This window comes from Helicobacter himalayensis (assembly GCF_001602095.1).
Classification (GTDB): domain Bacteria; phylum Campylobacterota; class Campylobacteria; order Campylobacterales; family Helicobacteraceae; genus Helicobacter_F; species Helicobacter_F himalayensis.
Genome location: NZ_CP014991.1, coordinates 516,861 through 978,233 on the forward strand (window position 1 = coordinate 516,861; position 461,373 = coordinate 978,233).

Consider the following 461,373-nt stretch of genomic DNA (forward strand, 5'->3'; position numbering starts at 1 on the left):
GCTGGTGCAAAAGTTGTGCTTGATATTAAAGGCAATGGCGTTCGCTCAATCACTACTTTGCGTGGATTATGGCAACAATATGAAAGTGCGAATCAAACTATCAACCCTACACTTTTATGGGCAGATGAAGAGTTGATATTCTCTGATATTTTCAAAATTGGGGCAGGTTATATCTCCACAAATAAATATAGCGCACAACTCTATGGGCACGATAATAGTAGATTCTATGGCTATCGCGGAGGTTTAGTAGGTTCAAAATATTATGGGACTAATCCACTTCTATACGGTGGCTCAAATGCAAGCACTTGGTATGTATTCACTGGACTTAAGCCAGATTCGCGACTAGAGCTTGATTTGCTTTATTCAGGTGGCGATTATTCAGAAATCTCTGCAGTAGGTCAATTAAGAATTTTTGGAACAAATGAAAGCACAAATGCTAAAATTGGTGGTGGATTTGTAAGCACAAATGACTACAACAGGGAAAAAACCAATAATAACAAGCGCAGAAATAACGCTATTGTTTTCCTTAAGCTCTCTTTCTGATACTACAAACTTAAAAATGGAATATTCCATTTTTAAGGAATTTTCATTCCTCTTATTCGGCGCATTCAGCATTTTTCAACTAACAAAAATTAAATCCTGCTCCGCTGTTTTAGAATCTAAATTCTAAAAGCTAAGATATCAAGATATTTCGCTTGCGCTAGATTCTCCAAACAGCGTTGCAGAATCCACAAATCCAATCAACCAAAACGCGCCGAGTATGTGCGCGAAGCGGAGCTGAAGCGGGATTCACTCCCGCGCAGGCGATACACTCAAAGGAATAGAATTTAGAATCCACTTATGGCGTAATGATAAAACTTTTACTTCCATTTGCTGCGTGTAAAATCACGCTTTCAAATTTGCGCGCATAATATTTTAAAAGCATTTTTTGCAAAGTGGGCTCGATACTTGGATAAAACCACGCATTATTGCTAATCGCCAACACATAACGTGGATAATCATAATAAAGCGCCCTATCTGTGGCTTCATAGCAAATCCCCACACGAAAATCATAGCCCAAAAGTGAAATATCCCCAAACTCCTTCCCACGAGCAAAATCAAACTCTTCTAAAAATGAAAAAGCTTTTTTAATAAATGTAGGCACAGGCATATACTCGCCAAAAGGCGCTAGCACAACCTTATCCACACGAGAAACTTTAGAATCCGCAAACACAAAAAGGCTATTGTAATATTGAGAATCTCGCACTGAAAGCGCGCCTGTGATGATTGTAATCTCTTTTGAAAGCTCTAAAAGCAATTCATAAAAGTTCGGATAATTTTTCAAATCCGCTTCAAGTGAAAACGGGAAGGCATTTTCTGGTAATACGACTACGCGCTTTCCATTATTTTTTGCCTCATAAATGTGCGCGAAATTTTCAATCACAATTTCTTGTAATTTTTGTGCGCTCCATTTGAACTCTTGAGGCACATTTGTGCTGATAAGTGCGATATTTTCAAACTCCTTTGGCACACTAGATTCCATAAAAGTCTTAAAATCAAGTGCAAAAACAAGACAAAACACGCCAACAGCAAGCCTAGCGCGCGTAAAAGTGATAAAACAATACAACGCGCACACAAGCAAGGTAAAATGCAAAAAATCCACGCCAAAATAACTATAAGCTAAAAAACTCTGCGTATTCAGCCAGTCGAAGCCAAAAGGCGCGATAAATCCAAGTAGCAACAAGCCCAAAAGGCGCACCACAAGGCATTCACAAAATGCAATAAACCAAAAAATCACCCCATAAATAAGCGCTACCGCAATGCTAATAACCGGCACAAGCGCGCTTAGCCCGATAAAACGAAAGCTAAGTCCAACCCAATAAAAACAAAAAATCCCCACAAAAAACCCAACGCCAAAGCGTCGCGACTTAGGCATACGCAAATACACATAGATACTAAGCACACCTAAAACACTACCTACAAAAAGCGGAATCTCGCGCCCAAATATACTTTCAAACAAATGCAAACCATACAAAGGCGCACAAAAGGCAAACGCAAGAGCACAATCAACCAAGACGATGTAGATTGCGCGAAAAAGCTTAGAGGTATTTTGCGCGTTTTTTGATTGATGAGATTGGATTCTATCGTGCTGGCTGGAATCTCTAGAATCTAAAGAAGTGTGAAAAAAAATTCTACAAAGTTTTGCAAACAAAGATTCTATATTTTTCTCAAAACTCGGAATCTCTGTGCTTTCTCTAAATTGACGCATCGCTGTGGTAATTTTTTTCATAACAAAATCCCCAAATTTTTTGCATCATTATAAAATAAAATCAAAAAATATATTTGAAAAATCTAAGCCTACATAAAGCGCAAAATGCTACAATCGCAACTTTTGAAAGAAGCAACATAATCTTTAAGGACAAGAAAATGAGCGCGATGACAATGACTCAAAAACTTTTGGCATATGCGGCGGGGATGGATTCTGTAAAAGCGGGTGAGCTTATTATGGCAAAGCTTGATATGGTGCTAGGCAATGATATTACCACGCCTGTGGCAATTAACGCCTTTAAAAGCGCGAAGTTTAACAAGGTGTTTGATAAAAGTAAGGTTTCGCTTGTGATGGATCATTTTGCGCCAAATAAAGACATAAAAGCCGCCACGCAAAGCCAGCAGTGCCGACATTTCGCGCAGGAATTTGATATTAAGCATTACTACGATGTGGGAAATATGGGCGTAGAGCACGCGCTTTTGCCAGAGCAAGGAATTGTTACAATTGGCGATGTGGTGATTGGCGCGGATTCTCACACTTGCACTTATGGCGCGCTTGGAGCATTCTCCACAGGTGTGGGAAGCACAGATATGGCTGTGGGTATGGCAAGTGGCAAGGCGTGGTTTAAAGTCCCTAGCGCGCTCAAATTTAACCTAAGCGGCAAGCTTAAGCCCTATGTGAGCGGTAAAGATGTGATTTTGCATATTATCGGGCTCATTGGCGTTGATGGTGCGTTGTATAAAAGTATGGAATTTAGCGGTAGTGGGCTGAAAAATCTTAGCATCGATGATAGGCTCTGTATCGCAAATATGGCGATTGAAGCGGGTGCGAAAAATGGAATTTTTGAAGTCGATGATGTAACAATTGCTTATGCCAAAGGCAGGAGTAATCGCGAGTTTAGAATCTTTAGCGCAGATGAAAACGCAGAATATGAGCGCGTGTTTGACATTGATTTGGGTGCGATTGAGCACACGGTAGCTTTTCCGCATTTGCCAGAAAACGCGCGTACTAAAGAGCAATGGGGCGAAATCAAAATCGATCAAGTCGTCATTGGCTCTTGCACAAATGGGCGCTTTAGTGATATGGAAGCCGCAGCAAAGATTCTTAACGGCAAAAAAATCGCTAAAAATACGCGCTGTATCGTAATCCCCGCCACGCAAAATATCTATTTAGAATGTATTGCAAAAGGGCATTTAAAAACTTTTATAGAAGCTGGTTGCGTAGTTTCAACGCCAACTTGCGGACCTTGTCTAGGCGGACATATGGGAATCTTGGCTGCGGGGGAAAAATGCGTCTCCACGACAAATCGCAACTTTGTCGGGCGTATGGGACACACCACAAGTGAAGTATATCTTGCCTCACCTGAAGTTGCCGCCGCAAGCGCAATCGCTGGAATCCTCGCCGCGCCTGAAGATGTGATGGGGTGAGAAACTAGCATTTTTTATTACTTTGACAGAGTAAATTTTATTCAAGGAGCAACAATGAAAACACAAGGTTTTGCGCACAAATATAGCGATAATGTCGATACAGATGTGATTATCCCCGCGCGCTATCTCAACACCACCGACAATAAGGAGCTTGCAAGCCATTGTATGGAAGATATTGATAAGGAATTTGTCAAAAAAGTGCAGAATGGCGATATTATGGTTGGTGGCTGGAACTTTGGCTGTGGCTCAAGCAGAGAGCACGCGCCAATCGCTATTAAAGCAAGCGGGATAAGTTGCATTATCGCAAAATCCTTTGCGCGCATTTTCTATCGCAATGCTATCAATATCGGACTTGCCATTATAGAATCCCCCGAAATTGCAGATTCTATCGCAAATGGCGATAAGGTGGAAATTGATTTTCAAAGTGGCATTATCACTAATCTCAACACACGAAAATCCCACGCCACAGAGCCTTTTCCGCCTTTCATACAAGAAATCATCAACGCAAATGGCTATCTTAACTGGATTGCCGCAAACAAGGAGTAGATAATGCAAAAGACAATCGCGCTCATTAGGGGTGATGGCATAGGTCCAGAGGTGGTAAATCAAGCACTTAAGGTATTAAAGCGCGTAGAGGAGAAATTCGGGCATAAGTTTGTTTATAGTGATGTGCTTGCGGGAGGTGTGGCGATTGATGTATGCGGAGAATGCCTACCGCAGGAGAGTATCGAACTTTGCAAAAAAAGTGATAGCGTGCTTTTGGGCGCAGTAGGTGGGGAAAAATGGGACAAAGAACCAAGCCACAACCGACCAGAAAAGGCACTGCTTAGAATCCGCAGTGAGCTTGAAGTCTTTGCAAATATCCGCCCAGCCACACTTTTTGCGCAGTTAAAAGAATCTAGCCCGCTGAAAGCCTCGATTTTGGAGCGCGGGATTGACTTTGTTATCGTGCGTGAGCTCACAGGAGGTGTGTATTTTGGCGAGCATACGACACAAGGAAATGCGCGAAATCGCGTAGCAAGCGACATTATGCGTTATAGTGAATCTGAAATCGAACGTATCGCACGCGTGGGCTTTGAGCTAGCGCGCAAGCGAAGCAAAAGACTAACGAGCGTGGATAAGGCGAATGTGCTAGATTCTAGTAGGCTGTGGCGCGAGGTGGTGGAGCGCGTGCATAGCGAGTTTAGCGATGTGGAGCTAAGCCATATGTATGTGGATAATGCGGCGATGCAGATTGTGCGCGCGCCTAGCCAGTTTGATGTGATTTTGACAGAAAATATGTTTGGGGATATTTTGAGCGATGAGGCAAGCGTGATAACAGGCACGATTGGCGTAATCCCCTCTGCTTCGCTAGGACAAGGCGAAGTGGGGCTATATGAGCCCATACACGGAAGCGCGCCGGACATTGCGGGGCAGGATTTGGCAAACCCACTTGGCACGATTTTAAGCGCAGCGATGATGCTAGAGCTTTCATTTGCGATGAAAGATGAAGCGCAAGTGGTGCAAAAAGCGGTGCAAAAGGTGCTAGATGAAGACTATCGCACCGCGGATATGATGAGTGAAGGCAAACAGCGCGTGGGTTGTGAGAAAATGGGCGATTTGGTAAGCCAAAGAATCTAAAATCCCCAAACCGCGTTGCAGAATCCACAGAATCTTAACAATCAAAACACGCCGAGTATGCACGCGTAGCGGAGCTTGTCAGGGGCTTTGTTCTTGTAAGTGATACATTTTAAGGAATAGAGGCGGAGCTGAAGCGGGATTCATTTCCGCGAGGCGATACAATTTAAAGGAATAGAATCTAAATTCTAAAAACTAAGATATTAAGATATTTCGCTTGCGCTCAATATGACAAAATATATTTCATCCTGAGCCTTTAGGCGAAGAATCTAAGATAGAATCTTAGATTCTCAAACTTCCAAAAAAAGATAAAATACGCACGCAAAGCAAGAAAATAAAAGTGCTTAGTGTCGTCCCACTTTTTGCGGAAGTTATTCGCAGGATTCACCATAGTGAAAGCGTGAATTCTTTGTTTATCTAAATTGTGATTTAAAAAGGATAGTTTATGGATAAAATTCCATCCCCCAAACTCAATCAAAAGCAAGAAAAGAAAGTGGGCGTAGTTATCCCAATCTACAATGTGGAGCAATATTTAAGAGAATGCTTAGATTCTGTAATCAATCAAACCTATAAGAATCTACATATAGTTTTAGTCAATGATGGAAGCACAAAAGCACAGAATCTAGAAATAGCAAAAGAATATGTTTTAAGAGATTCTCGCTTTGTCCTCCTTGATAAAGAAAATGGAGGACAAAGCAGTGCTAGAAATGTAGGGATTGAATATTTCAGTGGGAATATAACACTGCAAAAAAGCAATATTGAGGAATACAAAAGCCAAGACAAACAAAACATAAGCAAAAAAGAAACAGGATTTGCTAAGAGAATCCTAAATGAGCAAATAGGGGGGGGGGATAATACTAGTTTAAAAGCTACAAACCCAATCAACCAACAAAACGCAAAGTATGAACGCGAAGCGGAGCCAAGCGGGATTCACTCCCGCGCAGGCGATAGCATTGAAGGAATAAAAGCTCTACAAACCTATGAAGTTACAAACCCAAATCCCTATAATATTAAGAAAGTCTTTACACAAGCTAGCAAAGCACAAGAAAATACTTTGCAAAATGACACCAAAAACTCTCTAAACTCTCTAAACTCTTTAGAATCCACACATACCATTCATATTTCTCCACATATTGATTACATTATCTTTTTGGATTCTGATGATTATTGGGAAAAGGAATGTGTAGAGGAGTGTGTGAGGGGATTTGCTAGATGCGAGGAGCGGGGCGAAAGTGTGGAGATTGTGTGGTTTTCTTGTGATGTTTTTTTTGATGGCATTGCGCAGTTTGAAACTTATGAGGAGGTATTGTATCCCGCTCAATGCACAATTACCCCAAAGCAATGGCTAGATAATCTCATAAGACTTAATAAACAGGGTTTCACTTCTGCTTGGGATACACTTATTGATTTTTCTTTTTTAAAATCGCACAAACTCTATTTTCCTAATGGCATTATTTACGAAGATGAGGGCTTTGGCGAGATGCTGTTTATGAGTGCGAATCGCATTTGCTTCACGCCTAAAAAATTATACAATTACAGGCTTCGTCCAAATAGCACAACTTTTCAAGACACCACTTCTATCGCGCCGTATTTGATGCCTTTTTACAATGTATTTTTTAAAGATATAATCGCCACTAAGGAATACAATGGGATTTCATCACGCGCACGCCTTTTCTTACAACTTTTAGAGTTTTTCGATACATTCAAAGATAAAGAGCTAGCAGAGCTAGCAAAAAAGACTTTTTTGCCAAGCAACGCGCACGCCTATTTCAAACTCCTTAATTCCGCCAAAGATCCGCTAAATTTGCTCCCAAAGCTAGACTTGACAAAACCCTATATCACAAATTCTAAGCTTAGTTTGTTTGCAAGGTTGTATCTTAATTACCCAAAAGTGCGGGGGTTTTTGCTATTTTTTAAACGCGGTTATGAAGTTCAGCGCATTTTTGAGCGCAAGATTCGCAGAAAGATTTTCAAAAAATACAAGCAACGATAGGCTTTAGGATTTGAAGTGAGATTTACAGATTCTATAAAAAAACTTCTTTTTTGCTCATAAAACAATCCACAAAATCGCAAAAAATTTTAAGAAGAAACAAGAAATCATCATTGTATAATGAACGCCTACAATCCCGCTGAAAATCTCGTGTAAAAGGAATCTGAAATATGAAATCAAATACAAAAAAAGCCTTTATTTTGCTTGCGTTTTTTGTTGTTTCTTTGTTGCCATTAGCACTTATTTATGACAATTTAAGCACGCGCAAATACAACTATAATTCTGTGATAGCGGAGATTAGCCACTCTTATGGCGTGATGAAAAGTCTTTCAGCGCCATTGCTTGTGGTGCCGGGTGTAGAAGATGGCGAGGAAATTTATAGCTTTTTTAATGCGCTAGATTCTGAAGTGCAAATATATCTAAAACCACAAGTAAAATCTCGTGGAATCTACCGCGCTGTGGTATATCAAGGCGACGCGGAATTTAGGCTTAAATTTAAGAGCGATGAAATGAAAGAGGCGCAAAAGAGAGTAAAGCTTGATTGGGAGAGGGCGTCTTTGCGTTTGAAAGTCGATAGTAACGCAAGTTTAAGTGTTTATGACAAAAATGACAAGCCACTAAGCTTTAGTATGAACTACACTTGGATGAATATTCCGCTTGGAGCTTTTTTTGTCGATGAGGACATTTTGATCAATGAGGCTTTTTTGCTAAACAAAGAAATTATATTTCGCCTTTCTTTCAAGGGTTCAGAAAGCTTTTCCTTTGTACCGATGGGGCAAAATGAGCATATTATGATGCATTCTTCTTGGAAAAATCCATCATTTGATGGAATCTTGCCTGATAATATTGAGAAAAAAGATGGTTTTAGCGCGCAATGGAGCGTAAGAAACCCTGAATACATTTTTCAAACAGAGGCGCAAGCTAAAGACACACCAATAAAAAGCCTAGAGGTAAAATTGCTAGATTCTATGACGGAATACCGCTTGATTGAGCGTTCCATAAAATATGGAATCCTCTTTATCGCTCTGACTTTGGCGCTGTTTTTTATCTGTGATGTTGGCTTGCAAAAAAGACTGCATATTTTGCAATATTTCATCATAGGCGCGACACTCGTGGCATTTTATATGTTGCTACTTTCATTGTCTGAACAAATTGGTTTTGTTGGCGCGTATCTTGTTGCGATGCTTTCTGTTGTCGTGCCAACCGCGCTTTATGCCTTTGGGATTATGCGTGATAAGAAATTTGCCTTGCTTGTTGGTGGTGCTTTGTGTGCGCTGTATCTCGCGCTCCTTGGAATCTTAAAAATTGAGAATTACTCACTTTTATTAGGAAGCGTTCTTTTAATGGTTGTGCTGTATTTTGCAATGTTTTTAACAAGGCATTTGCGCACATAGCGTAAATAAGGGAGATAAATGCAAAACCAAAACACCCTTATACAAATTGAAAAGGCGGTGCTTTCGTCAATTATTTTTGCACCTAGCAATTTTGAGGATATTGCAAGCGTGCTAAAAGCGCGCGATTTTTCACTCAAAAGCCACCAATTGCTTTTTGAGCTTATGCAGGAATGCGAAAAGCTTGAGTTGCCGCTAGATTCTGAAATTTTGCTACAACGTTCCGCTGGGAAAATCAATGAAAATGAGCTTATAGAAATTGCGAGTATTAACCCGATTGCAAATATCGAGGCGTATGTAAGAGAGATAAAAGAAGCGTCAATCAAGCGTGATTTGCGCGAGTTGGCAAATATTTTGCGTGAAAAATCTCTTGAAAGTGCGGAAAAATCCCAAGAAATTATGGATTTAATCGAGCGCAGAATGAGCGAAATCTCACTTGAAAATATCACGCGTAGCAATTTTCAATCTTCTCACGAAGTCGTGGTGAAAACACTTGAGCATTTAGAGAATCTTAAAGCGCGCGGAAACCAAGTGCTAACCGGGCTTACAACAGGATTTCACGATTTAAATATGCTGACAACGGGCTTTAATAAAGGTGATCTTATTATCATTGGTGCGCGCCCATCAATGGGAAAAACCGCGCTTGTACTCAATATCGCGCAAAGTATTTTGAACTCTGATAATGGCGTGGCGATTTTTAGCCTTGAAATGCCTTCTGAACAGCTTATGCTAAGAATGCTAAGTGCGCTCACTTCAATTCCCTTGCAGTCCTTGCGTAGAGGGGATTTGAGAGAAAAAGAATGGGAAGATTTAAGTATCTCTGCGGATTCTCTAAGTCAAAAAGATCTTTTTATCGATGATGGCAGTATGCTAAATATCGCGCAGCTACGCTCTAAACTGCGCCGATTGAAACGTCATAATCCAAATATTAGTATTGCGATTGTGGATTATTTGCAACTTATGATAGGCGATAGGAATCAAGGTAGGCAGGTAGAAGTGAGCGATATTTCACGCGGGCTAAAAACACTTGCACGTGAGTTAGAAATCCCAATTATCGCGCTTTCCCAGCTTAGCAGAAGTTTAGATTCTCGCGATGATAAGCGCCCTATACTTTCAGATTTGCGGGATTCTGGTGCGATTGAGCAAGATGCGGATATGATACTTTTCTTGTATCGCGATGATGTGTATCAAAAGCACGATGATAAGCAGCGTCTCGCGCGCTTGAAAAAAGAGGGTAAGGAAAAGGAGTTTAAGCCTGAATACCAAGAAAAAGAAATCGAGCCTGCCGAAATCATTGTGGCAAAAAACCGCAATGGCGAGACAAAGTCCGTGTATGTGCAGTTTAATAAACGCTTCACGCGCTTTGAAGACAAGCATAGAGGTGATGGAGAGAATATAGCGCATACACAGACGCGCTTTGAGCCAGATTCTGAAAATGGCGGCGTAAGGCTGGATGTCAATGAAGTGACAAATTTAGCCAAGCAGTTTGAATAGCTTAGAATCTATGGCGCGCGGATTGTGTTAAGTGGATTATCTTAAGCGGAGCAAATAGCCGTCGTTTTGTGCTTGCAAGTCATAGTCATATTGTCCATCAAGCTCTAAAGTAATGCGGTAAAAATCATCGTGGCTTGTAAGCGCAATGCTTTTAAAATATTTTTTATCCACTGCAAGATTTTCATTTAGCGCCTTGTCTAAATCATCAAAGTCAAGCACTATGCGATAAGGTGCGGGTAAAAGAAAATTGCGGAGAACTTTACGCTTTGTGACGATAAAAAGGGTGTTTTCGTTGAAATTAAACTCAAATACGCCAAGATTAAATCGATTTTCACTTGTATATTGCGCACCTATGGCATTTTGTGAAAGGCGTAAAGGATAATGCCAATCGATGCTTTTTTCAAGTTCGATTTCTTTCACACTCTGCGTCCCATCGATGTTTTGATAAGTAATGCTGACTTTTTTTACAATGCGTGCGGTGGATGGCAACTCAATATCGATATTTTTTAGAATCTCATTCTTTAACTCTTTGTGGCTGTGAATTCCCTCTTTTGGTGTTATCTCTGGCTCGAAAGGATTAGCGCGCGCGTGAAGGAAGTTTGCAAACAGACTTAAGAAGCTAAAAAAAATAAAGCCTGCTTTTAAATAATTTAGACAAACACCAAAAGTCTGAAAAACTCGCAAAGCCTCTCCCTCCTTGTAAATTACTAAAAATTTTAAGGCTCTAATCCTCTAAGTTCAAAAATTTCTTTCTGAATCTTCGCATTTTGCTTTTGCAGAGAATCTATCTCTTCAATGAACGCATTTTGCTGATATTTTAGCTTTAATAAACTTCGCAAGGAAATATCGCCAAAAAGTAGTATCACACCATAGCTAAAAAGTCCAAGTACGATGCAAAATGCCACCAAAAAATAGCGATTAGTTTCAAACCATCGCCGAAGTTTTGAAGGTGTGTCAAAAAGCTGCATAAAAGTTTCTTATTTTTTGAAGAGTTTCGCACCCAAATATTCGCTGTTTGAAATCTCTGTTTCAATTTCAAGCAGGCGGTTGTATTTGGCAATGCGCTCGCTTCTAGCAGTCGAGCCTGTCTTAATCTCGCCTGTATTTAGCGCGATAGCAAAGTCTGCGATGAAAGAATCCTCGCTCTCCCCACTTCTATGACTCATAATGCAACGATACGCATTGCGTTGTGCCAAGCGCACGCAATCCATTGTTTGCGTAATCGTGCCTATTTGGTTTGGCTTGATAAGCACCGCATTTGCGATATTTTGTTCAATGCCTTGCGCGAGAATCTTCTTGTTTGTCACAAACAAATCATCGCCCACAAGCTGAATCTTACCACCTAGCTTTTGTGTGAGGAACTTCCAACCCTCCCAATCATCTTCACTCAAGCCATCTTCGATTGAAACGATAGGATATTTTTCCACCATTTGCACATAATATTCCACAAGCTCTTGACTACTTAGCTTGCGCCCTTCGCCCGCGAGATTATATATTCCAGAATCTTCGACTAGCTCGCTACTTGCCACATCAAGTGCGATGGCAATATCGCTCCCGGGCTTATAACCGGCTTTTTCAATTGCTCGCAAAATGACTTCGATTGGCTCTGTATTGCTTTTTAGATTTGGTGCAAAGCCACCTTCATCGCCGATACTTGTAATATGCTTTTGCTCACTTAGGATTTTTTTCAGATTCTGATACACTTCCGCGCTTGCCCTTAGAGATTCACTAAAGCTCTCAAAGCCAAGTGGCATAATCATATATTCTTGAAAATCCACGGTGTTTTCAGCGTGCGAGCCACCATTGATGATATTTAGCATCGGCACTGGCAATACAATCGCATTTGCCCCGCCCAAATAACGATACAAAGGGATATTTTGACTTTTTGCCGCAGCCCTAGCAATTGCCATTGAAACACCCAAAGTCGCATTTGCACCGAGTTTTGAGTAATTTTCCGTCCCATCTAAATCTCTTAGCGTAATATCAATAAGCCCTTGATCAAAGGGACTAGCACCCACAAGTGCTTCGCTTATGTTTAAGTCGATATTTTCACACGCCTTGAGTACACCTTTGCCCAAAAAGCGATTTTTGTCTCCATCGCGTAGTTCTAGCGCCTCTCTTTTGCCAGTGCTTGCGCCACTTGGGACGATTGCGCTTGCTTTTGTACCATCGCTCAAAAGCACGACTGCCTTTATTGTTGGATTCCCACGAGAATCCATTACTTCTTGTGAATAAATCTTACTAATATGCACCATTTTTAACTCCTTATGTTTTTATTACATTTCATCTTGTGGCTCATCAGGCAGTGGCAGAATCTCATCTTTTGTGCCGATTTGCTCTTTTATTTTTGCTGTGATTTCTTGTGCGATATTTTGATTTTCGCGCAAGAAAATTTTCGCATTTTCCCTACCTTGCCCCAATTTAACATCTTTATAAGAAAGCCACGCACCACTTTTATCAACAATATCAAGTTTGATTCCATAATCGATGATTTCACCCTCTTTGCTTATACCTTCCCCAAACATAATATCAAACTCCGCTTCTCTAAATGGTGGTGCGACCTTGTTTTTGACGACTTTTGCTTTGGCACGATTGCCGATATTTTGGTCGTTTTGCTTCAAAGTTGCTATGCGACGAATATCAATGCGCACACTTGCATAAAACTTCAGCGCATTTCCACCTGTGGTGGTTTCTGGACTGCCATAGCCCATAGTGCCGATTTTCATACGGATTTGGTTGATAAAAATTAGCGTGGCGTTCATTTTATGCAAAATCCCTGTAATCTTACGCAACGCATGGCTCATAAGGCGTGCCTGCAAGCCCACATGCTGATCCCCCATATCACCTTCAATTTCCGCGCGTGGCGTGAGCGCAGCTACGGAATCTATCACGATTAAATCCACTGCACCGCTTCTTGTGAGCGTTTCTAGGATTTCAAGTGCTTGCTCGCCATTGTCTGGCTGAGAGACGAGGAGATTTTCTGTATCCACACCAAGATTTTTTGCGTAATACACATCTAGCGCGTGCTCTGCATCGATAAATGCCGCAATGCCACCATTTTTTTGGCATTCTGCGACAATCTGCAAAGAAAGCGTGGTTTTACCGCTAGATTCTGGTCCATAAATTTCAATAATGCGCCCCTTTGGCACACCACCAATGCCTAGCGCCATATCAAGCCCGAGCGAGCCTGTGGAGATTGCATCGATTTTTTCTACCTGCTTGTCGCCCAAGCGCACAAGCGCACCCTTGCCAAAAGCCTTATCAATTTGCTTGAGCGCAAGGTCAATAGCCTTCTGCCGCCTTTCATCTATTGCCATTATTGTATCCTTAAGATTTGAGATTTTGCGAGTCTATGAAACGGGGGGGGATTCTATCTTAAGTTTCTAAAATGTCAAATATATTTTAGCGCGCAAAGCTTTTGATAAAAGAGTTTCAATAGCCAAAATTGCGCATTTGGCGAGCAAAAATTTTTCACATAGTTGCTAAAATAGGGCTTTATAATTGATAAAATTTGTCGCTTGAGCCCGAAATGTGCCTAAATTCTTGACTTTGTAAAAAAAAGTTATTAAAATGCACGCGCCTTTTAAAAAATTTTCATTCGAGGAGTTTGTTATGAACAAAGCTGATTTCGTAGAATTGGTAAAAACTGCGGGCAAGTTTGAAACCAAAAAAGACGCTGAAAGGGCGGTAAATGCTTTTACTGAAGCTGTAAGCAAAGCACTTTCTAAAAAAGAAAGCGTTGAACTAGTAGGTTTTGGTAAATTTGAAACTGCTGTGCAAAAAGCAAAAACAGGTAAAGTGCCCGGCACAAACAAAACTTACACTACAAAAGAAAAGCGTGTTCCTAAATTCAGACCGGGTAAAGGTCTAAAAGATTTAGTAGGCAAAAAATAAATTTTACTGCAAGCTGGGGTTTAAAGCCCTAGCAACTTCTTAGATTCTCTAACTGCAACTTCGCAAATCCACTTTATAAATCCTTAGATTCTGTCTTTGTTTTATTTTTAAAATTGATTGTATTAATGTGGGTATTACATAAATCTTATCACAGGTGAGAGATTTATTAGAATGGTGTTAAAACGTTGCAAATCCCAAAATGCTTGCGGTGAAAATACACGCGCTTTCGCTTCTTAAGGTGTAGGTGTGCTTGATTTGCGCGCGTGTGGTGTTGGAAGATTGTAAGAGTGCGCGCTCATTTTCACTTAAGCCTCCCTCTGCACCGATAAGCACACTCGGACGCACGCTCATTGTTTTAAGCACATAATCTAGTGTAGGGGCTGGAAAATCAAGCGCGATAATATTTTGATATTTTTGCAACACTGCTTGCAAGCTTGGCAAAAATTCAATCTCTAAAAGCTCATTTCTTCCGCACTGTTCGCAAGAATGGATAAGAATCTTGCGCAGGCGCATCTCATTTAACACAATATTTTTTTGTGAAAAATCCGCGTAAAAAAAGCTAAGTTTCCCCACACCTAATTCATTCAAAAAAGGCAAGGTTTTTTCAATTACTTTAGAATCTACAACTGCCCAAATGATATGCGTGCGCGCATTTGAGCTAGAATCTGCACCATTTGCTAGCTCACACACAAAATCCACAAGCTCTAAACGTGCCTTATTGCGTGAAAGCGTGGTGATTTTGTATTCGTATAGATTCCCATCGGCTAGATTTGAAAGGATAAGATTTTTTTCTTTCTGCCAACGGCGCGATTTGAAAATATGCGTATAAGATTCCCCCTCCAAAGTTAGCTCTTTTTTGCCAGCGCATACATCATACAAAAAGCGCATTACACAAAACACACAAGTAAAATAAGCGCATAAAAAAGCGCTTCCAAAAAATAGAGAATCTTTGCAAATTTGATATATCTTTGCATCGCTTCCAAACTCGTCCTTTTAGCAATCTTTAGTATTTTTATGCGCATAATCTCGCCAACAAGCACAAGAAAGCAAAACATGCTCATCAAAATAGTACCAAAGCCAAAACTCTGCGGACTAAAAAGAATGATATTTAGCCCGCTTAAAAGCGCGACAGAAAAGAGAAAAAAGATTAAAGGCATACAATACCAAATCCTTTTATTAAGTTGAATAAGGTTTTTATGAAAAAAAAGATGATAGAGATTGAGCACAATTGGCACGATGAAAAAAAATGCGAAAATTTTGTGGTAAAACACAAGCCCTTGTAAAGATTCCAAAAGTGCGAGAGATTGCATAGATGTATCTAAATGCGTAAATTGCTCTATTGGTTCCATAGATGTGCGTCCTTGTGGGGTAAGATTAACTTTAAAATTCTATTATTACAAAATTTTTTTAACGAGCAGATTCAGGGAAAGATAAGGGAAAAAGATGTCAAAACAAGCTGTGCTACTTTTTAATATGGGTGGACCAAATAGTTTGTATGAGGTTGAGGGTTTTTTAAAGCAGCTTTTTAACGACCCGCATATTTTGGGGATTCGCAATAATTTCCTTCGTAGAAATCTCGCAAATTTCATCGCAAACAAACGCCTAGAGGAAGCAAAGAGGAATTATCAAGCTATCGGCGGTTGCTCGCCAATTATTACTCACACGCTCAATCTCACAAATATGCTTAACGCGCTAGATTCTGCGCGCTTTTATACCTATTGTATGCGCTATACGCCACCATTTGCAAAAGATGTGCTTGCGGATTTACAGAATCAAAATTTTAGCTCGCTCGTGCTTTTTAGTATGTATCCGCAGTATTCCACCACCACGACTAAATCCTCCCTTGTCTCAATCCAACAAGCACTAAGCGAGTTAAAATTCACCCCAAAAATCAAGGTGATTGAGCGTTACTTTTCACATTATGGATATAATAAGCTTATCATCTCACATATCAAAAAAGCCCTTAATGGCGTAGATTCTAAGGATTTCACGCTTATACTTTCTGCTCACGCCCTGCCTCAGAGCCTTGTAAAAAAAGGCGATACTTATCCGCAAGAATGTGAGCATAATCTCGCAATGCTCAAAGAAATGCTTGATACACGACAACTGCATTTTAAAAATATTTTGCTTACTTATCAATCAAAAATCGGACCTATTAAGTGGATTGGTCCGGCCACGCAAGAAGTGCTTAAGTCCTTGAAAAACGACAAGGTGTTGATTTTCCCGCTGTCTTTTACGATTGATAATTCTGAGACGGACTATGAGCTTGCTATTGAATGCAAGCATCTAGCGCAACAAAATGGTATTAAAGATTTTCGCGTAGCAAGTTGCTTTAATGATAGTAGCGAGTTTGCGCAATTTATCGTAGATATGGTGGAGGAATCTACTCAGAATCTTGTGTGAATTTTGGCGCAGGATTCTAGGTAGGATTCTTAGAGATTTGCAAAAAATAATTTATAAAAATAAAAGGGGGCTTACAAAGTGAAAAAGGCTTTGAGATTTCATAAATTGCGAGTGTTTTATTGCGTATTTTTTGCGCTATTTGGGGTGTTGTTTTTGGGGTGTGAGGATTCTAAAGTCGAGTTTTCAGATTCCAAAGGTACGCCACAATCGCGCATACAAGAGATAGAATCCCTTGATAAAGCAAGCTATGCAGGTTTAGAAGATGTCTTTTTAGATACAAAGCTTATCACACCAGATAGCAAGCCTCTTGTGCTTGTTTTTGGCAAAAATAACTGCACTTATTGCGATAAATTTAAAGATAATCTCAAAGTAGATTCTGAAACAAAAGAGCTTTTGGCACAAGATTTTTCGGCGTATTATATTAATATTGATTACACCAAAACGCACGAGGTGAAGTTTGGCGATGACAAAAATGAGCCACAAAAAAGCGTGTTTATCCAAACGCTTGATTTAGCCAAACAATATCAAGTGCGTCCAACGCCGACTTTTATCTTTACAGATTCTTTGGGAAATGCGTTTTTTGCCTATCCGGGATTTTTGAAGCCAGCGCAGTTTAAGGCACTTTTAGAGCGTATAAAAGACATTAAAATTGTGCAAAAAGATTCCCTCAATGCACTTTCAGATGAACTTTTTAAGCTTGTAGAAAATGCGCAATAGCAAAATGCGCGATAACACCACCTCAACTTTTAAGGAGAGAAAATGAAAAATTCCACGTTTGCACGCACGCTTGTCCTGTTGTTTGCCAATATGCCTTTGGTGCTACTTTTGATTGCGATTTATGCCATAGCTTGTGGTGTCGCGACTTTTATAGAATCCGCACAAGGCTCGCTTGTAGCGCGCGCAAGTGTGTATGGGACTTGGTGGTTTGAGATGCTTCATATTTGGCTACTGCTTAGTCTTGTTGGCTGTTTTCTCACTTCAAAATCGTGGCAACGCAAAAAATACGCCTCACTCGCACTTCACTTTTCATTTATCCTTATTATTTTTGGCGCTGGAGTTACGCGCTATATGGGATTTGAAGGCACAATGCCGATAAAAAATGAACAAAGCTCAAATAGAATCTACTCAAGTGAGCCCTACCTCATTATTCAAGCTTTTGACAAGAGCACACAACAATTTCAAGGCGTGGAAATTGAGATGATTGCTCCAGCGCGCAAATATTACATTCTCAATCTTTTTGACAAAGAGTTTTTGCTAAAATTTGGCGCATTGGAGCACAAAGAAAGCGAGTTTGGTATGCCTTACACAACGTTAGAGCTTGAAATTTTAGAATCTAAAGAAAAACTTACTTTGTCTGATAAACTCTTTGGTGTGGGAAAAGAAGAGTGGGAAAACGCCACAAAGCTTGAAATTATCCAATCCCAACTTGGCGATATTCCAGAGCAGATTCACACAGAAATTGGCGAAAAAGTATTCATCATCGGTTGGGGGAGCAAGATTATCGCGCTTCCTTTTAAAATCTATCTTGATAAATTTGTGCTTGATCGCTATCCGGGTTCGCAAATGCCCTCATCTTACGCATCTTTTGTAAAAGTCGAAGATAGCGCAAATAATACGCAAAAAGAGGCAAAGATTTTTATGAACAATGTGTTGGATTATGGCGGTTATCGCTTTTTTCAAAGCTCGTATTTCCCAGATGAAAGCGGGACGATTCTATCTGTCAATAATGACCCCGGCAAGCTCCCAACCTACATTGGCTATGCACTTTTAATGCTTAGTTGCATTTGGCTACTTTTTGATAAAAATTCGCGTTTTAATGCCTTAGCACGTTTTGTGAAATCAAAATCAAGCCTTGCGTGCGCGAGTGTATTACTTTGCCTTAGTCTTTTACCGCAAACCACCTATGCGCAAAATGCGCTAGATTCTCAAAATACACAAAGAGAGCAAAGCACGCAAAACATACAATCCCAGCAAGCCTCACAAGATTCCAATCATCATTCACAAAAGCCCACACAAGAGGAAGTTGCACAATTTATCGAGCTTATAAAGAAAAATTCCAAAGCCTTTAGCGAGGATTTTGGCAAGGTGTTAATGCAGGATTTTGATGGGCGCATTAAGCCACTAGATACTATTGCAGCGGATTATATCCACAAAATGACAGGCAAGGACCACTTTTTAGGACTTAGCAACACGCAGCTTTTTTTAGCAATCCTTATCGCACCTGAATATTTTAGGGAAGTCAAACTCTTAAAAAGCAAAAGTCCGGAATTGCGCGAACTTCTAGGTAATGATCCTAAAAAGGCGTATATCGCGCCCATTGATGCGTATTTGCCTGATGGTACTTATGTTCTTGCAAACTATGTAGAGCGCGCAAATCAAAAACCCCTCAAAGAACAAAATACCTTTGATAAAGATGTGATCGAATTTAACGAAAAGCTTTATGTTTTTGGGTTGATTTATTCCACAAAAGCCTTGCGCGTGCTACCTGATGTAAAAGAAAATGTGCAAGATTGGTATGATGTTGATAGCGTGATTGTCAAAGCGGTGATGGAAAAAGACAATGCGACCTACGCGCGCGTGTATAAAATCGCAGAATCTCTCTCGCGTGGATTTTTACTCGGTGTGGAGCAAAATAATTGGGAGCTTGGCTACAAAGGTTTAGAACTCTTGCAAGAGTATCAAAAAGAGTATGGTAGTGATTTACTAATTTCACATGGTAGGATAAAAGCAGAGATTTGGCTTAATAAAACGCGTCCATTTGAAAAACTAACTTTTCCTTATTTAATCTTTGGCTTTGGGCTTTTTATCATCACGCTCATCGCAATTTTACGCAATAAAGCAGTAAATAAAAAGTTTAAGCTCACTTTTTACACACTCATCGCACTCTGCTTTATCCTGCATTCTATCGGACTTGTTGTCCGCTGGTATGTGAGTGGGCACGCACCTTGGAGTAATGCGTATGAATCAATGCTTTACATCGCGTGGGCGGCGGCACTCTCTGGCGTGGTGTTTTTTAGAAAGTCCTCTCTTGCACTTTGCTCGGCGTCCTTTTTAGCCGGTATCACGCTTTTTGTGGCAAATCTAGGCGATATGAATCCACAAATTGGCAATCTCGTCCCCGTGCTAAAATCCTATTGGCTCAATATCCATGTCTCCGTTATCACCGCGAGTTATGGCTTTCTGGGGCTTTGCTTTGTGCTTGGGATTATCACGCTTGTTTTATTTACACTCCGATCATCAAAGCGTAAAAATATCGAAGATTCTATCCTCTCACTTAGCGCGATTAATGAAATGAGCATGCTATTTGGACTCTTTTTGCTCACTGCTGGGAATTTCCTTGGTGCGATATGGGCGAATGAATCTTGGGGGCGCTATTGGGGCTGGGACCCAAAGGAGACTTGGGCACTTATTAGCATTGGTGTGTATGTGATTATTTTGCACCTGCGATTTTGCGGGTTTAAAAATATGCCACTTATTTTTGCCTCTGCGAGTGTGCTAGGATTTTTTAGCGTGCTGATGACTTATTTTGGGGTGAATTATTTTTTGGTAGGAATGCACTCTTACGCGCAGGGCGAGGCGGCGAGCATTCCGGGATATATTTATATTATGGTGGCGTGCGTGGCGGCACTCATTGCCCTAGCAGTCTTTAAAAACAAAAACGCACCTTTAGAGATTAAACTCTAAAGAGTGGCTTATTTGTGGGAATCTTGTTTTATTCGAGCAAGATTCTATCTTGTAAAAATAACTTCTCAAAAAACTCACAACCAAAAAAAATAACTCACATATTAACCGCAAATCTATAAGTTTTTTATTTTCATTTATAAAACAATCTTACAAAAAATCACATTTCTTACTATTTACCCCTTGACAAACACTAAGTGTCAAACTTTATAATTGCATTTTCAAACACCAAAATAAAAGAATACAAAATAAAAAAATACACACAACTTGGCGCGTGTGGCGCGGGCGTGCTGCTAGTGGGTAATGTAGCGGAATCTAGCGCATTGCAAAATGTGATAAAACCTCGCAGATGAAAGGCTTTAAGGGGGATTCTAAAAACAAGGAGGTATATTGAAACTTTTAATTGCATTTTTAATGGCATTAGCAATGCTGCAAGGAGAAAGTATGATAAAACTGCGATTTGACGAACAAGAAATTCTTGTCAAAATGGATAATACCGAGAGTGCGAAATCATTCTTGGAGCTTTTGCCCTTGAGAGTAAAAGTGGAGGATTACGCGGGGAAGGAAAAGATATTTTCAATTCCTCGCAGACTTCAAACAGGCGCAAATGATGGGGCAAACTACAATCCACAAATTGGTGATTTATTTTATTTTAGCCCTTGGGGAAATGTCGGAATCTTTTATGACAAACAGCCATCACATAACGGACTTATCCGACTTGGAATCTTGCAAGGCGGAGTGGATTCTATCAATAAACTTAAGGCGCAAAGAGATGATTTTGAGCTAGAAATCTCTGAATAAGACGTTTTACTATTTTGTTGTGTAGCACAAAAATAAGGAGTTTAACAATGGAAAAACAAGGCAATGATCGTAGAAATTTTATTAAGGTTGGCGTTGGAGCTTGCGCGGTGTTAGGCTTGAGCGGGACTTTGTCAGGTTTAGGCGCAAAGGGTGTAGATTCTGCTAAATCATCAGAATCTAGCGTAAATCAAGAATTTATCACATTAAATAATGACGTACAGATGCCACTTATCGGGCTTGGGACTTATGCGCTCACTGGCTCGCTTGGCGTTGGCATAGTCAAAGAAGCTGCAAGGCTTGGTTATCGCCTCTTTGATACCGCGCAAATGTATAATAATGAACGCGAGGTGGCGCAGGGCTTGCGCGAAAGTGGCGTGGCACGCGAAAAACTTTTCATTATGACAAAGATTTCAAATGATATGGGCTACGATGAGACAAAGCGCCATATCGATAGGACTTTGGCGGAGATGAAACTAGAGTATCTCGACTTGCTTTTATTGCATCGGAATTTTTCCTCGACAAGTGCGATGTATAGGGCGATGGAGGATTTTTATACTCAAGGCAAGCTAAAAGCACTCGGAATCTCAAACTTTAGAGAAAAGGCGTATTTGGACTTTATCAAAACCTGCAAAATTGTGCCTGCGGTCAATCAAATGGAGACGCATATTTTCCTACAACACAGCGCATATCAAAAGCTTATGCGCGAAAATGGTGGCTGTGCGTTGCAATCGTGGAGTCCTTTTGATTCTGGACGCAAGGGATTTTTCACAAATGAGACTTTGATGAAAATTGCCAAAAAACACAATAAAAGTGTCGCGCAAGTGGCTTTACGCTGGCTCACACAACGCGATGTAGTGGTGATACCAAAAACCTCTAAAATAGAGCGCTTAAAAGAGAATCTCAATATTTTTGATTTCACACTTGATAGCGATGATTTCGCACAAATTGCTAAACTTGACACGGGCAAAAGCTCTGTTGGCTGGTGGTGAGTGAAAGAAAATCCTTGTGCAAATCGCCAACCTTGAAAATCTTAGAATCTCAAAGGCAGAAGCAAAAAGAAGTCTGCCAAAAACGCGCACGTAGATAATAAGTGCAGTTTCCAAGATAGATTCAACAAACTTTGCCTTAAATTTATTTATAATGCGCGGTTGAAATTGTTGCAAATTTAACAAATCTCACTGCAAGGAGCAAATATGAAAAAGCAAGTAAAAAAGGTGGTTTTAGCTTACAGCGGAGGGCTTGATACGAGCGTGATTTTGAAGTGGCTTGGTGATGCGTATGGGTGCGAAGTGGTGACTTTCACTGCGGATATTGGACAGGGAGAGGAAGTCGAGCCAGCGCGCCAAAAGGCTTTGAAGCTTGGAATCAAAGCAGAAAATATTTTTATTGAGGACTTGAGGGAAGAGTTTGTGCGCGATTTTGTATTTCCTATGTTTCGTGCAAACACCATTTATGAGGGCGAATATTTGCTAGGCACGAGCATTGCGCGCCCACTGATAGCCAAGCGTTTGGTAGAAATCGCCAAAAATGTGGGTGCTGATGCAATTGCGCATGGTGCCACAGGTAAGGGAAATGATCAAGTGCGCTTTGAGCTAGGGGCTTACGCGCTAAACCCAAATATCAAAGTCATTGCCCCGTGGCGTGAATGGGATCTTAATTCGCGTGAAAAATTACTTGCCTATGCGGAATCTGCGGGGATTCCAATCGAGAAAAAGCCTAATCAATCGCCCTACTCAATGGACGCAAACCTTTTGCATATCAGCTATGAAGGGCAGATTCTAGAAGATCCGTCAATCGCGCCAAATGAGGATATGTGGCGCTGGAGTGTAAGTCCCAAAAACGCACCAGATAAGGCGGAAATCATCACGATAGAATTTAAAAATGGCGATGGCGTGGCGATAAATGGCGAAAAGCTAAGTCCGGCGAAATTTTGGGAAAAACTAAATGAACTAGGTGCACGCAATGGCATTGGGCGACTTGATTTGGTGGAAAATCGCTTTGTGGGTATGAAGTCGCGTGGTTGCTATGAAACGCCCGGTGGCACGATATACCTTAAGGCTCACCGCGCGATAGAATCTTTGACGCTTGATAGAGAGGCGGCGCATTTGAAGGATTCCATTATGTCAAAATATGCCGAGCTTATTTATAATGGATTTTGGTTTAGCCCCGAGCGCGAGGCATTGCAAGCACTTATTGACAAGACGCAAGCGCGTGTGGAAGGTAGTGTGCGCCTAGAGCTTTATAAAGGCAATGTAAGCGTGCTAGGCAGGGAATCTAAAAACTCGCTTTTCAACGCGGCGTATAGCACCTTTGAAGAGGATAGTGTGTATAATCAAAAAGACGCCGAGGGCTTTATCAAGCTAAATGCCCTGCGCTTTATCATCGCTGGCAAGCAAAAGCAATAGACGACTTCCAAACAATCACCATTTGCAAGGACTCGCCTTGCAAACACCACTTGCACAATTTAGTCTTTTAATAGCTGGATTTCTCCATAAAATAAATGCTAAGCACGATTTTTTATTGCTTTGCTCGCAACAACGAAGCAATGAAAACTCTTCTCATAGTCCAAACAAGGCTAGTTGGATTCCCAAAATTTCACAAGCAGCAACGTCACTCGAGCATAGAATTATAGAATATAAGAAACTCCTTAAATTGTTTAGTTTAGTAAAAATTTTTTTGTATTTCTGCTTTCTGGGTGCTTTTTGTATGTTTTTTAGCTTATAATTGAGTGGTCTTTATGGCGGTAATATCAACTTAATAAGGGGGGGGCAAGATGAGTGATTACACACAAGAAAAGTTGCTAGAGCGCATAAATAAACATCTTGACGAGCTAGAAAAGCTTCCAAAGATTAGAGAAAATACTTCGATTATGCAGACTTTGCAAGAGCACGGATTTTCACGCAGGGACTTTATGAAATGGGCTGGGGGTATGGCTGCGATGCTGTCTTTACCCTCGATTTTTATCCCAAGTATCGCGCGTGCGGCTGAAATGGCTGATAGAATGCCTGTTATTTGGCTACATATGGCTGAATGCACCGGTTGTAGCGAAAGCCTCTTGCGCACGGATACGCCTACGATTGATAGCCTCATTTTTGATCATATCAACTTAGAATACCACGAAACCATTATGGCTGCTTCTGGCTGGCAGGCTGATGAGAATCTTGAAAACGCGATAGAAAAACACAAGGGCAAATATGTGCTTTTGGTAGAAGGTGGCATACCTGATGGCGATAGCGCATATTTCTTAACCGTTGGCGCGCACGCAAAGACTGGACGCGAAATCGCAATCCACGCGAGTGAAAATGCAAGCGCGATTTTTGCTATCGGCACATGCTCGAGTTTTGGCGGGATACAAGCAGCTAATCCAAATCCAACAAACGCCAAACCACTACATAAAATCACAAATAAGCCCGTGATAAATGTGCCCGGCTGTCCGCCGAGTGAGAAAAATATCGTGGGAAATGTGTTGAATGTCTTGCTTTTTAAAACATTACCAAAACTTGATGTTTATAATCGCCCAAAATGGGCTTATGGATTGAGAATCCACGATTTATGCGAGCGTAGGGGGCATTTTGATGCGGGCGAGTTCGTGCAGGAGTTTGGTGATGATGGCGCGAAAAATGGCTATTGCCTCTACAAAGTGGGTTGTAAGGGTCCATATACTTTTAATAATTGCAGTAGAGAACGCTTTAACTCACATACAAGCTGGCCAATCCAAGCAGGACACGGCTGCATAGGTTGCAGTGAGCCAAATTTTTGGGATACGATGAAAACTTTTGAAGAGCCTTTGGGAGATAGGCTTTTCCAAAGCACCTTTGGCGGTTTGGGTGCAGATGCGATAACAGATAAAATTGGCATAGGCGTGCTAGCACTCACCGGCATAGGCATTGCCGCACACGCCGTGCTCTCCAGCGCAGTGGCAAAAGAGGATACACAAGAGCGCACAGATTCTTAAGAATCTGTGCGATGTGGAATAGATTCTTTAATCATCAAAAAACATTAGAGAATCTTACAATCTTAACAGCTAAAAATGGCAAAATATGCACGCGTAAGCGAAGTGCAACGAAGCTGAAGCGGAGCTTGTCAGGGGCTTTGCTCTTGTAGGTGATATTAAGGAATAGCGAAGCGGAATCTATTTCAGCGCAGACGATACTAATTTGAAAGGAATAAAAGATGAGCGAACAAAGAATCATAGTCGATCCAATCACGCGGATTGAAGGGCATTTGAGGGTTGAAGTTATTGTTGATGAAAATAATGTTGTGAAGCAAGCTTACAGTGGCTCAACTTTGTGGAGGGGGATTGAGACGATTTTGAAAGGGCGTGATCCTAGAGATGCGGGCTTTTTGACACAGAGAATCTGCGGAGTTTGCACTTTCTCGCATTATCGCGCAGGTATTGAAGCGGTGGAAAATGCACTTGGCATCACACCGCCTCTCAACGCCATTTTGACGCGCACATTAATGAACGCCGCGCTTTTCCTTCACGATCACCCGGTGCATTTTTATCAACTTCACGCGCTTGATTTTGTGGATATTTTAAGCGCGCTTAAGGCTGATGTGAGAAAGGCAAGCGACGAGGCATTTAAGTGGAGTTCCACACCTTATGCGTGTGGGGCGGATCATTTGAAGGCTGTGAAAGAAAAAGTTGCAGCTTTCGCGCAAAAAGGCTCGCTTGGCGTGTTCGCAAATGCGTATTGGGGGCACTCTACCTATCATTTGAGCCCAGAGCAAAACCTTATCGCACTTAGCCATTATTTAGAATGTTTGCGCTTGCAACGTGTCATCGCGCAGGCTATGGCAGTTTTTGGTGCGAAAAATCCTCATCCTCAAAGCCTCACCGTTGGTGGCGTTACTTGTGTTATGGATTTGCAAAATCCCGCAAGATTGGGCGAATATATGGTGAAATTTCAAGAAATGGCGGATTTTGTCAATCGCGCGTATTACGCGGATTTGCTAATGGCTGGAAGTGCGTATGCAAAAGAGCCTAGTGTGCTTAATGATGTGGGTGTGCCAAATCTCATCACGCATAGGGATTTCCAAGTGGGTGTAAATGAGTTTCTCTTTGAAAGTGGTTATATCCTTAATGGCGATGTAAGCAAGGTGTATGAGATTGATGAAGAGCTGATTACTGAGGAAGCGACAAGCTCGTGGTATGCGGATTCTGAGCCGTTGCACCCATATGATGGTAAGACAAATCCAAACTACACGGGCTTAAAAGAAATGCAAACGCTTAACGCACAAGGAAAGATGGAAACTAGTAAGGTTTTTGATATTTCTGGCAAATATAGCTGGATTAAATCCCCGCGCTACAACAGCTTACCTATGCAAGTAGGACCACTTGCGAACATCGTGGTAAATTACGCGAAAGGAAATAAAAATGTCGTGCCGGTGGTTGATGAGTTTTTGAAAGCAAGCGGTTTGCCTTTAGGCGCGGTTTTCTCTACGCTTGGTAGAACAGCTACGCGTATGATAGAAGCAAAAATCATCGCAGACAATGCACTAAAAGCCTTCAATGCGTTGGTTGAGAATCTCAAAATCGATGATTCTACCTGCGCGCGCTATGTGATTGATAAAAATAAAAGCTACAAAGGCAGATTTATCGGAAATGTGCCTAGAGGGCTTTTGAGTCATTGGTGTAGGATTGAAAATGGCGTGATTGAAAATTGGCAAGCGGTGGTACCCTCCACGTGGAATGCAAGTCCAAAAGATTCTAAAAATCAAATGGGAAGCTATGAAGCCTGCCTTATTGGGTTAAAAATCGCTGATTTGAAACAGCCGCTAGAAATTATCCGCAAAATCCACTCTTATGATCCTTGTATCGCGTGCGCGGTGCATGTGATGGATACAAAAGGCAATGAGCTAAGTAGCTACAAAGTCAATCCAAACCTCGTATAAAGGAGGCGTAAAATGAGCAAGACTAAAAGTTTAGAATCTAAGAAAAACCTGGAACGTGAGGCGTTTTATGAGTTTTCTATCGGCGTGAGATTGACGCATTGGATTAGAGCCATTGCGATTGCGGTGCTGATAGTGAGCGGATTTTACATAGCGTATGTATTTGTAAGCCCCGTTATTACGTCGGAGCCGACAAACTTTATGAATGCCAAATGGCGCGCAGCACACCAAATCGCTGGATTTGTATTGCTTGGGTGCTTTATCTTTAAGGTGTATCTTTTCTTTTTTGATAAGCAAAGTCACTTAGAGCGCGTAAGTATGCGTGATGCGCTAGATTTTAAGATATTAATCGCGCAACTTAAGTATTATTTGCTTCTAAGCCCTAAGCACCCGCATTTAAAAGGCGTATATAATCCCTTGCAGTTTGGCTCGTATGTGATTTTTTATGTCGCGCTTTTTTTGATTATCTTAACCGGGCTTGTGTTGTATGTGAATGTTTATCACGAGGGACTTGGTGGGCTTTTGTATGCGCCTATGCGCGTGGTTGAGTCGTGGTTTGGCGGATTGGCAAATGTGCGGATAATCCACCATATTGCTATGTGGGTGATTGTGGTGTTTGTGTGCGTGCATGTGTATATGGCGATTTATAACGCTGTGCGTGGGAAAGACGGGGCAGTCGATGCGATTGTGAGTGGGTATAAATACAATAAAAAGCGTTAGATTCCGCAGTTTTTCCAATTTTTAGGATTTTGACTTTTTAGAATCTTTTTTGCAAAGATTCTATATTTTCAAAATCTTTCGCTTAATCCCACTTAGATTCTTAAAATTTATTTTTACAGAGGACAAGGGGGAGGCTCATTTGCGCACTTTTGCTTCAAAGTGCTTTTTGCTTCCCTTTTTTTTGTGTGTGCGTAATCCCCAAACCTAACAACAACATTTTAAAAGGTTGCGCTAGATTCTGATTGAAAGATTGTGCAAGGCAAATTTTAGGGATTTTGCCCTGCATACTCGGTTTGCGCTTACGCGCTATTGTTGTTAGAAAGTGACATAATTGCAAGGAGCAAAATGAAAATCCTAATTTTGGGCATTGGCAATGTCCTTTTTGCCGATGAAGGCGCTGGCGTGCATTTTGTGCGTGCGTTTGAAAAGGCATACAAGATACATTCTAGTGTACATAGCGTGAGTTTCATTGATGGTGGCACGTTGGCAAACCATCTAAGCCCCATAATTGCGGAGTTTGATAAAGCCATTATCGTGGATTGTATAGAATCTGATGATGGTGCGCTTGGTGATGTGTATTTTTTCGACTTTGAGGCGATGCCACATTTTGTGAAGTTTTCAGGGAGTGCGCACGAAGTTGAAATGCTTCAAACCCTGCAAATGATGGATTTACTCGGAGACAGACCACCTACAAAAATCCTTGCTATTGTACCACAGCGCATTGAACCTATGAGCTTTGCGCTTAGCGAGGCACTTTTGCAAGGGGCAAAGGTGATGGAAAAGACGCTTGTAAAATACCTTTCCGAGCTTGATATAAAATGCGAGAAAATCGCAGAGTTTGACATACAAAAGGCAGCCAATGAGTGGAAAAACACACAATTTAATACTTTGCTTTAGTTTTGAGATTTTTGGCAGTGTAGAAATTTTGGAATTTTTCTTAAATTTTTGGGCGCAAAAGTGTCAAATCCCCTATTTTATCCACACACAAGGAGACAAAATAGAGCTTTATGCACAAGGAGACAAAAAGAGTTTAGAGGATTTTAGCGATATTTTGGCTAGCAAGATTCCGCATTTGCTTTTTTTGCGAGATACTCAAGTCGCGCTTGCGAGGCATTTGCCACAAGGCACGCATTTAAATTTTGAAAAAAGAGAATCTAAGGATTTTCCAATCCAATCCCATCTGAAAAATGCCAATCTCACCCCCTTTGGCGTAGAATCTGGCACAAATGAATTTGGCTTTCACGCGTCTGATGAGCTTGTAAAAAACCTCACGCAAACAATTTTGCAAAACAAAAGCGCGGAGTTTGGTGATTACTCGCTTTGCATTTTTAGCGATTTTTCTTGTGATTATATCGTGCCGACACATTTGAGTGCGCTTGCAAAGATGTTTGTTTGTGATGAGGCGAGCCTTATGCGCCTTGCGAGTTTTGAGAAGCCAATTCTTTCACTGCGTTTAAATGCGATTTTTAGAAATGCCACTTTAAGCGCGCCACTTTTTTTTGATGTGCGCGCGTGCTGGGATTTGAGCTTAAAGTGCGTGTGTGAGGTACTTTACAAAGAGGGGATAAATTTTTTAGGCATTAAAAGCCAAGCGCGCTCTTTGCGTATCACGCAATTGGAAAATGGCTTTGTCATCACGCAAGGAATGATGTTTTTAGATTCTAAAACTTCTGCATTTTTGGATTCAAGCAAAGAGAAAAATACCGCACTTTGGGAGCTTATAAAAAATGAGTTTTTGGAATCTAAAGAATCTGCTCCTTATGCGCGCGCATTTTTTAGTATGCAAAAAAGGGATTATATCTTTGCAAATAAGCAAAATAAGGATTATTTGGTTTTCAAAGTCCCGCTTCCTAGTAGTTTTGATGCAATTTATGAGGAATTAAAAAAACGCGAGGGCGGGGAGCGTCTTTTGCAAAATTATCAAAAGGCTTTTGAGCTACCACGCGGGGAGTTTGCAAGGGAGGGGATTATAAAGGTAGATAATCTCTACACGCTTTTTTTTGCGCTTGCAAAAATACTTCAATTTGAAGGCGATTTTTTTGCGCTTGCGCGTGATTATGGTAGCATAAAGGGAAATAAGGGCGTAAGGATTGATTTTAAACTACGTGATACAAATGAGCTTGATTGCGTGCGTGTGATACGTTCTGCACTTAGTTTTCGCCTAGCGGGTGCGAGTGAGGGGAATATCGCGTTTGGTTGCATTGAATCTCTAGCACTTTTCCTAAGCGATTTTAGCGACAAGCTAGAATCTGAATATGACATTACGCACTTAGTGCTTTTTGGCACACTTTTTAGCCACCCAACGCTTACGAATCTTGTGCTCAAGCACACCAAAATTGCGCGCATAAGCCAAAGGTATCCTCTTGAGTTTTAGTTTTGTTTTGCAAGGAAGCGTGCAGGGCGTTGGTATGCGCCCTTTTATCTACACAAGCGCACATAAATTTGGTATAAATGGGCGCGTGCGCAATAGCGCGCGTGGCGTGGAATTGCTCCTGTGTGAAAGCGAGGCGCGCTGTGAGGAATTCCTTAATTTTTTGCAAAACAATCTTCCCCCTTTAGCAAAAATCACGCATATCAAAAAAAGACAAAGCGATGAAACTTGCAATGGCTTTGAGATAATAAATTCTTGTAAAAATGATACCTTGCAAGCGGTGATTCTCCCAGATAGTGGGATTTGTGAGGAATGCAAAGCAGAATTTTATGATGCCAAAAATCGTCGCTATCACCATCTTTTTATCAACTGCACTAATTGCGGGGCGCGCTACTCAATCATTGAAAAACTCCCTTATGATAGGGAAAATACCACGATGAGCGCTTTTAATATGTGCGAATCTTGCAAGGCTGAATACACAAATGCGTTCAATCGTCGCTACCACGCCCAACCTATCGCTTGCAATGAATGCGGACCGCGGGCGTTTTTGTGCTCAAATGACGCGCTAGAAAATGACGTAAATTTAGCGCAGGATTTACAAGCCATTAAGCTTTGTGCTCAAAAGTTAAAAGAGGGCAAGATTATCGCATTTAAGGGTATTGGCGGATTTCACCTTATGTGTAATGCACAAGATACGCACGCTGTAAAAACGTTGCGCGAGCGAAAAATACGTCCGCATAAGCCCTTGGCTATTATGTGCAAAGATATTGCAATGGCAGAGAAGTTTGCGCATATAAACACGCGAGAATCCGCGCTGCTGCACGAGCTTTTTAAACCAATTGTGCTTGTGAAAAAAAGAGCGGATTCTGCCCTTGCGCCAAATATCGCACCAGAGCTAAATGAAGTTGGTATTTTTTTAGCGCCTAGTGCTTTGCATTTGGCGTTATTTTTGTTTGTTGATTTTCCGCTTGTAGCTACAAGTGCGAATATCAGTGCAGAACCTATCATCGCGCGTTTTGAGGATTTAGGCAAATTGCATTATGTGTGGGATTATGCGCTTGATTATGATAGAGAGATTTGCAATCCTAGTGATGAGAGTATTGCGTTTGTAGTGGGTGAAAGAGTGCAGTGGATACGCCAATCGCGTGGAATAAAGCCGGAGGTGTGGCTTTATCCCCAAAATCCACAAAGCCCACAAGCTCCAAAAGGCTGTTTTCTAGCACTTGGTGCGGAGCTGAAAAATACCTTTGTGATGTATAAAGACGGGCTTATGATTCACTCTCTCTATATTGGCGATTTGAAGACGCTTGCTACACAGGAGCGCTTTTTTACCACCTTGGAACGTTTTAAAAAAAGCTACGGCATAGAATCTTTTGATTTTATTGTGGCAGATTTACACCCACATTTTTCACACACGAGGCATTTTGAGCGTTTGAATGAAAAAATTCTAAGACTACAACACCACTACGCGCATATTTTAAGCGTGATGAGCGAATATGAGCTAGAATCTGAGGTGCTTGGCTTTGCCTTTGATGGCACGGGGTATGGGGAAGATTCTCACTCCGATCAGATGGCATTGCAAAATCCACCAGCCTACAACATTTGGGGCGGTGAAGTTTTGCAATGTGATAGGGAGAATTTCACACGCTTGGCACATTTTGAGCCTTTTGCACTTATTGGTGGGGAAAAGAGTTTAAAAAACATTAACCATCTCGCCTTAAGTATTTTAGAGCATTACAAAATCCCAGCACCACAATTTTATGCACGCTTTGAAGCTATATATTTACAAAATTTGCTTAAAGCTCATACGCGCTCTAGGCTCTACACAAGCTCGCTTGGGCGCATTTTTGATGCGTTTGCCTCTCTTGTGTGCGGGCTAGATTCTATAACTTTTGAAGCACAGGCGCCTATGCGTTTAGAATCTTTGTATGATAAGAATTTAGATGTGTGCTATGATTTTAGCCTGTGTAGGCGTGGTAAAGTAGAGATTATCACCTACAAAAATGTGTTTGAAAAGGCGCTTATTGATAAGCCACAAGTTGCTGCGACAGGCTTTATTAATGGTATTGCCAAACTCATTGCCACTTTGAGTGAGCGCTACAAAATGCCAGCTGTGCTAAGTGGCGGCGTGTTCCAGAATAAAGCATTGATTGAGCGCACGATTTCTAATCTAGAATCAAAACATTTGCACTACTATATCCCGCACAAAACTTGCACTAATGATAGCGCAATCGCGCTTGGACAGGCATATTATGGAATCTCAATCTTACAAAATCAACACAAGGGGTAACAATGCAAGAATCTAAAACCACCAAATCCATCAATATCTTTGATAAAATCCTTGCTGCTAACGACAAGGAAGCGCAGCTAAATCGTGAAATGCTTGCAAAACACAAGGTGCTATGTATCAACCTTATGAGCTCACCTGGTGCGGGGAAAACGACACTTTTAGAATCCACGATAAAGTGTGGGCGCGAGTATGGTGGCTTTAGGCTTGGCGTGGTCGAAGGGGATTTGGAGACAAATAAAGACGCACAGAGAATCCAAAATGCTGGTGCAAGCGCGTATCAAATCACCACCGGGCAGACTTGCCACTTAGATGCGCTAGAAGTGCGTAGGGGATTGGAGTATTTGGATTTAGATTCCCTAGATATTGTGTTTGTAGAAAACGTCGGGAATCTCGTGTGTCCGGCGAGCTATGATGTGGGCGCGCACCTTAATGTCGTGCTTTTAAGCGTGCCAGAGGGTGCTGATAAGGTGGCAAAATACCCTGTGATGTTCAGACGTGCAGATTGCGTGGTGGTGACAAAATGCGCGCTTTTAGAGCATTTTGACTTTGATCTGCAAGAAGTCAAAGAGGAGGCAAAAAAGCTCAATCCACAAGTAGAATGTATCGCGCTAGATTCTAAAAGCAAAGAAGGTTTAGAGCAGTGGATTGTGTTTTTAAATAAAAAGTTGCAAGAAGCAGGGCTTAAAAGCGAGATTTACTAGAATCTTACGCGCATTACAAATACTGCAACGCAAACTAAGGAGAAAAAATGTGTCTTAGCATACCTTCTAAGGTGTTAGAAATAGATGAGAATAATTTTGCTATTGTTGAAACGCTTGGTGTTAGGCGTGGGGTGAGCTTGGATTTGATAGCAGAGCCTGTGGAAGTTGGGGATTTTGTGCTGATACATGTGGGCTTTGCGATGGAAAAGATTGACACGCAATACGCGCAAGAAAGCCTCAAGCTGTATCAAAAAATCGCAGATGATATGCAAAGCGGCGTAATCCCGCCAGAGGAATAGTCTATGGATTTAATCAATGATTTTCGCAACAAAGACAAGCTTTTAGCCTTAAGTAGGCTTATCATTGCAGAATCTACGCACAAATTACGCATTATGGAAGTGTGTGGCGGACATACGCATAGCATTATGAAATTTGGCTTACAGCACCTTGTGGGCGAGCATATAGAGTTTTTGCATGGTCCGGGCTGTCCTGTGTGTGTGATGCCACGCGCGCGCATTGATGAGGGATTGGCTCTCGCGCAAAAAGAAGACGTGATTTTTTGCACGCTTGCAGATATGTTACGTGTGAAAGGAAGCAAATATTCTCTCCTAAGCTTACGCGCGCAAGGAAAAGACATACGCGCGCTGTATTCGCCACTAGATGTGCTAAAAATCGCGCAGGAAAATCCACAAAAACAAGTCGTGTTTTTTGCCATTGGTTTTGAGACGACTACGCCTATGAGCGCGCTTTTGGTGGAGAAAGTCTTGCAAATGGATATAAAAAATGTGCTTTTTCATATTAATCACGTGCGCGTGCCAGAGCCGATTTGTGCGCTTTTGACAGATGAGGAGTGCGAGATTGAAGCGCTTTTAGCGCCAAGTCATGTGAGCGTGATTACGGGTAGTGAGATTTATGAGCCTATTGCGCGGGAGTTTGATGTGCCTATTGCGGTGAGTGGATTTGAGCCACTAGATATTTTAGATTCTGTGTTAAATCTCGTGCGTCAGGCAAATAACAACACCGCACTTGTATATAATCAATATGCGCGTGTGGTGAAAAAAGAGGGTAATATCAAGGCGCAAGGTTTAATTGCGCGCTACTTTCAGCAGTGTGATTTTGAGTGGCGCGGACTTGGTGTAATCCCGCAAAGTGCGCTAGAATTGAAAGAGGAATTTAGTTTTTTAGACGCAAGGAAAGTGCTTGATTGCAAGGTAAAATCCACCAAAGAAAACAAAGCCTGTCTTTGTCCGCAGATTCTCAAAGGGCGCGCAAAGCCTTTTGAGTGTAAGCTTTTTGGCAAATCCTGCACACCACAAAATCCGCTAGGAAGTTGTATGGTAAGCAGTGAGGGTGCGTGCGCGGCATACTACAAATACGAAAAAAGGAGACTAGGTTAATGCAAAGGGTTTTGTTGGCGCACGGTGGTGGTGGTGAGGAAATGCACGCACTTATTAATGATTTGATTTTTAGGATTTTTGACAATGAAATTTTGCGCGCACAAAATGATAGCGCGATTTTGATGCTAGATTCTTTGCGCACAAATAAGCTTTGCGCGCAAGGGGTTGAGATAAGCACGCAAGAATCCTTTGCTTTTAGCACTGATAGTTTTGTGGTGAGTCCCATTGAATTTAGCGGGGGAAATATCGGCAAGCTCGCGGTGTGTGGAAGTGTGAATGATTTGGCAATGGTTGGCGCAAACGCGCAGTTTTTGAGTTGTGCGCTCATTTTAGAAGAGGGCTTGGAGCTAGAAGTTTTGGAGCGCATTTTACGCACGATGAAACAAGTTGCCCAAAATGCGGGCGTGGCGATTGTGTGTGGAGATACGAAGGTTTTAGCGCGTGGGAGCGTGGATAAGATTTTTATTAATACTGCGTGCGTTGGCGGATTTTTTAATACTCCACTAAATACGGCTAATCTCAAAGTCGGCGCGAAAATCCTCTTAAGTGGGGATATTGGCAGGCATGGGGGTGTGATTTTGGCGCATAGAGAAGAGTTGGCGTTACAAAGTGCGTTGAAAAGCGATTGCGCGTGTTTAAAGGAAGTCGTGCGTGCGTTGATAGAATCTGGTGTGCGCGTGCAATGTATGCGTGATGCCACGCGCGGAGGCATTGCGAGCGTGCTAAATGAATGGGCGGATTTCAAGGGATACGAACTGCTTGTGCGTGAAAAGGATATTGCAGTGTGCGATGAGGTAGTGGGGATTTGCGAGATTCTGGGATTTGAGCCTTATGAGCTGGCAAATGAGGGGACTTTTTTGCTCGCTGTGGATTGCGATGATGCGCAAAGGGCACTAGAGATTTTGCAACGTTTTAATCCGTTGGCAAGTTGCATTGGTGAGGTGGTGAGTGATAAAGCAAAAGGCGTGATATGCGAAAGCATTTATGGTGCAAGACGTTATTTAGAAACCCCAAAGGGTGAGCTCCTCCCGCGCATTTGCTAGATTGAGAATCTAAGATTCTGTCCCGCGTTTGGTTATTTGAGATTCTAAAAGTCAAAAGCGTAGTTTGCGCGCATTGCTTTCTTTGTAAATATCTTTGAAGCTGTCTAAATACTCAAGGTAGCTAATGAGATACTTGCGACTGAGCGGAAGCTTTTGCTTAAAAAGCGTTATGTCAATGTAGCCGTGAGCCTTGATAATCTCGCGCATAAGGGCATTTAACTCGCTAAGCGCTGTTGAGGTGATAAAAAGATTATGACTTAGGCGCACCATTTTTTGCGCTTTACAAAGGCTTTTTAGCGCCTTATCGCCCATAAATCTATCAATATCTAGCTCCTCATAAAGATTGTAAGGTGCGATGGGCTCGAACTTCTGCGCGCAAAAACGCTCATAAATTTTTTGCTCTAAAAACTCATCAATATCTCTAATTTCATTATTTTTCGCAAGGTAGAGAGAATCTTTTTTGGTAATCAAATGCGCCTCAAACAAAGAATCTAACGCATTTTGCAAAAGTAAAACGCTTGCCCAGCGGAATTTTAACCCCAAACTTTGCGCAGAGACTAGCGCGTTTTTATTTTTCAAAAAAATCTCTAGAATCTCGGTTTTAAGACTTTCGAGCTCGCTTAGCGGATATATCACCAACTCTTTTGGGTCAAAAAAGCTTTGCTCAAGCTCTTGTGCAATCGCGCTTGCCTGCGCGTGTGTGAGGCAAAATCTCTGTGTCGCGCACACCAAGCCAAAACCACGCTTGTGAATCTTGCAAAGCATTGCAAACGCACTTTTAAAATCTCTTTTTTGCAGGGTGTGCAAAAGTGGGATTTTGTCTTTCTTTTTAATCGGGTCGCTCACTGGATTAAGCACCACGCCACCGCCAATAAGCGCATTTCCATCGCGCAAAATAAAGGGCTGAAAAAAGAGTGAAAAAATCTCTTCATCGCTGGAAATGGCGATAAAAGCCTCATTTTCTTGCAAGGATTCTAACATATTGACGCGCACACTCACGCGCTTCGCGCCAAGGTAGAGCTGATAAGTGGCGTTGTTTTTGAGTGCTTTCAAAAGCCTTAGATTTGCGTCAATAAACTTCGAGCCACGCATAAAGCCCTTCTGCGTGATAAGCATACCACGCTTTATCTCGTTTATGCTGATATTGCTAAGGTTGAGTGCGACACGATGAGAAGGCGTAGCAAGCTCAGCAGGCGCGTCGTGGATTTGAATCTGACGCACGGAGACTTCCCTTTCAAGCTCGCAAATAAAGACTTTTTGCTTTAGCGCAATTTGTGAGCTCAGCAATGTGCCTGTGACGATACAGCCAGCACCAGAAAGGCTAAAAGTCCTGTCGATATAATACACAAGCATATGGAAATCATAGCGCGTAGGCTTTTTGACGCGTGAGAGAAAGTCGATAATTAGCGGAACATAGGGATTTAGCGCGCTAGATTCTGTGTTTTTGGAGATGGTGGTTTGTGGATTTTGGAGGTTAGATTCTGTATTTTGAAAATGTGTGTTTTGTGTGTTTTGCGAATTTATAGATGCTAGATTTTGTGAATCTGCACCAAATGCGCTAAACTCAAAAATCCCTTCTAACTTGATATTTAAGCCTTTGAAAATAGATTCAATTTCATTTTTGCGTTTTGCTAAAGTTTGGGAATCTACCTTATCGACCTTGCTTAGCACGCAAAAGCAAGATTGTATCCCCAAAATATCTGCGATATATAAATGTTCAAAACTCTGTGGCATAAGCCCATCATCGCTTGCCACTACAAGACATAGCACATCGATGCCAAACGCGCCGGCTATCATATTTTTGACAAGTTTTTCGTGCCCGGGGACATCGATAAAAGCGACATTGCGATTTGGTAACGCGAGATTTGAAAAGCTCAAATCTAATGTAATCCCACGTCTTTTTTCCTCCTCTAAGCTATCGCCATCAAAGCCATTGAGTGCGCGTATAAGCGAGGTTTTCCCGTGATCGATATGTCCGGCCAAGCCGACAATAATATCATTTTCCACAAAAGCTCCTACAATAAAAATAACAAGAATCCTAAAAAAATCTTAAAAATATTTTCAGTTTCCTACCACAGCTGGAATTCCGCCTTTGTGCTTTTATACAAGCTACGCGTTGCGCCATCGATATTATATTCTACTGCAAAGCCGTATTTCACATTCGCTGCGCCGGATTTTTTGATTTTTGCACCTTCATAGGTTTCTTTTGGAATGCTTAGATTCCCAGCCAATCCGCCTGCTTTTGGCGCGAGCTTTTTGTTCGCACTTGCTTCTGAAATCAAATCGCCATCGATATAAAGCGCAAGGTAGGTGATGGTAATAAATTGATCGGTTTTGTTTGTGATGTTTATCCCCACACTGCCTTTAGCGAGGTTAAATGAGCTAGCCTTTAGCACCACATCATCATTTTCAATGCTCACTGCGGGCATACTTTTTTTAGCTAGCACGACACCAGCTGGCGTATCACCGCGATTGTTTTCTGCATACATATCTGCACCATTTGCTAGCAAAAGCTCAATCATAGGCGTATTTTTCTTTGCCACAGCGTAATGCAGCGGTGTATTTCCTAAATGTTCATCGTGGATATTTACATCAGCACCTTTGCGGATAAGCTCCTTTGCCATTTTGACATTTCCAAGTGCGACAACCTTCAAAAGCGCACTCTCCCCGTGGCAAATCGCATTCACATCAGCCCCACGCTCAATCAACAAGCCCACAATCTCGAGATTTCCTTTCCTTGCGGCATCATAAAGCGGTGTGCTTCCACGCAATCTAGCTTCCACATCAGCACCAAGGGAAATTCCCTTGCGCACCTCAGTATAATTATTACTAAAAAGCATATTATTATAGCGGTCATTTGCTCCAAAGCTCGCACTCACACACAAAAATACTATCGTTAAAATCCATCTCATAGCTTTTGCACCTTTTAAAATTTTTTAATTTTCACGCGTAATTTAGGCAAAATGCTTTTCACAAAGCGCCTTTATTTTCATAAATACACTATCAAAATCTATTCCAAAAGTGCGCGTGTGTGCGATACTTGTGAGGAAATTTGTATCGCCAATGTAGCGCGGGACAAAGTGTAAATGTATGTGTTCAGGTATCCCAGCGCCCCCGGCTTTTTTGATATTCATACCCATATTTATGCCACTTGCGCCATATTCATAGAGTAGCTCAAAGGCTTTTTGACTTAATGTTTGTATATGCAGCCATTCACTAGAATCTAGCAAACTCGGGCAATCGCAATGATTGTGTGGGATAAGCATAAAATGCCCGGGCGTGTAGGGGTAGAGATTCATCACGCCAAAACATACATTATCGCGGTAAATCACGCGGTTTTTTTCATCATCTTGTGGATTTTTTGAAATCTCGCAAAACACGCAAGAACGCGCTTGTGAGCCAAAATACGCCACGCGCCAAGGGGAATAGATTCTATACATTTGTATCCTTTTTGAAAGATATTTGGGAATTTTACTTTTTTATTCTTTCAACTCGTGTAAAAAGCGCGAGACAATCGCAATAAAATCCTCCAAACTTTGCAAATCTAAGCGCTCTTTAATGCTATGTGGAAAGTCAATACTAGGACCAATGGATAGAATAGTAACATTTTTGCCAAGTTGTGAAAGGCGCTTTTGTAAGATACCGCATTCTAAACCAGCGTGAATTTGCGCGATTTTTGGCTCTATGCTTTGTGCGTGAAATTGTTTGATTAAAGCGCGCAAAATAGGATTATCTAGCGCAATCGTGCGCTTCCACGCGCTGTAAAAATCACTCATACTTACTTCAAAATTAAAATTATCAAAAAGCGTTTCTAAGCGCGTAATCATACGCTTAAGCAATATATCATCATTAGCGCGCGCCATAAAGCAAAACTCTAGATTCTCGTTTTTTAACTCTAAAAGAGAGAGGTTAAGAGAATCTATCACATATTCACCATCTAGTTTATATACACCGCTATGCACGCACAACAAAGGCTTTAATAGAGAATCTAAGCTAAAAAGTGGTTTTGAAAGTGTTTGCGAGGATTCTCCCAAAGATTCTTCTTGAGTGGGGGTAGAATCTTGTGTGATTTCAAAGCCAAAATCTTTTTGCGTTTGGATTTGTGTTTGAGCGAGTGTGCATAAATCTTGCGTGCTAAAAAGTGTGGCGTGCAGTGCCACAGGGATAGAATTGCGCTTTTCTCCGCCACTAATGTCGCTTACAAAAAGATGAGTTTTAGCAGTTTCTTGCAAGGAATGCGCGAAGTGGGCGAATTCCATAATCGCATTTGCGCGGTTTTTGTGAATATCAATCCCACTATGCCCGCCCTTAAAGCCAAAAGAGCGCACGCGATAGGCTTTGAGCCTTGTTTGATTGGCTAGATTTTCAGGTGTTAGACGTTTTTTGATATTTATATCCACGCCACCAGCGCAGCCTAGCACGATTTCATTAATATCCTCAGAATCTAAATTTAGTAAAATATTTGCACGGATTGGAAGCTCCAAAGCCTTTGCGCCAAGCATTCCCACTTCCTCATCGTTGGTAAAAAGCAATTCAAAATTTTCTTCATATTTTGCGAGGGCTAAAATTGTGGCAATTGCAATGCCATTATCCGCGCCAAGCGAAGAATCCTTTGCGCGCAAAAATCGTTTTTTGCTTTTTTGGAGATGAGCCTCAACGCTCAGATTCTCATTTTGTAAAGAATCTGCCACTTCCTCTTCATAGATTTCTATTGGCAGATTTTCCCCCGCCACTCCTACGCATACCATATCATAATGCCCTTGCAGACAGCATTTTGGCACGCCCTTAAAAGCATAGATATTGCGCGCGCTATCTGTTTGCACATTCAAATTTAATTTCTCACATTCTTTACATAAAAATGCAAAAAGCTCTTGCGTGTGATAGCTGCTATGCGGGATTTGCGCGATTTGGTGAAAGTAGTGCAAAGTGGTGTTATAAAGTGTTTTTAGAGATTGCATATTTTTCCTTTTAGTTGTTTTTGTTGCTTTTAAATTCTACCAAAATCGTGCGCGCACTCCTTTGGGCTGGTGGAAAGGGCAGGGTTTCTAGGCGTTTGAGCGTAGAATCTAGCGCGCTATCAAAGTGCGTATTCTGCGTGTAACGCTTCACCATAAAGTTCATTTTGCCTTGCATATCAATGGTGATTGCCACCACGCCAACCAAGCCGCTAGGCAGCACATATACGCTATTATCCCACTCTTTTTGCAAAATCTCGCTCACGCTCGCATACCATTCATCAAACGCGCCATCTTGAGAATCTGCAGAATTATTCGCGATGGTGAGTGTATTGATATTTTGTAGTCGTTCTTTTAAATCGCGACTTTGCTGTGCAAGTTCATTGAGTGCCTGTAAATCCCTTGTGTTTTGTGCGTGCTCCAGCCTGTCATCGCTGATTTCTTGGGATTTGCTAGATTTCGTGGAATCTATAAGCGCAAACATATCTTTTAGTCCGCTTCCTTCAAGCGGATTGCTTTTTGGCGTATTTAGAGCTTGATGGGTGTTGGAATCAAGCTCTAAATACGCTTCTATGTCAATAGATTCTATAGAGATGGCGGAGGTTTTGAGCGTGGCGTATTTCGTAGGTTTGTAGTAAAATGCCCAAAATAGGGCTAAAAGCAATAATCCCTGCAAGCAAAAGGCAATAATGCCACTTGAAAGCACAAGAAGAAAGTTTTTGAGCTTTTCTGCCATTGCACCTATCCTAGCCGCCTGTTACCAATGAAACGCGCAAGAATCCAGCTTCTTTGACGGATTTAAGAATGTATATCACATCTTCATAGCGCAAATCCTTGTCCGCGCGGATAAAAACGGGGATTTTTTTATCCAGTGGGGCTGAAAGTAGTACAAAATTATCCGCAAAGCCTTTGAGTTCATACACGCTTTCTTTCACATACACCTTTTTATCAAGGCTCACGCGCACTTCAAGCATAGAATCTTGCTCGAGTTTTTTGCTCTTTGAGCCACGCGGTAAAGTGATGTCTTCTTGATAGGTGATTGTTGGCATACCAATCATTAAGATTGCTAGCAGCACGAGCATAACATCAACTAAGGGCGTGATATTGAGCTCGGGTTTTTCGTCTAGGTCGATTTCATCTTCGTGCATAGTGTTCCTTTATGATTGTATCGCTTCGTTTAGCTAAAGCCAGTCCCTAGCTTTTCTAATCGATAAAAATTAATAGATTCTCTAACGCGTTTTGGTGGCTTGAAATGTAAAAATTGCATTGTTTGCGTGGGAATCTGCTTCAACTTCTGCTTTGAATCTCACGCCTTATGTGCGTTGGTGATGAGATTTATCTGCATTTGGATGCACACGCCTAAATCATACGCTTTGCGCTTTAAAAGCAAATAAAATGAATATGCTGGAATCGCTGTAAGAATCCCGCAAGCCGTAGCCACGAGGGCTTTTGAAATAATAGGGGCGATAATATCAAAAGACACATTGCCACCGCCAAGCTGGGAAAACGCCTCTAAGATCTCAACAACCGTGCCAAAAAGCCCAATAAATGGGGCGGTTGAAGAAATGATGCTTAGTAATACAAGCCATTTTGTCGCCTGCTGAAGCGCGCGCACTTTCCATACTTGCAAAAGTGTGTTATCAAGATTTGAAATATCTTTTTTGTTTAAAATCGTGCTAAGAATAGTGTTGTTTGGGATGCTGATAGAGTTTGCAAGGAGCATATCGAGATTATGTCGCTCGCTATTTAGCCATTCGCCAAGTGAAAAAGTTTTGTAGATATACACCCAAAGCGTTAGGAATAAATACAACCCAAGCCAGCTAATGACAATAAGCGTGATAGGTGTGCTCTGCGCGATAAAGGTAAAAAAAACTTCCATTTATTTCTCCGTTTGTTTAAAGGTAGTCTTTGGGACTTTTTTGAATATCTATGTAGAGATTTTCTTTTAAAAAGTGGCGACAACGCATCGGGACATTACTTTCTCTAAACCACTCTATATCTTTATAATTACAATAGAGCTTGGTGTGGCTAATGTTTAGCTGCTCTTGAAGGGCTTGTTTTGTTGATGGATTTGTAAAAACCTGCATATCCATATCATTAAAATCTAGCATATAAAAGTAAGTAAGTGTATTTTACATACAGCGCACATCAATTAAAAGTGTCATCTCGTCAAGACGTACAGGCGGATTGAACTCATCTTTTGTCTTCTCCGTGACGGAGTGCAAAAGATTGCTCGAGTATAAATCCGCGCTTAGCAATGCGCCAAGAGAGCAAAAAAGCGCAAGGTAGCCGCAAGTTAAAGTCTTGCCTTACAGCTTGCTTTTTGCACCAGATTCTATGCGTGAAACGACTGAGGAGATTGCCACTCTGTCATCGCTTGCTTCTTCGAGTAATTGTCTTGCACTTTCAATTGCAGAGGCAATTTTATCCTGTGAGCCACCGCTGATTGACACTGCACCATCAGCGATTACCTGCACTTTTTTGGAATCAACTTGCGCATAGCCCCAATTGATTGCCACCATTTCAATATCTCCATCTGCCTTAGTAAGCTCAACGACACCCGCCTTGAGCGATGCCAAAAGGTCGCAATGTCCGGCATACACGCCAAACTCACCCTCGCTACCGGGCAAAACTACACTTTGGATTTCATCACTAAAAATCATCCCATAGGGAGTTACGATGTTAAGTTTTAGATTTTCCATATATTCCCTTTGCCTTAGGCTTTAAGTTTCTCTGCTTTCTCCAACGCTTCTTGGATATTACCAACCATATAGAATGCGTTTTCTGGGATATGGTCATATTTGCCCGCTAAAATTCCCTTAAAGCCTTCAAGCGTTTCTTCAAGTGTAACATATTTGCCCGGGCTTCCTGTGAAAACTTCTGCCACAAAGAAAGGTTGAGAGAGGAATTTTTCAATCTTACGCGCTCTATCAACCACTTGCTTATCTTCTTCTGAAAGCTCGTCCATTCCCAAAATCGCGATGATGTCTTGCAAGTCTTTGTATTTTTGCAAGATTTGTTGCACACCCGTAGCAATTTTGTAATGCTCATCACCAACGACTTGTGGGTCGAGGATTCTCGAAGTAGAATCAAGCGGATCCACAGCTGGATAAATCCCTTTTTCTGTGAGCTTACGATTTAGCACTGTAGTCGCATCAAGGTGTGAGAACACAGACGCTGGTGCTGGGTCAGTCAAGTCATCAGCTGGCACATACACTGCTTGCACAGAAGTAATAGAGCCTTTTTTGGTTGAGGTAATGCGCTCTTGAAGCTTGCCCATTTCGCTTGCAAGTGTAGGCTGGTATCCCACTGCTGAAGGAATGCGCCCTAAAAGTGCCGACATTTCCGCACCAGATTGTGCGTAGCGGAAAATGTTATCAATAAACATAAGCACATCTAAGCCTTTTTCATCGCGGAAGTATTCTGCCATTGTAAGACCTGTAAAGGCAATTCTATTTCTTGCTCCCGGTGGCTCATTCATCTGTCCGTAGCAGAGGGCAACTTTATCAAGCACACCGCCTTCTTGCATTTCGTTATAAAGGTCATTTCCTTCCCTTGTGCGCTCACCAACGCCCGCAAATACAGAGTATCCACTATGTTTATATGCTACATTGTGGATAAGCTCCATAATCACAACGGTTTTACCCACGCCAGCACCACCAAAGAGTCCGACTTTTCCACCTTTTGAGTAAGGCGCGAGCAAATCCACGACCTTAATGCCTGTTTCAAACATTTCAGTTTTTGTGCTTTGGTTATCAAAGCTTGGCGCTTCTCTGTGGATTGGCCATTTAAGCTCACTTTGCAACGCCTCACCACCATCGATAATATCACCCGTCACATTAAAGATTCTCCCTAGCACCGCTTCGCCTACAGGCACTTCAATCATCTTGCCACGCGCCTTGACAGCTTGTCCCCTTGTAAGTCCCTCTGTCATGTCCATAGCAATAGTGCGCACGCGATTATCACCTAAATGCGCTGCTACTTCAAGCACAAGATTGTTTTTGCGCCCTTCTACTTGAAATTCCACATCAACCGCTTCATTAATAAAAGGCAGATATGAATCAAATTCAATATCCACCACCGGTCCCATAACCTGTATAATCTTACCTTGCATACACTCTCCTTTTTAGATTTATTTCATTGCTTCAACGCCTGCATTTATCTCTACAAGCTCAGTTGTAATCGCCTCTTGACGCGCTTTGTTGTATGATATGCTCAAGCTTTTCACCAAATCCCCCGCGTTATTTGTCGCAGAATCCATAGCCTGCACGCGCGCGCTATGCTCTGCTGCAAGAGAATCTATAAGCGCGTAATACATATTATATTCAATGTATTTTCGCGCAAGACCATCAAGCAACACATCTTCAGACTCTTCAGATTCAATATTAAGCACCGAGAGATCTTTCAATGCCTTCTGCGTATCAACATTGATCGTCAAAGGCAAGAGCGCGCGAGATTCTAGTTCTTGAGAAATCATATTTCTAAAGCCATTATGTACGATGATAACTTCATCTGTAAGCCCATTTAAAAAATCTTGCACAACATTATCAATAAACGCTGCTGCAGATTCATAAGTAGGCATAGAACTAAGCCCGATTGCTTTGTCAAGCACTTCAATATCATTAAAAGTGAAAAAAGAAATTCCTTTTTTTCCAATGCCCCGCAAGCGCACTTTGATATCTTGCTCTTTATACTGGTTCATAAGGCGTAAGACTTCTTTAATTGTTACCTGATTAAATCCACCACACAAGCCCTTGTCTGCAGTGATAAATATAATATCAATCTTTTTAATCTCCCTTGCTTTTGAACCGACAAAGTATTTACTATTGATATTTTCCACGCCTTTAATGAGAATCTTATGCACGATTTCATCAAACATCCCATTAAGTTCGCGGGCATAAATCTTAGAGCGTCTTGCTAATTCCTCGGTTTTTTTAAGTTTAGAGGTAGAAACAAGCTTCATCGCGCGCGTTGTCTTTTGCGTATTTTTTACGCTGACGATTTGGCGTCGAATTTCTTTGAGATTGCTACCCATATATTCTCCTTTAGGTCTTTGTTTATATCCTTAAGCTTTAGGCAGAAAAAGACGCTTTAAATTCTTTCAACGCGTTATTAAGTTCTGCTTCAATATCCTTGTCGAGTGCTTTTTTCGCGCGGATATCTTCGAAGAGTTTAGGATATTTTGCCTCGACAAAAGGATAAAAATCCGCTTCAAAATCCACAACCCTATTTGTTGGAATATCATCTAAGAATCCTTTCGCACCCGCATAAATCATCACCACTTGCTTTTCAATCGCAAGTGGTGAGTAAGGTGGCTGTTTAAGCACTTCTACCATTCTTTGCCCGCGCTCTAGCTGGTTACGACTAACTTCATCAAGATCTGATGCGAATTGTGAAAACGCCTGCAATTCTCTGTATTGTGCCAAGTCAAGGCGTAGGTTTCCAGCCACTTGCTTTGTAGCTTTGATTTGCGCTGCACCACCCACGCGAGATACGGAAAGTCCCACATTGATAGCCGGGCGGATGCCAGAGTTAAAGAGGTTTGTCTCTAGGAAAATTTGCCCATCTGTAATTGAAATCACATTTGTTGGAATATAAGCCGAAATATCCCCTGCTTGTGTTTCAATGATAGGAAGCGCAGTAAGAGATCCAGCACCTAGCTCATCACTAAGTTTTGCCGCACGCTCAAGCAAGCGAGAATGTAGATAGAACACATCTCCGGGGAATGCTTCACGACCCGGCGGGCGACGCAAAATCAAAGACATTTCACGATATGCCACAGCGTGCTTGCTCAAATCATCATAAATGATAAGCGCATGTCTGCCATTGTCTCTGAAATATTCACCAATTGTAACACCTGTATAAGGTGCTAGGAATTGCATTGCTGCTGATGAAGAAGCTGGTGCATTGACAATCACGGTGTATTCCATCGCGCCATGTTCTTCTAGTTTGCGCACCACTTGTGCGACTGTGGATTCTTTTTGTCCGATAGCAACATAGATACAAATGACATCTTGCCCTTTTTGGTTGATGATAGAATCCACCGCAACGGTTGTTTTTCCAGTTTGCCTATCGCCAATAATAAGCTCTCTTTGTCCGCGTCCAATAGGCACAAGTGCGTCAATTGCCTTGATACCAGTTTGTAGGGGTTCATGCACGGATTTTCTTGCCATAATGCCGGGTGCTTTTTCCTCTACGAAACGAAACTCGCTAGTCTCAATCGCGCCTTTACCATCAATTGCCTCACCTAGTGTGTTTATCACGCGCCCTACGACACCATCGCCCACAGGCACTTTCATAAGCTTTTTAAGACGTTTTACAGAAGTTCCTTCTTTGATGTTTCTGCCATTACCTAGCACCACCACGCCCACGCTTGTTTCTTCAAGGCTTGAAGCGATACCAATATCGCCACTTTCAAATTCAACCATTTCATAATACATGACATTGTTTAGTCCATAGACTTTTGCCACACCATCAGCATAGGTTACAACTTTACCAGTCTCGCTAATATCTACATTGATATTGAAGTTCTCAATGCGTTCTTTGATAATCGCGCTTACTTCTTCAGATTTCAATTTTGCTACCACTTTTTACTCCTTTGTTAAGTTTAAATTGCTTTTAAAATATGTGCGCTTAAGTCCTGCAAGAATCTTTCCTTAGAGAAAGAAATCTCAATACCTAAATCTTCCACACTTAATTTAATACCGTCAATTGAAGCCTGCTCTTGTCGGATACTAAGCTCAGCATTAAGCTTTTTTGACAAGCTCTTTGCGATAAGCTCCTGCGTTTTGGAATCTAGCCCATCTTTTGTGTGCAAGATTGCGACAAACTGCTTTTTTTGTGCCAAAAGTCGCTTTTCTAGCCCTTCAGTAATACTAGGGAGCAACTCGATTCTGTTTTCCAATACAAGTAATTTTAAAAAGTTTTCAAAGCGCTTATCTATCGTATCAAACACGCTTAATAGAAGCCCTTCTTTCTGTGCGCTTTTCATAAATGGCGAGTAGAGTAAATCCGCTACTTTCTTTTCTGCTAACACCTTGCTAAGCTTCGTAAAAAGAGGGATTATCTCTTCAAGCTCTTTTGTTGAAAAGCTTTCACTTAGCGCCTTAATGTATTTTTTTGCAACACTTTCCATTAGGCAATCCTTTTGGTGATGATATTGACATAATCTGCGTTTTCAAGCACAATATCCTTGGAATGCAACACTTCCTCCAACATCTCGCGCACGCTCTCTCTCGTTGCACTTATGCGCTCAAATTCCATATTTGTTTCCGCGCTAGATTCCATAGCTTGTATTTGAAGTTGTGTTTGCTTTGCAAGTTTTTGTGAGGCAATCACAGCTTCTTTTTTAGCTGTTTGGATAATTTCTTCCGCTCTTAGCTTGCTTTCTTCAAGTTTTCTTAACACAGATTCTTTTTCCTGCTTTGCTTTGTTGAGTTTTGTTTGCACCTCTTCGAGCTGGGAAAGGATAGCTTCTCTCCTTGCTACAAAAATTGCTTTGATGCGCGACGCGGTGAAATACCATAAAATCGCCACAAACAAAATGAAGTTAATAAGCCTCTGGATAAAGTCACTTTCAGCAAATCCGCCACTTGCAAAGGCAAAACTCGGGATAAGGCAAAAAAGACTTAGCAAAAAGATTTTTTTCATTTTTACTCCTCGAAAAGTTTTAAACAAGGCTAAATTGATTTGAGTTTTTCAGAAATAGCTTGCTTGTATTCACCCACATTCGCGGAAAGCTCACTCTTTAATTGCGCTTGCTGCTCTTTTAGCTCCGCTTTGAAAGCAAGCATTTGAGAATCTAGTTCTTGTCTTTTAGCATCAATCTTGCTTTCACAAAGTGCCTTTTCTCGCGCAGTGGCTTCCTCGATGATTTCTTTAGCCTTTTTTTGCGCTTGAGAGATGATAGCGTTTATTTCCTCTTGGATTTTTGCGATTTCTTGTGTGTTACTTTGTGTGTCTTGCAAGTCCTTTTTCACACGCTCATCGCGCTTATCCATAAATGAAAGCATAGGCTTGTAAAGCCATTGATTAAGACAAAACAACAATAAAATAAAACAGATAAAAACCAAAAGCATTAAGTGTGGATTGACTGATATTCCCATTTGCGACTCGCTCCTTTTTGATGATATTGCCTATCTCTGAATAAGGCTAGATTTTAACAAGTTAAACTATTTTTTTACTTAAATTCCTCTAGATTTAGTGAAATTTTTCAAGAAAAGCTGTAATTTCTACATCTTTGCTAAACTCTATACAAAGTTGATTGTCCTTAATGCTCGCTTTAAAGTCCTTTTCTAAAAGCATTTTTTGCGCTTTTTGCAAAAGCTCTCTATTAAGAGGATTTTTCTTAGCACTCTTAGATTCTTTAAAATCTCTTTGCGTGCTAAAATCTTTTTCTCCATTTTTAAGATTTTTTATTAATGCTTCACTCTCGCGCACGCTTAGTTTTTGCCCAATGATAGAATCTGTAATGAGCCTTTGCTCCTTTGGGCTAAGTGTGACAAGCAGTTTTGCGTGCCCTTGCGTGATTTTACTCTCAATCAAATATTCCTGCACAAAAAGTTCGAGATTTAGCAAACGCAGGGTGTTTGTAATCTGCGTGCGGGACTTTTTGATTTTAGTGGAAAGCTCCTCGTGCGTGATATTATATTCGTCAATCAGTTCTTTATAAGATTGTGCTAGCTCGATTGGATTAAGCTCCTCACGCTGGATATTTTCAATAAGCGCGAGCTCGCGCATTTTATCAAATTTAATATCTGCCACAATCGCGCGGATAGAATCTAGCCCCGCAAGCTTGCTCGCGCGCAGTCTGCGCTCACCTGCGATTAAGACATATTCATTATTTTCATCTTCACACACTATCACAGGCTGCAGTAATCCGTGCTCTTTGATAGAATCTGCAAGCTCCTGCAACGCGCTTATATCGAAGTTTTTTCGTGGTTGGTAAGGATTTGGCTTGATATTTGCAACGCTAATCTCAAGCACAAGGCTTGAGCCATCGTTATTGAGACTGTTTTCATACGCTTCGCTCACCTCACCGATAATCGCACCAAGCCCCCTGCCTAAGCCTCTATTTTTTTTCTGTGCCATTTACTAACGCCTATATTTTTTCAAATGTATCAATCACGCGCCTTTGAGGATAAATTCCGCAAGATTCTGATATGCCACGCTTCCGCTTGATTTTGCATCATAAAATAAAATAGGCTTTCCAAAGCTCGGTGATTCTGCAAGGCGCACACTTCTAGGGACAATGATATATTCTCCCTTTTTCTTAGAATCTGGAAAGAGTTTGTCCCCAAAATGCTGGCTTAAATCCTCTAATACTTGACGCGAGAGATTGTGCTGACCGACATACATTGTGGGTAAAAAGCCACGAATAACAATATTTGGGTTGCTTGTATCTTTGATAACTTTTACGGTGTTTAGAAGCTGTGCAAGCCCCTCTAGCGCGTAAAACTCACATTGTATCGGCACAATCACAGAGTTTGATGCTACAAGCGCATTTACCGTTAGCGCGCCAAGTGCGGGCGGAGAATCTATGATGATAAAATCATATTCATCTTTTATGTCTTCTATTTTGTTGCGTAAAATTGTTTGCCCATTGCTTTTTTTGTAAAAATCCTTTTCAAACCCAGCCAAGCCGATATTTGAAGGCACGATATGAAGATATTCCAAATCTTTTAGCTGTATGATGGCTTGAGAGATATTTTTTGTCCCACCAAGCACATGGTAAATATCAGCCTGCACTTCATTACGGCGAATTCCAAAAGTGGTGGTTGCATTTGCCTGCGGGTCAAAATCAATCAATAAAACACGTTTTTCTGAAGTCGCCAAAGACGCCGCGAGATTGACTGCTGTCGTTGTCTTGCCAACGCCACCTTTTTGATTTGCGATTGTTATAACTTCACACATTTTTTACTCCATATTATCTAAGACTATAAATGACTTGAGAATCCACCCTAATAGAGCCATCTTCCAAGAGTTCGCAATCTTTAAAAGAAAGCTTTTTGTCTTTAAAGTGAAAACTAAAGGTGAAATTGTTTTGAAATTCTAACTTATAGAATCTGAAAATTTGCTTCCAAGATTGATTTTTTTGTACAACTTTTAGATAATTTTCTAAAAACGCGTTCTTTGCGAGCTTTTGACTTGCGTTAGATTCTAAAGTCGCGTATTTTAGGTGATTTTCTAGGTTTTTACTCCAAAGATTGAGCCCGATTCCACACACTACGCAACCCGCAACAATACTGCTTATAATCCCGCCGATTTTCTGCGCACCCACATATAAGTCATTTGGCCACTTAAGCCACGCATTTGAGCCAAGCTTACAAAGCTTCTCTTTAAAAAGATAGCCAAAATAAATCGAGGCAGATTCTAATTTTAAATCCTGTGGCAAGCTACTTAAGGGCAAGGCAAAGGAAAAATATAGCGCATTTGGCATCTGCTCCCATACATTTCCCCTTGAGCCAATCCCGCCACTTTGAATCTTGCAAGTCACACAAATTGGGGCTTGCAATGCGCCACTTTTTAAGTTTTCAATCAAAAAAGTTTGCGTAGATTCCAAAGTTTCATATTCTAAAATTTGCATTCTTAAAGCCTTTGCATTTTGTGCCTAAAAATCTTTATGAAAACCCCAAGTCTCGCGCGCTTTGAGAATCTCGCTCTTTTGTGTGCTTGCGATAAGTAGCCCTTCATATTCTTGCAAACTATCCTCAATCTGCCCATAGGCATTGACATACAGGCTATCACCATAAAAATTCCAAGTGTTTCCTTCAATAAGCTCATTTCCCACTCGATTAATCCTTAAAAGCGTGCAGGAGTTCAAAAACGCGCGCATTTTGCAAAGTGAGCGCCAACGCGCAAAAGAATCAAAAGTATTGCTGCAAGGTGCGATGAGCATATCGTATTTTTGCTTTTTTAAACTCACAAAAAGCGAGTCAAAATGTAGCTCAAACCCTGATAATACGCCAACTTTAAGCCCATCGCAAAAAAATGTAAGCGGGGAAGAAAATTTCTTGTTTGTGGGATTTGCAAAAAACTTTTTTTCGCTCCAGTGTGGAAAATCAATGAGGCGTTGGGGCAAATACAGCTCAATAGCAGATTCTGAAACAAACGCAATTGTTTTGTAAAGTTTTTGATTTTTTTCCGACCTTGCAGGCGTGCCCCAAAGCTTATGGCGCGACAAAATCTCATTATTTAAAAGCATTGGTGCAATAAATCTTATTTTATATTGCGCGCTTAAATCCTGCAAGCCCTCTAACTTTTGGGCGTTTGCACGAGAAAGCAAGGTGCTTGAATGCAGATTCTCTAACTTTTTGAAAAACGGCTCAAACACATATTCTGGGAAGCACAAAAGACTTACACCTTGCTTTTGGCAGGTTTGCAGATATTGTTGTAAGAAAAGCAGATTCTCAAGTTTAGCAATTTGTAGCAGCGCGAAATTCATTTATGTCCCTTTGGTTGCAAATATTGCGAGGCATTGCAAAATGTTGATAAAGGCACGCATTTTACTGCAAACAAACTTAGAATTAATTTTGTGCGTTTTTTGTGTTTTGCCCTTGACAGACATCAAGTGTCATACTTTATAATTTTATTTTGCTTTCATTTTTAGGGTGTAAAAAACTACATAAAATACTGCATAGGGAGAAAAAATAATGAAAAATGCAAATGAAATGGATATTTTTGCACGTGATTTAGCGGGGTTGCCGATAGATTCTAAAGAAAAAGATTTTGGGAAAATTTTAGAAATTATCCACAATGCCCAAAAGCTCATCGCAAAACTAAACACAGGCTACCATAGCCCAGAATCTGCGCGCGAGATTTTGAGCGAACTTTTTGGTGTGCGTGTAGATGAGAGTTGTTGGATTTTACCGCCATTTTATACAGATTTTGGACGCAATATTCGGCTTGGTAAGAATGTTTTTATCAATCAAAATTGCACCTTTATGGATCGCGGTGGGATAACTATCGGCGATGAGAGCTTTATCGGACCGCGCGTAAATCTTGTTACGATTAATCACGATTTCAATCCACATAAGCGCACAATAACTTACTGCAAGCCCATTAATATCGGCGCGCGCGTATGGATTGGCGTTGCGGCGACTATTTGTGCTGGCGTGAGTGTCGGCGAAGGTAGTATTATAGGTGCTGGTGCGGTGGTGACAAAAGATGTATCAAGTGGTGTGATTGTCGCGGGAAACCCCGCACGCGTGATTAGGGAGATTGAGAAATAAGCGCGCTTTTTTGCAGGCGAGTTTGCAACAGCTTTAAGCGCTATGCTCGTAGCAATGATGAGTGTGAGGAAAAATATTTTATGGCTTGTTAGCGCAAATTGCTTCATCGCAATGATGCCCACAATCTCCAAACAGCCCACCAACAAGAGGAAAAACCAGCCCACTCTATATTCCTTTTTAGAATTTTTGTGAAACTTCATCAAGCCTGAGATTCTCATTCAATTCATTTATGAGCTTAGAATCCTCGCTGACCTGATCTTTGCTAACGATTTTTAAACCGATAATGCCAACTAGTAAAAATGCGATGAGAGCGAGTTTTATCCACGAAAACTCCTCGCCAAAAATAAAGATTTCAAAAAGAACAACGTCCGCTGCGCCAATTCCCACAAAGACCGAATACGCAATGCTGACTTCAACTTTGCGACAAACAACAAGCATCGCACAAAATGAGAATAAAATCCCAGCACCTGTGAGGATATAAAGCGCGAAACTATCGGCATATTTGAGCCCACTAACCCAAAAATATTCAACAATTCTGCCCAAGACAATGAGAATCCACGCCTTATTTGTGCTTAAATTTGCGCGCGTATTCTTAGTCGTATGCAACAGATTCTCCTAAGATTGTGATTTTTAAAGTCGCGAATTTTAGAAAAAATGCAATGAGATTTTTAGCAATACAAAGGAAAATGCGGGTAAAATGCGCGGGAATTTTTTCAGATTTTAAGGGAATTTGATGCCTTCACAAGTTTATAAACTCCTTTTTTTGAAGCGCTTGTATTTGCAAAAAATGTGTTCCCAGTGCTTTTGTGAGCCTTTAAATCCCAGCATTCACGCACCAAATACAACGCAAAAACTTCAAACCATCGGTGGTGGAAGTTTGGAATCTAGCATTGCAACTTGCGCGTTGTGTGCGCGGGCTAAAAACACAAATGCACGCACAAGCGGCTTTGTGGCAAAAGATTGTAAAGTGTGTTTTATCACCACAAATCCACTTCTTGATGGCACAATGCGGAGCGCACAAGCTCAAGGCGCGCAGATTCAAAGTGGCGCTATAAATGTGCCAAAATTTTTACAAAACAAATCCGCAAAAATGCTTCAAAATATGATTGAGCGCGTGTTTTTGCTTCCCTTGCAATCTTGTTCGATACTTTCGCTTTTAAAATGTCCCATCGAGCTTGAACCAACAAGCGAAGAGATAAGCGCGTGTATCCCGTTTTTGCGCGCACAGCTAGATTCTATTAAGCCAGAAGTTATTGTGATTTTTGGCGCGCTTGGGGGAAGGTATTTGCTAGGAGAGGGGGAAAGCGAGCGAGGGAGAATTTTATGGCATAATGCGAGACGTTTTTTGCTGACTTATTCACTTAATGAAATTATGCGTAATCCATCGTTAAAACCACAAGTTATGCAACATTTGCTTGTCGCTAGGGGAGTGCTATGAAAAAACTTTTATTATTGTGTTTGCTTGCAAGTGCAGGCTTTGCAAAGAGCTATATTATCTCACCATTGCCTTTGCCAAAGCAGGAGATTCTCAATCTCGAAACAGAATCTTGCAATAAAAAATGCCTGCTGTCTTTATACGAGCAGGGGCAGTATTTTTCATTTGTAGCGCGCTTTGAAGATGAGGAAGATTCTGACTTGCGCGCAAAGCTCGCACTTTCTTTACAGAATCTTGCGATTTTGGACATTCCAACTTCGCCCAAAAACACCACTGCAAAGGTGAAACTCGGGCTTTTAATGCCAAAAAAGGTGATTAGACATTATTTTTATACAAGCATTGATACGATACTTTCTTACTTAATGGCGCGTGGCTGGGACTTCAGCTTTGAAGTGTTTAACACAGATACGGAAGATACACAAGCCATAGAATCTGCGTATAAGAGGGCGATTGAGGCAAAGAGCGATTTTATCATTGGCGTTTTTACCACAAATGGCGCAAAAGAGCTTGCAAGCAATATCAAAATCACCACGCCGATTTATTTGCCAACGATAAATATTCACCAAATAGGAGATATAAAAGCGCCTAAGAATCTGTATTTTGGCGGGGTGGATTATGAAAGCCAGATTGAGCTTTTGTTGCATTTGAGTGAAAATGAAAAAATCGTTGCCTACAATGACAAATCCCCGACAGGGCAATATTTAGGAGAGCTTTTACGCACGAAAAGCCCAAACGTGGTTTTTGAGCAAGAGATTGAATCTGCCACTGCAAAGCGCTTTATGAATGTGCTTGCCTCGCAAGAGCAGTATTTGCAAGATGGTGTAGTGATTTTTAACACGCAAGCTGCGCGCACAGGGCTTATGATGTCTCAAATCGCTTTAGGCAAGGCAAAACCAAAGAAAATGCTTTCTACGCAAGTGAGTTATGATTCTAAAATCTTTGAGCTTGTTCAGCCAGAGGATAGGAAAGAATTTTATGTGGTGAGTATGATTGGCGCGCTCAATCCAAAAATTGTGGAATACGCCGCGCTTCTTGGGCGGGATTTAAAGTATGACTGGGTGAATTACTCAACAGCTGTGGGCGTGGAGCTTTTGCTTGGTGCTCAGATTGAGGAGAGAGAGCGTTATTTCAAGGAATTTTTCTTAGACAATCAAGTTTCTTACACAAATCGCGTGTATAAAATTTCAGGAAAAAGCTTTTATGAATACCGCTAAGAATCTCGCTCATAGTGGTAATAGCGCCTCAAAAACTACAACTTTCAAAACACTTGATGGTTATTGCTTTGGCTTTGATGGGAGCAAATGCGAGGAATGCGGCGGGAAGTGCTGTGCGGGAGAGAGTGGCTATGTGTTTTTAAGCATTGCCGAAATGCAAGAAATTGCGCGATTTTTAGGCGTAGGATTTGAAGTTTTCACGCAAAAATATGTCCGCAAAGTAGGGTATAAATTTTCTCTGCTAGAAAAGATTCCAAAAATGCAAGCCCAAGATTCTAAAAAACCCAAACAACTAAAAAATGCCGAGTATGGACGCGAATCGGAGGCGAATCGGGATTCATTCCAGCGAGGTGATACATCTATTGGAATAGATTCCAATCAACCAAACAGCGTTGCAGAATCTGCAGATTCTATCAATCAGAAAAACGTCAAGTGTGGGCGCGCAACGCAGTGGAGCGGAGGCGAAGCGGGATTCATTCCCGCGCAGACGATACAATCTAATGGAATAGAGTGCATTTTCTTTGAAAATGGCAAATGTGCCATTTACCCCGTGCGCCCTAAGCAGTGCAGGGATTTTCCATTTTGGGAATCGCATAAAATTTTAGACGCAGATTCTAAAAAAGCCTTAGTGCTTGAGTGCAAAGGGATTATATTTTTTTAGCTAAATTTTCAATTTTTGATAAGAGGGATAAAGAGTGATAAGAAAGATTTTAATATTGTGTTTTTGCGTGAGCTTGGGATTTGGGGCGTTTAGTGAGGAAGATTCTATGTTTGAAGCGCTAGATTTGCAAGAATCTGGAAAATTGCGCGAGGCTCGGGATTTATACCTTGTGCTTTATGAAGAAACAAAAAAGATTCAGTATCTTAAAGAAAGCATTATGCTTTCTAGCGCCTTTGAAAACCCAAGTATCGTGCTTTCTTATATCAAAGACTATCAAAACGCGACAGACAATGCGCCAAACTTGGATATTTCAAAAGTCTTGCTTGATACTTATATAAAGCTTAATGACGTACCAAACGCACTCAAAGTCGCCAAGGAAATTCAGGAGCAAGAGGATAGCCCGCAGATTCACAATGTGCTAGGGGTAATTTATATCACAATGGGTGAGAAAAAAAAGGCAATTGAGGAATTTAGCTGGGTGTATGAAAATCTCGGCACGCAAGAAGCGCTTGCAAGACTTTTGGGGCTTTTGGAGGAGGATAATCAATACCAGCGCGCGTTGGAACTTTTAGATTCTTTTCTTGCCAAAAATCCTTGTGAGCCGCAATTTTGCCAGCAAGCACTCGGCTTTTACATCAAAGGTATGCAAACTGAAAAGATAGAATCTCTGCTTAAAAAACGTTATGACGATGAGCCAAATATCGCTAACGCGCAAAGCCTTATTGCCATTTATGCGTTTAGGAAAAAATATTCTCAAGCACTAGAGATTGCTAATAGCTATCCTTTTGACCCAAAATTTCTCATCGGGCTTTATGTCGGCGCAAAAGACTATAAAATGGCAACCTCAAGCGCCCTGCAAGCGTATAAAAACACCAACAATGCGCTGTATCTTTGTTATAGTTATTTGTATGAATTTGAGAGCCTTGAAAATGCCGATAAAAATGCTGTCAAAAAGCTAGCAAACAAAATGCAAGACGCAATCGAGCTACTCAAAAAAGATTCTATTCCAGATTCTTTGCAAGCGCAGGATTTTGCGATTTTTTACAATTTCATCGGCTACACATTGATTGATTATGAAATCGACATAAACAAGGGCATTGAGTTTGTTAATCTCGCGCTAGAGATTGACCCAGATTCTGTGGCGTATTTAGATTCTCTAGCGTGGGGGTATTACAAGCAAAAGCAATGCGGGAAAGCAAAAGAAATTTTTGCAAAGATTCCCAAAAATGAAATACAAGAAGATGATGAGCTAATAAAACATTCTAGCGCGCTAGATTTATGTAATTAATTGCATATTTCTTGCAATTTTGTGCTAAAATCCTAGAAAATTCTTTAGCTTTAAGATTTGTTAAAAAAGAGAGGGTGAGCGATGAGTGCGAGTATGTCAAAAATCGATCAAGTAACCAGCCTGCACAAAAATAACGAATTGCAGCTTTTGTGCTTTCGTTTGGAGAAGGGCAGGGATTTGTATGCGGTGAATGTCTTTAAAATCCGCGAAGTTATCAAATATAGTGGTTCTTTAACGATTGTAAGCCACGAGGCAAATTCCCTTGTAGAGGGGCTTATCACCATCAGAGAGATGACAATTCCGCTCATTGATATGCGTAAATGGTTTTTTTATGACCCAAAGCAAAAGAGTAAAGACTTGCGCGGATGTTCTATCAAGCGCGAAAAGGGCGAAGATGATATTGTGATGATTTGTGAATTTTCGCGTTGGACCATTGGGGTGAGAATCTATGAAGCTGATAGAATCTTAAACAAAAAATGGACAGAAATAGAGCAGAGCGCAGGTGTAGGCGGTAGCGGGCAAAATGGCAAGCTCGTATCGCGCACGCGCTATTTTGATGGATCGCTCGTGCAAGTGGTGGATATTGAAAAAATGCTCACAGACGTGTTTCCGTGGATTGAAAAAGAAAAAGAAGAGGAAATGCAAAAAGTCTCTCAAGTCCAAGCGACAAAATGTATCCTCCTCGCAGATGATAGCCCAAGCGTGCTTAGGACAATGCAAGTTATCCTTAATCGCATAGGCGTGGTGCATTATGACTTTGTAAATGGCAGAAAGCTCCTTGATTATGTGTCTTCTCCAACGACAGATATTAGCACGATTGGTATGGTTATCACAGACTTAGAAATGCCAGAGGCTAGCGGATTTGAAGTGATAAAGCAAATGAAGTCAAATCCACAAACCGCACATATTCCAATTGTGGTAAATTCCTCAATGAGTGGCAGTAGCAATGAGGATATGGCGCGCAGTCTCAACGCAGATGAATTCATCTCAAAATCAAATCCTGTGGATATTGAAAACGCTATTAAAAAGCTAATGCTCCACTAAGGCGCGGGCTTTGAATGAGAGAATCGAGCTTAACACGCTCACCCCAAGCCCCCAAATTTTAGAATCTATCCCCACGCCTTGCTATGTTTTAGAGCAGGACAAACTGAATTATAATTTAGAAATCCTTTCACGCGTTCAGAATCTTAGCGGTGCGAAAATCCTCCTAGCGCTCAAAGGTTATGCGTTTTGGCGTCGTTTTGAAAAGTTGCGTGAGATTCTTAGCGGAAGCACAGCTAGCGGTCTGTATGAGGCAAGATTGGGATTTGAAGAAATCGGCGGATTTAAGCAAGGCAAGGAAGTGTGCGTCTTTAGCCCAGCGTATAAAGAGGTGGATTCTCTTTTGCCTTTTGCCACGCATATTATTTTTAATTCTTTTCATCAGCTTGCGCGCTTTGCCCCACTTGTGAAAGAGCATAATAAAAACGCGGAATTTTCCATTAGTATAGGCTTGCGGATAAATCCGCTGTATAGCGAGGTGGAGACTGAGCTTTATAATCCTTGCGCGCGTTTTTCACGTCTTGGTATCACGCCAGATTCGTTTGAAAAGGGTTTGCAAAAATATGGAAGTGAGATTTTACAAAATATCGAGGGCTTGCATTTTCATACGCATTGTGAGCAGGACTCAACTGCGCTTGCCCATACTTTGCCATATGTAGAAAAGCACTTTGGCGCGTATTTCAAGGGGTTAAAGTGGCTTAATTTTGGTGGCGGACATCATATCACAAGATATGATTATGATGAGAATCTGCTAATTAAACTCATACAAGATTTTAAAGCGCACCATCATTTAGAGGTGTTTTTAGAGCCCGGTGAAGCGGTGGGTTGGCAAGTTGGCTTTCTTATCGCAAGTGTGGTTGATATTGTGGAAAATGAAAAGCAAATTGCGATTTTAGATGTGAGTGCGAGCGCGCATATGCCTGATTGCCTTGAAATGCCATACCGCCCGAGCGTGTATAAGGTAAGCAAAGGTGCTATTGAAGCTGATAAAGGCGAGCAGAGCGCGCGTTATTGTTATCGCTTTGGCGCACATACTTGTTTGGCTGGCGATGTTATAGGGGATTTTAGCTTTGATTCAAAGCTTGAGATTGGCGATAGGGTGGTGTTTTGTGATATGTTGCATTATACAATCGTAAAAAACACAACTTTTAATGGCGTGGAACTGCCCTCACTTGGCGTGATTGAACGCGATGAAAATGGAATGGAAAATTTTAAGATTCTCAAAACCTTTGACTTTAGCGACTACAAAGAGCGCAATTAAATGATTAATTTTGACAATCTTCTTATGCTTGCACCGATGGCGGGCTACACGGATTTGCCATTTCGTGCGATGGTAAAAAATTTTGGTGTGGATATTAGTGTGAGTGAGATGATAAGCTCGCACGCGCTTGTGTTTAATAATCAAAAAACGCTCAAAATGATTGAAAAAGACTGCATAGAATCCCCCTTTTCCGTGCAAATTTCTGGCTCAAAACAAGAGATTTTACAACGCGCGGTGGAGATTCTCAACCAAAAAGATGGGATTGATATTATTGATTTAAATTGTGGCTGTCCCGCGCCAAAGGTGGCAAATCACGGCAACGGAAGCGGGCTTTTGAAGGATTTAAATCTCCTTGTAAAATGCGCTAATCTCATCAAGCAAACAAGCACGAAACCCTATACCAGCCTAAAACTGCGACTTGGCTTTGATAAAAAAATCCCACTTGAGCTTGCAAGCGCGATTAATGATACAAATGTGGATTTTGTCGTGGTGCATGGACGCACGCGCGCTGATGGATATAAAAAAGAGCGGATTGATTATGATTCTATCGCGCTTATAAAAAAGCATATCAAAATCCCGCTTATTGCCAATGGTGAGATTACAAGCGCGCAAGTTGCGCGCAGTGTGTGTGAGAGGACAGGTGCAAATGGCGTGATGATAGGCAGGACTGCGATTAAGGCGCCGTGGGTGTTTTGGCAGATTAAAAACAACACAGATTCCATGCCCTCACTCGTGCTTAAAAACCTCGTGTTAGAGCATTTTGACAAGATGATTAGTTTTTATGGTGAGCGGGGCGTGGTGATGTTTCGCAAGAATCTGCACGCGTATAGCAAGGGCTTAAATGGTGCGCACGAGTTTAGAAATGTCGTTAATTCTATGACCCAAAGCTCACAAGCTCGCGCAAAAATCGAGGAGTTTTTCACGCAAGAGTCCAAATTAAGCGAATTTCCGCAACTTGTAACGCTCAATAAACGCACAAGCTAAGGATTTACACTAATCACAATGTGTTTAGATTCTTCTATCCTCTTTTGCTCTAAAATCACAGCCTGGTAGCATTTCCGCATTTTGTGCTATGTTGTTATGTATCGATTCAAGGTAGGATTCTATATTCTCCTTATCAAGCCACACGCCAAAGCTTGATGGCAACTTCACGCTTTTGTCATCAAAAATGCGTGCCATAATGAGATTGCCAATCTTTGGCTTAAAATGCCAGCCATAGTCATCAAAATTATCCTTTTCCAAAGTGATTTCATTAACTCCATAAAAACTAATTACGCGCGCTTTGGTTGTTTTTACAAGCAGGGACAAAGCTTGAAAATATTGCTGTTCGATGGAGTTGTGTGGGTCATTATATTTTTGAAAAAGCGCATAAAATGGGGCGTATTTTGGAAAGATGATAAAAATATCTTTAGAATCTGCGAGTTTTGCTAGGGTAAGCACATCGTCATAATTTATTTCGTAGTCGTAGTATATTTCTGATTTGTCATCAAAGTTTTTATCAAAATATCTAGATTCTATAAATTTTGGACTATTTTTTTGAGGGATTTGAGAATCATCATCTAGAATTTTTTGATTGTATGGCAAGCGCGTAAGAAGATCTTTAATAAAAGTTGCAGTATCTAGCAAGTCAGTCCAAAAAACAGGAGTTGCATTTTCAAATGCGGGTTTAAGGCGCTTTTTTAAACTATACTCCTTTCGATTGATGTTGAGCGAAAATGTATCAAAGCCAAGCAAGAAATTTTTCCCATTTTCTTTTACTTTCTGTGTTAAAAATAAAAGCTCTTTTAAGCTCGCACCACCCATACCAAGCCTAATGCTATGCTTGTTTAAATATTTACTTAATAAGACATAATCAATATATTCTGTGCGTGAAGTGCCAATCATATAATATGGTGCTTTTGCCTCAACACGCGGTTTGTAGAGAGCTATTTTTGAGCTTGTTAAGTGTTTTGCATGTTTATTTTGCGTGCTTTTTAATCCATAAATATCAGCAAAATAATTGATTGCAAAGCATATGGGCACACCGATAAAAAACACAACACACACAATCTTTGCAAAAGCATTATAGCTTAGAGATTTATTAAAAAACTTCCACATAAAACAACCTTAAAAATTAAAATAAATAAACTCGCTAGAGTTGTGAATCCCAAGCACTATCAAAGAGCCAAAAAGCGCATAGAGGGTAAAGAAAAGCGTGAAAAGAGTAGGGCGGAATTTTTGCAAATATTCAAATGAATTTCTGCAGACAATCACAAGCATAAACACCCCAAACAGCGCACCAAAAACTATAAATGAGCTTTCATCAATCGCGCTTGCCCAAGCCTCAAACCCCACCCCAAATGCCTTTAAAAATCCAAGTTTAGATTCTAAAAAACTAGGCAGGATTATTGCCCCGCTAAACATTCCTTTAATAAGATTTAACGCCCCGCTAATATTTTCTGCCCTAAAGAAAATCCAAGAGAGATTGATAAAATTAAAGGTAAGAAACCAATAAAAAAACATTAAGAATTTTTGTTTGAATGGGAGATTAAGTGTTTTTTGATTGTTTGGAGTGGCATTTTTTAGTTGTTTGGAATCTAAGATTCTATCAAGTTGTTTGGTGGTTTTGGATTCTGCAATGTTGTTTTGTTTGTAAGAATCTGTTGTGTCATCACAAATGTTGCCAAGAGACAAATCTTTATAGATTCTATGAACTACCATTGCCACCCCGTGCATCACACCCCACACCACAAATCCCCACCCAGCGCCGTGCCACACACCGCTTAAAAACGCCACAATAAAAAGATTTCTTAGAGTGAGAATCTTATTGATTAGCACATAATGCAGAGTGCTTTTATATTTTTCATTACGATTGCCACCAAGTGGGATATAAACATACTCTTTAAGAAAGCGTCCAAGACTCATATGCCACCTACGCCAAAAGTCTGCAATATTACGCGCTTTGTAAGGAGAGTTGAAATTAAGCGGTAAGGTAATACCAAAGAATAACCCAAGCCCAATAGCCATATCACAATAACCACTAAAATCAAAATATAATTGAAATGTGTAGCTAAGACTTGTCGCCCAAGATTCAAAGAAATTAAGCACAGCACCATTTTCCACTGCACTAAAGCCAGCATTTGCCCATTTAGCAAAAGAATCTGCAATAACTATCTTTTTAAACAATCCAATAGAAAAGATGAAAAGTCCCTTAGCAATATATTCCTTTCTTGCTTGCTTTGAATAAAGAGAATCTTGCAATGTTTTAAATTGTGGCATCATCTCTTTATGATGGACTATTGGTCCTGCAATTAATTGTGGAAAAAATGTCACAAACAAACAATAATCTAAAAACTCTGAAGCACTTACACAATACTGCCTAGGAGATTTGTAGCAATCTACAAGATAAGCAATTTGTTGGAATGTAAAAAATGAAATTGCCAAAGGCAATACAATATGTGGCAGTGGTATGGTGAAATCTAGGTGCAAAAGCTGACTAAAGAGGTTAAAGTTTTCTAATAAAAAATCTGTGTATTTAAAAAATCCTAGTAAGGCGAGGTTGAAAATAATGCCAAGGATTAGGAAAAACTTGCAAAAATTCTTTCTACTGCCCCCCCCCCTCTTTGGCTAAAAAAGAAGTGTTTATGCAGGGTTTTGTATGGAGTGTGGATTGAAGAGTTTGTGGAAATAACTTAGAATCTCCTCGCCACGATAAAGTGATGGCAAGAGAAATCAGGAAATTTATAACAATTGAACCAAGCAAAATAGGCAGGTATTCTACCTTCCAAAAGGCATAGAAAAAAAGCGAGGCAAATACTAAAAAGATTTTACTTGCATTATATGCACTAAAATAACGCAATGCATAATAGCCAATCCATACAAAAGGTAAAAACACAAAGATAAAGACATAAGAGGAAAATATCATTGTTAGCCTTATTTGGTGATGTTGTGAAAGGTTGTGAGTGTGGGATTGTAGCAAAATAAGGTGGAAAAAGCTATAATTTGCGCGTAGTTTTAAAGGTTTAAAAGGAGGTGACTATGGCACTTATAGGGCATTTGTCGCAGTTTGAAGGGTTTTTTGCACGTTATCCGACGCTTGAGAATGTGGTTGCGTATTTGCAAGAATGTATGAAATCAAGTCCTGTGCGTTCGAGGATTTTGGCACTTGGCACGCAAGGCGATACAATTAATGAAATAGCTTTTAATCAAAATTTCCGCATAGAAATGCGCTATGATTTAGGAAATGGCATTAGCGCCATCGAGCAGACTTATGCGCTCAAAAGTCCCAAAGAAGCGTTTTTTGAGACACATAGGAAGTATGTGGATTTGCAGTTTTGTGTAGATGGGGGCGAATATATGCTCATAGGGCATAGAGGGGATTTTGAGGTTTTGGAGACTTATGATGAGGGCAAGGATTTGATTGTGTATAAAAATCCGTTAGCAAACTGCGCGTTTGAGCCTTATAGCGCGGATTTTCCAATACATAGAATCTCGCTTCACGCTGGGATTCTAGCTATATTTTTCCCCGATGATGTGCATGCCGGAGGGTTAGATTCTGTAAATTCTAAATTGAATAATCCCAAAAAAAGCGTGCTTAAAGTGCCGGTGGAATTGTTTCATTAATAAAACACAATCAAAATTTACCTACAACCTTACAAGCTTTGCGCCAAAGCCACCCATATTTGGTGGCGCATCGCTAAAGCTTAGCACCTTTGGGTGTTTTTTGAGAAACTCTACCACCGCTACACTTAGCTTTCCGCTACCAATCCCGTGCATTATTAGCACTTCATCAAATCCCGCGATGAGCGCATTTGACAAAAATTCCTCCATCATCTCTTGTGCCTCTTCTACGCGTTTTCCGTGCAAATCAAGACTAGGGCTTGTGCCTTTTTGCATTGCATTGCACTCAAGCGAAAGTTTGATATTTTGGCTAGGTTTTGATGTTTTATGCAGATTTTTTGCCTGCACTTTTACGCGCTTGCCATCTTCTGTCTCAAGGAGCAAATACTTGCTTTCAACCGCGTAAATCTGCCCCCTTGTATTGCTAAATTTCACAAAATCACCAACTTTGAGTGGCTCGCTTTTTTGGTGTAGATTCTGTATTTTATGAGAATCTTTTGTCATCTTTTGCTTAGAATCTTGCAAACTCCTATGCGCGCTATTTAGCGCCTTGTGGATTATCTTATTATCATTTTCTTTCATAACGCTTTTGAGCTCATTAAGCGCGTTTAGGTAGGTTTTTTGCAACGCACGCTCTTGGGTTTTTAGCGCAGATTCTCGCTCTTGCTCTTGGGCTTTTAGCATTTCAAGTTTTGAATCTAGCTTTGTTAGCTTTTTGTCATATTCCGCGATTTTTGCTTGCAGCGTGAGCTCGAGTGTGCTTGAACGCTCGATTAAATCATTTAATCGTTCCCTGTCCGCGCCATAAAATTCCTTTGCCTGTGCGATAATATTGCTGGGAATCCCATAGCGCAGGGCAGTTTCAAACGCATAGCTTTTGCCAATGCTTCCTTGTAAAAAAGCAAATTGTGGGCGAGAATTTTTTTCATCATAAAGTGCCGCGATAAGTCCCACATCGCTTCTGTGTGCCATTATCGCGCTTAGACGTTTGTGGTGCGTGGTGAGAATAATTCTACAATCTTTGGTGCTTAAAAATTCTAGCAAGCTTTTATACAAGCTCGCCGCCTCATCAGAATCCGTGCCTAGCTCGATTTCATCAATGCCGAGCAAAAAATGGTTTTGCTCCAAAATTTTTGAAAACTTTAGCATTCTGCCTGCAAATGTGGAAATATCATTTTTGCTATTTTGTGGGTCAGAGATGATGGCAGAAATGTTCTTAAACGCCACTAGTCGTGATTTGTGCGCGTTAATCTTGCAGGGAAGAAGATACTTTGCCAGCAAACACGCGCTTAAAAGCGATTTTAAAAGCATTGTTTTTCCGCCGGCATTTACGCCGGTTATGAGCGTGATTTTTTTCTCAAAACTTATGTTAAGGGGTTTTGGATTTTTAAGCATAGGGTGACAAAACTCGCTCAAAGTAAGCACTCCAGAGGATTCTAGTTTATAAACAAACTCCAAATCATATGTCCTAGCAAAGTTTAGGCGTGCTTGTAGATGGTCAAATTTATCAAATTCCTTGTTAATAAAGCGCAAAAATAGAAAATGCTTGTTTAAGCGCGCACTTAAGCAAGTGCAAATCTCATAGGTAAGCATTTGCACCCTGTCATTAAGCGCGCTTTGCTTTGCCTTTAGCTCGCTCACACTTTGGGGTAGAACATAAAAAAACCCCGCACTTGAGCGCGCGATAATACTCCCAGAAAGCGCGTGTTGGAATCCAGCCTTAAGCAGCAAGCATTCATTTTGATTAAAAAGATGGATTTGAGAATCCACAAGATAAGGGGCGAGTTTTTGGCTTGATTTTAAGCGCGCAAAGGCGGAATTTATCTCTGTTTTAATGTTTGCAAGTGCGTGCTTTAGGCTATCAAGTTGTGGATAGATTCCCTCTTTTAATTCCGCTTTTTCGTCAAAAATTTCACTTAGCTCAAGCAAATTTGGCGGGATTTTAAGAGAATCTATCCACCTAAAAAGCGCCTTAGATTCTGGCAAAATAGCCTTTTTGAGATAAGAGAAATAGCGCAAAATTTTTACAAATTCAAAAATCTCTTCTAAATGCAAAGTGCCAAATTTTTGGATATGTTTAAGCGCATTTTCGAGATTCTCTAAAGGTGGAGGGGATTTTAATTGCAAGGATTCTAGCTCTTGAAGAAAACAAGAGAAAGTTTCCCTATCGCCTTCAAAAGTAAAGTTTTTTTGACGCGCAAAAAAGGTGCTAAATCGCGCGATAAAATCCTCCAAATCCAGCTCTGCTAAAAGTTGCATTGTGTTCCTTGTGTTTTAAGGAGGCATTGTAACATTTTTCTTAACAAGAAATTTGATTTTTTAAAATAATACAATCAGTCTAAAATCTCTAGCCCTTCTAGCATTTTTATAAAATTTATTGTGCGAAGTTTTGCCCCCTCACTATTAAGATGCAAGTTTGTATCGTAAAAATAGAGCTTTTCAAAGTGAAAATCTTTAAAATCCCCATAAAGCTGTATATGATGTTTGGCAAGCTGCATTTTTAGATTCTCTACTTTTTTGAAAGTCTTAGAATCTTGCAAGCTAAATTGTGGATTTTCTGCAGTTACGGGGTAGGTGAGAAATATTTTCATATCATTTTGCTTAGCAAAAGCCTCTAAGCGCCTGTATTGAGTTAAGAAAAAATCCGAAATCTCTACAAAATCTGGCAAATACTCTGATTGTATGTTGTGCATTGTGCCTTTTTGATAGACAAAATCTCCATAAGCATTTAGTGATTTAAAATCATATCCATAGTGTTTTTCTTCCCCGCTTTTTATGATGTTTTCCCATTGTGGTATGGGGCTAATATGCGCGTTAAGTCTCCCTTGTATTTGGCGTTTAAGCGTAAGGAGTGCTTTATAAAGATTTAAAGGCGCAAATGCGTTGAAGTATGTCTGCAAAATATCTTTTTTAGAAATGTATTCCGCATACCCCTCACCCCATAACAACATATTGTGAATATACCATTGATTAGCTTTTGGCTCGTGTTTTGTGTAGTAGTCAAATTCTAATGGCAAGAAAATATAATCCCTATTTTTTGCGTTTGCAATAATTTTATCCACATAGAAATTAAATGGCAAACCCGCGTGAGCGGCAAGATTGATTGGCTGAAGTTGTGTGTTTTCTTTGATTATCGCGCTATTAAAGCCAAAAAGAGAATTTGAGCCAGAAACAATTAAAAGTCGAGGTTTTTTGGTGGTTTGAGCGTTGATATATTCTTTTATCTTAAAAGTGTTCCTTAGCCATTCCTCGCCAAACATCAAAAAAGGCGGTATTTTCAGAGCATAAAGAACATAAAGCAATCCTCCAACAAACAACATATAGCCAAAAAATCCTCCAAAAAAACAGAGTATTTTTTTCAAAATTTCTCCTTAAAAATTAAAATACAAAAATTCAGGCGTGTAGCCCAAAACACCTAGTTGCCAAACACTCATTGCGCACAACAAACCTGCAAAAATCATTTTTTTATTATTGAGCTTTGTGGCGAGCTGGTGCGTGTTTTTCAACAAAAGTGTTATGCAAAGCCCAAGAATAATAAAGCTAGGAATTAGCAACGGCTTTTCACCAAAAACAGCCATAAAAGCCTCAAACCCCACCCCAAATGCCTTTAAAAATCCAAGTTTAGATTCTAAAAAACTAGGCAGGATTATTGCCCCGCTAAACATTCCTTTAATAAGATTTAACGCCCCGCTAATATTTTCTGCCCTAAAGAAAATCCAAGAGAGATTGATAAAATTAAAGGTAAGAAACCAATAAAAAAACATTAAGAATTTTTGTTTGAATGGGAGATTAAGTGTTTTTTGATTGTTTGGAGTGGCATTTTTTAGTTGTTTGGAATCTAAGATTCTATCAAGTTGTTTGGTGGTTTTGGATTCTGCAATGTTGTTTTGTTTGTAAGAATCTGTTGTGTCATCACAAATGTTGCCAAGAGACAAATCTTTATAGATTCTATGAACTACCATTGCCACCCCGTGCATCACACCCCACACCACAAATCCCCACCCAGCGCCGTGCCACACACCGCTTAAAAACGCCACAATAAAAAGATTTCTTAGAGTGAGAATCTTATTGATTAGCACATAATGCAGAGTGCTTTTATATTTTTCATTACGATTGCCACCAAGTGGGATATAAACATACTCTTTAAGAAAGCGTCCAAGACTCATATGCCACCTACGCCAAAAGTCTGCAATATTACGCGCTTTGTAAGGAGAGTTGAAATTAAGCGGTAAGGTAATACCAAAGAATAACCCAAGCCCAATAGCCATATCACAATAACCACTAAAATCAAAATATAATTGAAATGTGTAGCTAAGACTTGTCGCCCAAGATTCAAAGAAATTAAGCACAGCACCATTTTCCACTGCACTAAAGCCAGCATTTGCCCATTTAGCAAAAGAATCTGCAATAACTATCTTTTTAAACAATCCAATAGAAAAGATGAAAAGTCCCTTAGCAATATATTCCTTTCTTGCTTGCTTTGAATAAAGAGAATCTTGCAATGTTTTAAATTGTGGCATCATCTCTTTATGATGGACTATTGGTCCTGCAATTAATTGTGGAAAAAATGTCACAAACAAACAATAATCTAAAAACTCTGAAGCACTTACACAATACTGCCTAGGAGATTTGTAGCAATCTACAAGATAAGCAATTTGTTGGAATGTAAAAAATGAAATTGCCAAAGGCAATACAATATGTGGCAGTGGTATGGTGAAATCTAGGTGCAAAAGCTGACTAAAGAGGTTAAAGTTTTCTAATAAAAAATCTGTGTATTTAAAAAATCCTAGTAAGGCGAGGTTGAAAATAATGCCAAGGATTAGGAAAAACTTGCAAAAATTCTTTCTACTGCCCCCCCCCTCTTTGGCTAAAAAAGAAGTGTTTATGCAGGGTTTTGTATGGAGTGTGGATTGAAGAGTTTGTGGAAATAACTTAGAATCTCCTCGCCACGATAAAGTGATGGCAAGAGAAATCAGGAAATTTATAACAATTGAACCAAGCAAAATAGGCAGGTATTCTACCTTCCAAAAGGCATAGAAAAAAAGCGAGGCAAATACTAAAAAGATTTTACTTGCATTATATGCACTAAAATAACGCAATGCATAATAGCCAATCCATACAAAAGGTAAAAACACAAAGATAAAGACATAAGAGGAAAATATCATTGTTAGCCTTATTTGGTGATGTTGTGAAAGGTTGTGAGTGTGGGATTGTAGCAAAATAAGGTGGAAAAAGCTAGTTGTTGATTGTGCGCAAGAAATGCTCATATAGCGTTTTTAGTTCTTCTAGCTCTTTGGCGCAAGGCGCATTTTGCAAGTTTGGGGAGTTGTTTTCAAGAATCTGTATGCGCTTAAGAATGTATTCAAAGAGCACTCTGTCAATATCTGGGAGCTTGTTAAGCGCGCTTGCTTCTTTGGTGCGCCCTTTTGTGATGACGCGAGCAGGGATACCAACTGCGGTGCATTCTTGTGGCACATCTTTTATCACAACAGAATTTGCGCCAATCTTTGCATTTTGTCCAATCACAATATCTCCTAGCACTTTCGCGCCCGCACCTATAACCACGCCATTTTCAATCGTTGGGTGGCGCTTTTTTTTCTCTAAACTCACACCACCTAAACTCACACCTTGATAAATCGTTACATCATCGCCCACAATGGCAGTTTGCCCTATCACTACGCCCGTGGCGTGGTCAATAAAGACGCGCCTACCGATTTGTGCCTCCGGGTGAATATCAACATTTGTCAAAAAAATACTTAAGCCCGAAATAAAGCGTCCAAGGCGTTTAAAGCCCCTCACATAAAACCAATGCGCGATTCTATAATGCACTAGCGCGATAAGCCCCGGATAATTAAAAAACAGCTCAAAACTGCTCTGCAATGCAGGATCGCGCGTTTTGATAATCGCAAAATCCTCTCTTATCAAGCCAAAAAGCGAAAGTTTTTGTGAATCCATACCCTGCCTTTATGTTGTCAAAATACAGCCTACTTATTCCCCTTTTTTGCTAATGGTGCGTAAATAGCCATTTTCACTTAGCATAACATACAAGCGCCCAAGCACCTCTTTTTTCTCTTCGGATTCTAAATCCTGATTTTCCTCGATATACTGCTTCAAACGACGCTCAATCTCTTTTGTATCATAATCCAAATCATCAAGCACATCTAAAATCGTCTGCGCCTCTAAGGGCTTGCTAAGCTCATAGCCCTTGTTTAAATCATCATCAAATTCCACGCTAAATTCTGTGGGGTGCGTGAAAAGATTATGTCGCATACCAAGCACCTCTTGATACGCGCCTACTAAAAAAAAGCCCAAAAAATACTCCTCTTGCGTCACATCGACATCGTGCAAAAAAAGTGGTTTTTTCGCATCAAAAGCAATCTCTCCATCAGAATCACAAGTAATATCCCACAAGCTAGCACTTCTTGTTGGGCGGCGATTGAGCCTATCTAGTGGCATTACGGGGAAATTTTGCGCTAATCCCCAATAATCTGGCAAACTCTGAAAAAAGCTGCAATTTAGCAAATAACGTTCTTGGACTTGCTCTTGGATTCTGATGATTTCATTGTGATTTTTGTGCTTTAAAAGCTTAATGACTTTTTTGATGATGAGATGCACGAGCACTTCGGTATTTGAGCGGTCTTGCAAGTCGATATAGCCCAAATCAAAAAGCGTGAGCAGGGATTCCATATGATCAAAGCTATCGTGCAGATATTCAATCGCGCTTTTTTCACTCACGCTGTTATAAAGGTCATAAAGTTCCTCAACAAGCGGAGGATTTTTCTCTTTTAATTTCAGTGCTTTCTCGTCATATTCTTGGGAAAACAGCTCCAAAACAGGCGCCACCAAAACCGCGTGATTTGCGGCAATAAAGCGTCCAGATTCTATAAAAATATCTGGTTCTGGCTCTTTTTTATTTTTTGCAATTTCACGCAGGGAAAACACCACATCACCGCTAAATTCCCCAAGTGTGTAATTGCAATTATTCGCGCCTTCGTGCTGTGTGTATTCCACCGCAAGCCCACCGCCGATATTGACACTTTTTAGATTTTTCGCACCCTTTTTTCTTAGCTCCGCATAGATGTTTCCAGCCTCGCGCAGAGCTTTTTTGAGTGGCGAAATATCACTCATTTGGCTTCCGATATGAAAGTGAATCATCGTAAATTTGTGCAACAGATTCTCTTTTTTTAGCATCTCGATTGCTTGTAAAAGCTCTGTGCTTGTAAGCCCAAACTTTGAGTTTATCCCGCCACTTTTTGCCCACATACCAATGCCCGTGCTATGTAGGCGGATTCTAAGCCCGATATTTGGGTAAGGTTCGCCCATTTCTTTTGCTACCTCGATGATAGTTTCAAGCTCGTTGAGCCCTTCAATTGTAAGCGTGATATTATGTTTCATATTTGCCGCGATAAAGCCTAGACTTATCATTTCCTTGTCTTTGAAGCCATTTACGGTGATGGGCGTATTTTTGTTTGTATAAGCCATAGCTAAAATAAGCTCTGGCTTGCTCCCAGCCTCTAACCCATAATATAAATCCTTGCTTTGCTCCACAAGAGAAAGCACAAAGTTTGGCATTTGATTGACTTTAAGCGGGAAAACTGCCTTAAAATCCCCGTGATAGGAATATTCCTTGATAGCTTTTTGAAAGGCACAAAATAGTGTGTCAATTTGCTTTTTGATTAAATGTGGGAATCTTAGTAGTAGCGGACCTCGATAGCCATTATCGCGAATTTCTTGCACAATATCAATGAGTGCTGGCTTGGTTTTGTGGTTGATTTTTACACAACCATCATCGATGATAAAATTCCCATTACTCCAAAAATTGATGCCATAATCCACCATAATCACGCCTTTTGTTGGTTTTGCTTCGCCAAAAACAAAGAGCGGTAATTATACATTGAGAATCTTAAAGTTTTAAGGCTTCCTAGTTTGTTTCTTGTGGTTTGTTTCTTGTGAGTAGTTTTTGTGGATATCTTTAAATAAAGTGGTCGGAGTAGCGGGATTCGAACCCACGACCTCACCCACCCCAAGGGTGTGCGCTAGCCAGACTGCGCTATACTCCGATTTCTGAAAGCCTGATTATAGCAAGAGAAAACAAAGAAAATCCTAAAGCAAGCGCGATAAGATTCTATTCCTTTAATATAGTATCACCTTCGCGGGAGTGAATCCCGCTTCGGCTCCGCTTCGCGTTCATACTCGACATTTTTTAGTTGTTTGGAATCTAAGATTCTATCAAGTTGTTTGGTGGTTTTGGATTCTATTCCTTATAAATGTATCACCTTCGCGGGAGTGAATCCCGCTTCGCACAGAAATTTGAAATCTCCTAATATTTCTTCGTTGAAACATCTTCAAAGATTTTTCGCGAGATTTTTGCCATACTATTGCTAATCTCTTGGGAATGCTCCGCTACAGAAACATTATCTTTTGTCACATTTTCTAGCTCACTAATGGCTTGATTAATCTGTGTCATTCCCTCTGTTTGCTCTTTGATAGATTCTGCCATATCGTTGATACTTTGGACGAGGACATTTGTATTTGCTTCAATCTCGCTCAAAGACTTTTGCGTGCGCTCTGCCAGCTTCCTCACCTCATCAGCCACGACCGCAAAGCCTCTGCCGTGCTCACCTGCGCGTGCTGCCTCAATGGCTGCGTTTAAAGCAAGTAAGTTTGTTTGGTCTGCAATATCGCGGATAATGCCAATCACCATTTTAATATCCTCGCTTTGCTGCGTAACCTCGCTTGTGCGTTCATTCACATTTCCCATTGATGAGGCTATTTCCTCAATCGCGCTTGCACTTTGATTGATACTAGAAGCTTGCGTATTCACGCCATCTGTGATTTTATTTACAGATTCTGCTAAATCTTGCGAGATTTTATTGAGATGTTCGCTCACCGCAAGACGCGCTTTGAGAATAGTTACCATACTAGAGTGCAGGGTGTTGATACTTTGATAAAATTTCAGCATTTCACCTTCCATATTTTCCTCGCTCACACCCTCTCTAAAGTCCTCTTGCGTATATTTTTGCAAGGCGTGCATTCCAATACCAATATTATTTGCGGTTTGCTCTAGCGCCTCATTGATAAGTTTTTGAAGCTCTTTTAGGCTTGGATTATGCGGCTCTTTGCTCGCGCGGTGGCTCAAATGCCCGCGCTTGATGCTTTCAATCACTTCTAAAACATCCTGCAACGCCTGCCTATCTTGCTCAAAGCCTTTTTGAATCTTCACCATAGCTTCATTAACACCTTTTCCTATGTCGCCTAGCTCATCATTGCCGCGCGTTCTAATTGGTGCAGGCGCTTCGCCATCGTGATTGACATAAGAGAAAAATGCGAGAAGGGTTTTTGATAAACGTTTTATACGTTTTACAATAAATTTTCTAATCGCAAAAATACTCACTAGCAAAATCCCTAGAAGTAGTCCCAGTACGCCCAATAAAATCACACGTTCAATGAAAATATTATCCTCTGTAAAATCTGTCAAAAGTGCTTGCGTGATGATGTGCAAATTTATGTTTTTTAGATAAGCGCTGTAAAACATATAAGGTTTTTTATCGATTTTTAGTGTGTATAAGCCATCTTTGCGCTCTGTGATGAAGGTATTTTCATTGGGCTTGTTGCTCGCACCAAAGATAAATTTATTATTTCTTAAATCTGCAAGCACAATTTTGCCATTCTTGCCAATCTTTAGATTCTGTAAGTTTTTGATGAGATTTTCATATGTGTCTGTCAAACTATGCGCGACAAAGAAAATCCCAACAACTTCATTCTGTGCGTCTTTGACAGGCTCATACACAGCCATATAATCTGTGCCAAACAAACTCACGCGCCCATAGTAAGGCTTACCCTCACTTACATTTTTAAACGCCATAGAGTTGTGATCAAGGCTTGTGCCAAGCACACGATTTTTGTTTGCATCTTGAATAGATGTCGCAATGCGCACAAAATCATCCCTAGAATCTTTAACAAAAATAGTAGCCACATCTCCTGTAACACGTGAGAAATAATCCACAATTTCCAAAGAGTTTGCTAAAAGCACATTGTTGTAGCTTAAATTTGGCACTTGAATGCTTTGCTGGTCTGTCCGCCTAATCACCGTGACTTCACCCTCGCGCTTAAAGCTAGAGGTTGTTTTTGCACCGTGTAGCCTTGTAAGTATTGCTTCTAGAATATTGAATGATTTTTTGGACTCTAAAAGTATTTCATCAGAGAATATTTCAAGACTGCTGGCTAAAGCCTCATTTAGCTGCTCTAGCTCTTGCGTGACTTGATGGTGCGTGTGAGCGCTCATCACGCGATCCATAAAGACCCAAAACGGCACAAGCAGTACTAAAAAAACTAGAGTCTGCAAGACCATAAACTTATTATTAAGTGATAAATTTTTCCACAATGAATTCATTACAACTCCTAAGTAATTTTTATAAAGGCTCGATTATAGCAAAGCTTGATATTAAAACCACACAATAAAATTATTTTTTTTTTTTTTCTTACAAAAAGTATCAAATTTGCGAATCTATACAAAATACGCGCATTTAAACAATATTTAAAAGAAGTTTTGCTTAAATCTAGCCTTTGAGATTTCACAAAATTGAAGGAGTAGCGATGGCATTAAAAGTATATTACGACAAAGATTGCGATTTAGGGCTTATCAAAAAGAAAAAAGTAGCCATCATCGGCTTTGGTAGTCAGGGGCACGCACACGCGGAGAACTTGCGAGATTCTGGAGTTGAGGTGGCTATCGGGCTTTATAAAGGTGGGAGAAGCTGGGCTAAAGCGGAGGCTAAGGGCTTCAAAGTCCAAGAAGTGAGCGAGGCTACAAAATGGGCTGATTTGATAATGATACTAATCCCAGATGAGTTGCAGGCTGATGTTTTTGAGCGCGACATCGCCCCACATTTGCAAGAAGATAAAATCATCGCTTTTGGACACGGATTCAATGTGCATTTTGGACAGATTAAAGCACCAAAAGGCGTGGGCGTGATAATGGTAGCCCCAAAAGCACCCGGACACACGGTAAGAAGCGAGTTTTTAAAAGGTGGTGGGATTCCGGATTTAATCGCAGTGGAGCAAGATACTAGCAAGAGAGATGCAAGGGCAGTCGCGCTAAGCTATGCAAGTGCCATTGGCGGTGGGCGCAGTGGGATTATTGAGACGACTTTCAAAGATGAGACCGAAACAGATTTATTTGGCGAACAAGCAGTGCTTTGCGGTGGCGTTACAAGTCTTGTAAAAGCGGGATTTGAGACGCTAGTAGAAGCTGGCTATCCCGAAGAAATGGCGTATTTTGAGTGCTTGCACGAGTTGAAACTTATCGTTGATTTGATTTATGAGGGTGGGCTTGCAAATATGCGCTACTCGATTTCTAACACCGCAGAATACGGCGATATGGTAAGCGGGAAACGTGTAATCAATGAGGAATCTAAAAAGGCTATGAAAGAGATTTTGCGCGATATACAAGAAGGGCGCTTTGCAAAAGACTTCATTTTAGAGCGCAAGGCTGGATATGCGAGAATGAATGCAGAGCGTAAGAATCTAGCAAATCACGGCATTGAAAAAGTAGGCGAAAGACTGCGTGCTATGATGCCTTGGATTGGCGCGAATAAATTAGTAGATAAGAACAAAAACTAAATTAGATTCTCTCAAATCCTAGATACCCTTAAAAAAAGGGGTATCTAAATGACTATCTGTAATCAAATTGATATTGTTTTAATAATCTGCTAATTTTATCCTTGCAAATGTTGTTGTTTGTTCTAAAGATTCCAAGCATCTTCACTCTATCTATACATTCCAAAAAGTCTAACACGATATGATAATGCTCTCTCTCCCAAAAATCGTGGATTATTATCAAAACATCACTTTTATAATGCAATTTTCAGAGAATTTGGCTCATTACTTTTGCTTGCTCTAAAAAGCAATTCGTTCCTTAAAAGATATTTTATAAAATTTTTATCAGATTCTATTGAGGTTGCATTAGTCAAGGTCGCGTATATCATCAAAAAAGTGCTACCACTACAGCCAAATTCGAGGTGATTTTTAGGTTTAAGTGTATATTTTAAAAAAGATTGATTTCTTTCTTAGAAGCCCACATAGGCAAAAAGTTGGTAATGTGTGAATCTCCACTATTAAAAATTGTTGCTTAGAGTAGGTTTATTGCCCCCCCCCTTACAACCTTTTTAAGAAACTAATTATTTTTTCATTGCTACTCCCTTATTTTTTGTGTGTTTTCATGCGAAGTTATAACAAAATCACCACCAAAACAAAAACCCAAATCCGACTTCTTAGATTCTCACTGCAAATTTGTCCAAACTGCCTGCACATCATCATCATCTTGGATTCTATCAAGGAGTTTTTCAAGCTCTAAGAATTGCTCTTCGCTAAGGCTTATCGGGTTTATGGGGAAACGTTGCAGGCTCGCTTTTTTAAGCTCGATTTGCAAATTTTCAAAGCCCTCATTTAGGCGTCCAAAATCTTTGTAATCCCCATACACGAGCACCACCGCGCCTTCTTCCTCATCTTCTATAACCTCAAGCCCTTCTAATCCATAATCAATAAGCTCTAATTCTATATCCTCCAAATCCCTACCTTCTGGGCGCACAAACTCAAAAACACTTTTGCGTGCAAAGTGAAATTCCAAGCTTCCACTTGGCACGATTTGCGCGCCTGCGGTTTTATTGAAATAGCTTTTGATGTTAGCGATAGTGCGTGTAGGATTATCAGTCGTGCATTCAATAAAGATAAGCACGCCATTTGGGGCTTTACCCTCATAACTGATTTCAAAAAACTGCCCATCTTTGCCGCTTGCGCGCTTGATTGCCGCATCGATGTTGTCTTTTGGCATATTTTGCGCTTTTGCGTTGGCAATGGCTGTGCGTAGGCGCGCATTCATCGCCGGGTCGCCCCCGCCCTCTTTAGTTGCCATAGTGATAGCTTTTGCGAGTTTTGGGAATACCTTACTCATCTTATCCCATCGCTTTTCCTTAGCTGCTCTGCGGTATTCAAACGCTCTTCCCATAATTATTCCTTTCCTTATTAAAGATATTTTTCACAAAAAGAGATTTTTTTAAAAAGATAATCTCTGCGCCTATTAAAAATGGACGCAATTATATAATTTTTTAATTTTTTTTAAAAGGAGAAAGTTTCAAAAATCCCCCCACAAAAGACGATGGGATTTTAAAAATGGAATCTATATTCTATTTCGGCAATCTATCAGTTAAAACAAGGTAGAATTGCACGTTGAGAGCTAATTTCTTAAAAGCGTTGCAATATTTCAAAAAACATTGGGGGCAGATATGCAAAAACCACCGCATAATGATGTAGAAGCAAGCATAGAGGGTTTGGAAGGTGCGCAGATTCTCTACCCGACAAAATGGGAATACGCCGTGATTGGCAAAAGTGAGGCGCTTATCAAGGAGGCGATTTTTGAAGTTTTGGATATTCCTTATGAAATCACCAAAAAACGCCTTTCAGGCAAAGGCAATTTCTTAAGTGTGCATATCGCTCTGGAGGTGGATTCTAAAGAGCAGCGCGATAGCATTTTTAACGCACTCAAAAATCACAAAGACATCGCAATGGTGCTTTAAAATGCGCTTTGGCAAAATCGCGTATCTCAATCTCCTGCCTTTTGATGTGTTTATCAAGGCATATCCACTACCTAGCTTTATGAAGCGGTATATCACACTTAAAAAATCCTATCCGAGCAAGCTAAATGAGGACTTTTTATTTGGGCGCATTGATGCGGGTTTTATCTCTTCAATTGCTGGTATGCGTGCGCATTTGAAAAACCACGCGACAAAAAGCGGCATTATCTCAAAAGGCGCGGTGTGGAGTGTGCTAGCACTGCAAGGAAGCGGGCTTGATTATCAGTCAGCCACTTCAAACGCGCTTTTGCAGGTGCTAAACTTGCAAGGAAAGGTGCTTATTGGCGATAGGGCGCTGCTTGTGAAGTTTGGAGATTCCAAATGTGCGCGCAATGCACTTGATTTGGGCGCGGTGTGGTGGGAGAAAGAGGGCGTGCCATTTGTGTTTGGACGGCTTTGCTTTCATAGATTTGGCGCGCGTTTGCAGCATTTAAGCACGGAGTTTAACCGCACTTTTGATACAAAATACAAGAAAATCCCTTATTTTATTCTGCAAGATGCGAGCAAAAAAAGCGGGATTAAGGCGGATTTTATCAAGCAGTATTTGCAGAGAATCTTTTATAAAATCAGCCCAAAAGAGCGCGTGGGATTGGAGCGATTTTATCGTGCTGTGCGCTTAAAGCAAATCAAGCAACCCCAAAGATTCTATAACAAAAAAGGCGTATAATGCTTTGCTGCACGACTTTAGATAATAAAAAACAAGCGCGAAAAATCATAAAAAAGCTTTTGGGAAAAAATCTCATTGCCTGTGCGCAGATTCAAAAGATTTCTAGCCTTTATCGCTGGGAGGGGAGGCTTTGTGATGATAAGGAGTTTTTACTCACGCTCAAAACCCACCCAAAAAAGCGCAAAAAGCTTTGCAAGATCTTAACCAAACTGCACCCCTACAAAGTCCCAGAAATTGCGTGTGTGCGAGTGGATTCTTGGGGGGAGACGTATGAAAAATGGCTTTTAAAACAATGCAGGCTCTAATGCAATTTTGTGTTATTTAAGGAGAGAATTTGGAAAATGAAATAATCGATCGCTTTACGCGTTCAAGGCTTCTTTTTGGGGAATTTTTTGAGCAGATTCAAAAAACGAGCGTGTTGATACTTGGCGTTGGAGGCGTGGGGAGTTTTGCGCTGGATTGTTTGTATCGTAGCGGGATTGGGAAGCTTAGCATTGTTGATGATGATAGTTTTGAGGTGACAAATCAAAACCGCCAAATTGGCTCGCAGTTTGTAAATGAACCAAAAGTAAAGGCTTTAGCGCGCTTGTATCCGGGCATTGAGGCATTTGAAGAATCTGTAAGCGCGGAGTTTTTACAAAGACATAATATTTTGCAATATGATTATGTTATCGATGCGATTGATGATATTCCTATGAAAGTGGAAGTGGCAAAAATAGCTACTCAAAAGCCCTATGGTATGTATATTGCTTCCACAGGGAGTGCAAAAAAGATTGATCCACTGAAAATTGAGGTTGGATCGATTTGGAAAAGCAGGGGCGATAAATTTGCGCGAAAATTCCGCGATAATCTCAAAAAAGCACGAGTAAAGGCGAAATTTAAGGTTGTCTTTAGTCAAGAGATTCCAAAATGCAAGGGTTTGGGAAGTTTTAGCGCGGTTACGGGCGGATTTGGGCTAGTGATTGCGAGTCAAGTTATTGATGATATTATCACAAGGAGTAAAAAATGAGAATCTACGCAAAACCTTATGATGATGGGTTTGACTACACAGATGATGAACAAGATGAAATTTATGAGGATTTTGATGATGAGGACGGCGGAAGTGGCTTTGTCGGGTATGATGACGACGACTATGAGAATCCAGATTCTGAATACGAGGACGAGTAGCAATGCTTAAAGTAGCTTTAATCCAGCAACGTTATTTAGACTCAAAATCCGCGACTATTGCTTACACAAAGGGCGAGATTCTAAACGCTGCTAGAAATGGCGCAAAGCTTGTGTGTTTGCAGGAGTTGCACACGAGGGAATATTTTTGCCAAAGTGAGAATCCGCAGTTTTTTGACTACGCGCTTGAGTTTGAAGAGGACATTGCTACTTTTGGGAAAATCGCCAAAGAAGCAGGCGTGGTGCTTGTAAGCTCATTATTTGAAAAGCGCGCAAACGGACTGTATCATAATACCGCAATTGTGTTTGAAAATGATGGATCGGTGGCTGGGAAATACCGCAAGATGCACATTCCAGACGACCCGCAATTCTATGAAAAGTTTTATTTCACGCCCGGGGATTTGGGTTTTGAGCCAATTGCGACAAGCATTGGGAAGCTTGGTGTGCTTATTTGTTGGGACCAGTGGTATCCGGAGGCTGCACGCATTATGGCTTTAAAGGGCGCAGAGATTCTCATTTATCCAACCGCTATTGGGTGGTTTGATGAAGATAGCGCCGAAGAGAAGGCGCGTCAGTTAGATTCTTGGGTGGCTGTGCAGCGTGGGCATAGTGTGGCAAATGGTTTGCCGTTGCTTTGCATTAATCGCGTGGGGTTTGAAGAGGACGCTTCAGGCGTGGCAAAGGGTATTCGATTTTGGGGGAATAGCTTTGCCTTTGGCGCGCAGGGGGAGCTTTTAGCACAAGCTAGCAGAGAGGAAGCGCAAACGCTATTTGTGGATATTGATTTTTCATGCAGTGAGGAAGTGCGCCGTATGTGGCCCTTTTTGCGCGATAGGCGGATAGAATCTTACAAGGCACTTTTGAAACGTTTTTGTGATTAGGCTTTTAACCAAGGAAACAAAATGCAACAGAGCAAAGAGGTGTGGGAGCTAAAGGCAAAAACTTTTCGCCGTTTTAAGAAAAACGAAGAAGATACGCTTGAAATTCTAAATTTTTTTAGACAAAATGGCGCGGATTTTAGAGGCAAAGAAATCATTGATATTGGTTGCGGGAATGGGCGCTTTAGCCTTGAACTCGCACAAGAGGCAAAGCATATTCTTGCGCTCGATATTTCAGATACGATGTTGGAGAATGTCGCAAATGATGCGCGCGCATTTGGGCTTGGTAATGTCAGCGCATTTTGCGGTGATTGGGAAGGCTTTAAGGTTGAAAAAAAGTTTGATATTGCATTTGCTTCAATGACGCCAGCACTCAATAATAAGGCTGGATTCTTAAAAGCTCTTGAAATTTGCGTGGAGGGTTTGGCGTATGTGGGCTGGGGGCGCAAGAGGGAAGCGGAGTTTATTGACACGCTTTTAAAAGAGCATAGTATGCGTTTGGAACTACCCGTGGGCTTGCCAAATATGCTTGAGTGGCTCAAAGAGCTTGGTTACAAAGAGCCAAAATTTGCCTATCAATGCGCGGATTTTACTTATGAAAGCGATGTGGCGCAAGCGATAAATGATATGATATTCAATGTCAAGGTGCATGGGGGCGAGCCAAATCACGCGCTTATTGCAGATTATGTCAATGCACGCGCAAAAGATGGCAAAATCCGCTACACGCACACGCGCGAGGTGGGTTATACCTTTATCAAAAAGCCTTAAGGCTTAGATTCTGTTTTTTTGGATTAAAATGGCGCGGATTTATTTTAAGCACAAACTTCCCTTTTTGCGTCTATCTAGCTTGCAAAGCGCTTTTTCAAGCACGCAGGATAATGATTTTTTAGAGCTTAAAGAATACGAGTTTAACGATGATGCGCGCTTTATCGCACCTCTAGCTTCGCTTAAATATAATCGCTTGATGAGCAAAACTTTTGGTGCGGGGAAATTATCGTTTTTGCATCTTTTTATTTGTGAATCTAACAGCCTCAATCTGGGTGTGCCCGCGCGCAAGAGTGAGACAATCAGTGCGATTTGTGAGATTTTATTACAAAGCGCGCAGATTTATAACCTTAAGCCACTTTTGCATATTCTTAATTCCCGCCACACGCGCACGATTAGTCAAATTAAGCTTATGAAAGTGTATTTGCAAGCTTTATGTGAAAAAAAAGCGCAAAATCCGCAAAATACACCAGAATCACAAAATCTACGACTTGATTTTCACAAGGTAATGCATTTTGTCTCTACCCAAAAGCGCAAAAATGGCTTAGGTGTGATTTTGGGAGATTTTTTTGACATAGATTTAGCGCGCGTGAGCATTTTTAGCGTGTCGCAAAATGAGTTTTTGCTTTATGCGCTTTGTGTGCGTGATAGTGAGGAGCTAAGCGCGGATTTTTTGGAGAGTGTAAATTGTGTGCGCGATATAGAAAGCGGGGAAATTTTTCAAAATATTTTAAGTAAAAAGTCTTATTTGCTTAGGCTTCACGCGCAAGATTTTCGCATCCAAGCATATTTTAAAAAGCTCAATGCGCGCTTTTATGTGCTTAATCCTAAAGTTTCTTTGCTGGAAAATTTGCAAAGGATTTTTTGAAGTTTTTAGCTTTGCGGGGCTCAGAATCTATTCCGCGAGATTCTTTGTTATAATTCCCCCTTATTTTTGTGTTTTGGAGTCGCTATGAGTGCAGAAAATACCCACACAATCCCGCAGTTTAGAGACTTTGGCGATATGCAGAAATTTTTAGATTTTTTGCAATCGCAAGGCGAGTTAAAAATCATCGATACGCCCCTTGATATTTACCTTGAAATTCCGCATTTAGCGTATTTGGAAGTTAAAAAGAAAGATTCTAAAGCGCTACTTTTTACAAAACCCATTGATAAAAAAAACAACAAAACTTTTGATATGCCGGTTTTAATGAATCTCTTTGGCTCGCACACCCGCCTTAATCTTATCGCCCAAAAGCAAAGCGAGCAAATCGCGCGCTCTATTCAATCCTTGCTAGATTTTGCGCCAAAAAAGGGCTTATTGCAAAAACTTTCACAAATAAAAGAGTTTTTTGCCTTGCGCAAGGTTTTTCCAAAGCATTTTAGCGGGAAAGCCCCTTGCCAAGAAATATGCAAGGACGCGCGAGAAGAAAAGCTAAGCCTCTACGACTTGCCAATTCTCACAACTTGGGAATGCGACGCTGCGCCTTTTATCACAATGGGGCAGGTTTATACCCAAAGCCTTGATGGGAAGCAAAAAAATCTCGGAATGTATCGCTTACAGGTATTTGATGAAACACATTTGGGTTTGCATTGGCAGGTGCATAAGGATTCTAATCACTTTTTTCATCAATATAAGAAAGCGGGCAAAAAAATGCCCGTTACAATCGCGCTAGGCGGTGACCCGCTGTATATTTGGTGTGCGCAGGCGCCACTTCCGCTAGGGATTTATGAACTTTTGCTTTATGGCTTCATACGCGAGCAAAACGCGCGCTTAGTGCAATGTCTGACAAATGAACTCAAAGTGCCTTATGATGTAGATATTGTGATTGAAGGCTTTGTGGATACGAACCTTATGCGTATGGAAGGACCTTTTGGCGACCATACGGGTTTTTATACGCCAACAGAGCCTTATCCTGTGCTTGAGGTAAGTGCTATAACGATGAAAAAAAATGCCATTTTCCCCGCAAGTGTCGTAGGCAAACCACCGCTGGAAGACAAATATATGGGCTATTTGACTGAGCGCGTGTTTTTGCCACTTTTACAACGCACGACGCACGGACTGCTTGATTATCATATGCCAGAAAATGGCGTGTTTCACAATCTCATCTTTGCCAAAATCGCACCAGAATACCCAGCGCACGCCCTGCAACTTATGCACGCATTTTGGGGCGTGGGGCAGATGAGCTTTGTCAAACACGTCATTTTTGTGGGGAATGACGCGCCTGCGCTAGATGATTACGAGAATCTTGCAAACTATATTTTAAATCGCTTTAGCGTGGAAAATATGCTAATAAGTCAGGGAATCTGCGATGCACTTGATCACGCAAGCCCGAGCTTTGGCGTTGGTGGGAAGCTGGGTGTAAATGTTGCGCAAGGAAGCACGCCTTGCACAAAAAACCTTTTATTGCGCGCAGATTCTGAACTAAAAGAGATTTTAAGTGCGGAGTTTGGCTTTGTTAAAGAGCTCAAGCAATATTGCACTAATAGTGCTAATCCGCTTTGTATGCTTGGCTGTCAAAAGGGTGAAACAAGCCTGCAGCAAGCAATCCGCGCGAAAGATTTAAGCAGGGTAAAGGATTCCTTGCGGATTGTATTACTGCTAGATTTCGCAAAAAATGACCTGCAAAATCCTTATATGCTGACTTGGCGCATTGTCAATAATATCGATGCAAAGCGTGATATTTGGGTACAGGAGGGCATTGTCTTTGTCGATGCGAGCGATAAGGGAGAGATGGATAACCACCACCGCGAGTGGCCCAAAGAGACCGATTGCACGCCTGAAGTGATAGATTTTTTGCGTCAAAAAGGCTTGCTTGAAAATATCGATGATGAATTTTTGAAGTTTTATCAAATTTGTGGAAGTAGGGCTTAAAAGCGTGCGTGGCTTCATTCCCACGCTCACCAGCTAAAGCGCGCGACATTAAGAGAATTTTAACAACTCTAAGCTACAATTTCGGATTTTAAAAACTTTTTGGAGAACACAATGCAGGAATCCTTGCTAAAATCCTGTGCTGCGGAGTTTGGCACGCCTTTGTATGTGTATGATTTTGATAAAATTAGCGCGCAGTTTGAGGCATTTAAAAATGCTTTCAAAGCGCGAAAATCTCTTATTTGCTACGCACTAAAGGCAAATCCAAATTTAAGCGTAATCCAGCATTTAAGCGCGCAAGGTGCAGGTGCAGACTGCGTGTCTATTGGCGAAGTGAGACGCGCACTTTTAAGCGGAGTGCCAAAATATAAGGTTATTTTTAGTGGTGTTGGCAAGCGCGATGATGAGATTTTAGAAGCGTTGCAAAGCGATATTTTGTTTTTAAATATCGAGAGTGAAGCCGAGCTTTTACGCATTGAATCTATCGCGCAAAGCATTCGAAAAGTCGCAAGAATCTCCGTGCGCGTCAATCCAAATATTGACGCAAAAACCCACCCCTACATTTCCACAGGCTTGCACGAAAATAAGTTTGGCGTGGATATGGAAAGCGCCAAAAAGCTCTATATTTATGCCAAAAAATCGCAATCTCTTGATCCTGTGGGGATACATTTTCATATAGGCTCTCAACTCATCGAGCTTTCACCCATCATTCAAGGCGCGCAAAAGGTCGCACAACTCGCACATAGCTTGTTAGCACTTAAGATTGAACTGAAGTTTTTTGATGTTGGTGGTGGCATTGGGATTTGCTATGAGAATGAAAAAACAATCAATCTCTATGACTATGCGCAAGGGATTTTGGGTGCATTAAAGGGACTTGATGTAACGATAATTTGCGAGCCGGGCAGGTTTTTGGTGGCAGAATCTGGCGTGTTGCTTACAAAAGTGCTGTATGAAAAATATAATGAAAAAAAGCGCTTTATCATCATTGATGCCGCGATGAATGATCTTATGCGCCCGACATTGTATGATGCTGTGCATAAGGTGCGCGTGCTAGATTCCAAACAACCAAACAGCGTTGCAGAATCTACAGATTTTAAACAACCAAAAAACGTCAAGTATGGACGCGAAGCGGAGCCGAGCGGAATTCACTTCCGCGAAGGCGATACCATTAATGGAATAGATTCCAAACAACCAAACAGCGTTGCAGAATCTACAGATTCTGTCAATCAGAAAAACGTCAAGTGTGGGCGCGCAACGCAGTGGAGCGGAGGTGAAGCGGGATTCATTCCCGCGCAGACGATACAATCTAATGGAATAGAGGCGGAGGTGAAGCGGGATTCACTCCCACAAGGTGATACATCTAATGGAGCAGCCATCGTGCAAAGGACAAATCAAAGCAAGGCGGATATTGTTGGTGCGATTTGTGAAAGCAGTGATTTTTTGGCTAAAGGTGTGGAAATGCCATCGCTAGCAAATGGTGATTTGCTTTGCTTTGCTAATGCTGGGGCGTATGGCTTTAGTATGGCACATAGTTATAACACACGCCAACGTGCAGCTGAAGTCGGTGTGAGAAATGGCAAGGCATTTCTTATACGCGAGCGTGAGAAATTTGAGGATTTAATCGCGCCGGAATTGAAGTTTTTATCCTTGCAAGATTCAGACAAAAACACAGAGGGTAAATAAATGGCAGATTCTAACTTTTTAGATTCCAAGCGTGCGCAAATTGATAGAATCGATGAAAATATTTTGCAATTGCTAGAAGAGCGTATGGGGCTTGTGCGCGAGATTGGCAAGTACAAGCAACAAACAAAAAGCGCGATTTATCGCCCAGAACGTGAAAAAGCGATAATCGAGCGTCTAAGTAGCTTGCAAACTGAAAAAAGCTACCTTAAAAAAAGCGCGATCGCAGCTATTTATGAGGAGATTTTCGCCCTTTCACGCAACCTTGAGCTGCCTGAAAAAGTGGGCTTCTTAGGACCTATTGGTAGTTACACACATCAGGCTGCGGAGGAGCGATTTGGCGCGATGAGTGAGTATATCGCGCTTAGTAATATCTCATCAGTTTTCAAAGCCCTAGAGCAGGGCAGTGTGAAATATGGCGTGGTGCCGATTGAAAACAACACAAATGGCATCGTTGGCGCGACAATTGACCATCTCAACAATAGCGAGCTAAAAATTATCGCAGAAATTATCCTGCCAATCCACCACAGCTTCGCAACAAACTGCGAGCATATCACCCAAATCCGCAGAATCTACTCAAAAGACATTGCTTTTGGTCAGTGCGATTGGTTTTTGAAAGCGCATAGCTTAGATGATTTAGAGCTTGTGCCTGTGGATTCTACTGCAAAAGCCGCGCAACTTGCTATGAGTGAAAAAAACAGCGCGGCAATTTGCTCAAAAATCGCCGCAAAGCTAAATAATCTGCCAATAATGTTTGAAAATATCGAAGATTCTGCAACCAACAAAACGCGCTTTGTGATTATTAGTGATTTTACAAACGCACCAAGTGGGGCGGATAAAACCTCAGTGTTTGCGACTTTAAGCGACTATAAAGAAGGTGGTGCGTTGTTTTCGCTTTTAAAAGATTTCAAGGAATTTGGAATCAATCTCACCAAAATCGACTCCCGCCCAATCAAGGCAAGGCAGGATTTTTCCTTTGGGTTTTTTATCGATTTTAAGGGGCATTATGAGGATTCTAATATCAAAGCACTTTTTGCCAAAAGAGGCAAAGACTTAAAATGGCTAGGAAGCTATGTCGCAGGTTTTGATTTTGAAGGATAAAATTTGTATGTGATAAGTTTAGAAGGGATAGGTTATGGATTTTTGTAAAATTGAACTTAAAGATAAGGAAATCTTTGATAAATACCTAACACAGGATAATCTCGCGCTTTCAGACATAAATTTTACCAATTGCTATATGTGGCGGTATGCGCGTGAGATTAGCTTTGCGGAGGTGGCGGGAAATCTCATCATTAAAACGCAATATCCCAATCAAGCGCCCTACATCTTTTATCCCATAGGTGATGGCGACAAAAGGGCGAGTTTGGATTCTGTGTTGCAGGAATTTAAGGCACAAAATTTGAACCTACAAATCCGCGCACTAAATAAAGAGCAAGCAAGTGAGCTAGGGCAATTCTACCCACACGCAAAGCCTGTGGCTAATCGCGATAAGTTTGATTATATCTACAATGTAAGCGAGCTTATTGCGCTTAGTGGTCGCAAATACCATAAGAAAAAAAATCACCTTAACTATTTTTTGCAAGAATACGCGCACTTTGCCTACGAAGCGATAGATTCAAGCAATATTACGCAGCTGCTAGCTGTCAATAACGCGTGGTTTGAGGCAAATCCAAACAAAAGCGAGGGGCTAAAATTTGAAAATCTCGGCATTAATGACGCGCTAAATTCCTTTGAAGCGCTTGGTCTAAAAGGCGGGCTTATCCGCGTAGATTCTCAAATCATAGCTTTTAGCTTTGGTGAGGTAATCCCCTGCACACTTTCATATGAGGGTGTGAGTGGTGATATGGCGGTGATGCATATCGAAAAGGCAGATTCTCAATTTAGAGGGATTTTTCAGGCGATAAATCAGCAGGTTTTAGAGCATTGTTTCGCGCAATGTGCGTGGGTGAATAGAGAAGAAGATTTGGGGATTGAGGGTTTAAGAAAGGCAAAGTTAAGCTATCAACCAACATTGTTGCTTGAAAAATTTGAGGTTGTTTTGTAGATTCTATGATTTCACAGAATCTCAATCATTGCAAGGATTTCCAAAAATCCAACTTTTTCTATTTTTTGTAAAGTGATACAGAGACGAGGAGCAAGTATTATGCAGCAGTTTTTAGCACTCAAGGCAAGCGCAGGAAGTGGCAAGACTTTTGCGCTTTCGCTTCGTTATATTTATTTACTTTGCGCTGGGGCGAAGCCTTGGGAGATTCTCACGCTCACTTTTACCAAAAAAGCCGCAAATGAGATGAAAAGACGTATTACAAATAATCTCAAAGACTTATTAAATGCATGTAAAAATGGGCGTTTGCAGGATAATGATATTTTTAAAGAATTGCAAAAAGAGGGCATAAGCGCGGAATTTTTAGAGCAAAATTTGGGCGCGATTTATGAGGAATTTTTACAGGCAAATGTGCGTATCACAACAATTGATGCATTTTTTTACAACATTTTGCAGAAGTTTTGTTGGTATGTGGGCGTTGGGAATGGCTTTGCAATCGGTAATTATAGCAATAGTGAAATTGACGCGCTGTTTTTAGAATCTCTTTCTGAAACGCAAAGACAGGAAATTTTATCCTTTTTGCTCGAGCAGGATTTGCGGCTTAGCACATTTTTACATCTTTTATCCCAAAGTAATGATGTGCCAAAGCACGAGACAAGCGGTGATTTTAGGGCAATTGCAAAAGAGATTGAAGAAATTTTTAAATTTTTGCAAAAGGAGATTCTTAAATTCCCAGAATTAAGCTCGCCCGCAATGGCTCGTATGACCGAAAAATTTAACATAAGCCAAATAATGTCTCAAAAGTGGGTGTATCAGTTTGAAGATTATCACTATCTAAAAAAATTTAAAACTCAACTTGCGCCACTAATCCCGCACAATAGGAGGCTACAAGAGCTTTTATCGCAGTATGCTTTGCTCAAAGAAGCGCGTATTTTTTCTTTTCTTGCTAAATATATAGGCGCGTATAAAAGGGCGAAAAACCGCTTTTTGCGCGTAAATAACACGCTTTGCTTTGATGATGTGAGTGAAAAAACCTTCGAGTTGCTGCGTCAAAATATTGACTGGGAGTTTTTTTACTTCCGCCTTGATGACAAGATTACGCATATTTTGCTTGATGAGTTTCAAGATACGAGCATTTTGCAATATGAGATTTTGCGCCCTTTGATTGATGAGATTCTCTCTGGCAATGGGCGTATAAATGAGCGCAGTGTGTTTGTAGTGGGGGATAAGAAGCAGAGTATTTATGGCTTTCGTGGGGGTTTTTCAGGTGTGTTTGATAGCGCGTCAAAAAATCTAAAGGTTGAGAAATTGCATTTTAATTACCGCTCAAGCGCGCGCGTGGTAGAGTTTGTCAATAGCGTTTTTGCGCCATTGTATGAAGACTATATCCCTCAAAAGATTCCTAGTGGCACAAATGCGGGTGGTGGCTATGTCAGCGTGCGCGAGGTGGCGTATGATGATGCGTATGAGCGCATTTATGAGTGCTTGTGCGAGCTTCTAGATTCTGGGATAGCCCAAGATGATATTGCGATTTTAGTGGCTAAAAATGACGAGGCGCAAAACCTAAGCGATACAATAAGAGCGCATAATCCGCAAATTGCCGTGCTGACAGAAAGCAGCAGTGAATTTTTCGCGCGATTTCCTTGCAATGCGTTGCTAGAGATTTTGCGCTTCACACAGAACAAAAATGAGCTTAATTTGCTAAATGCTAAAAAACTTTTGGGTTTGAATATTAATGACGCGCTAGAGTTGCCAAAGTTTGAGTCGCAGGCTCATTTTGGGCGCTATGTGTTTGAGATTATAGAATCTCTTAGGCTTGGGGGCGTGATGAGTGCGAAGTTTTTAGAGTGCGCGTGTGAGTTTGAGAGCTTGGAGGAATTTTTAGAGAATTACCAAAGCTACGCAATCTCAACACCAAAGCAAAGCCTAAGAGGTGTTAAAATTATGACAATCCACAAGTCTAAGGGCTTAGAGTTTGAGCATTTAATCGTGTGCGATAGGATTGGCAGGAAATCGAGTGATAAGGGCAAATTTTTGTATGAATATGAGGATATCGCGCTAAAAAATATTTATTACAAACAAGCTGGGCGCGAGAATTTTGAAGCCTCTTACAAAAGGGCGCAACAAAAAGCCAAAGATTTAGAATCCACCGAAGAGCTAAACCGCCTCTATGTTGCACTCACAAGGGCGAAGCAAAGTCTTATTATTCTAAAAAAACGCAAGAAGGAGAAGAGTGCCGCCACCTCGCGTTTTGATATGCTAAATCTCGCACCTTTAGAATCCGGCGCGCTAGCGACAAATACAATGCAAAAAACGCAGGAAATACAGCCAACATTGCAATGCGTGCGCTTACCAAAGCTGGGTGTGCAAAGTGAGTTCGTGCAAGATAAAAGTGCGCAAGTTGCGACGATGCAGGATTTTTCACTTCAAGCAATCACCTATGGAAAGGCGTTGCATAGTTGTTTTGAATATTTTTTAAGCGCGCGTGGATTTGTAGATTTACCCCTCAATAGCGTTACAGAATCTACAAGCCTCAATAACCAAACAACACCGAGTATGTGCGCGCAAGCGGAGCCGAAGCGGAATTTACTCCCACGAGGCGATACGATTGATAATGAAATTCACCACATCATCAAAAATCTCTACGGCTTTATTTTGCCCAAAAGTAGCCTAGATTCTATTTTTGCGCGCTTTTTACAGGCAAGAGAGGAAAGTGAGTTTGCGCATTTGTTATCTTTGGGAAATGCGTATGCGGAGGTATCTTTTATCGCAAATGGGCGTTTTTGGCGCATTGATACGCTTATAATGGGTGAAGATTCTCAATATGTGCTTGATTATAAAAGTGCGCATTTGCCAAAAGAGGAGCATTATGCGCAAGTTAGGGGTTATATGGAGTTTCTAAGCGCGCTATTTGGGCGCAAAAGCGTAGGCTATCTCATCTACCCAAGCCACACGCCAATGTGCATAGAGGTGCAGGCGTGAGTTTAAGGGGTAGATTAATCAATTTGCTATAAAATCCGCAATTTATCACAAAAGCTAAGGTGCAAGCGTGAAAAAACAACAAAAAACACAACAACACAAAGCACAATACGCGTGCCAAAAGCCCCTGCAAGAATCGCAAGGTGCATTAAAAGAATGGCAAAAAGAATGGCAAAAAGAATGGCAAAAAGAATGGAATGAGGAATGCGCAGTAGTAGGAATCTACAATGTCAAGCGTTCGGCACTTTTAAGCTACTACGCGCTTTTTGCAATGCAACACAGAGGGCAAGAGGCAAGCGGGATTAGCACCGCAAATGGTGCGCAAATCACCACCATTAAGGGAAATGGGTTGGTTACCAAAGTTTTTGATGAGGCAAAGTTTAATAAATTACAAGGAAATTCAAGCATTGGGCATAATCGCTACGCGACTGCGGGTGCAGATTCTGCTAATGATTCTCAACCTGTTTTTGCGCGCTATTCACTCGGTGAAATCGCCATCGCACACAATGGGAATCTTACCAACGCCAAAAGCGTGCGCGAGGAGCTTATTAAAAAGGGCGCGATTTTTCAAAGCCATTTAGATACAGAAAATCTTATCCACCTCATCGCCCATTCGCAAAAAGCGCATTTGGTGGATAGAATCATTGATGCATTGAGCTTTGTTGATGGAGCGTATTGCTTTTTGTTTCTTTCACGTTCTAAAATGTTTGTGGTGCGCGATAGGTATGGTTTGCGCCCGCTAAGTTTGGGCAAAATTACAAATGACGATGGAAGTATCGGCTATATCGTGGCGAGTGAAACTTGCGCGTTTGATTTGATAGGGGCGGAGTATGTGCGCGATGTGAGGGCGGGGGAAATGCTGATTTTTGAGGGTGCTTATACGCCACTAAGCGTATGTGAGCCAAAAAGCATTCAGGTTTATGAGCCACAAAGTGCGCCTTGCGTGTTTGAGTATGTGTATTTCGCGCGTCCTGATAGTCAAGTGTATGGAAAAAATGTCTATACAATCCGCAAAAATATGGGCACGCAACTTGCCAAAGAGCATAAATTGCAAGCGGATATGGTGATTCCCGTGCCAGATTCTGGCGTGGCGGCGGCAATTGGGTATTCTAAAGAAAGCGGGATTGATTTTGAGCTAGGCATTATCCGCAATCATTATGTTGGCAGGACTTTCATCGAGCCAACACAGCAGAGCAGGGAGCTCAAAGTACGCCTAAAGCTTAATCCTATAAGCAGTCTCATTGCAGGAAAAGACATTATTGTGATAGATGATTCTATCGTGCGCGGGACGACAAGTAGGCAAATCGTGCAGATTCTGCGCAAGGCAGGTGCGCGAAAGGTGTATATGCTGATTTCCGCACCGCCCACGATTAACCCTTGTTTCTATGGTGTGGATACACCGGATAAAAAACAACTTATTTGCGCCAATAAGAGTATTGAAGAGGTGCGTGAATATATTGGCGCTGATTATTTGGGCTTTTTGTCTTTGAGCGCGCTTGATTGCGCGGTGGGTGGAAGTGGATTTTGCAAGGCGTGCTTTGATGGGAAGTACATTGATTCTTATCTTTTATCGCAAAAGTCTTGAAATATGGAAAGATTTATGCCTATTTGTTTGAGTGAAAATCAATTGAAATACGCAAATGGTGGGGTAATGAGAGAAAATAAAAACAATAAGTTTGATGAATATTTTACAAAACCTGAAGTTGCAAAAACCCTTTTTAATAAAACGCAAGAGATTATCTCAAAGTATGAAAATATAGACAAATACACTTGGTTAGAACCTAGTGTGGGGGATGGCTGTTTTTATACACTTTTGCCTAAAAATAAGATTGGTATTGATATAAATGAAAGTAAATTTGATATTTTAAAGACTGATTTTTTGACTTATGAATTACCTCAAAAACCTTTAATAGTTATTGGCAATCCACCCTTTGGACATCGGGGTGTTTTGGCTTTGGAGTTTATTAAACATTGTGCGGGAGCTGATTTTGTGTGTTTTATACTACCTATGTTTTTTCAGAGTTTGGGTAAGGGTTCTGTGCGTTATCGCGTTAAAGATTTGCATCTTTTGCACGAGGAGGTTTTGCCTACCAACTCTTTTTATCTAAAAAATGGCAAAGAAAAGGATGTTAAAGCCTGTTTTCAAATTTGGAGTAAAAATTACAAAAGCAATAAAAGTGAATTTAGTTGGTATAAACAAAAAGAAAAAGAAGAGCCATATAGCAAAATTTTACGCGTTGTAACTGTGTCTTTGGCTAAAAATAGAGAGTGTGGCAAGGAGTGGATATTTAATAAAAAGGCAAATTTTTATCTTTCAAGCACATTTTTTAAGCAAAATATGGTGGTAAGCGAGTTTAAAAACGTGAAATATAAAAGCGGTATCGCAATAATTTATAATGAAAATGCTCCTAAAAAGAAATTAGATGAGTTATTTTTGAGGGCTGATTGGCTTAAATATAGCTCACTTGCTACAAATGGTTGTCGTCATATTGGTAAATCGCATATCTTTAAGCTATTGGAAGATGAGGGATTTTGATGAGATTAGAAAATATTTTCCTAGAGCTTATAGAACAGAAATATGACGAAATTAAGGCAAAGCAAAAAAATGGAATTTTTGAAAAAATCTTACATTTTGAGGGTAATGCAATAGGACAAATTGGTGAAAAATTTATAAAAGAGGTTTTTAAGGGACTAAATTTACCACTTGACGGAGTGGGAAGCGAAACAATTCACGATGAATTTGACTTGCTTTCAAATGGCAAAAAAATTGAGGTTAAGACCGCACGAAAAGGATTAAACAATAACACTTTTCAATTTAATGGTATCAATCCAAAATACAACTATGATTTTATTATCTTATTAGGTCTTACTACTCAAAGTTTGCATTATTATATTATTGATAAAAGGCGAGATTATCGTTATGACCATAAAGCACGGCGTGAGTTTATAAGTATAAACAATAAAGAAAAGCAGCTAGTGCAAATGAATCCGGGTAATGCGGTTAATTTAAAGCTTACTTTGGCTCTAAAAGATTTAAAAGATATAAGTGGGCTTGAGATGGAACTTATAAATTATTTCAAGGAATAGGCTGTGCGTGTGGTTTTAACTATCGGAAGGTATTTTAAGAGACGTTTTGGCACAAGGGTTAGGAAAATCCCAATTTCTCTGCCCGGCTTTACTTGTCCTAATATCGATGGGAGCGTGGCAAAAGGTGGGTGTATTTATTGTGATAATGAATCTTTTTCCCCAAGTTTGGTGAAGCTCAATGAGCGCGCGAATGTGAAGATGAATTTTTCGCTTACTCAAAATCCACTTTTGCCAAAACAGCTCGAGCAGCTCAAAGGGCAATACAAGTGGCACGCGGATTTTCATAATGAAAAATTTGGGATTGCAAAATACATAATTTATTTTCAATCCTACACCAACACCTACGCGCCATTTGCTACGCTCAAGACGTTGTATGACTGCGCGCTAAGCCTATCAAATGTGGTGGGACTAAGTATCGGGACGCGTATTGATTGTGTGAGCGATGAGGTTTTAGAGCTTTTGAGTGGCTATGTCAGGGAGGGCAAAGAAATTTGGCTTGAATATGGAATCCAATCAGTGTATAACGAGACTTTAGAGCTCACTAACCGCGGGCACGGGATTGAGGGTGCGCAGGAGCTGTTTAAAAAGACGCGTGCGAAGGGGATTAAGCTTTGTGCGCATATCATTTATGGATTGCCAAATGAGAGTGAAGAGATGATGTTGCACACGCTAGATTCTGTGATTTCGTGGGGGATTGATGGGATTAAAATCCACCCAATGTATGTGGTGAATGGCACTAAGCTCGCGCAAATGTATAAAAGCGGGGCATATACGCCAATCAAGCTTGAAACTTTTGCAAATCTCATCGTAGAATCCATAAAACGCCTTCCGCCAAATGTCGTGGTGCAGCGCATAAGCGCGGGCGCACATGATGAAAGTTTGCTCGCACCAAAATGGTGCTTTGATAAAAATATCCAAATGCGCTATATCCGCGACAAGCTGCGAGAATCTGGAATGGAGTATTGAGAAATTTCTTTTTTTTGTTACAATGGTAATCTATTTCAAATAAAGGCTAAAAATGTTTCATATAGTGCTTAACTCTGATGAAAACTATATTAAATACGCAGCGGTGTTGTTGTATAGTATTGTAAAATCTAGCGCAGATGCTTGCGCCAAAGAAGCTAATCATATAGGGGGGGGGATAATAGGAAATATATTTTTCATATCTTAACAGATTCTCTCTCTATCAAAACCAAACAAAAACTCCAAAGATTCCAAATAGAATTAAACACCATTTATCCTTGCGAAATTTCCCTGCACTATGTAGAACAGAATGTGTTTGAGGGCTTAAACAAATGGGGGTTTGAGAAAAAGCAAAATTATCTTACTTACTATCGTTTGTTGTTGGAACGTTTTTTGCCAAAAGATTTAAAAATATGTCTTTATCTTGATGTGGATATGCTTGTGGTTGGAGATTTAAGAGAACTTTTCGCGATTGATTTGGGGGATAATTTTGCGGGTGTTGTGTTAGATTCTGTGCATATTAAACGTCATATTATTCCTTCCAAAAAACCACAATTTAAAGATATTGTCCTTAATCCTAATTGGCAATTTAATGGCGGTTTTATATTGATTAATTTGCAAGCGTGGCGTAGTGGAAAAATCGAGCAAAAAGCATTGGAGTTTTTACAAAATTATAATCCGGTATTTTTAGATCAAGACACACTCAATGTGCTTTTTGGGGAGGATACGCTAAAGCTGGGATTAGAGTGGAATTTTGTGGCATTTTCTACTTTTGAAGATGCAATTTTTAAAGGTGAAAACAAAGAATACACAATCAGATACACAAGAAATGAGCATAAAAATGCTTTGAAAAATCTAAAAATTATACATTACAACACGGGCTTAAAACCTTGGAAAGGCTTGATAAAAAAGAAAAAATGCAGGCAGAATTTGTCTAATGAGCGCATTTGTAAATGGTGGGAATGCGCACTTCAAACGCCTATTTTTGGGCTTGATATTAAAACATTACGACTTAAATTAATGCTAGCAAAGCACCCTTCGCGCTTAAAAAGAGGAGTAAAACGCGCGCTTAAAAAAGTTAAGAATCTTATGCGACATCAGGCTTAAGATTCTTATTTGCTTCTAATTCCTTATAAGTATCTTTCCTTCAAAGCCAGGGGTGTTTTTCATAAAATCCCTCGCCTCCTCTTCGCTTTGAAATCCCTCCAAAAACACGCGATAGATCGGTTGGTTGTCAGTATCGAGCATTTCTTTAATGATGGTTTTATAAGGCGGATACTTGTCAAACCCCTCTTTTGTGCTTTGTGCGCCTTCTTTTCTTCTAAACGCCCCAAGTTGCAGCGCGAAACTCCCTCCTGCCACACTTTGTGGCGTGTAGCCAACTTTAAACTCCTCCTGCAAACTCTCATCATTTTTTAGCTCATCTTTAGATTCTGTGTTTATCACGCCTTTAAAGCCAATCACTTCGATTTTGACTTTTGCCGTGCCAGAGCCAATCATATCAATATCCTTTGCTGCAGCATTACTCAAATCAATAATGCGCCCCTCCACAAACGGACCTCTGTCGTTGATACGTACAATTGTGGTTTTGCCATTTTCGACATTATAGACTTTCACTACCGTATTCATCGGAAATGTCTTGTGTGCGGCGGTGTGAGCATACATATTGTAAGTTTCCCCATTAGAAGTTTTTTTCGCGTGAAAATCCGGTCCATACCAGCTTGCTAGCCCTTCAAAAGTATCGTGCAAGCTTACTTCTTGTGGGTGATACCACTTGCCAGCGATTTGGTAGGGCTTCATTGTGGCGCGTTGGATTTCAGGCGATTCTCGCATTTGTTCTCCGCCAAGGTTAGAATCTATGCCTTGTTGAAACGCGTCTAAATCATCGTAATCCTCTGAAAAGCCCCTATATGTGTTTTTATTGCCGTGCTCGAAACTGCGCTTATTACGCTTCTCATAATTTCCCCAATCCTCATACTCGTTAAATGAGCCTTTTCCGCCGTTATACACGCTTGTGTTTGAGCAGCCAGCAAGTATTAATGCGCTAAAAAGAAAAGCATTTGTTTTGCTAAGAATTTTTTTTAAAAACATGTGTTTGTTTTGCATACCTTGCCCCTTTTTTAAGAATCTCCAAGCTCGATAAATCCATCTAATTCAATCCCACTGATAAAATCCGTATTTTGCTTATACAGCACATTTAAGCCGTGCAAATCCGTCCCGCCTTCATCAAAAAAGAATTTTCCCTCACCTTGAAAAATGTGCTTGTGATAGTCATACACACCCTTTTCGCTCCACAGCGACAAACCATCTTCGCGCACATAGCGGACATTTTGCGGGAAAAAATAAATATCTTTTTGTGCTTTGACAAAGGGTGCATACACTTCGCCCCTGCGTTGCATAGAATCCATCTGATAGGCAAAAAGCTCATATGCCTCATCATAGTCACTATAACGCAACAGCGTTTTGCCATTAGCAATAAGTGCGAGATTCTCTAAATCAAGCAAATAAAAATTAAAATCTTCAATCGTTACATTTGGGATATTCGTGCCCACATCTTTTGTCCTGCTTTCATCTTGTTTGAAAAACGCAATGCTTGCGAGGCTAAAAATAAGCAAGCCAAAAAAGAAAATATAAACACTAGTTGAAATATTTTTTAAGCTCACTATTTTTGCCCTCTTTGCGTAAAATATCCTCTATCATCTCGCGCACCGCCCCTTTCCCGCCATTTTTACTAAGGAGCGTTTTTACCTCGCTTTTTATCCCAGAAGCGCAATCTTTTGGCGCGTAGGAGTTTTTAAGGATTCTAAACATTGACAAATCATTCAAATCATCGCCAATGCACGCCGCTTGACTTGGCTTGAGATTAAGATTTGCTAAAACTTCATTGATGATTTTGCCTTTATCGCTAATGCCAAGATAAGTCGCAAAAATCCCAAGCTCACCCGCGCGCCTTTTGACTAGCTCACATTCGCGCCCGCTGATGATAACAGACTTGCGCCCTAGATTCTTATTCCACACGCTAAGTCCTAATCCATCTTTAATATTAAAAGTTTTTATTTCCTCGCCACCTTGTGTGTAGGTAATATCGCCTTGCGTGAGTGTGCCATCGACATCTAAGAAAAGTATTTCAATTTTTTTCATAATACGCCCTTTGTGCTTGGTGTGTGAATGCGCACATTTGGTGTGAGTGCGCGTCTAAGCGCGAGCGCAAAAGCTTTGAAACTTGCCTCGAGTATGTGATGTAAGTTTTTTCCACGTTTTAGCACAATATGTGCGCTTATATTGGCATTAAAGCACAATGCTTTGAAAAATTCCTCCACAAGTTCAATATCAAAACTCCCGATTTTCCCCTTAAACGCGCCATCATACGCGCTCATATCAAAAACCAAATACGCGCGATTGCAAAGATCAATATCGCATTCCACATTTGCCTCGTCCATCACCGCGCTTGCATTTCCAAAGCGCTCAACCCCGCTCAAAGGATAGAGCATATTTTTTAGCGCTTCGCCAAGCGCGATACCACAATCCTCTACGCTGTGATGATCATCGATATGTGTATCGCCTTCGCAGAGAATTTTCAAATCAATCAAACTATGTTTGCTCAATGCTTCAAGCATATGGTTAAAAAATCCAACTCCGCTTTGAATCTCGCTTTTTCCTTCGCCATAAAGTGTGAGAGTGAGGGTGATGTTAGTTTCTTTTGTTTTGCGCGTGTGGCTTTGTGGCTGTGTTTGCATAGATTTTCCTTAATTTTTTGTATTTCGCGGCGCTATTTTATCAAAATATGCGTTTAATTGCTGCGCACAAAATGCATAAAACGCAAGTCTTTGTAATCGCCCACCAAAACTAAATGGAGATTCAAGCATGTAGAAACAAAGTAAAATTAAGTGATATTTTTTTTGATATAGATTCTTAAATCGCTGTGAAATATGATAATATTTTGCACTCTTAACAAAACAGGCAAAACACAACAAAAAAACGCAGAATTAAGCAACACCAAAATGGTGATATTTCCGCAAAGCAGGCATTTAAAGTAGGTTTTGGTGAGTATTTTGACTGCGTGAGGAGGGGGATATGTCTTTAATGCATAATTTTTCACTTAGTAACTTTAAAGTGCGCACAAAAATGCTTATGCTTATGCTTATTCCGCTTGGGACGCTGATTTTTTTCTCGTTCGTCATTCTTACTGATAGATATAAGGCACTCACAGACGCTTCGCGTTTAAATGATGGCATCGTGCTTGCAAGCAAGGTTTCGCAGCTTATCCACGAATTGCAAAAAGAGCGCGGGGCGAGTGCGGGCTATCTTGGCGCGCGTAATGATGTGTTTAAGCAAAAACTAGAGCAACAGCGGACTTTGAGTGATTCTGAAATCAAGAATCTTAAAGACTATTTGCAAAGTTTTGATTTAGGCGCTTATCCGCTGGATTTGAGTAAAAGCATAAACACCTTTACCCAAAAGCTTGGTGAAATCTCCCAAACACGCGCAGGTGTAGATAACGCAAGTATGAAAGTTGGTGATGTGATAGCATATTATACGCAGAGCATTGAATTTGGATTTGTGATATTTGATGATGTGGCAAATACAAACTCAAATAAAATTGCAAAGTCCTTGCGTGCGTATATTGATTTCCTAAATATGAAAGAAAACGCCGGGCGGGAGCGTGCGATACTTTCAAATACCTTTGGTGCGGATAAATTTGCGCAGGGCAATTATGAAAAATTTATTTTGATTATGGGCGCACAAGAGATTTATTTGAGAGATTTTAAAGTCTATGCTTCGCAAAAAGCACTTGAACTTTATGAAAAAACCTCCAAAGATTCCAGCTTTGCAGAAGTGGATAGAATGCATGAAGTTGCGATTATAAAATCGCGCGATGGCGGGTTTGGCGTTGATAGCGGATATTGGTTTAATACGATTACAAGGAAAATTGATTTATTTAAAGAAATCGAAGATAACTTAAAACAAGATTTAATCGCACAGGTAGAATCTGAAGAATCTACCAACGCCTTTTCGTTTTGGTTTATGCTAGGCGTTACAATTTTTGTGGTGATACTCACTTTTTTCGTGGGTTCATTTGTGATTAGAAATCTTGTATCGCGCGTAGGCGATATGCAGGGTTATTTATTTAACTTGGAGAAAAATAAAGATATGAGCGTAATGCCAAAGCTTGCAAAAAGTGATAAAGATGAGGTTGGGAGCATTTTTAGCGTAATTATTAGCTTTCTTGGTTCTATTGCGCAGATTTTCCGCACGCTTGGCGCACAAAGCAAGCAAAATGTGCAGATTTCAAAAGATTTGCTTCATACTTCAAGTGGGGTGCTTTCCCACACGCAAGAGGGCTTTAGACTTTCTGAAGAGACAAATAAGATTGGCGCACGCGTGGAAGATTCTCTGCGTAAAAATGTCGAAAAAATCTCTGAAGCAATGAGTGATATAGCGCAGGCAAGGGAGCAGCTGGGCGTAACTTCTAATGTGATACAAAATTTCTCGCAGACTATCACAAATGACGCACAAAATCAGCAAGACCTCGTGCAGACAATGCACACGCTCACGCAGGAAGCACAAAATGTCAAAGGTGTGCTAGGTATCATTAACGATATTGCTAATCAAACAAACTTACTCGCTTTAAACGCAGCCATTGAGGCAGCGCGCGCAGGTGAGCACGGCAGAGGCTTTGCAGTCGTGGCTGATGAGGTGAGAAAATTGGCTGAACGCACACAAAAATCTTTGAGTGAAATTGATGTAACATTAAATACTATCGCGCAGAGCATTAATGAAGTGCATGCGGAGATAGAGCATAACGCACAAAATTTCCAAACTTTTATGGAGGATTCTCAAAAAATTGAAGAATCTATCCAAAGTGTGGTGGAAAAAATCGAGATTGTAAATTCGCTCGCTACGGATATAATTTCCAGCTCAAAAGCCCTTGATGAGGACACAAGCCTACTTTTGGAGAATAACAAAACGTTAAGTGTTAATCTGCAAAAAATTGCTCAAGAAATGGATAAAATCTCAAATGTCGCAAACGAGCTAGATTCTAAAACTATCGAGGTTGAAAGCAAGATTAATGAGTTTAAATTTTAAAAAAGATATAGAGCGTGTTTTTGTCCTGTGGCAAGAGGCGCAAGAGGAGCTTTTTGAGTTTTACAAAGTGCTAGAAATTTGTGAAGATACGGAATCTAAGCATAAGCCAGCACTGCAAGAAAAGCACGAGATTTTGAAAAATCTTTGCGCGGAGTTAGAAATCGCGCCAGAAAAGAAGCATTTTGTTGCGTTGGTTGAACGAATCGTGATGTTGCGCGAAGATTCTATTTTAGAAGTGCTAAAAGCTTGCGGCAAAGATGAAAGCATAATCGCGGAAAAAAGGGAATTCCTCATTGCTTTTGTGGCTAGATTCTACGAAAAACTTCAAGCACATTTGCTTGAACACATTACAAAAGAAAATCTTTTAACGCCATTTTTTAGGGAGATTTTGCGCGGTGTGTATGAAGTGGGGCAGTGTATGAATACCTTTTTCATCGCGTGGGATAGGCGCTTGATACAAGGCATTAATAAAATTTTGGCGCAAAACTTTAGCTTACAAGAGGCAGTGGCATTTTTAGAGCCGACAATGGAGCGTGATAAATTTAACCAAAACGCGCAAAGGTGTTATTCCCTGCCGTATGAAAGCACACTGCATTTAAATGAAATTGTAGATTCTAAGCCAAAAAGCGTGCCTTATGCGCGTGCTTTTCCAAAAGAGATTGGCGCGATTGCAGGGGCTTTGAAAAAACTTTTGCAAAATTTGCAGGCATTGGAAGAGGATAATTTTTTTGCAAAAGATTCTTATATCGCGTATTTTAATGCGCTTAAAAATGCCTTTGCGTGCGAAGATTCTGCGAAATTAATAGAGCGTTGGCAGGAAGTGGATTGTGCGTGGATGCAAATAAGCGAGCCTTTACAGGTGGGACATCCGCTTGAGTATTATGAGGATATTTATCGTCACGCAGTGGCGCCGGAGTGGGATTTACGTCTTGTGGTGGAGCAAAACCTAAGCGCGCCATATTCTTTTGATATCAAGCAGGGTGTGCGCTCTTGTTTTGAATTTTTGAGCACGTATTTGGGCGGAGATTCCAAAATGTACGCGTTTGTGAAGCATAGTATTGAAAAAAGTATGTATTTTCCCTCTATTCCTCTTTTGTTTTTTGGCGCGGAGAATAATGGACAATTTAGCGCGCAGGTGGTGCCAAACGATGAATTTGTCAGCAAAAAAGAAGGTAAAAAAATCTTTGCTTTTCCACAAAAAATTATCGCTCACGCGCGCGCAAAGCCAAAAATGCGCTTGAGCTATGAATTTTTTGCAAAAAGTTTTTTAGAATCTGCGCGCAAAATTTTGTTCCAAAATCCCGCGCTTTGGCATAGTGTGTATGAGCTTAGCACGAATGGACACGAGTTTGGGCACATTTTGTGGATTGATGAAAATACGGAATCTACGATGAATGCAAGCGGGGAGTTTAAAAATATCGAGGAGTTTAAGGCTACAAGTGGCGGGATTATGGCATATTTGCTGTGCCATTCCCCGATACAAGAGGAACTTAAGGGGTTTTTAGCAGAATCTACAAACCTTAATAACCAAAAAACATCAAATATGCACGCGAGCGCAAGCGAAGTGGAGCCGAAGCGGGATTTATTCCCGCAAGGCGATACATTTGAAGGAATAGAATCTTTCATTGCAAATACACTTAAAAAAACAAACAAAAAGAGTTTGCAAGTTTGGGAGGCGTTTTTTAGTGATTGTGTAAGGCGCGCGGTGGGGCTTATGGCATGGAGGGAAAATCTTGAAGTGCGCCCATACTACTGCGAGGGGCTTATCCATTTGTGTGGAATGTTTGAATCTGGCGTGCTTAGGTTTGACAAAACACGCGAGTTTGGCAAATTGCGTGTGTATAAGTCAAAATATGGTGCGCTTAGCCTTTGGTATGTACGCACATATTTGAGCCTCGCGCGTCATTATCAAACAAAGGGCGATGCAAAAGTGTGGCTAGAACGTTATTGTGAGGAATATATCCCCAAAAAGCGTGAGGTAAGAGAGTTTGTGGAGCATTATTGGGAACGTTATTTGGTTGTTGGCAGGGAAATTTATAGGGAGTGCGATTGATGAGATGACAAGTTCTTTGCGAATTGCATAGAATAAAATTAAAGGAGAAAGTATGCCTACAATGTGTGTTACGGGGGCGAGTTCTGGGTTTGGGCGTGAGATTGCGCGTGTATTTTTGGCAAAGGGCTATAAGGTTATTGCCATAGCGCGCAGGAAAGAGCGTTTGGAGGAATTACGCAAGGAGTTTGGCGTGCGCGTTTTTGTGCTAAGTCTTGATGTGCGCGATAAAAAGAGCGTTTTTAGCGCGATAGATTCTCTGCCTAGCGAGTTTAGAGACATTAATATTTTGGTAAATAACGCAGGGCTAGCACTAGGGCAGGTGGAGTTTGACAAGTTAAGCGTTGAAGATATTGATACGATGGTGGATACAAATATCAAGGGCTTTTTGTATATCGCGCGTGCGGTTATTCCGCTACTTAGGGTGCAAAAAGGTGCGCATATTTTTAATATCGGCTCGGTCGCGGCGCGTAACCCTTACTTTGGTGGGAATGTGTATTGTGGGACTAAGGCGTTTGTGGCGCAGTTTTCCATTGCGCTTAGAAATGACTTGCGTGGAAGCAATATAAAGGTGACAAATATCGCGCCGGGCTTGTGCAAGACAGAGTTTAGCGAAGTGCGCTTTAAGGGCGATAAGGCGCGCGCGGATTCTTTGTATGAGGGGACGAAGTTTATTAGCGCGCAGGATTTGAGCGAGGTGCTTTGCGCACTTGTGAGCTTGCCAGAGCATATCAATATCAATGAAATCGAACTAATGCCTGTAACGCAGACTTGGGCAGGATTTCATATAGAAAAATTATCAGAATCTTAAAAGTGCAAAAATTGTTCTCTTGGCATAATTATTTTTTATCGCGCCGCTCTTTTTTACATTGTCATCATCATTCACTCTAACACCGCGCCACTTTGGAGAATCTCCATATATTGCGCTTGCAAGGCTTTGTAATTGGGCAAAATATTTTCATTTAAGAGCGAAAAGGGATAAAGCACAAACTCGCGCCAATTGTCTGATTTGGTATAAATAAGCTCGGCGTGGATATCGCTAAAAGTGATTTTTTGCTTAGAATCCTTATGGGCTTTCAAGCTTACTAGTGCGCCAATTTTGGTGCTTATGTCCTTTTGCCCGGAGAGAAAATTCCCTAGAGAGTAAATCACAAGCGTGTCATCGATTTTTTCAATTGTTTGTAGGACATGCGGATGCGTGCCAATGATGAGATTTACGCCCTGTTTGCTTAAAAAGCGCGCAAGCTCGCGTTGTTCTTTGTTTGGCACAAACTCATATTCCACACCCCAATGCATTGAGACAATCAGCAAATCCACTTTTTTCCGCACCTGTGCAATGTCGCGCTTTAACATCTCTTTGGTATAGACATTTACAAGATATTCTTTGCCTTGTGGTAGGGGGATTCCATTCGTGCCATAGGTGTAGGCAAGGAGTGCATATTTGATACCATTTTTTTCACGCACCTCTATTTTTGCACGAGAATCTGCACTTTCAAAGCTTCCTGCTGTGAGCAAATCTTTATTTTCTGCGCGTTTTTTATTCCAATATTCTAGCATTGCGCGGACGCCTTTTTCACCCCTATCAAGCGTGTGATTATTTGCTAAACTCACAAGATTAAATCCAAGATTAAGCATACAATCCCCAAATTCCTGCGGGGAATTAAAAGTTGGATAGCTACTTAGCCCAAGATTTTCACCCCCCAAAATCGTTTCTTGATTATAAAAACGTAAGTCATAGTCTTCCACCAAAGGCGCGATATGTTGTAGCATTGGCGCAAAATCAAAATTTTTAGAATCTGTGCTCTTTTGCGCCACCGCGCGCGCGTCCTCATACACGCTTTTATGCAAAAGCGCATCGCCAACCATCACAATACTTATTTCGCTAGATTCTCTCTCTTGCGCCCGCGTTACGCCAAAAGCTATAATACATACTAAAAACACTCTAAAAAGTTTCATTGTTTCTCCTTGAAATTTTAAAAAGTATAGTTAAAAATTCTTTAACCTTTTATTTATGAAATTATGCAACACTTTAAGCAGTCTTAAAATTAAGGAGGGTAAAGATGGGAACTATCACTTTGACAAATAACCAAACCAATGAGAGTTTTGAGTTTGAGCTTATCGAATGTAATCGCGGACCTCAGGCGGTGGATTTTTCAAAGCTTTTTGAACGTACAAATATTTTTAGCTACGATCCGGGCTATGGAAGCACAGCGGGCTGTAAAAGCACGATTAGCTATATTGATGGGAAAAATGGCGTGCTTTTGTATAAGGGGATTCCTATTGAAGAGCTGGTGGAAAAACACTGCTTTACCGATGTTTGCAAGTTGCTTATTGCGGATTCTCTGCCAAAAAATGAAACAGAATCTAAAGAATTTGATTTAGAATTGCGCCATCGTAGCTTTTTGCACGAAGGGCTTATAAATATCTTTAGCGCATTTCCTGATAATGCTCACCCAATGGCTAATCTAAGTTCTGCTGTGGCGGCACTTTCAACCTTCTATGTGAATTACAAAGATAGCGAGGATAGCGAAGATTATCAAGTGATGGCAAATAGAATCATCGCTAAGATTCCCACACTTGTGGCATTTTCTTATCGTAATTCTGTGGGCGCGCCTTTTATTTACCCTGATATTGAGCGCTCTTATGTGGAAAATTTTCTTTATATGTTGCGCGCCTATCCGCATAATCGCTTGAAAAATAGCCTAAGCGGCGAACAAGAGATTACCCCGCTTGAAGTGGAAGCGATGGATAAGATTTTCACACTTCACGCAGATCACGGGCAAAATGCCTCTACAACCACCGTGCGCAATGTCGCATCCACGGGTGCGCACCCTTATGCAGCGATTTCTGCTGGGATTAACGCATTGTGGGGTGCTGCACATGGTGGGGCGAATGAAAAAGTGCTTGTACAACTTAATGAAATTGGCGATGTAAAAAATGTCGCAAAATTTGTCGAGCGTGCAAAAGATAAGAGCGATCCATTTAGGCTTATGGGTTTTGGGCATCGCGTGTATAAGAGCTACGATCCACGCGCAAAGACTATCAAGGCGCTGAAAAATGAGCTTGACAAAAAAGGCATAAGAATGGATCATCGCCTAAGCGATATCGCTGAAAGACTTGAAGAAGTGGCTTTGAGTGATGATTATTTCAAAGAGCGCGGATTGTATCCAAATGTGGATTTTTACAGCGGAATTATTTTGAGTGCGCTTAAAATCCCTGTCTCGCTTTTTACGCCGATTTTTGTTATCGGTAGAATGCCGGGCTGGTGCGCGCAACTCATCGAGCATATCAAAGATCCAACCACGAGAATCACCCGTCCAAGGCAAGTGTATATCGGTGAATAATCCTTGCAAATAATTTTTGTTAAAAGTTAGAATCTTGCTTGAAGGTGAGTGTTTTTAGAGCAAGATTCTAGCCCTTTTTAGTGTGCTAGATTTTCTTTTAAAAGTATGGGAGAAAAAGCTTTTTTGCGATGATTGTTTGCACGGGATTTTAATTGCTCGTGCGGTAGCGGAATTGTCCTTTGCGTAAAACCATGCTTAAGCCACCAATACTTAAAAGCCAGCGGTTTTCAATGGTATTTTTCATAAATGCCGCGATCTCTCCGCGCAAATGCTTGCCAAACACTACGCCCACGCCATCTGTATGCCCGATACTGCAAATTGTCCCACGATGGATAAAATTAAAATCCTCTTTTATCTCCCTGCCTTTAACAATGCTAGCCAAAATCTTTGCCACATAATCGCCCATTTGCGCGGATAGCTGCGCGGTTGGTGCGTGTATCACATCTTTTGAGCTAGCCTTAGCACAATCGCCCACGACAAAAATCTCTGGATACTCAAAACAGCGCAATTTAGAATCCACCTCAATGCGCCCACGCGTATTTTTGAGTGCGGAATTTTGCACAATATCGCTACCGCGCACACCTGCGCCCCATAAAATTGTGTTTCCTCTAATCTCTTGTTGCGCACCATCTTTTTCAATCACCACGCCGTTAGCCTTGCATTCCACAACTTCCGCGCCTGTTATAAACTCTACGCCAAGCTTTGTGAGCTTTTTTACAGCCGCTTCGGATAAGCTTTTGTCAAAAATGGGTAGAATCTGCCCGCTACGCCCGATACACACAACTTTTGGAATCTTAGGATTGATACCACAAATTTCGCATAAATCCCCTAGTTGTGTCGCTAGCTCTGCGGCAAATTCAATACTTGTAAATCCCGTGCCACACACAATTACACGCAAATCATTTTGATCTTGAGTGAGCGCGTAGTCTTTAAATTTGTTTTCGATATTTTTTGTGAGTTTGAGCGCGGCATTGAGCGAAGAGAGTTTATAGGCGTATTTATCCACGCCTTTGATACCAAAAGTTTCGGGCTTAAAGCCTAGCGCTATCACCAAATAATCATACTGATACCCGCTACGTCTGCAAATGACTTGCTTTTTGTCAGGGTGGATTTCTAGCACTTTATCTTTGATAAAGGTGACTTTTGAAAGATTAAGAATCTTGCGGTAGTAGATTCTGGCTTTGCGCGCGCTAAGCGTGCCGATAGCGACTTTGTGTAAAAGTGTGGTTTGATAGTGGTAGTCGTGTTTGCTTATAAGAGTGATTTCTGCTTGATTTTCTTCTAATATGCTTTGCAAGCCAAGTGCTACCTTTAGCCCACCATAGCCACCGCCCAAGATAAGGATTTTTGGGATTCTGTGTTGTGATTTTTGCTCCTCCATAAAGTTCCTCCTTGTGTTGTAAAAAAAGCAATTAATCGCGTAGATAATAAAGCATTTTTACCAACAAATAGAACAAAAAAGTTAAATTATTTTTTACCTAAGCAGAAATGTAAAGCCAAGAGCCTTTAAGTGCAAAATACGCGCTTTCAATGTAAAATGCGATTTTTAAAAAATTCCAAAGGAGTGAAAATGCAGTTGCAGGGGCATAAAGATGTTGTGTATTTAGCGAGTTTAGATTCTTTTCGTGGGATTGGTGCATTTTGCGTTGTGGTATATCATCTTTTTGTGGTGGGTGGTTTTAGTGAATGGGCTTTTTTCCGCAATAGTCATTTGTTTGTTCCGCTCTTTTTTGTGCTAAGTGGCTTTATAATCCCCTATGTGTATGATAGAAATAATTTTAGTTTTGCTAAATTTATGCGCACGCGATTTTTCCGCATTATACCGCTGCATTGGCTTATGCTACTTACTTTTATTTTGCTAGAGTTTGGGAATCTTTTTGTATTTCATTTTTTACACATACAACTAAAAAATGAGCCTTTTACGGATACCAAAGCATTAAGTGAGTTGGTCCCAAATTTTTTACTTTTGCAGTCGTGGTTGCCTTTCACAGAATCTTTATCTTTCAATGGTCCAAGCTGGAGTTTAAGCGTGGAGTGGTATGCGTATGTCTTTTTTGGGTTTTGTATGTTTTTGCCAAAGGTATTGCGTTATGGGATTTTTTGTGCGATTGTAGTGGGTTATTATGCAGGTGCATTGGAGTTTTTGCGTTATGAGGCAAGGGAAGGGTTGCTGTATTTTGCAGGCGGAGTGTTGAGTTATTTTATTTTTACCCAGATTCTAAAAATGCGTATTTTTCTGCAAAAATGGTGCAAAAGTGCGTGTGTGGGATTTGGCATATTAGAGATTGCTGTTGTGGTATTTGCTGGTATTATAGTTGGCTTTGGCATGCGTAATTTAGCGCTTTTAAGTTTTTCATTACTCATTCTTACTTTTGCGCTTTCAAATTATAGAAATGCTCTAGCTTGTGGGGGGGGGGCAATAGATAGATTTTTATGCTTAAAGCCCTTTAGATATTTAGGTAAAATTTCTTACACAATCTACATAACACATTTTTTTCTCATAAGCGTTATGAAAGCTCTTAGCGCGCTTTTATCTAAAAAACTCAATTTTTATCAAATGATACCTATGGCTTCCGGAGACGGTGATACGAAGCTTTATATTGATTTTGGAAGTAGCCTTTTGGCGAATATTTATCTTGCGCTTAATATTATTTTGGTGTTGCTTTTGGCGGATTTTTTGTATCGCGTGGTTGAAAAGCCATGTATCAATTTTGGCAAGCGTAAAACCTAATTTAAAGTTTAGTGCGTTACAATGAAAGTCAAAAATATATAATCTTTTATAGAAATATCTTGTATAAAAAAACTCAAGGTTGAGACATAATGATTGTGAGATTACAAGGTGGATTGGGAAATCAACTCTTTCAATATGCTTTTGCACTAAGATTAACTGAGTTTGGTTATGATGTGGCTTTGGACGCGATTGAATATAATTGTAGTTTATTTGCCCCCCCCCCCCTTATTAAGCCAAACAAAAGATGCAAGAGAGCTAGAGTTAAGATTTTTTAATATCTCGTTGCCTATTTTAAATTTTTCACCACAACCTTTAAATGCGCGTAATTTTTTATTTTATAAAGTGTTTTCTCATAGACTTATAGATAAATTGCATTTGCGCCGTTACTATGATAAGTTTTTTTGCATCAATGAATCTCGCAGTATAAAACAAAAGATTCTAAATAATCACCATTTTTCCAATCAAGCTTATTTTGTTGGGTTTTTTGCCGATCCTGATTTTTTTCATACATTTCGCAGTAGTCTTTTAAACGAATTTACTTTAAAAATCGCGCCAAGCAGAGAAAACAAAGCTATCAAAGAACATATTTTAAATGCACACAATGCAACTTTTTTGCACATAAGGCGTGGAGATTTTTTGCAAGATAAGCATTGGAAATATGTAAAACTTGGTAAGGCGTATTATGAGGGAGCTTTAAAGGCACTAAAAGCGCGCCTTAAGAGAGCTACAATTTTTGTTTTTAGCAATGATATTGTGTGGTGCAAGAAATATTTTTTGGGATTTTTGTCCTCAGAGGTTAAAAAAGATTTGGAATTTGTTTTTGTAGATAACAACACCGAAGCACACGCATGCTTTGAATTAGACCTTATGCGCAGCGCACAGCACGCTATTATGGCAAATTCTACTTTTAGCTGGTGGGCGGCTTATTTGATAGAAAATATTCAAAAGGTGGTTATTATGCCGAGTGCTTTTAACTATAATCCACAATTGCAGTCAAAGAGATTGCAGCTCAAGAATTATGTAAAGATTGATTATATTTGGGGTGGTGATATAAGGCAAGTACTTTATTGAAACCTAAATTTAAATTTTAGTATGTTACAATGCGCGCCTTTTAGTTGTATTTTTATTTAAAAAAGGCGGAAGTGTTGGAAAAATTAGAGCAAATAAAAGGAAAGATTGCTAAAGGCTTTGAGGAAATCAAGAATCTTGAGGCGTTAGAAAATCTGCGTATTGAGATTATGGGGAAAAAGGGTGAGCTTACTGCGCTTTTTAGTAGCCTTAAGGCTTTAGGTGAAGAGGAAAAAAAGGCTTTTGCAAAAGAGCTAAATTCTGTGCGTTCAGAGTTTGAATCTAAGCTAGATTCTCTTAAGGCTAAACTTTCACAAGAGGAGCTTGGCAGAAAATTACGGAAAGAATATCTTGACACCTCGCTTTTTACTGCCTTGAAGCCAAAAAGTCTCGGACACCCGGTAAATCAGGTAATGGAGCGTATTATCGAGTATTTTACTTGTATTAATTTTTCTATCCAAAGCGGACCTTTAGTAGAAGATGATTTTCATAATTTTGAAGCGCTCAATCTGCCTAAATTCCACCCCGCACGCGATATGCAAGATACATTTTATTTCAAAGATCTTGCGCTTTTACGCACGCACACTTCCCCCGTGCAAATCCGCACTATGCAAAAATCTTCAATCCCAATCCGCATCATCGCACCGGGTGCTGTGTTTAGGCGCGATTATGACTTGACGCATTCACCGATGTTCCATCAAGTAGAAGGGCTTGTCGTGGATCAAGCGGGCAAGGTGAGCTTTGCAAACCTTAAATACATTTTAGAGGATTTTTTGCGCGCAATGTTTGGTGATGTGAAAGTGCGCTTCCGCTCAAGCTTTTTTCCATTCACAGAGCCAAGTGCGGAGGTGGATATAAGCTGTGTGTTTTGTGGAGGTGTAGGCTGTCGCGTTTGCTCGCATACAGGCTGGCTTGAGGTGCTGGGCTGTGGAGTTGTAGATGAGAATGTCTTTAAAGCCGTGGGGTATGAAAATGTGAGCGGTTATGCCTTTGGGCTTGGGGTTGAGCGTTTTGCGATGCTTATACACAGGGTGAATGATTTGCGGAGCTTTTTTGAGACTGATTTGCGTGTATTGGAGCAATTTTAGATGATTATTACAAAAAAATTATTATCTCGTTTTGTGGATATGAGTGGGGTTTCGTGTGAGTGCTTATGTGAGCGTTTGAATAGCATCGGACTAGAGGTTGAAAGCGTTAAGATTCTCAATATTCCCAAAAAAGTCGTGGTTGGTAAAGTCTTGTCAAAAAGACCACATCCTGATGCGGATAAACTTAGCGTGTGCGAGGTAAATGTCGGCTCTGGAGTTTTGCAGATTGTATGTGGGGCAAAAAATGTAGCAAAGGATCAATTTGTCGCAGTTGCGCTTATTGGCGCACTTTTGCCAAAGGCAAATGGCGAGATTCTTGAGAAAAGTATTTTGCGCGGTGTGGAAAGTCAAGGAATGCTATGCTCTAGCACTGAGCTTGGCTTACCTGCGGTGAATGAAGGTATCATGGTGCTTGATAAAAGCGCAGGCAAACTTGTGCTAGGAAGCGAAGTAGCGGATTTGGCGCTTTTTGATGATTATGTTATTGAACTCTCCATCACGCCAAACCGCGGGGATTGCTTGAGTGTGTTAGGCGTTGCGCGCGATATTTCTGCGTGCTTTGATTTACGCTTAAAGCCAATTAATGACATCGATAATATCTTAGCCTTAGGGCTTGGGCGCGTGCTAGGTGTGAGTGTGGAAAACAAGCTTTATTCCTGCCTTTTGTATCGCATTGCCGAGGTTAAGGAAATGAGCCTCCCGCTTAATATCGCGCTTACTCTCGCGCTCAATGGGACGCTAAAAGCTGATGTTGTGCAAAATTTCTTAGAATATGGCACTTATATGACGGGTGTAATTTTAAATGCTTATCGTTTAGAAGAAATGCGCACATATAGAAAAAGAGATGAAGATTCTAATTCTTTGGAAGTGCGGCTCAGTATTAAAAAAGATGCTCAAGGTGTGGAAGTTGTGAGTGTGCAAGAAAAGATTCTCTCTTTCATTGGCATTAAGCATTTGGATACAAAATTCCAAACAAAATCAGAAGTTATCATTATAGAAGCAAGCTTTGTCTCGCCGAAGGTAATTTCAGAGATTGTGTTTGACAAAAAGCTTGAAGTGTGTGAAGAGGTGTTTTACCGCTCAAGTCGTGGGAGCAATCCAAACCTAGAGCAGGGAATGAACTTTTTATGCCAAAGTATGTTGGAATCTAGCGATGTGCTTATTTACTCTGGCACGCATAATGTCGAGCAATACACCCAAGAAACAAAGATTAAGACGACTTTTGCGGCTATTAGCGAGATTATCGGTAATGTGCTAAGCAAGGAAGAGATGACAGAGATTTTGAAGCGTTTGAAGTTTGAAATCGATGTGACCTGCGATGAAAATTTTTTTATGGTGACTGTGCCAAACTATCGCCACGATGTTAGCAATATCGGGGATTTGACGGAGGAGATTTTACGCATTAGAGGTATAGATTCTGTTGTTTCAAAACCGCTTGAATTTAGCGAATGTGTGCAACGTAGCACACATTACTTGCAGTATAAAAAAAGGCGTGAAATTGCGCACGCGCTTTTGGCTAATGGGCTTAATGAGTGCATACACTATGTGTTTGCAAGCTCAAATGAGCTTGCGCGTTTAGGCTTTGTGGAGGTGGATTTTGAACTTGGGCTTTTAAATCCTATTGCCTCTGAACTTGATACCTTGCGCACAAGCCTAATCCCTGCAATGCTTGCAAGTAGCGAGCGTAACACAAACTTTGGCTACAAAGCCATAGGGCTTTTTGAAATTGGCAGTGTGTATGACGCAAAAAGGACAGAATCCACGCGCTTATGCGTGTTTGTAAGCGAAATGGCAAAGGCTGAGTGCTTCCCACACACAAAGGGCGTGAAATGGGATTTTTACAGCTTTGCAAGCCTCATAAGCAATGCTATTGGTGCATTTAGCTTGCAAAATGCCTCACAGCATAATGCAAAAGAATTTGCGTCTTTTGGCTTTAAGATAGAATCTAGCACGCAGCAAGCAGATACTCAAAAAAATGACGCGTTTTTAGCATTCCCAGAGCTTTTGCACCCATATCAATGTGGCTTTGTGTATCAAAATGGCGTGTGCGTGGGCTTTATCGCAAAGCTTAATCCGCACTTTGGGAATGGCTTTGTATGTGAAATCGCGCTTGAAAGCTTGCAAAATACACTTCCACAAATGCAGGAATTTTCAAGATTCCAGAAATCCCAGCGTGATTTAACACTTTTGCTAGATTCTAAAGTGGAGTTTTACAAAATCCGTCAAGTGCTTGAAAACGCGCAGATTCCAAACCTTGAAAGTGTGTATCCAATGGATATTTTTGCAGAATCTACCGATAAAATCGCGCTTTCCTTGCGTCTTGTTTTACGCTCCTTGCACACCACGCTTGAGGATAAGGACTTGCAAGAGGCTAGCAAGCGTGTTTTAGAGGTGCTTGAGCAGAACTTCAATGCTAAGCTAAAAATGTGATATTAAAAGGATTGGTATGCGTGTAACAAGTATTGCGCCGGCTCAAAAATTTTCCCTAGAAATTGCAGATATTGCTAGTGATAAATCACTTTCTCATCGTTGTGCGATTTTTGCGCTTTTAAGCAAAGGCGCTTGTGAGGTGAAAAACTATCTTTTAGCTGAGGATACATTAGATTCCCTTAATATTGCTAAAAATTTAGGCTTGCAAGTGGAACAAAAGGATATTGGGCATTTTGTATTCACGCCCCCAAGCGCAATAGTTGAGCCAAGCGATGTGCTAAATTGTGGCAATGCAGGCACGGCGATGCGCCTTTATACCGGGCTTTTGGCGGGTGTTGAAGGGTATTTTGTGTTAAGTGGAGATAAGTATTTAAACGCACGCCCAATGAAGCGCGTCATTGCTCCACTTAGTGCTATTGGCGCACAAATTTATGCGCGAGCGCAAAATACTTTAGCACCGCTAAGCATTGTTGGTAGGCAGCTAGAGGGTTTTTGCTATGAAAGCTTAATTTCTAGTGCGCAGGTAAAAAGCGCGATGATTCTTGCAGGGCTTAGTGCGAATGCGCCGTGTCATTTTAGTGAGCCACTTTTGAGCCGCGATCACACGGAGAGAATGTTAGGGGCTATGGGTGTTAAATTTGATACAAAAACCGCACAAGATGGAAAAGTGATGATTGATTTCAATCCTTTAGCAAAAGGGCAGAGATTAGAATCTTTTAATTTTGAAGTGCCAAGTGACCCTTCAAGTGCATTTTATTTCGCTCTGGCGGCGTGTGTGATGGATTGTGAAGTGGTGTTAAAAAATGTCCTTCTCAATCCTACACGAATTCAAGCTTTTGAAGTCCTGCGTGAGATGGGCGCGCAAATCACCTATCGCAAAAAACAAAGCAGCTTAGAAGATGTGGGTGATATTGAAGTTAAGGCTGCTAGTTTGCGTGCAGTGCGTGTAAGCGAGCATATTTCTTGGCTTATTGACGAGATTCCAGCGCTTAGTATTGCTTTTGCCTTAGCGCAGGGGAAAAGCGAGGTGCGCAATGCAAAAGAATTGCGCGTTAAAGAATCTGATAGAATCTCGTGCGTAGTGCAGGGCTTGCGTGCGATGGGGATAGAGTGCGAAGAGTTTGAAGATGGCTTTAGTGTGCAGGGTGGGAGTTTAAAGCCAGCGCGTATAAATTCTTTTGGTGACCATCGCATTGCGATGAGCTTTGCGATTGCCTGTCTTGTGTGCGGTGGGGAGATTGAAGATAGCGCGTGCATTGATGTGTCGTTTCCTAATTTTTTAGAGCTTTTAGGCAGGATTGCTCGCGTAGATTCTCATAATATTTAAGAGCTAGAAACAAGCTGATAAGGAAACAGAGAAAACAAGGAGAATATGTATGCAAGTCAAACTCGCGCAAAATTATGGCTTTTGCTTTGGTGTGAAGCGCGCGATAAAAATCGCCCAAGACCATAAAGATTCTATAACCTTAGGACCGCTTATTCACAACGCTAAGGAGATTAGCAGGCTCAAGCGAGATTTTAATGTCGATACAAGTGAGACTTTAGAGAATCTGCAAAAAGGCAGACAGCTCATCGTCCGCACGCATGGGATTCCCAAAAATGATTTAAAAAAGTTGCAAAACCAGCAATTTGATATTATTGACGCCACGTGCCCTTATGTGCGTAAGCCACAAATGATAGTTGAGGAGATGAGCAAGGAGGGCTATGATATTATCGTTTTTGGTGATAAAGAGCACCCCGAAGTCAAGGGTGTGGTGAGCTATGCGGAAAATGGCGCGAATGTAGTTGCGAACTTTGAGGAATTACAGAATCTGTGTTTGGGAAAGAAAATCACGCTTATTTCTCAAACAACAAAACAACCTGAAGTGTTTGCAAAGATTGCTGGGTATTTGAGCGTGCATTGTGCTGAAGTGCGGGTGTTTAATACTATTTGTAATGCGACCTTTGATAACCAGAGTGCGGCAGATACTCTAAGCAAGGAAGTTGATATTATGATAATTGTTGGCGGAAAAAACTCTTCAAACACAAAGCAGCTTTTTATGATTTGCAAAAATAACTGCGCACATAGCTATTTGGTCGAAGATGAAAGTGAGCTAGAGTGCGCGTGGTTTGAGGGTAAAAAAATATGTGGCATCACAGCGGGTGCGAGCACACCAGACTGGATTATCCAAAAAGTGCAAGAAAAGGTGCTTGCGTATTGAAAATATTTTAAATAAGGTGCAAAACCTACAAAAAATCAAGCAACTTAATAATTTTTTTTCTTAATAAGCTATTTTTTTATGGGTAGTTTTGTTTTCCAGTATCTTGGATTATTGTTATTTTTACGTGGTATGGGGAAACCTAATGATTTCAACGAGTGGCCGGGAGAGAGGGATTCGAACCCCCGGAAGCTTGCACTTCAACGGTTTTCAAGACCGCCGCTTTCGACCACTCAGCCATCTCCCGACTTTGTATTTTGCAGATTGTGTAAATTGATATTTTGGAGGCGACACCCAGATTCGAACTGGGGATCAAGGCTTTGCAGGCCCGTGCCTTACCACTTGGCTATGTCGCCATTTTTCTAAAATCCACCTGTAAAATCCGCAATTACTGCAAGTTTAGAATCACGGGTGGTGCCCGAGGCCGGACTTGAACCGGCACAGACGCAATGTCCGAGGGATTTTAAGTCCCTTGTGTCTACCAATTTCACCACCCGGGCTAAATATCATAATCTTACAAAGTAGCTTTGGAATCTAAAAAAATGGAGCGGGAAACGGGGATCGAACCCGCGGCCCCAACCTTGGCAAGGTTGTGCTCTACCACTGAGCTATTCCCGCAATTACCTAGAATCTACATTTTCAAATACAAGATTTTAAAAGTGCAACCACAAGAAACTAGAAAGTCGAAATTCTAGCAATGTTTTGCTGAAAAATCAAGCCCAAAAACGCAAAATTACTAAAAAGCCTTATTTTTTTGGTTATAATTCACCGCTTAAAAACCCAAAACATCAAGCTTTAACCAAAAATCAAAAATATCAAACTTTTAAGGAATCTGCGATGCTGACGCAATTTCAAAGCTACCCATTCCAAAAGCTTAGTGCCCTGCTTGAGGGTTTAGATGCGCCACAAGGAAAACTCTATCTTAGCATAGGCGAGCCGCAATTCCCCACACCGCAAAACATTCTAGATTCTCTCACGCAAAATGCCAGCCTTCTTAATAAATACCCAAAATCCAACGGCGAGGACTTTTTGCGCACCGCACAGCTAGGATTTATCAAAGAGCGTTTTGCGCTTGAGTTAGAATCTACGCAGATTCTCCCCACTTTTGGCACGCGCGAGGTGCTTTTTAATTTCCCGCAATTTTATCTTTTTGGCAAATCTATGCCTACCATCGCTTATCCTAACCCTTTTTATCAAATCTATGAGGGTGCGGCGATTGCTTCAAATGCGCGCATTGTGCTAATGGAGCTGCGCAAGCAAAATGCCTTTAAGCCCACACTTACAAAAGCGCAGTTGCAAGAAGTTGATTTGGTGATTCTCAATTCGCCAAATAACCCAACAGGCGCGACTTTAAGCCTTGATGAGTTGGCGGAATGGGTGCGCTTAGCGCAAGAATATAATTTCGTGATTCTAAGCGATGAGTGTTATAGTGAAATTTATGCCAAAGAGCCACCAGCAAGCATTTTGCAAGCGTGCATAAAAGCGGGCAATCATAGCTTTAGCCAAATTTTAGCACTCAATTCTATCTCGAAGCGCTCAAACGCGCCGGGTTTGCGTAGCGGATTTATTGCGGGTGATGCGCAGATTCTCAAAGCTTACAGCCTGTATCGCACTTATGTGGGTTGCGCGAACCCGCTTCCTTTGCAAAAAGCCGCAGCCATAGCGTGGCAGGATTTTTCCGCGCCCGAGCATTCTCGCGCCATTTACGCGCAGAATCTTTCCCTTGCCCAAGAGTTTTTCCCGCAGGCTCAAATTGCACCTTATAGTTTTTATCTGTGGCTTGAAGTTGGCGAGGATACGGAGTTTTGCAAATATCTTTACACGCAAGAAGGCGTCGTTGTTTTGCCCGGAAGTTTTCTAGGGCGCAATGACGCAGGAAAGGGCTTTGTGCGTATCGCGCTTGTGTATGAAAGTGCAATTATCAAAGACGCGCTCAAACGCATAAAATCCGCACTTGCAAGATTTGAAGGCACGCAATAAGCACACGCAGCAATATAAAAACACACAAAAACATAGCGCGTGAAGCGCAATTTTCATAAAGGAAGGAAAAGTTGAGAATCCATTTTATCGGTATTGGTGGCATTGGCATTTCAGGTTTGGCACGCTTTTTATTAGCGCAAGGCGCGGAGATTAGCGGTAGCGATATTGCAGAATCTAGCAGTGTAAAAATGCTTAAAAAGCTCGGTGTCCCTATTACAATCCCGCACAGCAGGGAATGTATCACCAACCAAGATTTAGTCATTCACTCTGCTATCATCAAGCCCGATAATATCGAGATTCTGCGCGCGCGCGAGCTTGGGATTGAGGTGTTTTCCCGCGCGCAAGCCTTAGAGTTTATTCTCAAGGACAAGCGCGTTTTTAGCGTGTGTGGCGCACATGGCAAAAGCACCACAAGTGCTATGCTTGCAAGCATTTTCCCCGATTTTGGTGCAATCATCGGCGCAGATTCTAAAGAATTTGGCTCAAATGTCCGCGCATTAGCGTGTGAAAGTCTCATTTTTGAAGCTGATGAATCTGACAAGAGCTTTTTAAACTCAAATCCCTACTACGCGATAATCCCAAATGCCGAACCCGAGCATATGGAGACTTATAACAATGACTTGGAAGAATTTTACTCTGCTTACCGCGCATTTTTACACAAGGCAAAAAAGCGCGTGGTGAGCAATTCTGATGCATTTTTGGCAAATTGTAATTTGCCTTGCGTGCGTTTAGACCCAGCCAAAGATATTACAGACATTAGCTATTTTTTGAGAGACAACGAGCCCTGCACGCGCTTTAAACTCCGTGATTTTGGCGAGTTTGAGGTCTATGGTTTTGGTGAGCATATCGCGTTAAATGCTTCTTTGGCGATTCTCTGCGCGCTTGATTTTGGGAAAGGTGCAGAGGAGATACGGCACAATTTAGCGCAGTTTAGAGGCATTAAAAAGCGCTTTGATATTCTCACGCACGGGGATTGTGTCATCATTGATGACTACGCTCATCATCCAACTGAAATCACCGCCACGCTCAAAAGCGTGCAAATTTACAAGAATCTAAGCGGGCAAAACTATGTGAGCGTGATTTTCCAACCGCACAAATACTCACGCCTTTTGCATAATTTAGAATCTTTCAAACGTTGTTTTGATGGGCTTTGCGATGAGTTGGTGATTTTACCCATTTGGCGCGCTGGAGAAGAGCCACTTGATATTGACTTGCGCAAGGAGTTCGCGCATTTAAACCCACTTTTTGCAAGCCATATCAAACGCGATGGAGATTCTTTATTGCTTTTTGATAAGGAATGCGTGCTAAAGCGCCTAGATTCTGGCATTATCATCGGACTTGGTGCAGGCGACATCACCTACCAACTTCGCACACAATAAATAAATCCCCAGCGAAACTTAAATTAAGTAAAAACCTGCTACAATCACCCCCACGCGAGCTAAAAACAAAAATAAGGGAATCTTATGCTTACAAAAATTCTGATTGCTAATCGTGGCGAAATCGCAGTGCGCATAATTCGCGCGTGTAGGGACTTACACATACAAAGTGTGGCGATTTACTCACGCGCGGATAAAGATTCTATGCATGTCAAAATGGCTGATGAATCTTATGAGATAAGCGATGATCCACTGCGTGGCTATTTAGATTCTGATTTAATCGTGGAGGCGGCGTTAAAACTTGGCGTAGATGCGATACATCCGGGTTATGGATTTTTAAGCGAGAATGCCACATTTGCTAAAAAAGTGCAAGATGCCGGGATTATTTGGATAGGACCTAATAGCGAAGTTATCGCCAAAATGGGTGATAAAAACCAAGCACGCGCAATTATGCAAAAACACGGAATCCCAGTCGTGCCCGGCACCGAGCCACTTAACGAACTGAGTATCGAGGAAATCTCTAAAATTGCACAAAAAATCGGCTATCCTGTGATTTTAAAAGCAAGTGCTGGTGGCGGAGGCAGAGGCATACGCGTGGTGGAGAAAGAAAGTGAGCTTGCAGAATCTTTTAATGCGTGCAAGCGCGAGGCAATGGCGTTTTTCAAAAATGATGATGTTTTTATGGAAAAATACATTACAAACCCCCGCCACATTGAGTTTCAGATACTTGCAGATAATTATGGCAATACAATCCACCTTTTGGAACGTGATTGCTCTATTCAGCGTCGCCATCAAAAACTCATAGAAATCGCGCCAAGCCCGCTTATAAGCGAGGATTTGCGTCGCAGAATGGGCGCTACTGCTGTGGCTGCTGCAAAAGCTGTGGGCTACACAAATGCCGGAACCGTGGAATTTTTACTCGATGATTTCAATCGCTTTTATTTTATGGAGATGAATACGCGCATACAGGTTGAGCACGGCGTGACAGAGGAGATTACAGGGCTTGATTTGGTAGGAAGGCAGATTCGCGTGGCAGGCGGGGAGATTTTGGATTTAAACCAAAGCGATATTCACGCGCAGGGCTACGCGATTGAAGCGCGCATTAATGCTGAAGATGTCTCAAATGACTTCGTGCCAAATCCGGGCAAAATAACGACTTATTACCCTGCACTTGGTCCTTTCGTGCGTGTGGATAGTTGTATTTACAAGGATTATGTAATTCCGCCTTTTTATGACTCTATGATTGCAAAGCTCATCGTGCGCGCTTCAAGCTACGACCTTGCGGTAAATAAGCTCGCGCGTGCATTGCAGGAATTTACCATTCGCGGGGTGAAAACAACAATCCCGTTTTTGAAAAATATTTGCCACGACAAAGATTTCCGTCGAGGGGATTTTGACACTTCATTTTTGGAACAAAAAATCACTTCTCTAATCCCAGAATCTAGCGAAAACTCCGATGATTTAGTCGCCGCCATAGCTACGGCAATCGCTGTGAGATGTGGCGCGTAGGCAAATAGACAGAACAAAGAAAAGGAATCTTTTTTTTGGTTAATATATTTTTATTATACATTAGGAGTATTGATGCAGAATGTCTATGAGAGCGTGAGTGCGCTTGATAGGCGCGTATGTGAGAAGTTTGAGCTAAGCGCGCAGATTTTGGTAGAAAATGCTGCAAACGCGATACTGGAGCTTATTAAGCAAAAAGCACATAAAAAAAGTGTGGTAACTATTATTTGCGGGAGTGGTGATAATGGTGCAGATGGCTACGCGCTCGCAAGGAAGCTAAGCGGAAGCTATCGCGTGAGAATCTATCAGGCAAAAGAGCCAAAGACGCCACTTTGCGTGGAAATGCACCAAAAAGCGCGCTTGGTTGAAGAAATACGATTTATTAGCAAACTTACGCCTTGTGATGTTGTGGTAGATTGTCTTTTTGGGAGCGGACTTAAGGGGCGTGTGGATTCTAGTTTAAATGAGATTATTGTGCAAAGTAATCTCATCGCAAGGCTCAATATCGCGTGTGATGTTCCCAGCGGGCTTTTGGGTGAAGGCGAAATCACGCCAAAAGAAGCACAACTCTTTGAAACTACGGATTCTGTTAATGACACGCAAGCCATTTTCAAAGCACATTACACAATGTGTATGGGTGCGCTTAAAAGCACGCTTCTAAGCGATGAGGCAAAAGACTATGTGGGGGAAATCATCGTAGCAGAGCTTGGGGTTTCAAGGCAAAATTACGAAATTGCCTCATCTCTCAAGCTCCTTGAAACAAGCGATATGTGCCTACCAACGCGGGAAAATCAAAACGCGCATAAGGGGAGTTTTGGGCATTTGTGCGTTTTTATGGGAAATAAAAGCGGTGCGGGTGCGCTAAGTGCGCAGGCAGGGTTTGCCTTTGGTGCGGGATTAGTAAGCGTGGTGGATAAGCGCTCGCTTGATAGGGGTGAATTGCCTTTAGAGCTTATGAAAGTGCGCGCAATCCCACAAAATGTCAGCGCATACGCGCTTGGTATGGGGCTAGGCGAGTTTAGCCCAAAGGTGCTAAATGAGTTGGCGCAACGGAGTGAACCTTGCGTAATTGATGCGGACGCATTGCATTGTAAAGAAATACTTGAAGTTTTAGAGTATAAAAGTTTGCTAGATTCCACGCCGCGTGAAATCGTGCTAACACCGCACCCAAAGGAATTTAGCGCGCTTTTAGAAATTTGTGGCTTTGGGCGCGTGGGTGCGCTTAAATGGCAGGATAAAATGCGCCTTGCTATGGAATTTAGCGCGAAATTTCCACATACTACACTTTTGCTCAAAGGCGCAACCACCATCATTGCGAAAAATCAAAAGCTATTTTTTAACACATTGGGAAGTGTCGCATTGGCAAAAGGCGGAAGTGGCGATGTGCTAGCAGGTATGATTGGTGCGCTTTTAGCACAGGGCTATGATGGACTAAAAGCCACAATTAGTGCGAGCTTAGCTCACGCACTTGCTGGAGGCTTAGAATCCTGCACCTATGCGCTCACACCACAAAAAATCATCGCAAATCTTGCGAAACTAGAAACACTACATTTATAAAAGGTTACTTATGCAAAAATCACAAAAAGACTTGGAAAATCTCTTAAATGCGCTTGATGTGCCATTAGTCATTGGCAATAAAACCTTGCAATCGCGCCTTATTGTCGGAAGCGGGAAATATAAGGATTTCAAAACCACGAGAGAAGCCACGCTTGTCTCTGGCGCAGATGTCATCACCATAGCTGTGCGAAGGGTGAATATTTTAGATTCCACGCAGGAAAATTTGCTGGATTATTTTAAGGACACGCAAATTTCATTCTTGCCAAACTCTGCTGGGTGCGTGAATGCAAATGAGGCAATTACGCTTTTTAGACTTGTGAGGGAGGCTTGTGGGATTGATTTTATTAAGCTTGAAATTATTGGCGATACGCAAAAAACGCTCTATCCTGATGTGATTGAGACGCTGAAGGCGTGCGAGATTCTCGCAAAAGAGGGTTTTTGCGTGTTGGCTTACACAAATGATGATCCTATTATGGCAAAGAATTTAGAATCTGCGGGTGCAAGTGCGGTAATGCCCCTAGCTGCACCCATTGGTAGCGGACTTGGGATACAAAATCGCTATAATGTTTTATTTATCAAAGAAGCAGTACGCGTGCCTGTGATTGTTGATGCGGGCATTGGGTGCGCATCTGATGCGGCGGTGGCAATGGAGCTTGGCGCTGATGGGGTGCTGACAAATACCGCAATCGCTACCGCGCGAAACCCCTTGCTTATGGCATATGCGATGAAACACGCAGTAATCGCTGGACGTGCGAGCTTCCTAGCTGGTAGGATGGAGAAAAAGCCCTACGCAAGCGCGAGCTCACCAACACAAGGTATGCCAAAACTTTAAGAGACATTTTTTGTTTTGCAAATGCAATAGCAAATTTTTATAAGTCCTATAGATTTAAGCTTCCAAAAAGCGTTGAATATGAACGCGCAAGCGAAGTGTAACGAATCTAGAGCGGAGGTAAAGCAGAGGCGAAGCGGAATTCGCTTCCGCGCAAGTGATACAATTAAGGGAATAGAATTGGGCGGGATTTTTTCCCGTCAAAGGATTAAAAAGCTAGAGTTCTATACATTCTTTGTAAGTTTGTTTGTCGCTTGGATAGAGAATCCTTCCGCAATGCGGGCAAGTAACGATTTCGGCATTTGAAAGCACTTCAGCATAGGTTTTGTCATTGATACGGATAAAGCACCCGCCACACGCCTGTTTAAACACCGGCACAACACTTGTATTTTTCGCCCAACGGCGGATTTTTTCATAAAATGAAATACTCTTAGAATCTGCCTTACCTACAATATCTCTGCGCTTTTCAAAAAGCTTTTCTTGCTCTTTTAGAATCGCATCAACTTCACTTTGCACGCTAGATTCTAATTCTTTGATTTGCACTTCAAGTGCATCTGTTTGTGTTTTTAATTCTTGCATATCCTCTTGCTTTGCGCGTAGTTTTAGTTGATGAGAGTGGATTTCTTCATTTGCCACGCTTAGATTTTCCTTTGCGATGTCTTCTTCGACATTAAGCGCGCGGAGCTCTTTTTCGCTGCGGATTTCTTGCTGTTTTTTGGTAATGCCTTCGATACGTGCGATACTTTCGCCAACCATACGCTCGCTCTCATTGATTTGGAATTGCAAACTATCGATTTGCTCTTGAAGATTCTCAATATTTTGCAAAATTTTTGCTTTTTGTGCAATGTGAGAATCCAGCTCTTTACGCACAAGCGCGATTTTTGGGCTAAAGTCATCAACTTGCTTATCAAGTTTTGCAAGCTCAAGGAGAATTTGAAGATGCTTATTCATACGCGTCCTTTATAGATAAGTGATTGGATTTTTACAATCCGTAATTATAGCTTGATAACCTGCATTTTTCAAAATAGAATCTAAAATTTCTACAAAATATTTTTCGCTTTCATAATGCGGGATTTCTAAAAGGCTAAGTCCGAGCGATTTTGCAATCATCGCATCGTGGTATTTCAAATCCCCGCTAATAAGCAAGCCCTCCTTTGGTGCAAGCTTAGCAATGGTGTTAATCTCACTAAATCCACTTCCGCAAATCACAAACACGCGCGAGATAAGCTCATTTGCCTTGAGCGCGCGGATATGAGGTAGTTTAAGCTTTTGCTTGATATTTTGCACGAGATTTTCAAAGCCCATTGGCTCAATCTCGCTCGTGCAGTAAAGTCCAACTTGCTGCGATTGCATAAAACCTAAAACCTCTTGTGTGAAAAATTCATTTAAATGGCTTTTGTCAAAATTTGTGTGCAGTGCGATAAGCGCGCAGTTTTTGGCGATGAGAATCTTTGCGAGATTTGACGGATAGGTGGTGAAATCAAAGTTTTTTAGACTTTTAAAAAACAGCGGGTGATGTGTCAAAATCACGCTATTTGGGCGCATAGCAAGCGCGATTTCTTCAGTTAATTCCAAAGAAAGATAAATTTGCTCAAATTCTTGGCTAAACGCGCCGAGATTAAGTCCGCTATTATCCCACGATTCTTGCGTGTTAAAAGGCGCGTTAAAATCACAAAGTTTGTAGAGATAATCGATTGTGTAATGCTCTTTCATTGTGCCTAATCCTTATTAAATTATATTATCTCGCGGGGAGAAAACCCGCTCATTGCTTGCGTGCATACGGCGTTTTTGGCTATAAACTTGCAGGATTCTATCGCTCTAGTTGGGATTTTTGGAATCTGTTGGATTCTTAGAATCTGTAGAATTTATAGAATCTGCGTTTTGGGATTCTGTATTTTGTGCGCTTTCTTTATGAGATGCTCTATGGGATTCTCGCGTGCGCAGACTTTCTTCAACACCCTCAAAAACATCTTGCTCTTTTTCGCTTAAAGTGATTTGGTAGATTTTGCTTGCGGCTTTGATGATTTCTTTACCCATATTGCTTGCAAAGGCGATGTCATTGAGCAGTGAAGTTGCGTTTGTCGCGCTCAAATTTTCCTCGCGCAAGATTTTTTCAACCCTTAAAAGCGCATTTTTGTCAAACTTTTTTAGTGCCTTGCGTTCTTGCTTAAGGACAGATTCTATTTCCTCATAGCTTGGATCTTCAAGCAAGGTGAGCGATTGGATAGTGTTGAGTAAAGTTGCGATTTGGATTCTAATCGCATTGTATTCGCGCGCCATATTGGCATTTGTGCTTTTTGCATATTTTTTGATATTTTTTTCAAGCAAAATCATATTTTTGGTAGCTTCGGAGAGATTGCGTGCAGCGATGCTTGCTTCATTGCTAAGGCGGATAAACTTGGGGTCATCGATGTGGCTTTGTGTTTTTGTGGCAAAGTCGATTATCGCATCAAAAAGCACCTTGACTTTATGATGATACGCCTCACTTACATTCACTTCACCAGAATACCACTTTTTAGCAAGCAGTTCTTTTGGTGTGAGATTAGCACAAATATCAGAACGCGAGAATCCTAACGAGTGCGCGATAACGCTAAAGACATTGTCATAAAGATGTTTGATTTCATTGTTAAGGGCTTCAATGGCTGTGGTGGGGTAGGAGACGATATTATCATTAAGATAAAGCGGTGCGTCCATATCCGTGGGTTTTTTGCTTTTGATGAAAGTTGTGGCAAATTTCACAAAAACACTAATATAAGGTGTCATAAGCACGACCGCAACGACATTATAAAAGGTGTGAAATACCGCAATTTTAAGCGCGTAATCTGTCTCTTTTATTCCGGTAAATTCGCTAATCACCTCTACAATCATCCTAAAATAATCCAAAAAGATAAGTGCAATGGCGGCAATAATTAGGTTAAAGATGGTATTAACAATCGCTAAACGCTTACCCTCAATGTTTGAGCCAAAGGACGCCACAAGCGCAGTTACCACGCCACCGATATTTGTGCCAATAACAAGTCCGAGTGCGTTATCATAAGTGATAGTATTTGACACAAGCGCGGAAATAATAATAGTAAGCGTAGCAAAGCTTGACTGCACGATGGAAGTAATGAGAATCCCAGCCATCACAAAAATAAATAAATCCTTCCCTCCACCGCTTGCGTATGCGCTCAAATCTAGCGCGCTTTTGTAGCCTTCAAAACCGGTTTTAATTTCCGCGATTCCTAAAAAGAAAAAACCAATCCCAGCGCAAATACTCCCCAAACTCTTAATATTTTTGTTTTTTTGAAAAGTGAGTAAAACGGCGATTACAATTAAAGGCATTGCGATTTTTGCAATATCCATTTTCATACCAATACCCGCGATAATCCAGCCCCCAGTAGTCGTGCCAAGATTTGCACCAAAGACAATGCCAATGGCTTGAGCTAGGCTAATAAGCCCGGCGGAGAGGAAAGAGATTGAGATGATTGTTACAAGTGTTGAGCTTTGCATCAAAATTGTCGTAACAATCCCAAAGAGTAGGGCTTTGAGTTTGCTATTTGTCCATTTAGCGAGAATCTTTTCCAAAAGCCCGCCACTAAAGCCCTTAAAGCCATTTTCTAAAAAAATCATACCAAACAAAAATATCCCCACACCCGCTAAAATCTCTGTCAAAGATGTGTTTGTGCTCATCAAATAAATCGCCACCGCACAAACCAACGGCAACCAGCTGTGTCGCGCTAGATTTCTTAGATTCTCTTTCAAAACCACTCCTTTAGATTCCTAAGTTTTTTTTCAAATCGTGCCAAAAAATTTTGTATAATATTTAAAAAATACTTAAAAGACAAGCAAGGAAAAGTAAATGTATCATCTCACTCATACTCCGATTTCTTTTGTGTTTTCCTCAAACGCGCGGGATTTTGTCGTGCGTGAAAACGCCTTGTATGAGCCAAGCGGAAGGGGAGAGCATCTCTATATTTTTGTGCGTAAAAAAAACTTAAGCACTTTTGCGTTGGTGAATATTTTTTCACAGATTCTTGGTGTAAAGGCGCAAAATATCGGCTACGCTGGGCTTAAAGACAAGTATGCTACAACCTATCAATTTCTTTCAATCCCGCGCAACAAAGAGCGTGCATTGAGTGAGAATCTAGTGCGTTTGGAGGAGCAAAATATCAAGATTCTAAGCGTAAATGCGCACGAAAACAAGCTAAGAACTGGGCACTTAAAAAGTAATACTTTTTTTATGCGCCTAAAAAAAGTCACACCCTTGCACGCCCAAAAGCTTTGCAATGTTTTAAGTACGCTTACAAAAGAAGGGATTCCCAATTATTTTGGCGCGCAGAGATTTGGGAAAAATGGGGATAATCACAAAGAGGGTGAGCAGATTCTGGAGAATTTGCTACATTTTCGTAATAAAAAAATTGAGAAGTTTTTGCGCTCGAGTTTTCAAAGCTATTTATTTAACCTCTGGCTACAAAAGCGCGTGCGTCTAAGCAAATATATAGAATCTTTTAGCGTGAAGGAACTGCTAGAGATTGAGGAGCTTCGCGCGCTTGGGTTAGGGAAAAATGCGCTAGATTCTCTAAAAACTCAAACGCAGTTTTTTAAGCTTTTTAGCGGTGATGTGGCGATGCATTATCCATATGGCAAGGTGTTTGTTTGTGGGGATTTAAGGGCAGAGTGTGAGCGCTTTGTTAATCGCTTAATATCTCCAGCAGGCGCGCTAAGTGGCAAAAAGCTTTTTAAGAGCAAAGATGTGGCGCATATGATTGAAGAGCCGTTTTTAGATTCTCGCTTTAGTGATTGTGGCTCAAGGCGCTATGCGTGGGTGTGGGCGGAAGGAATCGAGTTTAATTACAAAAAAGAGGAGGCGCAGTTTGACTTGCATTTTACACTTCCTAAAGGCTCATACGCGACAACTTTCCTCGAAGCGGTGAAAAATGAGAAGCTAGAATCTTGTTTAGAGGTCTGAGGTTTTGAAAATAATTTAGCATTTTTATAAAGAGGGGTGAAAGAGAGTAGTGAAAATAAAAAAAATTATTTATGTGTGCGGGGTACTTTTTGGCGTATATTTTTTGAGCTTTTTTGGTATGCGATTAGCGATGCAAAATGCGTTTTTGCCGCCATTATCCGAACTTAGGATAGATGAAGTTTTTGCGCTGTATAAAATGGGTGCGTTGCTTGATATGCGTGCGATTTGCCCTATTTTGCTTGTGCTTTTGGTGCTTTTTTATGTTGGGGAGATTCTTAAGATTGCAACGCAAGCTACACAAAAGCTTTTCCCTAAAATAAAATCCCATATATATATACATAATAGGTTGTTCTTGCTGTGTGTGGGCGCTTGTAGCTTTCTTGTCATTTTTAGCGCACTAGGGAATTTTTATTACTTCAAAACCTACCATACAAAAATCGATATTTTTATTTTTGGATTTAAAGATGACGACGCAACCGCGATTTTAAAGATTATTTGGCAGGAGTATCCTGTGCTTGTGATTTTGCTTGCGTGTATGATTTATGCGCTGTTGTGTGTGAGAATAACGCATAAGATTTTGCTTGCACGCGATAAATTTTGCAAAACAAGAGAATCTGCTAAGCCCTGCAAGAATTTTAAGACTATTTTTGTGCTTGTTTTAGCACATCTCCTCACCATCGCACTTTTAATCATCGGTGCAAGGGGTAGCGTGGGGACATTTCCTTTGCGTGAAGATTCGCATCAAATTTTCCAACTTCCAGCATTAAACCATATTGCCACAAATCCTATACTCGCCTTTAGTTGGGCTTTGGGACATTATATAAAGCAAGAAAAGCTTCAGGTTATAAATGATACAAAAAGCGCGCAATTACAAAAAGAGCTTTTTCCTGTTTTTTCGCATAATGTTTCATCTTTGAGTCCCAAGATTCCGCCAAATGTGGTGTTTGTGCTGATGGAGAGTTTTGGAACGAATATGCTTTCTTTGGATTCTCAAAAAGATTTTGATTTGCTAGGTGCGTTTCGATTCTATTTTGAATCTGGCAAAAAGCACCAACAAGCACAGCAGGATTTTACTTTCACAAAGTTTTTGTCCCATCACAATGGCACTGCGTCAAGCTTTGCCTCGATATTTTTTAACGCGCCTCTAAGCACGATTTCACTTTCTCGCTACAAAAATAAAATGCTCGCCCTTACGCCAATGCAAGTATATAAAAATGCTGGCTACAAGGTAATTTTCATCACGTCTGGCAATCGTGCGTGGCATAATTTGGGCGATTATCTTTTGACGCAGGGCGTGGATTCTGTCTTTGATAGTGGTTTTTTGCTTTCTCACTATCCAGCAAGTAGGCAGAGCCAAAACACCTATGGCGTGAGTGATGAGTTTGCGTATAAGTTGGCATTCGAGCTTTTAGATGAAGCGCAGGAGCCACTTTTTATTTTTATTCTAACCACCACAAACCACCCGCCTTTTTCCTTGCCGGCGCATTTTATAGCGCCACAATACAATTTGGAAAGCAAAAAAGAGTTTTTTAAGACCACTGATGAAGCCAAAATGCGCCTTATTAGCAGTGTTTTTACTTACTCAAGCAACGCGTTTGGTGAGTTTATCGCGCAGGTGCGTCATTCTGCTTTGCAGGAAAATACCATAATCGCTGCAAGCGGGGATCATATGTGTAGGGACATCGCTACGCCAGATAATCTCGCACTTGCCTATGGTGTGCCTTTGTATCTCTCAATCCCGCACACAATTGCTAAGAATCTTGATTTCAACCCAAATGCGCTTGGCTCGCATAAGGATATTTTCCCAACACTTTATGCGTTAAGCCTTAAGGAATACGACTATATCTCACTTGGTGGGCGCAATCTCTTTGAAGATTCTAAAAATTTAGAAATCTCGCAATTTTCCAACTTTGCTTACAATGACGCCTTATTAATCACACCTGATTTTATCTTGCCAAATGGCGCAATGGAGGGAATCGCGTATGAAATAAAGGGGGATTTTATTATCCCAACTTCGCAAAAAGTAGCCTTGCCACAAGAATTTACGGACTTCTTCACGCGTAGCAAAGAGCTTGATTGGTGGCAGTTGGGGTATCGACTGCTAAAATAGAGTTTAGACATTAAACCTAAAATGCATCACATCACCATCTTGCACGACATATTCCTTGCCTTCGCTTCGCATTGCTCCCGCCTCTTTTGCCTTTACCTCTCCGCCATATTTGATAAAATCGCTGTAACTAATCGTCTCTGCGCGGATAAAGCCTTTCTCAAAGTCCTTGTGTATCACGCCTGCAGCTTGTGGGGCTTTAGCGCCATTTTTGATAGTCCAAGCGCGCACCTCTTTCACGCCCGCGGTGAAATAGCTAATAAGCCCTAATGTATGGAATCCAGTGCGAATGATTTGTTCTAAGCCAGATTCTGCACTTTTGCTTCCTGTAAGCTCGCGCAAAAATTCCGCGCGCTCCTCATCGCTTAGTCCCACCATTTCTTCTTCGATTTTTGCACAAAGTTTGATAACCTCACAGCCACGTTTTGTGCCATATTCTCGCACTTGTTTGATAAAGTCATTATCCTCTGCAAGCGCGCTTTCATCGATATTTGCACCATAAATCACGCGCTTATTGCTTAAGAATCTTAGCTCTTTGTCAAGTGTGAGAAATTCCTCATTGTCGCGGTTTTCAAAGCTACTTGCTGGTGCGCTAGATTCTAAATGCGCTAAAAGTGCTTGCGCGATTTCTAGGGATTTGAGTGCGCCTTTTTGGGCTTTGGATTCTCGAGTGAGCTTTTCGATGCGTTTATTTAGGCTTGCAATATCAGCTAAAATCAGTTCTAGCTCGATAATCTCAATATCTGCGATTGGATTAATGCGATTTTCTACATGCGTAATGTCAGAATCTTCAAAACAGCGCACAATATGCAAAATCGCATCTGCCTCTTTGATGTTTGCCAAAAACTGATTTCCTAGCCCTTCGCCCTTGCTAGCCCCTCGCACAAGTCCGGCAATATCGACAAATTCAACTTGTGAATGCAACACGCGCTCTGGCTTTACGATTTTGCTTAGCTTATTGAGCCTTGAATCTGGCACTTCGACAATGGCTTTATTTGGCTCGATTGTGCAGAAAGGATAGTTTGCCGCCTGCGCACTTTGGGTTTTGGTTAGCGCATTGAAAGTGGTGGATTTGCCGACATTTGGAAGCCCTACGATACCGATGGAAAGCGCCATTTTAAGCCTTCTTTTTTTGAGAATTTTTATTTTTGGAGTTTTTAGAATCTTGCTTAGGTGCGTGATTTTCTAAAGTTTTTTTAGATTCCAAACTTTCTAAAAACTCTACGCACGCGCGAATCCCCGCACCACTTGCGCCATAAGGGTTTATATCCCATTCTCTCTCTACAAAAGCAGGTCCGGCAATATCAATATGCAGCCATTTTTGCTTGTATTCCTCGCGGATAAATTCTCCCAAAAACATTCCCGCGCTTATCGCGCCACCATAACGACTTGAGCTAATATTACAAATATCTGCGATTTTAGATTCTATGAGTTTTTTTAGATGGCGATTAAATGGTAGGCGCGCCATTAGCTCGCCACTTTTGCGCGCGCTTGTTTCAAAATGCGTCTTTAGCTCCTCATTATAGCCCATAATACCACTTGTATATTCCCCAAGTCCCACGACACACGCTCCTGTAAGCGTTGCAAAATCCACCAAGAAATCAGGCTTCAAATCCTGCGCGTAGCTTAGGCAGTCGCATAGCAACAAGCGCCCTTCAGCGTCAGTATTGCGCACCTCGATACTCTTGCCCTCTCGTGAGAAAAGCACATCATCAGGCTTGTAGGCATCGCCGCCAATCATATTTTCTGCTAAGCCCAAGATTCCATGTACTTCTATGTCTAGTTTTAAATTAGCAATTGCGTTGATTATGCCAAGCACTGCGCACGCGCCGCTTTTATCGGCTTTCATCGTTACCATATAATCCGCTGGCTTTAGGCTTAGTCCCCCGCTATCATAAGTGAGCCCTTTTCCGACAAGCACGACTTTTGCACGTGCATTTTTGCTTTTATAGCGCAAATGCACAAGATAGGGCTTGTGTGCGGAAGCACGATTTACCGCAAGATACGCACCCATACGCTCTTTTTCTAGCTCTTTATGTCCGAGTATTTCGCAGGTTATACCAAGCTCTTTTGCTCTCTCTTCGCAAACATTTGCAATGTATTTTGGCGTGGCAACTTGTGGCATTGTATTGATAAGATCGCGCGCGATATTAAGGCTTTGGGTGAGAATCTGTGCTTTTTTGCAAAGTTTTGGCAATTCTTTACAATCCCCGAGAATCTCCACCACGCGCAAAGCTGACTTTTTTTGCTCACTTTTATAAATCGCGCTTTCATACGCCCCTGAAGCAATCCCAAGCAACAGCGCATAAGTAAGCTCATTGTCCGCAGGTGCTTTAAGGCTTAGAGATTTGAAAGGGAGGTTTTTCGCATATCTTGTGATATTCGCACCTGCTTCGCGCACGCAGTCTGCGCTCCACTCATCAATACCAACTAAAAGCAGTTTTTTTGCTTGTAAGAAAAAAATTCCATTGCCTTCAAAACCTAGCTCTTTGGCGCTTATGATTTCCGCAGAATCTGCGCCTTTTTTAAGATTCTCAAAAATCTCTATGCGCAAAGGTGCGCTTGCACTTTGGACTGCTTTAAGCTCTAGATTCATTTTAGCTCCTTTAATTTTTATTTTGCATAGTTTTTTGTATGCGTTTTATGCTTTTATCCACGCGCTTTGTTTGACTTTTGAAATACCACAGCACGCCACCGCCAAAAAGTAGGGCAAGTGGGATAAGCAAATAGGGGTGATTTTTAAACCAATCAAGCGCGATGAAAATCTCCTCCCCAAAAAACCAAGTCAGCACAATTGTAATCGCTGCCCACACTTGCGCGCTAAGGAAATTTATAAGCGCAAATTTACCCGCGTTGTAGCGCGTAGTGCCTATGCTCATAGGGATAATCGTGCGCATACCATACATATAGCGTTGGATAAAAATAATGCCCCAGCCATATTTTTGCAAAAGAAGGTGAGCGAGGGCAAATTGTCGGCGTTGGGCTTTGAAGCTTTTTTGGATTCCATTACGATTAAGACGTCCAATGTAAAAATAGATTTGATCGCCAATAAATCCACCAAATCCCGCAACAAAGATTGCTAAAGGCATAAGCATTTTTCCATCATGCACAGCAAGCCCAGCAAAGATAAGCCCAAGCTCACCCTCCAAAATTCCCCAAAAAAATAAAATCACATAGCCCCAACGTTCCACATGCTCTTCCCAAAGTGTGGTGATAAACTGCTCAAGTGAGAATCCTGTGCTTTGGTAATACGCCACAAGCGCGGTGAAAAGCACAAAGAATCCACTCCACATAATGGCTTTCTTGGGATTTTGTTTGATGAAGTTTGAGAGTTTTTTCATAATGCCAAATTTCCTTAAATAGAGTTCCTTGAAAATAGTTTTAAAATAGCACTTTACACATCTGTGACACAAAAAACTTCAACAGATTTTTTGAGCTTTTCCACACCATCAAAATTGCTTAGATTCACTATGAAAGCCGCTTCTATACATTGTGCGCCAGCACTTTTAATGAGATTTAGCCCAGCTTGAGCCGAGCCACCAGTGACGATTAAATCATCAATAAGCACCACGCGCGCATTTGGCACATTTTCAAAGGCATCAATGTGAATTTCTAATTCATCAAAGCCATATTCAAGGCTGTATTTTTCGCTGATTGTGGTGAAGGGAAGTTTGCCTTTTTTGCGGATTGGGATAAAGCCGATATTGAGCGCATAGGCTAATGCTGCACCAAAGATAAATCCACGAGATTCAATGCCGGCGATAAAATCAATCTTTTGCCCCTCATAGCGTTTTTTCAAAAAATCAATAACTTCGCCAAAGACTTCTTTATTCCTCACAAGCGTGGTCACATCATAAAACAAAATGCCCGGCTTTGGGTAATCTGGCACCGTGCGTATAGAATCTATTACTTTTTGCTTGTTCATTGTTTCTCCTTAAATTTTAGATTTAAAGCAGAGCCTCGATTTTTTGCTCGAGTTCTTTAATGCGCGCTTTGTATTTATCAGTTTCGATTCTGTATTGAGAATTACGCGCTTTGAGAAGTTTGACTTCGTTTTTAAGCGCATTCATTTCTGTTTGCATATTATCAATATTTCCCAATGCGCGTTGTAATTGCAGCTGGTGTTTGCGCACGAGAATCTCCGCTTCATTTAGTGTGAGCTTCATTGAGGCAGAGCTTTTCTCTTCTTTGCGCGCGACACTTTTATAAAAAAACGTCCGCACAATCATATACAGCACAAAAAGTATAAAACTTACAAGGAAAAACCATTTCGCAAAAAAACTCCCCACCATTATTTGTCCTTTGCTTTATAAAATTTGTGAATCTAGCTTTTTAACACGCTCACTATGGCGCTCGCCCTCAAACTCTGCGTTTAAGAATGCTTCCACAATCTCTTGTGCCATTGTCTCACCAATCAAGCGCCCGCCAAGGCAGAGCACATTTGCATCATTATGCGCGCGCGCGAGTTTAGCAGAAAGAGATTCTGAACAAAGTGCCGCGCGAATGCCTTCAACACGATTTGCAGCAATACTCATACCAATTCCGCTTCCACAAACAAGAATCCCGCAAGCGCGCGAGGTTTCTTTTACTTTTTGTGCGAGTGCAAAGGCATAGTCTGGGTAATCCACGCGTTGCGCGCTATTTGCGCCTAAATCCTGTGTGTTCATACTATTTGCTTGTAAAAATTTCACAAGAGAATTTTTCAACTCAAAGCCGGCGTGGTCGCTTGCAAGGAAAATTGTGCTAAAAGTTTTAGATTCTAAAGACATGGTTAATCCTTATTGTGCATTTTGTTTTAAGAGTTTGTCTAAATGTGGTGGTAGCGGGATTTGACTTTGTGAATAATCCACCATTGGCTGGTAGGATTTAGCCTCAAAAGGTTGCGTGATAAAGTCCTTATTAAGAGGAGAGCTTGTCTTATTATGGCGCTTGTCTTTAGCAAGCTCATTTAGAGAATCCACACTTTTAAACATTCTCTCCCAGCGTACCACATAGCGTTTGCTCGTATCCACATCAGCGTTTGCTTCTTCACTATTTGCCTTTGTGAAACTTAGGTAGATAAACCACGGCGTGCCGATTACATTGCTATAAGGCACGCTTCCCCAAAAGCGCGAGTCAAAGCTATTGTTGCGATTATCCCCCGCCATAAAAAAAGAATCTTCTGGTACTTTGTGATAAAAAATCACTTCATCATTGCTTGTGAGTCTATCCATTCTCGTGCCGATTCCATAGGGTGAAAGCATTTCTAAAAAAGTCATATTTTCTACTTTCACAAAAGAATCTAATGGCGCATTTACAAAAGATTTTTTAAACAAATCACAGTCTTTGCGCCCATCGGCTATTGATTCTCTTTTTTCGCCATCGCATATTTTTTCAAAAAACTTCTTGTTTTGGGCGTCATAGTAGTATTTTTCCAAATCCAATGGGCGCGAGATTTGCAGTTTTGGTAAATCTGCAGTTTTCCAAAAGGTAGGAATATACTCAATCCCGCCATATTGTTTGATAAAAGGATCTTGAATATAGAGTTTGCCAAAAAATTCCTTTGTTCCGCTATTTATCACACCATCTTTAGATAGTTTTGCTTCCATTTGCTTAATCTCTTCATCACCACCTTTTGGACGCAAGAAATAACCATCTTTGTTGAAAATCACTTCATCGCCACCTGTGGCAAATACGCGCTTGACATAGTAGGTATCTTGCTCTAATGGTGGGATAAAGACGACAACTTCCCCGCGTTTAGGACGCGAACCCTCAATCAAATGCCCATTACCAAAAATATCAGGCACAATTGCTTTATCAATGATTGGCATTCTAGGAAGCGGGATTCCATAACTAAACTTTTTTGCTAGCAACAAATCGCCCTCAAAAAAGCTACCAACCATCGAGCGCGTAGGGATAATAAAAGGTTGCACGACAAAAAATATCAAAAGCAATACAATGACAATCGTGCCAACCCAGCTTGAGCAAAAATTCTTAAATTTTGTAAAAAAATTCATTTGTTTCCTTTATTTGTGAAAATTTTTCGCGGCTTTGAGCGTGTTTTGCAAAAGTGTAGCGATTGTCATCGGACCTACACCGCCGGGCACTGGCGTGATGAAACTGCATTTTTTACTGACAGGTTCAAAATCCACATCACCCACTAAGCGTCCATTTTCCAAGCGATTGATGCCAATATCTATAACTATCGTGCCTTGCTTTATCATCTCTGCATTGAGTAGATTTGGCTTGCCAACGCCCACACACACAATATCTGCTTCGCGTGTGTAGCTACTAATATCGCGTGTTAGAATATGGCAAAGGCTAGGCGTTGCGCCAGCGTTTAGCATAAGTGCTGCAAGTGGTTTGCCTACGATATTACTAGCGCCGATGATGGCGACATTTTTCCCGCGCACCTCGATTTTATAATGTGCTAAAAGATTCATAACTCCAAGTGGCGTGGCAGGGCAAAAGCACTCTAGCCCCAAACGCAAACGTCCGACATTGTAGGGGTGGAAGCCATCGACATCTTTTTGTGGTGCGATAGATTCTAGGATTTTAGAAGTATCAATATGCTTTGGCAGGGGAAGTTGCACCAAGATTCCATGCACGCTTGCATCATTATTGAGCTTTTGAGTAAGAGAGAGAATCTCCTCCTGCGTGCAAGTTGTGGGTAATTCAAACTTCAAAGACACAAAGCCAACTCTTTCACACGCCTTTTGTTTCATATTCACATACGCCCTGCTCGCGGGATCATCGCCTACCAAAATCACTGCCAAAGAGGGTTTTAAATCTTGTTTTTTCAGCTCGGCGATGATTTGAGATTCTATATTTTGCGCTAGATCTTTGCCATTTAAGAGTTCCACTTTGCCCCTTTTTTGCTTTGGAATAAAATTTGTATTATACTATGATTACATTTCAAAAATACTTTTTGGCGGTGTGTATGTGCAAAATTATGTATAAATTTTTATTTTGCGCGGTTCTTTTTTGCACGCAGATTCTAGCACAAAATGCAGAATCTAGCGAGCAAAATGCGCAAAGTGACGATGTGGAGGCGATAGATTCTCAAAGCGTAGAATCTGGGGATTTTGTGGATTCTGCGCTAGATATTTTAAGTAGCAAGGAAGAAGAGTTTGAGGGCTTTATAAGCTTTAAGGATTATGGAAAAAATCTCTACAAAAATCCGCGTGGCATAGGCTGTGATAAATGCCATGGTGCAAATGGCGAGGGCGGGATCATCGCAAGCTACATATATAAAGGAAAGGCAAAATCGTTGAGTGCGCCTTCAATTAAGAATTTGGAATTTAGTATTTTTCGTAAAGCGCTAGATTCTCAAAAAATAGGTGTAATGCCAAATTATTATCTGACAGACAAAGAAATCGAGGCGATTTATTTTTATTTGTATGAGTGACTTGTGTTTGAGCGCTTGTTGAAGATTCTATGTGATTTGCGTATTTGTTTTGCAAAGGGCATTTTATTGGAGGAGGGGGGTGTTTTTGGAATTTTAAAATCTACTCTGTTGATTTGTGTTATCTTTGCGGGAGTTAAATTCTGCTTTGCGTGTATATTTTATAGTTTTTTTGAATTTATGAGATTGCAAGATTCTGTCGTATTTGGCGGAATTTTAGAATCCGGTTTGTGAAAGGTGAAACCCCCTTACAGATTGCTACGGCACACAAAAAGACGAGGTGCTCTGCTGTGTTCCCACCCTGAAGCGTTGCCTAGAATTTCCATTGCATAGGTCTATAAAGAGGCGGGCGCAATTATACACGCCTTAGCCTTAAAGAAAAATTACAAACTTCTTAGTTTTCTGTTGGAGCTTTTGGATAGCAGAATCTATACCCTCTACGACGCACGGTTTCAATTGTAGCGATACCTAGAGGTTTGTCCATTTTTTGGCGGATTTGATTAATCGCAACTTCAATCACATTTGGCGTTACAAGCTCCGGTTCTTCCCAAATCGCATCAAGCAACTGCTCTTTTGAAACGATTTGGTCCCTGTGGCGCGCTAAATGCGTAAGCACTTCAAATGGCTTGCCTTTTACCTCGATTTCCTGTCCTTTGTAGGTGATTTTTTCCTCATCAGGATTGATAGTAAGCTCTTCAATTTCAATCACACTTGAACCCCAAAATTTCAAGCGTGCCTCCATACGCACAAGCAAAACCTTAAGATTGAGCGGTTTTGCCACAAAGTCATCAGCACCATATTTAAACGCTTGAATTTCGCGTTCGGGATCGTTTTTTGATGAAATGATGACTACAGGTGTGCGCGGAGATTTTTCCTTGATTTGTGTGATGATGTCAAGTCCAGAGCCATCGCTCAAAGACCATTCGCTCAAAACCAAGTCATAATTTCGGATACTAATATAGTATTCCCCGTCTTTGAGATTTTCAGCCACATCGGTCTGATAACCATTTGTGTTTAACACTTCGCTTAATGATTTGTTAAGCGCAGAGTCGTCTTCTATAATTAAAATACGCATAGACTTTCCTTTTTTTTGTTTGTGTTATTTGTAAAATGATTTCAGCGCATATTATAGCGCAAAGATTGCAATATTTTCAGAAAAATTTAATTTTTTAAAGCGCAAAAATATTGCAATCCTCTAACCCTTAATTTAAGGCTATTGAGGAATTATTTGGGATTTGGGTTGGAGGAGGGAATCTTAAAGAGATATTTTGCAATTTAAGAATCTGGTGTGGAGTTGATAAATTTCGCACATTCATAAGGTTCAAAAGGGCTATTTTCCGGGAAAAGTAGCACATCATAGTAATAGATGTTTTTATCGCTGTATAAAGTGTAGTCTAAAAGTAACTTAAGATTTTGGATATCAGAGAGTTTTGCCACGCAAAGTGGTGTGCCAAAATTATCAAAAATTAGTGCTTTATGGTAGCCTAAGGATTCTAAGTAGCTAAAAATACTTAAAGGATCTTCATTTTGAGCTTGTAGGTGAAACATATCCCATTCAAACAAAACAAGGCTTTGAGATTCTTTAAGTGTTTGTTGTGCGCTACGAAGCACCTTAAAATCAAAGCCATCGGTATCGATTTTGATAAAATTTGGTTCAAAGTGATGTTTCAACACAATGCAATCAAGCGTTTTGAAAGTAAGAGGATTGCTGTTGTTTTTGGTATTTGAGAAATCTTCGTGGTGTGTAGATTCTGAATTTGTAGGGGTGATTTTTTCTAAGCGTCCGCTACCTTGAGCAAGGTTGATATTGTATGCGCCTTCCAAATCAGTTATAAAACAATTTTCTATCCTTATCCCCCCCCCCTTGTTGCTCTTTAAGGATTTTTGCATAATGCCTAGAGATATTTTCTCTCAATAGATTAAAATAGCTTTTTTCTCCCTCAATTAACAAAAAATCTGCATATGTGGTATTTGTCAAAACAGCAGTATCCCCAATATTTGCACCGATGTCAATCATTTTAAGCTTGCCTGTTTTGCTTTGAATGTATAAAGCGATTTTGTGGAGTTGCGTATCGTAATTTGGATAAAGCTTTTGATTAATGAAAAGTGTGTGTGAAAGAGGCATGCTAAGTGTGAATCCGCGAAACTCTAATGTAATGACAGGGTCATTAAATCGCAAGAATACTGCACGAAGTTTGGAAAATATTCTAAAGCCAAATCGTGTCTTGGAGGAAAGAATTTGCTTGTAAATAAATGTCGCGAGTGATTTTGCTAACATTAAAAACTCCTTTAATTTTGTTTTGTGATGTTCTTGTCTTAATTATTAAAAACAAGAAGTTTTGCGATTATACAGGAAATCCCGCTGAGAATTACAGAATTTTTATAGAAAAATATCCTTATTAAAAGGAAATAAATTTTTAATAAAAACGCGAAAATGTGGGAAAAGTATTGCTAAAAAAATCATTTTTTACTATAATTGCGCGCTTTGAAAATACATTGCATCGCAATGGGTTCTTTAATGAAAAGGATAGATTATATGGAAAAGATTAGACTAAAACTCAAAGCCTATGATCATAGGGTTTTGGATCGTTCTGTGGCTGCAATAGTAGAGGCTGTAAAGCGCACTGGTAGTGAGATTAGAGGACCGATTCCTCTTCCGACTAAAAAGCGACGCTACACGGTGCTTAAGTCTCCGCATATCAACAAGGATTCTCGCGAGCAGTTTGAGATTAGGGTGCATCACCGCATCATAGATATTATGTCTGCTACGCCTGATACCGTTGATAGCCTTATGAAGCTTGATTTGGCTCCTGAAGTTGATGTAGAAGTCACTTCTATGAGCAAATAAGCAATTTTAGTTAAGTTTAAGGACTGAGTTATGGAATTTATCGTTGAAAAAATCGGTATGAGTCGCACGATAGGCGTGAAAAGCGAAGCGGTAACTTTGTTGCGTGTGCTAAATGCCAAAGTGTGCGAGGTGTATGAGAATGGAAAAGCGCTTGTTGCTTATTCTAAGGGAAAAACACTTAATAAGCCAATTGCTGGGATTCAGAAAAAATATAACCTAAGCAAAGAATTTAATACATTCGTAACACTTGAGGTTGCCAATAAAGAGCAAGGCGATTTGAGCCTAGAAGCGCTTAGTGAGGCAAAAAGCGTAAAGAGCATTTTTAATACAAAAGGGCGCGGTTTTAGTGGCGCGATGAAAAGATGGAATTTTCAAGGTGGTCCTGCTGCGCATGGTAGTAGATTTCATAGAAGATTGGGTTCTATCGGCAACCGCGAATGGCCGGGTCGTGTACAGCCGGGCAAAAAAATGGCTGGACATTATGGCAATGAGCAAGTGAATCTAAAAAACGATGTGCTTTCTTTTGATAAAGAAAGTAATGTTTTGGTGCTTAAAGGTTCTGTGGCGGGCTACAATGGTGCGTATGGCAAAATCAAAATTACCAAATAGTTAAGAAAACGAGGGGTTAAAGTCAATGAGCAAAGCAATTGTATTAGATGCAAATCTAAAAAAGAGCAGTGAAATCGAGCTTCCTAAAGAATATGCAGAGGTAAATGAGCATAATCTCTACCTTTATATAAAGTCATATTTGGCGTCATTGCGCTCAAATACTGCGCAAGCAAAAAAGCGTGGAGAGGTAAGCGGTGGCGGTAAAAAACCATGGGCACAAAAAGGTGGCGGACGCGCAAGAGCGGGAAGTATCACTTCGCCTGTATTCGTAGGTGGTGGTGTGGCACATGGTCCTAGCAAAAGGAACTATGAGCTTAAAATCAATAAAAAGCAAAAACGCCTAGCTCTAGAGTGTGCGCTCGCACAAAAAGCAGAAACTGGAAAGCTTTTTGTTGTGGATTCTGTGGCTGTGGCCAGCGGAAAGACAAAAGACGCATATACGAAGTTTAAAGCTTTTAATGAAAAAAATGTGCTTTTTGTTTCGCATTTTAGCGATGAGCCAACTTTCCTAGCGTATCGCAATTTAAGAGAGTGTGGGCTTGTAGATTCTAATGAATTGAATGCGTATTTGGTAGCAGTATTCCGCTGTGTGGTAATAGAAAAGGCTGTTTTTGATGAGATAACTCAAAAAGCGCCTAAGCAAGCATAAGGAGGCGTTATGGCAGACATTACAGATATCAAAGCAATCCTTTACACAGAGAAATCTCTTTCTTTACAGGAAAATGGGGTGATTGTTGTGCAAACCGCAAGTGGGGTAAGCAAAAACCAGCTTAAGGCGGTATTTAAAGAGTATTTTGGCTTTGTGCCTTTGAAAATTAATTCTCTTAGGCAAGATGGTAAAACAAAGCGTTTTAGAGGCAAGGAAGGCAAAAGGGCTTCGTTTAAAAAATTCTATGTAAAAGTTCCTGAGGGCGCAAAAATTGATGCGCTATCAGTGTGAGAAGGAGTGAAAAATGGCAATTAAAACTTACAAGCCCTATACGCCTAGCAGACGCTTTATGAGCGTTTTAAGCTCAAAAGACATCACTGCAAAAGCGAGCGTGCGTGGTTTGCTAACCAAAATTGCAGTAAGTTCTGGGCGCAATAATAATGGACGCATTACAAGTCGCCACAAAGAAGGTGGAGCAAAAAAGCTTTATAGAATCATTGACTTTAAGCGCAATAAATTTGGCATACAAGGCAAGGTAGCAGCAATTGAGTATGATCCGTATAGAAATTGCAGGATAGCCCTTATCCATTATCCTGATGGTGAAAAGCGCTATATTATCCAGCCTTCTGGCTTGAAAGTGGGTGATGTGGTGCTTGCAGCAGAATCTGGACTAGATATTAAAGTTGGCTTTGCAATGAAGCTCAAAGCAATTCCTATTGGAACAATTGTGCATAATATCGAAATGCACCCCGGCGCGGGCGGACAGCTTGCTAGAAGTGCAGGTGCGAGTGCGCAGATTATGGGGCGCGAGGGCAAATATATTATCCTAAGAGTGCCAAGTGGTGAGATGCGCTATATTTTAGAAGAGTGTATGGCGACAATCGGCGTTGTGGGAAATGAAGATTTTATCAATATCTCTATTGGTAAAGCTGGGCGCAATCGTCATCGTGGTATCCGCCCACAAACACGCGGAAGTGCGATGAACCCCGTAGATCATCCACATGGTGGTGGTGAAGGTAAAACCGGTTCAAGCGGACACCCTGTATCACCTTGGGGCATTCCAGCTAAGGGCTTTAAAACTCGCAAGAAAAAAGCAAGCGATAAGCTCATTATTTCAAGAAAGAAAAAGTAAGGAAAAGCAATGTCAAGATCAATCAAAAAAGGTCCATTTATTGACGCGTGTTTGTTAAAAAAGGTGCTGAAAGCCAAAGATTCTAAAGATAATAAGCCTATTAAAACTTGGTCAAGAAGAAGCACGATTCTCCCTGATATGATAGGTTTTACTTTCAATGTGCATAATGGGCGTGCGTTTGTGCCAGTGTATGTTACAGAGAATCATGTCGGCTATAAGCTTGGGGAATTTGCTCCTACAAGAACTTTTAAAGGACACAAAGGCAGTGTCCAAAAGAAAATCGGTAAGTAAGGGATAAAAAAATGAGTAAGGCATTATTACGACATATTAGGCTTTCTCCGACTAAGGCACGCCTGATAGCTAGGGAAGTGCAGGGTATGAATGCCGAGCTTGCGTTGGCAAGCTTGGAATTTACACCAAATAAGGCGGCAAGAGTGATTGCAAAGGTCATCGCTTCAGCTGTAGCAAATGGAAGTTATGATGCGCAAGAAGTTGTTGTGCTTTCATGCCGTGTTGATGCGGGTCCTGTGTTACGCAGATTCACGCCGCGTGCAAAAGGTCGTGCTACGCCTATCCACAAACCCACTTCGCATATTTTTGTCGAAGTGGGTAGCAAGAAGCAAGAGCAAAAGACGCAAAAAGTAGATTCCAAAAAGCAAGCGACTAAAAAGATAGAGAGCAAAGTAGATTCTAAAGTTGCTTCAAAAGATTCTATAGAATCCAAGCCAAAAGCTCCAAAGGCTACCAAAAGCACAAAAACGGTAGGTGTGGTAAAGCCAAAAAGCACAAAAGCACAGGCAAGCAAAAAATCAGAAGGTGAGGGTAAATAGTTATGGGTCAAAAAGTTAATCCAATAGGTCTAAGATTAGGAATAAACAAAAATTGGTCTTCGCGTTGGTTTCCTTCCACGCAGGTAACACCTTCTAATATTTTGGAAGATTACAAGATTCGCAAATTCTTAAAAAGTGAGATGTATTATGCAGGTGTGAGTGATATTATCATTGAGCGTGCAGCTCACAAAGTGCGTGTAACCGTGATTGCATCAAAACCCGGACTTATCATTGGTAAAAAGGGTGTGGATATTGATAAACACAAGGAATCTCTTAGGAAACTCGTGCAAAAAGATGTTTCAATCAATATCAAAGAAGCAAAGCGTCCGCAAACAAATGCACAGCTTGCAGCAGAAAATGTTGCTACACAGCTTGAAAAGCGTGTGGCTTTTCGCCGTGCGATGAAAAAAGTTATGCAAACAGCGCTTAAAAATGGCGCAAAAGGTATTAAAGTGAAAGTTTCTGGACGCTTGGCTGGTGCTGAAATGGCAAGAACAGAATGGTATATGGAAGGGCGCGTGCCGCTTCATACGTTGCGCGCGAAAATCGACTATGGTTTTGCAGAGGCAATGACAACTTATGGAATCATTGGCGTGAAAGTGTGGATTTTCAAAGGTGAGGTTTTGCAAAAAGGTATCGCACAGGAGCGTGAAGCTAGAGATATTAGAGAGAGAGGCGAGCGCGAGAGCAGAGAAAATAAAAGCGAAGAAAGAAGTGAGCGCACTAGATCAAGAAGAGGGAGGCAATAAATCATGTTGATGCCAAAAAAGACAAAATACAGAAAACAAATGAAAGGGCGCAATCGCGGGAAGTCTTTCCGCGGTGCGAGTTTGGCTTTTGGTGATATTGGGATTAAAGCCTTAGAACACGGACGCATAGATTCTCGACAAATAGAATCTGCGCGTATCGCGATGACTCGCCATATCAAAAGGGCAGGTAAAGTGTGGATTCGTGTATTCCCCGACAAGCCTTTGACGGCGAAGCCTTTGGAAGTGAGAATGGGTAAGGGTAAAGGTGGCGTTGAAAAATGGGTGATGAATATTAAGCCCGGTCGTGTAATTTATGAAATGATAGGGATTGAGGAGAATCTAGCGCGTGAGGCGTTGGCTTTGGCGCAGAGCAAACTCCCATTTAAAACAAAAATCATAATGAGCGAGAGTGAAAATGAAATTTACTGAGTTAAAAGATAAGGACATTGCCGAGTTGCAAAAGTTGCTCAAAGAGAAAAAGTCGTTGCTATTTGAAACTAGGCTTAAGCTTAAGACAATGCAACTAACGAATTCTAGCGAATTGCGTGTAGTGCGTAAAGACATCGCTAGAATTAATACTGCCTTAAATGCTAAAAAGGATACAAAATGAGTGAAAAACAAGCACATAAAAGAGTAATTCAAGGTCGTATCGTAAGCAAGGCTGGGGATAAGAGCGTTGTGATGTTGGTTGAGCGTAAGGTGGTGCATCCAAAATACCACAAGATTGTAAAGCGCTTTAAAAAATACACGATCCACGATGAGCAAAATACCACAAAAGTGGGAGATGTGATAAGTGCTATCGAGTGCAAGCCAATATCAAAACGCAAAGCTTTTACCCTGAAAGAAATTATTACTAAAGGAGTGGAGCTATGATACAGAGTTTTACAAGATTGAGCGTAGCTGATAATAGTGGTGCTAAAGAACTTATGTGTATTAAGGTACTTGGCGGTAGCCACAGACGCTATGCGCGCGTGGGCGATGTGATTGTAGCATCTGTCAAAAAGGCTATCCCAAATGGAAAAGTAAAAAAAGGTCAGGTTGTAAAGGCTGTCATCGTGCGCACGAAAAAAGAGATTCATAGAGAAAATGGCTCGCTTGTGCGCTTTGATGAAAATGCAGCTGTTATACTTGACGCGAAGAGAGAGCCGATAGGCACGAGGATTTTTGGTCCTGTAAGTAGAGAAGTGCGATACGCGAACTTTATGAAAATTGTATCGTTAGCTCCGGAGGTGTTATAGTGATAAAGTATAAAATCAAAAAAGGCGATATGGTTAAGGTTATTGCCGGTGATGATAAAGGCAAGAGTGGCAAGGTGTTGCAAGTGCTTCCTAAAAAAGGGCAAGTAGTTGTGGAAGGCTTAAAGCTTGCAAAAAAAGCAATCAAGCCAAGTGATAAAGATCCCAAAGGTGGCTTTATTACAAAAGAAATGCCGATGAGTATTTCTAATGTAGCAAAAGTAGAGGGAGATAAGTAATGTTTGCGCTAAGAAAAAAATACAAAGAGGAAATTTTTGAGAATCTCAAAAAAGATTTGGGTGTTAGTAACGCAATGCTTGTGCCAAAATTAGAAAAAATCGTTATTAGTGTGGGTGCTGGCGATTATGCAAAAGACGCAAAGGTTATGCAAAATATCGCTGATACTATTTCGCTTATTGCAGGGCAAAGAGCTATCATCACAAAGGCAAAAAAATCTGTCGCGGGATTCAAAATGCGCGAGGGAATGCCTATGGGTGTGAAAGTTACACTTCGTGGAAATATGATGTATAACTTTTTGGAAAAACTCATTGTTATTGCTTTGCCTAGGGTGAAAGACTTCCGCGGGATTAAGCGCAATGGCTTTGATGGGCGCGGTAATTATAGCTTTGGACTAAATGAACAGCTTATGTTCCCAGAAGTCGTATATGATGACATTATGGTAACTCATGGTATGAATATTACGATTGTAACTTCAACTAATAGCGACAAAGAGGCATTCAGATTGCTTGAGCTTTTTGGTATGCCTTTTGCAAAAGGAAGATAATATGGCAAAAAAATCAATGATAGCAAAGGCTAAAAGAAAAGCGAAATTTAGCGCAAGGGCATACACAAGATGTCAAGTGTGTGGCAGACCACATTCTGTATATAGAGATTTTGGACTTTGTCGCGTATGCCTTAGAAAAATGGGCAATGAAGGGCTAATCCCCGGACTTAGAAAAGCAAGCTGGTAAGGAGTAGGGTATGGTGAATGATATTATCGCAGATTCTCTAACTAGAATCCGCAATGCTTCAATGAGACGCTTAGATTCCACAACTTTGTATTATGCAAAAATCGTGGTTTCAATCTTAGAAGTCTTTAAGGCTAAAGGTTTTGTAAAAGATTATCAAGTGATTGATAAAGACGGCAAGCAGTCTATTAATGTGCAGCTTGAGTATGATGAGCAAGGAAAGAGTGTTATTAGCGAGATTAAGCGTATTAGCACACCCGGAAGGCGCGTGTATAAGGGGCATAACGAGCTAAAACGCTTTAAGAATGGCTACGGCACAATCGTAGTTAGCACAAGCAAAGGTGTGATTGCAAACGATGAGGCATACAAGGCTAATGTCGGTGGCGAAGCACTTTGCAGTATTTGGTAGGAGGATTGTATGTCAAGAGTTGGAAAAAGACCTATTGCTATTCCAAAAGGCGTAGAAGTAAGCTTGCAAGGAGGCAAACTCACTTTCAAAGGTGCAAAATCTCAACAAGAGCTAGAAACTTTTGGGCGTGTGGGTATTGAGATAAAAGACAATAGTATTTGCTTTGCAAAAAGCGATGATACACCACAATCTCGCGCATATTGGGGTACATATCGTGCGCTGGCAAACAACATTGTTGTCGGCTTAAGCGAAGGATTTGTAAAAAATCTCGAGATTAATGGCGTGGGTTACAAAGCAAATATAAATGGTAAGAATCTCGAGCTTTCGCTTGGATTTTCTCACCCTGTAGTGTATCCAATCCCTCAAGGCATTGAAATGAGCGTAGAAAAAAATATCATCACTATCAAGGGAAGCAATAAGCAACAAGTGGGGCAAATCGCTGCTGAAATTAGAAAATTTAGACCACCAGAGCCATACAAAGGCAAGGGTATCAAATACAGCGATGAAGTCATTATCCGCAAAGCCGGAAAAACTTCTAAAAAATAAGGTGTGAATGATGAGAGAAAACATACAAGAGAGAAAAAAACTTTTGCGCGCAAAGCGCAAGCTACGAACGCGTGGTAAAGTGTATGGAAGCAGAATCTATGGCAGCGCGGAAATGCCTAGAGTGAGTGTATTTCGCTCAAATCGCTATTTTTACGCACAAGCTATCAACGATACAGAATCTAATACTCTTGCCGCAAGTGATGGCAAGCAATTAGGCGTTGGAAACAACAAGGAAGATGTGAAAAAAATCGCCAAAGATTTTGCGCTCAAATTGCAAAAGCTCGGCATTTCTAAAGCAGTGTTTGACAGAAATGGCTATTTGTATCATGGTGTTGTTGCGACATTTGCAGAAACTTTACGAGAAAACGGCATTGTGCTGTAATTTAAAGGAAAGCTATGGAAATTAATAGAGAAGAATTTAGCGAAGTTGTTGTAAATATTGGTAGGGTTACAAAGGTTGTCAAAGGCGGGCGCCGTTTTAGGTTTAATGCCCTTGTGGTAGTTGGAAATAAAAATGGGCTTATTGGTTTTGGCTTGGGCAAGGCAAAAGAAGTGCCAGATGCGATTAAAAAAGCAATTGATGATGCATTTAAAAACATTATCAAAGTTAATGTAAAAGGCACGACAATCGCACATGATATTGAATGCAAATATAATGCAAGCAAAATCTTGTTAAAACCAGCAAGCGAGGGGACAGGAGTTATCGCTGGTGGTTCAGCAAGATCAGTTGTCGAGCTTGCAGGGATTAAGGATATTTTGACAAAATCTCTTGGCTCAAACAATCCTTATAATATCGTGCGCGCGACCGTTGATGCCCTTTCAAAGATTAAAGCGTAAAGTTGAATAGAGGAGTAAATTATGGCGTTAGAGAAAATTAAGCCAGCACAAGGTAGCGTAAAAGACATCAAAAGAGTAGGGCGCGGTCAAGGTAGTGGTATGGGTAAAACCTCTACTCGCGGTGGTAAGGGGCAAACAGCGCGCACAGGCTATAAAGCAAAAAGAGGATTTGAAGGCGGACAGCAGCCATTACAGCGCCGTTTGCCAAAAGTGGGTTTTACTTCTAAGGTTGCAAAGCCTTATGTTATCAATACAGATAAAGCTAAGGTATTAGATTCTCTACAAGAAATCACTATGGAATCTTTACGAGAACATTTCAGTATTCCTTTGTATATTGGCAAGGTGAAACTTATTGGCACAAAAGCAAAAAGCTTAACCTCTAGGATTAAAGATGAAGCAATCAAAACTAGTGGAAGCGCTCAATGAATAGAGCTATTGTAAGTAAGATTCTTATCACTCTTGCTTTTTTATTTGCATATAGAATCTTAGCTCATATCACCACGCCTGGTGTTGATGTTGAGGTTATTAAAAGCATCGTCAATCAATATTCCGATGGCGTGCTTGGCTTGTTTAATATGTTTAGTGGAAGCGCAGTTGAGCGTTTTAGTATTATTTCACTTGGCATTATGCCCTATATTACAGCTTCTATTATTATGGAATTACTCTCTGCGACTTTTCCCGGACTTGCAAAGATGAAAAAAGAGCGCGATGGTATGCAAAAATATATGCAAATTATCCGCTATGCAACTATTGTTATTACGATTATTCAAGCAGTCAGCGTGAGTATCGGACTTGGTAGCGTGCAAGATGGTGGAAAAGGCGCGGTGGTGATTGATTTGCCTACTTTTGTGTGTGTGGCGGTTGTTTCGATGCTTGCAGGCACAATGTTGCTTATGTGGATAGGTGAGCAAATCACGCAAAGAGGCGTAGGAAATGGCATCAGTCTTATTATTTTTGCGGGTATTGTTTCTGGGATTCCATCAGTGATTGGTAATGTATTTGATTTGGTAAGTACAGATCAAATTAGCATTCTTGTGTTCCTTGGACTTTTTGTGGTGGTAATTCTCACCGTGCTAGCTATTATTATTGTCGAGCTTAGCGAGCGCCGTGTGCAGATTTCTTATGCGCGTAAGGTGATTATGCAAAATCAAAATAAACGCATTATGAATTACATTCCGATTAAAATCAACCTTAGCGGGGTGATTCCACCCATTTTTGCTTCCGCGATTTTGGTGTTTCCTTCTACGCTTTTGCAAGCCTCTTCAAATGAAGTGGTGCGCGCGATTGCAGATGTGCTAAGCCCGCATGGATATGTGTTTAATGCACTTATGTTTTTACTTGTGATTTTCTTTGCATATTTTTACTCATCAATTGCTTTTAATGCAAAAGACATTGCGGATAATCTCAAGCGACAAGGTGGCTTTATCCCCGGAATGCGTCCGGGCGAAAATACCGCAAGTTTTCTTAATGGCGTAGCGAGCAATCTTACTTTTTGGGGTTCGCTATATCTTGCGCTTGTGACGACTTTGCCTTGGATTATCATCAAACTCACAGGCTTGCAACAATTTGCTTTTGGTGGGACAGCCGCGCTTATCGTGGTGCAAGTGGCGATTGATACAATGCGTAAAATTGAGGCGCAAGTTTATATGAATAAATACAAAACGCTTAGCGCGGTGGGATTATAGAGAGTCTATGGCGATTAGTATTAGAAACCCCAAAGAAATACAAGCTTTGCGCTTGCCAAATAAAATAGTCGCGCAGACTTTAGCTTTAGCACAAAAAAGCGCAAAAGAGGGTATGAGCCTTTTGGAGCTAGATTCTCTTATTGAAGATTCTATCCGTTCGCTTGGCGCGCGCCCTGCATTTAAGGGGTTGTATGGATTCCCAAATGCGGCGTGCATTTCAGTAAATGAGGTTATAATCCACGGAATCCCAACGGACTACAAGCTTAAAAGCGGGGATATTGTAGGCGTAGATATTGGCACAGAGTACAATGGCTGGTATGGCGATGGTGCGGTGACTTTTGGTATAGGGGCGATTGGTAAGCAAGATGAAAAGCTTATTGCTTGCTCTAAAAATGCGCTTGAAACAGCCATTAGCACCATAAAAAGCAATATGCATTTCAAAGAGCTTAGTAAGGTGCTTGAAGATTCGATTTTGCAAGCGGGATTTGTCCCTTTAAGAGGCTTTTGCGGACACGGCATAGGGCGCGCACCGCACGAGGAGCCAGAGATTCCTAATTATTTAGAATCTTCAAATCCCAAGCAGGGTTCTAAAATCCGCGATGGTATGGTGTTTTGCATTGAGCCTATGATTTGCCAAAAAAGTGGCGAACCTAAGATTCTCAATGATAAATGGTCAGTGGTTTCAGTAGATGGGCTTAATGGAAGTCATTATGAGCACACTATCGCAGTGATTAATGGGCGAGCAGAGATACTAACGGAGGTGTAAATGGCAAAAGATGATGTGATAGAAGTTGATGGGAAGGTGATTGAGACATTGCCGAATGCGACTTTTCGCGTGCAGCTTGAAAATGGGCATATTGTGCTTTGCAGGATTGCAGGGAAAATGCGTATGAATTATATTAAAATCTTGCTCGGCGATAAGGTAAGAATTGAGCTCACACCTTATAGCCTTGATAAAGGACGCATTATTTATCGCAACAAATAGTGTGCACATTGCGACAACAAAGCTAAATAAGCGAGAATGTAGCCGTAAGAATTTTCGTAAAAAGAATTTTTACTGCTGGATTCTTAAAATTTACGGAATCTAAGTAGCTTTTAATGATTGATTGCGTAGAATTCGCACTTTTATTTCAAGATTCTAGCAACAATCAAAGCAAAGGAGTAGGTATGAAAGTGAGACCTTCGGTCAAGAAAATGTGCGATAAATGTAAAATCATTAAACGCAAAGGCGTGGTGAGAGTGATTTGCTCAACCCCAAAACACAAACAAAGACAAGGATAGAAAATGGCGAGAATTGCTGGTGTAGATTTGCCAAAAAAGAAAAGAGTAGAGTATGCGCTCACCTATATTTATGGGATTGGGCTTAAGAGTTCAAGAGACATACTTAAATCTGTAAATATCTCTTTTGATAAGCGAGTTAATGATCTCAGCGAGGATGAAGTTTCTTCAATTGCAAAGAAGATCCAAGAAAGTTATATGGTCGAGGGAGACTTGCGCAAGAAAGTAACGATGGATATTAAGGCGTTGATGGATTTAGGAAGTTATCGTGGTTTGCGCCATAGGAAGGGCTTACCCGTCCGCGGTCAGACGACTAAGAATAACGCCCGCACGCGCAAGGGCAAGAAAAAAACGGTCGGAAGTAAGTAAGGAGTAACTTATGGCAAAACGCAATGTAACAAAAAAACGAGTTGTAAAAAAGAATATTGCTAGAGGCATCGTGTGTATTTCTGCTTCGTTCAACAACACAAATGTAACGGTAACTGATGAAGCTGGAAATGTAATCTGCTGGGCGACAGCGGGCGGATTAGGATTTAAAGGAAGTAAAAAATCCACTCCTTATGCAGCACAGCAAGCTGTTGAATCTGCTTTGATGAAAGCAAAAGAGCACGGTGTCAAGGAAGTTGGAATCAAGGTTCAGGGTCCAGGCAGTGGGCGTGAAACAGCGGTTAAAAGCGTTGGTGCGATTGAGGGAATCAAGGTTTTATGGTTAAAAGATACAACACCATTACCTCATAATGGTTGCAGACCACCAAAAAGAAGAAGAGTGTAAGGGAGGAAATCAATGGCAAGATATAGAGGACCTGTTGAAAAATTAGAAAGACGCTTTGGCGTATCCTTGGCATTAAAAGGTGAGCGCCGATTAGTTGGTAAAAGCGCACTTGATAAGCGCCCCTATGGACCCGGACAACACGGACAAAGACGCGGAAAAGTTTCAGAATATGGCTTGCAGCTTGCAGAAAAGCAAAAAGCAAAAGCAATGTATGGCACAAGCGAAAAGCAATTCCGCACGCTTTTTAAAGAGGCAAACAGACTAGAAGGCAACACAGGAGAAAACCTTATCCGCCTTATAGAATCTCGCCTTGATAATGTCGTTTATCGTATGGGATTTGCAAGCACAAGACGCTTTGCACGCCAGCTTGTGACACATGGGCATATTTTAGTCGATGGCAAGAGGGTGGATATTCCTTCGTATTCTGTGCGTGCAGGGCAAAAAATCGAAGTGCGTGAAAAAAGCAAAAAGAATCCGCAAATTTTACGCGCGCTTGAGCTTACAGCGCAAACCGGAATTGTGCCTTGGGTAGATATTGATAAGGACAAGATATTTGGAATTTTCACGAGATTTCCACAAAGAGAAGAGGTGGTTATTCCGATTGAAGAAAGGCTCATTGTTGAGTTGTATTCTAAATAATAATTAAAAGGTGGTAAGAGATGAAAGTAATTAAAACAGAGCCTTATATTCCCGAGAATATCGATGTGCTCGAGGTAGGTCCTAATCGTATTACAATTGCAGTTTCACCTTTTGAATCTGGATATGCAATCACTTTTGCGCATCCTTTGCGTCGCTTATTGCTTTCAAGCTCTGTGGGCTATGCGGCTGTTGCATTGAAAATTGATGGTGTGAGTCATGAGTTTGATTCTATTCGCGGTATCATTGAAGATGTGGCGCAGTTTATTACAAACCTTAAAAACATTCGCTTCAATATAAAAGACAAGGCAAATGATTCAAGCGTGGAGCTTAGCTATTCTTTCAAAGGTCCTATGGTGCTTAGTGGCAAGGATTTGACAAATGAGACAAGCGATATCGTGAATCCTGATATATATCTTGCAACGATTAATGAGAACTTTAGCCTTGATTTTTCACTTATTGTGAAAAAAGGTATCGGCTATGTGCCAAGCGAGACAATTAGAGGTGAAACAGCGGAAGGTTATATTCCACTAGATGCGTATTTCACACCTGTAAAAAAAGTGGTGTATGAGATTAGCAATGTGCTTTTGGAAGATAATCCAAACTTTGAAAAGCTCGTATTTGATATTGAAACTGATGGGCAAATTAAGCCAATTGACGCGTTTAGAGATGCGATTGCAGTAATGTATAAGCAAATGAGTGTTTTTGGCGTGGATTTGAATGAGGTTTCCGCGCCAAATCATAGCAATGATGATAGTGGCGAGCTTAAAGTGCTTTTCACACCGCTAGATTCTCTAAATTTGAGTGCGCGTTGCTTTAATTGTCTTGATAGAGCGGGACTAAAATTTATCGGTGAGTTGGTAGCGCCTGCTATGCAGGAAAATGATATTAAAAACATTAAGAATATGGGTAAAAAATCTTATGATGAGATTGCCGAAAAACTCCAAGAGTTAGGCTACCCTATTGGCAGTGAGCTAAGCGATGAAGTGAGCGCACTTTTTAATCGCAGACTGGCTAAACTTAAAGCATAAGGGAGAAAAAATGAGACATAATCACGGGTATAGGAAGTTAGGCAGGACTTCTTCACACAGAAAGGCATTGCTTAAGAATCTAAGTATTGCACTCATTACATATGAAAAAATCGAAACAAGTGTTTTTAAAGCCAAGGAGCTTCAAAGCTATATTGAAAAGCTTGTGAGTAGCGCGCGTGTGGAGGATTTAAACACACATCGCTTTGTATTTGCACATTTGCAAGACAAAGCAGCGACCAAAAAGCTTATTGCTGAGATCGCGCCAAAATATAAAGAGCGCAAAGGTGGCTATACGAGAATCCAGCGCACAAGATTACGCCGTGGCGATGCTTCTCAAATGGCAATTATTGAGTTTGTGTAAGATTTTATGCAAATGATAAAAGACATAGATATAAATAAAAGAATGAAGGAGAGGGTAATATTCACATATATTTCAAAGCATTAAAAACCTTTCTTAATGAGACCTAGATTCTTAAATGTTCGGCAGAAATTGATGTCCGTGCTTTAGGGGTCTTATGCATGACAATTTTACACTAAGGGATAGCAACATGCAGGACATTGATTCGATAGAGCTAGATGAGAATGCGCTTATTACTTCAAAAACCGACCTCAAAGGTTTCATTACTTACTGCAATCAAGACTTCTACAAATATAGTGGTTATTGCGAAGATGAACTTCTTTATAAACCTCACAATATAGTGCGTCATAAGGATATGCCTAAGGCAGCATTTAAACTTTTATGGGACTATATTCAGGCAGGTAAGGAATTTTTTGGCTTTGTGAAAAATCGCGCTAAAGATGGCAGGTGTTATTGGGTGTTTGCAAATGTGACACCCTCCATTGACGCGCAGGGCAATATTATAGGTTATTATTCTGTGCGCAGGAAGCCAAATCCCAAGGCACTTGGTATTATCGAGCCACTCTATCAGCAAATGCTCGCCATTGAGCACTCCCAATCCGTGCAAGCAGGTATGCTTTTCCTTGATAAAGTCTGTCAGGATTCCCAAAAAACCTATAACCAACTTGTTTTCGAACTACAAAGGAATAGTTAAATGCGAAATGTATTGTTTGATATTGTGCTTGTAGGCATTGGTGTAATCGGGGGTATTGTAAGTGCTGTTTTAGGCTTGTGGTGGGCGTGCGCGCTTTTTGGCGCGGTGGCTCTTATCATATTTGTGCGTTTTGTGCTAGCACGCAAAGATTTGTATTTGCTGGATTCTCTAAAAAATGTCAGTGTGCAATACGCGCAAGGAAAGTTTGAAGGCAGGATTCTGCATATCAAAGGCACAGGCGTGCTTGTAGATATTTGTAAGAATCTAAATAGCTTTATCGACCATCTCGAAGCCTTTTTGCGCGAGACGCAAACTGCTATTGAATGTTCGCAAAGGGGTGAGTATTTCCGCTACGCACTAAAGCGTGGGCTTGAGGGGACATTTGCACAAAATATTATAAATCTCAATCACGCCCTTGAAAAAATCGAGCAAAACGCCAAGCAAAGCGTTACAAACGCACTTTCAAAAAATCTTATGAATTTAAACCTTAACCATCAAACGCATAATCTTAGCGAGATTGCCGGCGAGCTTAATGAAGATATTTCATTTATGAAGAAAGTAAATCTAAATATCCACGAAATCCGCAATTCCTCTAAAGAAAGCAAGGAGACCGCAAGCATTCTTGTGGGCTCTATCCAGCGCCTTTCGGAATTGATAGAAAACAACAACGCTCTTGTTGAAGGCTTTGTGCAAAAGTCAAAGGATATTGATAATGTGGTGAGTATGATTAGCGACATTGCCACACAGACAAATTTACTCGCGCTCAATGCCGCGATTGAAGCAGCGCGTGCAGGCGAGCACGGCAGGGGTTTTGCGGTGGTGGCTGATGAAGTGAGAAAGCTAGCAGAAAAAACACAGCAAGCCACAAACCAAATTTCTGTTTCTATGCAAATTATGCAAGACGAGATACAAGCTATCCAAGATGGTAGCCAGCAGGTAAGCCAAATCGCCCAAGATTCAGAATCTAAGATTACAGCATTTAACGAAGTCTTTGGTCGCGTGGATACAAATAGCACTTCGCTTGAAAGTATTTTTTCACAGCTTGCTGAGGGGCTTGTGCTTTCTATTACAAAACTTGATCATATTTCTTTTAAATCTAAAATTTATGAGAGTCTAAACACACAGCGCGCGATACAGGCAGACACGCTTGCGCCAATTTCCTTGCTTGTAGATGATGCGAGTATGGCAAATATTTTTGACAAACGTATTTCACGCAATGAGGTTGCGCGCTTTAAAGAGGATTTGTTGCGCCCTTGCAGTGAGGCACTAGAAGATATTACACGACCAATTACACAGGAGAATTCAGAGCATATTGTTAATTGCGTGAAAACGCTTGAAAACACTTCCGCCACACTTCTAAAAGCGCTTAAAAGCTAGCTCGGAAGCAATGAAAAAATAAATTCTAAAAATTATCGTGCAATTTTTAGGCATTTGCTTATAAAAAGCACGATAAGGCTTACAAAGAGAATCTTAAAGCAAAGCTCGCTTTGGAAGTGGATTGACTGAAATTCTGGTGCGTTAAAGTTTCTCGCCCCAAGAATTGCTGGCGTGTAATAAAGCACAAAAAGTAAAATCATAATCACGCTAATGCCACCACTCAAACCTGTAAGGAGCGTTGAAGTGCGGAAAATACGCATACCGAGTAATTCAAAAACTATAATAGCCACAGCAATAATCAAGAAGACATAATTTATTTTCGCAAAAATACCTCCCATAAGCTTGCCGCTTTCAGCATTTGTCAAAGATGGCATATTCAAAATATCCCCAGCGTGGAACACCACAGACGCGCTAAATACACAGGTGATAATCGCACCTATGCCCACACCAACTAGCAAAAGATAGACAGATTCAAAGAATCTTAGAAACTTGAAATTTCCCATTGTTTTCTCCTTCAAATAAACGCAATCTTAGCTTTTAAATGCTTAAGGGAATATGTGAGCGTGTGCATTTGCGCTTTTAGAGAATCTCAAGAGTAAGTTTTGTGCTGCGATAAAGCAAGGAGAGCGCAAAGACAAAAAACAGCACGCTACATATTTTGTCTATCAGCGCGAAAGTTTTGTCATTAAGATATCTCTTGCAAAAGATAGAAGCAAAAATCACCACCAAAAATGCGCTAAGAAGGCTTATAAAAAGCACGATAAGACTTAGGCGCAAATTTGTATCCATAAATGGCGTTATGATAACGCCAAAAAAGAGTATAGCCTTTGGATTGCTTAAATTGATAAGTAAAGCTTTGAAAAAGCCTGCAGCTTGGTGGGAATCTGTTTGCGTGTCAGAAGGTGGCTTTTTATAAAGCATAAAGGCGATATAAAGCAGATACAGCCCCCCAGCAAAACCAATGAGAATTTGTGCGAGTGCGCCTTTAAACACATTTGCAAAGCCAAAATAAATAATGCCTAAAAATAGCATCCATCCAGTAGCGATACCACACAGCGCGCGGATTCCAGCTAGCCCACCAAAGCGCAAGGAATTATGCATAACAAGCAAAATATCAGGTCCGGGCGTAATCGCCCCGACAAACCCCACGGCAAAAAGCATAACAAAATCCATCTTTTTCCTTTTGTGTGTTTTGTTTTTTGGTATTTTAGCGTATTTTTAAAGGTTGGGATAAGCTAGCAGATTCTGCAAAATCAGTGGTGCAAGTCAAAATTGCAAGCCAAAGTATGGTAATAAAATTTAAAAACAAAGATTTTAGAAAACCTGCAAGAGCTTATTGATTTAAAAATGCGGAAGTATGTGTCTTAAGTAAATTAGCACAATTGGTGGAGTTGTGGGGAATCAAACCCCAGTCCAAAAATCAAATCCCCTAAGAATCTACATGTTTAGACAAGATTTTTTTAATCTTTTTATCTAGCAAGTAAATCTCCAAACTCCGCTCTAGATAAGCAACCCCATTTGTCTTTTTGTCTGTGCGAGGTGATACAGCCAAGCACCTAGCCGCGTTACGACTAATGATAAAACGCTAGGAATTCTATCTTAGTCGGCTCCTAAAGAGTAGTTAAACTTATGCTACCTTTGCATAAGCTGGAGCGTAATTTGTATTGTTTGCGTTTAATTTTAAAAAATGGCAGTTTTAGAGCGTGCCAGCTCACATGCACTTAGCTTTTTTGACTCCTGTCGAAATTCTTTTCAACCCCATAAGCCCTGAAATCCCTCTTTTGGTAATTTCTCAAGGAGGCGCGGATTGTAGCCAAAAAGGGAATCTAAGTCAAGCGCGCGTAAGAATCTAAATTGAGGCTTTATTATTTTTCATACATACCCTCTAGAGCCTTCCACACGACTTCTAGATTCTTACTTTTAAAGCCTCTTTGCACATAGTAAGCGTGCATTTTACGCAAGGTTTCTTTTTCAAAATACGAGCCAATGCGCAAACCTTCCGTCCCTTTCACTACGACATAAAAACCCAAATCGCGATTATTTGCGTATTGCTTTAAATGTCCGAGATTAGCATAAGTCACCAAATCATTTAAGCGTATGCATTCTTTTTCAAAAAACTCCAAAAGTTCAGGTGTGGATTCTGTAATCTTTTTAGCGTGTTTGTAATGTTTGAATTTTTCTTTCATCGTATTCTCCTTAAAAACGCAAAATCTTAAATATTCGCCCCCAAAATACTTATTCATTGTATAATAAGTTTTTCTACTTTTTGAAGCTTTTTTGGAAAAAAATCTCTTAGGTTTTCATTGGAAAAGTTACGGAAATACAAACTCTTAAATAAAGTTAATAAAAGAAAACTTGTAATACAATCGCACGCACAAATCCAAAAATTCATTACGGAGTAGGCAATGAAAAAGAAGGTGTATGCCTCTAGAGTGGAACTTTTAAGTGAGTCTGCGACTATCGCGATAAGTTCTTTGGCGCGTGAGCTAAAGGCGCAGGGGAAAGACATTTTGAGCTTCTCTGCTGGGGAGCCAGATTTTGACACACCTCAAGCCGTGCGCGATGAAGCCGTGCGCGCGCTTAATAGCGGTTTTACGCATTATACTGCGGTTGCTGGGATTCCGGAATTGCTCAAAGCAATAAGCGGGAAGTTGGAGCGCGAAAATGGCTTGTCCTATGCACCAAATGAGATTCTTGTGAGCAATGGCGCGAAGCATTCACTTTTTAATATTTTCCAAGCATTGCTAAATAACGGCGATGAAGTTATTATCCCTGCGCCATTTTGGGTGAGTTACCCAGAGCTTGCTACTTACTGCGGGGCAAAAAGTGTGATTTTGCAAACTGATGAGAGCACAAATTTTAAAATCACGCCAAAGCAGTTGAAAGATTCTCTCACGTCAAAAACTAAGATTCTCGTGCTAAACTCGCCTTCAAATCCCACGGGAATGGTGTATTCAAAGGAAGAATTAGAAGAGATTGCAACGATTCTCAAAGGAAGTGATGTGTGGGTTGTGAGCGATGAGATTTATGAAAAGCTTGTGTATGACGCACAGATGTGTTCCATTGGCTCGCTTAGCGCGGATATGCTAGAGCGTAGCATCGTGGTAAATGGGCTTAGCAAGGCTGTGGCGATGACTGGCTGGCGCGTTGGGTATCTTGCGTGCAAGGATAAGCAGTTGTTGAAATATATGAATAATTTGCAAAGTCAATGCACTTCAAATGTCAATTCTATCGCGCAAAAAGCAAGTATTGTTGCGCTTAATGGTGAGTGTGATGCGGATATTGAGGAAATGCGCCTAGCGTTTAAAGACAGAATGGAATCTGCGTTTAAGCTTTTTAACACACTTCCGGGATTTAGCGTGTTAAAGCCACAGGGTGCGTTTTATTTGTTTGTTAATATTTCAGGCTTACCGCGTTTTGGCGGGGATTCTATGCAATTTTGCAAGGAACTGCTTGAGAATGAGGGCGTGGCACTTGTGCCCGGCTGTGCGTTTGGCAAAGATGGTTATGTGCGTTTTTCATTTGCGTGTTCTATTGATGAGATAACACACGGAATCGAGCGTATTGCGAAGTTTGCGAAGTTTTAAGATTACAAGGTTTTTGGGCGAATGAAGCAAAAGATTGTTTTATTTGTTTTATGTGTGTTCTTTGTGGGCGTTGGGAGCTATTTGCGCTTGCGTGAAAGTGGCTTTGAAGTGAATAATGCACCCTTTGTTACTATGTATTCCCCGCTAGATTCTGCACTTTTAGAATCAGATTTTCAATCCAAATATAATCTCACGCGACAAATCGACGTTCCCACAGGTAGCGATATTTCCCAGCTTAATTTTTTTGAATCTAACACTTACTCGCTTATCCCAAACTTTGAAAAATCCGCGCACGCAAGCACTTTGGTTGATTTGGATTCTCGTCTTATGGTGTTGTTTTTTGCCGGGAGCAGGGAAGGTGCGCGTGATGTGAAAATTTACCAAAGCTTTTTGCCTAAAGGAAGCATACATTGGAGCGAGCCTAGGGTGATTTTAGATGCGCTTACGCTCTCGCGCCTAAGCGGGAAATTTATCAAAAAACTAGGCAATCCTATTGCGTTTAGGGATTCTCTTAATCGTGTGCATATGTTTGTCGTTGGCGTTAGTCTCGGTGGCTGGGCAACAAGTAAGGTGTATCAATTCCTCTTTGATGAGGGTTTAGAGGAGTTGCAATACAAGGGCGAGCTCCATTTGGGTATGTTTTTGAACTTTTCTCATCTTGTGCGCACACCTCCGATTGCGCTAGAAAATGGCGGCTTTATGCTTCCGCTCTATCACGAGTTAGCAAATAAATATCCGCTTGTAGCGTTTTTTGACGCAGATTCTAAACTGCTTTTTACAAAACGTCTTAATTCTTTAAAATCCCAGCTTCAGCCAAGTATTATTGCGCTTAATGAAAGCGAGTGCCTTGCAATGTTTAGAATCCACCGAGGATATGAGAATAAAGCCTTTTTGCAAAAATGCAAAGATTTTGGCAATACTTGGGAAGCGCCGAGCAAGAGCAATATTCAAAACTTTGATAGCTCAAGTGTGTTGCTTGCATTGCCACAGAATCCACCAAAGACCTCGCCGAAGAATCCAAAAAAAGCACAAAAAGATTCTAAAAAATCACAACCTCAAAATAAGCAATCACAAGAATCACAGCAGACACAAGAGCCAAAAAGTGAGGTGCTCTTAATTCACAATGATGGGCTTAGTAATCCATTGCTTTCAATGTATGACCTCTTTTATGAAAAAGTGAGAATCCATCCGCGCGCGAGCATTAGCCTTTTTTACTTGCGCGATGCTGAGAAGGGGATTTTTGAGCGATTGATGACAATTGATGCACTCAAAGATGGCGAGGTGAGCTATCCGTCTGCAAGTTTAGATTCTCAAAATCTTTACATTACCTACACCTATGATAGAACGCAGATAAAATATTCTGTAATCCCGCTAGATAGCATTTTTGAGCTTATCCGACAAAGTCGAGAATCTCTACAAGAAATAGAATCCGCGCACGATTTTTCGTTTATCAAGTCCCAAAATGTGCAGCAAGATTCCCAAAATTTTGTGGATTCCCAAAATCCACAATCCCAGCAAGATATGCTAGATGATGATTTGCTACAAAAGGAGGATTTTATGCAAATCATAGAATACCACTATATGAGTGATGTAGGATAAGTGATGTTTGGCGTTGGTGTGTTGAATTTAGGGGTTTTGGTGTTTTTGTCGCAAGTGCTTTTTAGGCATAAGTTAGCGCGCCTTGCGTTTGTGGTGCTATTTTTTGCGCTAAGTTTTGTGCCATTGGTTGAGGGCTTTAGCACAAATGCTTTGATTTATTCATTTTTTGGTGCGCCGAGCGTGTTTTGCACACTTTTATTGATAGTGTTTCTTTTGAAAAGCTTTGGACTTACATTCTCTTTTTTGAACTATTCGCTTAAGCCTCAAACGCTTTTTTTATTCGCACTTTTTGGCGCGTTGCTCTATCTTGGTGCGCTTAATCTCTTGTCTTTTGATTTGGCGCATTTATCGATTTTAGCTCAAGGCGTGGTTGTATTAATTGTTATTTTCTGTGTTGCGTGCATTGATAGGTTTGCGCTCAAACTCCTTTGCCTAAGTCTTGGGCTATATACACTTGCATTTTGTTTAGAATCTTTTCAACTTTTGCCCCCTCTTTTGGAGGCAGATTTTGCAAATATTTATCTTTTTAGTCTCTATGAGGTTATTATTTGCCCGTATTTGTGGCTATATGCGCTTGGATTCTCAATTTTTGCGTTGCTTAAACGCGCATTGCGCGCTTTGAAGCAAGATTTTTAATTGATTTTCACACAAGGATAGATGATGAAATATAGTTATTTTTTTGGAAAACTTTTATGGAAAAGCTTGATTTTCTTTATATTTTTGTATGTTGTGTGTTTTGGATTTCGTGCGTTTTTTATTTTGTATCTTGGCGTGTGGGGTGGCGCGATAGGGGAGAGTAGCGGAGAATATTTGCAGACTTTTATTAATGGTGCGCGCTATGATGGGCAGATTGTTGGCGCTTTGGCGGTGGTGTATTTTATCCTCGCGCTTTTTCTTGGGACAAGCAGGATTGCTGAATATATAAGGAAGCTATTTGTGAATCTTGTTATTTTTATTTTATGCTTTGTAAATATTGCAAATATCGGCTTTTATCAAATCTATGGCGATGTGTTTAATACGAATCTTTTGGGGCTTATGTTTGATGATAGAATGGCGATTTTTGAAACCGCACTTAGCGGGCAGTATCATTTGGGCGTGAAAATCTTTGCTTGCATTGTGGCAAGTATCGTGCTTATGTGGGTTTTGCGCGCAACTTTTGGTTTGATTGATTTTGTGTATCGCACAAATGAGCCCATAGGCTTGCGTATGCGTCAGAGGCAAGAAAATCATTTGTGGAAAAATTTGGTGCTTTTTTGTGTGTTTGTGTTTGGTGCGCTTTTTGCGATTAATGGGCATTTTGGCTTGCAAGGGATTTCGCTTGGTAAAGAGATTAAACCGGTGGGAAATGTCTTTTTGCGCAAGGCTACAAGTGGCGCGCTACGCGATTTGCACCTTGTGTATAGAGCGTATAGCAAGATTTCGCGTTCTTCTTTTGATGATTATGTGGAGGAAAACCCGATTGTTGCGACGCAAAAATATTTTAATCTTCCAAGCGCGTCAGAAAATATACAATCTCCGCATTCTTATAATCTCCTAGAATTGTTACAAAAAACCTCAAGCAATACAAGCGATGTGCAAATTGAGCATATTTTTTATATTGTTGCTGAAAGTATGAGTGAGTGGCATTTTGATAAGGAGTTTGATGAGCTTAATCTCACAAGCGAGCTTAAAAAGCTCATCACACAAAAGGGCGCATATAAGGCAGATGTGTTTTTGCAAAGTGCTGGGAATACGATTGGGAGCTTAGATTCTCAAATTAGCGGACTTTTGCATACAGAAATCCCGCTAAGCCTTATGGTTGGGCGTATGGAAGAGTTTAAGAGTGCGCCAGCAGTGATTTTTAGGGATTTGGGCTTTAAAACGCATTTTTATTATGGTGGCTCAGGCACTTGGCAAAAGCTTGATAGCTATATCACCGCGCAGGGCTTTGATGATATTTTATACTCTACGCATATTGTTCAAAATGCGAAAAATCTTAACTACCCCAAGCCCTATGAAAACTCGTGGGGTGCGTATGATCATCTTTTATTTTTGTTTGTGCGCGATAGAATCTTGCTTAGTAACGAGCCAAAAACTTTTAATATGATTATGACAACTTCAAATCACCCACCCTATGATGTTCCATTGCAAAGCTTTGGCGCGCCGATGGAGGAGATTGAAGCATTCTTAAAAGCGCATCCAGAAATCATACAAAAATCCACAACAAAACAGATTCTGGGGCATATTTGGTATCAAGATAAGATAATTGCGGGATTTGTCGAAGAGATGAGCGCGCGATTCCCAAATAGTATTTTTGTGATAACAGGCGATCATTATGATAGGGAATACCCCTTTGCTGGGGCAAATGTGCGTATAAATAATAGTGTGCCACTCATCATTTACGCACCAAAGCTTAATCCTGTGCTTATTTCTAGCGTTGGTTCGCATATTGATATTACACCGACTTTGGTTGAGCTCACCGCACCAAATGGCTATAAATACGCAAGTTTTGGTGCGCCACTTTTAAGCAATAAAATGATGGTGTATGAGGACAAAAATGAGGCACTTGGACTTCAGGCGGTTGCTACGGATAGATTTGTTTATGATGGATACAAGATTGAATATTTCGGCGATGGGTTACAGCGTGCTAAGGATACGCAACACGCACAGGAGCTTTTTTCTGATTTGCAACGAGCAAGGGCGCTAAGTTGGTGGATTCTCAAAAATGGCTATAAAATAGAACAAAATTAAGGAGAATATATGAAACTACTTTCTTTGGAATTAATTACGCAAGCACATAAACGCTTGGAGGGCATCATCACCTATAATGCGCTCTCCTACGCACCGCGTCTAAGTAAAATGGCAAATGCACAAGTTTTTTTAAAAAAGGAGAATCTTCAGCTCACAGGCGCATTTAAAATACGTGGGGCGTTTAATAAGCTTGCAAGTCTTAAGGAAGTGGATATTGTCAATAAAACGCAGATTCTTGAACAAGGCGTGATTTGTGCGAGTGCTGGGAATCACGCGCAAGGTGTGGCGTATGCAGCGCAACACTTCAAAACGCGCGCAGTGATTGTGATGCCTGAAGCCACACCTTTGCTAAAGGTTACCGGCACAAAGGCGATGGGCGCGGAAGTTGTGCTCGCGGGAAATAATTATGACGAAGCTTATGCTTACGCACTCAATCTTGCAAAAGAGCGTAACCTCACCTTTATCCACCCCTTTGCAGATAGCGAAGTCATTGCAGGGCAGGGCAGTATCGCGCTTGAAATGGTAGAGGAAGAAAAGCTTGATATTGTAGTCGTGCCAATAGGTGGCGGTGGGCTCATTAGTGGGATTGCAAGCGCGTATAAGGCGCTAAGTCCTAGCACGAAGATTGTCGGCGTGAATGCTAAGGGCGCAAATGCGATGAAAAATAGCTTTTATCAAAAAAAGATTCTCAACTCTCAGGCTGTGCGTACCATCGCTGATGGTATCGCTGTGCGCGATGTGAATGAGGGTGTGTTTGAGTGTATTTTGCAGGGCGTTGATGAGATTGTTGAGGTTGATGATGAGGAAATCGCAAGCGCTATTCTCTTTTTGCTAGAATCTCAAAAGCTTGTCGTTGAGGGTGCTGGAGCAGCTGGTGTGGCGGCACTTTTGCATCATAAGCTTGATTTAGAGCCGCGTCAAAAGGTTGGTGTTGTGCTAAGTGGTGGAAATATCGATGTAACAATGCTAAATATCATCATCGAAAAGGCGTTGTTAAAAAGCGACAGAAAGATGAAGTTTCAAGTTATTTTGGTTGATAAACCCGGAAGCTTGCAAAAGCTCACAGAATTGCTTACACAAGAGGGGGCAAATATTGTGTTTATCAACTATTCTCGCGTAAGCACGAAGCTTGAATATGGTGATGCGATTGTAGAGCTCGCACTTGAAATCAAGGGCAAGGAGCATAAAGAATCTATCCAGCGCGTGCTTTTAGAGCACGGATACAAATTTAGTGAAATGTTTTGAATCTAGTGAAACTTTATTGAAAATATTTATGATAAGTGATTTTCAAATTCGGCACTTGTGCGACAAGCTCGCGCAGCTTTATTGCAAGGTAGCGTTTGCGGATTTCAGCTTCATCAATGTTCTTAGGCGCGTGAAAGCATTTTAAAGCCAAATTTTGATAGAATCCGCGCCTTTTTTGGAAATCCCACACATCATTTTGCGATATATTTTACAAATAAGGAATACAAATGAAAGCGCGCATTTTTGGGCTTTTTAGGAAGTTTGGCAATATGGATTCTTCAGCTAAGACAATTCTTATTTTAGCGCTTAGCTCCTTTTGTATGGGCGTTACGGAGTTTATTATTTCAGGCGTGCTTTTGGAGGTGCAGGAGTATTTTCACATTGACGCGCATAAGGCTGGTTATCTCACAACTGCATACGCTGTGGGCGTGGTGATTGGCGCACCGATACTCACAATCCCACTAAGCTCGTTTAATCGCAAGATTCAGCTTTTGCTCAATCTTTTTGTTTTTGCGATGGCAAATCTCGTGATTTATCTAAGTGATAATTTTACGCTTAATGTTTTTGCGCGTTTTGTGGCTGGCACACAACACGGCGTGTTTTTTGTGATTGCGACGCTCACAGCTTTGCAAGTAAGTCCTAAGGGCAAAGAATCTAGTAATCTTGCGCTTATGGTTTCAGGGCTCACTATCGCGCTTGTTAGCGGTGTGCCACTAGGCACTTTCATAGGCGAGGCATTTGGATTCAAGGCGATTTTTTTGCTTATTTTTATTTTCACAAGTATCGCTGGCACAAGCGCGCTTATCTTTATGTCAAGCGATATTAAGGGCGCACAGACGCGCATTATTTATGTGTTTAAAGCGCTTTTAATCCCAAAACTGCTTAAGGTGTATTTGATTACGATTTGCACCTGTGGCGGGGCGTTTGTGCTTTATACTTATTTGAGTGAGTTGCTTGTCAAAAAGGTTGGATTCTCTCAAAGCGCAATGGGCTTTATTTTGTTAGCGTATGGCGGGTTTGCGATTTTGGGGAATCTCTATGGTGGGCGACTTGCAGATTCTAAAGGAAGCATTGCTTCGCTCAAGATTATCCTTATCGCGCAGGTGCTAATTTTTGCGCTTGTGAGTGTGAGCTATCATTGGGAGTGGCTTTTAGTGGCAAATATCTGTCTTATGGGATTTATTGGGTTTGCAGGGATTTCACCACTTAAGCTCAATGCGATGAATAATGCCAAAAAATACACACCGGATTTTATGGACAGCTCGGTGAGTGTAAATGAAGCGGCTTTCAATGTGGGGATTGCACTTGCTAATCAAATCGGCGGGCTTGTTGTCATCGCACCAACGCTTGGTATTACTTTTAATCCGATTTTTGCCGCACTTTTTGTCCTTCCTGCACTTGTTGCGTTGTTTATTGGGGAAAAGTGAGTTTAAACTCTTAAACGCATTTTTAGTCTAATTTGTTATGATTACGAAAAATTTTTGGAGAAAAAAATGTCAAAAGAACCAATGACGGAATATGGTTATCAAAAGCTCTGCGCGGAGTTAAAGGATTTGCAAGATGTGCAACGTCCGCAAAATGTGAAAGAAATCGATATTGCACGCTCGCACGGAGACTTGAAAGAAAACGCTGAATACCACGCCGCAAGGGAAAAGCAGGCTTTTATAGAATCGCGCATAGCTGAGCTAGGAAACATACTCGCAAATGCGCAAATAATCGACCCCAGCACACTAGAGCATAAAAAGGTGAGTTTTGGCTCGAGTGTAAAAATCCTCAATCTCGACTCCGAGCAGGAGTCTAGCTATATCATCGTAGGAAGTTTAGAATCTGACCCACAAAGAGGCTTTATCTCTATCACTTCACCTATCGCGCGCAATCTCCTTGGCAAGGAAGTAGGCGAGGAAGTAACTATCAAGCTTCCAAGCGGGGAGAGTGATTTTGAAATTCTTGAAGTGGGTTATAAACCTTTTAGTTTAGAATCTTAGGTGTTTTACGTGTTTATAAAGATCAAAAAACTTCACAAAAATGCTATAATCCCGCAGTATCAAACCGCGCAATCTGCGGGTTTTGACTTGCATGCGTTGGAATCTAGTGTGCTGAAAGCAGGAAATCACGCGCTTGTGGCGACGGGGCTTGCTTTTGAGATAGAGGATGGCTATGAAGTGCAAGTGCGTCCGCGCAGTGGCTTAGCACTCAAAAATGGCATAAGCGTGTTAAACACGCCCGGCACAATTGATAGCGACTATCGCGGGGAGATTAAAATCATTTTGATGAATTTTTCAAACGAGGATTTTATTATCAATGCAGGCGATAGAATCGCGCAAGCTGTGGTGTCAAAAGTCTATCAAGCGGAATTTGAGATTGTGGAGTTTCTAAGTGATACAAGGCGTGGGAGCGGGGGCTTTGGCTCAAGTGGCGTGACAAAAGAGGGAAACTATCAACAATAAATCTTACAAACTAAGGAAATTGCAATGAGCGTAAAATCGGATTTATCGCAGTTTAAAAATGCACTTGATACGGACGGGCAGATTTTAGAATCTGCTTTTAGATTTGAAATTTTTGCGCGCCGTCATCGTAAAAAACTCATCGCTCTTGGCGTGATTGTCGCGCTTGGTATCGTGTGTGGGGTGGCGTATAGTTTTGTTTCAGAATCTAAAATACAGAAAGCAAATATCGCGTATGAGGCACTTTTGGCGTTACCAAATGAACTGGATGCGCGCACGAGTGCGAAGGAATTGCTAGAGACTTTGAAGCAAAATAATAAGGCGTTATATGAATTTTACCTTTTCACACATATCAAAAATGATGACGCGGTGCTAAAGGAGTTAGCGGATTCTAAGAATGAATTTATCGCTACAATGTCGCGGTATTACTTGGGGCAAATGGAGCTTGCAAATGCGCTGGAGAGTAAAGATTCTAATCCACGCACGGAGGAGTCTGCGAATAAAGATTTAAGCGCGATTTTTGCTTCGTTAGAATCTCTGAAAAATAAGGATTTAAAAGAATGGCTTTTATTACAAGAAGCAGCGCTACTTTTAGAGCAGGGGCGCGTGCAGGAGGCAAAGAGTAAAACAGCGTTTATCGATATGCAATCTAGCCTTAGCGTGCTTGCAAATCTTATCAAGCATTACAAGTAAGGGCGCGCGATGAGAAAAAGGGCTGTTTATTGCGGAATCTGCGCGCTGTGCGTGCTTGTGTTTTTGAGTGCGTGTTCGCAAAAGAAATATTTTGAGCCAAAAGATGTGAGTTTGAGCGCGCAGTTTGAGGGCAAGCTTCCCGATTCAATTCAAAGTGTATCGCGCTATGGTGCGATTTTAGAAAACCTAGAACTTTTGGAATCTCATGGCGAGATTAATCTTAAATTACAAAAAAATCAACGCTTTTTAGCACGCGATGGCGGGCTGTATCTTTTGCAAAATGAGTGTAAAAATCTCGCGTTGTTGGAGAGTGAAAGCAAGAATCTAAGCGAGATTAGTTTTGAAAGTTGCGTGGTGAGCGCGAGTATGAGTGTTTCACAGAATCTGTTGGCGTTTGTGAGCTCGGAAAATACGTTGTTTTTGTATGATTTAAGAGAAAAAAAAGAAATTTTTAATCAAAAGCTAAGTCCGGCTATTGCGATAAATTCCCTCGCAAGTGCGCCTATTATCACGCAAACGCAGGTAATTTTCCCAAGCCTTGATGGGAAGATTCTTATCTTTGATTTGCGCTCAAAAATCATTACGCGTGATATTCTTATTCAAAGCGATAAATTTTTTAACAATATTATTTATTTGTATGCGAAAAATGATCTCATTATCGCCGCGACTCAAAGGCGCATAAGTATGATTTTAAGCAACGCAAGGAGCTTCAACTACGATGGGGATTTCATCGATATGCTTGTGAGTGAGAACAAAATTTATGTACTGACAAATGACGGCAAGATTTTAGAGCTTGATAACACACTCAAACTTTTGCGCGAATTAAAGCTTGATTACGCGCATTTTAGGGGCATTGTGATAAAGGATAAAAAGCTTTATACTTTAGAATCTGCAAAATATCTCATCGAGCTTGATTTGCAAAGTTTCTTGCCTGTGATTTATAAGGTCAAATTGCCGAGCAAAAAAAATCTTTTCTACACGCAAGATAGTCTTTATTATGACGGACGCTTTAAGAGGTTTTGATGGTTTTTTGCGACATTGGTAATAGCTGCTTACATTTTTTTTACAAAGGGAGAATCTGGCGAGAATCCCCGCAAAAAATCGCTCCAAAGCGTCAAGATGTGCCAATATTTTATATTAGTGTCAATCCAAAATCCGAGCAAAAACTTCTAAGCTCTCACAAAAAATGTATTAATTTAGCACCGTATTTTGCGCTCAATACCGCTTATCGTGGTATAGGTATTGATAGAGTGGCGGCGTGCGTGGGTATAGAAAATGGGCTTATAGTCGATGCAGGAAGCGCGATAACTATTGATATAATGCAAGCAGGTGTGCATTTGGGCGGATTCATACTGCCCGGGCTCCGCGCGTATAGGAATCTTTATAAAAGTATTTCATCGGCACTTGCACAGGATTTCGACTTAGCTATTGATTTGGACGCATTGCCTCAAAGCACGCGTACGGCTATCAGCTTTGGGAGTATTAAAAGTATCGTATTGATGATAAAAGACAGTGCGAAAGAGAAAAAAATCATTTTCACCGGTGGCGATGGGAAGTTTTTTAGTCGTTTTTTTGAAGATAGTATGTTTGATGATACGATTATTTTTAAAGGAATGCAAAAGGCGTATGAAAATTATTTGGCACAAAAAGGAGAGGGCGTATGATAACGATTGCATTGCCAAAGGGGCGCATTGCAAAGGAAAGCTTGGAGCTTTTTTCTAGGATTTTTGGTGGAGATTTTGTTTTTGAAGATAGGAAGTTGGTGTTACAAAAAGAGAACTTTACTTTTTTGCTTGTGCGTAGTCAAGATGTGCTTACTTATGTGCATTATAGGGCGGCAGATATTGGTGTCGTGGGCTTAGATGTGATTGAAGAATCTCAACACAATGTATTAAAACTGCTTGATTTGCAAATTGGCAAGTGTAAGGTTGTCATCGGCTCTGAAGTGGGCAAAAGTATCGATTATCAAAAACCACAGATTAAAATTGCTACAAAAATGCCCCACATCACGCATAAATATTTTTCTAAAAAGGCAATTCCTATTGAAATTATAAAACTCTATGGGAGTATTGAGCTAGCGCCTCTTGTGGGGTTGAGTGATGGGATTGTGGATATTGTGGAGACTGGAAACACGATGAGGCAAAATAATCTCAAAATTGATGAAGTGATTATGGAATCTTCAGCATATCTTATCGCAAATCAAAATAGCTTTTATCAAAAGCAAGAGGAGATTCTCTCTTTGAGCGGGCGTTTGGGTGCGCTTGTATGAGGGTTTTTCAACTTTGTCTTTGTACGCTACTAGCGCACAGCGTGGCGTTTTGTGAGTGGATAATGTTTAGCGATTCAAAGGATACTTATATTTATAATAACCAAAGCGGGGAGATTTTTATCCGTCACAAAATGGGTGGGGAAAATTATGAGGATTTGTTTGTGCGTATGCCACGAGGCGCGTATCCAAACGAAGTAAGGAAAGATTCTAAAACATTGAGTGTGCAATCGCCAAAAAATCCGCAAGTTGATAAAGATGATAAAGACCTAGAACAGCGCAAGCTTGATGCGTTGAAAAAATCCCAAGAAGCATTAAATAATGCGTTTGAGTTTTAAACTTTTTGTGCTATTGCAAATGGGCTTGATATGCGTTTGTGGCATAGATAAGGTGATTTTAGAAGGGCAGAGCGAGAGCTTTAGCGGGGATTATAGTAATGATAGTGCTTCAAGTTTGACTTTGGGTGAGCGCGCGAGCTTTGCTATAAGTGGTGCGTTTAGTAATCAAGGGAATCTAAGATTAGATTCTGGTGCGCACATTGTTGTTGATGGCGCATTCACGCATACTGGGAATCTTAGCTTTTCACTCACGCAAAACAACAGCTTTGGCTCTATAAGTGCGCAGAGTGTGAGTTTTAGTACAAATGCTAAAATCACACTTGTCCCAAATGCTGTGCTTTTTGGCGTGAGCCCTTATGTGTTGATAACTTCCACCGAGCCTGTGGCACAAGCACCCCAAAATCTCATAAAATTTGAATCTACTTCGCCTTACGCGCAGTATATTACTCTAGTACAGGTGCAGGAGGCAAACTCTTTGGGCGCGAGCTTTGCGCTTAATACTCAAGCAAAGACTCAAAGCACGCAGGTAATTTTAAATACACTCAATAAGCAAGAAATCGTGCAAAGTCTGCAAACTTACGAGCCAAATGCGCTTAGGTTGTTTGACTTTTTGAAAGATACTAATGAAATTTATGGTGTGGGTATGCTAAGCGCATTGCTTGCAGACAACGCACTTGAAAATGGCAAAATCATTATGGATTCTCTCAAAACAAGTGCGCGGGATTTGCGCACCCTTAGTCAGTATGACGTGCTTATGTTGCATTGGAATGTGCCGGATATGGGTATGCAGCTACGCTCAAGAATGGGGGAAAATCAAAAGAGCGCGAGCTTTGCCTCGCTTGTGATGGGAAGCGCGAGCTTTGGTAAGAGAGAGCAGAGTCTCTTTGGATTTAATGCCGGAGTTGATAGGAAATTTTTAGATTCTCTTTTGCTTGGGGCGTTTGTGGGCTATGTCAGCGGGGGTGATGATTATAGAATCCTTAATCGCACGAGCAGTCAAAACTTCTCTGTTGGCGCGTATGGGAGGCTTTATAGCGCGCATAATGAGCTGGATTTTTTGTTGTATGGGGGTGCTGGGCTCAATCAATCCTTGCGAAATTTTGTGCTTTTTAATCGCGCAGATTCTCAAAGTAGCACTTCTGCGCCTTTCATCGCGGGCGCGAAACTGCGCTATGGCTATGTATTTGATTTTGCTCTTCCGCGCGTGAAACATATTCTTAAGCCCTTGCTTGGAATCCACGCGTATTATTATGAGCGCGATTCTTTTGATGAAAATGGAAATCTGCCTTTTTATGTGGGTGCTGAGTGTCTCTTTTTTCAAACGCTAGAAGCTGGCTTTGAATACAAAATTTCACTTCTCAAAAATACGCAAGAATTGACGCGAAATTTGACGCAGGATAGAAATGATGCGCCTTTAGAATCTACCAAAATGCAAACTCCGCAAAGCTTTTTGTTTTTTGCTTCAAGTATTGAATGGCTTTTAGATTCTAAGCAAAATACTTTCAGCGTGCAACTCGCAGGCTCAAATATTACGTTAAATGTTGAGAATCTAGCTCCACCAAAAGGTTTTGTAAATGTTCTTATAGGTGGGGAGTTAGCCTACAAAAAGCGCTTAAGCTTCCGCGTAAATGCTCGCTACAAAACCGCGCTATATTCCCAAGAATCCTTGCTTGCAAATATGCTCAATTTTGAAGCAAGCGTAAAATTTGGCTTTAGTTCTTACTAATGGAATTTTTGGGCTTAGATTTCACCTTTTGAATATTTTTCGCTACACTTGCAGATCTTTAATTTAAATTTAAAAGGAAAATAAATGACTTTTAGCGGTAAAAATGTCCTTGTTACAGGAGCAGGTAAGAGCATAGGTGCTGAAATCGCGCGTGTGCTGGCTAAACTTGGATTGAAAGTGTGGATCAATTATAGAAGTAAGCCAGAGCTTGCTGATGCCTTGCAAAAAGAAATTGAGCAAAATGGGGGGCAAGCAGCAGTTATCGCCTTTGACGCGACAGATGAAGAGGCATTTGTGGGTGCGATTAAGGCGATTGTGGAGAGTGATGGGGGATTAAGCTATCTTGTGAATAACGCTGGAATCACAAACGATAAGCTTGCTATTAGAATGAGCACGGAGGATTTTATGAGCGTGGTTGATGCGAATTTGAAGTCTGCCTTTATCGGCTCTAGAGAATCTCTTAAAGTTATGAGCAAGCAGCGCTTTGGCTCTGTGGTGAATATCGCTTCAATCATCGGTGAGCGCGGAAATGCAGGGCAGAGTAACTATGCAGCGAGCAAAGGCGGAATGATAGCGATGACAAAAAGTTTTGCCTATGAGGGTGCGCCACGCAATGTGCGCTTTAATTGCATTACACCGGGCTTTATACGCACTGATATGACAGAATCGCTCAAGGATGAGGTTAAAGAAAATTATGTCAAAAACATTCCACTTGCGCGCTTTGGCGAGACAAGGGAAGTGGCAAGTGTCGTGGCATTCCTTTTAAGTGATGAATCAAGCTACATCACGGGCGAAATAATCAAGGTCAATGGTGGGCTTTATATGTAGGCTTTTTGCAAGTTTTATGCAAACTTTAAGCTTATTTTTGTTTTTCTTTATTATAATTACGCCTTGTCAAAAATAAACCTAAACAAAAAGGAGAGATTATGGCGCTGTTTGATGATGTCAAAGCGGTAATTGTAGAGCAACTTAGCGTAAGTGCTGATGAGGTAAAATTGGAATCTAACTTTATTGATGATTTAAATGCGGATTCTCTTGATGTAGTTGAGATGATTATGGCGTTAGAAGAAAAGTTTGGTATTGAAATACCAGACCAAGATGCGGAAGGCATTAAAACCGTTAAAGATGTTGTTGATTACATCGAAAAACACAAAAAATAACCTCACAGATTCCCAATTTTGGGGATCTTTATAAAAATCTTTCAAGGAGAATATGTGCGTCGAGTAGTAGTAACAGGATTAGGAATGATTAATTCGTTGGGACTTAATAGAGGCGATTCTTTTAAAGCTATAATTGATGGTAAGTGTGGGATTAAAAGAATCTCTTTATTCGATGCGGAGAATTTCCCCGTAAAGATTGCAGGCGAGATTGAAGGATTTAATCCCGAAGAGGTGATGGATCCAAAAGAGGTGAAAAAAGCTGAGCGTTTCATACAACTGGGCTTAAAAGCATCTAGGGAAGCGTTGCTTGATTGTGGATTATTGCAAAGTGATGGTAAGGTGAGCGAGGCGCTTGCTGATAATTTTGGCGTGAGCTGTGGTTCGGGCATTGGCGGACTTGGGAATATTGAGCGCAATTCAATTGCTTGCTTTGAAAAAGGTCCGCGCAGAATAAGCCCATTTTTCATCCCTTCAGCGCTTGTCAATATGCTAGGAGGCTTTACTTCTATCGAGTTTGGGATTAAGGGAGCAAATCTCGCGAGCGTTACAGCTTGCGCGGCTGGCACACACGCGATTATCGAAGCAGCAAAAAGCATTATGGTAAATGAAGTAGACAAAATGCTTGTGGTTGCCTCAGAATCTGCTATTTGCCCTGTTGGGATTGGTGGTTTTGCCGCGATGAAAGCGCTTTGCGATAGAAATGATGAGCCACAAGTCGCGTCACGACCATTTGATAAAGACAGGAGCGGTTTTGTGATGGGCGAAGGCGCAGGCGCGCTTGTTTTGGAAGAGTATGAGAGTGCAAAAGCGCGTGGTGCGAAAATCTATGCGGAATTGGTCGGCTTTGGTGAAAGTGGCGATGCAAACCACATCACCACACCAGCACCCGGTGGGGAGGGTGCGTTACGCGCAATGAAAGCAGCACTCAAAATGGCAAATACAAAAATCGACTATGTCAATGCGCACGGCACGAGTACAGCGTATAACGATCTTTTTGAAACAATGGCGCTTAAAGCAGTCTTTGGTTCAAAAGATTCTGTTCCGCCGGTAAGCTCTACAAAAGGGCAAATTGGGCATTGTCTCGGTGCCGCGGGTGGCTTAGAAGCCGTTATTTCTATTATGGCGATACAAGAAGGCGTCTTGCCTCCTACGATTAATTATCAAACACCTGACCCTGAATGCGATTTGGATTATATCCCAAATGTCGCTAGAGAGGCTAAAGTAGATGTTGTGATGAGCAACTCTTTTGGCTTTGGCGGGACAAATGGCGTTGTAATTTTTAAAAGGTTGTAAGTAAAGACTATGGCAACTTACTTAGATTTCGAGCAAAAACTTAAGGCTATTCAGGATGATATAGAATCTGCCATAATCAGAGGTGATACTCATGCTCAAGAGATTCTTCAAAAAGCCTTGCAAAAAGAGATTGCTCAAGTTTATAGCGGTATGAGTGATTATCAAAAGCTTCAGCTCGCGCGTCACCCAGATCGCCCGTATGCGATGGATTATATCGAGCTTATTTTGAAAGATAAATATGAAATTTGTGGCGATAGGCATTTTCACGATGATAAAGCGATTGTGTGTTTTATCGGTAAGATTGGCGAGCAGAGCACGGTGGTTATCGGCGAGGAAAAGGGACGCGGGACAAAAAACAAGCTTATGCGAAATTTTGGTATGCCTCACCCTGAAGGCTACAGAAAGGCTTTGCGCGTTGCGAAGTTGGCTGAGAAATTTAAACTTCCATTACTTATGCTTGTGGATACTTCTGGTGCATATCCGGGTATTGGCGCGGAAGAGCGTGGGCAGAGTGAGGCGATTGCCAAGAATCTGCAAGAGTTTGCCGCGCTTAAAACACCCACGATATCTATCGTCATTGGCGAAGGTGGGAGCGGAGGTGCGCTGGCTATAGGTGTGGCTGATAGATTAGCGATGATGCAGTATTCTATTTTTAGCGTTATCTCGCCGGAGGGCTGTGCAGCGATTTTGTGGAATGACCCAAGCAAGCTAGAAACTGCGACAAAGGCGCTCAAAATCACACCCGATGAGCTAAAAAAGCTCAATCTCATAGATTCTGTTGTCCAAGAACCGAGTATTGGCGCACACCGCGATAAACACAATGCCGCAAAGGCGATTGAAGAATATTTCCTTAATGAACTTGAAGAAATAAAGCAAGATGAATCCTATCTTGACAAACGTTACGAGAAGCTTATGCGCTATGGCGTCTTTGGCGGATAGGACTTAGAATTAAGGCTTTTGATGAATCAAGAATCTCAAAATTCCCCCCAACCCAATCAAAAGCAAGAAAAGAAAGTAGGCGTAGTTATCCCAATCTACAATGTGGAGCAATATTTAAGAGAATGCTTAGATTCTGTAATCAATCAAACCTATAAGAATCTACATATAGTTTTAGTCAATGATGGAAGCACAAAAGCACAGAATCTAGAAATAGCAAAAGAATATGTTTTAAGAGATTCTCGCTTTGTCCTCCTTGATAAAGAAAATGGAGGACTAAGCAGTGCTAGAAATGTAGGGATTGAATATTTCAGTGGGAATATAACACTGCAAAAAAGCAATATTGAGGAATACAAAAGCCAAGACAAACAAAACATAAGCAAAAAAGAAACAGGATTTGCTAAGAGAATCCTAAATGAGCAAATAGGGGGGGGGATAATACTAGTTTAAAAGCTACAAACCCAATCAACCAACAAAATACAAAGTATGAACGCGAAGCGGAGCCAAGCGGGATTCACTCCCGCGCAGGCGATAGCATTGAAGGAATAAAAGCTCTACAAACCTATGAAGTTACAAACCCAAATCCCTATAATATTAAGAAAGTCTTTACACAAGCTAGCAAAGCACAAGAAAATACTTTGCAAAATGACACCAAAAACTCTCTAAACTCTCTAAACTCTTTAGAATCCACACATACCATTCATATTTCTCCACATATTGATTACATTATCTTTTTGGATTCTGATGATTATTGGGAAAAGGAATGTGTAGAGGAGTGTGTGAGGGGATTTGCTAGATGCGAGGAGCGGGGCGAAAGTGTGGAGATTGTGTGGTTTGAATTTTCTTGTTTGCGTAATGGCAGGGTTAGCACTGATAGCGATTGGATGCGGTTATATGGCACAGAGGAAAAAATTTTAATACCACAAGAGTGGATACAAAAAACCCGTTACTTTTGGCTTTCTTGGAGTGCGCTTATTGACTTTAAATTTCTTAAGTCTATTGGACTTAGGTTTTTAAATGGTGTTTTGCATGAAGATGGAAATTTTGGAATTATGCTTTTTATGCAGGCACAAAGAATCTTGCGATTCCCAAAAACGCTTTATTATTACAGAATCCGCGAGCAAAGCATTATGAATCCAACACCAACACAAATACCACCTGCTTACTTACAGGAACTTTATTTTAGCTTTAAAAAGGGTGGTGAGGATTTTAATGCATACAATAGGGCTCGTAGCTTTTTTTATTTGACATTACAAATAACAGAATTTTTTGATTCTTTACCTCAAAATGACCTCACAAAAATGGCTAAGCAAAACTTTTTGCCTACTTATATAGAACAATGCTTTTCTGTTTTTAATTTTTATAATGACCCATTGAATCTGCGAGGAGAGTTCTATAAACTTTTGCCATATATGAAGCGTATAGAGTTCGCTCATATAGAACTCTCTTTTTTGCAAAAGACTTATGTTCATCCTTTTTTGGGTACGTTTTCAACAAAACTTAGAGTGGCTTATCTTTGGCAAAGGGACTTGGAAAGAAGGTTTCGGCGATGGCGGAAGGGGAGGAAAAATCTCAAATGCGACAAAGCTCGATAATTTTGACATTGCTTTATTGCTTTATATCTTTGCAAGAATTAATGTGTTTTTAATGTAGAATTTGCAGGAATATTTTTTTAAAAAACATAACCAATGGGAAATTTACCATTTGAAGGTAAGCTTGGGTTGTTGCTTTTGTTCCAACAAATTTTGCTTTTTTTAAGGAGTTTTTTTATGAAGTGTATATTATGTCGAAGCGCACATACACAAGAAATTGAGCATATCTCAAAAGATGTTCTTGCTAATCTTTATCAAAAAAGCTTTTCTATTGATATAGAAAATATTTTGCAAACAAATTTGATTTATTGGCATTGTGAAAATTGCGATTTAAGGTTTTTTAGCAGAGAGGAAGGTAGTATTCCAACAGGTGATAATGACTTTTATAATGCGCTTAATCAGCTTGCTTGGTATTATATGTCTGAAAAACATGAGTATCATTATGCTAGAGATTTTATTACTTCACATTCTAATGTCCTAGAAGTTGGGTGTGGTAAAGCTGCATTTGCAAGTTTTTTGCCAGAGGGTGCGCGCTATGTAGGATTGGAATTTAGCACACAAGCTAAGGATATGGCACAAAAAGCAGGTATTGAAATTCAAAATATCTCTATTGAAGAATTTTCCAAAACACATATTGGAGAGTTTGATGTGAGTTGTAGCTTTCAAGTTCTTGAACATGTGGGTAATCCTTATAAGTTTTTAAACGCACAAATTGCGTGCTTAAGAAATTCTCAGGTAACGGGGGGGGGGCATAAGAAGTATTTAATAATTGCCGTTCCAAGCGAAGAATCTTTTCTCACTGATTGTGTGAATGGGATTTTAAATATGCCCCCTCACCATGTTTCGCGCTTTAGCGATAAAACGCTTCAAACTATCGCTCAAATTTTTTCCTTACGGCTTGTTAATATCTATCACGAACAAGTGCAATCAGAACATAAAATTTTTTACAAAAACGTAGTCTGGGCAAAATTTTTTCTCAAACCTACACTTATTGACACAAGTTTAAAGCGTAAAGTTCTCAATCAAATTGGGCGGCTTGGCAAATATTTAATCAAAATCCCAAATAATGTATATGGACATACGGCAGTTGCTGTGTATGAGGTTTAACAACTTTTGCTAAGAATCTCAAAATTTTACTTGGTTGGTATTTGAATAGTCTTTGAAAAATCCTACCTTCCGCAAAGCATCTTGTAATCGCAATAATTGCACGCTTTGTCTCTTTGGGTAAATTCCCCATATATGGCATTTTGCATATTTTGGGAATCTTTGGCGATATTTACACCCTTATTTCCTAGCGTATTTATTTGCTCTAAATTCAAGGTAAAATCCTCGCGGATTTCTTGCAAAATATTTTTAAGTGTCTGCGTTTTTGAAAGTCCTTTATCTGCCACGCAGTCCCAGCACAACGCACCAGCTTTAATATCATAAAACGCGCAGAGAATCTCCGTATCCGCCCCGCCATACATTTGCTTGTAAAGCTCAAGGCTAAAATCATCTTTTGTTGCCTCGACTTTATCCTTATATTTATAGTCTAAAATCAGCACTTTGCCATTTTGTAGGCGTTGGATTCTATCAGCCTTACCATAAAAATGAAAGCCTTCAATCTCTGCATTTAGCACAATCTCTAAACCTAGAATTTCAAATGCACCATATTCTGTAATGAACTGCTCCTCGCGCGCAAAAAATCGTGCCAAGTGGTATTCCATAAGCTCAAACTCCATAATTTGAAAGGAAAGCAATTCCTGCTTTTGTTTATGCAAAATTGCAAACGCAGAATCTTTAATTGTTTTAAGCGCGTTTGAATCCACAATTTTGCCAACATAGGGCTGATAGCAACACTCCAAAATGCTATGTAACATCGTGCCAAGTGCGGCTGCTGACGATACATCTTCTTGTGCGCGGAGATTTTGCAGGTAATAAAAATAAAATTTTTGCTTGCAAAATAAAAATGTCGTAAAACTTGTGGGGGAAAAGTGTGCAGGTAAAGCGCCAAAATAGCGCTCTGGCTTGTATTCTTGCGCGTTTGTGAGATGATGGGTGAAAATACTGCTTTCATTTGGGGATATTTCTATTCCTAGCTCATCTACAAAGCCCGCGCGCGCATTATCTTCGTCCTCTACAAACAGCACGAGTGCTTCTTTTGCGCTTTGCAATAAATGCTTGTAGTAGCTAATTTGCAAGAGCTTTTTGTCCTTAATCGTTGGGATTCCAAGCTGTTGGCGCAAGGAAGTATTTAAAAATAAATCGCTTTCTTTAAGGCTTGGGATAAACGCCTCATTACAATCAGGGATAATCACATATTCAAGCTTCAACGCGCGTGATTCCAACACTTCTATCACATTAATGCGTCCCCCGCTCACATCATCGATATTCCAAGATTGCACTTCTTGCAAGAAATATTTTGCCAGCTCTTCTAAATTTACATCGCCCAAAAACTCCTCCATACACGCATATTCACTGAGGATCTCAAGCATTTTCTGATATAAATTTGCAAGATTTTTTTTAGTAGGCTCAAAGCTTTGGATGACTTTAGCCTTAAGCCATTCTAACTTTTTACTAAAAGGCTCTTGTGCTAGCTCCTGCGCGCTAGATTCTAAAGTCTCATCTAAAATTTGGACAAGATTTGCGTAAAAATCACTTTGCGTAAAAGGCTTGCCAAAGGCGTAATTAAAATTATGCTCCAAATCAAGCGTCTGCAAATAGCGCATAAAATTGCTTTTTGGTAGCACTAGCGTGATTTGCTCGGGTGCAACTCCATCTTTGAGCCATTGAAAGATTTGAGAATTTATCGCGCCTACTTGCTCAATCCTAGAATTGAGGCTTTTGGCGTGCAAATACGCTTTTTTGGTAATAGTATGAGAATCTAGCACCTTTCCACTTGGAAAAAATACCTCATAATGTGTATTTTCTTGCAATGTAGGTTGCGTGTCAAAAATATTCCAAAATTTTTGCTTTTGCAATTCAAAGCACAAAAGCACCTCACATTTTTCACTCACTGCGCGTAAAATCTCTAACTCAAAAGGATTAAGCACGCCAGAGACAAAAAGCTTAATGCGCTTAAATCGCCCTAAAAAGTTCAAAGAAAGGCTAAAATTGCGACTTTTATACACAAAATCATGTGCTTGCAAAATGGCATCATAGCGCACCTTGATTGCTTGCAAAATCTTTAGATGGTCCTCATATTCGCCATGAGTATCGTGCAGTGGGATTTTGTCGATTGGAATATTATGCAAAAAAAGCTCATCAAAAAATTCCAAAAAAAACTCACTGCTTTGTAAATATGCTAAAAAACTTTTTTCAAAAATAAGCCCTTTTTTGCGCAATTCCTCAAATTCATAGCTACGCAGGACAGAGCTTAGGATAAATTTACGCGCGATATTTGGCAAGAGAATCCTATTTTCGTAAAAAATTGCTTTGCTAAAAAATTCAGAAATAAGCACGCTTGGCTCGCAAATGCGCCCATCTTGCAAATGTGTGAGCATCGAGCGTTTGGAGGAATATACATAAAGCGTGCTTGAAGTGAGCGCACGCAGAGAATCTTCGCTAGCAGGTGTTTGTGCGATATTTTTTATTGTAATATTTTGCATAATACTTTTTTGTAACTTAGGTTTATAGGAGCTCTTTTGCTTTGTTTGCGATATTTTGTGCTTCAAAGCCAAAGCGCGCAAAGAGTGCATCGCCCCTCCCACTTGCCCCAAAGCCTTCAATCCCAAAAACGCAATGCGCAAATTTATACCACTCTAGCCCCCTTGCCGCCTCAATCGCAAGCACTTTGCTAGAATCAAACAAAGAATCAATATAATCCTTGTCTTGTTTAACCAACAAATCATAGCTTGGTGCGCTCACCACGCGCGTTGCGATGTTTTGAGATTCTAAAATCTCTTGAGTTTTCAACGCAAGCTCCACCTCGCTACCACTTGCAATAAGCGTAATTTGTGGCTTTCCACCCTTGCACTCACGCAGGATATACGCGCCTTTTGCCACCTGCGCGACATTTGGATTGCTAATCACTGCGAGATTCTGTCGACTCAAAATAAACGCGCTTGGGACTTTGTATTTTAACGCTACTTCCCAGCACACAGCATTTTCATTTGCATCGCTTGGGCGGAAAACAAGTAAATTTGGCATTGCGCGTAAATGCGAGAGTTGCTCGATTGGCTGATGGGTTGCGCCATCTTCTCCAACACCTATACTATCGTGAGTGAAGACATAAAACACCCGTGCGCGCATAAGGCTCGCGATTCGAATGCTTGGCGTGAGGTAATCACTAAAGACAAAAAAAGTCGCGCAAAATGGCGCAAACAATCCATAATTTGCAATGCCATTGCAAATCGCGCCCATAGCGTGCTCGCGTATGCCAAAGTGAAAATTACGCCCATTTGGGAAGTCAGATTCTCCTTTTAATTCGGTATTGTTGCTCGGGGCTAAATCCGCACTTCCACCTAAAAATCCCGGCACTGCCTTTGCAATGGCATTTAAAATCTCGCCATTGCTCACACGCGTGGCAATCGCCCTTCCAAGCTCGAAGCGTGGAAATTCTACTTTGTCAAAATCAAGCATTTGCGTGATTCTCTCTCTCATTACAGAATCTAGCGCATTTTCCCACTGCAAGTTCGCTAGTGCGCCAACTTCAGCGACATTCCTAAAGCGCAATAAACAATCGTTTGGAATTTCAAAAGTCTTATTTGGGTCAAATCCTACGCTTTGCTTTGCTTGCGCGATAATCTCTTCGCCTAAAGGCGCACCATGGGATTTGTGGCTACCTTCTAAACTCAAAGCGCCCTTAGCGATGGTCGTATGCGCGATGATAATGCTAGGAAGTTTAGAATCTAGCGCATCTTTAAGCGCGTTATTGATACTTACAAAATTATGTCCATCGCATTCAAACACTTCAAAGCCTTGCGCCTTAAATCTTTGCGGGATATTTTCATCAAATGCCTCGCTCACCGCGCCTTCAATGCTAATATTATTACTATCATAAATTAAAATGAAATTCTCCAGCTTGTGTTTTCCTGCAAGCGAACAGGCTTCATAGCTTATGCCCTCCTGCAAATCTCCATCACCGCAGAAACAAAACACATTGTGATTGATAACTTCTTGCCCACTTGTATTTTTGCCAAGTGTGTTTTTAGCGTATTTTGACGCCATTGCCATACCTACGGCGTTTGCGATACCTTGCCCCAGCGGTCCTGTGGTAACTTCAACACCGGGCGTATGTGAAAACTCCGGGTGTCCGGGCGTTTTGGAATCTAACTTTCTAAAATTTTGCAAATCTTCCAAACTCACCTCAAAGCCCCACAAGTGTAACAAACTATACACAAGCGCGCTTGCGTGCCCACCACTGAAAATAATCCTATCGCGATTAAGCCAAGTGAGGTTGCTCGGATTTAGGCGGATATAAAGGCTTAAAACCACCGCAATATCCGCAAGTCCTAGTGGGGCGCCGGGGTGTCCGCTGTTTGCCCTTTGCACCATATCTGCACATAAAAAACGCAAGGTATTAGCCATTTTTGCAAGTTGTGGAATGTCTGAGGGTGCTATTTCGTGTGTTTTCATCGATTTCCTTTTGAATGCGTCGAGTTTTGTTTTGAATGGGGGCAATTCTAGCAAACAAGTGTTTTTACAAACCTTAACTTCTGCTACAATACAATTTTTAACTTTCACCACAAAGGAAAGGCGCAAAGCGTGGATTCTAAACTTGTTGCAACCATTTTATTGCGTATGCCAAATTGGCTAGGAGATAACGTTATGTGTGCTTCTAGCGTGCAGAAGCTAAAAGATTCTTTCCCAAATGCGCGCTTTATAATCGTAGGAAGCGAGGCGTGTAGGGTGTTTGCGCGGGATAAAAGGGTGGAAAAAGTCATTGTTGATACAAGCAAAATCTACGCAAAAATACAAAAAAATGCTCACAAGCAAGCTTTGCAAGCTCTTGCACAAAGTCCTGCACGCGGTAGATTCTTACAAGGGCTAAGGCTTAGAATCTTGTACCTTGCGAAGTTTTGGCAAAGAAATAGAATCTACGCGACCTTTATTCTGGCGCAAAATGCCTGTGGTGCGCAAATTAGCATTAGCTTTAATAATAGTTTTTTTGGTGCGCTTTTTTTATTTTTTGCGCGTTCAAAAATCCGTATCGGCTATGGGAAAAATTTACGCGGACTGCTTCTTACACATTGCTATAAAATCCCGTGTTTTACGCCATTGCATCAAGTGCAGAAGTATGAATTTTTGCTTCACGAAATTATAGATTCTCAAATTTTAAACGCACTCTATCCTTTGTGCCTCCCCCGTGGTGGCGAAAATGGCTTTAAGGATAAAAATATTTTGCAAGAATTTGGGGAATTTAAAGAGGCAAATCTTAACACGCCGAAATATATCGGTATCAATCCCGGCGCTGCCTTTGGCAGCGCGAAGTGCTGGGAAGAATCGTATTTTATTGAAGTGATAAAGTTTTTTTTAGCACAGGGACATTTTGTCGTGCTTTTTGGTTCTGATGCGATGTTGAGTGCGCGCATAAATGCAGGGCTTGAAGGGTTTGAAAATGAGGAGTATGGGCTTAAAAATTTCATTGATTTAACCAACAAAACCACGCTTTATGAGTTGGTGGATTCTCTAGGCGCGCTTGATTTGTTTATCACCAACGATAGCGGTCCTATGCACATTGCTAGCGCGCTTGACACGCCTTTTGTTAGTATTTTTGGTCCCACGGATATGAGTGATACTTGCGGTTGGAATCTTGAAATTGCAAAAAAATATTTTTATGAAAATGCGCTGGCTTTTGGGGTGGATTCTCAAAAAAAAGCCAAAAAACCTGCGATTGAGCGCGAAAATCTTGTGCTTACAAAAAATGCCACCATTCTCTGTAAGCACCTGCCTTGTGCGCCGTGCAAGAAGCGCGTTTGTCCTTTAAAACATCATCAATGTATGAAAGACATCACACCCGAGCTTGTGATTTCTACTGCAAGGCAAATGCAGGTGGTGTGAGAATGAGAAACTTATCAAGCAAAAATGCTAAAATTATATGCACACACGGATTGGGCGGAGTTTTATGGGCGAGATTAGCGATTTAAAAATACAGGAGTTTGAATGATTTTTCCACTTTCCTTAAAAACACCTTTGCAGAATTTTAAACTCTTAAGCCATTGCCTTGTCCCGCGTCCTATTGCGTGGGTTTCAAGCCTCAATAATAATGGCAGTATCAACCTTGCGCCTTTTAGCTTTTTTAGCGTGGTGAGCTTAGAGCCAGTGATTTTAAGTCTTTGTCTGATGAAAAAAAGCGATGGATTGCCAAAAGACACCTTGCAAAATGCGCGCGCACATCAAAAACTCTCTATCAGTATTCCAAGCCCTGCACAAGAAAGGCTTGTGCAGGAATGCTCTAGGGAGCTGGATTTTGGCGTAAGTGAGGCAGCAGAGTTTGGCATTGATTTAGAAGTTTTGCACAGCACCTATCCGCCTGTGCCAAAGGGTATCAAAGTCGCGTTTTTCTGCGAATTTCATAGTGTGCTAGATTTTGCTAGCGCGACAGACACTTTACTTGTAGAGTTAAAAGAAATTTATGTAAATGACGTGCTTTGTAATGAGGGCTTAGATTTTGAATTTGATGCGCTTGCAAGAAGTGGGCGAGGCTTTAAGAATCTAGCCCCTTAAAGCGCGCATACTTCAATTTCACGCGCTTCGCTATTGCGCAATGCCACCTGCACGCCACCTACAAGCACGGAGAGCGTGGATTTTTTAAGCGTGTGGTTGTAGAGCTTTATTTGTGCGTTTTTGTAGATTCCCATTGAGATGAGGCGGTATTTTATCGCGGTGTCTGTGGTTTTTAGCGCGATTATTTTATAGCTATTTCCTTTTTTTCCTTCATATAAAGTCATTGATTTCCGCTCCTTTAAGCCCTGCGAATTTTTAAGGCGCGCATTATAACCAAACTCTCTTTGAATTTGCGCAATTTGCCTAACTTGTAGGAATGTTTTGCTATAATGGGTGTTTTTTTAAGAAACTTCAATTTTTTTAAGGCAAGCAATGAAAAATCTTACGCCAATTTTACACACGCAAGATAGTGGCTTTGAGTGCGCGTTTAAGGAGATTCTCGCGCGCGGTAAGATGGATATTAAAGAAGTGAGTGTGAAAGTGCAAGCACTTTTAGATGAGATTAAAGATGAGGGCGTAAATGCGCTTTTGCGCCATGTGAGTGCATTTGATGGGTGGAATCCAAAGAATTTAGAGGATTTGCTAATTCCTAGTGAGCTTTGCAAAAAAGCCTATGATGTACTTGATAAGGATACTAAAACTGCCCTGCATAGCGCGTTTGATAGAATCTACGCTTTTCACGAAAAGCAAAAAGAAAAAACTTGGATTGATATTGAGCAAAATGGCAATATTTTGGGGCAAAAACTAACCCCAATGCAGCGCGCAGGGTTGTATATCCCCGGAGGCAAGGCGGCTTATCCTAGTTCGCTTTTGATGAATGCGATTCCTGCGATTGTGGCGGGTGTTGAAGAAATTGTCGTTTGCACACCAACACCGCATAATCAGCCAAATGAGTTGCTTTTATGCGCACTGCATCTTTGCGGGATTAAAAAAGTGTATAAAGTCGGTGGGGCAAGCGCTGTGGGATTTATGGCGTATGGGGATTTGGCACATAATATAAAAGGTGTTGATGTCATCACCGGTCCGGGAAATATCTATGTGGCTACGGCTAAAAAGCTTGTGTTTGGCGATGTAAACATTGATATGATTGCGGGTCCAAGCGAAATAGGTGTCATTGCACAAAAGGGTGCAAACGCGCGCTATATCGCGTGGGATTTGCTTTCCCAAGCTGAGCACGATGAGCTGGCAAGCGCGATTTTACTAAGCGATGATTTGGCGTTGATAGAATCTGTACGCGCAGAAATCACGCAGATTTTACCAACGCTTTCACGCAAGGAAATCACGCAAAAAAGTATGCAAAATCGTAGCGTCTTTATCCATACAAAAGATTTGGAACAAAGCATTGAGTTAATGAATGAAATCGCGCCCGAGCATTTGGAGATTCTCACCCCTGAGCCATTTTCGCTTTTGCCAAAGATAAAAAATGCCGGGGCTATTTTTTTGGGAGAATATGCAAGCGAGCCCATAGGCGATTATCTCGCAGGACCCAATCACACATTGCCCACAGGTGGCAGTGCGCGCTTTTTTTCCCCGTTAGGAGTGGAGCATTTTATGAAAAAAAGTTCCATCATCTCTTTTAGCAAGCAAGCAATGCTAGAGCTTGGAGAATCTTGCGCGAATCTAGCGCATATCGAGGGTTTGCAATCTCACCAAATGGCAGTGCTTGAGCGTCTAAAAAACCTCAAGCAATTGTAAAAATTTTAAGATGAGGATAAAAAATGGATTTAGAGGATTTAGAGCTTTTTGGTAAGCCCCCGCTTGAAAAATGGAAAGAAGTTATTTTGAATGCTTCGCCAACGCTTGTAGGTGCGGAGCTTGAGCGCATTATTGAGCTTTTAAGTATTATTGAGCTTTTTTTGGAGCAAAAGGGTATGGATTCTAAGGAATTAGAGTATTTTATTTGTTCTTTGAATGAGGAGCAAAAAGAGCACTTGCACGCGATGAAAGAGAGTCTTGCTATTGAATCTATGGGAAAAATTTTAGGGAATTATGAATAGATCCTATGCGAGATTTGGAATATTTGGGAGAAACGTGTAAAAAATGGCAAAAATGGCAGATTTTCAAGTGGATTTTTTTTGTGCTTTGCGCGCAAGAATTACTTTTAGCTAGCGCGCCACAATTTACTTGGAGCAAGGATTTGTATTTGCAAAAAGAGCAAAATTATCGCGCGCAAATTGCGCTAGATTCCATCCGTAAGTCCTTAGTCTTGCGCTGGACGCTGTATAAAAACTATGGGCTTGTGATACATGTGCATTATGACGGCTTTAATTATCAAACAATCCTTTACACCGACTATCAGCGTGCGGATTTCACCCTCCCACTTGGGGATAATCCAAAACCTATGCTTCATATCTTTTTTAAAGATTTTAGCGAGCAAAAGGCACATTTGCGACTTTTGATTGAGGGCGTGGGCGCGAATGTGGAACAAGAAAATCTTTAAAGAATGGCAAACTCTAAAAATCTCACAATAAGGGCGGGTTGAATGGACTTTATGCAAGCAAAAGAGAAAATCACACAAACAATGCAAGCGATGATAGGCGCGTGTGAAAATGACATTATAAACGAGCTTTTTTCGCATTTGCAAAGTGGTAAAATGTTGCGCTCAAAGCTTGTATTTGCGATTTTAGAAAAGTTAGATTCTGCGCGCGTGGGACAAAGCTATGGCTATGAATCTAGCAAATCTAGCAAGCAAATCTTAGAATCTGCTATCACACTTTGTGCGATTATCGAGCTTATACAAAGTGCTTCGCTTCTGCACGATGATGTGATTGATAATGCCACCACAAGGCGCGCAAAGCTTTCACTCAACGCGCGTTTTGGTAATAAAAATGCCATTATGCTTGGCGATGTGCTGTATGCGAAGGCTTTTTATGAGCTTAGTAAATTTCAGCCCCAAATTGCGCAAAGCCTTTCAGAATCTGTCGTGAGACTTTCTATTGGTGAGATTGAAGATGTTTTTATGGCGCAGAATTTTAATGAGAATCTTGCGCGTTATTTGCAAATGTGTGAGTATAAAACTGCGTGGCTCATTGCTGCGAGTGCGGAGTGTGCGGCACTTTTGGCAGGATTGACGCAAAAAGAATGCACGCAATTTAAGGAATATGGACGCAATCTAGGCATTGCGTTTCAAATCATTGATGATGTTTTAGATGCGACACAAAGCGCGGAAGTTTTGGGAAAGCCCTCTATGAGTGATTTTAGCGAAGGCAAAAGCACACTGCCTTTTATTTATCTTTTTTCTCGCGCGCCAGATTCTGTCAAAAAAGAACTTTTGGGGCTTTTTAGAAAAGAGCTAGATTCTGCGCAAATTGCGTGGCTTAAGGAAAATTTCGCGCGCTATGAGTGCATAAAAGACAGTATTGCGCTAGCAAAATCCTACGCCCAAAAAGCGCTAGATTCTATCAAGGATAAAAATAATCCAACTTTAGAATCGCTTGCTAAAAGTATGATTGAGAGGGAATTTTAATGCAAGAATATATGGCAATTAGCTTTTCACATAAGGTGATGGATCTCTCCTTGCGTGAAAAGCTGGCATTTGAGAATGATGAGATTATTGCGTTTTTGCACAAAGTGTGCGCGGGCGAATCCATAAAAGAAGCGTTGTTGCTTTCAACTTGCAATAGAATTGATTTTTATGCAAGTGTGAGTGATGGCAAAAAGGCGCAGGAGGAATTTTACACGATTTTAGAATCTTATAAAAAAGTCCCACTCGCGCTTTTGAAAAAGCATTCTTTCGTGCGATTTAATCAATACGCGGTGTATCATATTTTTAGCGTGGCTTCTAGTCTTGATAGCCTTGTGATTGGCGAGACACAAATCACAGGACAGCTCAAAGACGCCTATCGCCTCGCATATGAGCATATGTTTTGCGCTAAGGATATGATGCGCATTATGCACCACGCCTTTAAATGCGCGGCGAAGGTGCGCAATAGTATTGATATTTCTTCTAGTCATACTTCAGTCGCAGGTGCAGCAGTGGCGATGCTACAAGAGCGATTATTAGAGCAAGGAGAGAGTTTAGATTCTAAGCAAGTGGCGATTTTAGGCGCGGGAGAAATGGGAATCTTAGCGCTAAAGCACCTTTGCAAATACCGCTTGCGCGTGATTTTGCTTAATCGCAATATGCAAAAAGCAACCCAAACACTGCAAGAACTTCAAGCCACATTAAAAACGCAATCTAGCCTAGAAGTAAGGCCCTTTAGCTACCTAAAAGACGCGCTTAATGAATGCGATATTTTCCTGTCTGCCACAGGCGCGCCGCATATCGTGGTAGATAGGGAGATGATACAAAAAAGCGACAAAAAGCGCATTTGGTTTGACCTCGCCGTGCCACGGGACATTGAAAGCGTGGAATGTGAGAATCTGCAGATTTATTGCGTTGATGATTTGCAAGAAATCATCTCAAAAAATAAAGTCCAGAGGGAATCACGCGCAAAAGAGGGGCAGAAAATCGTTGAAGAGTTTGTGCAGGAGTTTTTTAAATGGCTTCAAAGTCTAGGCGCAGAGCCAATAATCAAGCATATTCGCGCACTGGCTAAAGATTCTAGCTTGAAGGAATTAGAGCGCGCAGTCAAAAAAGGCTTTTTACCTAAAGAATATAGGCAAAGCGTTGAAAAAATCCTACATGGTGCGTTTAATACCTTTTTGCATAAGCCTACAATGCGCCTTAAGGAAGCAGGGGAGAGTATTAATGCCGACCCCATTTTAGAAGCAGCGAAAAATATTTTTGACATTGCAGATGATATTGTTTTGCTTAATAAATATAAATGCGAGGAGTATTTTGTGGATTCTAAACGCAAGAATCCACAAGAAAGCGCGCAAGAAAAATACATAAAAGAGAAATAAAGGAGAAAAAATGCTATTTTCAAAGATGTTTGTAGTGAGTCTTAAAGAAAGCCCAAAAGACGCACAGCTAAAAAGCCATATTTATTTATTGCGCGCGGGCTATATCCAGCAGGTAGGAAGCGGAATCTATAACTTTTTGCCATTAGGGAAAAAGGTGCTAGATTCTGTGCGCGCGATTATTAAAGAGGAGATGGATAAAGCCGGCGCACAAGAAGTGCTTTTGGGCTTTGTCACGCCTGCGGAGCTTTGGCGCACGAGTGGGAGATTTGAGCAATATGGCAAGGAATTGCTGCGCTTTAAGGATAGGAAGGAAAATGACTTTGTGCTAGGACCTACGCACGAAGAGATGATAACTTCCCTTGCCAAAGCCTTTGTAAAAAGCTACAAGCAACTTCCGCTCAATCTCTATCAGATTCATACAAAATTCCGCGATGAGGCGCGTCCGCGCTTTGGGCTTTTGCGTGCGAGGGAATTTATTATGAAAGACGCGTATAGCTTTCATGCGAATTTTGAGGATTTGGATAGAGAGTTTGCAAATATGGAACGCGCGTATAGGGCGATTTTGGAGCGTTTGGGGCTGGAGTATAAAGTCGTGGAGGCGGATTCTGGTGCGATTGGTGGAAGTGGCAGTAAGGAATTTATGGTGCTAAGTCCTAGCGGTGAAGATACGCTTGTGGTTTGCAAAGAATGTCAATATGCCGCAAATATCGAGGCTGCAACGCGCAAGCCAAAAAGCACACCGCGCCAAAAAGAAGCGCTTGAAAATTTAGAAACACAAAGCACGCTTGATGAGTTGTTAAACGCTCAAAAATCCTTGCGTGCTTTAGAATCTAGATTCCCAATAGATGCCCCACAAGCTGGATTTAGCGAGTTTTTCACACCAGATGTAAAAAGTATAGAATCTCTTTGTGAGTTTTTTAAAATCCACCCTTTCTACACGATGAAATGCGTTGCTAAAAAGGTGCGCTATGAAGAAATTGGTGAAAATAATAAAGTGCAAAATGAGGGGCAAAGCGATGAAATCGTGCTGTATTTTATGCGAGGTGATGATTTTTTAGAGGAGACAAAAGCACTTAATGCGCTTAATAAAATGATGCCAACAAGACGTTATCTTGATTTTTTGGAGCTAGATTCTGCAAGTTTAAGCGCGCTTGGCTTGGTTGAGGGTTTTATCGGTGCGCTTGGGCTTACTGCGCGTTTTAAGTGTGTTTTTGATGAGAGTCTTAAGGGAGCGAAAAATCTTATTTGTGGTGCGAATAAAAAAGACTATCATTTGGTGGGTGTGGATTTAGGCGAGTTTGAGGAATTAAAAGAGGCGGAATTTGTAGATATTGTAAGCGTGCAAAGTGGTGATTTATGCCCGCATTGCGGAAATGTGCTAGCTTATACAAAAGGCATTGAAGTGGGGCATATTTTTAAGCTTGGGCGTAAATATTCCCAAAGTTTGGAAGCGACCTTTTTAAATCCACAAGGTAAGACAGAGGCGTTTATTATGGGCTGCTATGGCATTGGCGTGACGCGTTTATTGCCAGCGATTTTGGAGCAGAAAAGCGATGAGTTTGGTTGCGTGTGGGGTGAGGGTGTGAAGGTGTTTGAAGTGGTGATTATTATTTCAAACATAAAAGATTCCGAGCAGGTGGCATTTGCACAAACGCTGTATAACGCGCTTTTAGCAAATGGTGTAGATGTGCTTTTAGATGACAGAAACGAGCGCTTTGGCTTTAAGATGAGAGATTTTGAATTGCTTGGAATCTATCAAGCAATAGTCGTGGGCAAGGAATTAGCACAGGGTAAGGTTGAGCATATTTTACGCGAAGGGCTGAAAAGAGAGCTTCTTGCGTGTGAAAAATGCGAGCAAGTAATTTTGGATTCTCTGCAAAAAGCCTAAAGGAAAGAATATGGCAAAAAAAATTATTATTGGCACGCGCGGAAGTAAGCTTGCCCTTTGGCAAGCAGAGCATATAAAAGCGCGTTTAGAGCAGGAATGTGGGCTTGCAAGTGAGCTAAAAATCGTCAAAACGCAAGGCGATAAGATTCTTGATACACCACTTGCAAAAATCGGTGGCAAGGGACTTTTCACAAAGGAGCTTGAGGAATTGCTTTTAAGTGGGGGGATTGATTTAGCTGTGCATAGCTTAAAAGATGTGCCTGTGGAGTTTCCTAATAATCTTGGCTTAGTGGCGATTACAAAGCGCGAGGATTGGCGTGATTGCTTTGTGAGCGAGAAATATCCTAATCTTGAAAGTCTCCCCTTTCATGCAAAAATTGGCACAACTTCCCTGCGCCGCTCAATGCAGCTCAAACTCTATCGCGCGGATTTTGACACGCTTTCTTTGCGCGGAAATGTGCAAACGCGCTTAGACAAGCTTAAAAATGGCGATTTTGATGCCATTATCCTTGCAAATGCCGCGCTCAAGCGTCTAGAGATTCAATCTGAACTACCATTTTGCGAGCCTTTGGAATCTATGCTTCCAGCGATGGGGCAGGGCGCGCTTGGCATTGAATGCGCGCTTGATAATGTAGAGTTGATTACGCACCTTAAGTCTTTGGAGGATTTGCCCACAAGTATTTGCTGTGTTGCAGAGCGTGAGTTTATCAAGGTGTTAGAAGGTGGCTGTCAGGTGCCAATTGGCGTTTTTGCGCGTTTAGAATCTAGAAATCTTATAGAATCTGATCAATCAAAAGATGTGCAACTCCTGCATTTAGATGCGATCATCGGCTTGCCTGATGGAAGTGCGAGTATGCGCTCACAACTTGCAAAAACGTTAGATTCTGTAAATCCAAAGCAAAGTGCAAAAGAGCTGGGAATAAAACTAGCACAGCATTTTTTAGATAATGGTGCGCGGGATATGCTAGAGCGCGCTTACAAGATGATATAAGCGTTCTTTAGGTTTTTGTTTGATAAAATACGCGTCTATCGGAATTTGCAAGCGATTTACTACCAAAAGGAACTAAATGGAAAATCTACTAGAACACGGAAATATCACGGATGTGCGCATTGATGATAGCATTAAGGAGAGCTACCTTGATTACTCGATGAGTGTGATTGTCGGACGTGCGCTTCCTGATGCTAAAGATGGCTTAAAGCCTGTGCATCGTAGGATTCTCTATGCGATGCACGAGTTAGGTGTGACTTCGCGCAAGCCTTATAAAAAAAGTGCGAGAATCGTAGGTGATGTTATCGGTAAATACCACCCACACGGCGATACAGCCGTATATGATGCGCTTGTGAGAATGGCGCAGGATTTTTCTATGCGTTTAGAGCTAGTCGATGGGCAGGGGAATTTTGGCTCAATTGATGGTGATGGTGCGGCGGCTATGCGTTACACTGAGGCGCGTATGACGCAAGCAAGTGAAGAAATGCTCCGCGATATTGAAAAAGAAACGGTTGAATTTGTCCCAAACTATGATGATACGCTAAGTGAGCCAGCTATTTTGCCTACGAGAATCCCAAATTTGCTTGTAAATGGCTCAAGCGGGATTGCCGTAGGTATGGCGACTTCTATTCCGCCACATAGGATAGATGAAATTATTGATGCGTTATTTGTATTGCTAGATTCTCCAGAAGCGGGGATTGATGAGATTTTACCTATTGTTAAAGGACCAGATTTCCCAACAGGCGGGATAATCTATGGCAAACAAGGCATTATAGAGGCTTATCGCACAGGGCGCGGGCGTGTGAAAGTGCGTGCAAAAACGCATATTGAGCATATGAAAACAAAAGAGGTCATCGTCATTGATGAGGTGCCGTATATGGTGAATAAGGCAAAGCTTGTCGAGCAAATCAGCGAGCTTGCGAAGGAAAAGGTGATTGAGGGTATTTCAGAAGTGCGTGATGAATCTGATAGAGAGGGAATCCGCGTTGTGATAGAGCTTAAGCGCGAGGCGATGAGCGAGATTGTGCTAAATCACCTTTTTAAATCTACTACAATGGAAAGCACCTTTGGCATTATTTTGCTAGCGATTAATAATAAAGAGCCAAAGGTTTTTAATCTCTTAGAATTGTTGAATATTTTTATCGCACATCGCAAAAGTATTATTATCCGCCGTTGTATTTTCGAGCTAGAAAAGGCTAAGGCGCGCGCGCATATTTTGGAGGGTTTGACAATTGCGCTTGATAATATCGATGCTGTGATTGCCACTATCCGCGCGAGTGCAGATTCTGAGAGTGCCAAAAATGCGCTTGTGGAGAAATTTAAGCTCTCAGAATTGCAAGCAAAAGCAATCCTTGAAATGCGACTACAACGCTTAACAGGGCTAGAGCGTGATAAAATCGCTAATGAATATGCCGAGCTTTTAACTGAAATCGCGCGTTTAGAATCTATCCTTAGAAGTGAGGAAAAGCTCAAAGAAATTATTAAAGAGGAGCTAAGTGAGATTAAGGATAAGTTTAGCTCACCGCGTAAAACGCAGATTGAAGAGGATTATGATGCTATTGATGTGGAGGATTTAATCCCAAATGATAAAGTCGTGGTAACAATGAGCCATCGTGGCTATGTCAAACGTGTGCAACTCAAAGTCTATGAAAAGCAAAACCGCGGAGGCAAGGGCAAAATCAGTGGCAATACACACGATGATGATTTTATAGAATCTTTCTTTGTTGCTAATGCGCACGATACGATTATGTTTGTGACAAATCGCGGGCAACTCTACTGGCTCAAAGTTTATAAAATCCCAGAGGCAGGCAGGACGGCTATTGGCAAAGCGGTGGTAAATCTCATCAATCTGCAAACTGATGAAAAAATTATGGCGACAATCACCACCACAGATTTTAACAGCGACAAGTCCCTTGTATTCTTCACTAAAAATGGTATCGTCAAGCGCACCAACCTAAGCGAGTATAGCAATGTCCGCAGTGTGGGAATCCGCGCGATAAACCTTGATGAAAACGATGAATTGGTCAGCGCAAATATTGTGTATGCGGATACTAGGGAGCTCTTTATCGCAACCTATCAAGGTATGTGTATTCGCTTTGCTATCGATGATGTGCGTGAGATTGGGCGCGCTGGCAGAGGTGTGACGGGTATTAGATTCAAAGCAAATCAGGACTTTGTCATTGGCGGGACAACCATAAGCGCGGATACAGATAAGCTCCTAAGCGTGAGCGAGCAAGGTATTGGCAAGCAAACAAGCGCGGGAGAGTATCGCTTGCAATCACGTGGTGGCAAAGGTGTCATCGCAATGAAGCTCACGCCAAAAACCGGCAAACTCGTAAGTGTCGTAAGTCTTAACGACGAGGATATGGATTTGATGGTGCTAACAAGCTCGGGCAAAATGATACGCGTGGATACAGAGGCTATCCGCGAGGCTGGACGCAATACAAGTGGCGTGAAAATTGTAAATGTCGGCGATGACAAAGTCGCGTATGCAAACAAATGCCCCAAACAAAGCAAAGAGAATGAGATTGAAGGCGAAATACAAGAATAGTGCTACACGAGAAAATTTTGCTAATGCTTGCGATGGTAAAATCCAATTGTGAGCATTAGCCTCCTAGATTACCTAAGCTAAATTTTTGAAGATTCCCTATTGATGATACGATTTTAAGGAATAGATTCTAATCAATCAAACAGCGTTGTAGAATCTATGGATTCTATCAATCAAAAAACGTGGAATATGCACGCGAAGCAAAGCGAAGCCGAATTTACTTCCGCAAAGGCGATACAATCTAAGGAATAGAAAGCTCTAGCATTCTATCTAATGCGATTTTCGCCCATTTTTGCGTATCAGAATCTAGCTTCACCTCATTAATTGGCATACCATCTTCATATGCGCGCAGGCAGTCAAGCAAATCTTGCAGACTCGTTTCATTCATCGTGGGGCATTCAGGCTTTGAGCTAGAAAGCACAAAAGTCGTATTGACACCATTGAGTTTAGGGCGCAAGCGATTAACGAGGTTAAACTCCGTGCCAACAGCCACGCGCTGTTCCAATGGCAGGCTTTGCACATATTTGATAATCTGGCTTGTCGAGCCCACAAAATCCGCGAGTTTCACCACACTAGGATCGCATTCTGGATGCACGACAATCTTAATATCCTCAAACTTTTGGCGGTAAAATTCAATATCACTCACGCTAAAAAGCTGATGCACCGAGCAAAAACCATCATAGCAAATCACATCGCTTTTTCTCACTTCTTCTGCACTCGCACTTCCAAGCACGCACGAGCTTTTATTATCCATCATTGCGAGATTTTGTCCCAAACACCTATCTGGGAGAAAAAAGATTTGCTTGCCCTGTTTTTTTGCAAAATCAAAGATATTTTTTGCATTTGCACTTGTGCAGACAAGCCCGCCCATTTTGGCGACTTTTGCTTTCACATCGGCATTTGAGTTGATGTAAGTGATGGGAAAAATATTCCCTATACCATAGCTTTTTAGAAGCTCGATGCTTTTGTTAAAGTAGTCGCAATCTATCATTCTAGCCATTGAGCAGCACGACATTTTTGGCATTATAACTCTTTTTTGAGGTGCGAGGATCTTCACGCTTTGCCCCATAAAAGCCACGCCACAAAAGACAATTAGAGGTTTTTCGCTCATCGATGCCACGCGTGAAAGTTCCAAGCTATCACCGCAAAAGTGCGCGAGATTTACGACTTCGTCTTTTTGGTAGAAATGCGCTACAAGCAGAGCTTCAAGGTTTTTGAGGAGGTTTTTAATCTCTTTTGTTAGATTTTTAGAATCTGGGGCGGTTTGTATGGGTTTTGTCATTGTAGATTCCTTAAGGTTGTGGTTTTTGGGCGCATCAAAAGTCAAAAATTACAGAATCTAGCTAAATGCGCCTATGTTTTGAGCGAATTTTATATGAGTATGTTCAACGCAAGGTATAAAATCCTCAATAAAAAGCACAATCGTGCTTCCCATTTCAAACATTCCCAACTCCTCGCCCTTACGTACCTTTATAGGCGTGATGTAGGTATAGCTTTCATTTGCTCTTTTTGCGTTTGTCTTGATTTTTGGCTCGCAGTGAAAAACAATCGAGCCCACATTGAGAGCACCCACTGCGACAAAATACAACCTTTTGCCATTGCTCATTTTTGCGCGCACCACCACACGTTCATTTTTGACAAAAAGGCTCTGCACGCGATTGAGTGCAGGCATATTCACAGGATACAGTGCCCCGCCAAAATAGCGCAATTCCTCGATTTCCATATCACAAGGTGCGTGGTAGCGGTGATAATCGCGCGGAGAGAGGTAAAAATTTATATAATACAATTCTTTATCTAACTTTTCACCTAAAAGCTCATCGATAGAATAACTCATTCCTTTAATCTGCAAAGCCATTCCTTGCGTGCTTAGCGCAGATTCTGTGATGAGAGAATCTGCTGGGGCGATGAGGGTGTTTGGGCTAGATTCTATCGCGCGGGGATTTTTAAGACGACGGGTAAAAAGTGCGTTGAGATTTTCAAACTCGCGATCTTCAAATTGACTCAAATCAATTTTAAAAATTTTCACATACACGCGATTGATGAAGCCCTGGATTGGACGGGGGAATTGCGCGCGCGCAAATGCGCCAAAGAGGCGCGAGAGAATATTACTTATAGGCATTTTGTTCCTTTTGATGGGATTGTGGGGTAAGGAGATTTTTCCCTCTGATGGCAAGTGCGTAGAAAAATGGCGTGTTGCAAAGTGCGAGAATCACTTTCATAGAATAATCCGCTAGTATCATAAACACAATATCTACTTCAGGCTTTATGAAAAAAAAGGCAATATGAAAAAAAATCATCGTATCAATAAGCTGGGAAAGCATAGTCGCGCCGTTGTTGCGCAGATACCAAATGCGTGGAAACTTTTGTTTTAAATAGAAAAATACATACACATCAAGCACTTGAGAGACGCAAAATGCACAAACGCTTGCAAGCGCGATTCTAAACTCACTTGCAAAAATGCTAGGCACAAATGCTAGCACGAGTCCTAGCCGCAAAGTGCGCAATACTTGAGGCTTGGAGTATTTTTCACTCAAAACATTCATAAGTAAAAAGCTAAGCGGATAAGTGAGCGCACCAAAAGTTAGATGTGTGCCAAAGATAGGATATTGCACGCTGAAGTTTGCCAAAACCACAATACAGGCAAACCCAATCCCACAAAGCCAAAAGATGCGTTCGCTCATTGGTCGGGGGGTTTGTGCGGGAATCTGCGTGTTTGTAGGAATATGGACGTTTGTGAAAGTTTGTGTCTTTGCGGGAATCTGTGTGTTTTTGTTTGCAGATTCTGATGTTTGGTTAGGAAGCTTGCGTGCCATTTATTGTCCTTGCATAGAAGATTCCAGTTTTTTGTATAAAATCACGCCAGTGCGTTGGGAGAGTTTATCCATATTTGGTGAAGGGATATTTGCAGAGATTTGCAAAACAAGCGTCGTATCGCCTTTGCAGTTTGTGATTTTAAGCGTGGCTTCAAGCGCGGTGGGGCTTAAAAGCTCAAAGCTAAAAAGCGCCTTTTGGCTTGAGCTAGAATCAAGACGATAAAATTTTACTAGCTCTTTTTGCAATGCGTTTTGCATTTCTTTTGCGCCATAGGCATTCGGATTTTCAAGCACAAGTGCGAGCTTCGGTTTTGGCGCGTTTGCCTGCCACAAGGAAACATAATGCGCCAAAGACAAATTATCCTCGCTTCCAAGCGCATATAGGTAATTTTGCGTTTGCTGTGCCTCTTCAAGCTTCGCATTAAGCGCGCCAAATTCAGGGAGATTCAAATCCTCGCAAATAAGATTAAGCGCGCTAAGCTCTTTTGCAAGGGTTTTTTGCTCCTCTTTAAGCTGTTTGATAAAAGTCGCTTTTGAAATCTGCGCGCGCGCATAGTAGGTTTTGCCCGCAAGTTCGGTTTTGTAGGCGACATTGCTTAACGTGGTTTTGGCAATGTGCTTTTCAATTTGCAAGGACATATTGCTAGATTCTATGCCATTGTTGAAAGTTTGATTAAGACTTGTTTGGGAATCTAGCTCTACTTGCAAGGTGGAAAGCATATCATTAAGCGCACTATCTTTTGCACTTTGTAGGTTTGCCCCACTTCCCACACCATAGAGATTTTCTTTATCGCTTTGTGCGCTAAAATACCAACTAGGTGGTGCATCTTTGCACGCGCAAAGCGCACAAAGACAAAGCACATAAATTGCACTTGCAAACCCAAGTCGTGCGTGAAAAAAGAATCTATTTTTCAAAACATATCCTTAAAAACTTCAGAATCTGCAAGAGGTAGAATCTACCAACTTACCGAGGAATTGCTGCCGAGCTTGATGATATTTACTTCATCGTCCCACACAACCTCACCTGTGGCTAAATCAAGCAAGGTGAGAAGGAAAAAATAATCCGTGCGCTGTTTGCCACCAACCTTGACATTTTTTTGCCAAATTTTCCCAGAAAGTGAAAGTTGCGCACCTTTGAGTTGCCCTTTTTCAATGGTGCTGTATTGATCGTATTCATCATTGTTGCGTGTGGCACTGCGCACTTTATCGACCATTTTATCTTGTTGCGCGCCTGTGCCTGCAAGTGCTAAAGAAAGCTTAAACTTCCCGCTATTACGCATATCTCGAGTTACTTTTCGGCTTAATTGTTCGACATCAATTGTCTGCATTGTGTCATTGACAATATCAGAAATTACGAGCACTTTTGGCTGCTTGATACTGCGCACATATGTGCTTTCAAGCAAGCTTGAGACGGATTTTTCCACCACAGATTCAATATCATGATAATCAAGCCCCATGCTTGCATAAGATTTAGAATCCGCTGTGTCTATATATTCAGGTTGGTCTCCACAACCGCTAAAAAACCCCACGGATAAGCCTAAAACCATAGCTCCAAAAAGTAGCGATTTTTTCATTTTTTCTCCTTTTGTTTTTAGATTAAATCTCAAGGTGTGTTTTCACGCAGAATCTGCACACTCAAGCTCGTTGCGCGCAATCTCACATACAAAATATTATCATTTTTCTGACACAAAGCCAAATTTTCTCCCCCGCATTCCTCGCCTATTTCAAAACGCAAAAGCGTGGTGAAGCCATTTTTTAGCTCATAAACTCCCTTTGCATTTTTTACTTGTAAAGCATAGATTCTGTAAGGTAAAACACTTGAAATGCGTACATCTGCGCTTGTCGTGGCAGCAGAATACACAAGTCCTGCTAATGAACCAAGATAGCCAAAGTAATCGCGTAAAGTCGCTTGTGTTACAGCTTTTAACACAGCTGAACTCACTGCTCTTGTGGTGATGAAAGGCAATTGCTCGTTAAACTCATTGCTAATAACCCCTTCAAAATCCGCTACAAGAGAGGCTTTCATAAGATTTTTTGAATCTTTGCTTATATTAAGATCATTGTAAAAACTTCGACCGGGTGTTAATTTTGGCAATGCTAGCCCCACGTGCAAGACATCTGAGCTCACTAAATATGCCGGAAAGTTAAGCTCTAATTCCTCTTTCGTAGGGCTTTGTCCTTCTTCAATGATCACCCAAGTGTGTGGCTTGAAGACGCGCCTTTGACGCTCTTGTAATAGCGCGATATCTTGATTTATCACTTCTGCCTTACTTATACCATAGGCTTGCTTATACAAGTCGAGTGCTTTTGCATTATCAGATTCTAAAAGAAAGAAAAGTGCGGAAACATAACTTACAGCGGGATTTATAAAGTTTTTATACGCGCTAAAAGTTTTTATGCTTTGATAATTGTTCTCCAAATATGATTGTGCGCTACTTGCGGTGTGTGCGCTATCAACCTGCTTTAAATGAGAATCTTGACTATTTTCCTCGCGCTGGGAATCTAGCGCTTTTTGAATATCTTTTTGAAAATAATCTTTTGCACGACGTTGTCTGTCGTTTGCGCGGTTAAATTCCACGCGTGCTAAGGCATTTTCGCCATTTCGCATACTAATAAGCGCCTTGTAGTAATTTAGTAAAACACCCTCATACATATTCCCGCGATAGGTTTTGATATTTTCATTCAAAATCACCGCGCCTACATTATCAAACACGCCAGAAAGCAAGCCCTGTGCTTCATATTGACTAAAAACCTGCTCGCTTTTATCAAGCAACTCATAGCTTTCTTTTTTCTCGAGTTGTGCGCCAACAATGCCTGCCTGCATACCCCATAGCACTATATCATCGCCATCTGCATTTTCTTTTGCAAGCTTATAGGCTTTTTGCAAATCTCCGTTGTAGTAGCTATTTGTGAAATTATCCATCGCATCTTTATGTGAGCAAGCACTGAATAAAAGCACAAGAGCGCAGGCAAAAAACGTGAGTTTTTGAAAAGGCAAGTTTTATCCTTAATTTGAAGTTTGTGAATAATTTTTTAAATTTTAAAAATCCGTGCAATTTTCGCATTTTGTTTTTTAAATTCTATTGAAATTCGCGCACAAAAGATTCAAAAAACACAATCCTTAAGTATAATGCACGAAAGTTTTTTGTTTTTAAGGGTTTTGTATGTATGCACAGCGCGTGAAAGAAGCATTGCAAGCGATTAAAGCGGGCGAGATGATTATTGTGATGGACGATGAGGACAGGGAGAATGAGGGCGATTTGGTGATGGCTGGGATTTTCAGCACACCAGAGAAAATCAATTTTATGGCAAAAGAGGCGCGAGGGCTAATTTGCGTATCACTCACGCAAGAGATTGCCTCAAAGCTTGAGCTTTCCCCGATGGTGGAGCACAATAGCTCAAATCACGAAACTGCTTTTACTATCTCAATTGACGCTGCAGAGGCAAAAACAGGCATTTCTGCGTATGAAAGGGATTTGACAATCAATCTTTTATGCTCCGAGCATAGCACGTCAAGGGATTTTGTGCGTCCGGGGCATATTTTTCCGCTTATTGCAAAAGAAGGTGGTGTGCTTGTGCGCACTGGACACACAGAAGCAAGTGTGGATATTTGCAGGCTTGCGGGATTAAAGCCTGTGAGTGTGATTTGTGAGATTATGAAAAATGATGGCACAATGGCGCGCAGTGGGGATTTAAATGAATTTGCAAAAGAGCATAATTTGAAGATTCTCTATGTTTCAGATTTAATCGCTTACCGCTTGCAGTTTGAAAAGCTCATTACTTTAGAAAAAAGAGAGCAGGCACAATTCCTTGATAAAGTATGCGAAAAATTGCATTTTGTGGATTCTTTTGCGCGTAAGCATATTGTTTATGCCTTTGGCAATGGGCTAGAAAATCCGCTTATAAAATTTCATATCATAAAGCAAGATTATGAGTTTTATGAAAGTTCAAAACAAACGCGTGATGGTTTTTTGCAAGGAATAGAAATGTTGCAAAAAGAGGGTGGGTGTCTTATATGCCTTGATAATATGCAGCAAGAGGATATTAAAACGCTTGGCATTGGCGCGCAGATTCTACGTGAGATGGGGATTGAACAATTTAGATTGCTAAACTCATCGCAAAGCTCACAAGGCGCGCGCAGTGACTTTAGTACGCTAAGTGGATTTAATCTTAACCTCACGCAAAAAGTCCTTCCAACTCATCTCAAAGACACACATTAATGCGAAAAAGTGTTGCGAGTTTTTTGCTAAGTGGCGCATTTGTAGGTGCATTTGCGGATTCTACAAAAGAGAATCTGTATAAAAATACAAGCAAAGAGGAACTTTTGCAAGAGATTGAAGAGCTGAAATCTCAAGTGCAAGAGCTTAAGAAATACAAGCAGATAACTTCTCAAATTGATAACAAAGGGTTACAAGATTCACAAAAAGAAGAGGCTAAGTCAATCGAGCTTAGCAAGAGCGGAATTTTCCTAGGTGCAGGTCTCGGCGGTATAGGCGTTAGAAGTAGCGTAGGTGGGGAAAAGGTATATTATGGCATTGTGCCTATCATATTCCGCGCGGGCTATCAGAAGTATTTTGGCAATTTTTTTGGATTGCGCCTTTATGGTGAGAGTGCAAATGGTGGCGAAGCAAAAGAACAAGATGAAAATAATGAGAAGCAAGGAATGCTTGGTTTGCATTCAGTCAATTTGGATTTGTTGTTTGACATGAAAATCCCTAAAACAGCAATGTATTTTGGCTTGCACGGAGGCATTTCAAGACATTGGCTGTATCATAAAAATACCATTGAAGTGCGTAATATTGGAGATTCTCACAAATATGAAATAAATAAGAAATATTACGATGCAAATTTTTCTATCAATGCCGGTGCTTCGCTTAATGTGCGGAATTTTCACCGCTTTGAAGCGTCATATCGAATCTTCCCTGCAAAATTTAAAGGCTTTAGCGTGAGCAACTCACTTTCAATTTTATATCATTATGTTTTTTAATTTTTGTCGCTTAAAATCTTAGCAAGGGCTTATTGAAACAGCCTTGAGCCGATACGCACCATATTTGCCCCGCATAAAATAGCCAGCTCAAAATCCCCACTCATACCCATAGAAAGTGTGCGCGCACCGAGATTCTGTAAGCTATCAAATACTTCTTTTGCAAACACAAAACTTTTTTCAATTTTCTTGCGTTCATTGCTGTGTGCGCCAATTGTCATAATGCCTTCCATTGCGATATTTGGGCATTGTTCTGTGATTTTATGATAAAGCTCTTTTGCTTCATTTGGTGCGATACCGCTTTTGCTAGATTCAAAAGAAGTGTTGAGTTGCAATAATGCACGCATTTTTTTGCCCTTAGATTCTAGACGTTTTTGCAATGCAAGCGCAAGTTTGAGAGAATCTAGCGAATGCAAAAGAGTAGGGGAGAGCTCAATAAGCGCATTTATCTTGTTCTCTTGTAAAGTGCCTATCATATGCCATTGCAGAGGCAAGGACTGCAAGCTTTCAGATTTTGCTTTCAAATCTTGGACTTTATTTTCACCAAAGGCGCGTTGTCCGCATTCATAAAGCATATTTATTTCCTGTGCGCTTGCATATTTGCTTACAGCTATAAGCGTGACAATGTGATGCGCGCTAAAAGCAAGGCGTGCGCGCTCGATTTTGCGTATAACAAGATCAAGGTTTTTTAAATATTTCTCCTGCATAAGTTTTCCTTAAGTTTCTTTGATTGTTTGCTTCTGCGACATTGCGCCTGATTGTTGCGCAGAAATGTGATTGTATAGCATTGTGGCTAATGTATCACTTTAAGCTATAATGGTGCGAAAAATTAGTTTAGAGGAAAATATGTTAAGAATTGTCCTTATGTGTTTGGTTTTGGTGCAAATGCTCTTTGCAGCGCGTCCGATGAACACTGATGATTCGCGTGTGGTGGCGCGAAAATCCTGCCAGATAGAATCTTGGAGTAAATTTAGCGAGTTTGGCAGAGGTGCGGAGTTTTGGGCATTACCTGCGTGTAATTTATTTTTTGATACAGAAATTACCATTGGTGCGAATATGCTATGGCAGGATTCTTTAGATTTTATGGAATCTAGTCGCAAAGATGGTATGCAGTTTTCCTTAAAAAAAGTTTTTATGGATTTAGACACGGAGGGCTTTAGCTACGGTGTGGCATTGGGGAATTTACGCACTAAAAATTTTTTGAGAGATTCTAACGCGCTCTATGGCTATGGGCTTATAAGTAAGGCGTGGCTTGATAACCGCTTGTTTTTGCATACAAATATAGGCGCGAAGTTTTTGCACTTAGATTCTGCGTCTTTTGTGGATACAAGTGCTTTTACAAACTTACAGCAAAAAAGCGCGCAACTCTATAATCTAGGCGTTGGTATGGAATATGATGCAAATGAGCATTTGTGGTTTATGGGCGAGGTTTTTTATGAGGATTATATGGGGAGGGCGCGAGGGCTTTCAAGGACGCCGATGCTCTATCAGCTGGGTGTGCGTATTTGGCTTGCGCGTGATAGATTGCAGATAGATTGCACTTATGGTAATGACTTTTACACGCCTTTTAATCGCAACAATGCGTTTGTATCCGTTGGTGTGAGAATCTTAAGCGAAGAGTTGTTTTAAAGATATTGCAAAAGATGAAGATTTAAAAGAGAAGCGTTTTGGTAAAAGCGCGTGATTTTTAATCTCTTTTGAAATTTTTTTTGTTATTGTGGGTTTTATTAAAGTTATCAAAATGAGATAAAATACGCGTGCATTAGCAAAGTGTGGGCAAAGTGAAATTCACTTCCACACAAACAATACCAATTAAAGGACAAATAAGATAATGGCACGGATTTTTATCACGCACGGTTATGACGCGCACCCACAAAAGCATTGGTTTGTGTGGCTGAAGTCTCAACTAGAGGGCGCAAACACGCAAAGCAAGCTTTTGCAAGAATCTTTAAAAGAGTCTGTAAGCGTGGAGATTCTAAAACTACCAAATCCAAGCGCGCCGAACTTAGACTTATGGCTTGCGTGTTTGCAAGAGGTTATCGGCGTAGCGAATGAGCGCACTTTCCTTGTCGGGCATAGTTTGGGCTGTATTACGACATTGCGCTATATTAACGAATTTCTTTTAAATACTCAAAGTCAAAACATCGGTGGTGTGGTGCTTGTGAGTGGATTTTATGAAAATTTAGAAACTCTGCCAGAATTAAATACTTTTATAAATCCTCCAAATCGCGCCTCACTTCAGTGGGAATCCTTGCAAAAAGCCATAAAGTCGCGTGTGGTGCTGTGTGCTAAAGATGATGTTGTCGTGCCAAGCGTATTGAGTGCAAATCTCGCAAAAAAGCTTAATGCAGAACTCATAATACTAGAAAAAGGCGGGCATTTTATGGAATCTGATGGTTTTAAAGAACTGCCAATAATACTTGAAATTTTACTCTCTCAGTTAAGCACCTCACACGAAAATAAAGCAAAATAGAGCTTAAAAAATAATCGTCCTGTTTTGAAAAACAAAGATTCTGTCTTCTAGTGCGAGTTTAAGGGCGCGCGCAAGCACACTTTTTTCCACATCACCGCCAGCGCGTTGCATTTCGCGCCATGTGTAGCTGTGGTCTATCGCAATTGTATCTTGCGTGATGATTGGACCTTCATCAAGGTTTTCAGTTACAAAATGCGCGCTTGCACCAATGATTTTCACACCGCGCTCATACGCCTGCTTGTAGGGATTTGCACCGATAAATGCAGGCAAAAAAGAATGGTGAATATTAAGAATACGATTTGGAAAATGCTTGATAAATTCTGGCGTTAAGATTCTCATATATTTTGCCAACACAAGAAAATCAATCTCGCCAAGCCCTTGCAATGCCTCTAAAATGTGGATTTCATTCTCGCGTTTATCTTTCAAACTCAAGCCACTTGGCTCAATATGCAGAAAACGCACATCAAATTTACGCGCCAAAGGCTCTAGCACAGAGTGATTGCTAATAATCGCCTTAATCTTGGCATTAAGCTCGCCACTATCATAGCGAAGTAAAATATCACCTAAGCAATGATTTTCCTTCGTGCAAAAAAGCACAAGCGATTTTTTGCGCTGTGCGGGGATAATCTTAACCTCCACACCAGAATCTTGCGCGCCAAAATCTTTTATAACAGAATCCGTGATGGAATCTTGCGCACAGGGTGCATTTGCACAAAGTATATTTTCTAAGGAAGTGCGCAGTTTCTCCTCCGCTTTAGAATCTGCGCTAGATTCCCTTGCTTGGATATGTGTGCGAAGAAAAAATTGCTTATTTTGTAAATCCACAAATTCATCTTGACGCGCGATATTAAAGCCTAGCTCAAAAAAGCACCGTGCAATCTCAAACACCAGCCCCTGCCTATCTGGCGCGCTAATAAGTATGTGAAAATCCTGCATTTACAGCTCGATAGATTGACTTTCTTGCTCATAAGGAATCTTAGATTTATCCCATTCGTGTGAGTTTTGCCTATTAGTAGAAGTTGGCTTAGGGCGCGTGGTGGTGGTTGGTAAAAGTGTCGCATCTTTTGCTCGCAATGCAGAATCTGCGCTCTTTTTAGAATCTTTAGAATTTGTTGAGATTTTTGCATTATTTTGCGCGGGTTGTAGGGCGGGATTAGTATCTCTTTGTGCTTGCTCAGATTCTATTTGCGCGGATTGCGTAGGCTTAGAGATTTGGGGAGTTTTTACTTGTGCGGGGTTTTTTGGTGAATGCAAGGAATCTTCATTGTTTGGAAAATCCTTATTTTTTTCATAAGTTGTCATTGAGCTTTGCCCGATATTTGTGGTGGTGGTGTCATAATCGCTATAAGTTTTTAGCCTAAAAACAGCCTGTATATCTTCAGAATCCCACTCTTTTGGGATTGGCAATTTCTTAAAACTCCCATTTGGCAGTGCTTCTAAAATACCTAAAAACTTCTTGTTTTTGTAATCAATCATCAATGTTTGGTTTGGCTTTAAGCGCAACTCAAATTCTTTAACTTTTTGCGTGTCGATGATAAAATTATCCGCCAAAAGCGCACTTTGTGTTAAAAACACACCGCAAAATCCGCACAATAGCCACACACACAAACGCGCCTTTTTGCTCTCTTCCATTGCCACCTCGCTTGCAATTTTTCTTAAAAATCTCGGCATTATAGGCTAATTTTGCCACAAAAGCAAAAGGCTTTTGCTACAATACAAGGCTAAAATTTATCATTACTTAGGAGCAGGAAATGAATATTATTCAAACCCCAAATGCCCCGCAAGCCATAGGTCCATACTCTCAAGCTGTGGTGCATAATGGACTTATTTTTACCTCCGGGCAAATCGCGCTAGATTCCCAAAACACAATGAATAATGGCGATATTCGCGCGCAAAGCACACAGGTGTTAGAAAATCTCAAAGCGATTTTGGAATCTAGCGGTAGCAGTCTGCAAAAAGTGCTAAAAACGACTATTTTTTTGACAGATATAAGCAATTTTGATGTGTTTAATGAAGTGTATGCGAGCTTTTTTGGCACACATAAGCCTGCTAGAAGTACCATCGCAGTAAAGGCTTTGCCTAAAAATGCGCTAGTAGAAATCGAGTGCATTGCGATGCTTTGAGATAAGGGTTTTAAGCACAATCAACAAAAAAAAGTGCAAAAAGCAAGCTTTGACGAGTTGCACGCAACAAAGTGATATATTTAAATAATCTTAAGGAGTAGACCAATTGAAAGTTCTTGCAAGTATAGGTTGGGTGATTTTTTCACTCCTGCTTATTGTGGCGGGCGTGAGTGGCTGTGTAATGCCACAAAGTATGTTTGAAAGTCTTGTGGTGGCGTTGCCATTTTTGCTTATTTTTGGCGGGATTTTTACTATTGTGTATTACATTTCATTTAGGGAGTTTGAAGGTTCGGGCGTGTTTTTGCTCGATGGGATTTTTAATCTTTTATTTGCTTTCCTCTTTTTGTGTGGTGGGGCAGGATTTACAGCTTTAAGTGTGGTGTATTTCGTGGCGTTTTTATGTATGTTTCGTGGGGTGCTTGGCATTAGCTATGTGTTTTGGTTCAAAAAAGCGGGCTTTGGAAGTTGGCTTTGGGTGCTTGTTTTTGCGATTTTGAACATTATTCTTGCGGTGATTTTCATCATTTACCCAGATGTTGGTGGGCTCACCATAGGTTTTATGTTGGGGTTTTTGGTGCTAAGTTTTGGAATCTTAAATCTTTTGAGCTGGTGGGGCGTGAAGAAACTTTTAGGAAATTAGCCCTTGAGTCGCGCAAAAGGTGAAAAGGCAGAATCAAGGGCGTGTGAGTTTTTGCGCTCGCGCGGTTTTGAAGTGCTAGAGCGTAATTTTTACACACGTTATGGGGAGATTGACATTATCGCGTGCAAAAATGATGTGCTACATTTCATCGAAGTAAAAAGTGGCAGTGGCTTTGAACCTATTTTTAATATCACACCTCAAAAGATTGTCAAGCTTACAAAAACGCTCAAAATCTACCTTGCAAAAAGTAAAATATCCTTACCTTACTGCCTTGATGCGCTCATTATCCGCGATGGAGAATCTATTGAGCTTATAGAAAATATCACGCTATAAAAGTTTGCAAATTCGACTCACGCTAGATTTTAAACACGTATTTAATTTTGAAAATTTGTAACACAGGGATATTTTGGATTCGCAAATTTAATGTGCGTTTTTTATTGTATTTTTGCTTCGCGCTAGAATCTAGGTGCTTAAAATTTTAAAAACAGAGAGCTTCTTAAATGAAAACAAAAATTATTTTATTTGCATTTTTTTGTGCAGTTTTTCTCATTAGTGGTTGTGTCAAATTCAATGTCCGCGCGGTAGAGTCGCCCTCACTCAAGCAATCTTTTTTTAATGGTGTAGAAGTTTTGGAATCTAGAAAAAGCACCTCTTATGTGCGCTTTGAAGTCGCGCAAAAAACCATCGGAGGCGCAAGTGATGAACCTTTGGTGATTTTTATCACTGCAAGTGTGCTAGATTCTAAAAACACAAGCCAAAGTGATAAAAACCCAAAATCTCATCAACCAAAAAATGCCGAGTATGAACGCGAGGGTGATACATTCAAAGGAATAGAATCTCAAAGCGTGATTTTTGACCTAAGTAGCATTACCGCAAGTCAAAATGGTAAGTCGGTGGAGATTCTAAGCTACGAAGATGCGAAAAATTCAAATCTCAATTTTTCCCAAGCCATAGAATCTTTTGGTATTTTCACACCGCAAAATCCCTACGCTTTTGGCATTGCACCGAGTATGCCACCATATCCTATGCTTATTTATCGTGGGTATCCGGGATTTTTCATCTACGACCCGTGGTTTTTTAGCGCGCGAGATAGGATTGAGCAAAGTATGCGCCTTGAGGAAAGTCGGCGCGTGAAGTCAATTATCCTTTCAAGCTATTTGTCTAAAAGCACACTTGAAAAGGGGCAAAATCCACGCGGTGGGTTTATTGCTATCAATCAGCATAAGCTTAAAAAAGGCGCGCTTACCCTGCAAGTGAGAATCCTTAAAGACATTCACACTTTAGAAATTGAACTAAGCAAATAGTGCGTGATTGTCACATACAAGGCTTATTTGTCATCTATATAAAAAGAAATATTAAACTCCCACACTAACAAACATAGGGAGTTTTTAAAAATATGAAACAAGCAAGTTTTTATATCGATGGTATGAGTTGTTCGGCGTGTAGCTCTGGGATTGAGCGCGCACTTTCACGCAAGCCATATTGTCAAAAAATACAAGTCAATCTCCTCACGCAACAAGCGCAGATTCTCTACGATGAAAAGCAAATTAGTTTGGAAGAAATTTTTACTTTTATCACAAAGCTAGGCTATACCCCAAGTCTGCAAAATCCCGCTCACAACACGCAAGATGATGTGCAAAATGTGGGGCAAAATGGCGCGATAGATTTTTCATCGCAAAATGTATTTTTACGCGCGATTGCACGCTTTAATGCGCTAGATTCTAAGCTTTTGCCACCAAAATTGCGCCTTATCTTAAGCATTATTTTTACGCTTTTTGTGTTGGTGCTTTCCTTTAATGCAATGTTTGCTGGGCATATTTTTTCGCCAAAAATTGATTGCGCTTTAATGCTTATTGCAAGCTTATGTGTGATGCACTTTGGGCGTGCGTTTTATTTTAAAGGTTTCAAAGCGCTGTTCAAAGGCATTCCGACAATGGATTCTCTTGTTGCACTTGGCACAAGTGCGGCATTTCTTTATAGCCTCAAAGGTAGTTGGGAGATTTTTGCTCATAATGCGCATATACATTTATATTTTGAAAGTGTGTGCGTGATTTTGTGTTTTATAATGATTGGAAAGTTTATAGAATCTAACGCTAAAAATTCTGCAAAGCAAAGCGCTTCAGCTCTTTTGGAGTTGTATCAAAAAAAAGTGCAAGTGCGAAAAAGTAGCACGCAATGGGAGGAAATGTCGCTTGAATACGTAAAAGTTGGCGATGAGATACGCATTTTGCCCGGTGATGTGGTGATGCTTGATGGTGTGGTGGTTGATGGGCAGAGTAGCATTGATACTTCAAGCATTAATGGCGAGAGTTTGCCTGTGGTGGTGAAGAGTGGGGATTTGATAGAATCTGGAAGTATTAATATTGAGGGTAGCTTTGTCTTGCGCGCACAAAAAGTTGGCAGAGATACCTTGCTAAGCCAAATTATTAGCCTTATCCAGCAAGCAAACGAAGTCAAAGCCCCACTTGGAATCTTAGCCGATAAAGTTGCTGGAATCTTTGTGCCTATTGTCATTTGTATTGCTTTTGTGGCGGGGATTTTTTGGTATTTTATGCAGGATTTTGAGCTTGCACTTGATGTGTTTGTCTCTGTCCTCGTCATCTCTTGTCCTTGCGCACTTGGACTTGCCACGCCGATGGCATTTTTGCACGCAAGGGCTGTGGCAAATAAAATGGGCGTGTTTTTTAAGACTTCAGCTTCTTTGCAGGCGTTGTCCCAGATTACACATTTAATTTTTGACAAAACCGGCACGCTCACAAGCGGGTTAAGTGTGGAGAAAATCGTGCTAAATCCCGCACAATCTAAGCTTTCAGAACAAGAATTTCTCTCTTTAATTTTCACACTAGAGCAGCACAGCGCGCATATTATCGCAAAAACAATCACTGCGTATATTCAATCCACCCTCCCGCAAAGCGCGCTTGCAGAGATTCCAAAAGTAATGGATTTTCAAAGTATCACAGGCTTTGGCATTAAAGGCGTGATTAATGGGAAAGATTATATGTTGGGAAGTTTAGAATCCTTAGGCACACTCGCAGAATCGCCCTTTGTGAAAGACACCTTAAAAGAAGGCGCACACAACTCTAAGCTAATAATTTATCTTGCAGATTCTCAAAAAGTCTTAGGTGCGCTGTATTTGGAGGATTTGTTGCGTCAAGATTGCGCATTTATGTTGCAGGAATTTAGCAAAAAAGGCATTAAGCAAACTATGCTTACAGGCGATAGGGAGGCGAGTGCGCAATATATCGCGCAAAAAAGTGGCATTAGCGAAGTGATTTTTCAAGCAAAGCCACAGGATAAGCTTAAGGTTGTGAATGACTACAAAAAAAATGCGTTTGTAGCGTTTGTGGGTGATGGCGTGAATGACGCTGCCGCGCTGAAAAGCGCAAATGTGAGCCTTGCGTATGCGAGCGGAAATGATATTGCCCAAAATTGTGCGGATATTTTGCTATACAATCAAAATGCAAAGGCGATTTTAAATGCCTATAATCTCGCGCGCGCTACAATTACCAACATTAAGCAAAATCTTTTTTGGGCGTTTGGCTACAATGCGCTTTTTATCCCCATCGCATGTGGTGTGTTGTCCCCTTTTGGGATTTTTCTGAATCCTATGTTTTGCGCGTTTGCGATGAGTTTGAGCTCTATTAGCGTGGTGACAAATGCCGCGAGATTGCGTAGATTTAAGGCGGTGTAAGTGCGCGAACTCAAGGGCGCATTTTAATTTATTTTTTGTTAGAATCTGCGCATATTTTTAAACCAACGACTTTAATTTTAAAAGGATTCTTATGCGCTTTCCGCTTGGTTATTATCTTGCGTGCCTTTTTGTGTATATTCTTTGTTTGCCGCTCTTAGCGCTTTTCACCCTGCGCGCAAAGCATAAAGCATCATTGCCACATCGCTTTTTTGGTCTAAATCTTGGGCTTAGATTTAAGCCACATTTTTGGTTTCACGCCTGCTCTTTTGGTGAAATCAAATCTTTAGAACCCATCATCAACGCACTTTTAGCAAGCTCGCCTAACTCAAAGTTTCTTATTTCCACTATCACACACACCGGATTTAACGAGGCTATAAGGCTTTTTGGTTCTTTGCATTCAAAGCGCGTGGAGGTGAAATTTTTGCCTTTTGAGATTTTTTTGCCCCTTTGGAACAAATATCTTAGCGAGCTTAAAAGCCTTGTGGTGACGGAAGCCGAGCTTTGGCGTATGCTTTTTTTTATCGTTAAAAAAAATGGCGCAAAAACCTTTCTCTTAAATGCGCGCATTTCTGATAAATCTTTTGCGAGCTACACGCGCTTTAAGCACTTTTATGGGCAGATTTTTAGACTCATTGATGTGATTTTGGCTCAAAGTCAAAAAGACAAAAAACGCCTAGAATCTCTTGGTGCGCGTAATGTCAGCGTTTTTGGGAATCTAAAAATGCTAAATCCCCCAAAGGTAAGTGTCGCGTATAAAAAGCCAAATAAACTTGTAGTGCTTGGCGCAAGCACGCACAGGGGTGAAGAAGAGCTTATTTTACGCGCTTTTTTACAATTCCAAAAACTTAAGCCAGATTCTTTGCTTTTGCTTGCTCCGCGTCATCCCGAGCGTTTTGTTGAAGTGTGCCAAATCCTGCAAAAAAATAACCTTACCTTTGAGCGCTTAAGCGACCTCTTGCGTCACGCAAATGCGCATGGTGAGGAGCAAAGCGCGATTGCTTTTAGTAAAAATATTATCGTGCTTGATAAATTAGGCGAGCTTATAAACGCGTATGCGATTAGTGATATTGTGATTTTAGGCGGTGCATTTGCAAAAGTTGGTGGGCATAATCCGCTTGAGCCGGCGTTTTTCCAAACAAAGCTTATTTCAGGCAAGCATATTTTCAATCAGCAAGCACTATTTTCTTGCGTGCAAAATGCCGTTATTATAGAATCTAGCGAACTTGCCCACACGCTTTTAAACGCAGATTCTCTACTTCCTTCAAAAGTCGCTTTTCGCCCAAATGCGCTTAGGGAACTTATCGTGCTCATTAGCTAAAACTTATTTTTAGAAAAATAAAAAATATGTGTTTTAAGATTTTATGAATACAAAAAGTGTAGAATTGCGCGGTTAAGTTTAAAGGCAAGAAGGTATTTTAGCGATGAAAGAAGCTGTTGATTACGGTGTGTTAGGCTTTTTACTCTTTTTGAGCATTGTGGCTGTGGGCGTGGCGATTGAGCGATTTTGGTTTTTTAAAAAAGTGCGCGTGGAGGATTACAAAGATAAAAGGCTGCTTGAGCTAGATTTACACAAGCGCCTTACACTCATTGCGACCATTGGTTCAAATGCACCTTATATCGGGCTTCTTGGGACGGTTTTTGGCATTATGGTGACTTTTGTGGAAATTGGCAATAACACGCTTATTGACACGCAAAGCATTATGTTAGGGCTTTCTTTAGCGCTTAAAGCTACCGCTAGTGGGCTTATTGTGGCGATTCCCTCTATCGTGTGTTACAATCATCTTTTGCGAAAAACAGAGATTTTGCTCACACAATGGGATATTGCCCATATTCCGCCATCTGCGCCAAATACACGCGCAAAATACGACATTTGAAAGGGTTGTATGAAAAAAATAGATTCTCTAAATCTTATTCCATTTATTGATATTATGCTTGTGTTGCTTGTCATCGTGCTTGTGAGCGCGAGCTTTGTGCAGCATTCTAAGATTCAAGTGGAAATCCCGACATTAGAGGAGCAAAAGCAGGGTGCGACTTCAGGTGAGAGCAAAGAAAAAATTATCACCATCGACAAAGAGGGCAATTACTATTTTGAAGATTCTCAAATCAGCCTAGAATCTCTTAAAAATGAGCTTTCACGCCTTCCAAAAGACACGCAAATCATCATTCAAGGCGATAAAGCAAGCGAGCTAGAATTTTTCTTAGAGCTTTCCACGACTTTACAAGCCTTTGGGTTAAGTGATATTTATGTGATTATGCAAAAAGCCCACGAGTAGGACATTTTATGCAAATATCAATTCTTGTCATAAACGCGCTTTTTACTATCTTTATGTTCGCACTTTTCGTGTGGGATTACAAAAGCTTTGACACGCCAACACACAAAGATTTCAAGTCTATTATTATGAGTTCTGGCGTGCTGGGGACATTTGTGGGGATTTTTGTAGGGCTTTTTTCTTTTGATACTCTGCATTTAGAATCTTCCGTGCCGCTGCTCTTAGATGGCTTAAAAACCGCATTTTACACCTCGATTTTAGGAATGGGCGAGGCGATTGTGCTTTCAGTCTTGCAAAAAAGAAAGCATATAAAAAGTGATGAGGAAAGCAATCTTAGTTATATCGCGCAACAAGTGAGTTTTTTAGAAAATTTGCGTTTTTTGCCAACGTTAGAAAAGCTCCCCACTTCAGAATCTTTGCACGCGCTTTTTGAGCGCAACCACGCGATGATAGAATCGCGCTTCCAAGAAATCGCGCATTCATTGCAAAAAGCCACTTCCGAGCTTGCTAAAGGCGCGTCGAAAGAGCTTATTTCCGCACTTGAAAATGTTATAAAAGATTTTAATGCAAATTTGCAAAATCAGTTTGGTGAAAATTTCAAAGAGCTAAATAGCGCTGTAGGCAAGCTTCTTGTGTGGCAGGAGGAGTATAAAGAATTTATTTATGATACGCAAAGCCTTTTAAAAGACACGCAAAAAGCCTTGCAAAAAAGTCAGTTAGCTGTGCAAAATACGCAAAAATCCCTGCATATCATCACCGAGCAAAATGCGCAAGTGCAGGAATTTTATGCAAATAATCTCAAACTTTTAGAATCTTTTGAAATACAAAATCAAAAGCTTCACGCGCATTTAGAGCAAATAGCAGGGTTGAAAGAAAGCTCATTTGTATGTCTTAACACCTTGCAGGATTTTTTCATTAATGCAAAAAACGAGGGTGCGCAATTAAGCCAAAATATCACAAGGTTTAATCAAAGTTTAAGCGCGCAGATTCTGCAAATCAGGCAGACTTTAGAGGAAAACTTCAAGCTAAGTGCGCAAAATGTTGCCCAAAGCGCGGAGATTCACTTTGCTAAGATTGATAAGAATATGCAAGGACACACAGATGCGCTTTTAAATCTAGCAAAAGAAAGTATGCACAATTTTAAGAGCTTTAGCAAAGATATGCTTGCGACAAATATGCAGTACTTGCAACAAACTAACGCGGATTCTTTACAGAGCTTAAAAGAGGGCTTTAATGCGCTAAGTGCAGAATCTACAAAGAGCTTCAAGATTTTAGCAGACAATGCAAAGCAGAGTTTAGATTCTCTTTTTTCTCAAATCCAGACGCTCCTTCTCAAGCAAGATGAAGCTAGCAATAAGGCACATACTATTCATTTGCAAAATCTTGATGAAATGCGCGTGCTAAATGCGTATTTTAAAAATAATCACGAGCAAATAACCAAAATTCTTTCGCAAAGCTTTGATACACTCGCACAAAATCTCACAGCTCAAACAAGTAAGCTCTTAAGCTCGCAAAGTAGCGTGTTTGAAACTCTCGCCACAGATTCTAAAAACGCCTTGCAAAAAGAACAAGAAAAACTTAGCAAATACATCAAAGCCCTAGCGCTAGAATATCTCAAGGTCTTGCAAAAGCTTACCAAAGAATCCTTAAGCGCGCCAAAAAGCACAAGCGAGCAGATTCTCTTAGAATTTAAGGAATTTCAAGAACATATGCTTTCCCAAATGCTTAGCACACAAACCTACCTTACACAAAATGCTAAGCAAACCCAAGAACTATTTTTAAATATGCAAGATTCTTTAAAAAACAGCATTGAGGGGAGCGCCACACTTTCAAGCCAGCTTGAAAATTCTCTAAAAAATCTCGATGAGGCGATGAGTGTAAGTGTGGATAATTTTTGGAAAAATTATGAGTGGTTTTTGGAGCGCATAAAAGACCTTATCGGCGCAAGGCGCTAGAATCTTGTGATTTTTTCAAATAAAAGGCAGTAGGTTGAAAGAGCAAAAGCAGGGGAATTATTGGATAAGTATCGCGGATATGATGGCGGGCATTATGATGATTTTTTTGCTTATTATGATTTCATTTATGCTTATTTCAAACAAGGCAAAAGAGAATCTTGAAATACAAAATCGCCGATACAGCGAGATAAACGCCAAAATGAGCGCGATTGCGCAGGATTATTCAGATTTGCAAGCCGAACTTTATTTGGAGTTACAAAAAGAATTTTCTAAGGATTTAGTGCGCTGGGACGCACAAATTGATACTGACAATACCATTAGATTCCGCGAGCCAGAGGTGCTTTTTGATGCGGGAGCTAAGGAAGTTAAGCAGAGGTTTAAGGATATTTTAGATGATTTTTTTCCGCGCTATGTACGGATTCTCTCTTTGCCAAAATACAAAGACAATATCGAGGAAATCCGCATTGAAGGGCATACTTCAAGCAATTGGGCGAGTGCCACCACGTTAGAATCTCGCTATTTGGGAAACGCTGAACTTTCCCAAGCACGCGCTTTTGAAGTGCTAAAATATTGTTTTAATCAATCAAGCATTAACGCACAAAAAGAATGGCTTATTAAGGTTTTGCGTGCAAATGGGCTAAGCTTTGCGCGTCCGCTAGAAGATGACACAAAATCGCGGCGCGTGGAATTTCGCGTTTTGACAAAAGCAGATAAGAATCTCCAACAGATTTTAGAATTAAGCCAAGAATTTAGCCAACACTAACCTTTTTTTAAGTAATTTTATGGAAAAATCGCGGACTTTAATTTTGTAAAAAAGGCTATTTTATGAAACGAACATACCAACCACACAACACTCCACGCAAGCGCACACATGGTTTTCGCGCTAGAATGAAAACAAAAAATGGTCGCAGAGTGCTTAACGCACGTAGAGCAAAAGGCAGGAAGAGACTAAGCGTATAACTACTCGCCAACTCTCTTTAGTGAGGCTTTTGCAAGCTTTGAAAATAGATTCTCTTAAAAATACGCGAGAATTTAACCTTGTGTATAAGAATGCGCGGCGCTTTAGCACGCCGTATTTTTTACTCTATCTCTGCAATATTGACACGCTTACTCAAAAACTTAAAACCCCAAATAAAAAGTCCTTGTGGCAACTTAATGCTATCCTTTCGCGTGGCGCGCAGGCGTATTTGGGGCTAAGTGTGGCGCGCAAAGTCGGCAACGCTCCAAAGCGCAATCGCTACAAACGCCAAATGCGCGCGATATTCCGTGATGAGGCGTTTAGGGATTATATCGCAGTGTTTGTGCCAAAGGCAGAAATGGCGCAGTTAGAATTTAGCGAATTTCGTGCGCTGTGCTTAAAAGCACTCAATTAAATGCGCGCTTTTAGAATCTTTTTTAAAATCTATTTGGATGCATGCGCAAACCTTACGCTGCTTTGTAAGATTTTTTCACACGCGTTAAAAATCCTTGTTATTTTGTATCAAAAAACTTTTTCGCTGATTTTAGGCAGGAAGTGCAAATTCTATCCGAGCTGTTCAAATTATGCGCTATGGATGTTAGATTTTAATGCCCCATTTCAGGCGCTTCCACGCATTGTTTTTAGAATCTTTTCTTGCAATCCGCTTCATTGTGGTGGGATTGATTATCCAATTTTAAAGCTGCATATAAATGTAAAATTTCCGCAATATTTCCCGCAAAAAACGCCAAAATATTGGCTTCTCCCCTATCAAAATCCCCCATTTTTGGCTACAATTTTGCGCTTAAACCAAACACAAAAAAGTTTGTTTTACATTATTAAATCACTCTAAAGAGGTTTTATTTCGATGCACTATCCTAATCCTAACCAACATAACAACGACAATACCGGACTTGGGCGCATTTTGCTTATCATTGCTATAAGCATTGCATTTTTTGCGCTTTATAGTTATCTTTTCCCGCAAAAACCTCAAACGCAAGCTCCAGCAAACACAAGCACGCAAAAAGACCTAGTATTAAATGCGCTAAGCGATCCTCAAACGCCAAATGCAAGCGCGCTTGATGCAAATCAAAACATACTAGATTCTGCTCAAAACACACCGTTAAGAAGCTCGCTTATTGCAACTTTTGGGAATGAGAGCTTTGAGGTAGAAATTGACGCGCTAGGACGAATCGCGCAAGTGTATCTCAAGGATAAAAAATTCACCCACGATGAGCAAGAGAGCCTTTTTAGTATTCTTGGCAAATTCATCGGACTGAAAAGCTCGCAAAAAGCACATATTGATAAGCTTGCGCTTTTTGGTGATATTGAGCTAAAACCGCTGGAATTGCGTTTTAGCGATCAAGAGCTTGATAAAAAGACGCGCAACACACCTTATATTTTGCAATCAAATACAACGTTGGAAGATGGCTCGCAAGCGCTTGTTTTTACGCAAAATTTAGGCGAAGTGCAGGTTGCAAAAAAGCTCACTTTTCACCCAAATCTTACCTATGATATTGAGATAAATTTAAGCAATCCAAATCTTAGCTACTTTTTAAGCAATGGTATGCGCCCAAGCGGAGATAATGATACATACGCATTTAGAGGTGTGCTACTAAAAACAAGTGAAGGCACGATTGAAAAAATCGAAGATAAGGATAGCAAGAAACGATTAGACTTCGCGCAAAGCCTCTTTGTAGCAAGCGTGGATAGATATTACACAAGCTTGCTTTTTCCAAAAGAGGAAAGCTTTTATGTGCGTTTGAATGGCGATTACGCGGGCAATCCGCAGCCTTTTGTGTATGTCAAAGGTGGAAGTGTGCAGTTTGAGGGCTATATCGGACCAAAGGATCATAAGACTTTAAATGCTATTAATCCCGTGCTAACTGATGTGGTTGAATATGGCATTATCACTTTCTTTGCGCGCCCTGTATTTTGGCTACTAAGCTATTTGCATGATTTTTGCGGGAATTGGGGCTGGGCGATTGTTTTGCTTACTTTGGTAGTGAGAATCTTACTTTTCCCACTAACTTTCAAAGGTATGGTGTCAATGCAAAAGCTCAAAGATATTGCGCCTAAGATGAAAGAGATACAAACGCGCTACAAAGGCGACCCGCAAAAAATGCAGATACATATGATGGAGCTTTATAAAAAACACGGCGCAAATCCGCTCGGTGGCTGTCTGCCGCTGCTTTTGCAGATTCCGGTGTTTTTTGCGATTTATCGCGTGCTTTATAATGCTATTGAATTGAAAAATTCCGAGTGGATTTTGTGGATTGATGACCTTTCAGCCATTGATCCTTATTTTGTGTTGCCTGTGCTTATGGGGCTTAGTATGTATGTTTCCCAACGTCTCACTCCTTCAAATTTTAATGATCCAATGCAGGAAAAAATATTCAAAATGTTGCCGTGGTTTTTTATGGTGTTTTTTATTGTTTTCCCATTCCCGGCGGGGCTTGTGTTGTATTGGACAATAAATAATCTCTTCTCAATCCTTCAGCAACTTTTTATCAATTTCCTCCTAAAGCGCAAAAAAGAGCAAGAAATCATTGCACACGAAAGGCAAAAAGTTGCAAAACACGAGAAAAAATAAAGGATTTTTATGAAGAAAATTGCTGCAAGAACTATTCAAGAAGCCTTGCTTAAGGCATCAGAAGAATTTAGGTGTTCGGTTGTGGATTTAGAATATGAGGTCGCTCAAAATCCCAGTGCTGGCTTTCTAGGAATCGGGCGCAAGGACGCGATTATTATTGTAGATTCCAAAAAAGATATTGTAGATTTTAAACAAGATAATAAAAAACCTCAAAATTTACATACCAACATAGAATCTAAGCCATTTGAACGACAGGCAAAAAAAGAATTTTCACACAAAGACTTTGCAAAACAAGAGCCACAAGAATCTTTTGAAGCAAATGGAGTATCTTGCCAAGATTTCGATTCCAATCAAGATTCAAATGATGAATGGATTTGGGGTTCAAAAAGCCTTGAATTTACAAGCTTCAACAAAGAATCTAAAAGGACCTACAAATCCGTCCCTTATACCACAGAATATAGCACAACAGAATCTAATCCCAAAACACCAAAGCCTTACAGCTCAAAACCCCATACACAGAGTTTTAATCCACAAGCCAAAGAGCAGATTCTCAAGGAGATAGAATCTGATTTAAGGGAGCTTTTAGCCTGCTTGCCTTTTGATTTAGACTTTTTGGAAGTGAAGCTTTTAGAAAATAACCTTCTTTTTATCAAAATCGATGGTGCGGACTGCGCGCTTCTTATCGGGGAAAAGGGATATCGCTACAAGGCACTTTTGTATCTGCTGTTTAATTGGATTAATCCAAAATATGATTTTACTATTCGCCTTGAAGTCGCGGAATTTCTCGCAAATCAAGAGCAAATGATGAACTCCTACTTGCAAGGCGTGATTAAAATGGTTAATGAAAATGCAAAAGCTCAAACAAAGCCTCTTGATGGAATCCTCGCCTACATCGCGCTAAGCAAACTCCGAGAAACTTTTCCACAAAAATATGTCTCTTTTCGCTTGAATGAAAATGGCGAAAAATACATCATCATTAATGACTTTAGACGCTTCTAAATCCACCCCCACACCACTCCCAACAATTGTTGGGATTTCCACGCCTCTTGGTGTTGGAGCGATTTGTATCGTGCGCTTAAGCGGGGAAAAAGCCCTAGATTTTACCCTTACTCTTAGCAGGCGTAAATCCCTCACTCCACGTCGTGCCACATTAAGTGTGATATATGATAATAAGGGCACAATGCTTGATGAAGCGATTTTGTTGTATTTCAAAGCTCCGCATAGTTATAGCGGGGAGGATATTTGCGAGATTCACTGCCACGGCGGGGCGGTGATTGCGCGCGCAGTGGTGGATTCTTTACTCGCACTTGGTGCTAAGGGCGCAACTGCTGGGGAATTTAGCAAAAGGGCATTTTTAAATGGACGCCTTGATTTAGCGCAAGTGCAGGCTGTGGCAGGATTGATTAACTCTCAATCTGTTGGCGTAAATGCAATTTTGCTACGACAATTAAAAGGCGAGCTTAGTAATTTCGTGTATGAGTGCAGGGATAAGCTCATCGAACTTCTAGCTTATAGCGAGGCAAATATCGATTACAGCGAGGAAATGGATTCTGACACAAACAACATAATGCATCAAAAGCTAGAGAATCTCGCGTATAAATTACGCGTTTTGTATGAAGATTCTCTACATAGACAAGGTATGATTGAGGGTTTTAGAATCTGCATTGTTGGGAAGCCAAATGTCGGTAAAAGCTCGCTGCTTAACGCGCTTTTAGCGTATGAGCGCGCTATCACTTCGCCTATTGCTGGCACTACGCGCGATAGCATTGAAGAAGGCTTGCATATAGCGGGCAATATCGTGCGTTTGATTGACACAGCGGGCATTCGCGATTGTGATGATTTGGTTGAGCGTATTGGCATTGAGCGTGCGAAAAAATCTCTTAAGCAGGCAAATCTTATTCTTGCGCTTTTTGATAGTGCGCGTGCGCTAGATTCTGAAGATTTCGCGCTTTTTGATTTGTTAAGGGATAATCCAAATAACGCGCATATTTTGCTTGTATTAAACAAAGCCGATATGCCCTGCGCGCTAGATTCTAAGGATTTTTTATTTATTGAGGATTTTTTGCTCACTCCTTATGCGCTTTGTAAAAAGCCACTTTCTATTTCCACCACACGCGGCAAAATGCAGGAATTTAGCGAGCTTAATCCGCAGCAAATCTTTAAGGTTTTGGAGAATTTTTTTGCTACGCAAGAATATCATGGCGATTTTTTGCTCACTTCAAAATTTCAGCTTGAATGCGTGCAAAATGCACTTAATGCGCTAGAGCTCGCACGTCAAAAGTTAGAATCTAGCGAGCTAGAGCTTTTTTCTTTTCATATTAATGAATGTATTGCACATTTAAGTGCGATTACGCATCCATTTGAACATTCTGAATTACTTGACAAGCTTTTTAGCACCTTTTGCTTAGGAAAATAATATGCGCTCCACACCCACGCAGGAGCTAAACTTTTTTGGCAAAAAGCTTTGGGTGAAGCGCGATGATTTGGCGCGCATTGAGGGTGTGAGCGAGCATTTTAATGGTAACAAAGCGCGCAAATTCTACGCCCTTTTGCATAATCCAAATAAAATTTTTCTTAGCTATGGCGGGAATCAATCAAATGCTATGCTTGCCCTAAGCGCGCTCACGCACGCTCAAAGAAAGCGCTTTATTTATCTCACGCCTGCGCCATCACGATTTTTGCGCGAAAATCCAAGCGGGAATTTTGCCCTTGCGAACGCCTTTGGCGCGGAATTTATCTTTGCAGATTCTGGCATAAATGCGCTAGAGCTTAAAAATGAAGCATTAGCACATTTTAAAACCTTGCCTTTTAAGGAGAAGCGTTTTATCCCACAAGGCGGGGATTTAGAGCTAGCAAAAGAAGGCGTAGTGGCACAATGCAGGGAAATTTGGGAATTTATCCAAAAACAATTTGCCACAAAAGAAGCACTTGTATTTTGCGCCACAGGAAGCGGTATAAGCGCGCTAGCACTAGCACAAGCAACAAATGAGCTACAATGCAATATACAAATTGTGCCAATTTTATGCGCCAAGCTTGAGGGTTTTGAAAAAAAATTTACAAAAACTCTTAATACAAATTTTGCTTTTGGCGCGCTTAAAAAAGAGGTGTGGGAAATGTATCACACCTTGCTTAGGAAAGGGATTGGGTTTGATTTGCTTTATGATTGCCCCGCACTTTGCGCGCTCAAAAATGCGCTAGATTCTCAATTTTTCACACAAAATGAGCTAGAAAAAGAATGGATTTTTATCCATAGTGGGGGACTTTTGGGGAATCTTAGCCAAATTCCGCGCTTTATGCGGAAGTTTAGAATCTTATAAGTGTGGCTTGAGAAAGAAGCTTGTGTAAAAATTGATTTGGCTGACTTTGCCAAAAGCGCAAATCACACACGATAAAAAGATTTTTTTTAATCCGACTAATAGCGACATTAAGCCCATAGAGTGCATTTGTCTGCTTAGAATCTGTAAGATAGTAGTGCAAACTCACCGGCGAAAAAATCACATTATCCCATTCCCTGCCTTGCGAACCATGGATTGTAAGCACTTCTAAGCCCCCTAAATGTCGTTGCAATTCCTTGCGTTGCTTGACAAATGGCGTGATAACCGCAAGAGTGTCTTGCAAAGGTGTTTGTGTGCTTTTTGGATTCTTTGTGCGCCGCAATAAATGCTGATAGAGAATCTGCGTGGCACGCACCTCATTAGCGCTAAAATTACTATCCGCTTCACTCTTGCGCCCGCTATCAACGCAGTAAATCCCCATAACACGCTCTTGTCCGCGCAAGCCATTGTGATAAATGTAAGAATCTAGCAAGCGCGCGAGATTGTCGCCATAGCGATGAGTGAAGTTCAAACTTGCAATGTGGGAGAGTTGGGGATTTTGCGTTGATTGCTTTAAGTTTAAGGTTTCAAAATGGCTAAATGGCGCGCTAGATTCAGTAAAATTTTCGTCTCCTACGTTATTTTGTGCGCTCGATTCTTGCAAAGGTGTTTGTGTGTTCGATTTGCATTCGCGCGTGCTATCTTGCAAATCCTTTGCGTTGAAAAATTCCTCCATAAAAAGCGCGGACAGATTCCATAAATTCACTTCCGGGCGCACTCTTAGCTCGTTTGCAGGCATTTCACAAATTGGCATTAACTGCTTATGGTCGCCAAAAAGCGTGATTGGCACATTTCCCACGCACAGCGCGCAAGCTTTAGCTAGTGGGGCAAAGGCGCATTCATCTAAAAAATAATGCGCAAACTCTATCTCTAGATTTTCCGCGCGCTTAATGAATCCATCAAGTGTTAGCCCGATAATAAGTGCATTCTTTAAACGCGTTTTAAGATTTGTTGGCTGATTAAAAAGTGAGGTTTGAGCTTTTTTAATCGCATTGCTATCGCAACATTCTGGATATAAGCTCAAAAAGCGTTGTGTTGGCAGTCCTAGGCGCAAGAGATTGTGTAGTTCAAAATCCATTTTTTTAAAATGCTCTAAAAGTGTGGTGAAAATCTGCTCTAGCGCGGAATTTGTCGGGGCTAGCACACAGGTTTTCACGCCTTTTTTTGCATAAAAATACAGCGCTTCAAAAAGCACGACTTGCGTTTTGCCACTGCCCGGAGGTCCCCACACATAGCTTAGCGGGTGTTTGAAAATCATCTCTACTGCGCGCTTTTGCTCATTGTTGAGATAATTTGGAATCTGCTCGTCATATTTTAGTGGCACTCTTGTAGGAAGTTGCAGAGAATCTTTGTTTTTTTCATAATAATTTGCAACATTTTTTACAAGAAATTTTAAATCGCTATAAAGGCTAAGGCTCGCGCCCTTTTGCTTTAGGTGCTTTTGTAGGGCACTTAGGAGTTCAAAATTTGGCGCAATTTTTAAAAGTGAAGTATCTTCATTGTATTCTAAATCCGCGCTTGTGCTTAGCTCGAAAACTTCCTTTGGCGCAAGCTCGAGCATTAAGCCATCTTGCGAGAAAAGACGTTTGCCAAGTTGCAGGTTTAAAGTCTCATCTTTAAACTCATAGCGTACAATCCGCACAGAATCTAAACCCAAATTATGTGCGCTCAAATATTCATAGTAGCTAAGCGCAGAGTGGGTTAAGGCGCGCGCGTGCATTCAAGCAGAGATTACCAGCTAAACTGCCCACCGACTTTGAATGCCATATAATTTGAGACATTAAAGCCATAAAGTGTAACATTTTCACCAAGTCCATATTGAAACGCAATGTCTAGGAATCCAAACGCATTCACACCGCCTGTAAGGATTGCGCCCTCGCCAGCCTTGCTTTTCATATCTTTCATTGCGCCAAGTCGGAAATCTACATATTTAAAATCCGCGATAATCCCCCCACCTAGCATTTGACTTTGTTTATTTACAACACTTAATGTGTTGTTTGGCAAAACATCATAATCTGCCGCGATTGTAAGGAAGTCCAAAAGTTCATAGCTTACACCTGTGCGGATTTGACGATTAAGGATAATGTCAGAGCCTGTATTCATCTTAATGTGTGGGGCGTTAAGATTCTTTATCACAAGCCCAAGATTAAGCTTTTTAGCAAAAAATGGGGTGTAGAGAGCTCCTAAATCTAGCGCGAAAGTTTGCTGAGAAATCATATCACCAGTTTTAGGCGTGTTAATTTTAGGCTTATCAAAGTTAAGAGTTTGGTCAAGGCGATAACCAAAAGCTTGCATAAACTTCACTGCACCGCCTATATGTATATCTCCGATACGACTGAACAATGTGTGTCCATAGCCTACCGGTACTTCAATGAGTGCGAGCGAAGTAGCATTAATTTGGTGCTTTGCGTTAGGACTTAAGATTGAAGAGTTCTCAAATTGTTGTTTTGCGGTATTGTTGTTTGCGTCCATCAAAATACTTAAATCAACACCACCTCCCGTAATGGTGGCTTCAATGTATTTCCCTCCAGCTTCGACAATAAGTTTGCTATGTGTAGGGTCGATATTTGCTGATGCGCCTACAAAGACTTGGGGTAAAATCGCTATGGCTACCGCACCGCGCCCAGAATCTATCTCTTGCACGCTTAGCTCACCTATTCCATCAGATTCAATCTTTTTTGTGCGTGCTTTGCCACCTATTTGGAGGACTATGCCATTTTGTGAGTTTAGGATAAGCTCATTGCTTTGCAAAGTGTTGTTTAAAACATTAAAGGAATCAACAAGTCTATCAACATCAGAATCTGCGCCACGAGGTAAGGTGATTTTCCCAACTCGAGAAAGTATATCTTCCATCTTTGGCGATTTTCCATCTAACGCACCAGAGACTAAGCCCGCGATATCTTTTGGGTCAATACTTTTGATCATCTCTGTTAAAAGTGGCGGTGCACCATTCTTGTCGGCAGCATCTATGAGTTTATCTTTAAGATTCTTTCCTATCATACCGGTATTTTGTTTTGCTTCTTTTTCTAATTCTTTGGCTACTTCCTCTACACTTGATTTAGAACTACAAGAGGTGCAACCTAAATCTTTTGCAAATTTTTCTATCGTTTGCTTATCTAATGTTCCATTATGTCCTATGCCTAACATATCTCCTAGCACATTTCCTAAAATCCCATCAACGCTAACTGATGTTCCAGTGCTTGGTTTGTAGGAAATCGCACCATTTGCAATAGCACCCTTTGCACTTGTTTTCCCCAAAAGCTTTTCATCAAGTGTGCTTGCAATCCTTGAGAGTTCCTTGTAGTCAATTGTAAGTGCCTCTAAAAGATTCTGCTCTCTAAACTGCGCGCCAAAACTATAACCCACTTTTGAGCGTCTATCAGCCGCCAAAAGCGCAGGGTTGTAATACACGCCCCACGCTGATTGCTTAAGTGCCACACCCGCACCTCCGATGCTCGTAGATACCTGCCCCATAGAGCCAAACTCAAGCGCATTAATCGAACTCAAGCCAGCACATAGCATAAGAATTAAGGCGTTTTTTGTGGTATTTTTTTTCATTTAAACAAACCCCTTTTCCTTTAGGTTTCAAGTTTTGTAAGCTTGGGATTTTACCTAAAAATTTTAGAAAATCCCATATAAGTGTAGATTCTGAAAAATTTAATTAGATTTTTAGTCGCTTCGTCCAAACTTTGAAAAACTTTTAAACAAACTTAAAATATTTTTAGCTACAATGCGCGCCTGATTTTTGCAAAATAAAAGATCGCGTAGCTCAGTTGGTAGAGCACTACCTTGACATGGTAGTGGTCGCTGGTTCAAGTCCAGTCGTGATCACCATTCTTTCAAAGCTTCAAAATTTCCACTCCGTATTAATTTTTGAGCAAGAATTTTGACTTAAGCCCTAAAAAACTGGTTTGCTTCAAAGCACCCTATACCTGCTTTTTTGTCCGCCAAAAAGGACATTTATCGAGTCATCTTCGCAGGACACGTTTTTTGGGATTTCATATCCGCTAGATTCTAAACGCACGATTTTTGCGCTCATTGCCTCTTTTTGTAAAATGTTTTGTAAAAACGCACTTAAATCATAGTTTCTCACAGCATTATCACTCACAAAGGCTTGTAGGTTTTCTAATCTTTTGTGATAGGCAAACACACTTGCTAACACAGGCAAAATACAAGGTGCGGAAAATATCCCGCTTGGCGCATTTGGCGCGTATTTTTTACTTTGCAAATGCGGGGCAGAATCTGAGCCAAAACTCACTTTTTTATGCGCGTTTAATGCAAGATGTAAGAGTGCGTCGCTATCTTGCGGACGTTTTAACATTGGTTTGCAAACCAAATCTGCATACAAGCCCCCACCAAGCACATCATCTAAGCTTAGTAAAATATGGTGCAAACTTAGCGTTGCATAGAGATTCTCATATTTTTCAAGTGTGGGGATTGAGCGCGAGTCGCTCATATGCTCGATAATGATTTTTAAGCGCGGAAAAGTGCGTGCTAAAGTTGCAAATACTTCTAAAAATTCAAATTCCCGCTCAAGACAGAATCCCGCGCTTTCACCGTGAATTGACAATATGAAACCAAGCTCTTGCGCGTTTTGCAAAATTTCTAAAATATGAGAATCCAAAACCTCGCTCACGCCATTTTGGCTATTTGTAGTCGCACCTTTTGGGTAAAGTTTGAGAATCTTAATGCCTTGTGCCTTTGCTTCTTGCAATTCCTTTTTGGTGAGCGTGTTTGTGAGATAGAGTGTCATTAATGGTTCGTAGGCTGTGAGATTATTTTTTTTGGCTAAAGTGAGAATCTGCTCTTTATACGCTAGGGCTTGTTTAGTGGTGGTGATTGGCGTGCTTAGATTTGGCATTACCACGTTTGAAAGAAAATCGCGCGCGCTAAAAGGTAAGATAGATTCTAGCATCGTCCCTTCGCGTAAATGCAGGTGCATATCAAGCGGATTGCTCAAGCTAAGCGTGCGAAACTCATCAGAAATCACAAAATCCCCAAAATACTTTGCTATACTTTTCATCACGCCCTCCTTAAAGCTTTCTTTAAATACTTACTTGCAGGATTGCAATAAATCCAAAAGCTTTTGCTTGTATTCCATTGCACAATTTTCAGAATCCGCCTCAAAGCGCGTCACAAGCACGGGTGTAGTATTGCTCGCGCGCACAAGTCCCCAGCCATTTTCAAACACCACACGCAAGCCGTCAATACTAATGATTTCTTTAATATGTGGAAAATCTTTTGGTGGATTCTGTAATTTTGTCTTAAGAGATTCTATGAGTGCGAATTTTTGCTCTTCAGTGGTGTTGATTTTTTCCTCCGGTGTGGAATAGGCTTTTGGCAGTGCGAGAATCTCTTGCTCTATTTGTGTTGGCGTGCGCTTTAAAAATAGCTCTAGCGCCCTAAATGTTGAATAAATCGCATCATCATAGCCAAAATAGCGCTCTTTAAAAAAAATATGTCCGCTCATTTCAGCTGCTAGGTGCGCGCCAAGCTCTTTTAGCTTGACTTTCAAATTAGAATGCCCGGTTTTATACATATGGGCCTTGCCGATTTTGTTGATTTCATCATACATAATCTGCGAGCATTTCACCTCGCCAATGACTTGTGGGGTAATCCCGCGTGAGTGCATTTCGCGCGCAAAAAGAATGGCTAGCTCATCGCCTTTGTAGCTGTAATTTGTGCTTAAAAGCGCTAGCCTGTCCGCATCGCCATCAAAAGCGATTCCAATAGGGATATTTTTCTCTTTCATAACGCGTTTTAAATCCTCTAAATTATGCTCCTCGCTTGGGTCTGGGTGGTGGTTTGGGAAGTTTCCATCAGGCTCAAAATACAGCGCTTCATAAGAAATATGTAGATTCTGTAATACTTTGTCAATCGCCACGCCAGCCACGCCATTACCGCAATCGATGGCAATTGTGTAGGGGAGATTTGCCAAATGCTTAAACTGCGTGCTTAAAAATGAAATATAAGAATCTAGCGCGCTTAGCTTTTTGGCTTCTTTTTTAGATTCTACAAAGTCGTTAAACTCCGCGATTAAATCCTTGCCAAGCGCGGTAATGTCTTTGCCATAAAAAGGCGTGTTTTGCAAGGTGATTTTAAAGCCATTGTATTGTGGCGGATTATGCGAGCCTGTGATCATTACAGAGTTTTTACATTGCACATCATCAATTTTTTCATAAGTCGCAAAATACGCTACGGGTGTGGGAATAAGCCCTAAATCATAAACTTCTATACTTTCGCTTTCAAACCCACTTTTTAACCACGAAAAGAGCACAGGCGAATGTGCGCGCGCATCATAGCCCACGCACACGCTTTTTTCATTGAGATTTTTTAATCTCTTGCCAAGCTGTGCGCCGATATTAAACACCACTTCTTTATTTAAATCCTCTTCAAAAATCCCGCGAATGTCGTATTCTCTAAAGATTTTTTGGATAGAACTGCTAACTTTACTCATATTCAATACTCCTGCAAAATTTAAGATTTTAAGCGAGCGAATTTTACAAAAATCTTAGCAGAAATTGGATACAATCCCCCCATTTATTTTTTCCAAAACAAAAAATCATTTTTCATCACACCACACACAATAAAGGCAGGCTATGCGTTTTAATCCACATTTACAACATATCGCGCCTTATGAAGCAGGTAAGCCAATAGAGCTTGTGATGCGTGAATATGGCATTGCGCGTGAAAGTATCATCAAGCTTGCGAGTAATGAAAATCCTTATGGCACTTCACCAAAGGTGCTAGAAGCGCTTAAAAATAATATTCATACTGCGAGTTTGTATCCTGATGATTCTTATTGTGAGCTCAAAGAGGCGTTAGCGCGTAAATTTAGCGTGGATTCTCGAAATCTCATTATTGGTTCTGGGAGCGATCAGGTGATTGAATTTTGCCTGCACGCACGCGCTGGGACAAGCAAGGAGTTTAAGATTCTGCAAGCAGGCGTGACTTTTGCAATGTATGAAATTTATGCAAAGCTTTTTGGCGCACAGATTCTCAAAACAAAAAGCTTAGCGCACGATTTGGACGAGATTTTAGAATTACAAAGGCAAGAAAATGCGGATATTATTTTTATTTGTGCGCCAAATAATCCGCTTGGGGAATGTGTGGATACGCGTGCGCTGTATGCGTTTTTAGAGCAAATTTCAGAATCTTGTCTTGTGGTGATTGATGGTGCATATCAGGAATATGCGCGCTTTAAAGACGCGCAAAAAGGCATAGAACCTTTGGGATTGATAAAAAAATTTTCAAATGTGATTTATCTAGGCACATTTTCTAAGGCTTATGGCTTAGGCGGTATGCGCGTGGGCTATGGGATTGGGAGTATGGAGATGATTAAGGCACTGCATAAAGTGCGCCCGCCTTTTAATATTACGACTTTAAGCTTGCTAGCAGCTATTACTGCATTACAAGATGAGGAATTTATCGCGCATTCTTTGAGTGAAAATTTCAAGCAAATGCGCGTGTATGAGGACTTTGCAAAGGCGTACAATATAGCTTTTATCCCTTCTTGGACGAATTTTATTACTTTTGTTGGGGATTTTTATGAGAATCTAGACGTAACAGATGAAACTAACATAAAGTTTGATAGCACCAAATTTTGTGATTTTTGTTTGCAAAAAGGCGTGATTTTACGCAATCTTAAAAGCTATAATCTCAACGCCTTTCGCGTGAGTATTGGCACACAAGCACAAAACAAAAGAGTTTTAGAGCTTCTTGGTGAGTTTTTGGGGCTTAATAAATAAATTTTAAGTAAGGGATATGATGAATATACAGCTGATTTTAGAGCAAATCGCAAAAATTTTAAAACGTATTAATAAGCGTCAGCGTATCATTATCCTTGCTACGCTTATTGTGATTATTTCTTTTTTGACCTATCTTGTGCTTTTTCATGTTGATGAGAAAAGCGAGTATGAGGGCTATTCTGTTCTTTTTAATGGTATTGAGCCACAAGATAGCGCGCTGATTTTGCAAAATTTACAGCAAAATAAGATTCCCTATAAAATCCCTGCTGATAATACAATCCTTGTGCCAAGTGATAAAGTCTATGAGCAGCGCATCGCACTTGCTTCGCTTGGGATTCCAAGACAGGGAAAAAAGATTAGTTTTAGTGATTTTATTGAGAATCAGAATCTCGGCGATACGGATTTTAGAGAGCAGACAAAATTCCAGCTTGCGGTTGAGGGCGAGCTAACAAAAACTATTGAAAGTATCACTGCTATTGAATCCGCAAGTGTGCTTATCGCGCCTGCGGAAAAATCCGTCTTTAGTAGGCAAAATATTCCGCCAACTGCATCAGTGAAAATCCAATTGCGACAAGGAATGGATCTCACGCAGGCTCAAATTGTGGGGATTAAGAATCTTGTCGCTGCGTCAGTAACAAATCTCACGCCAGATAGGGTAAAAATCATCAATCAAGATGGGGATTTGCTTGGTGAAACGACAGAATTTAGCACAGCCTCTGGGCTTATTAAACTTGCTGAACAGCAAAGAAAATACCAAATTGCGCAGGAAAAAACTTATGAAAATAAGATTATCGAAGCACTCAAAGGGATTGTGGGTGATGAAACACGCGTGCGTGCGCAGGTGAGTTTAGAATATGATTTTTCACAAGTGCGCCAAACGCAAGAAATTTTTGGAAATAATGTCGTGGAAGCCGAGCGTAATATCGAAGAGCGCGAAAAAGGTGTGCGCGAAACGCCAATAGGTGGTGTGCCCGGCGTGGTGAGTAATATCGGACCGGTGCAGGGTTTAGATGATGCGAATGTATTGAGTGAAAAAAGTAAAACTGACGAGACAAAAAATTACCGCGTAGATAGAACCGTGAGCGAGATAAAAGGACCTATCGGCAAGCTTGTGAGAATTAGTGCGGGCGTGGTGGTAGATGGGACTTATAGAGAGGTGACTGACGAAAATGGTGAAAAAAAATTAGAATATGTTCCGCGCAGTGAGCGTGATTTAAAAGAGATTGAAGATATTGTCAAGGGCGTTGTGGCGTATAAAGAGGAGCGCGGTGATTTTGTGAAGATTACGAATTTCGAGCTTAATGCTGCTACTGCAAACTACAAGCCAAAAGATTCATGGGAAAGCTTTTCAGACAATGTCGAAAAATACCTCGGACCATTTATGCCGCTTATTAAATATCTTCTTGTGGGATTGGTGCTTTTCATTTTTTACAAAAAGGTTGTTGCGCCATTTACCGAGCGTATGCTTGAAGTGCAGGAGGACGAAGAAGAAGAAGTGGAATCTTTACTGCAACTTGATGAGGACGATGAGGATTTGAATAAATTTAGCGATTTGAGAAAACGCGTAGAGGATCAACTCGGACTTGGTGGCGGATTTAATGAAGATGAAGTAAAATACGAAGTGATTTTGGAACGTATGCGTAATGTCGTCTCTGAACGCCCAGAAGAAGTAGCTGCGCTTTTCCAATCGCTTATCAAAGATGAGCTAGAAATTGGCTCAAATCCATAAGGAGGCACTATGGCAATCAATCTCTCACCGCGCCAGCGCGCGCAATATGATGAACTCTCAATGTCAGAGAAAATCGCTATTTTGCTTATCCAGCTTGGCGATGACATTACGAGTGAGATTTTTCACTTTTTGGATATTGATGCGATTACAGAAATTTCTAAGCAAATCGCACAGCTTGGTAGCACGGATAAAAGTATAGGTGCGGCGATATTAGAGGAATTTTGGGTTATTTTTCAATCTAATCAATACATTAATACCGGCGGTTTGGACTATGCGCGCGATTTGCTTATTAAAGCACTTGGACCAGAAGCGGCAAAAGCGATTTTGGATAAGCTTGCAAAAACAATGCAATCAGCCAAAAACTTTGCCTACCTTTCAAAAATCCGTCCTCAACAGCTCGCGGACTTTATTATCAACGAGCACCCACAAACCATCGCACTAATCCTAGCGCATATGGACGCAGGCAGTGCGGCGGAGACTTTAGGGTATTTTTCTGATGATTTGCGCGCGGAAGTGGCGATTAGAATGGCAAATTTAGGTGATATTTCCCCAAGTGTGGTGAAGCGCGTTTCCGCAGTGCTAGAAAACAAATTAGAATCTCTCACAAGCTATAAAGTTGAAGTTGGTGGCACAAGAAGCGTGGCGGAGATGTTTAACCGCTTAGGACAAAAAGCCGCCAAAGCCACAATCGCACATATTGAGCAAATCGATGAACAGCTAGCCACAGAGATTAAGGAGATGATGTTTACTTTTGAAGACATTAATAAACTTGATAATAACGCAATTAGGGAGATTCTCAAAATTGCAGATAAAAAAGATCTCACTCTTGCGCTTAAATCTGCAGGTGATGATTTGAAGCAAAAATTTATGGCAAATATGAGCCAACGTGCCAGCGAGCAGTTTATTGAGGAAATGCAATTCTTAGGCGCGGTAAAAGTGCGCGATGTGGAAAATGCACAAAGAAAGATTGTCGAAGTTGTGCAAACACTATCAGAGCAAGGTCTAATTCAATTAGGCGAACAGGACGATGTCATTGTTTAATCAAGAAAATATCATAAACAGCCACAGCACGCAAACTCATAACATTAGCAAGTATGAGTTTAAGTCTATAACAGTCAAGGAAAAAGAGGCGCAAGGTACAGAATCTGCGCAAGATTCTCAAAACGCGCTAAGTATGCCAATGCCTGCAAGCGAGCAGAAGAGCATACTTTTGGAGCCAGATTGGCATAGAGAGATTGTCGAAAAACTACTAGCAAAAAGCGACAATCTTTCAGATTCTCTAGCCAAACTTGAAATGCAGTTTGAAAAGCTTGAAGCTCAAAGCAAGGAGCAGGTTACAAATGCTAAAGATGAGGGTTATAAAGATGGCTACAATCAAGCCAAAGAGGATATAAAAAAGGAATTAGAGGATGAGATAAACACGCAAAAAAAGACACTTACAGATTCTATTATCACGCTTGAAAACACGTTAAAAGGCTCGCAAAAGCACCTCGAGGCGTTAGAAAAAGAGCTAAGTGCAATTGCGGTGGATATTGCAAAAGAGGTTATCATCAAGGAAGTGGAGGAAAACAGCCAGAAGGTGGCTTTAGCGCTTTCACATGAACTTTTGCATTCCATAATGGACGCGACAAATATCAAGCTCAAAGTTAATCCGCAGGATTATTTGTATTTAAAAGAGCAATTAAAGGATTTGCAAAAAGTGGAGATTCTCGCGGATAATGCAGTCGCGCTCGGTGGCGTGGTGGTGCTAAGTAGTGATGGCAATATCGATGGCAACATCCTTAATCGCTACAAAAATATGAAACAATCCATTTTGGAAAATATCAAAGAGTAGTTATGCAAGAAAAAAATGCCCCATTGCCACACTTTGTGCAAAATCACTCGCAGGAGCTTAGTTTGCAAATAGATAAAGCACAGATGCTTGCAAAGAGTCTGCTTGGTCAAAAAAAAGTAAGCGAGATGGATTCGGAAGAATTGCAAGCACTCTCACAGGGCGTGCGCGCGAGAATCTTAAACGTAGTGAGTAAAAATGGTGGGCATTTAAGTTCCACGCTTGGCGCAGTCGAGCTTATCATCGCGATGCACGCGGTGTTTGATTGCAGGCAAAATCCCTTTATTTTTGATGTTAGTCATCAAGCCTACACACACAAGCTTCTTACTGATAGATGGGATTCTTTTGAGAGTCTTAGGCAGTTTGGCGGTATAAGCGGATTTTGTAATCCTAGAGAATCTGCAAGTGATTATTTCATCGCTGGGCACAGCTCAACTTCAATTTCACTTGCTGTGGGCGTGGCAAAAAGCTTTGCACTTGAAAATAAAAAAAATATCCCAATTGTGCTCATTGGTGATGGCTCAATGAGTGCAGGGCTCGTGTATGAAGCACTCAATGAACTAGGCGCGCGCAAATATCCTGTTATTATCATTTTAAATGACAATGAAATGAGTATTTCAAAGCCAATAGGCGCGATTAGCAATTATCTCTCCCAAATCCTCGCCACGCCTACTTATCAATCTTTGCGTGCGCGTGTGAAAAATATCCTTGCTAAAATGCCAGAATCTGCCTCTTATCTTGCTAAACGCTTTGAAGAATCTTTTAAGCTCATTACGCCGGGTTTGCTGTTTGAAGAGTTGGGGCTTGATTATATCGGACCAATTGATGGGCATAATATCGAGCTTTTGATTTCTACTTTGCAAAAGGCAAAGGAGCTTAAAAATCCCGTTATTATCCACGCGCAAACCACTAAGGGCAAGGGTTATGAGATAGCTGAAGGGCGCTTTGAAAAATGGCACGGCGTAAGCCCTTTTGATTTGCAAACAGGCAAGTCTATCAAAAGTAGCGCGAGTGTGTTCGCACCTACACAGATTTTTAGCCAAACTCTTTTGGCGCTTGCAAAAGAAAATCCAAAAATTGTCGGCGTTACTGCGGCAATGCCAAGTGGCACGGGGCTAGATTCTCTTATGGAATATGATGAAACGCGCTTTTGGGACGTGGCAATCGCCGAGCCTCACGCAGTTACCTCAATGGCGACAATGGCAAAAGAGGGTTTTATCCCATTTGTGGCGATTTACTCGACATTTTTACAGCGCGCTTTTGATGCGATAATCCACGATGTAAGCATTATGTGCTTGCCTGTGCGTTTTGCCATTGATAGGGCGGGCATTGTTGGTGAAGATGGCGAGACGCATCAGGGGTTGCTTGACATTGCGTATCTGCGTATTATCCCAAATATAGTGCTTTTCGCCCCGCGCGATAGCGAATCTTTGAAACGAGCCATTAGCTTTGCGGCAAGCTACAATGAAAGCCCTTGTGCGTTTCGCTACCCACGCGGAAAGTTTGTGCTAGATTCTTTGGTGTATTTGCAAAGTGTGCAAGCTCTCACACAAGAGGATTTTATCTTAGGTAAGGCGCAGATTCTGCAAGAAGGTGTGTGCGTATTGCTCATAGGCTATGGGAATGGCGTGGGGCGTGCATTTGAAGTGGGTGAGATTCTAAAAACTCAAGGCATAGAGGCCGGAATCCTAGATTTGCGCTTTGTAAAGCCACTAGATGAGGAATGTCTAAAAGCGCAGTTTGCGCGCTATGAATATGCTTTTGTGTTAAGTGATAGCTATGTTTGCGGTGGCGTGGGAAGTGCGATTTTAGAATCTCATGCATTTAGGGAAAGTAACATTAAGCTTTATAGCCTTGAAGTTGAAGACAAATTTATCCCACATGGTAAAACTGAAGCCATAGAGCGCGCCATCGGACTAGATTCTCACTCCTTGGCAGAAAAAATAAGGGTAAATATAAAAAATTAAACAGGAAGGAATGATGATAATTGGTTTGAGGGGCGTTGTGGAGGATTTGCAAGCGACATTTTTGGAGCTTAATGTTGGCGGTGTGATTTATGGACTTGGTGTGTCGATAAATACTAGTGCGAAGCTTTCAGAGCAGCGAAATAGCGGGACTGAGGCACTTGTGTATTGCACGCAGATTGTTAGAGAGGATTCTCATTTGCTTTTTGGCTTTGCAGATAGGATTGAGCGATTGAGTTTTGAGCGATTGATAAAAATTAATGGTGTGGGGCCAAAAGTTGCGCTTGCGATTTTAAGCACTTACACGCCGCAGGAATTTGCAGAGATTTTGCAAAATAAAGATGTAGCTGCTTTGCAGAGAGTTCCGGGCATTGGTGCGAAGGGTGCGGGGAAAATTATGGTTGATTTGGCAGGTTTTTTTGATGGGCTGATTGCACAAAAAGATTCTCCAAATATAGCACACAATGAAACAAAAGAGGCGGTAAATGCTTTAGAATCTCTAGGCTTTAAAAGCGCGGATATTGCAAGTGTGCTAAAAGCTATGGATACGAAAGATATGCAGGTGGCACAAATCGTCAAGGAGGCGCTTAAACTTTTGGGTAAAAATAAAATTAGCTAAAATTCCTTGACAAAGTGGGATTTGTATTATATAATTGCGCTTCGCTTTTTTCTTTATATATGCTGGTTTAGCTCAGTTGGTAGAGCATCTGCCTTGTAAGCAGAGGGTCGGGGGTTCAAGTCCCTTAACCAGCTCCATATTTTCAAACTCTAGCAGTTTTCTGTTTTCAGTGTTTGACCAGTTTTTTAACTATTTTTGGTGAGTTACTCAAGTGGCCAACGAGGGCAGACTGTAAATCTGCTGACTTTGTCTTCCGTGGTTCGAATCCACGACTCACCACCACCTAGATTCCTTAATAAGTCAAAAAGGGATGGTTGAGAGTTTCTTTGTAAAGGCTTCTTTCAAACTTAGGATTTGGTAGTCGAGATAGTTTTGTTGTTTTCGAAAAATAAAGATGCGGGAATAGCTCAGTTGGCTAGAGCATCAGCCTTCCAAGCTGAGGGTCGCGGGTTCGAGCCCCGTTTCCCGCTCCACTAACTGGGAGCTGATTCTTCAATTTGAAAAGTCTGAAGTGAGGACGTGTGTTTAGCAGATTATCACAAGGCTTTAATCATAGAATCTACCCATTTTCAAAATATAAGCCCATATAGCTCAGTGGCAGAGCACTTCCTTGGTAAGGAAGAGGTCGGCGGTTCAATCCCGCTTATGGGCTCCAGTTTTTCTAAGAGCATAGAATCTTAGGCTTTAATTTTAAGATTTTGTGCAAATAAACCAAACAAGAGGAGAAAATTATGGCAAAAGAGAAATTTAACAGAAGCAAGCCACATGTGAATGTGGGAACTATTGGGCACGTCGATCATGGTAAAACGACTTTGAGTGCCGCGATTTCTGCTGTATTGGCTACAAAAGGTCTTGCAGAGCTCAAAGATTACGACAATATCGATAATGCACCAGAAGAGAAAGAAAGAGGTATTACAATCGCGACTTCTCACATTGAGTATGAGACAGAAAATCGCCACTATGCACATGTGGATTGCCCCGGACACGCTGACTATGTAAAAAATATGATTACAGGTGCGGCTCAAATGGACGGCGCAATTCTTGTTGTTTCCGCAGCTGATGGTCCTATGCCACAAACTCGCGAGCATATCTTGCTTTCGCGTCAAGTAGGTGTGCCTTATATCGTGGTATTTTTAAATAAACAAGATATGGTTGATGATGCAGAATTATTAGAGCTTGTAGAAATGGAAGTGCGCGATATGTTAAGTCAATATGAATTCCCCGGCGATACTACACCAATTGTGGCTGGTTCTGCGCTAAAAGCACTTGAAGAAGCTAAAGCTGGTAATGTTGGCGAGTGGGGTGAGAAGATTCTTAAACTTATGGAAGAAGTAGATAGATATATTCCAACACCACAGCGCGATACTGAAAAAACTTTCCTTATGCCGGTTGAGGATGTGTTCTCAATTGCAGGACGCGGAACTGTGGTAACAGGAAGAATTGAGCGCGGTGTAGTAAAAGTAGGTGATGAAGTGGAAATCGTGGGAATCCGCGACACACAAAAAACAACAGTCACAGGCGTTGAAATGTTCAGAAAAGAGCTTGATAAAGGTGAGGCTGGTGATAATGTTGGTATTCTTTTGCGCGGAACAAAGAAAGAAGAAGTAGAGCGCGGTATGGTGCTTTGCAAACCCGGCTCAATTACACCACACAAAAAGTTTGAAGGTGAGATCTATGTGCTTTCAAAAGATGAAGGCGGACGCCATACACCATTCTTTAATGGATATCGCCCACAATTCTATGTACGCACAACAGATGTCACAGGTTCAATCGAGCTTCCAAGCGGTGTAGAAATGGTTATGCCCGGCGATAACATTAAAATCACAGTTACACTTATCAATCCAATTGCGCTTGAAGAAGGCACACGCTTTGCGATCCGCGAGGGTGGCAGAACAGTTGGTGCTGGCGTGGTAACAAAAATCATCGAGTAGGTAACCTATGGCTAAGGGAAATGTAGTAAAAATAGGACTTAAATGTTCAGAATGTGGAGATATTAACTACTCCACAACAAAGAATGCCAAAACAAATACGGAAAAACTGGAGCTCAAGAAGTTTTCTCCTAGATTGAATAAACACACGATTCATAAGGAAGTAAAGCTTAAAAGCTAGGGAATCCCCTAGCTTTATAGGTCAGTAGCTCTAATGGTAGAGCGTCGGTCTCCAAAACCGAATGTTGGGGGTTCGAGTCCCTCCTGGCCTGCCAGTGCTTTAAGCAAAATAAAATAAAAGAGACAAAGATGAAAAAGTTGATAACTTATTATAGAAGTGCCAGAGAGGAATTAAGTAAGGTTATATACCCTACAAAGGAGCAGGTTATCAGCGCTTCTATTTCTGTGGTTAGCGTTGTTGTAGTTGTTGCTCTTTTTCTAGCGTTGGTTGATCTTATTTTATCTGCTTCTATGTCGCGTATTTTATCGTAGGTAGTAAATAAAAAGGGAGTAGAGTTTTGGAATGGTATGCTATACAGACTTATTCTGGCAGTGAGCAATCAGTCAAAAGGGCTATTGAGAATCTTATTATCGAAAACAAGATTCAAGATAGATGCGAGCAGATTGTCGTCCCTACGGAAGCTATTTTTGAAGACAAAAAAAAGAATATCACACAAAAAAGCTTATATCCGGGTTATGTCTTTATCAAGGTAGATTTGGACACGAAACTTTGGCATATGATTCAGTCTTTGCCACGAGTTGGGCGTTTTATTGGTGAAAGTAAGAAACCTACACCGCTTGGTGAGGCAGATATTGAAAAGATTCTTGAAAAAATTAAGAATCCAGCAGAGCCAAGACCTAAGGTATTTTTTGAAAATGGCGAGGTTGTGCGCATTATTGATGGTCCATTCGCAAATTTCACAGGAACGGTTGAAGAATATGACATAGAACATCGTAAATTAAAGCTCAATGTCTCGATTTTCAGCAGAAATACAATTGTTGAGATACTCTATTCACAAGTAGAAAAAATAATTTAAGGAAGGTGCATTATGGGTAAAAAAGTTGTTGGTGAGTTAAAATTACAAATCCCTGCGGGAAAGGCAAATCCTTCACCGCCTGTAGGTCCAGCTCTTGGGCAAAGGGGGGTTAATATTATGGAATTTTGTAAGGCTTTTAATGAAAAAACAAAAGATATGGGGAATTTCAATATCCCTGTTATCATTACGGTGTATCAAGATAAAAGCTTTACATTTGTTACAAAAAAGCCTCCTGTAACAGACCTTATTAAAAAGGCTACTAATCTACAAAAAGGTTCGGACAATCCTTTGAAAAACAAGGTTGCTAAATTGACCCAAAAGCAATTGCAAGAGATTGCGGAAGCTAAGATGGAAGATCTCAATGCTGTGGATATAGAAGTGGCTAAAAAGATTATCGCAGGAAGCGCTCGTAGTATGGGCGTAGAAATTGTGGATTAAAACAAGTAGATTCTAAGAATGGAGCGCATAAATGGGAAAAAGATTAACAAAACGACTAAAGAATTTACAGGATAAAGTTGACAGTACAAAGATTTATGACATTAATAGCGGTGTAGAGGTAGTGAAATCTCTTGCTTCTGCAAAGTTTGATGAAACCGTGGAAGTGGCTTTGCGTTTAGGCGTAGATCCACGTCATGCAGATCAAATGATACGCGGTGCGGTGGTGCTTCCTCATGGTACAGGTAAAAAAGTGCGTGTTGCGGTTTTTGCAAAAGGTGTGAAAGCTGATGAGGCAAAGGCGGCTGGTGCGGATATTGTCGGGGCTGATGATTTAGCTGAAGAGATTAAAAATGGTAATACAAACTTTGATATGGTGATTGCTACGCCAGATATGATGGCACTTGTTGGTAAGGTTGGTAGAATCTTAGGACCAAAAGGACTTATGCCAAACCCAAAAACAGGCACGGTGACTGCTGATGTAAGTAAAGCCGTAAGCAATGCCAAAAGCGGACAAGTAAATTTCCGCGTTGATAAAAAGGGTATTATTCACGCACCTATTGGAAAAGTAAGCTTTCAGGGTGAAAAAATCCGTGAAAATATGCTTGAGCTTGTGCGTGCGATTAATCGCTTGAAACCAAATTCCGCAAAAGGTAAATATATCAAAAGTGGGACACTATCACTTACGATGAGTCCGGGTGTGAAGTTGGATTCTCAAGAGCTTATGGATACAAAATAAGCTATTTTTTCTTAGCATTTATCTTAGATCGAAGATCATCGGGGCTTTTTGTCGTTAGGATATAAGGGCTTAAAAATTACCCTATGTGAGATTTGGTCTGAAAGGAGAGAAAATGACCAAGCAAGAAAAGATTCAGACTATTGAATGCCTAACTTCTGAGTTTAAAAATGCTTCTTCTATGATTGTGTGCGATTATAGGGGCTTAAGCGTTGCGAAGTTGGAATCTTTACGCGCAAATGCAAGAAAGAGCAGTATTAAAGTTCAAGTGATTAAAAATACTTTGGCGAATATTGCGATGCAAAACGCAAAGTATCCGCAAGCTGAACTCAAAGGCACAAATATCTTTATTTGGGGCGAAGAACAAATTGCTTTAGCAAAAGTAGTTTGCAAATTCGCAGAAAGCAATGAAGCGAACTTTTCTTTGAAATTTGGGTATTTTGATGGCAATATTGTACAAAAAGATTATATTGTTTCTGTATCAAAACTCCCAAGCAGAGAAGAGCTTATCGGTATGTTGCTATCTGTTTGGAGCGCACCGGCTAGATACTTTGTCACAGGGCTTGATAATTTGCGTAAGCAAAAAGAAGAACAGGTATAAGAATATTTTTGTTGTTTAGGGGCATAAGTTTGGCTTTTTAGATTCTTTTAAGGAAGTTTCTTGAGCCTAGTGAAGAATTTTAGAGTCTATATGGATCTAAGTGAAATATATTACAAGGAGCTTACAATGGCAATTTCAAAAGAAGAAGTGTTGGAATATATCGGGAATCTTTCTGTGTTGGAGCTTTCAGAGCTTGTAAAAGCGTTTGAAGAAAAATTTGGCGTAAGCGCAGCACCTACAATCGTAGCAGGTGCTGGCGGTGGCGCAGCAACAGCTGGTGGCGCAGAAGAAAAAACAGAATTCAATGTGATTCTTGTAGATGCAGGCGCAAACAAGATTAATGTAATTAAAGCTGTGCGTGAAATCACAGGACTTGGGCTTAAAGAAGCAAAAGATGCAACTGAAAATACACCAAGCACGCTTAAAGAGGGCGTAAATAAAGAAGATGCTGAAAACTTTAAGAAAAAACTTGAAGAAGCAGGCGCAAAAGTAGAAGTAAAATAACCTCGTTTTTAGACCAACCCCTTTTGGGGTGGCTATCTTAAAAGTGATAAAGTCCTAAGTTATAAAATTTAGAATACACTTTGCAGAAGTCTTTGTTAAGAAAAAAAAGAGATTTCTTTAGAGTGTTTGCTCTTAAAATCTACTACACAAGGTTGGATAAATGTCAAAACAAACAAAGCTAAAAAATAGACTCCGAATCGATTTTACTAAGAATCCACAACTTCTTGATGTCCCTGATTTACTTTCACTTCAAAGAGAAAGTTACAATGATTTTTTATCCGCAGATTCTACAAAAGAGAGCGGAATTGAAAAAGTTTTTAAATCAATTTTTCCTATCCAAGACGCACAAGGGCGCATTACTCTAGAATACGCAGGATGTGAGTTTGGCAAGCCCAGATATACAACTACGGAAGCTATGGTGCGTGGCATTACTTATGCTATTCCTTTAAAGATGAAAATCCGCCTTATTTTTTGGGAAAAAGACGAAAAAAGTGGCGAAAGACTTGGTGTAAAAGATGTAAAAGAACAAAATATTTATGTGCGTGAAATTCCACTTATGACGGATCGCACAAGCTTTATCATCAATGGCGTAGAGCGTGTGGTGGTAAATCAGCTCCATAGAAGTCCGGGCGTGATTTTCAAAGAAGAAGAGTCAAACACTTCTTCAAATAAGCTCATTTATACCGGGCAAATTATCCCTGATAGAGGCGCGTGGCTGTATTTTGAGTATGATTCAAAAGATATTTTATACGCACGCATTAATAAGCGCAGAAAAGTGCCTGTGACAATTATCTTGCGTGCGCTTGGCTACACGAAGCGGGATATTATCAATATTTTTTATCCAACACTTAAGGTGCGCGCGGAAAAAGATAAATACCTTGTGCCTTTTAGCGTAGAAAATATCGGTGTGCGCGCGGAATTTGACATTAAAGATTCTAAAGGAAATCTCCTTGTGGCTTCTGGCAAAAAACTCTCAAGCAAAAAGGCAAAAGAACTTAAAGAGCGCGAAAAAGAAATCGGGTGGATGGAATATCCGAGTGAAAATCTTACGCATAAATATTTGAGTGAGGCGATTTTCGATAAAAAAGGCGAACTTTTGTTTGATGTCTTAACCCAGATTGATGAAAACAAACTTGCAAAACTTAGCGAGCTTGGTATTAGGGAATTTAGCATCGCAAATGACAGCGCGCAAGGATTAGACAACTCAATTATTAATTCTTTTGCAAGTGATGCCGAAGCATTGCGCCTCTTAAAGCAAAGCGAAAAAATCGACGATGAAAATGAGCTATCAGCGATTAGAATCTACAAAGTTATGCGTCCCGGCGAGCCTGTGACAAAAGAAGTGGCAAAGAATTTTGTGAATCAACTTTTCTTTGACCCAGAGCGCTACGACCTTACACGTGTTGGGCGTATGAAAATGAATCACAAGCTCGGACTTAGCGTGCCTGATTATATTACTGTGCTTACGCATAATGACATTATCGCAACCGTGAAATATCTAATGAATGTGCGTAATGGTGAAGGGCATATCGATGATAGAGATCACTTAGGAAATAGACGTATTCGTTCTATTGGTGAGCTTTTGGCAAATGAGCTTCACACGGGTTTGGCAAAAATGCAAAAGGCTATCCGTGATAAATTAAGTTCGCTTAATGGCTCATTTGAGAATCTTATGCCACACGATTTGATAAATTCTAAGATGATCACAAGCACGATTATGGAGTTTTTCACCGGCGGGCAACTTTCACAATTTATGGATCAAACAAATCCACTTTCAGAAATCACGCATAAGCGCCGTTTGTCTGCGCTTGGTGAGGGTGGGCTCGTGAAAGAGCGTGTGGGTTTTGAAGCGCGCGATGTGCATCCTACACATTATGGTAGAATCTGCCCAATTGAAACACCAGAAGGGCAAAATATTGGTTTGATAAACACTCTTTCTACTTTTACACGCGTAAATAATCTAGGTTTTGTCGAAGCACCCTATCGCAAGGTAAAAGATGGCAGGGTGACAGATGAAGTCGTGCATTTAACAGCAACACAAGAAGAGGGTATTATCATCGCACCTGCTTCAACGAAGCTTGATAAAAACGGCAATATCATTGAGGATTTAATCGAAGCGCGCAAAGATGGTGAAATTATCCTTGTAGAGCGCTCAAAAGTCGAGCTTATCGACTTGAGCGCGCGTATGCTTGTGGGTGTAGCGGCATCACTCATTCCATTCTTAGAGCATGATGATGCAAACCGCGCGCTTATGGGTTCGAATATGCAACGACAAGCAGTGCCCTTGCTTTCTCCTGGCGCGCCAGTGGTTGGCACAGGGATTGAGCAAGTTATCGCGCGCGATGCGTGGGAAGCTATCAAGGCAAAACGTGGTGGCGTGGTGGAAAAAGTAGATTCTAAAAGTATTTATATTCTAGGTGAAGATGAAAATGGTGCGTATATCGATCATTACTCACTTTGCAAGAATCTGCGCACGAATCAAAATACTTCTTTCTATCAAAAGCCAATTGTGAAAAAAGGCGATAGCATAGAAGCGGGGCAAGTTATAGCTGATGGTCCAAGTATGGATAATGGCGAATTAGCGCTAGGGAAAAATATCCGCGTAGCCTTTATGCCGTGGAATGGCTATAACTTCGAGGACGCTATCATCGTAAGTGAGCGCTTAATTAAAGAGGATACTTTTACTTCCGTGCATATTTATGAAAAAGAAATTGAAGCAAGAGAGCTAAAGCACGGCACTGAGGAGATTACATCTGAAATCCCGGGTGTGAAAGAAAGCGAAGTAACACACCTTGATGAAAGTGGGATTGTGCGCATAGGTACTTATGTTTCACAAGGTATGATTTTGGTTGGGAAGGTTTCACCAAAAGGCGAAGTGAAGCCAACGCCTGAAGAGCGATTGTTGCGCGCGATTTTTGGCGAGAAAGCCGGTCACGTGGTGAATAAATCACTCTACTGCCCGCCATCATTAGAGGGTGTGGTTGTTGATGTAAAAATATTCACTAAAAAAGGTTATGACAAAGATGCGCGTGCGATAAGTGCATATGAGCAGGAAAAATCAGTGCTTGATATTGAGCATCACGATAGACTAACAATGCTCAATCAAGAGGAAATGATGAGAATCACCTCAATGCTTGCAAAAGAAAAGCTAAGCGCAGATGCAACAATTGGAGACAAGAAATTTAAAAAAGGCGAAAAGGTTGCAAAAGAAGATATTGCGAATATTAACCGCTTTGCACTCAATACGCTTATTAAAAGCTATTCTAAAGAAGTGCAGGCAAAATATGAAGTGCTTAAAACGAATTTCTTAGAGCAGAAAAAAGCACTTGGCGAAGAGCACGAGGAAAAACTCTCGATTTTAGAAAAAGATGATATTTTACCAAGTGGTGTGGTGAAGCTTGTAAAAATTTACATTGCCACAAAACGCAAGCTCAAAGTCGGCGATAAAATGGCTGGGCGTCACGGAAATAAAGGTATCGTTTCAAATATTGTGCCTATGGTGGATATGCCCTACACAAAAGATGGTGAGCCGATAGATATTATTCTCAATCCTTTGGGTGTGCCAAGCCGTATGAATATCGGGCAGATTCTCGAAGTGCATTTAGGGCTTGTAGGGGTAAATCTCGGGCGTCAGATTGAAGAACTTTTCCACTCACAGCAAAAAGATTGGGTGAAGGCTTTGCGCACAAAAATGCTAGAGATTTCAGAAGTTGTCAATAGCGATGTTCCTAGCACTACGGAGTTTTTGAAAAAAATCTCAGATTCTGAACTCATTGCCTATGCGCGCGATTGGAGCAATGGCGTGAAGTTTGCAATTCCTGTGTTTGAGGGAATCGAGCAAGAGCGCTTTGATAAACTTTTCAAGCTTGCAAAAATTGATATGGATGGGAAAAGTGAGCTTTACGATGGTAAAACCGGCGAGAAAATGCTCGAGCGCGTAAATGTGGGTTATATGTATATGCTAAAACTTCATCACCTAGTCGATGAGAAAGTACATGCACGTTCAACCGGACCTTATAGTCTCGTTACGCAACAGCCTGTGGGTGGAAAGGCACTTTTTGGTGGGCAGAGATTTGGGGAAATGGAAGTATGGGCGCTTGAAGCCTATGGTGCGGCACATACTTTGAAAGAAATGCTTACAATCAAATCAGATGACACAGAAGGGCGCAAAGAAGCCTATAAGGCAATTACAAGAGGCGAGCCTGTGGGAGAATCTAAGATTCCAGAAACTTTCTTTGTGCTTACAAAGGAATTGCAATCACTTGTGCTTGATGTAAAGGTTTATAGCGATGAGCTTGACGAAAATGGCGCACCAAAGCAACTTATGATTAAAGAGGACAATCGCCCTAAAGATTTTAGCTCATTCCAGCTTGTGCTTGCAAGTCCGGAGAGCATTCTTTCGTGGAGTAAAGGTGAGGTTAAAAAGCCTGAAACAATCAATTATCGCACGCTTAAGCCTGAGCGTGATGGATTGTTCTGCGCAAAAATCTTTGGACCTGTGCGCAATTATGAATGCCTTTGCGGTAAATACAAAAAAATGCGTTATCGTGGCGTGGTGTGCGAAAAATGCGGTGTGGAAGTCACAGAAGCAAAAGTGCGTCGCTATCGTATGGGGCACATCGAACTAGTTGCGCCTGTGGCACATATTTGGTATGTAAGCTCATTGCCTAGCCGTATAGGCACATTGCTTGGTGTGAAAATGAAAGATTTGGAGCGTGTGCTTTATTATGAAGCCTATATTGTTAAAGAGCCCGGCGAGGCATCTTATGACAATGAAGGCGCAAAGCCAATCCTTAAATACGATATTTTAAATGAGGAGCAGTTCCAAAATATCAACCAACGTTTTGCGGACAAAGGCTTTGTTGCGCAAATGGGTGGCGAGGCTGTGAGAGATTTGTTAGAACAGCTTGATTTAACAGAGCTTTTGCAAAGCTTGCGTCAAGAAGCCAAAGCTACAAGTTCGGAGGCAAAGAAAAAGACCATTGTAAAGCGCTTAAAAGTAGTAGAAAGCTTTATAAACTCTGGCAATCGTCCGGAGTGGATGATTCTTACTATTTTGCCAGTGTTGCCACCAGATTTGCGCCCGCTTGTAGCGCTTGATGGCGGAAAATTCGCGGTAAGTGATGTGAATGATCTTTATCGTCGCGTGATTAATAGAAATCAGCGCCTAAAACGTCTTATTGAGCTAGATTCGCCAGAGATTATTATTCGCAATGAAAAGCGTATGCTTCAAGAGGCAGTCGATGCGCTTTTTGATAATGGTAGAAATGCAAATGCAGTGAAAGGTGCAAACAAACGCCCACTTAAATCTTTGTCTGAAATTATCAAAGGCAAGCAAGGAAGATTTAGACAGAATCTTCTCGGTAAGCGCGTGGATTTCTCAGGAAGAAGCGTTATTGTTGTGGGACCAAATTTACGCATGGACCAGTGCGGATTACCAAAAAATATGGCGCTTGAGCTTTTCAAACCGCATCTTTTTGCAAAACTTGAGGAAAAGGGCTATGCAACAAACCTTAAGCAGGCTACAAAGATGATTGCACAGAAAAATAATGAAGTATGGGAATGCTTGCAAGAAATCGTGCAGGATTATCCAGTGCTTCTAAACCGCGCACCGACATTGCATAAGCAGTCAATCCAAGCCTTCCACCCAACTCTTATCGATGGCAAGGCAATTCAGCTGCACCCGCTTGTGTGCTCAGCGTTTAACGCAGACTTTGATGGCGACCAAATGGCGGTGCATGTGCCACTTAGCCAAGAAGCGATCGCAGAGTGCAAGGTGCTTATGCTTAGCTCGATGAATATTTTGTTGCCAGCTAGTGGCAAGGCAGTTGCTGTGCCTAGTCAAGATATGGTTTTGGGACTTTATTATCTTTCGTTAGAGAAAAAGGGCGCAAAAGGCGAGCACAAGCTTTTTGCAACAAGTGAAGAAGTGATGATTGCGATTGATTTAAAAGAGCTTGATATTAACGCGAGAATCCGCACGATTGAAGATAAGAGAATCATTGAAACCACTGCAGGTAGAATGATTATCAAATCAATCCTGCCAAAATTTGTGCCAATCGCACTTTGGAATAGAATCTTAAAGAAAAAAGATATTGGTGCTTTGGTGGATTATGTGCATAAAAATGGCGGGCTGGGCGTTACAGCGAGCTTCCTAGATAATCTTAAGAATCTCGGCTTTAAATACGCGACAAAAGCAGGAATCTCAATTTCTGCGGCTGATATTATTATTCCAAAAGACAAGCAAAAGCGTATTGATGAAGCAAAGGTTGAGATTAAAAAAGCTCAAACACAATACGATCAGGGCTCGCTAGCTGACCAAGAGCGCTACAACAAGAGTATTGATATTTGGACAGAGACAAGTGAGGCTATGGGGAAAGAGATGATGAAAATCATCGCAGAGGATAAAGGCGGCTTTAACTCTATTTATATGATGGCAGATTCTGGAGCGCGTGGTAGTGCAGCGCAGATTCGTCAGCTTTCGGCTATGCGCGGACTTATGACAAAGCCTGATGGCACAATTATTGAAACACCTATTACCTCAAACTTTAAAGAGGGCTTGAATGTATTAGAGTATTTTAACTCTACGCATGGCGCGAGAAAAGGGCTTGCAGATACTGCGCTTAAAACTGCGAATGCTGGATACCTCACAAGGAAACTTATTGATGTGAGTCAAAATGTGAAAGTGGCGATTGAAGATTGTGGCACACATGAGGGCGTAGAAATTGCAGGTATTACTATCGGTAATGATTTGATAGAATCTCTAAGAGAAAGCGTGCAGGGCAGAGTGCTTGCAAAAGATGTTATTGATCCAATTACAAATGAGATTCTTTGTAGCGAGGGGACTTTGATTGATGAGGAAAAAGCAATAAAAATTGAGGAAGCAGGAGTGAAAAGCGTAACAATTCGCACACCTGTAACCTGTAAAGCACCAAAAGGTGTGTGTGCAAAATGTTATGGGCTTAACCTCGGAGAATCTGCTATGGCAAAACCCGGTGATGCTGTGGGCGTGCTAGCAGCGCAAAGTATCGGTGAGCCCGGAACGCAGCTTACGCTTAGAACTTTCCACGTTGGTGGGACAGCGAGCAGAAGTGCAGAAGAGCGCCAAATCGAAGCAACCAAGGAAGGCTTTATCCGTTATTACAATATTAAAACCTTCACTGGAGAAGATGGCAAAAAAATCGTTGCAAACCGTAGAAATGCCGCAATATTGCTTGTTGAGCCAAAATACAAAGCTCCATTTGATGGCGTGGTGCAGGTAGAAAATGTGCATAATGAAGTGGTGGTGAGTGTTATCGGTGAAGAGCAAAAAGTGCAGTTTAATCTCAATAAAGATTCTGTGGCAAAATCCGGCGAGCTGGCAGGTGTAGGCAATAGAGTAGATGGCAAGTTACTTATTCCGCATTCAAGTGGTTACAAGGTTGCAGCTGGCGGGAGTGTGGTTGATACCATTAAAGATGGCTGGAATGTCCCACATAGAATCCCTTATGGAAGTGAGCTTAAAGTCGCAGACAACGAGCCAATCGCTTGCACTATCAAAGCAAAAGAAGAGGGTATTGTGAAATTTTACTTCCTCAATGGCGCGGTGCTTGAGCGTTACAGAGAAGTGAAAAAAGGTATGATTGTAGAGGAAAAAGGGATTTTTGCTGTAATTGCTGATGAAAACGACAGAGAAGCCACAAGGCATTATATCGCGAGAAATTCTAAGATTCTCATCAATGATAATACGAAGGTGGATTCTGAAAGCATCATTTCTGGACCAATCTCACAAGAAAGCGTCATTATCGCAGAGTGGGATCCTTACAGCAACCCGGTTATTGCTGAAACAGCAGGCAGAGTGGAATACAGAGACATTATTTCTGGGCTTACCGTGAGTGAGCAAGAGGACGAAGTCACAGGAAGCAAGAGCCTTGTTGTGAGTGAATATATCCCTGCGAACTTTAAGCCCGCCTTGGTGCTTATTGACGCACAGAATAAGGAGCATTTCTATCCTTTAGAAGCTAAAACAGCTATTTTGGTGCAAGATGGTAGCAATGTGAAGGAAGCGGAGATTCTTGCTAAGACACCTAAGGCACTTGCAAAATCAAAAGATATTACGGGCGGTTTGCCTCGCGTATCTGAACTTTTTGAAGCAAGGAAGCCAAAAGATTCTGCCGTGCTAGCTGAAATTGATGGGCTTGTGAGCTTTGGTAAAGCGGTACGCGGAAAAGAGCGCATCGTGATTACTGCCGAAGATGGGCGCGTGGCGGAGTATGCTGTAGATAAAAATAAGAGAATCCTTGTGCGCACAGGTGACTTTGTCCATGCGAGTGAGGCGATGACTGATGGCGTGGTTTCAAGCCATGATATTTTGCGCATTGCGGGTGAAAAGGCGTTGCATAAATATATCGTAAGTGAAGTACAGCAAGTCTATCGCCGACAGGGCGTGAATATCGCGGACAAACATATTGAAATCATCGTTTCTCAAATGTTGCGTCAAGTCAAAATTGTAGATAGTGGCGATACGAAGTTTATTGAAGGTGATTTGGTAAGCAAGCGTCATTTCAAAGAAGAGAATGAGCGCATACTAAGGCTTTCAGGAGAGCCAGCAATCGCTGAACCGGTGCTTTTGGGTATCACAAGAGCGGCTATCGGTAGCGATTCTGTGATTTCTGCGGCGTCCTTCCAAGAAACAACAAAAGTCCTCACAGAAGCAAGTATCGCAGCAAAAACTGATACGCTTGATGATTTGAAAGAAAATGTCGTGCTTGGTCGTATGATACCGGTGGGAACAGGGCTTTATCGCCACAAAAAGTTTAAGTATCGAAAAAATGTAGGAGAATAAGGCGAGTTTCTAACCTCTCTAAGATTTATAAAAGCTTTTACGAGGTATAATCGCGCCATTTTTTACTGCAAAAAACAAAATCTAAAATCTAAAGGAAAGGATTGACCAGTGCCAACTATTAACCAGCTTATTAGAAAAGAAAGGAAGAAGGCAATTAGAAAGACAAAATCTCCTGCATTGCTAGAATGCCCACAAAGAAGGGGTGTTTGTACACGTGTTTATACTACAACACCTAAGAAGCCGAACTCAGCACTTAGAAAAGTTGCAAAAGTGAAGCTCACTTCAAAATTTGAAGTGATTAGCTATATTCCGGGTGAGGGGCATAACCTCCAAGAGCACTCAATCGTGCTTGTGCGTGGTGGGCGTGTAAAAGACTTACCGGGTGTGAAGTATCACATTATTCGTGGTGCACTCGATACTGCGGGTGTGGCGAAGCGAACTGTTTCGCGCAGTAAATATGGTACGAAAAAAGCCAAAGCCGGCACAGATAAAAAATAAATAAGGAAATAATATGAGAAGAAGAAAAGCTCCTGTCCGAGAAGTGTTGGGTGATCCAATTTATGGTAACAAGGTAGTTACAAAATTTATCAATAAAATGATGCTTGATGGTAAAAAAAGCGTAAGCGAAAAAATCATCTACGCTGCGTTTGATAAAATCGAAGAAAAGAGCGGCGAAAAGGGTATTGAAATATTCCAAAAAGCTCTTGATAAAGTGCGCCCACTCGTAGAGGTGCGTTCTCGCAGAGTTGGTGGCGCAACTTATCAAGTGCCCGTAGAAGTGCGCGTAGCACGCCAACAATCGCTTTCTATTCGTTGGATTCTTGAAGCTACAAGAAAACGCAATGAGCGCACAATGGTAGAGCGTTTGGCAAATGAGTTGATGGACGCTGTAAATGATAGAGGTGCAGCATTTAAGAAAAAGGAAGATGTGCATAAAATGGCAGAAGCAAACAAAGCTTTTGCACATTATCGCTGGTAAGCTTAGGCTTATTGTAGAATCCGCGGGTCTTGTTGTTTGAGATTCTAAAACGGCAGGCTTGCAAGCTCCCAAAAACTATATAACAAGGAATTCCTATGGCAAGAACTACCCCACTTCAGCGTATTAGAAATATCGGTATTGCAGCCCACATTGACGCGGGTAAAACGACGACTTCAGAGCGCATTTTGTTTTATACAGGCGTTAGTCATAAAATTGGCGAGGTGCATGATGGCGCGGCGACAATGGACTGGATGGAGCAAGAAAAAGAGCGCGGAATTACGATTACTTCTGCGGCGACAACTTGCTTTTGGAAAGATTATCAAATAAACCTTATTGACACACCCGGACATGTGGATTTTACTATTGAGGTTGAGCGCTCTATGCGTGTGCTTGATGGTGCTGTGGCGGTATTTTGTTCCGTTGGTGGTGTGCAGCCACAGAGCGAAACCGTTTGGCGACAAGCAAATAAATATGGCGTGCCAAGAATGGTATTTGTCAATAAAATGGATAGAATCGGAGCAAATTTCTACAATGTAGAATCTCAAATCAAACAACGTCTCAAAGCCAATCCAGTGCCAATTAACATTCCTATTGGTGCGGAAGAGAATTTCAAGGGCGTAGTTGATTTGGTGCAAATGAAAGCTATTGTATGGAATGATGAATCTATGGGTGCAAAATACGACATAGAGGAGATTCCAGCAGAGCTTGCAGACAAAGCAGCGGAATATAGAGAGAAACTTTTAGAATCTGTTGCTGAGCAAGATGAAGCGTTAATGGAAAAATATCTCGGTGGCGAGGAATTAAGCATTGAAGAAATTAAAAAGGGCATCAAATTAGGTTGCCTCAATATGAGCCTCATTCCAATGCTTTGTGGTTCAAGCTTTAAAAACAAGGGTGTGCAGACTTTGCTTGATGCGGTAGTGGATTTTCTTCCTGCGCCAACTGAAGTTGCAGAGATTAAGGGAATCAATCCAAAAGATGAAAGTGAGCTAAGTGTAGAATCTAGCGATAATGGCGCATTTGCAGGACTTGCATTTAAAATTATGACCGATCCATTTGTCGGACAGCTCACTTTCGTGCGTGCTTACCGCGGAAAGCTAGAATCTGGAAGCTATGTGCTAAATTCTACAAAGGGTAAAAAGGAGCGCGTGGGACGCTTGCTTAAAATGCACTCTAACAAAAGAGAGGATATTAAGGAGATTTATGCGGGTGAAATTTGCGCGTTTGTGGGATTGAAAGAAACGCTCACAGGTGATACACTTTGCGATGAAAAAGCACCGGTGGTTTTGGAACGTATGGAATTTCCAGAGCCTGTAATCCATATTGCGGTTGAGCCAAAAACAAAGGCTGACCAAGAAAAAATGTCAATCGCACTCGGTAAGCTCGCAGAAGAGGATCCAAGCTTTAGGGTAAGCACGCAAGAAGAGACGGGACAAACACTTATTGGTGGTATGGGTGAATTACACCTTGAAATCATCGTAGATAGATTAAAGCGCGAATTTAAAGTGGAAGCAGAAGTCGGACAGCCACAAGTGGCATTCCGCGAAACTATCCGCAGCAGTGTCGAGCAAGAATGCAAATATGCTAAGCAATCCGGTGGGCGCGGACAATATGGGCATGTGTTTATTAAGCTTGAGCCAAAAGAGCCGGGCACTGGATATGAATTTGTGAATGATATTAGCGGTGGTGTGATTCCAAAAGAATACATTCCTGCGGTGGATAAAGGTATCCAAGAGGCAATGCAAAGCGGTGTGCTAGCGGGTTATCCGGTGGTGGATTTCAAGGTTACGCTTTATGATGGAAGCTATCACGATGTGGATTCTAGTGAAATGGCGTTTAAAATCGCCGGCTCAATGGCATTTAAAGATGCGTGTCGCAAAGCAAATGCGGTGTTGCTTGAACCACTTATGAAAGTTGAAGTTGAAGTGCCAGAAGAATATATGGGCGATGTGATAGGTGACCTTAACCGCAGACGCGGACAGATTAACTCAATGGACGACAGAATGGGGCTTAAAATCGTCAATGCGTTTGTACCTTTGGCTGAGATGTTTGGCTATTCTACGGATTTGCGCTCTGCTACACAAGGGCGCGGGACTTACACGATGGAATTTGACCATTATGGCGAAGTGCCAAATAACATTGCTAAGGAGATTATGGAAAAACGTAGTAGCTAGTTAAGTTGTATTTTTAGAAAATATTGCTATGAATCAGCCGAAAATTAGCGTTGTAACCATTGTTTATAATGATATTGCACATATCAAAGAAACAATGGATTCTGTAATCAATCAAAACTACCCACATATTGAATACATTCTCATCGATGGTGCGAGCACTGATGGCACGCGCGAGTGTATAGAATCTGCCCTGCGAGAAATCGCGCTAGATTCCAGCCTTTTGGTGTGTGAATATCCACTAGAAGCAAGCATTGCAACGATTGGTAGTTTTAGTAAAGAGGAGTTAGAGAATCTTGCTACTTTAGATTCTGCGATTTTAAGCAAGGAAGCATCTTTTAGCATCAAATATGACACCCCTAGCTTTTATCTGCAAGGCACACGCAAAGACAATCCATATTTTACTTTTAAATTCTTAAGTCAAAAAGATAGTGGAATCTATGATGCTATGAACAAAGGTATTGATCTTGCCAGCGGGCAGTGGTGTAATTTTATGAATTGTGGCGATAGATTTTATGCAAATACCAGCATAAGAGAGCTTTTTGAAGCCTTCTTCTTAGAGTATGGGGGGGGGGATAGAATTGGAGTTATTTATGGTGATGCTTGTATCATGTATAGCCCCATAGAATCTAAAATTTTGTATTCTAAAACTACCAATCACAAATATCATCATCATTTTATTCATCAGAGTGCTTTTATCGACACCGCTCTTATTAAATACACAAAATATAATCAAAACTTTAGGATTGCAGGCGATACGGATTTTTTTACTAAGGCTTATAATGCAGGTGCAAAATTTCTACATTTTGATGTTGTGATAGCTAGGTTTAATGTTGAGGGTGTGAGTTCTAGTCTTTCGTGGCAGATGTTTAAAGAAGATTGTCAAATAGGTTATAAGTATAATAAATTTTATCCTATTTGGTATGGCTTGCGTTACGCATTCTATATTGTTCCGCGTGTATGTGTGCGCAATGCAATACCGCAAAAATGGCGCAACAAAGCGCGTGTGACATTTGGTAAAAAACATACATAAGAGATTTTTTAAATAAGTTTAAGGGCAGGGTTATGAAGCAAATCCGTATTCATTTTTGCGATTTTGGCGATATGCAAGGTATTGCGAACTATTTTATTGATTTTTTGGGCAATCATTTTGAAGTGGTGCTTGATGACAAGACGCCACAATATGTGTTTTATTCAGTTTTTGGTAGCAGTGAAATCTTAAAATACAAAGACTCTATACGGATTTTTTACACAGGAGAGAATCTTTGTGCAGATTTTGATTTATGTGATTATGCGATTGATTTTAATCATTTAGAATTTTTTGACAGGCATTTACGCTATCCACTTTATTTATTTTACAAGGAAGATTTTTTGCGTGCGAGCAAAAAACATCAGAATATTACACCACAAATTTTGCAAGAAAAAACGCGATTCTGTAACTTTGTTGCAAGTAACAATATTTTTGCTGAGAGTTTTAGAGAAGAGGCTTTTTATGCTCTAAATTCATATAAGCGTGTAGATTCTGGAGGGAGATTTTTAAATAACATTGGCGGTAGAGTGAAAGATAAATTTGCATTTCAAAGTGAGTGTAAATTTTCTCTTTGTTTTGAAAACTCTTCAACACCCGGATATATTACCGAAAAGCTCATTCAAGCAGCTGCTGCTAAGAGTGTTCCTATTTATTGGGGTGATGAGCGTGCGTGCTTGGCATTGAGTGAGCGGGGGGGGGGCATAAATAAAAAAAGCATTATCTTTGTGCAGGATTTGGAGCAAATGAAAAAAGAAGTGGAGAGGCTCGATAATGATGATGAGGCATTTTTGGCAAAACTGCGCGAGCCACTTTTTTTGGATAAAAATCACAGCGAGTTTTTTGACGCACAAATGGAGGGATTTTTATTGCATATTTTTACTCAAGATTTTACTAAGGCTTTTAGGCGTGGAAAGGGAATGCGTTTGAAAAAAGAGGCAGAATATCAAATTTATGTACGTATTCGAAATTTTATCAAGAGCGTATGTAGTGTGAGACATTTGGGATTATTTAAGGCTTTGCGTGCAAGAAAAAGCACTATAAGGAAAGGGCAATGAGTGCAACTAGATTATAAGATTTATTTAAGTAGGGTTTGATACAATCACACCCCAAAAATCATAGTAAGGAATGCAATGCGGGAAAGGCAAGTCCATAATATAAGTGTGGTTTATGGAGATACAATGCTTCTCTTAAGTCAAAATCACAATAAAATTCCACACATAAAAAGCAACCCTGCATATCGTATGCCATTTTGTCATCAAAGTGCCTTTGTTAAGACTTCGTTGCTTAAACAATATCGCTTTGATACAAGTTTTAAGATTTGTGCTGACAATGCTTTTTTTACAACGATTTATAACAAAGGGGAACGATTTTGTTATGTTGATATGGTTGTAAGTATGTATGATGTTTATGGGATTTCATCTAAGCCAAGTTGGCAGTATTTTAAAGAAGAAGCCCGCATTATTGCTAGGTATAATGTCTTATATCTTGTGCTTTTTTGTTTTAAATATTTCTTTATGGTTGCAAAATTTGGTATAAAATCCGTCCTGCCAAAAAAATTGAGTTTAAGGATTCAGAGTGTCTATAATGCAAAGTGATAGGTCAAAAAATGTCCTTATAGCCTCATTAACACGCAAAGGCGGAGGCTTTGAACATTACACTACTTCTATATTGCAACACTTTAGTCTGCCTTATACCATATATCAAAGCAAGTATGTGAATCCTGAAAGTAAAATTGCTCACGCTAAAACAATGATAACCTACACAAACAAGCTCACATTTGTGCTAAACTCCCTCTTTGTTTTGCCTTTCATATTTATCAAGCTTTGCTTCATCGCAAAGCGATACGATGTGCTTTATCTGCCACATTTTCATTTTTGGAATATTGTTTTCATTTTTGCTTTTAGGCTTCATAATAAGCCTGTTGTGCTAACAGAACACGATGGAATCGTGCATTTAGGTGATGAATTGCCCTTGCAACAAGCCCTCATTAATGCTTGTATTAAGCACTCCACACATATTATTTTTCTTACACATTATGTCAAATCCCTTGTATCCCCAAAACTACTAAAAGGCAAACAAATATCAATCATACCTCATGGCATTTTTGCGTTTGAAGGTCTGCATACTAAGCAAAAAACCTACAAGAATAAACCTACCTTACTATTTTTTGGACGCGTGAGTAAATATAAGGGTATAGAATTACTACTAGAAGCTATAAGCACGATACCTGAGACCTCCTTTGATAAGCTCATTATTGCAGGAAAAAGTAGCTATACATACAATATAGGCAACCTCAAAGAATTTGTTGTGAAAAAAATAGAGATTATTGATGCTTTCTTACCACAACAAAAAATTGTTGAGCTTTTTAATCAGGCTCATATTCTCATTATGCCATACCTTGAAGCAAGCCAAAGTGGTGTAGCTGCTGTTGGAATTGCTAATGCTATGCCTACAATATGCACTGATGTTGGTGGCTTAAAAGAGCAATTTATTTTAGCAAATAGCAATGGGGGGGGGGCAATAGTAAGCTCTGCGCTATCATTTGCCAACCGAATGCAAATGATATTGCTTCTTCCATTTTGCATTTGGCGAAGGATAGAACGCTTTATAATGCCCTTAGCCACGACCTCACCCTTTTGGCGGAAAGCTTAAAATGGCGCAACATTTCCGCACGCATTCAAAAGGTTATTCAGACAGCCTAACCCCATTTTTCTCTATCATTATCCCCACTTACAATGTCGAGCACTACATTGCAAGGTGTTTAGAATCTTGCATAAATCAAACCTTTAGTGATATTGAGATTCTCATTGTTGATGACTGCGGGAGTGATGATTCTATAAAAATCGCGCAGAGTTTTGCAGACAAAGATTCCAGAATCCGCATAATCCATAATCCTCGCAATCTCGGACTCTTTGGCGCACGACTAAGCGGAGAGAAAGAAGCAAGGGGGGAATATATCCTTCCGCTAGATTCTGATGATTATATCGAGCTATGTACCTGCAAAGTCCTCTACCGCGCGATTACACACACCAAAAAAGCACTCAATAATGTAAATTTTATCCCTAATCCTAACCTTGAAAATGTAATTGGGGGGGGGGGCAATATGAGTAAAATCTCTATTGTTATCCCCACTTACAATGTCGAGCGCTACATTGCAAGGTGTTTAGAATCTTGCATAAATCAAACCTTTAGTGATATTGAGATTCTCATTGTTGATGATTGTGGGAGTGATGATTCTATAAAAATCGCGCAGAGTTTTGCAGACAAAGATTCCAGAATCCGCATAATCCACAACGCGCAAAATCTAGGAACATTCAACGCTAGATTGGAGGGCATAAAGCACGCTTTAGGGGAATATCTACTATTTTTAGATGCTGATGATTATTTAGAGTTAAACGCGTGCGAGATGGCGTGGGGGAAAGTGGCTGGTCTTGCGAGAAATATGTCTGATGTTGGTTTAGTTCCAGTTGATGAGGATTTGCGACCAGATATTGTGTTTTTTGGTATGCGTTATGAGCCACCTACTTGGCAACGAGTAAGTCCCAAAGTCATTACAAACCCATTACGCAATGAGGAGGTTTTGTATGAAGTTTTCGCCCATTGTGCCACCCCGCCGTGGCACATATGGGCGAAGCTTTATAAAGCTTCGCGCATTGCGCTAGCACGCGATTTAATCGTGGCACATATGGGCGAAGATTCGCGCCTTACAATGGCAGAAGATGTATTGAAAAGTTTTTATATTTGTGCGCTTGCTACATCAAGTGTTGGTATAAAGGACAAGCTGTATGTATATTGTAGCTCTGATACTTCGATTACGCGTAAGATTGACACACAGACGCGCGATAAGAAAATCAGCGATATTACACGCGTGATAAATGAAATTAAGGGTTTAGATTCTGTTCCGCAAATTGCCAATAATCCCGCTTTTAAGCCCGCACAAGCAAAAACTATTAAAATCTTGCAAAGTGTTATAGAGCTAGAGCATCGCTATGATAGCCCAGAAATAGCTAGTGGGGGGGGGGCATTAAGTAGATGCTTGTCTCCATATCTAAGGGCTTGTCTTGCTTCGCTAAAATACTATCGCAAGTGGCAAACCTATGTGCGCATACTCGCTTATCTACTGAGCTTTGGGAAGAAGAAAATCTAGAGGCTGAGGGGCAATATAAACTTTTACACATCGCTTCAGATTCTGTGCGTGGTGGAGCCGAAAGTGTTTTTAGAAATACAATTCAGCAAACCTTGGAAAGCAACCTTTATAGTATTTATATTGCAAGCTGTGATGACCTTAAAAATTTACCTCAAAATATACAAGACACGCATTTTTGTAAGCTTGATGATTGGGGAAACTACCCAAAGCCTCTTGGAGCAATCAAATATATTTTTAATTTCAAAAACTATCGCTTGCTTAAATCTTTTCTTTTAAAAACCAAGCCAGATATTATTCATGTGCAAAATTATCTTTCGCGCTTGAGTCCAAGCATTCTTTTTGCTATACGGCATTATAAGCGTCATTTTCCAAATATACGCGTTGTTTATACAGAGCATGGTTTTGGACCTTGTCCTAATGGGGGGTTTTATAATTATGCACAAAAAAGTATTTGCACGCGCTGTATAGGAAAATCAAAATTTCAAATCGCTTTGAGAAATTGTGATAGGCGAGGGAGAATTTATTCTGTTCTGAAAGCATTGCGCGTGCCGTTTTATCTTGGGGTTTTCGATATGCGCAAGCTTTTTGACAGAATTATTTTTGTTAGTAGCTTCCAAATGCAAAAGCACATAGAGGATTCTTGGGAAAAATCAAAACTTGCTATTGTGCCAAACCCCATTGAAATGCGCTTTTTAAATAAACAAGTGAGTTTAAGTGATAAGTGTGATTTTGTAGTGTTTTTTGGGCGTTTAAGTCCAGAGAAAAATGTAGGTTTGTTGATTGAGGCGTTTGCCAAGGTGAGAGAAAACCCAAAATTTAGCAATTATAGACTTTTAATCATTGGTGATGGAGATGATAGAAAATCTTGTGAGAATCTCGCGCGCACTTTATTTTCTAAATCCGCACGCATAAATAATGCACACTCTTGCAGGAATACACTTTTGCCTTACACTTTTTTGGGGCAAAAGTCCCCGCAGGAGATTAGAGAGATTTTAAAAACCGCTAAATTAAGTGTTTTACCTTCATTGTGGTATGAAACCTTTGGGCTTGTGTTGGTAGAATCTATTTTGGCTGGTGTCATACCTATTACATCTAAACTTGGGGCTATGGAAGAAACGATAGAAAAATATTATGGCTTTAGTTTTGAGTTTAGCGAGCCTGCAAGGAATGCAAATAATGTAGAGAATTTGCAAGTTTTGTTGTGTAATGTATTGGAAAATTATGAGGATATTTTTAATGATTTCAAAACCAAGCGCGGGCAAATACTTCAGAATCTGCACAATGCAGAATTCCTAAAAAATCTCATAAAAGTTTATGAAACTCCTAGCGGGGGGGGGGCAATAGAGTAGTATGTATCGATATTGTCTTTGTTTGCCTTTATTTATCGGCTTTTGATAATAGAGAACATTCTGCAACATTTTCGTTTTTTTCGCATATGACGCCATTGCAATTGCGCCCTTTGTTGCGTGAAGCTAAAATTTGTGTAATGCCCACAAAATGTTTTGAAACCTTTGGTCTTAGTATTGTAGAGGCTACTCTTGCAGGTTGTATTCCTCTTGTGCGAGATATTGGCGCGCTTAATGAAACAGCCCAAAAATATGCTGGATTAGTATTTCCAGATAGCAAAGATTCTTGTTTTCTTGCTTCTAAACTGCAAGAAGTGCTGGAAGATTATCCGCAAAAATGGGAGGAATTTAGCAAAAGACGCGAGGCTGTTATTCAAACCTTGCAAACAAAAAACTATCGCGATGATTTACGCGCCCTCTATTTTTGATTTATTCTCTTTTGATTTAGTGTCCTCAACTCATTCTCCAAAAATTTCCCCGTGTAGCTACCGGTTTTTACGTGGTTTTTGGCAAGCATTGTTGGAGTGCCACAATCTACGATTTTACCGCCTTTATCGCCCCCTTCTGGTCCTATATCGATGATAAAATCTGCGTTTTTTATCAAATCCAAATTATGCTCAATCACAATCATACTATTGCCAAGCTCGACTAAGTGATGCAATACCTTTATGAGCTTATCGACATCGGCAAAATGCAGTCCTGTGGTCGGCTCATCAAGGATATAGAGCGTCTTTCCTGTGTCCTTGCGACTTAGTTCTTTAGCGAGTTTGACACGCTGTGCTTCCCCACCACTAAGCGTTAGCGCATTTTGTCCTAAATGGATATACCCAAGCCCAACCGCGCACAATGTGCTAAGCTGGCTTGCGATTTTTGGCACTTTGGCAAAAAACCCCAGTGCCTCTTCCACGCTCATTGCTAGCACATCAGCGATATTTTTGCCATTATAGTGGATTTCTAGCGTTTGTGGATTGTATTTTTTACCCCCGCACGCATCGCATTTTACCATCACATCGGGTAAAAAGTGCATTTCAATCTTTATCTCACCCTCGCCTTGACATTTTTCGCATCGCCCACCTTTGACATTGAAACTAAAGCGCCCCGCGCTATACCCGCGCAGTTTAGATTCTTTGACTTGGCTAAAAAGCGTGCGGATATGATCCATTACACCTGTATAAGTTGCAGGATTACTACGTGGCGTGCGTCCGATGGGGCTTTGATCAAGATAAATCACTTTATCTAATTGCTCTAGCCCCACGATTTCTACGCCATCGCATTTGTGGATTTTTTTAGCATTATTGAGAATCTCTTGCGCCGTTGGGAGTAGCGTTTGCAAAATTAGCGAGCTTTTCCCGCTTCCACTCACGCCCGTAACACAAACAAAGTTGCTAAGCGGGATTTTTAAGCTAAGGTTTTTAATGTTATTGATTGTTATATGCTTGATTTCAAGCCACTTTTCCTGCGCGCGATTGTGACGATGATCGATGAGATTCTCATTGTTCAAATAGCTTGCGGTGAGTGTTTTAGCCTTAAGTAATTGCTCCTTTGTCCCACTGAATACGACTTCTCCACCATTGACACCAGCGCCCGGTCCAATATCCACGATGAAATCCGCGTGTAAAATCGTTTCTCTATCGTGCTCTACGACAATCACACTATTGCCCTTTTCCTGTAATGAGCGCAAAGTCTTAATAAGCCGCAATGTGTCGCGCTCGTGCAAGCCGATACTAGGCTCATCAAGCACATACATCACGCCTGTAAGCCCACTTCCAATTTGACTTGCAATGCGGATTCTCTGACTTTCCCCACCGCTAATGCTCCGTGCATCGCGCCCAAGGCTAAGGTAGCCCAGCCCCACATCGTCAAGGAAAAAGAGGCGCTCTCTAATTTCTTTCAAAATCGGCGCAGCAATCATTGCTTGCTGTGGATTCAAATCTTTAAAATGCACGTCATCTTTGAAAAACGCAAAAACCTGTTCGATTGGCAAATCGATAATCTCGCCAATTCCAAGCCCACCGACTTTTACGCTTAGAGATGAGAGGTTTAGACGATGCCCTTTACAGGTGGGACAGGTTTTTTCAGTCGTGTAATCGCCTAAGTCCTTGTCATCTTTAAACATATCATACGCAATTTGGATAATGCCCTTCCACGGGCGCTCTAGTGTGCTTTTATTCCACTTAAAGCTCACTAGATTTGGCGCACCATATAAAAGGAGATTCTGCTTTTGAGAATCTAGCTCTTCAAAGCTTTTTTCCATATCTATGTCATACGCCTTGCAAAAGCCTGCAAACAGCTCGGCATAGTAGTTTTTGTTGTAACCAAAAATGACTTTTATCCCACCTTTTTTTAAAGGTTGCGATTTATCAAGGATTTTTTTTACATCAAGTGTGTATTTTACCCCAAGCCCTAGACAATCCACACAAGCGCCTTTTGGCGAGTTAAAGCTAAAGCTAAGTGGCTCTAGCTCTTCAAAACTCACCTTACAATTAAAACACGCAAAATGTTCGCTGTAATGGATATGGCGCGTTTCTTTTTGTGGTGTTTGGGGCAAAGTTTGCTCGATTTCAACCTCGCCATAAGATTCTTTAAGTGCTTTTTCAATGGCTTGAGCGATACGTGTGCTATTGTCGCTGTTTAGCACCACTCTATCAATCACCACCTTAATCGTGTGTTTTTTGTGTTTTGCAAGCTCGATTTCTTCATCTAGGCGCGTCATTACGCCATCAATTTGCGCACGCACGAAACCCTTTTGACGCAAAGATTCTATCTTGTCAGCAAATGAGCCTTTTTTCTCTTTCACAATTGGCGCGAGGATTATAAGGGTGGAATCTTGCTCTAGCTCTAGCACCTGCGCGATAATATCAGTTTGACTCATATGCGAGATTTTCTCCCCGCAAATGTGGCAGTGCTGTACCCCTATGCGCGCAAATAGTAGTCGCAAATAATCATAAATTTCAGTAATTGTCCCAACTGTTGAGCGTGGATTCTTAGAAGTCGTCTTTTGATCGATAGCAATCGCAGGCGTGAGCCCCTCGATTTTATCAACATTTGGCTTACCGACTTTATCGAGGAATTGACGCACATAGCTTGAAAGCGATTCGATATACCTGCGCTGCCCTTCTGCATACAGCGTATCAAAAGCTAGCGTGCTTTTTCCGCTCCCACTTAAGCCTGTAAAAACTACGAGTTGATTTTTGGGAATCTCTAAATTGATATTTTTGAGGTTGTTTTCTTTTGCGCCTTGTATTTGGATAAGCTGCAGGTTTTTGGTGTTCATTGTTTGCGCGCCCCCATCGCTTTTGTTGGAAAAAATAGTTTGAAAAACAAAGGCGCAATTATAGCATTTATTGCAAAAACTTAAGAACAGATTCTGTGTTCTTAAGTTTTGAAGTGATTCCTCTATCGCTTTTTAGCGTTTGTGTAGTAATCACGCTAAGAATCAAAAATAAGCTTTAAGGTTTGAGATTTTCTTTCATTGCGACATAATTTGTTGTAACAAATTGCTCGTAAAGCTCCTTGTATTCTGATATTTTGTAGAGTTTGTTATTTGGCAAGATTCTATAAATTGACATATTTATATCCTTGAAAAAATACCAAAAATCTTGGAAATAGGTTTTTGTGTCAATGTTGCACCCGCCAAATTCAAATGTTACAATGTCAATGGCATTTTTTGCAAATAATTCTAATGCGCCATTTAGGACATCTAACTCGTGCCCCTCGACATCAAGTTTGAGCAAATGGATATGCTCTATGTTGTGTTTTTTGCAATAAGCATTAAGTGTGCTTATATGCACCTTTTCACTTTGTTCGAAATTAATATTAAAATGATCCAATCGCCTTTTGGTGAGTGAAGCTAAGCCCGAGCCTTGTTCATTATAATAAAGCGTGGCGTCTTGCTCTTGCACGCCTAGCGCAAAATTATTGAGAATTATATTTTCATCGGTTTTTTTAAATCGTTGCGAAAGAAGTTTAAAAGTAGATGCAGAAGGCTCAAAGCAATGCAAGCTTGCTATTTGCCCCCCCCCCCCATTTAAGGCTTGAATACATAAGGTTGCATAATCGCCCTTATTTGCACCTACATCAAAAATGCAGTAAGGGGATTTGAGATTCTTTCTTAATATTTCAAAGACATAAGCCTCGCCACTAGAATTTACACCAGAACCTGAGCCAATGCCTGCGTGCAAAAGCATTTTTCTTGCGATTTGCTCTAGCTTATGCGTGTTAAATATTTTTGTTAGCATAAAAACTCCTTAATTTTATGATTAAGGGTAGCATTATAACGCAAAAGGCAATAGAATCTGGCATCAAAAACAACCAAAGAGTAAGACAATTTATTGTAGTATGGTTTCGTGTGTTTTGTAATGAATTTGGAGGGGATGAAATGGTAGAAAATGAAGCAATAAAAGGCGCAGTGAGCGATGAAGCGGGATTGAAGGAAGCCATTGCGAGTAACCAAAGCTCGATAGAAATCGAAGGGAATCTCGCACAAAAAGTAGTGCGGATAAAAGCCACAGGTGCGGTAGCATGGGTGATAGCAGTGGGGGCTGTGGTGGCTATTATCGCGCTTGTTGTAAGGACTTATTTTATATCACCTGCTACTTCAGGCGTGCTTGTAGCAATTCCTGTGGATTCTAGCGCGCAGGTAGATTCTGGTGTGCTAATCACGCTTGGGATTTTAGCGCTTGTGGCGGTTAGTGCGATAGTCATCGCAGCATTTAATAAGCTGCGAAAATATAGAGTAGAAAAACTTTCAAATTCTCGCGTGAGACTTAAGAAGAAGTAGGATTGTGTGTGCATTGTAAAGCAAAAATTGATAAAACTTGTTAATTTGCTACATAGTCTCTAAGTTTCGCCTAGAAAAGTGCTGGTTTTATATTCTTTTGCGCTGGCTTGTGATAGAGTGAAAGCTTCTTTAACTTGTAAGAAAATCAAACAAAAGGAGAGGCTATGAAAAAAAACATCGTGTTTTTTGAAGCGCGCGGAGGAAGTGATAAGGGGGCTGATGGGCATAGAAAAGATACTATGCCGATGGTAAATGCACTTAAAGTTAAGGGGTGGAATGCGGAAGTGGTGTTTTTCACCGATGAAATTTTGCGTGATGAAAAAGAGCGCAATAAAATCTATGAGTATGTGAAAAATACCGCTGATGGTTATGTTTCTCGTGTGAATCCGGGCAATTTGAAAGAAGAGCGCCTTTATTTTGATGTGTTGCGTAAGCTCTGTGCTGATGGACTAGTGGGTATGCCTCATCCTGATGCGATGATAGGCTATGGCGCAAAGGACGCTCTGACGAAGCTTGCTAGCACCGATCTTGTGCCTGATGATACCTATGCCTACTATGATCCAGCGGAAGCAAAGAGAATCGGCGTGGTTTTTGGCGAAAAACACGATTTTAAAAAGACTTTTCCAAAAACCTTAGCAAAAGGTGAGCGCGTATTGAAACAAAATCGCGGAAGCACAGGGGAGGGTATTTGGCGTGTGAGGCTTGAAAATGCGAGTGATTACAATAAGGTAGATTCTCTGCCACTTGATACCAAAATCATCTGCACCGAGGCGAAAGATAATCACACGGAAGAGCGCAAACTAGGTGAATTTATGGATTTCTGCGAGCATTATTTGGTGGGTGATAATGGTATGCTTGTAGATATGACTTTCTTACCGCGTATCAAAGAGGGTGAGATTAGAATCTTAATGCTTTATAAAACACCGGTTTATGTCGTGCATAAAAAGCCAGCAGAAGGTGGAGATGCATTCTCTGCGACGCTCTTTAGCGGGGCGAAATATCGTTACGATGAGCCAAAAGATTGGCAAGGTCTTATTGATTGGTTTTTGGTGCAGCTACCCGGAATCCGCGAAAAGCTAGGAAATTATGATTTGCCACTTATTTGGACGGCGGATTTTATCCTTGATACTGACAAAGATGGCAAGGATAAATATGTGCTAGGTGAAATCAACTGCTCTTGCGTAGGTTTCACAAGTCCCGCAGAATATATGGAAAAAATCGCTGTAATGGTGGGTGATAATATCGTAGATATTGTAAGCGAGAAACTCAAATAGCACCACTTCTTTAAATCTCATTTTTGGGCTTTTTGTGTTTGCGCAAAAGTCCAAAATGCAGGGATACCTATTAATTTAAAATCTCACAACAAGCCGAGATTTTGCTTTTGTAAAATCGCAATACATTGGTGGCGTGAAGCTAGGGCGTGAATTATTTACTTGGGTAAAGCTATACGAAAAATTCTTGTCGTGTCGCGTGTAAAGCTGAAAGTATGGTTGAAAGATATTTGAAGTTTGAAAAAAGCCCTAGATTCCAAAAGCAATGTTTGAATCTAGGTGAAATTGCAAGGAAGCCAAGTAGCCAAAACTAGCTAAGTTGTGCTTTTAGCATCCAAATTGCTTTTTGCAAATGTGCAACCTTGTCGTCTGCGTATGCTGCGCTTACTTTATCGTCTTGTGCGTCTGCATCGCTTGAAAGCTGTAAAAATGCTTTTAAAAAGTATTCATAATCGCTTAAAATCGCCTTTGCAATTGCTTGAGAATCAAAGCTTGTCGCGCTTTCCTCTTTAATCTTAGCAACTTTAATCATATCTGCAAGCGTCACATAAGGCACACCGCCTAGTTGCAATACACGCTCTGCGGCATCATCAAAGACATCTGCAAACTCCTCATAGATCTCTTGTGTCGCCTTGTGTGTGGGGTGGAAATCCATACCGCGCACATTCCAATGAAAATTATGCACCTTGACATAAAACACTTGCGCGTCTGCCTGAATCTGTTTTAATTGTTCGATAACTTTACTCATCGCTTCTCCTTTAATGTAAAATATTTCTTAGTAAGCTAAGAACTGGGCAAAATTCTAAACTAACTTTGTAAATGTTTTTTACTCATAAAATAATAATTTTTATCAATTATATTTTATTTTTGTGCTGGCTTTTGGTGCAAACTTTCAATTTATTTTTGAAATTTTAAGCTATAATCAGCACTTTATTTTACAAATCACTAAAAGGAGTGAATGATGAAAAAACTTGCAATGCTTGTATTTAGCGTGGCTGTGGTGTTTGGATTCTTGGCTTGTTCAAGTAAAAATGAGCTTGGAAATACGGCAGATTTTGATCTTAGCGGTGCGCCATCTTGGGTGCTTGGAAGCTCTGATAGCGATAAAACTTTTGGTGTGGGAAGTGCGCAGATTAGCAATAATCGCACAGATTGGGCTATCAAAGAAGCTACAATTAAGGGTAGAGCAGACTTAGCAGCGACCATTGAGACAAAAGTCGAGGAAAAAGTCAAAGCACTTGATAGCGCGGAAGGTAGCGAAATGATTGTGGCTATCCGCTCAAGTGTGGAGCAAACACTTTCAGGCGCGCAAAGAACTGACACTTGGATAAGCAAGGGCGGGGTTTTGTATGTGAAAATTGAGATTAAAACAATCGACAGAAAGACGCTCGATAAGAATCTTGCTAACCTAAGCAGAGTGAATAAAGAAGCTGCGAAGGCACTTTCAGAAACTGTCGATGAAATCATCGATGGCAAAAAATAATTTTACTTTTGGTCCGATTCTCTCACGGCGCTTTGGCTATTCTCTGGGGATTGATTTATCTCCTAGTCTTAAGCAGTGTAATTTTGACTGCCTTTACTGCGAGCTAAAGCCTGCCCGCGCGCAAGATTCTATGCAAGAGGTGGCGCAAGTCTCACTTGTGATAGAGCAAATCGCGCAAACCCTCCATTCTCTCCAAAAATCGCAAGCAAAGGTTGATGTGCTCACATTTACCGCAAATGGCGAGCCTACACTTTATCCGCATTTGTATGAATTGATTATGGAATCTAAGAAACTCCTAGCCACCTTTAAAAACACGTCTTTTGAGAACATTAAGACGCTTATTTTAAGCAATGGTTCGCTTTTTTGGAAAAAAGAAGTGCAAAAGGCATTACTTGAATTTGATATGGTGAAGTTTTCGCTAGATTCTCTCAATGAGCGGATTTTTAAGCGTGTGGATAGAGCGCATAAAAGTTTGGATATTACGCAGATAAAAGAAGGAATCGCGGAGTTTTCACACATTTTTAAAGGCGCGCTTATTGGCGAGATTTTGCTTGTGAAGGATGTGAATGATGATATGGATTCCGCTAGAGAATTAGCGCAATTTTTGCAAAGCATAGCAATAAGTCGCCTTGATATTGGCACGATTGATCGCCCTAGCGCGCATATTGCCACGCCCCTAACGCAGGAAGAAATCGAGCATTTTGCAAGTGTGTTTGAAAATATTTGTGTATGCCTGCCACAGCGTAATTTTGCCAAACAAGGCTCAGCGCAAGGGCAAAGCGTGCTACAAGAACCAAAGCAGGAATTAAGCAAGGATGATATCATCACACAAATTGCCCTTCGTCCGCTAAGCAAAGAGGATTTGCAGATTCTTTATTCTCCTTTGAGTCAGCAACGCGTGCAAGAGCTTGTGGATTCTCAAATACTTGCGTGGGTGAAAGTGGGGAGTGTGAGTTTTCTTAAATACATAAAATAGGACGTGCGGAAATTTATCGCAACATTTAAGGATTCAAGTTAGAGAATCTTAGCAAACTTTCTAAATTCCTCCTCATTTAAGACTTTCACGCCTAAAGTGTGTGCTTTAGCAAGCTTGCTACCGGCATTTTCCCCACAAAGCACAAAGTCAGTTTTTGCGCTCACTGATGAACTTACACGCGCACCAAGGGATTCTAAGATTTCCACAAAATATTCGCGTGGCTGGGAAAGTGTGCCTGTAATCACAACACTTGTATTAGTAAATGCGCTGTTTGTGGCATTTATATCAGGTTGCGGGATAGTAGGTTTTAAAAGTGTGAAAATCTGCGCGATAAGTGCTTTGTTTGCGTGGCTAAATTCACAAAGCGATTTTGCCATCTCTTCGCCAAAGCCATCAATTTGCGTGATTTGCTCCACACTCAAATCAAACACATCAAACCCAAACTGCCTTGCTAGCTTTTTACTCGCGCCCTCGCCTATATGTTCTATCCCAAGTGCGTTGATAAGTCGCCACAGATCCACGCCTATGGTGTTTTGAATGCTTTGTAAGAGATTATTTGCGCGCTTTTCTTTCCAGCCTTCCAATGCCAAAAGCCCCTCTTTTTTTAAGCTATAAAGATCCAAAATCCCGCTAATTAGCCCCTTATCAAAGAGTTCATATACGATTTTTTCGCCCAAGCCATCGATATTAAGCGCCTTTTTTGAAGCAAAATGAATAATAGATTCTTTGACGCGCGCAGGGCAGTTGAGATTCTGACATTTTATGAGAATCTCCTCGATTAGTAGCTCCTCGCTACACACAGGGCAGAGTGTTGGAGTGATTATTTTACGCTCGCTACCATCGCGCAAGGTATTTAGAGGTTTTATGATTTTTGGGATTACATCGCCACTGCGGATTACGACTACTTTATCATTGATGCGAATATCCTTGCGCTTAATCTCGCTAAAATTATGCAAAGTCGCGCGTGTAATTGTCGCGCCCTCAATCTCAATGGGTTCAAGCTCGGCTACTGGGGTAATCGCGCCACTCCTGCCAACTTGAAAAGTCACATCTATAAGCCTTGAGACCTTTTCCACCGCAGGGAATTTATACGCACACGCAAAGCGCGGGGATTTAATCGTCCAACCAAGAGCGTCTTGCATTTGCAAAGAATCCACCATCACCACCATACCATCAAGCATAATATGATAGCTCTCCCGCACGCTCTTTAGCTCCTCATACACTTGCGAAATTTGATTTTGTAGGGAATCTAGTGTGGATTCTAAGCTAGATTCTGTATTTGTGTTATCAAACAATGAGTATGCATTTTTTGCACTATTTTCCTGAATCTTAGAATCCACCACACAAAGGTGCAAAAATGGCAAGGTGCTAAAGCCAAAGGATTCTATATTTTTTAAAATTTCATAAAAACTCGAGGTTTTAAGCGTGCATTCTCCCACGCCCCAAGGCATAAAGCGCAAAGGACGCTTTGCAGTAATCTTGGAATCTAGCTGGCGTAAGCTCCCAGCTGCGGCATTTCTAGGATTTGCAAAAAGACTTAGGTTTTCGTTTGCGCGCGTGTTATTAAGCGCGTCAAAATCATCCTTGCTAATCACCACTTCCCCGCGTATTTCGATTTTTTCAGGGTAGGGAATTTGCAAAGGGATTGAGCGGATTGTGCGCGCATTTTGCAATACTTGCTCGCCTTGTGCGCCATTCCCCCGCGTGAGCGCACTTACTAGTATGCCATTTTCATAAAGCAGATTGAGCGAGGCGCCATCAAACTTTGGCGAGCACACAAAGCGCACATTTGGAAAGACTTTTAAGATTCTTTTCAACCACTCGCGCAATTCTTGCGTATTAAAAACATCATCTAAGCTCCACATACGCTTTATATGCTCGCCTTTTTCAAACTCTTCAAGTGGAGTATCGCCTATGCGCTGCGTGGGAGAAGTGTAGTCAATCTCGCTTGGATGCGTGCTTTCATATTCTTTGAGCGCGTGATAAAGTATGTCGTATTGCTCATCGCTTGCAATGGGCTCATCAAGCACATAATATGCACGCGCCATTTTTTTTAGCTTTTCTACGCCGTCTTTGTAACTTTGGGAATCTAAAATCTGCAAGTTTATCCTCGAAATGTTGTGGATTTTTAGAAAAAATAAGGTAGAATTATAGCCAATTTTTTTGTTATCCACTCGCTAAAATCTTACCAAAAATACGCCTTAGGAGATTGCTTTGATAGATAATATTGACACCACACTGCATTTAAAAAACGAAGCACAATTCCTTTGTTTCACACTTGAAAAAGAAGGGGACAAGGAAAGCCAGCTGTATGCGATGAATGTTTTTAAGGTAAAGGAAATTATTTACTATACTGATGTGCTGACAAAGACCGAAGGACAGCAAGAAGGCGTATTGCTCGGGTTTCTAACCGTGCGCGGGACGACAATACCGCTTGTGGATATGCGCAGATGGTTGCATTACAATCCAAGCGAGCCTAACCGCGATTTGCGTCCATTTTCTATTGAGAGCCCAGATGATAAATCCCTCGTGGTAATTTGTAACTTTTCAAATTACACTGTTGGGCTAAAGATTCTAGGCGTTAGGCGTATTATCCAAAAAAATTGGAACGAGGTTAATGTCGGCAGTGAGTTTGGGATTGATGGAAATTCAAAAGTGACTGCTACCACCAAATATGACGATAGTACGGTTATCCAAATCCTTGATGTGGAACGTATGGTGGCTGATGTTTTCCCAATGCAAGATGCCTCGCACCAGTTGGAATTAGAGAGTATTAGCGCGATACATAGTAACAGAATTGTGCTTTTGGCTGAAGATTCTAAAACAGCGGCAAAGTCCTTGCAACACATCATTGAAAGGCTTGAGTTGCAGTATTTTACCTTCCCAAATGGCAAGGCACTTTTAGATTATCTTAATAATGCGGGTGTGGCACAGATGGTTGGCGCGATTATCACAGACCTTGAAATGCCAATGATTTCGGGCTTTGAGGTGCTTAAAAGGGTGAAGGATAATCCAGAAACAGCGCATATTCCTGTGATTATAAACTCATCTATGAGTTCAGATTCCAATAAGCAAATGGCAGAAGCGCTCAAAGCTGATGCGTTTATCACAAAATCTAATCCAATTGAAGTGGAGCAGGCACTCAAACGCTTGCTAAAAAATTAGAATCTAGGCTTTTGCGAATTAAATTTGCTTAATGTGTAAAAAATAAAATTTTCTGAAAAAAGGGCAGTAATGTATAGAACTCATCTTTGCGCAGATGTGAGCGAAAAACTCATAGGAGAATCTGTGCGTGTGTGCGGGTGGTGTAATAGCTATCGTGATCACGGTGGCGTAGTGTTTTTAGACTTGCGAGATAAAAGCGGTATCGTGCAGCTTGTGTGTGATCCAAACTCTAGTGCGCATAAAATTGCTTCAAGCGTGCGCGATGAATTTGTCCTTATTGCTAGTGGGAAGGTGCGCGCGCGTGGCGAGGGGCTAGAAAATCCAAAATTAAAAAGTGGCAAGGTGGAAATTGCGCTAGATTCTCTAATTATCGAAAATAAATCACTCACACCGCCAATTGACATTAACGCTACAACCTCTACAAATGAGGAATTACGCTTAAAATACCGCTATTTAGACTTGCGTGCGAGCAAGAATTTTGAAATTTTTAAATTGCGCTCAGATGTGGCAATTGCAGCGCGTAATTCCTTGCAAAAAATGGGTTTTTTAGAGGTGGAGACACCCATACTTACAGCTAGCACGCCGGAGGGTGCGCGCGATTATCTCGTGCCTTCACGCGTGCATGATGGGCAGTTTTTCGCTCTGCCACAAAGTCCGCAACTTTTTAAGCAATTGCTTATGGTGGGTGGATTTGATAGATATTTTCAGATTGCAAAGTGCTTCCGCGATGAGGATTTGCGCGCGGACAGACAGCCGGAATTTACCCAAATCGATGTAGAAATGAGCTTTTGTGATGAAAATGATGTGATGGAAGTATGTGAGAATCTGCTAAAAGATATTTTTAGTGCTAGCGGTGTGGAGATACACACGCCTTTTGCGCGTATGCCCTATAGTGAAGCGATGGAGACTTATGGGAGCGATAAGCCGGATTTGCGCTTTGGACTACCTTTGGTGGAAGTGGGTGATTTGTTTTTGAATTCTAGCAATGAAATTTTCGCAAATATCGCAAAAGATAGCAAAAACAATCGCATAAAAGCACTATGTGTCAAAGGTGGAGATTCTCTTTTTACGCGCAAGACTTTGGGCGAGGCAGAGGAGTTTGTGCGTAAATTTGGCGCAAAGGGCTTGGCGTATATCCAAGTCAAGGAGGATGGGCTTAAAGGTCCGCTTGTGAAGTTTTTAGATTCTAGCCTTCAGACTTTGATAGAGCGCGTGGGTGCGGAAAAGGGTGATATTATTTTCTTTGGTGCGGGGAATAAAAAAGTCGTATGGGATTATATGGGGCGCTTGCGTCTTAAAATCGCGCAGGATTTTGGCTTGATAGATTCTAAGAAATTGGAGTTTGTGTGGGTGGTTGATTTCCCAATGTTTGAGCGCAATGATGATGGCTCACTTTCAGCCTTGCATCACCCTTTCACAATGCCTAAAAATTTAGAATCTAAAGACGCAGAATTTATCCAATCAGTCGCGTATGACATCGTGCTAAATGGCGTGGAACTGGGCGGTGGTAGCATCAGAATCCACAAAAATGAGATTCAGCAAAAAGTCTTTAAGCTTCTTAATATTTCACAAGAGCAAGCAAAAGAGCGTTTTGGTTTTTTGCTTGAGGCGTTAAGCTATGGTGCGCCCCCGCACGGGGGCTTTGCGATTGGCTTTGATAGGCTTATTATGCTTTTGAGCAAAAGTGAGTCGTTGCGCGATGTTATCGCATTTCCTAAAACACAAAAGGCTGCATGTCTGCTTGTGGGTGCGCCAAACGAAGTTGATGAAGCACAGTTGCGAGAATTGCATATACGATTGCGCAACCCAAAGAACTAGACATATTTTAAACTTCAAGGAGGCAAATTTATGAAACAGATTTTTTTAATCATCGGAGCGCCCGGTAGTGGGAAAACCACGGACGCACAAATCATTGCAAAAAACAATACTGATAAAATTGTGCATTATTCCACAGGTGATTTATTACGCGAGGAAGTGGCAAGCGGAAGTGAGAGGGGCAAGCTTATTGATAGCTTTGTGGGTAAAGGCAATCTCGTGCCACTTGAAATTGTGGTGAGCACGATTGTCGGGGCGATTAAAAATGCACCAAAAGATGTGATTTTGATTGATGGCTATCCGCGCAGTGTGGAGCAAATGGAAGCGCTAGATTCTGAGCTTAAAGCGCATAGTGATGTAAAGCTAAAAAGTGTTATTGAAGTGGTTGTCAGTGAGCAGGTGGCGCGTGATAGAGTGCTAGGGCGCGCGCGTGGGGCTGATGACAATGAGCAGGTTTTCAATAATCGTATCAGTGTGTATCTCGCGCCACTTCAGGCGATAGAGGGGTTTTATAGCAAAGAGGGCTTGTTGCACAAAATCAATGGTGAGCGCACGATAGAAGAGATTGTGAGCGATATGAACGCGCATATACTCTCTAAATTATAGAATCTTAGAGTAGATTGGTTCAAATTTTGTGAGGCTTAGCAATGATGTGTTGTGCCATTGCGCGCAAAGCGAAGTGTGATTTGACTGCACGAGATGATACAATTTTAAAGAAATAATAAGGAGAAACAATGAACTTAGACAAAATCAAAGTAGGCTCAAACCCTGACGCTATTAATGCGGTAATCGAAATCCCCTATGGCTCAAATATTAAATACGAAGTCGATAAAGAATCTGGTGCAGTGGTGGTTGATCGCGTAATGTATAGCGCGATGTTTTACCCAGCAAACTATGGCTTTGTGCCGAATACGCTCGCAGATGATGGCGATCCTGTGGATATACTTGTGTTAAATGAGTATCCATTACAGGCTGGAAGTGTGATTAAATGCCGACTTATCGGCGTGCTCATAATGGAAGATGAAAGCGGAATGGACGAAAAACTCCTAAGTGTGCCGGTTTCAAAGATAGATCCTCGTTATGAAAAAATCCAAACCTACCAAGATTTACCACAAATCACGCTTGATAGGATTAAAAATTTCTTTGAGACTTACAAAATCCTAGAGCCAAACAAATGGGTGAAAGTAAAGGATTTTAAAGGAATAGATGAGGCAAAGCAGATTCTAGAATCTAGCATTCAAAACGCCAAAAAGTAAGATTTTAATTAACCTCTTTGTCTTATAATTAAGCTCTTTAGCAATAGCTTTAAGCAATAAGTCAAGGAGGAGAGTATGAGTAAAGAGCAATTCACGCAGTTCATCGCGCAATACAACGAGCAAAAATCACAACGAGAAAGTCAAGGTGTCCCCCCACTTCCACTTACAGAGGAGCAGACGCGCCTAGCGATTGCAATTTGCAAAAGTGCAGAATCTAGTAATGAGCAGAGGGCATTTGCGAAAGAGCTTCTAATCCACCGCGTAAATCCGGGCGTAGATGATGGCGCAAAACTTAAGGCGGAGTTTTTAAGCGAGATTCTTAAAAATACAGATTCTAAACAGAGTGGTTCTCAGGTTTTTACACCACAAGAAGCCGTTACTTATCTCGGCACAATGCTTGGTGGCTACAATGTCGCGCCACTTATTGAGGGGTTGAAGCTAGCAGATTCCGAGCTTGCAAAGCTTTGCGCGGAGACACTCAAACATACATTGTTGCTTTATAATAGCTTTGATACCATTGCCGAGCTTAGTAGGACAAATGCCCTTGCAAAGGAGGTTTTGCAGTCTTACGCAGAGGCAGAGTGGTTTTTGGCAAAGCCCGAGCTAGAGAAAGTCATCAAAGCCTGTGTTTTCAAAATTGATGGCGAGACAAACACTGATGATTTAAGCCCTGCAAGCGATGCATTCACAAGGAGCGACATTCCTTTACATGCAAAAGCGATGCTAAAAGCACGCGTTGAAAACTATGAACAACGCATTAGTGCCATTAAAGAGCTAGCCAAAAAGCACAACGCGCAAGTTGCCTACACAGGCGATGTGGTCGGTACAGGTAGTAGCCGAAAGTCTGCGTGCAATTCCATTATGTGGCATTTTGGCAAGGATATTCCCTATATCCCAAACAAGCGAGGTGGTGGGCTGGTGCTAGGCTCTGTGATAGCGCCTATTTTCTTTAATACCTGCGAAGATTCTGGTGCGTTGCCGATTGTCGTCGATGTCAAGGATTTGAATGAAGGCGATATTATAGAAATCCACACGCAAGAGGGCGTCATCAAAAAAGATGACAAGCAAATTGCAACATTTAGCCTTACGCCTGTTACGCTAAGTGATGAAATCCGCGCAGGTGGGAGAATTTCTCTCATCATCGGGCGTAATCTCACCGCAAAAGCACGCGAGTTTCTTAAGCTTTCACCAAGCGAAGTGTTTAAAAAACCACAAGAGCCTGCGCAGAAAAGTTGCGGATTTACCCAAGCGCAAAAAATTGTTGGACGTGCTTGTGGTGTTGAGGGCGTGCGTCCGGGCACATATTGCGAGCCAAAAACCACCACTGTTGGTAGTCAAGATACCACAGGTGCAATGACGCGAGATGAGATTAAAGAGCTTGCGGCAATTAGCTTTGGCGCGGATTTTGTGATGCAGAGTTTTTGCCACACAGCCGCGTATCCAAAGCCCGCTGATGTGAGCTTACAGGCGACTTTGCCAAGCTTTATCTCATCAAAAGGCGGTGTGGCATTGCGTCCAAAAGATGGCGTGATACACTCGTGGCTTAATAGATTCTGTCTGCCTGATACACTCGGCACGGGTGGGGATTCTCATACGCGCTTTCCTATCGGTATTTCATTCCCCGCAGGAAGCGGGCTTGTGGCATTTGCGGCGGTGACTGGCACTATGCCACTTGATATGCCAGAATCCGTGCTTGTACGCTTTAAAGGTAGGCTTAATCCGGGCATTACTTTGCGCGATTTGGTCAATGCTATCCCCTACTATGCGATAAAACAAGGGCTTTTGACCGTGGAGAAAAAGGGCAAGAAAAATATTTTTAGCGGGAGAATCTTAGAGATTGAGGGCTTGGGCGATTTGAAAGTCGAGCAAGCTTTTGAGCTAAGCGATGCAAGTGCGGAGCGCAGTGCTGCTGCGTGTAGCGTGCGTTTAAACAAAGAGCCAATTATTGAGTATCTTAAATCAAATATTACGCTTATTGAATCTATGATTGCAGATGGCTATAAGGATGCTGTGACCCTGCAACGTCGTGCGGATAAGATGAAAGAGTGGATTAAAAATCCGGTGCTTTTAGAGGCAGATTCTGATGCGGAGTATGCGGCGGTGATTGAGATTGATTTGAGTGATATTAAAGAACCAATTTTGGCGTGTCCAAATGACCCTGATGATGTGGCGACGTTGAGTGAGATTCTAAGTAATCCTAAGCGCCCAAAAAATATCGATGAGGTGTTTATCGGAAGCTGTATGACAAATATTGGGCATTTTCGCGCTTTTGGGGAGATAGTCAAAAATGAGGGGCAGAGCAAGACGCAAATTTGGATAGCACCACCAACAAAAATGGACGAAAAAGAGCTCACAAAAGAGGGCTATCTTTCGCTTTTTGGCGCGGCTGGTGCGCGGCTGGAGGCACCGGGTTGTAGCCTATGTATGGGAAATCAAGCACGTGTGAGGGATAATGCGGTAGTGTTTTCTACTTCAACGCGTAATTTTGATAATCGTATGGGCAAAGGTGCGCAGGTGTATTTAGGAAGTGCGGAACTTGGTGGAGTTTGTGCGATTTTGGGGCGTTTGCCGAGTGTGGAGGAATACCTACAAATCGTCCCTAAGAAAATCCACGGACAGGAATCAAGTGTTTATACTTATCTCAACTTTGACAAAATCCCGGATTTCACACTTTAAAATTATCAACAGAATAGATTTATATTTTAAATCTATTCTGTTTTTAGAATCTGAAGCTACATTAATCTCGCATACGCAAACCAAACAATCTAAGAAATAAAACTAGCTTTTTTTATTCAAATATATTACACATCAAAAATATTTTTGCGCTTGTTGTAAGTCTTCTGCTGTGTCAATGCCTATGCTTTGGGTTTGCACGATTTTAAGTGCGATTGTTTTTGCGTGGTAGATTGCGCGGAGTTGCTCGAGTTTTTCAATATATTCAAGTGGGCTTTTTGGAAGCTTGCAAAAACTTTCCAAATTTTCTTTTCTGAATCCATAAAGCCCCAAATGTCCAAGGTATGGATTTTGCTTAATAAACACAGAATCTAGCCCATCGCGACTATAAGGAATCCCAAGCCGAGAAAAATAAATCGCCTCACCTTTAGCATTAAGCAAAACTTTCACAAGGTTTGTATCAGCGATTTGTGATGGCTCAATGACTTTTGCAAGAGTATTGAGAAATGCGCTAGATTCTGTGCTTAGCTTTTGGAGCATTTCTAGCACATTAGTTTCGATGAAAGGCTCATCTGCTTGCAGATTGATAATAATCGCATCACTTTTAAGCCCTAGTTTTTGCGCCGCTTCAGCACATCTATCTGTGCCACTCGTATGTGCTTTTGAAGTCAGCACACAAGGGATTTTGTAGCTTTTGCATACTTGCAAGATTGCTTCATCATCGCACGCCACGACTACTTCATCGACCTCATTTGCTTTTTGTGCTGTGCGCACGACCATAGGCACACCACCTATTTCGCAAAGCACCTTGCGCGGGAGGCGTGTAGATTCCAAACGAGCTGGGATTATAATCATTGCACATTCCCCATAGCTTCGCTTTGTGCGGCGGTGATAAGCGGATTTATGACTAAGTCCAAATTGCCCGCGAGCATAATCTCCTCTAGGCTATAAAGCGTGAGGTTGATTCTATGGTCGCTAAGGCGATTTTGCGGATAATTGTAGGTGCGGATTCTCTCACTTCTATCGCCACTGCCGACTTGATTTTTGCGTGCTTGGGCGTTTTGGGAGATTTGCTCTTCAAGCTGTGCTTCATAAATGCGCGCTTGAAGGATTTTCATCGCCTTGTCTTTGTTTTTGTGTTGGGACTTTTCATCTTGCATTGACACGCTAATGCCCGTCGGAATGTGTGTGATACGCACTGCAGAATCTGTCGTATTTACCGACTGCCCGCCATGTCCGCCTGCACGGAAAACATCAATTTTGAGGTCGCTTGGGTTGATATTCACTTCGACCGCATCAACCTCTGGCATAATCGCCACGGTAATTGCAGAAGTGTGAATGCGTCCTTGAGATTCTGTCTCTGGCACGCGCTGGACGCGATGTGTCCCACCTTCAAACTTAAGGCGTGAATACGCGCCCTTGCCTTTAATTAGCGCGATTATTTCTTTATAGCCACCGACACTATTTTCGCTCGAGCTGATAATTTCCACCTTCCATTTTTGCAAATCTGCGTAGCGACAATATGCTTTAAACAAATCGCCCACAAAGATTCCCGCTTCATCACCACCAGTGCCCGCGCGCAACTCCAAATAAATACTTTTATCATCATTAGGATCTTTGGGGATAAGTAGGATTTTAATTTGCTCTTCAAGCTGTGATTTTTGAGAATCCAACGTTTTAAGCTCTTCTTTTGCAAGCTCGCCTAGCTCTTTGTCCTCGAGCAAAACCTTATTTTGTGCGATTTGCTCTAGTGTGTGGAGATACTCTTTTGCACTTTTAGCAACTTCTTCAATATCGCTTTGCTCTTTGCTTAGTGTGGTGAGCTTTTCTACATCAGCGAGTATTTCAGGCTTTTGCAAAAGCTCGGTGATTTCATCATAGCGAGCAATGATTGGATTAAGTTTTTCTGTTAGCATTGCGCGCTAGATTCTTTAAATTTAAGGTAGAGGAGATTTATGCGCTAAGTGCGACTTTTTTCACACTCGCATTGAGACGAGAAACTTTGCGTGAAGCGGTATTTTTCTTTAAAATTCCCTTGCTTACAAGTTTGTGAATCTCTTTGTTTGCGACCTTCAAACACTCTTGCGCTTTTGTAATGTCTTTTGCCTCGAGAGCTTCGCGTAATGCACGCACCATATTTTTAAGCTTTGTTTTGTAGTAGCGGTTGCGCTCTGTTCTTACTTTTGTTTGTCTGATACGCTTTTGTGCGGATTTATGATTTGCCATAAGACTTAATCCTTTTCTAAAAAAATTTAAGGCAGAATTCTGCCAAAACTTTAATTAAATAGAGTTTAAAAATACACAAAGGGCAAAAAAATGAGTAAAAAATCCGCTCAAAAAATTTTTGGCACAGATGGTGTGCGCGGAAAAGCTGGGCAGTTTTTGACGCCAAATTCCGTCATCAAACTTGGCTCAAGTGCTGGAATCTTTTTTCAAAAAAATCGACAAGAGAATAAGCAAGAGGCTTATACAAAGAAGATTTTAGTAGGCAAAGACACACGCCGTAGTGGCTATATGATAGAAAATGCGCTTGTTTCAAGTCTCACTTCAGTAGGCTATGATGTGATACAAGTAGGACCTATGCCAACACCCGCGATTGCCTTTTTGACGGAAGATATGCGCTGTGATGCTGGTATTATGATAAGTGCGAGCCACAATCCCTATGATGATAATGGGATAAAATTTTTCGACCATAGCGGTTATAAGCTTGATGAGGATAGTGAGCGCAAGATTGAGGCGATTTATGCTGATGAAGAGTTGCAAAATTCTCATCTTAAAGTCGGGCTTGAGATTGGCAATTCAAAACGAATCGATGATGTCGTGGGGCGCTACATCGTGCATATCAAAAATTCTTTTCCTAAGAATCTGACTTTACAAGGAATGCGGATAGTGTGTGACTGCGCTAATGGTGCAGCGTATAAAGTCGCACCTACGATATTTAGGGAGCTTGGGGCAGATGTGATTGTGATAAATAACGAGCCAAACGGGCATAATATCAACGAGCAATGCGGTGCGATGTATCCGCAGATTCTAGCTTCTGAAGTTAAGCGTTATAGGGCAGATATTGGCTTTGCGCTCGATGGTGATGCAGATAGGCTCGTGGTGGCTGATGATGAAGGCGAGGTGGTGGATGGCGATAAACTTCTTGGGGCATTAGCGTTGTATCAAAAGCAAAATGGTATGCTTAAAGGTGACAAAATTGTGGCAACTTTGATGAGTAATCTCGCACTTGAAGAATTTCTAATATCCCACAATATAGGGCTTGTGCGTTGCAATGTCGGCGATAAATATGTCATAGAATCACTTAAAAAACACAAGCTAAATTTTGGCGGGGAAAATAGCGGGCATATTATTTTTAGCGATTATGCAAAAACTGGCGATGGGCTTGCTAGCGCGTTGCAGGTGCTTGCGTATCTGCGACAAAGCAAGCTAAAACCTTCAATCGCACTCAATCCATTCAAGCTCTATCCTAGTCAGTCGCTCAATCTCAATGTATCACAAAAAATCCCACTAGAGCAGATTGAAGGCTTGCAAGAAATTTTAGATTCTATCACGCGTGCGCATCATCGCCATTTGGTGCGCTACTCTGGCACGGAAAATAAGCTTAGAATCCTCATTGAAGGCAAAGATGAAAATCTCTTGCAATCCCAAATACAAGAGCTAAAAAGCTTTCTTTTGAAAAAACTTGCCTAGATTCTGTCTTGGGAGCAAGGATTATGATGTATGCATTTTTGGCAAAGTTTTTAGCACAAAGTAAGAATCTTGGCGCAAAAAGAATGCTTTTTTTTCTTTGTATCGCGCTTCTTACTTTTGGGATAGATCAAGGACTAAAACAACTTTTCTTAAATGGCTTTAGTATGGAATCTAGTGTTATCACGTTTGGTGGGCGCGCGCTTGTGTTTAATGATGGCGTGGCGTTTTCAATGTTTAAATCTTTGGGTGAGAGTTTGAAATACTTGCAGATTCTCTTGCTTATTGTGCTTTTTTGTTTTACTTTTTTTAGCGGACTTTTGGCGCAAAATCTTGTGGCATTTGGGCTGGTTTTTGGCGCGGGGGCAGGGAATATCATTGATAGATTTATTCATGGTGGCGTGGTGGATTATATATATTGGCATTATGGGTTTGAGTTTGCAATTTTTAATTTTGCAGATGTGATGATTGATATTGGTGTGGGGCTAGTGCTTTTGGGACTTTTGCTTGAGCGCAAAAAGCCCTGTGATAACAAACAATGCTAATTAAAGGAGTTTTGAAAGGTTATAAATCCCAAAGGCGCTCATACTTACACCACAAAGGATATGAAAAATACGTTTTTTTTGACTTAAAAATCCTATAAGGCTTGAAGCAAAAAGGCTAAAAGGTAGCATTACACACATCGTCGCAAGCCCAAAGACGCCCATTATCGCAATCCCTCCAAGCGCGCTCTGTGTGCTAAGGGCAGTAAGCAAAAAATAATACACAATCCCGCAAGGCAAGATTCCATTAAGCATACCAAGTGTGAAAAAAGAAAACGCACAATGCGTGCGTAAAAGCTTTGAAAACAGCGCAGAAAATCTAGGAGAAGCGTGAATCTGCGGCTCAAAAAATCGCAAAATGCGAGGTGAAAAAATAAAACAAAGCCCAAAAATCACAAGAAGGCTATTTAGCGCAAATAATAGCACACTTTTATACTGCAAAATTGCGCCAAAGCCCATACCAAGCACACCAGCCAGCGCGCCCAAAATCATATAGCTACAAATGCGCCCAAAAATATAAAGACAATGCGCACGCAGTTGGCAAAAAAGCGTGGGTTGTGTGGGTTTGGTGGGTTGTGTGGGAATCTTTGTAGAATATGGTGCGTGAAGTTCTGTTGATGCACTTGTGTCAGAAAAATTTGTGATAGAAGTGGTTGTCGTGGTGTGATTTGTGGGGGAGAGCTTCATACTTGTGTAGGCAAGCACAAGCCCGCCACACATTCCCACGCAATGCCCTAGCGCGCCTAAAAATGCGATACTAAAAACGCTCAAAAGCTCGATATATGCCATTTTTCACTCTTTTGTTTTAAGGTAAAATCTGCGCAGATTTAGAGTCTAACGCGTCTTCTAAGTTTATCACATCGCCACTTTTAAGCGCGTTTAATGTTGTGTTTTTACCATCTTTGCGTAACTGCACAAAGCCCTGCGTGATGAGATTGTGTGGATTTTTGGAATCAAGGGCGTATTGCAAAGACTGCAAAAGCGCAAGTTTTTGTGTGTGGATTTTTGGAATCTGTGCCTGCAATTGTGCTTGCAAGGATTCCAAAACGTGCGATTTTTCTTGCAGTAGCGCGTTTATTTGAGAATCAAGCATTGTTTTTAGATTCTTAAGATTCTCATTTTGCAGAGTATTTTTAGATTCAAAACTTTGTGCGTACAAAAGGGCTTGCATATTTTGCAAACTAGAATCTTTTTGTCTCAATGTCCGCAAAAAACTTGCGTGCAGAGAATCTAGCATTTCATCAATACGCAAAAGCCACTCTTGTTTGTCCGGCAAAAGTAGCTCCATCGCTCCGCTTGGTGTGGGTGCGCGCATATCCGCGACAAAATCAGAAATCACTACATCGCTTTCGTGCCCCACCGCGCTAATAATCGGCGTGCGCGCGTTGAAAATCGCCTCCGCCACACATTCAGTATTAAACGCCCATAAATCCTCGATGCTTCCCCCACCACGTCCTATAATTATCACATCAAAGGCGTTTTTCGTGTTAAAAAAACTATCGATATATGCAATGTTGCGCGCGATGGATTCTGGCGCACTTTCGCCCTGCACGAGCGTATCAAGGAGAAAGATTTGAGAGAGATTCCAACGCTTTGAAGCAATTTTTAGCATATCATGGACTGCCGCACCGCTTAGAGAAGTGAGAATGGCAATTTTGCGCGGGAATTTTGGCAGTGGCGTAGCTTTGTCAAAATAGCCCTTTTCTTTTAGCCGCGCCTTTAGCTGCTCATATGCAAGGATAAGTTCGCCCAAACCCTCAATGCTTAAATTCACGCATTGGATTTGGTATTCCCCACGCGGGATATAGAGGCTTAGACTTCCATACGCGATGACTTTTAAGCCATTTTCAAGTTTAAACTTCACATTTCTTGCGCTACCTTTAAACAGCACACAGCGGATTTGAGAATCTTTATCTTTGAGGCTAAAATATATATGTCCGCTGGAATGGATTGTGAGATTGCTTATCTCGCCTCTTATGCTTACTTGTAAAAAGTTGCTTTCAACCAGCGCCTTAATTTGGGTATTTAGCTCGCTCACGCTTAGTGTCATTGGCTCGTCTCACTTTTTGATATTAAGCTTTTTTTTGTATTCATTCATTACAGATTCAAATTTGCTTAAAAAGAAAGGGTTTTGTCCGCTCATATAATCCACAAGCATTGTAAGTTGTTTGTTGCTTAGGTGCGTTACTGCGCGTGAGCATACCTCGTTAAATATCTCATCATCATTGCTATAAATACTCTCCTGTAAGGCAGAGGAATACTTAAGAAACATTTTTCTATCTTCTTCTTCTTGTCGGTTGTATTCAAGGATTTCTTCATACATTTCTTGGAGTTTTGGCAAGGGTGTTTCTTTCAAATATTCTTTTGTGTAAAGCCCTGTTAGTGCCATAAGCTTTGAGACAAGCTCTAGCTTTTCTGGCGTGTTGTTGTAGTAGTCTTTGTAGGTATCATTGAGGAGTTCAGGCATAAATTCTTTCACCACAAAAAGCTTTGTGCGTGCCATACTGAGAATCTGCTCTTTTGTCAGTGGGTCAGCGAGTTTTTCTATCGTTGTGCGAAGTGCGTTTAAATCCTCTCTTTGACGCTCATAATGCTCTTTTAGCATTTTAAATTCTTGCTTTGGCAATTCTTTGAGGTAGTTTTCAATTTGTGAAAGCAATTTTTCCTGCAAGAGATGATAGGCAATATGTGAGATTCTCTGCATTTTGTGCATAGACTGATTTTTTGCCACGATTGCTAGCATATCATTGACTTCGACAATATCAAACTTTTCATAGCCTTCCATAAGTGCCTGCAACAGCGCGACAATGTCTTTCACACAGGATTTAAGCTTTTGTTTGTATGTATTAATTTCATCAGAATCTAAAAATGATGAGGAAATTTTGCTCGTTTTGTTTTCGCTATTGTTTTGCAAAAATGCGCTTAAAAATTGCCGTGTGATTTTCTCATACGCTTTTTTTATCTCGTTTGTAGGTAAGGCTTGCAATTGCTCTGCGGTGTAGCCGTGTGATTGCAAGAGAAGTTCCATCGTTTTGCGAGTAATATCAAGCATTAGATGAGTCCTTGTAGGTGGTTGTTTTTGAGCGCATAATGCACGCACAGCGCGTCAATATGCTCCATCTCATCATGCACGCGCAGGATTTCTGCGCCATTTTGCATTCCTAGCAAATGCAATGCCAAAGTCGCGCTTAGGCGATTTTGTGCGTCTTTATTAGTTAGCTCGCCTAGAGTGCTTTTGCGACTAGCGCCAAGCAAGAGTGGATAACCAAAATGTTTAAAATGGTTTAAATGGCTTACAAGTGCGAGATTTTGTTCTTTTGTCTTTGCAAAGCCAAAGCCAATGTCTAAAATGATTTTTTTTCCGCCCACACTTAGGATTTCCTCGATTTTTTGCGTGAAAAAGGCATCAATTTCGCTAAAAAGATTTTCATACCGCGTTTTTTGTTGCATATTTTTTGGTGTGCCTTTTGAGTGCATAAGAAGCGCTATTGCACCAAATGAAGCGTTAATCCTTGCCATATCTTTGTGTTTAAATCCGCTCACATCATTAATGATTGAAAAGTGAGAATCTAGCGCAAATGCTGCAGTTTGGGGATTATAAGTATCGATACTAAAAAGCGCGTGTTTGTAGAGATTCTGTGATTTTATTTCAGTGCAAATTTCTTTAAGGCGCGTAATTTCTGTGCTAGATTCTATTGTTTCAGAGCCCGGACGCGAGCTAGCCGCGCCAATATCAATAAACTTCACGCCAAGTTCAAGCAATTCATACACGCGCTCAATCGCTTGTTGCGAGTTCTTGCGACTTCCTTCATAAAAGCTATCAGGCGTAACATTGAGGATTGCCATAATATTTTGACACGCTTGCTTTTTGAGATTTTCATATGTGGTTAAATCTTGCGCGAGGTCTTGCGTGTGTGAAAGAATATCTTTCAGTGTGCAAAATACCTTTGGCTTGAGATGAGATTGCAGGACTTGAGCGAGTTCTTTTAAACCAAAGCTTTGCTTTGTGAGCTTTTGACTTAAGCGCGCTAAATTTGTCTTTGAGCCAAAAAGCAATCCGATTTTTTCTCCTTTGTAGAGAATCTGTTCCCTTGGGCTGGCGTATTCTGCACCCACGCTTAGGGCTTCTTGCTTTAAAATCGCGCTTGCAATGTGGCTTAAATCGCGCACCTCAAAATACAGCATTTCTATTTTTTTTGACATAATTTTTTCGCCCATTTTTTCAGCACCTATGCGTTTGAGCGCATTTTGTGCGTGAGTGGGGCAGAGGCTTAGCACATTCATAGTTTTTTTCTCGCGCTGGTGAGTGCGCGCACTCTTAAAAGAAGCGGAAGAAAAATGTAGCTTTCTTTTACAAAGCTATCTGCTTGCTTTATGGCGTTATCAAAGGCTTTTAAATCGCGTTCTTTAAGTCTTATACGCGCAGTGTGGAGAGCAAAAAGGAGGGATTGTATGTGTTCTTTGACTTCATACACGCTTTTATTTTGTTTATCACATTGTTGTAAAAACTCATAAATCGCAACAAGGCTTAGGTTATTGACATTGAGTTCAAAGTCTGGGAGTTTTTTAGAATCTTTATGGATTGTTGTCCTAAGGCGTGAAATGATGGTTGGTAAAATAGCATTTTTGCTCGGCGCGATAAGGATAAATTTTGTCTTAATTGGCGGTTCCTCCAGAATCTTAAGCAACGCATTTTGAGCCTCTATGCGATATTTTGGCGCACAAAGTATGAGTGTTTTTGTCTGCGCACTTGCCATATGGCTTTGTGCGATAACTTCGCGCGCATCATCGATTTTAAATTCTAATTCCTTGCCATTGTCATCTTTTGGGTGAAAGATTTTGAGATATTCTTTGCTGATATTTTGGGTGAGCGTGGCGATGAGATTTTCAGATTCTGCACTTATATGAAGCTCGCCAATGAAAAAATCCTGTGCGGCACTTTTAGAATCTATTTGCGTGGAATCTGCCATTTTAGGACCTTTTTACGCTTCTAGCGTGAGCTGTCCTAGCATTGCCGCACACAGAGTTTTTTCAAAAAGTTTGTAGAGTTGCAAAAGTTTGTAATCAAGTAATTCATCAACCGAGCTTAAAGAAAAGCAATGCGGCATTTGTTCGTCCAAAAGCCATATAAAAGAGTTTTCTTGTGCGAGTGCAAATTCCCCCCGCGCGGTTTTTTTGCCAATATACCAAAGCGCGTAATTCTTGCAAAAAGAATGCTCTAGCATTTTAGAAATCGCTAGAAATCCTCTATCTTCCGTATCTCTATGCACAGAATCTATCATAAATCCAAGGGAATTGACCTCAAAAATAGGAAAAAATGGACGCGTCTTATTTGGCATATTGATATTTTGTGCGATATAGCGCGTGAGCCACTCAAACTTTAAATCGCTTAGTAAAATAAAGCTTCCGCGCGCAAAAAGATGGCGCAACGCTTGACGAAAAAGCGGCACAAGATTAAGTCTATGTTCTTCTAGCCAGCCACTCATAATGCCTTTATCATCTTCTTGTCTAATCGCCTCAATAAGCCAAGTATCGAGAATCTCCATAGTTTTGCAATCCTTTATTTATCTAAATGATACACATCGTGTAGCGTGCGCACCGCAAGTTCAGCATATTTGATATTTACGATCATTGAGATTTTTATCTCACTTGTGCCAATCATCATAATATTAATATTATCCTTTGCAAGTGCGTTAAATGCGGCACTTGCCACGCCTGTATGGGATTTCATACCAACACCCACGATTGACACCTTTGCAATATCGCAATCATACTCGATGCTTTCCACATCGTTTTTGAAACGTTCCAACACCTTTTTTGCAAGCTCGACTTCAGTTTGCGGAATTGTGAAATCAATATCTGTTTTGCCATCGCGCCCTATGGTTTGGACAATCATATCAACATTAATGTTGCTTTGAGCCAAGATACCAAAGATTTCTGCTGCGATACCCGGGCGATCAAGTACATCAGCGATACTCACCCTCGCTTGATTTTTATCTAATGCCACACCGCTAACGATAGGCTTTTCCATTATGTCCTCCTCATTTGTGATTAGTGTGCCTTCATTTTGACTAAACGAGCTTTTTGATACCAATTTAACATTCAGCTTTTTTGCAAGCTCCACAGAGCGATTTAGCAAGACTTTTGCACCCATAGAAGCGAGCTCGAGCATTTCATCGTAGCTAATTTTTTCTATCTTTTTGGCTTTAGATTCTATGCGCGGATCGGTGGTGTAGATACCATCGACATCAGAGTAAATCTCGCATTTATCCGCCTTCAACGCACCAGCTAGTGCCACCGCACTTAAATCACTTCCACCGCGCCCAAGTGTGGTAACCTCTCCATTTTCATCAACACCTTGAAATCCCGCCACCACCACAACATAACCTTTCTTTATTAGCTCTTCAATGTGCTGTGTCTGAATGTATTTAATGCGTGCTTTTGTGTGTGTAGATTCTGTGATGATACCAGCTCCGCGCCCGCTTAGGCTTATGGCTTTGATACCTTTGGCATTAAGCGCAATAGCTAAAAGCGCGCTTGTGATACGCTCCCCAGCACTTAGTGCCATATCAAGCTCCCTACTTTCGGGCAATGTGCTAAAAAAATGCGCGTATTCCAAAAGCCTATCGGTTTCCCCACTCATCGCAGAGACGACTACTACAAGCGCGCAATTTTTTTGCTCCTTAGTTTGTATAATGCGTTCAGCGACATTTTGAATCCTTTGGCAATCGCCCATACTTGTGCCACCATATTTTTGCACGATTAGCATAGATTGTGTTCCTTGGGTTGCAATTTTGATAAAACAAAAACGCTAATAATAGACAAAAAATGCTTAAATTTTCACCAACAAAAAAGAATCCGCAATTTTAAAGAAAGAGGCTAAGGATTCCCAAAAGCAAATTTTTATACAATTGTTAGATTTTTTGGAATTTTACAACGCCCTAAAACTTCACGCACAAGGATTCTCAAATGACAAAGCTCCAAGCAAATAAAGCGCGCCATCTTATCCGCACGAGTGATTTTAGCACGCAAGAGATTTTGGAAATTTTCCAAAAAGCCTTGCATTACAAATCGCTTATCCCAACGCAGACGCCCACGCATTTTCCGTTGAAAAATAAAAAAGTCATTACGATTTTTTTTGAAAACTCCACGCGCACGCTAAGTAGCTTTGAGCTGGCGGTGAAAAATTTGGGAGGTGAGATTTTACGCCTTGATGTTTCGCGTAGCTCGACAGCTAAAGGCGAGACGATTTCTGATACAGCTGCAAATCTCAACGCGATGAATCCAAATGCGATTATTATTCGCCACAAAAACGCTGGAGCAGGGTATTATCTAAGCTCTAAGGTGAATTGCCCTATTTTAAATGGCGGCGATGGCGCGCATTCTCACCCGACACAGGCACTGCTTGATTTGCTGACAATTATCGAGCATTTTTGCTTTGATTCTAAGAAACTATGTATTCAAAGCACACGCACAGATTCTGCGGATTTTCAAACTAGATTAAACAACTGCCTAGAAATTTTAAAGGGCAAAAAAATTGCCATTGTGGGAGACATCATCAATTCTCGCGTGGCAAATAGTAATATCGAGCTTTTAAGTCGCTTTGGTATGGAAGTGATTTTGGTAGCGCCACCGCATTTTTTGCCTAGCACTTCGTTGCGCGTGAGCGATGATTTGAGGGCAATTGCCAAAGAAGTTGATGTGATAATGAGCCTACGGACACAAACCGAGCGCCATAATCAAGTGATTTATGGCTCTTTGAAAGATTATGCACATAAATTTTGCGTGAGCAAGGAGATTTTAGGCGATAATAAATGTATCGTCCTACACCCGGGACCTGTGCATAGGAATATCGATATTGATGATGAAGTCCTCAAAGACCCGCGCTCTAAGGTCTTAGAGCAGGTAACAAATGGCGTTTGTGTGCGTATGGCGGTGCTTGATTTTTTGATTCGCTAGATTTCGGATTGAATCTAGTTTAAATCCCAGCGCGATTTTTAATCTTATTTAGAATCTAAACCTTTAAGTAATTTCTTATGCAAAGCGCGCGCGCAGAGGATTCCATCTTTTATTGCCCATACGACTAGACTTTGCCCACTGCGCGCATCTCCGCACGCATAGATTTTGGGATTACTCGTAGCGTAGGCGTGTGTTTGTATGTTTGTGTATTTATCAAGTGCTATGCCAAAGTTTTTTGCCAAATTATCTTCCGCACCGCTAAAACCCATCGCTAAAAGCACCAAATCCGCCTTGTATTCCTTCTGGCTGTCTTTCACCTCGCTACTTACGGGCTTTCCAGATTCTGTGCTCCAGTGTAAATCGCACGCCACCACGCCGCTTACCTTGCCATTTTTGCCGACAAATTTTTTGGTGAGTTTTTGGTATTGGCGTGGGTCGTTGCCAAAATGCGCGATGGCTTCTTTGAGTCCATAATCCGTGCTAAATGTCTGCTTTTTCAAAGGCCACGGATTTGAGCTTGGGCGAGAATCTGGACGTTTGGGGCTTCGCTCAAAGCGCGTGATGGATTTTGCCCTTTGTCTAAGCGCCACCGCCACGCAATCCACGCTTGTATCGCCACTTCCGATGATTAGCACATTTTTATCCTTTGCTAATTCCGCACCTTTATGAGAATCTAGTAAGCTTTTGGTGTTGAGGGTGAGAAAATCTAGCGCAAACATTACGCCTTCTAGCTCCCTGCCTTCAATCTGTAAATCAATGGGCTTGCTTGCACCTGTAGCTAGCACTACTGCATCGTATTTTTGCTCCAACTCTTGGGCTTTTTGGGGTGTATCGATATTTTGATTTAGCTTAAATTCTATCTCGCTTTGGCGCAAAATCTCGATTCTGCGCTCCACAAAGCTTTTTTCAAGCTTCATATCCGGGATACCATACATTAAAAGCCCACCTGCGCGATCACTGCGCTCATACACCACCACATTATGCCCCTGCGCGTTCAGCTCCCACGCGCACGCCAATCCCGCAGGTCCGCTACCGATGATTGCCACCTTTTTACCACTGCGCTTTTTGGGGGTATATGGCTTCACAAGTCCAGCAGAAAAGGCATTTTCAATGATTGCCAGCTCGTTATTTTTGATAGTCACACTATGGGTGTTTATCGCGCACACGCAAGAATCTTCGCACGGCGCAGGGCAGATTTTACCCGTAAAATCAGGGAATGGATTAGTAAGACTTAGTCTATCATACGCCTCGCTCCACAGCCCGCGATAAATGAGATCATTCCACTCGGGGATAAGGTTTTGCAGCGGACAGCCCACCTCGCCACCGCTAATACGCTCGGCTTTCTCCTCCGTACAACCAATCGCACTATGATTTACAGAGTGCGATTCTTGCGCATTTCGCGCGTTGTGCGTGGTTTGAAATGCTGTTTGTATGGGGTTTTGCTCGATTTTTTGCCCTTGTGCGATAATGCCTGTTTGACAAAACGCCACACCGCAATTCATACAGCGTCCGCCTTGTATCTCTTGCGCGCTTTTTGTCAGTGGCTTGTAAAATTCCTTATAGTTTTCAATGCGCTTTTGTGGCGCGATTGTCTCTAAATCCTCTCTTTTGTAGTCCAAAAATCCGCGTGGGTTACCCATTTTTCTCTCCTTTTAAACATTATGTAATGTATTATTGACAAGTTCCAAATTCATCTATTTGCTACCCTTTGTTATCACCTCAAATGCCGCGAGATCTGGGTTGGATTCATTTTTGCAAGATTCTAGTGCTTTGAGTGCGCGCTCATAATCGCGTGGCATTACTTTGAAAAAGTCGTTTTTATTAAAGCGCTCTAACACCTCGCACGCCTTTTTAGACTGCGTGTAGGCGATATGCGTCTCAAGCCACTTGCGCACCTCTTTTTCATCATCTTTGTTTAACGCGCGAATATCCACTAGCTCAGTGTTTATGCGTGGAACATTGTGCTGTCCGAGAATGTATGCGTAGCCCCCACTCATACCCGCTGCGAAGTTTTCCCCCACATCACCAAGTATTAGCACGCGCCCGCCAGTCATATACTCACACCCATGCACGCCCATTCCTAGCACCACAGCACTAACACCAGAATTTCTCACGCAAAAGCGTTCCCCTGCGATGCCATCAAGATACACTTCTCCGGCACTCGCGCCATAGAGGCAGGCATTTCCCACGATGATATTTTCTTCTGAACTGAAAGTAGATTCTGGCGCGCTTTTGGCGATGATTTTCCCACCACTTAAGCCCTTGCCTAGATAGTCATTTGCATCGCCGATGATTTCTAGGCGGATTCCATAATTTAAAAACGCGCCAAAACTATTGCCCGCATTGCCTATGGCAGTAATTTGTATGCTGTCTTCCTCCAAGCCTTTTGCGCCATAGGTTTTGGTAACTTCGCTTGAAAGTGTCGTAGCAAAGGTGCGACTTAGGTTGCTTACTTCAAGGGCGAGCTTGATTTTTTTGCCTTGACTTAGCGCGCGTGTGCATAGTGGAAGCAACACGCGAGAATCTAGCGTTTTTTCTAGCTTGTTGTCTTTGAAGCCCTTAAAATGCACAGCGCTTTTGTTGTAAGTACTTAGATCTTGTATCATACGATCCAAATTGATATTGCTAGCTTTGCCGGTGAGTGGTTTTTGGCGGAGCTTATCCACACGCCCCACCATTTCATTGACACTTCTAAAGCCAAGTTTTGCCATATATTCACGCAATTCCTGCGCGATAAAGCGCATAAAATTCATCACATATTCAGGCTTGCCCTTAAATCTATCGCGCAATTCTTTATCTTGTGTAGCGATGCCAAAAGGGCAGGTATTAAGATGACATACGCGCATCATCGTGCAGCCCACTACCATAAGCGGTGCGGTGGCAAAACCAAATTCTTCCGCGCCAAGCAATGCTGCTACTGCCAAATCGCGCCCGCTTAGAAGCTTGCCATCTGTTTCGATTCTCACCCTATCGCGCAATCCATTTAAAATAAGCGTTTGATGTGTTTCTGCAAGTCCTAATTCCCAAGGAATCCCAGCATTGGCGATACTTGTGCGCGGACTTGCACCCGTGCCTCCATCATATCCAGAGACTAGGATAATATTCGCTCCAGCCTTTGCCACGCCCGCAGCCACGGTGCCGATACCAGATTCTGCTACGAGCTTGACAGAGATTTGCGCGCTTGTGTTGGCGTTTTTGAGGTCATAGATGAGCTGTGCTAAATCCTCGATAGAGTAAATATCGTGGTGTGGAGGAGGGGAGATAAGCGTAACACCGGGCGTGCTGTGGCGCGCGCGTGCAATCCATGGATATACTTTAAAGCCCGGCAATTGTCCTCCTTCGCCCGGTTTCGCACCTTGTGCGACTTTGATTTGCAATTCTTTTGCATTGACAAGATATTCAATATCCACACCAAAGCGCCCACTTGCGACTTGCTTTATCGCGCTTGATTTAGAATCTCCATTTGCCATAGGTGCGTAGCGTTCGGGGTTTTCACCACCTTCGCCTGAGTTACTTTTGCCACCTAGGCGATTCATCGCAATTGCTAGACATTCATGCACTTCTTTTGAAATAGAGCCATAGCTCATCGCGCCTGTTTTGAAACGTTTCACAATAGAATCCACACTTTCAACCTCCTCTATCCCAATGGCTTGTGTGGTATCAAACTCCAAGCAATCACGCAAACTCACAAGCTTAGAATCCACAAGGCTCGTATATTCCTTAAATAGCGCATAATCCCCGCGCCTGCAAGCTTCTTGCAGTTTGAAAATCACAAGCGGATCGAGTAAATGCTCCTCTTTTCCTGCGCGCCAATTATGCAAGCCTTTGGAATCAAGGGCGCGTGTGGTGGATTCAAACGCACTCTTATGCACGCGCGCATAATCACTTGCTATTTCTTCTAATCCAATGCCTTCAATCTTGCTAGGCGTGGAGGTGAAGTATTTTTCTATCACATTAGATTTTATACCCACACATTCAAAGATTTGCGCGCCATTGTAGCTTTGCATAGTGGAGATTCCCATTTTTGAGGCAATCTTGACGATACCGCCCATACTCGCGTGTATGTAGTTTTCCACCGCTTGTTTGTAGCTTATTTCTAAGCCATTGCGCACAATGAGTGCGTTTATGCTTTCATACACAAGATATGGGCAAACTGCAGTCGCACCATAGCCCAGCAAGCAGGCTAGATGGTGGATTTCGCGTGGTTCGGCAGATTCTATTACGAGGCTTGCGTGTGTGCGGCGATTGCAACGTACAAGGTAATTATGAAGCCCAGAAACAGCTAGCAGTGAGGGAATCGCGCTTTGCTCTTCATTCACACCCCTATCGCTTAGGATTAGGATTGACACACCTTTTTCAATTTCTTTTAATGCTTTTTCAAAAAGCACTTCAAGCGCGGTTTCTAAGTTTTGCTTTTTGTGTGAAAATGTAAGATTTAATCGCGCGACTTTGAAATCCTTGAGATTTTCGATTTTATAAAGTTCCTCGTTGCTAATGATTGGCTGGGTGAGTTTCACGCGCTTGCAATTATTCTCATTTGGCTGCAAGAGATTGCCCTCGCGTCCGAGGTAGATTCGTTGGCTTGTGACGATTTCCTCGCGCAAAGCATCAAGTGGTGGGTTGGTGACTTGCGCGAAAAGCTGTTTGAAATAATTAAAAAGATTCTGTGGTTTTGGGTCTAATATCGCTAAGGGCGTATCTATCCCCATAGCAGCGAGACTTTCCTTGCCATTTTGCGCCATTGGCAGAATACTTTGAGAGACCTCATCATAGCTCCAGCCAAAAGCTTTTTGCAAGCGCAAAAGGCTTTCAGAATCCAAAAATTCCTCTTTAAAGCCCTTAGATTCTAGCTTTTCTAGTTTGATGAGATTTTCTAGCCATTTGCTGTAAGGCTTTGCGTTGGCGTATTGACTTTTGAGTTCCTCATCAGAGACAAGCCTCCCGCGTGCAGTATCTACAAGCAGAATTTTGCCCGGCTCCAAGCGTTTTTTGGCTAGGATATTGCTTTCATCAATCTTTAGCGCGCCGGTTTCACTAGCAAGGATTAGGAAATTATCTTTGGTGATATAGTAGCGCGAAGGGCGGAATCCATTCCTATCGAGGCTAGCACCCATCATCACACCATCAGTAAAAATAATCGCCGCAGGTCCGTCCCATGGCTCCATTAGCGTAGAGTGGTATTCATAAAAGGCACGCTTTTTGGAGTCGATATTTTCATTTTTGCTCCACGGCTCTGGTATCATCATCATAAAGGCTTCCTCAAGACTGCGCCCATTGAGACTCAAAAACTCCAATGTATTATCAAACATCGCAGAATCTGAGCTCGGCTTTGCAATGATAGGAAATACCTCATTCAAATCGCTAAAGTATTCGCTCTTGCAGAGTCCTTGTCGTGCTGTGATTGCATCAACATTGCCCTTAATCGTGTTTATTTCACCATTATGTGCCATATAGCGATTAGGGTGTGCGCGCTCCCAGCTAGGAAAAGTATTTGTTGAGAATCTGGAATGCACTAACGCAATAGCGCTCTTAAGATTAACATCTTTAAAATCAAGATAAAAGTCGCTAAGTTGCGTAGAAAGCAACATTCCTTTATAGACAATCGTGCGTGAAGAAAATGAACAGATATAAAATTTTGGCACATTTTGCGCGCGTTTCTCTATTGTGCGTCTTGCAAGATAAAGCCTGCGCTCAAATTCTAAACCCCTTGCGCTATCTGTTGGACGCGCGACAAAGGCTTGAAGGAAATAAGGCATTGCATTGCGTGCGCTTTGCCCAATATCGCTTGGATTATAAGGCACAGCGCGGAATCCTAAAAATTGCAGATTTTGTTCTTGTAGCACTTCTAAGAAAATTTTCTTGCCTTCTTCCTTAGCTTCATAGTTTGATGAGAGAAAAATCTGCGCCACTGCATAATCGCCCTCTTTTGGCAAGGTAAATCCTAGCTCTTGCGTGGAGAAAAACTCGTGTGGAATCTGTATCAAAATCCCTGCGCCATCGCCACTATTTTCCTCCGCGCCTGCACCGCCACGATGCTCTAGTTGCATAAGGATATTTAGCGCATCATCAATGACTTTGTAAGATTTTATCCCCTTGATATTCACCACCGCGCCAATTCCGCAAGAATCGTGTTCAAAGCGTGGCTCATAAAGTCCGATGTACTTAGATTCTAGTGGATTTGTGTTTGTGTTTTGTGTGTTTTTATCAATATTATGCTGGCTCATTTTCTCTCCTTAAGGTTGTGTTGATTTGGTAGGAATTTGCTCATCGCGTTATAAAGACTTTTTTATGTTTGATAGCTCTGCGTATTTGCCTGTGTTGGATTTGTAAAGGTTTCTCTTAATGGAGCTTATTTTGTGATAGAAGGCGTGTATATTGGTTTTTGTTGTGTGGGTTATTGTGCTAGTTACAATGCCTTGCAGGCAAAACAAACAAAATGCACTAAAAAATTTCCTTCGTGTTGTTGTCATTTGTTGCAAAATCCTTCTTTTATGGGATTCCTATGAGAATCCCAGTGCGCGATTATTTTACTTTTTCTAAATATTCCCCAGTTTCGGTATTAACGCGGATTGTCTCGCCTTCTAATACATGGAAAGGGATTTGCACCACTGCACCAGTTTCAAGTGTAGCTGGTTTTTTACCAGCTGATGAAGTGTCGCCTTTGAAGTTTGGCGCAGTTTCAATGATTTTTAGTTCGACAACTTGTGGTGCATCCACAGAAATCGCCTTATCATTGTGGAAAAGCACCTGCACGCTCACGCCATCGATGATCCATTTTCCTGCATCTCCTACTTGTGCCTCGCTAAGTGCGACTTGCTCATAAGTTTCATTGTCCATAAATTGATAGGTTTCGCCGTCGTGGTAGAGGTATTGCATTGTTTTTTCTTGCAAGTTTGGCTCATCGCACTTATCGCCTGCGTGGAAAGTTTTCTCAATCACCTTGCCATCTAAAAATGACTTGATTTTCGCGCGCACGAAAGCCGCTCCCTTGCCGGGTTTTACATGTTGATACTCTACGATTCTATAAGGAATCTTGTCAATTTCTATTTTTAAGCCTTTTTTTAATTCACTCATACCGATAGCCATATTCGCTCCTTAAGGGATTTGTTTGGATTTTAAGGCGCGCATTATAGCAAAATCCTTTTTTAATGCAAAGATTTAGGGGAGAAATTTATCAGAGTTGGTGTTTTTGGTGAGATTTGGTTGCGGGGGACGGATTTGAACCGCCGACCTTTGGGTTATGAGCCCAACGAGCTACCGGACTGCTCTACCCCGCGTTAGGAAAATTAAGGATGCTTAATTTTGGAGAATTAAAAAGCCTTTAGAATGGCTGGGGTAAAAGGATTCGAACCTCTGAATGCCTGGACCAAAACCAGGTGCCTTACCGCTTGGCGATACCCCAATCTTTAGTTAAAAAAAGCGTGATTATAATGGTTTCAAACTCAAAAGTCAAGCCTTGTGAGATGATTTTAGTGAAATTTAAGCATTGAAATTATTAAAACTTGTCAGCTATTTATTTGTATTCATTAGACATTCTCTTTTAGATTCTGAATCAAGCCTTGCGATTGTTAGAATAGCTTGTGTTAAAAGCGAGATTATCGCTCATCGCGCAAGCTGAAAGTTCTCAGAATTCGCGATAAAATCGTGCTTTTAGATTTGTGTAAAGTTTATAATTTTTTGATTTTGCGTTTGATTGTGCGTGCAAGTGGGCGCAGTGGCTCAAGCAACCCAATTAGCACAAAGAGTAGTTTGCTTGCCCCCCCCCCCAATTACGATTTTAAAGCTTTTAGAATCTGCTTTTTGCATTTTGATGTATGCTTCCACATAGCCTGTGTTTTCTATCATTCCATCAAATCTCACGCCCATCGCGCGCGCAAAATATTTGAAAGTATAGCGATAGTGAAAATTTTTGGGCAAATGGCATTTAATCACGGGGTAAAAGCAATTGCCAATAAGCGCTTCACCACCAATTTTTACAGAATCTAGCATACCTTCAAAGCACTCCAGCACATTATCCACGTGCTCTAGCACATCAGTTGAAACAAGGCAGTCATAAGTATCTGTCTTAAGCTCGCTTACAAAATGGATATTTGAAAATTGCGCTATGCAATGCTTGCCGTATTCACTAGGAAATGGCTCATAAATATCAATTTGTGAATCTGGGCAGGCTAGGGCAATTTCTTTTGCAAGTGTGCCAAACCCACCACCATAATCACAAATGCGTTTAAAACCCTTTTGCGCGATATAGCGTGCGATGGCTTTTCTAACGGATATTGACAGCTTATGAGATTCTACAAAAAGCCCATTGAGTAGCCATATCGGGTGCTTATAATACAGCGCGATTTTATCCCAATCTAGGTTTTTATTGTCGCAACCCATCTCGTCCCAAACTTTATCCATCAAATACCAAATTTGCTCCAAATCATCGCTTATTGCAGGATTTTGAGAATCTAGCAGGGCTTGCACGCCCACGCGCTCATCGGGCGTTAGTGGTTTGTCTTGTAGGTTGATTGTCATTGCTTTTGTATTCCTTACAATAGAAATTTATTTGTGCACAATTGTAGCAAATTTTCCCTCTATTAGCATAAAAAGCGACAAAGTCTGTTTTCGTCAAGGCACTTTGAAAATATAGATTGCATTTGGCGCACCAAAGATATTGTTTGAGATTCTGTCATTGATATTTTGATATTTTTTATAAGACTCTGTTTGGAGGGTTAGGAACTTTATTAATGCTTTCACATTGAAATTATAGAATCCAAAATATTGCGACTCATAAATGAGGGTGTAGCACTTTTTGAGATTTGCTATAAATGTATCATCAACATATTCTCTGGTGTTAAAATCCAAATAGAGCAAATCCCCATTTTTTGGTGTATGAACCTCAAGGGAGTTGAAAATAGTATAGCTAGAAGTAGAATCTGCTATGCTAGATACTGATTGAGGATTGTCTTTGTTTGTCAAAAGGTCAAAATCTCTTGCACCAAAATGCAATAAAAATTTTTTCATAAAGTCATAAAACATCATTCCATCAGGATTGCGATTTTGTCCTAAGAGATAAATATTTGTGTGTGTTTGCTCTTTTGTATAATTTGCTAAAAATTTCATAGCGTTTGCATAATGCGGTGGGAAAAGCTTGGTATGTGTGTAAGTGCTAAGGCTTAGCGGGAGATTGATACATAAATGCAAGATTAACGCCAAAATAAAAGATATCTTTAAGCCTTTGCCTTGAAAGTTTTTCAAAAAATACAAAGCGCCTAAGAATCCCAAGCAATAGCAAGGCATAAAATAATACACACTAAAAAGCCCTAGCACAAAATAGCTTGCTCCTAAGCCAAGTGCGCTTAACACACAGGCATCATAGAGCGGGTAGAAAGTTTTTGTTTTCAAAAAATCCTTTATCCTCCACAGCAAGAGCAATGGTAAGAAAACAAAAATAAAAGGGTGATTTAAAAAGACATTTACAAACTCTTTTATGTAGGTGATGCCAGAGACTTTATGATTTGTCGTGTAGCTTTGGGTTATCTGTGGAAGTATGTAGAGGAGATAAAACAACACAAAGCCAAGAGAGGCAAGAATAAGCATTATGAGTAAAGCGGTTTGTCTTTTTGAGAGTTTTTGTTTTTGCAAAAGAGCAAGGAGCAAAAAAAGCCCACTAAAAGTAAAAATGGCTATAAAGTCTGTTTCTTTAAAAAAAAGGCTAAGAAATGCAAAGAGAAAGCAAAGCATATAAGTAGAATGTCTAGATTCTGTGCCGTTGCCAAATATATGCCAAATACACACCATAAAAAGAATCAAAAACAACATTTGATTGCGTTCAGGGAAGCAAATCCCGCTTATAATTGTGATAAATCCAACATTCGCAAACACAATAAGGCACGCACCCAAGCTACCAAGCGGGCTAAAAAATCTGCTTGCAAGGTAATAAAGCGCACAAGCCATAATGCAAAACTCTAGCGCATTGAAAGCAAAATAGACAAGAGGTGATGAAGAAAATTGCATAAGGAGATTTAAATCCATAAATGCAAGAGGATAGAATCTCCCAGCCAAAGGATTGTAACCAGCAAAAATAGGCTTTTGTTGTAGGATATTAAAAAACATCCAAACATCATCTATTTGTAAGGGGTGAGATGGTTTAAGGGTTATTAATATCCCCCCCCCCTATTAGAAGCAAAAGTAATGCTAAGGGCATTTTTTGAGATAGTTTCATTGTTTCTCCTTTTTTAAAGTTATTTTTAAGAATCTAGCGTGTTTTCAATAACCTCAATCACTCTTTGTGATGTGATTTGGTTAATGTCAAGGCGACTTGGATTTTGCATATAGTTTGAGAGAAACGCATACGCGCATAGATTTTTGTCGATAATTGGGTGATAGATTCCATAGTATTTACCCCTTACCCTACAAGGGTAGGGGGTAAATCTATAGAGATGATTGCCGTTAGACACGACATAAATACTTATGTCGTGTCTAAGCGTTGCGGCAAGATGCGCACATGAAGTCTCATTGCTCACTAGATGATTGCCGTTATACACGACTCGCGCTAACGCGCAAAGAGTTGTTTTTCCGCAGAGATTAAAGGCGCGAAAACCTTTAGTTTGCTTTGTAGCGTCGCTTTGTGTGTTTAGCATATTTGCTAGATTCTCACCATTTTGAGAATCCTCCTTTCCTCCGCAAATCACCACATGAAAACCTTTTGACAAGTGCCACAAACCAACTTCGTAAAATTTTTTTATATCCCATTTGCGCCAAGAAGCACTTGCTCCGATGAAAAGCACTACATAAGGCTTTGGAAGATTGAAGCACTCAAATTCTTGCAACGCGTAATCTCCAAGCTCCAGCGTGAGCGGTGGGAATATAGTTTTGCCTAAAAGCGCAGTTGCAAATTCGGCATTGCGCTCAAACTCAAACATAACACCTTCTTTGCACGATGTCAGCAAAGTGTAGTTTTTGGCAAAACGCGCATAATCCTTTGCGTTGAGGTTGTTTAAATCACCTTTTGGGGCGTATTTTTGGCGCGCGCGTATTATTTTCGTAATCTTTTCACTTGTTTTATCGCGGCTAAAAATCGGATTAATCGCAGTTTCAAACTCTAAGTGCGCAATTTTATAGACGCTTTGAAAGCGATAGAGTGGATTGCGTGAAAAGCGCCTTATATCAAGTGGGATAAATTCCTCCAAATATTGCTTATCAAAACTTAGTGCAAGTTCGCTGTAAGCGGTATTCCCAATAAGCGTGATTTTGCCAAAACGCCCATAAAAGTAGGGCAAAAAATTACGAAATAGCAAATAATCCCCAATTGCGTCAGTGCGGAGAATAGCAAGCTTACGCTTTTGGTTTTTGGACTTTTTAAAAATTACTGAAAGCTTTGTGAGAATCTTAGCCAAGCAAAGCGCGGTAAAATCTAACATATCTTCACAGAGATTTTTAATCGCCTTTAGAATCTGCTTTATGGGATTTGGGCTTTTAATATCGCTAAAGTAGGGGATTTGCACTTTTATGGCGGATTCTATCTGCGCGCTATCTGGCAAGTAGAGAAAATCAATATGTTCTATTTGTGCTTGCGTGGAATCTTGCAAGATTATATGAGCGTGCGGGGGTTTTGTGATTGTGTTTAAAAGATTTTTTGGAGCAAAAATTATGAAATCTTGCGTGCGATTTGCCTGCAAGGAGGTGAAAAGATTTTCTAAATCTTTCTTTTCACATATTTTTCCACATAGGATTCTAAGCGACATAGGATTTATCCGAGTATCTCCCTAATACGGGGAAATATGAGTGTGAATAATGTGAAAAATTTTGCGTAAAAATATGTGAAAAGTTGGCGACTTCTTGCTTTTTAGGGTTAGAAATAGAATTGGTAGTTTGAAATTTTAAAAGAAGTATAGAGTGTAAAAAATTATCAATACAGCAGGAAGTAAGGCAAAGAATTACATCATATTGCCCCCCCCCCTCAATGGCTTCAAGGCCTAGAATCTGCGCGTATTGATTTATATATTTTTGCGCGATATTTGCTGCATTGAAATTATCTAGCACCTTTTTTCGTGCGTTTTGGGAGAGTTTAGAATAATGTTTAGATTCTAAAACCCAAGAAATGCCTTGCGCTAAACCCTCTATATTGCTTGCTAGATAGCCATTTTGCTTGTGGCTTATCATATCGCCATTTCCGCCTATATCAAACGCCACCACAGGCGTGCCACAAGCAAGAGATTCCATAATGGCGTTGCTTAGATTTTCAGCTAAACTCGGTGTTACAAAGACACTTGCGGCGTTGTAGATGAGCCTTAGGCTTTCATCATCATATTTCATTCCTAGGAAATGCGTTTTGATACCAGCGATTTGCTCCCCAGAGCTTGAGCCAAAGACGAGAAGTTCGAAAGTTTGCTTAGGGTTTTTCTCACGCAAAATTTTTAAGGCTTGTATAAGTTCACTGTAACCTTTGCGACTAATATTTGTCCCAGAAATCGCACCAAAGGCAATGTAGTGTGTAGAATCTGCGGAGAGAAAATCAAAAAGATGAGATTTTGAAAGTTGTTTGGTTAGTGTAAGAGAATCTGCAGAATCTTGGGTGAAAATGCGGACAAAGGATTCTAAGAATCTATGCTGCCATTGCCCCCCCCCCTCATTGGCTTCAAAGCCTTGCGCTAGATTCTGGTATGCACGCAAATACTGCTTCGCAACGAGCTTAGAATCAAAACTTTGCGTAGCTTTCGCGCGTGCATTTGGACTTAGAGTTTTGGCATTTTCTAGCACATAGAGTATGCCTCGTGCCAAATCAGTCTCATCATAAGGCTTAGCGAGGTAGCCATTTATCTTGTGGTCGATAATATCTTTCAAGCCGCTTGTATCAAAGGCAACCGCTGGCGTGCCACAAGCAAGAGATTCTAGTGCCACTTGTCCAAAAGATTCCACTAGGCTTGGCATCACAACAACATCTGAAAGACTATACACTATCCTTAGTGCAATATCATCACTCAAATGCCCTAGATAAAGCGTTTCTATCCCCTCGATACTTTCCCCATTGCTTGCGCCAAAGACGATTAGGCGCATATTGATTTTATTTTTGAGAATCTTTAGCGCGCCTTTTAGTTGTGGATAGCCTTTTCTGTCTATACTTGTGGCTTGTATCGCGCCAAAAGTGATGATTTTTTTCTCGCTATCTAATCCGAGCAAATCTCTTGCGATTGTTTTTGAGATAGGTTTGTAAATATTTGTGTCGATGGGATTTGGAAGGTTGATAATTGGTTTATTCCCTAAAAGCAAGGATTCTTTAGCGCAATTAGCTATCCAGCGACTAAGTCCATTAATGGTGAGATTAAGTTTTGGGTAGGTTTTTTCTTTTACCCTAAAAGTCCAAAAGCTAAGATCAAAAATATGCCTAGAATTTAAGAGTGGGCATTTTTTACAATGAACGCCAACCCCTATACAGGCGGCTGCCACGTAGTGGCAGCCGCCTGTATAGGGGTTGGCGTCATGTAGGCTCCAAAGCATTGGCATATCAAGTGCTTCTAGGTCCTTAAAATTTAAAAATCCCCCTGCAATCCAATGTAAATGCAAGATGTCAGGTTTTAGCTCTTTAATAGCTTTTATAAGGGCTTTATTAGACAATCCATTAGGGGAGAATACATCTTTTTGCCTTTGAGGATAAAAAGCTAAGGGAAGCTGTGAGAGCGCAGGGCGAATCTTTTCCATTAGCTTTTGTGGTTTTGTCTTTGCAAGACGCAAGACACTTGGCAAGTCAGAAGTTTTTTCTTGCGTCAGCACAAGAGAATCTACATTTTGATTTAGCAATGCTTTGTGTAAGCGTAGCATTGCTCTGCCAGCCCCACCAGAATCCGAAGTACAAAGATGCAAGATTCTCAAAAAATCCCCCTAAAAAATTGTGATTTCACACCCATAAACCTAAAAATAAGCGCACAAAAAACGAGGTGGCATTCTAGCTTAAGCTTTTTGGCTTTTAGCTTAAAGCTGGCTTTTTAAAGCGTCATTTTATACATAACACTAAAGATTGTCAGTAAGCCCGTGATAAGCAAAAATATATCCACCCATACATTGCGATAGCATTTCAGCGCATTCACGCTATACAAGCCAACAAGTGGCATTATAAAAAGAATTGTCGCGATAATAGGACCGCCTAAGCTCTCTATGAAATCCAAAATGCTTGGATTAAGATACGCGACAACAATAAGCGTGCTATACATAAAAATTGTCGTAAAAATATGTGTGGTTTTTGTGTTTGGTGCTTGTTTGCCTCTTAGTTCAAAGCTTTTGCGCACGATACCATTTAACCCTTCACTCGCGCCAAAATAATGTCCAAAAAATGACGAAGTAATCGCTAAAAACGCAACCAAAGGCGCACCATAGCCCACCAAAGGCGCATCGACTTGAAACTTATTTGCAAAATAAGAAAGTATAGGGAGATTTGCCTCTCTTGCAAGCACGAAATCTTGAGAATCTAGGCATAAAATACACGAAAATACAAAAAACATTACAAATACTAGCAGCATAAGAGAAGTATTAAAAAGAATCTGATTGCTTTTAAATTCCGCGTGGCTTTTGTATCTGCGCTTAAGACTTAGGGTGAAAGTTGAGATTGCCGGTGAGTGGTTGAATGAAAAAACAAGCACAGGCAAAGTCAGCCACACAACGCTAACAAACTCGCTTAGTGGTGGGACTTGCTTGAGGCTTTCAAAATTCCAATAGGGAATAAGGTAAATTGAAAAAGCAAAAAGCACAAAACAAAGCGGATACACAAGAATCGTGCAAATTTTTGTGATGGTTTCTTCTTTGAGCAACATAATAGCCATAAGCGCGCTAACTAACACAAAGGCTAAGAATGCGCGTGCTATTGGCAAAAGTTGGCGCACTTCCTCGCCTTGCGAGTTTTTTACCACTTCAAAAAAGCCTTCAATTCCCAATTGATTGACAAAAAAGCTCCCAAAAGTGTTGGTAATCCCAACGCCATACACCAAGCAAATGGGATAAATTGCAAAAAAGTAGAGCAGAGTGATAAAAAAGCCCGCCTTACACCCCCAATATTCCTCAACTGCGTGCGTGATGTCTTTGTCGCTTCCGCTTGCTTTTAAGACAAAGAATGAAAGTCCGCGATGAGAAAGCCACACCATAGGGAATATCAAAAGCATCATCACAATGACAGGATAAAAGCCCCCAGTGCCCGCGCGAATGGGTAACATAAGGATTCCAGCACCTACGGCTGTGCCAAAAAGTGAAAGCGCCCAACGCAAATCAAAGGCGCTAAACTTTTGAAAATCTCTAGATTCTTTCATAGTGTTTTCCTTAAAGGTTGCTTATTTGAAACATCACATTTTAGCACAAGAGAGGCATTTAACTGCTAAACTCTAGCATTTGGTTAGACAAAATATTGTAGAATTCCCGCCCTTGAAAAACCTAAGAAAATCTAAGAACTTGCAAGCGAGGGATTGTGTTTTTAAAAATAAATCCCGCCAAGCTTAGAATCTTGAATATAACTTTAATTTTTTTTGCTTTTTGGAGAAATGTTTTGCCTAAATTGTTTGTAAAAATTTTAATATTTTGCGTATGTGTGTGCGTATTGCAAGCAAATCAGGCGGAAAAGCTAGATTATTCAAAGCTTAAAATTGCGGAATCTAAGCCGAGTTTTGATTATGTGTTTTTAAGCGGTGGAGTTATCTTGGCTGGGAGCATTGGTGGCGCGTTGGTGCTTTATATGCTTCCAGAGAATGTTACAAATTGGGAAAAAAGCGAGATTATCAATCTTGGCTCAAACTGGGTACATAAAGTTTCGCGTTCGCCTGTGGCGGATAGAGATGATTGGGTGCTTAATTGGGTAACACACCCTTATTGGGGTGCAGTGTATTATATGCAACCACGCAGGGTGGGCTTTGGCTGGTTTGAATCTGCGCTTTTTTCTTTCGCTGCAAGTGCGATTTTTTGGGAATATGGAATCGAGGCTTTCGCAGAAAAGCCTAGTTGGCAGGATTTGGTCGTCACGCCTGCATTTGGTTCGTTTTTGGGTGAGACGTTTTATCAAGCAAGCAAAGCAATAGAATCTAACAATCGAGAGCTTTTTGGCTCGCGTTCAGTTGGGGAATTTGTGCTTATCGTGCTTGATCCTGTGGGTGCGCTCATTGAGCTAACAAAGCTTGATAAGCGTTTTGGTATCACAAAAAGTAATACCTACATAAATCTTGCGCCTACCTCTAGTCGCTTTGGCGGAAGTGGCGTAATGCTAAGTTTTTATCATCATTGGTAAGGAGATTTTTAAGATGAAGTTTGAAGTTTCAGCGCAGGCGCATTTGCCTACAAAATATGGGAGTTTTTATATTCAGAGTTTTAAAGAGTTTGTTGATGACGCGTGTCCTAGGGAGCATTTAGTTGTTTGGACGAAGAATCTAGGCAAGATTCCGCTTGTGAGATTGCATTCAGAATGCTTAACGGGCGATGTTTTTGGCTCTTTGAAATGCGATTGTGGCAACGAGCTAGAATACGCGATGAAAGAAATCGCAAAATCAGAATCTGGCGGTATGCTTATCTATCTAAGACAGGAGGGCAGAGGCATAGGGCTTTTTAATAAAGTCAATGCGTATGCTTTGCAGGATAAAGGGCTTGATACGGTGGATGCAAATATCGAGCTTGGATTCCCAAGTGATTTGCGCGATTATGAGATTGTGGGTGCGATTTTCAAGCATTTTGGGATTAGGGAGATTATTCTATTGACAAATAATCCTCTAAAGATTGAATCTATACAAAAATATGTCAAAGTGAGCAGAACCAGCATAATTGTGGGCTGCAATCAGCACAATAAAGAATATTTACAAATCAAAAAAGATAAAATGGGGCATTTGCTTTAAAAAAATAGCGCGTTGCGTGGGCGCTTAGATATGAAAGGTGAAAATATGGATTCTCAAACAAGACAGATGATAAGTTATGATGAGGCTTTGGAGATTTTAAACACGATAGAAATCAAAGCATTGCCTACGGAAAAAATTGTATTCAATCAATCTTTGGGTCGCATTTTAGCGCGCGATATTAAGGCAAAGCGCAATGTCCCACCCGTACCAACTTCTGCGATGGACGGCTTTGCGGTGCGTTTTGATGAAATTGTGAGCCTGCAAAAGGCGCAACAAAAGGGAGAAAATGCAGAGCAAAGAAATGGGTTTAGAGTCCAAGCGCGCAATCAAGCAGGGAGCGAGGAACTCTACACTCTAGAAGCCCAAAGTGCCATTCGCACTTACACAGGCTCGCGTATGCCACTAGATTCTGATACATTACTTTTGGTGGAGGATATTGAGGAGTTTGAAAAAGATGGAGCGCGCTATATTAGGCTAAAAAATGTAGAGCAGATTCTAAAACGCGCGCAGTGGGTGCGTCAAGTGGGCGATAACTACAAAAAAGATGAGATTCTAATCCGCAAGGGAACGCGCATAAGTCCTTTTGAAATCGGAATCTTCGCAGATAATAACGAGGTTTTCGTCGAAGTGTTTGCGCGTGCGCGCGTTGGGATTTTGAGCATTGGCGATGAGATTATTGAAGTGGGCGAGGAGAGCAATCGCACAAATGCCCTACGTAGCGTGAATAATCATTTGTTAGGCGCGCTAGTGGAGGCGTTAGGACACACAAGCGTGCTGTTTCCAAAAGTGGGCGATGATAAGGAGGCGATTAGGACGCTTTATAAAAGCGCACTAGAGCAGTGCGATGTGCTTGTAACAACTGGTGGTATGAGCGTTGGGGATTTTGACTTTACAAAAGAGATTATGAAGCAGGAATGCAAAGTGGTGTTTAAAGGCGTGCGCTTAAAGCCCGGAAAGCCTGTCGCGTATGGAATCTACCAAAATGCGCAAAAGCAGACGCATATTTTTGGCTTGCCCGGCTATCCAAACTCGTGCGCGGCGACATTTTTGCTTTTTGCGCGCGTGATTTTAGCGCGCCTTTGTGAGACGCGGGCACTACAGCTTATTTTAAATGGCACGCTTTTGGAGGATTTGAAACGCACAGATTCTAGAATGGAGTTTCGCGCGTGTGAAGTAAGGGTGGAATCTGGTGCATTGCAGGTGAGCTGTGCGTCTAAAAAAAGTTTGCAAAGCTCGATGATTAATAATCTAGGCACACATACTGCGTTTATTGTTTTAGAGGAAAATGGTGGTGATTTGCCAAAAGGTGCGAGTGTGAAAGTGTTGCTTTTTAGGGATATTTTAGGGTAGATTCTGAAAAAATGTAACTTTAAGCAAGCAAAAAAGGTAAAATACGCACGCAAAATAACCAAACAAATCAAAAAAGGAACGATAATGATACGCGTAGAATTTTTAGGTCCTTTAAGTAATGAAGGCGCACTGGATTTAGAGGTGGCTACTATGGAGGAGTTGAAAGAAAAACTCTCACAAAACCCAAATCTTACTAAATGGCTTGAAATCTGCGCTGTGGCGGTCAATGACGCGATTGTCAAAGACTCTAAGTATGCGTTTCAAGATGGTGATAAAGTGGTGATTTTGCCTCCTGTGTGTGGTGGGTAAATCACTCGTGGCGCAGGGCATCGATTGGATTTAGCTTTGAAGCTCTGCGTGCTGGGAGATAACCAAACAAGATTCCGATAAATGCGGAAAACAAAAACGCAATAAGTGCTGTTGGTATATCAAAGACAAATGGAAGCTCCATTTGCACGCTTAATCCCCACGAGGCAAAAAATGCCCACAAGATTCCCAAAAGTCCGCCAAGCGAGCTAAGTGTAACAGATTCTATCAAAAACTGCCCCAAAACCTCGCTTTGTAATGCGCCAATCGCCATACGCGTGCCGATTTCTCGCGTGCGTTCAGTTACTGAAACTAGCATAATGTTCATAATCCCAATACCACCAACAACGAGGCTAACACCCGCTATAAGCCCCAAAAGCGCGGTGAGTCTTTGCGTTGTGGAAGTGAGTGCTTCAGCGATTTGTTTTGTATCCATAATTTCAAAGGAGTCTCTTTCCCCACTACGGACATTGCGCACTTTGCGTAAAATCTGCGTAAGTGCATTTACTGCTTGTGTGGAATCTACCCCATCTTGCAGGCGTATCATAAAGCGATTGACAAAATATAATGTGTTGCTAGGGTTGATTGATCGTGTAAAAGCTTTCATAGGGAGTAAAATAACATCATCTTGGTCATTCCCCATACCGCCTTGCCCCTTAGATTCTAGCACACCCACGCATTCACAGACGATATTATTAAGGCGGATTTTTTTTCCTAAAGGATTTTCATTCTCAAAAAGATTTTTACGCACACTCGCGCCGATAAGGCAAGAAGTGCTTCCCACACGATATTCAGAATCTTTAAAAAACCTGCCTTCTTGGGTATCCCACTGCGTTACATCAAAAAAGTTAGAATCCACGCCTTGCACGCTTGTCGTGGTGTTTTTGGCAAGATATTGCGCCATAACAGAAGTGTGAGAAATGGGTGCGAGCGCCACGATATGTTCTCCCATCATTTGGCGCACTTCTTTGACTTCATCTAAGCTAAAATTGCGCTTAGGTTTTGCGCCGCTTGGATTCATCGCACGCGCAGGGAAAACAAGCAAGAGATTGCTTCCAAGCGATGAGATTCTATCGCCTATCATTTGTGTAGTGCCTTTGCCTAAATTTATCATTACTACCACCGCGCCAACGCCGATAATCACACCAAGCATTGTAAGAAACGCACGCAAAAAATTGCGCCGAATCTGACGCAAAGCAAGTAAAAAAGCATTGAATATCATAAGTTTCCTTGTGAGTTGGATTCTTGCGGGCTTTCTCGTGGGTCAAGGTTTTGTGGTGTGGGCAAATTTGATGAATCACTCAAAAGCCTACCATCTAAGAAATGTAACTCTCTGCTTGCATACTGCGCCATATCTGGCTCGTGCGTCACCATTAGGATTGTGATTCCAAGATTGGTGTTTAGCTCTTGCAAAATTTCCATAATCTCCACGCTACGTTTTGTATCAAGATTCCCCGTTGGCTCATCAGCAAGCAAAAAAAGCGGTCTTGAAGCAATCGCACGCGCGATAGCCACACGTTGTTGTTGTCCGCCACTAAGCTTAGAACTTGTGTGGCTTGCCCATTCTTTCAGCCCCACGCGCTCTAGCGCTTCAAGTGCTAAAGATTCTCTTTGGGCTTTTTTCATACCGCGATACATTAAAGGCAACTCGACATTTTCAAGTGCTGTCGTGCGTGCAAGAAGATTAAAGCCTTGAAAAATAAAGCCAATATAATTGCGACGCAAAAGTGCGCGCTGATTTTGACTAAGCTTAAAAACATTAACACCACAAAAGAGATACTCACCCTTTGTGCCTACATCAAGTGTGCCAAGGATATTTGCTAGGCTTGATTTGCCACTTCCGCTAGGTCCCATAAGTGCGACAAATTCCCCTTTATCAATCCGCAAGCTCACGCCTTTGAGTGCTTCAAATGCGCTTTCACCTTTGCCATAAGTCTTATGAATATTGTGCAATGCGATGAAGTCCTGCTCCATAGTTTGCCCCATTTTTTGCCTATCCATTTATTTATTTATTTATTTCCCATTTTTTAGCGCAGTGATGATTTGCACGCGTTCATCAATACCGCTTATAATCTCTGTGTATCGTCCATCTGAGATTCCCACTTCCACGCTCACAACCTCTGGGACGCCATTTTTTAGAATCCACAGCGTCCCATTTTTGCTGGCATTATTTTCTTTTGCGTTAAATTGCGCCTTAGGGCGCGGTGGTGGTCCAAATATTGTGCCTACAGAAGCATTTTTGCTCGCTTTTGGCTGGAGTTTTTGCATAGCTTTGTTTAAATCAAAATAAAGAGCAGAGCTAGGCACAAGCAAGGCATTTTGCGATTTAGCGATGATAATATCAGCTGTGGCACTCATATCCGGGCGCAAAAGGAGGGATTTATTATCCACTTCAATGCGTGCAATGTAGCTTACAATTGTGTTGGAGTTGGCAGAGCTTGTTGATGAAGTGTTTTTGCTTCCATCGCCAGAGCCAAAATTTACCTTATTTACTTCTGCAAAAAAAGTCCTCTCCGGGTAAGAATCCACACTAAAATGTACTTCTTGACCCTCTTTTACCTTGCCAATATCTGCTTCGGAAATATAGGCTTTAAGGAGCATTTCCTCGAGATTCTCGGCGACTTTGAAAAGCACAGGCGCTTGAAAGCTTGCCGCCACACTTTGCCCAACTTCCACGCTTTTTGTTAGCACTACGCCATCAATTGGTGAGATGATTTGCGAATTTTTAAGATTAATGCTTGCGGTTTGTATGCTTGTTTCAATCTCTGCGATTGAGGCTTTTTTGATATCCACATCAGAACGCGCAGAAGTGTAGCTTGTCTTAGCATTTTGCAATTCCAAAAGGGAGGGCGATTTACCCCCGGTTTTATCATACAAATCCTGCAAGCGCTCATAATTCCACTTTTTATCTATCAAGGTTTGCTCGCTTGCTTTGAGTTGGGCTTTTGCGGAGTTTAGTTGGGCTTTATAGCGTGCAAGTTCTTGATTAATACTTTCAGGATTGATACGCGCGAGAATTTGCCCCTTTTTCACGCGATCATTTTCCTCGACAAGCACTTCTAGCACGATACCTGAAATCACACTGCCAATTTCTACTTCATTTGTGGGCGAAAGTGAGCCAGAAGCCGAAATACTCGCCTTTATGTCCCCGCGCGTAGGCTGGAGTGTCTCATATGAAAATGAAGGCGTGTGAAACTTCCAAAAATACACCACCACCGCGCTAAGAACAAATACAAGCGCGATAAAAACAAAAAGCCATTTTTTTTGCAAATGCGTTTTTTTGGGGTTGAGCGTGTCATAAATATTCATAGTTAATCCTTTGTCTCTAAAGAGGGCGAGTTAGATTCTATCTCTTGTGTGCGTTGCGCGTTTTTTGGCATAGAATCTTGTGTTTGAAAATCCACGATCCACAACGCCCCGCCAAATGCTTTAAATAACATCACCATTGAAATTGCCTCATTGATTTGCGAAGTGTGGAATTGAGAGCGCATTGAAAGATATGTGTTTTCATTAGTTAGAAACTCACTTCTGTCAATCATTCCATTTGCCTGCCTTTGGGTATCAATTTGCCACGCCTCTTGGCTTAGATCAAGTGCTAGGGAGAGATTTTGCGCCTGCTTTTTTTTGGAAGCTTTATCAAAAAGTGCGTTTTCCATTTCACCAAGCGCGGTGTTTATCGCCTTTTGCAAGGTGTAGTAAGCCTCTTTGCTTAGCTCTTGCTGGATTATGTAGTTTTGCTTTAAGCCTGTGCGATTAAATAAAGGCGTGGTGATAGAATTTGCGATTTGAAATACAAGAGAATTCCCCGTGGTGTTACTATAAAGCAACTCTCCAATTGAGCCATTAAGCGAAATGCTAGGTAGTCTTGCGGCATTTGCGTTTGTCTCTTTGTAGAGTTGGGAATACAGCGCGTAAATGCTAGATTCCACATCGGGACGTTGTAAAATCACTTCGCTTGGAAGTGCGTCAATGTCAAATTCTGCTATTTCAATAGTGCGTGGCAGGGAAAAATCCATATAAGAATCTAGCTCTTGCGCGTTCATATCAAGTAATACAAGCAACGCGTTTTTGTTTTGCTCGAAAGTATAAAGCGCATTTTCTAAGCTATTTTTTTGCGTGGTGGTATTTACTATCGCACTTTTGTGGGTGTTTATATCAATAAGTCCGGATTCATACTTTTGCTTGCTGATACTCTGTATTTCCTCGAGATTTTTTAGTAAGTCCTTGTTTTGTGCGATACTAAAGGCATTATCAAGCAAACTAAAATAATATGTCGCCACATCGCCAATGAGCGTGAGTTGTGTATTTGCGAGGTTGCTTTGGGCTTGTTTGTGAGCTTGCTTGCTTGATTTGCGTAGCGCATTGAGCTTACCAAACAAATCAAGTTCCCAGCTCATACTAAGGCTTGCATTTACGGAGTTTGTGCCCGGGCGCACGGCGAGATTCTGACTTTGCGTGCGTCTATCGGTGTAGTTGGTGTTAAGTCCAGTGTTGATTGTAGGCAAAAGGCTTGCGGTATTGATTTTTGCCTGCGCTTTTGCTTGCTCGATTCGTGAAATCATTATAAGCACATCGCTATTGCGCTCCAGCGCGATTGTTAGGAGTTTTTCTAAATCTTTGTCATTAAAAAGCAGGCTAAATTGTTTGAGATGAGAATCTGCCTTAAACTTTTTGCTAGTTTGCGCGCTATTTTGTGGGGTTTTGGAATCTTTACTTTGTGGATTCTGTGCGTCTTGTAGATTTTGCGCATTTTGCGGGGAATCTGTTTTTGTGTGATTCCTAAAAGTCTGCGGGATATGATTTTTGCTTTCTATCTCTTGTAGTGTGGGGATTTTTGTCGTGCAAGCCGAGAATATAACAATAAAGATAAGCAAAAAGATTCTAAAATGCAATGTAAAATCCTCATTTTGAAAGTGTGCTTGGCATTCTACAACGGGTAAATTTTATGATTTTGGGCAAATAAATTTATGTTGAGATTGTAGGTGGAAAAAGTGAATTAAATATGAAATGTTTATATGTTTAACTTTTTTTAATGTTTAACAACTTAGAATCCGCACGAGATTCTAACAAAAGGCTAAATATATGCAGCTTTCACGCACACAGATTAAGAATTTTTTCTTGCTTTTTCTTATGCTTTTTACACCTTTATTTATTCTAAATATTTTATTTCCCTCCCAAAGTGATGACTTAGGGGCATTTGGGGGGGGGGATAAAGGATTCTTCAATTCTTATTTTACTTGGAATGGACGTTTTGGTGAGAATCTTTACACGGGATTTCTTGCGCAGTTTAATCAAAGCATAATTTTTGATGTAATCAATGCAATTGTGGGCGCGCTCTTTTTTATTATCACTTTTATTTTGTATTTTGGGAGATTGCCGCAAAATAGGCTTGATTCTTACTCATTTATGTTGCTTTGTCTTTTGTGTATGCTTTTTTCTGTTTTTGGCGCGACTTTTTTGTGGGGAGCTGGGAGTTTAAATTATTTATGGGGAATTTCTTTCATTGTCTTGTTTTTGCTTCCCTTTAGATTCTTTTGGGCGGATTTTATGCGAGAAAATTCACTAGGTTATTGTTCTTTTAATTTTACGCAGTGCTTTTATGCAATTTGCTTGCTTCCGCTTGCTGTGGTTGCTGGAATGTCAAGCGAAGTGGCGGGTTTGATACTTTCAGGGATACTTTTTCTTAGCCTTGTGTTTGCTGTGTATAAAAAAATCAAACTGCCTCTTTGGTATATCTTTGGCGCGTTTGGTTTTTGGTGTGGGTATATTATCCTTTATCTTTCTCCGGGTTCAAGGGCTAGAGCTCAAGGATTGGAGGGATTTTTAAGTGTTGGGGATTTTCTAAATCTTTCATTTTTCGAGCAGATTATTCGTATAAATTCCGCTTTTAGGCATTTTTATAGTGATGCGTTCGTGGCATTTTTACTGATATTTTGCATAACTTATCTTGTTTTGAAGGGTAAATTTAACAAATATAGCTTTTTGTATTTGCCTGTTTTTGTGTTGGTGCTTGCCGTGATTAAAAATGTGAGTGCGCTTCCATTTTATATTTTAACTTTGTATTTGATTTATTCACTTAGGGAAAGAGATGAGAGATTTTTAGTGATTTTTTGGCTGTTTTTTGTTTGGGTGATGAGTGCGTGTATTCTTACTTTTACTGAAAATCTTGCACATAGAGCGCGCTTTGCTGATAATCTTTTGTTGTTTTTATCCATTATTTTAATATTTAGAATATTTTATCAAAAAAGCCTTAAGCCCTATATTTATGAAAGGACATTAGGCGCGTTGTTTTCTGTGTGTTTGGTCGTAGTTTTTGCTAATTTCTCACTTATGGCATACAATTGGAATCTACTAAAGCAAGATATTGCAAGGCAAAAATCACAAGGCATTGAAGATGTTGTTGTGAGTGAAAAATATTTTGTATGTCTTAAAAAATTTAAAGGTTGGGACAATCCGCAAGAAAATCCAGAATATTGGGTAAATCCAGCCTATGCAAAGCATTTTGGTGCGAAAAGCTTTTCTGTGCGCCCAGAAAAATAAAATCCATAGAAATAAAACAATAGAAAAGCTTTATAACTCCCAGCAAGATTCTTGCTTATAATCGCTTAAAACTTTTATGCCTTCACCGCTACATACGCGACAATGCGGATTCTTGGCGATTGTGATTTTGCGGAAGTTCATATCCAGCGCATCAAAGCTTAAGATTTTGTCAAAAAGCGGATTCCCTATGCCTATGATGATTTTTAGTGCTTCGGCAGCTTGGATAGTTCCTAGCATTCCAGCAATTGCCCCTAGCACACCGGCACTCGCACAGCTTGGGACAGAATCTGCAGGCGGCGGGGAATCAAACACGCACGCATAGCACGCGCTTTGAAATGGCTTGATACTCATACATTGTCCGCTAAAGCGCAAAATTCCGCCAAACACCAAAGGTTTTTTAGCCAGCACACACGCATCATTGACAAGAAACTTTGTTCCAAAGTTATCGCTTCCTTCAAGCACAAGGTCATAAGGCGCGATAATATCTAAGATGTTTTCCGCGCAGATTCTAGTATGATAGGTCTGCACGCACACTTCAGGATTGAGCGCATTAAGACGTTCTTTGGCACTTTGCACTTTTGGTGTGTCAAGAGAGGCGGTTGTGTGGATAATCTGACGCTGTAAATTGCTTAGCTCGACTTTATCATCATCTACAATTCCTATCTCTCCTACGCCAGCTGCCGCCAAATACAGCGCGCTAGGCGAGCCGAGCCCACCAGCACCGACAATTAGCACCTTTGCGTTTGCTAGCTTTTTTTGCCCCGTAACGCCCACGCCTTGCAAAATCAAATGCCGTGAATAGCGCTTCATTTGCGAATCATTAAACTCAAGCATACAATTCTCCTAATACAAAGTGTGAGGATTGTAGCATATTTATGCGTTATTGTTCCTGTGAGCTTACCTTTATCCACGATTGACAAATGATATTGTCGCTTCCTTGTATGCTGTGTATCCAAGGGCTTGGGGCGATGATGACTTTATGAGGATTAGATATGAGATAGGCAGCCCACCAACTATAAGTGCTATTAGCAAGTATGCCGTGCTTGCAATGTGCCATAAGTATCATATCTTCATAATGCAAAGAGTAATCACTTTGCACAATCGTAATAGGGTAGCCTATATCAAAGTTTTGTGCAAAATCCTTATCCACACAAAATACAAAAATGCTTGGATTTTCTACTCTTTTCAGTAGCTCTTTGAGCGCTCGCTTATAATAATCTATCCCAAGCTCCCAATTGATTCCTAAATAATCACCTCTGCGGATATGCAAAAAAGTGCTTTCTTTGGAATTAAGAATCTCTGCGAGTATGGCTTTGTTTATCGGGCTTGTAATGGGGGGGGGGGTAAATGCATTCTTAATGGCTAAAGAGATGTCTGAAAAATAGAGAGGATTCTGAAAAAAGCCCGTATAGTAAGAGTATGACTTTTTTTGTAGAAGCTTTGGATTATAGTCAAAAACACAATATGGTGCTAAAAGTGGCAAACCACATTTTTTCAGAACCTTACGCGCAAGCCAAGACTTCTTTGCTTTAAGCTTTTGCTCTTGTGTAGCATAGGGCAGAGTAATGGGAAATATATCAAGGCTTAAGGGCGGGTGCTCTTTGTGTTCTGGATTGTCATAAAGACTTCTATCAAGTAATATGGGCATATTAAAATGGTGTTTTAAACTCAAGGCAAAAGCATACTGAAACATTTGATTGCCTAATCCACAGCTCAATTCGACAATTTTCATTATTTCTCCTTAAATCAAAAGTTTAATCAATCTTTAGCACTGCTAAAAAAGCTTCTTGTGGTAATTCCACCTTGCCTATGGCTTTCATACGCTTTTTGCCCTCTTTTTGCTTTTCAAGCAGTTTGCGCTTGCGCGTAATATCCCCGCCATAGCATTTTGCAGTTACATTTTTCCCCATAGATTTCACGGTTTCGCGCGCGATGACTTTGTTTCCTACGCTTGCTTGAATCGCCACTTCAAACAGCTGGCGCGGGATAAGCTCTTTCATTGCCTCCACAAGTGCGCGCCCTTTTTCATACGCTTTGCTTTGCTCGACAATAGTTGAAAGTGCATCGACTATTTCACCCGCCACGCGCACATCAAGTTTAATCAAATCGCCCTCCCTATACTCGATAGGCTCATAATCAAAGCTCGCATAGCCTTTTGTGCAGGATTTCAATTTGTCATAAAAATCCATTACTATTTCATTGCTAGGGATTGCATATTGCAAACTCACGCGCTGTGGGTTGATATACTCCATTTTTTCTTGCACACCTCGTTTGTTGTTTAGAAGCGTGATGATATTACCCAAAAACTCGCTAGGTGTGATAATATGCGCACGGACAAATGGTTCTTTGATTTTTTCTATTTTCTGCACTTCTGGAAGCTGGCTGGGATTTTGCACAAGCGTGAGTGAGCCATCAGTGCCATAGACTTCATAGATGACGGTGGGCGCGGTTGCAATGAGACTTAGCCCAAACTCACGCTCTAGGCGCTCTTTCACCACTTCCATATGTAAAAGTCCTAAGAATCCAACGCGAAACCCAAATCCAAGCGCCACGGAAGTTTCAGGTTCAAAGCTAAGCGCAGAATCATTTAATTTTAGTTTTTTTAGTGCCTCGCGGAGTTCCTCAAATTTATCTGTCTCAATCGGATAAAGTCCCGCAAAGACAAAAGGCTTAGCTGGTTTAAAGCCTTCAATCGCTTCAGTCGTCGGATTCTCAGCATTTGTGAGTGTATCGCCCACAGCGAGTTCATCAAGGCTTTTTAACCCAAGGCACACGATGCCTATCTCGCCGCACTCGATACTTTTTGTAGGGATTTTCTGCACGGGGTGAGGATAGTAAAGCCCTAGAATCTCGTGCTTTTTGCCACTACTCATAATAAGCGTGTTTTGCCCCACTTTGAGTGCGCCATCTTTTAAGCGTACAAGCGCTAGCGCACCTAAATAATTATCAAACCACGAATCATAAATTAACGCTTTTGCTGGTGCGTTTGGTTCGCCATTTGGCGCAGGGATTTTCTCCACGATAGATTCTAAAAGCGCGCCAATGCCAATCCCACTTTTTGCGCTTACTTCTAGCGCGTTTGAGCAATCAAGTCCAATGCTAGATTCTATCTCGTCTTTGACACGCTCACTATCAGCAGCTGGTAAGTCGATTTTATTTATCACGGGTAAAATCTCAAGATTATTTTCAAGTGCGATATACACATTTGCAATCGTTTGCGCTTCCACGCCTTGCGAGGCATCAACGACAAGCAACGCGCCCTCACACGAGCTAAGCGAGCGCGAGACTTCATAGCTAAAATCCACATGCCCGGGTGTGTCGATGAGATTTAGGATATAAGTTTTGCCATTGTGCGGATATTCTAGGCGCACGGATTGCGCTTTTATGGTGATTCCACGTTCTTTTTCTATATCCATCGTATCCATAATTTGGCTTGTCATCTCGCGTTGGCTAACCGCGCCACATTCTTGTATGAGTCTATCAGCAAGGGTTGATTTGCCGTGATCGATATGCGCGATGATAGAAAAGTTACGAATGAGTTCTTGCATACAAAAACCTTTTGTGAGAATCTTTAAGAAAATATAAAAACTTTTAAGTTGCGAATTCTAGCAAACTAACGCTAAAAAGCAGATTTTTTTACAAAGTTTTTGGAGATTTTATGCGTATTTTTCACATTCCTTGCTATAATTCCGCGTTACTCAGCAATACTTGGTAACACGATTTTAACCTTGGGAGAATTGTATGCAAAAAGAAGATAGACAACAAGCAGTAAAGAAGTTTTTTGAGTTTTGCAAAGCAAATGAAGTGGAGTTTATCGACTTTCGCTTTACGGATATTAAAGGCGTGTGGCATCATTTGGCATTTTCAGCAAATGCAGTTGATGAAGGTAGTTTTGATGGAATCCCTTTTGATGGTAGTTCGCTCCCAGCGTGGCAACCGGTAAATAAATCAGATATGGTGCTAATCCCCGACCCGGTGCGTTATTTTATCGATCCATTTACTGCAGATACCACAGCGGTGGTGTTTTGTGATATTTGGGATATTTATAAAAACGAGCCTTATGAGAAATGCCCGCGTTCTATTGCCAAACGAGCTAGCAAATTTTTACAAGAAAGTGGCTTGGGCGATGTGGCGTATTTTGGACCAGAGAATGAATTTTTTGTCTTTGATTCTATAAAGATTAAAGATTCTGTAAATTGCCAGTATTATGAGATTGACACAGAAGAAGGCGAGTGGAATCGCGACAAAGAATTTGAAGGCGTGAATATCGGACATCGCCCCGGCACTAAGGGCGGGTATTTCCCAGTGCCACCGGTAGATTCTATGATGGATTTACGCGCTGAAATGGTAAAAGTGCTCAAGCAAGTAGGCTTAGAAACTTTTGTCGTGCATCACGAGGTGGCACAAGGGCAGGGTGAAATCGGCGTGAAATTTGGTGATATGCTAGAGGCAGCAGATAATGTGCAAAAGCTAAAATATGTCGTCAAGATGGTAGCCCATCTCAATGGCAAGAGCGCGACATTTATGCCAAAGCCGCTGTATTCTGACAATGGAAGCGGAATGCATGTGCATACAAGTATTTGGAAAGATGGCAAGAATCTTTTTGCCGGTAATGCGTATGAAGGCTTAAGTGAGATGGCGTTGCATTATCTAGGCGGTGTGTTAAAGCACGCACGCGCGCTAGCAGCATTTACAAATCCTAGCACCAACTCTTATAAGCGTCTAATTCCGGGATTTGAAGCGCCTAGCATTCTTACATATTCCGCGCAAAACAGAAGTGCAAGTATCAGAATCCCATACAATAGCGGTGAGAAAGCTAAAAGAATGGAATTTAGATTCCCAGATAGTTCAAGTAATCCTTACTTAGCGTTTGCCTCAATGCTAATGGCAGGAATTGATGGAATCCAAAACAAAATCGATCCGGGCAAGCCAATGGAGGTAAATCTTTTCGAGCTTACCCTTGATGAAATCCGTGAAAAAGGCATCAAACAGCTTCCACATACTTTGCGCCACGCGATAGAAGAAATGCTCGTGGATAAAGATTATTTAAAGCGAGGCAATGTCTTTAGCGAAGAATTTATCCAAACCTACAAGCAATATAAGTTTGAAACAGAAATTTGGCCGTGGGAAGGACGCCCACATCCATTTGAGTTTATCACGACTTATAGTTGCTAGAATTTGTTAGCTCTTAAGTTTTCTTAAGAGCTAACTTGATTTTTAAGAGTAGTAAATAATATGTCTATAGATTTCAAAACGACAAAAATTAAGGCAAAGAAAGGGGGGGGGTAGCTTTAACCTCACACTCTAAAAGCACCTCACAATCTCCATCATTTTCAAAAACTTTCCAATCCTCTAAAATTCCTAAAAAGCCATATCATAATGTTAGAAAAAATATTTGATATTTTGCGTGTTTTCCCTGAATCAATAAAATTGATGTTAAGGCTTCCTTATCGTGTTGTAAAATATTTTTTACATCTTTTAAAATTTTTCTTATTGGATTTTAAGATTAAGCATTATTTATATTTAGATTTGCAACAAAAAAAATAATAGAGTATCAATATTAAATACGCCATTAATTATTTCTCTAACTTCTTAATCCTGCGAGGTTTCATCAGCTTCACTATACCTTTATTCGGTTATGATACCCCAATGCTACTATCATAACACTTGATGATAATATTTATTATGCAGATTTTGTAATACAAGGCTTTGGTAGAAAGCTACAAGAAATATCCAAAAGATATACATTGCCATGTTGCAAAGCGCGCATATTTAAAGACTCTAAAAATATTGCTCCTTACTGCAAATGGGAAGTTATCGCCAACAAATGCAATATCTACACAAAGTCTTTTACTCATGGGTAATTCCTCGCTTTATAATTTGCAATTTGGTTTTGCTGGAGTAAAATCTCGCCCCGTAGTATTTAGCTTTTTTACCATAAGAATACGCTATGATAACGCGAATATTTTAAGGCTACATTATTAAGAATCTAAAGGGGAGTGAATGATTTTTGCAAATGCGCGTTGTTGCGACTATCAAGGCGAAAAAACACAATGTATCCAAGTGAAAAATGGGTGTATCCAAAGCATCGCACCAAATTTAGAATCCCTCACACTGGAGGAAAATGAAGAGGTTATCGATATAGATTCCAAGCTTTTGATGCCCGCATTTATCGATCTTAATATTTATCCAAAGGCGCGCACGCTTTCACGCAAGAGCCTTAGCACGCTTTCACTTAAAGCACTTAAAGGCGGATTTAGCACACTTTTGCTTTTGCCACAGACAAGCCCAACTATCGATAGCGAGGCGATTATCGAACTTGTTAAAAGCATAGATTCCACGCTTGAAGCCCATATTTTGCCCTCTATTAAGCCAACTTTTATAGATTCTGAACGCGTGAAACTTACCGACATAAGCAAGCTCTACACTGCAGGCGCACAAGCAATCGCGTTTGAAAGCGACATTGAAGGCAATCTTTTGCTAAGAATCTCACAATATGCCAAAATGCTAAAAATCCCCCTCATTTGCTTCGCGCAAAATGCTTCGCTTGCGCAAGGTGTGGTGAGCGAAGGGGAGTTTGCAAGTAGGCTTGGACTTCCTAGCATTAGTGAAAAAGCGCAAAATATCGAAGTTGTCAAAATATGTGAAATGCTTTTAGGAAGCGAGATTGAAGTGGTTTTTAGCGCACTTAGCGAGCCACGAAGCCTTGAAATTGTCAATCAATACAAAGCGCAGGGCTTGCGAGCACATACTGAAGTAAGCCTGCATCATTTGATATTGAATGAAAGCGTGTGTGAGGATTACAACACTGCGGGCAAGATTAACCCCCCGTTGCTTTGCGAATCTAAGCGTTTGGAGCTTTTGGACGCTTTGCAAAACGATAAAATAGATGTGCTGACAAGCTTGCAGTGCGCGGATTTCAACTCGCAAAAAGATCAAGTTTTTGAACTTGCAAGCTTTGGGATTGATAGCATTGCGTATGGCTTTAGTTTGGCGTATTCTAAGCTAATAAAGCCAAATATTTTAAGCCTAAGTGCGCTTTCAAGGCTTTTTAGCCACAATCCAGCAAAAATTTTGGGACTAGAAAATGGAAGCTTGGAAGTGGGTAAAAAGGCGGATTTTATGATTGTTGATACAGAATCTAGCGTGCGCGTAGATGATATTTTTTCGCCGTATAATGGTGAGATTTTAAGCGGAAAAATTAGCGCGTTGTATGCGGATTCTAAGCTTCACACATTGGAATAAGGAGCGTGTATGCAAGAGGGTTTGAATAATCTTAAAACAACTATTTTGAATATCCTGCCAAGTATTGAGTATATTAGTTTGATTTTGTTGAAAGTCGCGTTGTTGCTTGTGGTGGGGTATTATCTTTCGCGCTTTGTGGCTAAGAAAATCAAAAAAACTTTAGAATCTAAAGATATTGTTTTAGCAAATTTCCTTTCACAAGTGGCGTTTATCGGCTTGAATGTCGCCATCATCATCGCTGCACTTGGCACATTAGGTGTGCAGACAAACTCTATCATCGCCGTGCTTGGCACAGCTGGCGTGGCAGTTGCGCTGGGGCTTAAAGATTCTCTTTCATCGGTGGCTAGCGGGATAATCCTCATCATCTTGCGCCCTTTTGCAAATAACGATACTATCGAGCTTGGCGCACTCACTGGAAAAGTCGAGGCGATAAATCTTTTCAATACCACCATACGCCTGCCTGATGGCAAGCTAGCGATTATCCCAAACTCTAATATTTCAAAGGCGAATGTCATTAACTCTACGGATATTTCAAAAAGGCGCTTAGATGTCGTCTTTGGTGTGGGGTATGGAAGCCATGTAGATTCTATCAAGCTCATCGCTATAAATGTGCTTGAAAATAGCCCGTGCGTGGATTTAGAGCGTGGATATTTTATCGGATTGCAGGATTTGGGAGAAAGCTCGCTTAATTTTATCTTGCGCTTTTGGGTGGATATTAAATTTGGACTACTAGAGGCTAAGGCAAGCATTTTGGAGCTGCTTTTGGCAAATTTAGAGGCGAATAATATTGAGATTCCTTTCAATAAGCTTGATGTAAATCTCAAGACACAAGAGGCGGATTCTGAAAAACTTGCGATTGAAAGTGGGCTAAAAGGGATAATTTTTGTTGATTCAAAAGGTGAAAAGATAGACAATATTTCAGAATCTAAAAAGCCAAAAAACACGCAAAGTAGGGCAGAGCAAGGCATTGAGAGTGAAAACAATAGCATTTTAGATAAAATCACTCAAAAGATAAAATTTAGTATGAAAAATAATGGAGAGTAGGTTTTGAGCAAGCTACTTGGCGCACCTTTGGTATTTGTGTGTGATGAGAATTTTAGTATTAGGCGCAATTTTGGCGTGTTTGTAGAAAATGGCAAGATTATGGAGAATGGCGATTTTAACGCGCTTTGTGAAAAATATCAAAATGCGAAACGCATATTTTTTGAAGATTGCGTGATGTTGCCAGCGTTTATCAACGCCCACATTCATTTTGAATTTAGCAGTAATGTCGCAAGCTTTGTGTATGGAGATTTTGGTGCGTGGTTAGATTCTGTCATTGCTAAAAGAGATAATGTGCTAGGTGAAGAATCTGCTATGCAAAATGCGATAAACGAGCAATTACAAAGTGGCGTGGGGATTGTCGGGGCTATTAGCAGTTATGGCTATGATTTGCCAATTTTAGCCCAAAGCCCCTTAAGGGTAGTGTTTTTTAATGAAGCAATGGGGAGCAATCCAAGTGCGATTGATGTACTGCAAAAGAATTTCAAAATGCGTTTGCAAGAATCTAAGTATGCACAAAATGCGCTTTTCACACCAGCGGTGGCGTTACATTCGCCTTATTCTCTGCATAGTGTGTTTGCAAAGCATATCTTAAATGAGGCGATGAAGCTTAGCGCACCCTTAAGCGCGCATTTTTTAGAATCCACATACGAGAGGCAATGGCTAGATTCTGGCAGTGGATATTTTTATGATTTTTTCCATAAAGGTTTTGGCGTGCCAAATCCTAAGCCATTTTTTTCTACGCAAGGATTTTTGGAGCAGTTTAGAGAGTTTAAGGGGCGTGCAGTTTTGACGCATTGTTTAGAGGCAAGAGAAAGGGAGCTGGAGTTTATGCAGGAGTGTGATTTGAGCATTGCATCTTGCCCGCGTTCAAATCGCCTTTTGTGTGGGAAATACCTAGATTTAGAGCGCGCAAAGCCGCTAAATATTGCGTTTGGGAGCGATGGAAAAAGCTCAAATGCAAACTTAAATATGCTAGAAGAGCTTCGCACAGCACTTTTTGCCTATCCTAAACGCGAGATTAATGCACTTGCAAAAGAGCTTCTTTTAATGCTTACAAAAAATGGTGCAAAAGCGTTAGGTGTGGAATCTGGAAGTTTAGAATCTGGCAAAAATGCTGATATTGCGTTTTTTAAACTTAAGGAAGTTGTGGAAATGGGTGCAGATTCACAAAAAACAAGCACGCAAGCCATACAAGAAGCCTTGCAATTTATCCTACACGCAAAAAGCGCGCATAAAATCTACATTGACGCCAAAGAGGTGTTTTAAGAAAGGGTTCATTGATGATACAGCCTAAAGCGCGCTTGCAAAAGGCGCGAGATATGCAAAAAAATCGTGCAAATCAAAAATCACAGCAAAGCGCACTTCAAACATTTGTGGGAAAGATTTGCGAGCTTGAAGTTGCGCGCTTAAGCCCTTATGGTGCATTTTTATCACTTCCGCAAGATACACAAAAGCAGAGTGAAGAAAGCGTTTTGTTACCCAAAAAGTTTGTGTTAGATACATTGACGGTGGGCGATAAGGTGCGCGTGTTTCTTTATACAGATTCTGAAGATAGGCTTGTCGCTAGCACGCAGACGCCACTTTTATGCGTTGGTGAGGTTGGCATGTTGAGGGTTGTGGATATTACCTCAAATGGCTATTTCGTGGATTTGGGCGTGGATAAGGAGCTTTTTGTCCCTTCAAAAATGCCAAAAAATAAGAATCTAGGAAAATTGCTCACTATATTTTTGAGTATCGATAAACAAGGTAGGCTCATTGGGAGACTTGGGATAAAGGAGCGATTGCAAGCTTGCACGGATAAAAGGCTGATAGGCGCGAATGCAAGTGCTTTTGTATTTGAAAAAACGCCACTTGGATTTGGTTGTGTGGTTGCGGGGCGGCATTATGGTTTGCTGTATCACAATGAACTGGCTTTCGTTCCTAAACTAGGTGAGATTTTGCGGGTGAAAGTTAAGCGATTGCGAAGTGATGGAAAGCTTGATTTGAGCCCTGTTCGCGCGATTTCTGGCAATTGCTTGCTAGATTTGCTAAAAATGCACAATGGACGCATAGAGCTTGATTTCAAAACTTCTCCTGAAGAAATTGTGCGGATTCTCAAAATGAGCAAAAAGAATTTCAAGCTTCTTGCAAATAAGCTTGTTCGCGAGAATCTAGCGGAGTTTATAGACGCTGGAGATGCGCGCAAAGCCCTTGTGTTAAAAAATGTTTGAAAGAATCTATATTGAGCTAAGCGATAATTGCGCGCTTGAATGTAGCTTCTGTCCGCACTCTCATAACAAAACAACGCGCGGTGTGATGAAGTTGGCATTTTTTGAAAATCTCATCGCACAAATCGCGCGTGATAAGCTAGGGAGGCTCATATATTTGCATATTTTGGGCGACCCGCTTTTATTGAAAGATTTGGACGCGTATTTGGAAATTTTGCGTATTTATAAAATCTCTGCAAACATCGTAACAAGCGGGAGATTCTTAGAAAACAAAAATTTTAGTCTGCTATGTGGTGCGCCAATAAATCAAATTGCATTTTCGCTAAGTGCATTTGTGGATTCCCCGCAGAGCTTTAAAGTTGGGCATTTGGATAGGATTTTAAAATTTTGTGAGTTTGTGCACAAAGAAAAAAGCGAAGTGTTTATTCATCTGCGCTTGCAGGATTTGCACTATGAAAATCCCTTAGCGCGCGAGATGAGAGAGCAAATAAAGACGTTTTTTTGCTTGAAAGATTTTGCTTTTCAAGTCTTTAGTGATAGGAAAAGTGCGCGCCTTGCATATAAAACCTTTTTAAGCATTACGCCACATTATGAATGGAACGCGAGACAGGAGGCTTTAGCGCAGAGTGAGCAAAAAAGCGTGGCAGGTCGTTTTAAAGGAGAAAACAGGGCTTTTTGCTATGGGCTGATTAAGCAATTTGGAGTTTTGAGTAATGGTATTGTGGTGCCTTGCTGTATTGACTGCTTTGGGGAAATTGCGCTAGGTGATGCGAAGCGAGATTGCTTAAAAGCAATTCTTTCTAGCTCGCTTGCAATGCAAATAGCACAAAGCTTCAGGCAAGGCAAGGCGTTGTTGCCAAAATGTCAAAATTGCGATTATGCAAAGACACTTTTTCATAGTTGATTTATTGCGTTAATAAGGAATCTTAGCGGTGTTAAATGCTTGCAGCATAGTGCTTATGCTTGCGTGGTGCAATATTTTATCACTCTTGATCTTTAAGTGTAAATTATCAAGCATAATCTCGCTATCAGCGGCATTACAATGATTCCACGCGTGCCCAAAATAGGTGCAAATATTTGAATACTTCAAATGAGAAAGCTTATCCCCAATATAGATGTTGCACCAATGCTGAATGCTTCGTGGCTTTTGGCGTAATTTCCAATAACCCACAGGATCAAGTGTAACAAGAAGCTTTATCGAATCTTTTGGAAGTAGATTTCGCGTAGAATCTAGCTTGTGAAGCACCTTGCAAATATTAGCCCCACCCCAACTATGCGCAAAAATATAAGACTCATAACCTTGTGCTACAAGTGCGGGTAGTAGGGAAGAAAAAAGCATTTTGCTATTAAAAGTTGCATATATTTTGGCGCAAAAATTTGGCAAATGTGCAAAATCCCTCTGCGCAAAAAAAGCAAACTGCCTAAACACTACTAAATGCACACTATCCATAAAACCACCAATGAAAATAAGCAAGGCTTTGGGGTTTGGAGATTTTATTTCACTGCCCGCATCGCCTTGTGAGAGAAAATTGCGCTTTGTCTTCGCTTCGCACACATATTCTGTATTTTTTGGCTGATGAAATTGTGAGATTCTGTGATGTTGATTGGAATCTGTAGAATCTCTTGGTGCAAGCGGCTGAATAAGACCTAGTTCTTTGCTTGTAAGAAAAATATTGGTGTTAGCAAATTTTATTTTTGCACGCGATAGGGCGGAATTAAGTGCGCAAGAATCTACTGGTGAAATGTTTAAAACTGGTGTAAAAAATATTTGGAAATTTCATAAGCGCCATTTTTGCAGAATAATCTGAGCGTTCAAAAGTGGATTTTTATCCCATAAATCACTGATAAGCGCGCACATATCAGCGATTTTTAGCAGATTAATATTTTCTTTGCTAATTCCACCTATGGCGCATATTGGGATTTTGAGAATATCCTTTGCTTGGGAAAGTATCTCAACACCTATGCAAGGTGCTTTGGGTTTTGTGATTGAAGGGAATATTGCACCAAATGCCACATAATCCGCGCCGAGATTCTCTAACTTTTTTGCAAGAGAAATATCACCATACGCCGATGCACCCAAAATCCCGCTAAATTGCTTGCGTGCTTTGCTGAAATATTTTAAATATTGCATATCATCTAAGGTCTGTGTATGGGTATTTCTACCGATATGCAATGCTTGAATTTTAAGACGTGAAGCTAGATCTATGTGGTCATTTAGCACAAATAAAACATTCTTTTTAGCACATAGCTCACTTAAGCGATAGATTTTCTCTATAAGTGCGTTCCTATCGCTAGTTTTATCTCTTAATTGAAAGATTTTTAAGCCACCTTTGATAGCATCTTTAAGTTGTGATTCTAGACTTTCATAAGGTGTAAGAATTGTGTCGCTTATCCCATAAAGCCCTTGCAAAATATCATTCCTCATATATTCTCCAATCAGTGGCTTCAAAAATATCTGGTGCGTTATGAAGGTATTCAAAAGGCTTAAAACGCTCTTTATAGCCCATACAAAAATGTTGCTTTATCCAATAGCCGGGGTAGAAGTAGCGAAGATTCTTTTGTTGTGCGATTTTTAGTTGGGTAAGAATATTAAAAGTTCCAAGGCTTAAATGCTCAAAATTATGGTTGTAGAAAAAATACACCGCGCTGATACTTTGCTCGATAATATCCACAAGCCCCACGCCCACAAGTTGAGAATCTACAAAATACAAAAACTCATAGCCATAGTGTTGCGCGCCATCGACAAACATCTCCATATAAGATTTTTGCGTAATGGGTATGTATTCCCAACCCTTTTTTTGTTGCATATGACGATGGTATTTGTCATAAAGCATTAAATGTTCTTCGCTAATAGTGGGTCTTTGTATGTATATTTGGGTATTCTGGTTATTTTTTAGCACTCGTTTATGATTTTTGCTAAATTTAAATTCCTGTACAAGTGTGCGTATGGAAATACATTTTTTGCAATCCTCACACACCGGGACAAAAAAATGATTCCCAAAGCGTCTCCATCCACGCTCTAATAATCCCAAATAAAAAATACTCGAGCAATCCTGTATGTAAAAATAGCGCATAGTGCTTCGCTCGCTGGGAATGTAACTACAAACTTTAGATTCTGAGGTGAATTCAAAAAGTCTCATTATATGCCTACATATTGCTTTTTGAAATTTGTGACTTTTTGCACATAGCGCTTACCTTCATCATTTAAGCGTGTAGTGAGGCGATGATACACCTGCTTTGGAGTGAGTGAGTTTATCACATTTATCGCCTGCTTCCTATCTTTATGAAAGGCACGCAGGACATTTCCACTTCCTGTATTATACGCTGCAATCACGCAATATTCGTGAGAAAGCGGATTTGTAATACCCTTTAAATAGCGCTCAAAAAGTATATGTAAATACGCGCTTCCATAGTGGATATTTGTCTCTGGCGTGAAAAGCATATCTTTGTTCGGCATACCTTTTTTACCATTGATAAGCTCATAAGAATCCGCTCCAGCCGTGCTTGGGACAATCTGCATAAGCCCATAAGCTGGTACATGGCTCATCGCATAAGGGTTGAAGTTAGATTCTGTGTGGATTATCGCCATCACAAGCGCACCTTCTAGGTTGTATTGCTTGGCATATTTTTGCGCGTATGCTTGATAGCTGTTGCCCGCAAGCGATTGGTAATTTTCACTCATTTTCACATCTACAAAATATACCTTATTGCCTTTGGCGTCTGTGCGTGTTTTGAGTTGGTTTTGCAAAAGGAAATCCGCATACTTTTTCGCCCGCCATTCATATAAAATATCCTGCCCTTCGTTATCTTTGACAAGCCCGGCTAAAAACGGCTTGCCATTAAGCTTCACTTCAGAATCTGTATATAAATCCACACCGCTTGGATCTTGAGGTGTTAGCAAAGTCATTATAATGGCATTTTTGAGGGCTTGCTCGGGATTACTTTTATCAATGGTTTCTACGCGGATTACTCCATTTTGGAAGTCGATACTTGACTTTGAAAGATAATGATCGCTGTATTTGACCATTTTATTGGTGCTAGAAACTTCAAATTCATCATTCGCCCAATTTTTAGTAATGTTTCCACTAAGGTTTGTAATCTCCTGTTTATAGGTATTATGCGCTTTTTTTAGCACTTCTTTTGTTTGTTTGCTAAAGTCGGCATTATCCAAAGAACTTTCAAGTGCTAAATCTGATTGCTCCAAAATGCTATCGCGCGCAAAAAATGATGTATTTGCACCACGTGTGGGCTTTTTTCGCTTTTTAGATATCGCTTCATTTTCGTCATCATTATGCGCCCACATTTTAGAATCTGAACCCTTAAGCAAGGGTTGTTGAAACGAGCCATTATAGCTGCTTCCAGCTTTGCAAGCGTGAAATAAGGACACAAAAGAAGCCATAAAAAGCGCAAAAATTATAAAAGACAAACACCTCAAAGCAAACCTTTCTAGAATCTAGGCAAAATCTAAGGAATATAAAGCAAAAAAGATTCCAAGAAACTTTAGAATTTTGCAAACCTATTAATCAAAAAACCTTAATGTCGTGAGTGTAGGGGATAATTAAAAATGTTGCAGAATTTACAGAATCTTATCAAGCCAAAAAATACCAAGTGTGCGTGCAAGCATAGTGAAGCGAGATTGAACTAGAATTCCCCCGCGAGAGAATACGCTTTAGCGGATATTTGCAAGCTTGAGGATAAGCTCAACCTCGCCCTTGCTTAGCCGCATTTCTCTTGCGATAGAATCCATACTCCAACCTTCTTTAAAAAGCGTTGTTATACGCTTTTCATCAATTGGATTTCCATTTGAAGGTGTGAAGTTGATTTCACGCATTTTTTCTTCCAAAAGAAGCATTTTTTCCTCTGTGTAGTCATTTTGCTTTTGCATATCCGCTTCAAGTAGCTCAATCTGCCTATACACCTTAATCAGCCCATTGTCCAGCGCATCGCGCACTTCTGATTTTACTTTCGCACCAAGGGCGGTGTTATTGTATTGATTTTCTAGCTCGTTATCCTTAATCCACTTGCGGATTTTATACAACTCTTTATTAACTTCCTCAATCCCACGCTCAAAATGCGCGATGCGTTTATGCACATCGTTAGAGCGGAGCGAGTTTGCCAAAATAAGCAAAATTACAATACTCAAACAAGAAAGACTGCAAATAATACTTATTGTGGTAAGGGGGATTCCAAACATAATATTCCTTCTGTGGTGTTATTGTAGGCTTTTTTTATCTAAAATCATTGTGCGCTCACATTCCACGACAAAGCTATCATACGCCTGCCTCTCGCGGATATGTATTCTTTCAATTTGCGCTATTTGCGGATTTAGTGCTTTAGCAAATATACCAATATGATGCTGTGGCAAAGTTGGTAAAAACAAGCGCACATACAGCGCGTCAAAGTGCAAGAAAGATTCATTCTCCAAACAAAGCGCATCGTGTCCAATGAAGGCAAGTTTAGTATTATAAGGTAAAGGCGGCAGTTCAGAATATTCTCGCTTCAAAAAGCGCTCTAAGTTATCAAGTTTCTTATATATTTCACTTAAAAGCTCAAAAATCGCTTCGCCACTTTCTTCAGCGCGATTTTTAGCACGCAAAACATTGATATAGCGTGACATTGGGGAATCGCTCATATTTGCTAGCTCTATAAACTCCGCTTCATAGCGCGCTTGATTAGATTCGTTAAGATAGTCATAAGCGATACTTAGATGGCACGCCCCAAGGCGCGTTTCAATCCCAAAGTTTTTTAGCAATTCTTTAAATTCCATAATGCCAAACACCATCAGCTAGTACAAATGCTAGGAAAATAAACCCAAGATAACCATTAGTGGCAAAAAATGCCTTTGGAATGTTTTTGAAATCCTTATGCACGAGGTATTGCTCATAGAATAGCATAAGTGCGCAGACAAAAAGTCCTAGATAACTCACAGCACCAAGCACTCTAGATTCACAGATAAAAGCCCCCCAAAAAAACAGAGTGCAGATATGGAATATTCTTGAAAGATAGAGCGTGCTTTTTGCGCCAAAACGCGAAGGGACAGAATAAAGCTTATGCTCCAAATCAAACTCCATATCTTGCAAAGAATACAGCAAGTCAAATCCTGCCACCCAAAACATCACGCCGATAGAGAGCATTAAACACCACATTTCTAAACTTCCCAAAACCGCAATACAGCCGGCAATCGGCGCTAAACTCAAAGAGATTCCAAGCACCAAATGGGCGAAGTAGGAAAATCGCTTCATCAAAGAGTATCCGCCAAGCACAAATAAAAATGGGAGAGAAAGTCCGAAGGCTAAGGAATTGATAAAATACGAAGTAATGATAAAAATAATCGCATTAAGCGCGCAAAACACACTCATTGCTATAAAGCTAATGCGCCCATCAACGCTAGGACGGCTCTTTGTGCGGATATTTAGCACATCATAGCGTCTATCTGCTAATCTGTTAAAAGTCATAGCGAAATTTCGCGCGCTAATAAGTGCTAATGCGCATAAAAGAAAGGTTTTTGTCCCCACCCATACACCAAAATTGACTTTCAAGCTTGCTACAACCATCGCCACAAGGATAAATGTCGCAGAAAAAGCGGTGTGCTGAAACATCACAAGCTCATTGAAATTTTTAAACTTTTGAAAAAGATTTGCTAAAAGCCCATTTTTCACGCTTTTGCCTTTTTGGTAATGTCTTCAAACAAGCGCTTTTTTCCAAACTCCACACCGGGCTGGTCGTAAGTGTTAATCTTAAGCAAGCAACCAACCGCAGAAGTCAAAAGCTCATAATACATTATAAGCGCGCCGATGCTTGGTTCAGCTAGAGAATCTAGCCTGATAAAATCCGTTGGGATATTTTGGGTTTGAAGTGTTTGCATCGTGGCTTGTTGCTGTTTGTAGAGCAGTTGGGCAAAGCTCATTGTATTGACAAAATTTGTAGATTCTAAAAATTCAAGTTTAAAATTTGGGATTGTGGGTTTTGCAAAAAGCTTAGGGTTAAGCGCGAGGAAAGTCACACTTTTATCTTTCACACCTTGCACGATAAGCTGCAAAAATGAGTGTTGGTCGATACTACCAACCAACCCAACAGGCGTAAGCCCGATAGAAACGCCATTTTGCGCGATTTTTCCTAGACTTTCACCCCATAGTTGGACATACCACGCGTTGAAATCCTTAAAAACGCTTGCATACGAAAATAGCACATTAATTGAGTAGTGTTTGTGATTTTGCGCCAAAAAAAGCGCTTTTTGCAATAAATGCTCCTCTTTGCGCGCAAAAAATCCTTCCGCAAACTCCCTCGCACCCTTAAGAAGCGCTTTTGTATCATAACCAAGAATTTTTAGAGGCAATATGCCAATTGCGCTAAGGACCGAAAAGCGCCCGCCGACATTTTTGTCAATGCATACTGTGGCGATATGCTCCTTGTGCGCCCATTGTTGCAGGGGTGAGTTTTCATCAGTTATGATTAACAAATGCTTTTTAGATTCTTTATTTTCGAGAATCTTGAAGCGCTCCAGCACATACTTCATTAATGAAGAGGTTTCAATTGTCGTGCCGGATTTTGAAATGGCTACAAAAAGCGTGTTTTTAAGCTTGATTTTTTTTAGGGTGGCGTTGGTGGGGATAGAATCTGTATGTTCTAAAAAATGAAGCGCGATATTTTTACGATTTTTGGTGTGTGAAAGCAGAGAATCTATCGCCCTAAGCCCAAGCGAACTACCGCCAATGCCGATGATGACAAGATTCTTAAGATTTTTTAAAAGCTCTTTGTGCGTGCTTAAATATTCCTTAGAATCCTGCAATGCGCGCTTTTGGAACGGAAGTTCATAATATCCGCTTGCCTTATATTCTCTTTCTTTGAGAATCTGTGAAAAAAGCACGTCTCTTTGTGCTTTCTTGTCTTGTGTAGCGAAGTTTTGGCTAAAAGTTAGCATTGTTATTCCTTGATTGCTAATGTGTGATTGCATACACGCTCATATCCACAAGGCGCGTAGAGTAGCCCATTTCATTATCATACCACGCCAGCACCTTTGCGCTATTGCCGATAGCTAGCGTTTTATCCGGCACAAAAATCGCGCTATAAGGTGAGCCGATGAAATCACTTGAAACGCATTTTTCATTATCTACATAGATAATTCCCCTCATCGTGGTATTTTGCACACTTTCAAAAAGAGCGTTGATTTCCTCTTTGTTCGCTTGTTTTTTGAGATTCACACTCAAATCTACAAGGCTCACATCCGGCGTAGGCACACGCACTGCAAAGCCGTTAAACTTCCCGCTAAGCTCAGGGATTACTAACCCCACCGCTTTTGCCGCGCCAGAGCTTGTGGGGATAATATTAATCGCCGCAGCGCGCGCACGGCGAATATCTTTGTGTTTTACATCAAGCACATTTTGGTCATTTGTGTAGCTGTGGATTGTCGTCATAAGCGCGGATTCTATCCCGTAGGCGTCGTTGAGGACTTTTGCAATTGGAGCAAGGCAGTTCGTGGTGCAAGAAGCGTTGGAAATCACAGGCTCACCTGCGTAGCTTGTGTGATTGACACCATAGACAAAAGTCGGCGCTTCATCAGCGGGTGCAGAGATAATCACTCTTTTTACATTACCCTTAAGATGTGTGCCTGAGGCGGTTTTTGAGTTAAATTTCCCCGTGCATTCAATCACAGCCTGCGCGTCTCCAAAATCAAGATTACTTGGATCTCTATTGCTTAGGATTTTTACACATTTATTGTTCCCTATACGCAAGGTGTGGGAATCCAGCTTTTCCACATCATAGTGCCCATGCACAGAATCATAACGCAATAAATGCACCAAAGTATCGACATCTGCAGTGCTATTAAACGCCACAAGCTCGACATCATCACGCTTCCCTATGATACGCGCGCTACATAAGCCAATGCGCCCACTTCCATTGATTGCTACTTTTACTGCCATAGAAACCCCTTTTTTTTATCGAAAATAGTCGCATATTTTACAAAAAAAACGCTAAAAAAATGAGAATTTTATTGATTTGTGTAGAAAATCTAAGTAGAATCTGCGCCTTTTAAGGCGTTCTCTCAACAATTGCATTGATCACATTGCTAAAGTCCTCGTAGCTCAGCTGGATAGAGCACTCGATTCCTAATCGAGAGGTCATGCGTTCAAATCGCATCGAGGACACCACTTCTATATAATTTTTTAGGAGACCAAATGCTCCTTATCCTAGCAACTTCCAATTTACATAAAGTCAAAGAGATTCGGGAAATTTTTGCAGAATCTTTAAACGGAGTGCAAGTTTTGCAAAATACTTCTTGCGAGAGAGTCAAAAATCCCAAAAATAAGGGCAGAGTAGAGCAAAACTATCACTTAAATAATCCAATTGTCAAAAATCCATTACAAAGCCTTAAAATACGAAGTTTTAAGGATTTTTTAACGCCTTTTGAGATTGTAGAAAATGGTAGCAGTTTTGCAGAAAATGCAAGGATAAAAGCAGAGGCGATTTATAAGGCTTTGCGAGAATCTTTAGAGCAAGAATCCTTGCAAAATAAGACTTTCTTGCATAAAGTTTCAGCGGAGGAGTTGCAGGACTTACAAAATAGAGATTTTTTTATTTTAAGTGAGGATAGCGGGCTTTGTATTGATGTTTTTGAGGGAAGTCCGGGTATTTATAGTGCGCGATTTTTAGAGCAAGAAACTTTGCGCTTTGACGCGTGGAATGCTTACAAAAAGGGCTTATCAAAGGATTTTGACATCGATAGGCTTAATGTCAAGCGCGTGCTTTTTGAGCTAAAAATGTGTAATCTTAAAGAATCAAATGCGCGTTTTGTGGCAAATCTTTGTTTGCTAGATTCTCAAAAAAATACTAAGCATTTTGAAGGAATCTGCGAGGGTAGGGTGATTGGTGAGATTTTAGGAAATAGTGGGTTTGGCTATGATCCGATTTTTGTGCCAAATGGTTATACACAAACGCTCGCACAGATAGAAGAAAAAAATGCAATTTCACACCGCAAAAAAGCGCTTGATAAGTGTATAGGATATTTGCAAGCAATATTAGCTCAACCACAATAAAACAACCCGTATTTTTATTCACTTCTTTGCAAAATCCCAAAAAAAATCCATTTTGTCCGCAGTAGAATTCTGCGCTAGATGCCTCTTTTCCTGCTTTTCAAAGGCAAGGCGAGGATAGGGTATTTCTAAATATAAAAAGTTGAAAAGTGCAGTTTTCATAAATTAAATTTTGTTTAGTTTGTGGAGACGACAAGCCTTTTATGCGGGGTTTCTATAAATTAAAGAGTTTTTATTCTGAAATCATTCAAAACTTTTCACTCAAATCACTCAAATTTTTTCAGAATCTCGCACGCTTTTTCGTTGTTTTGTAAAAAGCATTTATCCTGCAATGTCGCAAAATCTCGCAATGCTTTCTCGCGCACTTCTTGCTCTTTTATCTTTTTTTCGCGATACCGCTTCATTTCAAAATGATTTGCCACATACATCGCCGCACACACAAAAATGATAAGCAAAATATTTGTCGCACTGAGCTTCAAGCGCCCACAAATCCCACACCACCTTTTTTTTGGCGTTTCAAACTCGCCAAACTCCCTAAGCCTTTTTCTGCGCATACTCTACTCTTTTAATTTAAGTTCTTTTCGTAGTTCCTGCATAATGCAACCTAGCACATCGTCCCAGTTTTTGCTCACGCTTTGGAAAGATTTTTTTTCATTATTTTCATAAATGAAGCTAATATTTTGCCCAAAATGCGTGATTTGCTTGAGTTTAAGCTTGTTTGCCAGCACGCGGATTCTGATTTGCTCCAAGAAACTTAGGCTTAGTTCATCGATTTTGCCAAAGCGATTTTCTATCTCGCCTTCTATCTCATACACTTCGCTAAGCTCCTCACACATGCAAAGTCGCCTATATAACTCTAAGCGCAGCTTGTCGCTTGCAATAAGCTCGGGGTTAAGATACGCGCTTAGGTTGATTTTCAAATCCACTTGAGATTTTTTCTCTTCACCTTGCCCACTGAGCTTATTTATACACTCTTCAAGCATATTGAGATAGAGCCCATAGCCGATTTTTTTGATATGTCCGCTTTGAGCAGCTCCTAGCAGATTCCCACCACCGCGTATTTCTAAGTCGTGGTAAGCGAGATTTTCTCCGCTTCCAAGGTAAGAATTTTTCTCCAACGCGCTTAGGCGCTTTTTGGCTTCATCGCCTAGAGAATATTCATCTTTCACAAGCAAATAGCAAAAGCCCTCTCTATCGCCCCTACCTACTCTTCCGCGCAATTGGTGCAAGTCCGCGATACCAAAGCGATTTGCTTCTTCGATGATGATTGTATTTGCATTTGGCAGATGTAAGCCAGATTCCACAATGCTGGTGCAAAGAAGTACTTGACTTTTGCCCTGCAAAAATCCTTGCATAATATCTTCAGAATCCACGCTGTCGATTTGGGAATGCAACACCGCTATGCGAAGATTTTGCAAAAGTGCGAGCAACTCTTTTTTCTTAGATTCAATACTTGCGATGTTATTATGGATGTAAAATACCTGCCCGCCACGGCGCAACTCACGCATAATAACTTCGCGCACAAGGTTATTATTGTGCTGTTTAAGAAATGTGCGCACGCCCTTGCGCATAAGCGGTGGCGTGCGGAGCGTGCTAAAACCCTTAATCTTTGAAAGTGCCATATTGAGCGTGCGCGGGATTGGCGTAGCACTCATAGAAAGTAAATGTGTGTCCGCGCAAAGTGATTTTATTTTCTCTTTTTGCTTCACGCCAAATTTATGCTCTTCATCAATGACAACAAGTCCTAGATTGTGAAATTCTAATCCCAAAAGTGCGTGCGTTCCGATGACAATATCAATTTTTCCGCTTTTTAGCTCCTGTGCGATACGCACCTTTTCTTTCGCACTCACAAATCTATCTACTTTTGCTATTCTTACGGGATTTCCATCATTTTTTAGCATAGAATCAAAGCGAGTGCTAAGTGAGCTAAAATGTTGCGAACTTAAAAGTGTGGTTGGTGCTAAAAATGCACATTGATAGCCTTGTAAGATAATCGCACACATCGCACACATCGCAACTTCTGTCTTGCCAAATCCCACATCGCCGCTCAAAAGCCTATCCATCACGTGCCCAGATTCTAAATCATTGAAAATCTCACTGATACTGCGCTCTTGGTCCTCTGTCAGCTCAAAAGGTGCGCTTTGCAAAAATTTCTGCAAAAGCACATTTTGACAATCCACTTTAATACCTCTTGTAAGTTCGCGCCTTGCAGCCAGCTCGATAATCCCACTTGCGATTTCTAGCAGTTTTTTACGCACGCTTTCTTTGAGCTTAGCAAAACTGCCCTTGCCTAGCCTATCAATCACAGGCACACTGCCAGAATCCGCCACAAAGCGCTCAATGAGCTCTAGCCTATCCACAGGTAGCAGCAGTTTATCCTCACCTTGATAGGCAATCTCGATAAAATCGCGCACCACGCCAAGCACACTCACGCTCTTAAGTCCCTTAAAAATCCCCACACCATAATCACTATGCACGACATATTCGCCGATATTAAGCTCATTTAGTAGAAGTTTGGAGGACCTTTTGCGTGCTTTTTTGGTGGATTCAAATGTATTGAAAGAAAGAAAAAGTGTTGTTGGTGTGAGGAGATTAAGCACATACGGGCAAATGACGGCTTGAATGTTTTTTATCCATAATTTTTGGAATCTTGGCTCAAGCTTTGGTGGGATTTGTGAAAAGTCTAAACCATAGGATTTCAAAAGTGCTGCATTTGGCGCGAGCAAAATAATATCTTTTTGAGAATGCAAGGTCAGTAGGGATTCTAACATTTTGGGTGAAAAGGTGATTTCTGCACTCTCATTATTTTTGCTTTGAGAATCTAAAAGTGTGAAATCTGTAAGATAATCAAGTGCGCAATGGGGTTTGGCGCTAGATTCTGTGTTTTGAGAATCTGGCTCATGTATAAAATCCTCTTGTGTTTCATTAATGCTTTTTTGTAGGCTTGCAATTTCCCTAGCTTCGCTAAGTGCGCTAGGTGTGATAAAGCTGGGGAAATTTATATGCAAAAGCGCGCCATTTTCGCCGAGATTCCATAAACTTTGCGCGCTATTTTGAAAGTCTGCGCAATCCATACTAGAATCTGCGCCTAAAGACGTGGTGTTAAAAAAACTTGGTGGGATTTGTAGCGAGTCAAACTCATCTTTTTGGCTAATTTGCGTGCTTGGTTCAAACACACGGATACTCTCGATATCATCACCAAAAAAGCAGATTCTATAAGGCAGCTCAAAGCTTGGCATAAAAATATCTATAATCTCCCCGCGCATACTTACTTCACCGCTTAGCTCCACGACTTCTACACTTTCATAGCCAAACTCTAAGAGTTTTTCAAAAAGTGTTTGGGGTGAGAGTGTGCTTTGCTTTGAAATATGAAACGAGCTTAAGAGCGCGGGCTTTGGCAATGGGTAAAGAATGCTAGAAATTGGCGTGCAGAGAATCTTTTTATCCGAAAAATCATAAAACTCACGCAAGGTTTGAAAAAGTGAAAGCAAATCTTCTCTATAAGGGCTCAAATCCTCGCCAAAATGCGCGCGCACTTCTGGAAGCAAAAAAGGCTTTGGGGGTTTGAGTGCTGATTTTGACGCAGATTCTGAAGTTTTAGGATTTTTTGACGCTGGATTTGGGGCAAGTTGTGGGTTATTGTAAAAAAAGTCAAAAAAATTCCACGCGCCTATTGCCTCTTTATAATCCGCTAATGCTAGCACACAAGCGGTGCTATTTGTGCCATTAGAGGCAAAATTGCAAGTAAATTCATCAAAAGAATTGTAAAGTAACTCTTGCAAATTTACTTATTCCTTACCTTCCTTTGGCTTAGCTTGAGGTTGAGATAGGGTTTTAGAATCTTTAACTTTGCTCTCCCCTATAAACACACCTTTGCGCTCGATTACCAACTCACTTGCAGTAACAACACCTTCAATGCGCCCTTGTGCCTTAAGCTCCAAAAGATTAGAGATAGAATTTCCGATAAATTTTCCTGCCACCACAAGCGCATTTGTGTGGATTTCGCCTCTTACAACGCCACTTTTGCCCACCATAACAGTATCTTTAGAGTTAATCACGCCTTCAAAATCACCATCAATATGCAAGCGACAATCAATGTTTATTTCACCCTTTATTCTTGTTCCCTGTGCGATGATTGTTGCTCCTCCAGAGGTGCTTCCTCCATCAAATTGTTTATTGTCGTTAGTAAAGATTGCCATGATACATTCCTTTCATTTTCAAAGATTAAAGAGAAATCGCTCATTCTCCATTCAATAAAATTCTTAGGATCAAGCACACTTCCTAAGAATCTTATCTCATAGTGCAAATGAGGTCCCGTGCTGATGCCACTATTCCCAGAATAGGCTATTACCTGCCCTTTTTTGACAAAACTGCCACGCGTTACGACAATTTTATTCAAATGGGCGTAATAAGTCCTAAATCCATAAGAGTGGTCGAGTTTGACTAGATTTCCATAACCGCCATTATGTCCCATCTGGGCAAACTCCACCACTCCATCAGCTGTTGCATAAATTGGTGTGCCAACATCTGTGGCAAAATCTATGCCTGTATGCAAATGCTTAGTAAAAAACAGCGGATGGATACGATAGCCAAAGTCTGCTGAAACGCGCTTGTAATAATCAAGCGGATAGCCATTTGGGATAAACTTCATCACAAAGGCTTTTTGCGAGCCTGTGAGTGAGGCAATATCGATACGCTCACGCAAATCCTCCTTTGCATTATTTAGCACACCTTCATCAATGCCTATGACACTTTCTAAATCCTCTACTCTATCTCCAACAAGCATAATTTCTTCGGAGCGTTGCTGTATTTGCGAGTTTAAGTAAGTGTTTTTTCCTTGCATTTTTTCATACTGCTGAATGATAATTTCATTAAGCGAGGAAATGCTAACAATCTCTTCTTTAAACGCCTTGATTGAAACTATACCATAAATGATAAGCACGAGGAGTAAAATCAGCGCATAAAGCCCAATCTGGCGGAAAATCGAGTGAATATTGATAGAGCGCGTCCCATCTTGGTCGGTTATCATTAAAATAAGACGCTTGTTACTCATAAGTCTAGATTCTGTAAGTTTTATTGCTGTATTTCGCTTTGATTAGTTTCAACTTTTGCGGTGCGGTAGCTTTGCAATTGTGCTAAATCATCAAGCGCCCATACAAGGCTTTTCCAGTCAATTTGATCTTTATTTTGCGTTATCGCATTGAAGTTACTTAAATCCCAGCGCGCATATTCGCTTGTGGAAAGTGGCGCACCCAAAAAGCGCAATTCATAGAGCAAATCCTCTTTTTTGCTCGCTCCACTCTGCCCGCTGTAACCTATAAGTTGTCCTTTGACTACAAATTCTCCCTTTTGCACGAGTAGTTTTTGCAAATGCGCATACACTGAAGTAAATCCAAAAGAATGCGCGAGCTTTACATAGGTACCATAAGTTCCGCCTTTTGCGTTGCTTATAGTATCCACAATGCCATTTGCAGTGGCATAAATTGGCGTGCCTTGTGGAATCTCATAAAAAAACGCTTCTGCTTTTTTAGAGTGCAAAGGGGCGTGCTTATCCCAATCATAGTTTCTTATCGGATCGCCATTTGGGATAATTTTTAGCACAATTTGCTTTTGCATGTCGCTTAAATCCTCTAAGTCAATCTTGTAGTTTTGTTCATCAACAAGAGAATCTGAATTTTTATAAATATTAACAATCTTTTCTAGCTCATTAATCCTGCTGCTTGCCTTAAGAAGTTCATTTGTTTTGTATTCCACATTGCGCGCGAGCTCGTTGTTTTTTTCATAAATTTCTTGGAATTTATTACGCACCTCGTTTTTTTCTGCGATAAGCGAATCAAGTTCGCTAATAAGGAGCTTTACCATTAGCAAATACGATACAAGTAACACCACAATGCCGACGCCTAAATAAAAAAGCACCTTTTTAATCACGCGATGAATGCTAAACTGCTTTGAACCCCCATCATCAACGATAGAAATCATAAGTTTATTTTGCATCAGTCACTCCTTAGAAAAGTCTTAAAACCCTCAGATTCTGAAGTTTGCTTAGAAACTCTTTGTTTTAAAAATCCTTCCACCACGCTAAAAGAGCCAAATATCACATAGCATTGCTCCTCGCGCAAATCTGCAAAATCAAAATACCTAAAGCTTACCTCCAGCTTATTTAATATCTTTTCTAAATCCCCTAAGGGCATTATGCGTGGATTCCCTTCAATCCTAAAAATCGCAACCTCGCTAATAAGGGGCTTTAGCAGCTTGATGATAGTGGAGGCATCTTTGTCGAGGTAGGTATTATACACTAATATTGGCTTTTTTTCCTTAAAAAAATTCTCTATCGCCATTTTTAGCGCCTTAGCACATTCCACATTATGCCCAACATCAAGCAAGATATTTGGTGCAATTTTCTCGCATCTTGCGCGCAAATCAAGCTTTTTGAGCGTGCTAAAATTAAAATCCATTCCAAAAAATCTTAAAGCAAAAAGTGCGCCAAAAAGATTCTGTTCCAAAAAGGGCGCGTATTCATTGCGTGCGCAATAAGCTTTAAGACTTTCAAAAACTTGTGCGGGCGTGTGCGTGGGTGTGCAAATAGACTCACTCAAAGAATCTTGCTTTTTAAAAAGCTCATCAAAAGTGTGCAGATTCTCTATAAATTCTTTTGCATCGCGCATCACGCTAAGGCAAAAAAGCCTCGCGCTAGATTCTGTGGCGATTGTTTTTGCAATTTTTACGCTTTGGGGAAATTCTTGCTTTGCTAAAATGACATTTTGTCTCATAGCGCGCAGTTTACTTCCGGCTACGGATTCTATATTTTCGCCCAAAAACTCTTTATGATCTAGCCCAATGGGCGTAAAAAAGCTTAGCTCAGAATCTAGCGCACTTGTGGAGTCAAACTCCCCACCAAGCCCAGCTTCTAGCACTAAAAATTCGCAATCTTGCGCTAAGGCGAGTGCTAAAAAAGTAGTATATTCAAAATAGCTCGCCTCATTGATAAAATCAAATCTCTGCAAAAACTTATGCGCGCGCTCTAGCATAGAATAATCCACATTTGCACCATTGCGATAAAAGCGCTCATTAAAGCAAAATAAATGTGGCGAGGTGAAATGCAAAACACTTTTTTGATTCTGTAATAAACCAAATGTGATAAAGCGCCCCGTGCTCCCTTTGCCATTTGTGCCTAAAATGTGGATTATGTGTGTAGGCAGGTGCAAATGTGGCTTTAGTCTCGCATAGATTCTCTTTGCGCGCAATGGCTCAAAAGGTGCGACTTCTGCGCCCTTGCTTTGCAAATAATTTTCTAGATTCATTATTGCTCGCTTGCCTTTGTCAGCTCACTTTGCGTGCTTGCAGCACCTCTGATAAAATCTTGCAATTCCTGCAAGCCCTCTAAGTCATTTTTTTCAAAAATGCGCCCTTCAAATTTAAGTACTTCTTTTTGTTCCCTAAAGTTAAAAACCTGCGTGCTAAGGGAATGCAAAAACACATCAAATGTCCTTGTAATCTCTTTCATATCGCCATTTACAAGGAGGTAAAACACGCCTTCGCAAGGCTCAAAAACATCTTTTTGTGTGATAAAAGCCTGCATTTTTTCCGCAAACATAAGACGTAGCATATTTTTTACGCGCACATAGCCACTTTGCCCAAAAGAGTGAAAAATATTTTGATGATTTTTTAGCCGTATCACGCATAGTGGGCTTACTTCAAGTGCATTAAATGCTTCAAGCATAGGGATTGTGAGCGGGAGTAAATCTTTTTCCTCTTCTTGCACCGGCTCAAAATGTTCTTTTTCCTGTGCTTGATTTGTGTTGATTAGAGCTTGATTGAGAGTAAAAGTTTTTGGTTTTTTGAGCGGTTTTATGGAGGTTATCGTAGGAGAAAGCGCAGTTGGCTTTATCTGGGGATATTTAGCTAAATATCTATCTAAATTTAAGTTTTGACATTCCTTGCGCCACAGCTCACAAAGCTCATACACCCCTGCTCTGTGTTTTTGCTCGCTGAAAGGATTTTTAGGCGCGCTCATATTTTCTTCATTAATCTTTGTGTTTAAAAGCTGCATAAAAAAGATATGGCTAAGCTCAACAACACGTTCTAACTCTTTGATTTCTAGCTCTTTCTTGCTTTGCAGTGCCTCATTAATGCGCTCCAAAAAATCCAAATCGCTGAGATTTTCAGGATGTGCAGTCAATGCGGCGATAAGCTCTTGTAGTTTGGCGGGATTTTGCGAAATACCTAGATTGAAGGCTTTTAGCAAAGAGTTTGTAAGCGTTTGCTGGATTTTTGCGTAATTTTTGTTTTTATAAAATTCATTCCAATGTTCTTGTAGTTCTTTTAGTCCTTGCGTAGAGTTTAGCGCGCCAATGCGGAAAAGCTGCTCGTATTTACCTTTATTGCGTAGAGAAAAAATATCGCGTATGATTTTTATCAAAACGACATTAAGGCTGTTTGAAAGGTTTTTGAGATTTTTTGCCTGCTCTAAGTCGCTGCTTTCTTGCTTGTGTTGTTGGTAGAGTTGCTGGGTGATAAGCAAGGCAGTATCCCTAGAATCTAGATTGCGATTTTTAGCAATTTTTAATGCCTCAAACACAAGGGAGTAAGTATCTTTCAATTAAAATCCTTTTTTCTCTTGTGTTGTTTTAGATTCTACTTCTTTTGGGGGTTGTTGGATTTGCGTTTTGCTTCCTATTTTATTGCCATAGAAAGCTACTTGCGAGATAAATTTATCAAGCGCTTGAGTTGTGGCGTTTGTAACAGCATTAAGCTTAGAATCTTCAATTACGACAGCTGAAGTTGAGTTTACCGCATAGTCATAATAACCCGTATTGCTAACTTTTAAGCTACTTTTCCCGTCATTTTTCACCTCAAAACTAAGGCTTACCGTAACGCGATAAAAGCTCACAAAGCCATTTGCATCATACGCAATGGGAGAGTTGCTCACAGAATTCACGCGCATATCGATAATTGTATGCGCACGCTGTTTTGGTGCAAGCGTATTTTTAAAGCGCGTTAAAACCGCAAGATTGATTGCATCTTTCGCGCCCACAGAGGCTTCAGGCATAAGTGGATTCATCGTGAGCTCCACATATACACCCTGCGCAAACACAGAATCTGCATATCTACTCACAGGCATATATCCGCACGCCAGCAACAGCGCGCTTAAGCACAGCGTATAAAGGTAGTTTCTAAACTTTTTGTCTATTTTCATTTTTACTAAGGCTTCACCACAAAATTCACAAGTTTATTTGGCACAACAATTTCTTTGAGAACTTCACCTTCCAGCCATTTACCTACACTTTCTTTTGCAAGGCGCAAAACTTCTTTATTTTCTAAATTATTTGGCACTTCTATTTGTGCGCGTTTTTTGCCATTTATCGTAACGGCGATTATCACATCATCGCTTTTGAGTGCATTCGTATCAATATCTAGCTTTGTGAAATTTGCCCGCCCAAAATACCGCTCGCTTAATTCCCAACAAATATGAGGCACGATAGGCTCTAAAATATGCAAAAGGATAAAATAACCCTCGCTCAACACCTCTTTTGCAAGTTTTTGAGAATCCGCGTCATTAAGTTGTTCGCTTAGGACATTAAAAGCTTCCATACACGCAGCAATAAGCGTATTAAACGCATAACCCGCTTGCTTTTTGCTAAAAATATCACAGGATTTTTGCAGGGCTTCATACACCTTTTTGCGTGCGAGCTTTTGAGACTTATTAAGCGCGCTAGATTCTATTTTTGGCAAAGTGTTGCTTGGGATAATATCCTTGCCTCTATCCCACAAGCGCTTTAAGAATCTAAACGCGCCTTCCACCGCAGAATCATTCCATTCTAAATCTTTGGTTGGAGGTGCGGCAAAAAGCACAAAAAGCCGCGCAGAATCTGCACCAAAACGTGCAATAATATCATTAGGATTCACAATATTTCCCTTGCTTTTACTCATTTTTGCACCATTTTTAAGCACCATTCCCTGTGTGAGTAAATTTGCAAAAGGTTCATCTATCTGCACATAGCCTAAATCTCGCAACACCTTTGTAAAAAACCGCGCATACAGCAGGTGTAAAATCGCGTGTTCAATCCCGCCTATGTATTCATCCACATTAAGCCAATATTTCAAGCATCCTGTATTAAAAGGTTTCTCGTTCCATTCGCTAGGAGACGTAGCATAACGCAAAAAATACCAGCTTGATTGCACAAAAGTATCCATTGTATCACTTTCACGCAATGCTTCACTCCCGCATTTAGGACAAATACAGTGTTTCCAACTAGGGTGCTTATCAAGCGGATTCCCCTCGCCATCAATCACTACATCTTCTGGCAGGGTGATAGGCAAATGCGCTGTATTCTCTGGCACAATTCCGCAAGATTCACAATGCACCATAGGTATAGGCGCACCCCAATAGCGCTGCCTACTCACGCCCCAATCGCGCAAGCGGTAGTTTATAATGCCTTTTCCTAAGTTATTTTTTTCAAAATAACTAATGATAGAATCCCGTGCTTGTGTGCCTTGCAAACCGCTAAACTCTTGAGAATCCACTAACTCGCCATCATCACAAAATGGCAGGGTTTTAAACCCCGGTTTTAGCACGATTTTTATCGGTAGATGAAACTTTTTAGCAAACTCATAATCCCTTTCATCGTGCGCTGGCACGCTCATCACCGCGCCATTAGCATATTCTACCAACACAAAATTTGCCACCCAAATGGGAATCTCCTCTTTTGTTAATGGGTGGATTGCTCTAATGCCTAAATCAAAGCCGTCTTTTTCCTGTATAGCGCGTTCTTTTGAGGCGACTTTACGCATAGATTCAATATGTGCTTTTTGTGCGGGCGTGAGTAAATTTTTTGCAAGCAAGGTATCTATGATGGCATGTTCTGGAGCAATCGCGCAGTAAGTAACGCCAAAAATTGTATCTGGACGCGTAGTAAAAACGCTAAAGCCCTCACTTTCGCATTTTGCTTGAGAATCTGTGGTGAGTTTGAATCTAAAATCAAGCCCGCGCGATTTCCCAATCCAATTTCTTTGCATTGTAAGCACTTGAGAGGGCCAATGATTTTCTAGCTTTTCTAAATCCGTTAAAAGCTCTTCTGCATAGCTTGTGATTTTTATATAATACTGATACATACGCTTTTGCACCACAGGCGTATCGCACCGCCAACATTTCCCTTCAATCACCTGCTCATTTGCAAGCACGGTTTTATCATTAGGACACCAATTTAAAAATGCCTCCTTGCGATAAATCAGCCCCTTCTCCCACATTTTGATAAAAAACTCTTGCTCAAAGCGCGTATAAAGAGGGTCGCTTGTGGCAAACTCTCGCTCTTTTGAAAAGCTAAGTCCAAGACTTGCAAGCTCTTTTCGCATTGCTTCAATGTTTGCATAAGTCCAAGTTTTTGGGTGGATTCTACGTTTGATAGCGGCATTTTCAGCAGGCATACCAAAGGCATCCCAACCGATAGGGTGCAAGACATTGTAGCCATTCTGTCGGTAATGCCTCGCTAGCGCATCTCCTATGCAATAATTCCTCACATGCCCCATGTGGATCGCCCCACTCGGGTAAGGAAACATTGAAAGAATGTATTTTTTTGTCTTGCTTTGAGAATCTTCAGGCTCAAAACTTTTGTGTTTTTGCCAAAAGTCCTGCCATTTTTGCTCGATTGATTTTGGATTATATTCTTGCATAATTTACTATCCTTAAGAAATAAAAAATTGCGCAATTATAGCAAAATCTACTTAGATTCCCGCAAGAGCATTGAGTTTGTCGCCTAAAATTAAAAGCCCAATGAGGATTAAAAGCACGCCGCACAAGATTTCAATAGCGCGCATAAAGCTTTTAATCTTGCCTAAAAACTCTAGTGCGCGCTCCACCAAAAGCGCGGTGAGTAAAAACGACATTCCAAGTCCTGCTGAAAAACTAAGCGCAAAAGAAAGTGCAGAATCTGCCCTGCTTGCTCCAAGTGCTAACACAGAACCCAAAATCGGACCAGCGCACGGACTCCAGCACGCCCCAAAACTGATACCTAAAAAAAACGGCGCAAATATCGCGACAAATTTATTTTGTTCGATTTTAGAGAGATTTAAGCGGACATTGAAGCGATTTAAGAATCTAAGTCTAAAAATACCCACAAAATGCACGCCAAAAATAATCACCACAAATCCCGCAATGTAGCGAAATATATCGCTTTTAAGCCATTGCCCTAAAAAACTGCCAAAAAAAAGTGCAAAAAGCACAAATACCCCGCAAAATCCCGCCACAAAAAGAAGTGATTTGAGAAAAACGCGGATTCTATGGCGCGCGGGATTTTCTTTAATATCCTGTAAGGAAACACCGCTAATGTAGGAGATATACGCAGGGATAAGTGGGAGAATACAAGGGCTTAGAAAAGTCAAGATTCCAGCTAAAAAGCAGGTTGCCAAAGGGGTATTTTGAAAAAGTGTGTCATAAAGCAATTCTTCCATTAAATTAACTGCGCCTTAAACTAAAGATTTTGCGCATTATACAACTAAATTTTTGTTTTCCATTTTATTTTGCTACAATGCCAGCCCTATATCAAAATTTTAAGGTTACCCAACGATGAGTACAAACACACAAGAGGCATATTCAAAACAAAATGCAAACTCTCACACACAAAAGAATGAAATCACAGAAAGCACAGATTCTCAAACGCAAAATAAATCACAAACAACCTTTGCTTCCTTTGGCTTGCGTGAATATTTACTTAAGGGCATTAATGAGTTAGGCTTTAGCACGCCTTCGCCCATACAAGAGCAAAGTATTCCTATTGTGCTTGCAGGTGATGATTTAATCGCACAGGCACAAACCGGCACGGGTAAAACAGCCGCTTTTGCGATTCCTATTCTTAATAAAATCACGCGTAACAATGACATTGAAGCACTCATCATCACGCCCACAAGGGAACTTGCAATGCAAATAAGTGATGAATTTTTGAAACTTGGGCGCTTTGCGCGCATTAAAACTATCTGTATGTATGGCGGGCAAAGCATTAAGCGACAATGCGATTTATTAAAGAATAAGCCAAAAATTATGATTGCCACACCGGGTAGATTGCTAGATCACCTTATGAATGGGCGTTTAAGCGACTTTGCCCCGCGCGTGGTGGTGCTTGATGAATCTGATGAAATGCTTGATATGGGCTTTTTGGACGATATCGAGCAGATTTTTACTTATCTGCCAAGCGATAAGCAAACGCTCCTTTTTTCCGCCACAATGCCAGAGGCAATCAAAAAGCTTGCGCTAAAGATTCTCAATAATCCAAAGTTTGTGAAAATCTCGCCTGTGGATATTACAAACAAAGATATTGAGCAAAAATACTACATTATCAATGAAAACGAGCGCGATGAGGCGATTGTAAGACTATTAGAGATTTATAATCCAAGCAAAAGCATCATTTTTACCCGCACAAAAAAAGAAGCTGATTTGCTTGCTCAAAAGCTTCAAAGCGCGAATTTCAACGTCGCTGCATTGCATGGAGATATGGAGCAATGGGACAGAAAAAACACCATTACAAGTTTCCGCCAAAATAAGATTGAGATTCTCGTCGCCACTGATGTAGCTTCACGCGGGCTTGATATTAGCGAGGTAAGCCACGTTTTTAATTATCATATTCCGCTAAATCCTGAAAGCTATGTGCATAGAATTGGGCGCACCGGGCGTGCGGGTAAAAAGGGCATTGCTATCACACTTGCTAGCCCGCTGGAGTTTAAAGAGATCAATAAAATCAAGCAAAGCACAAAAGCGCAAATCGAGCTTTGTGAAATTGCCGGTGGGGAGATTTTAGATTCTAATGAATTACTAGTAAAAATCGCTTCACTTGAAATCACCCAAAGTGCGCTAGAAACATTTGAAACGCTCAAGGTTGAAATTGACCCAACACAGCTTTGTCTTAAGCTTCTAAGCCATTATATTAGCACACAATGCACCAAAACTATCGGACTTAATAAGGAAGAAATCGCGCGCTTAGAGCGTATGGATAATGCCACGGAATCTAAATCGCGCAGTAGCAATAATGGGCGTAGGGGACGAGATTCCAACTCTAATAAAGAACGCGATTTTAAAAGTGGCAGAGGTGCAAAAGATTCAAAATTTAGTAAAAAATCACAAAACAAAGACAAAGGCAAATGGTATAGTAACACAAACATAGGCGGAAGTATTTGGGGATAAGATTTAATTTTTAACTCAATAAAATTTTTGGCAAGCTTTTTGCTTAAAGATTCCATAAAAAACGCACGAGGCGTAAAGAATCTAGCAGGACGCGTAAATGAAAAATCTCTTAATAGCCGCCTACAAGCCACCATTTATTACTTCAAATGCTTTTTTAAATATTCTCAAAAAGCGCATAGGTGAGCAAAAAGCCGGCTTTAGTGGCATACTTGACCCTTTTGCAAGCGGTTTGTTACTCGTGGCTTTTGGTGCTTACACAAAGCTTTTGCCATTTTTACCAAAATCTCCAAAAACCTATTGCGCGACACTTTGGCTAGGTGCAGATTCCCAAACACTTGATATTGAAGGGGTGGAAAATGTGGAAAATATCGCGCCTTTTAACAACGCGCAAATTGCACGCGCGCTAGATTCCCTTAAAGGTGAGATTACCTACATACCGCCGAGTTTTAGCGCAAAGCGCATTAATGGTGTGCGCGCCTACAAGCTTGCAAGGGATGGCAAGGAAGTGAAGCTAAAAAAGCAAAGTATGCAAGTGTATGCGCTCAAACTTTTGCACTACAATCACCCATTCATAAGCTTTGAAGTTTCATTAAGCGAGGGTGGTTATGTGCGCTCGCTTGGCGCGCTGTTGTGTGAGAGTTTGGGTGTGAAAGGTGCGTTAAGTGCTTTGCAACGCGTCGGGGAAGGAAAGCTAAGATTAGAGCAAAATGAGCGCGGAGAATTCCTTTCGTTATGCGCTGAAAGTGCGGATTCTCATAAAAAAATAGAGTTGCAAGATTTTTTCGCAGAATCTCAAAGCTACAACAAACACGATAGAATCTTGCAAACTTATTACCCGCTTTTTAATCTCAATCCACTCACCATTCTTCCCTACCCCACGATGTGTGCGCCTTGCACGCAGGAGGACGCTTATAATGGCAAAAAACTACTAGCAACAAACGCAGAATCTGGCATCTACAAATGGCTTTTTAAGGATTTTTTCTCGCTGGTGCAAGTGCGCGAGGGCGGGGAAATCTCATATCTCTATAATAGGATTGCATATGCTGATACTTTCTAGAAAACAAGATGAGGGTGTGATGATAGGCGATGAGATTGAAATAAAAATCATCTCAATTGATAAAGGCAGCGTGAGGCTGGGATTTAGAGCGCCAAACAATATGCTGATTTTGCGCTCTGAACTTAAAAGTGCGATTGTCTTGCAAAACAAACAGGCTTCAACGTCACAAGAGGACTTCCAAATTCCTGAAGTGCGAAAACTACTCAAAAAATAGCGAGGGGGAATTATGCAGTATATCGAACTTCCTTGCTATCCAAAGCTAAATGTTTTTTTGAAGATTACCCAAAGGCGCATTGATGGCTTTCATCTCTTAAGTTCGCGCTTTGTGTTAGCACAAGGTGCGCTTTTTGATGTGTTAAGCATAGAATCAAGCGAGTGTTTTCAAATTGAAGGTGCATTTTCGTGTGCTATGGAGGAAAACACGATTTTCAAAGCAAAGTGCGCCTTGCAAGAGATTTTAGCCCTGCGCGCAGAATCTAGCCTTTTAGATTCTCTTAAAGTCTGTGTGCAAAAAGCAATCCCAACAGGTGCTGGACTTGGTGGTGGAAGTGCGAATGCAGCGGGCTTTGTGCTTGGTGTCAATAAGGCGTTTGCGCTCAATCTTACAAATGCGGACTTTGCTTATATCGCACAAAAAAGCGGGGCAGATGTGGCATTTTTCTTAAGTAATTTCACAAGTGCAAATATTAGCGGGATTGGCGAGGTTGTTGAGGAATTTAAAGAGCCACAAAATACATTTGAGATTTTCACGCCAAAGGTGTTTTGTGCCACGCCAAAAGTGTATAAAAATTTTGCATCGCGTATGGAAAAAAATGCGCAATATGCGGAAAAAAGTGAGATTGCAAGGCTGGAATCTATGCAAAGCGTAGGGATTCTAAAAGAGCATAAAGAGGGTGAAAGCAAGAACGCCAAGCGCGCGCGTTTGAATGATTTGTTTTTAAGTGCGCTTGAAATTACCCCAAAGCTTGAAAATATCGCAAATGAACTTGGAAGGGAATGGGTATTTAGCGGGAGCGGGAGCAGTTTTTTTCGAGTTAAGGATTCTTAAAAAAGAGGAAAAATGACAAAAAAATATACTTTTGCGCCAAAAATCTTGCTTTTATTAAGCACACTTTTTTCAGATTCTCTAGCCTATCCAAATGAAGACAGCGCGCTTTCACTCTATCCAGCAAAGATTCATAAAGAGTATGATTTTGGCGCGGGTGATGAGCGGGGGCGTAATTTCAAAGCGCCTTTCAAACAAGAAAAGGATGCGCTTTATTTTCTTTCACATCACAAAGAAAAACTTGCGCTTTTTTATAATGCGCTTGAAAAAAACTCTGAAAAAAAACAATACGCGCGCTTTCGAGGCAGAATCCTAATAACGCATAACGCCTACAATGTCCTGGATTCACAAGAGAAAAAAGCCTTGCAAGGTGCGCTTGTGATGAGTAAATTTACCGTTGTAAGTTTTATGAAATATAGCGAGTTTGGCGGTATTGGCGTAGGTGGGAAAATTGACGTGGAGAGTGAGAAATTTTTTAGCTTTGATTCACGCTATTTGAGTGATTTGCAAGCTTTAGGCACAGAATCCAAAATCTATGCACTATGCGTTTTACCACGCTTTGATAAGTGCATTTTGCTTGGCATTGGTGAGTTTGGGATTTAAAAAACTTTAAAGGGGGCATTGTAAGATTTTACCGACTTGAAGCGTTAAAATTTAAGAGTTGTCAAGTTAGAATTTTGTAAAATTGCGCTTTCATTTTCAAAAAGGAGCAGATAAAAATGGATAAATTTTTAGAAGGTGCGCTAATGCGCCATGCGTGCAAGGTGTTTGATACAAAGAGACAGATTCCAGATGATGTGTTTGAAAATATTTTAAAGGTTGGGTATGTCGCGCCAAGCTCGTTTGGGCTAGAGCCTACGCGCGTGATGGTTGTGAAAAGTAAAAAAGTGCGCGAGGAGATAAAGCCACTTTGCTGGAATCAAGAGCAAATCACTACTGCATCGGAATTGCTAATTTTTAAAACACTCAAAAGCGATTTATTGGCGCATACAAATTATGTCAATGATGCTTTCAAACGCAAGGAAAAAAGTGGTGATGAATTAAAAGCGTATATTGAGCGTTTTGGCGCGTTTTTAAATACACGTGGGCTTGATGATTACACAATCGGCTATTGGAGCGCGTTGCAGAGCTATATTATCGCTACTTCGATGATGGATTATGCTTCATATTGTGGGGTTGATTCGTGTATGTTGGAGGGATTTGAAAGAAATGCATTGGAAAAATACTTCGGCATTGATTCTCAAAAAGAGCAAATCACTCTTCTTTTGGCGCTTGGCTATCGTGTGAAACCACAAACTAAACGTTACAGAATCGATTTCCACGAATTTGTAAAATTTATTTAAGAAGGATTAAGGATTATGCTGGATACAATCACCGTTATAAAGCGCAGTGGGCGCACAGAACCATTAGATATTTCTAAGATTCAAAAATATACTTCAAGCGCGGTAGCAGGATTAGAAGGTGTGAGCCAAAGCGAGCTAGAAGTTGATGCGAAAATCCACTTTAAAAATGGAATCTCCACTGAAAAAATCCAAGAAACTCTCATCAAAACCGCTGTGGATAAAATCGATGTTGATACGCCAAATTGGACTTTTGTCGCTGCGAGGCTGTTTTTGTATGATTTGTATCATAAAGTTTCTGGTTATACAGGTTATAAGAAGCTTGCAGATTACTTTGAGCACGGGGAAAATGAAGGCAAGCTTATTAAGGGTTTAAGGCAAAAGTTTGACTTAGAATTGTTAGATTCTAAAATTGACCCATCGCGTGATTTGCAGTTCAATTATCTAGGCGTTAAAACGTTGTACGATAGGTATTTGCTCAAAAATAAAGACAATAAGCCAATCGAGTTGCCTCAGCATATGTTTATGGCGATTGCTATGTTTTTGGCGCAAAATGAGAAAGAGCCTAATGTGTGGGCGATTAAATTTTACGATATGATTTCGAAATTTGAGGTGATTTGTGCCACACCGACACTTGCAAATGCACGCACTACGCGCCATCAACTGAGTTCGTGTTATGTGGGAAGCACACCGGATAATATCGAGGGTATTTTTGATGCGTATAAAGAAATGGCGCTTTTAAGCAAATATGGCGGTGGTATCGGTTGGGATTTTAGCCGTGTGCGCGGGCTTGGAAGCTTTATTGACGGGCATAAAAATGCTGCGGGTGGTGTTGTTCCGTTTTTAAAAATCGCAAACGATGTCGCAATCGCTGTGGATCAGCTAGGCACGCGCAAAGGTGCGATTGCTGCTTATTTAGAAGTGTGGCATAGCGATGTGAATGACTTTATAGATTTGCGTAAAAATAGTGGTGAAGAGCGCAGACGCGCGCACGATCTTTTTCCTGCGCTTTGGATTTGCGATCTTTTTATGAAGCGCGTTGAGGCGAATGAATACTGGACACTGCTTGACCCTTATCAATGCAATGACTTGACAGAGCTTTATGGCGAGGCGTTTGAAAAGCGCTATGAGGAATACGAGAAAGATCCAAATATTATCAAAGAGCAAATTAATGCAAAAGAGCTTTGGAAAAAGATTTTAACAAACTATTTTGAAGCAGGCTTGCCATTTTTGTGCTTCAAAGATTCTGCAAATAGGGCAAATCCTAATGCACACATCGGGATTATTAGAAGCTCAAATCTTTGCACAGAGATTTTCCAAAATACAAGCCCAAACCACTACAAAGTGCAAGTGGAGTTTGAAGATGGGAGTTTTAGCGAGTTTGGCGAGCATGAGGAGGTGCGCACAGATTGCGGCATTACAAAGAAAGCAAATAAACTCACAAGCATAGATTCTGTAAATGGTAAAAAAATCTTTATCACAACTAGAATCTCGCACGATGGGCAAACTGCAGTTTGCAACCTCGCAAGTGTGAATCTTAGCAAAATCAACACAAAAGAAAATATCGAGCGCGTGTTGCCTATCGCTATAAGAATGCTTGATAATGTGATTGACCTCAATTTCTACCCAAATAGAAAAGTCAAAGTTACAAATAGCTTTAATCGCGCCATTGGACTAGGTGTGATGGGCGAGGCAGAAATGCTTGCAAGCAAACAGATTCAATGGGGTAGCGAAGCGCATTTGATGAAAATTGATGAGATTATGGAGATGATTAGCTTTAATGCTATCAATGCAAGCAGCGATCTTGCGGTAGAAAAAGGCAAATATCCACAATTTGAAGGCTCAAATTGGAGCAAGGGTATTTTCCCCATTGATTTAGCAAATAAGGAGGCACTAAAGCTTGTAAATAGGGATTTGTTTAACGCACCTTGTGATTGGAGCACTTTGCGTGAAAAAGTCAAAGCACAAGGCTTAAGAAATGGCTATCTTATGGCGATTGCGCCTACAAGCTCAATTAGCATTCTTGTAGGCACTACGCAGACAATTGAGCCTGTATATAAACGCAAATGGTTTGAAGAGAATCTAAGCGGTTTAATCCCCGTAGTCGTGCCAAATCTCAACCTTGATACATGGAATTACTATATTTCAGCCTATGAACTCGACCAAACAAAGATTATTCAGGCAGCAGCCGTGCGTCAAAAATGGATTGATCAAGGACAAAGCACAAATATTTTTATGCGTCTTGATAGAGTAAGTGGAAAGGTGTTAAATGACATCTATATGCTCGCGTGGAAACTCGGACTAAAATCCACCTATTATCTACGCTCACAAAGCCCCGAGTTAGCAAGCGAAAGCGATACAATGGATAGAAGCGTTGAATGTTACAACTGCCAATAATGCGCTATTAATTCTTGCGCAGAGCGACACGACAGCAGGATTTTTATGCGAAAATCCTATCACGCTTAATGGCGCCAAAAAACGTGATGAAAACAAGCCGTCTTTGCGTGAGGTGGGAAGTTTTCAAGCACTTAAAGGTTTTGTAAGGATTCCCAAAAATCATAGAATCTTCGTGCGGCGCGCAAAAAAAACAACCTTTATCTATCCAAATACTTGCGCCTTTCGCGTGATTAGCCAAACACACCCACACCACGAGCTTTTAGAGCTATTCTCTACCCCGCTTTATTCTTCTTCAGCAAATTTACACAAACAAAATTTTGATAAATCAAAAGCCCTGCAGTGCGTGGATTTGCTTATGTTAGATTCTAGAGATTTAAGACAGAGAGAATCTTCGCATATTTTCAAGCTTGGCAAGCTCAAAAAATACAAAATTCGCTAAAAAGCCCAACAACATAACTCAAAAACTACCCAAATACTACTTCAGCTTTAAGCAGGGCGTTATTTTTGCGTCTCTTTCTTTTTCTCTAAAAGCGCATCTGAAATCATATCAAATGGCGTGAAAACGCGTCGCAGGATTTTAAAAGGTGCAGTCACCACATCTTCTAGTAGGCTCACTTCTGTTTTAGGATCGCTTAAACTTCCACTCACAACGATATTTGTTGTTATTTTCCCGTCATCACCCAAGATGAGATAACCAATAATTGGAATGCTTGAGAGAATATCCGAAAATGTCTTAATCGTGCTCGCACTCAAAAGCAAGTCAAGGCTCTTATGCTCCAAATCCACCAGCCCATTTCCTGTTACATCAATAGCCGTACCAATGAGATTAATCTTATCGAGTCCCAAATATTCATTATTGAGCCAAAACATTAGCGAGCCTTCTTTGATTTCATAGCCTTCATTAGTAAGCCCGGGCTTTTTAAACACGATAAGTGAAGGGATTGTGTCAATGAGTGCTAAAATATTTTGCACCAACACAAAATCTTTAAAAAAAGTATTTTGCATATGCACTTCGCCCTGCAAGATTCCATCGCGCAAGATTCCAGATAGGTCAAACAGCCCGCCCTCAAAAAGCTTTTTTTGCATCACTTCATTGATAAAATTTGCGCTAAAGTTATTAAGCGTGATTTGCGCCTCGCCATTGGCAATATCCACATTTGCGATACCATTGCCATATGAAGCATTTGTATTGATTCTGCCATCGCGCATTGTGATTGTCGCAGAATCTGTGGGCACGATATAGTTCCCAAAAAAGATTTGCATATTATTAGATTCTAAATACAAAATATGCGGCTCAATATTATGTTCGCGCTCATACCTACGCTTTTGTCTAATGAAGGCATTTTCCTGCTCAATTTGCTCTTGCGTTAAAGTTTTTTTCTTTTTATGAGAATCCTTAAAGCTCTCGCTCAAAATCGGAATCGCACTATCAAGCAATTCATCGACATTCACATCATAATCATTCACCATAAAAAACACGGAATTTCCGCGCTTTTGCATACTAAACGACTTGTCCTTAGTGTTTAAAGAAACTTCGGCAATCGGCTTAGAAATATCAATGTTCCCAAACACACTCAACGCGGATAAAAGCTTTTTGTTCTTGTCATAAATAGGGTATTTAAGGTTACTAAGTTTTGCGTTAATGCCAAATTCTAGCGGCGTAGCGGGGTTTTGGGTGAGCTCCACACTCCCAGCACTTATCCCATAATACTGCAAAAGTGGCGAGTGTGCATACAGCGCGCTTATATCTTTGATACCTACACTCAATGCGCCAGAAACGTCTTGTTTCAAAGAAAATGAAAGCTTAGGGATTGTGATTTCTAGATTCCCATCTTTGAAACTACCTTGCAATGTGAGCGCGCTTAGCGTTGATTTTGTGTTTTGGGTGGAGCTTTCGTGGATGGTATCTTTAGATTCTGTTTTACTTACCGTATCACCTTGTGGAAGTGAATTCTGCTTTGCCTCCGCCAAGTTTTGCTCGTGCGCATACTCGACGTTGTTTGGTTGGTTAGAATCTTGGGGGTGCAAATCTTTAGAGTCTGTAATTTCTTGCGCTTCTTGCAAATCCATAAAATCTTTTTGCGCATCCTGTGTATCTTCTTGTAAAGTTTCTGACAAAGATTCTTGTGCTGTCTCTTGCGTGGATTCTATGGGTTTTGTGGCTTCCGCAAAATCTGTGACTTTAGAATCTACAACTTTTTGAGAATCTTGCGCTACCACATTTTGCGCTATTTTGGGTGAGTTTATTTGCAAAATACTAGGAATCGTGCTTGTGTTTTCCTCTAAAATTGCCTTTATAATGTTTTTTGTCATCAAATCTTGCGCGCTGTTAATATCCAAATATGACGGCAATGCTTGCGTATTTTGCGAGAAAATCTTTTGAGGTGCAATATCAAGCATATTTATATCAATATTTGCCTGCAAATTTTTTGTCAAAATATCAATATCAAGTTCGGTTTTCAAATCCGCAATATCCGCGTATTTCAGGCTTTTTGCATTCACCTTGACATTTTGGGCTTTTGAAGTGATAGAGAGATTTGCAAGCACTTGCCTTGCATCAATCTTTTGCCCCAAAAACACGAGCGTGCTTTCCTGCGCGCTTATTTCACCTGTAACATTTGGGATAATATCCCCTTTTTTATTCATCTTTAAGTGGAAATCAAGCATAGCCTTTAGTGCGCCACCTTGCGTTCTTAGTGGCAAATCAATATTAAAAAAATACAATAAATCTAATAATGGCTTATCAAGCGCGATTTTTTGCGAACGCAGGGCAATAAAAATTTCTATCGGTTTAGAAAATGGTAATTGCAGGCGCACTGAAGAATCTGCTAAGTTGTGATTTGCAAAAGTTGGCTTATTAAAATTTATTTGCAGATTCTCATCGCGCAAGGTCAAAATCGCATCTTCAGCCACAATTGGCGTAAGGCTAGAATCTAAATAAATTTTTGGATCATCAACGAGTGCATTTGCCTTGATTGAGCGTTGCAGATTTGAGATAATGTCCTTATCAAGAGAAATTTGCAAATCAAGCGATTGCAAAGTGAAACTAGAAAAGGAGATTTTTTTAAACAGCCACTCCTCTAAATCCTTGTTTTGCAACATTCTTATGTAAGGTTGCAAAAACTTTATATCTTTTAACTTTGAACTAGAGGCAAGGAGAGTTAGGTGCTTAAAATTCGTGCTTCCGCGAAGCGAGATTGTAGGATTAGATTCTGTCATTATTTCGGAATCTTGTGCGCTTTCATAGTCTGGAAGCTTGTGGAGCAAACGATCTAGATTTTTGTTATATAAAAGAGTGAGATTAAATTCTAAATTTTTCTTTCCGGTGTAGTATTCCAAATACCCTTCGCTTTCTAAGAAAAATGGATAAAAACGCAAGGTTTGGATAGTAAGTAAAATTTTACTTTGCAGGTTTTCAACCTTTAAAAGCATTTCAAAATTTGGACCATACACAGCATAGCTTAATCCGTCATAAAGCAACTTTCTCTCGTGTCCATCGGGTAAAATCACACTATGAATATTAAGTTTTTCAAAATACGAAAGCACAAAAAGCACATTTTGGATACTATCTACGACAAAATCAATAGAAAGCCGGCTAAAATCCGCAGAAAGTGTGCTGTCTTTTTCATTCGTAGATTTTGCAAAAAAGCTCGCATTTGTAAGGTCAATCTTTTGAATATCTAAAATAAATTTATTTTCCAACTTAAGATAGAATCCCTCCACTTCAATCCCAGCGATGGAAAACTGCTTATAATAAATCCCTTCGTTGAGAATCTTATACCCAAGAAAGGCTAAAACAATGAGAATCCCGCAAAAAACAAAAAGACTCCTTGCTCTTTTTTGCTTTGGTATTTTGGTTTTGGTAGGTTGTGTAGGTTTTTTTCTCATATTTTATATTCGCGCTCCAGTGCAGATGCCCCAAGTCCTCAATGTCCCAAAAGGCTCAATAAAGTCAATTATAACATATCTTAATGCCATAGATGAGACACAGGATAAACAATTTGGCAAACTTGATGAATGGCTTATGCGCCTTTTTTGGCGACCTCAAAGCGGCGTAATCGCGCTAGATTCTATCACGACAACAGCACAGGGGGCAACAGCCACACAAGATGGAAACCTCACAAAAGGCGCATTTTTGCGCTATCTAAGTACTGCAAAAAGTGCAACAAAAGAAATTACACTTATCCCGGGTGAGACACTACACTTTTTTATCCAAGATTTAGCGCAGAAGTTTGAGCTAGATTCCCAAAAACTTCAAGATTCGTATGAGAAATATTTTGACTTGCCCGATGGTGTGATTGTCGCAGAGACTTACAAACTTCCGCTAGGGCTTGATGAAGATTCTTTGATGAAACTTCTAGCACGGCTCTCTTATGATTGGCATAAAAAGCAGGCTATCGCATTGCTTGGAAAATACAACAAAGAGGAATGGTTTTATCTCGTGCGCAAGGCATCTATTGTGCAAAAAGAAGCCGCAAATAAAGAGGAAATGCCCATTGTCGCGGCAGTGATTGAAAATCGCTTAAAGCTTAATATGCCATTGCAAATGGACGGCTCGCTGAATTATGGTGCGTTTTCGCATACAAAAGTAACGCCAGAGCGTATAAGAAACGACACAAGTGCATACAACACCTACAAGCACAAGGGCATTCCATTATATCCCAGCGGAAGCGTGAGCATAGATTCTCTCAAAGCCGTGATTGCGCCAGCGGAAGTGGATTATCTCTATTTTGTGCGTAATCCAAATGGCACGCACACTTTTACCAAAACCTACCAAGAGCATAAAAGTCATTTTTAGTGCAAAAGAATCTTTAAATTATTAGGAGTTTAAAAAATGAAAAAATGGCTTATTTTTCTTCTCTTGCTTGCGCTTCTTGTGATTTTGGGTGCGTATTTTTTTACACACACGCAAATCAAGCAAGCGCCGCAAATAAATGCACAAGATTCCCAAACTCTCTTAAGTCTTGATGATATTGCTTTGCTTGATTTTCAATCCCAACCTACGAAGTTAAGCACACTTGCAAATGGCAAAAAAATCTATCTTATCGCGTGGGCGTCGTGGTGTCCATATTGTCTAGCGAGTTTGGAAGAGCTAGATTTTCTAGCCAAAAAGCAAAATGATGATTTTATCGTGCTAAGTGTAGTTTCACCAAATCAACGCGGTGAAAAAGAAATGAGCAATTTTAAAGAATGGTTTGAGGGTTTAGAATATAAAAATCTCATCGTGCTTTTTGATACGCAAGGTGCGATTTTAAAGCGCGCACAAATCTTTGGCTACCCCACGCATTTATTTTTGGATTCTCAAGCTAATGTGCGCCATATATCTCCGGGCGCGATGAATAGCGAGCACGCAAAAGAAATTTTGCGTGAGATTTAGGATTTTCAGCTAAATTCTTTGCGCGAAATTTTAAGGATAATATTTTTTAAATCCTCACAGCCAATAATTAGCACAAGGATCCACCTTGCCCTTTATAAATCGTGCTTTCAGGGCGCACAAAACCTTTAATGTGTAGGATTTCTCGCCAACTGACAATAAAGTTAATCAACCTATCCATTGGGGACGTTTCGTATCTGGTTCGCACGCGTGGAATGAACCCGTGGAAATTCTAAACAAGCGCGCGCAAAAAGAAAATATCCCCTACAATACCCCACAAATTGGAGAAATCTATCTCTTAAACACCAAAGCACAAAAACACAAGGTGGTATGATTTTTAAAGTGCCTTATTTTTTCAATGCGTCTTTGAATTTTTCCTTAAGTGCATACAATTGTGAAAACTTTGCAATCAAAAATGGATACTTCAAAATAAACTTTTTGAGCGCGGTTGCTTTGCCGAGTTTCACACCTTTAAGATATGGCAATAACTCTTTAAAGCGCACAAGCATATGCCACACATCTTGCTTTGTGCTTGTGGGGGCAAGGCTTATTGCCCAGACAACAACGCCTGCCAAAAAATGGCTTTTTAGCAACTCTATATCTTGTGGGCTAAATTCCCTATAAAAATGTTTAGTGGGGTTGTATGCGTTGTTTTCGTGTTGGGCGATAAATTCAGCAAAAAGTAACGCGCCCTTTAAAACCCCTTGGAATTTATAATATTCGCGTGCTTTGTAAGCACTGCCTAGCACTTCATAGATTTCGCGCATATTTGGGCTAAGGGAGTTAATTGTCGTTTGATTCGTGTAGCGAGAAATGCTGTTTTGCCTGATTCTATAAGCATAAAGTTTTTTATTCAAAAACCCTATTTTCTTTGCACTTGCAAAAAGCATAAAACCAAAAAACACATCTTCCCACAACACGCCTTCTAAAAATCGCACACCACTTGCGCGTAAAAAAGCAAAGTTTATTATACCTTGATGGGCGAAAGCAAAGATAAGTTTTCTCTTGCTTGTGATAGTTAAAAACTCGCTACTACTCATTTCCTCACGTCCCAAAGATTCTATATAGGGCAAAAATCTCGGAGGCGATTCCTCCATTTCTTTGGTATCATCATAAAACCTCGTCCAATCAAACCACACGATTTCACAATCCGCAGAATCCTGCATAAAGCCAACGCAAGACTTAAGACAACTTTTCTCCCAATAATCATCAGAATCTATAAAAATTATATAGTCTATTTCCTCTATTATATTGTCTGCGTGGAAGTAAATTCCGCAAGTCTGCATCGAGCTTTTCTCGCGCTCATACTCAACATTGTTTGGTTTTTTGGGATCTTGGATTCTGTGACGTTGGCTAGAATTTTGAAAATCTCGTGGATTACGGAAATAAAGAGATTTGATTTGTTTGACGTTTTTTGTAGGCGGAGTATATTTGAAGCAATTGCTAGAAAAGCTCTCTATTGCCCCCCCCCCTAATTTCTGGCATAATCTCATTGCAAAACCACGCAATTCCTACATTACGTGCAGCACTAAGCCCACGATTAGCTGTATCAATGAGAACAAAACGGGAATCTTTTTTTGCATATTCTAAGGCAATCTGGAGGCTTTCATCTGTGCTTCCATCATTGACAAGCACCGCTTGAAAATTTTCAAAGCTTTGATTCTGGATAGAATCTAAGCATTCCCTTAAATATGGCGCAACATTAAAAATCGGCACAACAACACCAACTTTTGGATTTTGAGCTGTCATTTTAAATCCTTTTATTTTTGATAGAAAACGCGCGATTGTAGCATATTATCAAAGTCATTTATACTTCGCGTTTTCAAAATACAGCCCATTGGGGCTTACAGGCACGCGATAAATTGGAATCTTAGAATCTAAAATCTTTACATCAATTTGCGCACGTAAAGCTTCTAAACTCATCTCCCTGCGTCCATAGGCAAACACCGCACCTAGCATAAGACGCACTTGCGCGCGTAAAAAGCTCTGCGCACAAATACGCACGATAAGCAGTTGATTTGATTGAAAGCCTGCACGCTTTGCAAGATTCCCGCTAATTTCTTTGCAATGCACCTTAAAAATCTCCCTCACACTGCTTTTTCCATCCAAATTACCCTTGCAAAAAAGCTTAAAATCGTGTGTGCCTTTAAAATACCCCAACGCTTCTTTCACGCGTGCAATCTCACCATAATCCTCCCACGCCACAAAGCGCGCGAAAAATGGATTTGGTGCAGTTTTGCTTGCGATGTAGCAGTAGGTGCGTGAGAGTGCTAAAAAACGCGGGTGAAAGTCCTGTGCCACAAAACGCAAGCTTTTACAAAAAATATGCGGATAAAGTTTAGCATTAAGAATCTCGCGTAATCTCACCAAATCGCGCCTTTGTGGAAGATAAAAGCAAATAGGCATATTACGCGAATGCACACCTTTATCGGTGCGTCCGGCGCTAAGAAGTGAAATCTGACCTTTTATGGGTTGCTTTGATTTTATAAATCCTAGCTGCGTGGCATTTGTGTCAATACAAAACTCCGATTTATGCGTAGATTCCGCATTTTTATTAGAATCCACACTCTCACGCACTGCGCCGATACTTTGCAATACAAGTGCGATTTTATCACTCACGCCAAGTGCGCTCATATCCTTGCGTGCGAAGTTCCGCGTCTGTGGGGCAAAACCTGCAAACGCACTTCCATCATAGGCGATGATCGCCAACACCTTAAACATTAATAATAACGCTTGATTGTCTTGTAATACAGCACATAGCCCGCCACAAACCACAAAGTCGGAATACATAAAATTCCCAAAAATGGGAAATTCTCGCTCGCCACATACACCATAATGAAATACGTAGCCACCGCGCCAATGACATAAAAATATGACATATTTGACTTAAAGCGCGGGTTTGCCACACCAAAAACCAAAATAAAAAAAATCGAAGCCAGTGGAAAAAACGACACCAAAATCGCTTGTGAAAACTTGCGCTCCTTTGACTTTGACTTCCCGCCAAAGGCTTCCTGCCAATAATGAAACAAATCATACCCACTAAGCTGTGGCTCACCCACGACCTGACGCACATTCATCTCTTGATAGTGAATCTTGCGGATTTCTTTTTCGTGCGCAAAATACGCATCGCCCTTTTCAAGCAAAAGCTCAAAAAGCCCATTGGCATTTTGTGTACGCCCAGATTCTGCTACGATGAAAGATTCAGAATCCTTTTGTTCTTGGGAATATAAAATGAGATTTTTATACTGCCGATTTTTAGCTTCATCAACATACACGAGCCAATCGCCGAGCTTTTGCCCCAGCTCGCCAGCTTTGAGATTAACATCAATATCTGCGCGTTTTTGGGCGATGAAGTTTTTTGAAGCACTTGTGGAGAGTGGCACCATCACAAGGGAAAAAACAAGTAAAATCGCAGTGGCTAGCAAGATAATAGGAAAAAAAGCTTTTAAAATCGCCGTGGGCTTAACACCTAGCGCAAAAAACACCATCAGCTCATAATCATATGCAAGACGCGAAATCCCAAGCACCAAAGAAGCAAAAAAAGTGATGGGGATAATAAAAAACACACTGCCCGGAAGCGAGTAGGAAAATAGCGCAAAAAGGTCTAAAAAGCCCATTTTCACCACATAAGTCTTTGCCGCAATACTAATGAGAAGCACCACAGAGGCAATAAAAAGTAGCACGAGGAAAAATGGGAAGAAAAGCTGTGAAAAAGAAAGGAACAAATACCGCTTAAACATTAAAATCTCCCCAGCCAAATGCCCCAGGTGGCACGCAAATCATAGAAAAAATTGTCGCGGTAAAAATATAACTCACAAAAGGAAATTTTACGCTTAAAGGTTTTTGCTTTTTTGAAACAAAATAAAGTATCGCGCTTAGTCCAAAGCGCGCAAATGCAAGAAGGCTTGCAAGAAAAATAATGCTAAATGTGATTTCAACCCCAAAAATCATACCTTCCCCACCAAGCACCAAAATATCTGCCTCTCCTAACATAGGCTTTTTACGCATAGATTCTAAAATAAATTTTAAGAGATACATTCCACCTATAATGCAAAAGCCCTGCATGAGTGAGAAAATCGTAAGCTCGAGATTGTGGCTTTCTTGCAAAATTGAAATAGGCTTGCCCACCACACAAAGCAGAATGAATATAAGCAAAAGCGCATTAGGCAAGGCAAAATAAAAGAAATCAATCACCGCCATAACAAAAAGTAGCGCAAGCACAAAGCTTGCAAAAAGTGCGCTGTAAGTAATAGTTTCAGATTCAATAAAAGCGATATGCTCAAAATAAAAAACACTTAGAAATGGCAAAAAGACACTAAAAAGGCTTAAATAGCGCGCACGATGACAATAACATCTAAGGAACAAGAAACTCACACAAACACACAGAAGTGCATAGAGGCAAATAGAGAGAATCTCATACATAGGGCGTAGCTCCTTTGTTGTTTTTACAGATTCTTTTGCGTTGCTTGGTGTTTTTTAGAATCTGCTTCTATATGGATTACCAAAGAATTGCACTTTTGGCGCTCTTGTCTTAGATTTTTTTAAACTCTTGCAATGACAAGGCGATACCAAACCCATAAGCGCGCCTTATTTCGCCCTCACCTCGACTTTTTGACTTTCGCTCGCTGCTTCATAGGAATTATCATACATTGCTTCAGCATAGGCTGGCGGAAGCGTGTAGATTCCCGGTGTTATGGCATTAATCTTCACAAACACGCTCTTTGCGCGCTCTAAATCAAAAAACCACATTATCTTATCATCGCGTATATCCACATAGCGCGTTGGGTCTGCATTTTTGGTAACAAACTCGGGCAGTTTATCATCATTTAGGCGCGTATTTTCTATCTCCCAGCCACTTGGCAGATTTTGAGTAAGCGCGACATTTTCCACCAAAGCATTTCCATCGCTTATCAAATCAAGTCGTATCCAGAAGCTCTCCGCAGAGGCAATTTTGCTAATATCCACACTCACGCCATTTTCGTCTAAGAAACTGCGCTTTATGCGCATTTTTTTGCTTATTGGCTTAATGATAGAGTCTGTGGGAATCCCTTCCCACGCATAAATCACATAAAGCGGAGAATCTTTAGATTCTATCTTTGCATTGCCAGAATCTAGCTCAAAATTTAACATACGCGTAGATTCTGAAAATTTCTGTTTCTTGCCATTAAGCTCGATTGTGCCCTCTATCTCTTTCGTCTCCGCGTCGTCCTTGTTATTTACCATACTTAAAAGCGCATAGCCACTTGTTTGTGTGCTAAGCCACTCATCAGATTCTAAATGCGCCTTAATGCTATTAAAAAGTGTCTCTTGTGGCTTGCCGTAAATGGTTTTATACGCCTCTAAAATCATCGCTTCATCACGCAAATTTGAGCCAAAGCTATAAGATTTATACCACTCATCAGAATCTGGCTTAATACTAAGCGTATTTGCGATAGCCTTTGCGTTTTCTTCAAAGCCTGCGAGTTTATAGGCTGCGGCAAGCTGCCACTGCGCAGTGGTGTTGAGATTACGCAAAGATTTTTCATTGAGACTATTCATCACTGCGATTTCTGGTTCGTTAGCTAAAGCTAAAAGATAAAGCGCATAAGCCTTGATATTTGCGTCCTCGTCAGAGCGCACGAGGTTTTTTTCATACGCAATCCAACCGCTATAAAGAGAATCTGGCACATAATAGCCTAGCTTTTTAGCTAATACGAGGAAATGTCCCGCATAGTTTGAACCCCATACATTTGGCACACTCTCTCCTTGCCAATACGCTAATCCTCCGCTTGGTGTTACAAAGCTGCTTAAGCGCGTAATGCCTGCGTTGATATTTTCCACCACTTCTTTTTTGTCAATTTTAAAGCTTCCTAATCTGTCCAAATAAAGCTGTGGCAAGATGCTTGAAGTCGTTTGCTCTACACAACCATAAGGATAATGTATAAGCCATTTCACCCTATGAGAGATATTTAAAAGCGGATTGGTGCTAATGCTGATAAGCCCACTATTTGTGCCTTTAACAAAGCTTTTTGGCGCGTGAAGTGTGAGCGTGTCTTTTGGTTTAAGCGTGTGATTTTCAAAGGTGCTAATAAAAGGATTTATTGCTTTTATGTCAATTTCAACAACTTCTTTGTTCTTGTATTCTTTAGAATCTACATTTATAGTAATCTCCTCTACTCCCACTTCCTGCCCCACGACACCTTCAAAAATGAGTGTTTGAGAATCCCCTTGATTTTTAATGCTCGCGTTTTGGCTTACTTGCTTGAAATTCACAATATTTTTTGTCGTAGAAATGCTTACTTTAGCGTCTATGGCGCTTTTTGTGGCAAAAAGTTCAATTGGCATTTGGAAAGTATCGCCGACTTTAAGCGCGCGTGGAATTGTAGGCATTACTACCACAGGCGCACTTACTTGGATATTTTTGCTCGCAAAGCCATAGCGATTTTCCTTTGCGCCTACCACCATCACGCGCACACTGCCAAAGTAGCCGGGCATTTTGAGCTTTACGCGTGCATTGCCTTTCTCATCGGTGTTTATCGGGGCTTGATACAGCACCACAGGTTTAAAACGTTGGGCTTTTTCATCAGTCTTTTGACGCGCTGCCCTAGATTCTGAATCTAGCATCGCTTCGCCACCAACTTTTAGCACCTTTTGTACTTTGCCAAAGCTTTTTGTAATGATTAAATCATAGGTATCATAGAGTTTTAAGCCCAGTGCGATTTTTGAGTAAAAATACTTCCACGGATTTGGCGTTTGAAAATCAGTCAATCCCAATAAGCCCTCATCAACAACCGCTAGGCTATAAGTTGATGGCAAGCCCTCTTTTGTGGAGATTTTCACTTCAAACTCGCTATTTGGCAAAATAGATTCTGGTGCATTAATCTCATAAGTAAGCTTGCTGTCCTTATTCTCTATATTGAGCGACACGACACCATAAAGGCGCAAAGAGCGGTCATTTGGCGTGTTTGTGTAATTTTGCAAAAACACCACGCTTACATAGATATTAGGACTCATCTCACTTGTGATAGGAATGGTTAAGTTTGTGTTATTTGCCTTTGTGTCCACCCAAAAGCGTTTAAGCACCTTATTTTCCTTTGTAATGATGACAAGGGCTTTAGAATTTGGTGTAGATTCAAAGCTTACCTGTGCTTCCTCTCCGATAGCGTATTGCCCTTTGTTGGCTTTTATTTTGAGAGAATTTATTTTTTGCGCGTTCAAAGGCTCACCATAGCCTGACACATACAATGTATTGCCTGCCATTGCGCCACTTTCTTCATCGATAAATTCAATATAAAGCTCGCCATTTTGCGTGGGTGTGTATTCAAACAATACAGGCTCTTTTTTTGTGCTTAAGTTTCCTTGCGCGAGAATCTTTGTGTTTCTATCACTTTTAAAAGAGCGAATATATTCTGAATAGCTGTCATAGTCCCACCACCAGCGGTATTGGTTGCTATAAATTGTGTAGCTTACATTTTTACCTGCAAGCGCGCTTTTACTATCATTTGCCACCACGACCACAGGCATAGAGATTTTAGAATCTGCTTGCACATAACGTTGCTCTGGGAATTTCACCCCAACAAAGCTTTTGTAATACACCAAATCCACGCTTTTGCGCGCAGTAACGCTCCTGCCGTTATTTTCATCTACGCGCGTGATGATACTTGCCACAAGGTTTGAGTTTGGCTTTTCAATATCCACTAAACTTAGGGAATCTTTTGCCTGTCCTTGCGTGTCTAGCTTCCCTTCTGTGTGGCTTGAGTAGCTGTAATTAAGTGAGCTAGGCGTGTTGAAGGTGTAGCCTTTAAAATTGCTTGGACTAAACTTCAAGGGCACAATGCTAGCCCGCACGCTGTAATCCAAGTCCTTTGCCACCGCGCCAAAAAGATAATTTGCTTTTAGTTCAAAAGGAATGTTTTCAGCCGGTAGTTCAAGTGTAGAATCTGTCAAAATATTCACCGCGATTCTATTTGCCACCACAGATTCTATGCTCAATTCCTTTCTAAATGTAAAATCCCCAACCCTTAGCAATGCTTCCCAAACGCCTGTATCGGCACTTTTTGGCGTTTTTATCTCATAATGAAAGAATCCATTGCCTTTAGCTTCTAAGCGGACTTTGTCTAAAAACACCTTACCACTTGGAGTTTTCAGACTCAAAAACACAGGATGTGTAGAATCTAGTGCTTTGTCAAAATTGCGCACAATTGCGTCAAAATAAATCGTATCGCCCGGTCTATGTACGCCCCTATCAGTATAAATAAACGCACGCATTCCGCCCTCACTCATCACGCCCTCAACATCGAAACCATCAACGGACACAAGCGAAGAGCTAAGTTTTAGCACCGCCATACCGCTAGCATTATTTGCCATAAAATACAATGTGTTTTTTGCATTTACTTTTGTGAAAATCGCATCGCCATTGGCGTTGGTGTTTTGAGATTCAATAACTTGATTTTTCTTATCCACCGCTATAATTGGCATTCCAGCAATAGGGGTATTTTTTGAAATATCCATCGCTGTGAGGATAAACTGCGAGCCAATACTTTGAGCCAAAAGCGCGGTATTTGAAAAAACAAGATGTTTTGAGATGACACCCTGTCTTGACAAAAACTCTCTCTTGCGCCAGTCACTCCATTCATTTGGGAATTCATAATCTACCTTTTCTATGTTTAACTTCACAAAGAAAATCCCTTTCAAATCCCCCAACTCGCTAAAATCTAGCTCACTTTGAATCCACTGGTTTTTCGCAGTATCAATACTAAAAGTTTTCTCTAGTACCTTATCACCGATACGACTTAAATTTATTCCATAATCGCAATCATACTCGTCGTATTCGTCTTCATCAGACTCCACGCATTCTCGCACTTTTACGTTGTTACCCTGCGTTTGCCCGATAAGATTCTCATCATAAAGAAACTGCGTAAGGTTATTTGCATAGACTTTATGAAGGGTGAGCTTTACTTCCGTCACATTGCGACTTTTAAAGGCAAGCTTCTTGTTTGCGCCATTTGGGAGAAACACGCCACCTGATGAAAAGCTAATCGCAGGTGGAAGCGCGTTTATAGTAATTTCTGCGTTAATATTTTCCTTTAGTGCGGTGTTATTTGTGGAAATAAGCCCTTTTGTAATAGCAATCTTATAAGACGTTTGGAAGTTAAAATTCCCTGTGAGCGTGATTTCGTTGCTTGCTTGGGAGACATTGAAATTTATATTTGGCTGAATCTGAATATAGCTTTTAAGGTTTGACATCTTTGCGAGTTCTTGGGAGAATCTTAGCACTATGCTTGTTTTATCGCCACTCTCTCTAGGTATCGCTTCAAGGAAAGTGATATTTGAAATTTTTGGGATACGCACATCAAGCTTTTTCTTTTCAGTCTTTGCGCCGATTTTTGCGCCATCAAGCGTGATTGTATAAAGCAGATCTTCATCAACGTGTGGCGTGATACTCTCTGAAGTAATCTCAAAGCGGTGTGAAAATTCCTCATCGCCCAAAGCGGCATTAAACCAAAAATCAACATTGTTGCCTTGTGAATCTTGCAAGGAAATAAGGCTTTTTGCCTTTTCTAAAGAAATCTTTTGAGAAGTGAGGACGATAGCAGAAATGGCATTTTTACTGCCATTTTGCAAAACCCACGACCTCTCAAGCTCAAATTCAATAGGCTTTGTGCTAAATTTTAACGTGGCTTTTTTTATCGGGGATTTAAGAGAATCGCCAAGTTGCTTTTCAAGTGCCTTAAAATCAATCTCAAGCGTATAATCCTTGCTAGATTCTAAATACAAGCCTTTTGTATCTGGATAAATATTTAGGGTTGTAGAATCTCTAAAGGCAAATGCTACATTTTCAATAGCGTTGCCATTAAGCTTAAAAGCCTCTTTGTTCGTGCTAAGCTCGCGTTTTTGCACCGCACCGCTCCACATCGGCTCTTTTAACTCAATGCTAATGATAGAATCCGTATCGATAATGCCTTGCGTTTTTTTAAAGATTTTATCCTCATCGCCACACGCGCTAAAAAACAGCAACAAAGCACCTAGAAATGGTTTAAATCCTTTTCCCCACATCTCACACTTCCTTAAGAAAGCAAATGGAATTTAAAAAAAGCTTGGATTTTAACACTTTCTTTCAAAAAAGATTCTTAACAGAATCTAAATAATAAATTTTTCCCAAATCTTATATCTAAACATAAGTCCAAAAAGCACAGCACGTAAATAAGTCTCGGCAAAAATGATGATAAAAAGGAATGTTACACTAAGTCCAAAGTACACGCACAAATACATTGGGAGGATTCTCACAAGCCAAATACTCGCGGAGTTTAGCAAAAGTGAAAGCTTTGTCGCGCCACCACCACGCAACGCACCATCAAGGCAAAACACCCAGATAAGTGGCACTTGAGAAAGCCCAACTGCAAGAATATAATAAAAGCTGTATTCCAATACCTTAGATTCTGCGCTAAAAATCCCTGAAAGCTCAAAACCAAAAACACAAATAAGAATCCCCAAAATCCCCATAACAATACTTGCGACAACAAGTAGAGTTTTCAAAAAATCATATGCCAGACCTAAGCGTTTGCGTCCTAAACTCTGCCCAACTAGCGCCATTGCTGCTACTTGAAATCCAAAACCCGGCATTAAAATAAACCCCTCAACTTTCGTGCCTATCTGAAATCCCGCAAGCGTATCACCACCATAGGAGCTTACAAACTTTTGAATAAGAATAAGCGAAAAAAGAGTTAGAAATCGCTCAATCCCCGCTGGAATCCCAACAGCTAGCATTCTTTTAAGATACAAGGCGCGAAAAACTAGCGCGATTTTAAGCTTAATATCACTCAAAACAATAGCAAACAAAAGCAATACAAACTCTACAATCGTAACAATAAGATTACTCAAGCCCGCCCCAACAATGCCAAGTGCGGGAATATGGAAATTTCCAAAATCATAACCCACAATCAAAACGACATTTAAGACAACATTAAGCGTGGTGGTAAAAATTTTCACATACATAATGCGCTTTGTATCACCAAGCGCGGAAAGTCCAGCCACGCAAATTGTCTTTGCCATAAGCGCAGGAACACCTAACAACACAAGATTCAAATACTCTCGCCCAAGTGCTCTAGATTCCAAATCTACACCCTTGCCCATCCAATCAAAATACATATCAATGCAAAGGAAAAACACCACACACACGGGAATTGAAAGAAAAAGTGAGCTTAAGAGGTTTGTCCCCATTACTTCTTTAATTGATTTAAAATTATGTGCGCCAAAATAGCGCGCCACTTGCGCACTTGTGCCGATGAAAAATACCGCTGTAATGGCAAATAGAATCATAATATAATTTAAACTCACGCCAAGTGCGATAAGATGTTGCTTAGAAATTTGGGAGATGAAATACCAGCCAACAAGTAGATTAAGCGTGTCTAAAAGTGAGTTTGCCCCGCTAGGCAGGGCGATAGAAAAGATTTTTTTACATTTTTGGGAAAATGTGTATTGCATTTCAAAACTCTTTGTATGTTTTTACAAATTTTTAAGAATCAAGTATTTTCTGCGTGACAAACATCTGCACACAATGGGGCAAACCCTCTCTAAATACACATTTATAGTCATTAAGCAGTATTTTAAAGCCTTCAAATTCCTTTGTTAATTCGCTAGATTCTAAACTGCGATTAGAGCCTAAAAGCTTTGCTTCTTGCAAGAAAAAATCTTTTGGTGCTTGAGAAAAGCTTTCGAATATAAATATTCCGCCGACATTTAGTGCGCGCCTAATCTGCGGGAAAAACCGCCTATCAAGGAAATAAAAATCGCAAATCACATCATAGCCAAAATCTATGCTAAAAGTATCTAAATCCGTGAGAATAGTGTTTGTATGTGGATAGTTTGCAAGTGCGCTTAAGCCAACCTCTGAAATATCCACACAATCCACTTCAAAGCCTAGCAAGGAAAGAAACTTACTATTGCGCCCATTGCCACAGGCAATATCTAGGGCTTTGTTTTGACTTTTTTGCAAAAGTTCGCGTAAAAATGGCTCGCATTCAAGTAGCAAGGCACTAGGAATGGTAGGCATAGCGCCGTTTTTGTAGCGCATATTCCAACGCAACGCGTCTTCCTTCACCCCTGCCTCCTTATTCCTTGTATCCTCCGCGGGAGTGAATTCCGTTTTTCGCCTCCGCTTACGCGCACATATTTAGCACATTTTGGTTTTTAGAATCCCAGATTCTCAAAATCCCAAAAGTATTCCCCTAAAACCTCTTCTTATTCACATCTTCTAATATCTCTTCTGCTATGCCATTTACTCTTTGAGTAATGGTGTTTGTAGTGTTAGCTACTTCTACATTTTCTTGTGTGAGTGTTTCTAGTTGTGCTATGGCTTCATTGATTTGTCCTAAGCCTTCTGTTTGCTCTTTTATAGATTCACTCATTTCATTAACTGATTGCACCAAGACATTTACATTTGCCTCTATTTCTCCTAGTGATTTAGAAGTCCTCTCTGCTAGTTTTCTCACTTCATCAGCCACAACAGCAAAGCCTCTGCCGTGCTCTCCTGCTCTTGCTGCTTCAATAGCCGCATTTAAAGCGAGCAAGTTTGTTTGGTCTGCTATATCTTTGATAACACCTACAATGTTTTTAATATCTTCTGCTTGCTTGGTTGCATCGATTGTCTTATCACTTACATTTTGCATAGATGAGCTTATTTCTTCTACTGCTGCGGCTGATTGCTCTAAACTGCTAGCTTGTGCTTGAGAACCATCTGCTAGTCTTTGCATAGAGGATTTAAGCTCATTGCTTTGGGCATTGATGTCGCGTGCATGCAACGCAGAGTCCTTAAGCATATTCACAATAGAATCTCCGAGCGCATTTAAACCTTTTTCTAGTCCTTGTGGATTTTCTATACGCACAGTAAAGTCATTAGCCTCAAAAGCTTGAAATACCTTAGCGGCAATGGACAAATCACCACCCACAAGAGTATGCAATGTATTTGACATCTCATTTAGAGAATCTTTCAGCTTGTTTATTTGCGGGTTATTACTGCTTTGACTTATCGTTTTTCCAAACTTCCCGCTTTTTGCTTCCTCGACTACTTTCACTACTTCATCAACGATGATAGAATCTTGATTGAGACTCTCCTGTGTGCGTTTAATATTTTCATTAATAGCCTCTGCCATCGCGCCAAATTCATCACGGCTTTTTACATCAATAGCATCTGGCAGGTGCTTGCTCTCGTGATTAAGGAAATTAAAAAACGAACTTAAAGCAGACTTAATGCGTTCAATGGGGCTAATCAACTTCCTAATAAACAAATATAAAATAACCGCACTTAAAACAATTAGCACAATCGCCATAACAACAGTATATGTGAAATGCTCATTGAGCGCGGAAGTGTAGTCATCTTGCGTTACAGCAGCGACAATCGTCCAACCAAAATCAAACTTTTTGTAAAATGCAAATCTATCATTTCCTAAAGCGTCAAAATAATCAATCGTCCCACTAGAAGTGCCTTCTTTCAAAGCTTGATTAATAGCTTTTTCAGTAGCGGTAAGCTCGCCACCTTTGCTAATAACATTCGGATTCTTATGAGAAAAAATCCTGCCCTCAGAATCTGTAATGTAAATATCCATACTTGGCAACTCTGGGCGTTCAAAATTCACAAATCTCTTTTGAAAGTCTCCCGTAACAACATCTGCGCCCACAACACCTAAAAATTCTCCCTTCTCGTCAAAAAGTGGCGCTGTGACGGTTGAGATGAGTTGTCCCTTATTCTTACCGACAGTGCTTGTGTAAGTGGGTGTTACCATACCTTTAGGATTTTTTGTCGAAAGATATTTTTTCTTCGTGTCTTGATACCACGCTTGTGCGCGCAAGTCTCTATCAAGATTTTCGTAGGTATCGCGTCCTGTGTATTGCTCCCCATCGTATTCGATAAGCGTTTTACCATCTTTTTCATACACAACAACTACAGCTGGATATTTGATTAAGTTAGCAGTTTCTGAAAGTAATGAGCGTTTTTCTTGCACCTTTCTTGATTCATCAGAAATTTTATCAAGCTCATTGAGACGTTCGCGTAACATACCTAAATGTTGCTGGGCTTCAATATCCATTGTAATATTGATAGTGGTAAAAGAAGCCTTAAGCGCGCCCTCTTGAATACTTTGGAAAAGCTCAATGGTGTTTTGTGAGGTATTTTTGTAATTATAAAATGTCACGATAACAATGACAGCAACAAAAATACTCAAAATGCTAACAACTAGCTTATTTGTAAGAGAAAATTTCATCTTAACTCCTTAATAAAATTAATTATTGCTGTGGATTCCGAAAGGACGCATTGTACTAGTAAAGAGCTAACTCTTTGTCAAAATAAGCAAAATTTAAAAACTAAACTTTTGGGCGAAAGATGTTTATGTTTTGCGTATTTGCTTCAATATACGCCCCGCCGATTAAATCAACACAATATGGGATCGCCGGAAACACTGCTTCTAAGCACTCCCTAATGCTTTTTGGCTTGCCCGGAAGGTTGAGAATGAGCGTCTTTCCTCTTGTGCCTGCACTTTGACGCGAAAGGATAGCAGTTGGGACATATTTAAGGCTCACTTGACGCATAAGCTCGCCAAATCCCGGAAGCATTTTCTCACACAAACTCTCCGTAACCTCTGGGATAATATCGCGCGGTGCAGGTCCCGTGCCACCTGTGGTAACAAGCAAATCGCAATGCAATTCATCACACATTCGCTTCATAGATTCTTGCAATGGCGTGAAATCATCACTCACCACCTCATAGATAAACTCGCAAGGATTCAAAATAAATTCTCCCAAAACTTCTTGTATCGCCTTGCCTGAAATGTCCTCATACTCGCCCCTTGAAGCTCTATCTGATGAAACCAAAATCCCAATTTTTATATTTTGCATATTTCTCCTTTTTTAAGAATCTAAGGTGTTGATGAAGTCCAAAATCTCCTGTGGATTGTTTAAATCTAACGTTTTTAAAGCTCCTAAAATTGCACGCCTATCACTCTTAGCAAGAGAATCTGGCAGAGCAAATGCGCTCGCATAAGGGATATAAGCCTCATCAATCTCCTCTCGTGCCACCACTATGCGCTTATAGGGTAGTTCCTTAAGTCCCTCCACAAAGATATAATCACAATCGCTAAAAAATTCTAGCACCTTTGCAAAAGATTGCTTTTCATACACGCTTAATGGCGTGAAAGTGTCGCTTTTAGATACATACTCGGTGTTTTTTGCTTGATTGGATTGTGGATTCTTGCAATGGGTTAAAATCGTGCTTTTAAAAGGTGAGATTACTGCCACACCGCTACTTGCATTAAAAAATTTAAAACTATCTTTGTTTTTTTCTTTGCCTAAAGTGTCAAATTCTGCCTTGTCTTTTGGGTCGTGTTTGATAACGCCTACACGTTTGCCTTGCGCCTCACACAGCACACAAAGCTTGCAAATAAGCGTTGTTTTTCCACTATTGCTTTTCCCGCTGAAGCAAATAACTTTTGGCATTATTTTAGCACTCCACTGCCTTGTATCGGCGTGCTACGCGAAAGCGCAAAGATTCTTTTTCCGTTTATCACATCATATTTCCAAATAGGCGCATTTGCCTTAAAATCCTCGATAAAGTCCTCATATAGGCTTAGTGCGGCTCTGCGCTTTGGTGAAATCACCGCACACATATAAGAGCTTGCGCCTTTTGGCACATCGCCTAGAGAATGCGCCATAAGAATCTGCGCGCCAACTGCACGCGCGCGCTCCTGCCAAGATTCAAACCATTTTTGCAAAAGCGGGGTGTAAATATCAAAGCTTAGTGCTTCTATGTTTTGTGGTTTTGTATCTTTAGATTCTGTGCTTATTGCTTCTTCTCTCACAATCCCCACAAATACGCACAGCGCGCCATTATTTTCCGCTCTTGCTCTTTCTTCCCAACGCGAATAAATTTCCTTTGTTGGCAAAGCACCATTAAAAATCTCTAAATTTCTCCGCATAATAAATCCTATCAACTAAAATACGCGCTTTCAAAATATATGCTCAAGCTGTGTACCACGCACCACGCCATTATGGATATTGACAAATGAGCATTGCGTCACCACTACCGGCGCACTTAAAGAATCCCCAACTTTCACAAAGCGACAAATTGCCTGTGCGTTTGTCTTTTCATCTTGCAACATCGGCGCGAGCAACACGCCACCTTCTTTAAGTTGATTTATCAAGCTTTGTGGGATTTCCCTCGCGCACGCGCTGAAAAGTATCGCATCAAAGGGTGCAAACTCGCTCCAACCCTCTTGCCCATCGCCAAGCTTTGCGAAAACATTGTGTGCGCTTAATTTATGGAATCTGCGCTTTGCATCCACAAGGAGCTTTTCTATCCGTTCGATGCTAAAAACACGATCAAAAAGCCTTGAAAGAACCATTGCTTGATAGCCACTGCCACAACCTATTTCAAGCACGCTTTCTCCGCCTTCGGACAAAAGCGCCTCCGTCATAATCGCAACCGTTAGCGGTGAGCTAATCCATTGGGAATTGCTCATTGGCAATGCGTCCAAACTATAAGCATTGAGCTTCCAACTGCTCGGGACAAATTCCGCTCTATCCACGCTAGCAAGCGCGGATTCCACCTTTGGGGAAAGGAGGATGTACTTTTTGATTTCAGCTATCATTTTGCCAAGCAAATAAGACATTGCCTGCCCTCACGCCTTTAAATCAGTTTGGATATATTTTCTCATTTTTGTAATTTCACTCAAATCCACCTGCGCGGAGATGATTTCTTTCTTGTCATTTTTATACACCACGCCATAAGGGGTGATAATCGCGCTTCCCTTTGCCATCGTGTCATTTGCGCCATCGCTTGCTACGACAAAGGCTTGATTAATGATAGCTAGAGCCTTACAAAGCGATTCAAATTGCTCTTTTCGCGCCTTGCCCCAAATGGCTGGCACAAAGATAATATCCGCGCCCTGCGCGCGCTTCCATAAATCAATAAAACGCAATTCAAAGCAGTTTATCGCGGCACATTTTAGAGAATCTATATAGAAAGGCACAATATCTTCTAATCTTCCCGCGCCAAAATGCAAATGCTCTTCACCCAACATAAAAAGCTTATGTTTGGCTTGGCTGTGGATTACCTCGCCTTTATGAAAGACCTTGAGATTATTAAAATACTGATTGCGCTTTTGCTCTATCATCGTGGTAATAATCGTGCGAGACTTACTAAACTCGAGTAAAGATTCTGTGGCAATTTTTGAAAACTCTACTGCTTCTGCCATTTTTTGATACGCAAATCCACTAAAAACCACTTCCGGCGTGCAAACAATAGAATCCTCTTGGCACTGCTCTAAAAGTGCGCAAACTTTTTTGAGATTTGCTTCAAAATCTAGCCCTATTTTGACTTGCAAAGAATACAATTTTTTAGAAATCATCGAAATTCACACTCCCTTTTGCGTAGTTTGTTACCTTTGCTTCAAAAAAATTTGTTTTTTGGTCATTAAAGCTTGCAAAAGAATCCACCCATTTAATCGGGTGGCTTACATTATAAAGCTTTGACAGGCGCACTTTTGAAAGGCGTTCATCGGCGAGATATTGGATATATTGCGTGATAATTTCGCTTGTAAGCCCTAGAATCTGCCCTTGCGTGATGTACTCTCCCCACGCAGATTCTATCTGCACAGCTTTTCTAAACATTTCAATCACTTCCTCTTCAAGTGCTGGGGTAAATAAATCCGCTCTGTCCTTACGCACAGAATTTATCATACTTTGAAACAAATATAAATGCGTCACTTCATCTCTTTGGATAAAACGTATCATCTGCGCACTTCCTAGCATTTTCCCACTGCGCGCCAAAGTATAGAAAAAGCAAAATCCACTATAAAAGTAAATTCCTTCTAGAATCTGATTGGCAAACATTGCTTTGACGAGGTTATGCTCGGTTGGGTTTTTTGCTAGCTCTTCATAGACATTTGCAATATAGTCATTTTTATGACGCAGCTGCATATCCACGCGCCACATATTATAGATTTCATCAGTATTTGCAGAGATAGATTCTACCATCACCGCATAGCTTTGAGAATGCAACGCCTCTTCATAGGCTTGACGCACAAGCACGAGGTTAATTTCTGGGCTTGTCATATAGGGATTGACATTATCGATGAGATTATTTGTCTGCAAAGAATCCATAAAAATAAGCTGCGCAAGCGCGCGGTCATAGCCTAGCTTTTCTTGTGGTGTCAGTCCGCCGTTATAGTCGCGAGTATCGGCATTCATATTGACTTCCTCTGGAAACCAAGTGTTTGCAAGCATTGTTTTCCATAAATCATACGCCCACTGATATTTAATTTTATTCAAATCAAACATACTTGTGGGGTTTCCGCCAAAGATTTTGCGCTCATTCACGCTTTCCAAACTCTCTGGGTTATAAATTTTCTTGCGATGAATTTCTGGCATAACTCTCCCTTTTAAATCAAATCTTCTTGAGAATCTTTAATGCTTTCAATCACCAAAAGCACCAAACCAAAAGCATTTGCCACCACAGCACCAAGTGTGAGCGCGTAAGAAAGATGCAAGTCATCAAAAACTTGTAAAACAACAAATGCCGCTATAAGCTGCAAAATCGCTACCAATAAAGTAGCTAAGATTTCTTCTGAAAGCGCGCTTTTCACACCAATACGCAAAGTCGCGCATAAAAAATTCACAGAAGTGCTTAAAAACAAAATAATCACGCTCATTTCATACAAAAATGCTACACTCAAAGTAAGACTAAGCACGCTAAAAAAAACAAAAAATACTCTACTCCAATTCATAGCTTCCCTTTCTCTTGTGCGCCCTACACGCGCCCATTTTCATACATTGCCCTTAATCGCTTTTTCTCCTCTATCTTTTTGCGTTTTTTCTGCTCTTTTTTGTAATATTCTTCTAAACTAAAACCAAACACAATCGCCAAGCGAGGTGCGACAAACATCGAACTATACGCTGCAATCACAACACCTACAAGCATAGGAAGTGAGAATCCTTTGATAATCTCTCCACCAAATATAAACAATGTCAAAAGCACCAAAAACACGGTAAGCGAGGTTAAAAGCGTGCGTGAAAGTGTGGCAGAGACTGCTTCATTAATCACATAGCGCATATCCTTCATTCTGCGTGAGAGCATCTGCTCTCTAATTCTGTCGAAAATAATAATCGTGCCATTAATCGAATAGCCAATGAGCGTAAGAAGTGCAGCTAGCACCTCTAGGCTAAAGTCTAAATCCGTGATAATCACAAGTGCTGAAACCATCACCACATCGTGCGTAAGTCCCATAATCCCAGCGAGTGAAAAGCGCCACTCATAGCGGAATGAAATATAAACCATCATCGCGCAAAGCGCTAGCACGATAGAGATAATGCCTTTTTTCTTAAACTCATCGCCCACTTTTGAGCCAATAGAATTGCTCCTGCGGATTTCAAACTCCCCGCTAGGTGCTAAAACCTCATTTACAACTTTATCGACATTATTTTGACTTGCTTCATCAAGCACAGGTAATTTTAAAAGGGCTTCATTTGGTGCGCCAAACTCACTTACTTGAAACCCGCTAAAACGAGAATCTTGCGAAAGTATCTCTCTAATCTGGGCTAAAGGGGCTTTTTCCGCGTTAGTGTATTGAATCTGCACAATATTGCCACCCGCAAAATCAATCCCCAGCTTAAAGTCCTTCACCACAATAAGCACGATTCCCGCCACGCATAAAATTGTAGAGACAATAAGCCCATAAGTGCTGTATTTGACAAAATCATATATTTTTGTTTGCTTAAAAAGTTCCATTATTTAGCTCCATTTTGCTCGCTTTGTGTGTTTGTGGGCGTGTGAGAATCTGCTTTAATTCCAAACCAAAACCACAAATGACGCGTTTTGCCAATTTTTGGTAAAAGTGCTTGATAGATTCCCTGTGTACCAATGATTGCAGTTAAGACAGAGGCTAAGATTCCAAGACTCATCGTAATTGCAAAACCTTTGATTGCGCCCGTGCCATTTGCATAGAGCAACACAGCGACTAAAAGTGTCGTGGCATTAGAATCAAATATCGCGCGTGAAGCGTTTGCGTAGCCCAGCTCAATGGCTTTTGCAATACTATTGCCTGCGCGCAAAAACTCCCTAATACGCTCATTAATAATAATGTTTGCATCGACTGCCATACCCACGGTTAGGACGATTCCAGCCATTCCGGGCAAGGTGAGTGTCGCGCCAAAAAGCGCCATAACTGCGACAATTAGCACGATATTAACCAAAAGTGCGCCAACAGCGATAATGCCAGCAAAATTGTAATACAACACCATAAAAACTACAACAAGTAAAAACCCGCTCATCAGCGCGACTAAAGACGCACGAATGCTATCCTCTCCCAAACTCGGTCCCACGCTACGCTTTTCCAAAATCTCCATAGAAGCCGGCAACGCACCGCTTTTTAGGATAGTTGCCAAATCCGCCGCAGAATTTTTATCAAAATCCCCGGTTATTTGCCCGCTATCAGTCAAACGCGCTTGAATCGTAGGCGCGGAATACACCTTCTCATCAAGCACAATTGCGAGGTGATTGCCGATATTTGCGCCCGTGAAGTTCCCAAACTTGCGCGCCCCATCAGAATCTAGGTTAAAACTCACAACATAGCGATTGTTTTGGTCCTTGTTTGGCAGAGCGTTTGTCACAGACGCACCATCAAGCACAGGGACTTTTTTAAGCAAAATCTTACGTACGGGGAGATTTAAGCGCATTTCTTGCTCACTTTGCGCGAAAGGCAAAATCACATCGCCGTAGCTTTCTGCCTCTGCATCACTCATTAGCTCTACGCGCGCATTGCGCTCCTCATCTACCGCCATAAACTGCAAATGTGCGGGCTTTGAAATAAGATTTCTTAAACGCTCCTCTTCCTCTGGCGTGCTTTTCCCTGGCACCTCTACGAGGATATTTTGCCTACCTTGCCTCGTTACGCTTGTCTCACTTAGTCCGAAAATATTTAGACGATTGCGGATTGTATTAATTGCTTGATTAATCGCGTCCTCTTGAATCTGCGTGATTTCCTCAGGTGTAAATCTAAGCGTGTAAAAATTACCATTTTCTATAATTTCTAATCCGCTAAACTTCGCAAGCATCGCATTTAGCTCACCTTTTTGCTTGGGGTCAAAAAGCTCAAATTTTAGGCTTTTGTCTTCGATTTTCACAGAATCTATTAGCAATTTTTTGTCATTTGCTTCATAAGTGATAGTTGAAGCAAGTGAGGAAGTCCGCGCCTTTAGCGCTTCATCAGTGCGCACACCAAGCAAGAGATTAAGCCCACCTTGCAAATCAAGCCCAAGTGTTACTTTAGGACCAGATTCTGTTTGAAAAAATGATGGGATACTTAAGCTAACGCCAAGAAGCGCTGCGATAACCAGCAACCATAAACGATAAGTTAAACCTTGTTTCATCAGATTTAAACCATTATTTTTGTTCGTTTTCCTCATCAAGCTTGTATGCCACAAACTCTTTTGACAAGCGCACGATTGTGTCATCATTCAATTTCACGCTAAAGAAATTTTCCTCTGGCTTCACCACTTCGACTATCAATCCACCGGTAGTGATGATTTTATCGCCTTTTTTGAGGTTTGTAATCATCTCCTGATGTTTCTTGCGGCGCGAGTTTTGCGGACGCACGATGAGCAAATAAATAAGCGCAATAAAAAAGAGTATCGGAGCAAGCCCCAGAAGCATTTCTTGCACACCACCCTGCGCGACTACTTGTTGTGTTGTTTCCATTGTTTTATCCTTTTTGCGATTTTTTTAAGAAAAAAATAAGGCGAGATTCTAACTAAAGAATACTTAAAAAAGAATTTGCTTAGATTTTTAAGCCAACTCTACATCACCTATTTAGTGCCTTGTTGTAAATAAAGCATTAACTTTGCATTTTTATAATTCGAAGCTTTCAAAAACCAAACAACAAAGGAATTAAATGAGTGCGTATTCACAAAAGGGCAAAGTTTTAGGGCGCGCGATTTGTGCAGCAATTTTGAGTATGGGGCTCTCGCAAGTGGCGTTAGCAGATTCTCAACAAAAATACGATGCAGAGGCGATTGCTGATGTTTTTTATAAACTTAATGGCGACCCAAAGGATCCACATAAAAAAATCAATCACACCAAAGGCTTTTGTGCAATAGGGAAATTTATCCCGCAAAAAGGCATAGATTCCAAGCTTCAAATCCCACTTTTAGCAGAATCTAGCATTCCCACACAAGTGCGCTATTCTCTAGGCGGTGGCAATCCTCACGCAAGTGATAAAAGCAAATTACGCGGTATGGCACTGAAAATGGAGGGCAAAAAAGATTCTTGGGAATTGGTGATGTTTAACGCTGAAATCAACTTCGCTAAAAATCCGCAAGAGTTTTGGCAATACTTCGCTATGCGCGTGCCTGGCAAAGATGGCAAGCCAGACAATGAAAGAATTAAAAAGCTCACAAACGAGGTAGATTCTTATCGTAATTTTGACTCTTATATGAATACAATAGGTGTCACGCCAAGCCTTGCAAATACGAACTTTAATAGTGTGCATACATTTTGGTTTAGAGATACTAGGAAGAATTCCAAACAAAAAGAGCGCGCTGCGAGGTGGAAATTTGTCCCTAAAAATGGTGTGAAATACGCTTCACAAGAGGAGCTTGCGAAGTTAGGGGATAATTTTTTGAAGGCTGACTTTGAGCGTGAGAGCAAAATTGCGCCAATCGCGTATGATATGTATCTTGTCTTTGCCAACAAGGGCGATGTAACAGATAATACCACAGCACTTTGGAAAGGCAAGCACGAGGAATTACTCGTTGGGACTTTAGAAGTGGAAAAATATGAGGGTGAAGAGTGCAATGGCGATGTTTTTATGCCTTCTACCTTGCCAGAGGGAGTTAATCCGCCAAAAGATCCACTTTTTGAAATCCGCAATGAAGTCTATGGTTTAACCTTTGGACGCAGACAATAAAGACGCATAATTTTTGGGGATTTGAGTGAGAATCCCCTTGCCTCATCTTAGCTTTTTGATTTTCTAGCTTCACAAATACTTGCGACAAGCCCAAATAATCCCAAACTACTCAAAAGCGCGAGCGGTGACATATATCTAGAATGCACAACTATCGCCATAGCAGCGATAATAAACGCGCTTGCAAATGCACTCATACTCGCACCAAAAGTAAAAACAAGCAATGCTTTAAGTGTAGAATCTGCAAATTTTTTACGCACTACAAAAAGCCATATAGATGATATCGCAAGAATCAACGCACAAATTATCACAAAAACCAAATGATTAAAAACAGGCAGATTCTCATACAAAAAGCTATAAATTTTTTCTTGCACTGGAGTGAAAGTAATCGCGCGCTCATTTTCGCTAAATTGTGAAAGCGCGGCTTTATGCCAAGGGTGAGAAGCTCTTGCTTGCAAGGTTTTAGAGGATTTAATCACGGATCTTACCCAGCCATCAATATCATCATTTCGTGGATTCTGATTCCACATTGCATTAAAGAATCTTGTTTTGTGATTTAGGAAATTTTTAGGATATGAGACAATCGAGCTAAGCCAAGTGCGCTTTAAACCCTCCATTTCACCACCTTTAAAAATCACATATCCTACAAATGTAGAATACAAATCGCCATTGAGAGGATTACTAGCATATGCTTTTTTAACATCTTCAAAATTGCGATTTGGCGCATACCATTCTTTTCTAAAACAACTAGAATCATTAGCAGGCACACAAGAGCCGGCAATTTGTAGCAACAACAAATGATTTGCAGGATTTGACCTTCCTATGCTCAAAACTTTTGGCACTACTATCACAACACCCAAACACAAAAACGCACTTACAAGAAGCAAAGCAATATAATTTCGCATAAAACCTATGCACGTAAATACAGGACTAACGCCTGCCTTAAATCCATGCTTTGCTTGCAAATTCCTATTTCTTAACAATAAATAACAAATCACAAAAAACGCTGGATATACGCTAAAAATCGCATTATGACGCCAAAGAATCCCCAAAAATAGCGCGACACAAATCACGCAAATAAGCGCAACAAAAGACTTTCTCCCCAAAAAATCCCTTGCCAAAATCAAACATAAAATCCCGCAGAATCCAAGAAATATCAAGCTCGCCATACCTAAATAATTCATGCTTATAAAGCTTCCTAGATAAATATTCCCAACTCCTAGTATCAAAAGCACTAATAGTGCAAAATACGAGCCATAACGCAAATAAAATCCACTCACCACAAGCCACAGCCCAAGATACAAAGGAATAAGATTAATAAGGAATAAATACCACACGTGCTTGCCAAAAAGCGTGTAGCACAATTCTAAAACATAAGACGTAATGACGGGGTGAAAATTGCTTTTGCCAAGAGATAATGCGCCTAAAACATCTGCATCAAGCACATACCCCGGAAATCCAAGCCAAAATTGAAACGCAAACAGCGCACCCAAAAGCACCAAGCTAAAAGCTAAAAAGCCTTTGTCTTTTTTAGTAAGTGATGCTTGCGCACAAGAGCCAGATTCTCTATCTTTCTTAAAAAACTCCTTCACCCTCACACCAATTCCCTTTAAAACATTCATCTTAGTGGTTGCATTCATTTATTTACTCCTTTGTTTAGTTCCATTTCTTTTCATCATTCTTTACTCCCTATACACAAATCTCTTTCTTGCAAAGAATCCAAAGAATGCCACGAAAAATGACGCAATGACTTTTGCACCCAAAGCTTGCATAGAAAAAAACTCAACAAGAATCCATAAAAGCGCGGTATTGAGACAAAGCCCTATGGTGTTGATTATGTAAGTAGCAAGGATTTCATTTTTTGAGCATAAGCAATTTGCCCCAAAGACATACTTTCTATACACCACCATACCTTGCATAGAAAGCAGCACAAACATCACAATTGAGCTTACAACATAATGCACGCCTAAAAAATAAGTCAGCACATAAAAGCCGCCCCATTCACAAAGGCTTAGAATCCCACCTAAGAGAAAAAAGCGCACAAGCTTATTTGAGATGATTTTGCTTAGCATATTCTTACCCATCTTTAGCTTCTCTCTTTGCTTAGTCTATTTTCTTGTGATGAAGATATGCTATTCTGCGAGATTCTCTAATGCCTTTAACAATCAAATGCGCGAGCATTCCAGCCACGCCTAGCACGACACCAATAACCCCCACTCCAACGCACACAAAGAGCGTAGGATACCTAGCCACTGCGCTTGTCTCTAAAAACTCCAAATAAATATCAACACCAACAAAAAATGAAAGCACAAAGCACAACGCACTTAAAGTTCCAAACACAAACAAAGGACGTTCAGTAAAAAGAAGTTGGAAAATCATAAAAAGGATTTTAAAGCCATCTCTGAAAGTGTGAAGTTTAGAAAAGCTCCCTTCTGGACGTGGCTTATACGAGGTTTCTATCTCATCTACGCGCAAATTCTGCTGCAAGGCAAAGACACTTAGCTCTGTTTCTATTTCAAAGCCCTTACTTTGGGCTGGGAAGCTTTTAACAAAAGCGCGAGAAAAGATTCTGTATCCGCTAAGCATATCATCAAACTGCTTACCAAAAAAGAGGGCTGCTGTGGCACTTAGAAGTTTATTGCCAAAGCTGTGACCGATTCTATGCACGCTATCGTGTTTGCTGCGGGCGATATTTAGCATATCGAGTTGGTTTGAATGAAGTTGTGCTATTGCGCGAGGCAAGATGCTTGTGTTGTGCTGTGTGTCCCCATCTATCATCACATAAATATCAGAATCTAGCAAGGCAAACGCATCAGCTATCACCGCACCTTTGCCCTGTGTGGTGGTGGTAAAAAGGGAGAGTTTGGGGGAAGTAGCGTGAGAGTGGGTGGATTCTTGGAAATGATGAGATTCTAGGGATTGGGTGGATTCTTGGGGTTGATTGGATGAGGATTGAGATTGGGTGGAATTGGATTGGTTAGATTCTGCCTTTAAGCTGTTTGCCCCCCCCCCTCATAGCAAAATCAATAGTGCTAGCTTGGAAGTATGTTTGGGAATCTATCCCATTAATTGTATCGCCTTGTGGGAGTGAATCCCACTTCGGCTCCGCCTCTATTCCCTTAATGCTATCACCTTCGCGGAAGTGAATTCCGCTAGTCTCCGCCTCGCGTGCATACTCGGCGTTTTTTGGTTGTTCTGGGGCCGATTCTATGCTTAAGGACTTGATTTTTTCTAGCACGAGATTTTTTGAATTGTCTGTTGAGTTGTTATCAAAAACTGCGATATGCGCTTGAGGCAGGATTGTTAAGATTTCATCAATCACTTGCAAAATCGTGCGCTCTTCATTAAACACAGGGATAATCACGCTAATTTTAGGAGGCATTGCAATTCCTTTTTTAAGATGTTAGATTGCTTAAAATCTCTAGATTCTAAAAAACTTCAGAATCTAGCAAAGTGCAAAGATTGAAACGCAAAAACAAAAGGTTGGGATTCTATCCAAAAAGAGAGGGATTGACAAGGGGGGGGGGATATTTAATAACAATTCTTAAAAATATTAATCTTGCTTGGCTACAATACGCGCTAACGAAGTTTGATTTATATTTAGGATAGGCTTATGCAAGATTCACATAAAACCATCACAATAGTACTTGTCGGACAACCAAATGTCGGCAAAAGCTCGCTTATAAACACTATCTCTGGGGCAAATCTCAAAGTCGGAAATTTCAGCGGTGTAACGATAGAAAAAACCCAAACCACGCTTTTTTACAAGGACTACAAACTTGATTTTATCGATTTGCCCGGGCTTTATATGCTTAATGAATATTCGCAAGAAGAGCGCATAAGCTCGCAATTCCTGCAAAATGGCGCGTATGATATGATTGTGAATGTTATAGATTCTACTAATCTTGCGCGCAATCTCTGCCTAAGCCTGCAACTTAAAAATTTTGACAAAAAAATGCTACTTACTCTCAATATGTCCGATGAAGCTAAAAAAGAGCATTTAGAGATATCCCTAAAGCTTTTGGCACAGAATCTAGGCGTGCCGTGCGTAAGTGTGAGCGCAAAGAATAATGAAAATATTACTGCTTTGCTTGAGCAAATTGTCACACTTTATGAGGAGAGGAATACTGGGGTTTTGCAAAATACACATTGGATAGAATCTAAAATCTCCAAACAACTTGATAGAATCTTAGATTTTAATCAACCAAACAGCGTTGCAGAATCTACAGATTCTATCAATCAAAAAAATGCCGAATATAGGCGCGGAGTGGAGCCGAGCGGAATTCACTTCCGCGAAGGTGATAGCATTAATGGGATAGAATCTAAAGCCTTTGCCTACTTTTCGCCAATCACACAGACACATTTAAAAGAAATGTATGAGTTTTTGCGCGTGCAAGATTCTGCGCTTTTAGGGGAAATTTTGCCTTTTAGTGCAGAATATACGCAAAATACGCAAGATTCCCAAAAAAGCATTCAAAAAGGCGCGAGGTATCAAAAATATTTGCAATTTCTTTCGATAGCACTTTTATCAAAAGAGCAAAGCACGCAGGCAACACTTTTAAAATTAATAGATTCTAAGCAGGGTTTTAGCCAACAAGCACGCGCAATTTTAGCAAAACAAGAATTCATCATAGCCGCACTTTTAGAGCAAAAAAACGAGGATTCTATTCAAGAGCTTTTCGCGCAAGAATACATCATCAAAGCCCACGAAATCGCCACAAAATGCACGATTAAAAAGGGTATGAGCAACAATCTCACGCAAGAGTTTGATAAAATCTTTTTGAATAAATATCTAGGAATTGTGTTTTTTCTTTTCTTTATGTGGGGGATTTTTGAGATTACCTTTGTTTTTGGCGAGTATCCCAAAGAGTGGATTGAGAAAGGTATGGCAAACGTTGGTGAGGTTTTAAAAGAGCATATTCCTATCGCGTGGCTTGGCTCGCTTGTGAGCGATGGGATTTTAGCGGGTGTGAGTGCGGTGCTTAGCTTTTTGCCACATATTTTGTTGCTATTTCTAGGTATTATTTTTTTAGAAACCACCGGTTATATGGCGCGCGTGGCATATTTGCTTGATGGCTTTTTACATAAGTTTGGCTTACACGGAAAAAGTTTTATCCCTCTGGTTACAGGCTTTGGCTGTTCTGTGCCGGCGTTTATGGCAACACGCACTTTGAAAAACAAGACAGATAAGCTTTTGACGCTTTTTATTATTAACTTTATGAGTTGTAGCGCGCGACTACCGATATACACGCTTTTTGTGGGGATATTTTTCCCTTCAAATATCGCTGGGAGTGTGCTTTTTGGAATCTACATTTTTGGCGCGCTTGTAGGACTTTGTATAGCGAAATTTTTAAAGCTTAGCATTTTCCGCGGGGCTTATGAACCTTTTATTATGGAAATCCCAAAATACCGCTTGCCGAGCCTGCGACTTATCACAATAAGCGTGTATCAAAAGGCAGCAATGTATATCAAAAAGGCTGGGGGCTTTATTTTGCTCGCGTCAATGCTTATTTGGTTTGCCACAAGTTACCCCAAAAATAGTGCGCTAGAAAGCGAATATGAGAAAAAGATCAGTGCCTTGCAAATGCAAGACAACACAGAATCTCACGCACAAGATTCCCAAACTTTGGCGCAAAACACAGAATCTGCGCACAAAATAAAAGAAACAAACACAGAAAATCTTAAGCAAGAAAACGCGGAGATTCTCGCACTTAAAAACGAACTACAATCAAAGCTTTTAGAGCAAAGCTTTTTGGGGCGCATTGGGGAATTTATCGCGCCGGCATTTGCGCCTATGAAGTTTGATTGGCGTTTATGTGTAAGCTTGCTTAATGGTTTGGCGGCAAAAGAGGTGGTGATTTCATCAATGGGCGTTTTGTATGTGTTGGGTGAGGGGCTAGATGAGGAAAGTCAAAGCCTGCAAGAAATCATTGCAAAAAACGTGAGTTTCCCAACAGCAGTGGCTTTTATCCTGTTTGTAATGTTTTATAGTCCCTGCCTTGCTGCAAGCGTGGTGTTTGCCAAAGAGGCCGGCTCGTGGAAGTATCTCGTAGGGCTTTTTATTTTTACAAGCGTTGTAGCGTATGTCTTTTCATTTTTGGGCTACAAAACAGTGAATATATTTGTATAGATTCTATAATTTTGGCTGTTTCTATAATTTTAGCTGTTTCTTTGGTGTAAAGATTGAAATTATAAGAATCTAGGCTTGCCTAAGTGGTACGCCCAAGAGGATTCGAACCTCTGACCTACGGCTTAGAAGGCCGTTGCTCTATCCAACTGAGCTATGAGCGCATAGGTGGCACGCTCGGAGGGAGTTGAACCCCCAACCCTCAGATCCGAAGTCTGATGCTCTATCCAATTGAGCTACGAACGCAGATATTTTAGGATTTAAAATTTGGTTGCTTAAATTATGGGGTGGGTGATGGGGCTCGAACCCACGACCCTCAGTGCCACAAACTGATGCTCTAACCAACTGAGCTACACCCACCAAAATTTAAAAAAATGAAAAATGGTCGGGGCGAAAGGATTCGAACCTTCGACCCCTTGGTCCCAAACCAAGTGCGCTAACCAGACTGCGCCACGCCCCGACTAGTGAAACAAAGCGCGCATTATAATTTTTTAGAGTTTAAAAAAGGCTTATAAAAACCTTGATTGCAAAGAAAAAATTAAGAGAAATTTTGCAAAAATTTGCCCTTACACCCGCAAACACCACAAGCGCATTTTTACACAAGAAAATGGAGAATCAAAATGGATAAAAATACACAAAAAAACACCCTTGTTCCAAACACGCAAAAAGCCTTCCCTGCTCTCACTATCGCTGGAAGCGACTGCAGTGGTGGGGCTGGGATACAGGCGGATTTGAAAACCTTTGGCGCACACAATGTCTTTGGTATGAGTGTGGTGCTAAGCATCGTGGCAGAAAACACCGCGCGCGTGATTTCAAGCTATGATATTCCGCGAGATTCTATCAATGCGCAGTTTGAAGCCATTTTTGAAGACATTCCCCCGCTTGCGTGTAAGGTCGGAATGCTCGGCTCAAGCGAGATTATCGAGTGTGTGGCACAAAATCTTGCACATTATAAGCCTAAAAATGTCGTGATTGATCCCGTGATGTTTGCAAAAAATGGCTTCGCACTTATGCCAGAATCCATTCGCGAACATTTTAAAAATACGATACTTGGCTTTGCTGATGTGCTAACACCAAATATCCCAGAAGCTCAAGCGCTGTGTGGTGTGGAAATCCACGATACAGAATCTATGAAAGTCGCAGCACACAAGCTTTTTGATATGGGCGCAAAGTCGGTGTTACTTAAAGGTGGGCATAAAGAGGAAAATTGTGATGATGTTTTTTATGATGGGAGAGAATTTCACACCTTGCGCGCACAAAAGATACAGACCAAAAACACGCACGGCACAGGCTGCACGCTAAGTTCAGCTATCGCGGCAAACCTCGCACTTGGCAAGGGAATGCTAGATTCTATCACACTCGCAAAGGAATATGTGTTTAAGGCAATTTTGTATTCTTTTGCACTTGGCAAAGGCAATGGACCAACAAATCACTTTTGGAGAAACACACTCACCTAAGACTTATATAATCCTTGCAGGAGCAATCCACCTCCACTCTATTTGCCATGCTTTAAGATATTGCATTGCAAAAATCCTATGAAATTTTTACGCTAATTTCCTCATTTTTTATTCCAAACTCGACTTTTGAGCCTTCTTTGATTTCATCTTTTAAGATTAAATCCGCGAGTCTGTCCTCTATTTCTTCATACAGTGCGCGTTTGAGCGGTCTTGCGCCATAGATTGGGTCAAATCCAGCTTTGGCAATAAACTCTTTTGCAGGCTTTGTGAGCGTGATTTCGATACCTTTTTCAGCCACGATTCTTGCAATATGTGAAAACATAATATCCACAATCCCCACAATCGCGCCCATATCAAGTGGGTTGAAAATCACAATATCATCAAGGCGATTTAAAAATTCTGGCTTAAAATAGTGTTTCAAAAGTTCTTTGACGCGAGATTCTCGCTCAAGTTTGTCGGTAGTCTCTAAAATCTTATCGCTTCCGATATTGCTCGTCAAAATAATAATGGTGTTTGAAAAATCCACCACAACACCCTTATTGTCCGTCAAGCGCCCATCATCAAGCACCTGCAAAAGGATATTAAACACATCAGGGTGTGCCTTTTCAATCTCATCAAAAAGCACGACAGAATAAGGCTTACGTCTAACTGCCTCTGTGAGCTGTCCGCCCTCCTCATAGCCCACATAGCCCGGTGCTGCGCCAACCAAACGACTAACGGAATGCTTTTCCATATATTCGCTCATATCGATTCGGATAAGGTTTTTTGTGCTATCAAATAAAAAATTTGCGAGGCTTTTTGCACTTTGCGTTTTTCCCACACCTGTGGGTCCAAGGAAGAGAAAGCTTCCGATTGGGCGTGAAGATTCATTTAATCCGGCTTTATTGCGTTTGATTGTGCGAGAGATAGCGTGCAAAGCCTCATCTTGCCCCACCACGCTTTTTGCAAGCTCAGATTCAATACCCAAAATGCGCTCTTTTTGACTCTGCAACATTTTGCTTACAGGGATTTGCGTCCATCGGCTGACAATCCCCGCGATAATCTCCTCTGTCACAGCATTTTTAAGCAATGTGCCATCTTTTTGCATAGTTTCCCATTTCTCTTGCAGTTTTCGCTCTTTTTCCTGTGCTTCTGGGATTTTGCCATAATCAATTTCTGCAGCTTTATTAAAATCGCCCGCTCTCTTTGCCAGCTCGGATTGACTTTGTAGAGAATCTACCTCGCTTTTTAGCTCGGCGATTTGGCGGAAAATATTTTTTTCATTTTCAAACTGCCCCTCCAGACGTGCTTTTTCCTCATTATAATCTCCTAGCTCTTTTTGTATTTCCTCTAATCGCGCAGTGTTAGCCTTTTCGCCCTCCATATTAAGTGCCTGCTTTTCGACTTCAAGGCTTTGGATTTGACGCTTAATCTTGCTAAGTTCATAAGGCTCGGATTCTATTTGCATTTTAAGCTCCGCTGCGCCCTCATCAATCAAATCAATTGCCTTATCAGGCAAAAATCTATCCGGAATATAACGTTGAGAAAGCTTCACAGCAGCCACAAGCGCGGTGTCTGTGATATTGACATTATGATGTGCTTCTAGCTTTTGTTTAATCCCGCGCAGGATTTGCAACGCCTCATTTGTATTGGGCTCATTGAGTGTTATTGGCTGGAATCGCCTTGTGAGCGCGGCATCTTTTTCAAAATATTTGCGATATTCCTTAAGCGTAGTTGCGCCAATTGTATGCAACTCACCGCGCGCTAATGCAGGCTTTAGGATATTTGCCGCGTCCATACTGCCTTCACTTGCGCCCGCACCCACGATTGTATGAATCTCATCGATGAATAAAATCACATTCCCACTTTTTTTAACTTCATTAATAACAGCCTTTAAACGCTCTTCAAACTCGCCTCTATACTTCGCGCCTGCGATAAGTGCGCTCATATCAAGGGCAATAACGCGTTTGTTTTGTAAGCTTAGAGGCACATTTTTTGCCACGATTTTTTGTGCTAATCCTTCCACCGCAGCAGTTTTCCCCACGCCGGGCTCACCGAGTAAGATTGGATTATTTTTTGTCTTGCGGATAAGAATCTGCATCATTGCCGTGATTTCCTCATCGCGCCCGATAACTGGATCAATCTTATTTTCAAGCGCCTTTTTGGTTAGGTCGATTCCATATTTTTCTAAGGATTCAAAGTTATCATCATCATTTTGGTCTTGGATTTTCGCGCCTGCACGGATAGCCTGCAAAGTTTTTTTTAGCTCGCTTATATCCATATATTTGTCAAAAATCTCCCTAAACGCGCAATCCTGCACATTTGCGATTAAAAAAGTATCCACCGCCACATAGCTATCGCCATTTTTCGTAGCCTCACCGAGCGCGAGATTGAGCGCATCACTAAGGGATTTTGAGATACTAAGATTTTCCTTTGATACACTTGAAGCCTTAGGAAGCTTATCTACCACACTGCGCGCTTCTAGCTCGATTGGGGTTTTGTCAATATTACATTTATTAAGCGCTTGATTAAGCAGTGATTGAGAATCGCTCAAAAGCGCCCAATACATATGCGCAGGGGTGATTTCCGCGTTTTTGCTATGCAACGCCAAAGCCGCGGCACTATCGAGTGTTTGTTTGAGTTGATTGGTGAGTTTTTCAAAAATATTCATACTATTCTCCTAAAAATAAAATATGCTTGCTTAAACAAATTTTCTCAAAGTTTAAGTGTGGTCGCATTATATAAGTTTAGTCATTTAATGTCAAGTTTATTTATACAAATACTTATAGTTTTACGCAAGATTTGAAGCGTTAAGGAATAGCAGATTCTGCATTGTAACGCCACTATGTGCGCAAAAGTTACGCGTTTTTGGCTTTTTGTGCGATTGCATCAATTGTCTGCAAGCTAGATTCTAGCTTTTGGCTTACAGCGCTAAAAGCACCCAACACACCCTGTATCTGCTCGGCAGTATTGATGGTGTTTGCACTTTGAGAATTTATCCCATTCGTAACCTGATTGACGCATTCTTGGATTATCTGCAAGCTTCGCTTTGAGTCTTGGCTTTCGCTTTCTAATTGTTCAAAAATCTCGGATTGTTCCTTTGCTGCGAGTGTGATTTCATCGATATTGCCCGTCAAAAGATTGATACTTGCTTCAATTTCTTGCAGGCTTTTTTGTGTGGATTCTGCAAGCTTGCGCACTTCATCAGCCACGACTGCAAAGCCTCTGCCGTGCTCGCCCGCACGCGCTGCCTCAATGGCAGCATTAAGCGCTAGTAAATTTGTCTGACTCGCAATCCCATCGATAAAAGTAAGCACATTTTTAATCTGTTCAATACTTGAGCCCAAATCCTGAAGTTTCGCGCTTAGCTCATTTTGAGTTTGAATGCTAGAATCTAGGCGCACAAGCAAATCCTCTAAATTTTTCCCTGCACTCTCAAACTGCCCCTGCTCTTGCAAAATCGTATTTTGAGAATCTTTCGCGCTTGCAACGCTAGATTCTAAGATGCTTGCGAGATTTTCGCCGGATTGAATGCTTGATTTTGCCTGCACACTTATGCTTTGGAGCTGTGATTGCAGTTCTGTAACCTGCACTCTTATGGTATGCAAGCCCTCTGCGCGCTTGCTTTCCTCGTGCTGTTGGTTTTGGATTTTGCTTTCAAGCTGTTTTGTTAAATTGCTAATTGCCGCAGAATCTAGATATTGCGCTTGCGCGCTTGGTTGAGCGCAAGCGCTGTCTTTACTCGCAGATTCTGTGTTTTTGTGGGAAAGCGTAGTGAAGGCCTGTAAAAGTTGTGCAGAATCTTGCCTAAGCGCGCTTAAATCCCTAAATGCGCCAAAGCTTATAACAACAAGTAGCAACACCAAAACGCCAAGAGCGCAAAGCAAAATAATGCTTAACAAGCCCAACCCCTTAAATGCACCAAAAAATGAAGTCGCGCCCTGCTCTTTAGTAAGGGATTGTGAAAAAGGATTTGCTTTTTGAGAATCCACTTTTTGGGAATCCAGTGTGTGTTGAGAATCTTTCAAAAAACTTGTATTACTCGCATAGACCTTATTAAGCAACAAAGTGTAGATTTTTTCGAAAATTTGTTGCAGTTCCTGCGCCATTTTTTGAGAATCTTCAACTTCTAGCGCGCTTGAAATCTGTGTGTAGTAGGACTTTGCCTCATTGTCGTTTTTGACAAAACTCTCATTCCAGCTTTTCACCATCGCAACGATAAGCGCGTGATTTTGTCTATCTTGCGGATTTACAAAAAGATTTGTAAGTCTTGTATGCACCTGTCCTAGGAAATCAAACTGCTCGAGTATATCTTGATTTTGCAACAAAAAATCCGCAATTTCAGAATCCTTTGCAAGTTGCGCAGAAATATCCTCCTTTGCCTGCAAAATGCTTACTATACGCGCGCTTTCAAATCCTTTGCGCTCAAAACCTACAAGGACAAAAAACACCACACAAGCCAATAAAAAAATCACAAGCAAAATAAGAAGCTTGTTTTTCAGTCTAAGCGCGGGATTTGTGGAGTTTGTAACCGATAAATCTTGAATGGCTTGCATTGTATATCCTTACAAAAATAAAGTGATTTTAAGCGATTTTCCAGCAAGTTTTATTCCACTTAATGTATCTCCGCAGTCAAAACCACAACTTGTGTCTCCACGCACACACTCGGCGTTTTTTTTGATTAATAAGAATTTTAGTTTCTCGCGTTGTTAAGACTTAGAATTCTGTATTTTTACGCTTGAAATTTAGAGTTTAAAAAAAATTAGATATAATAAAAGCTTTGAAAATATCCAAAGGCATAGCAATGGAAAATCTCTCGCCACAGGCATTTTTTATATTAGTGAGTTTTTTTTCTACGATTCTTATTGTGCTCATTGTGCTACTTTATCTTTTTGGTCCTTCACCCAAAAAACGCACGCAAGTGGCGGAGGAGGAAAATAGCACGCATACGATTGATACTATTATGGCGATTTTGGACAATCAAAAAAGCACGCCTCAACAATTGCAAAAGGCTGTTAATATATTTTTTGATGAGTATGATTCTATGGATTTGAGCGACTACAAGAAAAAAGCTTTTTTCTTCGCGCTGGTGATACATAAAAATGTCTCCACAGAATTGATTTTGCAAGTTGATGAGGATTTGAAAAAGCTTAATCCCAACATGGAGCGCGAACTAACCAAAACGCTCAATCGCGCACTTGATGCAAGAGGGGCGTAATCATAAGTTTTTTTTAAGATTTAATCCCAACGGAAAGCATCTTAAGCCTTATCAACAAGATATGGCACATTCTTTTATATCTTTTTGTTAATTTTATTTTCAAAATCTTTTCGTAGGCGTTCTTCTTGTTCGTGCGCGGTTTGTTTAGCGCGCTTTTTCTCTTCTAGGCGCTCTTTTTCTATCATAAGCTTGCGCTCCCTGCTCTCGCGGATTTTCTGCATATATTGTTCGCGCCTTTGTGGATCTTGGTATTGGATTGGCTTCATAAACATCACACCTAGCACAATCATAAAAAGCACAAGCGCCATCGATGGATCGCTTCCGCCAAAATGAAACCACAGAGCACCCACAAGCGCTGCGCAAAAAAACTTCAAAAATAATTTCATTTTAAGCTCGCTCCTTTAGGGTTTTGGATTTAGTGTGCTGGAATAGAGATCAAGATGGCTTATGATGGGAATCTTCGCATAATCTCGCGGCAGGCTTTTTTGTGCATCTTTCAAGCCATTAAGCCAACTAAGCGATGAAGTGGCAATGTAATCAACGCCGAGATTTTCTAAGTCAAGTAATTGTTTGCTAAAGCATTTTTGCGCTAAGTTTTTATCCTGCATTGTGGCAAAATTTGCTGGTGCTGACATATTTGCGCGCTTTATCAATAAAAAAGAATTAGCAGGATTATTACTTAGAAACGCACCTTTTTGAGTATTTAGGTTCAAAGTGGAATTTTTAAGCAAAGAATCTAAAAGCGCGATTTTAGATTCTTGTATTTTGTTTTGGTGAAATTCCACACCTTGCTTTGTAAATAGTGCAAAGTTTTTAGATTCTCTTAATTCCGCTTCCACGCTCTGCGCCCACAAATACGCGTCCTCCTCGATAAACACAAGCAGCGCATTGTGCTTTTGAGCAAGCGCAAGATTATACGCCATATCAAAAAATGCGCACTCTAAATCGTGCAGATTCTGTCTTGCGCCTTTATAAGCGCGCAGTTTTGGTGGATTAGCAAGAAGGTTAAAATCTTTTAAAAAAAATTGCGCTCTTTTTTGCAATGCTTTAAATTGAGGTGTTTTAAGCCCACGCGCATACGCGCTAAAAAGAAGTATTTGAGAATCCACACTTGCATCTGCGGGATTTGTGTCTCGTGTATTATTTAACAAGCGAGATTCATTAAGTGATAGCTGAAAGGGTTTTTTAAAAAAGCAGCATTTTTTAGATTTAAAATACTGCACCATAAGGCTAAAAATCGCCTCGCTAATGGGCGCATTATCCGCAGTTTTGACAAAGTTTAGCAAGCCATTTTTATGCGTGGCAATATACTCTATCAGCGCGTGGCTTTGCACCTTGTAGAGTTTGCATAAATGCCACACATAATAGAGAAATCCATCGCCCAAATATTCACCACTTACACCATCTTCGATATTTTCTTGCGCGCTGGTAAAGTTATATTTCAAAAATGGTAAAAGTGCTTGTGTGGCGTGCTTTTCCTCAATAAAAGAAAATTTCTGAAAAAACTCTTTGTATTTAGGAAGTAATGTGTCATAACTAAGCGAAAAATCTTTCAACGCGTATTTTGTGCTCAATGGCTCGCATATTAGCTCTGCTCCAAACTTTGCCACAACGCTAGAAAGCGCGCAATCTTTAAAAAACGCCTTGCCATTAATGCGAAAAGCTGGAATTTCTATATTGAGAGTATCGCTAGCCATTTTTAGAGAATCGCTTTCCAAACAAGCATTTTTTTGCACAAGATTCTCTTGTGTGCTTGTAAGTGCGGGCGCAAAGTTTTGCTCCAAAGCAAAGCCTGCCATATTTGTTTGAAAAAATTTCAACAAATCACTAAGGCAAAAAAACGAAGATTGCGTCATTTCTAACTTTTGATAATATGGCAAATAATCCCTGTCTGCTTCAAAGCGAAAGACTTCAACATAAATTTTATTCATCGCTATCTTTCAAAAGGTGGAAATTTGCTGGATTTGAAGCAAGTGCTAAAAAAGAATGCTCTAAGCCCTCCTCTATCTCCTCTTCGCTACTTTCTAGCTTATTGTAAAGTTTAGAATTGCCCACATTAACAAAAAGCGAGACTTCTTGCAAAAGCTGTGGGTCTTGCAAGAGAATCTGCACAACTCCTTCATATTCAATACTCACCACACTGCCAAAATTTTGCGAACCAAAGCCCGCCTCAAAACTAATGCAATGCGTCTCAAACTCGATACTTTCAAAAGTGTAGCCCGCAAGCACAAAAAGACTAAGCTCATCAATGTCTTTTGCAATATCCTCTGGTAAGCTCGGGTCAAAATGCGTCTTTGAAATATCACACAAAATGCTAAAAGAAATACCCTCCTGCACCAAAAGCGCGAGAATCTCCTTTGCGTGCTTTACAAGAAGTTTTTGAAGCTGTGGATTTTTTAATACCATTTACACACCTTTAGAGTAATTCCTCAAATTCGTTAAACAGCTTATATACCTCGTTCATACCAAGCGCCCAAAATTCAGAATCTTCGATATTAAGCCCAAACTTTTTAATCAAATCTTTTGGACTTTTGCTCCCGCCAAGAGAAAGAAACTCGATATAGGTTTTGATAAATTTTTCCCTCTCCTGCTTGCTTTGCGCCTTTTTATATAAGCCAAAAAGCGCTAGCACAAGCAATTGCCCATAAGAATACGCATAGCAGTAAAATGGCGAGTGAATAAAATGCGGGATATAACTCCACCACGAAGCGTAGTTTTTGGTAAGCTTAAGAGAATCTCCAAACATTTTTTCATTCTCTTCAAGCCAGATTCTGTCAAATTCCTGTGAGCTCAACTCGCCTTGCGTGCTATGAATCTTGCGCTCAAAGTTTGTCATCACGATTTGACGAAAAAGCGTTGAAAACACATCTTCTAGCTTGCCGGTATAAAGTGGCAGCAATTCCTCTTTACTAAGCGTTTTTTTCAGCCTATCAAAAAGAAGCATTTCAGCAAACACAGACGCGGTTTCTGCGGTGGTGAGTGGCGTATCCATATTGAGATAGCCGACTTTTTTACTAAGCTCTTGATGCACCATATGTCCGAACTCGTGTGCGATTGTGAAAGCATCACGCCTTGAATTTGTGTAATTTAAAAGCACAAATGGATGCGCACTAGGCACGCAACCATGGCTAAATGCCCCACCTCGCTTATTTGGTTTAGGGTGAGAATCCACCCAACCGGCCTTAATCGCCTCTCTTGCGATTTTGCCAAAAATCGGACTGAATTCATCAAATGCCTCCAGCACGAAATTCAATGCTTCATCATAGGGCAGATTTCCGACGTTTTTTTGCTTTTTAAACTCTAGCGGTGCATATCTATCATAATCTTTAAGCTCTTTAATCCCAAGCAAACGCGCTTTGTGTGTGTAATATTTTTGCACCACATCAAAATTTGTATTCACCACTTCGATGAGCTTATCCACGCTTTTTTGTGGGATAGAGTTTGAGAGGTGGCGCGCGCTCTCACTCTTTGGATACCCGCGCAGTTCTTTTTCAAGCGCGACATCTTTACGCACGACATTAAGGATATAAGTAAGCAAATGGCGCGATTTGTTTAAGCCCTTTGTAAAGCTTTTTTGCGCACTCTTGCGGGTTTTGCGCTCACTACTATGCAACAAAGAGAGTATTTCTTCCTCGCTTATTTGCTTTTTGTCAAATTTAAAGCGCATTTGCGCCAAATGCTCATCAAACAAGCGCGCAAAGCCTTCGCACGCAATGGGCGAAGTTTTTAGCAGAATTTGCTCTTCTTTGAGTGTGAGTGTATGCTTTGCGTGCGCGCCTAGTTTTTGCAAATAGAAAGTGTAATGTGGTGCATTTTTAGCAATTTCTTCACGCAAAGAATCGCTAAACCTCGCAAGCTCTAATTCAAAAAAAAGCAAGTCGTTATGCGCCTTTTGTGCACGTTCCTCAAAGTCAGCATACAGCGCGCCCTTGCTTGTATCTTGTGCAAAAATCAAAAATGCATAAGCAAGAATGCGCCCTGTCTGCTCGCAAAGATTCTCATATTGTTTGATAATGGCTTCAAACTGCGCTGGTGGAATAGAATCTAGCTTGTCGTAAAATTTTTCATTGAAAGCTTTGCAGTCATTTTGAAGTTTGACGCACGCGCTTTGGGCACGCTTTTGAGAAGGAAAAAGGGCTTTTAGATTCCATTTATTTTGTGTTGGAATGGAAATTTTACGCGCGGGGTTAATTGTCGCGTTAGTTTTTGTGGCTATTTCTTTTGTTCGTGCTTTTGGCGTGTTTTTAGAATCTGTGTTCATCGTTAATCCTTTTTAGGGTTTAAGCTAGGATTCTACCCCTTGCATTTTAACTTCTTGCTTAATCCTCTTTAAGCAATTCTAATGCCTTCAAAAAACTAATATCCTCCATTTGCATACCACTTGTCATATTTTTGAGCGTGACGCTTTTTGCTTTAAATTCACTCTCCCCAATCACCAGCACAAACTCGTGTCCAAGCGTATCTGCATAACCAAAAGGCTTTTTAAGCTTCACAATATCGGGGTAAATTTCAATCGCAATGCCAGAGCGACGGAAAGATTCTGCCAAAGCATGCACATAGCCTAGATATTCCTTATTCATACATACGAGCAACGCGCGTGCGGAGGTAGATTTCCCACCAATAAGATTAAGCTCTTTCATTGCAGCAAGCAATCTATCCACACCAATAGACGCACCCACACCGCTCATTTTTTGCTTTGAAAAAGTTTTTGTGAGATTATCATACCGCCCACCAGAACACACACTTCCGATGCTAGGCAACGTATTTAGCACCGTTTCATACACAATGCCTGTATAATATCCAAGCCCACGCGCGATAGAGAAATTCACACGATAGCAGTCTTTATCCATTTGCAAAGGCGCGAGAATCCTATATAGCATTTCCAAATCTTCAATGCCCTCTCTTAGCTCCTCATTCCATTTTTTCAGATACGCAATGCTTTTGAAAAATTCTTCCCCAGCACCATTTTGCTTAATGCTTGTATATTGTAAAATTTCTTGCACCTTTTCTTTTGCAATGCCAACTTCAGAATCTAGCTCATTTATCACGCCTTCAGCCCCGATTTTATCAAGCTTATCAATAGCTCGCAGGACGGCATTTATCGTCTTAGATTCGCAGATTCCGAAATGCTTGCAAATGCCATTTAAAATCTTGCGATGATTAAGCCAAATACTAAATTCATCAACGCCAAGATTAACAAGCGTAGCATAAATCACCTGCAAAATCTCCGCATCACAAGAAAGCGACTCGCTTCCGATAAAGTCAAAATCACATTGCGTAAATTCCCTATAACGCCCCTTTTGCGCGCGCTCCCCTCGAAAAACATTGCCGATTGCATAACGCTTGAAAGGAAGCTCTAGCTCATTTTGGTATTGTGAAATAAAGCGCGCTAGTGGCACGGTCAAATCAAAACGCAACGCAATATCACGCCCACCGCGATCATTAAAGCGATATAGCTCTTTTTGTATCTCCTCGCTTCCCTGTTTTACCAAAATATCCGCATATTCGATATGTGGCGTCTCAATTGGCACAAAACCAAATTTTAAAAACACCTCGCTCACTCGATTAAGCAAGGTATTTTTCGCCATAGCCTCCTGTGGTAACCTATCTTTAAAACCACTTAGCGTGCGCGGGGTAACTAACATCACATTCTCCTAACTTTTGGCAAAATCAAAGCGCCCATTATACAAAAAATCTTTTAATACGCCTTTTTTGGAAGTTTTTAATTAGCCTTTTTTGATAGATTCTCTTATGCGCTCAAAAATCGCGCTTAGCTCAGAATCTTTACAATGATTGATAAAATCACCTTGTGCGCGTTCTTTGAAAGTAGCTTGTAAGGGCTTTTTTGATGCAAAATCTTGCCTAAAAGAAGTCGGGGGATTTTTGTATTTGCGCGAAACAAAGGCTTTGGCGTCTTTAAGCTTGCTAAGTGTGGGAAATTTATCCGGATAGCTTTGCAAGGTATTTATTATTCCTTTGGAGGTATAATTAAACTCTTGACAAAAAGCTGGGTGCTTGGCGACAAAAAATAAAATCTCATCTTTGTAGTAAATAAAATCTAGTACATTTTTTAAATGTGGCGTGAGATAAGCGGCTTTAAAAAGCATTATTTCATCATAAATAGCAAGCGCAGAAAACTCCGATTTGCGCTTTAGTATGGAGATAATATGACTCGATTTTTTTATGTTTTTCATAGCGTAATGATAGCATATTTACTTGCCCTTGTGGTGTGCGTGAGCGCGTGCGGATATAAAAACAGGCCCTATTATAGTGAGGAATCAAATGATGCGCCTGTAAATTCCTCGCAGATTCAGAGTATTCAACCAGAGGTGGTGCAAGAAAATGAGGATACATTTTAGGGATATTAATTTTTAAGGATTTAAGTTATGGTATTACATTATGATGTGATAATTATCGGTGCAGGCGTGGCAGGGTTGTATTGCGCGAAGCATTTGCCTAAGAATCTAAAGGTGTTGATTTTATGCAAAAGCGAGCCGTGGGAATGCAATACTTTCTACGCACAAGGTGGCATTAGCATAGCGCGGGATACTAGCGATATCGCTTCACATATGAGAGATACGATTTTAGCCGGAAGCGAGCTTAATGATACTCAAAGCGTGCAGAAGCTAAGCGAAGAGAGTTTAGATATCTTACAAGAGCTTGTAGATTCTGGATTGACACTTGATAGAGAGGCAAATGGTGCGCTTGCCTACACGCAGGAGGGCGGACATAGTCTGCCTAGGATTGTACATGCTGGTGGCGATGGCACAGGCAGGGTATTGCATACATTTTTGATACATTCCTTGCAGCACACACTTTGGAAAAGCGCGTGTGTGGTGGATTTACTCCTAGAAGATGATGTGTGCTATGGTGTAAATGTCGAAACAAAAAAAGGTATGGTGCAAATTTATAGCAATCATATCGTTATCGCAAGTGGTGGCGTTGGCGGGCTTTTCAAATATCATACAAATGCTTACACGATAAGTAGCGACCTACAAGGCATTATTTTAGAGCATAACTTAGAGCTAGCAAATATGGAAATGTTGCAATTTCACCCAACCGTCTATGTCGAAGCAAAAAGCGCGCGCAAACTCCTTATTAGTGAGGCTGTGAGGGGTGAAGGCGGGAAAGTAATAGATTCTCAAGGCAAACGCTTTTTATTTGAATACGACAAAAGAGGCGAGCTTGCTCCACGTGATATTGTGGCGCGTGCGATTGTGGATTATTGCGCAAAAAACAAGCAAAAAGCATTTTTAGATTTAAGTGCTTTTAAAGGTGAGGACTTTAAGAAAAGATTCCCAAATATTTATAGGGAGCTAAACGCGTGCAGGCTTGATATACCGCGCGAGCTTGTGCCTATTTCGCCGGCGTTTCACTACTGCATGGGCGGGATTTTGACAGATATGAGCGCACGCGTAAAGGGAGTGAAAAATCTCTATGCGATTGGTGAATGTGCCTATAATGGTGTGCATGGGGCTAATCGCCTCGCATCAAATTCTTTGCTAGAAGGACTTGTATTTGGCAAAAGCGCCGCACTTGAAATCCTTAACTCCACACGCGCCAACCCAACACGCCATTTTCCGCTTTTAGACCAAGCGCTGGAAAAAGAAGGCGATATGCGACTAAGGGATTTGCTACGCGAGATTATGTGGCAGAAAGTTGGCATTATACGAAGTAAAGATAGCCTAAATAGTGCGCTTGGCGGGATTGAAGTTATGCTAGAATCAAACATTGGACGTATGCTAAAACTTCGCCTGCTTGTAGCACGCAACATCGTGCAATCCGCCCTAAAGCGCCAAAAAAGCAAAGGAGCACATTATCGAGTGGATTAAAATCTTAACCATTGCGCGTAACTACAATTTCTTTTAAACTTGGAGCGGATTTTGCTTAAGCAAACATAAAATCCACAAGGCATAATTTTATGGAATTAATCGATTTTTCACATAATGATTTGGAGCACAAGAAACAGCTTTGCGCCCAAAGTCTCGAAGCTGGCAAATATGGCACGTGCGTGGAGCTGTGCGTGGAGATTTTAAGTCAGTATCCTGAGGACACACAGAGCTGGAATCTCGCTGGACTTGTGATGTTGCAACTCAAAGACTTTGGGCGGGCGCAAGAGTATTTCGAGCAGGGGCTTAACCTTGCGCGCACGCGTTTGCAAGATTCTCAAAAGCTAATGCAAAACTTAAGCGCACAGGAGCTAAACAATAATAATGAATTACTTCAAGAATTCCAGCTAGCGTGGGGATTGTGCGAGGCTTTGTGGCTAAATTTAGCAGAATCTTTCCGCAGAAATAACGCACCTTTAGAATCTGTGAAAATCCTGCACCTCGCATTAGAGGAAATGCCCCTGTTACGCGAAAATGCGACTTTGCATTTTAATCTTGCAAAATCCTACATTGACGCGTCAATGCCCATAGAATCTGTGTCGCACTATACCACCGCCTTGCGCCTTAGCCCAAATGATTTGGGAGTGATGTTTAATCTTGCGAATGCGCAGGTGCGTTTGGAGCATTTTTCTGAAGCAATCGAGCTTTATGAGGAGGCATACAAGCGAGGATTTGTTAAGGCAGGGCTTAATTTGGCTAGCATTTACACAAAACTTGGTTACTTTTCACAAGCGCTTGAAATTTTTAAAAAAATACAACCGCATTTTAACAATGACGCGGATTTCTTCTTTAACTATGCGAATGTGTTAGGCTACACAAACGCGGATTTTGCACACGTGAAGCAATATTTTGAACGCGCCACAGAGCTAGATTCTCAAAGGGTGGATTTTTTTATCAATTACGCGCATTTTTTGCTAAAAAATCACCATTTTAGCGAAGGCTTTACATTGTATGAAATGCGAAAAAAGTTTAAAAATATGTTGCCTTTGAGTCTGCCAAATCTATGGAATCTGGGCAAAGAGGATAGACAAAGCTTTGAAAACAAAGTCGTATGTGTGCATTATGAACAGGGCTTTGGGGATTGCATTATGTTTGCGCGGTTTTTGAAAATTTTGCAAGCTTATGCTAAGGAAATAATTTTCCTCGTGCAAGAGCCGCTAAAAAGGCTCTTTGCTGATATTTTTAGCACGCAAGATTTGAGCGCACAAGATTCTTGCAATATGCCAGAGCGTGTAAATCTCGCGCCCATTAAGGTTTGCGCGAGTTTTATAGAATCTGAAAGCATTTTTGAACGCATTGATGTGAGTATTTCTCTATTGTCTCTGCCTTTGGCGCTTGGGATAAAAACACAAAGGCAAATTAGCGCAAATGCAAATTATCTAGCATATCAAACAATGCTTAGACGTGCGCTTGCACGGGGGAGCGATGAGGAGATTTATGGGCGTAAGCCTGATGTGCTAAAAATTGGGGTTTGCTGCGAAAGCAATTCTGAGTTTAGCGAAGTGAGGCTAAAAAATATTGAGCCAAAGGCACTTTTTGCGACTTTGCGAATGTGCTTTGGGAATCAAAAAAAGGTTGCGCTTTTTTCACTTTCAAAAGTTAGCGTAGAAAAAGAAGTGTGCGAGGAGTTTGCGCTTACTGATTGTTGTGAGCAAATGGGCGATTTTTTGGACACGAGGCAGATTTTGGAGCGTATGGATTTGGTGATAAGCATCGACACAGCTTTAGCGCATTTAAGTGCGAGTATGGGGAAAAGCACGCTTGTATTGCTACACAAACGTTATGATTGGCGCTATGAAAATGGTGTAAATACCTCGTGGTATGAGAATCTGCTAGGATTCACACAAAGCGAAATGGGAAAATGGGACGATGTGCTAACACATCTCTCTAGTTATCTTGCTGGCGTGTATGGGGAATATGTGTGAGATTCTCTAAAGCGATCAATTAGCGCACGATTTCAAAGCTTACAGAATCTTCGCTGCCATCTTCCCCCACGACATAGATAGTATGCACGCCCGCCTCTAGTGTGCTCTCAATTGTCGTGGTTTCCGCAGACTGGGGGAAAAATTGAGAATCTATATAGAGAAAAAGCTTTTGCTTTTTGAGATTTACAAGGCGAATGATGAGCTTTTGTTTGCCTTCAAAGTCGATTGGCTCGATAATTTTAAGCCCATTACTAGGATAGAGAATCCTAAGCGTGCGCGTAGGTTTAGAGCGCAGATGCGCCTGCAAATTGATATTTTGCAAATTATAGTAATTTAACACATTTATTGGAAGATTGAGCCGTGCAATTTTGCGTGCCTGCAAGAATCTCGAATCTAGTGAATTTACCTCATTACCCTCCATATCTACCCACACGCTTTGCAAAAACGGCGAAACACGCAAAGGCGCAGAATCTATCGGATACAGCGCGCTTAAAGATTCCACGCCTAGCTCTTTTAGCTCATCACTTAACGCATAACCCGTTGGAGAATCTAGCGCGATAGGCTTTAGCCCCTTTGGCACAAAGTCAGAATCTAGCCCTTCTAACTCACCTAAAAGCTCAAAAAGCAAGCCTCCGGCGGATTTCGCACCAAAGAGATTGCTATTTGACTCTCCCGTGAAATTTCCCACCCACACTACAAGCGTATATTTTGGCGAAGTCCCAGCCGCCCACGCGTCTTTCCTGCCGTAGCTCGTGCCACTTTTCCATGCAAAGATTTTTTTATCTTTATGAAAATTTTCTAATCCCACGCGCTCTACACGTTCCAACCCCATAAGCGTAAGATACGCAGCGCCTTCACTTAAAAAGCGCCTTGCGGGATTGCTTGTGTTTTGCGATACTTGAATATTTTGCGCTGTTTGTGAATTTGGTGGATTCTCTAAATGACGCGGAAAATAAGAAATCTTTTCAAACAGCCCATAATTCCCCAATCCTAAATAAATTGTGGCAATATCTTCCACGCTAAGCTCCTTTGTCCCAAGGATTAAAGACAGCCCATAGCGCGCATAGTCTTCATCGCTAAAGCCCAAAATATCTTTAAGTGTGAAAAAAAACTTCTCATAACCATACTCTTGCAACAAATGCACGAAAGGGATATTGAGCGATTGAGTGAGCGCATTTTGCGCGCTGATAAGCCCGTGATAACGCTTTGAAGCATTTTGCGGGGCAAATGCACCAAAAGAAAGTGGAATATCTATAAGTTTTGAGTAAGGGTGCAAAAGCCCTTCATCAATACTTAACGCATACAGCAGAGGTTTGAGCGTTGAACCCGGACTGCGATAGGCTTGGATTCCATCGATTTGCCCATAATTTTCCATATCAAAAAAATCCTGCGATCCTACATACGCAAGCACTTCCTTGCTTTGTGTGTCAATAAGAAGCGCACTAAGATTTGCAATGCCCTCATTTTGCAGACGTTTGGCATATTGTTTTGCACGTGATTCGAAGCGATTTTGGATTTGCTTATCAACGCTACTTGTAAGCGCATGATTTTGAGAATCCTTAAAAAGTCGCAAGGCGAGGTGTGGGGCTAAATTTTTACGCGGAACAAACCTTGAGGGGATAGGCTCATTTTTCGCAAGGCGAAGAATCTGCGCATCAAAATGCCCTTTTTTATGCAAACGCTCTAACAAAAAATTGCGCTTTGCTTTAAGCGCATTTGGGTTTTTTTCAAGGTTAATGAGTCCCGGCACATTTGGTAAAACCGCCAGAAGCGCAGCTTGCGCCCATGTGAGATTTTCTATCTGGTGTGGTTGCAAGCCAAAGTAAAAAAGCAACGCGCTAGAAAATCCAAGCAAATTACGCCCATAAGAGGCGTTATTAAGATACAACTCCAAAATCTCATCTTTGCTATACAACCATTCAAGGCGCGTGGCGTAGATGATTTCATCGATTTTGTTTTTGTAGGTGCGGGGTTTGTTGTTAAGAAACTTTGCCACCTGCATAGTAATAGTGCTTGCTCCCGCGCGCTTAGTGTGCGAAAAATTTTTCTTTAATGTGCGCGCAATTGCCAAAAAATCCACCCCAATATGCGAAAAAAAGCGCTTGTCTTCATATTCTAACACCGCGACCTTGAGCTTATGCGGGATTGGCGCGCTAGCTTTTAGATGCCATTGCTCATTTTGGTTTAAAAACACACTTAGAAGTTCATTGTTTCTATCTAGCAAAATTTTGCTGTAATCGTGTGCAAAAGGATCGCGCGAAGTGCGAAAGTCACCAAGCAAAGAATCTGTATAAAAAAATTTATAGAAAAAATACCCTACACAAAACGCAAAGATTCCAAACGTTGCAAGTTTGAGGGAAGTTTTTACACCAACGCGCAAAGGCATTCCTTGCAGGATTTTAAAAATTTGCAGATTCAAAAAAGTGTAAAATCTACACTTTGCAAAGGCGTAAGAGATTTTGTATCATTTTTTCACCCATAGGCGTGAGGATAGATTCTGGGTGAAACTGCACACCAAAGATAGGATAACTCTCGTGCTCTAGCGCCATAATTTCACCATCACTCGTGCTAGCGGTAACCTTGAGGCATTGTGGGAGTGGAGGAATGGCGCAAAGTGAATGATAACGCGCCACCTGCATAGAATCTGGAAATCCTGCAAAAAGGCGCGAAGTCCCCTCAAGGCTTGCAAGCGAAGTTTTGCCGTGCATAATGCTTTTTGCATAGCTGACTTTTCCACCAAAGGCACACACGATAGCCTGATGCCCCAAACACACGCCAAAAATGGGAATCTGTGCGCCAAGCTCTTTGACTGCCTCAATGCAAATGCCCGCATCTTCTGGCTTACCGGGTCCGGGTGAAAGCACAATAAGAGAGGGTTTGAGCGCGAGTATTTCTTGCACATTTAGCGCGTCATTGCGCACAACTTTAATCTCCACGCCAAAAGAACCCAAAAGCTGGTAGAGATTGTAAGAAAAGCTGTCGTAATTATCGATTAAAAGTATCATTTAGGCTTCCTTTTTGTGGATTCTGTGCTCGGATTTTCGCGCTAGATTCTGAACTAGACTCAGATAGATTGTAAAAATGCACACCTTTGGCCAAAAGAAATCTTAGCCTATCCCCTCTTGCGCCATCTTGGCGGCATTGAGCACGGCTCTTGCTTTGTTTTGGCACTCTTCAAATTCTTTCTCTGCTTGACTTTCTATCACAATGCCCGCACCTGAACGGATACAGAGATTTTCACCTTTTTTATACATAAGCCTAATGGCAATGCAAGTGTCCATATTCCCCGAAAAGTCAAGATACCCAATCGCCCCGCCATAAATCCCGCGCTCACTTCCTTCCAACTCGTGGATAATCTCGCACGCGCGGATTTTTGGCGCACCGCTAAGCGTGCCAGCAGGTAAAATCGCCGCGATTGCATCAAGGGCATTTTTACCCTCTGCGATTTGCGCACTAATAGTCGAGCCAATATGCATAATGTGAGAATTGCGTTGGATTCCCATATATTTTTCAACCTTCACGCTCCCAATTTGCGCTATTTTCCCAAGGTCATTGCGCCCTAAATCAACAAGCATATTATGCTCTGCAAGCTCTTTTTCATCGCTTAGCAATTCTTCTTCAAGGCGTTTATCTTCCGCTTCATCACTCCCACGCGGACGCGAGCCAGCCAGCGGGTAAGTATAAAGCTTAGTATTTTCTAGCTTCACAAGCGTCTCAGGCGAGGCTCCGGCAAGCTCAATATCATCACTGCAAAAATAAAACATATAAGGCGAAGGGCTAGAAACGCGCAAGATTCTATACACATCAAAAAGGCTGCCTTGCGCCTTTGCGCGCAGTGGATTTGAAAGCACAACCTGAAAAATATCGCCCTCCTTTATGTATTCCTTTGCTGTTTCTATCATTTGAGAGAATTGTGCTTTGTTAAAATCCGCCTTTGGCTCTTCAAAAAGCTCTAAAGGCGCAATCTCGCATTTTTTACCACTATGCAAAAGCGCACGTAGAGAAGCTAGCTTTTCCACACCTTGTGCGTAGCTAGATTCTAAATTTTCAAGCTCAATATTTGTGATGAGCACAATTTTTTGCTTAAAATTATCAAACGCAAGAAGCGTATCAAAAAGCATCAAATCCACATCGTTAAACTCGCTATTTTGCGCGCTAAAATCAAGGCGCGATTCCACATAGCGGATATATTCATAAGAAAAATATCCCACAAGCCCACCACTTAAAGGTGGCAAACACTCTATTTTGGGGCTTTTATAACGCGCCAAAATCTCTTCAATTGCCTTTTTTGGCTCGCCGCTAAACTGCTTAGTTCCTTGAGAATCCTTAATGCAAATGTCCCAATTTTTACACACAATCTCTAAACTAGGCTCAAATCCTAAAAAGCTCCAACGACCCCAACGTTCTCTATCTTCGACACTTTCTAGTAAAAACACATGCTTTGAGTGCGCTTTTAAGATTCTAAGTGCTTCAATGGGCGTCAAAAAGTCAGAAAAAAGCTCTCTTACGATAGGCACACGCTTATAGGTGCTAAGATTTGGGATTTGCAAGATTTGTTCCAAACTCGGATAAATAACATTATGTGTGTTTTGCATCGATTACTCCAAACTTTTATACATTTCGCAGCCTTCTTGCAAGCCCATATCACAGCTTTGCCCAAAGAAGCTTTTTGCAGTGAGCCTGTTTTTTTCAACTCCCCTACCCTTGTGATACATTCTACCCAGATTCACACACGCTGTGGCACTTCCACCAATGCAGGCTTTTTCATACAAACTTGCTGCATAAGCGACATCTTTGCTTACAAGTATGCCCCGCTCTACCATACGCGCGAGATTATTACAAGAATCTGCCTCGCCTTTAGAACACGCTGCTTGATAGAATCTAAACGCAACTTGATAGCTTTGTCTCACGCCCAAGCCCTCTTCATATAGCCCGCCAAGATTCGTGCAAGAAAGCAAATGTCCCTGCTCACAAGCGACTTTGTAATAATATGAGGCTTTGGAATACCAATGCTCGCCACGCTCGCCCTTTGCATACAACACACCAATTTTGTAGCAGTCCTCGATATTCCCGCTCGCGCAAGTCTCTTTAAGTGCTTTAATGGCTTGTGTGAGCTGTGGAGATTCGTAATGTTTAGAGCTACCATCTGCAAGTTGCGAAGTTTTTTGCAATTTTTTATTACACGCACCTAGAAAGACGATTAATACGCCTAAAATTAGGATTTTTGCTATTTTCATACCTTTCCTCGCGCTAGATTATTTGAGATTGAGCTGTTTGTATTTATCACAACCGAGTTGATAGCCAAAGTCGCAAGAAAGCCCAAAATATTCTTTCCCCATATTTTTGTCTTTTTTCACGCCTTTGCCCTCCATCGCTAAAACTGCGAGATTGTAGCAACCTTTGGGACTTTTGCCAATGCAAGCATCAGTATAATAAAGCCCTGCTTGCACGGGGTCTTTTTTCTCTATTCCATAGCCATTTTCAAACATCACACCTAAATTATTGCACGCATCCGCATTGCCCCTCTGGCAAGACATATCATACAGTTCTAAACTTCTTTGGTAATCCTGCCTCACGCCAAAACCTTGAAAAAATAAAACACCCAAATTATTGCACGCTGGCAAATACCCCGCATTGCACGCACTTTCATAATAACTCACACTTTTATGATAATCCTGCTTAATATTTTCACCATCGCTATACAAAATTCCAAGCTCATAGCACGAGGACACATCGCCATTATCACAGCTTTGCGCAAAAAGTTGCAATGCACGTTTTACATTTCCCTTATTAAGCTCATTGCGCGCTTCTTTATCGCTAGCCGTTAGCACATTTGCAAAGACGCATAAAAGCACTGCATAAATACAATGTTTCATTCTTACTTCTCCTTTAGCCCAAAGCTCTCCTAAGGCAAATCAGCGCGACATTCTAGCAAAATAAAGCTACAAAAAGGCAATTTAAATATATTTTGTGTGCAAAATTTTATTTTTAAAGATTCTCATTAATCACAGCATTATAAAATCTAGCACACCATATTTTACACAAGGAAGGAAGCTCATGCAAGAACAAAAAAAAGTGTATTTTTTCTCCACCTGTATTGGTGCTGCGACGTGTTCGAATACCTGCATAAATGCTATTAAGCTTTTGCAAAAGGAAGGTGTTGAAGTCATTTTCAAAAAAGACCAAACCTGTTGCGGACAACCCACTTTCAACTCTGGCTATTATGAGGAAACCAAAAAAATCGCCCTGCATACTATGGAACTTTTCAAACAAGATATTCCTATTGTTCTGCCAAGTGGTTCATGCACCGGAATGCTAAGGATTGATTATCTTGAGCTTTTTAAGAACACGGAATACGAGGAGCGCGCGCGCAAGTTTTGCTCTCGAATCTATGAGTTAAGCGAATATCTCATCAAAATCGGCGCAAGCTACGAAGACAAGGGCGCACCTGTTTCTATCACTTGGCATAGCAATTGCCACGCACTGCGCGTTGCAAAATGTGTAGATTCTGCAAAAACACTTTTAAGAAGTTTGAAAAATGTGGAGCTTATCGAGTTAGAGCGTGAAGAGGAATGTTGCGGTTTTGGTGGGACATTTAGTGTCAAAGAACCTGAAATTTCAAACATAATGGTAAGTCGCAAAATCGAAGACATAAAAGCGCGCAACGTGGAATATATAATCGCCGGCGATGCAGGTTGTGGGCTTAATATCAGCGGTGCGATGAAAAAACAAGGTGTAGGTGTAAAATATATGCACCTATACGACTTCCTTGCCACGCGCATTGGTATTGCGGATTCTAAGTAGATTTTATAAGGAGGGAAAATGAGTGCTACACATAATCAGTCCAGAGGCAAAGAGCTTAAGCAAAAATACCACGAAGCCATTAATGAGGGGCTAAACAACAAGCAACTACGCACCAATTTGCTAAACGCAATGGATACTCTGCGCGGGAATCGCAAGAAGCTTATTAACGCGTGCTTTACCGACTGGGAGGGACTGCGCGATAAGGGCAAGGAGCTAAAACAAAAGAATCTACGCCATTTAGATGAAATCCTAGAAGCCTTTGAGAAAAACGCCACGCGCAATGGTATGAAAGTGCATTGGGCGTGCAATGCAGAGCAGGCAAATGAGATTATTTTCAACCTTATGCAAGAGCGCGGAATCACAAAGATTCTAAAAGGCAAATCAATGGCAAGCGAGGAGATTCACTTTAATAAATTTTTAGAATCTAAAGGCTTACAAGCGATTGAAACGGATTTAGGCGAGGTGATTTTACAGCTACTAGGCGAAACGCCCGTGCATATCGTTGCCCCAGCGATTCACAAAAACCGCTATGAAATCGGCGAACTTTTTCATAAAAAAATCCCAAATGCACCTTTAGAATCTGAACCTGAAAAGCTCAATGACATTGCGCGAACCTATATGCGCAAGGAGTTTGAGGGCTTTAAAATGGGGCTTAGTGGTGTAAATTTTGGAATCGCAAATGAGGGTGCAATATGGCTTATTGAAAATGAAGGAAATGGGCGTATGAGCACTACTGCACCGGATATCCATGTTGCAATTTGCGGGATTGAAAAGGTGGTGGAGAGCTTTGAAGATGCAGCGATTTTAGATACCTTGCTAGCACCTTCCGCAGTTGGCACGCCCATTACTTGCTACAATAATATCATTACTTCCCCGCGCAAAGAGGGCGAGCTTGATGGACCAAAAGAAGTGCATATCGTGCTACTTGACAATAATCGCTCAAATATGTTGCAAGATTCACACTATTATCGCGCGATGAGCTGTATCCGCTGTGGGAGCTGTCTCAATCACTGCCCGGTGTATGATAAAATTGGCGGACACGCGTATCTTAGCACCTATCCCGGACCTATTGGCGAGGTGATTAGCCCGCAACTTTTTGGAATCAATACCTGCTCGCCCATGCTTGATTTATGCTCGCTTTGTGGGCGTTGCTCGGAGGTTTGCCCGGTTAAAATTCCACTAGCAGATTTGATCCGCGATTTACGCAGTGAGCGCGTAGGACAAGGACGCAAAAATATCATAGGGAATGATGGCAGCACGCAAAATCCTACTGAAATTAGCCAGATGAGGCAATTTGCAGTCATAGCGACAAGTCCCAGTAAATGGCGCTTTGCGATGCGTGTAGTTGGAACTTTTGGATTCTTGGGTAAATTTGTCGCGCCGTATTTACCGCTTATCAAAAATTGGGTGAAATACCGCGAATTTCCACAAATTAGCGGTGGGCTACACGCAAAAGTTTCAAAAATGCAAGGGGTGATTTATGAATAACACAGCAAATACCGCAAGAGACGAGATTCTAAGTAGGTTAAGAACTTCTATTAGTAAAAATACGCATATCCCAAACCACGCGCCGTGCTTTGAGGGCGCGATAAAAATGGGGGGTGCATTGCTTGAGACTTTTAAGACAAATCACAGCAACAATAAGGGCATTATCGTAGAATCTACAAAAGAAAATCTGCCCGCCACGATTGCAGAGATTTTGCGCGAAAATGAGGCAAAAGAAGTGCTTTATAATGTTGATATTGATGTGGATTCAAGCACGCTTAGCGCGAGTGTGAGTGCTACAAGTGGCACAAATCTCGTGCCTTACACAAAAAGCGTTGATGAAATCCGCTCGCAACTTTTTTCCATCGATACTTCCATCGTGCAAGCGCGTTGTGGGGTTGCGGATTTGGGGATTTTATGCCTTAGCGCAAACAAGGACGCTCCACGCCTAAGCTCGCTTATTACTAACACTTGCATTTATTTGCTTCCAAAAGAAAATATCGTTCATCATATTTTTGCTGGAATTGAATTTGCAAAAAGCTATGAGCGTGCGCGTAGCGGAGATTCTAATTATCTGCCGACAAATATTATTTTTGTCGCTGGACCTTCGCGCACAGCGGATATTGAGCTTATCACCGTTTTTGGTGTGCATGGACCGCGCAAAACTTATGTTGTGTTGTATTAGGCGTGATTTGTGGGATTGATGAGGCTGGGCGCGGATGTTTGTGCGCGAGCCTTTTTGTATGCGGGGTGCTAGGCGAGGAAAATACGTTAAAAAATCTTGGCATTAAGGATTCTAAAAAGCTCACGCAAAGCGCGCGTTTTGCTAAAGCACAAGCCTTGAAGGAACTCGCACAAGTTGGCGCAATTGCTTATAAACTCATAGAAATAAGCGCGGAAGAAATCGACACACTTGCCTTAGGTGTGTGTATGCAAAAGGCGCTAAAAGAGATTATAAGCCATTTTGCAAGTTTTGATTTTAAGACAGAATCCAAGCTCTTTCTTTTTGATGGAAACACGACTTTTGGGCTTCCTAGAGAGTTTGTAGATTCTCACGCAAGCGCGTGTATTTCACTGCAAACACTCATCAAAGGCGATGATAAAAATCTCCTTATCGCCGCTGCTTCAATCCTCGCAAAAAGCGCAAAAGATTCTCAAATGATTGAACTTGATAAAATTTATCCGCAATATGGCTTTGCCAAACACAAAGGCTATGGCACAAAAGCGCATATTGGCGCGATTGAGATATTTGGACTTACACCATTACATCGTAAAAATTTTTGTAAAAATCTTTTCACTCCAACGCTTCTATAATCAACTTCAAATCAATCCCAAAAAGCAAAAATTACCACTTACAAAGCAAGATACAGCGAACAATCCTAACCTTAATACATACTTAAGCAAAGTAAGTATAGACTACAAGCGCAATACAAAATAAGGGGGGGGGGAAAACAATGAAAGAGGTGCAATGCCAAGACATTACGCAAGCAGTCGCAAAACTCGCGATTGAAGCCTGTTGTGTGCAAACAGATGATATAAAAAGAGCATTTAAAAAAGCTAGAGATTCTGAAACTTCACCTTTGGGGAAAAATATCCTTGACACGCTTATCGAAAATGGCAAAATCGCACAGGAAAATATGATGCCAATCTGCCAAGATACGGGTATGCTGGTGGTTTTTGTCGATGTGGGACAAGATGTGCATATTGTGGGCGGTTACCTAGAAGATGCAATTAATGAAGGTGTGAAAAAAGGCTACACAGAGGGCTATTTGCGAAAATCTGTCGTAAGCGAGCCACTTTTTGAGCGCAAAAACACTACAAATAACGCACCCGCAGTAATTCACACAAGAATAATCCCGGGGGATAAAATCCATATCCAAGTTGCGCCAAAAGGCTTTGGTAGCGAGAACAAAAGCATTTTGAAAATGCTCGTGCCAGCTGATGGTATTGAAGGGGTAAAAAAGGTGTTTTTAGAAGCTGTCAAATTAGCCGGACCAAACGCCTGTCCGCCGATGGTTATAGGCGTAGGCATAGGCGGAACAATGGAAAAAGCCGCGCTTTTAGCCAAAAAGGCAGCTGTACGTGAGACAGATTCTAAAAATCCAGACCCACGCTATGCAAAACTAGAAGATGAATTGCTAGAAATGGCAAATGCCACAGGCGTGGGACCGCAGGGCTTAGGCGGGATTACCACAGCATTTAAGGTAAATGTAGAATGGTATCCAACACATATCGCAGGACTTCCCGTAGCAATCAATATCAACTGCCACGCAGCGCGTCACTGCGACATAGAACTATAAGCTTTCAAGGAGGCAACAATGAGCAACACACAAATAAGGAAAATTACCGCACCTTTTGATAAAAAAGTCGCCAAAAGCTTAAAAGCTGGAGAATCTGTGCTGATTTCTGGCACGATTCTAGTCGCAAGAGATGCCGCACACAAAGCCCTGACAGAAGCCTTACAAAGAGGTGAAAAACTGCCGGTGGATTTACGCGGAGAGACAATCTATTACTTAGGACCAAGCCCTGCAAAGCCGGGCAACCCCATCGGCTCAGCTGGACCAACCACAAGCGGGAGAATGGATAAATACACGCCAACTATCATAAAACAGGGCATTAGCGGTATGATAGGCAAGGGCTACCGCTCGCAAGAAGTGGTGGATTCTATGGTGGAAAATGGCGTGGTGTATATGGTGGCTGTGGGCGGTGCGGCGGCACTTATCTCTAAAACGATTAAAAAATACGAAGTGCTAGCCTACCCAGAGCTCGGACCTGAAGCGGTGGCGCGCATTACGATTGAAAATTTCCCAGCAATTGTGGCGATTGACACGCAGGGGAATAACTTTTATGAGGCTGGGCAAAAACCTTATAGAAAAACTTAAGGAATGAAACATTATAATGCTAATTTTATTTAATTTTAAGAATTTGCTGATTCTAGATGCCTAAAAGTAAAAGAATTAGTAATTCTATTAAACAAAAACAAGGAACTTTGTAGAATGGATATGCCCACGTGGAGTGATGAATACTCTGTCCATAATGACACTATTGATAGCGAGCACAAGAGACTTTTTGAGCTTGCTGAAAAAGTCTATCAATTAGCGCATAAATCAACAAATCGAAATGAAGTCAAAGGTGTATTAAGCGAATTTTTTGACTATATGCGCGAGCATTTCTCACACGAGGAAAAATATATGCAATCTATTGGCTATCCGCATTTAAACGAACACAGCAAGATTCATAAAACCATTATGGTGGATATGGCGCATTTGGTGAAAAACGCGCATTCCCTACGCGAGCTCAAAGAAAAACTGCTTGTCATTACGCGTGATTGGCTTATTGGACATATTATGCAAGAGGATATGAATATTGAGCGGTGGCGCGCCCTGCAAGTAGCGGATAACAACATCAAGCAAATTTTTGGCGATAACGAAGTAAGTGGGGATTTTTGCAACATCGCAGATAAACCAAAAAGTTATATTTATCAATGCCATTGCAAAATCCACAGATTCCAAAAAGAAGCCCATCAAAAACTACAAAAACTAGAATCTAATGTGCTATGCAAGGAGTGCAAATATCCGCTAGAATTTCTCCGTGAGGAATAAACTACACTCTAAAAGATACAACTGCGCTAGATTCTCGCCAAATACGCTTAAAACCTAAACACGCTTTTTGCTTTTTTAATCTCTGCAAATGAAACAAAGATTTTTTCTTTTGTAGGCGCGGCGGTGTTTTTACTCGTTCGCGATTTGTTAGAATCTACTATTTCTAGCAAGAGTGCGCCTGCAAATTCCGTGTTTTCTGTGTTTTCATTTAGTCCGACAAGTAGCCCGCTCACCTCACTTTTATCCGCGCGCTTAATACTAATCTCTTCAAGCAAGCTATAAAGAAAATGCTCCTCTTTTTTTAGCACGCGCTCCAACCCCGGCGAACTCACTTCCAAAAAATACGCGTTTGTGTGCGTCAGCTCCACATCAAGCATAGGAGAGAGCGCCTCGCTAAAACGCGCGCATTCCTCAAGCGTAATCCCCTCTCGCTTTGGCAGAAATTCCAACTCGCTAGATTCTATAAAACCCCGCGATTGCAGACTTTTTAGCACTTTCAAAGATTCGGAATCTAACTCTTTGCTTAAAAACACGCGTAAAATGCTATGCTCATTTTCTTTCGCCCACATCACATCATAAAGTACAAACCCCATAGATTCCGCAAGTGCGCGGATTTTTTGCTCCAAATCCACCTGCATTTAATTTCCTTTTAAAATTTCTTACTCTTCTTTTTGTCGCTCTTTAGCAATTCGCGCAAAAATCGCGTCCAAATTCTCGCCATCACGCATAGAATCATCAAAATAAAAGCTAAGCTCCGGACATTTAAACCACGAAGTAGCACTCAATGTGTATTCTCTAAGCATTGGGCTTGCTTTTTTAAGCGCGCTCAAAATACCTGCGCGCTCACTTTGGGCAATATCGCTAGATTCAATAAACACCTTCGCGTGATACTTGCCAGATGAGCACAGCACGCGCGTGATCGAAAGCGTATTAAGCTTAGGATTAGCAAGCTCACTTAGCGCGAGATTTAGCACCTCTTGCAAAAGCGCTTGTGTTTTTTGCAGTTTGATTTCATTCATTATCGCGCACCTTGCATTTTATATGTTTTCGCATTTTGATAGCCTGCATTTTCACACATCTTGCGTTTTTGCTCTATTTCATTGGATTTTTTGCAAGTAAAGATTCAATGCGCACGCAAGATTCTCTATTTCCTAACACAAAAAGTGCGCAGGGCACACCTATACCCCCGCCCTTGCCCAAAAGCGCCAAACGCACAAGGGGCATACATTGCCCAAGTTTCAAATGTTTGCCCTCACAAAATGTATGCAAAAATTCCTCGCATTCCTGCTCGCTTTGAAACTTCGCATTTTTAAGTGCCTCGCTCAATGCGTGCAAAAACTCGACACCTTGAGAATCTAGCTTATTTAAAAGCTTAGAATCGTATTCCTTAGGCGCATTTAGCACTTCGTTAAAATTCTTTGCAAACTCTATAAGCGTTTTGCTCCGCTCTTTTAGTGCGTTAAAAAGTGCTTCACGCACAGATTCCCTCTTTTCCTCATCGCATTCGCTCATACACGCAAAACTTTGCAAAGGTTGCGCGCCAAAATCAATCAGCAAAGATTCTAGCTTATGCGCTGGCGTTTGTTTGATATAGTGATGATTGAGCCACAAGAGTTTTTCTTCGTTGTAGCTCGAAGGCGAGGAATTAAGCTTGTAAGGGTCAAAAACCTCCAAAAGCCGCTCCATACTAAAAATTTCCTCATCGCCATAACTCCACCCAAGACGCACCAAAAAATTAAGCAAAGCCTCTGGCAAATAGCCTAGCTTCTTGTATTCCATCACGCCCATCGCGCCATCGCGCTTGCTTAGCTTTTTGCCTTGAGGGTTGAGAATCATAGGCACATGAAAAAACTTCGGCACTTCAAAGCCTAGCGCTTGATACACCACGATTTGTTTAGGCGTATTGCTTAGGTGATCATCTCCGCGTATCACATCACTCACACCCATCAGCGCATCATCGATTGCCACGACAAAATTATAAGTCGGACTACCATCGCTACGTGCGATGACAAAGTCATCAATTTCGTTCGCATCTACGCTAATGCACCCTTTCACGCCATCTTCAAAGCTAATCACTCCTTGCAATGGTGCTTTTATCCTCACCACCGGCGCAATCCCCTCTGGTGGCGTACCTGTAAAATCACGATAGCGATTGTCGTATTTCCACTTTTTGCCCTGCGCCTCCGCTTGCGCGCGCAAAACCTCTAGCTCCTCTTTACTCATATAGCAATAATACGCCTTGCCCTCTTCTAGCAACTGCTTGACATAGCGCGCATAGAGCGCAAAACGCTCGCTTTGATATATAATTTCTCCATTATGCTCTAAATCCACCCATTGAAAGGATTCTATAATCGCCTTTGCCGCATTGTGGGAATTGCGCGCTAAGTCAGTATCCTCAATACGCAGCAAAAATCTACCATTATTTTTACGCGCATAGAGGTAGTTAAAAAGTGCTGTGCGTAAGCCTCCAATGTGAAGGTAGCCCGTAGGTGAAGGAGCAAATCGTGTTGTCATCGCGCGTCCCTCCTAGAATCCATTAATAACTTTACTTAATATCGCATCGCTTTCTTTAAGCTTCTCAGAGCGCTCAACTACGCTTTTAATAACCTCCGAAGACTTATGCAAAAGCCCATCGATTTCATTGAGTTCATTAATAATCCCGCGCGTTTGCTGTGTGATAGCAGCAGAACCCTTAGATTGTTCATCTGTATTTTGCACCACTTCAAGCATAAAGTCTTGAATCGTCTGAATGCTTTGCTTTGAAGTGTCCGCCTCGCGTGAAAGGTCATTAAATGTTTCGGAATTTTGCGTAATTGAGGCACTAATTTCATCAAGTGAGTGCATTACGATATTTATACGCACTTCAATTTCTTGCAGGCTTTTTTGCGTGGATTCTGCAAGCTTGCGCACTTCATCAGCCACGACTGCAAAGCCTCTGCCGTGCTCGCCTGCGCGCGCCGCCTCAATAGCAGCATTGAGTGCGAGTAAATTTGTCTGGTCTGCCACATCATAGATGAGTGAAGAAACATCTTTAATCTGCGTTACACTTTCACTCAAATGTTGAAGTTTAGAGTTTAGCTCATTTTGGCTCTGCACCGCTTGCTCTAGCTCTTGCAAAAGTGAATTTACATGCGAGCTTGTATCATCAAGGCAGTTTTTGCTTTGTGAGATTCTTTGCTGTGAGGCGTTTGAAAGCTCAATGTTAGAATCTAGTGCTTCCACAATGCTATTTCCTGATTGCGTATTTTTGCTTGTGCGCGCGACAATGTCTTTAATGTTTTTCTCCAAATCCGCAATGTATTGATTTAAGCGCATAATCTCCTCTGTCGTATGTCCAGCAACTTCGATAGTTTGCTTCATCTTATCAACAAAGGAATTGATGAAAAGCCCTACAATATGAAGCTCATCTTTTTCGCCTCTTCCAAGTCGCAAAGTCCCTCCTGCGCGTAGTTTTTCCCCACCTTTGCTAACATCTTGCAGATAGGAAACCACACTTTGAGAATCCGCCCCAAAGCGTCTTAAGATTTTAAAGATAATAAGCATACTTGTCGCTGTGATAAGCAAAATCACCAACAACATAAAGAATATAAAATTTGACTGATTTTTTGCAAAATCTCGCATAGAATCTAGCGTTCCTAGATTTTCTAATACCGCAGAGAGAGAGACAGAGTTTTGACTTAAACTCTCCCCAATTTCTTGTATGTTTTTTGTCGAGCTATCAAGCTTTTTGCTCACATCACTTGTCATATCATAAATGCGTTCAATCAAAATTGAATGAATTTCTTGAAAATATTTCTCCAAATTTAAGCATAAATCCTTAACATTTTGAGAGTTAAGCGCGCTTGTGATTTTAGGGTAAAAGCCCTGCAAATCCGCGTCATTCTTAATAAAACTATCATTCCAGCTTGCTGTCATTTGAAGAATAATATTTTTATTTTTTGCGTCATTTGGGTTGATAAGGAGCGAGATAAGCTTCGCATTAATCTGCCCGATAAACTCAAACTGCTCGATAAGCTCCTCATAAGAATCCATCGTTTGGTTTGTCTGGACTATATGCCCTTTCATTATATTGATTTGCTCTGTGGCGTGAGTAGAAAGCTCGTTTAGCGCCTTGAAATTTTCCTCCACACTTTGCAAGCTTTTTGCGTCATAGCTCACAAAGTCTGAAAAAGTGGATTTAAACAAAAAAAAGGAAAGTGCCAAAAGTATGATTAATGCTGATAAAGTCGAAAGCCCGATATTAAGCTTACTTGAAAGGCTAAGATTCTTTAATCTACTTAGTATGCTCTCTTTCTTAGCATTCGCATTCAATTGACACTCCTTTTTTATATAAGTTTAAAATTTATTTACCAGCGACTTGCTCTTTGTTTGGATTATCCGCAGCTTGGGCTATCATACATTTTTCCAAAGTCTTAGCATCTGCGCTATCTGTTACCTTTTTTGACACCCAACGTTGAATCTGACTCATTGTTTTTGAGGCAGGGTCTGGTGCATCATACTTTTGCATTAAAGACGCACAATTAGCTAGGGCAAAACTTGGAATTATCGCTATTAGAGCGATTAAAAGATATTTTTTCATAAGTTTCTCCTTTCTTTAATTTAGAATCGTAGCAAATATGACACCGCAAGATTTTGATTTTTCAAGTATTGATTATCTGTTGCTGCAAAAAGTTGAGGTGTCGTGTATCTATTGTATTGATTTGTGTAGCTTAGGCGGAAAAATTGATTAATATCAATTTGGAAAATCGCATACACATCATGCACTTCACCGCGCGTATTGCGGAAGTTGAATGGGTCATTCACACTGACACGAGAGAAAGCATACCAATACTGGCTTCCGTGGAAGTACTCATAGCCAAGCTTGAAATACGAGCTAAAGTCATAGCGAAAACCTGCATGCACCGCATAGCCGGATTCTTCAGCAAATAAACTGGGGGCGTTCACACCTAAAGAATTTAGGTGTGAATTCACACCCTGTGAGTAAGTGTAAGATACAAACCAATTTAACCCACTGCCTAGCAATCTGTCATTTTCAAAATGCACATTAAGATAGCGAATATCACCAAGATTTGTCGCATTTTTTCCACCTCCAAGCCCATCAGCAATGCTATTTGGCAAACTTTCTTTCGGTGCCGCATAATTGCTAAGGTTAATAAAAGTTAGCATTGCCAAGCTTGTCCCAAAGCTTTTTGGTAAAAATGGCGTTTCAATTGCCCCAAATACGAGATTTGCATCTGCTGTGCTTGATTTTTCAGGGGAGAAAATACTTCCACCACCTGCAAATTCTGTCGGATAGAGAGGCTGATACACTTTTGAGAATCCCGTGCGAATTGCCACATCTTTATTATCTCTAAAAGGATAGTAAGTAAGCACCCCCCCATCACCAAGCGCATTTACTGCTAAGGCTGGATAGGTGCTCATTCTAGCAGAGCCATTGCGGAGATTTGAGCCCGGACCATCAGTGCCGGGCAAACGACCAACCGTCAAAGCAAAGTGATTGCCTAAAAATAAATCCACATAAGCGCGCTCTACATAAATCGCCGAGCTTCCGCCTACACCGCGCCCCGCGTCAAGTGAACCGATAGTAGGAGTTGTAAAAACCAAGTCGCCAAATGCCTTTGTCATTGAAAGACGACCTGTAAATTTTGTATAGTCGTTAATATCTGCTTTCATATTGAGATATAAGCCCATAGCCCATTTATTTGCCTGTGTTGTATTTGGAAAGTCAACTTCTCCTCTGCCACCGTCTCTTGTGAAAACATTATTCATTGTAGCGTTAAAGTCAAGTCCAAAGCGGATTTTATTTAACTCTGCTTTTGTCTCTACTTCTTCAATGAACTTTTCTAGCTCATCGATTTGCTTTTGCAACGCCCTCTCATCTGCTAATCCCGCTGACGCAAAAAGTGAAACACTTAACGCGCCTGCAAGGAAGTTTGAAGTTAGCTTTTTCATTCCTTTTCCTTGTTAATGTAAGATTTAAAACAAAGTTCGGATTATATAAATACAAACACTAAAAAAAACTTAAAATATAAACAAATTTTAACTTTATTCAAAATTTTTTGCTACAAAAACTAAACTTTTTAAGCATTTATTAAGCAAAATTTTTCATAGCAAAAAGTTGAGAAGCTTTAAGATTCTATTCCTTTGAATGTATCACCTTCGCGGAAGTAAATTCCGCTTCGCCTCCGCTACGCGCTCATACTCGGCGTTTTTTAGTTGTTTAGAATCTAAGATTCTAAGATATTTCGCTAACGCTCAAGATGACAAATTGACTTATCATTCTGAGACTTTAGCCGAAGAATCTTAGATTCTGCCTTCTATGGTATAAAGCTCCACTTATAATAATTTGACATAAAAAGTCTGATGTCATTTATTGCCTTTTTTATATCGCCAAGCGATGATTCTAAAGAGCAGAAATTGAATCAATAGACTTATTTACTCGTTTTAGCTCCTCTATTTTAAACTCGATAATTTCTGCATCGTCAGCAGATTCTCATCGCTTTCTAAAGTTTTCAAATCCTTGCTAAGCTCTTGAACTTCTGTTTTGATGGATTTCTTGGCATTTTTCAGCACTTCTTTAAAATATCGTAAAATCTAACCCTAAAGTCTCTAGAACTTTTAAGGTTTATGTCAATCTAATGGGCACCACCTTGTATGCCATAACGCCTCTTTTGATTTTTCTCGTATTGTCTTTCAGACAATTTTACACTTGTTTCTTTGAAACTTCAAACATTGCTTTAAGCAAATTCCTTTGCCCTTTGCCAAACTCTAGGAAGTTTTTGAAAACTCCCTAACATCGCTTGAGTTTTAGCTCATCGATACAAATATTGCATTGCTCCTCGTTTTCTAGGCTCATCATATCTCTGCCTTGTGGGAAAAGGTACTCATAAAAGACATCATTATGCCTGTGCCATTTGCCAAAGTTTAGAATCCTTGCACCTTTTAGCGTCTCATCAAGAGCTTTTAGCTCTAAATCGCAGGTTTTTGCGCTTGTTTGTATGGTGTGTATGCGCTCTTTTAAAAACTGCGCGTGGCGGACAATGACGATATATTCTGCCACAGCTTTTGTGATACGCTTATCAATTGGCTCATTGAGGCGCTTTTTTTCTGTCATTATCGCTTTAAGCTGCGTGATGATAGGCTTTGCGCGCTTGATTGTGGCATTATCTTTGCTCAAAAGCTCAAGCAGTCTGTTTATCTTATCTACACAATCTTGCATAAATTTCGTGTTTGCCTCGATTTTTTCCCTATCTTTAAAATACGCGCGTGGTGAAATGTAAAGCTCATTTTCCCCGCCATCAAGAAGTTTAATTTCAAGCAAGTGCGAAAAATACAGCTTTGCATTTGAATGCAGTTTTTCAATCTTAATCTCCTTTGCCCTCACACTTCCACCGCTAAGCTCGCCAATCTCCACACTGCCCGCATCAATGCTACCTAGTTGAGATTGCTTAATCTTAAGAGAATCCGCCCTCACACTTCCTTTGTGAAACTCAATCTCGCAAGTTCGCGCCTCCAAATACGAGCTTTGGTGCGTTTGCCCATGCACTTTTAAATCATTTGCAAAAATCCGACTTTTCTCACCAATGCAACCTATAATATCCACTTCCGCCGCTTCTAAAATCGTGCCTTTACCAAGTGCGTCATCATTTGGGTTTGGTGAGGTGATACTAAGCGCGATACCCTTTTCCCTACCACCGAGCAGATTCCCGGTGCTACGCAAACTCACTTCTTTGAAGTCCTTTTCATCAAGCAGTTTTAACTCATCTTGCAAAAAAGACACATAGCCCAAAACCTGCGCGTGATAAAGCACACTCCCATTTTCGCCATCACTTTTATTAAACGCACCTTGTGGGTATTTGATTTCTGGCATTTTCGCTTCCTGTCCATCGTTGTCGGTTGTGCGTTCTGCTTGTTTGTAATCCCCTAGCAAATCTCGCCCACTTACGCCATTTTGTGGAGGAGTGAGCCTTAGCACTAAGTCATTTGGCGCAACGGCAAAAGAAGCAAATTCCATTGTGGTGTCATTTGCCTTTTCCCATTCTATTTTGGGGTAAAACTCCGCTTGCAAAGGGAGTGAAGGCACATACTCGCTTGCAAAAAGCTCAAAGCTAAATTCCTTGCTAAGTTTAGAATCTTCATTAAGAATATTTTCTTGCTTGAGTGTTTGGATTCCTTTTTTTAGAATCTCCATAATCCGTGCTTTTTTAGCTTTAGATTCTAACTCAATGATGATTTTTTGTAATGCTTGTTGGCGCGCCACCTCCGCATAGAGATTCTCAAAAAATGCTTCATCTTCGTGTATTTCAAGCCCCGCTTTTAGCACGAGATTTGCCCTTGCGTTATGCGCGTGCAATGTGAGCGCAACAAATTGCATTAAATCCTCATTTTTCGCGCCTCGAACGCTAATATCAAAGCTTTGTCGCAAGGAGCATTTACTTTGCAAAACAGAATCCAACTCGCTAGATTCTATTTTTGTAAGCTTTTGTTTAGAATCTGTCCCGTTTATCTCCGCGCGAAAGGTTCTTACTTCCAAAATATCAAAGCTAAGCGCACCAAAAGGCAATACATAGAGATTTGAAATCCTTTCTAAATTTTGCGCTACATCAAAGCATTCCCGTATAATGACGGGGTGAAATTCTTGCATTTGCCCACTCCTTTGCTATAATTACGCGCTAAATTCTAGCTTTTTTACACTTATAAAACTTTAAGGCACTATTTTGATATTTAAAGCATTTTTAACAAACTCTATGGGAATTTTATGCTCGCGCATTTTTGGTTTTATGCGTGATTTGTGTATGGCGTCATTTTTGGGCGCGGGCGTGGCGAGCGATATATTTTTTGTCGCGTTTAAGTTACCAAATCTTTTTCGGCGCATTTTTGCTGAAGGTGCGTTTGTGCAGAGCTTTTTACCGAGCTTTATTGACACGCGCAAAAAGGGCGCATTTAGCGTGATTATTTTTTGCGTGTTTTTTGCGTTTATTTTCTTACTAAGCCTTTGTGTGTGGCAGTTTAGCGGGATTTTTACAAAGGCGCTGGCAAATGGATTTTCAGATTCTCAAATCGAGCTTGCAAAGCCCATTGTGGCAATAAATTTTTGGTATTTAGAGCTTATTTTTTGTGCGACATTTTTTGGCTCGCTGTTGCAGTATAAAAACTGCTTTTGGGTGAGCGCGTATAACACGGCGCTTTTAAATATCTGTATGATTATTGCGCTGTTTGTCGCGCGTGATAGCGAGGATTTACAAGCGGTGTATGTGCTAAGTTATGGCGTTTTGTGCGGTGGCGCAGCGCAGGTGGTGTTGCATTTTTATCCTTTGGTGCAGTTTGGATTTTTTAGGGTGTTTTATGTCGGTGTGCGTGAAATAATGCAAAGCTTTAAGATGCGCAGAAACAATCCAAGCAAGCTAGATTCTATCTTGTGCGATGTGAATAGCTTTTTTAAGCAGTTTTTCCCCGCACTTTTGGGAAGCTCCACCGCACAAATTGCGTCATTTTTAGACACGCTCATCGCCTCGTTTTTAAGCTCTGGGGCAATTAGCTACCTCTATTATGCAAACAGAATCTTTCAGCTCCCACTCGCCATTTTTGCCATTGCGGCTTCTAGCGCCCTTTTTCCCACTATTGCAAAAGCTGTCAAAAATGCGCAAACTTCCCAAGCTCTAAGGCTTATGAAACGCGCTTTTTGGTTACTTTTTATTGTTTTGTTAGTGTGCGTGATTGGCGGGATAATGCTAAGAAATGAGATTATTTGGCTACTTTTTGAGCGCGGAAAGTTTGTGCGCGAGGATACTTTGGAAGTCGCACTTGTATTTGCTGGCTATATGATTGGCTTGCTGCCTTTTGGACTTGCGAGAATCTTTTCACTCTGGCTTTATGCACACAAAATGCAGGGCAAAGCCGCAAAGATTTCCGCCATTTCGCTTTTATGCGGGGTGGGATTTTCACTCCTTTTAATGCGTCCATTTGGCGCAAGTGGGCTAGCGCTCGCATCTTCGCTTGGTGGGGTGCTGTATTTTGCACTTACAATTAGAATCTTTGGGGCAAAAGAGTTTTTAAATATGCTTAAAAATCTTAAAGCTTGGATTTTGCTTGTTATAATTGCGCTTTGTGAAATTGCACTTTTGGGTATTTTTCAAAAATATGAATATGTATTTGGGATTTCTTTGTAGGAGGAAAATGTGTCAGGGATTAAACTTTATAATAGCGCGAAAAAAGAAAAATGCGAGTTTCAAAGTATCAAACCAAAAAAGCTGAGAATGTATGTGTGCGGTCCTACGGCGTATGATTACGCGCATTTGGGACACGCGAGAAGCTCGATTGTGTTTGATTTGTGGCGGAGAGTGTTTTTGGTAAATGGCTATGAAGTGGTGTTTGCAAAAAATTTTACAGATATTGATGATAAGATTATTAAAAAGCTTTTAGATTCTAAGCGCACAGATACGCCATTTAGCTCAATGCAGGAATTGAGCGAGTTTTACATTCAGTCATATTTAGAAGAGATGGATTTACTCAATGTCCTGCGTGCAGATATTGAGCCACGCGCTATGGAAAATCTCGTGCCTATTATCGAAATGATAGAAAAGCTCTTAGCAAGCGGATATGCGTATGAGGGTGCAAATGGCGATGTGTATTTAAGTATCCAAAAAGACCCGCTGTATGGCTCGCTTTCATCGCGTGCAAAAGAGGATTCTCAAAGTTTGCAAAGTCGCATTGAAAACAAAAGCGACAAGATAGAATCAAGGGATTTCGCGCTGTGGAAAGGCTATAAAGGCGAGGAAGATTTGGGCTTTACAAGCAATTTTGGCAAAGGGCGTCCGGGCTGGCATATCGAGTGTAGTGCGATGATTGAAAAGCATTTAGCATATAAAGACGAGATATTTTGCATTGATATTCACGCAGGGGGCGCGGATTTGCTCTTCCCTCATCACGAAAATGAGGCAAGTCAAACGCGTTGCGCGACACAAAAAGAGTTGGCGAAATATTGGCTTCACAATGGCTTTGTAACCATCAATGGCGAAAAAATGAGTAAATCACTTGGTAATAGTTTCTTTCTCAAAGACGCATTGAAAGCTTATCACGGCGAGATTGTGCGGAATTACTTGCTTGGCGTGCATTATCGTTTGAGCTTGAGCTTCAACGAGCTAGATTTGCTAAACTCAAAAAAGCGCCTTGATAAAATCTATCGGCTAAAAAAGCGCCTAAATAGCGAGGAAGCAAGCACACCAAAGGAGGCAAAAGCATTGCAGGAATTTTATCAACAGAATCTGCAAGGTGCGGATTCTGAATTTGTGGGAAGCTTGCTAGAAGCGCTCAATGAGGACTTAAACATTTCAAAAGCTCTAAGCGTGATTGAAGAAATGCTAAATCACACAAACGAACTGCTTGATAAAAATCCAAAGGACAAAGGGCTAAAGGCGCGCACAATGTGCAATCTTAATATTATAAGCGCGCTTTTAGGGGTAGGGGCTTTGCACGCGCAGGAATATTTCCAGCTAGGTGTGAGCGAGGAGAAAAAAGCAACAATAGAAAATCTCATCAACAAACGCGCGCAGGCAAAGGCGCAGAAAGACTATGTGAGCGCGGATTCTCTGCGTGAAGAGCTCAAAAATATGGGCGTTGAGATTATGGATACACCACAAGGCACAAATTGGGAGTATGTGGGATAGAGTGGGGATTCATCCGCGAAGGTGATACAATTTGAGGGCGCAGATTCTTAAATCTAAGATATTTTACTAATGCTTAATATGACAATTTACCTTGTCATTACTTAAGCGCAGGCAAAGAATCTAAAATTGCCAAACCGCATTGTAGAATCTTAGATTCTAATTCCTCTTCTAACTCCTCGTATTCAAGCTCTCCTACGCTTTTTTTCGCATAATTTTTACTTTACTTTTTTTAAGTTGTTGTAAGCTAATATCCTGCTAGATTCAAGGAGGGTGCGGGGTGCTTGATAGGCATTATTATCATTCAGTGCTTGGGAAACTCACGCTTGCAAGCAACGGTGTGGCGCTTGTGGGATTGTGGTTTGAGAGGCAAAAATATTTTGGCGATGTGTTTAAGATTGAGTCGCAGGATTTCAAAACATTGCGCCCTAGCACAGATTTAGAATCTAGCGCAAATCTTGCATTTAACGCGCATAACACGCGCGCAAGCGATACGCATAAGGTACGCAAAAATCGCAGCGCAGAAGTTTTCGCCCAAACTTGCAAATGGCTTGATGAGTATTTTAACGCTAAGATTCCAGACTTTACCCCACCGCTAGCAATCTGCACGACAACATTTCGCCAAAGTGTGTGGGAGATTTTGCTAAATATTCCTTATGGCAAAACAATGACTTATGGGGAAATCGCGCAGATTCTTGCGCACCAAAGGGGTGTGGTAAAAATGTCCGCACGCGCGGTTGGCACGGCTGTGGGGCATAACCCGATTGCGCTTATTATCCCTTGCCATAGGGTAATTGGGAGTAACAACGCGCTTACAGGTTTCACTGCTGGCGTGGATAAAAAAGAGTATCTGCTAAGACTAGAGGGAATTTATTGCTAAATTTTGCTAAAACACCTTTTTAGCTTGTCATAAAGCTTCTTTGCCCTCCTTAGAATCTTAGGGGTGGTAAGATTGCGGACAATAGCGTATTGTGTGAGTTGAGACAAAAAAGTTTCTTGCACCCAAGATTCTAATCCGCAAATTTCATAAGATCTTGCATACCACTTAAGCTGGGCTTTGCTAAGAGTAGCGCCTATAATTTCTTTTGCGAATCTATCGTATTTGCGCTTTTTGAAAACATAGCTTTGCGGATAGGTTAGCGCGATGAAGTTTCCATAGGTTTCAAACTCGCTAAACCCAGAAGCGCCTAAATTTTTATCATCAATGCAATCTAAAATCGCACTCCAAAAAGGCTTGCTGTGTCTTTTTTCTATCATTTCGATAAGCTCGCACATTTTTTGAGAATCTATCATCATATATTCTGCGATAAAGCTCACATTTACGCATTTACGCAAATGCGGTAAAAGGCGAGAAAGAGTCTGAAAATAGGGTTTGTGATATTCGCCCCCAAATCCAAAAAGCACTTTTTCATTTTCAAAAAATTGAAGTTCTCTTAAAGGGATAATATCTGCGTCCCAAATGAGATATGCCCCCCCCCCCGCTAGCTATTTTTGCGCGTGCATAGCCCATTTTAAGAAATTGCTGCAAATACCAGCCTGCCCTTTTGATGTAGGCTTTGTTTCTTGTGTTAATTTTATTTTGAATGCTTTGCAAATTCAAACCCTCGATTAATTTATCCTCATCTAAAAAGGTGATTTTATTACCAAAAGATTTGGAAAGTGTGGGATTAAAATTCTGGTGATTTGTGATAATTACAATGCGCTTGGGATTTATAAAACGGACAATATATTCTAGTGTTAATTTCAGATTCACACTATCAAGCGTTTTTAGCGGCATCACAAGCTCAAACATTCCCACACCTCAATTAAAAATATAAATGTTGATTATATCAAAAACTGCAATGCGCGCGCTTCTGAAAAATTAAAGCCAAATGTAAAAGCCGAGCCTATGTGAGAATCCACGCGCGAACAAATAGAGCCTATTTATTTTATATTAAGAATATATACCGACTCTAAAGCCAATCTGCCCAAGTTTCTATAAATATCCAAGATTCTGTAAGTGAAATTTTGGCTGTCGGTAATGCGAGCCATTTGTTTTTTTTATGAAAGGCACTTTGTTGCTGACGTCTTGCGAGAATCTATCATCACAAAGCGTGAATTGGCATTTAGTAATATTGTGAAAAAAAAGCAAAAATGCAACACTTCTAGCTTAGCAGCCAAACAGTGAAAGACAATCCTAAACGCTTTACTTCTTTTTACTTCCTACTATGGAATCTAACCCCCAGAATCCAAACCCTATTACATTCTATTTTTTTGTTATTCTGTTCTATTTGAAAGATTCTGTTTGTGGTATTCTATTTTCTTGTGTATTGATAGTATATTGTAGAATTTCCCCTATCCCTGCATCGACCTACATTCCCACACTTGCAAAGTGCAGTATCATCAGCGAAGAGAAGCTTAACTGCCAGGTTCGGAATGGAGCTGGGTGTGTCCTCCTCTCTATAAACACAAGGAAAAGGGAAATAAAGATAAATAATAAGTTCGCTTTATGTTTTGCTCTAAAAGAGAAGTGTATTTTGCCTCTATCTATATCTAAACATTCAGGCTAAATATTCGCAACATTTACTTTCCAATCAGATTGATTCTCGCTAGTTTCTGCTAAATCTTTATAAAGCTGCTCATACACTCAAACAATCTCTCTTTAAGATTTAAAGCCTTAGCTACTTCTTTTAGAATCTTAGCAAAGCAAATACAGCACATTTACCCTTATTTCCATTTTCCATTGGGTTTTGTTCTACTTAGTTTCAAGCTAATAGCCTTAAGTTATTAAAAACTCCATACACTCAATAAGGCAGTCTTTTAGGATTTCACTTATTAAAGATTTGACAAATAAGCCAAACGGTCTATTAGTAGTAGTCAGCTGAACATATTACTATGCTTACACATCTACCCTATCAAGCAGCTAGTCTTGCTGCGACCTTCAGGGAGAGTTTATCTTGGAGTTGGCTTCCCGCTTAGATGCTTTCAGCGGTTATCACATCCATGCGTAGCTACAGAGCGATGCTCTTGGCAGAACAACTCTTACACCAGTGGCATGTCCATCCCGGTCCTCTCGTACTAGGGACAGCTCTCCTCAACTCTCCTGCGCCCACGGCAGATAGGGACCGAACTGTCTCACGACGTTCTGAACCCAGCTCGCGTACCGCTTTAAATGGCGAACAGCCATACCCTTGGGACCTGCTCCAGCCCCAGGATGCGATGAGCCGACATCGAGGTGCCAAACCTCCCCGTCGATGTGAGCTCTTGGGGGAGATCAGCCTGTTATCCCCGGGGTACCTTTTATCCTTTGAGCGATGACCCTTCCACACAGAATCACCGGATCACTATGACCGACTTTCGTCTCTGCTCGACTTGTTTGTCTTACAGTCAGGCTGGCTTATGCCATTACACTCTACTTGCGATTTCCAACCGCAATGAGCCAACCTTTGCAAGCCTCCGTTACTTTTTAGGAGGCGACCGCCCCAGTCAAACTACCCACCAGGCATTGTCCTACTTGAGGATAACTCAAGCTAGTTAGCAGACAGAAACATTAAGGGTGGTATCTCAACGATGGCTCCATCTCTACCAGAGTAAAGATTTCAAAGCCTCCCACCTATCCTGCGCATAATGCTCCCATCGGCAGTGCCAAGCTGTAGTAAAGGTCCACGGGGTCTTTCCGTCTTGCCGCGGGTAGGAGGAATTTTCACCTCCACTACAATTTCACTGAATCCCTGGTTGAGACAGCTCCCATCTCGTTACGCCATTCATGCAGGTCGGTATTTAACCGACAAGGAATTTCGCTACCTTAGGACCGTTATAGTTACGGCCGCCGTTTACTCGGGCTTCAATTCAAAGCTTCACCTTGCGGCTGACTAATCCTCTTAACCTTCGAGCACCGGGCAGGCGTCACACCTTATACTTCCTCTTACGAGTTTGCAAAGTGCTGTGTTTTTGGTAAACAGTCGGGAGGGACTCTTTGCTGAGACCACATTGCTGTGGCACACCTTATCGCGAACTTACGGTGCTAGTTTGCAGAGTTCCTTAACCAGAGTTCTTTCACGCGCCTTAGAATACTCATCTCATCTACCTGTGTCGGTTTGCGGTACGGGCAATAGTAGCTAAACTTAGAAACTTTTCTTGGCACGACGGTATCAGTGATTCTCCTTTCCATCCGAAGACTTCAAAGAGCCTTTCAAGTTTCGAATACAGGGGTGGATTTGCCTCTCCCCCAATCTACGCTCTTAGACCAACACTTCCATCAGTTGGCTCACCTAACCCTATGCGTCCTTCCATCGCACACTACTATTGGTATAGGAATATTAACCTATTTTCCATCGCCTACCCCTTTCGGACTCGGCTTAGGACCCGACTAACCCTACGATGACGAGCATCGCGTAGGAAACCTTAGACTTTCGGCGAAGCGGATTCTCACCACTTTTATCGCTACTCATTCCTGCATGCTCACTTCGCATCGCTCCAGCACTTCTTACCGATATACCTTCAACGCAATACGAACGCTCTTCTACCACTGTGCATCAGCACAATCTACAACTTCGGTGTCTATCTTAGCCCCGTTATATTTTCTGCGCAAAATCACTAGACCAGTGAGCTGTTACGCTTTCTTTAAAGGATGGCTGCTTCTAAGCCAACCTCCTGGTTGTCTGAGTAACTTCACATCATTTTCCACTTAGAATAGAACTTTGGGACCTTAGTTGGTAGTCTGGGTTGTTCCCCTTTAGACGATTGATTTTATCACCCACCGCCTGACTCCCAAGATACGGCAATAGGTATTTGAAGTTTGACAGGGGTTGGTACCGCGGTGAGCAGCCCTAGCCCAATCAGAGCTCTACCCCCTATTACTATCACTTGAGGCTATACCTAAATATATTTCGAAGAGAACCAGCTATCACGAAGTTTGTTTGGCCTTTCACCCCTATCCACAGCTCATCCCAACCCGTTTCAATGGGTACGAGTTCAGTCCTCCATAAGCTATTACACTTACTTCAACTTGGCCATGGATAGATCACTTCGCTTCGGGTCTGCAGCATCTGACTAAACGCCCTTTCAGACTCGCTTTCGCTACGGCTTCGCGTTTGCTTAACCTTGCCAGATACCACAACTCGCAGGATCATTATGCAAAAGGCAGTCCATCACCCTGATAAATCATAGGGCTCTGAATGATTGTAGGCAAATGGTTTCAGGTTCTATTTCACTCCGCTCACTGCGGTTCTTTTCACCTTTCCCTCACGGTACTGGTTCGCTATCGGTGTGATAGTAGTATTTAGGGTTGGAGAGTGGTCTCCCCTGCTTCAGCCCGGATTTCACGTGTCCTGGCTTACTCTGGATACTGCTACCTATAAAGAATCTTTCGCATACGGGATTATCACCCTCTATGATATGTCTTTCCAAACACTTCTGCTAGATTCTCTAAGTGGATATTGCAGTCCACAACCCCGAATGCAAGCATTCGGTTTGCCCTATTCCCCGTTCGCTCGCCACTACTAAGAGAATCTCTGTTGATTTCTTTTCCTCTAGCTACTGAGATGTTTCACTTCGCTAGGTTCGCTCCATTAAAGGTAACATATATTACTATATGTTGGGTTGCCCCATTCGGAAATCTACGGATCAAAGCTTCTTGACAGCTCCCCGTAGCTTATCGCAGTCTAGTACGTCCTTCATCGCCTCTATCACCCAAGGCATCCACCATTTGCCCTTAAAAGCTTACTTACCTTTTAGATAAATGAATGTATCCTAAAAGAACTACCTTATTGAATGTATGTTGCACACATAAAATAAGGAGTATATTGTAGTCTTTATTACTTAGGCTATTAACAATAAATTTTCAAATAACACTAGACTTAAAGTCTAATGAGAAGCTTATATTCAAGTTAAGTCTCTCATTAAACTTTAAAAACCAAACAACTTCATATTTAAAGAGTGCAACCTTACATAAAACCTAAGTCTTTGCATAAAGACCTTTTTGTAAAGTATTCAAAACTTTAGCAATAAAAGATTATTAAAGCAAGGTTTGATACAAAGTAAAATAAAAACCTATGGTGGAGAATAGCGGGATCGAACCGCTGACCTCCTGCGTGCAAAGCAGGCGCTCTACCAGCTGAGCTAATTCCCCAAATTTAAGATAAGAAATAAAATTAGTTATTTTTGAATGACATTTGTAGTTGTTATTAGAAATTTTTGAAAGGAGTTGCCTAATAGGCAATGACCGAAAAAATTTCTAATGCTCTGCAAAAGCATCAAAAAGAACAATTTTTGGTGGGCTTAGGAGGACTTGAACCTCCGACCTCACCCTTATCAGGGGTGCGCTCTAACCACCTGAGCTATAAGCCCCTCTAAAATCTAACTTACAGCGATACATCAAGGAATTTCTTGCTCACCACATCGATAGACTTTATGTCTTATCTCCTTATTCGCAAATCATAGCCTCAATCTCTCATCTGCAAGGACTTTTTTTGCAAACTATTCTTTCTCTATACTAGCTCTACACTAGAATTTTAAAATTTTAGCCCTTACTGCTTGGGTAACTCCTAGCAGTTTTTAAAATTTCCCCTCACTACAAAGAAAATTTCCTCTAAAGAAAAATAGAATCGCAATCTTACACTTTATTTGTGTTGGTCTCTTAGATTCTTATAAATCTCAATCACACAGTTAAGTGAGTTCAATCGATTTTTAAGAATCTACCTTGCTTATACACTTTTAACAATCTTTTATCTAAGTTTCAAACACTTTGTATTTTGGTGATCTCTGAAAACTAAGCAAGAATAAAGAAGCTCTAACCTCATAACTCTTTCTCATTGATATTTTAGGTTATGGTTTGGATAAAACGAATTAGCCAAACATATCTCTAGAAAGGAGGTGATCCAACCGCAGGTTCACCTACGGTTACCTTGTTACGACTTCACCCCAGTCGCTGCATCTGCCGTGGGCGGTAGCCAGTTTAGCATTCCGACTTAAGGCAAATACAACTCCCATGGTGTGACGGGCGGTGAGTACAAGACCCGGGAACGTATTCACCGCAACATTGCTGATTTGCGATTACTAGCGATTCCAGCTTCATGTAGTCGAGTTGCAGACTACAATCCGAACTGAGAGATGTTTTAGAGATTGGCTCCAGCTCACACTATTGCATCTCTTTGTACATCCCATTGTAGCACGTGTGTAGCCCTAGGCGTAAGGGCCATGATGACTTGACGTCATCCTCACCTTCCTCCTCCTTACGAAGGCAGTCTCCTTAGAGTGCTCAGCCGAACTGCTAGCAACTAAGGACGAGGGTTGCGCTCGTTGCGGGACTTAACCCAACATCTCACGACACGAGCTGACGACAGCCGTGCAGCACCTGTTTTCAAGCTCCACAAAAGTGGCACTCCACTATCTCTAGCAGATTCTATCAATGTCAAGCCTAGGTAAGGTTCTTCGCGTATCTTCGAATTAAACCACATGCTCCACCGCTTGTGCGGGTCCCCGTCTATTCCTTTGAGTTTTAATCTTGCGACCGTACTCCCCAGGCGGAATGCTTAATGCGTTAGCTGCATTACTGCCAAGTCTAAGCAAGGCAACAACTAGCATTCATCGTTTAGGGCGTGGACTACCAGGGTATCTAATCCTGTTTGCTCCCCACGCTTTCGTGCATGAGCGTCAGTAATGTTCCAGTAGGTCGCCTTCGCAATGAGTATTCCTCTTGATCTCTACGGATTTTACCCCTACACCAAGAATTCCACCTACCTCTCCCACACTCTAGAATAGCAGTTTCAAATGCAGTTCTATGGTTAAGCCTTAGCATTTCACATCTGACTTGCTACCCCGCCTGCGCACTCTTTACGCCCAGTGATTCCGAGTAACGCTTGCACCCTCCGTATTACCGCGGCTGCTGGCACGGAGTTAGCCGGTGCTTATTCGTTAGATACCGTCATTATCTTCTCTAACAAAAGGAGTTTACAATCCTAAAACCTTCATCCTCCACGCGGCGTTGCTGCTTCAGGGTTTCCCCCATTGAGCAATATTCCCTACTGCTGCCTCCCGTAGGAGTCTGGACCGTGTCTCAGTTCCAGTGTGTCCGTTCACCCTCTCAGGCCGGATACCCGTCATAGCCTTGGTGAGCCATTACCTCACCAACAAGCTGATAGGACATAGACCAATCCTTTAGCGAAATTCTTTCCCCCGTAGGGAGTATCTAGTATTAATCACCGTTTCCAGTGGCTATCCCAGACTAAAGGGCATGTTATCTATGTGTTACTCACCCGTGCGCCACTAATCCACTTCTAGCAAGCTAAAAGCTTCATCGTTCGACTTGCATGTATTAGGCACGCCGCCAGCGTTCACTCTGAGCCAGGATCAAACTCTCCATAAAAGCGGGGAGTTTGACAAACTAAATCATTATAGTAAGCAAACTCTCCATAAAAATTTAAAAAGTATTTGAAATTCTTTAAAATTAAACTTAGTTCAATTTATAGAATCTCAATACTCTAAAAAGCAAGCCCAATACTTAGCTTTTAGAATCTTAAATTACAAAAACAACTTCAGATTCTCTTTTTGGATTATTTGTCCTAATCTCTTAGTTTCACTCTTAAATCACAAACTTTTTTGCTTAAAAGCTCAAAGTCATAAAATGAGAATAGATTTACTAAGAAACAAGAATTGAAAAACTTGATAATAAAGTTACTTTCAGTTTTCACTTCTTTATTTCTTGCTTAGATTTCAAAGATCATTACCCAAAATATTAAGGTTATATAACACTTAAACTTTGAAGTAAAAGAACACCAAACGAATTTGGGAAACGCAATACTACAAATGGAAGGCTTAAAATTGGCTTATGGGATATAGAATTTCACAAGAAAAGTGAAAATTTCTTGCCAAAACTTTGGATTCTGTTCTATTGCAATATGTATCAAATCACTGGAACGAATCCTATTTTGCTTCCGTTTCGCCCCTGCTTCGCGTGCAAACACTACCTTTTTAAATTGATAAAATCTTAGCTTCTTTGTCCGTTACTTATAAACTCTTAGATTCTCTCTTGCAAATTAATCCAAAACCTCGCAGTAGAGCGCTGTTTCCGTGCTTACAGAAAAATCAAGTGGCTTGTGGATTTTAAAACTATAACCTAAATCCCAAGATTCTATCATAGGCTTGATCTCAAAGAAATCCGCCCCGTTGTGATAAATACTAATAAGCATCGCTGGCTTTTGAGTTTTTATCGTCTCCATTGCGCCTTTTAAAAATTCCTGCTCAAAGCCCTCAATATCAACCTTTATAAAGCCCACTTCAATATTATTTTCTTTCACATAAGAATCTAATGTGATGATTTCTGCCTCCTCGCTCCTAGATGTTTGTTGCAAAGAGTCATAATCACATAGAGTTGAGCCAGCGCCATTTACATATATGCTTAGAGTTTGTTTTTGAGAGCCCAAACCTTTATTTATAGCCACAACGCGCGTAGCATTATTAAGCTTAAGTGTTTGTAGCAAAAGCTCATAATTTGATTTTGTCGCTTCAAAAGTATAAATCTTTTTATCAGTAAAGTCCTCAAAAATCACCGCGCTATCACCCATAAAGCCACCAACATCGATGATATTTTTTTGTCTAATCTTTTGGAGATTCTTAAAGTTTTCCATATTGTGCCTGTGCCAATGCACACTCACTTCAGTACGCGGGTCAGCAGGAAAGAAATAGCCATTGTAGTAAAAAAGCTTTTGAGATAATTGATAAATATTTGGGAGAAACTCGATATGTAGGCGTCTTTGCGTCTCAATCTCTTCATTTGTAAGCGATGCGCAAATACTACTTTGCTGATTGCGATACGCGTCCCGTTGTCGTGAAAGTATGCGATACACACATTCCTTGCTTTGTGAATCTAGCCCTCTGCAAAGATTCTGTATTTTTGGGCTTTCCAAACCACTTGTTTCTAACTCGTTCAAAACATACTTGAGAATCGAAAATCCCATACCGCCTGCATATAGCAAAAAGGCTTGCTCGCTAGAAGATTTATTCTTATAAACCTTTAGTCCCAAAAGGTAATACTTATAAAGATATATTACCCCCCCCCCATAGTAACGCCACACGGATTAGCAATTCTACAAATTAGTGGCAAAAAGAACATTCTTAGTGTTATTTTTCTTTCATTGCCCCTACTTACTCTTTCAAGTCCAAAAAACCTCATTCTTGCTCCTTTAGTTTTACTTTTAGCCCCGCGATTGTAGCAAAATTCTAAAAAATTACAATACTGCAACCGCTCAGAATCTACCTGCTTTGTTTAATCATATCTGCAATAAGAAATGCCATCTCAATTGCCTGTGTGGCATTAAGGCGTGGGTCGCACTGCGTGCTATAATTACACGCTAAGCCTTCTTCAGTGATTGCCTGCGAGCCACCCACACATTCTGTCACATCTGCACCTGTCATCTCCAGATGCACGCCTCCAGCGACACTTCCATTTGCTTTGTGAATCTCAAAAAAGCTCTTCACTTCATCAAGCACACACGCAAAATCGCGCGTTTTATACCCACTACTCGCTTTAATCGTATTCCCGTGCATAGGATCACAGCTCCAAAGTATCTCGCGCCCTTCACCACGTAGAGAATCTAGCAGTTTTGGAAAATTCTGCTTAATCTTCTCCGCGCCCATACGCACAATGAGATTGAGCCTGCCTGCTTCATTTTGCGGGTTAAGTTTCTCACAGATTCCCATCACCTCCTCTTTTGTGGCTGTTGGTCCGATTTTTACACCTAGCGGATTTTTCACACCCGATAAAAACTCGATATGCGCCTCATCTAACCCCCTTGTGCGCTCGCCAATCCAAAGCATATGCGCCGAGCAGTCATAAAATTCTCCACTTAGAGAATCTTCCCTCGTAAGCGCCTCCTCATAATGCAACACAAGCGCTTCGTGCGAAGTGTAAAAATCCACCTCACGCAAAATCGGGAATTTTTGAGAATCTATCCCACAAGCGCGCATAAAATCAAGTGCTTGCGTGATTCTGTTCGCTAACTCTTCGTATTTTTTTCCAAAGGCATTGTCTTTGACAAAGTTTAGATTCCATTTATGCACCTGATTAAGATCCGCAAAGCCACCTTGCGCAAATGCACGCAAAAGATTGAGCGTTGCGGCACTTTGATTGTATCCTTGCAAAAGTCGCTGTGGCTGGGCTAATCTCGCACTTTTTTCAAACTCCACACCATTAATCAAATCCCCGCGATAGCTTGGCAACTCCACGCCATTAATTGTTTCCGTATCACTTGAACGCGGTTTTGCAAATTGCCCTGCCATTCTACCGATTTTGACAATCGGCAAACTCGCACCGTAGGTAAGAATCGCGCCCATTTGGATAATGACTTTGAACAAATCACGGATATTCACCGCATTAAATTGCAAAAAACTCTCCGCACAATCCCCACCTTGCAAAACAAACGCTTTTCCAGCACACGCCTTTGCAAGCTGGGATTTTAACGCGCGCGCCTCACCTGCAAATACAAGTGGCGGGTAACTTGAAAGCGTTTTTTCCACTTCTTCTAGCTCTTTTGTATTTTCATACACAGGGTGCTGTTTGATTGCCTTTTTACGCCAAGATTGCTTACTCCATTTATTTTGCGACATTTTTCCTCCTTAAAGATTCTGGTTTAGATTATTTAGCATATTCAATCGCACGCATCTCACGGATAACGCTCACCTTGATTTCACCCGGATATTGTAAAGTTTCTTTTATTTCCTTGGCAATTTCGCGCGCAAGCACTACGCTTTCTTCATCACTCACCAAATCCGCACGCACAATAACACGCACTTCCCTACCCGCGCTTATAGCATATGCTTGCTTCACGCCAAATTTATCCATAGCGATTCGCTCAAGCTCTTGCACGCGCTTTAAAAAGCTCTCCAAAACCTCGCGTCTAGCTCCCGGACGCGCAGCTGAAAGCACATCAGCGGTGCAAACTGCCGCGCACTCTATGCTTTTCACCTCTTCATATCCGTGATGAGCAAGTATAGCATTAATCACCACAGGGTGTTCTTTGTAGCGCGAGCACACTTCCACGCCCAGCTCGACATGATTTCCCCCGACTTCTTGCGTCAAAGCTTTTCCTATATCGTGCAAGATTCCCGCTCTGCGCGCAAGTTTTTCATCGCCTCCTAGCTCACCTGCGATGATTGCTGCAAGATTTGCCACCTCGATAGAATGCCCTAGCGCATTTTGCCCATAGCTCGCGCGGTATTTCATTTTGCCAAGCAGTTTTTTAAGCTCTGGGTGCATATAACCTAGCCCCATATCTAGCACGATATTTTCGCCATCTTGCAGGATTTGCTCCTCCATTTGCACCTTTGTTTTCTCATATACTTCTTCAATGCGAGAGGGCTGAATCCTTCCATCTTCAATAAGTGTCTCTAGTGTTTTGAGTGCAATTGCGCGCCGATAGAGATTAAAGCTACTCACAATAATCGTATTCGGCGTATCATCGATAATTATATCCACGCCACTTATCATTTCAAGCGCTTTGATATTGCGCCCCTCCTTGCCTATAATACGACCCTTTAATTCATCGCTTGGCAGAGTTAGCACGTTAATCAAGCGCTCCGTGGCAAACTCGCCCGCATAACGCGTGGTGGCTTGTGCTAGGATATAATGCGCTTTTCTTTGCGCTTCTTGCCTTGCTTCAAACTCGTAGCGCCGTATCATATGTGCTTTTTCATCTGCAAGCTCTTCATCAAGGTAGCCCAAAAGCATATCCTTTGCCTCTTTTGTGGTAATGCCAGATTGATTGCTAAGCACTTTAAGTGCTTCTTTTCTCGCAGATTCATACTGCTGACGCACTTTTTTGTTTTCAGAATCCACATTCAAGATTCTATTTTCCAAGCGACTAAGGCGCTGGCGCTCATCGTTAATATTTTGCCTCTCGCGCTCAATACTTGCCCTTAGTCTTTCCTCATCTTTTTCTAGCGCGCAAAGCCTTTGCTCATATTCCCTGTTAAGGCTATTTTGTCTCTCCTCATACTCTTGCTTGAGTGCGATTTCTTGCTCTTTGCGTTTGATTTTTGTTTCATTTAAAAACTTTTCCGCCTCATATTCTATGGCTTTAGCGCGTGCCTTAGCCTGCTCTAAGAGAATATTTGTATTTGAGTTAAAAATCTTTTTTGCGACAAAATAAGTGATGACACTAGTGAAAATTCCAAAGGTTATACACCCTATCACTTCTAATATTATTACCATACTGCGCCCTTTTACACCACATAACCGCGCTCACAAAATAATCCCCCCTCAAATCATAGGACTGGCTGAGAATCCGTGTACTGACACAAGGAATGCGACTTACAAAAATGATAGGAATTTGTTTCTTTCTTGTATATTTTTTTGTTGCAAATGCTCTATCATACATTCCCTTGCCAAAACCTACACGCCCAAAGCTTCTATCAATGCCAAGAACCGGAACTACGGCTATATGAATTTTTGTTAAATTAAATTGAGATTTTGTGCTTTCATAAATGCCATACTGATTTTTTTGCAATGGCAATCGGAATGGTAACATTTTAAAGTTTATTCCTTGTATATGAGGGAGAAAAATTTTCTTTTTCTTTGCTCGAAGTGCAAAAATAAGCTTGAATATATCGGCTTCAAATCCAAAGGGTGCGTAAAATAAGATATTTTTACATTTAGAGACATTTTGTAATTTTTTGTCTTTTAAAAAAAATCTGTGCGCTCTGAAATTGCGCGATTTTTGAGAATCTAAGATACTTAAAAGCGTTCTATTAATGTGGCTAGATTGTGTATCAAAGCACGATTTTTGAGAATCTTGTGCTTTTTGCAATGCTTTGCGCGCTTTGGCTCGAAAGGCCTTTTTTGCAGATTCTTTATCTAAAGTATCTAAGCACGCGCAAGAGGTGCGTTTGAAGGGATTTTTCTTCTCAAACAAAATATTCTCCGAAATTTTTTGTATAATCATAACATACGAATTTCTTAAACCCTTTTTGGAGACTTTAGCCTATGACAAGATTTAAAAAAACCTTTTTTGCGCTTTTTTGTGGCTTTTGTATTGCGTGTATTTTTAGCGCGTGTAATGATGAAAAAAAACAATCCAAAAACACAGAATCCAAACGCGATATTTTCACTTATATGCTTTTTGAACTAGATAGCACACCTACCCAGCCAGTGCATTGCCCTCCGGGCGTAATGTGTTGTCCCGGAGTTTATCCGCTTTCAAACAAAATACTTACTATCGAAGTGCTAGATTTTCAAAGTGAAAAGCTTCGCTTTAGCCTAAATGGCGGAAAAAGCATTTTTGCTAAAGAAAAGCCAACGATATTGCTTTTTGTCGCTAAAGATTGTAAAAATTGCCTCAATCAAGCCCCACATATCATCAATCTCGCGCAAAAATATGCTCCTAAAATAAATCTTTTTATCCTTGCTGCGGACACCTGCTATGATTATCTTTTTGAAGCTATTAATTTATATAACACAAAAGAGCCTGCTGTGCTGTATCTTAGCCACAACAACGCGATAAATTTAGAAGAGTTTTTGCAAAAGGATATTTCTGAGGGCTATATCGCGATTTTTGATTCTAATGGGGAAAAAATCATCGATTATGTGGGGCTGACACCTGAAGAGATGATTGAGCTTAGTGTTCGCGATACGTTAGATTCTATGGGAGAAGAATTGCAAGACAATGCTGGCGGAGATTTTGAAACGCAAGAAAACACAGAATCTAGCGAAGTGGATTTAGTGCAATAACCCACACATAAGGCTTATACGATGTTTTCACTCCTTAGCAATACGATGAAAAAAACCACGAGCAATATCACTTCCTTACTCGGTGGCAAGAAAGAAAAAATCTCAAAAGAACAGCTAGAGGAAGTTTTAATTGAATCTGATATGGATTATGATCTTCTTGAAAAGCTTTTAGATTCCCTACCAAGCAACATTTCACGCGAGCAGTTAGAATCTGCATTACTCAATTTACTTACGTTAAAAGAGACGCAACATAACGCGCAAGATTCCCAAAATGATAGCGCGCCAAATGACACAAGCGCGCAAAATACACTTCAAGTAAAACTCATCATCGGCGTAAATGGCGCGGGTAAAACAACCACCATTGCTAAACTTGCGCATTTCTACAAATCACAAGGCAAAAAGGTGCTTTTGGGTGCTGGGGACACATTCCGCGCAGCCGCGATTGAACAAATCAAATCGTGGGGACAAAAGCTAGAAATCCCAGTCATCGCCACGCAGCACGGGCACGATTCTAGCGCGCTTGCCTTTGATGCGATAACACACGCTTGCGCGAAAAAATACGATATGCTCTTGCTTGATACCGCTGGACGCTTGCATACGCAGACAAACCTCACAAATGAGCTTTTGAAAATTATCCGCGTAAGCCAAAAAGCCCTAGATTCTCAAAATACAAACACAAAAATCGCCAAATATCTCGTGCTTGATGGCACACAAGGCAACTCAAGTGTGAATCAAGCAAAATATTTTACCGAGCATTGCGAGTTTCAAATTAGCCAAAATAGCGCGCAAGATGGAATCATCGTCACCAAGCTTGATGGCACAAGCAAGGGTGGAGCAATTTTTAGCGTTGTGAGCGAGCTAAAACTTCCTGTGCTATTTTTGGGCGTTGGCGAGCGCGCGCAAGATCTAGTGCATTTCAACCCAAAAGAATTTGTCAAAACACTGCTAGATTCTATTTTCACCACAGAATCTAAGAGTTAAAAGGGAGTTTATGGCAAAGACAAAAGTGCTTTTTGAATGCCAACACTGCGGATTCCAAAGCTCAAAATGGCTAGGAAAATGCACCAATTGTGGCGCGTGGGAATCTTTTATGGAATTAAAAGATGAACAAATAAAAGTACTTAAATCCCTGCAAAGCACGCAAACACAACTTCAAAAAGCCACACCAATCACAGAGATTCAATCCCAAGATTTACAAAAATTCACTTCCTTTGAAAGTGAGCTTGACATCGTGCTAGGTGGGGGCATTGTGAGCGGTGGGCTGTATCTTATCGGCGGAAGTCCGGGCGTTGGGAAATCTACACTATTGCTTAAAATTAGCGGAAATATCGCTAAAAATGCGCGCAAAAAAGTGCTCTATGTAAGCGGAGAAGAAAGCCCAAGTCAAATAAAACAGCGTGCCAGCAGGCTTGAATGCGTGGATTCTAACCTTTATCTTTTAAACGAAATCAATTTGGAGCAAATCCGTGCAAACCTCTTACAAGAATCTTTTAGTATGTGTGTGATAGATTCTATCCAAACGCTCTATGCGCCCGATATTTCAAGTGCGCCGGGCTCGGTTACGCAGGTGCGCGAGATTACTTTTTCACTTATGCGTTTGGCAAAGGAGCGCAATATCGCAATTTTCATCATCGGGCATATCACCAAAGAAGGCTCAATCGCTGGTCCGCGCGTGTTGGAGCATATGGTTGATTGCGTGCTGTATTTTGAGGGCGATCCAAGCAGGGAGCTTAGAATCTTGCGAGGCTTTAAAAATCGCTTTGGCGCAACAAGTGAAATAGGGATTTTTGAACTCAAAGAAAATGGGCTCATCAGCGCAAAAAACGCCTCAAAGCTCTTTTTCTCACAGCGACAATCACGCGCAGGGAGCGCAATCAGTGTGATTTTGGAGGGCTCAAGGGCACTTGTGATTGAAATACAAGCTTTGGTGAGTGAAAGCAGTTTTGGCAATCCTAAGCGCTCTTGTACGGGCTTTGACACAAATCGTCTCAATATGCTTTTAGCCCTTTTGGAGCGCAAAATGGAAATCCCACTCAATCGCTATGATGTTTTTATCAATGTTACAGGCGGGATTAAGATAAACGAGACGAGTGCGGATTTAGCCGTGATTGCCTCTATCATTTCAAGCTTCCGCAATCGCGCACTAAGCAATAAAACTGCCTTTATTGGCGAAGTGAGCCTCATAGGCGACATACGAGAAACGCACAATATCGACACGCGCTTAAAAGAACTAGAAAGCTATGGCTTTGAAAAAGTCGTGCTTCCCAAAAAACCCACGCAAAAAATGCAAATCAAATGCTTTGAAGCCACAGAAGTCAATCAAATCGTAGAATGGATGTAGCGTAAATCAAGCCTTAAGCTTAAGGATTCTATAATCACAACTTTTTTAAACCAAAAACACCAGCTACAAGGAGTATTGTTATGTATCTCAAAGAAAAATTCCGCTCAAAAATCCGTCCATTTTATTACGCGCTAGTGCGTTACCCAATGCGCAAGCTTCAGCAAATATTTGGACCAAATGACTTTGTCCCAAGTGGGCATTTCTACTCGCCTATTCCTTCAAAAACTGATACATTGCAAAGCATCAAAAATCGTAAGCTAGAGCCAAGTGAGATATTAGGCATTGATTTATGTGTGGATTCCCAACTTGCGCTCTTAGAAGAATTTAAAAATTATTATCCACAAATGCCATTTGATTTGGAAGGAAAAAATGGCTTGCGCTACTATCTTTGGAATGGCTACTATGGTTTTGGAGATGGAGCAGTTTTATATTCTATGTTGCGCAAACTTACACCAAAACGAATTATTGAGGTAGGTAGCGGTTTCACATCTGCGCTTATGCACGATGTCAATGAAATATTTTTTGCTTCTAAGGAAGGTAATGAGGGGGGGGGGCAATAAAATACAAATAACACATATTGAACCTTATCCATCGCGACTTCTCTCACTTCTTAGACCGCACGAACGAAAAAATATCACACTCTATGCCAAAGGCTTACAAGAAATCCCACTTTCTCTTTTTGAAAGCTTAGAATCTGGAGATGTTCTCTTTGTGGATTCTTCACATGTATGCAAGGCAAATTCTGATGTAAATTTATTATTTTTTGAAATTTTACCGCGATTGCAAAATGGCGTATATATTCACTTTCACGATATTATCTATCCTTTTGATTATCCTAAAGAATGGCTTTTAGAGCGTAGAGGGTGGAATGAAGCCTATATGTTGAGGACATTTTTAGAGTTTAATCCAAATTTTAAGATAGTATTTTTCTCTTCAATGCTTGGTATGCTCTACCCTCAAAAACTCATAGATTCTCTCCCCCATTGCCAAAACCTATTCTGGGAGTAGTTTTTGGATGCAAAAAGTGCGCTAATTGAGGATTTTATGTGGAATACAGAATCTTAACAAGCTGGAAAAGCAAAATCAAATCTTAAGCTTAAGGATTCTATAATTGCGACCTTTTTGTTAAATTTCACATTAAAGAGAAACCTATGCAAAATATTCGTAATATCGCTGTAATCGCCCATGTTGATCACGGCAAAACAACCTTAGTAGATGGATTATTACACCAATCTGGCACATTTAGCCAGAGAGAGCAAATTGATGAGCGGGTTATGGATTCTAACGACTTGGAGAGGGAGCGGGGTATCACCATACTTTCTAAAAACACAGCTATAAATTATAAGGGAACAAAAATTAACATTATCGACACTCCCGGACACGCAGACTTCGGTGGGGAGGTCGAGCGCGTGCTTAAAATGGTCGATGGGGTGTTATTGCTTGTTGATGCACAAGAAGGCGTAATGCCACAGACAAAATTTGTCGTCAAAAAAGCTCTTAGCTTTGGAATCCGCCCAATTGTCGTGGTAAATAAAATCGATAAACCTGCCGCTACGCCAGACAAAGTCGTCGATGAAGTGTTTGATTTGTTTGTAGCGATGGGGGCGAGCGATTTTCAGCTAGATTTCCCCGTAGTTTATGCCGCAGCACGTGATGGCTATGCGATAAAAGAATTAGGAGATGAAAAAAAAGACCTTGAGCCGCTTTTTGAGGCGATTTTGGAGTTTGTCCCAGCCCCTAGCGGTAGCTCTGATAATCCATTGCAAATGCAAATTTTCACATTAGATTATGATAACTATGTGGGCAAAATTGGCATTGCGCGCGTTTTTAATGGTGTGGTAAAAAAGGGCGCAAATGTAATGCTAGCAAAAGGTGATGGTGAAAAAGAGACGGGGCGCATTACCAAGCTTATAGGATTTTTAGGGCTTGCGCGCACAGAGATAGAATCTGCAGAGGCAGGTGATATTGTAGCAATTGCCGGATTTAACGCTATTGATGTGGGAGATTCTGTGGTTGATCCTGCTAATCCTATGCCACTTGACCCAATGCACTTAGAAGAGCCCACAATGAGCGTGTATTTTGCGGTAAATGACAGCCCGCTAGCGGGGTTAGAGGGCAAACATGTAACGGCGAATAAAATCAAAGATAGACTTTTAAAAGAAATGCAGACTAATATTGCTATGCGCTGTGAGGAAATGGGTGAGGGGAAATTCCGCGTTTCAGGGCGCGGAGAGCTGCAAATCACTATCTTGGCTGAAAATCTGCGACGCGAAGGCTTTGAGTTTAGCATATCTCGCCCAGAAGTGATTATTAAAGAAATCGATGGCGTGAAATGTGAGCCCTTTGAACATCTAGTGATTGATACACCTCAAGATTTTAGTGGGAGCATTATCGAGAGATTAGGCAAGCGCAAGGCTGAAATGAAAGCGATGAACCCAATGAATGATGGTTATACGCGTTTGGAGTTTGAAATCCCTGCGCGAGGGCTGATTGGCTATCGTAGCGAGTTTTTGACCGATACTAAGGGTGAGGGTATTATGAATCATAGCTTTTTAGAATTTCGCCCTTATAGCGGGAATGTGGAGTCGCGCAAAAATGGCGCTCTTATCTCTATGGAAAATGGCGAGACGACAGGATTCTCACTTTTTAATATCCAAGAACGTGGTGTGCTGTTTGTAGGAGCACAAACTAAGGTGTATGTGGGAATGGTGATAGGCGAACATAGTCGCGATAATGACCTGGACGTCAATCCTGTAAAAAGCAAACATTTAACAAATATGCGCGCTAGTGGAAGTGATGAAGCAATCAAGCTTACGCCACCGCGAGACTTGACGCTGGAGCGCGCATTAGAGTGGATAGAAGATGATGAGATTCTAGAGATAACACCGCAAAACATCAGAATCCGCAAAAAAATCCTAGAACCAAATCAGAGAAAGAGGGCAAAGAAATAATATGAGATTTTAAAAAGTCCAACCACAGAATTTTAAGCTCTCATCAATTAGAAAAGATAAAATAGAAAGCAAAGTGGAGCTTGCAAGGGACATTGGCTCTTTGCAAGCGCTAAATTAACAAAATAAAATCTTTTACGCTAAAATAACACGGAATATTACCAACTCTCTGTATCACTCCAATTAAATAGCATCTCAATTAAAAAGTTTGGTATGTTTGCAAAAAAAATAAAGCGCAAAAAAAGAAGTACATAAAAAACTAGAGCGAGATAAAAGCGTGTTGTCTGCGTGAAAGCAACTAAAAAAGAGAATAGAATCCCAAAGCATAAGCTTTAGGATTCTATAAAACAAATTACTTACTCATACCCACCGCTACCATTTTACGGCGCAAATAAGCGATTTTGCTTTGTAATGGCAACTCTTTTGGACACACATCGTGGCAAGCAATAAGACTCATACAGCCAAATACACCATTATCATTACCCACAAGCTCATAAAAATCCTCGTTTGTGCGCTCATCGTGTGGGTCAATCATAAAGCGCATCACCCTATTCATACCCGCAGCGCCGATGAAATCTTCGCGCATTACCTTTGTCGCACAGCTAGCGATACAGCAACCACACTCGATACATCTATCAAGCTCAAAGACTTCTTGCGCGACTTCAGGCTCAATTGGCTCTTCAATTTTTGCAATATCCACTTCTTTTTGAGAATGTATCCAGCCTTCCACACGCTTTGTCATACCTTCAAACCACACGCCTGTATTAACACTTAAATCTTTAATAAGTTTAAATGCTGGCAAAGGCAAAAGCGTAATCACATCAGGCAAATCTTTTGTAAGTGTGCGGCAAGCAAGGCGCGGACGCCCATTAATCATCATTCCACAACTTCCACAAATCCCAGCGCGACATACAAAGTCAAAGCTCAAATCCGGATCTTGATGTTCCCTAATCATATTTAGCGCGATAAAAATCGTCATAGAGTGTGCCTCTTGGATTTTATATTCACGGAAATGTGGCTTTGAAACTGCGCTTTGTGGATCAAATTTCAGTGCCCTAATGGTCAGAATCCTTCCTTTTTCTTGTTGTTGTGTTGCACTCATTATTTATCTCCTAATCGTTGATTTCTTGCCTTAAAGCACGCTTGCAGTTCGAAAGGCATAAGAGCTTCTTGCAAGGCATATCTATCGCCACCTTTTTCTTGGATAGCGCTTGTAATTTGCTCGATTTCAGCTTGACGCAAAGCACTTTGCGGATGCTCGATAATCATTCCCTTTGCACCATAACCTCTAAAGCCCGGAGCAATTTCCATTTTTGCAATATTAAGCTCCTCATAAGTCACCGTTGGCAAAGTCTGATTTGGGTCTTCCCACGAAGTAAGTGTGCGCTTGAGCCAATTTAAATCATCACGTTTTGGGAAATCCTCGCGTGTATGCGCACCCCTAGATTCTGTCCTTTGCAACGCACCAAGTGCAACACAAAGCGCGATTTTTAGCATTTTTGGCACGCGGTAGGCGTCTTCTAGCTCTGGATTATCGTGGAGCTTTTTATTTTTAACTTGAATATTTTTACTGCGTTTATACAACTCTTCTAAGCGTTTCACCGCATCTTCTAAGCCCTTTCCATCACGGAAAATCCCCACGTCTTCTTCCATAATCCCTTTCATCGCATTTTTTAACACATACACATCTTCACTGCCCGAGTTATTAAGGAGGCTTGCGAGATAATCATTTTGTTTTTTAACAAAAGATTCTATTGTGGCTGTGTTAATATCAGTTTCCGTGCTCTCGCAATATTGCGCGAAATAATCCCCAATAATCATACCGCTCACAACCGCTTCACTCACAGAGTTTCCACCAAGTCTATTAAATCCATGCAAATCCCAGCATGCAGCCTCACCTGCAGCAAAAAGCCCTTGCAGATAACTATGTCCTTGATAATTTGTGCGGATTCCGCCCATTGAGTAGTGTTGCATCGGTTTTACCGGTGCCCAGCCTTTCCTGCCCTCATCTGCTGGATCAATGCCTGCGAAAACCTTACAAATATCTTGCACATCGCGCAAATTGCGCTCGATATGCTCACGCCCAAGAATTGAAATATCAAGCCACAAATGCTCACCATAAGGTGATTTTACACCCTTGCCCTCGCGGATTCTTTGAATCATTCTACGAGAGACGACATCGCGACTTGCTAGCTCTTTTTTCTCTGGTTCATAATCTGGCATAAAGCGGTATCCATCTACATCACGTAAAATCCCGCCATCACCGCGACAACCTTCAGTTAGCAAAATCCCACTTGGGAAAAGAGGTGTTGGGTGGAATTGCACCGCTTCCATATTTCCTAACTTTGCCACGCCACTTTCCATTGCGATAGCTAGTCCTGTGCCTTCGCAAATGACGGCATTTGTGGTGTTTTTGTAGATTCTCCCATAGCCCCCTGTGGCAATCAATGTGCCTTTTGCCACATACGCGCAAAGTGAGCCATCGACTAAATCTCTTACCACCGCGCCATAGCATTTGCCATCTTTGTGAATGAGGCTTAGGGCTTCTTTTCTGTCTTGTATTTCTACGCCATTTTTATAGGCTTCATTTGCCACTGCATAAAGCATCGTATGTCCTGTGGCGTCCGCAGTGTAGCATGTGCGCCATTTTTTCGTCCCGCCAAAGTCGCGCGAGTGAATGTAGCCGTGTCGAAACTCCTCTTCAGTGATTGTGGTTTTTTGTGCGTTGATGATAGCCGTTCTATCGCCTTTTTGGATTCTCGTCCATGGCACGCCCCACGCTGCCAACTCGCGGATTGCCTTTGGGGCGGTAGTGACAAACATTCTTGCTACATCTTGATCGCAACCCCAATCGCTCCCTTTCACCGTGTCAGCGAAGTGCAAGTCTTCATTATCACCCTCACTCATTTTTGAATTTCCTAAGCTTGCTTGCATACCACCCTGTGCTGCGGCAGAGTGGCTTCTTTTCACGGGAACTAAGCTTAAAACTATGGTGCTTAAGCCTCTTTGCTTTGTGGCAATAGACGCTCTCAAGCCCGCTAATCCGCCTCCAATAATCAAGGCATCACAATATATTACTTTCATTTATGCTCCTTTCCCTCGTGTGTGCTCATCGAGAATTCTGTATTCTTGAATGCTTTTGTTTGGATCTAGGCTTAGCCCGATTTTGACATACGAGGCATAAGAGAGAACCCCAAGCGCTAAGCAAACGACAGTAACGGCAAGTTTAATCGCGCGCAAGGTTTTAATTCCTAATCCTTCAAACCAACCCCATTTAATACAAAGTCGATACAGCCCAATTGAGCCGTGCAACTCAACAGCAAAAAGCAAGAAAATAAAAAGTAGCCAAAAATCTTGATGCACGAAGCGATAAGAAGACGCGCTAGGTCCGATGTTTTCTGGCTGTGTAAGCATAATAAAGACATGTGGCATTGCAAGGAAAAATATCGCAAATCCAGTCGTCGCCTGAATCGCCCAATAAGTCGTGTCTCCGTGCTTCATCAAATCTTTATGCACGCGCAACGCCAAAAACTGCTTGTAGTTAATCGGAAACTTCCTAATCGCTAAAAATGCATGCGCCACAAGTGCGATAATAACAATTGCAACGATACACGAAACAATGATAGGTTTGCCCTCACCAAAAATAAAGCTTCCTTCAAAAAACTTCGTAATCGCATACATTGCTTCTTTTCCAAGCAAAATGCTTGAGACAAAAAGCAAATGTGCCAACATAAACACTCCCAAAAATAGCCCCGTAGCACTTTGCCAAAAATCCAGAATCGCAGGCATTCTGCTTTTCTTGCGCTCAGGCGTTACCCCTGTGTAACTCTCAATGACTTTCTCTTCGCGCATACTCCCTCCTTAAAATCTTGTATTTAAGTATGTTCTCACAAATGAACATCTTTGATTGTAGAAAGAAAATGCTTTGAAAAAGTTTGAAAGTTAATTTTTTTTTGCATTATTTAGTAAAAGTTATTTTTTTGTGTATTTTAGTTACTTTTAAGAAAGACAAGAAGCAAAAGAAGTGCTAACACACAAGAAAAAAACAATTTTCTGTGTGTTGCGCTCTATTTTTGCTTATGGATTCTCACTACTTTGCCTTGATTTATTTCAATGACATTATTTGCGAGCTCTATGGTGCTTGGGCGATGCGCGATAAGAATGATGATTTTGCCCTTGCGCGTGAGACTTATAGATTGTTTGATTAAATCTTCGGTTTGAGAATCTAGCGCGCTTGTGACTTCATCTAAGATTAAAATATCTGGGTTGCGATATAACGCGCGCGCGATAGCTATTCTTTGACGCTGTCCGCCACTTAGATTTGTGCCAAATTCATCAAGCATCGTGTGGATTCCCTGTGGCATTTGCTTGACAAAATCATACATCTGCGCACTTTTGAGTGCCTCTATCACTTTAGCTTCATCTAGCTCCAACCCATAGGCGACATTTTTTGCAATGGTGTCGTTGAAAATAAAGATTCTCTGCGTGACAATGGCGATATTTTCGCGCAGGCTTTGCTGTGTGTAGTTTTTGATATTTTCATTATTAATAAGCACTTCGCCATTTTGGCAATCATACAAACGCAAGATAAGATTTACCAAAGTGCTTTTTCCACTGCCAGATTTTCCCACCAACGCACTTACTTCATCACGCTTGAAAGTAAGGCTTACGCTTTTTAGCGCATGTGCTTGCTCTTCGTAGCTAAAGCTCGCATTTTTCAACTCAATAGTCTCTATTGGTTTTTTTAGTTGCAACGCTCCATCAGTTATATTTGGTTCTCTGTTTAGCACCTCAAAGATTCTATCGCTTGCCACAAGTGCGCTCTGCATACCACCCCAAAGATTAACAAGGCGCTTTAATGGTGTGAAAATCATCACCAGCGCACCTGCAAAAGAGGCAAATTCTTCAGCACTAAATTTCCCCGCATTAATGTCAATTGTGGCGATATACACAATGCTTGCAAGGGCAAGCGCGCCTAAAAACTCCATTAAAGGCGTAGTGAGCTCGCCCACGCGCACGGCTTTCATACTCACCTTTAAAAACTGCTTGTTTTGGTTTGAGAAATGCTCCACTTCAAGCTTTTCACCATTGCTTGCTTTGATAATTTCTACATTATTAAAAATCTCTGTGAGCTTGGAGGTAATATCCGCGTTTTTTTCCTGCAAATTGCGCGCGTATTTTTTCATCTTGCGGATAATCATATTTATAGGGATAATGGCCAAAGGCATCACAATAAGCCCGATAACCGCAAGCTTTGGACTTTGATAAAATACCACAAAAATAAGCCCCGCAATCGTGGTAATCTCTCTAATGATATCGGTTATGTAGTTTGAAACCGCACTGCGGATAATCCCAATATCATTGGTGATACGGCTCATCAGCTCACCACCGCGCATTTTGTTAAAAAAACTTAGCTCAAGACTTAGCATATGCGTTAGCATTCTATCGCGCATTTGACGCACAATATCCTGCCCAATGAAATTCATAAAGTAGCTTTGGATATAGTTTCCCCCAGCCTTGCCCAAATACACCACCACAATCGCCACAGGCATTGCAATTGCTAAAAGATTGTTATTTGCCATAGTTTCAAAGTTAATCAATGGTACATTTTCTGGAATCTTCCCACTTAGTGAGCCAAGCAATGGCTCTATCAAATACGCAATGCCAGCCGTGCAAGCAGCCGTTAGCAATGTCCCGCACAGCGCGATAAAAAAAGACACCTTATGCCCGCGCATATAGGGCAAATAGCGTTGAAAAAAATGTATAAGGACTTTCATAGATTCTCTAAATCTTTCAACCCTATTTCACATCAAAACCAGAATCTAAAATCGCTTCTTTAATTTGCCCCCCATCTGCTGGAAGCTCATAATCAACTTCCACACTATGCGCACTTAAATTAACTTGGACTCTCTGTATTCCTTCAATTTCACCCACAAATTTTTCAATCTTATCAACGCATTTTTGGCAACGCATACCTTCAACTTGAAATATCTTTGTCATCTTGCGACTCCTTAAAAGAATTCTTTATAGTTCTCAAAAAAGTAGCGCATAGTGTAATAAAAAAACTTTAATTTTTGGCTTAAACTTTGTTTAAAATATTTTTTGTTAGAATGCGCGTTTTTTCAAAACGTTTAAAAAATACTTTTCTAAGGACACAGCAATGAAAAAAGGAATCCACCCACAATATGTTCCCTGCAAGGTTACTTGCGTAACAAGTGGCAAAGAAGTAGAAGTGCTTAGCACAAAGCCAACGCTAAGAATTGATATTTCTAGCTTTTGCCACCCATTCTACACAGGAAGCGACAAAATTGCCGATGCGACAGGTCGCGTAGAGAAATTCCGCCAAAAATACAACCTCAAATAAGCGCGCAAAATTTGTGCTAAGTCTTGTCCCTACACCCATTGGTAATTTATATGACATTACCTTGCGGGGTTTGGAGCGACTTTTTGAAGCGGAAGTGATTCTGTGTGAGGACACGCGCATAGGTAAAAAGCTCTATATGCTTTTGCAAGAGCGCGGGCTTTTTAAGATTCTCACTCAAGCGCAAACCACACAAAACAAGCATTTTCTCTCTTTTCACTCACACAATCAACAAGAATTCTTAGCCACACTTTCACAAGATTTTTTTATGCAAAAAGTTGTTTATATTAGTGACGCTGGAATGCCTTGTGTAAGCGATCCGGGTGCGGTACTTGTAAATTACTGCATAAGGCACAATATAGAATATGACATTTTGCCCGGAGCAAGCGCGCTTAACGTGGCTTTTGCTTCCAGCGGAATAGAATCTAGCAATTTTTATTTTGGCGGATTCCTACCGCACAAAAAAAATGAGCGCAAAAAAATTCTCTCATTTTACGCACGCCTTAAAATCCCCTGCATTTGGTATGAAAGCCCACACCGCTTGCTCGATACATTGCAAGACATACAAGAAATTTTGCCAAATGCCTATATTTGCGCATGCAAGGAACTTAGCAAATTGCACCAAAAACGCTATTTTGGAAATGCAAGTGAAATTATTAAAAACCTGCAAATAAGTAGCAAAATCTATGGCGAATGGGTGTTGTGCGTGCAAAATAGCGCACATTATGAAAGTGTGGAAACATTTTTACAAAGCCCTCAAGGGTTGAATGAGCGTGCAGATTCTCAAAAAGATGCGAATTTGCAATATTTATGTCCGCAACATAGTATTAGCGTTGAGGATATTTTAGCCCTTGAGCTTAGCCCAAAAGCAAAAGCAAAGCTCCTTGCAAAACTCACCCAAAAACCTATAAAGCTTTGCTATGAGGAAGTTTTATCCCACAAAGGGGCGCGATGATACTTTTTGGCAAACAACCTGTAATGTATGCGTTGCAATACCATAACAACTTGATTGAGGAAATTTTGCTCGCCAAAACCTTGCCAAAAGAGCAATTTAATGCATTAAAAAAATTTGGGAAGCCAATTTGTGTGGTGGATTCCAAAAAGGCGCAGGCACTTTCACACGGGCGCAATCATCAGGGAATCTTAGCGCGTGCAAAGGAGTTTGAACTTAGCCCTTTAAGCGCACTAAAAAACTATACGCATTTGCTCGCGCTCTGTGGAGTGAGTGATGTGGGGAATATCGGTGCAATGGTGCGTAGTGGCTATGGGCTTGGGGTAGAAGGTGTGATTATCGGGGATTGTCATTTGGCAAAAAGCGCCATTGAAGGCATTGTGCGCACGAGTGCTGGTGCGGCACTTGATATGCCATTATGTATTATTGCGCACACGCTGGAAGTGCTTAATGAACTAAAAATCGCTGGATTTACACTTATTGGCGCTGATAAAAATGGGGAAAATCTCAACACGCTTTTACAAAATCATCAAGAAATGCAACAAAATCACACACAAAGCGCGCAAATTCCACAAAAAAGCGATAAAATTACCGCTTTAAAATCTTTGGATTCTAGCATTTCAGATTCCTATAAAGCACCATTATCATCAACGCAGAGTCTGCAAAAATGGGTGCTTTTTATGGGAAGTGAAAATGAGGGCTTGCACCCAAAAATCCTCAAAAAAATGGATATGGTGTTAAGCATTCCTATGCAAAGAGACTTTAACTCGCTTAATGTCGCGCACGCAGCGGTGATTATACTAGATAGATTACTAAATAGAGGATAAGACAATGCAAAATCAGACATTAGATGAACAGCTCGCCTATCTCAGTGAAATCGGGCTTAAAGAGATTAGCAAAACAACAAAACTCACTACAAACAAAATTGATGACATCCTACAAAAACGCTTTGATAAAATCGATAAAGTCCGCGCAAAAGGCTTTATTACAATTTTAGAGCGCGAGTATAATCTCAATCTTTCAGAATGGCTTAGAGAATATATGATTTTTTTAAATAAAGAATCTGCTCCCGCACAAAACGACCCACAATCGCCAATCGCGCAAATCGACCTTAATACGCATATCAAAAATCAAGAAAAACAACAATCCACGCAATCTCAAACCACCAAACCGCTAGAAAACATCCACTCTCTCAAACTCCCAGAAAAAAAGCAAAACACCCAAAGCAAGCCACGCACACAAAAAACAAAAAAAATCACAAAAAATAATCCTCTTATTTTTGTTTTGCTGATAGCGCTCACGCTTAGCGTGGTAGGCTACTTTGCGTATCGCGTATTTTGGGATAATACAAAAGAGCAAAGACAAATTACATTTAATTCTAAAAAACCCAGCAAGCCCACTTCAAATATCGAGTTTGCCACAACACAGGAAAACACTCAACAAGAAAATGTAGATTCGCAAAAAGAATATGATGGAATCTATGTTGATTACTCTACCCTTCCAGATTCACAAGATTCTAAAAACACGCAAGATTCTATAAATTCACAGGAACTAAATTCACAAAATGCAGAAAGCTCAGCACACGCGCAAACACTCGCGCAAGATTTGCAAAACCAAGCACTCTCGCAACAACTTACTCTTATCCCAAATTCCCAGCTATGGGTTGGTATCATTGAAGTAGAAAGCCAAAAGGCAACGCATTTTAACCTCACCAAAAAGCAAGAATTTACGCTTGATAAGCCTTTAGTGTTCGTGTTTGGGCATAGCGATTTTACCTCGATTCTTGATGGTGAAAATTTCACGCATAAAACGCGTAATTTTGTGAGATTCTATTTTGATGGTAGTGAGCTTAAAGAGATAAATTACACCACTTACAAACAGCTTTGCCCCAAAGATTATTGGAATTAGCCTATGAAAAAACTTAGTTTTTTGCTTCTTATTTGCGCGTTATGTGGGCTTTTTGGCGATGCACTAGATACAAAAATTATCAATCTCATAGGAGAAAAAAACTACCAAATTAACGCAAATTTTATAAAAACTATTTTTCAAGACAGAAACTCTTATTACAATAACGGCGGGCTTAGTATGAGCAGGATTATTTCCGAGCTTAAAAATAATGGGCTTTTGCAGCTCAAATTTTCAAGTCCGCAAGAAGTGCGACTTATCTTTAACGCACGCACAAGCCCGATTTTGCTTAATCGCACAATTAATGATATTCTCGCAACGATGGGCTATTCCTACTTTAATGTCGCGCGTGCGGATTATGATTCTGGGATTTCAATGATTGAATTTAACTTCGCCACCGAGCACGCACCTGACCCTGAAGTGATTTTAAATGAACTAAGCAAGCGCGGATTAGTTGGCATTGACATTACACGCCATAGTCCGCAGAAATGGGAATATTTGCTTGAGTTGAATAATTTGCAGATTCCAAATTCTCGCGCCGTTTCACAGAATCAAGCACTCAATTTACGCGATATTTCTGGGCAATATTGGCTCAATGTCCGCACTCAAGGCAAACTACAAATCTCAAGCGCGCAAAAATGGTATCCGCGCATCGTGCTTTATGATAGAAACTTGATGATTATTAATTCTTATGTAAGCAAGGATTCTAAAAGCTCAATAAGCTTCAAAGTCCCGCGAGGCGTGAGTTTTATAATGATTACAGATTCTAATAATTCTGCTAATCTCAAAAACGGAATCTCCGTGCAGTTTGAATAGCTATATTATACAAAAGGTGGGAAACAATGTTTGATGAAATACAATTTGAAAAAATAAAGCGATTACCAAAATATGTTTTTGCTGCGATTAATGAGATAAAGCTTTCTATGCGGCAAAATGGCGAAGATGTGATTGACTTTTCTATGGGAAATCCTGATGGTGCGACACCACAACATATAATTGATAAAATGTGCGAGGCAGCAAATAAGCCAAAAAATCACGGCTATTCCGTGAGCAAGGGGATTTATAAGCTTAGGGTGGCGATTTGTGATTGGTATATGCGCGAATATGGCGTGAAGCTTGAGCCAAACACGCAGGCTTGCGTCACTATGGGAAGCAAAGAGGGCTACGCGCATTTAATACAAGCTATCACAAATCCGGGAGATACTGCTATCGTAGCCGAGCCAGCCTATCCGATACACTCTTATGCCTTTATCCTAAATGGTGCAAACGTCATTAGTTTTCCCATCAAATGGAATGAAAAAATGGAGCTTGATGAAGAGGATTATTTTGAAAAACTTCTTGCGTCCTTACAAGAATCTGCACCAAAGCCAAAATTTGTGGTCGTAGGATTCCCACATAATCCAACCACAACAATTGCTTACCTTAGCTTT

General features: G+C 40.9%; 411 protein-coding genes, 20 tRNA genes, 3 rRNA genes, 2 other RNA genes and 14 pseudogenes (2 of these 450 running past the window's edge). 253 read left to right on the plus strand and 197 right to left on the minus strand.

All coding sequences use genetic code 11. From position 1 onward, the window contains the following. On the plus strand, positions 1–543 hold the 3' portion of the coding sequence (locus tag A3217_RS02495) for a hypothetical protein (protein WP_066387537.1). 720 nt of this gene lie to the left of the window's left edge; only the last 543 of its 1,263 coding nucleotides appear in the window; its start codon lies beyond the left edge, outside the window; its stop codon occupies positions 541–543. Positions 544–838: 295 nt separating this feature from the next. Here the strand turns inward: A3217_RS02495 and A3217_RS02500 are convergent, their stop codons facing one another. Further along, a complete protein-coding gene (locus tag A3217_RS02500; protein ID WP_082807851.1) occupies positions 839–2,269 on the minus strand; it encodes an apolipoprotein N-acyltransferase in 1,431 nt (476 codons plus the stop codon). A 137-nt stretch (positions 2,270–2,406) separates the two neighbouring features. On the opposite strand from A3217_RS02500, the gene leuC reads away from it, so the two are divergent. The 7 genes and pseudogenes from leuC (at position 2,407) to A3217_RS02530 (ending at position 10,167) form a co-directional block, all read left to right on the plus strand. Then, a complete protein-coding gene (gene leuC, locus A3217_RS02505; RefSeq protein ID WP_231860266.1) occupies positions 2,407–3,675 on the plus strand; it encodes a 3-isopropylmalate dehydratase large subunit in 1,269 nt (422 codons plus the stop codon). Between the two features lie 54 nt (positions 3,676–3,729). Further along, positions 3,730–4,221 (plus strand): 3-isopropylmalate dehydratase small subunit, encoded by a 492-nt coding sequence (gene leuD, locus A3217_RS02510; protein ID WP_066387539.1) that lies wholly within the window; start codon positions 3,730–3,732, stop codon positions 4,219–4,221. Between the two features lie 3 nt (positions 4,222–4,224). Next, a complete protein-coding gene (leuB, locus tag A3217_RS02515) occupies positions 4,225–5,295 on the plus strand; it encodes a 3-isopropylmalate dehydrogenase (RefSeq protein ID WP_066387541.1) in 1,071 nt (356 codons plus the stop codon). A 319-nt stretch (positions 5,296–5,614) separates the two neighbouring features. Continuing rightward, a pseudogene (locus A3217_RS09310) lies at positions 5,615–5,713 on the plus strand (ribose-phosphate pyrophosphokinase); the annotation flags it as partial. Between the two features lie 24 nt (positions 5,714–5,737). Further along, a pseudogene (locus tag A3217_RS09655) lies at positions 5,738–6,490 on the plus strand (glycosyltransferase family A protein); the annotation flags it as partial. A gap of 962 nt (positions 6,491–7,452) precedes the next feature. Continuing rightward, positions 7,453–8,676, plus strand: coding sequence for a cell envelope integrity protein CreD (gene creD, locus A3217_RS02525; RefSeq protein WP_066387548.1), 1,224 nt, complete (start codon positions 7,453–7,455; stop codon positions 8,674–8,676). 18 nt (positions 8,677–8,694) lie between these two features. Further along, entirely contained in the window at positions 8,695–10,167 is a 1,473-nt protein-coding gene (locus tag A3217_RS02530; RefSeq protein ID WP_066387551.1) for a replicative DNA helicase, read from the plus strand. A gap of 36 nt (positions 10,168–10,203) precedes the next feature. Here A3217_RS02530 and A3217_RS02535 read toward each other — a convergent pair whose 3' ends face one another. Genes A3217_RS02535 through recA form a run of 4 tightly spaced genes read right to left on the minus strand, consistent with a single transcriptional unit; the run spans position 10,204 to position 13,484 of the window. Continuing rightward, positions 10,204–10,851, minus strand: coding sequence for an AMIN domain-containing protein (locus A3217_RS02535; RefSeq protein WP_066387554.1), 648 nt, complete (start codon positions 10,849–10,851; stop codon positions 10,204–10,206). Between the two features lie 32 nt (positions 10,852–10,883). Beyond that, positions 10,884–11,135 (minus strand): hypothetical protein, encoded by a 252-nt coding sequence (locus A3217_RS02540; protein WP_066387557.1) that lies wholly within the window; start codon positions 11,133–11,135, stop codon positions 10,884–10,886. A gap of 9 nt (positions 11,136–11,144) precedes the next feature. Continuing rightward, on the minus strand, positions 11,145–12,422 hold the full coding sequence (gene eno, locus A3217_RS02545; RefSeq protein WP_066387558.1) for a phosphopyruvate hydratase: 1,278 nt from the start codon (positions 12,420–12,422) through the stop codon (positions 11,145–11,147). Positions 12,423–12,443: 21 nt separating this feature from the next. Beyond that, complete coding sequence (gene recA / locus A3217_RS02550; RefSeq protein ID WP_066387559.1) at positions 12,444–13,484, minus strand: recombinase RecA; 1,041 nt, start codon at positions 13,482–13,484, stop codon at positions 12,444–12,446. Between the two features lie 295 nt (positions 13,485–13,779). Between recA and A3217_RS02555 the strand changes: the two genes are divergently transcribed. Continuing rightward, the gene (locus A3217_RS02555) at positions 13,780–14,061 is read left to right on the plus strand and encodes an HU family DNA-binding protein (protein WP_066387564.1); all 282 of its coding nucleotides are present in this window, start codon (positions 13,780–13,782) and stop codon (positions 14,059–14,061) included. 177 nt (positions 14,062–14,238) lie between these two features. On the opposite strand, the gene A3217_RS02560 is transcribed toward A3217_RS02555, so the two are convergent. Then, positions 14,239–14,940: an RsmE family RNA methyltransferase gene (locus tag A3217_RS02560; RefSeq protein WP_231860267.1), complete on the minus strand. Its 702-nt coding sequence runs from the start codon at positions 14,938–14,940 to the stop codon at positions 14,239–14,241. A gap of 8 nt (positions 14,941–14,948) precedes the next feature. Beyond that, complete coding sequence (locus tag A3217_RS02565; RefSeq protein ID WP_231860268.1) at positions 14,949–15,410, minus strand: hypothetical protein; 462 nt, start codon at positions 15,408–15,410, stop codon at positions 14,949–14,951. Positions 15,411–15,504: 94 nt separating this feature from the next. Here A3217_RS02565 and hemH point away from each other — a divergent pair, with 94 nt between their 5' ends. From hemH to hypE, 17 genes are all read left to right on the plus strand, one after another. After that, positions 15,505–16,464: a ferrochelatase gene (gene hemH / locus A3217_RS02570; RefSeq protein ID WP_082807853.1), complete on the plus strand. Its 960-nt coding sequence runs from the start codon at positions 15,505–15,507 to the stop codon at positions 16,462–16,464. 78 nt (positions 16,465–16,542) lie between these two features. Continuing rightward, positions 16,543–17,181 (plus strand): thioredoxin fold domain-containing protein, encoded by a 639-nt coding sequence (locus A3217_RS02575; RefSeq protein WP_066387574.1) that lies wholly within the window; start codon positions 16,543–16,545, stop codon positions 17,179–17,181. Between the two features lie 42 nt (positions 17,182–17,223). Further along, entirely contained in the window at positions 17,224–20,148 is a 2,925-nt protein-coding gene (locus A3217_RS02580; RefSeq protein ID WP_231860269.1) for a cytochrome c biogenesis protein, read from the plus strand. Positions 20,149–20,342: 194 nt separating this feature from the next. Then, the gene (locus A3217_RS08955) at positions 20,343–20,498 is read left to right on the plus strand and encodes a hypothetical protein (RefSeq protein WP_156471830.1); all 156 of its coding nucleotides are present in this window, start codon (positions 20,343–20,345) and stop codon (positions 20,496–20,498) included. 37 nt (positions 20,499–20,535) lie between these two features. Next, positions 20,536–20,946 carry a cyclophilin-like fold protein gene (locus A3217_RS02590; protein WP_066387581.1) on the plus strand — a complete coding sequence of 137 codons (411 nt, stop codon included), beginning with the start codon at positions 20,536–20,538 and terminating at the stop codon, positions 20,944–20,946. Between the two features lie 47 nt (positions 20,947–20,993). Beyond that, positions 20,994–21,935, plus strand: a complete 942-nt coding sequence (locus A3217_RS02595) for an aldo/keto reductase (protein ID WP_066387583.1) — start codon at positions 20,994–20,996, stop codon at positions 21,933–21,935. A 204-nt stretch (positions 21,936–22,139) separates the two neighbouring features. Next, complete coding sequence (locus tag A3217_RS02600) at positions 22,140–23,351, plus strand: argininosuccinate synthase (protein WP_066387585.1); 1,212 nt, start codon at positions 22,140–22,142, stop codon at positions 23,349–23,351. A gap of 368 nt (positions 23,352–23,719) precedes the next feature. Beyond that, positions 23,720–24,901 carry a hydrogenase small subunit gene (locus A3217_RS02610; protein WP_066387589.1) on the plus strand — a complete coding sequence of 394 codons (1,182 nt, stop codon included), beginning with the start codon at positions 23,720–23,722 and terminating at the stop codon, positions 24,899–24,901. Between the two features lie 218 nt (positions 24,902–25,119). Continuing rightward, the gene (locus tag A3217_RS02615) at positions 25,120–26,841 is read left to right on the plus strand and encodes a nickel-dependent hydrogenase large subunit (protein WP_066387591.1); all 1,722 of its coding nucleotides are present in this window, start codon (positions 25,120–25,122) and stop codon (positions 26,839–26,841) included. Positions 26,842–26,853: 12 nt separating this feature from the next. After that, positions 26,854–27,558: a Ni/Fe-hydrogenase, b-type cytochrome subunit gene (cybH, locus tag A3217_RS02620; RefSeq protein ID WP_066387593.1), complete on the plus strand. Its 705-nt coding sequence runs from the start codon at positions 26,854–26,856 to the stop codon at positions 27,556–27,558. Positions 27,559–27,903: 345 nt separating this feature from the next. Beyond that, the gene (locus tag A3217_RS02625; RefSeq protein WP_066387601.1) at positions 27,904–28,455 is read left to right on the plus strand and encodes a HyaD/HybD family hydrogenase maturation endopeptidase; all 552 of its coding nucleotides are present in this window, start codon (positions 27,904–27,906) and stop codon (positions 28,453–28,455) included. Next, the gene (locus tag A3217_RS02630) at positions 28,418–29,932 is read left to right on the plus strand and encodes a hypothetical protein (protein ID WP_066387603.1); all 1,515 of its coding nucleotides are present in this window, start codon (positions 28,418–28,420) and stop codon (positions 29,930–29,932) included. The genes A3217_RS02625 and A3217_RS02630 overlap by 38 nt, the downstream gene beginning before the upstream one ends. After that, positions 29,922–32,219: a carbamoyltransferase HypF gene (gene hypF, locus A3217_RS02635; RefSeq protein ID WP_231860270.1), complete on the plus strand. Its 2,298-nt coding sequence runs from the start codon at positions 29,922–29,924 to the stop codon at positions 32,217–32,219. The genes A3217_RS02630 and hypF overlap by 11 nt, the downstream gene beginning before the upstream one ends. Before the next feature lie 2 nt (positions 32,220–32,221). Beyond that, positions 32,222–32,920, plus strand: a complete 699-nt coding sequence (hypB, locus tag A3217_RS02640; RefSeq protein WP_066387604.1) for a hydrogenase nickel incorporation protein HypB — start codon at positions 32,222–32,224, stop codon at positions 32,918–32,920. A gap of 47 nt (positions 32,921–32,967) precedes the next feature. Continuing rightward, positions 32,968–33,219: a HypC/HybG/HupF family hydrogenase formation chaperone gene (locus A3217_RS02645; protein ID WP_066387606.1), complete on the plus strand. Its 252-nt coding sequence runs from the start codon at positions 32,968–32,970 to the stop codon at positions 33,217–33,219. A 3-nt stretch (positions 33,220–33,222) separates the two neighbouring features. Beyond that, complete coding sequence (hypD, locus tag A3217_RS02650) at positions 33,223–34,317, plus strand: hydrogenase formation protein HypD (RefSeq protein WP_066387608.1); 1,095 nt, start codon at positions 33,223–33,225, stop codon at positions 34,315–34,317. Then, positions 34,317–35,360, plus strand: coding sequence for a hydrogenase expression/formation protein HypE (hypE, locus tag A3217_RS02655; protein ID WP_066387609.1), 1,044 nt, complete (start codon positions 34,317–34,319; stop codon positions 35,358–35,360). The genes hypD and hypE overlap by 1 nt, the downstream gene beginning before the upstream one ends. Positions 35,361–35,411: 51 nt before the next feature. On the opposite strand, the gene selB is transcribed toward hypE, so the two are convergent. The 19 genes from selB to A3217_RS02750 all read right to left on the minus strand — a co-directional run bounded on the left by selB (position 35,412) and on the right by A3217_RS02750 (position 51,758). Further along, complete coding sequence (gene selB / locus A3217_RS02660; protein ID WP_066387611.1) at positions 35,412–37,367, minus strand: selenocysteine-specific translation elongation factor; 1,956 nt, start codon at positions 37,365–37,367, stop codon at positions 35,412–35,414. Positions 37,368–37,429: 62 nt separating this feature from the next. Continuing rightward, a complete protein-coding gene (locus A3217_RS02665) occupies positions 37,430–38,272 on the minus strand; it encodes an ankyrin repeat domain-containing protein (RefSeq protein ID WP_066387614.1) in 843 nt (280 codons plus the stop codon). 42 nt (positions 38,273–38,314) lie between these two features. Next, positions 38,315–38,800, minus strand: a complete 486-nt coding sequence (locus tag A3217_RS02670; protein ID WP_066387617.1) for an HIT family protein — start codon at positions 38,798–38,800, stop codon at positions 38,315–38,317. A gap of 39 nt (positions 38,801–38,839) precedes the next feature. Next, positions 38,840–40,318 carry a peptidase dimerization domain-containing protein gene (locus A3217_RS02675; RefSeq protein WP_066387620.1) on the minus strand — a complete coding sequence of 493 codons (1,479 nt, stop codon included), beginning with the start codon at positions 40,316–40,318 and terminating at the stop codon, positions 38,840–38,842. A 10-nt stretch (positions 40,319–40,328) separates the two neighbouring features. Further along, positions 40,329–41,051, minus strand: coding sequence for a TonB C-terminal domain-containing protein (locus tag A3217_RS02680; protein ID WP_066387622.1), 723 nt, complete (start codon positions 41,049–41,051; stop codon positions 40,329–40,331). A gap of 10 nt (positions 41,052–41,061) precedes the next feature. Further along, positions 41,062–41,463 (minus strand): ExbD/TolR family protein, encoded by a 402-nt coding sequence (locus A3217_RS02685; RefSeq protein WP_066387630.1) that lies wholly within the window; start codon positions 41,461–41,463, stop codon positions 41,062–41,064. A 158-nt stretch (positions 41,464–41,621) separates the two neighbouring features. Beyond that, on the minus strand, positions 41,622–42,194 hold the full coding sequence (locus tag A3217_RS02690) for a MotA/TolQ/ExbB proton channel family protein (protein ID WP_066387634.1): 573 nt from the start codon (positions 42,192–42,194) through the stop codon (positions 41,622–41,624). A gap of 16 nt (positions 42,195–42,210) precedes the next feature. Further along, positions 42,211–42,402 (minus strand): hypothetical protein, encoded by a 192-nt coding sequence (locus A3217_RS02695; protein WP_066387637.1) that lies wholly within the window; start codon positions 42,400–42,402, stop codon positions 42,211–42,213. A 222-nt stretch (positions 42,403–42,624) separates the two neighbouring features. Further along, positions 42,625–43,017: an ATP synthase F1 subunit epsilon gene (gene atpC / locus A3217_RS02700; RefSeq protein WP_066387640.1), complete on the minus strand. Its 393-nt coding sequence runs from the start codon at positions 43,015–43,017 to the stop codon at positions 42,625–42,627. Positions 43,018–43,031: 14 nt separating this feature from the next. Continuing rightward, positions 43,032–44,429, minus strand: a complete 1,398-nt coding sequence (gene atpD / locus A3217_RS02705) for a F0F1 ATP synthase subunit beta (RefSeq protein WP_066387643.1) — start codon at positions 44,427–44,429, stop codon at positions 43,032–43,034. A gap of 18 nt (positions 44,430–44,447) precedes the next feature. Beyond that, the gene (gene atpG / locus A3217_RS02710) at positions 44,448–45,350 is read right to left on the minus strand and encodes an ATP synthase F1 subunit gamma (RefSeq protein ID WP_066387645.1); all 903 of its coding nucleotides are present in this window, start codon (positions 45,348–45,350) and stop codon (positions 44,448–44,450) included. Positions 45,351–45,387: 37 nt separating this feature from the next. Then, positions 45,388–46,902, minus strand: a complete 1,515-nt coding sequence (gene atpA / locus A3217_RS02715) for a F0F1 ATP synthase subunit alpha (protein WP_066387647.1) — start codon at positions 46,900–46,902, stop codon at positions 45,388–45,390. A gap of 20 nt (positions 46,903–46,922) precedes the next feature. After that, complete coding sequence (locus A3217_RS02720) at positions 46,923–47,450, minus strand: F0F1 ATP synthase subunit delta (RefSeq protein WP_066387650.1); 528 nt, start codon at positions 47,448–47,450, stop codon at positions 46,923–46,925. Continuing rightward, positions 47,450–47,965 (minus strand): F0F1 ATP synthase subunit B, encoded by a 516-nt coding sequence (locus A3217_RS02725; RefSeq protein WP_066387651.1) that lies wholly within the window; start codon positions 47,963–47,965, stop codon positions 47,450–47,452. Before A3217_RS02725 ends, A3217_RS02720 begins: the two co-directional genes overlap by 1 nt. Positions 47,966–47,994: 29 nt before the next feature. Then, positions 47,995–48,420, minus strand: coding sequence for a F0F1 ATP synthase subunit B family protein (locus tag A3217_RS02730; protein WP_066387654.1), 426 nt, complete (start codon positions 48,418–48,420; stop codon positions 47,995–47,997). Positions 48,421–48,514: 94 nt separating this feature from the next. Beyond that, a complete protein-coding gene (locus A3217_RS02735) occupies positions 48,515–49,405 on the minus strand; it encodes a ParB/RepB/Spo0J family partition protein (RefSeq protein WP_066387657.1) in 891 nt (296 codons plus the stop codon). 33 nt (positions 49,406–49,438) lie between these two features. Next, complete coding sequence (locus A3217_RS02740) at positions 49,439–50,227, minus strand: ParA family protein (RefSeq protein WP_066387659.1); 789 nt, start codon at positions 50,225–50,227, stop codon at positions 49,439–49,441. Between the two features lie 13 nt (positions 50,228–50,240). After that, positions 50,241–50,900: a biotin--[acetyl-CoA-carboxylase] ligase gene (locus A3217_RS02745; RefSeq protein ID WP_066387662.1), complete on the minus strand. Its 660-nt coding sequence runs from the start codon at positions 50,898–50,900 to the stop codon at positions 50,241–50,243. Between the two features lie 24 nt (positions 50,901–50,924). Further along, positions 50,925–51,758, minus strand: a complete 834-nt coding sequence (locus tag A3217_RS02750; RefSeq protein WP_066387667.1) for a carbon-nitrogen hydrolase family protein — start codon at positions 51,756–51,758, stop codon at positions 50,925–50,927. Positions 51,759–51,966: 208 nt separating this feature from the next. Between A3217_RS02750 and A3217_RS02755 the strand changes: the two genes are divergently transcribed. Next, positions 51,967–52,545, plus strand: coding sequence for a sugar O-acetyltransferase (locus tag A3217_RS02755; protein WP_231860271.1), 579 nt, complete (start codon positions 51,967–51,969; stop codon positions 52,543–52,545). A gap of 177 nt (positions 52,546–52,722) precedes the next feature. Here the strand turns inward: A3217_RS02755 and A3217_RS02760 are convergent, their stop codons facing one another. After that, positions 52,723–53,151, minus strand: coding sequence for a DMT family transporter (locus tag A3217_RS02760; RefSeq protein WP_066387674.1), 429 nt, complete (start codon positions 53,149–53,151; stop codon positions 52,723–52,725). 127 nt (positions 53,152–53,278) lie between these two features. Between A3217_RS02760 and A3217_RS02765 the strand changes: the two genes are divergently transcribed. From A3217_RS02765 to A3217_RS02795, 7 genes and pseudogenes are all read left to right on the plus strand, one after another. Continuing rightward, the gene (locus tag A3217_RS02765; protein WP_066387676.1) at positions 53,279–53,983 is read left to right on the plus strand and encodes a uracil-DNA glycosylase family protein; all 705 of its coding nucleotides are present in this window, start codon (positions 53,279–53,281) and stop codon (positions 53,981–53,983) included. After that, the gene (locus A3217_RS02770) at positions 53,980–55,194 is read left to right on the plus strand and encodes a type 1 periplasmic-binding domain-containing protein (protein ID WP_066387677.1); all 1,215 of its coding nucleotides are present in this window, start codon (positions 53,980–53,982) and stop codon (positions 55,192–55,194) included. Before A3217_RS02765 ends, A3217_RS02770 begins: the two co-directional genes overlap by 4 nt. A 67-nt stretch (positions 55,195–55,261) precedes the next feature. Next, positions 55,262–55,855, plus strand: a pseudogene (locus tag A3217_RS02775) (YkgJ family cysteine cluster protein); the annotation flags it as partial. Positions 55,856–55,889: 34 nt separating this feature from the next. Then, positions 55,890–57,143 carry a tetratricopeptide repeat protein gene (locus A3217_RS02780; protein WP_066387681.1) on the plus strand — a complete coding sequence of 418 codons (1,254 nt, stop codon included), beginning with the start codon at positions 55,890–55,892 and terminating at the stop codon, positions 57,141–57,143. An 81-nt stretch (positions 57,144–57,224) separates the two neighbouring features. Continuing rightward, complete coding sequence (locus A3217_RS02785; RefSeq protein ID WP_066387682.1) at positions 57,225–58,187, plus strand: chemotaxis protein; 963 nt, start codon at positions 57,225–57,227, stop codon at positions 58,185–58,187. Between the two features lie 55 nt (positions 58,188–58,242). Continuing rightward, positions 58,243–59,445, plus strand: coding sequence for a carboxynorspermidine decarboxylase (nspC, locus tag A3217_RS02790; protein WP_066389696.1), 1,203 nt, complete (start codon positions 58,243–58,245; stop codon positions 59,443–59,445). A gap of 3 nt (positions 59,446–59,448) precedes the next feature. Beyond that, positions 59,449–60,429 carry a tRNA dihydrouridine synthase gene (locus tag A3217_RS02795; RefSeq protein ID WP_197456917.1) on the plus strand — a complete coding sequence of 327 codons (981 nt, stop codon included), beginning with the start codon at positions 59,449–59,451 and terminating at the stop codon, positions 60,427–60,429. A gap of 24 nt (positions 60,430–60,453) precedes the next feature. Here the strand turns inward: A3217_RS02795 and A3217_RS02800 are convergent, their stop codons facing one another. Further along, positions 60,454–61,542, minus strand: a complete 1,089-nt coding sequence (locus tag A3217_RS02800; protein WP_066387685.1) for a hypothetical protein — start codon at positions 61,540–61,542, stop codon at positions 60,454–60,456. A gap of 9 nt (positions 61,543–61,551) precedes the next feature. Next, positions 61,552–63,349, minus strand: a pseudogene (locus A3217_RS02805) (MBOAT family O-acyltransferase). Between the two features lie 113 nt (positions 63,350–63,462). On the opposite strand from A3217_RS02805, the gene A3217_RS02810 reads away from it, so the two are divergent. Continuing rightward, positions 63,463–64,047: a NanQ anomerase/TabA/YiaL family protein gene (locus tag A3217_RS02810; protein WP_066387687.1), complete on the plus strand. Its 585-nt coding sequence runs from the start codon at positions 63,463–63,465 to the stop codon at positions 64,045–64,047. Between the two features lie 21 nt (positions 64,048–64,068). Here the strand turns inward: A3217_RS02810 and A3217_RS02815 are convergent, their stop codons facing one another. The 8 genes and pseudogenes from A3217_RS02815 to A3217_RS09665 form a co-directional block, all read right to left on the minus strand. Continuing rightward, positions 64,069–66,303 carry an endonuclease MutS2 gene (locus A3217_RS02815; RefSeq protein WP_066387691.1) on the minus strand — a complete coding sequence of 745 codons (2,235 nt, stop codon included), beginning with the start codon at positions 66,301–66,303 and terminating at the stop codon, positions 64,069–64,071. Between the two features lie 74 nt (positions 66,304–66,377). Next, positions 66,378–67,406, minus strand: coding sequence for a hypothetical protein (locus tag A3217_RS02820; RefSeq protein WP_066387694.1), 1,029 nt, complete (start codon positions 67,404–67,406; stop codon positions 66,378–66,380). 9 nt (positions 67,407–67,415) lie between these two features. After that, complete coding sequence (locus A3217_RS02825) at positions 67,416–69,209, minus strand: MBOAT family O-acyltransferase (protein ID WP_066387696.1); 1,794 nt, start codon at positions 69,207–69,209, stop codon at positions 67,416–67,418. Between the two features lie 70 nt (positions 69,210–69,279). Then, positions 69,280–69,999, minus strand: coding sequence for a serine O-acetyltransferase (cysE, locus tag A3217_RS02830; RefSeq protein WP_066387698.1), 720 nt, complete (start codon positions 69,997–69,999; stop codon positions 69,280–69,282). A 33-nt stretch (positions 70,000–70,032) separates the two neighbouring features. Beyond that, complete coding sequence (gene speA, locus A3217_RS02835) at positions 70,033–71,883, minus strand: arginine decarboxylase (RefSeq protein ID WP_066387700.1); 1,851 nt, start codon at positions 71,881–71,883, stop codon at positions 70,033–70,035. 143 nt (positions 71,884–72,026) lie between these two features. Beyond that, positions 72,027–72,104, minus strand: a tRNA-Pro gene (locus tag A3217_RS02840). Between the two features lie 260 nt (positions 72,105–72,364). After that, a complete protein-coding gene (locus A3217_RS09660) occupies positions 72,365–73,579 on the minus strand; it encodes a methyl-accepting chemotaxis protein (RefSeq protein WP_417935357.1) in 1,215 nt (404 codons plus the stop codon). 36 nt (positions 73,580–73,615) lie between these two features. Next, positions 73,616–74,437: pseudogene (locus A3217_RS09665) on the minus strand (Cache 3/Cache 2 fusion domain-containing protein); the annotation flags it as partial. Between the two features lie 203 nt (positions 74,438–74,640). Here A3217_RS09665 and ilvC point away from each other — a divergent pair. Next, complete coding sequence (gene ilvC / locus A3217_RS02850; protein WP_066387704.1) at positions 74,641–75,666, plus strand: ketol-acid reductoisomerase; 1,026 nt, start codon at positions 74,641–74,643, stop codon at positions 75,664–75,666. Positions 75,667–76,324: 658 nt separating this feature from the next. Here the strand turns inward: ilvC and A3217_RS02855 are convergent. Continuing rightward, on the minus strand, positions 76,325–77,050 hold the full coding sequence (locus tag A3217_RS02855; protein WP_066387706.1) for a YebC/PmpR family DNA-binding transcriptional regulator: 726 nt from the start codon (positions 77,048–77,050) through the stop codon (positions 76,325–76,327). Positions 77,051–77,327: 277 nt separating this feature from the next. Here A3217_RS02855 and A3217_RS02860 point away from each other — a divergent pair, with 277 nt between their 5' ends. From A3217_RS02860 to A3217_RS02940, 20 genes and pseudogenes are all read left to right on the plus strand, one after another. Further along, entirely contained in the window at positions 77,328–77,618 is a 291-nt protein-coding gene (locus A3217_RS02860) for an HP0495 family protein (protein WP_066387707.1), read from the plus strand. A gap of 1 nt (position 77,619) precedes the next feature. Beyond that, positions 77,620–78,342 carry an MqnA/MqnD/SBP family protein gene (locus A3217_RS02865; RefSeq protein ID WP_066387709.1) on the plus strand — a complete coding sequence of 241 codons (723 nt, stop codon included), beginning with the start codon at positions 77,620–77,622 and terminating at the stop codon, positions 78,340–78,342. Beyond that, complete coding sequence (cutA, locus tag A3217_RS02870; RefSeq protein ID WP_066387711.1) at positions 78,342–78,647, plus strand: divalent-cation tolerance protein CutA; 306 nt, start codon at positions 78,342–78,344, stop codon at positions 78,645–78,647. Before A3217_RS02865 ends, cutA begins: the two co-directional genes overlap by 1 nt. Before the next feature lie 29 nt (positions 78,648–78,676). Continuing rightward, positions 78,677–79,351: a tRNA threonylcarbamoyladenosine dehydratase gene (locus A3217_RS02875; protein ID WP_066387714.1), complete on the plus strand. Its 675-nt coding sequence runs from the start codon at positions 78,677–78,679 to the stop codon at positions 79,349–79,351. Continuing rightward, positions 79,348–79,509, plus strand: a complete 162-nt coding sequence (locus A3217_RS09190; RefSeq protein WP_197456908.1) for a hypothetical protein — start codon at positions 79,348–79,350, stop codon at positions 79,507–79,509. The genes A3217_RS02875 and A3217_RS09190 overlap by 4 nt, the downstream gene beginning before the upstream one ends. A 2-nt stretch (positions 79,510–79,511) precedes the next feature. Beyond that, positions 79,512–80,387 (plus strand): carbon-nitrogen hydrolase, encoded by an 876-nt coding sequence (locus tag A3217_RS02880; protein WP_066387716.1) that lies wholly within the window; start codon positions 79,512–79,514, stop codon positions 80,385–80,387. Positions 80,388–80,408: 21 nt separating this feature from the next. Further along, a complete protein-coding gene (locus A3217_RS02885; protein WP_066387718.1) occupies positions 80,409–81,152 on the plus strand; it encodes a class I SAM-dependent methyltransferase in 744 nt (247 codons plus the stop codon). Positions 81,153–81,180: 28 nt separating this feature from the next. Next, a complete protein-coding gene (locus tag A3217_RS02890; protein WP_066387720.1) occupies positions 81,181–82,017 on the plus strand; it encodes a DUF58 domain-containing protein in 837 nt (278 codons plus the stop codon). 135 nt (positions 82,018–82,152) lie between these two features. Continuing rightward, complete coding sequence (locus A3217_RS02895; RefSeq protein WP_066389698.1) at positions 82,153–84,003, plus strand: menaquinone biosynthesis decarboxylase; 1,851 nt, start codon at positions 82,153–82,155, stop codon at positions 84,001–84,003. Between the two features lie 111 nt (positions 84,004–84,114). After that, a pseudogene (gene lysA / locus A3217_RS09605) lies at positions 84,115–85,065 on the plus strand (diaminopimelate decarboxylase); the annotation flags it as partial. A gap of 312 nt (positions 85,066–85,377) precedes the next feature. After that, positions 85,378–85,683, plus strand: a complete 306-nt coding sequence (locus A3217_RS09610; RefSeq protein ID WP_335339535.1) for a hypothetical protein — start codon at positions 85,378–85,380, stop codon at positions 85,681–85,683. Next, the gene (locus A3217_RS02905; RefSeq protein WP_066387725.1) at positions 85,684–86,781 is read left to right on the plus strand and encodes a bifunctional chorismate mutase/prephenate dehydratase; all 1,098 of its coding nucleotides are present in this window, start codon (positions 85,684–85,686) and stop codon (positions 86,779–86,781) included. Positions 86,782–86,815: 34 nt separating this feature from the next. Further along, entirely contained in the window at positions 86,816–87,724 is a 909-nt protein-coding gene (locus A3217_RS02910; RefSeq protein ID WP_066387727.1) for a DUF2156 domain-containing protein, read from the plus strand. A gap of 72 nt (positions 87,725–87,796) precedes the next feature. Further along, the gene (locus tag A3217_RS02915; protein ID WP_257722279.1) at positions 87,797–90,703 is read left to right on the plus strand and encodes a RecB-like helicase; all 2,907 of its coding nucleotides are present in this window, start codon (positions 87,797–87,799) and stop codon (positions 90,701–90,703) included. Positions 90,704–90,920: 217 nt separating this feature from the next. After that, a complete protein-coding gene (purF, locus tag A3217_RS02920) occupies positions 90,921–92,285 on the plus strand; it encodes an amidophosphoribosyltransferase (protein WP_231860290.1) in 1,365 nt (454 codons plus the stop codon). Positions 92,286–92,300: 15 nt separating this feature from the next. After that, the gene (locus A3217_RS02925) at positions 92,301–93,236 is read left to right on the plus strand and encodes an SAM-dependent methyltransferase (RefSeq protein ID WP_197456918.1); all 936 of its coding nucleotides are present in this window, start codon (positions 92,301–92,303) and stop codon (positions 93,234–93,236) included. Then, entirely contained in the window at positions 93,236–93,787 is a 552-nt protein-coding gene (locus tag A3217_RS02930; protein WP_066387732.1) for a restriction endonuclease, read from the plus strand. Before A3217_RS02925 ends, A3217_RS02930 begins: the two co-directional genes overlap by 1 nt. Before the next feature lie 3 nt (positions 93,788–93,790). Next, positions 93,791–94,753, plus strand: coding sequence for a tRNA modification radical SAM protein MnmL/YtqA (gene mnmL, locus A3217_RS02935; protein WP_066387734.1), 963 nt, complete (start codon positions 93,791–93,793; stop codon positions 94,751–94,753). A 52-nt stretch (positions 94,754–94,805) separates the two neighbouring features. Next, positions 94,806–94,958 carry a hypothetical protein gene (locus A3217_RS08965; protein WP_156471834.1) on the plus strand — a complete coding sequence of 51 codons (153 nt, stop codon included), beginning with the start codon at positions 94,806–94,808 and terminating at the stop codon, positions 94,956–94,958. Positions 94,959–94,972: 14 nt separating this feature from the next. Then, positions 94,973–95,857 carry a glycosyltransferase family 8 protein gene (locus A3217_RS02940; RefSeq protein WP_231860291.1) on the plus strand — a complete coding sequence of 295 codons (885 nt, stop codon included), beginning with the start codon at positions 94,973–94,975 and terminating at the stop codon, positions 95,855–95,857. A gap of 15 nt (positions 95,858–95,872) precedes the next feature. Here A3217_RS02940 and A3217_RS02945 read toward each other — a convergent pair whose 3' ends face one another. From A3217_RS02945 to hisB, 4 genes are read right to left on the minus strand one after another with little or no spacing between them, the layout of a single operon-like run. Continuing rightward, a complete protein-coding gene (locus A3217_RS02945) occupies positions 95,873–96,856 on the minus strand; it encodes a septal ring lytic transglycosylase RlpA family protein (protein WP_417935352.1) in 984 nt (327 codons plus the stop codon). A gap of 14 nt (positions 96,857–96,870) precedes the next feature. Further along, the gene (locus A3217_RS02950) at positions 96,871–97,413 is read right to left on the minus strand and encodes a hypothetical protein (RefSeq protein ID WP_066387738.1); all 543 of its coding nucleotides are present in this window, start codon (positions 97,411–97,413) and stop codon (positions 96,871–96,873) included. After that, positions 97,388–97,891 carry a KdsC family phosphatase gene (locus A3217_RS02955; RefSeq protein WP_066387743.1) on the minus strand — a complete coding sequence of 168 codons (504 nt, stop codon included), beginning with the start codon at positions 97,889–97,891 and terminating at the stop codon, positions 97,388–97,390. The genes A3217_RS02950 and A3217_RS02955 overlap by 26 nt, the downstream gene beginning before the upstream one ends. Then, the gene (gene hisB / locus A3217_RS02960; protein WP_066387746.1) at positions 97,888–98,487 is read right to left on the minus strand and encodes an imidazoleglycerol-phosphate dehydratase HisB; all 600 of its coding nucleotides are present in this window, start codon (positions 98,485–98,487) and stop codon (positions 97,888–97,890) included. Before hisB ends, A3217_RS02955 begins: the two co-directional genes overlap by 4 nt. Before the next feature lie 337 nt (positions 98,488–98,824). Here hisB and A3217_RS09585 point away from each other — a divergent pair, with 337 nt between their 5' ends. From A3217_RS09585 to A3217_RS02980, 3 genes are read left to right on the plus strand one after another with little or no spacing between them, the layout of a single operon-like run. Next, positions 98,825–100,837, plus strand: coding sequence for a methyl-accepting chemotaxis protein (locus A3217_RS09585; protein ID WP_066387752.1), 2,013 nt, complete (start codon positions 98,825–98,827; stop codon positions 100,835–100,837). Then, positions 100,821–102,890 (plus strand): invasion protein CiaB, encoded by a 2,070-nt coding sequence (gene ciaB / locus A3217_RS02975; protein WP_066387754.1) that lies wholly within the window; start codon positions 100,821–100,823, stop codon positions 102,888–102,890. The genes A3217_RS09585 and ciaB overlap by 17 nt, the downstream gene beginning before the upstream one ends. 52 nt (positions 102,891–102,942) lie before the next feature. Then, positions 102,943–103,698 (plus strand): SDR family NAD(P)-dependent oxidoreductase, encoded by a 756-nt coding sequence (locus tag A3217_RS02980; protein WP_066387756.1) that lies wholly within the window; start codon positions 102,943–102,945, stop codon positions 103,696–103,698. A gap of 71 nt (positions 103,699–103,769) precedes the next feature. Here A3217_RS02980 and A3217_RS02985 read toward each other — a convergent pair whose 3' ends face one another. Continuing rightward, positions 103,770–104,843: a CapA family protein gene (locus A3217_RS02985; protein ID WP_066387759.1), complete on the minus strand. Its 1,074-nt coding sequence runs from the start codon at positions 104,841–104,843 to the stop codon at positions 103,770–103,772. 104 nt (positions 104,844–104,947) lie between these two features. On the opposite strand from A3217_RS02985, the gene A3217_RS02990 reads away from it, so the two are divergent. Continuing rightward, positions 104,948–106,231 carry a citrate synthase gene (locus A3217_RS02990; RefSeq protein WP_066387762.1) on the plus strand — a complete coding sequence of 428 codons (1,284 nt, stop codon included), beginning with the start codon at positions 104,948–104,950 and terminating at the stop codon, positions 106,229–106,231. Between the two features lie 148 nt (positions 106,232–106,379). On the opposite strand, the gene A3217_RS02995 is transcribed toward A3217_RS02990, so the two are convergent. Then, complete coding sequence (locus tag A3217_RS02995; protein WP_066387764.1) at positions 106,380–107,612, minus strand: NAD(P)/FAD-dependent oxidoreductase; 1,233 nt, start codon at positions 107,610–107,612, stop codon at positions 106,380–106,382. Between the two features lie 189 nt (positions 107,613–107,801). Here A3217_RS02995 and A3217_RS03000 point away from each other — a divergent pair, with 189 nt between their 5' ends. From A3217_RS03000 to A3217_RS03025, 6 genes are all read left to right on the plus strand, one after another. Next, the gene (locus A3217_RS03000) at positions 107,802–108,962 is read left to right on the plus strand and encodes an acyltransferase family protein (protein ID WP_066387768.1); all 1,161 of its coding nucleotides are present in this window, start codon (positions 107,802–107,804) and stop codon (positions 108,960–108,962) included. Between the two features lie 189 nt (positions 108,963–109,151). Then, positions 109,152–110,033, plus strand: coding sequence for an alpha-1,2-fucosyltransferase (locus tag A3217_RS03005; RefSeq protein WP_066387769.1), 882 nt, complete (start codon positions 109,152–109,154; stop codon positions 110,031–110,033). Positions 110,034–110,104: 71 nt separating this feature from the next. After that, positions 110,105–111,118, plus strand: coding sequence for a phenylalanine--tRNA ligase subunit alpha (locus A3217_RS03010; RefSeq protein ID WP_082807857.1), 1,014 nt, complete (start codon positions 110,105–110,107; stop codon positions 111,116–111,118). Continuing rightward, complete coding sequence (gene pheT / locus A3217_RS03015; protein WP_066387772.1) at positions 111,119–113,548, plus strand: phenylalanine--tRNA ligase subunit beta; 2,430 nt, start codon at positions 111,119–111,121, stop codon at positions 113,546–113,548. A gap of 16 nt (positions 113,549–113,564) precedes the next feature. Further along, positions 113,565–114,875, plus strand: coding sequence for a 3-phosphoshikimate 1-carboxyvinyltransferase (gene aroA / locus A3217_RS03020; RefSeq protein ID WP_066387774.1), 1,311 nt, complete (start codon positions 113,565–113,567; stop codon positions 114,873–114,875). Positions 114,876–114,924: 49 nt separating this feature from the next. After that, on the plus strand, positions 114,925–115,749 hold the full coding sequence (locus A3217_RS03025) for a 4-hydroxy-3-methylbut-2-enyl diphosphate reductase (protein WP_066387780.1): 825 nt from the start codon (positions 114,925–114,927) through the stop codon (positions 115,747–115,749). A 156-nt stretch (positions 115,750–115,905) separates the two neighbouring features. On the opposite strand, the gene A3217_RS03030 is transcribed toward A3217_RS03025, so the two are convergent. From A3217_RS03030 to A3217_RS03045, 4 genes are all read right to left on the minus strand, one after another. After that, positions 115,906–115,993: transfer RNA gene (locus A3217_RS03030), tRNA-Ser, on the minus strand. 35 nt (positions 115,994–116,028) lie between these two features. Then, positions 116,029–116,102 (minus strand) — tRNA-Cys (locus A3217_RS03035). 56 nt (positions 116,103–116,158) lie between these two features. Then, positions 116,159–116,246: transfer RNA gene (locus A3217_RS03040), tRNA-Leu, on the minus strand. A 43-nt stretch (positions 116,247–116,289) separates the two neighbouring features. Continuing rightward, a tRNA-Gly gene (locus A3217_RS03045) sits at positions 116,290–116,364 on the minus strand. Positions 116,365–116,583: 219 nt separating this feature from the next. Between A3217_RS03045 and A3217_RS03050 the strand changes: the two genes are divergently transcribed. From A3217_RS03050 to A3217_RS03070, 5 genes are all read left to right on the plus strand, one after another. Continuing rightward, positions 116,584–117,726 (plus strand): succinyldiaminopimelate transaminase, encoded by a 1,143-nt coding sequence (locus A3217_RS03050; protein ID WP_066389701.1) that lies wholly within the window; start codon positions 116,584–116,586, stop codon positions 117,724–117,726. Between the two features lie 71 nt (positions 117,727–117,797). Next, positions 117,798–119,105, plus strand: coding sequence for a UDP-N-acetylmuramate--L-alanine ligase (murC, locus tag A3217_RS03055; protein WP_066387782.1), 1,308 nt, complete (start codon positions 117,798–117,800; stop codon positions 119,103–119,105). Between the two features lie 84 nt (positions 119,106–119,189). Further along, entirely contained in the window at positions 119,190–120,611 is a 1,422-nt protein-coding gene (locus A3217_RS03060; RefSeq protein WP_066387788.1) for an acetyl-CoA carboxylase subunit A, read from the plus strand. A gap of 72 nt (positions 120,612–120,683) precedes the next feature. Further along, positions 120,684–122,165 carry a bifunctional ADP-dependent NAD(P)H-hydrate dehydratase/NAD(P)H-hydrate epimerase gene (locus A3217_RS03065; RefSeq protein ID WP_066387791.1) on the plus strand — a complete coding sequence of 494 codons (1,482 nt, stop codon included), beginning with the start codon at positions 120,684–120,686 and terminating at the stop codon, positions 122,163–122,165. A 10-nt stretch (positions 122,166–122,175) separates the two neighbouring features. Then, the gene (locus A3217_RS03070) at positions 122,176–122,997 is read left to right on the plus strand and encodes a thiazole synthase (RefSeq protein ID WP_066387792.1); all 822 of its coding nucleotides are present in this window, start codon (positions 122,176–122,178) and stop codon (positions 122,995–122,997) included. Positions 122,998–123,210: 213 nt separating this feature from the next. Here the strand turns inward: A3217_RS03070 and A3217_RS03075 are convergent, their stop codons facing one another. The 3 genes from A3217_RS03075 to A3217_RS03085 all read right to left on the minus strand — a co-directional run bounded on the left by A3217_RS03075 (position 123,211) and on the right by A3217_RS03085 (position 126,738). Then, positions 123,211–123,945, minus strand: coding sequence for a zinc ribbon domain-containing protein (locus tag A3217_RS03075; protein WP_066387793.1), 735 nt, complete (start codon positions 123,943–123,945; stop codon positions 123,211–123,213). A 9-nt stretch (positions 123,946–123,954) separates the two neighbouring features. Continuing rightward, positions 123,955–124,707: a Nif3-like dinuclear metal center hexameric protein gene (locus A3217_RS03080; RefSeq protein WP_066387795.1), complete on the minus strand. Its 753-nt coding sequence runs from the start codon at positions 124,705–124,707 to the stop codon at positions 123,955–123,957. A gap of 105 nt (positions 124,708–124,812) precedes the next feature. Then, positions 124,813–126,738 (minus strand): Na/Pi cotransporter family protein, encoded by a 1,926-nt coding sequence (locus A3217_RS03085; RefSeq protein ID WP_066387797.1) that lies wholly within the window; start codon positions 126,736–126,738, stop codon positions 124,813–124,815. A gap of 97 nt (positions 126,739–126,835) precedes the next feature. Between A3217_RS03085 and truD the strand changes: the two genes are divergently transcribed. Both truD and A3217_RS03095 read left to right on the plus strand, forming a co-directional pair. Further along, complete coding sequence (gene truD / locus A3217_RS03090) at positions 126,836–127,945, plus strand: tRNA pseudouridine(13) synthase TruD (protein WP_066387800.1); 1,110 nt, start codon at positions 126,836–126,838, stop codon at positions 127,943–127,945. A 49-nt stretch (positions 127,946–127,994) separates the two neighbouring features. Beyond that, positions 127,995–130,055, plus strand: coding sequence for an LTA synthase family protein (locus tag A3217_RS03095; RefSeq protein ID WP_066387803.1), 2,061 nt, complete (start codon positions 127,995–127,997; stop codon positions 130,053–130,055). 3 nt (positions 130,056–130,058) lie between these two features. Here A3217_RS03095 and ychF read toward each other — a convergent pair whose 3' ends face one another. From ychF to folD, 8 genes and pseudogenes are all read right to left on the minus strand, one after another. Then, a complete protein-coding gene (ychF, locus tag A3217_RS03100; protein WP_066387805.1) occupies positions 130,059–131,168 on the minus strand; it encodes a redox-regulated ATPase YchF in 1,110 nt (369 codons plus the stop codon). Positions 131,169–131,244: 76 nt separating this feature from the next. Continuing rightward, positions 131,245–132,648, minus strand: a pseudogene (locus tag A3217_RS03105) (leucyl aminopeptidase); the annotation flags it as partial. Between the two features lie 10 nt (positions 132,649–132,658). Further along, positions 132,659–133,393 (minus strand): DedA family protein, encoded by a 735-nt coding sequence (locus tag A3217_RS03110; protein ID WP_066387809.1) that lies wholly within the window; start codon positions 133,391–133,393, stop codon positions 132,659–132,661. Positions 133,394–133,446: 53 nt separating this feature from the next. Next, positions 133,447–133,977 carry an adenine phosphoribosyltransferase gene (locus A3217_RS03115; protein ID WP_066387812.1) on the minus strand — a complete coding sequence of 177 codons (531 nt, stop codon included), beginning with the start codon at positions 133,975–133,977 and terminating at the stop codon, positions 133,447–133,449. Positions 133,978–133,999: 22 nt separating this feature from the next. Further along, positions 134,000–134,344, minus strand: a complete 345-nt coding sequence (locus A3217_RS03120; protein ID WP_066387818.1) for a hypothetical protein — start codon at positions 134,342–134,344, stop codon at positions 134,000–134,002. Positions 134,345–134,359: 15 nt separating this feature from the next. Then, positions 134,360–134,821 carry a ribose 5-phosphate isomerase B gene (gene rpiB, locus A3217_RS03125; RefSeq protein ID WP_066387822.1) on the minus strand — a complete coding sequence of 154 codons (462 nt, stop codon included), beginning with the start codon at positions 134,819–134,821 and terminating at the stop codon, positions 134,360–134,362. Between the two features lie 9 nt (positions 134,822–134,830). Next, entirely contained in the window at positions 134,831–136,048 is a 1,218-nt protein-coding gene (lepB, locus tag A3217_RS03130; protein ID WP_082807858.1) for a signal peptidase I, read from the minus strand. A gap of 9 nt (positions 136,049–136,057) precedes the next feature. Beyond that, positions 136,058–136,894: a bifunctional methylenetetrahydrofolate dehydrogenase/methenyltetrahydrofolate cyclohydrolase FolD gene (gene folD / locus A3217_RS03135; RefSeq protein WP_066387825.1), complete on the minus strand. Its 837-nt coding sequence runs from the start codon at positions 136,892–136,894 to the stop codon at positions 136,058–136,060. A gap of 77 nt (positions 136,895–136,971) precedes the next feature. Here folD and A3217_RS03140 point away from each other — a divergent pair, with 77 nt between their 5' ends. Further along, positions 136,972–137,439: a c-type cytochrome gene (locus tag A3217_RS03140; protein WP_335339531.1), complete on the plus strand. Its 468-nt coding sequence runs from the start codon at positions 136,972–136,974 to the stop codon at positions 137,437–137,439. Positions 137,440–137,680: 241 nt separating this feature from the next. Here A3217_RS03140 and ffs read toward each other — a convergent pair. The 4 genes from ffs to A3217_RS03165 form a co-directional block, all read right to left on the minus strand. Beyond that, an RNA gene (gene ffs, locus A3217_RS03150) (signal recognition particle sRNA small type) lies at positions 137,681–137,778 on the minus strand. A 52-nt stretch (positions 137,779–137,830) separates the two neighbouring features. Then, positions 137,831–138,511 (minus strand): homeostatic response regulator transcription factor HsrA, encoded by a 681-nt coding sequence (hsrA, locus tag A3217_RS03155; RefSeq protein WP_066387828.1) that lies wholly within the window; start codon positions 138,509–138,511, stop codon positions 137,831–137,833. Positions 138,512–138,711: 200 nt separating this feature from the next. Continuing rightward, positions 138,712–139,326 (minus strand): FkbM family methyltransferase, encoded by a 615-nt coding sequence (locus A3217_RS08755; protein ID WP_082807859.1) that lies wholly within the window; start codon positions 139,324–139,326, stop codon positions 138,712–138,714. Further along, a complete protein-coding gene (locus A3217_RS03165; RefSeq protein ID WP_066387830.1) occupies positions 139,262–139,714 on the minus strand; it encodes a class I SAM-dependent methyltransferase in 453 nt (150 codons plus the stop codon). The genes A3217_RS08755 and A3217_RS03165 overlap by 65 nt, the downstream gene beginning before the upstream one ends. Positions 139,715–139,972: 258 nt before the next feature. Here A3217_RS03165 and rpsJ point away from each other — a divergent pair, with 258 nt between their 5' ends. From rpsJ to A3217_RS03320, 31 genes and pseudogenes are all read left to right on the plus strand, one after another. Further along, complete coding sequence (rpsJ, locus tag A3217_RS03170) at positions 139,973–140,284, plus strand: 30S ribosomal protein S10 (RefSeq protein ID WP_066387832.1); 312 nt, start codon at positions 139,973–139,975, stop codon at positions 140,282–140,284. Positions 140,285–140,314: 30 nt separating this feature from the next. Continuing rightward, positions 140,315–140,893 carry a 50S ribosomal protein L3 gene (rplC, locus tag A3217_RS03175; protein ID WP_066387835.1) on the plus strand — a complete coding sequence of 193 codons (579 nt, stop codon included), beginning with the start codon at positions 140,315–140,317 and terminating at the stop codon, positions 140,891–140,893. A gap of 25 nt (positions 140,894–140,918) precedes the next feature. Continuing rightward, complete coding sequence (rplD, locus tag A3217_RS03180; RefSeq protein WP_066387839.1) at positions 140,919–141,542, plus strand: 50S ribosomal protein L4; 624 nt, start codon at positions 140,919–140,921, stop codon at positions 141,540–141,542. A 9-nt stretch (positions 141,543–141,551) separates the two neighbouring features. Further along, positions 141,552–141,833: a 50S ribosomal protein L23 gene (locus A3217_RS03185; protein ID WP_066387842.1), complete on the plus strand. Its 282-nt coding sequence runs from the start codon at positions 141,552–141,554 to the stop codon at positions 141,831–141,833. Positions 141,834–141,846: 13 nt separating this feature from the next. Next, a complete protein-coding gene (gene rplB, locus A3217_RS03190; RefSeq protein ID WP_066387844.1) occupies positions 141,847–142,674 on the plus strand; it encodes a 50S ribosomal protein L2 in 828 nt (275 codons plus the stop codon). A 9-nt stretch (positions 142,675–142,683) separates the two neighbouring features. Beyond that, positions 142,684–142,965, plus strand: coding sequence for a 30S ribosomal protein S19 (rpsS, locus tag A3217_RS03195; protein WP_066387845.1), 282 nt, complete (start codon positions 142,684–142,686; stop codon positions 142,963–142,965). An 11-nt stretch (positions 142,966–142,976) separates the two neighbouring features. Further along, positions 142,977–143,345, plus strand: a pseudogene (gene rplV, locus A3217_RS09330) (50S ribosomal protein L22); the annotation flags it as partial. A 161-nt stretch (positions 143,346–143,506) separates the two neighbouring features. After that, on the plus strand, positions 143,507–144,253 hold the full coding sequence (rpsC, locus tag A3217_RS03205; protein WP_066387854.1) for a 30S ribosomal protein S3: 747 nt from the start codon (positions 143,507–143,509) through the stop codon (positions 144,251–144,253). Positions 144,254–144,256: 3 nt separating this feature from the next. Beyond that, the gene (gene rplP / locus A3217_RS03210; protein WP_066387856.1) at positions 144,257–144,682 is read left to right on the plus strand and encodes a 50S ribosomal protein L16; all 426 of its coding nucleotides are present in this window, start codon (positions 144,257–144,259) and stop codon (positions 144,680–144,682) included. After that, a complete protein-coding gene (gene rpmC, locus A3217_RS03215) occupies positions 144,669–144,863 on the plus strand; it encodes a 50S ribosomal protein L29 (RefSeq protein WP_066389704.1) in 195 nt (64 codons plus the stop codon). The genes rplP and rpmC overlap by 14 nt, the downstream gene beginning before the upstream one ends. Continuing rightward, positions 144,860–145,126: a 30S ribosomal protein S17 gene (rpsQ, locus tag A3217_RS03220; protein ID WP_066387861.1), complete on the plus strand. Its 267-nt coding sequence runs from the start codon at positions 144,860–144,862 to the stop codon at positions 145,124–145,126. Before rpmC ends, rpsQ begins: the two co-directional genes overlap by 4 nt. Further along, a complete protein-coding gene (gene rplN, locus A3217_RS03225) occupies positions 145,123–145,491 on the plus strand; it encodes a 50S ribosomal protein L14 (protein WP_066387863.1) in 369 nt (122 codons plus the stop codon). The genes rpsQ and rplN overlap by 4 nt, the downstream gene beginning before the upstream one ends. Beyond that, on the plus strand, positions 145,488–145,727 hold the full coding sequence (gene rplX, locus A3217_RS03230) for a 50S ribosomal protein L24 (RefSeq protein WP_115574890.1): 240 nt from the start codon (positions 145,488–145,490) through the stop codon (positions 145,725–145,727). Before rplN ends, rplX begins: the two co-directional genes overlap by 4 nt. Beyond that, on the plus strand, positions 145,727–146,272 hold the full coding sequence (gene rplE, locus A3217_RS03235) for a 50S ribosomal protein L5 (RefSeq protein WP_066387866.1): 546 nt from the start codon (positions 145,727–145,729) through the stop codon (positions 146,270–146,272). Before rplX ends, rplE begins: the two co-directional genes overlap by 1 nt. A gap of 1 nt (position 146,273) precedes the next feature. Beyond that, positions 146,274–146,459, plus strand: coding sequence for a type Z 30S ribosomal protein S14 (locus A3217_RS03240; RefSeq protein WP_066387869.1), 186 nt, complete (start codon positions 146,274–146,276; stop codon positions 146,457–146,459). Between the two features lie 10 nt (positions 146,460–146,469). After that, entirely contained in the window at positions 146,470–146,865 is a 396-nt protein-coding gene (gene rpsH / locus A3217_RS03245) for a 30S ribosomal protein S8 (protein WP_066387871.1), read from the plus strand. 9 nt (positions 146,866–146,874) lie between these two features. Continuing rightward, on the plus strand, positions 146,875–147,411 hold the full coding sequence (gene rplF, locus A3217_RS03250) for a 50S ribosomal protein L6 (RefSeq protein WP_066387872.1): 537 nt from the start codon (positions 146,875–146,877) through the stop codon (positions 147,409–147,411). Between the two features lie 10 nt (positions 147,412–147,421). Further along, on the plus strand, positions 147,422–147,793 hold the full coding sequence (gene rplR / locus A3217_RS03255) for a 50S ribosomal protein L18 (RefSeq protein WP_066387876.1): 372 nt from the start codon (positions 147,422–147,424) through the stop codon (positions 147,791–147,793). A gap of 14 nt (positions 147,794–147,807) precedes the next feature. Then, positions 147,808–148,248 (plus strand): 30S ribosomal protein S5, encoded by a 441-nt coding sequence (gene rpsE, locus A3217_RS03260; protein WP_066387883.1) that lies wholly within the window; start codon positions 147,808–147,810, stop codon positions 148,246–148,248. Between the two features lie 21 nt (positions 148,249–148,269). Beyond that, positions 148,270–148,674 (plus strand): 50S ribosomal protein L15, encoded by a 405-nt coding sequence (rplO, locus tag A3217_RS03265; protein ID WP_066387884.1) that lies wholly within the window; start codon positions 148,270–148,272, stop codon positions 148,672–148,674. After that, on the plus strand, positions 148,671–149,933 hold the full coding sequence (gene secY / locus A3217_RS03270) for a preprotein translocase subunit SecY (RefSeq protein ID WP_066387888.1): 1,263 nt from the start codon (positions 148,671–148,673) through the stop codon (positions 149,931–149,933). Before rplO ends, secY begins: the two co-directional genes overlap by 4 nt. 7 nt (positions 149,934–149,940) lie before the next feature. Next, entirely contained in the window at positions 149,941–150,699 is a 759-nt protein-coding gene (map, locus tag A3217_RS03275; RefSeq protein ID WP_066387890.1) for a type I methionyl aminopeptidase, read from the plus strand. Then, entirely contained in the window at positions 150,700–150,918 is a 219-nt protein-coding gene (gene infA / locus A3217_RS03280; RefSeq protein ID WP_066387891.1) for a translation initiation factor IF-1, read from the plus strand. It begins immediately after the preceding gene. A 182-nt stretch (positions 150,919–151,100) separates the two neighbouring features. After that, positions 151,101–151,214 carry a 50S ribosomal protein L36 gene (rpmJ, locus tag A3217_RS03285; protein ID WP_023927895.1) on the plus strand — a complete coding sequence of 38 codons (114 nt, stop codon included), beginning with the start codon at positions 151,101–151,103 and terminating at the stop codon, positions 151,212–151,214. Positions 151,215–151,217: 3 nt separating this feature from the next. Beyond that, entirely contained in the window at positions 151,218–151,580 is a 363-nt protein-coding gene (gene rpsM, locus A3217_RS03290; RefSeq protein WP_066387892.1) for a 30S ribosomal protein S13, read from the plus strand. 10 nt (positions 151,581–151,590) lie between these two features. Next, positions 151,591–151,983, plus strand: coding sequence for a 30S ribosomal protein S11 (gene rpsK, locus A3217_RS03295; protein WP_066387898.1), 393 nt, complete (start codon positions 151,591–151,593; stop codon positions 151,981–151,983). Positions 151,984–151,995: 12 nt separating this feature from the next. Further along, positions 151,996–152,622, plus strand: coding sequence for a 30S ribosomal protein S4 (gene rpsD / locus A3217_RS03300; protein ID WP_066387900.1), 627 nt, complete (start codon positions 151,996–151,998; stop codon positions 152,620–152,622). 20 nt (positions 152,623–152,642) lie between these two features. Beyond that, positions 152,643–153,650, plus strand: a complete 1,008-nt coding sequence (locus A3217_RS03305) for a DNA-directed RNA polymerase subunit alpha (protein ID WP_066387903.1) — start codon at positions 152,643–152,645, stop codon at positions 153,648–153,650. 10 nt (positions 153,651–153,660) lie between these two features. After that, positions 153,661–154,011, plus strand: coding sequence for a 50S ribosomal protein L17 (rplQ, locus tag A3217_RS03310; protein ID WP_066387905.1), 351 nt, complete (start codon positions 153,661–153,663; stop codon positions 154,009–154,011). A gap of 187 nt (positions 154,012–154,198) precedes the next feature. Further along, complete coding sequence (locus A3217_RS03315; protein ID WP_066389705.1) at positions 154,199–154,702, plus strand: PAS domain-containing protein; 504 nt, start codon at positions 154,199–154,201, stop codon at positions 154,700–154,702. Continuing rightward, complete coding sequence (locus A3217_RS03320; RefSeq protein ID WP_066387908.1) at positions 154,703–156,079, plus strand: methyl-accepting chemotaxis protein; 1,377 nt, start codon at positions 154,703–154,705, stop codon at positions 156,077–156,079. It abuts the gene before it with no gap. A 32-nt stretch (positions 156,080–156,111) separates the two neighbouring features. Here A3217_RS03320 and A3217_RS03325 read toward each other — a convergent pair whose 3' ends face one another. The 4 genes from A3217_RS03325 to A3217_RS03340 form a co-directional block, all read right to left on the minus strand. Beyond that, positions 156,112–156,582, minus strand: a complete 471-nt coding sequence (locus tag A3217_RS03325) for a DUF4149 domain-containing protein (protein ID WP_066387910.1) — start codon at positions 156,580–156,582, stop codon at positions 156,112–156,114. Between the two features lie 76 nt (positions 156,583–156,658). Continuing rightward, positions 156,659–157,252, minus strand: a complete 594-nt coding sequence (locus tag A3217_RS03330) for a LysE family translocator (RefSeq protein WP_066387913.1) — start codon at positions 157,250–157,252, stop codon at positions 156,659–156,661. Positions 157,253–157,462: 210 nt separating this feature from the next. Continuing rightward, positions 157,463–157,839, minus strand: a transfer-messenger RNA (tmRNA) gene (gene ssrA / locus A3217_RS03335). Positions 157,840–157,944: 105 nt separating this feature from the next. Beyond that, the gene (locus A3217_RS03340) at positions 157,945–158,265 is read right to left on the minus strand and encodes a hypothetical protein (RefSeq protein WP_066387914.1); all 321 of its coding nucleotides are present in this window, start codon (positions 158,263–158,265) and stop codon (positions 157,945–157,947) included. A gap of 219 nt (positions 158,266–158,484) precedes the next feature. Here A3217_RS03340 and A3217_RS03345 point away from each other — a divergent pair, with 219 nt between their 5' ends. The 21 genes and pseudogenes from A3217_RS03345 (at position 158,485) to A3217_RS08760 (ending at position 178,795) form a co-directional block, all read left to right on the plus strand. Then, the gene (locus A3217_RS03345) at positions 158,485–159,666 is read left to right on the plus strand and encodes a pyridoxal phosphate-dependent aminotransferase (RefSeq protein WP_066387917.1); all 1,182 of its coding nucleotides are present in this window, start codon (positions 158,485–158,487) and stop codon (positions 159,664–159,666) included. A gap of 21 nt (positions 159,667–159,687) precedes the next feature. Then, on the plus strand, positions 159,688–161,265 hold the full coding sequence (locus A3217_RS03350) for a sialidase family protein (RefSeq protein ID WP_066387920.1): 1,578 nt from the start codon (positions 159,688–159,690) through the stop codon (positions 161,263–161,265). Between the two features lie 3 nt (positions 161,266–161,268). Continuing rightward, entirely contained in the window at positions 161,269–161,901 is a 633-nt protein-coding gene (locus A3217_RS03355; RefSeq protein ID WP_066387925.1) for a hypothetical protein, read from the plus strand. Positions 161,902–161,925: 24 nt separating this feature from the next. Continuing rightward, positions 161,926–163,995, plus strand: a complete 2,070-nt coding sequence (locus A3217_RS03360) for an LTA synthase family protein (protein WP_066387928.1) — start codon at positions 161,926–161,928, stop codon at positions 163,993–163,995. 9 nt (positions 163,996–164,004) lie between these two features. Then, positions 164,005–165,240, plus strand: a complete 1,236-nt coding sequence (ilvA, locus tag A3217_RS03365; protein WP_066387929.1) for a threonine ammonia-lyase — start codon at positions 164,005–164,007, stop codon at positions 165,238–165,240. Between the two features lie 227 nt (positions 165,241–165,467). Further along, positions 165,468–166,667, plus strand: a complete 1,200-nt coding sequence (locus tag A3217_RS03370; protein WP_231860274.1) for an MFS transporter — start codon at positions 165,468–165,470, stop codon at positions 166,665–166,667. A gap of 66 nt (positions 166,668–166,733) precedes the next feature. After that, entirely contained in the window at positions 166,734–167,225 is a 492-nt protein-coding gene (gene greA / locus A3217_RS03375; protein ID WP_066387930.1) for a transcription elongation factor GreA, read from the plus strand. Positions 167,226–167,234: 9 nt separating this feature from the next. Continuing rightward, a complete protein-coding gene (gene dut, locus A3217_RS03380) occupies positions 167,235–167,687 on the plus strand; it encodes a dUTP diphosphatase (protein ID WP_066387932.1) in 453 nt (150 codons plus the stop codon). Positions 167,688–167,711: 24 nt separating this feature from the next. After that, positions 167,712–168,377 (plus strand): hypothetical protein, encoded by a 666-nt coding sequence (locus tag A3217_RS03385; RefSeq protein ID WP_066387936.1) that lies wholly within the window; start codon positions 167,712–167,714, stop codon positions 168,375–168,377. Between the two features lie 9 nt (positions 168,378–168,386). Beyond that, complete coding sequence (locus A3217_RS03390; RefSeq protein ID WP_066387938.1) at positions 168,387–169,400, plus strand: hypothetical protein; 1,014 nt, start codon at positions 168,387–168,389, stop codon at positions 169,398–169,400. After that, positions 169,400–170,041 carry a type III pantothenate kinase gene (locus tag A3217_RS03395; RefSeq protein WP_066387941.1) on the plus strand — a complete coding sequence of 214 codons (642 nt, stop codon included), beginning with the start codon at positions 169,400–169,402 and terminating at the stop codon, positions 170,039–170,041. Before A3217_RS03390 ends, A3217_RS03395 begins: the two co-directional genes overlap by 1 nt. Beyond that, on the plus strand, positions 170,038–170,646 hold the full coding sequence (gene hisG, locus A3217_RS03400; RefSeq protein WP_066387942.1) for an ATP phosphoribosyltransferase: 609 nt from the start codon (positions 170,038–170,040) through the stop codon (positions 170,644–170,646). Before A3217_RS03395 ends, hisG begins: the two co-directional genes overlap by 4 nt. Beyond that, positions 170,643–170,981, plus strand: a complete 339-nt coding sequence (locus tag A3217_RS03405; RefSeq protein ID WP_066387946.1) for a hypothetical protein — start codon at positions 170,643–170,645, stop codon at positions 170,979–170,981. Before hisG ends, A3217_RS03405 begins: the two co-directional genes overlap by 4 nt. After that, positions 170,965–172,707 carry an autotransporter outer membrane beta-barrel domain-containing protein gene (locus tag A3217_RS03410; RefSeq protein ID WP_066387949.1) on the plus strand — a complete coding sequence of 581 codons (1,743 nt, stop codon included), beginning with the start codon at positions 170,965–170,967 and terminating at the stop codon, positions 172,705–172,707. Before A3217_RS03405 ends, A3217_RS03410 begins: the two co-directional genes overlap by 17 nt. Positions 172,708–172,791: 84 nt before the next feature. Further along, on the plus strand, positions 172,792–173,535 hold the full coding sequence (gene fabG, locus A3217_RS03415) for a 3-oxoacyl-ACP reductase FabG (RefSeq protein WP_066387953.1): 744 nt from the start codon (positions 172,792–172,794) through the stop codon (positions 173,533–173,535). 98 nt (positions 173,536–173,633) lie between these two features. Then, positions 173,634–173,867 carry an acyl carrier protein gene (gene acpP / locus A3217_RS03420; RefSeq protein WP_066387956.1) on the plus strand — a complete coding sequence of 78 codons (234 nt, stop codon included), beginning with the start codon at positions 173,634–173,636 and terminating at the stop codon, positions 173,865–173,867. A gap of 54 nt (positions 173,868–173,921) precedes the next feature. Beyond that, a complete protein-coding gene (locus tag A3217_RS03425) occupies positions 173,922–175,160 on the plus strand; it encodes a beta-ketoacyl-ACP synthase II (RefSeq protein ID WP_066387958.1) in 1,239 nt (412 codons plus the stop codon). 9 nt (positions 175,161–175,169) lie between these two features. Continuing rightward, positions 175,170–176,099, plus strand: a complete 930-nt coding sequence (accA, locus tag A3217_RS03430; RefSeq protein ID WP_066387964.1) for an acetyl-CoA carboxylase carboxyl transferase subunit alpha — start codon at positions 175,170–175,172, stop codon at positions 176,097–176,099. Positions 176,100–176,120: 21 nt separating this feature from the next. Then, positions 176,121–176,447: pseudogene (locus tag A3217_RS03435) on the plus strand (glycosyltransferase family A protein); the annotation flags it as partial. 359 nt (positions 176,448–176,806) lie between these two features. Continuing rightward, positions 176,807–176,878, plus strand: a pseudogene (locus A3217_RS09670) (hypothetical protein); the annotation flags it as partial. 987 nt (positions 176,879–177,865) lie between these two features. Next, positions 177,866–178,795 carry a class I SAM-dependent methyltransferase gene (locus A3217_RS08760; RefSeq protein ID WP_082807954.1) on the plus strand — a complete coding sequence of 310 codons (930 nt, stop codon included), beginning with the start codon at positions 177,866–177,868 and terminating at the stop codon, positions 178,793–178,795. 62 nt (positions 178,796–178,857) lie between these two features. Here the strand turns inward: A3217_RS08760 and A3217_RS03450 are convergent, their stop codons facing one another. Together A3217_RS03450 and tkt are read right to left on the minus strand one after the other, a co-directional pair. Next, positions 178,858–181,275 carry a RecB family exonuclease gene (locus A3217_RS03450; RefSeq protein ID WP_197456909.1) on the minus strand — a complete coding sequence of 806 codons (2,418 nt, stop codon included), beginning with the start codon at positions 181,273–181,275 and terminating at the stop codon, positions 178,858–178,860. 22 nt (positions 181,276–181,297) lie between these two features. Beyond that, positions 181,298–183,244, minus strand: coding sequence for a transketolase (tkt, locus tag A3217_RS03455; protein ID WP_066387972.1), 1,947 nt, complete (start codon positions 183,242–183,244; stop codon positions 181,298–181,300). A gap of 129 nt (positions 183,245–183,373) precedes the next feature. Here tkt and A3217_RS03460 point away from each other — a divergent pair, with 129 nt between their 5' ends. Both A3217_RS03460 and A3217_RS03465 read left to right on the plus strand, forming a co-directional pair. Next, entirely contained in the window at positions 183,374–184,669 is a 1,296-nt protein-coding gene (locus A3217_RS03460) for a glycosyltransferase family 9 protein (protein WP_066387974.1), read from the plus strand. A gap of 102 nt (positions 184,670–184,771) precedes the next feature. Beyond that, complete coding sequence (locus tag A3217_RS03465; RefSeq protein ID WP_066387977.1) at positions 184,772–185,335, plus strand: flavin reductase family protein; 564 nt, start codon at positions 184,772–184,774, stop codon at positions 185,333–185,335. Here the strand turns inward: A3217_RS03465 and A3217_RS03470 are convergent. Further along, complete coding sequence (locus A3217_RS03470; protein ID WP_066387980.1) at positions 185,332–185,559, minus strand: FeoA family protein; 228 nt, start codon at positions 185,557–185,559, stop codon at positions 185,332–185,334. The two genes, A3217_RS03465 and A3217_RS03470, sit on opposite strands and share 4 nt — an antisense overlap. A 148-nt stretch (positions 185,560–185,707) precedes the next feature. Between A3217_RS03470 and hisD the strand changes: the two genes are divergently transcribed. The 8 genes from hisD to gyrA all read left to right on the plus strand — a co-directional run bounded on the left by hisD (position 185,708) and on the right by gyrA (position 195,607). Then, on the plus strand, positions 185,708–187,030 hold the full coding sequence (hisD, locus tag A3217_RS03475; RefSeq protein ID WP_066387983.1) for a histidinol dehydrogenase: 1,323 nt from the start codon (positions 185,708–185,710) through the stop codon (positions 187,028–187,030). A 23-nt stretch (positions 187,031–187,053) separates the two neighbouring features. Further along, complete coding sequence (locus A3217_RS03480) at positions 187,054–187,332, plus strand: DUF2018 family protein (RefSeq protein ID WP_066387991.1); 279 nt, start codon at positions 187,054–187,056, stop codon at positions 187,330–187,332. Positions 187,333–187,337: 5 nt separating this feature from the next. Beyond that, positions 187,338–187,775, plus strand: a complete 438-nt coding sequence (locus tag A3217_RS03485) for a hypothetical protein (RefSeq protein ID WP_156471838.1) — start codon at positions 187,338–187,340, stop codon at positions 187,773–187,775. Between the two features lie 51 nt (positions 187,776–187,826). Beyond that, positions 187,827–188,801, plus strand: a complete 975-nt coding sequence (locus tag A3217_RS03490) for a polyprenyl synthetase family protein (protein ID WP_082807955.1) — start codon at positions 187,827–187,829, stop codon at positions 188,799–188,801. Continuing rightward, positions 188,801–190,180, plus strand: coding sequence for a glutamyl-tRNA reductase (hemA, locus tag A3217_RS03495; protein ID WP_082807862.1), 1,380 nt, complete (start codon positions 188,801–188,803; stop codon positions 190,178–190,180). Before A3217_RS03490 ends, hemA begins: the two co-directional genes overlap by 1 nt. Positions 190,181–190,190: 10 nt before the next feature. Then, positions 190,191–192,068, plus strand: coding sequence for a proline--tRNA ligase (locus A3217_RS03500; protein WP_066387992.1), 1,878 nt, complete (start codon positions 190,191–190,193; stop codon positions 192,066–192,068). A gap of 10 nt (positions 192,069–192,078) precedes the next feature. After that, the gene (gene hemC / locus A3217_RS03505; RefSeq protein WP_066387995.1) at positions 192,079–193,059 is read left to right on the plus strand and encodes a hydroxymethylbilane synthase; all 981 of its coding nucleotides are present in this window, start codon (positions 192,079–192,081) and stop codon (positions 193,057–193,059) included. 76 nt (positions 193,060–193,135) lie between these two features. Further along, positions 193,136–195,607 carry a DNA topoisomerase (ATP-hydrolyzing) subunit A gene (gyrA, locus tag A3217_RS03510; protein ID WP_066387998.1) on the plus strand — a complete coding sequence of 824 codons (2,472 nt, stop codon included), beginning with the start codon at positions 193,136–193,138 and terminating at the stop codon, positions 195,605–195,607. 238 nt (positions 195,608–195,845) lie between these two features. On the opposite strand, the gene nadA is transcribed toward gyrA, so the two are convergent. The 6 genes from nadA to A3217_RS03540 are packed head-to-tail and all read right to left on the minus strand — an operon-like array spanning position 195,846 to position 201,415. Beyond that, entirely contained in the window at positions 195,846–196,886 is a 1,041-nt protein-coding gene (nadA, locus tag A3217_RS03515) for a quinolinate synthase NadA (protein WP_066388001.1), read from the minus strand. Between the two features lie 57 nt (positions 196,887–196,943). Next, positions 196,944–197,723, minus strand: a complete 780-nt coding sequence (locus tag A3217_RS03520) for a phosphatidylserine decarboxylase (RefSeq protein ID WP_066388004.1) — start codon at positions 197,721–197,723, stop codon at positions 196,944–196,946. Then, entirely contained in the window at positions 197,710–198,417 is a 708-nt protein-coding gene (locus A3217_RS03525) for a queuosine precursor transporter (protein WP_335339533.1), read from the minus strand. Before A3217_RS03525 ends, A3217_RS03520 begins: the two co-directional genes overlap by 14 nt. Further along, positions 198,418–199,332 carry an LPP20 family lipoprotein gene (locus tag A3217_RS03530; protein WP_066388013.1) on the minus strand — a complete coding sequence of 305 codons (915 nt, stop codon included), beginning with the start codon at positions 199,330–199,332 and terminating at the stop codon, positions 198,418–198,420. Positions 199,333–199,373: 41 nt separating this feature from the next. Further along, on the minus strand, positions 199,374–199,991 hold the full coding sequence (gene lpoB, locus A3217_RS03535) for a penicillin-binding protein activator LpoB (RefSeq protein WP_066388015.1): 618 nt from the start codon (positions 199,989–199,991) through the stop codon (positions 199,374–199,376). Positions 199,992–200,020: 29 nt separating this feature from the next. Further along, positions 200,021–201,415 (minus strand): COG3014 family protein, encoded by a 1,395-nt coding sequence (locus A3217_RS03540; protein WP_066388018.1) that lies wholly within the window; start codon positions 201,413–201,415, stop codon positions 200,021–200,023. 166 nt (positions 201,416–201,581) lie between these two features. On the opposite strand from A3217_RS03540, the gene A3217_RS03545 reads away from it, so the two are divergent. Further along, the gene (locus tag A3217_RS03545; protein WP_066388020.1) at positions 201,582–202,637 is read left to right on the plus strand and encodes a bifunctional 3,4-dihydroxy-2-butanone 4-phosphate synthase/GTP cyclohydrolase II; all 1,056 of its coding nucleotides are present in this window, start codon (positions 201,582–201,584) and stop codon (positions 202,635–202,637) included. Next, on the plus strand, positions 202,637–203,404 hold the full coding sequence (locus tag A3217_RS03550; protein WP_066388021.1) for an outer membrane beta-barrel protein: 768 nt from the start codon (positions 202,637–202,639) through the stop codon (positions 203,402–203,404). The genes A3217_RS03545 and A3217_RS03550 overlap by 1 nt, the downstream gene beginning before the upstream one ends. Before the next feature lie 29 nt (positions 203,405–203,433). Here the strand turns inward: A3217_RS03550 and A3217_RS03555 are convergent, their stop codons facing one another. After that, positions 203,434–204,108: a YggS family pyridoxal phosphate-dependent enzyme gene (locus A3217_RS03555; protein WP_066388022.1), complete on the minus strand. Its 675-nt coding sequence runs from the start codon at positions 204,106–204,108 to the stop codon at positions 203,434–203,436. Positions 204,109–204,247: 139 nt separating this feature from the next. Here A3217_RS03555 and A3217_RS03560 point away from each other — a divergent pair, with 139 nt between their 5' ends. After that, positions 204,248–205,030: a hypothetical protein gene (locus A3217_RS03560; RefSeq protein ID WP_156471839.1), complete on the plus strand. Its 783-nt coding sequence runs from the start codon at positions 204,248–204,250 to the stop codon at positions 205,028–205,030. 202 nt (positions 205,031–205,232) lie between these two features. Beyond that, complete coding sequence (locus A3217_RS03565) at positions 205,233–205,874, plus strand: RBBP9/YdeN family alpha/beta hydrolase (protein WP_066388036.1); 642 nt, start codon at positions 205,233–205,235, stop codon at positions 205,872–205,874. A gap of 3 nt (positions 205,875–205,877) precedes the next feature. Here the strand turns inward: A3217_RS03565 and purU are convergent, their stop codons facing one another. Together purU and A3217_RS03575 are read right to left on the minus strand one after the other, a co-directional pair. Continuing rightward, the gene (gene purU, locus A3217_RS03570) at positions 205,878–206,810 is read right to left on the minus strand and encodes a formyltetrahydrofolate deformylase (protein WP_066388038.1); all 933 of its coding nucleotides are present in this window, start codon (positions 206,808–206,810) and stop codon (positions 205,878–205,880) included. Next, positions 206,811–207,545, minus strand: a complete 735-nt coding sequence (locus A3217_RS03575; protein WP_066388040.1) for a hypothetical protein — start codon at positions 207,543–207,545, stop codon at positions 206,811–206,813. Between the two features lie 80 nt (positions 207,546–207,625). Between A3217_RS03575 and A3217_RS03580 the strand changes: the two genes are divergently transcribed. From A3217_RS03580 to A3217_RS03655, 17 genes are all read left to right on the plus strand, one after another. After that, positions 207,626–207,997 carry a RidA family protein gene (locus A3217_RS03580; RefSeq protein ID WP_066388043.1) on the plus strand — a complete coding sequence of 124 codons (372 nt, stop codon included), beginning with the start codon at positions 207,626–207,628 and terminating at the stop codon, positions 207,995–207,997. Positions 207,998–208,103: 106 nt separating this feature from the next. Next, positions 208,104–208,637 carry an HdeD family acid-resistance protein gene (locus A3217_RS03585; RefSeq protein WP_066388049.1) on the plus strand — a complete coding sequence of 178 codons (534 nt, stop codon included), beginning with the start codon at positions 208,104–208,106 and terminating at the stop codon, positions 208,635–208,637. Positions 208,638–208,640: 3 nt separating this feature from the next. After that, entirely contained in the window at positions 208,641–208,970 is a 330-nt protein-coding gene (locus tag A3217_RS03590; RefSeq protein ID WP_066388051.1) for a YraN family protein, read from the plus strand. 167 nt (positions 208,971–209,137) lie between these two features. Further along, positions 209,138–209,941, plus strand: a complete 804-nt coding sequence (locus tag A3217_RS03595) for a hypothetical protein (protein WP_066388054.1) — start codon at positions 209,138–209,140, stop codon at positions 209,939–209,941. A gap of 92 nt (positions 209,942–210,033) precedes the next feature. After that, on the plus strand, positions 210,034–212,328 hold the full coding sequence (locus tag A3217_RS03600) for a heavy metal translocating P-type ATPase (RefSeq protein ID WP_066388056.1): 2,295 nt from the start codon (positions 210,034–210,036) through the stop codon (positions 212,326–212,328). 91 nt (positions 212,329–212,419) lie between these two features. Continuing rightward, complete coding sequence (waaA, locus tag A3217_RS03605; RefSeq protein WP_066388058.1) at positions 212,420–213,646, plus strand: lipid IV(A) 3-deoxy-D-manno-octulosonic acid transferase; 1,227 nt, start codon at positions 212,420–212,422, stop codon at positions 213,644–213,646. A 103-nt stretch (positions 213,647–213,749) separates the two neighbouring features. Then, on the plus strand, positions 213,750–214,202 hold the full coding sequence (exbB, locus tag A3217_RS03610) for a TonB-system energizer ExbB (RefSeq protein WP_066388060.1): 453 nt from the start codon (positions 213,750–213,752) through the stop codon (positions 214,200–214,202). 9 nt (positions 214,203–214,211) lie between these two features. Further along, complete coding sequence (locus A3217_RS03615; RefSeq protein WP_066388061.1) at positions 214,212–214,601, plus strand: biopolymer transporter ExbD; 390 nt, start codon at positions 214,212–214,214, stop codon at positions 214,599–214,601. A gap of 8 nt (positions 214,602–214,609) precedes the next feature. After that, a complete protein-coding gene (locus A3217_RS03620; RefSeq protein ID WP_066388063.1) occupies positions 214,610–216,553 on the plus strand; it encodes a hypothetical protein in 1,944 nt (647 codons plus the stop codon). 97 nt (positions 216,554–216,650) lie between these two features. Further along, positions 216,651–217,316, plus strand: coding sequence for an OmpA family protein (locus A3217_RS03625; RefSeq protein WP_082807957.1), 666 nt, complete (start codon positions 216,651–216,653; stop codon positions 217,314–217,316). A gap of 62 nt (positions 217,317–217,378) precedes the next feature. Further along, the gene (gene rpmH / locus A3217_RS08765; protein WP_082807863.1) at positions 217,379–217,513 is read left to right on the plus strand and encodes a 50S ribosomal protein L34; all 135 of its coding nucleotides are present in this window, start codon (positions 217,379–217,381) and stop codon (positions 217,511–217,513) included. Positions 217,514–217,542: 29 nt separating this feature from the next. Then, positions 217,543–217,926 carry a ribonuclease P protein component gene (gene rnpA, locus A3217_RS03630; protein WP_231860275.1) on the plus strand — a complete coding sequence of 128 codons (384 nt, stop codon included), beginning with the start codon at positions 217,543–217,545 and terminating at the stop codon, positions 217,924–217,926. Beyond that, positions 217,927–218,361, plus strand: coding sequence for a membrane protein insertion efficiency factor YidD (gene yidD, locus A3217_RS03635; protein ID WP_066388065.1), 435 nt, complete (start codon positions 217,927–217,929; stop codon positions 218,359–218,361). Positions 218,362–218,376: 15 nt separating this feature from the next. After that, positions 218,377–220,101, plus strand: coding sequence for a membrane protein insertase YidC (gene yidC, locus A3217_RS03640; RefSeq protein ID WP_066388066.1), 1,725 nt, complete (start codon positions 218,377–218,379; stop codon positions 220,099–220,101). Positions 220,102–220,110: 9 nt separating this feature from the next. Further along, positions 220,111–221,100, plus strand: coding sequence for a Jag N-terminal domain-containing protein (locus A3217_RS03645; RefSeq protein WP_066388073.1), 990 nt, complete (start codon positions 220,111–220,113; stop codon positions 221,098–221,100). Continuing rightward, positions 221,057–222,517 (plus strand): tRNA uridine-5-carboxymethylaminomethyl(34) synthesis GTPase MnmE, encoded by a 1,461-nt coding sequence (mnmE, locus tag A3217_RS03650; protein WP_066388082.1) that lies wholly within the window; start codon positions 221,057–221,059, stop codon positions 222,515–222,517. The genes A3217_RS03645 and mnmE overlap by 44 nt, the downstream gene beginning before the upstream one ends. A 1-nt stretch (position 222,518) precedes the next feature. Next, positions 222,519–223,418, plus strand: a complete 900-nt coding sequence (locus A3217_RS03655; RefSeq protein ID WP_066388085.1) for a pyridoxal-phosphate dependent enzyme — start codon at positions 222,519–222,521, stop codon at positions 223,416–223,418. Here A3217_RS03655 and A3217_RS03660 read toward each other — a convergent pair. Both A3217_RS03660 and traF read right to left on the minus strand, forming a co-directional pair. After that, the gene (locus A3217_RS03660; protein WP_066388087.1) at positions 223,405–225,195 is read right to left on the minus strand and encodes a DEAD/DEAH box helicase family protein; all 1,791 of its coding nucleotides are present in this window, start codon (positions 225,193–225,195) and stop codon (positions 223,405–223,407) included. The genes A3217_RS03655 and A3217_RS03660 overlap by 14 nt on opposite strands. An 11-nt stretch (positions 225,196–225,206) precedes the next feature. Further along, positions 225,207–227,033, minus strand: a complete 1,827-nt coding sequence (traF, locus tag A3217_RS03665; protein WP_066388090.1) for a conjugal transfer protein TraF — start codon at positions 227,031–227,033, stop codon at positions 225,207–225,209. 200 nt (positions 227,034–227,233) lie between these two features. Between traF and A3217_RS03670 the strand changes: the two genes are divergently transcribed. Further along, a tRNA-Val gene (locus A3217_RS03670) sits at positions 227,234–227,309 on the plus strand. A gap of 82 nt (positions 227,310–227,391) precedes the next feature. On the opposite strand, the gene pyrC is transcribed toward A3217_RS03670, so the two are convergent. Beyond that, positions 227,392–228,498 (minus strand): dihydroorotase, encoded by a 1,107-nt coding sequence (gene pyrC / locus A3217_RS03675; protein ID WP_066388092.1) that lies wholly within the window; start codon positions 228,496–228,498, stop codon positions 227,392–227,394. A gap of 30 nt (positions 228,499–228,528) precedes the next feature. Then, positions 228,529–229,932, minus strand: a complete 1,404-nt coding sequence (locus A3217_RS03680; protein WP_156471840.1) for a phosphomannomutase/phosphoglucomutase — start codon at positions 229,930–229,932, stop codon at positions 228,529–228,531. Positions 229,933–230,074: 142 nt separating this feature from the next. Between A3217_RS03680 and hisC the strand changes: the two genes are divergently transcribed. From hisC to A3217_RS03830, 31 genes and pseudogenes are all read left to right on the plus strand, one after another. After that, positions 230,075–231,223 carry a histidinol-phosphate transaminase gene (hisC, locus tag A3217_RS03685; RefSeq protein WP_066388095.1) on the plus strand — a complete coding sequence of 383 codons (1,149 nt, stop codon included), beginning with the start codon at positions 230,075–230,077 and terminating at the stop codon, positions 231,221–231,223. Positions 231,224–231,242: 19 nt separating this feature from the next. Next, positions 231,243–232,952 carry a flagellar basal-body MS-ring/collar protein FliF gene (gene fliF / locus A3217_RS03690; RefSeq protein ID WP_066388097.1) on the plus strand — a complete coding sequence of 570 codons (1,710 nt, stop codon included), beginning with the start codon at positions 231,243–231,245 and terminating at the stop codon, positions 232,950–232,952. 9 nt (positions 232,953–232,961) lie between these two features. Beyond that, complete coding sequence (fliG, locus tag A3217_RS03695; protein WP_066388100.1) at positions 232,962–233,993, plus strand: flagellar motor switch protein FliG; 1,032 nt, start codon at positions 232,962–232,964, stop codon at positions 233,991–233,993. Beyond that, a complete protein-coding gene (gene fliH, locus A3217_RS03700) occupies positions 233,980–234,786 on the plus strand; it encodes a flagellar assembly protein FliH (protein WP_066388106.1) in 807 nt (268 codons plus the stop codon). The genes fliG and fliH overlap by 14 nt, the downstream gene beginning before the upstream one ends. Before the next feature lie 83 nt (positions 234,787–234,869). Then, on the plus strand, positions 234,870–236,750 hold the full coding sequence (dxs, locus tag A3217_RS03705) for a 1-deoxy-D-xylulose-5-phosphate synthase (protein ID WP_082807958.1): 1,881 nt from the start codon (positions 234,870–234,872) through the stop codon (positions 236,748–236,750). A 13-nt stretch (positions 236,751–236,763) separates the two neighbouring features. Then, positions 236,764–237,366: a Holliday junction branch migration protein RuvA gene (gene ruvA / locus A3217_RS03710; protein WP_066388107.1), complete on the plus strand. Its 603-nt coding sequence runs from the start codon at positions 236,764–236,766 to the stop codon at positions 237,364–237,366. Between the two features lie 61 nt (positions 237,367–237,427). After that, positions 237,428–237,503: transfer RNA gene (locus tag A3217_RS03715), tRNA-Thr, on the plus strand. A gap of 60 nt (positions 237,504–237,563) precedes the next feature. Then, positions 237,564–237,648: transfer RNA gene (locus A3217_RS03720), tRNA-Tyr, on the plus strand. 114 nt (positions 237,649–237,762) lie between these two features. Beyond that, positions 237,763–237,839 (plus strand) — tRNA-Gly (locus tag A3217_RS03725). Between the two features lie 107 nt (positions 237,840–237,946). After that, positions 237,947–238,021 (plus strand) — tRNA-Thr (locus A3217_RS03730). Between the two features lie 76 nt (positions 238,022–238,097). Further along, positions 238,098–239,297, plus strand: a complete 1,200-nt coding sequence (gene tuf, locus A3217_RS03735; protein WP_066388108.1) for an elongation factor Tu — start codon at positions 238,098–238,100, stop codon at positions 239,295–239,297. A gap of 7 nt (positions 239,298–239,304) precedes the next feature. Beyond that, the gene (gene rpmG, locus A3217_RS03740) at positions 239,305–239,475 is read left to right on the plus strand and encodes a 50S ribosomal protein L33 (protein ID WP_066388109.1); all 171 of its coding nucleotides are present in this window, start codon (positions 239,305–239,307) and stop codon (positions 239,473–239,475) included. Positions 239,476–239,493: 18 nt separating this feature from the next. Beyond that, positions 239,494–239,569 (plus strand) — tRNA-Trp (locus tag A3217_RS03745). A 34-nt stretch (positions 239,570–239,603) separates the two neighbouring features. After that, the gene (gene secE, locus A3217_RS03750; protein ID WP_066388110.1) at positions 239,604–239,786 is read left to right on the plus strand and encodes a preprotein translocase subunit SecE; all 183 of its coding nucleotides are present in this window, start codon (positions 239,604–239,606) and stop codon (positions 239,784–239,786) included. Between the two features lie 26 nt (positions 239,787–239,812). Next, positions 239,813–240,331 carry a transcription termination/antitermination protein NusG gene (gene nusG / locus A3217_RS03755; protein WP_066388112.1) on the plus strand — a complete coding sequence of 173 codons (519 nt, stop codon included), beginning with the start codon at positions 239,813–239,815 and terminating at the stop codon, positions 240,329–240,331. A gap of 12 nt (positions 240,332–240,343) precedes the next feature. Then, positions 240,344–240,769 (plus strand): 50S ribosomal protein L11, encoded by a 426-nt coding sequence (gene rplK / locus A3217_RS03760; RefSeq protein WP_066388113.1) that lies wholly within the window; start codon positions 240,344–240,346, stop codon positions 240,767–240,769. Between the two features lie 31 nt (positions 240,770–240,800). Further along, positions 240,801–241,505, plus strand: coding sequence for a 50S ribosomal protein L1 (gene rplA / locus A3217_RS03765; RefSeq protein WP_066388114.1), 705 nt, complete (start codon positions 240,801–240,803; stop codon positions 241,503–241,505). A 112-nt stretch (positions 241,506–241,617) separates the two neighbouring features. After that, positions 241,618–242,103, plus strand: coding sequence for a 50S ribosomal protein L10 (rplJ, locus tag A3217_RS03770; protein WP_066388115.1), 486 nt, complete (start codon positions 241,618–241,620; stop codon positions 242,101–242,103). A 126-nt stretch (positions 242,104–242,229) separates the two neighbouring features. Further along, positions 242,230–242,607, plus strand: a complete 378-nt coding sequence (gene rplL, locus A3217_RS03775; RefSeq protein WP_066388117.1) for a 50S ribosomal protein L7/L12 — start codon at positions 242,230–242,232, stop codon at positions 242,605–242,607. A 160-nt stretch (positions 242,608–242,767) separates the two neighbouring features. Then, positions 242,768–251,431 carry a DNA-directed RNA polymerase subunit beta/beta' gene (locus A3217_RS03780; protein WP_066388120.1) on the plus strand — a complete coding sequence of 2,888 codons (8,664 nt, stop codon included), beginning with the start codon at positions 242,768–242,770 and terminating at the stop codon, positions 251,429–251,431. A 108-nt stretch (positions 251,432–251,539) separates the two neighbouring features. After that, positions 251,540–251,929, plus strand: a complete 390-nt coding sequence (gene rpsL / locus A3217_RS03785; RefSeq protein WP_066388123.1) for a 30S ribosomal protein S12 — start codon at positions 251,540–251,542, stop codon at positions 251,927–251,929. Positions 251,930–251,942: 13 nt separating this feature from the next. Beyond that, positions 251,943–252,410, plus strand: coding sequence for a 30S ribosomal protein S7 (rpsG, locus tag A3217_RS03790; RefSeq protein ID WP_066388126.1), 468 nt, complete (start codon positions 251,943–251,945; stop codon positions 252,408–252,410). A gap of 95 nt (positions 252,411–252,505) precedes the next feature. Then, positions 252,506–254,584 (plus strand): elongation factor G, encoded by a 2,079-nt coding sequence (gene fusA, locus A3217_RS03795; RefSeq protein ID WP_066388129.1) that lies wholly within the window; start codon positions 252,506–252,508, stop codon positions 254,582–254,584. Positions 254,585–254,612: 28 nt separating this feature from the next. Beyond that, positions 254,613–255,614 (plus strand): glycosyltransferase, encoded by a 1,002-nt coding sequence (locus A3217_RS09335; protein ID WP_066388131.1) that lies wholly within the window; start codon positions 254,613–254,615, stop codon positions 255,612–255,614. A gap of 32 nt (positions 255,615–255,646) precedes the next feature. Then, a complete protein-coding gene (locus A3217_RS03805; protein ID WP_066388132.1) occupies positions 255,647–256,666 on the plus strand; it encodes a glycosyltransferase family 10 domain-containing protein in 1,020 nt (339 codons plus the stop codon). A gap of 75 nt (positions 256,667–256,741) precedes the next feature. Then, positions 256,742–257,206, plus strand: coding sequence for a glycosyltransferase family protein (locus A3217_RS03810; protein ID WP_066388134.1), 465 nt, complete (start codon positions 256,742–256,744; stop codon positions 257,204–257,206). Then, positions 257,196–258,263 carry a glycosyltransferase family 4 protein gene (locus A3217_RS03815; protein ID WP_231860292.1) on the plus strand — a complete coding sequence of 356 codons (1,068 nt, stop codon included), beginning with the start codon at positions 257,196–257,198 and terminating at the stop codon, positions 258,261–258,263. The genes A3217_RS03810 and A3217_RS03815 overlap by 11 nt, the downstream gene beginning before the upstream one ends. A gap of 1 nt (position 258,264) precedes the next feature. Further along, a pseudogene (locus A3217_RS08770) lies at positions 258,265–258,645 on the plus strand (glycosyltransferase family 2 protein); the annotation flags it as partial. A gap of 69 nt (positions 258,646–258,714) precedes the next feature. Then, positions 258,715–259,017: pseudogene (locus A3217_RS09675) on the plus strand (glycosyltransferase family 2 protein); the annotation flags it as partial. A 680-nt stretch (positions 259,018–259,697) separates the two neighbouring features. Further along, the gene (locus tag A3217_RS03825; RefSeq protein ID WP_066388138.1) at positions 259,698–261,107 is read left to right on the plus strand and encodes a glycosyltransferase family 4 protein; all 1,410 of its coding nucleotides are present in this window, start codon (positions 259,698–259,700) and stop codon (positions 261,105–261,107) included. 11 nt (positions 261,108–261,118) lie between these two features. Beyond that, complete coding sequence (locus A3217_RS03830) at positions 261,119–261,532, plus strand: glycosyltransferase (RefSeq protein WP_257722285.1); 414 nt, start codon at positions 261,119–261,121, stop codon at positions 261,530–261,532. Here A3217_RS03830 and uvrA read toward each other — a convergent pair. Together uvrA and A3217_RS03840 are read right to left on the minus strand one after the other, a co-directional pair. After that, positions 261,523–264,378, minus strand: coding sequence for an excinuclease ABC subunit UvrA (uvrA, locus tag A3217_RS03835; protein WP_066388143.1), 2,856 nt, complete (start codon positions 264,376–264,378; stop codon positions 261,523–261,525). The genes A3217_RS03830 and uvrA overlap by 10 nt on opposite strands. A 175-nt stretch (positions 264,379–264,553) precedes the next feature. Further along, the gene (locus A3217_RS03840) at positions 264,554–265,342 is read right to left on the minus strand and encodes an FkbM family methyltransferase (protein ID WP_231860276.1); all 789 of its coding nucleotides are present in this window, start codon (positions 265,340–265,342) and stop codon (positions 264,554–264,556) included. A 140-nt stretch (positions 265,343–265,482) separates the two neighbouring features. Here A3217_RS03840 and A3217_RS03845 point away from each other — a divergent pair, with 140 nt between their 5' ends. Both A3217_RS03845 and A3217_RS03850 read left to right on the plus strand, forming a co-directional pair. Further along, entirely contained in the window at positions 265,483–265,884 is a 402-nt protein-coding gene (locus tag A3217_RS03845; RefSeq protein WP_066388145.1) for a hypothetical protein, read from the plus strand. 164 nt (positions 265,885–266,048) lie between these two features. Next, the gene (locus A3217_RS03850) at positions 266,049–267,158 is read left to right on the plus strand and encodes a Cj0069 family protein (protein WP_066388148.1); all 1,110 of its coding nucleotides are present in this window, start codon (positions 266,049–266,051) and stop codon (positions 267,156–267,158) included. Between the two features lie 307 nt (positions 267,159–267,465). On the opposite strand, the gene A3217_RS03855 is transcribed toward A3217_RS03850, so the two are convergent. Next, positions 267,466–267,903, minus strand: a complete 438-nt coding sequence (locus A3217_RS03855) for a Dps family protein (protein ID WP_066388149.1) — start codon at positions 267,901–267,903, stop codon at positions 267,466–267,468. A gap of 213 nt (positions 267,904–268,116) precedes the next feature. Between A3217_RS03855 and A3217_RS03860 the strand changes: the two genes are divergently transcribed. Then, the gene (locus A3217_RS03860) at positions 268,117–268,638 is read left to right on the plus strand and encodes an LPP20 family lipoprotein (protein WP_066388150.1); all 522 of its coding nucleotides are present in this window, start codon (positions 268,117–268,119) and stop codon (positions 268,636–268,638) included. Further along, positions 268,625–269,614, plus strand: coding sequence for a radical SAM protein (locus tag A3217_RS03865; RefSeq protein WP_066388152.1), 990 nt, complete (start codon positions 268,625–268,627; stop codon positions 269,612–269,614). The genes A3217_RS03860 and A3217_RS03865 overlap by 14 nt, the downstream gene beginning before the upstream one ends. 38 nt (positions 269,615–269,652) lie before the next feature. On the opposite strand, the gene ligA is transcribed toward A3217_RS03865, so the two are convergent. After that, positions 269,653–271,662, minus strand: coding sequence for an NAD-dependent DNA ligase LigA (ligA, locus tag A3217_RS03870; RefSeq protein ID WP_066389720.1), 2,010 nt, complete (start codon positions 271,660–271,662; stop codon positions 269,653–269,655). A 166-nt stretch (positions 271,663–271,828) separates the two neighbouring features. Here ligA and A3217_RS03875 point away from each other — a divergent pair, with 166 nt between their 5' ends. From A3217_RS03875 to acnB, 5 genes are all read left to right on the plus strand, one after another. Next, on the plus strand, positions 271,829–272,779 hold the full coding sequence (locus A3217_RS03875) for a chemotaxis protein (RefSeq protein ID WP_066388154.1): 951 nt from the start codon (positions 271,829–271,831) through the stop codon (positions 272,777–272,779). A gap of 69 nt (positions 272,780–272,848) precedes the next feature. Beyond that, on the plus strand, positions 272,849–274,597 hold the full coding sequence (gene aspS / locus A3217_RS03880; protein ID WP_066388156.1) for an aspartate--tRNA ligase: 1,749 nt from the start codon (positions 272,849–272,851) through the stop codon (positions 274,595–274,597). Positions 274,598–274,627: 30 nt separating this feature from the next. Continuing rightward, entirely contained in the window at positions 274,628–275,200 is a 573-nt protein-coding gene (locus A3217_RS03885; RefSeq protein WP_066388157.1) for an adenylate kinase, read from the plus strand. A gap of 128 nt (positions 275,201–275,328) precedes the next feature. Next, complete coding sequence (gene ppa, locus A3217_RS03890) at positions 275,329–275,850, plus strand: inorganic diphosphatase (RefSeq protein ID WP_066388158.1); 522 nt, start codon at positions 275,329–275,331, stop codon at positions 275,848–275,850. A gap of 75 nt (positions 275,851–275,925) precedes the next feature. Beyond that, the gene (gene acnB, locus A3217_RS03895) at positions 275,926–278,526 is read left to right on the plus strand and encodes a bifunctional aconitate hydratase 2/2-methylisocitrate dehydratase (protein WP_066388159.1); all 2,601 of its coding nucleotides are present in this window, start codon (positions 275,926–275,928) and stop codon (positions 278,524–278,526) included. Between the two features lie 132 nt (positions 278,527–278,658). Here acnB and kdsB read toward each other — a convergent pair whose 3' ends face one another. The 3 genes from kdsB to rpsT are packed head-to-tail and all read right to left on the minus strand — an operon-like array spanning position 278,659 to position 280,749. Continuing rightward, positions 278,659–279,378: a 3-deoxy-manno-octulosonate cytidylyltransferase gene (gene kdsB / locus A3217_RS03900; RefSeq protein ID WP_066388160.1), complete on the minus strand. Its 720-nt coding sequence runs from the start codon at positions 279,376–279,378 to the stop codon at positions 278,659–278,661. Continuing rightward, entirely contained in the window at positions 279,375–280,439 is a 1,065-nt protein-coding gene (gene prfA / locus A3217_RS03905) for a peptide chain release factor 1 (protein WP_066388162.1), read from the minus strand. The genes kdsB and prfA overlap by 4 nt, the downstream gene beginning before the upstream one ends. 37 nt (positions 280,440–280,476) lie before the next feature. After that, positions 280,477–280,749 carry a 30S ribosomal protein S20 gene (gene rpsT, locus A3217_RS03910; protein ID WP_066388163.1) on the minus strand — a complete coding sequence of 91 codons (273 nt, stop codon included), beginning with the start codon at positions 280,747–280,749 and terminating at the stop codon, positions 280,477–280,479. Positions 280,750–280,839: 90 nt separating this feature from the next. Between rpsT and glmM the strand changes: the two genes are divergently transcribed. Further along, the gene (gene glmM, locus A3217_RS03915; protein ID WP_066388164.1) at positions 280,840–282,216 is read left to right on the plus strand and encodes a phosphoglucosamine mutase; all 1,377 of its coding nucleotides are present in this window, start codon (positions 280,840–280,842) and stop codon (positions 282,214–282,216) included. A gap of 26 nt (positions 282,217–282,242) precedes the next feature. Beyond that, positions 282,243–282,758 carry a signal peptidase II gene (lspA, locus tag A3217_RS03920; RefSeq protein WP_066388165.1) on the plus strand — a complete coding sequence of 172 codons (516 nt, stop codon included), beginning with the start codon at positions 282,243–282,245 and terminating at the stop codon, positions 282,756–282,758. Here lspA and A3217_RS03925 read toward each other — a convergent pair whose 3' ends face one another. Genes A3217_RS03925 through A3217_RS03955 form a run of 7 tightly spaced genes read right to left on the minus strand, consistent with a single transcriptional unit; the run spans position 282,759 to position 289,524 of the window. Then, complete coding sequence (locus tag A3217_RS03925; protein ID WP_066388167.1) at positions 282,759–283,544, minus strand: sulfite exporter TauE/SafE family protein; 786 nt, start codon at positions 283,542–283,544, stop codon at positions 282,759–282,761. It lies immediately after the preceding gene. A gap of 16 nt (positions 283,545–283,560) precedes the next feature. Then, positions 283,561–284,805 (minus strand): exodeoxyribonuclease VII large subunit, encoded by a 1,245-nt coding sequence (gene xseA, locus A3217_RS03930; RefSeq protein WP_066388170.1) that lies wholly within the window; start codon positions 284,803–284,805, stop codon positions 283,561–283,563. A 9-nt stretch (positions 284,806–284,814) separates the two neighbouring features. After that, complete coding sequence (locus tag A3217_RS03935) at positions 284,815–285,807, minus strand: hypothetical protein (protein ID WP_066388172.1); 993 nt, start codon at positions 285,805–285,807, stop codon at positions 284,815–284,817. After that, on the minus strand, positions 285,807–287,039 hold the full coding sequence (gene folP, locus A3217_RS03940; RefSeq protein WP_066388180.1) for a dihydropteroate synthase: 1,233 nt from the start codon (positions 287,037–287,039) through the stop codon (positions 285,807–285,809). The genes A3217_RS03935 and folP overlap by 1 nt, the downstream gene beginning before the upstream one ends. Further along, positions 287,036–287,725, minus strand: coding sequence for a DNA polymerase III subunit delta' (locus A3217_RS03945; RefSeq protein WP_066388183.1), 690 nt, complete (start codon positions 287,723–287,725; stop codon positions 287,036–287,038). Before A3217_RS03945 ends, folP begins: the two co-directional genes overlap by 4 nt. 12 nt (positions 287,726–287,737) lie before the next feature. Beyond that, complete coding sequence (locus A3217_RS03950) at positions 287,738–288,301, minus strand: HobA family DNA replication regulator (RefSeq protein ID WP_066388185.1); 564 nt, start codon at positions 288,299–288,301, stop codon at positions 287,738–287,740. Between the two features lie 14 nt (positions 288,302–288,315). Then, complete coding sequence (locus A3217_RS03955; protein WP_066388187.1) at positions 288,316–289,524, minus strand: aspartate kinase; 1,209 nt, start codon at positions 289,522–289,524, stop codon at positions 288,316–288,318. Positions 289,525–289,724: 200 nt separating this feature from the next. Between A3217_RS03955 and A3217_RS03960 the strand changes: the two genes are divergently transcribed. Next, complete coding sequence (locus A3217_RS03960) at positions 289,725–290,714, plus strand: aspartate carbamoyltransferase catalytic subunit (protein WP_066388195.1); 990 nt, start codon at positions 289,725–289,727, stop codon at positions 290,712–290,714. 44 nt (positions 290,715–290,758) lie between these two features. On the opposite strand, the gene A3217_RS03965 is transcribed toward A3217_RS03960, so the two are convergent. The 10 genes from A3217_RS03965 to A3217_RS04010 form a co-directional block, all read right to left on the minus strand. Then, positions 290,759–292,354 (minus strand): glutamate synthase subunit beta, encoded by a 1,596-nt coding sequence (locus tag A3217_RS03965; RefSeq protein WP_066388197.1) that lies wholly within the window; start codon positions 292,352–292,354, stop codon positions 290,759–290,761. A gap of 54 nt (positions 292,355–292,408) precedes the next feature. After that, positions 292,409–296,938, minus strand: a complete 4,530-nt coding sequence (gene gltB, locus A3217_RS03970; protein ID WP_082807868.1) for a glutamate synthase large subunit — start codon at positions 296,936–296,938, stop codon at positions 292,409–292,411. A gap of 298 nt (positions 296,939–297,236) precedes the next feature. Continuing rightward, complete coding sequence (gene efp / locus A3217_RS03975; protein ID WP_066388200.1) at positions 297,237–297,800, minus strand: elongation factor P; 564 nt, start codon at positions 297,798–297,800, stop codon at positions 297,237–297,239. A gap of 114 nt (positions 297,801–297,914) precedes the next feature. Beyond that, positions 297,915–297,991: transfer RNA gene (locus tag A3217_RS03980), tRNA-Met, on the minus strand. 50 nt (positions 297,992–298,041) lie between these two features. Continuing rightward, a tRNA-Gln gene (locus tag A3217_RS03985) sits at positions 298,042–298,116 on the minus strand. Positions 298,117–298,433: 317 nt separating this feature from the next. Next, entirely contained in the window at positions 298,434–299,231 is a 798-nt protein-coding gene (locus A3217_RS03990; protein WP_231860277.1) for a class I SAM-dependent methyltransferase, read from the minus strand. Positions 299,232–299,324: 93 nt separating this feature from the next. Then, a complete protein-coding gene (locus tag A3217_RS03995; RefSeq protein WP_066388203.1) occupies positions 299,325–300,812 on the minus strand; it encodes a hypothetical protein in 1,488 nt (495 codons plus the stop codon). Positions 300,813–300,946: 134 nt separating this feature from the next. Next, the gene (locus A3217_RS04000; protein WP_066388206.1) at positions 300,947–302,443 is read right to left on the minus strand and encodes a glycosyltransferase family 9 protein; all 1,497 of its coding nucleotides are present in this window, start codon (positions 302,441–302,443) and stop codon (positions 300,947–300,949) included. Next, positions 302,433–304,568: a glycosyltransferase gene (locus A3217_RS04005; protein ID WP_082807869.1), complete on the minus strand. Its 2,136-nt coding sequence runs from the start codon at positions 304,566–304,568 to the stop codon at positions 302,433–302,435. Before A3217_RS04005 ends, A3217_RS04000 begins: the two co-directional genes overlap by 11 nt. Before the next feature lie 113 nt (positions 304,569–304,681). After that, entirely contained in the window at positions 304,682–305,992 is a 1,311-nt protein-coding gene (locus A3217_RS04010) for an SLC5/6 family protein (RefSeq protein WP_066388209.1), read from the minus strand. Positions 305,993–306,225: 233 nt separating this feature from the next. On the opposite strand from A3217_RS04010, the gene A3217_RS04015 reads away from it, so the two are divergent. From A3217_RS04015 to A3217_RS04030, 4 genes are all read left to right on the plus strand, one after another. After that, positions 306,226–306,957 (plus strand): DUF3943 domain-containing protein, encoded by a 732-nt coding sequence (locus A3217_RS04015; protein WP_231860278.1) that lies wholly within the window; start codon positions 306,226–306,228, stop codon positions 306,955–306,957. A gap of 13 nt (positions 306,958–306,970) precedes the next feature. Continuing rightward, on the plus strand, positions 306,971–307,555 hold the full coding sequence (gene ribA, locus A3217_RS04020) for a GTP cyclohydrolase II (protein WP_066388213.1): 585 nt from the start codon (positions 306,971–306,973) through the stop codon (positions 307,553–307,555). 30 nt (positions 307,556–307,585) lie between these two features. Next, complete coding sequence (locus tag A3217_RS04025; RefSeq protein WP_231860279.1) at positions 307,586–308,905, plus strand: molybdopterin molybdotransferase MoeA; 1,320 nt, start codon at positions 307,586–307,588, stop codon at positions 308,903–308,905. A gap of 84 nt (positions 308,906–308,989) precedes the next feature. Further along, positions 308,990–309,214, plus strand: coding sequence for a MoaD/ThiS family protein (locus A3217_RS04030; RefSeq protein ID WP_066388216.1), 225 nt, complete (start codon positions 308,990–308,992; stop codon positions 309,212–309,214). A gap of 1 nt (position 309,215) precedes the next feature. Here A3217_RS04030 and A3217_RS04035 read toward each other — a convergent pair whose 3' ends face one another. Genes A3217_RS04035 through A3217_RS04050 form a run of 4 tightly spaced genes read right to left on the minus strand, consistent with a single transcriptional unit; the run spans position 309,216 to position 314,103 of the window. After that, positions 309,216–310,433: an ABC transporter permease gene (locus tag A3217_RS04035; RefSeq protein WP_066388218.1), complete on the minus strand. Its 1,218-nt coding sequence runs from the start codon at positions 310,431–310,433 to the stop codon at positions 309,216–309,218. Then, positions 310,430–311,197, minus strand: coding sequence for an ABC transporter ATP-binding protein (locus tag A3217_RS04040; protein ID WP_417935353.1), 768 nt, complete (start codon positions 311,195–311,197; stop codon positions 310,430–310,432). Before A3217_RS04040 ends, A3217_RS04035 begins: the two co-directional genes overlap by 4 nt. 27 nt (positions 311,198–311,224) lie before the next feature. Next, on the minus strand, positions 311,225–312,520 hold the full coding sequence (locus A3217_RS04045; protein ID WP_066388220.1) for an efflux RND transporter periplasmic adaptor subunit: 1,296 nt from the start codon (positions 312,518–312,520) through the stop codon (positions 311,225–311,227). Between the two features lie 2 nt (positions 312,521–312,522). Then, entirely contained in the window at positions 312,523–314,103 is a 1,581-nt protein-coding gene (locus tag A3217_RS04050) for a TolC family protein (protein ID WP_066388223.1), read from the minus strand. Positions 314,104–314,293: 190 nt separating this feature from the next. Between A3217_RS04050 and A3217_RS04055 the strand changes: the two genes are divergently transcribed. Further along, positions 314,294–315,751, plus strand: coding sequence for a DUF6056 family protein (locus tag A3217_RS04055; protein WP_066388226.1), 1,458 nt, complete (start codon positions 314,294–314,296; stop codon positions 315,749–315,751). Between the two features lie 30 nt (positions 315,752–315,781). Here A3217_RS04055 and A3217_RS04060 read toward each other — a convergent pair whose 3' ends face one another. From A3217_RS04060 to lepA, 3 genes are read right to left on the minus strand one after another with little or no spacing between them, the layout of a single operon-like run. Then, the gene (locus A3217_RS04060) at positions 315,782–316,585 is read right to left on the minus strand and encodes a HesA/MoeB/ThiF family protein (protein ID WP_066388229.1); all 804 of its coding nucleotides are present in this window, start codon (positions 316,583–316,585) and stop codon (positions 315,782–315,784) included. A 46-nt stretch (positions 316,586–316,631) separates the two neighbouring features. After that, on the minus strand, positions 316,632–317,483 hold the full coding sequence (locus A3217_RS04065; protein ID WP_066388231.1) for an alpha-1,2-fucosyltransferase: 852 nt from the start codon (positions 317,481–317,483) through the stop codon (positions 316,632–316,634). 22 nt (positions 317,484–317,505) lie between these two features. After that, a complete protein-coding gene (lepA, locus tag A3217_RS04070; protein WP_066388233.1) occupies positions 317,506–319,299 on the minus strand; it encodes a translation elongation factor 4 in 1,794 nt (597 codons plus the stop codon). A gap of 193 nt (positions 319,300–319,492) precedes the next feature. Between lepA and glnA the strand changes: the two genes are divergently transcribed. From glnA to A3217_RS04100, 6 genes are all read left to right on the plus strand, one after another. Next, on the plus strand, positions 319,493–320,926 hold the full coding sequence (gene glnA / locus A3217_RS04075) for a type I glutamate--ammonia ligase (protein WP_066388235.1): 1,434 nt from the start codon (positions 319,493–319,495) through the stop codon (positions 320,924–320,926). Between the two features lie 828 nt (positions 320,927–321,754). After that, positions 321,755–322,996: an amidohydrolase family protein gene (locus A3217_RS04080; protein WP_066388244.1), complete on the plus strand. Its 1,242-nt coding sequence runs from the start codon at positions 321,755–321,757 to the stop codon at positions 322,994–322,996. Positions 322,997–323,005: 9 nt separating this feature from the next. Next, positions 323,006–324,040 (plus strand): small-conductance mechanosensitive channel MscS, encoded by a 1,035-nt coding sequence (gene mscS, locus A3217_RS04085; protein ID WP_156471844.1) that lies wholly within the window; start codon positions 323,006–323,008, stop codon positions 324,038–324,040. A 3-nt stretch (positions 324,041–324,043) separates the two neighbouring features. Beyond that, complete coding sequence (mqnF, locus tag A3217_RS04090) at positions 324,044–325,306, plus strand: aminofutalosine deaminase family hydrolase (RefSeq protein ID WP_066388245.1); 1,263 nt, start codon at positions 324,044–324,046, stop codon at positions 325,304–325,306. 14 nt (positions 325,307–325,320) lie between these two features. Further along, entirely contained in the window at positions 325,321–326,250 is a 930-nt protein-coding gene (locus tag A3217_RS04095; RefSeq protein ID WP_066388259.1) for a S1-like domain-containing RNA-binding protein, read from the plus strand. Continuing rightward, entirely contained in the window at positions 326,243–327,151 is a 909-nt protein-coding gene (locus A3217_RS04100) for a radical SAM/SPASM domain-containing protein (protein ID WP_066388261.1), read from the plus strand. Before A3217_RS04095 ends, A3217_RS04100 begins: the two co-directional genes overlap by 8 nt. Before the next feature lie 9 nt (positions 327,152–327,160). On the opposite strand, the gene A3217_RS04105 is transcribed toward A3217_RS04100, so the two are convergent. The 9 genes from A3217_RS04105 to gap form a co-directional block, all read right to left on the minus strand. After that, positions 327,161–327,802 carry a hypothetical protein gene (locus tag A3217_RS04105; protein WP_066388263.1) on the minus strand — a complete coding sequence of 214 codons (642 nt, stop codon included), beginning with the start codon at positions 327,800–327,802 and terminating at the stop codon, positions 327,161–327,163. 222 nt (positions 327,803–328,024) lie between these two features. Continuing rightward, on the minus strand, positions 328,025–328,672 hold the full coding sequence (locus tag A3217_RS04110) for a thiamine phosphate synthase (protein WP_066388265.1): 648 nt from the start codon (positions 328,670–328,672) through the stop codon (positions 328,025–328,027). Further along, entirely contained in the window at positions 328,662–329,387 is a 726-nt protein-coding gene (locus tag A3217_RS04115; protein ID WP_066388268.1) for an arginyltransferase, read from the minus strand. The genes A3217_RS04110 and A3217_RS04115 overlap by 11 nt, the downstream gene beginning before the upstream one ends. Continuing rightward, positions 329,387–330,634 (minus strand): murein transglycosylase domain-containing protein, encoded by a 1,248-nt coding sequence (locus A3217_RS04120; protein WP_231860280.1) that lies wholly within the window; start codon positions 330,632–330,634, stop codon positions 329,387–329,389. The genes A3217_RS04115 and A3217_RS04120 overlap by 1 nt, the downstream gene beginning before the upstream one ends. A gap of 282 nt (positions 330,635–330,916) precedes the next feature. Further along, on the minus strand, positions 330,917–331,441 hold the full coding sequence (locus A3217_RS04125; RefSeq protein WP_066388289.1) for a hypothetical protein: 525 nt from the start codon (positions 331,439–331,441) through the stop codon (positions 330,917–330,919). A gap of 18 nt (positions 331,442–331,459) precedes the next feature. Next, entirely contained in the window at positions 331,460–332,014 is a 555-nt protein-coding gene (locus A3217_RS04130; protein ID WP_066388296.1) for a hypothetical protein, read from the minus strand. Further along, complete coding sequence (gene mqnP / locus A3217_RS04135) at positions 332,004–332,906, minus strand: menaquinone biosynthesis prenyltransferase MqnP (RefSeq protein ID WP_257722281.1); 903 nt, start codon at positions 332,904–332,906, stop codon at positions 332,004–332,006. Before mqnP ends, A3217_RS04130 begins: the two co-directional genes overlap by 11 nt. Beyond that, the gene (locus tag A3217_RS04140) at positions 332,903–334,168 is read right to left on the minus strand and encodes a glucose-6-phosphate isomerase (protein ID WP_066388303.1); all 1,266 of its coding nucleotides are present in this window, start codon (positions 334,166–334,168) and stop codon (positions 332,903–332,905) included. The genes mqnP and A3217_RS04140 overlap by 4 nt, the downstream gene beginning before the upstream one ends. A gap of 16 nt (positions 334,169–334,184) precedes the next feature. Beyond that, the gene (gene gap / locus A3217_RS04145) at positions 334,185–335,168 is read right to left on the minus strand and encodes a type I glyceraldehyde-3-phosphate dehydrogenase (protein WP_066388305.1); all 984 of its coding nucleotides are present in this window, start codon (positions 335,166–335,168) and stop codon (positions 334,185–334,187) included. Positions 335,169–335,319: 151 nt separating this feature from the next. Here gap and A3217_RS04150 point away from each other — a divergent pair. Beyond that, positions 335,320–335,396, plus strand: a tRNA-Arg gene (locus A3217_RS04150). Between the two features lie 27 nt (positions 335,397–335,423). Then, a complete protein-coding gene (locus tag A3217_RS04155) occupies positions 335,424–336,281 on the plus strand; it encodes a non-canonical purine NTP pyrophosphatase (RefSeq protein ID WP_066388308.1) in 858 nt (285 codons plus the stop codon). A gap of 263 nt (positions 336,282–336,544) precedes the next feature. Here A3217_RS04155 and A3217_RS04160 read toward each other — a convergent pair whose 3' ends face one another. The 10 genes from A3217_RS04160 to A3217_RS04205 are packed head-to-tail and all read right to left on the minus strand — an operon-like array spanning position 336,545 to position 348,725. Further along, positions 336,545–336,832, minus strand: coding sequence for a hypothetical protein (locus A3217_RS04160; protein ID WP_066388310.1), 288 nt, complete (start codon positions 336,830–336,832; stop codon positions 336,545–336,547). 3 nt (positions 336,833–336,835) lie between these two features. Beyond that, on the minus strand, positions 336,836–340,060 hold the full coding sequence (mfd, locus tag A3217_RS04165; protein ID WP_231860281.1) for a transcription-repair coupling factor: 3,225 nt from the start codon (positions 340,058–340,060) through the stop codon (positions 336,836–336,838). A gap of 6 nt (positions 340,061–340,066) precedes the next feature. After that, positions 340,067–340,477 (minus strand): bactofilin family protein, encoded by a 411-nt coding sequence (locus A3217_RS04170; RefSeq protein WP_066388312.1) that lies wholly within the window; start codon positions 340,475–340,477, stop codon positions 340,067–340,069. Next, entirely contained in the window at positions 340,390–341,331 is a 942-nt protein-coding gene (locus A3217_RS04175) for a M23 family metallopeptidase (RefSeq protein ID WP_066388314.1), read from the minus strand. Before A3217_RS04175 ends, A3217_RS04170 begins: the two co-directional genes overlap by 88 nt. Positions 341,332–341,351: 20 nt before the next feature. Then, a complete protein-coding gene (locus A3217_RS04180; RefSeq protein WP_066388323.1) occupies positions 341,352–342,272 on the minus strand; it encodes a M23 family metallopeptidase in 921 nt (306 codons plus the stop codon). Beyond that, the gene (locus A3217_RS04185) at positions 342,272–343,579 is read right to left on the minus strand and encodes a folylpolyglutamate synthase/dihydrofolate synthase family protein (RefSeq protein ID WP_066388329.1); all 1,308 of its coding nucleotides are present in this window, start codon (positions 343,577–343,579) and stop codon (positions 342,272–342,274) included. Before A3217_RS04185 ends, A3217_RS04180 begins: the two co-directional genes overlap by 1 nt. Further along, positions 343,579–344,877 carry a hypothetical protein gene (locus A3217_RS04190; protein ID WP_066388331.1) on the minus strand — a complete coding sequence of 433 codons (1,299 nt, stop codon included), beginning with the start codon at positions 344,875–344,877 and terminating at the stop codon, positions 343,579–343,581. Before A3217_RS04190 ends, A3217_RS04185 begins: the two co-directional genes overlap by 1 nt. Further along, positions 344,878–345,474 carry an LPS assembly lipoprotein LptE gene (gene lptE, locus A3217_RS04195; protein ID WP_066388334.1) on the minus strand — a complete coding sequence of 199 codons (597 nt, stop codon included), beginning with the start codon at positions 345,472–345,474 and terminating at the stop codon, positions 344,878–344,880. Between the two features lie 5 nt (positions 345,475–345,479). Beyond that, positions 345,480–347,948 (minus strand): leucine--tRNA ligase, encoded by a 2,469-nt coding sequence (gene leuS, locus A3217_RS04200; RefSeq protein WP_156471847.1) that lies wholly within the window; start codon positions 347,946–347,948, stop codon positions 345,480–345,482. Between the two features lie 51 nt (positions 347,949–347,999). After that, a complete protein-coding gene (locus tag A3217_RS04205; RefSeq protein ID WP_066388339.1) occupies positions 348,000–348,725 on the minus strand; it encodes a cytochrome c biogenesis CcdA family protein in 726 nt (241 codons plus the stop codon). A 115-nt stretch (positions 348,726–348,840) separates the two neighbouring features. Between A3217_RS04205 and A3217_RS04210 the strand changes: the two genes are divergently transcribed. The 8 genes from A3217_RS04210 (at position 348,841) to A3217_RS04245 (ending at position 356,726) form a co-directional block, all read left to right on the plus strand. Further along, a complete protein-coding gene (locus A3217_RS04210; RefSeq protein ID WP_156471848.1) occupies positions 348,841–350,448 on the plus strand; it encodes a DEAD/DEAH box helicase in 1,608 nt (535 codons plus the stop codon). Between the two features lie 97 nt (positions 350,449–350,545). Then, a complete protein-coding gene (gene truB, locus A3217_RS04215) occupies positions 350,546–351,505 on the plus strand; it encodes a tRNA pseudouridine(55) synthase TruB (RefSeq protein WP_066388342.1) in 960 nt (319 codons plus the stop codon). Beyond that, positions 351,489–351,719: a carbon storage regulator gene (locus A3217_RS04220; RefSeq protein ID WP_066388344.1), complete on the plus strand. Its 231-nt coding sequence runs from the start codon at positions 351,489–351,491 to the stop codon at positions 351,717–351,719. The genes truB and A3217_RS04220 overlap by 17 nt, the downstream gene beginning before the upstream one ends. A gap of 12 nt (positions 351,720–351,731) precedes the next feature. Next, a complete protein-coding gene (locus tag A3217_RS04225) occupies positions 351,732–352,553 on the plus strand; it encodes a 4-(cytidine 5'-diphospho)-2-C-methyl-D-erythritol kinase (protein WP_066388346.1) in 822 nt (273 codons plus the stop codon). Positions 352,554–352,565: 12 nt separating this feature from the next. Continuing rightward, positions 352,566–353,153 carry a hypothetical protein gene (locus A3217_RS04230; protein ID WP_066388347.1) on the plus strand — a complete coding sequence of 196 codons (588 nt, stop codon included), beginning with the start codon at positions 352,566–352,568 and terminating at the stop codon, positions 353,151–353,153. Between the two features lie 116 nt (positions 353,154–353,269). Further along, complete coding sequence (locus A3217_RS04235; protein WP_066388349.1) at positions 353,270–353,893, plus strand: NAD(P)H-dependent oxidoreductase; 624 nt, start codon at positions 353,270–353,272, stop codon at positions 353,891–353,893. A 15-nt stretch (positions 353,894–353,908) separates the two neighbouring features. Further along, positions 353,909–356,287: a ribonucleoside-diphosphate reductase subunit alpha gene (locus A3217_RS04240; protein ID WP_066388351.1), complete on the plus strand. Its 2,379-nt coding sequence runs from the start codon at positions 353,909–353,911 to the stop codon at positions 356,285–356,287. Further along, positions 356,265–356,726 (plus strand): hypothetical protein, encoded by a 462-nt coding sequence (locus A3217_RS04245; RefSeq protein ID WP_066388353.1) that lies wholly within the window; start codon positions 356,265–356,267, stop codon positions 356,724–356,726. Before A3217_RS04240 ends, A3217_RS04245 begins: the two co-directional genes overlap by 23 nt. Positions 356,727–356,785: 59 nt before the next feature. On the opposite strand, the gene A3217_RS04250 is transcribed toward A3217_RS04245, so the two are convergent. After that, positions 356,786–360,175, minus strand: a complete 3,390-nt coding sequence (locus tag A3217_RS04250; protein WP_066388355.1) for a YhdP family protein — start codon at positions 360,173–360,175, stop codon at positions 356,786–356,788. A gap of 25 nt (positions 360,176–360,200) precedes the next feature. On the opposite strand from A3217_RS04250, the gene mltG reads away from it, so the two are divergent. Continuing rightward, on the plus strand, positions 360,201–361,085 hold the full coding sequence (gene mltG / locus A3217_RS04255) for an endolytic transglycosylase MltG (RefSeq protein WP_156471849.1): 885 nt from the start codon (positions 360,201–360,203) through the stop codon (positions 361,083–361,085). Positions 361,086–361,121: 36 nt separating this feature from the next. Then, positions 361,122–361,664, plus strand: coding sequence for a redoxin family protein (locus A3217_RS04260; RefSeq protein WP_066388359.1), 543 nt, complete (start codon positions 361,122–361,124; stop codon positions 361,662–361,664). Between the two features lie 344 nt (positions 361,665–362,008). Here the strand turns inward: A3217_RS04260 and A3217_RS04265 are convergent, their stop codons facing one another. The 19 genes from A3217_RS04265 to yajC all read right to left on the minus strand — a co-directional run bounded on the left by A3217_RS04265 (position 362,009) and on the right by yajC (position 383,337). Next, on the minus strand, positions 362,009–363,154 hold the full coding sequence (locus tag A3217_RS04265) for a glycosyltransferase (protein WP_066388361.1): 1,146 nt from the start codon (positions 363,152–363,154) through the stop codon (positions 362,009–362,011). After that, positions 363,105–363,410: a glycosyltransferase family 2 protein gene (locus A3217_RS04270; protein ID WP_066388368.1), complete on the minus strand. Its 306-nt coding sequence runs from the start codon at positions 363,408–363,410 to the stop codon at positions 363,105–363,107. The genes A3217_RS04265 and A3217_RS04270 overlap by 50 nt, the downstream gene beginning before the upstream one ends. A 54-nt stretch (positions 363,411–363,464) precedes the next feature. Next, positions 363,465–364,451 (minus strand): pseudouridine synthase family protein, encoded by a 987-nt coding sequence (locus A3217_RS04275; RefSeq protein ID WP_082807870.1) that lies wholly within the window; start codon positions 364,449–364,451, stop codon positions 363,465–363,467. Beyond that, a complete protein-coding gene (locus A3217_RS04280) occupies positions 364,382–365,401 on the minus strand; it encodes an LptF/LptG family permease (RefSeq protein ID WP_066388372.1) in 1,020 nt (339 codons plus the stop codon). Before A3217_RS04280 ends, A3217_RS04275 begins: the two co-directional genes overlap by 70 nt. Next, positions 365,394–366,083, minus strand: coding sequence for a prepilin peptidase (locus tag A3217_RS04285; RefSeq protein WP_066388375.1), 690 nt, complete (start codon positions 366,081–366,083; stop codon positions 365,394–365,396). The genes A3217_RS04280 and A3217_RS04285 overlap by 8 nt, the downstream gene beginning before the upstream one ends. Positions 366,084–366,248: 165 nt before the next feature. Continuing rightward, on the minus strand, positions 366,249–371,696 hold the full coding sequence (locus A3217_RS04290) for an alpha-2-macroglobulin family protein (protein WP_066388382.1): 5,448 nt from the start codon (positions 371,694–371,696) through the stop codon (positions 366,249–366,251). Positions 371,697–371,780: 84 nt separating this feature from the next. Further along, entirely contained in the window at positions 371,781–373,124 is a 1,344-nt protein-coding gene (locus A3217_RS04295) for an MATE family efflux transporter (protein WP_066388383.1), read from the minus strand. A 31-nt stretch (positions 373,125–373,155) separates the two neighbouring features. Next, the gene (locus tag A3217_RS04300) at positions 373,156–373,740 is read right to left on the minus strand and encodes a class I SAM-dependent methyltransferase (RefSeq protein ID WP_066388385.1); all 585 of its coding nucleotides are present in this window, start codon (positions 373,738–373,740) and stop codon (positions 373,156–373,158) included. Between the two features lie 127 nt (positions 373,741–373,867). Next, positions 373,868–375,898: a methyl-accepting chemotaxis protein gene (locus A3217_RS04305; protein ID WP_066388386.1), complete on the minus strand. Its 2,031-nt coding sequence runs from the start codon at positions 375,896–375,898 to the stop codon at positions 373,868–373,870. 100 nt (positions 375,899–375,998) lie between these two features. Further along, a complete protein-coding gene (mog, locus tag A3217_RS04310; protein WP_066388387.1) occupies positions 375,999–376,529 on the minus strand; it encodes a molybdopterin adenylyltransferase in 531 nt (176 codons plus the stop codon). Positions 376,530–376,541: 12 nt separating this feature from the next. Further along, entirely contained in the window at positions 376,542–377,126 is a 585-nt protein-coding gene (locus tag A3217_RS04315) for a molybdopterin-guanine dinucleotide biosynthesis protein B (RefSeq protein ID WP_066388388.1), read from the minus strand. After that, positions 377,126–377,605, minus strand: coding sequence for a molybdopterin synthase catalytic subunit (locus A3217_RS04320; RefSeq protein WP_066388391.1), 480 nt, complete (start codon positions 377,603–377,605; stop codon positions 377,126–377,128). Before A3217_RS04320 ends, A3217_RS04315 begins: the two co-directional genes overlap by 1 nt. A 30-nt stretch (positions 377,606–377,635) precedes the next feature. Continuing rightward, on the minus strand, positions 377,636–378,298 hold the full coding sequence (locus A3217_RS04325; RefSeq protein ID WP_066388392.1) for a protein-L-isoaspartate(D-aspartate) O-methyltransferase: 663 nt from the start codon (positions 378,296–378,298) through the stop codon (positions 377,636–377,638). A gap of 9 nt (positions 378,299–378,307) precedes the next feature. Then, positions 378,308–379,036: a carbon-nitrogen hydrolase family protein gene (locus tag A3217_RS04330; protein ID WP_066388394.1), complete on the minus strand. Its 729-nt coding sequence runs from the start codon at positions 379,034–379,036 to the stop codon at positions 378,308–378,310. Then, a complete protein-coding gene (locus tag A3217_RS04335) occupies positions 379,026–380,057 on the minus strand; it encodes a ribonucleotide-diphosphate reductase subunit beta (RefSeq protein WP_066388396.1) in 1,032 nt (343 codons plus the stop codon). The genes A3217_RS04330 and A3217_RS04335 overlap by 11 nt, the downstream gene beginning before the upstream one ends. Before the next feature lie 11 nt (positions 380,058–380,068). After that, a complete protein-coding gene (locus A3217_RS04340; protein ID WP_066388398.1) occupies positions 380,069–380,413 on the minus strand; it encodes a DUF6394 family protein in 345 nt (114 codons plus the stop codon). 23 nt (positions 380,414–380,436) lie between these two features. Next, positions 380,437–381,414 carry a protein translocase subunit SecF gene (gene secF, locus A3217_RS04345; protein ID WP_066388401.1) on the minus strand — a complete coding sequence of 326 codons (978 nt, stop codon included), beginning with the start codon at positions 381,412–381,414 and terminating at the stop codon, positions 380,437–380,439. After that, entirely contained in the window at positions 381,414–383,054 is a 1,641-nt protein-coding gene (gene secD / locus A3217_RS04350; RefSeq protein ID WP_066389727.1) for a protein translocase subunit SecD, read from the minus strand. Before secD ends, secF begins: the two co-directional genes overlap by 1 nt. Positions 383,055–383,067: 13 nt before the next feature. Next, the gene (gene yajC, locus A3217_RS04355) at positions 383,068–383,337 is read right to left on the minus strand and encodes a preprotein translocase subunit YajC (RefSeq protein ID WP_408938921.1); all 270 of its coding nucleotides are present in this window, start codon (positions 383,335–383,337) and stop codon (positions 383,068–383,070) included. 301 nt (positions 383,338–383,638) lie between these two features. On the opposite strand from yajC, the gene A3217_RS04360 reads away from it, so the two are divergent. After that, positions 383,639–384,589: a catalase gene (locus tag A3217_RS04360; RefSeq protein ID WP_082807965.1), complete on the plus strand. Its 951-nt coding sequence runs from the start codon at positions 383,639–383,641 to the stop codon at positions 384,587–384,589. A 47-nt stretch (positions 384,590–384,636) separates the two neighbouring features. Here the strand turns inward: A3217_RS04360 and A3217_RS04365 are convergent, their stop codons facing one another. From A3217_RS04365 to A3217_RS04380, 4 genes are all read right to left on the minus strand, one after another. Then, the gene (locus A3217_RS04365) at positions 384,637–386,226 is read right to left on the minus strand and encodes a hypothetical protein (protein WP_066388409.1); all 1,590 of its coding nucleotides are present in this window, start codon (positions 386,224–386,226) and stop codon (positions 384,637–384,639) included. 42 nt (positions 386,227–386,268) lie between these two features. Continuing rightward, a complete protein-coding gene (locus tag A3217_RS04370; RefSeq protein WP_066388411.1) occupies positions 386,269–386,670 on the minus strand; it encodes a GtrA family protein in 402 nt (133 codons plus the stop codon). A 19-nt stretch (positions 386,671–386,689) separates the two neighbouring features. Then, a complete protein-coding gene (locus tag A3217_RS04375; protein WP_066388412.1) occupies positions 386,690–387,409 on the minus strand; it encodes a glycosyltransferase family protein in 720 nt (239 codons plus the stop codon). Between the two features lie 154 nt (positions 387,410–387,563). Beyond that, positions 387,564–387,968, minus strand: coding sequence for a glycosyltransferase family 2 protein (locus A3217_RS04380; protein ID WP_066388415.1), 405 nt, complete (start codon positions 387,966–387,968; stop codon positions 387,564–387,566). Between the two features lie 231 nt (positions 387,969–388,199). On the opposite strand from A3217_RS04380, the gene feoB reads away from it, so the two are divergent. Continuing rightward, entirely contained in the window at positions 388,200–390,716 is a 2,517-nt protein-coding gene (gene feoB, locus A3217_RS04385; RefSeq protein WP_066388417.1) for a ferrous iron transport protein B, read from the plus strand. Between the two features lie 84 nt (positions 390,717–390,800). Here the strand turns inward: feoB and A3217_RS04390 are convergent. The 4 genes from A3217_RS04390 to A3217_RS04405 form a co-directional block, all read right to left on the minus strand. Next, positions 390,801–390,877: transfer RNA gene (locus tag A3217_RS04390), tRNA-Arg, on the minus strand. A 5-nt stretch (positions 390,878–390,882) separates the two neighbouring features. Then, positions 390,883–390,959: transfer RNA gene (locus tag A3217_RS04395), tRNA-Arg, on the minus strand. 37 nt (positions 390,960–390,996) lie between these two features. Beyond that, positions 390,997–391,073, minus strand: a tRNA-His gene (locus A3217_RS04400). A gap of 22 nt (positions 391,074–391,095) precedes the next feature. Next, a tRNA-Pro gene (locus A3217_RS04405) sits at positions 391,096–391,173 on the minus strand. Positions 391,174–391,333: 160 nt separating this feature from the next. On the opposite strand from A3217_RS04405, the gene thiD reads away from it, so the two are divergent. After that, positions 391,334–392,170, plus strand: coding sequence for a bifunctional hydroxymethylpyrimidine kinase/phosphomethylpyrimidine kinase (gene thiD, locus A3217_RS04410; protein ID WP_066388418.1), 837 nt, complete (start codon positions 391,334–391,336; stop codon positions 392,168–392,170). A gap of 76 nt (positions 392,171–392,246) precedes the next feature. Here thiD and A3217_RS04415 read toward each other — a convergent pair whose 3' ends face one another. Both A3217_RS04415 and A3217_RS09715 read right to left on the minus strand, forming a co-directional pair. Beyond that, positions 392,247–394,820, minus strand: coding sequence for an ATP-dependent Clp protease ATP-binding subunit (locus A3217_RS04415; RefSeq protein ID WP_066388420.1), 2,574 nt, complete (start codon positions 394,818–394,820; stop codon positions 392,247–392,249). 307 nt (positions 394,821–395,127) lie between these two features. After that, positions 395,128–395,460: pseudogene (locus tag A3217_RS09715) on the minus strand (methyl-accepting chemotaxis protein); the annotation flags it as partial. Between the two features lie 1,493 nt (positions 395,461–396,953). Here A3217_RS09715 and A3217_RS04425 point away from each other — a divergent pair. Continuing rightward, complete coding sequence (locus tag A3217_RS04425; RefSeq protein ID WP_066388425.1) at positions 396,954–397,367, plus strand: hypothetical protein; 414 nt, start codon at positions 396,954–396,956, stop codon at positions 397,365–397,367. Between the two features lie 74 nt (positions 397,368–397,441). Here the strand turns inward: A3217_RS04425 and A3217_RS04430 are convergent, their stop codons facing one another. The 6 genes from A3217_RS04430 to A3217_RS04455 form a co-directional block, all read right to left on the minus strand. Then, the gene (locus tag A3217_RS04430) at positions 397,442–397,753 is read right to left on the minus strand and encodes a hypothetical protein (RefSeq protein ID WP_066388428.1); all 312 of its coding nucleotides are present in this window, start codon (positions 397,751–397,753) and stop codon (positions 397,442–397,444) included. Between the two features lie 15 nt (positions 397,754–397,768). Continuing rightward, positions 397,769–399,298 (minus strand): DUF5644 domain-containing protein, encoded by a 1,530-nt coding sequence (locus A3217_RS04435; protein ID WP_066388431.1) that lies wholly within the window; start codon positions 399,296–399,298, stop codon positions 397,769–397,771. After that, positions 399,291–399,773 (minus strand): hypothetical protein, encoded by a 483-nt coding sequence (locus tag A3217_RS04440; protein WP_066388433.1) that lies wholly within the window; start codon positions 399,771–399,773, stop codon positions 399,291–399,293. The genes A3217_RS04435 and A3217_RS04440 overlap by 8 nt, the downstream gene beginning before the upstream one ends. 10 nt (positions 399,774–399,783) lie before the next feature. Beyond that, positions 399,784–401,628: a M3 family oligoendopeptidase gene (locus A3217_RS04445; protein WP_082807871.1), complete on the minus strand. Its 1,845-nt coding sequence runs from the start codon at positions 401,626–401,628 to the stop codon at positions 399,784–399,786. Between the two features lie 58 nt (positions 401,629–401,686). Further along, a complete protein-coding gene (gene hisS / locus A3217_RS04450) occupies positions 401,687–403,012 on the minus strand; it encodes a histidine--tRNA ligase (protein WP_066388435.1) in 1,326 nt (441 codons plus the stop codon). 81 nt (positions 403,013–403,093) lie between these two features. Next, the gene (locus A3217_RS04455) at positions 403,094–403,474 is read right to left on the minus strand and encodes a hypothetical protein (RefSeq protein WP_156471850.1); all 381 of its coding nucleotides are present in this window, start codon (positions 403,472–403,474) and stop codon (positions 403,094–403,096) included. Between the two features lie 60 nt (positions 403,475–403,534). Between A3217_RS04455 and A3217_RS04460 the strand changes: the two genes are divergently transcribed. The 3 genes from A3217_RS04460 (at position 403,535) to A3217_RS04470 (ending at position 407,181) form a co-directional block, all read left to right on the plus strand. Next, entirely contained in the window at positions 403,535–403,726 is a 192-nt protein-coding gene (locus A3217_RS04460) for a hypothetical protein (RefSeq protein WP_066388439.1), read from the plus strand. Positions 403,727–403,753: 27 nt separating this feature from the next. Continuing rightward, entirely contained in the window at positions 403,754–405,199 is a 1,446-nt protein-coding gene (gene nadB, locus A3217_RS04465; RefSeq protein ID WP_066388442.1) for an L-aspartate oxidase, read from the plus strand. A gap of 89 nt (positions 405,200–405,288) precedes the next feature. Continuing rightward, positions 405,289–407,181: a tetratricopeptide repeat-containing glycosyltransferase family protein gene (locus tag A3217_RS04470; RefSeq protein WP_066388445.1), complete on the plus strand. Its 1,893-nt coding sequence runs from the start codon at positions 405,289–405,291 to the stop codon at positions 407,179–407,181. Positions 407,182–407,200: 19 nt separating this feature from the next. Here the strand turns inward: A3217_RS04470 and pbpC are convergent, their stop codons facing one another. The 5 genes from pbpC to A3217_RS04495 form a co-directional block, all read right to left on the minus strand. Beyond that, positions 407,201–409,561, minus strand: a complete 2,361-nt coding sequence (gene pbpC / locus A3217_RS04475) for a penicillin-binding protein 1C (RefSeq protein WP_066388449.1) — start codon at positions 409,559–409,561, stop codon at positions 407,201–407,203. A gap of 52 nt (positions 409,562–409,613) precedes the next feature. Further along, on the minus strand, positions 409,614–410,186 hold the full coding sequence (locus A3217_RS04480) for an anthranilate synthase component II (protein WP_066388450.1): 573 nt from the start codon (positions 410,184–410,186) through the stop codon (positions 409,614–409,616). A 102-nt stretch (positions 410,187–410,288) separates the two neighbouring features. After that, entirely contained in the window at positions 410,289–411,776 is a 1,488-nt protein-coding gene (locus tag A3217_RS04485) for an anthranilate synthase component I family protein (RefSeq protein ID WP_066388452.1), read from the minus strand. 3 nt (positions 411,777–411,779) lie between these two features. Next, positions 411,780–412,418 carry a tetratricopeptide repeat protein gene (locus A3217_RS04490; protein ID WP_066388454.1) on the minus strand — a complete coding sequence of 213 codons (639 nt, stop codon included), beginning with the start codon at positions 412,416–412,418 and terminating at the stop codon, positions 411,780–411,782. Positions 412,419–412,436: 18 nt separating this feature from the next. Then, positions 412,437–413,057 carry a tetratricopeptide repeat protein gene (locus tag A3217_RS04495; RefSeq protein ID WP_082807873.1) on the minus strand — a complete coding sequence of 207 codons (621 nt, stop codon included), beginning with the start codon at positions 413,055–413,057 and terminating at the stop codon, positions 412,437–412,439. Positions 413,058–413,238: 181 nt separating this feature from the next. Between A3217_RS04495 and A3217_RS04500 the strand changes: the two genes are divergently transcribed. The 7 genes from A3217_RS04500 to A3217_RS04530 all read left to right on the plus strand — a co-directional run bounded on the left by A3217_RS04500 (position 413,239) and on the right by A3217_RS04530 (position 419,072). Next, a complete protein-coding gene (locus A3217_RS04500; protein WP_066388457.1) occupies positions 413,239–413,985 on the plus strand; it encodes a (Fe-S)-binding protein in 747 nt (248 codons plus the stop codon). A gap of 18 nt (positions 413,986–414,003) precedes the next feature. Continuing rightward, positions 414,004–415,473 carry a LutB/LldF family L-lactate oxidation iron-sulfur protein gene (locus tag A3217_RS04505; protein WP_066388459.1) on the plus strand — a complete coding sequence of 490 codons (1,470 nt, stop codon included), beginning with the start codon at positions 414,004–414,006 and terminating at the stop codon, positions 415,471–415,473. Further along, positions 415,466–416,155, plus strand: a complete 690-nt coding sequence (locus tag A3217_RS04510) for a LutC/YkgG family protein (protein ID WP_066388462.1) — start codon at positions 415,466–415,468, stop codon at positions 416,153–416,155. Before A3217_RS04505 ends, A3217_RS04510 begins: the two co-directional genes overlap by 8 nt. 2 nt (positions 416,156–416,157) lie before the next feature. Further along, the gene (locus tag A3217_RS04515; protein WP_066388464.1) at positions 416,158–416,784 is read left to right on the plus strand and encodes a ribonuclease HII; all 627 of its coding nucleotides are present in this window, start codon (positions 416,158–416,160) and stop codon (positions 416,782–416,784) included. A 140-nt stretch (positions 416,785–416,924) separates the two neighbouring features. Beyond that, positions 416,925–417,770, plus strand: coding sequence for a fumarate hydratase (locus A3217_RS04520; RefSeq protein ID WP_066388467.1), 846 nt, complete (start codon positions 416,925–416,927; stop codon positions 417,768–417,770). Positions 417,771–417,788: 18 nt separating this feature from the next. Then, positions 417,789–418,352 carry a Fe-S-containing hydro-lyase gene (locus A3217_RS04525; protein WP_066388470.1) on the plus strand — a complete coding sequence of 188 codons (564 nt, stop codon included), beginning with the start codon at positions 417,789–417,791 and terminating at the stop codon, positions 418,350–418,352. Positions 418,353–418,466: 114 nt separating this feature from the next. Further along, on the plus strand, positions 418,467–419,072 hold the full coding sequence (locus A3217_RS04530; protein WP_066388473.1) for a bacteriohemerythrin: 606 nt from the start codon (positions 418,467–418,469) through the stop codon (positions 419,070–419,072). A gap of 47 nt (positions 419,073–419,119) precedes the next feature. On the opposite strand, the gene A3217_RS04535 is transcribed toward A3217_RS04530, so the two are convergent. The 7 genes and pseudogenes from A3217_RS04535 to A3217_RS04565 all read right to left on the minus strand — a co-directional run bounded on the left by A3217_RS04535 (position 419,120) and on the right by A3217_RS04565 (position 427,716). Then, positions 419,120–419,710 (minus strand): ribosome maturation factor RimP, encoded by a 591-nt coding sequence (locus A3217_RS04535; RefSeq protein WP_066388476.1) that lies wholly within the window; start codon positions 419,708–419,710, stop codon positions 419,120–419,122. 21 nt (positions 419,711–419,731) lie between these two features. Next, complete coding sequence (rbfA, locus tag A3217_RS04540) at positions 419,732–420,091, minus strand: 30S ribosome-binding factor RbfA (protein ID WP_066388479.1); 360 nt, start codon at positions 420,089–420,091, stop codon at positions 419,732–419,734. Positions 420,092–420,164: 73 nt separating this feature from the next. Further along, positions 420,165–421,586, minus strand: coding sequence for a glutamate--tRNA ligase (gene gltX, locus A3217_RS04545; protein WP_066388481.1), 1,422 nt, complete (start codon positions 421,584–421,586; stop codon positions 420,165–420,167). A gap of 213 nt (positions 421,587–421,799) precedes the next feature. Continuing rightward, positions 421,800–422,096: pseudogene (locus A3217_RS09680) on the minus strand (methyl-accepting chemotaxis protein); the annotation flags it as partial. Positions 422,097–423,414: 1,318 nt separating this feature from the next. After that, positions 423,415–423,651 carry a hypothetical protein gene (locus tag A3217_RS04555; RefSeq protein WP_066388492.1) on the minus strand — a complete coding sequence of 79 codons (237 nt, stop codon included), beginning with the start codon at positions 423,649–423,651 and terminating at the stop codon, positions 423,415–423,417. Positions 423,652–423,671: 20 nt separating this feature from the next. Next, positions 423,672–425,024: a DUF3373 family protein gene (locus A3217_RS04560; protein WP_066388494.1), complete on the minus strand. Its 1,353-nt coding sequence runs from the start codon at positions 425,022–425,024 to the stop codon at positions 423,672–423,674. A gap of 838 nt (positions 425,025–425,862) precedes the next feature. Beyond that, positions 425,863–427,716 (minus strand): FapA family protein, encoded by a 1,854-nt coding sequence (locus A3217_RS04565; RefSeq protein ID WP_066388496.1) that lies wholly within the window; start codon positions 427,714–427,716, stop codon positions 425,863–425,865. Positions 427,717–427,789: 73 nt separating this feature from the next. Between A3217_RS04565 and murJ the strand changes: the two genes are divergently transcribed. The 3 genes from murJ (at position 427,790) to A3217_RS04580 (ending at position 431,615) form a co-directional block, all read left to right on the plus strand. Next, positions 427,790–429,241, plus strand: a complete 1,452-nt coding sequence (murJ, locus tag A3217_RS04570) for a murein biosynthesis integral membrane protein MurJ (protein WP_066388498.1) — start codon at positions 427,790–427,792, stop codon at positions 429,239–429,241. An 18-nt stretch (positions 429,242–429,259) separates the two neighbouring features. Continuing rightward, positions 429,260–430,738: a cysteine--tRNA ligase gene (gene cysS / locus A3217_RS04575; protein WP_066389730.1), complete on the plus strand. Its 1,479-nt coding sequence runs from the start codon at positions 429,260–429,262 to the stop codon at positions 430,736–430,738. Between the two features lie 277 nt (positions 430,739–431,015). Beyond that, positions 431,016–431,615, plus strand: coding sequence for a methylated-DNA--[protein]-cysteine S-methyltransferase (locus A3217_RS04580; RefSeq protein WP_066388499.1), 600 nt, complete (start codon positions 431,016–431,018; stop codon positions 431,613–431,615). On the opposite strand, the gene A3217_RS04585 is transcribed toward A3217_RS04580, so the two are convergent. The 11 genes from A3217_RS04585 to A3217_RS04635 form a co-directional block, all read right to left on the minus strand. Next, positions 431,612–432,052, minus strand: a complete 441-nt coding sequence (locus tag A3217_RS04585) for a hypothetical protein (protein WP_231860198.1) — start codon at positions 432,050–432,052, stop codon at positions 431,612–431,614. The genes A3217_RS04580 and A3217_RS04585 overlap by 4 nt on opposite strands. A 97-nt stretch (positions 432,053–432,149) precedes the next feature. Beyond that, complete coding sequence (locus A3217_RS04590) at positions 432,150–432,527, minus strand: hypothetical protein (RefSeq protein ID WP_066388503.1); 378 nt, start codon at positions 432,525–432,527, stop codon at positions 432,150–432,152. A gap of 545 nt (positions 432,528–433,072) precedes the next feature. Further along, a 5S ribosomal RNA gene (rrf, locus tag A3217_RS04595) occupies positions 433,073–433,188 on the minus strand. Between the two features lie 372 nt (positions 433,189–433,560). After that, positions 433,561–436,441, minus strand: a 23S ribosomal RNA gene (locus tag A3217_RS04600). 327 nt (positions 436,442–436,768) lie between these two features. Next, positions 436,769–436,844 (minus strand) — tRNA-Ala (locus tag A3217_RS04605). Positions 436,845–436,985: 141 nt separating this feature from the next. Beyond that, a tRNA-Ile gene (locus A3217_RS04610) sits at positions 436,986–437,062 on the minus strand. A gap of 518 nt (positions 437,063–437,580) precedes the next feature. After that, a 16S ribosomal RNA gene (locus A3217_RS04615) occupies positions 437,581–439,079 on the minus strand. The 16S, 23S and 5S rRNA genes sit together here with 2 tRNA genes alongside, the layout of an rRNA operon. 670 nt (positions 439,080–439,749) lie before the next feature. Beyond that, positions 439,750–440,670 carry an FkbM family methyltransferase gene (locus A3217_RS04620; RefSeq protein WP_082807967.1) on the minus strand — a complete coding sequence of 307 codons (921 nt, stop codon included), beginning with the start codon at positions 440,668–440,670 and terminating at the stop codon, positions 439,750–439,752. A 295-nt stretch (positions 440,671–440,965) separates the two neighbouring features. Beyond that, a complete protein-coding gene (locus A3217_RS04625) occupies positions 440,966–442,318 on the minus strand; it encodes a class II 3-deoxy-7-phosphoheptulonate synthase (protein WP_066388506.1) in 1,353 nt (450 codons plus the stop codon). Positions 442,319–442,346: 28 nt separating this feature from the next. Then, on the minus strand, positions 442,347–443,912 hold the full coding sequence (rny, locus tag A3217_RS04630) for a ribonuclease Y (protein ID WP_417935358.1): 1,566 nt from the start codon (positions 443,910–443,912) through the stop codon (positions 442,347–442,349). Beyond that, positions 443,869–444,621 carry a 5-formyltetrahydrofolate cyclo-ligase gene (locus A3217_RS04635; protein WP_231860199.1) on the minus strand — a complete coding sequence of 251 codons (753 nt, stop codon included), beginning with the start codon at positions 444,619–444,621 and terminating at the stop codon, positions 443,869–443,871. Before A3217_RS04635 ends, rny begins: the two co-directional genes overlap by 44 nt. A gap of 71 nt (positions 444,622–444,692) precedes the next feature. Here A3217_RS04635 and A3217_RS04640 point away from each other — a divergent pair, with 71 nt between their 5' ends. The 6 genes from A3217_RS04640 (at position 444,693) to typA (ending at position 450,728) form a co-directional block, all read left to right on the plus strand. After that, positions 444,693–445,436, plus strand: coding sequence for a thioredoxin domain-containing protein (locus A3217_RS04640; protein WP_066388513.1), 744 nt, complete (start codon positions 444,693–444,695; stop codon positions 445,434–445,436). A 21-nt stretch (positions 445,437–445,457) separates the two neighbouring features. Then, the gene (gene ftsY / locus A3217_RS04645) at positions 445,458–446,417 is read left to right on the plus strand and encodes a signal recognition particle-docking protein FtsY (protein WP_066388516.1); all 960 of its coding nucleotides are present in this window, start codon (positions 445,458–445,460) and stop codon (positions 446,415–446,417) included. 10 nt (positions 446,418–446,427) lie between these two features. Next, positions 446,428–447,777 (plus strand): DNA repair protein RadA, encoded by a 1,350-nt coding sequence (gene radA / locus A3217_RS04650; RefSeq protein WP_066388518.1) that lies wholly within the window; start codon positions 446,428–446,430, stop codon positions 447,775–447,777. Between the two features lie 80 nt (positions 447,778–447,857). After that, on the plus strand, positions 447,858–448,337 hold the full coding sequence (locus tag A3217_RS04655; RefSeq protein WP_066388521.1) for a hypothetical protein: 480 nt from the start codon (positions 447,858–447,860) through the stop codon (positions 448,335–448,337). Beyond that, positions 448,318–448,785 (plus strand): class I SAM-dependent methyltransferase, encoded by a 468-nt coding sequence (locus tag A3217_RS04660; protein ID WP_066388523.1) that lies wholly within the window; start codon positions 448,318–448,320, stop codon positions 448,783–448,785. The genes A3217_RS04655 and A3217_RS04660 overlap by 20 nt, the downstream gene beginning before the upstream one ends. Positions 448,786–448,928: 143 nt before the next feature. Beyond that, positions 448,929–450,728 (plus strand): translational GTPase TypA, encoded by a 1,800-nt coding sequence (gene typA / locus A3217_RS04665; protein WP_066388525.1) that lies wholly within the window; start codon positions 448,929–448,931, stop codon positions 450,726–450,728. A 349-nt stretch (positions 450,729–451,077) separates the two neighbouring features. On the opposite strand, the gene A3217_RS04670 is transcribed toward typA, so the two are convergent. The 5 genes from A3217_RS04670 to A3217_RS04690 all read right to left on the minus strand — a co-directional run bounded on the left by A3217_RS04670 (position 451,078) and on the right by A3217_RS04690 (position 456,725). Continuing rightward, positions 451,078–451,827, minus strand: coding sequence for a fumarate reductase iron-sulfur subunit (locus A3217_RS04670; protein WP_066388526.1), 750 nt, complete (start codon positions 451,825–451,827; stop codon positions 451,078–451,080). Then, positions 451,827–453,809 (minus strand): fumarate reductase flavoprotein subunit, encoded by a 1,983-nt coding sequence (locus A3217_RS04675; protein WP_066388532.1) that lies wholly within the window; start codon positions 453,807–453,809, stop codon positions 451,827–451,829. Before A3217_RS04675 ends, A3217_RS04670 begins: the two co-directional genes overlap by 1 nt. Continuing rightward, entirely contained in the window at positions 453,810–454,577 is a 768-nt protein-coding gene (locus tag A3217_RS04680) for a fumarate reductase cytochrome b subunit (RefSeq protein ID WP_066388533.1), read from the minus strand. Positions 454,578–454,792: 215 nt separating this feature from the next. Then, the gene (locus tag A3217_RS04685; RefSeq protein ID WP_066388534.1) at positions 454,793–456,502 is read right to left on the minus strand and encodes an ABC transporter ATP-binding protein; all 1,710 of its coding nucleotides are present in this window, start codon (positions 456,500–456,502) and stop codon (positions 454,793–454,795) included. A gap of 22 nt (positions 456,503–456,524) precedes the next feature. Further along, positions 456,525–456,725, minus strand: coding sequence for a heavy-metal-associated domain-containing protein (locus A3217_RS04690; RefSeq protein WP_066388535.1), 201 nt, complete (start codon positions 456,723–456,725; stop codon positions 456,525–456,527). A gap of 160 nt (positions 456,726–456,885) precedes the next feature. Here A3217_RS04690 and rpmE point away from each other — a divergent pair, with 160 nt between their 5' ends. The 6 genes in view from rpmE to A3217_RS04720 are tightly spaced (at most 26 nt apart) and all read left to right on the plus strand, a layout consistent with a single transcriptional unit that may run on beyond the window. Further along, positions 456,886–457,089, plus strand: a complete 204-nt coding sequence (gene rpmE, locus A3217_RS04695; protein ID WP_066388536.1) for a 50S ribosomal protein L31 — start codon at positions 456,886–456,888, stop codon at positions 457,087–457,089. Positions 457,090–457,102: 13 nt separating this feature from the next. Continuing rightward, positions 457,103–458,041: a 16S rRNA (cytidine(1402)-2'-O)-methyltransferase gene (gene rsmI / locus A3217_RS04700; protein WP_066388537.1), complete on the plus strand. Its 939-nt coding sequence runs from the start codon at positions 457,103–457,105 to the stop codon at positions 458,039–458,041. Then, complete coding sequence (locus tag A3217_RS04705) at positions 458,038–458,865, plus strand: TrmH family RNA methyltransferase (protein WP_066388539.1); 828 nt, start codon at positions 458,038–458,040, stop codon at positions 458,863–458,865. The genes rsmI and A3217_RS04705 overlap by 4 nt, the downstream gene beginning before the upstream one ends. 4 nt (positions 458,866–458,869) lie before the next feature. Next, on the plus strand, positions 458,870–459,946 hold the full coding sequence (locus tag A3217_RS04710; protein WP_066388541.1) for a hypothetical protein: 1,077 nt from the start codon (positions 458,870–458,872) through the stop codon (positions 459,944–459,946). 3 nt (positions 459,947–459,949) lie between these two features. Next, positions 459,950–460,759 (plus strand): hypothetical protein, encoded by an 810-nt coding sequence (locus A3217_RS04715; protein ID WP_066388543.1) that lies wholly within the window; start codon positions 459,950–459,952, stop codon positions 460,757–460,759. Positions 460,760–460,785: 26 nt separating this feature from the next. Next, positions 460,786–461,373 carry the 5' portion of an LL-diaminopimelate aminotransferase gene (locus A3217_RS04720; RefSeq protein ID WP_066388545.1) on the plus strand. It continues 630 nt past the right edge of the window, so only the first 588 of its 1,218 coding nucleotides appear in the window; its start codon is at positions 460,786–460,788; its stop codon lies beyond the right edge, outside the window.

Bases quoted from the DNA above. Each gene is read 5' to 3' on its own strand.
- A3217_RS02500 (WP_082807851.1), bottom strand. From the start codon at position 2,269: ATGAAAAAAATTACCACAGCGATGCGTCAATTTAGAGAAAGCACAGAG.
- leuC (WP_231860266.1), top strand. From the start codon at position 2,407: ATGAGCGCGATGACAATGACTCAAAAACTTTTGGCATATGCGGCGGGG.
- leuD (WP_066387539.1), top strand. From the start codon at position 3,730: ATGAAAACACAAGGTTTTGCGCACAAATATAGCGATAATGTCGATACA.
- leuB (WP_066387541.1), top strand. From the start codon at position 4,225: ATGCAAAAGACAATCGCGCTCATTAGGGGTGATGGCATAGGTCCAGAG.
- creD (WP_066387548.1), top strand. From the start codon at position 7,453: ATGAAATCAAATACAAAAAAAGCCTTTATTTTGCTTGCGTTTTTTGTT.
- A3217_RS02530 (WP_066387551.1), top strand. From the start codon at position 8,695: ATGCAAAACCAAAACACCCTTATACAAATTGAAAAGGCGGTGCTTTCG.
- A3217_RS02540 (WP_066387557.1), bottom strand. From the start codon at position 11,135: ATGCAGCTTTTTGACACACCTTCAAAACTTCGGCGATGGTTTGAAACT.
- eno (WP_066387558.1), bottom strand. From the start codon at position 12,422: ATGGTGCATATTAGTAAGATTTATTCACAAGAAGTAATGGATTCTCGT.
- recA (WP_066387559.1), bottom strand. From the start codon at position 13,484: ATGGCAATAGATGAAAGGCGGCAGAAGGCTATTGACCTTGCGCTCAAG.
- A3217_RS02555 (WP_066387564.1), top strand. From the start codon at position 13,780: ATGAACAAAGCTGATTTCGTAGAATTGGTAAAAACTGCGGGCAAGTTT.
- A3217_RS02565 (WP_231860268.1), bottom strand. From the start codon at position 15,410: ATGGAACCAATAGAGCAATTTACGCATTTAGATACATCTATGCAATCT.
- hemH (WP_082807853.1), top strand. From the start codon at position 15,505: ATGTCAAAACAAGCTGTGCTACTTTTTAATATGGGTGGACCAAATAGT.
- A3217_RS02580 (WP_231860269.1), top strand. From the start codon at position 17,224: ATGAAAAATTCCACGTTTGCACGCACGCTTGTCCTGTTGTTTGCCAAT.
- A3217_RS02595 (WP_066387583.1), top strand. From the start codon at position 20,994: ATGGAAAAACAAGGCAATGATCGTAGAAATTTTATTAAGGTTGGCGTT.
- A3217_RS02600 (WP_066387585.1), top strand. From the start codon at position 22,140: ATGAAAAAGCAAGTAAAAAAGGTGGTTTTAGCTTACAGCGGAGGGCTT.
- A3217_RS02610 (WP_066387589.1), top strand. From the start codon at position 23,720: ATGAGTGATTACACACAAGAAAAGTTGCTAGAGCGCATAAATAAACAT.
- A3217_RS02615 (WP_066387591.1), top strand. From the start codon at position 25,120: ATGAGCGAACAAAGAATCATAGTCGATCCAATCACGCGGATTGAAGGG.
- cybH (WP_066387593.1), top strand. From the start codon at position 26,854: ATGAGCAAGACTAAAAGTTTAGAATCTAAGAAAAACCTGGAACGTGAG.
- A3217_RS02625 (WP_066387601.1), top strand. From the start codon at position 27,904: ATGAAAATCCTAATTTTGGGCATTGGCAATGTCCTTTTTGCCGATGAA.
- A3217_RS02630 (WP_066387603.1), top strand. From the start codon at position 28,418: ATGAGTGGAAAAACACACAATTTAATACTTTGCTTTAGTTTTGAGATT.
- hypB (WP_066387604.1), top strand. From the start codon at position 32,222: ATGCAAGAATCTAAAACCACCAAATCCATCAATATCTTTGATAAAATC.
- A3217_RS02645 (WP_066387606.1), top strand. From the start codon at position 32,968: ATGTGTCTTAGCATACCTTCTAAGGTGTTAGAAATAGATGAGAATAAT.
- hypD (WP_066387608.1), top strand. From the start codon at position 33,223: ATGGATTTAATCAATGATTTTCGCAACAAAGACAAGCTTTTAGCCTTA.
- hypE (WP_066387609.1), top strand. From the start codon at position 34,317: ATGCAAAGGGTTTTGTTGGCGCACGGTGGTGGTGGTGAGGAAATGCAC.
- A3217_RS02665 (WP_066387614.1), bottom strand. From the start codon at position 38,272: ATGAGATGGATTTTAACGATAGTATTTTTGTGTGTGAGTGCGAGCTTT.
- A3217_RS02670 (WP_066387617.1), bottom strand. From the start codon at position 38,800: ATGTATAGAATCTATTCCCCTTGGCGCGTGGCGTATTTTGGCTCACAA.
- A3217_RS02675 (WP_066387620.1), bottom strand. From the start codon at position 40,318: ATGCAATCTCTAAAAACACTTTATAACACCACTTTGCACTACTTTCAC.
- A3217_RS02680 (WP_066387622.1), bottom strand. From the start codon at position 41,051: ATGGCAGAAAAGCTCAAAAACTTTCTTCTTGTGCTTTCAAGTGGCATT.
- A3217_RS02685 (WP_066387630.1), bottom strand. From the start codon at position 41,463: ATGCACGAAGATGAAATCGACCTAGACGAAAAACCCGAGCTCAATATC.
- A3217_RS02690 (WP_066387634.1), bottom strand. From the start codon at position 42,194: ATGGAAGTTTTTTTTACCTTTATCGCGCAGAGCACACCTATCACGCTT.
- A3217_RS02695 (WP_066387637.1), bottom strand. From the start codon at position 42,402: ATGCAGGTTTTTACAAATCCATCAACAAAACAAGCCCTTCAAGAGCAG.
- atpC (WP_066387640.1), bottom strand. From the start codon at position 43,017: ATGGAAAATCTAAAACTTAACATCGTAACTCCCTATGGGATGATTTTT.
- atpD (WP_066387643.1), bottom strand. From the start codon at position 44,429: ATGCAAGGTAAGATTATACAGGTTATGGGACCGGTGGTGGATATTGAA.
- atpG (WP_066387645.1), bottom strand. From the start codon at position 45,350: ATGGGTAGCAATCTCAAAGAAATTCGACGCCAAATCGTCAGCGTAAAA.
- A3217_RS02720 (WP_066387650.1), bottom strand. From the start codon at position 47,450: ATGGAAAGTGTTGCAAAAAAATACATTAAGGCGCTAAGTGAAAGCTTT.
- A3217_RS02725 (WP_066387651.1), bottom strand. From the start codon at position 47,965: ATGAAAAAAATCTTTTTGCTAAGTCTTTTTTGCCTTATCCCGAGTTTT.
- A3217_RS02730 (WP_066387654.1), bottom strand. From the start codon at position 48,420: ATGGGAATATCAGTCAATCCACACTTAATGCTTTTGGTTTTTATCTGT.
- A3217_RS02735 (WP_066387657.1), bottom strand. From the start codon at position 49,405: ATGGCACAGAAAAAAAATAGAGGCTTAGGCAGGGGGCTTGGTGCGATT.
- A3217_RS02740 (WP_066387659.1), bottom strand. From the start codon at position 50,227: ATGTGTGAAGTTATAACAATCGCAAATCAAAAAGGTGGCGTTGGCAAG.
- A3217_RS02745 (WP_066387662.1), bottom strand. From the start codon at position 50,900: ATGCAAATTTTAGAATATGAAACTTTGGAATCTACGCAAACTTTTTTG.
- A3217_RS02750 (WP_066387667.1), bottom strand. From the start codon at position 51,758: ATGAATTTCGCGCTGCTACAAATTGCTAAACTTGAGAATCTGCTTTTC.
- A3217_RS02755 (WP_231860271.1), top strand. From the start codon at position 51,967: ATGAAAAATGCAAATGAAATGGATATTTTTGCACGTGATTTAGCGGGG.
- A3217_RS02765 (WP_066387676.1), top strand. From the start codon at position 53,279: ATGCCTTCACAAGTTTATAAACTCCTTTTTTTGAAGCGCTTGTATTTG.
- A3217_RS02770 (WP_066387677.1), top strand. From the start codon at position 53,980: ATGAAAAAACTTTTATTATTGTGTTTGCTTGCAAGTGCAGGCTTTGCA.
- A3217_RS02785 (WP_066387682.1), top strand. From the start codon at position 57,225: ATGAGTGCGAGTATGTCAAAAATCGATCAAGTAACCAGCCTGCACAAA.
- A3217_RS02800 (WP_066387685.1), bottom strand. From the start codon at position 61,542: ATGTGGAAGTTTTTTAATAAATCTCTAAGCTATAATGCTTTTGCAAAG.
- A3217_RS02810 (WP_066387687.1), top strand. From the start codon at position 63,463: ATGGCACTTATAGGGCATTTGTCGCAGTTTGAAGGGTTTTTTGCACGT.
- A3217_RS02815 (WP_066387691.1), bottom strand. From the start codon at position 66,303: ATGCAACTTTTAGCAGAGCTGGATTTGGAGGATTTTATCGCGCGATTT.
- A3217_RS02825 (WP_066387696.1), bottom strand. From the start codon at position 69,209: ATGATATTTTCCTCTTATGTCTTTATCTTTGTGTTTTTACCTTTTGTA.
- cysE (WP_066387698.1), bottom strand. From the start codon at position 69,999: ATGGATTCACAAAAACTTTCGCTTTTTGGCTTGATAAGAGAGGATTTT.
- speA (WP_066387700.1), bottom strand. From the start codon at position 71,883: ATGGTGGATTATGGCATCAATTTTTGGAGTAATGGGAATTTTATCATC.
- A3217_RS09660 (WP_417935357.1), bottom strand. From the start codon at position 73,579: ATGTTTTACAGCGCTTATCTAAAAAACATAAATTTGCACATCATCACG.
- ilvC (WP_066387704.1), top strand. From the start codon at position 74,641: ATGGCATTAAAAGTATATTACGACAAAGATTGCGATTTAGGGCTTATC.
- A3217_RS02855 (WP_066387706.1), bottom strand. From the start codon at position 77,050: ATGGGAAGAGCGTTTGAATACCGCAGAGCAGCTAAGGAAAAGCGATGG.
- A3217_RS02860 (WP_066387707.1), top strand. From the start codon at position 77,328: ATGCAAAAACCACCGCATAATGATGTAGAAGCAAGCATAGAGGGTTTG.
- A3217_RS02865 (WP_066387709.1), top strand. From the start codon at position 77,620: ATGCGCTTTGGCAAAATCGCGTATCTCAATCTCCTGCCTTTTGATGTG.
- cutA (WP_066387711.1), top strand. From the start codon at position 78,342: ATGCTTTGCTGCACGACTTTAGATAATAAAAAACAAGCGCGAAAAATC.
- A3217_RS09190 (WP_197456908.1), top strand. From the start codon at position 79,348: ATGAGAATCTACGCAAAACCTTATGATGATGGGTTTGACTACACAGAT.
- A3217_RS02880 (WP_066387716.1), top strand. From the start codon at position 79,512: ATGCTTAAAGTAGCTTTAATCCAGCAACGTTATTTAGACTCAAAATCC.
- A3217_RS02885 (WP_066387718.1), top strand. From the start codon at position 80,409: ATGCAACAGAGCAAAGAGGTGTGGGAGCTAAAGGCAAAAACTTTTCGC.
- A3217_RS02890 (WP_066387720.1), top strand. From the start codon at position 81,181: ATGGCGCGGATTTATTTTAAGCACAAACTTCCCTTTTTGCGTCTATCT.
- A3217_RS02895 (WP_066389698.1), top strand. From the start codon at position 82,153: ATGCAGAAATTTTTAGATTTTTTGCAATCGCAAGGCGAGTTAAAAATC.
- A3217_RS02905 (WP_066387725.1), top strand. From the start codon at position 85,684: ATGGCAGATTCTAACTTTTTAGATTCCAAGCGTGCGCAAATTGATAGA.
- A3217_RS02910 (WP_066387727.1), top strand. From the start codon at position 86,816: ATGGATTTTTGTAAAATTGAACTTAAAGATAAGGAAATCTTTGATAAA.
- A3217_RS02925 (WP_197456918.1), top strand. From the start codon at position 92,301: ATGCCTATTTGTTTGAGTGAAAATCAATTGAAATACGCAAATGGTGGG.
- A3217_RS02930 (WP_066387732.1), top strand. From the start codon at position 93,236: ATGAGATTAGAAAATATTTTCCTAGAGCTTATAGAACAGAAATATGAC.
- A3217_RS08965 (WP_156471834.1), top strand. From the start codon at position 94,806: ATGTTTCATATAGTGCTTAACTCTGATGAAAACTATATTAAATACGCA.
- A3217_RS02945 (WP_417935352.1), bottom strand. From the start codon at position 96,856: ATGCAAAACAAACACATGTTTTTAAAAAAAATTCTTAGCAAAACAAAT.
- A3217_RS02955 (WP_066387743.1), bottom strand. From the start codon at position 97,891: ATGAAAAAAATTGAAATACTTTTCTTAGATGTCGATGGCACACTCACG.
- hisB (WP_066387746.1), bottom strand. From the start codon at position 98,487: ATGCAAACACAGCCACAAAGCCACACGCGCAAAACAAAAGAAACTAAC.
- A3217_RS09585 (WP_066387752.1), top strand. From the start codon at position 98,825: ATGTCTTTAATGCATAATTTTTCACTTAGTAACTTTAAAGTGCGCACA.
- ciaB (WP_066387754.1), top strand. From the start codon at position 100,821: ATGAGTTTAAATTTTAAAAAAGATATAGAGCGTGTTTTTGTCCTGTGG.
- A3217_RS02980 (WP_066387756.1), top strand. From the start codon at position 102,943: ATGCCTACAATGTGTGTTACGGGGGCGAGTTCTGGGTTTGGGCGTGAG.
- A3217_RS02985 (WP_066387759.1), bottom strand. From the start codon at position 104,843: ATGAAACTTTTTAGAGTGTTTTTAGTATGTATTATAGCTTTTGGCGTA.
- A3217_RS02990 (WP_066387762.1), top strand. From the start codon at position 104,948: ATGGGAACTATCACTTTGACAAATAACCAAACCAATGAGAGTTTTGAG.
- A3217_RS02995 (WP_066387764.1), bottom strand. From the start codon at position 107,612: ATGGAGGAGCAAAAATCACAACACAGAATCCCAAAAATCCTTATCTTG.
- A3217_RS03000 (WP_066387768.1), top strand. From the start codon at position 107,802: ATGCAGTTGCAGGGGCATAAAGATGTTGTGTATTTAGCGAGTTTAGAT.
- pheT (WP_066387772.1), top strand. From the start codon at position 111,119: ATGATTATTACAAAAAAATTATTATCTCGTTTTGTGGATATGAGTGGG.
- aroA (WP_066387774.1), top strand. From the start codon at position 113,565: ATGCGTGTAACAAGTATTGCGCCGGCTCAAAAATTTTCCCTAGAAATT.
- A3217_RS03025 (WP_066387780.1), top strand. From the start codon at position 114,925: ATGCAAGTCAAACTCGCGCAAAATTATGGCTTTTGCTTTGGTGTGAAG.
- A3217_RS03050 (WP_066389701.1), top strand. From the start codon at position 116,584: ATGCTGACGCAATTTCAAAGCTACCCATTCCAAAAGCTTAGTGCCCTG.
- A3217_RS03060 (WP_066387788.1), top strand. From the start codon at position 119,190: ATGCTTACAAAAATTCTGATTGCTAATCGTGGCGAAATCGCAGTGCGC.
- A3217_RS03065 (WP_066387791.1), top strand. From the start codon at position 120,684: ATGCAGAATGTCTATGAGAGCGTGAGTGCGCTTGATAGGCGCGTATGT.
- A3217_RS03070 (WP_066387792.1), top strand. From the start codon at position 122,176: ATGCAAAAATCACAAAAAGACTTGGAAAATCTCTTAAATGCGCTTGAT.
- A3217_RS03075 (WP_066387793.1), bottom strand. From the start codon at position 123,945: ATGAATAAGCATCTTCAAATTCTCCTTGAGCTTGCAAAACTTGATAAG.
- A3217_RS03080 (WP_066387795.1), bottom strand. From the start codon at position 124,707: ATGAAAGAGCATTACACAATCGATTATCTCTACAAACTTTGTGATTTT.
- truD (WP_066387800.1), top strand. From the start codon at position 126,836: ATGTATCATCTCACTCATACTCCGATTTCTTTTGTGTTTTCCTCAAAC.
- ychF (WP_066387805.1), bottom strand. From the start codon at position 131,168: ATGGCGCTTTCCATCGGTATCGTAGGGCTTCCAAATGTCGGCAAATCC.
- A3217_RS03110 (WP_066387809.1), bottom strand. From the start codon at position 133,393: ATGAAAAAACTCTCAAACTTCATCAAACAAAATCCCAAGAAAGCCATT.
- A3217_RS03115 (WP_066387812.1), bottom strand. From the start codon at position 133,977: ATGAACAAGCAAAAAGTAATAGATTCTATACGCACGGTGCCAGATTAC.
- A3217_RS03120 (WP_066387818.1), bottom strand. From the start codon at position 134,344: ATGGTGGGGAGTTTTTTTGCGAAATGGTTTTTCCTTGTAAGTTTTATA.
- rpiB (WP_066387822.1), bottom strand. From the start codon at position 134,821: ATGTCTTTAGAATCTAAAACTTTTAGCACAATTTTCCTTGCAAGCGAC.
- lepB (WP_082807858.1), bottom strand. From the start codon at position 136,048: ATGAATTTTTTTACAAAATTTAAGAATTTTTGCTCAAGCTGGGTTGGC.
- A3217_RS03140 (WP_335339531.1), top strand. From the start codon at position 136,972: ATGTGCAAAATTATGTATAAATTTTTATTTTGCGCGGTTCTTTTTTGC.
- hsrA (WP_066387828.1), bottom strand. From the start codon at position 138,511: ATGCGTATTTTAATTATAGAAGACGACTCTGCGCTTAACAAATCATTA.
- A3217_RS08755 (WP_082807859.1), bottom strand. From the start codon at position 139,326: ATGCAAAAATCCTTAAAGAGCAACAAGGGGGGGGGGATAAGGATAGAA.
- A3217_RS03165 (WP_066387830.1), bottom strand. From the start codon at position 139,714: ATGTTAGCAAAATCACTCGCGACATTTATTTACAAGCAAATTCTTTCC.
- rpsJ (WP_066387832.1), top strand. From the start codon at position 139,973: ATGGAAAAGATTAGACTAAAACTCAAAGCCTATGATCATAGGGTTTTG.
- rplC (WP_066387835.1), top strand. From the start codon at position 140,315: ATGGAATTTATCGTTGAAAAAATCGGTATGAGTCGCACGATAGGCGTG.
- rplD (WP_066387839.1), top strand. From the start codon at position 140,919: ATGAGCAAAGCAATTGTATTAGATGCAAATCTAAAAAAGAGCAGTGAA.
- A3217_RS03185 (WP_066387842.1), top strand. From the start codon at position 141,552: ATGGCAGACATTACAGATATCAAAGCAATCCTTTACACAGAGAAATCT.
- rplB (WP_066387844.1), top strand. From the start codon at position 141,847: ATGGCAATTAAAACTTACAAGCCCTATACGCCTAGCAGACGCTTTATG.
- rpsS (WP_066387845.1), top strand. From the start codon at position 142,684: ATGTCAAGATCAATCAAAAAAGGTCCATTTATTGACGCGTGTTTGTTA.
- rpsC (WP_066387854.1), top strand. From the start codon at position 143,507: ATGGGTCAAAAAGTTAATCCAATAGGTCTAAGATTAGGAATAAACAAA.
- rplP (WP_066387856.1), top strand. From the start codon at position 144,257: ATGTTGATGCCAAAAAAGACAAAATACAGAAAACAAATGAAAGGGCGC.
- rpmC (WP_066389704.1), top strand. From the start codon at position 144,669: ATGAAATTTACTGAGTTAAAAGATAAGGACATTGCCGAGTTGCAAAAG.
- rpsQ (WP_066387861.1), top strand. From the start codon at position 144,860: ATGAGTGAAAAACAAGCACATAAAAGAGTAATTCAAGGTCGTATCGTA.
- rplN (WP_066387863.1), top strand. From the start codon at position 145,123: ATGATACAGAGTTTTACAAGATTGAGCGTAGCTGATAATAGTGGTGCT.
- rplE (WP_066387866.1), top strand. From the start codon at position 145,727: ATGTTTGCGCTAAGAAAAAAATACAAAGAGGAAATTTTTGAGAATCTC.
- A3217_RS03240 (WP_066387869.1), top strand. From the start codon at position 146,274: ATGGCAAAAAAATCAATGATAGCAAAGGCTAAAAGAAAAGCGAAATTT.
- rpsH (WP_066387871.1), top strand. From the start codon at position 146,470: ATGGTGAATGATATTATCGCAGATTCTCTAACTAGAATCCGCAATGCT.
- rplF (WP_066387872.1), top strand. From the start codon at position 146,875: ATGTCAAGAGTTGGAAAAAGACCTATTGCTATTCCAAAAGGCGTAGAA.
- rplR (WP_066387876.1), top strand. From the start codon at position 147,422: ATGAGAGAAAACATACAAGAGAGAAAAAAACTTTTGCGCGCAAAGCGC.
- rpsE (WP_066387883.1), top strand. From the start codon at position 147,808: ATGGAAATTAATAGAGAAGAATTTAGCGAAGTTGTTGTAAATATTGGT.
- rplO (WP_066387884.1), top strand. From the start codon at position 148,270: ATGGCGTTAGAGAAAATTAAGCCAGCACAAGGTAGCGTAAAAGACATC.
- secY (WP_066387888.1), top strand. From the start codon at position 148,671: ATGAATAGAGCTATTGTAAGTAAGATTCTTATCACTCTTGCTTTTTTA.
- map (WP_066387890.1), top strand. From the start codon at position 149,941: ATGGCGATTAGTATTAGAAACCCCAAAGAAATACAAGCTTTGCGCTTG.
- infA (WP_066387891.1), top strand. From the start codon at position 150,700: ATGGCAAAAGATGATGTGATAGAAGTTGATGGGAAGGTGATTGAGACA.
- rpmJ (WP_023927895.1), top strand. From the start codon at position 151,101: ATGAAAGTGAGACCTTCGGTCAAGAAAATGTGCGATAAATGTAAAATC.
- rpsM (WP_066387892.1), top strand. From the start codon at position 151,218: ATGGCGAGAATTGCTGGTGTAGATTTGCCAAAAAAGAAAAGAGTAGAG.
- rpsK (WP_066387898.1), top strand. From the start codon at position 151,591: ATGGCAAAACGCAATGTAACAAAAAAACGAGTTGTAAAAAAGAATATT.
- rpsD (WP_066387900.1), top strand. From the start codon at position 151,996: ATGGCAAGATATAGAGGACCTGTTGAAAAATTAGAAAGACGCTTTGGC.
- A3217_RS03305 (WP_066387903.1), top strand. From the start codon at position 152,643: ATGAAAGTAATTAAAACAGAGCCTTATATTCCCGAGAATATCGATGTG.
- rplQ (WP_066387905.1), top strand. From the start codon at position 153,661: ATGAGACATAATCACGGGTATAGGAAGTTAGGCAGGACTTCTTCACAC.
- A3217_RS03315 (WP_066389705.1), top strand. From the start codon at position 154,199: ATGCAGGACATTGATTCGATAGAGCTAGATGAGAATGCGCTTATTACT.
- A3217_RS03320 (WP_066387908.1), top strand. From the start codon at position 154,703: ATGCGAAATGTATTGTTTGATATTGTGCTTGTAGGCATTGGTGTAATC.
- A3217_RS03325 (WP_066387910.1), bottom strand. From the start codon at position 156,582: ATGGGAAATTTCAAGTTTCTAAGATTCTTTGAATCTGTCTATCTTTTG.
- A3217_RS03330 (WP_066387913.1), bottom strand. From the start codon at position 157,252: ATGGATTTTGTTATGCTTTTTGCCGTGGGGTTTGTCGGGGCGATTACG.
- A3217_RS03340 (WP_066387914.1), bottom strand. From the start codon at position 158,265: ATGAAAGAAAAATTCAAACATTACAAACACGCTAAAAAGATTACAGAA.
- A3217_RS03345 (WP_066387917.1), top strand. From the start codon at position 158,485: ATGAAAAAGAAGGTGTATGCCTCTAGAGTGGAACTTTTAAGTGAGTCT.
- A3217_RS03350 (WP_066387920.1), top strand. From the start codon at position 159,688: ATGAAGCAAAAGATTGTTTTATTTGTTTTATGTGTGTTCTTTGTGGGC.
- A3217_RS03355 (WP_066387925.1), top strand. From the start codon at position 161,269: ATGTTTGGCGTTGGTGTGTTGAATTTAGGGGTTTTGGTGTTTTTGTCG.
- A3217_RS03360 (WP_066387928.1), top strand. From the start codon at position 161,926: ATGAAATATAGTTATTTTTTTGGAAAACTTTTATGGAAAAGCTTGATT.
- ilvA (WP_066387929.1), top strand. From the start codon at position 164,005: ATGAAACTACTTTCTTTGGAATTAATTACGCAAGCACATAAACGCTTG.
- A3217_RS03370 (WP_231860274.1), top strand. From the start codon at position 165,468: ATGAAAGCGCGCATTTTTGGGCTTTTTAGGAAGTTTGGCAATATGGAT.
- greA (WP_066387930.1), top strand. From the start codon at position 166,734: ATGTCAAAAGAACCAATGACGGAATATGGTTATCAAAAGCTCTGCGCG.
- A3217_RS03385 (WP_066387936.1), top strand. From the start codon at position 167,712: ATGAGCGTAAAATCGGATTTATCGCAGTTTAAAAATGCACTTGATACG.
- A3217_RS03390 (WP_066387938.1), top strand. From the start codon at position 168,387: ATGAGAAAAAGGGCTGTTTATTGCGGAATCTGCGCGCTGTGCGTGCTT.
- A3217_RS03395 (WP_066387941.1), top strand. From the start codon at position 169,400: ATGGTTTTTTGCGACATTGGTAATAGCTGCTTACATTTTTTTTACAAA.
- hisG (WP_066387942.1), top strand. From the start codon at position 170,038: ATGATAACGATTGCATTGCCAAAGGGGCGCATTGCAAAGGAAAGCTTG.
- A3217_RS03405 (WP_066387946.1), top strand. From the start codon at position 170,643: ATGAGGGTTTTTCAACTTTGTCTTTGTACGCTACTAGCGCACAGCGTG.
- A3217_RS03410 (WP_066387949.1), top strand. From the start codon at position 170,965: ATGCGTTTGAGTTTTAAACTTTTTGTGCTATTGCAAATGGGCTTGATA.
- fabG (WP_066387953.1), top strand. From the start codon at position 172,792: ATGACTTTTAGCGGTAAAAATGTCCTTGTTACAGGAGCAGGTAAGAGC.
- acpP (WP_066387956.1), top strand. From the start codon at position 173,634: ATGGCGCTGTTTGATGATGTCAAAGCGGTAATTGTAGAGCAACTTAGC.
- accA (WP_066387964.1), top strand. From the start codon at position 175,170: ATGGCAACTTACTTAGATTTCGAGCAAAAACTTAAGGCTATTCAGGAT.
- A3217_RS08760 (WP_082807954.1), top strand. From the start codon at position 177,866: ATGAAGTGTATATTATGTCGAAGCGCACATACACAAGAAATTGAGCAT.
- A3217_RS03450 (WP_197456909.1), bottom strand. From the start codon at position 181,275: ATGCAAAATATTACAATAAAAAATATCGCACAAACACCTGCTAGCGAA.
- tkt (WP_066387972.1), bottom strand. From the start codon at position 183,244: ATGAAAACACACGAAATAGCACCCTCAGACATTCCACAACTTGCAAAA.
- A3217_RS03465 (WP_066387977.1), top strand. From the start codon at position 184,772: ATGATTTTTCCACTTTCCTTAAAAACACCTTTGCAGAATTTTAAACTC.
- A3217_RS03470 (WP_066387980.1), bottom strand. From the start codon at position 185,559: ATGACTTTATATGAAGGAAAAAAAGGAAATAGCTATAAAATAATCGCG.
- hisD (WP_066387983.1), top strand. From the start codon at position 185,708: ATGAAAAATCTTACGCCAATTTTACACACGCAAGATAGTGGCTTTGAG.
- A3217_RS03480 (WP_066387991.1), top strand. From the start codon at position 187,054: ATGGATTTAGAGGATTTAGAGCTTTTTGGTAAGCCCCCGCTTGAAAAA.
- A3217_RS03485 (WP_156471838.1), top strand. From the start codon at position 187,338: ATGCGAGATTTGGAATATTTGGGAGAAACGTGTAAAAAATGGCAAAAA.
- A3217_RS03490 (WP_082807955.1), top strand. From the start codon at position 187,827: ATGCAAGCAAAAGAGAAAATCACACAAACAATGCAAGCGATGATAGGC.
- hemA (WP_082807862.1), top strand. From the start codon at position 188,801: ATGCAAGAATATATGGCAATTAGCTTTTCACATAAGGTGATGGATCTC.
- A3217_RS03500 (WP_066387992.1), top strand. From the start codon at position 190,191: ATGCTATTTTCAAAGATGTTTGTAGTGAGTCTTAAAGAAAGCCCAAAA.
- hemC (WP_066387995.1), top strand. From the start codon at position 192,079: ATGGCAAAAAAAATTATTATTGGCACGCGCGGAAGTAAGCTTGCCCTT.
- gyrA (WP_066387998.1), top strand. From the start codon at position 193,136: ATGGAAAATCTACTAGAACACGGAAATATCACGGATGTGCGCATTGAT.
- nadA (WP_066388001.1), bottom strand. From the start codon at position 196,886: ATGACAAAACCCATACAAACCGCCCCAGATTCTAAAAATCTAACAAAA.
- A3217_RS03520 (WP_066388004.1), bottom strand. From the start codon at position 197,723: ATGCCTATAAGTAATATTCTCTCGCGCCTCTTTGGCGCATTTGCGCGC.
- A3217_RS03525 (WP_335339533.1), bottom strand. From the start codon at position 198,417: ATGGCACGCAAGCTTCCTAACCAAACATCAGAATCTGCAAACAAAAAC.
- lpoB (WP_066388015.1), bottom strand. From the start codon at position 199,991: ATGAAAAAATCGCTACTTTTTGGAGCTATGGTTTTAGGCTTATCCGTG.
- A3217_RS03545 (WP_066388020.1), top strand. From the start codon at position 201,582: ATGTATGCACAGCGCGTGAAAGAAGCATTGCAAGCGATTAAAGCGGGC.
- A3217_RS03550 (WP_066388021.1), top strand. From the start codon at position 202,637: ATGCGAAAAAGTGTTGCGAGTTTTTTGCTAAGTGGCGCATTTGTAGGT.
- A3217_RS03555 (WP_066388022.1), bottom strand. From the start codon at position 204,108: ATGCAGGAGAAATATTTAAAAAACCTTGATCTTGTTATACGCAAAATC.
- A3217_RS03560 (WP_156471839.1), top strand. From the start codon at position 204,248: ATGTTAAGAATTGTCCTTATGTGTTTGGTTTTGGTGCAAATGCTCTTT.
- A3217_RS03565 (WP_066388036.1), top strand. From the start codon at position 205,233: ATGGCACGGATTTTTATCACGCACGGTTATGACGCGCACCCACAAAAG.
- purU (WP_066388038.1), bottom strand. From the start codon at position 206,810: ATGCAGGATTTTCACATACTTATTAGCGCGCCAGATAGGCAGGGGCTG.
- A3217_RS03575 (WP_066388040.1), bottom strand. From the start codon at position 207,545: ATGCCGAGATTTTTAAGAAAAATTGCAAGCGAGGTGGCAATGGAAGAG.
- A3217_RS03580 (WP_066388043.1), top strand. From the start codon at position 207,626: ATGAATATTATTCAAACCCCAAATGCCCCGCAAGCCATAGGTCCATAC.
- A3217_RS03595 (WP_066388054.1), top strand. From the start codon at position 209,138: ATGAAAACAAAAATTATTTTATTTGCATTTTTTTGTGCAGTTTTTCTC.
- A3217_RS03600 (WP_066388056.1), top strand. From the start codon at position 210,034: ATGAAACAAGCAAGTTTTTATATCGATGGTATGAGTTGTTCGGCGTGT.
- waaA (WP_066388058.1), top strand. From the start codon at position 212,420: ATGCGCTTTCCGCTTGGTTATTATCTTGCGTGCCTTTTTGTGTATATT.
- exbB (WP_066388060.1), top strand. From the start codon at position 213,750: ATGAAAGAAGCTGTTGATTACGGTGTGTTAGGCTTTTTACTCTTTTTG.
- A3217_RS03615 (WP_066388061.1), top strand. From the start codon at position 214,212: ATGAAAAAAATAGATTCTCTAAATCTTATTCCATTTATTGATATTATG.
- A3217_RS03620 (WP_066388063.1), top strand. From the start codon at position 214,610: ATGCAAATATCAATTCTTGTCATAAACGCGCTTTTTACTATCTTTATG.
- A3217_RS03625 (WP_082807957.1), top strand. From the start codon at position 216,651: ATGATTTTTTTGCTTATTATGATTTCATTTATGCTTATTTCAAACAAG.
- rpmH (WP_082807863.1), top strand. From the start codon at position 217,379: ATGAAACGAACATACCAACCACACAACACTCCACGCAAGCGCACACAT.
- yidD (WP_066388065.1), top strand. From the start codon at position 217,927: ATGCGCGCTTTTAGAATCTTTTTTAAAATCTATTTGGATGCATGCGCA.
- yidC (WP_066388066.1), top strand. From the start codon at position 218,377: ATGCACTATCCTAATCCTAACCAACATAACAACGACAATACCGGACTT.
- A3217_RS03645 (WP_066388073.1), top strand. From the start codon at position 220,111: ATGAAGAAAATTGCTGCAAGAACTATTCAAGAAGCCTTGCTTAAGGCA.
- mnmE (WP_066388082.1), top strand. From the start codon at position 221,057: ATGGCGAAAAATACATCATCATTAATGACTTTAGACGCTTCTAAATCC.
- A3217_RS03655 (WP_066388085.1), top strand. From the start codon at position 222,519: ATGCGCTCCACACCCACGCAGGAGCTAAACTTTTTTGGCAAAAAGCTT.
- A3217_RS03660 (WP_066388087.1), bottom strand. From the start codon at position 225,195: ATGCACGCGCGCGCCTTAACCCACTCTGCGCTTAGCTACTATGAATAT.
- traF (WP_066388090.1), bottom strand. From the start codon at position 227,033: ATGAAAAAAAATACCACAAAAAACGCCTTAATTCTTATGCTATGTGCT.
- pyrC (WP_066388092.1), bottom strand. From the start codon at position 228,498: ATGAAAAGTATAGCAAAGTATTTTGGGGATTTTGTGATTTCTGATGAG.
- A3217_RS03680 (WP_156471840.1), bottom strand. From the start codon at position 229,932: ATGAGTAAAGTTAGCAGTTCTATCCAAAAAATCTTTAGAGAATACGAC.
- hisC (WP_066388095.1), top strand. From the start codon at position 230,075: ATGCGTTTTAATCCACATTTACAACATATCGCGCCTTATGAAGCAGGT.
- fliF (WP_066388097.1), top strand. From the start codon at position 231,243: ATGAATATACAGCTGATTTTAGAGCAAATCGCAAAAATTTTAAAACGT.
- fliG (WP_066388100.1), top strand. From the start codon at position 232,962: ATGGCAATCAATCTCTCACCGCGCCAGCGCGCGCAATATGATGAACTC.
- fliH (WP_066388106.1), top strand. From the start codon at position 233,980: ATGTCATTGTTTAATCAAGAAAATATCATAAACAGCCACAGCACGCAA.
- dxs (WP_082807958.1), top strand. From the start codon at position 234,870: ATGCTTGCAAAGAGTCTGCTTGGTCAAAAAAAAGTAAGCGAGATGGAT.
- ruvA (WP_066388107.1), top strand. From the start codon at position 236,764: ATGATAATTGGTTTGAGGGGCGTTGTGGAGGATTTGCAAGCGACATTT.
- tuf (WP_066388108.1), top strand. From the start codon at position 238,098: ATGGCAAAAGAGAAATTTAACAGAAGCAAGCCACATGTGAATGTGGGA.
- rpmG (WP_066388109.1), top strand. From the start codon at position 239,305: ATGGCTAAGGGAAATGTAGTAAAAATAGGACTTAAATGTTCAGAATGT.
- secE (WP_066388110.1), top strand. From the start codon at position 239,604: ATGAAAAAGTTGATAACTTATTATAGAAGTGCCAGAGAGGAATTAAGT.
- rplK (WP_066388113.1), top strand. From the start codon at position 240,344: ATGGGTAAAAAAGTTGTTGGTGAGTTAAAATTACAAATCCCTGCGGGA.
- rplA (WP_066388114.1), top strand. From the start codon at position 240,801: ATGGGAAAAAGATTAACAAAACGACTAAAGAATTTACAGGATAAAGTT.
- rplJ (WP_066388115.1), top strand. From the start codon at position 241,618: ATGACCAAGCAAGAAAAGATTCAGACTATTGAATGCCTAACTTCTGAG.
- rplL (WP_066388117.1), top strand. From the start codon at position 242,230: ATGGCAATTTCAAAAGAAGAAGTGTTGGAATATATCGGGAATCTTTCT.
- A3217_RS03780 (WP_066388120.1), top strand. From the start codon at position 242,768: ATGTCAAAACAAACAAAGCTAAAAAATAGACTCCGAATCGATTTTACT.
- rpsG (WP_066388126.1), top strand. From the start codon at position 251,943: ATGAGAAGAAGAAAAGCTCCTGTCCGAGAAGTGTTGGGTGATCCAATT.
- fusA (WP_066388129.1), top strand. From the start codon at position 252,506: ATGGCAAGAACTACCCCACTTCAGCGTATTAGAAATATCGGTATTGCA.
- A3217_RS09335 (WP_066388131.1), top strand. From the start codon at position 254,613: ATGAATCAGCCGAAAATTAGCGTTGTAACCATTGTTTATAATGATATT.
- A3217_RS03805 (WP_066388132.1), top strand. From the start codon at position 255,647: ATGAAGCAAATCCGTATTCATTTTTGCGATTTTGGCGATATGCAAGGT.
- A3217_RS03810 (WP_066388134.1), top strand. From the start codon at position 256,742: ATGCGGGAAAGGCAAGTCCATAATATAAGTGTGGTTTATGGAGATACA.
- A3217_RS03815 (WP_231860292.1), top strand. From the start codon at position 257,196: ATGCAAAGTGATAGGTCAAAAAATGTCCTTATAGCCTCATTAACACGC.
- uvrA (WP_066388143.1), bottom strand. From the start codon at position 264,378: ATGAACACCAAAAACCTGCAGCTTATCCAAATACAAGGCGCAAAAGAA.
- A3217_RS03840 (WP_231860276.1), bottom strand. From the start codon at position 265,342: ATGCTAACAAAAATATTTAACACGCATAAGCTAGAGCAAATCGCAAGA.
- A3217_RS03845 (WP_066388145.1), top strand. From the start codon at position 265,483: ATGGTAGAAAATGAAGCAATAAAAGGCGCAGTGAGCGATGAAGCGGGA.
- A3217_RS03850 (WP_066388148.1), top strand. From the start codon at position 266,049: ATGAAAAAAAACATCGTGTTTTTTGAAGCGCGCGGAGGAAGTGATAAG.
- A3217_RS03855 (WP_066388149.1), bottom strand. From the start codon at position 267,903: ATGAGTAAAGTTATCGAACAATTAAAACAGATTCAGGCAGACGCGCAA.
- A3217_RS03860 (WP_066388150.1), top strand. From the start codon at position 268,117: ATGAAAAAACTTGCAATGCTTGTATTTAGCGTGGCTGTGGTGTTTGGA.
- A3217_RS03865 (WP_066388152.1), top strand. From the start codon at position 268,625: ATGGCAAAAAATAATTTTACTTTTGGTCCGATTCTCTCACGGCGCTTT.
- ligA (WP_066389720.1), bottom strand. From the start codon at position 271,662: ATGGCGCGTGCATATTATGTGCTTGATGAGCCCATTGCAAGCGATGAG.
- aspS (WP_066388156.1), top strand. From the start codon at position 272,849: ATGTATAGAACTCATCTTTGCGCAGATGTGAGCGAAAAACTCATAGGA.
- A3217_RS03885 (WP_066388157.1), top strand. From the start codon at position 274,628: ATGAAACAGATTTTTTTAATCATCGGAGCGCCCGGTAGTGGGAAAACC.
- ppa (WP_066388158.1), top strand. From the start codon at position 275,329: ATGAACTTAGACAAAATCAAAGTAGGCTCAAACCCTGACGCTATTAAT.
- acnB (WP_066388159.1), top strand. From the start codon at position 275,926: ATGAGTAAAGAGCAATTCACGCAGTTCATCGCGCAATACAACGAGCAA.
- kdsB (WP_066388160.1), bottom strand. From the start codon at position 279,378: ATGATTATAATCCCAGCTCGTTTGGAATCTACACGCCTCCCGCGCAAG.
- prfA (WP_066388162.1), bottom strand. From the start codon at position 280,439: ATGCTAACAGAAAAACTTAATCCAATCATTGCTCGCTATGATGAAATC.
- rpsT (WP_066388163.1), bottom strand. From the start codon at position 280,749: ATGGCAAATCATAAATCCGCACAAAAGCGTATCAGACAAACAAAAGTA.
- glmM (WP_066388164.1), top strand. From the start codon at position 280,840: ATGAGTAAAAAATCCGCTCAAAAAATTTTTGGCACAGATGGTGTGCGC.
- lspA (WP_066388165.1), top strand. From the start codon at position 282,243: ATGTATGCATTTTTGGCAAAGTTTTTAGCACAAAGTAAGAATCTTGGC.
- A3217_RS03925 (WP_066388167.1), bottom strand. From the start codon at position 283,544: ATGGCATATATCGAGCTTTTGAGCGTTTTTAGTATCGCATTTTTAGGC.
- xseA (WP_066388170.1), bottom strand. From the start codon at position 284,805: ATGACACTAAGCGTGAGCGAGCTAAATACCCAAATTAAGGCGCTGGTT.
- A3217_RS03935 (WP_066388172.1), bottom strand. From the start codon at position 285,807: ATGCTTGATATTACTCGCAAAACGATGGAACTTCTCTTGCAATCACAC.
- folP (WP_066388180.1), bottom strand. From the start codon at position 287,039: ATGAATGTGCTAAGCCTCTGCCCCACTCACGCACAAAATGCGCTCAAA.
- A3217_RS03945 (WP_066388183.1), bottom strand. From the start codon at position 287,725: ATGGCAGATTCCACGCAAATAGATTCTAAAAGTGCCGCACAGGATTTT.
- A3217_RS03950 (WP_066388185.1), bottom strand. From the start codon at position 288,301: ATGGAGATTCTCGATACTTGGCTTATTGAGGCGATTAGACAAGAAGAT.
- A3217_RS03955 (WP_066388187.1), bottom strand. From the start codon at position 289,524: ATGCTAATCGTGCAAAAATATGGTGGCACAAGTATGGGCGATTGCCAA.
- A3217_RS03960 (WP_066388195.1), top strand. From the start codon at position 289,725: ATGACAAAGCTCCAAGCAAATAAAGCGCGCCATCTTATCCGCACGAGT.
- A3217_RS03965 (WP_066388197.1), bottom strand. From the start codon at position 292,354: ATGGGTAACCCACGCGGATTTTTGGACTACAAAAGAGAGGATTTAGAG.
- gltB (WP_082807868.1), bottom strand. From the start codon at position 296,938: ATGAGCCAGCATAATATTGATAAAAACACACAAAACACAAACACAAAT.
- efp (WP_066388200.1), bottom strand. From the start codon at position 297,800: ATGGCTATCGGTATGAGTGAATTAAAAAAAGGCTTAAAAATAGAAATT.
- A3217_RS03990 (WP_231860277.1), bottom strand. From the start codon at position 299,231: ATGACAATCAACCTACAAGACAAACCACTAACGCCCGATGAGCGCGTG.
- A3217_RS03995 (WP_066388203.1), bottom strand. From the start codon at position 300,812: ATGTTTTTTAATATCCTACAACAAAAGCCTATTTTTGCTGGTTACAAT.
- A3217_RS04000 (WP_066388206.1), bottom strand. From the start codon at position 302,443: ATGTCGCTTAGAATCCTATGTGGAAAAATATGTGAAAAGAAAGATTTA.
- A3217_RS04010 (WP_066388209.1), bottom strand. From the start codon at position 305,992: ATGAAAGAATCTAGAGATTTTCAAAAGTTTAGCGCCTTTGATTTGCGT.
- ribA (WP_066388213.1), top strand. From the start codon at position 306,971: ATGAAGTTTGAAGTTTCAGCGCAGGCGCATTTGCCTACAAAATATGGG.
- A3217_RS04025 (WP_231860279.1), top strand. From the start codon at position 307,586: ATGAAAGGTGAAAATATGGATTCTCAAACAAGACAGATGATAAGTTAT.
- A3217_RS04030 (WP_066388216.1), top strand. From the start codon at position 308,990: ATGATACGCGTAGAATTTTTAGGTCCTTTAAGTAATGAAGGCGCACTG.
- A3217_RS04035 (WP_066388218.1), bottom strand. From the start codon at position 310,433: ATGATATTCAATGCTTTTTTACTTGCTTTGCGTCAGATTCGGCGCAAT.
- A3217_RS04040 (WP_417935353.1), bottom strand. From the start codon at position 311,197: ATGGGGCAAACTATGGAGCAGGACTTCATCGCATTGCACAATATTCAT.
- A3217_RS04045 (WP_066388220.1), bottom strand. From the start codon at position 312,520: ATGAATATTTATGACACGCTCAACCCCAAAAAAACGCATTTGCAAAAA.
- A3217_RS04055 (WP_066388226.1), top strand. From the start codon at position 314,294: ATGCAGCTTTCACGCACACAGATTAAGAATTTTTTCTTGCTTTTTCTT.
- A3217_RS04060 (WP_066388229.1), bottom strand. From the start codon at position 316,585: ATGCTTGAGTTTAATGATTCGCAAATGAAGCGCTATTCACGGCATTTG.
- A3217_RS04065 (WP_066388231.1), bottom strand. From the start codon at position 317,483: ATGAAAATTGTCGAATTGAGCTGTGGATTAGGCAATCAAATGTTTCAG.
- lepA (WP_066388233.1), bottom strand. From the start codon at position 319,299: ATGCAAGAACTCATTCGTAACTTTTCTATCATCGCGCATATCGATCAC.
- glnA (WP_066388235.1), top strand. From the start codon at position 319,493: ATGCAAAAAGAAGATAGACAACAAGCAGTAAAGAAGTTTTTTGAGTTT.
- A3217_RS04080 (WP_066388244.1), top strand. From the start codon at position 321,755: ATGATTTTTGCAAATGCGCGTTGTTGCGACTATCAAGGCGAAAAAACA.
- mscS (WP_156471844.1), top strand. From the start codon at position 323,006: ATGCAAGAGGGTTTGAATAATCTTAAAACAACTATTTTGAATATCCTG.
- A3217_RS04095 (WP_066388259.1), top strand. From the start codon at position 325,321: ATGATACAGCCTAAAGCGCGCTTGCAAAAGGCGCGAGATATGCAAAAA.
- A3217_RS04100 (WP_066388261.1), top strand. From the start codon at position 326,243: ATGTTTGAAAGAATCTATATTGAGCTAAGCGATAATTGCGCGCTTGAA.
- A3217_RS04110 (WP_066388265.1), bottom strand. From the start codon at position 328,672: ATGAGGAATGATATTTTGCAAGGGCTTTATGGGATAAGCGACACAATT.
- A3217_RS04115 (WP_066388268.1), bottom strand. From the start codon at position 329,387: ATGAGACTTTTTGAATTCACCTCAGAATCTAAAGTTTGTAGTTACATT.
- A3217_RS04125 (WP_066388289.1), bottom strand. From the start codon at position 331,441: ATGTTTGGAATCCCCCTTACCACAATAAGTATTATTTGCAGTCTTTCT.
- A3217_RS04130 (WP_066388296.1), bottom strand. From the start codon at position 332,014: ATGGAATTTAAAGAATTGCTAAAAAACTTTGGGATTGAAACGCGCCTT.
- A3217_RS04140 (WP_066388303.1), bottom strand. From the start codon at position 334,168: ATGCTAACTTTTAGCCAAAACTTCGCTACACAAGACAAGAAAGCACAA.
- gap (WP_066388305.1), bottom strand. From the start codon at position 335,168: ATGGCAGTAAAAGTAGCAATCAATGGAAGTGGGCGCATTGGCTTATGT.
- A3217_RS04155 (WP_066388308.1), top strand. From the start codon at position 335,424: ATGCTCCTTATCCTAGCAACTTCCAATTTACATAAAGTCAAAGAGATT.
- A3217_RS04160 (WP_066388310.1), bottom strand. From the start codon at position 336,832: ATGCGCAGAAAAAGGCTTAGGGAGTTTGGCGAGTTTGAAACGCCAAAA.
- A3217_RS04170 (WP_066388312.1), bottom strand. From the start codon at position 340,477: ATGGCAATCTTTACTAACGACAATAAACAATTTGATGGAGGAAGCACC.
- A3217_RS04175 (WP_066388314.1), bottom strand. From the start codon at position 341,331: ATGAGTAACAAGCGTCTTATTTTAATGATAACCGACCAAGATGGGACG.
- A3217_RS04180 (WP_066388323.1), bottom strand. From the start codon at position 342,272: ATGCAAAATAAACTTATGATTTCTATCGTTGATGATGGGGGTTCAAAG.
- A3217_RS04185 (WP_066388329.1), bottom strand. From the start codon at position 343,579: ATGAATCTAGAAAATTATTTGCAAAGCAAGGGCGCAGAAGTCGCACCT.
- lptE (WP_066388334.1), bottom strand. From the start codon at position 345,474: ATGAAAATAGACAAAAAGTTTAGAAACTACCTTTATACGCTGTGCTTA.
- leuS (WP_156471847.1), bottom strand. From the start codon at position 347,948: ATGCAAGAATATAATCCAAAATCAATCGAGCAAAAATGGCAGGACTTT.
- A3217_RS04205 (WP_066388339.1), bottom strand. From the start codon at position 348,725: ATGGAAGAATTGCTTTATGACACACTTTTTCAAAATACCCCTTTGGCA.
- A3217_RS04210 (WP_156471848.1), top strand. From the start codon at position 348,841: ATGAGTACAAACACACAAGAGGCATATTCAAAACAAAATGCAAACTCT.
- truB (WP_066388342.1), top strand. From the start codon at position 350,546: ATGAAAAATCTCTTAATAGCCGCCTACAAGCCACCATTTATTACTTCA.
- A3217_RS04220 (WP_066388344.1), top strand. From the start codon at position 351,489: ATGCTGATACTTTCTAGAAAACAAGATGAGGGTGTGATGATAGGCGAT.
- A3217_RS04225 (WP_066388346.1), top strand. From the start codon at position 351,732: ATGCAGTATATCGAACTTCCTTGCTATCCAAAGCTAAATGTTTTTTTG.
- A3217_RS04230 (WP_066388347.1), top strand. From the start codon at position 352,566: ATGACAAAAAAATATACTTTTGCGCCAAAAATCTTGCTTTTATTAAGC.
- A3217_RS04235 (WP_066388349.1), top strand. From the start codon at position 353,270: ATGGATAAATTTTTAGAAGGTGCGCTAATGCGCCATGCGTGCAAGGTG.
- A3217_RS04240 (WP_066388351.1), top strand. From the start codon at position 353,909: ATGCTGGATACAATCACCGTTATAAAGCGCAGTGGGCGCACAGAACCA.
- A3217_RS04250 (WP_066388355.1), bottom strand. From the start codon at position 360,175: ATGAGAAAAAAACCTACACAACCTACCAAAACCAAAATACCAAAGCAA.
- mltG (WP_156471849.1), top strand. From the start codon at position 360,201: ATGCCCCAAGTCCTCAATGTCCCAAAAGGCTCAATAAAGTCAATTATA.
- A3217_RS04260 (WP_066388359.1), top strand. From the start codon at position 361,122: ATGAAAAAATGGCTTATTTTTCTTCTCTTGCTTGCGCTTCTTGTGATT.
- A3217_RS04265 (WP_066388361.1), bottom strand. From the start codon at position 363,154: ATGAGATTATGCCAGAAATTAGGGGGGGGGGCAATAGAGAGCTTTTCT.
- A3217_RS04270 (WP_066388368.1), bottom strand. From the start codon at position 363,410: ATGACAGCTCAAAATCCAAAAGTTGGTGTTGTTGTGCCGATTTTTAAT.
- A3217_RS04275 (WP_082807870.1), bottom strand. From the start codon at position 364,451: ATGTATTCCGACTTTGTGGTTTGTGGCGGGCTATGTGCTGTATTACAA.
- A3217_RS04280 (WP_066388372.1), bottom strand. From the start codon at position 365,401: ATGTTTAAGCGGTATTTGTTCCTTTCTTTTTCACAGCTTTTCTTCCCA.
- A3217_RS04285 (WP_066388375.1), bottom strand. From the start codon at position 366,083: ATGTATGAGATTCTCTCTATTTGCCTCTATGCACTTCTGTGTGTTTGT.
- A3217_RS04290 (WP_066388382.1), bottom strand. From the start codon at position 371,696: ATGTGGGGAAAAGGATTTAAACCATTTCTAGGTGCTTTGTTGCTGTTT.
- A3217_RS04295 (WP_066388383.1), bottom strand. From the start codon at position 373,124: ATGCAATACACATTTTCCCAAAAATGTAAAAAAATCTTTTCTATCGCC.
- A3217_RS04305 (WP_066388386.1), bottom strand. From the start codon at position 375,898: ATGAAATTTTCTCTTACAAATAAGCTAGTTGTTAGCATTTTGAGTATT.
- mog (WP_066388387.1), bottom strand. From the start codon at position 376,529: ATGCAAAATATAAAAATTGGGATTTTGGTTTCATCAGATAGAGCTTCA.
- A3217_RS04315 (WP_066388388.1), bottom strand. From the start codon at position 377,126: ATGCCAAAAGTTATTTGCTTCAGCGGGAAAAGCAATAGTGGAAAAACA.
- A3217_RS04320 (WP_066388391.1), bottom strand. From the start codon at position 377,605: ATGCGGAGAAATTTAGAGATTTTTAATGGTGCTTTGCCAACAAAGGAA.
- A3217_RS04325 (WP_066388392.1), bottom strand. From the start codon at position 378,298: ATGTCTTATTTGCTTGGCAAAATGATAGCTGAAATCAAAAAGTACATC.
- A3217_RS04330 (WP_066388394.1), bottom strand. From the start codon at position 379,036: ATGATTTCTAAAAAATTGTATTCTTTGCAAGTCAAAATAGGGCTAGAT.
- A3217_RS04335 (WP_066388396.1), bottom strand. From the start codon at position 380,057: ATGCCAGAAATTCATCGCAAGAAAATTTATAACCCAGAGAGTTTGGAA.
- A3217_RS04340 (WP_066388398.1), bottom strand. From the start codon at position 380,413: ATGAATTGGAGTAGAGTATTTTTTGTTTTTTTTAGCGTGCTTAGTCTT.
- secF (WP_066388401.1), bottom strand. From the start codon at position 381,414: ATGGAACTTTTTAAGCAAACAAAAATATATGATTTTGTCAAATACAGC.
- secD (WP_066389727.1), bottom strand. From the start codon at position 383,054: ATGAAACAAGGTTTAACTTATCGTTTATGGTTGCTGGTTATCGCAGCG.
- yajC (WP_408938921.1), bottom strand. From the start codon at position 383,337: ATGCTTCTGGGGCTTGCTCCGATACTCTTTTTTATTGCGCTTATTTAT.
- A3217_RS04360 (WP_082807965.1), top strand. From the start codon at position 383,639: ATGGGGCTCTCGCAAGTGGCGTTAGCAGATTCTCAACAAAAATACGAT.
- A3217_RS04365 (WP_066388409.1), bottom strand. From the start codon at position 386,226: ATGAATGCAACCACTAAGATGAATGTTTTAAAGGGAATTGGTGTGAGG.
- A3217_RS04370 (WP_066388411.1), bottom strand. From the start codon at position 386,670: ATGGGTAAGAATATGCTAAGCAAAATCATCTCAAATAAGCTTGTGCGC.
- A3217_RS04380 (WP_066388415.1), bottom strand. From the start codon at position 387,968: ATGCCTCCTAAAATTAGCGTGATTATCCCTGTGTTTAATGAAGAGCGC.
- feoB (WP_066388417.1), top strand. From the start codon at position 388,200: ATGCAAGATTCACATAAAACCATCACAATAGTACTTGTCGGACAACCA.
- thiD (WP_066388418.1), top strand. From the start codon at position 391,334: ATGGATAAAAATACACAAAAAAACACCCTTGTTCCAAACACGCAAAAA.
- A3217_RS04415 (WP_066388420.1), bottom strand. From the start codon at position 394,820: ATGAATATTTTTGAAAAACTCACCAATCAACTCAAACAAACACTCGAT.
- A3217_RS04425 (WP_066388425.1), top strand. From the start codon at position 396,954: ATGGAAAATCTCTCGCCACAGGCATTTTTTATATTAGTGAGTTTTTTT.
- A3217_RS04430 (WP_066388428.1), bottom strand. From the start codon at position 397,753: ATGAAATTATTTTTGAAGTTTTTTTGCGCAGCGCTTGTGGGTGCTCTG.
- A3217_RS04435 (WP_066388431.1), bottom strand. From the start codon at position 399,298: ATGAATAAAATTTATGTTGAAGTCTTTCGCTTTGAAGCAGACAGGGAT.
- A3217_RS04440 (WP_066388433.1), bottom strand. From the start codon at position 399,773: ATGGTATTAAAAAATCCACAGCTTCAAAAACTTCTTGTAAAGCACGCA.
- A3217_RS04445 (WP_082807871.1), bottom strand. From the start codon at position 401,628: ATGAACACAGATTCTAAAAACACGCCAAAAGCACGAACAAAAGAAATA.
- hisS (WP_066388435.1), bottom strand. From the start codon at position 403,012: ATGTTAGTTACCCCGCGCACGCTAAGTGGTTTTAAAGATAGGTTACCA.
- A3217_RS04455 (WP_156471850.1), bottom strand. From the start codon at position 403,474: ATGCTTTTTAAAGCCGCTTATCTCACGCCACATTTAAAAAATGTACTA.
- A3217_RS04460 (WP_066388439.1), top strand. From the start codon at position 403,535: ATGACTCGATTTTTTTATGTTTTTCATAGCGTAATGATAGCATATTTA.
- nadB (WP_066388442.1), top strand. From the start codon at position 403,754: ATGGTATTACATTATGATGTGATAATTATCGGTGCAGGCGTGGCAGGG.
- A3217_RS04470 (WP_066388445.1), top strand. From the start codon at position 405,289: ATGGAATTAATCGATTTTTCACATAATGATTTGGAGCACAAGAAACAG.
- A3217_RS04480 (WP_066388450.1), bottom strand. From the start codon at position 410,186: ATGATACTTTTAATCGATAATTACGACAGCTTTTCTTACAATCTCTAC.
- A3217_RS04485 (WP_066388452.1), bottom strand. From the start codon at position 411,776: ATGCAAAACACACATAATGTTATTTATCCGAGTTTGGAACAAATCTTG.
- A3217_RS04490 (WP_066388454.1), bottom strand. From the start codon at position 412,418: ATGAAAATAGCAAAAATCCTAATTTTAGGCGTATTAATCGTCTTTCTA.
- A3217_RS04495 (WP_082807873.1), bottom strand. From the start codon at position 413,057: ATGAAACATTGTATTTATGCAGTGCTTTTATGCGTCTTTGCAAATGTG.
- A3217_RS04500 (WP_066388457.1), top strand. From the start codon at position 413,239: ATGCAAGAACAAAAAAAAGTGTATTTTTTCTCCACCTGTATTGGTGCT.
- A3217_RS04505 (WP_066388459.1), top strand. From the start codon at position 414,004: ATGAGTGCTACACATAATCAGTCCAGAGGCAAAGAGCTTAAGCAAAAA.
- A3217_RS04510 (WP_066388462.1), top strand. From the start codon at position 415,466: ATGAATAACACAGCAAATACCGCAAGAGACGAGATTCTAAGTAGGTTA.
- A3217_RS04520 (WP_066388467.1), top strand. From the start codon at position 416,925: ATGAAAGAGGTGCAATGCCAAGACATTACGCAAGCAGTCGCAAAACTC.
- A3217_RS04525 (WP_066388470.1), top strand. From the start codon at position 417,789: ATGAGCAACACACAAATAAGGAAAATTACCGCACCTTTTGATAAAAAA.
- A3217_RS04530 (WP_066388473.1), top strand. From the start codon at position 418,467: ATGGATATGCCCACGTGGAGTGATGAATACTCTGTCCATAATGACACT.
- A3217_RS04535 (WP_066388476.1), bottom strand. From the start codon at position 419,710: ATGCAGGTGGATTTGGAGCAAAAAATCCGCGCACTTGCGGAATCTATG.
- rbfA (WP_066388479.1), bottom strand. From the start codon at position 420,091: ATGAATGAAATCAAACTGCAAAAAACACAAGCGCTTTTGCAAGAGGTG.
- gltX (WP_066388481.1), bottom strand. From the start codon at position 421,586: ATGACAACACGATTTGCTCCTTCACCTACGGGCTACCTTCACATTGGA.
- A3217_RS04555 (WP_066388492.1), bottom strand. From the start codon at position 423,651: ATGAAAAAATATCTTTTAATCGCTCTAATAGCGATAATTCCAAGTTTT.
- A3217_RS04560 (WP_066388494.1), bottom strand. From the start codon at position 425,024: ATGAAAAAGCTAACTTCAAACTTCCTTGCAGGCGCGTTAAGTGTTTCA.
- A3217_RS04565 (WP_066388496.1), bottom strand. From the start codon at position 427,716: ATGCAAGAATTTCACCCCGTCATTATACGGGAATGCTTTGATGTAGCG.
- A3217_RS04590 (WP_066388503.1), bottom strand. From the start codon at position 432,527: ATGTTTGAGCTTGTGATGCCGCTAAAAACGCTTGATAGTGTGAATCTG.
- A3217_RS04620 (WP_082807967.1), bottom strand. From the start codon at position 440,670: ATGGGATTTTCGATTCTCAAGTATGTTTTGAACGAGTTAGAAACAAGT.
- A3217_RS04625 (WP_066388506.1), bottom strand. From the start codon at position 442,318: ATGTCGCAAAATAAATGGAGTAAGCAATCTTGGCGTAAAAAGGCAATC.
- A3217_RS04640 (WP_066388513.1), top strand. From the start codon at position 444,693: ATGACAAGATTTAAAAAAACCTTTTTTGCGCTTTTTTGTGGCTTTTGT.
- ftsY (WP_066388516.1), top strand. From the start codon at position 445,458: ATGTTTTCACTCCTTAGCAATACGATGAAAAAAACCACGAGCAATATC.
- radA (WP_066388518.1), top strand. From the start codon at position 446,428: ATGGCAAAGACAAAAGTGCTTTTTGAATGCCAACACTGCGGATTCCAA.
- A3217_RS04655 (WP_066388521.1), top strand. From the start codon at position 447,858: ATGTATCTCAAAGAAAAATTCCGCTCAAAAATCCGTCCATTTTATTAC.
- A3217_RS04660 (WP_066388523.1), top strand. From the start codon at position 448,318: ATGAGGGGGGGGGGCAATAAAATACAAATAACACATATTGAACCTTAT.
- typA (WP_066388525.1), top strand. From the start codon at position 448,929: ATGCAAAATATTCGTAATATCGCTGTAATCGCCCATGTTGATCACGGC.
- A3217_RS04670 (WP_066388526.1), bottom strand. From the start codon at position 451,827: ATGAGTGCAACACAACAACAAGAAAAAGGAAGGATTCTGACCATTAGG.
- A3217_RS04675 (WP_066388532.1), bottom strand. From the start codon at position 453,809: ATGAAAGTAATATATTGTGATGCCTTGATTATTGGAGGCGGATTAGCG.
- A3217_RS04680 (WP_066388533.1), bottom strand. From the start codon at position 454,577: ATGCGCGAAGAGAAAGTCATTGAGAGTTACACAGGGGTAACGCCTGAG.
- A3217_RS04685 (WP_066388534.1), bottom strand. From the start codon at position 456,502: ATGAAAGTCCTTATACATTTTTTTCAACGCTATTTGCCCTATATGCGC.
- A3217_RS04690 (WP_066388535.1), bottom strand. From the start codon at position 456,725: ATGACAAAGATATTTCAAGTTGAAGGTATGCGTTGCCAAAAATGCGTT.
- rpmE (WP_066388536.1), top strand. From the start codon at position 456,886: ATGAAAAAAGGAATCCACCCACAATATGTTCCCTGCAAGGTTACTTGC.
- A3217_RS04705 (WP_066388539.1), top strand. From the start codon at position 458,038: ATGATACTTTTTGGCAAACAACCTGTAATGTATGCGTTGCAATACCAT.
- A3217_RS04710 (WP_066388541.1), top strand. From the start codon at position 458,870: ATGCAAAATCAGACATTAGATGAACAGCTCGCCTATCTCAGTGAAATC.
- A3217_RS04715 (WP_066388543.1), top strand. From the start codon at position 459,950: ATGAAAAAACTTAGTTTTTTGCTTCTTATTTGCGCGTTATGTGGGCTT.